Genomic DNA, 450,336 nt, shown 5'->3' with positions numbered 1-450,336 from the left:
GACGCGGTCCTGCTGAACACGGCGGTTGCCCGCGCGGGTGAGCCGCCAATGATGGCTAAGGCGATGGCTTTGGCAGTCGAAGCCGGGCGTTTGGCCTTTGAGGCTGACCCAATTGAGGCCCGCGATATGGCCGAAGCCTCAACTCCAGTTATTGGAAAGGCGTTTTTGTCATGAGCCTTGATCGTTTCTATCCCATATTTGATCACACGGATTGGTTAGAGCGGGTGCTCCCCTTGGGCATCAAATTGGTACAACTGCGGATCAAGGATCAGCCGGATGCGGTAATCCGCGAACAGATCGCCAAAGGGCGGGACCTGTGTGCCCAATACGGGTGTGCCCTAGTTATCAATGACTATTGGCAGGCGGCCATTGATCTGGGCGTGGAGTGGCTGCATTTGGGTCAAGAGGATTTGGACGAGGCTGATCTGAAAGCTATCCAAAAAGCGGGTCTAAAGCTGGGCGTTTCCACACATGACGATGATGAATTGGAACGGGTTCTTGCGATAGAGCCTGCCTATGTGGCGCTGGGACCGGTCTACCCAACTATCCTAAAAAAGATGAAGTGGCACCAGCAAGGCCTGCCGCGTGTGACGGAATGGAAAGAGCGGGTTGGGAGTATCCCACTGGTCGGGATCGGCGGGATGAATGTTGAGCGTGCGCCCGGTGTGCTGGAGGCCGGTGCCGATATCGTGTCTGCGGTGACGGACATAACCCTCAACGCAGATCCCGAAGCGCGTGTTCGTCAATGGATCGAGGTCACAAGGTGAACCGGTATGCCCGTCAGATGATCCTGCCCGAAGTCGGGGCAGAAGGGCAGGAGCGCTTGTCTGCAGCGCGGGTCTTGGTAATCGGGGCGGGTGGCTTAGCAGCTCCTGTATTGCCCTTGCTTGCGGGGGCTGGTGTTGGCCACCTGACAATTGTGGATGGGGACACAGTTGATCTGTCAAACCTACACCGCCAGACGTTGTTTTCTGAGGGCGATTGCGGTCAACTCAAAGCGGAAGTTACCGCGCAACGCTGCCGAGAATTGAACCGTGACATCGAAGTAGTTGCAAAGAATCAGGCTCTAACAAGTGAAAATGCCACTGATTTGATCGCAAACGCAGATCTGGTTCTGGATTGTGCCGATAGTTATGCGGCGACCTATACGCTGAGCGATACATGTCTGACATTGGGTAAACCCCTGATCAGCGCATCGGTGTTGGGTTTGGGCGGATATGTCGGCGGGTTCTGTGGCGGTGCACCGTCTGTGCGCGCCATTTTTCCTGACGCCCCGGACAGCGGTGCAAGTTGTGCAACGGCTGGTGTGTTGGGGCCGGTTGTTGGCCTAATCGGTTCTATGCAAGCGCAGATGGCGCTTGCCGTTTTGCTGGGACTTGATCCATCGCCGCTGGGTCAGATCATGCAGTTTGATGCGCAAAACTATCGTAGTACCTCGTTTCGGTTTGATGACGCACCCGAGCCGGATCAAAGTCTGCGATTTGTCGGGCTGCCAGAGCTAACCGACAGTGATCTGATCATCGAATTGCGCGGTGTGGATGAGGCCCCAGAACCAATCCTGCCCTCGGCGAACCGAATTCCACCAGATGAGGTGCTGAACCACCTCCCTGATCCCAGCACACGCATTGCGTTGTGTTGCGCAACGGGCTTGCGGGCTTGGCGCGCGGCAGAACGCATTCAACAGAATTGGCCTGGCGATATTGTTCTCGTCGCGGCTGCTACCTCCTAATACTCAAAAGGAAATGCGAACATGAAAAAACTGGTTACAGCACTGGCGCTGTTTGCAGCGACCCCGGCGATGGCCGCCGACAAAATGACCGTCCTGCTGGATTGGTTCATCAACCCCGACCATGGCCCGATTATTGTGGCGCAGGAAAACGGCTACTTTGCTGATCAAGGGCTTGAGGTCGAAATCGTGGCTCCAGCTGACCCCTCTGCTCCGCCCCGTCTGGTGGCAGCTGGTCAGGCTGATCTGGCGGTTTCTTATCAACCGCAATTGCATCTTCAGATCCACGAGGGCCTGCCGTTGAAACGTGTTGGAACCTTGGTTGCAACCCCGTTGAACTGTTTGTTGGTTCTGAAGGACGGTCCAATCAAAACTCCAGCTGACCTCAAGGGCAAAAAAATCGGGTTTTCGGTCGCAGGTGTAGAAGAGGCGGTTCTAGGCACCGTTCTGGGTAAATACGATGTGGCGCTGAGCGATGTTGAATTGATCAATGTCAACTTCTCGCTTTCACCTTCCTTGATGTCGGGTCAGGTGGATGCCGTTATCGGTGCCTACCGGAATTTTGAATTGAACCAGATGGATATCGAAGGCCAGCCCGGCACTTGTTTCTACATCGAGGAAGAGGGCGTGCCCGCGTATGATGAGCTGATCTATGTCGCGAATCCTGAAAAAATGGATGCCGACAAGATCGCGCGTTTTCTGGCTGCGACCGAAAAGGCGACCCAGTTCATGGTCAACAACCCCGAAGCAAGCTGGAAAGTGTTCTCGGGCACTTCGACCGAGTTGCAGGATGAGTTGAACGCCCGTGCCTGGGTCGACACCTTGCCACGTTTCGCGTTGCGCCCTGCTGGTTTCGATCACGGTCGCTATGCACGGTTCGAGGCGTTCCTGAATGACACGGGAATGATCGACAGTGTCAATTCTGTGGATGCCATTACCATCGATGTGACCGCGAAATGAGTATCGCACCAGAATATGGCCGCGCCTTTGGCTTGATGCGCGCAGCCGCGGGCGATGTGTGGCGGGATTATACCCGCCACGCCTTCGTTGAAGGGATGAAAGATGGCACGCTGCCACGCGAGTCGTTCTTGCACTATCTGCGGCAGGATTATGTGTTCCTAATCCATTTCTCACGTGCTTGGGCACTGGGGGTGGTCAAAGCAGAAACTCATGAAGAGATGCTTGCCGCTTCGGCAACGGTCAATGGTTTGATCAGCGAAGAGATGAAGTTGCATATCGGCGTGTGTGCCGAGGCCGGGATTTCGCAGGAAGAGCTGTTTTCCACACCCGAGCGGCCTGAAAATCTGGCATATACGCGCTTTGTGCTCGAAGCGGGGTATTCGGGTGATTTCCTGACTCTGTTGGCTGCATTGGCGCCCTGTGCGATGGGCTATGCTGAAATTGGCGCCCGGTTGTCAAAGGAGGCGAACAGCGAAACCTATCGCGATTGGATCAACACCTATGCCGGTGAGGACTATCAAGCCTCCATTCGGTCCGTTGGCGTATTGTTAGAAGGTGCTTTGGTTCGCCGCTTAGGTGAAAATTATGACCAACTGCCCTGTTGGAAAGGGTTATGTCAGACTTTTGCCACAGCAACTCAGCTCGAAGTTGGGTTTTGGCAAATGGGCATGACCCCGTGAAACCCGCACTCGAAATCACCTTTGTAGGACAGGCGCTCATCGGAAGCGGGCAGCTTTTTGCACCGCTTTCACTGACATTGCTTGCTGGGCAGTGGACCTGTTTGTTGGGGGGATCGGGTGTTGGAAAATCAACTGTACTCCGGTTTATGGCTGGGTTGCAGACAGGGGCGGTGTTTAATGGCACCATCCGGGCCTCAGACGGTGCCGATCTTGCCCCCCGCATATCCTATATGGCGCAGGATGACCTGTTGCTGCCTTGGGCAACTGTGACCCAGAATATTACATTGGGTGCGCGTCTGCGCGGCGAAAAACCAGATCAGGCACGGCTAAAGCGATTGCTTGGACGGGTTCGGTTAACGGATCACGCGCAAAAAAAACCAGCGCAATTGTCCGGGGGGCAACGTCAACGGGTCGCGTTGGCGCGGACGCTGATGGAGGACAAACCTGTCATCTTGTTGGACGAACCGTTTTCAGCGCTGGATGCCCAAACACGGGCGGAAATGCAGGAACTTGCGGTTGAATTGCTTGCCGGGCGCACGGTGCTGTTGGTCACCCATGATCCGGGTGAGGCCGCGCGGCTTGGGCATGCGATCATGGTGATGGAACAATCAGGCTTAACCCATTGTCCACCGCCAGAAACAGAAGTGCCGCGTCAGGTGGATGACCTGGAAACATTGGCTGCACAGGCATCGCTTTTGCGTTTGTTACGGGGGGAGGCTGCATGAGATATCTCCCTGCGCTGGCCGCAGCCGTGTTCGCCGTGGTTGTTTGGCAGACTGTTGTCAGCCTGACCGACCTGCCAAAGTTCATCTTACCCGGGCCCTTGTTGGTGGCAGAAACGTGGTGGAAAAGCCGATGGCTGATCGCTGAACATACCCTGACGACAGGTATTGAGGTGTTGATCGGACTGGCGGCAGGGGCCGCATTGGGGATTCTGACTGCCATTCAATTGGCGACATCGCGTATGGCGCGCGTGTTGGTGCAGCCGATGTTGGTCTTTACACAGGCGTTGCCGGTGTTTGCTCTGGCCCCGATCCTGACCCTTTGGTTGGGCTACGGGCTATGGTCCAAGGTCGCAATGGCCGTGTTGATAATCTATTTCCCTGTGACGTCGTCGTTCTTTGATGGCTTGATGCGCACGCCGCCCGGTTATCTGGATCTGGGGCGCACGATGCAGGCTACGCCCCGCGCCGTGTTGTGGCAAATCCGCGTTCCTGCGGCGCTTCCGAATTTGGCCTCTGGGTTACGGTTGGCCGCTGTTTATGCACCGATTGGGGCTGTGATTGGGGAATGGGTCGGGGCCTCCAAAGGGTTGGGGTATTTGATGCTGCTAGCCAATGGGCGGGCTAAAACGGACCTGATGTTCGCGGCGATGTTGACGCTTGGGGTGTTGTCGGTGTTGCTGCATATCGCTGTGCGCAAAGCGACGGCGCGGATGGCGGGTGAGGCGCGTTAACCTTTCGGAAACTGATTCGGGCCAAAAGTTAAGGTATGTCACAGGATGCCTTTGCCGAAGCCCCAATGTTATTTGACACTGACGAAGCGCCGGTGGTGGGGTTACCGCCGGGCCGTTTGCCGTCCTACATCAAAGATCACCGCCAGCGCTTGCGGGAACGGTTCATGCAGGGCGGTGCAGTCGCAATGCCGGACTATGAACTGCTAGAGCTTGTTTTGTTTCGATCCATTCCCCGCAAAGACGTGAAACCTCTTGCACGGCTGTTGCTCGATCAATTTGGGGATTTTAACCGTGTACTCACCGCACCCATTGAGCGGCTACAGGATGTTAAAGGGATCGGGGATGCCGTAATCACCGACCTTAAGATTCTAGAGGCTGCTGCCCATCGTATGGCGCGTGCCAAGGTGATGCAGCGCCACGTAATGTCAGGTTGGGATGCGTTGCTAGATTATTGCCACACAACGATGGCCCATCGAGAGACGGAACAATTCCGGGTGTTCTATCTGGATCGCAAGAACGTGCTTATCGCAGACGAAGAGCAAGCCAAAGGCACGGTTGACCATGTGCCGGTCTATCCCCGTGAAGTTGCCAAGCGAGCCTTGGAACTGAATGCGTCGGCCTTGATCCTTGTGCACAATCACCCATCAGGGGATCCGACACCGTCACAGGCGGATATCCACATGACACAGCGCATTCAAAATGCTTGTACCGCATTAGGAATTACGTTGCATGACCATCTGATAATTGGCAAATCGACTGAGCTTAGCTTTCGCTCAGACGGGTATCTCTAGCGCACCCATACTTCGACCCGGCGGTTAACTTGGCGTCCCCAATCACTGTCGTCACATGCCATGGGAAGCGCTTCGCCAAAGGCCTGGACGCTAATCTCAATTCGGTCAAGGTTCGCTGTTTCTGCGGCTTTCAAAACAGCGTCACGCACCGATTCAGCGCGTTTCTGCGCAATCTTTGCATTCCCGGCCGCGTTCCCATCCCCATCACTGAAGCCCACAAACATCAACTGATGGGCATCATAGCGCCCCGCCTCCAGGGCTTGGGCCAGTTGCTGAATATTGGCCCGTGATTGGGCATCGGGGCGCGATGAGCCGGCCTCAAATCGAAAAGATGTTGTGAGCCGTGCCAAGGGGCTTAGAATCTCGACCACCCTCTGGATTTCTTCAAGCGGAACTTCTTCACCGGCGGCAGCGATGGCATTTGCGAATCTGTCGCCCTGTGCATTGATGTGAATCAGTTCCGGTGTCTGGTCCACGAACCCAGCGCGACGAATGACCACCTGAGCAGCAGGGCTTCGGGTATAGGCCAGAAACTCACGCGCGATTTTGGGCAATCTGCGTTCCGGCAGATAGAGGAACATCGGGGAATTCAGCGGGTAGTCTTCGGTTTTGATTGTGCGTCGTGTGGCGGACAGGGAGAATCCGCAAGATCCGGTCAGCGTAAGGGCGCGTGCCGTTCCAGTATCCGCGAAACTGGCAATGCCCATTCCAAACGGATCGGTTGAGATAGCCCGGGCCAGATCACTACCGCGTTTATGCCGCCGAATGGTTGGGGATAATGGTTTTTTTGTCGGCTTTAACAAACGATCTTCGACGGCTTGCGCCAAACCGGACCCGAACGCAGGCAAATGCAAGGAAATCGGCGCATCAGGACCGCCAAGATCTGCCCAATTCGTAATCTCACCTGCAAACACTTGGGCCAGTTCGGGTGTCGAGATGCGCTGGACCGGATTGTTCGGGGCAACCACTGGAACCATCGCATCCAATGCTAGAACCCTGCTTCGGTTGGATTTGGTCATATCGCCCATGCCCGCCTCACGCGCGCGTTTCTGTTCCGAGGGCCGGATTTCGCGCAGAGCCATCACGACATCGGCTTCATTTGCAAGAAGATCAGCAAAGCCTTCGTCGGTGGTCGTCACACGAAAGGTAATCGCCGCCAGCGGACGGGTCCTATTTGGTTGAAACAGTTCATAGACAAAATGCGTCTCATCCAGTGTTTCACGTTTCGTACGCAACCTATTCCTAAGGGCGAATCCTTCGATTAAGGCCGGAACAAGCACCTCTGCCATTGACGCTGACCCTGAAAAGGCGAGTTCCGCAACAAAATCGACGAGGCTGGGGCAGGCGGGACCTTCACAGAATACACCCGATCCATCGACAGTGAGTTCGCCATATTTGGTTTCGACACGATAGAATTCTCCATCGAAGCCCAACAGGGTGCCTTCGATTTCGACCTTACCATCGCGGGAGGTCAACGTGATGTCCTGTGCCAATGCGGCTTGGACAGATCCGAAAAGAAAGAGTGCGGCTGAAACCGCCGCACGAAGCCAAGCCATGAGAATCCTGAAAGTAACCTGCGATTTACTTGCTGGCGATTTTCAGGTCTTCGACAAGATTATTCAACACTAGAAAGTCACCTGTAGCCGTGCAATTGGGTATTGACAGCGACAGGTCACGCGTTCGCAAGGGATTACCTGCGCGCATTTCAAAGGATTGGGCCACAAAATCACGGCTGCAGTTGTCATTGGTGACTTCGGTTTCGATGCTTAGGGCGACGGATCCCGAACGGTCGGAGCCCGCCATCGGATAGGAGTAAATTTCAACCAGCTTGGGCGCTAGCGTGTCAACAATGCCCAATTGGGTGGACATACCTTGCCCTTGGGTTGTTGCACCAGACCACACATGACCGGTCTCGCCATAGCCGGCTCCAAACTCACGGGCATGAATTTGAAACCCTGCAGGGCCATCCCATTGAAGAGCAACGCGACCAAACTCAGCCAGATCTTCGACCTGTCTCATGGCAACAGCGCCTATGCCGTTTCCGAAGTCGACTACAAATACAGCGTTTTCACTGAGCGCGGGAATCGTAACCTTCAACTGCCCCTCTAAATCTGTGGTTTCAGTAAAGATCAGTCCACTGTGGTGCACCGTAACGCGTTGGTTGCCATAACAGGGCGCGTCAATGGACAGCGCGACGTTCGCCATTGGAGCAGCGGTTGTGGTTGTTGTGATGGCGCATCCCAATTGCGGAATGTCAGGATCAAACGGGGTTTGTGGCAATACATCGTGAGTCGAGGTCAGAGCCCGCCCAACATGATCGTATTCCAGTGATACATGAGATAGGCGTCGGGGCGCCGGTAGATTCGGTCGTGCCGAGGTCAGTGTAATGTCTTGCACATCGAAAATGGCATAGTCATCAACATCCGAAACGCCGTGCGGTTCTAACACTGCCTGTTGAATAGACATTGGCTTTGGCGATTGAGGGGCACGGTAAATCGGTACTGAGTGCTGCATCAAATAACCGATTCCAAGGGCGCAACACAGGGTGCACCCAACGGTTAGAATCTTTAGTTTCGGAATCATTGCTCACTCCATGGCCTGTTGGCTCAAACAGAGTGTCATTAAAAAAGACGGCCAGTTTGTGGCCGCCTTGGGGAGTCATTTTGTCAGTGTCGTGGCGCTCGGCTTAGGCGAGGCGTCCGTGACAATGTTTGAACTTGAGGCCTGACCCACAGGGGCATTTGTCATTCCGCGAGGGGTTACCCCATGTCGAGATGTCATTTTCGTCAAACCCATCAAGCGGGGCTTCAACCGGCTCTGCCTCGGGAGCCGCAGGCGCCTGCATCTGGGCCTGTTGCGCTGCCATTTGCGCCAACATCTCGCGCTGCTCTTCTTCACTGAGCGGGCGCACCATCCCCAACTGCTGGCTGACGTTTTCCCGCAGGCTGTCCAGCATGGTTTCAAACAACTGGAAGCTTTCGTTTTTGTATTCGTTCAGCGGATCACGCTGCGCATATCCACGGAACCCAACAACTGAACGCAGGTGCTCTAGCGTCAAAAGATGTTCGCGCCATTTGGTGTCAATTGACTGCAGCAGCACCTGTTTTTCGATGTTGCGCATGTTTTCTGGGCCAAAGGCGACGGCTTTCTTGGCCATCTGCTCGTCAGTTGCCTTGATCAGCCGATCGCGAATTTCGTCATCATCGACGCCCTCTTCAGCAGCCCATTCGATAACGGGCACGTCAATGCCCAGCTTTTCAATGACAGCTGCATATAGACCCTCGGTGTCCCACTGGTCAGCATAAGATTTTGGCGGCATATATTGATCAATTAAATCGTCAATCACCTGCTCGCGCATATCCGAGACGATTTCCGCCAGATCTTCGGCAGCCATGATTTCGCGCCGCTGGTTAAAGATAACCTTACGCTGGTCGTTCATCACATCATCGAATTTGAGTACGTTTTTACGCATGTCAAAGTTGCGGCCTTCAACTTTGGCCTGAGCGCGCTCGAGCGATTTGTTCACCCACGGGTGGATGATCGCTTCGCCTTCTTGCATGCCTAATGTCTTGAGCACTTTTTCAAGCCGCTCAGATCCGAAGATCCGCATCAGATCGTCTTCGAGGCTGAGGAAGAACACTGTCTTGCCTGGGTCACCCTGGCGTCCGGATCGACCCCGCAGCTGATTATCGATACGGCGGCTTTCGTGCCGTTCCGACGCCATCACATAAAGACCGCCAGCATCCAGAACTTTTTGTTTTTCTTCTGCGTGCCTTGCCTCTTCGGCGGCGCGCAGTTCAGCGGGATCGGCTTCGGGGTTTTCGGCCAAAGCCGCTAACACCTTCATCTCAACGTTGCCGCCCAACTGAATATCGGTCCCGCGACCCGCCATGTTGGTCGCGATGGTAACCGCACCAAGATGACCGGCTTCGGCGACGATCTGCGCCTCTTTTTCGTGCTGACGCGCGTTCAGGACGTTATGTTTGATCCCCTCGGCGGTCAGCATCTGGCTGAGCATTTCAGATTTCTCGATCGAAGTTGTCCCGGCCAGAACCGGTTGACCTTTTTCGTGGCCGATTTTGATCTGATTGATCATGGCCTGATATTTTTCAGTGGCCGTGCGATAGACTTGGTCGTCTTTGTCGATACGCGCGATCGGTTTGTTTGTCGGAACTTCGACAACACCCAAACCATAGATTTCGGCAAATTCTTCTGCTTCGGTCAGGGCGGTACCAGTCATGCCGCTCAGCTTGTTGTACAGGCGGAAATAGTTCTGGAATGTGACCGAGGCCAGTGTAACGTTTTCAGGTTGAATCTGGGCGTTCTCTTTGGCTTCAATTGCCTGATGCAGACCATCTGACAAACGACGGCCCGGCATCATGCGGCCGGTGAATTCGTCGATCAGTACAACTTCGCCATCGCGAACGATGTAATCTTTGTCTCGCTGGAACAATTTGTGGGCACGCAGCCCTTGGTTGACGTGGTGCACCACGGTGGTGCTTTCGGGGTCATACAGCGACTGGCCTTCGGGCAGCAGACCACGGGCAACCAACTGTTGTTCCAAAAACTCGTTGCCGTCATCGGTAAAGGTGACGTTGCGTGTCTTTTCGTCCAGTTCATAATGTTCGTCTGTCAGCGACGGCAGCAAAGCGTCGATAGCAACGTACAATTCAGACCGGTCTTGCGCAGGGCCCGAGATGATAAGCGGGGTCCGGGCTTCGTCGATAAGGATCGAGTCGACCTCGTCCACAATCGCAAAATTGTGTTGTTTTTGGAAAACTTCGGCCAGGTCGGACTTCATGTTGTCGCGCAGGTAGTCAAAACCCAACTCGTTATTCGTTGCATAGGTGATGTCTGATTCGTAGGCGACCAGCTTTTCATCCTCGGGTTGGCCGGACCAAATCACGCCAGTGGTCATGCCCAAAGCAGCAAAAACCTTGCCCATCCATTCTGAGTCACGCTTTGCCAGGTACTCGTTCACGGTGACGACGTGTACACCCTTGCCTGTTAACGCGTTCAGATAGGCTGGCAACGTCGCGACAAGGGTTTTTCCCTCACCGGTTTTCATTTCCGAGATATTGCCCTGATGCAGGAAAATTCCGCCCATCAACTGGGTATCAAAGGCGCGCAGGCCCAAGGCCCGCTTTGCGCCTTCGCGGCAGTTTGCAAAGGCTTCGGGCAATAGGTCGTCAAGACTTTCGCCTTCAACCGCGCGCTTGCGCAGTTCTTGGGTCTTTTCGATCAGGCCAGCATCAGAGAGTTTTTCGAACTCTTCTTCCAACGCGTTGATCTTGGCGATCAGCGGGCGGGTGGCTTTGATTTTGCGGTCGTTCGGCGTTCCGAAGACCTTTTTGGCAAGCGTTCCAAATCCCAGCATGTTCACTCCAACGGATCTATCTTTACGGTGCAATTCGACAGGGTTGTTCCATTTGCGCTCAACCCATAGATACGGGGGTGCAGGTGGTCCTGTCCAAGGCTTCAAAGCGATGTAAGCGGCGGACCAAACAGTGTCAACGCCGCGCCCCGTCGCGGTCCGAGAATAGGATGATTTGAATGCCCAAAGGCCTCACTTTTTTGCCAACACTAGCTGTTGTCGCGCTGATGGCTATGCCCTTGGCGGCTGAGACGAAACCAGACGCAGATACAATCGTTGCGACCGTGAATGGCGAAGAGATCACATTGGGTCACATGATTGTTGCACGTGCGGCACTGCCACAGCAGTATCAGCAACTTCCTGACAAGGTGCTTTACGATGCCATCTTGGATCAGTTGGTTCAGCAAAGTCTGTTAAAGCAATCGCGTGGGAACAATATCCCCAAACATGTTGCACTGGCGCTTGAGAATGAAAAACGCTCATTGCTTGCAGCGGATATGCTGGAAGAAATCATGAGCACCGTCACAACGGAAACAGCCATTCAGGCGGCCTATGATACGAAATACGCCGACGGCTTCGGTGGTGAAGAGTTCAATGCCTCGCATATTCTGGTCGAGAGCGAAGATCAGGCCAAAGCCATCAAAGCAGAGTTGGACAACGGCGCTGACTTTGCGGCAACCGCCAAAGAAAAATCGACCGGACCCTCGGGCCCCGGTGGCGGATCACTCGGGTGGTTTGGCAAAGGTGCCATGGTTCCGGAATTCGAAGAGGCCGTTTTGAAGCTGAAGCCGGGGCAGATTTCCGATCCTGTTCAAACCCAATTTGGCTGGCACGTGCTGATCTTGAATGACAAGCGCAAGAGCAAAGCACCCGAACTTGCCCAAGTGCAAGAAGAGCTGGCGTCTGAAATTCAGCAAGAAGCGATCGATGCAAGAATTGCCGAGTTAACCAAAGCCGGCAAAATTGACCGCATTCAGATCGACGGTTTGGCGCCAGACGTTCTGCGCGACGTCGAGCTTTTGCAGGAGTAAAAGAACGTGGCCAATATCACAAAAATCTCGCCGCTGGCGCCAGCGCATTTTCCACAGTTGCCGGTTATTGCAGGGGTACGTTTTGCTACTGCAGCAGCTGGCGTAAAGTATCAGGGCCGAACAGATGTGATGTTGGCCGTTCTCGATTCAGGAACCACTGTTGCGGGCACCTTTACGCGCTCTGCAACGCGCTCTGCGCCTGTTCTGGATTGCCAAGCCAAGATTGGGGGCGCCAGTGATGGTCCCGCCGCAATTCTGGTGAACTCAGGCAATTCTAACGCTTTTACGGGCCATTATGGGCAGACCTCAGTCGCCGCCTTGACCCAATCGGTTTCCAATATCACGGGCGTTTCAACAGACCGTGTCTTCACCTCGTCAACAGGCGTGATCGGGGAACCGCTGCTGCATGATCGGATTATTGCGCAGCTGGAGGACTTGAATGGCGCTCTGTCCACAGAGTCCGTTGAGGCGGCCGCCCATGCGATCATGACCACAGATACCTTTGCAAAAGGGGCTAGCGCCCAAGTTGAAATCAACGGCAAAACCGTATCAATCGCGGGAATTGCCAAGGGATCAGGTATGATCGCGCCAGATATGGCGACCATGCTAGTCTATATCTTTACGGACGCTAAAGTGGATCAGACCTCCCTTCAGCAGAGCGTAAGCGGGCTGACGGATACGACATTCAACTGCATCACCGTAGACAGCGACACGTCGACTTCGGATACGTTGCTGGTCTGCGCGACGGGTGCTTCTGGCGCAGATGCGTCGGGGAATGCGGCGTTCACCCAAGCCCTGAACGAAGTGATGCTGGATCTCGCGCAGCAGGTTGTGCGTGACGGAGAAGGCGCAACAAAATTCGTTGAAATTCGCGTGACAGGTGCGGCGTCCGATGCAGATGCCAAAGTGCATGGCTTGGCGATTGCAAATTCCCCATTGGTCAAGACCGCTATCGCGGGCGAAGATGCCAATTGGGGCCGTGTTGTCATGGCGATCGGGAAATCGGGTGCGGCTGCTGATCGCGACCTACTCAGTATCTCCTTTGGCGATATTTTGGTGGCTGAAAAAGGGTGGGTCAGCCCATCCTACAGCGAGGACGAAGCCGCTGAGTATATGAAGGCACAAGATCTGGTGATCGCTGTGGACCTTGGGCTGGGGGCAGGGTCTTCAACTGTTTGGACCTGCGATTTGACCCATGGGTATATCGAAATCAACGCGGATTACCGGTCGTGACGTCCGAGAGTAAGCCATTGAAAGTGGTCCTGGTTTCCGCCGTTGCCCTGATCGATGTAGAGGGGCGCGTGCTGCTTGCACAACGCCCCGAAGGCAAATCGATGGCTGGCCTTTGGGAATTCCCAGGCGGCAAGGTCGAAGTCGGAGAGACGCCAGAACAGGCCTTAATCCGTGAATTGGAAGAGGAACTGGGGATCAACACTTGGGCTTCTTGTTTGGCGCCGCTCACGTTCGCCAGCCATGCCTATGATGATTTTCACTTGTTAATGCCTCTCTTTGCCTGCCGAAAATGGGAAGGAATCCCCCAGTCACGCGAAAACCAAGCCCTGAAATGGGTGCGGGCCAATGAGTTGCGCAACTATCCCATGCCTGAAGCGGATGTTCCACTTGTACCGATTCTTCGGGATTGGTTGTAATTGTCTGTACATAAGGACATCTAAAGTTGCTTTGAGTGCGATTGGTGATGTGAGCCAGTATTTTTCCGTTAAATGTAAAACAGGGCAGCAGTATTGCTGCCCTGTTTTGTTTCTGGGATATGGCTCACAAACAAAAACGGCGACCATGTTTCCATGATCGCCGTTGAATTTGTTCTGATATAAAGATCAGTCGAGTGTACGTGTGACTTCTTCGCGCTCGAAAATCTCGATGACATCGCCGGGGCGGATGTCTTCGTAGTTCTCGAATGCCATACCACATTCCTGACCTGACTGAACCTCGGCAACTTCGTCTTTGAAGCGCTTGAGGGTCTTCAGGGTCCCTTCGTGGATCACAACGTTGTCGCGCAGCAGGCGAACACCAGCAGAGCGGCGTGCAACACCTTCGGTGACCAGACAGCCCGCGACTTTGCCGACGTTGGACACCTTGAACACGTCTTTGATATTGGCGTAGCCGATGAAGTTTTCCTTGATCTCCGCGCTCAGCAGGCCAGATGCGGCTGCTTTTACGTCGTCGACCAGATCGTAGATCACCGAATAGTACCGGATCTCAACACCCTTTTGGTTGGCAGTGTTCCGTGCCGATGTATTGGCGCGGACGTTAAAGCCCATAACCGGTGCGCCGGATGCTTCGGCCAAGCCGATATCCGTTTCCGTGATCGCACCAACGCCCGAGTGTAGAACCCGTACGCGGACTTCGTTGTTGCCGATTTTTTCCATCGCCTGAACGATAGCTTCGGCAGAACCCTGCACATCAGCTTTGACCAGAATCGGCAGTTCAGAGACGTTTTCGTCTTCTTTTGCCTTGGCCATCAACTGTTCCAGCGTAGTCGCAGCACCGGCAGCAGCACGCTTATCTTTCGCGGCTTTCTCACGGTATTCCGCGATTTCACGTGCCTGTGCCTCGGTCTCGGTCACGTTCAGAACGTCGCCCGCTTCGGGTGTACCGTTCAGACCCAGAACCTCAACAGGAACCGATGGACCAGCTTCTTTGACGCGCTCGCCTTTGTCGTTGATCAGCGCACGAACCTTACCGTACTGCTCACCCACAACAAAGATATCACCCTGACGGAGCGTACCCTTTTGCACCAGAACGGTAGCAACAGGACCACGACCCACATCCAGCTGCGCCTCAATCACGGCACCTTGGGCGGCGCGATTTGGGTTGGCTTTCAGTTCCAGAATTTCCGCTTGCAGCGCAATCGCTTCGAGCAGTTGATCCAGGCCTTGGCCCGTCACTGCCGAAACTTCGACATCCTGAACGTCACCAGACATGGCTTCGACGACAACTTCGTGCTGCAGCAGATCGGTGCGCACTTTGGTCGGGTTGGCCGCTGGACGGTCAATCTTGTTGATCGCGACGATCATCGGAACACCGGCTGCTTTTGCGTGAGCAATCGCTTCGACCGTTTGTGGCATCACAGCGTCATCTGCCGCAACAACCAGAACCACGATGTCTGTTACCTGAGCACCGCGTGAGCGCATCGAAGTAAAGGCCGCGTGACCCGGCGTATCAAGGAAGCTGAGCACTGAACCGCCATCGGTTGTAACCTGATAGGCACCGATGTGCTGGGTGATGCCGCCAGCTTCGCCAGCAACAACGCGGGCATCACGGATCGCATCCAGCAACGATGTTTTACCGTGGTCAACGTGGCCCATGATCGTGATGACCGGGGGACGGCTAACCATTTCTTCTTCTTTGTCGTCGACTTCGTTGATCACGTCTTCGACGTCAGAATCAGAAACGCGGACTACTTTGTGGCCAAATTCCTGAATGATCAGTTCTGCTGTATCGGCGTCGATGGTTTGGTTCTGTGTAACCATCATGCCCATCTGCATGAGCGCTTTGACGACCTCGCCAACGCGTTCTGCCATACGGTTCGCCAATTCTGAAACAACAATTGCTTCAGGCAGCTGAACATCACGGACAACCTTTTCGCGCTCAACTGAACCGCCCATGGCTTTTTGCCGTGCACGTTCCTGTTTCCGCTTCATGGCAGCCATCGAACGATGACGTCCACCTTCGCCACCAGTGGCTTGACCCAGTGTCAGCTTACCAGAGCGACGACCATCATCACGGCCTTTGCCACGCGATGGGCGCTGTTCACGTTCACGCTCGTTTTTGCGCTGTGATGGGGCCGCAAGGGGTTTATTTGGCGCGGGGCGCGAAGGGGCGTCTGCTTTAGGTGCCGCTGGAGCCGGAGCAGGAGCTGCCGCACGCTTGCTGGCCGCTTCGGCCTCTTTGCGTAGACGCTCTTCTTCTTCGGCCTTCAGACGGGCGCGTTCGGCACGTTCTTTTTCTTCGCGTTCTTTCGCTTCGATTTCGGCACGACGGCGAGCACGTTCTTCTTCACGTGCCTTTTCTTCTGCTGCACGCTTGGCAGCATCTTCGACTTCACGCGCTTTGGCGGCTTGAACCGCTTTTAGGCGACGTGCCATTTCGACGTCGGTAATTCCTGCAGGTCGACGCGACGGATCCCCGATAGGGCCAGTGCCCCCGGATTTGCCAGCGCCGGGCTTGGGAACCACAACGCGTTTGCGTTTGGTTTCCACCACGACATTCTTGGTCCGTCCATGGCTGAAACTTTGCTTCACATTCCCCGGACGGGAACCGCCACCACGTACACCCAATGTCTTTTTGCCGTCACTATCGCTCATTAAGCTTATTACCCTTCCGTGCGGCCGCTGCCGCCATCCGTTTCGCGCAAGCCTCGCAGGCGCTGCGCTTCCTCTACAACACGTTTGGCGAGTCCACCAGAGGTCAGCGCCGCATGTATCACTGTTTGGCGGCCAAAGGCCATGCCCAATTCGTCTGCGGTGAGCCAACCGATGTACTTGCCCAAGTGTGGTGTACTTAGTTTTGACTTGCCGCGCCCAGATCCATCAGATGCCTGAAGCAAAATCTGAGCTTCTTCCTTGTCGAGCCATGACTTAACCTTTTCAAAGCCCGCCACTGCTGCGCCTGACTTGCGCGCCAAACTCAGCAAATCGACTACCCGACGAACCAGCTGACGTTCAATATCGTCCACCAGTCCATCTGCGATCGTAACTTGCATTTTAAGGCCGCGCGCAAACATCTTTTTGCTGACAGCCTTGTCTAAAATGGCCCGATCGGCTGCAACGTAAACGCCGCGACCGGGCAATTTGCCCATCACATCTGGATAAACCTGACCATCAGGCCCCGCCACAAAACGAATCAGCCCATATTTTGGCTGCACTTCGCCTGTGACGATGCACTTGCGGTCTGGACCATCCGAGTGATCCTTGGAGACGCCACCGCGACCCATCTGGAAACCTCCGGGGCCTGAGATCAGGCCCCGACCTCCTGATCAGAGGCGTCGGTGTCTAGATCGTCTGTCTCAGTGTCTTCATCCTCGTCTGTTTCCAAATCGGCGGGATCAACCCAACCCAATAGAACGCGTGCTGTCATAACCATGTGCTGAGCTTCTTCCAACGTCATGTTGAAGGGCTCCAGAATGCCGTCATCTTTGACGCGCTGGCCATCGACTGATGTCCAGCCACCGGCCAATTCCCAGTCCGCGCAAGTGGCGAAATCTTCCAACGTTTTCACGTCGTCTTTTGCCAGAGCTTCCACCATTTGGGGTGTCAGACCGTCAAATTCAATAAGGCTGTCTTCGGCGCCCAGGGCACGGGCTGCATCCAGTGCGGCTTTGGCCTGTGCTTCCAGGTATTCGCGGGCGCGGGTCTGCAGCTCTTGAGCGGTGCTTTCGTCAACGCCGTCGATGACGATCAGTTCGTCCAGCTCGACGTACGCGACTTCTTCGAGGTTGGTGAACCCTTCGGACACCAGCAACTGAGCAAAGAACTCGTCCAGATCCAGCGCTTTGATGAACAATCCGGTGCGCGCTTCGAATTCTTTCTGGCGACGTGCGGATTCTTCTTCTTCGGTCATGATGTCGATATCGAGACCGGTCAACTGGCTTGCCAGACGGACGTTTTGACCGCGACGACCAATTGCCAGTGACAGCTGCTCTTCGGGGACAACAACTTCGATACGCTCGGCTTCTTCGTCCAGAACAACCTTGGACACTTCTGCAGGCTGCAGTGCGTTCACAAGGAATGTTGGCTGATCTTCGTTCCACGGGATGATGTCGATTTTTTCACCCTGCAGTTCGTTCACAACCGCCTGAACCCGGCTACCGCGCATACCAACACAAGCACCAACGGGATCGATCGAGTTATCAAACGAGATCACAGCAATCTTGGCTCGCGAACCGGGGTCGCGGGCTACGGCTTTGATCTGGATTATGCCGTCATAGATTTCAGGCACTTCCATTTTGAACAGCTCAGCCATGAATTCAGGCGCGGTTCGCGACAAGAAAATCTGAGGACCACGGGGTTCGCGACGGACGTCTTTGATGTAGCACCGCACACGATCATTCGGGCGATAGCTTTCGCGACCGATCTTTTCGTTGCGACGCAAGATCGCTTCACCAGCGCCCACATCGACGATGACGTTGCCGTATTCTTCACGTTTGACCAGACCATTGATGATGGTACCGGCGCGGTCTTTGAATTCTTCGAACTGGCGATCACGCTCAGCTTCGCGCACCTTTTGCAGAATGACCTGCTTGGCGGATTGGGCCGCGATACGGCCCATCTCCACTGGCGGCACTTCTTCGACAAAGGTGTCACCCACTTGAGGATCAGCCATGTATTGCTTGGCTTGCACGACAGTGAATTCAGACTGATAGTTTTCCAACTCTTCGTCTTCGACAACGGTGCGGACGCGAGTAAAGGTTGCTTTACCGGTCTTGCGGTCGATGGACACACGAATGTCCATCTCTGCGCCATAGCGAGACTTTGCAGCGCGTGCTAGGCTCTCTTCCATCGCGTCGACAACCAGACCGGGGTCGATCATCTTTTCGCGGGCCACGGCCTCGGCGGTTTGCAACAGCTCAAGCTGGTTTGCAGAGGTAATTGCCATTAGTTGTCCTCCTCGTCAGACTCGTCGGCCTCGACCTCGTCGAAAGCGTCTTCGTTCAGGTTGCCAGCAGCTTTGCGCTGTCGCAGCATTTCGGTGATCAGGTCATCGGTCAAAACCAGTTTGGCGTCGCTGAGCCATTCAAATTGCAGACCAATTGTTCCTTCTTCGATGTTGATCAGAACTTCGTTCCCTTCAACACCGGCCAACTCACCTTTGAACCGGCGACGTCCGTCGATCAGCTCGGTGGTTTCGATTTTCGCCTCGTAGCCTTCGAACATGTCGAAATCTTTGAGACGTGTCAGAGGGCGGTCGATGCCGGGGCTCGACACTTCCAACGCGTAAGTTTCCAGAATTGGATCCTCAACGTCGAGCGTTGCGCTCACCGCGTTCGAGATTGCCGCGCAATCATCCACTTCGATCCCGCCACCGGCCTTGTCGGCCATGATTTGCAGGGTTGTTGTTTTGCCGCTCATCAACCGAACGCGCACTAATTCATACCCCAGATCTTCGATCACGGGGGTGATGATTTCGGCCATTCGCTGATCAATTGCAGCTTTTGCTATCAGGTCGTTTGTCATGTCGTCCAAGCACAAAAAAACGGGCGCGCGGCCCGTCATATATTCCGGTGGTACCCCGGACCCAAAGACCCGACGCGCCGCTGTTGAAAGCCATATACGCCCGTTCCCCCGAGTCTGCAACCCCCGGTGTTTCGTGCGATGCGTTTCGCGACGCAACTCAGGTATGAGGTCAGATTAAAGCATCCACCAACGTTCAGCGATCCGCCCATCGTCCAGCACTGCCCGGGGGTTGATGTGTCGGGGCATACCAACCGTACCTGCAATCGCCAGCGCCATGTCGCGTTCCGACGGATGGTAGCGGAATTTCGACCGTTCGCGCAGTCCTTCAGGCTGGGGCAGGGCGGCCACATCGACGTATCCGTCACGCAAGGCTTCGGCGCGCACTGCGGCGTCGGGGATTACGATGACTTCGATCTGATCGATCCAACCCGCCTGACCTAGTTTGTAATGACTGGGCTGTTTAGTTCCACGGAAATGGCGGCCTTCCTGGGCCTGTGATGCGCGATAGCAGCCTGTACCAATTGCCGTTTCAAGGGGACCGCTAACCTGCCCATCGGGCCCAATACGGCACTGCGCATCAGCCAGCAGGAAGGGAAGCCCGGGGTTGCCCTGAACAAGTTCGAGACGCAATTGGGACGCTCCTGTTGCCTCGATACTGTTCAATTCGTGTAAGTTTTCCAACGATTTGATAACATCGGTGACCTGCAGGGAGGGGCCGTCGTGAAACAGTACATCGTCGCGAAGGTCGATAGTCCAAATGCGGGCATCAGGGCTGGCTTGCCAGCTTGTAGCAAGTTCTCCGCGCAGCGCGCCATCGGGGCCGATTTCGGTCAGCGTGTCAAACAGCGCGCCTCGGGCGATTAGATCCAGTGAATCGTCGCGTGGGACTGCAAGGCGTAAGGTGCCGCCTGTCTTTGGCGCGGCTTCAAGGGTGACGCCGGTTGCGGCCAGCAAGGCAGCGGCTGCACCAGTTGAAAAGAGCGCGCGGCGGTCGATACGGGTCATGTCACTTGCTCCGCTATGCGATCCATTGCACGTACCAATTCGGCGCTAATGCCGGGTTCTGATAAGGCGTGCCCCGCGTTACGAACCATTTTAAGTTCGGACATCGGCCAGAGCTCACTCAATTTCCAAGCAGAACTGGGCGGGCAAATCATGTCATAGCGACCCTGCACGATCACGCCGGGGATGTGGGAAATCCGGCCCATATTGGCTAGAATCTGGCCGTCGAATTCCAGAAACCCATCGTTGATAAAGTAATGGTTCTCAAGGCGGGCAAAGGCACGGGCATATTCGCCGGGACTTTCCCCGGTCGAACCGTTTGAATGGATCGAGGCGAGGGCGTTTTCCCAAGCAGACCAAGCCCTGCCGTATCGGATTTCCTCGGTCATATCCCCGGAAAACAAGCGTTTATGATAGGCTTGAATCATGTTTCCATGTTCGTTCTCAGGAATGAGATTGGCAAAACGAGCCCAGGTTTCAGGCCAGAATTTTCCAGCACCGCCTCCATAAAACCAATCCAGTTCGGATTGGGTCATCAGGAAAACACCCCGCAAAATCAGGTGCATAACCCGATCTGGGTGAGCTTGTGCATAGAGCAGCGATAGGGTTGCGCCCCAGCTACCACCAAAGACCATCCATTGTTCAATGTCGAAGGTGCGCCGAATGGTTTCGATGTCGGATACCAGATGCCATGTCGTGTTATCCTCAACCGAGGCATAGGGGCGTGACCGACCGCAGCCGCGTTGATCAAATAGAATCACGCGATAAACGGTGGGATCGAAATAGCGCCGCATCGCGGGGCTGCATCCACCACCGGGGCCGCCGTGCAGAACCACAACGGGCACACCGTTTGGGTTGCCGCATTGTTCAACATAGATGCGATGGCCTTGGCCAACATCGAGAATCCGCTGATCAAAAGGTTCGATCGGCGGGTAGAGATATTGCACTGCGCGCTTTTGGTCCGGGTATTTGTCCATTATGGGCCTATATAGTCCTTAAGGACAAAAGAGCATACGGAGACAGGAATGCAAGCGCATCCAAACACAGTGGACCCGTCTGAGGTTGCCAAATTCGAAGCGATGGCTGCGGAATGGTGGGATCCCAACGGTAAATTCAAACCGCTTCATATGCTTAATCCGTGTCGTTTGGACTATATTACACAGCAGATTGCGGGTGAATTTGACCGAGATTTGACGCAGGTTAACCCGTTCAAAGGATTGCGTATTCTGGACATTGGCTGTGGCGGTGGATTGTTGTCTGAGCCGATGGCGCGGCTGGGGGCGACTGTGGTGGGCGCAGATGCCGCAGGGGGCAATTTGCCGGTGGCGCAATTGCATGCTGAACAATCTGGTCTCGAAATTGATTATCGCCACACCACGGCCGAAGATTTGGCTGCAGCGGGTGAACAGTTTGATGTGGTTTTGAACATGGAAGTGGTTGAGCACGTCGCTGACCCGTTGGCCTATCTGACTGCAACACAACAGCTTTTGCGCCCCGGTGGGTTGGAAATCTGTTCGACCATCAACCGCAACCCTAAGTCATATGCAGTGGCGATTGTGGGGGCCGAGGTGATCATGAAATGGCTGCCCAAAGGCACGCATGAGTGGTCGAAATTCATCACACCGGATGAGTTGGCCGAGCTGCTGACCCAAGCCGGGTTGGACGTGGTGGATCGAAAGGGATTCGTATTCAACCCGATCTTGTGGAGTTGGTCGATTTCGGACCGCGACCTGAGCGTGAACTATGTGACTGCCAGCGTGAAGCCCAGCTAACGCACGCCCTGTTAACCGTCAATTCCAGAGGGGTTTGCGGGCCTGCGGGGCGCAAATCAGAGCCCTTTTTGGGGACTTTACCCGGGATTTTGTACGATTCACGCCTTGCCAGAGACGTCGAAAACCCCCCGATTTTGCAATGTTGGGGAGTTTGGGCGTGATTTTGTACGAAACGACCCTGCACCACCCGAATGGGCCTGCGAATCAGGTTAATGCGCTGATTTTGTGACGCAGCGTTGCCGTGTTTGGGCGGTTTGGTTCAACCGCTTTCCAGCTGAATGCGCAGATCCCGCAGCACAGGCAGGGCAGTGCGGACGCGGTCCGTTCCCAGCTCACCCACAACCTTGGTGATCAGTGGTGCAATGGCTGAAATTGCCCGATCCCGCGCTTGCAGCCCGGCGGGGCTGAGCGCGACCATCTTGCGGCGCGCGTCGTCCCAATCGGGGCGGATGTGGATGTATCCGGCCCATTCCAGTTTCGCCAATGTGTTGGTGATTGCGCCACGGGTCACGTGGAACGTGCTGGCCAGTTGCGCGGGCGACCGTTCGCCGCCAACAGAAGCCAGATGATTCAGGACTGAAAAGTGCGAAATTTCCATGCCTTTGGGTAGCACACGGCTGAGCCGATTGCGCAGCAGTTGGTCGGCGGTCAGGATCTCGCTGAACAGCGTGACCGCTAAGGCATTGGTATCTTCGGTCATTTTCAGATCTGGATTAGGGGCCTGTGAAGGGCCGAACATGAGTCAGAACAGGCACTTTGCGCCGTGCTTCTGTAACAGATGTATCATCCAGATCAAAATAGTGAATGCCCGGCGTGGTCCCTGCGTCGATTAGGACCTCGCCCCAGGGGGCGACAACCAGTGAATGACCATGGGTGTGGCGCACCTTGCCGCGCGTGGTGGGGTGTTCGCCGCATTGGCCCGGGGCAATTACCCAGCATCCCGTTTCTATGGCACGTGCGCGCAGCAGCGATTCCCAATGGGCCGCCCCGGTCACGGGTGAAAAAGCTGCCGGGACAGTGAGGATCGTGGCACCGGCATGGGCCAGTTTGGCGTGCAGATGTGGGAACCGCAGGTCGTAACAGATGGTCATGCCGACTTTGCCGAAATCAGTATCAGCCACCACAGCCCGTTCGCCGGGGCGATAGTTGGCTGATTCGCGGAAGGTTTCGGTTTCGGTAACTTGCACATCGAACATGTGGATCTTGTCGTATTGTGCGACGATGTCGCCCTGTGGGTTGATCATGAACGAGCGGTTGGCAAAGCGGCCATCGGGGTCATGCGTTTTGATCCCCAGTGACCCGATCAGAATCCAGATCCCCAATTCAGCGGCTTGGGCGCGCAGACCGGCGAGGGTGATGTCATCCTCTTGGTGCTGCAGAACCTCGCGTTGGCGCGTGGTGCTGTTTGAGATGCAATTCGTCACCTCGGGGGTGAGGACAAAGCGCGCGTCATTTGCTGCCGCCTCGGCGATCATACCGCGCACCATGTTCAGGTTCGCAGCGGGATCATCCGAGGAGGTGATTTGAATCAGGGCCGTTTTCATCAGGCTGCCAGCAACCCGTCGAGTTTGCCGTCCTGTTCCAGTTCATACAGGTCATCACAGCCACCCACGTGGGTTTCGCCAACAAAGATTTGCGGAACGGTGCGGCCACCATTGGCGCGCTGGATCATCTCGGGCTTGCGCTTGGGATTCCGCAGCACGTCGATTTCGGTGAATTCAACGCCCTTTTGATTCAACAGGCGTTTGGCCGCGTGACAGAATCCGCAAAGCGGTGAGGTGTAGATTTCGACCGGTTTCATGTTCGTTCCCTAGAAAGTTGCGTCAATCTAGGGGGAATTAGGTGTCCTTGGCAACGCGCGCTAGTGTGAGCACGAAAATATGATGTGCGCCGCCGGCAAGGCAGGCGTTGGCGCAGGCAGTGAGGGTCGCGCCGGATGTCATGACGTCATCCACCAGCAACACATCGCGCGCGGCCATTCGGTGGCGACGCTTAGGGTGGGGGTGGATCGCGGTGGACAGGGTTTTGGTGCGTTCGTCTGCGGTCATCCCTTCTAACATCGGGGTGTTTTTAGTGCGGATCAGCAGATCGGGGCAGTAGGACAGAGAGGTTTCTTTGGCGATGTATTGAGCCAGCAGGGCGGATTGGTTGTAGCGGCGTTTGATCAGACGGGACCGATGCAGGGGCACCGGTGCGATCAGCATTTTGTCGTGCAGTATTGATTTGGCGGCGCGCGCCATCCACAGCGCGGCGGGGCGGGCGAATTCGGGGCGGTCCCCATGTTTCAGGCCAAGGATCATCCGTCGTGCGCGCCCGGTATAGAGCAGCGCGGCGCGGCCATCCCGCCATGGGCGGGGCGTGGTCATGCAGTCGTCGCATTCGATCCGGTGACCATCGGTACCGCCGGGCAACGGGGTGCCGCAGCTTTCGCAGATGGTGCCTGCGATGAACGGCGTTTCGCGCCAACAGGGGCCACACAGGCCAAAGTCAGATGTGACCAGATCCCCGCACCCCAGACAGCGTGGTGGGTAGATCAGTTCGATGGCTGTTTGAATCCGGGTCCACATCGGATTAATTGCACCTCATGAAAATGCCTGCCCCCAATACGCCGTTGCTGGTGGATCGCGATGCTTTGGCCGCGCACCGCGCCCGGGTTCGTTCTGATGCGTTGTTCCTGCACCACGCTGCGGTGGATGAGGTGCAGGATCGCCTGTCTTTGGTTAACAAGACGTTTACGGCACCGGCTGTTGTGACGCCCTTTGCCGGGGTTTGGGCCGATGTATTGCCCGGTGCGCGGTTGGTGTCGGATGACGAGGTGCTGGATCTGCCTGTCGGTGGCCATGATCTAGTGGTGCATGCGATGGGATTGCATTGGGCCAATGACCCCGTGGGGCAGTTGATCCAGTGTCGCCGCGCCTTGCGCCCGGATGGGTTGGTTTTGGTGATCTGTCTGGGAGGGCAGACCCTGCACCAGTTGCGCGCAGCATTGGGACAAGCTGAGATCGAAGTTAAGGGCGGGCTGTCACCGCGTGTCGCACCGATGGGGGAGTTGCGCGAGCTAGGGGCGTTGTTGCAGCGCGCCGGGTTGGCTTTGCCGGTGGCGGATTCCGTGCCGTTAACGGCTGAGTACCGAGATCTAAAGCACCTGATGCGGGATTTGCGGAACATGGGAGAGACCAATGCGCTGGGCGCGCGGGTCCGACATGCGACCCCTCGGGCGGTGTTCGAGCGGGCAGAGGCGTTGTATCGCGATCACTTTGCCAATACGGCCGGACGGTTGCCTGCGACGTTTGAATTGGTGTGTTTGACGGGGTGGTCCCCGGACGAAAGTCAGCCTAAGCCATTGCGCCCAGGATCGGCGCAGGCCCGGCTGGCGGATGCCTTGCAGACCAAAGAAACCAAACTGTCCGATTGACCGGCGGGGAATTCCCGTTATCTCCCACCTAGACCGACGTTTTATTCAGGATGCCAGATATGTTCGAAGCGACCCGCCCGGCCCATGCCCCAGCTGATCACCCAAAGGTAAAGATGGGCAAGGTTGGCATCCTGTTGGCCAATCTGGGAACGCCGGATGATTATTCATACTGGCCCATGCGGCGATACCTGAACGAGTTTTTATCGGACCAGCGGGTGATCGATTACCCGAAATGGAAATGGCAGCCGTTGTTACAGTTGATCATCCTGACCAAACGCCCGTTCAGTTCGGGTGCGGCGTATAAATCCATTTGGAATCACGAAAAGGGCGAAAGCCCGTTGTTGACGATCACCAAAGATCAGACCGTCAAAATGGCCGCAGCAATGCAAGAGCGGTACGGCGATCAGGTGATGGTGGATTACTGCATGCGCTATGGCAATCCGTCGACCAAATCGAAGGTGCGCGAGATGGTTGCGGCTGGGTGTGACAAGATCTTGTTTTTCCCCCTTTATCCACACTACGCGGGGGCAACGTCAGCCACAGCGAATGATGAGTTCTTTCGGGCGCTGATGGATGAGGCCTGGCAACCGGCCAGCCGCACCATTGCGCCCTATTTTGATCGACCCGAGTACATTGAGGCGCTGGCCCAGTCGATCGAGCGGACCTATGAGGGGTTGGAAAAGCGCCCCGATATACTGGTGTGCTCTTATCATGGCATGCCCAAGCGGTACTTGATGCAGGGTGACCCGTATCATTGCCAATGCGCCAAGACCACGCGCCTCTTGCGCGAGCGGTTGGGCTGGGATGAGACCGAGATTATGTCGACGTTCCAATCCAAATTCGGCCCCGAGGAATGGCTGCAGCCGTATACAGTTGAGCACGTGGCCGAGTTGGCCAAGCAGGGTAAAAAGAACATTGCCATCTGTGCGCCCGCTTTTTCGGCGGATTGCATCGAAACGCTGGAAGAGATCAACGAAGAGATCAAGGAAAGCTTTGAGCACGCGGGTGGGGAAGTGTTCACCTATATCCCTTGCCTGAACGACGACGACGCGCACATCGCGGCGCTGGGCGCGGTGGTTGAAAGCAATCTGAAGGGGTGGCTGGACTAAAGTCCACGAGACAGGTGTGAAGGGGCTGACGTCGGTTTAACTGACGGCGGCAACGTCTGCATCTCATCGTCGGAAAATGCGCCTCAACGGCACAAAAAGAAAAAGGCAGCGAATTGCTTCGCTGCCTTTTTCAATTTCGTCTGTAAAAAGCTTAGGAGCTTGCTACAGCTGCGCCAACCAGAACCAGCAGGATCAGTGGCAGCAGGATGCCGCTTGAAGAGCTGCGTGTTTCTTCGACGATTACAGGTGCTTCAACGATCGGCTCAGCAATGTTGCCAGCAGATACGGTTGATGCTGCTGCAGTCAGAGCTGCGGCCAGTACAAGTTTCTTCATAATTAACCTCCAGAATTCGCACGACATTCAATAGATGAATCGTGCACCCAAGACTTACCTCGTGGTTTTTTCTAACCAGCTACATGGTTGGAATGCAAATGCTAGTTGATCACTTTCGGACTCGCAGCAGTGAAATGTGGTCAAATTAGCAACACTTGTGTGCCAACCTTGGCCATTGAGAACAGTTCGGCAATGTGTTGGTTGTACAAACCGATGCAGCCATTCGAGGATCGACGCCCAATTTTGCGCGTGTCATGGGTGCCGTGAATGCGGTAATATTTCCAACTTAGGTACAAAGCATGGGTGCCCAGCGGGTTGTCCGGACCGGGTGGAATGTGGTCAGGCCATTCAGGATTACGCTTTTTCATCGATGGGGTCGGGGACCAGCCGGGGCCTTCGACTTTGCGGATGACGCTGGTGCGTCCACGGCGAGTTAACTCATCCGTCAGCGGTACCGACGAGGGGTAGAGCTTGTAGACCGATTGATCGTCAGACCAATAGTGCAGCGCCCGCGATGTTGTATCGACCAGAATCGCCCCGTTTCTTGTATTCGAGAAATAGGGCTTCCAGCTCATCGCGCGGAAGCTTGAAGTGTTGCGGCGCACCGGTGCTTCGGGCTCGGGGGCGGGTCGCAAGGGATCGTCAGGGACGAATTGCGCCAGAGCAGGAGTTGCCAGTGTGCTGGCAGCACTGATGAGAAATGCACGCCGTGACGAGGGCAAAGAAAGCTTTTTAACCATTTGGGCAGACCTTTACGCGTTCAATCCAAAATTTTGACCATGATATGGCTAGAATGCCTCAGTCGCAAATCAAACGATGCTTTGGTTGGGCTCTGTTGCGTTTGCGCATTTGCGCCTAGGCGTCAGTCAGGGTATTTGGCTGTGTAACGGATCAATTCAGGTGGCACATGACGCGCATTTTTTCCCTTTTGTTGGCATGTTTTGTCGTAGTGGCAGCGTGTACCCCGTCCAATACCTCGCAGAGTTTGGGCGCGGACGGCAAACCTTTGCCGAAAGTGTACCGGGTTCGGGGGGATTCGTCGAAGCTGCAATTCCGGATGCTTGATTCGGTCAATGCGTTGCGGTCGGCCTCGGGGTTGCCCGCTGTTGAGTTGAACGCGCAATTGAATGCCGCAGCAGCCACGCATGCACGTGATATGTCGAAACAGAACCGGCCGTGGCACTTTGGGTCTGACGGATCATCGCCTTTGGATCGGGCCGCTCGTGCCGGGTACCCGGGACCGCTGATTGGGGAAGCGATTTCTGAAACCTATGAAACTGAGCTGGAAACATTGGCCGCTTGGATGGAAGAGGCTGGATCGCGGTCCGTTATTCTGGACAAAAATGCGATCAATATGGGATTCGCTTGGCATCAGGAAAAGAGCGGCAAGCTGTGGTGGACATTGGAAATGGGGGGTTAACCCCTGTCCAACCACATAACGGAACTGAAAGACGAACTAAAAAAGGCCCCGCTGGGGCCTTTTGTGTGTCTGGGCTGAAGCCTGAAGTTCTTGCCGTTTATGCTGCTTGGACAGCCTGCGGTTCTGTTAGAATCGCATAGAGCGTTCCGGGATTCAGATTGGCCCGCAATTTGGCGCAGACCGCCGGCACCCGCAGGGTCCGCGAAACAAGCGCCAGTGCCTTGAGGTGTTCGACGCCGGCCTCTTCGGGGGCGAACAAAGCAAAAGCGATATCGATCGGTTGGCGGTCGACCGATCCAAAATCAATCGGTTTTTCCAGCATCACAAACACCGCGCTGACCTGTTCCAAGCCAGGCATGCGGGCATGAGGCAGGGCAACACCGTTGCCGACGCCAGTTGGACCGAGGCTTTCACGCTCCATCAAGGCCTCGACTGTGGCTTGGGCATTCATACCCAGGGCGCTGGACGCCAGTTCGCCGATCTCTTGAAAAAGACGCTTTTTACTCGACGCAGCCGAGAAGACCCGGACCGCTTCGGGTTTAAGGATGCTTGAAAGCTCCATACCGTGCTTGCTCCAAAATGATGCCCTCGCAAGATGCGAGGACATACATATCTAAATTCTTGCCTTTACGGGTCGATCCAGCCGATATTTCCGTCTTCTCGACGATACACGACATTCAACCCGTCTTTGCCTTCTTTTCGGAAAACAAGCACCGGTGCGCCGGCCAATTCCATCTGCATCACGGCTTCTCCGACCGAGAGTGAGGGAATCTTGGTTTCCATTTCTGCCACGATCACAGGCTGGAGCGTATCAGGCTCGGCCTCGGAGTGGGATTCGTCAGAGGCGAGGATATACGAGGATGCGCCAAAGAGTTCAACCGGCTCAGATCGATCCTTGTGGTGGTCCTTGAGTCTGCGCTTATATCTGCGCAGCTGTTTTTCCATTTTATCACTGCAACCTTGGAAAGCTGCGTAGATTTCTGTTGCATGGGCCTTGGCTTGCGCTGTCAGGCCGGTCGACAGATGGACGGTGGTTTCGCATACATATTCATGCGCCGAACGGGAAAAGACGATGCTGGCATCGGTCGGGCGTTCCGCATATTTTTTGACGACCTCGCCCAATTCAGTCTGCACGTGAGTTTGCAGGGCTTCACCGATATCAATCTGTTTTCCGCTGATTTGGTAACGCATGTGTTCTCCTTCACAATTCTCATCCGTTTTCACGCCCAATAATTTGGGCGCACCTGTTATTGTCGGATGATGGGATTAGGCAGGTGCCGCGGCTGTATGCGTTCGAACCCTTCAATGAAGGGACGACCGAGGACAGCTTCAGACCGCAGGTTTGCCATACTGCAATTGACGCAAGAGACGGGCAAAGAGTCAATCGTAAGTGGTACAGAAAGTTCGAAAAATTCGCACCCGGTTCAGCGGAATTTGGCTTAAGTATCAGGAAATGCGGAAGTTTTCGCCGAGATACACGCGGCGGACATTTTCGTTGTCGACCACCTCTTCGGGGGTGCCGGACATCAACATCTTGCCGTCATGCAGGATATAGGCGCGATCAACGATTTCGAGGGTTTCGCGCACATTGTGGTCGGTGATCAGTACGCCGATACCGCGCTTTTTCAGGTCGGCAACTAGGTGGCGGATATCGCCAACGCTGATCGGATCAACACCCGCAAAGGGTTCATCCAACAGCAGATATTTGGGATCGGCCGCAAGGCAGCGGGCGATCTCGACACGCCGCCGTTCCCCGCCCGACAGCGCCAGAGCAGGGGCTCGGCGCAGGTGTTCGATGGAGAAATCCGACAGCAGCTCTTCGAGGCGCTCTTTGCGCTTGTGCCCATGTTTGATGGTCACGTCCAACACAGCGGAAATGTTCTCTTCGACGCTGAGGCCACGAAAGATCGACATTTCTTGAGGCAGGTATCCGATCCCAAGGCGGGCGCGGCGATACATGGGCAGGGTGGTGACGTTCTGGCCATCAATGGTGACGGTGCCAGCTTCGGGGAAGACCAGCCCGGCGACAGAATAGAATGTGGTGGTTTTTCCCGACCCGTTTGGGCCCAGCAGGGCGACAACTTCGGAGCGGCCCAGTGTCATTGAAACGTCACGGATGACGGTCTTTTTGCTGTAGGATTTGCGCAGTTTATCAATTCTTAGTCCCGAGGCGCCCTCGGTGACCGTTAGTTTCGGGCTGCTCATCAATTCTTGTCCGAATTCAGGATTGTTTTCACCCGGCCAACCATCTGCGCGGTTCCGGTGATCAGATTCACCGTCATTTTGTTCGAGGTCAGCGCATTTTGGCCCTGCGTGAGCAGCACATTTCCGGTCATCACGATCACACCGCTGTCGATGGTGTAATCGGCGCGTTCGGCTTGGGCGGCATCGGGACCGCTGACCAGCACAACGTCGCCGGTGGCCTCCATCCGTTCAATACCGCTGGCTTCTTGGTTGTAGATCACCAGCACGCGTTTGGCCGACAGGCGCATTTCGCCCTGTCCCACAACGACATTGCCTAGGAATTCAGCAGATCCGTCTTCTTGATTCACATCCAATGTGTCAGCTGTGACTTCGACGGGAAGGGAGGGATCAGCCTTGATTGCGCCAAACGCGACGTTGGCGGATTGTGCCAAAACAGGGGCTGCGCCTAGAGCTAACAGGAGACTGAAAATCAAAACGCGGATGTTTGGCACAGGTTATCTTTCTGATTTTTGCGGTAGGTATACCAGCTTAACCCCATTTTTGAAAAGCATATGGACGGGCCCGTCACCATTTTTTGTAGTGATATCCATGTTACCTGCCGTAAAATCACCGATTATCCCGCTTCCGGCGACCTCTCGCGGGGTTTGGGCGGCGATCCCTCGGAGGGCTGAGTGCAATTCATCGGTAGTTATGCGTAGGCCATCTGTCGACGTTATAAGTACATTTCCAAGAAATTTGGCTTGGTTCTTGTTCATGCGAACCTCGCCAGTGTCTGAGGTCAAAGTAATCACTTTGCCGTCCGCCAGTTTGAGCCAGCCATTCAGGTCAGTCACCACTGCCGGGGCGTCCGTGCCACCAGGGCGCGCGCGGCTGGCGGTCACGGTGATTTCTTCGCCCGCAGGAGTGGTGCTAGAGAAATAGGGTTTGGTGACTTGCTGATCGCGCATCCGGTCGGCAATTTCGTCTTCGGCAAAGGGAATGTCTGCGGTGGGGCCAATGCTGCGGGAAATCAAAAACAAGGTCGACAGCAGGACAAGGGCCGCCAGAGGCAGCAGAACCTTGAGCAATCGCACCATGCGGGAATAGAAATCCAAGCGACCGGGCCCCCTGTTAACCCAGACCGACGCGCAGGCAGTCGTGGATGTGAAGCAAACCCTGCGCCGTGGCCGGACCATTGGGGTCAACCACAAACAGACAGGTGATTTTACGCGCGTTCATCACCGCGACGGCTTCTTCGGCGAGGGCATCGGGGCCGATGGTGGTTGGATCAGCGGTCATGACTTGTTCGGCGTTCAGGTCCAGCAGCCCGTCCATGTTCCGGCGCAAATCCCCATCGGTGATGATGCCCGCAAGGGTGCCATCGGGGCGGGTTACACCGGCGACGCCAAACCCCTTTTGGCTGATTTCGATCAGCGTGTCGCTCATCGGGGCTGTGGTTGGAATGGTAGGCAGGGCAGTGCCTGCGTGCATCAAGTCGCGCACTTTGGACAGACGCGCACCCAGTTTGCCACCGGGGTGGAAGTCGCGAAAGTTTTCCGGGGTAAAGGCGCGGTGTTCCATCAGGGCTACGGCTAAGGCATCGCCAAGCGCCAAGGTCATCGTGGTCGAGGTGGTCGGCACGATGCCGGATCCACATGCCTCTTCGGCGCGGGGCAGAACCAGCGCCACGTCGGATTGTTTCAACAGAGTCGAATCAGGGCGGCTGGCCACACCGATCAGGGGAATGTTGAAGCGGCGGGTATAGGCGACCATATCCGCCAATTCGGGCGTTTCGCCGGAATTGGACAGCACCAGTGCCACGTCGCCTTGGGCCATCATGCCCAAATCGCCATGGCTGGCCTCGGCAGGGTGGACAAAATGTGCCGGGGTGCCGGTCGAGGCAAAGGTGGCGGCCATCTTACGGGCAATGTGGCCGGATTTACCCATGCCAGAAATGATCACCCGCCCGGTTGCGTTCAGTAGGGTTTCAACGGCGCGGTCAAAGCTGTCGTCCAGACCGGCGGCCAATTGGCTAAGCCCGTCCTGTTCCACCGCAATCACGCGGCGGGCGATATCCTGAAAACTGGTCATGAGTGAGCAAAGATGTCCGTATCGGGCCAGCCTGCCAAATCGAGTTTGGCACGGGTGGGGAGAAAGTCAAAACAGGCCTGTGCGATTTCTCTGCGGTCTTCGCGGGCCAGTCGTTTGTTCAGTTCGTGGCGCAGTTTGTGCAGGTGCAACACATCCGATGCGGCATAATCCTGTTGGGCCTTGGTCAGGGTTTTGGCGCCCCAGTCGCTTTGTTGTTGTTGTTTCGAGATGTCGACGCCCAGCAGTTCCTGCGTCAGGTTTCTAAGGCCGTGGCGGTCCGTATAGGTGCGGATCAGGCGGCTGGCGATTTTGGTGCAGTAGACCGGCGCGGTCAGGGCGCCAAAGGCATTATACATGGCGGCAATGTCAAAGCGGCCATAGTGGAACAGTTTCAGCACATCGGGATTTTCCAGCATCGCGCAGAGGTTCGGCGCCTCGGTTTGCCCCTTTGCGACCTGCACAAGGTGCGCGTCACCATCGCCACCGGACATCTGCACCACACACAGGCGGTCGCGGTGTGGGTTTAACCCCATGGTTTCACAGTCAATCGCCACGATGGGGCCAAGATCCACGCCATCGGGGAGGTCATTCTTGTAAAGGTGGTTTGCCACTGGGGTCTGTCCTCTGCGCCGTATGGTGCCTGAGATAGGGGGTTTGGGGGGTAAACTCAACTGTTGCAGGGGATTGCTGCGCAACTGGGTCTTGGAGGGAAGGGGGTGTCTGGACTATAGATTGGCCATGGCAAGAAAAGCAGTGCGAAAAAAGCAGGCCAAAAAGACCAAACCGAGCAAAAAGGCGTTTCGCCCGATGGCTTGGGTTGGGTTTATTGCGTTGCGGGCGACGACGATTTTGATCGTTTTGATCACTGTGACGATTGTGTTGTTTCGATTTGTGAACCCGCCGACGACCTACACTATGTGGTCCGAGGGGCAGCGTTTGGGATCGGTCAAGCAGGATTGGGTGGATTTCGATGAGATTGCCCCGGTGATGGCGCGATCCGTGGTGGCCGCTGAAGATGCCAATTTCTGTTTGCACTGGGGACTGGATGTGAACGCAATCCGGGCGGCTCTGGAAGAGGGCAGCCGGCGCGGGGCGTCGACCTTGTCGCAGCAAGTCGCCAAGAATGTGTTCCTGTGGCAAAATCGCAGTTGGATCCGTAAGGCGTTGGAAACAGGGCTGACGTTGGGCATTGAAACCATGTGGTCCAAGCAGCGCATTCTAGAAGTGTATCTGAACGTGGCCGAGATGGACGAAGGTGTTTTCGGCGTTCAGGCGGCGGCGCAGCACTATTTCGGTGTCAGTGCCGATAAATTGACAGCAGTGCAATCGGCGCGGTTGGCGGCGGTCTTGCCTTCTCCAAAATCCCGATCTGCGGCAAAACCCACTGCCAAACTGCGCAAAAGGTCGGCTTCGATCTTGGATGGGGCGGCTACCATCCGCGCAGATGGTCGGGCAAAGTGTTTCGAGGATTGAATATCTGGCCCGAGCAAGGCATTGCTGAAACATCAACTTTAAAAGAGTAAACGGATTCCCATGGCTCGCCTGTTTCATGTCCCCCTGTCCCCCTTCTGTCGCAAGGTTCGGCTGTCGCTCGCCGAAAAGAAGATCGAGGTCGAGTTGGTCGAGGAACGGTATTGGGAAGCGAGCAGTGATTTCTTGCGGCGTAACCCGGCGGCCAAGGTGCCGGTGATCAAGTTGGACGGGAAGATGTTGGCCGAAAGCGCGGCGATCTGTGAATACATCGAAGAAACCCGTCCAGAACCAAGTTTGATGCCGAAGGACCCAGAAGCGCGCTATGAAGTGCGCCGTCTGGTCAGCTGGTTTGATGACAAGTTCCACCACGAGGTGACATCGAAGCTGTTGTATGAGCGGGTCAACAAAAAGGTCACAGGCGCCGGATACCCGGACAGTCGCAACGTCAAAGACGGGGCCAAGGCGATCAAGTATCATCTGGATTACATGGCGTGGTTGCTGGATCACCGTCGGTGGTTGGCTGGCGATACCATGACGCTGGCTGATTTTGCGGCGGCTGCGCATCTGTCGTCGTTGGACTATATCTCGGACGTGGATTGGAATCGCAGCGCAGCGGTCAAGGATTGGTACGCCAAGATCAAATCCCGCCCCGCTTTCCGTGCCATTTTGGCGGATCAGATTCCCGGTTTCCGTCCGCCTGCGCATTACGCTGATCTGGATTTCTGATATCAAATGGGGGTAGGGGCTGTTTGCCGTGAGTCCCCCTGAGGATATTGAAGTCTGATGAACACCGACGCCCCCCTGAAACAACGTATCGTCGAACAGGCGCTGGCTGAGGGATTCGTGTCCTGTCGGGTCTGTCGCCCGTGGGACGTGCCGCAGGTGCCGGCGCGGTTGGATGCTTTTGTTGAGGCCGGGTATCACGGGCAGATGGGCTGGATGGCCGAACGGATGCATTGGCGTGGCAACCCGGCGGCCCTGTGGCCCGAGGCGCGGTCGGTGATCATGTTGGCAGAAAGCTATGCGCCTGAGCATGATCCGCGCGCAGTTCTGGAGCAGCAGGACCGGGGTGCGATTTCGGTTTATGCGCAGAACAAAGATTACCATGATTTGGTGAAAAAGCGGCTCAAGCGATTGGCGCGCTGGTTGATTGCCGAGGGCGGTGGCGAGGTAAAGGTGTTTGTCGATACAGCACCCGTGCCGGAAAAGGCACTGGGTCAGGCGGCGGGACTTGGCTGGCAAGGTAAACACACCAATCTGGTGAGCCGGGATTGGGGCAATTGGGCCTTTATAGGGTCTGTTTTTACCACGCTAGAGCTGCCCCAGGATGCGGCGGAGCCGGATCGTTGTGGGTCGTGCCGGTCCTGTCTGGACAGCTGCCCGACGGATGCTTTTCCAGCGCCTTATCAATTGGATGCACGGCGCTGCATTTCCTATCTGACGATTGAACACAAAGGCCCGATTGAGGCCGAACTGCGCGGCAAGTTAGGAAACCGGATTTACGGCTGTGACGATTGTCTGGCGGCCTGTCCGTGGAACAAATTCGCGGTTGCAGCCAGCGATATGCGCTATGCGGCACGTGATGAGTTGAAGGCACCGAAATTGGCCGAATTGGCGGTGTTGGATGATGCTGCGTTCCGGGCGTTTTTCTCAGGTTCGCCGATCAAGCGGATTGGGCGGGATCGATTTGTGCGCAATGTTTTGTATGCCATTGGCAATTCGGCGGATGCGGCATTGGTGCCCGTCGCGCAGGGATTGGCCGAGGACCCAGATCCGGCGGTTTCAGACGCGGCGCGCTGGGCGGTTGAGCGGCTGCGCGATTAATTTGGGGATGGCGGCGAATAAGTGACGCAAACAGACGGGACGTGTCTGTTTTAGCCACTACATCCTTACCGAGCGAACAGAAGGAGAGCACCAATGGCGCTGGCGTTGGGGGTTGATACAGGCGGAACATATACGGATGCGGTTCTGATCCGGGACGAGCGGGATGTGATTGCATCGGCCAAGTCACTGACCACACGTGCGGATCTGGCGATTGGCGTGGGCAATGCGATTTCGGCAGTATTGGCGCAGGCCAATGTGGCGGCGGCTGATGTGACATTGGCGTCTTTGTCGACAACGCTGGCAACGAATGCCTTGGTCGAAGGGCAGGGCGGACGTGTTGCGTTGGTCTATATCGGGTTCAAGGCGCGGGATCTGGAAAAGCACGGGCTTGCCGATGCCTTGAAGGGTGATCTGGCCTTGGTGATTGACGGAGGTCACAGCCATGCGGGCAATCAGGCGATGCCGTTGGATATCGCGGCTTTGGAAGAATTCTTAGGCTCTAACACGGGGATATCCGGCTTTGCTGTGGCCTCGCAGTTTGCCACGCGGAACCCTGCGCATGAGCTTGAAGCGGCGCGGATCATCACCGAACGGACCGGCGCGCCGGTGACGTGCTCTCATCAATTGTCGGCGAAATTGAACGGCCCCAAGCGGGCGGTGACCGCGGTGTTGAACGCGCGTTTGATCGGCATGATCGACCGGTTGATTGGACGCGCGCAGGATACGCTGCGCGATTTGGGTGTCACCGCGCCGATGATGGTGGTGCGGGGTGATGGCGCGTTGATGAGCGCCGAGCAAGCGCGCGCGCGGCCAATCGAAACCATTCTGAGCGGCCCGGCGGCGTCGATTGTTGGGGCCAGTTGGCTGACCAATGTCGAAAACGCCTTGGTTTCGGATATTGGCGGGACGACCACGGATGTGGCGTTGATCAAAGACGGCAAACCGGCGATTGACCCGGCGGGCGCGCGGGTAGGCGGGTTTCGGACCATGGTCGAAGCTGTTGCGATGCGCACCAGCGGATTGGGCGGGGACAGCCATGTACATGTGGTGACCGAAGGTTTGGCGGGTGGCGTTTTTCTTGGGCCGCGCCGTGTTCTGCCGGTGTCGCTGATCGCAGCAGAAGCAGGCGATGTGGTCCACGATGTGCTGGACGCGCAATTGCGATCTGCCACGCCGGGGGAACACGACGCCCGGTTCGCCCGGATTGTGCCGGGTATCCCGTCAGATGGGATCGGAGCCCGCGAGGCCGTGTTGTTGGAGCGCTTGGGCGATCAGGTGTTGCCTTTGGATCAGGTCTTGCGCACGCGGATGGAACACAGCGCGCTGAGCCGGTTGGTGGACAGGGGCATTGTGCAGGTGTCTGGTGTGACCCCGTCGGATGCGAGCCACGTGTTGGGCCGGTTGGATGCCTGGGACAGTGCTGCGGCGCATAAAGCGATGGAGCTGTTTGCGCGCAAGCGGGTTGGGTCGGGGGATCGGTTGTCACCCACGCCTGAAGCCTTGGCGCAGATGATTGTGGATCAGTTGACGAAACAGACCGCTTTGACCTTGTTAGAGACTGCTTTTGACGAAGAAGCCGAAGATTTCGGCATCCCGCCAGAGCAACTTGCGCGTCATGTTTTGATGCAAAAGGGGCTGTCGGGTCATCGCGGTTTGTTGGCACTGGACGCGGCATTGAATGTGGATGTTGTGGGCTTGGGGGCCTCGGCGCCCAGTTATTACCCAGCAGTAGGGACAGAATTGCGGTGCAATATGATCTTGCCCGAACATGCGGGCGTGGCCAACGCTGTGGGCGCTGTGGTCGGGCGCGTCACCTTTCGGCGCAGTGGCACGGTGACCTCGCCATCCGAGGGGATGTATCGCGTGCATCTGGAGGCTGGACCGCAGGATTTCGGGGATTCAGAGTCCGCTTTGGCCTTGTTAGAGACTGTTTTGCGCCAAGAAGCTGAACACGAAGCCAAGGCTGCCGGGGCCGAGGATATCCAGATTTTGGTCGACCATGACATTCGAACCGCGCGGATTGAGGCACGGGATGTTTTCGTCGAAGGCATGTTGACAGTCGAAGCCAGTGGACGCCCGCGCGTCGCTTTGGGGTAGCGTGTGACGTCCACATGCGACAGAGCTGGCGGTTTCTGAACAGGTTGGCCCGCATTTCGGGGTATCTTGAGTGCGGACCAAGATGAGGACGGACATGCGACATCAGCAAGAGAGACTGGATCTGGCGGCGAGTTTGAGGCTGGCCGCTCGCAACGGATGGCAACGGGGTGTGGACAACCATTTTTCAGTCGCGGTGGATGATGACCATTTTCTGGTCAACGCGCGGGGCTTGCATTGGTCTGAGATCACCGCATCGAATCTGTTGTTGGCCAATCACGACGGCACTGTGGTTGAAGGTGACGGAGAGATTGAGGCGTCGGCGTTTTACATCCATTCGCATATTCACCGTGCTGTGCCTCAGGCCCGTTGCGTTTTGCATGCGCATCCGACCTATTCAACGGCGCTTGGCTGTATTGAAGGGGGGCGGTTGGAGAATTGCCATCAAGACGCGCTGCGGTTTATGGGGCGGGTCGCGTATGACGGGGATTTCAGCGGTTCGGCCTTTGATGACGGCGAAGGAGGGCGGATCGCCGCGACCATCGGGACCGGCAATGTTGTGGTGATGGCCCATCATGGGGTCACGGTTGTGGGGGAGACTGTGGCGCGCGCGTATGACGATTTCTACAACTTTGAAGTGGCGTGCGAATATCAGCTGACTGCTATGGCCTCGGGTCGTCCGCTTGCCATTTTACCGGATGATGTCGCCAAAAAGCTGGCGGCGAATATGTGGGATGACCGGCAGATCGAGTTTCATTTTGCAGCGATGAAACGTCTTTTGGATCGGGATGAGCCAGAGTACGCCCAATAGCCCGAAACGAAAAACGCCCCACCGAACCGGAGGGGCGTTGATTTTGGTTATTCTGCGGCTTCTGAGCGCTTTGGCAGCACCCAACCGGGGCGGGCAAAGTGGCAGGTGTAGCCGTTGGGCAGCCGTTGCAGATAATCCTGATGCTCGGGTTCGGCATCCCAGAATTCGCTGACCGGTTCGAGCTCGGTGACGACAGTGCCCGGCCAAATGCCGCTGGCGTTGACGTCCGCGATGGTATCCAGCGCCACAGCTTTCTGTTCCTCATCCACAAAATAGATCGCCGAGCGATAGCTGAGGCCGATGTCGTTGCCCTGGCGGTTGGCGGTGGTGGGGTCGTGGATTTGAAAGAAGAACTCTAACAGTTTGCGATAGCTGGTTTTCGCTGGATCAAAGTGGATCTCGATCCCTTCGGCGTGGGTGCCGTGGTTGCGATAAGTAGCGTTTGGAACGTCCCCGCCGGTATAGCCAACACGGGTTTGGGTGACGCCGGGCAGTTTGCGGATCAAGTCCTGCATGCCCCAGAAGCAGCCCCCGGCAAGTACGGCGCGTTCGGTGCTCATGCGATATCCTCCACTTGGTTGATGTAATCTGCGTAGCCTTCGGATTCCATATCGTCGCGATGGACAAAGCGGAGCGAGGCTGAGTTGATGCAATAGCGCAATCCACCCCGATCCAGCGGCCCGTCGGGGAACACATGCCCCAGATGGCTATCACCATGGGTCGATCGGACTTCGGTGCGGATCATGCCCAAAGTCTGGTCTTGGATTTCCAGTACGTGGGCGGGTTCGATGGCTTTGGTAAAACTGGGCCAACCACAGCCGGATTCGTATTTGTCAGCCGAGGCGAACAGCGGTTCGCCTGACACGATATCCACATAGATGCCGGGTTCTTTGTTGTTCAACAGTTTGCCGGTACCGGGACGTTCGGTGCCGCTGTTTTGGGTGACATAGAACTCTTCGCGCGAGAGGGCGGCGATGGCCTGCGGGTCTTTGGTGTATTGGGTCATGCATCCTCCGGAATAGTGTGATGAGGCAGTAAATGGGTCTGAGCCCGTGAAAGAAAAGGTATGTTTCATCGAGATCGCGGCAACGTGCAAGTGATCCAGCGCTCTTTTCACCGCGTATATAACCTTAGGAGGGCTTACAGATGTTTCGGATTTTTTTGCTAACCATTTTGCTTTTGCTGGGCGCCGTCGCCCAAGCCACCCCTGTTAAAGGGACGTTTAACTCAATTGATGGGGGGACTCTGTCGGTCGAAGCGTGGCGCGGAAACCCCGTTTTGGTTGTGAATACTGCCTCGCAATGTGCGTTCACAGGTCAGTATGCGGCGCTTCAGACGGTCTACGATCGCTACAAGGATCGTGGGTTAGTGGTGCTTGCGGTGCCATCGGATGATTTCAATCAGGAACTGGCCAGCGCGGACGAAATAAAAGATTTCTGTTCGCTGAACTATGATTTGGATTTGCCCATGGCAGATATCACTTCGGTTCGCGGTTCAGCGGCTCATCCTTTTTATCGCGCGGTGCAATCCGAAACAGGATTTGTACCAAGCTGGAATTTCAACAAGGTTCTGATCGGGCCGGATGGGACTGTGGTCAAAACCTATAGATCAAGCACGCGCCCAGATTCGGCAAAACTCATCCAACAGATCGAAGCAATGTTGCGTTAAGTTGATTTTGGTGCGGGTTGTCGGGACAATTGGACAGCCAATATCCCGACTGTCGTGACAAGAACACCGATGCCATCCAAAACCCCAAGGCTTTCGCCCAATAAAGCGGCAGCCACGCCAACGCCAAACACCGGGTTGAGAAAGTGGAATGTGGCGGCGCGGATGGGGCCGATGCGATCCAGCAGCAGAAACCAGATAAGGGTGGCGGCCAGTCCGGGCACCAGCGTCGTATATGCAAAAGCCAACAGGAACGGCATGGTAGGGTTGATGTGAATGGTTTCAAATACAGGCGCGGCGATAAACAGAATGCCGGAGCCGACCAGCATTTGCAGCCCGACGATCATCATGAAGTTCCCGCCCGATGTGGCCCCGCGCACTGCGAGTGTCGCAAAGGCCAGCGCCAGAGCACCCAGCCCGCATAAGGCAATGCCAAAAAGGTCGATGCCTTGGGAAATGCGCGCGCCCATGATGATGGCCACGCCCAGCATACCAGCAAACAAGCCCAGCACGCCCAAGGGTTTCAGTTTCTCACCCAGGAACAGCCAACTGGCTAGGGCCACGAGCAGGGGCATGGTTGAGGCGATGATGGCCGCGACCGAGGCCTCGACCGTTTGCATGGCGTAGAAATTCAGACCCAGATAGAGGGCGTTCTGGCAGACACCAAACAGAACGGTGGCGAACAGTTGCGGGCGAGTCAGACGCCAGCTTTGCCCCATGAGACGGGCGATGGCCACGCCTAACAAACCCGAGATTAAAAACCGTAAAGCCAAGGAAAACAAAGGAGAGGCATCTGCAACGATGATCCGCGCTGAACTAAACGCCGAAGACCACATGAGGGCAAAGGTCAACCCCATGATAATGGCACGGATATCCATGATGTGTCCCTTTCAACAGATCGGCGGACAGTTCCGTATTTCCCCAAGGCGTGCAAGGGTGGAAACGAAGGCTAAAGTCACGATTTTGAGTTTTCAATTTTTGCAGACAAAGGATTTGAGAATGACGGACTTTATCGGGACTGAAAACTCGGTATCCGTTCAAAGGCGGTTGCAAGATCGGCAGCCCATGATTGCCCAAACTCCGGGTTTAGTGAACGGTGGACGGGTGCTGCATTGTCTGGATCCGGATGCGGTCGGGTGGAACGTGGTGCACCAACTGGCAAGCGAAGATAAGTTGATTGGGTTTCCGGTGATAGATCACGACTTGGCGCTTAGTTTGATCCACGACAAGCTTGGGCCGCATTGGAAAACGCCGGTATGGCATGCCCTGTTAGGAAGCAAAGAGCAGGTGTTGGCGGCCTGTAGCATGGTGATCGAAAGCGTCCCCTTGGCCACAGGATGGAGCGTTGTGCATCATAGCTGTCCGAATGCGGCGCAGCTTGAACAGGTGCAGGCGTTGAATGCCGAGACTGGGGTCGCGCCCTATCCTGCGTATTATATGCGGTCCGAGGCGGTGCCGGTGCTGACGACTTGTGTCTATGATGGAGCTGGAGATTTGATTGCGACGGCTTCGGTCGCAGATCGGTATCATCGCGACAGCCGATTGGGGGGGCATATGTTTGCGGGCATGGTGTCGGTAAGCGAAACCAAGCGTGGCCGGGGCTTGGGTAAGCTGGTGAATGCGTTGGTGTTGGTCGAAAGTCAGGTGCAATTTGGCTGGACGGTCGCAACCGAGCAGGTCGCGGCGGACAATGTCGCATCGCGTGCGATGATCATGGCATGCGGGTTGACCCATGACGCAGGGTTGGTTTCAGTGGCGGCGATGAATTCAGACGAGACGTTTTCGCGGTGATGGAAATTGTAGAGCGTTAGAAGGAATTGAATGTGATGTTTAAGCAGATTTTGAATCAGCGTTGGCTTTTGATGTCTCTCTTGCTTGCCATGCAAATGGCTTTGATGAGCACGCCTTTGATTGCAGATGTCTATTACCGGTTGGATTTTGACTCGGCTAAGATCACATCCAAAGGAGTCAGTGAGAAAGGTCGTGAGTACCGGTTCCGAAAGGAGGGCGGCGGTATGCCCGGGCGGATCATAAAAGATCAACGCAACGGGTCCGCTGTGCTTGAATTGCGAAGCAAGCCCACCCCCTCTGGCCACAGTAAAGATCGAGCAGAATTGCAGATCTATTCCGGGATAACGTTCAACCGGGATTGGTTTTATGGGTTCGAAGTATTTTTGCCCACAGGGGTGAAAATGGATGAAACGTGGCAATTGCTGCTTCAGTGTCATCAGAATGGGACACAGAAATCTCCACCGATCTCACTCAACCTGGACGCAGGCGGTAACTTAGTTCTGATCTCACGTCGCGATGCGGACACATATAACCCATTGTGGACCGGACCGATGCCAAAGGGCCGTTGGGTGCCAGTTGTATTGGGATTTCGGATGGGTGAACAAGGGCGTGCCCGACTGTGGGTCGACGCCAAATCGGTTTATGATCGCAGAGTTCCTTTGGGGTGGTCGCAAGGGGACCGGAAATGTAATTTGAAAACCGGGATATATCGTGGGGAATCTGATCAGGCGTTTCAGGTCCGTTTGGATAAGCTTGCGTTGGGAGACACCTATCGTGAGGTCGCCCCTAAGAAGTAGGGCTGCACTCGCGCACAAAAAAGGGTCGCCCGATGGCGACCCTTTTCCGTAACTGTCGAAAGAAATCGATCAGCCGTTCACGCTGTCTTTGAGCGCTTTGGCAATGGTCATTTTCACGACCTTGTCGGCTTCTTTCTGGAACTGTTCACCGGTGGCAGGGTTGCGCACCATACGCTCAGGACGCTCGCGGCAATAGATCTTGCCAACGCCGGGTAGGGTTACGGCACCACCAGCAGACACTTCGCGAGTGATCAAAGCTGTGATTGCATCGAGCGCTGTGCCCGCTGCTTTTTTGTCAGTGCCCATATCCTCGGCCAGTGCAGCCACGAGCTGAGTTTTGGTCATAGGTTTTGCCATTTCTTGGTCTCCTTAACGTGCCCGATGACTTGGGCCTCATGGCGTAACACTAACGGGATGTTGTGGGTGAACACAACGAATAGTAGCGTCGAAAACCTGCAAAATATGAGGTTTTCGGCGATTTTTGGCCTTAGAGGAAGGCAGTTTCGTCGAAAGAACGCAATTTCCGGCTGTGTATGCGCTCTAAAGGCATCCCTCGCAGGGCCTCCATCGCGCGAATTCCGATGTTCAAATGGCGGTTAACTTGGGTTGTATAGAACTCGGATGCCATACCAGGAAGCTTTAATTCACCGTGCAGCGGCTTGTCCGAGACGCACAATAACGTGCCATAAGGGACCCGGAACCGGAACCCGTTGGCCGCGATTGTGGCGCTTTCCATGTCCAGAGCCACGGCGCGGGATTGGCTGAGCCGTTGGACGGGGCCGGATTGGTCGCGCAGTTCCCAGTTGCGATTGTCGATGGTGGCGACGGTGCCGGTGCGCATTACCCGCTTCAGGTCATATCCGCGCAGCTCGGTCACCTCGGCGACGGCCTGTTCCAATGCGATCTGGATTTCCGCCAAAGCGGGGATTGGCACCCAGACGGGCAGGTCGTCATCCAAAACGTGATCTTCGCGCAGGTAGGCGTGGGCCAGAACAAAATCGCCCAGCGCTTGCGTGTTTCTCAGACCGGCGCAATGCCCGACCATCAGCCATGCATGCGGGCGCAGAACGGCGATGTGATCGGTGGCGGTTTTGGCGTTGGAGGGACCAACGCCAATGTTGACCAGTGTGATGCCTGAGCCATCGCGCCGCTTGAGGTGATAGGTCGGCATTTGCGGCAGTTTCGCCGGGGTCTCCAGTGGTGCTTCGGGAGTCGTGATTTCCATATTCCCAGTGCTGACAAAACTGGTGTAGCCGCTGTCAGGGTCGCCCAGTTGCGCGCGGGCGTAGGCTTCGAATTCAGAGACGTAGAACTGATAGTTGGTGAATAGCACGTGATTTTGGAAATGTTCGGCATCGGTGGCGGTATAATGTGATAACCGCGCCAGCGAATAATCAATGCGCTGGGCGGTGAACAGGGCCAGCGGGCCGGTGCCGTTTTCCGGGACATGGGTGCCATTGACGATATCGTCGTTTGTTGTGGACAGGTCCGGCACATCAAACATGTCACGCAGGGTGAACCCGGCGGCGCCCTCTTGTGGGACGGTGATGTTAGGGTTGGCGGCCACGGCGAAATGCACCGGGATCGGGGTGGTTGAAGCGCCAATGGTGACGGGTTGTCCGTGGTTCTGGATCAGCAACGCGATTTGCTGGGTCAGGTAGGCACGAAACAGGTCAGGGCGGGTGATCGTTGTGGCGTGAGTGCCGGGGTTCGCCACATGGCCAAAGCTGAGCCGCGTGTCGATCTGGGTGTAGCTGGTCGTGGTGATCCGGATTTCAGGGTAATAGGCGCGAAAGAATGCATCTGCCGGGCCGGTGGCCAGCACATCGCTGAAACTTTCACACAGGAATGTAGTGGCCTGTGTGTACAGCTCTTCCAGCCGGGCAACGGCTGCAAGGGGATCGGTGAATTCTGTTGGAGCCGGGGTATTCGGGGTCTTCAGGGTGCTCATTCAGCGGGCTCCAGCAGGTCGATCATTTCAAAGGTACGCACATCTACCAAACCTTTGTCCGAGATGCGCAGCTCGGGGATGACAACAAGGGCCAGTAGGGAATGTTGCATATAGGCGTTGTTGAGTGAACAGCCACAGGCCTGCATCGCGGCGACCAGTGTGTCGGCTTTGGCGGCGACTTCGGTGGCGGGGTTGTCGGACATCAGGCCTGCGATGGGCAGTTCGACCAATGCCAGTTCTTTGCCATCCTTGAACAGGGTGACGCCGCCGCCGACTTCGGCGAGGCGGTTGGCGGCCAATGCCATCTGGTCCCGGTCGGTTCCGACAACAATCATATGGTGGCTGTCATGGGCAACGGTTGAAGCCATCGCCATGGTGCCGGTATAGCCAAAGCCCGAGACAAAGGCGTTTGTGACTCCACCGGTGGCGCGGTGGCGTTCCACCAGCGCGATCTGGCAGGTTTCGCCATCCCCCTCGACCAAGCCATCTTGAACCGGGAGGTCCGCTTTTAGCGCTTTGGTCGGGGCTTGGTTTTCCACCATGCCGATGACATTGGCGCGCACGGAATTTGCCCCGTCAGGCGCGTGGATTTCAAAATCGGAGCCGGTCAGCGTGTGACCCAGATGGACGGTGCCGCGTGCGTGGTCGGGCCAGTCGAAATGCGGACAATCCACTTTGATAGAGCCGTTTTCAGCCACGATTTGGCCCCGCGCGATGACGAGTTCGATTGGCAGGTCAGTCAGGTTCGAGCTGAGGATAATGTCGGCCCGACGCCCCGGCGTGATCGACCCGATGTCGCGTTCCAAACCGAAATGCGTCGCGGTGTTGATGGTGGCCATTTGCAGCGCGATCAGCGGATCGCATCCGCACGCAATGGCGTGACGCACAACCCGGTTCATGTGGCCGTCATTGACCAAGGTGCCGGAGTGGCAGTCATCCGTGCACAGGATCATGTTGCGTGGATCCAGACCTTTTTCGGTGATGGCTGTGATCTGTGTTTCCACATCATACCAAGCCGATCCAAGCCGGATCATCGACCGCATACCCTGACGCATCCGGGCTATGGCGTCGGCTTCGCAGGTGCCTTCGTGGTCATCCGCCGGTCCACCAGCAATATAGGCGGCAAAGTTGGGGCCCAGATCGGGCGAGGCATAGTGCCCGCCGACGGTTTTGCCGGCGCGTTGGGTGGCAGCGATTTCCGCCAACATCTTGGGGTCGGCATTGGTCACGCCGGGGAAATTCATCATCTCGCCCAAACCGATGATACCGGGCCATGTCATTGCCTCGGCAACGTCATTGGGGGTGATTTCGTATCCGGTTGTCTCCAACCCCGGCGCCGAGGGCGCGCAGGACGGCATTTGGGTGAAGATATTGACGGGTTGCAACAGTGCTTCGTCATGCATCATGCGCACCCCGTCGAGGCCCAGAACATTGGCGATCTCGTGCGGGTCGGTGAACATCGAAGTGGTGCCATGGGGGATAACGGCACGGGCAAACTCGGCCGGGGTCAGCATGCCCGATTCAATATGCATGTGCGCATCGCACAGGCCGGGCAGCATATAGCGGCCATTGGCCTCGATGATTTGCGTGTCAGGTCCAATGCAGTGGCTGGCGTCAGGTCCTACATAGGCGATGCGACCTGCAACAACGGCAATGGAATGATCGGGCAGCGTTTCACGGGTGTGCACGTTTACCCATATGCCGCTTTGGATGACAGTATCTGCAGGCGCACGGCCTGCTGCTACGGCGATCAATTCGGGGGCGACGTCGGGCCAGCTTGGGAAAGGTACATGTTCCATGTCACAACTTTCCCGAATGTTGCGGCGGGTGCAACCCCCCGTGTTGCGGTATCATAAAATGGTCATATTGGGGTCGGGTTCTGGATCGCAGGGAAAGAGGACGGAATGTCTTGATGTGGTCGAGTGGACAGGGGCAGACTGTTGAGAGGTAAGCGAGCGGGGCAGAGCCAGTGGATTATGAAACGATAGATGCAGGCGGATTTGGGCGGTCTTTGCGTGGGATTGGCCTGAACCTATTGGTGCGGGATGTCAGGGCGGAATGCGTCTTCTTAGAGACTGTTTTTGAGATGAAGTCGCATCAGGTGACGGCGGATTTTGCTATAGTTACTTATGGTGATCAGGTGTTTCAGTTGCACTCGGATCAGACTTATCATTCGAATCCCCTGCTGGGGCTGCTGCCAGAGAACCCTCCGCGCGGGGCGGGCTTGGAAATACGTCTGTACGAAACAGACCCCGACGCAGCCGTCGAGCGGGCCAAAGCAGTGGGTGCGATGGTGCTGCAAGAGGCCGCGAATAAACCCCATGGCCTGCGCGAGAGCTATATTCTCTGCGCGGATGGCTATGCGTGGGTGCCCAGCCGCCCGACTTCAGACAGCTAAACCCATTCCATCCAACTGCGCGACCCTTGGTCTTGCGTCCTGCGGACAGCAGGGGGCGGGCCAGGCAAGCGCGGGCTTTGCCCGCGCTTGCCTGGCCCAACGGGAGGAGAGGTCCCGGAAGGGGCCTGAACGACGGGCGGGAGGGGTTGGGTTCAAGCAGCCCGGTCCGCAGCCATTTCGGCGCGCAGCCAATTTGTAAAAGCGATGGCACCGGGGGTTTCTTCGGCTTGGGGCGACAGCAACAGATAATAGGCTTCGGGCATTTTTGCGCGGTGTTCAAAGGGGGTAATCAGACGACCCTCTTCAAGGAGGCGCCGCACAATCGTGTCATGTGCAAGACAAAGCCCCCCGCCCGCCATCGCAACGGACAGGCTGACCATATAGGTCGTTGCATAGGTAATTGGCGGGGTATCCCACGTCATATCCTGATCTTCGGCCCAGTTTGCCCAATTCGACAGCAGGTTGGAACAGTCATACAGCGGTTGGTCTTGCAGGGTCTCTAACGTCACAGGAAAGTCAGGCGCACAGACGGGATAGTAGTGATCCGTGCGCAGCAGTTCGGTGCGGACTGTATCAGCCGGGCGCAAGGAATACCGCACCTCGACGGCCGCGCCTTCGGCCATTTCGCGGGGTTCCCACAACTCGGTTGAGATGGTCAGCTGGACCTCTGGGTGAAGGGCGCGAAAGGCGGGCAGGCGTGGCCCCAGCCAGTTCACAGCAAAGGTCAGGTTGGATTGAACCTGAACGGTGTTCTGTTGATCACCCAGAACCGCCCGTGTGCCGCGTACCAAGGTGCGAAACGCCTCTCGGACCACAGGAAGATAGGTGATCCCAGCCTCGGTCAGCTCTAACGCCCGTGGGCGGCGGTGAAATAGCGGACGCCCCAAATGTCCTTCTAGCGATTTAATCTGTTGGCTGACCGCGCTTTGGGTCATGTTCAGATCCCGTGCGGCCCCTGTGAACGACAGATGGCGTGCGGCCGCCTCAAAGGTCCGAAGCCAACCGAGCGGAGGGAGCGCATTTTGCATTAGCATAACCTTGGTATTAGCAATACTAATGGAATACCCATGTTTTTTTCGTTGGTCAAACAGGGGCGGGGGATGCAGGTTTTAAACAGCTGAGACACTTACCCCGCCATTCCGGAGATTCGACCATGAGCGTAACCAACCTGCGACCCAATATGGATCATTGGTCCGAACGTGTTGATATGGCGGCCGCCTTTCGCTGGACGGTCAAGTTGAACATGCACGAAGCCGTGGCAAACCACTTTAGCCTTGCGGTGAATGACGACGGCAGTCAGTTCCTGATGAACCCGAACCAGATGCATTTCGACCGGGTCAAAGCGTCAAACCTGTTGTTTTTAGATGCCAATGACCCGACCACGATGGACAAACCCGGCGCGCCGGACCCGACTGCATGGGGATTGCACGGCTCGATCCATCGCCACTGCCCCCACGCGCGCTGTGTGATGCACGTGCATTCGATCCACGCCACGGTGTTGGCGGCGCTGGCCGACAGCAACATCCCCCCGATCGATCAGAACACGGCGACGTTTTACAACCGCTATGTCATCGACGAAGAATTCGGCGGTCTTGCGTTTGAGAGCGAAGGCGAGCGTTGCGCGTCAATGCTGAGTGATCCCAAGAAAAAGGTGATGATCATGGGCAACCATGGTGTCTTGGTGATCGGCAGCGATGCCGCGGATGCGTTTAACCGGCTTTACTATTTCGAACGCGCCGCTGAAACCTATATTCGCGCCCTACAGACGGGTCAGAAGCTGCGCATCCTCAGCGATGAGGTCGCCGAGAAAACCGCGCAAGAGCTTGAGGATTATCCAAGCCAAGCCGAGGCACACATGCGCGAAATGAAAGCGATCCTGGACGCCGAAGGATCAGATTACGCCAGCTAAGCGAATGGCGGGTTTGCCCCCGCCAGACGACACGCCAGAAAGGTTACCCCATGTTGGACACCCCTCCAGCCCGGACGCGCACGCTTGCCGCCCGATACTATACTGATGCGCAAATTCTGGATCGCGAAAAAGAGCTGTTGTTGAACAGTTGGCAATTGGCGGGTCATGCTGGTCAGTTGGCCAACCCCGGTGATTTCATCACGCTCAGCCTGTTTGATCAGAACATTTTCCTTGTCAAAGATCGTGCGGGCGACATCCGGGCGTTCTACAACGTCTGCCCGCATCGGGGGCATCAATTGGTCACGGGATCGGGGAATAAGGCGGTTTTGACCTGCCCGTATCACGCCTGGACCTTTGGGTTGGATGGGGCGTTGCGGGGCATGCAAAAGCGCGGCAATACCGACGCGCCAGACCGCAGCACCATTGGGTTGTCGGAAATCCGGGTGGATAGGATTGTTGATTTCCTGTTTGTGAACCTTGATCCCGACGCGCAGCCGCTGGCCGAGTTTGCACCGGAGCTTGAGGCGCAAATCCTTGCCTGTGTGCCTGACCTGCCTAATCTGGTGGTCGAAGGGGATGCCGCTTATGGCCATACCTACAGCTGCAAATCCAACTGGAAGGTGATGCTGGACAACTATCTAGAATGTCACCACTGCGGCCCGGCACACCATTCGTTTGATGATATGATGGACATTGCCCAGAGCAGGTTTGATCTGTACCAGAACTATACCTATCAAAATGCCCCCACCGCGATGAAGGCAGACAATGCCGCGTTCCCGCTGGATCTGGAGCATGACGTGACCACGGGCCAGTTCTGGTTCCTGTTTCCCAATACCATCTTTGGCCAGTTTCCCGGCGCGCAGGGGTTTTATGCCTCGCGGTTTGATCCGGTTTCGCCCGATCTGACGGAACGGGAGTCGCTGTCTTTGACCACCGCCGTGCCTACCGATCCGGGGATGGTCGAACGCTCGCGACTGCGGGCCGAGTGGTCCACGGATGTGGTTGCAATCGAAGACCGCGATCTGTGTGAAAACGTGCAAAAGGGGCTGCATCAGCGCGGCTATACCCAAGGGTGGTACATCACCGACCCCGATGCGCACGACATTTCGGAACATGCGTTGCGCCATTTCCATGACATTTACCTAAGCGCGATGGGCGAGTCCGAATGAAAAACATCTATACCTATGGTGGCCAGCCTGCGCGTCGCAATTTGACGATCGACTGTCTGCGCGCCAACAAGGCGGCTGGCAAAAAGATGACCCAAGTGTCCGCCGTGACCGAGGAAGAGGCGCGCGCCTGTCAGGAGATGGGGATTGATCTGATCACCATTTCGGATCTCGATTACGATGCGGTTCGCGCCGGTGCGCCGGACACGTTCATCACCTCGAGCCAGACGATGTGTCAGTATTTTGAACCGCAAGACTGTCTGACCGCTGCGATGAAGGCGGCGGAAAAAGGGGCTGATGCGATCTTTACCCCGCGGGGCATGGGGATCGTTGAATTGATCGCTAATGAGGGGCTCGCCGTGCAGGGGCATGTGGGGCTGGTGCCGCGAAAATCGACCCTAACTGGGGGATTAAAGACATTCGGCAAGACTGCCGAGGAAGCGATGAAGCTGCTTGAGTGGATGCGCCGATATGAGGATGCAGGCGCCGCAGCGGTCGAAGTGGAATGCGTTGCGGTTGAGGCGTTGCGGGCGATTAACCACAAAACCACCCTGTTGACCCATTCGATTGGGGCCGGGTCGGGCGGCGATATCATCTTTTCATTCATGGAAGACATCTGTGGCGATGTGGAAAACCCGCCGCGTCACGCCAAAGCATGGGGTGATGTGGCAACCATCCGCAAGGCGTTGGCGGCTGAACGGGACAAGTCCCTGACCGGGTTCCGCACAGACGTGCAATCCGGTGCCTTTCCTGATGCGGCGCACACGGTTGGGATGCTGCCGGGCGAGGCCGAGAAGTTGAGCGAAGCCTTGGACCGCTGGACCCCGCTGCACCAATAAAGACCTGAGTTTTGGCCAAGAGGGAGGCGCCAGAATGACCGACACGACCCCTAATCTGGATCAGATGTCCGCACCGTCTTCGGACGTGCAGATGCAGGATATGACGCGTGAATGGAATTATCACCCGGAATTGCCGCTGCAGGATCCGTCGATCTTTCAGTGGCCGCCCAATCCCGCCTATTTGCTGGGGTGGTTGGCGCGCAATTGGCTGACGCTGAGCGAGCGGGTGTGCATGGCAATCGCGGCTGTGGCGCTGTGGTATTTCTTTTATCCGTCGCTAGAAACGGCGCAGAGCTTTGCCTTTGGCTGGATCGCGCAGATCTATGTCATCAACTTTGTGATGATCTTTGTCACGGCGGGCACGCTGCATTGGTATTTCTACATGCGCAAGGTGCAGGGGAAAAAGCTGAAGTTCGAGCGCCGCGATCAGGGCAAGAACAACAAGCTGTGGGATTTCAAGGATCAGGTGCTGGACAATATGTTCTGGTCGCTTGGCTCGGGCGTGCTGCAACTGACCGCGTTTCAGGTGGTGACCATGTGGCTGATGGCGAACGGGTACACGCCTACGATTACATTCGCTGAAAGCCCGGTTTGGTTTCTGGCCTTTCTGGTGATCATTCCGATGTGGTCGGCGTTCCATTTCTATTGGGTGCATCGGTTGCTGCATCAGCCGTTTCTGTACCGGCGCGTGCATGCGCTGCATCACCGCAATGTCTGTATCGGCCCATGGTCGGGGTTCTCAATGCACCCGGTGGAGCACTTTATCTATCTGACCACGCTGTGCATCCACTGGGTTGTCGCCTCGCACCCGATCCACCTGTATTTCCACATCGTGTTTCAGGGCCCCGGCGCCGCGATGAGCCATACGGGGTACGAGGATCTGCTGATCAAGGACAAACGCAAGCTGGCGTTGGGGACGTTTTACCACCAGCTGCATCATCGGTATTACGAGTGCAACTATGGCAATCAGGAAATGCCGTGGGACCGGTGGTTCGGCACCTTCCACGATGGCTCAACCGAGGCCACAGCCGAAACCCGCGCGCGTAAAAAGCGGATGTTTGGGTAAGGATTGCATCAGCTCGGAATAACGGCGCACAGCACCCCGGGCCAGCGCCCATCCGCGGACAGGCGCTGGCCCTGTTGGTTGGACACCAGACCGTAAAATCAAGTCTGATGTCCCGTAACCAGTGTTTAGTCGTAGGCCGCGTCGACGATGAATTCGACCTTAAGTTCGGGACGGGCCAGTTTGGCTTCGCCGCAGGCGCGGGCGGGGGCGTGGCCTTCGGGGACCCAAGCGTTCCAGACTTCGTTCAGTCCGGCAAAGTCGCTCATGTCTGCCAGCCAGATTGTGGCGCGCAGCATCTTTTCGCGTGATGAACCCGCTTGGATCAGCAGGGCATCCAGACGGCGCAGGCATTCTTCGGTTTGGGCCTGGATTGTGTCGCCTTCGCCAACCTGACCTGTGATGTAGGCCACGCCGTTGTGCTTGACGATTTTTGAGGATCTGACCCCTGTTTCAATACGCTCGATCATGTGGTGTCCTTGGATGGTTTGAGGTTTCCTGCGGCCTTCAGTGACGGTCAAACAGGGAGAGAGCAAGATCGCTATCCGGTTGTTCGATGACAAATCGCGACACGGGGCGCTGTCGCGTGCATCAGGCCGAAAAACGACCGCAGAGATGTCGATATCAGAGGCGCGAGCGGGGTTTTGATTTGTACGGTTAGGACCAAGTGAAGGATCAGACCCATGTATGCCATCAATCGCTTTTTTCCGTTTGCTCCACCCGTGACAGGGCCGTTTGAGCAATCTGAAACTGAGAATTATGGACAGGAACATGACCGATATACCCCCCAAAGACCGGCCCGCGCCGGACCCGATGAGCCGTGAATGGCATTGGCATCCTGAACTCCCCTTAGGGTTTGCGCCTTATTGGCACTGGCCACCCCGGCCCCAGACCGTGATCCGGTGGGTTTGGCAGAATTACCTGCAGGTGTCGGACCGATCTCTGTTTTTGTTATTGGCGCTGATTGTGGGGTTGTGGCTGCAACCTGTGGGGCCCGATCAGGCGGAGTTTGCGCCGGGTTGGATGGCGTGGGTTTTGGTGCGCAATTGGATTGCATTGCTGGTGGTCGCGGGGGGATTGCACCTGTGGTTTTATGGTGTCGACGGGCAGGGCAAGCTGCTGAAATACGACCCGCGCCCCTATATGAAGCGTAAAAATGCGCTGTATAAATTTGGCTATCAGACGTGGGACAATATGTTCTATTCGCTGATGTCTGGCGTGCCGATCTATTCCGCCTATGAGATCGGGCTGCGCTGGATGTATGCAAATGGCAGTTTGACCACGTTGCAGTTTAGCGCCCATCCAATCTGGTTCGTGTTGTTGTTTCCGGTGCTTGCGCTTTGGCAGAGTGTGCACTTCTACGGGGTTCATATCGCTTTGCATCACCCCAAGCTGTATCGACATGTGCATTCGGTGCATCATCGCAATGTGAATACGGGGCCGTGGTCGGGCACGTCGATGCATCCGGTCGAGCATCTGTTCTTTTTCAGTGCGATGCTGATCCTGTTGGTTCTACCCAGCCATCCGGTCCACATGTTGTTCTTGGGGTATTGGTTGTTGCTGGGCGCCGCGTCTTCGCATTCGGGGTACGAGGCGATCTGGGCGCGGGATCGGCAGCAGTTGTTGATCGGGGCCTTTTTTCACCAGCTGCATCACCGCTATTACGAGTGCAATTATGGCAACAGCGAAATGCCGTGGGATAAGTGGTTCGGCACCTACCACGACGGTTCCGAAGAGGCGACGCGGGTGACACGAGACCGCAAGCGGCGGATGCACAGTCAGTAGAGCATGGCGTTTGTTTTCTATATGAGTGCACTTCAGACTGGTCCGGTGAAATCTGGGGCAGTCTGGATCACAAATCAGAAGAGGCAGACCGATGAGCAAACCCCAAGTGACGATTACCTACTGCATTGGCTGCAACTGGCTGTTACGCGCGGGTTGGATGGCGCAGGAACTGTTGCAAACGTTTCAAGAGGCATTAGGCGGTGTGACGTTGATTCCCGGGGAAATGGGCGGCGTTTTTGAGATCTCTGTGGATGGGCATTTGATTTGGGAGCGCAAACGCGATGGCGGTTTCCCGGATGTCAAAGAGCTGAAGTCACGGGTTCGGGATCAGATAGAACCGACACGTGACTTGGGGCATTTGGATCGCGCCAGCAAGGGGAGCTAGGTTGTCCAGTGGCGGGGCTCTTATGATTTGTGAGCCAATTTAAGATTATCCGCTTGCCCTGCAATGTGGGTAATCTGAGAGCTGTTTCATTCTGCTTTGGCGGTCGATTTGAGCGGGGTGTTTTCCATTATGGCCAGTAGTGAACAATCAAGAACCGCCCTTTTTGCCTTGCCCACCTAATGTCCTTACGATGTGATGCCATGAAGTGTCAGCAGCGCGTAGGTGCTGCCACCTTTGCTTAGATCAGAAACGGATAAGCCCTGTCCGCAGACCTGTTGTCATTCAGATCCTTGTTCAGAACTCACCCTTCATTTCTTTTCAAACACAATTATTGCTTCGCCAAGGCGTACGCCAAAACGGGAAACATAGGCCCGATTCAAAACCCGGTCGTTTGTAAGCAACCACATCCAATCATCGAATTTGACACGCATGGTTCCCTTTCGAACCGGCAGATCGATGCGGTAGGTCCAATTGAATGTGTCCCCATTCTCGCGACCTGTTGCGGCCCCCAAAACACCGGGTGCCGTACCTTTCCAAGTATCCTCGCCGGTTTTTTCAAGCGTCCAGATGCGCTGTTCCGTTTCACCGTCGTCATAGGTGAAATCCTCGACGAGTTTCAGATAGCGCCCATCCCAAGTCCCGGTAATCTGAACATCGAACCGTCGTTGGATATTGCCAAAAACATCTTGAAACTGCCCATGGGCAATTGTTTTGCCATCAAAAAATTCTTCAAGGTTGAACTGCCGATCAGAAAGGGCTTCGTCCTCTAAATTCGGAGTTCCGGAACAGGCAACCAGAGTTGAAAGGGCGAGAAGGGCAAATGTCTTTTTCATTGGTTTGTTTCCTGATTGCCTGCTCAAAAAGATCATGACGACCAAGGTCACGATGCCAACGACCGACACACCAATCATTGAATAGTTTGCAGAAGGGATGTTTGCGGCAATCACATCCCAGATCGCAAAATCCAACCCGGCAGGCTGTACCGGCCAAAACCCTTGGACACCGGAAAACTGTTCAGATCGGTAGCCCAAAAAATCGTTGGTCAAAAGTAACGACGGGGCAAAAACGAAGGAGCACAGCGCAACCGCAATTGCCAGAATAGGTGTTTTGCGTTCCGACATGTCGGATGCTCCTTGCTCACGGGCGGTGGTCAGTTAGTTCTGTGCTGCGGGGTCTTGGCGCATCGTCGCTATCAATTCGGCCACTTTGAAGCCAAACTTACGCATCTCGGATTTGTTCATGATGACGCCGCTTTCGGTGAGATAAAGCCAGTCAGTCGCGGTCAGGGTATGACCACCAGCGTCTTCTGACAGCACGATCTGATATTCCATTTTGATGGTTGATCCTGACACGGTGCCACGCGCCTCGCCGACAATATCGTCAGCCGTGGCGGTAAAGCTGTTGCCCTCACCGATTTTAAGGAACCATTTGCGACTTTGCTGTTTGCCGTTGGAATAGATGAATTCTTCGCTCAGGGTGCCGGTGTCGCCGTCCCATTCACCGACCATTTTTGCAACGAAGCTGTTGGTCATCTTGCCGGTTGGTCCGTAAATCAGGCCCTCGGACAGGATCTCGCCCGACAGATGCGTTTTGAGCGAGAAGGCGGGGCCAGTGTCGGCGTAGTCCGATGGATTCTGCGCACGAAAGCTTAGAAACATGGATTTGGCAAACGCGATCACTATGACGAGTAAAAGCAGAACAGTGAGGAGTTTCATTTGGGTTGGTCCTCTGTGGGGAGCGCAAAAACCAGAGCCAGTGCGCCAAGTTTCAGGATGCAAGGAATAACTGCGTAAGAGATGTTAAGTGTGTTCAATGCCACAGCGCTGTTTGATGCGCCGGGGGTAAAGCCGCTTCGCTCAAGCAGGGGCAAAACGGTGAATGCGGCCAGTGCAAGGCCGAGCTTGCCGGCGAAGGACCAGATACCAAATGCCAGTGATGCCTTGAGGCCAGCCTTGGTCAAGGCCACGGAAAACATTGCCGGAAGGATCACCATATCGGCCCCCAGAGCTGCCCCCGATGCCAGGCAAACCAAAGCAAATCCCATCATATTGCCGGGGGCTAGGAATGCTGCGCCGACAAAGCCCAAAATGGCCAGCGGCATGGCGATCAACAAGGTGGTTTTAGAGCCCACGCGCTGACTCATCCGCGCCCAGAGAGGCACGCTGAGACCCGCACTAAGGAAGAACAGGATCAGCAAAGGACCCGCTTTGCCCGACAATTGCAGGCGATCCTCGACAAAGAAGAGAAACAGGGTGGATGTGATGGCAACGGGCAGGCTGTTGACCAGCGCAAGGACCAGCAACCGCAGTGCCCCCGCCTGATTGAGGCCTGCAAGCGAAAACTTGTCCCCTTGGACCGGGGCGCGGCGCCAGATGGGCAGGGTGATCACGGCTGTGATCAGGGCAAGCGCGCCGAGAAACAGACCAAATGCAGGATAGCCCTGCGCCCCGGCCCCCAAGGCGATAAAAATGGTTGGCGCAATCGCGGCGATAACCACGCCTGCCAGCATGCCGCCTTCGCGAAAGGCGGCCAGCGTCATCAGTGCTTTGGGGGTCGGTTCTTTCGCAAGTGTCGCACTCCGCCCGTAAAGTAAGATCATGCCAAGGCTGTAGGCAGAGAATAGAAACACCAAAATCGCCACGAGTTGTGGCACCACATTTGGCCCTGATCGCGGTGAAAATAGCAGTGGAAATCCAATCGCCAGACCCAGGGCAGCGGCAGTGGCAAAAGCAGCTTGCGCACGCGGCCAGCGGTCTATCGCCCAGCCGATCAGCGGGTCCTGCACAAGATCAACCAGTCGGATCACCAGTAAGATGGTGCCAATGGTACCCAACCCAATCCCAAGGCTCACCGAGGCAAATCGCGGCAAATGGATATAAAGCGGAATGCCAGCCGCGGCCAGCATCAGCGCATAAAGGCTGACACGCGGGTAAAGCATCATTCGCCCTTAAGTTTCCGGGTGAAGGATTTTGAACGGGTGTTGTCACCCAGAAAAATCGTCATGAAGCGGGTTTTGATCTGCGGATGTTTCAGCGTGCAAACGCGATTTCCGTTAAGCCAGAACCCGATCTGGTTCTGTCCTTTCGATACGGCGATGTAGCGATCGCCATTGCGCACGTCGTCAAAACACTGCTCCAGTTGACCCCGCAACGGCAATGCCGTTCCGGTGCGGTTCAATTCGCGCATTGTGCCTTCGACGAGGTCGTATTCGGTCAGGTTGCGCAAGTACTTGAGCTCGAGGCCAAAATCCTTGCTCCAGTCCAATGGTGCGCCGGATTTGGTGAACAATCGCGCCTCGTATAGGGGGAATCCGATAAATCGAAATGTAGCTGCGCCACGCAATTCTGCGCCCGGCAGGGCCGAATTTATTGTGGACGCCTGTGAACTCAGGGGAAGAAGCAATGTAACGAACAATAGGGCCAGCTTACGCATGGGCCAGCTCCACCTGAACGACATTGGTGTGACCCACGGCAAAGGAGGCAGCGCAGATTTCAAGATAGTATTGCCAGTTCCGGAAGAAGGCCTCGCCATATCCCATTTCGGAAATCCGCAGCTTTTGCGCATTCAGACGCTCGGCCCAGATCCGGCAGGTTTTGGCATAGTCCTGCCCGAAACCAAAACTGTCGCGAACTTCAAATCCTGCCGCTTTGGCCTGATTTTTAATCACGCTGTCCGACAAAAGCATACCGCCGGGAAAGACATATTGGCGGATGTAATCAGAGGAGGACTTGTAGGTGTCAAAAAAGCTGTCCTTGACGGTGATCGCCTGCAACAAAACCCGCCCGCCCTCGGCCAGGTTCCGCTTGAGCGTTGCGAAGTAGCTTGGCCAGTACCGTGCGCCAACGGCCTCGATCATCTCGATCGACACGATGTTGTCATACTGCCCGTTGATGTCGCGATAGTCGCGCAGTTGTATGTCGGCGCGACCGTCAAGGCGGCATTCGGCATAGCTGTGTTGGTTGCGCGAGATGGTTACGCCGGTCACGTCACGGCCTTCCATACTGGCGTGTTCGGCAAATCCGCCCCAGCCACATCCGATTTCAAGCGTGCGCTCGCCGTCCCCAAGTCGCGACAGGGCACGTGCATTCTTGCGCGATTGAGCACGCGTCAGGTCATCATCGGCTTGTTCAAACAGCCCCGACGAATAAGTCATCCCTTCGTCTAGCCAAAGCGCGTAGAATTCATTGCCCACATCATAGTGCGAACGGATATTCTTTCGCGATCCGCGGCGCGAATTTGCCCGCATGACCGTATCGACCAACCGAAACTTGGCCTTATTGAACGGGTTGGCTTGATCGTAGCTGCCCAAATGCTCGCGATTGTTCATCGCCACAGACATCAACCCCTCGATTGATGGGGTGTCCCAAAGGCCCTGAACATAGGTTTCGCCCAATCCCACCTGCCCATGCGCCGCCATGGCTGACACTGCTGCCCAATCGCGAATGATCATTTCCGCCTCGGGGCCAGAATGACCAAACTGATACCGTTCGCCCTCGGGTGTGCGTAGGGTCAGTTGCCCGTCACGCAGACGCTCGCATGTCGACAGGAAGTTCGATTTCAGAACCTTGTTGGTCAAATGCATTTTCCATTCCCTTGAATTGGTGACGTTCATTGAGCGCTCGTACAATGCGCATGGCGCTGGCGATGCCGTCTTCGTGAAACCCGTTCCGATTCCAGGCGCCGGCAAACCATGTCCGGTTTTGGCCCTGCATCTGGCGGATGTCCTGCTGTGCCTGCAGCGCAGCTTTGTCGAACACCGGGTGGGCAAATTGAACCTCGTCATAAATCGCCTCTTGAGGGATTTCGGTCGACGGGTTCAGGGTGACAAACAGAGGGTCGTTTTCTGGGATGTTTTGGAGCTTGTTCATCCAGTAGGTGACACCGATGTCGCCGTCCTGAGAACGATAGGCCCAGCTTGACCAGCAGGCGCGGCGGCGCGGCATCTGACCCGGGTCGCAATGCAACACAGCTTTGTTGGGTTGGTAGCGAATACTGCCAAGGGCATCGCTTTCGGCCTGGCTGGCGTCGTCTCCCAGCATTGCTAGAGCCTGGTCCGAATGGCAGGCAAGGATGATCTCGTCAAAGGCCAAGCAAGGGCTGTCACCCGCATCAATGCGAACCTCGAAGGCGTCACGTTCTACCCGGTGGACTGGTGCGTTGGTATGAATGGTGCAGCCACGTGCAATCAGAGCGGCTTCTAGTCGGCGAACGTATTCGATGCTGCCACCCTTGACCGTCCACCATTGATGCTCTCCAACCCCTGCCAAAAGAGCATGGTTGCGAAAGAATTGGACCAAGGATTTTGCTGGAAACTGGTCCACGTCTTCCACAGGGGTTGACCAGATCGCACCGCACATCGGCATCAAGTAATTATTGCGAAACCATTTACCCAATCCAAGTTCATCGACCAGCTCGCCGATGGTTTTGTCGTCATCTTTGGCGGCGGCTTCGGCGCGTTTTCCAAACTTGATGATGTCGGCGATCATTTTGTAAAACTGGGGACGTAGCAGGTTACTCTTTTGAGCGGTAATCGACCCCATGTTAGACAGGCCATATTCCAACCAGCCGTCGTTGATGCTCGCCCCAAAGCTCATCTCACTTTTGATTACCGGCACATCGAGGTCACGAAACAGCCGGGTCAAGTAGGGGTAAGTTACATAGTTAAACACAATAAACCCGGTATCGACGGGTTGATCACCGTGTTTACCTGCCATTACCGTGCGTGCATGCCCGCCCAACCGGGGCGCGGCCTCGAACAGAGTGACATCGTGATATGGTGCCAAATAGTAGGCAGCCGAGAGACCCGAGATGCCGCCTCCGACAATGGCGATCTTCTTTCGCGGTCCTTGGGTATGATCGAACATACTGTCCTCGTTCTTGTCATCTGATGAAGCGGTTACGGGGGGGGCAGAGGTTCGGATCATTTATTCATCGGAATTCATTTGAAAAATTTCGCTGCCAAGTGATCCAAACCCTTGAGGCGCGCGTAGTCAAGTTATGCAAATAGAACATATTCAGGCTCAAACGCATCACGCCCGACGGGGGTCACTCAAAAATGCGTTCAACTATGGCGTTGATTACGTGATGACCGACCTGAGCTCAGAGACGCCCCGGCTTTTGTCGCACAACCGCTTTAACCTCTGGTCTGTGCATGACCGACATCATGGGGGAACACGCGGCGACGGTCAGGGCGCGGCGTGGTTCAAGGCATTGCTAGACAGCCGTGGGCTTCAAGCTGAAGGCAGGCAGCTTTTGCTGCTGACACAGCCCAGCTTTCTGTGGTTCCATTTTAACCCTGTCAGTTTCTGGATTGCGCTGGTTGATGGCACCCCGCGCGCATTTGTGGCTGAGGTCAACAGCACCTTTGGACAGCGCCATTGCTATTTCTGCGCGCATCAAGATTTTCGCCCGATCGAACCGGGCGATACGCTGATAGCCGACAAGCTGATGCATGTTTCGCCGTTTCAAAAAATCGCGGGCCACTATCGGTTCAATTTCGACCTGAGCGACACCCGCATCAACATCCGCATTCTGTTTGAAAATGGGGACCAAGGTGTTTTGGCGACCCTCTGTGGAACGCGTCGTAGGGCGACTAGCGGTTCGCTTCTCTGGGCCGCGATCCGCCGCCCGTTGGGGGCGGTACGGGTGCTGACGCTGATTCATTGGCAGGCAGCAATTCTCTACCTCAAACGCGCCCCATTTCTAAAAAAACAACCCGCGCCTGAGCGGATGATGACGGAGGGCCAAACTCTGCGCAGGGTCGGGAAATGACATCGTTTTCTGGTAAAACCTATTGGCTTGTCGGGGCCAGTGAAGGCCTTGGCCGAGCTTTGGCGCAATGTCTGGATGCCCAGGGTGCGCGCCTGATCCTGTCGGCGCGCAATGCGGACCGGCTGAACAGTCTTTGCAACGAATTGACGGACGCGCGCTCCGTGCCGCTGGATGTGACCGACACCGATGCCGTGCGCGATGCGGCTGCATTGGTCGGAGAAATCGATGGAGTGATCTACAATGTGGGCGCCTATGAGCCTATGCGAGCCACCGAATGGGACAGCGACGCGGCGATTGCCATGGCGGACGTCAATTTCATAGGCGCACTGCGTGTGTTGGGCGCGGTTGTTCCGCGACTCATAAAACAAGGGCGCGGTGACATTACCTTGGTCGGCTCATTGGCAGGGTACCGTGGGCTACCCGCAGCGATCGGCTATGGGGCCAGCAAGGCTGCGTTGGTCAGTCTGGCGGAAACCATGCGTTTCGACCTCAAAGACACCGGGGTGACGGTGCGCCTGGTCAATCCCGGATTCATCAAGACCCGCCTGACCGAAAAGAACAGCTTTCGGATGCCAATGTTGATGACGCCCGAAGACGCTGCTCAAAGGGTTTTGAAGGCTATGAAACGGTCCCGCTTTCGCACTGATTTCCCCGCGCCATTCTCTTGGTTGATACGCAGCGTGGATGCATTGCCTGATCTGTTCGTTTACCGAGGTAAGTGAGCCAAACCACCTTGGATAAAGAGGGCTTGCACGCATTGGGGTGGTCTTGACCTTGCCCACAAAAAGCGTCCCCTGATAGCAGTTCGCGCGCATCTGGCCGGAGTGCGGGGCGACACCTTTCCGACGGGCCATCTTAATGCGGTCGAATACGCCTGAGTTGAACATCTACAGCGGTTAGGGATGCAGCTTGAAGCCCGGAGCCAAACCTTCCTCGACCTATGCAACTAAAGTTTAGATTTAGCCCAACTGCATCTGGTCGGTCATGGTTATCTGCATGTATTTTCTATGTTTGGGGCCTTGAATAGTGGGGCTATGAAATGAAAACGGCCTATGCGTTCGGAATTGAACGCATAGGCCGTGTTTTTCTCTCACGAAAGAACTTTGGCGTAGGTTTGTGATTAGTGGCAAGCCGGGCGCGTGCCGGGCAGCAGCACTTTGTCCACCACATGGATCACACCATTGTCGGCCTGAATATCCGCGATGACCACATTGGCCATCTGGCCGGTGCCATCGGCAATTGTTACCCCGTCCGCACTTGCAGTGATGCACAGGCGTTCACTGGCCAGAACTGGTTTGAAATAGTTGGACCCGGACGGGATCATGTCTGCCGTCAGTTTGCGGTCATCAACATGATACAGCAGCACGTTGGTCAGCTGGCCTTTGTTCTCTGGCTTAAGCAGGGTTTCAACCGTGCCCTCGGGCAAGGCAGCAAAAGCATCATTAACTGGAGCATAAACGGTGAACGGGCCGGGACCGGACAGCGTTTCGGCCAGGCCTGCAGCGGTGACGGCGGCAACGAGTGTCGAGAACCGATCATCGCCGGCTGCGATCTCTACGATGGTGTTGGCCTGTGCAGTGGCAGCGGAAAGGCTGAGTGCGGCGGCGGCAATTACGCTTTTGATTTTCATCTTCATGGTACGTCTCCGTGTCGATGGGCGTGGTCTGCCCGGTCTGAATTAATGTTCGTATAGGAGATACGCCGGGGCCCGACTTATGGATCAATCGTTCACGGTTTTGCGGCCTAAATACTTGAAAAAAAAGAACCACCAGAAAACTGGTGGCTCCTAAACACGTATTTTTTGTAGATATAATTCTAGATCCTAAACAACGGCTGTAGCAGCCTTGGAACCAGCGCACGAAACTGCAGCCGCGCGTCCGTGGCCGCCAGGCAAATGCAGGGATCGCCCGGATCGGCAACCGGTGTATGTTCCAGATCCTCGTCTGCGATCTCCAGATCACCGACCCCGAAACGGCCAGTCTCATCACTAAAGCTGCCCTGCAGAACGAGTGTCAGTTCAAGACCATTGTGGCTGTGATCGGGAACTGCCTGTCCCGGCGGGATGTAAAGGAGGCGCACGGATCCGTTGGAATCCGCTGAGAGAATATCCTGACGAACGCCCATGCCCAGTTTTTTCCAACGTGGCGCGCGGCCCTTCATCGCCTCCATCACCGGCCCAGGGAACATCCCGTTGCGTTCGTAAACCGGTTCTGGCGTGTAAGATGCGTCCAGCTGTGCGAAAATACTGTCTTTGAGAGACGATGAAACGGCGACTGCAGCGGTTTCTTCTAGAACGGCACCGCCGACAGCTTGATGCGCTTCCAGCGCAACACGGCACTGTGGACAAAGCGACACATGGCTGGCCACAGCGACAGCAAAAGCATGTGGAAGATTGCCTGCCGCATATGCTGCAAGCATGGCGTCAGGAATATGGTGTTTTATGGCACTCATTGTTTGAGGTCCTTCAACTCGTGTCTCAGGCGTTCCAGGCCAAGCCGGATCCGCGACTTTATGGTTCCAAGGGGCAGGCCGGTCTGGGCGCTGATCTCCTGATGGGTCAACTCGCCCAGATAGGCTTTTTCAATCATTTCGCGCTGCTCGGGTTTGAGCGTGGTAAGCGCTTGTTTCAAGTGTCCGGCTTCCTGTTCTATGCCTAAAATCTGACTGGCATCGGGTTCTGACCCGGGATCTTCTTTCAGTTCCTCTGGCATCGGACGATTTTCTTTTCGCGCGATGTCTATCTGTCGGTTGCGGGCGATTTGATAAATCCAGGCGGATACTTGGGCTCGATGCGGATCAAACATTGCCGCCTTGCGCCATATCGTTAGCATCACGTCCTGAACAATTTCCTCGGCCTGATGCGCTGATGCGCCTGAGCGGATGATGAATCCCTTAAGTCGTGGGGCAAAGTGATCGAACAACGCCGCAAATGCGTTTCGATCACGATTGTCCCGAATGGCGATCATCCATTGGGTCTGTTGTGAATAGTCGGTTTTACTTTGTGACACAGATGTTCTTTCGTGACGACGCACCACAGAGGCATGCCGAGAGCTGCGCGGGATATCAAGAGTTTGTGTCAACATACCCGTAATACGCGGGCCTGTGAAATGCGGATCACATTTTTTAGATTTTCTTCTGTGAATGGTACCAAAACCCATAGAAACACACAGGCATTTGGCCAAATCGGAGGTCTGTTTGCACCCGCCGGAGTGTCTTGGATCTGGCGCATACCTTGGGGTCGATCCGCTTTAATCTTTCAACTGGAAACAGCGCTTCTATGCATCAACGATGGTGGGATGATTGTGTCACCAGAGCTCAAGTTGGCATTTAAGCGAACCCGAAACGGATCAGATTGATGCAAAACCGCTATTCCGCTTCGACCTTCAAAACGACCGTGAATACGCGCTCGAGAAGTCAAAACAATCTGACATCCGAAACAGCGATGTCCGCTTGAAAAACGCGGCCTACTGCAACGATGCCGATGCGACGCAACTTAGGGGGATTGAGAACTTTGTCCGTCTTGTGAGGTACAAAGACCGAAAAGGGAAATCGCATTGTTGTCCAATATGACGGTGCCCAAAAAGGCGCTCGGAAGGATTGCCATGGCCGATCAAGATCATCTGTTCGAAGCCGCAGGTCATAAGTCTCATCATTGCCAAAGACATCAATCTGGATGCCGCCCCAGTGGTTTGCATCCAAACCTGAACTGTCCCGCTTCAGATCTGATGCCATCTGAATGAAGCCACCGTTGTTTTCCAGCGAGACCTTTCCGGTCAGTCGTGTCGCGCTGCGTCCACCCACAACCTGATCGGAAATTTGACCGCTTGAGATACCGCCCATGACTGTATCAGCAACAAATTCCCAGGTTGTTTCTAGTTTTGACATACAGTCGGTCCTTTCAATGTGGTCTCAAACCAGAGTGTGCGCATCAAACTGTTGTTGATATTGGCGTTGGTTGTCACGGATCGCTACGAGGCGTCTTTTGACAGCGGTTACAAAAAATCGAAGCGCCGTCTTTCACCGGATCTTTGGAAACGCAATTCTGATCAAATGGTCATTTCGCCCATTTCCTAGTGCCGCTTTATTTTTGCGGATTTGCGGCTTTAACGCCAAGGCGTGCAGCAAGCCGCGAGATTGTCGGACGGACCACCAGGAAGCCTCTGTAGGAAAGCTCAATTATGGGCAGCACTCCGGGAATGCTTGCCAAGCGGAACGCCCACGTCCAACCAGGAGCGATACGCCAGATTTCGGCAAAGGCTATTGCCCCTGAAAGGAGTTCCCCGTTCGCCCTGCGCACATGAAACCGGCTCATGGCGTCTTCGACTGTAAGGTCCGATCTTAGGTCGACACCTTGCGCGGAAACGTCGACCAAATGTAGTTTCCCTGCACCTATCTTCGACGCATAGTGATTGATCTCTGCGGTGCAAAGTGGGCAAGACCCATCAAAATAGACGATGGGCGGGTCATCTGCGATGCTGCCATGCGATTTTGCCTGCAATAAGATGACGGCTTCTTGTGTATTCTGCATCATTATTTTCCTTTGTTTATCAACGAAAAACTGCATCGGGTGCTTGGTTTTCTCACCGCATCAGCGGGCCTCATAGGCTGCGAGAGCCCTTTGCCGTCCTTCAGCAAGTCCGATAATCGGGGTTGGGTAAGGATCATCCGGTGACAGCCCCCAAGCACGCGGACAGGCATCGAAAAACGCCATGGCTTCCGGGCCGGGGTCCGATGCTTTCTCGGCCAGATATCTTTGAATGTACGTCTGCTCCGCGTCGAATTTTTGGGCCTGCGCTTCGGGGTTGAAAACGCGGAAATAGGGCGCGGCATCCGGTCCGCTCCCTGCAACCCATTGCCATCCCAAGGCGTTCGCTGCGGGGTCCCAGTCAATCAGACACTCTTCGAACCATTTCTGTCCAATACGCCAATGCTTGAGCATATGTTTGGTGAGAAACGATCCAACAATCATGCGGCCACGATTATGCATGTGGCCTGTGACATACATTTCTCGCATGGCAGCATCGACGAGGGGGACACCTGTCCGGCCCTGTTTCCATCGCAAGACTGCTTCGTCCTCGTGGTCCGACCAAGGGAAGGCATCCCACTCGGATCTCCAGTTTTTATGAGTGATTTCGGGGGTGTGAAAAACCAGATGGTAAGCAAATTCGCGCCATACGAGCTCTTTCAGGAAATGCTCTGCTCCTCTTTGGCCTTCTTGAAGCGCGCGAAACCCAGCATGCCAGACCATTCTTGGCCCGATCTCCCCCCAGGCCAGATTTTCAGACAGGCGGGAGGTTGCGTTTTGCGCCGGAAAGTCGCGGCGATCCTTGTATTCATCAATTGATCCGCGCAGAAAATTGGCCAGACGCGCATTGGCCGCAGATTCGCCAACATTGGCATGTTGGGTCAAAACATGTGCCCCCCGATCCATATCTTTATCGAGCGCCCAGTCTTGAAGTTGGTCAGAGTCTGGCCAGATCTCGGGCGCTAAAAGGTGCTGCGGCGCGGGGTCGGGTGGCGCAACATTCAGGTCTTTTACGGCTCGCCACATCGGGCTGTAGACCTTGAAGAAACCGCCCTGCTTGGTCTTGACTGCCCAAGGTTCGAACAGAAGGTGGCCGGGCCAGCTTTTCGCCTCGAAACCCGCGTCTTTCAGTTTCGTTTTGACCTTGGTGTCTCGAACAATTGCGTTGGGATCGTAGGCACGGGTCCACCAGATGTCACCTGCGCCAGTTTCTTGCGCCAGAGCGAGCAGTTCGTCTGCAGCTGTTCCGCGACGCAAGATCAGCTGAGATCCAACTTGCTTCAGGCTGTTTTCAAAATGTTCAATCGCTTGAGACAGGCGCCATTTCGGAGCCGCTCCGAAGGTTTCTACAACCTCATCCAGCAAGACCACTGGAATGATCGGGCGCCCGCTTCTGCTTGCTTCAGAAAGTGCTGCGTGATCCGCAAGTCTGAAATCTTTGCGAAACCAGATAATGATGGGTTTTGAATTGGTCATCTCTACGCACTTTTTTGATCCTACTTTCAGTACGAAGAACAACCAAAGATGGTTCAAAAAACAGTTTGGATCTTGTTTGTGATCTTTGTTTGGGTCTGATCCGTAACATCACCAAAGACATACGAGTAACCCGATTACCACGCGGGTGCAGATCTCATGAGGTGTTGATCCGTGCGAAAAAGCGAATTGCCAAGTAAAACCTGTCAGGTGTGTTCCCGTCCGTTTTCGTGGCGTCGAAAATGGTCGAGATCGTGGAGCACCGTTCGATATTGTTCCGAACGCTGTCGCAGGTCGCGAAAGGCAAAGGTATGATGATGCATCGTGCGCTTGTCATTGGGGCGTCCGGAGGGATTGGTGCGGCGCTTTGCTCGGCTCTCGTATCTAGTGGCACCGAGGTGACGCGGCTTTCACGCTCTGCCGACGGGTTCGATGTTACCGATCCCGCAAGCGTCGAAAGTGCCATGAACGAAATCCATGGATCATTCGATACTGTCCTAATTGCCAGCGGCATTCTGGCCCCCGAAAGTGCGCGACCCGAGAAGTCGCTCGCTGAGATTGAGGCAGAAAACATGGCGCGGGTCATGGCGGTGAATGCCATTGGTCCGGCGCTGGTTTTGAAAAACCTGCCACGGCTTTTGCCACGAGACTCGCGTTGCGTTGTGGGAGTTCTCACCGCGCGCGTTGGTTCAATTAGCGATAATCACCTAGGCGGCTGGTACAGCTACCGGGCAGCAAAAGCGGCGGCCAATCAGATTGTGCGCACGGCCGCGATTGAGATTGCAAGAAAGCGAAAGCAAGCCATTGTTGTCTCTTTGCATCCGGGCACGGTGGATACCTCGTTTACCAAAGCCTATCCTGGGCATTCAAAGGTGGCACCAACCGAAGCCGCCGCGAACCTTATAACGACCCTTGATCAGCTATCACTGGACCAGAATGGTGGCTTTTTCGATTGGGCAGGGAACCCTGTCCCATGGTAAAATCGCGTCTTATCTTGGTTCTTGGTGACCAGCTCAGCACGGGCATTTCTTCCCTGCGAATGGCTGATAAAGAGCGGGACGTGGTCATCATGGCCGAAGTTTTGGCAGAGGCGACTTACGTTCCGCACCATCCCCAAAAGATCGCGCTTGTTCTGGCTGCAATGCGCAAATTCGCGCTGTCTTTGCGAGAAGATGGTTGGACAGTCGCCTATAGCAAACTCGATGATGAGGCCAACACGGGGTCAATTCCGGGCGAGCTCGTTCGCCATGCCTCAGAATTTGGGGCGGATGAAGTCATTGCCACGATCCCCGGTGAATGGAGATTGATAGCGGCACTGAACGAACTGCCGCTTGTCGTGCGCCAGTTGCCCGATGACCGCTTTGTCACGTCACCCATAGAGTTTGCAGACTGGGCGGAAGGTCGCAAGGAGCTGCGAATGGAGTGGTTCTATCGGCAGGTTCGGCGCAAAACAGGTCTGTTGATGGAGGGAGACGCACCAGCGGGTGGAAAGTGGAACTATGACAGCCAAAACCGCAAGCCTGCCCCAGATGACCCCCGCCCTCCGGTATCGCCTGAATTTCAACCCGACGCTATTGTCGCGGAGGTGCTTGAGCTCGTCGAAGACCGTTTCGCGGAGAATTTCGGGGAGTTGCACCCCTTCGTGTTCGCAACGGATCGAAAACAGGCGCTTGTGGTTCTGGATCACTTCATATCTCAGGCGCTTCCGCGTTTTGGTGACTATCAAGACGCCATGGTGTCGGGTGAGCCGTGGCTTTGGCATGCGGTCATCTCGCCATATCTCAACATCGGTCTTCTGCAACCAATGGAAGTTTGCCAACGTGCTGAGGAAGCATGGCGTGCAGGTACCGCGCCACTGAATGCAGTTGAAGGGTTCATCAGGCAGATTATTGGTTGGCGTGAATATGTGCGGGGCATCTATTTCTTAGAAGGCCCGGAATACACGTCACGAAATGCGCTGGACCATAGTCGCCCGCTTCCTGCTTTTTTCTGGGGCGGTGAAACACACATGCGCTGTGTTCGCGAAGTTGTGGGTCAAACCCGAGATCACGCCTATGCTCACCACATCCAAAGACTGATGGTCACGGGCAATTTTGCGCTGCTTGCTGGCCTTGATCCAGCCGCGGTGCACGAATGGTACCTGTCCGTTTTTGTCGATGCGTTCGAATGGGTCGAAGCGCCCAATACCATTGGGATGAGCCAGTATGCAGACGGCGGGGTGGTCGCATCCAAGCCGTATGTTTCATCGGGCAACTACATATCTAAGATGTCCGACTATTGTACGGGCTGCCGATACGACGTTAAAGCCAAGACCGGGGCGCAAGCTTGTCCCTTTAATCTTCTCTACTGGCACTTCATCGAACGCAACCGGGACCGCTTTGAACACAATCCCAGGATGGCCGTCATTTACCGAAATTGGGACAAGCGTGATGCAGGCCAACGAAAAGTGGTAATGGATGATGCGGCGGATTGGTTGGGTCGGTTGGACGCGGGCGAGACTGTATAAGCACCTGAGCTAGAATTTGGGTGCAGCAGCGATGTCAGCTTTGGTCAGAAGAGCAGACGTTTTCTATCGTTGGATGAAAGACAGCTAAAGACTGACACCCGTCATGTAAAAAGTCGATGTTAGTCTCTAAGACGGTGACCTGCGCGTTGCGTCGCTTCAAGGTTGCTTCGATCTCAAAGGGTATGTTCTCTTTAGGGCATTCGAGAACAAAACGAACTATAATAGATGTGGATCTTTTTGGATCGGCTCTACGGGTTTTCTCAGTTAAAATGGGCTAGCGGCAAATCTGAGACCCATGTTTTTTGTTTGGCAAAAAACGTCCCCAAAAAAGAAAGACAAATGTGATGCTCTTCAATCCCGAGAACCACACCAAAAGCGAACGGCACATAAAAATCTACGCATACTGCGAACTGGCGTACACAGTGGTCGACTTTTCCGCCGCCGCGCTTTTCGTGGTAGGAAGCATTTTGTTTTTTAGTGAAGCGACAGTGATCGCTGGCACGTGGTTGTTTCTGATTGGGTCAGTCTTTTTTGGTCTCCGCCCTTCGATCAAGCTTTTCCGGGAGCTTGCTTACTTGCGCATCGGGGACTTTGGAGATGTCGCCAAAACCCTGAAGTAACGCCAGAGCGGTCGCCCCTCCGAAGCGGTTTCATGCCGTATTGTCATGCCGATTGTGGGACTTTGCCAAGGTTGCACAATTGCGCATCGCTGCTGCCGCAGAACCGAAGATCATAATCCATAGTGAATGACACACTGCTTTCGGGGAAACCGACAGAAGATTTTGCGGGCATACCAGTTTCGCGCTACCCCTCCAGCCGCGCGCCGGTTTCTTGGTCAAAGAAATGTAGGTTCGATGGATCAACGCGGAACTGAATAACCTCCCCAGTAACCGCATGGTGCACGCCCGGAAGACTCAGCGTGAAGGCATCATTGCTCCCCGTGATCCGCCCATGCAGCAGGGTATTTGCGCCCAGAGGTTCACCCATTTGAACTGTGATGGACAGCGGTCCACTCGGATCAGGGATGATGTGTTCGGGACGGATACCGACGGTCACTTTTCCATTGATCTTTAGATGCGTTGGCAGTTCTGCATCACCAACTTTCAGACCATCAGACGTGATTTCCCCGTCCAGAACATTCATCGACGGGCTACCGATGAATTGCGCAGCAAATAGGGTTTGTGGGCGTTCATAAACTTCGAGCGGGGTTCCTATTTGTTCGGCCCGCCCTGCGTTCATCACGATCATCCGATCCGCCATTGTCATCGCTTCGACCTGGTCATGGGTCACATACATCGAGGTGATGCCAAGACGGTTTTGTAGATCGCGGATTTCGAGGCGCATCTGCACGCGCAGCTTTGCATCAAGGTTTGAAAGGGGTTCATCAAAGAGGAATACAGCCGGCTCACGCACAATCGCGCGGCCCATGGCAACGCGCTGGCGTTGGCCACCTGAGAGGTCGCGGGGGCGGCGATCCAGGTAATCCTCCAGTTGCAGAAGAGCAGCGGCTTCATCGACTTTCGCGTCGATCTCAGCTTTGGGCAGGCCTGCGATTTTGAGGCCATAGCCCATATTTTGGCGCACTGACATATGCGGGTAGAGGGCGTAGTTTTGAAAGACCATGGCGATGTCGCGATCCATAGGCTCAAGCTCGTTCACGCGCTTGTTGCCAATCTGAATCTCACCCTCGGTGACGGATTCTAGCCCTGCCACCATGCGCAACAATGTGGATTTGCCACAGCCGGACGGCCCGACAATGACGATGAATTCACCGTCTTCGATATCGGTGCTCACGCCATGGATCACCTGCGTGGAGCCAAAGCGTTTGATAACGTCGTTCAGAGATACGGTTGCCATAGGTCCTACTTTTCGCTGTCCACGAGGCCGCGGATAAAGAGTTTTTGCATTGAGATGACGACAATCACCGGGGGGATCATCGCAAGGATCGAGGTTGCCATGATCACCGGCCATTCCGCCACATCATCGCCCGACGGGAACATCTGTTTTATGCCCATGACGATCGTATTCATTTCGGGATCGGTGGTGATGAGGAGCGGCCAGAGGTATTGGTTCCAGCCATAGATGAAGAGGATCACAAAAAGCGCCGCAATGTTTGTGCGGCTCATAGGGAAGAGGATATCGCGAAAAAATCTCATCGGGCTTGCACCGTCAACACGAGCGGCTTCGGCCAGTTCATCGGGGACTGTCATGTAGAATTGACGGAACAGGAAAGTGGCTGTGGCCGAGGCGATGAGCGGGAAGATCAAGCCGCCATAGGAGTTGAGCATCCCGAAGGAGGCGACGACCTCATAGGTGGGTACGATGCGCACTTCGACCGGGAGCATCAGCGTGAGAAAAATTAGCCAGAAAAACAACATTTTACCGGGGAATTTGAAATAGACGATAGCAAAGGCCGAGAGCAGCGAGATTATGATTTTGCCCACGGCAATGCCAATCGCCATGACGAGCGAGTTGAGCAGCATTGTTGCCACGGGAACGTTGACACCGGAGAACAACGCCTGGCGGTAGTTATTCCAGAATTGGTCGCCAGGCAGGAGCGGCATTGGGGGCTGCACGATTTCGGGCTGGGTGACGGTGGAGGCCACGAAGGCCAGCCAGATCGGGAAGAACACCACCAACACGCCAAGGATCATCAATGCATGGCTGAACCAGAGGCTTGCGCCCTTCTTTTCGACCATGCCGGGGGCGGGGTCGTTGCGAAAATTCTGGGCTGTATCGGTCAATAGTGCACCCTCCGTTCTATGAACTTGAACTGGAAGACGGTGAGTGCTCCGACGACGACCAAAAGGATTACGGATTGTGCGGCGGAAGAGCCGAGGTCTTGACCGACGAAGCCGTCTGAGAAGACCTTGTAGACAAGGATCGTCGTGGACTGCTGTGGCCCGCCGCTGGTGATAGTGTGGATCACGCCGAATGTTTCAAAGAAGGCATAGACGATGTTCACGACCAGCAAGAAGAAGGTGGTGGGCGACAGCAGCGGAAGGACAATGGTCCAGAAACGGCGCCAGAATCGCGCGCCGTCGATTGCCGCAGCTTCAACTACCGATTTGGGGATCGCCTGAAGCGCGGCAAAAAAGAACAAGAAGTTATAGCTGATGCGCCCCCATGCAGAAGCCACAACGACGAGGCCCATGGCCTCTTCACCGTTCAGAACGTGGTTCCAGTCATACCCCAGTTGGCCGAGGTACCACGATACCACGCCAACGCGGGTGTTGAACATGAACAGCCACAGCACGCCGGCAATTGCGGGGGCGACGGCGTAGGGCCAGATCAGCAATGTGCGATAGATGCCTGCGCCTTTGATCAGCCTGTCCGCCACCACGGCGAGAAACAGCGCGGGGATCATGGAGGTGAGGGTGACGAGGGTCGAAAAGATCGCCGTCGTCAGGAATGAGGTGCGGTAATAGGGGTCTGACAGCAGATATTCAAAGTTGCCAAGGCCGACGTATTGCATCGACAGGCCGAACGGGTCGGGGATGAACAGGGATTGCCAGATCGCTTGACCTGCAGGGTAGAAAAAGAACACCGCCGAAATGATGACCTGCGGCGCAATCAGCAACATTGGCAAAAGCCAGCCTTTGAAAGTAACCCGTTTTTCCATGAAAGCCCGCCCCAGACCTGTGCATTAGAATTGCAACGGGCGACCCCGAAGGGCCGCCCGTATACTCGTAGTTTTATTTATTTGTTGGCTTGCTCAAAGCGGCGCAGCAGTTGGTTGCCGCGCTCAACAGCGCTGTCCATCGCGGTCTGTGCGTCTTTATCACCCGCCCAAACGGCTTCCAGTTCTTCATCAATGATACCACGGATCTGGTCAAACGAACCGAGACGGAGACCTTTGGAGTTCGATGTCGGATCGTTTGTGGTCATCTGAATGACAGCCACTTCTGTACCAAGGTTTGCCTCGTAGAACCCGGCCTCGCGGGTTGCGTCAGCGGCAGCCTTGGTGATTGGCAGATAGCCCGTGTCCTGATGCCATTGCGCTTGAACCGCAGAGGAAGACAGATACGAGAGGAACTGTGCGGAACCTTCGTATTCAGCTTCTTCGTGGCCTTCCATCACCCACAAAGATGCACCACCGATAATGGTGTTCTGTGGGGCATTGCCAACGCCGTCCCAGTAAGGAAGTGGGCGCACGTCAAATGGGAACTTGGCTTCGGCTTTGATACCTGCGTACCCAGCGGAGCTTTCGGTGAACAACGCACATTCACCAGCGCGGAAGTTTGCGCCACCTTCATTGCGGCGACCCGCGTAGAAGAATTTGCCAGACTGCGCCCATTCACCCATCGCTCCAATATGTGCGACCTGTGCTTCACCGTTAAATGATAGCTCGGTGTCTGTGCCCGCAAATCCATTCTCTTGCGTGGCAAACGGGACGTCATGGTACGCCGAGAAGTTTTCGAGGTGAATCCAGCTCTGCCATGCGGTCGTCAGCGGGCAGGTGCTGCCGCCGTCTTTCAGCTGTGTTAGCACTTCGCCCACATTCTGCCATGTGGACAGATCTGTGTCAGGGTCAACCCCTGCGGCTTCGAATGCATCGCGGTTCACCCACAAAACAGGCGTGGACGCGTTGAATGGCAGTGATAACATTTCGCCATCTGTGCTGGTATAATAGCCGTTGACCGCGCCGATATAGGCGTCGGGATCAAAATCAGCGCCGGATGCTTTCATTACTTCAGTCACTGAGCGCACGGCACCTTTGGCGGACATCATCGTCGCGGTACCGACTTCGAATACCATTAGGATTTGTGGCTGCTCGCCCGCGCGGAACGCGGCGATGCCTGCGTTCAATGTCTCCGAATAGTTGCCCTTGTGGGATGCAACGACGGTGTATTCGTCTTGGCTGGCGTTGAAATCTTCAACTTGGGCAGCAACCAGTTCGCCAAGGCGTCCAGTGAAGGCGTGCCAGAAATGGACTTCGGTTTGTGCTGCTGCCACGATTGGTGTCAGCAATGTTGATCCGGCGACCAATGCGCCGACTGCTAGATTTTTCATGTGTTCCTCCCAGGAATCGCAGTGGGCTTGCAACCTGCTGCTTTGATGGTGCTAACGCTATCCGAGTGTTCGTATAATTCAAGACTATTCTCTGGCTTAGTTTTATAACATAACGTTATAATGTTCCTTGGCATTGGATCCCGCTATGACGACTCGACCCAGACTGAGACAGCTAGAGGCTCTTAAATCTGTAGTAGATCACGGTAGCATGACACGGGCCGCACAAAGTTTAGAAATATCGCAACCCGCCGTCAGTCGTTTGCTCGCGGATTTATCCCATGGGCTTGGCTTTACACTGCTCAAACGTAAGAACGGTCGTTTGGTGCCTACGCAGGAGGCGTCCTATATCCTGCCCGATATTACGCGCGTGCTTGAGGTGCTCAAGAACATCACTGATACCAGTCAAAACGTGCACGACAAGACGGCGGGGCATCTGAGTATTGCCTGCCTTCCGGGATTTGCCACAAGTCACTTGCCCGCTGTTGTTACCGAATTTCTAAAGACGCGCCCAGACGTCACGATCACCCTTGAACCAGATCGTCCAGAACGAATCCTCGAGTGGATAGTCGGTGAGCAATATGATTGCGGCATCACAGACGGGTTTGACGGCCACCCAGCTATTGAAAGTACGACGCTGAATGTCCGAACGGTCTGCATCTTTCCCAAGGGACACAGGTTTCAGGCGCTCAAAGAGGTGGACGCGAAACAGTTAGACAAAGAACGGTTTGTTCACACGCGCCGTGACAGTAATTTCTATCGAAGCCTAAACGACGTTTTCCGGAAAGCCTCTGTGAGCCCGATACATGTTGTTGAGACACGTCAGTTTACGGCTGCGTGTGAACTTGTTGCGCAAGGGGTTGGCGTGTCTGTTGTAAGTGAACTTGATGCGCGAACTTATGACGGTCGACTAGATTTTCGCCCCTTCGCTCCGAGGGTTCCGCATCAAATATCTCTAGTAAGGCCGATCCACAAACTTCCCTCAAAAATCACTTTAGATTTCCTTGAGAATTTCAAGGCAAGCTTGAGTGAATTTGAAGTCTGAATAAGGTGAAGGCTTAGAAAGAGGGAATAAGGGACGGCTGGATATTAGCGCACTTGCCGCGAAGGCTGGGATAGCCTGCGGTGCGCAAATTCACCAAGCAACCTCTCTTGCGGCGGTAGCAAGCGCTTGGGAAAATTCCGTTTCCGTATGGTTCGAGAATTCCATATCACATTGCAGCGGAAAGGCGGACATTTGTGCAATCCGCAGCCAACTTGATAGGGGCTATGATCGGCTTCAGCAGGATTGGCTATGCAGGACATTCTAACAGGCAGACTTTAGAAACGTTGCAGGCCAAATTTCTACGCCCAATGAAGCGCCTCAATTTCAGAGCTGCTCTTATTTCAATTTCCAAACGATCCCGAACCGCCGGGTACTTTTTGGCCAGCACATCCGAATTGGAAACCGACATTGCAGTGCGCTTTTAAACGCTCCGTCTTCTCCGATGTCCAAGCTTCTGGAGCGGTCACCTCAACCCATGGGTCAATGTAATCCCGCGCGTAGTATGCATGACCGTGGCCCGGAGGGGTGCCGAAAGCCAGAGCCATGTCCAAGGCGAGCTGAAATTGGGTGACAATGGGAATGAAGGTCAGGTGTTCCGACACATCTTCTGCGGGCGGATCGTTCATCCACGGGGGTGCACGCCAAAGAGAAAAGGGATCATAGAAAACAATCGGATCACTTGAATACTGAAGAAACACGATGCGCATGCTACCCCATTCGGCCTCGGCTTGTGTCGGGGTCGAAAAATGAGACGCATAGCGCACCAGCGAACCATCCCCGATTGTCGGTAACACCCAAGGGCTATCTGGTCGGCGCGCGTTTTGAACGTATTGCCAGAAACCGGAGGTAAAAGGTGGGCCGGCCCAGAACGCACCGTCAATTGGGTCGCCGACAAGTCGGAACAAGTTTGTGGCATACATCGATGACCATGCTCCGAGACTGAGGCCGTGTACATAAAGCCGCGGTCGGTTCTCTTTAGGCAGTTTCATCCAGTACTCGTGAACGACTTTCAACAGCGCAGTGGCTTGGTCTAACCCGGTCCGGGTTTCGAGGATCAGTGCAAGCGGTGACTGCAAGTATGAGTACTGGGCGCCTACAGTCGCGATATTCCCGTTATGCATGTATTCGACGGGATCATGCGCGCCGGGATCCATCCAGCCTGTCCCGGTGGGGCTTGTAACTATAAGAACCTCGCGTTCGAATGCTTTAAGCCGTTTCAACTCAGCTAAAGCGAGTTCAGCTCGTTCTTCAGGTGTTTCGCCGTTGGCGCGGCCAACATAGACACGGATAGGGTCCAGCGCCGGTTTGCCCGTAAAGGCGGAAATCGCATCGGCATCCGGTCCGGTCATGATGAAATCCCTGCCAGGTCGCCCAATGGCTTTCCAGTCGACCAACGAAGAAGCGGAACCGGTCTTATTCGCCTTGGCTGGTGGAGGCGGTGCAACGTCAAACAGTTCTTGCGCAATTTCGTAGCTCTCATCAAGCCAGGTTACGGCAAGATCCAGAATACCATCACGAGTGACGACGAACAGGATCAGAACAACGGTAGCAGCGCCGAAAACGTTGGCCCGTCTCATGGGCATAAAGCGGTAAAAGTGTCGCCGGACCCACAGGAACAGCTCTCGAACCAATATTCCAATAATAAAAATAACTGCGAAAGTGAGCAGCGCGGAAATCAAAATCGTTGCAAGATACTGTGCTTCAGCTGGCTCCATTTCCATCTTGTTTCGGAGATCGTTTTGCCATGATAGATTGAATGTGACCGTCCAAACCATCAGTATCACCGCGGTGACTGCCAAGACCATATCGAGAAGCCTGGCCGGTCTTCCTTGCAAACGGGGCATATCGGCGGCTTGCCAGATAAGACCGAACGTTTTTCCGAGCAGATAACCCAGAGCAATGAGCAGCCCACCAAGAATGCCTTGCACCATAGGCTCGCGTGGGATCAATGACGGGGTCAATGAAGCCGCAAATAATAAAACACCCATGAGAATGCAGGGAATAGACACTCCGGAAATCAACGAATGGACCCTAGTCACCGATTGTATTCCCCAGCTTTGCCAGAAGCGTTCAAGCACCCAAGCCTAATTGTGTTCAGTGAATACTTCATAACGAACAAGGTCACAAATCTCCTTCGAACTATTAGAGGATTTCAGCCTGGCTGACATCGGATCAACGGTCTTGGGTCTCTTTCTAATGCTGAGGCTGAACCATCGTGCGCGCTATTGCTTCGGCCTCCTAGATCAGCCACCTGCGCGCCCTTAAGTACAACCACTATAACATACTATGTTGGATTGGACGTGCCCGTCAAAGAAACGTCGAGCTATATTCTGGATGATCAGAGCAATGCAGACGAATTGGCGCAACTGACCCGCTCTGGTTCGTTCAATCAACGAATTTGCAGCAAAGCACTTGAGCCTGTCCTCAACTGCGCCTGGTCCGTTTGTATGAACCGTCGCGAACGGCCCAACCTTTGTTTTCGAGCTTGGCCTAGCGCATTCGCCCTTTAAACGGCATGGTCAAATTCGCAGTCGCCGAGTCAAATCCACTGTTCTGACAGAATTGAAATTGTTTTCTCCGCCCTGATCACAGTTTTCCCCGATTACCTTTTCCGCCGCTACAAGCAGGGCAAGCGGCTGGGGCATGAAATCACTCTTTTCAATGTGTGGTATGAGCTGCGTTGGGGGCTGACGGCCTGCGCTATTCTTGCGATTACCTTGATTACCGTGATCTTTTATTTTCACCCCTCAACCAGAAATGTTTCGGCATCTTTTCGAACGGTTTCGGTTCTGTCTGATCGGGTAGGGCGAGTTGCCGAAGTTTATGTCAAAAACAATGTTTCTGTGAATGCGGGCGATGCCATCTTTCGTCTCGACACCACACGTCAGGAAGCCGCGGCAGAGACCGCGCGACGCCGGATAAATGAGCTTGACGCTGCCTTAGAGTTGGTCGTGACGCAAATTGCGATAGCAGCGGCACAGTTGACTGCAGCAGAGGCAGATTTAGCGCAAGCACGGGATGATTTGCACCGCCGTACCGTGTTAGCTGATCGCAACAATGCGGTTGTCAGCGAGCAGGAATTGGAACGATTGGAAACGGCTGTAAACCGGGCTGAAAGCCAGAGGGACAGTGCTAAATCCGCTCTTGAAGGTGCGAAACTACAACAGACCGATGTCATACCAGCTCAACAGGAAAGCGCCCGTGCCCGGCTGTTCGAAGCCGAGACCGAAATCTCATTGTCGACGGTCTATGCAGAGGTTGATGGCACCGTGAAGCAGTTTCTTCTGAAACCGGGTGATATCGTGAACCCGATTCTTCGACCTGCAGGTGTTCTTGTACCCGAGGTTACGGGACAAGGTCGCTATGCAGCGGCGTTTGGACAGATATCTGCCAGCGTGTTGAAGCCGGGGATGTTAGTAGAAATCACCTGTCCGTCGAAGCCTTTGACCATAATCCCGACGTTTGTTGAGGAATTGCAGGGTGTGATCGCTGCTGGCCCCCATTACGCTTGCGCTGATCGCTGTCATCGTCGCCAACGGGTTGGCGATCGGCCATCTCGAAGGATGGAAACGTGGCGACGCCCTGTACCACGCTTTCATAAATGCGACGACGGTGGGTTACGGTGATTTTCGCCCAACACTAGGTATTTCCAAGGTACTTTCGGTTTTCAATGCCTTTTTGGGCCTGCTATTCACCGGGATTTTTGTGGGAGCCGGTGTCTATGCCGTTGAAAAAGCCTTCAACGTGTTCGCGCAAGTGCCAAACACTCACTGATAGACGGAAACATCACCCAAACTGAGCACCTTAGCGAAACTCCACATTAAAAGCGGTTATTGGTTTGTGATGGTCAAGAGTTCTGATCGACACAGCGCAGGACACGGCCGGGTGGGAGCTTAGTGGTATGAAATACTGTGAGTGTTTGGTTCGAAGGATTGCACAGAGCTGTTGCAGAGCCCGCGCATTTGAATCTTGCGACGGCAACAAACTATTAGGCAGCAAGGTCCGCAAGCCAGTCATGGTGCGACGTGTTCGAAAGCACATGCCAGACAATAAAACAGAGCGTTTCGAATACACCCAAGCCGACCTTGGGCTGGTCAAAAATTGATGATGGCTATCAATGTGGCCTCAAAGACTAAGTTGGTCGCTCCATTCTATTACTCCATCCGCTCCATATCCTTCAGTTCAAAGCTACTATCGAGCAAGCTCGGTTCGGGTCCGTAAACCCGCGCGAGCAGGAAAAATCGGCGGTCCGGATCGGTAGGAAGCCAATTGCATTCTTTCCCCGCGGGTGCTGTTGGCCCGAAGTAAATGTCAACAGAACCGTCATCGTTCTTGACGACAACAGCCATGTTGGGATCAATCGTGCTTGGCTCGATGTCACGCAGATAGGACGCTGTTTCCAGATCGTAGGTTGTGATTGACCAGAAATCGGGCACTGGAACATTGGAGGGTACGGTAATTCTGTAGTTGCGGTCGCCTTCAAGCCACTCCCCATCCGGTGTCTCGGCTAGATCGAGGTAGTAGGTTGCGGTCTCGTAGTTCTTAACGCTTGTGATGATCGCGTAGTAAAGCGCGCCGCGTGCCACGTAGTCTTAATATGATGGGTATTCTTAGTGCCATTCCGTCTCTCGCGACCCATCAAGGACAAGCGCTGACCACTTTTTCCCTTCGAACACAAATGGATTGAGGACACGATGGTACTGGTCATCATGTATTCGAGTGCTTCAGGGCCTGCGGCGTTGTAAATCGCTTGCAAGTCAGCATCGGGTTCGAAGGGTTCGTTGCGCTTGATACCGATGCGCGCGAGCGCACCCATCATCGCAAAGTCGTGGTCCAACACAACTTCTTCGCCAATCATCTCGTGGATGTGGCCGTAAATCGCACCATCCATCTTGGGCGTCATTTCCAGTGGTGCGCTATAAACATCCACGTAATTCGTTGCGGCCTCCCCACCGGCTTTGGAGAGCGGATAGACTTTGATTTGCTTCGTCAATGCGCTGGCTTCAGCAAGGTTTTCTTCGGTCGGGCCTCCGGCGATAATCGGGCGAAGCACAGAAAAACCGAAATTCGTTTCCGGTTCATAGACCAGTGCATTCCTGAGCAGCGGACCATCATAATTAGCTGGTACTAAAAAGTATTTTGCCCCAAGGCCGTGGTCGCGACCCTTTGAGCCTACATCGTCGAGTGGGCGTTGCCATGCGTCCATGACGGTGCCAAAAATACCAATCCCCTCGACTGACGCAGGCATATCGAACACAACTGGTCCGTAATTGATATTCCAATACGCGTGAATATAGGGAGTCGTGTTGTTCGGCGTTGCGGTTTGGAAGCGCCAGTCCTGAACCTTGGAATTATATTCAATGTCGTTCGGTTCGACCCCAGCTTGGGCTAGGGCATCGATGTAGAATTTGAAGTTCATCAACGGCATGACCCAGACAGTGGCATCAACTGCGCGGTGATAGGTCATGCGGTCTGCGGAATTGGAGGTGGACGGGTCAAAACCCTCCGCTTGACCTGCACTCGCGGGGATCATTCCGAAAGCCAATGCTTTGACGGTTCCTAAAACCTTATTCCGGCCATGTAGATATTCACTTTACAACAAGTGTCTGTTTCTCAAATGCCCTGCTAGGAGTATACTCAAAATTTGAGTTATCGCACTTGTTTTGCCCCACGATGAATGACCGCTATTGGCCGGTTTTGGTCCCTGGCGGACACCTATTGAGGCTGATCAGATAACTGACTTTGGCTTTTTGGTGCGAAGTCAGGCGCGACAACGCTGCATAGAGCGCCTAGCGACCTCCTGCATTTCCCCCATCAAACAGACCAAGAGGTTTGGAGAGCGAATACCCAAGGTCAATTTACGCTTTGGGTATGCAAGGGTTTTGCTTGAAAAAGGCTAAGGGGGATACGTTGTCCATGACATTAACAGAAAAACCGGCACCTTCTGGCTTAACATCAGGTAGAGTGTGTCGACCGGCAAGTTAGCCCCACACTGAGTGAAGTCATGCGCAGCTAAATGACCGTCATGATTTCTCGAACAGGGCGATGATCGCCTGATCACCCTTGTTTGGGCCAATCGCCAGGTCGCCGTAAATCCGAACCTTTTTCAGGACAAGGTTATGAATGCGCTCTGCCTCAAAACCTTTGAGCACCGCATCAAAACCCATGGTTTCAAAGTGGCTGGCGTTGATGGAGATCGCAAACTGGGCGCCGTGGCGGGCGACGCGCAACAAGGCGTTCAACGCGTCAGGACCGACATGGCCGTGGGTAAAGGTGCCAGAGGAGACAACGCCGGAATAGCTTTCACGGGGGACAGGAATGCCGGCGTTCAGGTCGGCTTCGATGGCATCGCGATAGATATCTTTGCGCATGGCCTGATCCAGCATTTCCGCGCTGATGTCGATGGCGTCAATTGGACCGACCCCGAACCCGGCAAGTACCCCGCCACACAGCCCTGTTCCGGCGCCAACATCCAGCACAGGCCCTTGGCCCCCAGCGCCGACAAAGGCGCGGGCCGTATGGGCGGGCAGCTGGTAATCTTCGCGCGTGGCAAAGCTGTCATCGTAATCGCCGGCCCATTCAGCATAGAGCTGTTTGTTGTCGTCGGATGATTTCAGCCCGTAGGCGGCGTTCAGGTTGGGTGGTGTTTTGCTCATCTTTTAATCAAGGCGCATCCGGGGATTCGAATCAAGCCTATCCTTCTCTTGCATCTGGGGCGGCGCGCGATCATCAAGGATGCATGACAGGCACATTACTTTCTTTTGGGCACGGCTATTCGGCGCGTGCCCTTGCACGTCACCTTGTCCCGCAAGGGTGGCAGATCACCGGCACAACGCGCAACGTTGAGCAGGTGGGCCTTATTCGCGACTCTGGTGCCACCCCGGTGGTTTGGCCCGGTGAGGTGCCCTCCTTGGATGGGGTGACGCACATTTTGATCTCGGCCGCGCCAAGTGCCGAGGGGGATCCGGTTCTTGGCGCACTGCGGGATGAGATCGCGGCCCGTGCGGGGCAGTTCAAATGGGTGGGCTATCTGTCCACAACAGCGGTTTATGGCGATCACCAAGGCGGGTGGGTGGATGAAACAACCCCCCCGACCCCGACCGCCAAGCGTGGGCAGTGGCGCGTGTTGGCCGAAAAGCATTGGAGCGCGGTTCCCAACCTGCCATTGCATATCTTTCGGTTGGCAGGAATTTATGGCCCCGGACGCGGTCCGTTTTCAAAGCTGAAAGGCGGTGGCCAGCGCCGGATCATCAAGCCGGGTCAGGTGTTTTCACGCATTCATGTTGAGGATATCGCGCAGGTTTTGGGGGCCTCGATGGCCAACCCAAATCCGGGTGCGATTTACAATGTGTGTGATGATGAACCCGTACCGCCACAGGACGTGATCGGATATGCCGCTGAATTGCAGGGCCTGCCATTGCCACCCGCCGTTCCGTTTGACGAGGCGGATATGACACCGATGGCGCGTAGTTTTTACAATGAAAACAAACGCGTGCGGAATGATCGGATCAAGGATGAGCTTGGCGTCAAGCTAATTTATCCCAACTACCGGGTTGGGTTAGAGGCCTTGGTCAAAGAAGACTAGAGGCAGGCAAGAGCGCGTTCTGCGCTTCTGCACCTTTTAAGCCCTTTTTTCCCCGATGGTGGCAACGCCCAGAACGTCGAGCACTTTGGCTTCGATCTGCTCGGCGCTCATGCCTGCAACGCGATACATGTCGGCGGGGTTGGCCTGATCGATAAAGGTATCGGGCAGCACCATTGAGCGGTATTTCAGGCCGGTATCAAACACGCCTTCGTCGGCAAGCAGCTGCGCCACGTGGCTGCCGAATCCACCAACAGCGCCTTCTTCGATGGTGATCAGCGCCTCGTGATCTTTGGCCAGTTGAAGGATCATGTCGCGATCCAGCGGCTTGGCAAAGCGCGCATCTGCGATGGTGGGGGTGATGCCTTTGGCGGTCAGCGCTTCGGCGGCTTTTTGCACCTCGGACAAACGGGTACCCAAGGACAGCAGCGCCACACGTGCGCCGGATTGGATCATGCGACCTTTACCGATTTCCAACGGCACGCCTTGTTCAGGCAGGTCCACACCGACGCCTTCGCCGCGTGGATAGCGGAACGCGATCGGGCCCGCGTCATGGGCGACAGCGGTGGCAACCATGTGCACCAAATCGGCCTCGTCTGCGGCGGCCATCACCACCATGCCGGGCAGGTTGGCCATAAAGGCGATGTCAAAGCTGCCGGCGTGGGTCGAGCCATCGGCACCGACCAAACCGGCGCGATCAATGGCAAACCGAACCGGCAGGCGTTGGATCGCGACGTCGTGGACAACCTGATCATAACCGCGCTGCAGGAATGTCGAATACATCGTGCAGAACGGTTTCATGCCCCCTGCGGCCAGCGCCGCACAAAAGGTCACGCCGTGTTGTTCGGCAATGCCCACGTCGAAACAGCGAGATGGATAGCGTTCTGCAAACAGGTTCAACCCGGTGCCGTCGGGCATCGCAGCTGTGACCGCAACGACTTTGTCATCGCGTGCGGCTTGATCGACCAGCGCGTTGCCAAAGACGGAGGTGTAGCTGGGCGCGTTTGAGGGCGCTTTGTGCTGTTTGCCCGTCACCATGTCGAATTTGGCGGTGGCGTGGCCCTTGTCCATGGCGCGTTCGGCGGGGGCGTAGCCTTTGCCCTTTTTGGTCAGCACATGGATCAGGATCGGACCTGTTGCGCGGGCTTTGACCGTGCGCAGAACGGGCAGCAGCTGGTCCATGTCGTGCCCGTCGATAGGACCGAGATAGGAAAAACCCAACTCTTCGAACATGGTGCCACCAACGGCCATGCCTTTGAGCATTTCTTTGGCGCGTTTTGCGCCTTCGCGGAAGGGTTCCGGCAATAGCGACACCGCGCCTTTGGCGGCGGCTTTGAATTCCTGGAATGGTTCTTCGGCATAGAGCCGTGACAGATACGAGGACAGCGCACCAACAGGGGGGGCAATGCTCATCTCGTTGTCGTTCAGAATAACGATTAGACGCTTTTTCAGGTGCCCAGCGTTGTTCATCGCCTCAAACGCCATGCCAGCAGACATCGACCCATCCCCGATCACGGCAATTGCATCGCCCAATCCCTCGGGGACATTGCCGCCCAGATCACGGGCCACGGCAAAACCCAGCGCCGCGCTGATCGACGTTGAGCTATGTGCGGCGCCAAAGGGATCGTATGGCGATTCCGAGCGTTTGGTGAAACCGCTCAGCCCGTCTTTCATTCGCAGGGTGCGAATACGGTCCCGGCGTTCGGTCAGGATCTTGTGGGGATAGCATTGGTGGCTCACGTCCCAGATCAGCTTATCGCGCGGAGTGTCGAACACGGCGTGCAATGCCACGGTCAATTCGACCACGCCCAACCCTGCGCCTAGATGGCCGCCGGTTTCAGAAACGGCAGACACGGTTTCAGATCGCAATTCTGTCGCCAGCTGAGTCAGCTGCGCATCAGAAAGCTGTTTCAGATCCGCAGGGCGGGTCACTTGGTCCAGAAGAGGGGTATTCGGGCGGTCAGACATGGCGTCCTCGGGTGCTAGCTGTCGCGGGCAATAACGAAGCGGGCGGCATCCTTCAAGGTTTCAGCCTGAGGGCCGTAATCATCAAGGGCGGCACAGGCCTGATCAACCAGTTCCTGCGCACGTGCCTTGGCCGCATCCAGACCCAGCAGCGAAACAAAGGTGGCTTTGCCTGCTTCTGTATCCTTTTGCAGGCGTTTGCCCGCTTTTTCGGCATCGCCTTCTATATCCAAGATGTCATCCGCGATCTGAAAGGCAAGGCCCAAGGCGCGGGCATATTGGCGCAAGTTTTCGGGATCAGCTTGCGCGAGACGGGCCCCGGCGCAGGCAGACCACTCAAACAGGGCCCCGGTTTTCCCGGCTTGCAGGCGGGTAATTTGGCCCAAATTCAGAGGGCTACCGGCTGTTTCAGCCGCCATATCCAGCGCCTGACCCAGCACCATACCCTGTGCGCCGCTGGCTTGGGCCAGAGTCAGGGCCAAATCTGCACGCACCTCGGCAGGGCCGACCTCAGGACGAGTGCACAGCTCAAACGCCAGCGTTTGCAGCGCGTCCCCGGCCAGAACGGCGGTCGCTTCGTCCCATTTGACGTGAATGGTGGGTTTGCCACGGCGCAGGGCGTCATCGTCCATGCAGGGCAGGTCATCATGCACCAGAGAATAGGCGTGCAGCGCCTCGATACCCGTCGCGGGCCAGATCGCCCGTGAAAGATCGACACCGTGCAAGCGCGCGCTTTCCAGCACCAAAAACCCACGCAGGCGTTTACCGCCTTGGGTGGTGTGGACCATAGCATGCGCGACAGGCAAATCATCAAACGTGCTCAGGACCAGATCGAAATGATCCTGAATCTGCGCAACATCCTGCGCCAGTCGGTCTTGAAACATTTACAGGCCTTCGACAGGTTTGGTCCCTGTTGGGGTGCCATCGGCGCTGAGCGTGATGGCGGCGACTTTTTCTTCGGCGCGCTTTAGCTCGTCTTCGCATCGCTTTTTCAGCGCAGCGCCCCGTTCATAGAGCGTGATCGACGCATCCAGCGCCACATCACCGCGTTCCAACTGGCCGACCACGGCTTCAAGCTCTTTCATCGCCTGTTCAAACGTCATCTGATCAACGGGGGTGTCACTCATGTCGCGGCCTTCATCAATTCCTGTACATGCGCCTTGGTTGCGGCGCTCAGCGCGTTAAGATCATAACCGCCCTCCAAAGTCGAGACGATGCGGCCCTGACACAGGTCTTGTGCAAGGGCGCAGAGTTCGGCAGTGACCCAGGTGAAATCACCCGTGGTCCAGTTCAGGCTAGCAAGGGGATCATCCTGATGCGCGTCAAACCCGGCAGAGATGATGATCAGTTCGGGCTTAAAGGCGCGCAGGCGGGGAAAGGCCTGCGTTTCATAAGCCGCACGCATTTCGGCGCTGCCGGATTCCGGGGACAGGGGCATGTTCAGGATCTGACCGTGGGCGCCGTCTTCGTCTGGGCGTCCCGAGCCGGGCCAGAGCGGCATTTGCTGGCTGGTGACCAGCAGGGCGCGGGGTTCATCCCACAACAGATCTTGGGTGCCGTTGCCATGGTGGACGTCGAAATCCACAACAGCCACACGGTTCAGCCCGTGGTGGTCCAGTGCGTGTTTGGCGGCCAAGGCGGCATTGCCAAACAGGCAGAACCCCATCGCTGTGCTGGTTTCCGCGTGATGTCCCGGTGGACGGATCGCCGCAAAGGCATTTGGAGCCTCGCCGCCCAAAACCATGTCAACGGCGCGGATCACGGCCCCGGCACCCCGAAACGCGGCATCGATCGACCCCGGCGACAGGAATGTATCCCCATCGATCTGGGCAAAGCCGTCGTTTGGCCGTGCCCGGCGCAGGTCTGCGATGTAATCGGCGGGGTGAATGCGCAAGACGTCGTCTTCGGCGGCGAAGGGCGCGGTCACACGATTCAGGTCAAGCGGTTCCAGCGCGTGCAGGATGTGTTGCAAGCGCGCGACCCGTTCGGGATGCCCTTCGGGTGTGACGTGGTTCAGGCAATCGGCATGGGTAATCAGCGCAGTTTTCATCAAGCAGCCCTAGGATCAGAGGTTTTCAACGTCATTGTTAGGCCCTGGACCAAGAGGACGACAAGCCACAAGTTCTGTGCCCAGCATAAAGGATCAAAACCCTACGTCAGTGTTCAAAATGAAATCGCCATGATTTCAGCGAATTTGGGCGCGCGTGCGGTGGGACTCGTCCAACCCTATCTTTAGGTCAGGTCGGCCAGCGCGTGTTTGGCAAGTTAAGTCATAAGTTTACTTACAAAATCACGTACGACTCACCTAGATGTGAAGCAGTTCATAGGGTTAGGCCCAAAAGATGTGGTATCCTGATGCTGTTTTAAGCAGTCAATTTAAGGGGAAGCCCCATGATCAAGGTGTTGAAATGCAAAGACTTGATGCCCGGTTGTGATTTTAAAGCCAAAGGAGAGACCACTCAGGATGTCCTGCAGCAGGCCGCGATTCATGCCAAAGAAGTGCACGGCATCGATCTGACGCCTGTGCTGATCGAACAGGTCAAGCTTGTCATCAAAGATGCGTAATTAGTCGGGGGCCAGCATATATCCCGCGCCCCGCACCGTTTGTAGATATCGTGGCTGCTTGGGGTTTGACTCGAGCTTGCGGCGCAGGCGGGTGATTTGCACGTCGACCGCGCGTTCTTGTGCTTGCCCGCGATCGCGGCCCAGATCTTCGACCAGTTTGGTGCGACTGACCGGTTCACCGGGCTGCGCAGAAAAGATCTTCATCAGCTGGCTTTCCGTAGCGGTTAGCCGTACCAGATCATTGCCCTGCCACATCTCGCCCCGTTCAATATCATAGCGGATTGGCCCCAGATGCAGAACCATTGGGACAGTGTCGGGCGCGGTTGTTTCGGGCATCCGGCGTAGAATGGCATTGATCCTGAGCAGCAGTTCCTTGGGTTCGAACGGTTTGGCCAGATAATCATCTGCGCCTGCCTCTAACCCGGCGATGCGATGTTCGGTTTCCCCCTGCGCCGTCAGCAACAGGATCGGGGTGGTCATGGTTTCGCGCAGCGACCGGGTCAGGCTGACACCATCTTCGCCGGGCATCATGACATCCATTACCAGGAGATCGAAATCCAAGCCCGACAGCACCCGCCGTGCATGGGCAGCGTCGCGGGCGGCGGTGACCAGAAACCCATTGCGCATCAAGAATTTCTTGAGCAGATCGCGAATACGCTCGTCGTCGTCAACGATTAGAAGATGTGCATCGATTTCGCTCATGAGGTTCCATCCCGCATTTTGGTGTAGGCCCGGCGCATATCAGCATCCATCATCGCCTCAAGCACCCGTTTGAACCCGGTGACTGCCTCGGGTCCGGCCTCTTTGTAAGCGGCGCGCATACGGGCGCGTTGCGCATCCGACAGCTTTGCCTCAAGCGCGTTGCCCTCTTCGGTCAGAAACAGATGACGTTCCCGTTTATCCACCTTGCCGACCCGGCTTTCGACCAATCCATCGGCGATTAGAGTGCGCAGCACCCGGTTAAGGGACTGTTTCGTCACCCCAAGAATGGCGAGCAGATTGTTCACCGTGGTACCCGGAGCCCGGTTGATAAAGTGGATGGCCCGGTGATGGGCGCGACCATAGGCCATTTCAGCCAGAATGCGGTCGGGATCAGCCGTAAAGCCGCGATAGGCGAAAAACATCGCCTCAATTCCCTGTCGCAGCTGTTCATCGGTCAAAAACAGCAGACTTTCGCCGCCATAGGCCGGAGCGGAACGCGCCTCAGTCATGGTGTGCCTCATTGTTATTTAGGGATCACTTTATGTCAGTCTTATTGACATTCCAAGAGTCAACAGGTATCGAATCGCAGTTTTGACGCAATAATGTGTCCGGTTCGGATGTAATTGGCGCAATATTTGCAAAATGACCCTGCTCAGGAGGATGTGGCATGTCGGGTTATGACGATCGCGATGGTTCGATCTGGATGGACGGTGAGTTGGTGAACTGGCGGGATGCAAAGGTGCATATCCTGACCCACGCCATGCACTATGCCAGTTCCGTGTTCGAAGGGGAGCGCGCCTATAACGGCAAGATTTTCAAAAGCCGTGAGCATTCCGTGCGCTTGATCGCCTCGGCCGAGGCATTGGATATGCCGATGCCTTACTCGGTGGATGAGATCGAAGCTGCTAAGGAAGAAACGCTGAAAGCCAGTGGCCTGACGGATGCCTATGTGCGTGTGGTTGTATGGCGTGGTTCGGGCGAAGACATGGGTGTGGCTTCGGCTAAGAACCCCGTGCGCATGGCAATCGCGGTCTGGGGCTGGGGTGCCTATTACGGCGACGCCAAGATGCAGGGTGCCAAGTTGGACATTGCCGAGTGGAAACGCCCCTCGCCGGAAACCATTCCTGTACATGCCAAAGCAGCAGGCCTGTACATGATCTGCACTATTTCCAAGCATAAAGCCGAGGCCAAAGGCTGTTCAGATGCGTTGTTCATGGATTGGCGTGGGTACGTGGCCGAAGCGACCGGCGCGAACGTGTTTTTCGTGAAAGACGGCGAAGTGCACACGCCGCTGGCGGATTGCTTTTTGAACGGGATCACCCGTCAGACCGTGATTCAGATGCTGAAAGACAAAGGCATCACCGTTCACGAACGTCGTATCAAGCCTGAAGAGATGGCTGATTTCGAACAGTGCTGGCTGACCGGTACGGCTGCCGAGGTGACCCCAGTGGGTCAGATTGGCGACTATACCTTTGAAGTGGGCGATATGACCCGCCAGATTGCCGAAGATTACGAAGCGCTGGTGCGCGCCTGATTTCTACGGCTTTAGAGTTTTGAAAGCGCGGGGAGGGCTCCCCGCGCTTTTTTCGTTCAGACGACTTCGGTTGTGACGTCGACGTTGCCCTGAATCGCGTTTGAGTAAGGGCAGATTTTGTGACCTGCTTCGGCAACGCGTTCTGCTTCGGCCTTATCTACGCCGGGCATGTGAACGGACATTTTAACCGTCAGACCAAAACCACCCTGACCGTTGGGGCCAATGCCGACATGCGTGGTGACGGACACGTCTGCGGGCACTTTGGCCAGCGTGTCATCCTGCGTGGTCGCGAATTGCATCGCACCGATGTAGCAGGCCGAATAACCAACTGCGAAAAGTTGCTCAGGGTTGCTGCCCTGACCGTTGCCACCCATCTCTTTCGGTGCGGCGAGTGTCAGATCCAGACCAGAAGCTTCGACTGTGCCGCGGCCATTGCGACCCCCAGTGGCGGTTCCGATGGCGGTATAAACAGGACTAATTGTCATGGTGAGCTCCAGTGTTTGTTCGTTCACGATTATATCGTGTGCGATATAAGTAGAGCAAAACCCCAGAATTGACAAGACCTTGTGATATAGTCGTGCGCGATTTATATCTGTGCGATGACAGATCAAACCATGACACTTGATGATCACCTGTGCTTTGCACTGTATTCTGCCAATCATGCGATGGGGCGGCTGTATCGTCCCTTGTTGTCGAAACTGGGCCTCACGTACCCTCAGTATCTGGTGCTAATCGCGTTGTGGGATCAGGATGCGCGCAAAGTGAACGATTTGGGGGCGGATCTGTCGCTGGAATCAAACACGCTGACACCCTTGCTGAAACGGATGGAAGCGGGTGGCTTGGTGGTCCGTCGTCGCAATCCCAAAGATGAGCGCAGTGTGATTGTATCCCTGACCGACCTTGGGCGTGCACTAGAGGCGCAATCCGCTGAAATCTCGCGCTGTATTCTGGAAACCGCCGGAAACGATGCCAAGGAACTGATCGATTTACGCGACCGCATTCGCGTTTTAGCTGATCGTTTACGCGCAGCTGGGTAACCCTGCTCATAACGGCAAGTTTACATGCAGATCGTCCAGAGCCATGGACGTTTGGGTCTGAGCTCTTATCCTAGCCTCATGTTAGATCTGCTTAGCGATATCCTCACCCGAATGGCCCTAAAGGGGACGCTGTATTTCCGCACGTCCTTTACGCCACCGTTTGGGGTCAAAGTTCCGGCGTTTGAAAACGTGGCGCGGTTTCATTTCGTCCAACGTGGTGAGTTGAAAGTGCATGTCCCTGCCACGGGAGAAACCAAGCGTCTGTCACAAGGCGACCTGATCCTGATCCCGCATGGCGCGGAACATATGTTGCTGTGCAATGAAGTGCAGCCCATGGACGCGCTGCCGTTGGACCGGGTGTTGCAGGATGCCGGGTACGAAGGCGACGGTGTGCTGATCTATGGTGGAGATGAGGATGATCGCGATACGCAGCTGGTCTGCGGTCACTTTTCGTTTTCCGGGCCACCGGGGCGTCAGGGCACCGGGCATATGTTGTTGGACCGGCTGCCACCGTTCATCGTTATCGAAAACTATGGCGAAGAGGCCGGGGCCTGGATGCAATCGACCCTGCGGATGATCGGATCCGAGGTGACGGGCGCGCGGATTGGCGGCGATCTGATCGCGCTGAAACTGTCCGAAGTCCTGTTTGCACAGGCCATTCGTGCCTACCTTGAACATCAAAGCCCCAGCGATACGGCCTTGGCCGGGTTTGCCGATTCACGCATTTCGCGAGCTCTGACCGCCTTTCACAACGCGCCCGCCGAAGAGTGGAGCGTTGTGGGGCTAGCGCGTGAAGCTGGCATGTCACGGACGGCGTTTGCACAATTATTTTCTGACAAGATGGATGTGACGCCCATGCAGTATCTGACCACATGGCGGATGCAGATTGCTTGTCATGGCTTGACTGAAAATAACTGGAACGTGGCCGATGCCGCAGCCGAGGTCGGGTACGCGTCCGAAGCGGCGTTTTCACGAGTGTTTAAGAAACAGATTGGCTTGTCCCCCGCCGCCTATCGCACGATGCATTAGGTCAGGACACTAACCCCTTGGCCTGAGGCGGCGTCCACGAACTCATCCTTTGGCGTGATTCAAATTCAAATATGTATTTGCTTGGTGCCTTTTGTGCGTATCATGCCCTCAATTGTTCCGTTCCCACGCAATTGATTAAGGATAGTCACATGGACAAGTTTGGGCGCTTTTTCCTGACAAGGCCACAGTGGTTGGTTGTCTTGGTTCTGGTTGCGATGACCGCTTTGCCGATCGCAATCTGGCTGGACCTACGGAACTTGTCGGATGAAACGCTGCGCCGGCAAGCAAGCAGCTTGAATGGGATCATCTCGGCAGTGCGGTCTTATTACGCCAAGAATGTTGTTGGCCGGATTATCAGCACGGATGGGGATACGCAAACGCTGCACAATTATTTGGATGTCGCGGGGGCGATCCCAATTCCGGCCACGCTATCCTTGGAGTTGGGGAAAGAGATCGGGGCAACCGAGGGGGATGTCCGGTATCGGTTTGTTTCGGATTACACCTTTACCAACCGTCCTGCCCATACGTTAGATGATTTTGAAAAACGGGCCCTGACCGAGTTTCGTCAAAACCCGACTGGCGCGACCTTTCTGACCAATTCAACTGGCAACGTCCGGAACCGCGAAATCACGCTGGCCACACCGGTGATCATGTCTGGGTCTTGTGTGTCTTGTCATAATTCGCACCCCGAAAGCCCCAAAAGGGATTGGAAAGTCGGTGACGTTCGAGCGGTTCAAACGGTGTCTGTGCGTCAGCCAGTGGCTTTGAACTTGTGGTCGTTCAAATGGTTGCTGCTCTACTTTGCGGTGGCCGGAACCATTGGCGGGCTATTCGCCGCGATACAATTTCGACTGGCCAGCGGGTTCAGCCGGTTGAATGATGAACTGGCTGAAAACAACAAGTTTCTGGCAGATATCTCGCTCAAGATATCCAAGTACCTGTCACCACAGGTCTATAAATCGATCTTTTCAGGGGAGCGGGACGCGTCGATCTCGACCGAGCGTAAAAAGCTGACGGTGTTCTTTTCTGATATCAAAGACTTCACTGCCACAACCGAACGGATGCAACCCGAAGAACTGACAGAGCTGTTGAATCAGTATTTCACCGAAATGTCCCTGATTGCCGAAGCACACGGGGCGACCATCGACAAGTTTATCGGTGACGCCATTGTGGCGTTCTTTGGTGATCCTGAAACCTTAGGCGCGAAAGAAGATGCGCGCGCCTGTGTTCGGATGGCTTTGGCCATGCAGGACCGTCTGGCCGAACTAGGGCAGGTTTGGAACGAACAGGGGTTAGAGCACCCGTTCAAAGCACGGATGGGTATCAATACGGGATATTGTAATGTTGGGAACTTTGGTTCAGCCGATCGCATGGATTACACCATCATCGGGGCCGAGGCAAACTTGGCGGCGCGGCTCGAAGGGATTGCTGACCCCGGGGGCATTGTTCTGAGCTACGAAACATACGCGCATGTGCGTGATTTTGTGGATGCGGAACCATCTGACCCGGTAGAATTCAAAGGCATCGCGCGCAAAATCATTCCCTATCATATCAGAAATGCAGCGCCAGAAGCCAAGGTTTTGCCAGTTGCCGGAATGGGGGATGACGGAAATTTGACGCTGGATCTTGAGCCGCTGGATGAAGCCACGCGCCGTGTTGTTCTGACCGCGATCGAGGACGCCTTGCGCCAAGTTGCGCAAGCAAAGTTAAAGGACAAGTAGGCGTTGCGCCAAAGCCCCGCCATTTCCGTACGATCTGCATGATTTGGCGAACGTGTTGGGCTGCTGCGTTCCATCCCGCCCGGTTATCATATGGGTATCTCTTATCTGGAAAGGATGTCCAAATGTCTGTTCGTTTTGTATCTCGGTCGATCCACGCCTATCTGGATTATCCCGTTGCGTTTGCTCTGATGGGGCTGCCCTTTGTGCTGGGCCTTGGGGCGTCGAATCCACTGGCGTTGTGGCTGTCAGTGGTCACCGGGGCCGCTGCCTTTGTGCTGACGGTGTTTACCGATCATCATCTCGGTGTCTGGCGGGTGTTGCCTTACAAGTTCCACCAAGCTGTTGATCTGACTGTGGGCATCATCTTTATCGTGGCGCCGGGTCTGTTTGGGTTTGGCGGCATTGATGCGCTGTTCTACTGGATCAATGGCGCGGCAGTGGTTGCAGTGATTTCTCTGAGCGCGCCAGAAGAGGGTGCCACCGCTTAAAGCTTTGCGCAGAGGGCGTTGTCACAATAAAATTGCGATAGCTTCACAAGATTGAGCCGTGGCGTTTACAATGTCACGGCTTTCTGGGGCTCACCAATCGCGCGGTTTTGACCGCCAGACAGGAGAGTTCACAATGACCAAATACATTCGCCCCTCGCGCCGGGCGTTTCTTGCCGGCGGTACCGCTGTTGCCGCATCCCTCGCCATGCCTTCGATCAGCCGCGCGTCCGCACGGCCTGTGTTCACCCATGGGGTGCAATCTGGCGATGTAGACACCGCGTCGGGTATGATCTGGACCCGCACGGATCGCCCGGCAAAGGTGATGATGGAAGTATCCACAACCGAAAGCTTTGCCGAGGCACGCCAGCTTTCGCCGATGTTTGCCACACCGAACAGTGACATGGCGGTCAAGCGTCTGGTCGACGGGTTGCCGTCGGATCAGGACATTTTTTATCGCTTTGTTGCCGCTGATCTGAATGACATTAGCGCCGTATCAGAGCCTATTATTGGCCAATTCCGCACTGCGCCCACCTCGCGCCGGGATGTGAAATTCGCATGGTCAGGCGATACCGCTGGCCAAGGGTGGGGCATTGATGACGAGGGCATGCGCACTTATGCAACCATGGCGCAGCACAAGCCCGATTTCTTTATCCACTCGGGTGATACGATTTATGCTGACGGTCCAATGAAGGATGAGGTCGAAAAGGACGGAAAGCTCATCTGGAAAAACACCACTCTGATCGATGAAAAACGCAAAGTGGCTGAGACACTGGATGAATTCCGCGGTCAGTGGAAATACAACCTAATGGACGAGCACGTCCAAGCCATGAACGCGATGTGCCCAACCTTCATGCAGTGGGATGACCATGAGGTTGTGAACAACTGGTCAAGCGCCAAGGATCTGATCAGCGATGATCGCTATACCGAGAAATCGGTTCACGTTCTGCAATCCCGGTCCGCGCGGGCGTTCCATGAAATGACCCCGCTGCGTATCACGCCTGCTGAACCCGGCCGCGTGTACCGCAAAATCGCCTATGGTCCGATGCTGGATGTGTTCTTCTTGGACCTGCGGTCGTATCGCGGACCTAACGGTGCCTCGATGGAGGATGAGATCACACCCGCGTCGTCCATCATGGGGGCCGAGCAGATGGCGTGGCTCAAGCGCGAACTGGCGGCGTCCAAAGCCACGTGGAAGGTCATCGCCTGTGACATGCCAATCGGTCTTGTGGTTTGGGACAATTGGAAAGAACAGGCCGGGGCCGAGGCCGTGGCAAACGGGGACAATGGTCCGGCCAAAGGGCGCGAGTTGGAATTTGCAGACCTGCTGCGATTCATCAAAACGGCTGGAATCAAGAACACCGTCTGGTTCACCGCTGACGTGCATTACACAGCGGCGCATTTCTACAACCCCGACAAAGCCCAGTTTCAGGATTTTGATCCGTTCTGGGAATTTGTTTCGGGTCCATTGCATGCCGGAACTTTTGGCCCGAACGCCATGGATGCCACATTTGGCCCCGAGGTAAAATTCGTCAAAGCGCCAGAAGACGGGCAGGTCAACTTGCCGCCCAGTGAGGGGCTACAGTTCTTTGGGCTGGTGGATATTGATGGCAAGACCCAACAAATGAAAGTGCGCCTGATGGATCGCGCCGACACCGAACTGTGGTCTGTCACGCTGGACCCTGAAATTCAGGCTCTATAAAGGGCCAAATAGGCTCAAACACCCGGCTGATTTCTTATGCAGCCGGGTGTTTGAGTAGACAAAAACGCAGCTCAAAGTGCTGCTTTGATTTTTTTGTAACCTCTACCAAGTTCTTCGATCAGCAGGCTGGCGGCGGCACCAACATTGCCAGCAGATTCTTTGGCGGCATCAGATGCGTCATCTAGGTTCAGATCTAGACCATCCCATTTTTTCTCTAGGTCAGCCCATTCATTCTTCATATCCATTTCGAACAAATGCGCCTTGAGCTTGAGCTCATCGCGTGTGGTCTTCAGATCCTCAACCAGGCTCGCGGTGTCTTTTGAGTCAGTCAAATCATGTCTCCCTTGGTGCAGGTGGAACGTTCAATACACCTAACATGGGCGGGTTGCCTGGTCCTTGCAATATGAGATTCCGGGTTCGACTGCGTGGAAAGCAGGGCAGGGGTACTTTTTTTGTTGGCGGTTGGTTTTTGCACTTGCCTTATCTGACTGTTTTAGTCAGATAAGCGATGACTGCCAGATGCACCTGCACCCAGCTCTTTGAATTCACAGTTTCGGGGCGGCCTGCAGGACGGTCAGCATGTGGCGACATCGAGCGGACCTGCCGCTGCCCCGGAAACGATCACTGAGCCAAATAGGCTCTAATAAGGAAAAAGCATGCGTGATCCGTTTGCAGATTTAATCTCTATGCACGAAGCAGCATCCACCTATGGATGTTCGTTGAACGCCGAACTTTTGGATTATATTGAACAACGGACCGACGCGCTGGCCCGAATACATACGCAGCCAAACGTGGTTCCCCTCGGTTCCGTGTCCAGCCAAGCTGGTCCTGTCCAACAGGTCAGCGACGCGCAAGTTGCCGCTAATGAAACACTGGTGCGATTTTCAAAGGGTCAAACGCGGGACATACGGCGTTCGCGTAAAACAGTGTAAAGCCCGCTGAGAATGACGATCGCACTGCCGATCAGGGTGAATGTGTCGGGACGTTCGGCAAAGACCACGACGCCCAAAATCATCGCAAATATCAACCTTGTGTAGCGGAACGGCGCGATGACCGACACTTCGCCCTGACGCATTGCGCCAGTTAGAGCGTTATAGGCCAAGACGCCAAATGCGATTGCTCCGCCCAGTTTCAATGCGGTCATTGGGTCTGGCAGGACTGCCCCGCCGGTCCAAAGCAACGCGAGAACTCCCGAAAAAACCAGAACCAAAAAACCGTACACCCCCAGTTGCGCGCTCGTCAGTTGGGGTGGTGCTGCCTTGGTGGCCAAATCGCGGCCCGCAAACCCGATGGTGCCAAGAACCGCAAAGATGGAAGCGGGTTCAAATCCACTCAGCCCCGGGCGTAAAATGATCAGCACACCGCACAAGCCCACCAGAATGGCGGTCCAGCGTCGCCACCCCACGGTTTCGCCAAAGAACACGGCCGCGCCGATGGCGACCACCAAAGGGGTTGCTTGCAAAATGGCCGATGCATTTGAGAGCGGCGTCAGGGCCAAGGCCAGTGTGAAACACAGCCGTCCCATGATTTCGAAAACAGAGCGGATGCACAACGTCCGCGAGGGGGCGCTGTCACCAAACACCGTTTCACCCCGCAACCGTGCCATGGCGGCAAAGACAAGAAACCCGCCAGCGCCAAAGATGATCAGCACCTGACCCACCGGCAGGGTCTGCGTGGCGGATTTGATGAACATATCCTCAAGCGCAAAGGCCGCCATCGCGGCAACCATCAACAGGCTGCCGCGGATATTTTCCGCTTGAAGGCTCATGGATTAAAAGTCGACGCCGCGCTGGGCTTTTATGCCGGCTTTGAACGGGTGTTTGATTTCCGTCATCTCGGTCACCAGATCGGCGTAGTCGCACAGCGCCTCAGGGGCATCGCGACCGGTCAGGATCACACCGGTTTTGTCGGTGCGGGCATCCAACCCTTCGATGACCTGCTCAACGCTCAGGTATTCATAGCGCAAGGCAATGTTGATCTCATCCAGAACAACCAGATCATATTCGCCACTGGCGATCAGGTCGGCTGCCTTTTTGAACGCGGCTTGCGCGGCGGCAATATCGCGTTCCTTGTCTTGAGTATCCCAAGTGAACCCTTCGCCCATGGTGTGCCATGTCACCAAGCCATGTTCTTCGAAAAACCGGCGCTCGCCTGTTTTCCATTTGCCCTTGATGAATTGGACCACAGCAACCTTTTGGCCCCAACCCAAGGCGCGCACCACAACCCCAAAGGCGGACGAGGATTTGCCCTTGCCCTTGCCGGTGTGGATCAGCACCAGACCCTGTTCGGGGTCCTGCAATTGCGAGACCCGTTCGCGGTGCTTGGTCTGCACCTCTTTCATCTTTTCTTTGTGATCGTTCGCGTCGCTCATCGGGGGACCCTCGTAGAATTTCGGGCTCACACTAGGGGCTGTGGCGAAAAGGTAAAGATCAGCTTTTGGGATCTGTGACAGATCGGGCTTTGCCACGTTCCAATCCAAGTTGGTGTTCCCGCCAGACAACCAGCGCATTGGCGCCAATAACCAACGTCGCCCCTGCCAGCATTGCCATGGTGGGCAGTTCGGCGAACCAGACATACCCAATAAAGACCGCAAACAGCATCGAGGAATAGTCGTAAGGCGCGAGCATCGAGGCAGGAGCAAAGCGATAAGATGACGTGACAAGGATCTGCGCACAGCCACCGATGACCCCCGCCAGAACCAACAAAGCAAATTGTTCAGTCGTGGGCACAACCCAGCCAAACGGCAGGGTCAGCAAGGACAACAGCGAAGCGGTGGCGGAAAAATAGAATACGATGGCGGCGGTGTGGTCGGATTGAACCAATTGCCGGATGTGGATCTGCACAAAACCGCGCGCCAGCGTCGCCCCCAAAATGCAAATCGCGCCCAAGGTTGCAGTGTCTTGCATGGACGCTCCGCTGCCCAGCCGGGGCCAGAGCATGATCAAAACACCAACAAGACCGATCAGCACGGCCCCGATACGGATCATCCGAATACGTTCCCCTAGCATGATCGCAGCAAGGATAAGGGTGAAAATGGGGGTGGCAAAGCCAATGGCGGTGACCTCGGGCAGAGGCAGTAAGCCCAAACCAGTGAACGTCAGACCCATCGCAGTGGTCCCCAGAACCCCGCGCCAGAAATGGCCCATCGGTTTTTTGGCAATCAACCCTTGGCGCAGCTCTCCGCGTGAAATCAGCCAGACAACGATGACTGGAATGGCAAAAAACGACCGAAAAAACACGGCCTCGCCAGCCGGAATATCATCAGATAGGGATTTGACGAGCGCGGCCATGGCCGTGAACAGAAAAATCGCGCAGGTTTTGAGGATGACGGCCAAAATGGGCCGGTTCGCGGTCAATGCTTTTGCCATGGCGCGAACCTGCGCTTTTGAATCCCAAAGATCAATCGCTTGATTTTTGCCTCGTGTGTCACCCATTGTGCAGGCGCAGAAAGAGGAGCCGACCATGTATACCAAAAACTATTTGATTTCACAGCTGCGCGCGGCATCGGTTGGGCGCGAAAACGATGTTTTTGCGCAATTGGTTGGCGGTGAAACGGTGACGTTTGGGGCGCTTTTTGCAGGCGCGGAACGGATGGCGGCGGCTTTGGTGTCTTGCGGTGTGGTGCCAGGAGATCGGGTTGCGGTGCAGGTGGGCAAAACCATTCAGGCCATTGAACTATACCTCGGAACCGTGATGGCGGGCGGGATCTTTCTGCCGCTGAACACGGCCTATACCGGGCCAGAGGTGGCGTATTTCGTGGGCGATGCCAGCCCGCGCGTGGTTGTATGTGACCCCGCGCGAATAGATGAGATTTCGGCCATTGCGGGGGCGGCACAGGTGATGACGTTGGACCCGGCGGGGCAGGGCAGTTTGCGTGATCTGGCCGATGTGCAGGGCGGCTTTGATCCGGTTGCGCGTGAAATGGGGGATTTGGCCGCGATTTTGTACACTTCGGGCACCACGGGGCGTTCCAAGGGCGCAATGCTGAGCCATGCCAACCTTGCCTCGAACTCGGCAACATTGCGGGACTACTGGCAGTTCACGGCTGAGGATGTGTTGATCCATGCCTTGCCGATCTTTCACACGCACGGATTGTTTGTGGCAACCAACGTGGCGCTGTTGGCCGGGGCACAGGTGGTGCTGTTGTCGGGGTTTGATCTGGACGCAATCTTAGAGGCGATGCCGAAAGCAACCGCCCTGATGGGAGTCCCGACATTCTATACCCGTTTGCTTGGCGATGCGCGTTTGACGCAAGAGCGCGCGGCGAACATGCGATTGTTCATTTCGGGCTCTGCGCCTTTGTTGGTGGATACGCATGAGCAGTGGGAACAGCGCACCGGCCATCGCATTCTGGAACGCTATGGCATGACGGAAACCAATATGAGCACTTCGAACCCCTACGAGGGCGAGCGTCGCGCGGGAACCGTTGGGTTCCCGTTGCCCGGTGTCGAGGCGCGGGTAATGGAAGGTGGTGCCGAAGTTGCGACGGGCGATATCGGTGTGTTGGAAGTGCGCGGAGCCAATGTGTTTCAGGGCTATTGGCAGATGCCCGAGAAAACCGCCGAAGAACTGCGCGCGGATGGCTGGTTCATCACAGGTGATTTGGCCAAGGTCGATAGCGATGGCTACGTCACAATTGTGGGACGTGAAAAGGATTTGATCATCACCGGGGGCTTTAACGTTTATCCAAAAGAGGTCGAGAGCCTGATTGATGATCTGCCCGGCGTGCTGGAAAGTGCCGTCATTGGCGTGCCACATCCCGATTTTGGCGAGGGGGTTGTGGCTGTTGTTGTGCCTGAAGGGGGCGGAATATCGGTGGATCAAATCCGGAGCGCTTTGGACGGTCAATTGGCTAAGTTCAAACAGCCTAAGCATATCGTTTTGGTCGATGCCTTGCTGCGTAATACCATGGGCAAAGTGCAAAAGAAGGCTCTACGTGGGGAATTTACGGATGTTTTCGCCAATGGATGAAGTGTTTGATGCCTTTGGCACCGCCCCGGTTTTGGTTGTCGGCTCAGGCGCATGGAGATCGCGGTTTGCCGTGACCGAGCTGGCTTGCCTATCGATGGGTGCTGTTGGCAGCGCGATGGCGGATTTGAGCGAAGCGCTGAATCTGGGCCCTCGTCCAGATGTGGTGGTGGATCGGCGTCTGGCCTCGCTTTGGTTTACGTGGTCCATCCATCCGCAGGGGTGGGAGTTACCCCCATCCTGGGATGCGATTGCGGGGGATTATCAGGGCCGCGATGGTTGGATCAAGCTGCACACGAATGCCCCGCATCATCGGGCGGCGGCTTTGGCGGTGTTGGAATGTGAGGCAGAGCGCGAGATCGTCGCGCAGGCTGTGCGTGGCTGGGACATCGATGCGTTAGAGGATGCAATTGTTGCCCAAGGTGGGGCAGCGGCGGCGATGCGCAGTCGCGCGGCGTGGCTCGCCCATCCACAGGGGGCAGCGGTGTCTGGCGAGCCTTTGGTAGCTTGGGATCATAAGGCGGGGCAGGTGCGGGCATGGCAGGCGCGGCCCGATCGCCCGCTGGCGGGTCTGCGGGTTTTGGATCTGACACGGGTGCTGGCAGGGCCGGTGGCGACGCGCACCCTTGCGGGGTTTGGGGCCGATGTGTTGCGGGTTGATCCGGCGTCGTGGTCAGAGCCGGGGGTAGTGCCTGATGTGACCCTGGGCAAGCGGTGCTGTCATTTGGACCTGAAAACGCCACATGGTCAGGATCAATTGCGAGCTTTGATGGAGCACGCGGATGTTCTGGTTCACGGCTATCGCCCCGGTGCGCTGGACGCGATGATTGGGACGCACCGGCCGCAGGGATTGGTTGAGGTGTCGCTGGATGCCTATGGCTGGACCGGGCCATGGGCCGGGCGGCGTGGATTTGATTCCTTGGTTCAGATGAGCTGCGGAATTGCCGATGCGGGCATGGCATGGGCGGGTGCGGACAAACCGCATCCTTTGCCGGTGCAGGCGTTGGATCATGCGACGGGTTATTTCATGGCGGCGGCGGTCCTTTCGGCTCTGACACAGGCCATTCAGGGCAACGGCAGTCCGCGGGCGCGGCTGTCTTTGGCACGCACGGCAGAGGTTTTGGCCCAGTTAGAGCCTGTTTTGGCAGATTCTATCACCGGATCTGAGCCTGCTGATTTGGGGGATTGGGTTGAACAGACAGTCTGGGGCCCGGCCAAGCGGGTGAAGCCAGCGCTGCGGATTTCTGGCATGCCAATGTCTTGGGATCGGCCTGCCGGGGCGCTGGGCGCGGCACCGGCACGTTGGGATTAAGTGAGCGCCAGCAAGAGACCCGATAGGGTGAAAAAGCCCAGTGCGGTTGCGATCAGCATGGCGATGGAGGCCATGCCTTCGTGTCCGTGTTCCTGTGCCAGAACGGTGTAGATGCCAAACATCGGCATGGCGGCGGACAAGATGACAGCAACTTGCAGATCTGCCGGCAGAGCGATGCCCGCAGCGGTAACGCCCAAAACGGCAAGAGCGACCAAAGCGGGGTGCAGAATAATTTTGCCAAGGGCCACTTGTGCCGCCTTCCAGTGATTGCCGCGGAGGGACAGCCCCGCAAGCGATCCGCCAATGACCACCAGAGACAGCGCCGAGGCCGAGGCCGCGAGCATCTGGAACAGATTGGTTGCGGCGCTGGGCATTGGGATCTGGGCAAGCGACACGGCAAGACCCAACAGCAGGCCAATCACCATCGGGCGTTTGAGAACACCCCAAAGGATTGTGCCGATTTGGTGTGATATCGAGGTCTGCGCCCGGTCGCGTGACAACTCCATCAAAATCAAGCAGATCGGGATCAGCAGGATGTTCTCCACCAGCATGTTCAGCGCCAGTATGACGCCGGCAAGGTCAGGAAAGGTCAACAACATGACCGGGTAGCCGATAAAGCCGGAGTTGGGGCAGGCGGTACCCATCACAGCGACTGCGCGGCGGGGTTTGTCTGTGCCAGTGAGGGTAAACCAGACAAAGCTGACCGCGATGGTCGCTACTCCGCCAAGGGCGAAAACCAGCATGTAACCGGGGTGAAACACCTCGGCGAAGTCCCGGGTGGCCATGGCATTGAACAGTAGGGCAGGCAGGGCAATGTCGAGCACGTATTTACCCAGCGTGCGCATATCCGAGGTTCCGAACCATCCCCGTTTCACGATCAGATAGCCAATGGCGATGGCCGCATAGATCGGAAAGGTGATGGTCAGGATTTGGCTCATGCGTCAGTCCAGCTGGGCGGTAAGGGCGTGTCGATTTCGGCCGCAAAATCCTCTAGAAACTGGATCATTCGGGCGGTGCGATCGCGGGCCAGAGTTTTACCGCCCTCGGTCAGCATGTCATTGGGCAGGTCCAGCAGTTTGACGCGCCAATGGTCGATGGAAAACTGCAAGTCATCGAGCGGGCGGTCTTGGGCAAAGGGATCAGCAGGGTCATACAGCGCCCGGCCCAATGATCCGGCAACGGCAAAGGTGCGCGCAATGCCGATGGCGCCCAGCGCGTCCAACCGATCCGAATCGCGCAGGATTTGCGCCTCGGGCGTTTCGGGGGGGATTTGCGCCGAAAAGCTGTGCGCGGCGATGGCATGTTGGGTGGCAGTGATTTCATCCTCGGAAAAACCAAGGTTGCGCAACAGTGGGGCGGCTTCTCGGGCGGATTGACGCGAGGCCATGGCGCGTTCTGGGTCGTCTTTGGGCAGGTTGACCAGATCGTGTAGGTAGCTGGCGGCCATCAAGACGCGGGTGTTGACCTGTCCGTTGGCAATGGTGCGGGCGTTGACCCAGACACGATCCAGGTGGGCCAGATCATGCGCCGGGTCGGTCGCCATGCGGTCCTGTGCGATCTGGCGCAGTGCCGCGCGCAGATCAGCCAATGTGACCTCGGTTTTCGCCGATTTGGCCGCGATGCAGAAGCATCTGGTCCAAGAGAACGCAGGCCATCATTGCCTCGCCTACGGGAACGGCACGGATGCCGACGCAGGGGTCGTGACGGCCTTTGGTGATGATTTCCGCCTCTTCGCCCGACTTGGTGATCGTCTTGCGGGTGGTCAGGATGGAGGAGGTCGGTTTGACCGCAAAGCGCACCACGACGTCCTGTCCGGTTGAAATACCACCCAGAATGCCACCGGCGTGGTTCGAGCTGTATTGTGGGCCGTTCTGACCCATAAAGATCTCGTCTGCGTTGGCTTCGCCGGTCAATTCAGCCGAGGCCATGCCATCACCGATTTCAACGGCTTTGACCGCGTTGATCGACATCATCGCGGCGGCCAGATCGGTGTCGAGCTTGTTATAAACAGGGGCGCCGATGCCTGCGGGTATGCCACGTGCGACGACTTCGATCACAGCACCGACCGAGCTGCCGGATTTGCGTAGCCCATCCAGATAGGCGGCCCAGTCTTCCGCGGCTTGGGCGTCGGGGGTCCAGAACGGGTTTTGTTCGATCTGAGACCAGTCAAAGCGGCTTCGGTCTATTTTATGCGGGCCGATCTGGGTCATGTAGCCAGTGATTTGCACATTCGGAGCGAGTTGTTTGATTGCTTCGCGCGCTAGGCCGCCAGCGGCGACACGCGCTGCGGTTTCACGGGCTGAACTGCGGCCACCGCCGCGATAATCGCGGATACCGTATTTCTGCCAGTAGGTGATGTCGGCGTGACCGGGGCGGAATTTTTCCATGATGTCACCGTAGTCTTTCGACCGTTGATCGGTGTTTTCAATCATCAGCTGTATGGGAGTGCCGGTGGTTTGACCTTCAAACACACCCGAGAGGATTTTCACCTCGTCCGCTTCGCGTCGCTGTGTGGTGAATTTGTTTTGACCCGGTTTGCGTTTGTCCAGCCAATGCTGGAGCATCGCGGCATCTACAGGAACCCCCGGAGGGCAGCCATCAACGGTCGCGCCCAGCGCGGGTCCGTGGCTTTCACCCCAAGTGGTGACGCGGAAGAGGTGGCCAAAACTGTTCATCGACATGGGGCGTGCTCCTTTGCGATCCGTGCTTAGCGGGGTGCGCGTGGGGTCTCAAGCGGATTTGCAGGAATAATCGGCAACACAGGCCCGTCTTTACCCTTGTTTCTGGGGGTGTTCAGACCGTCCAGTGTCCGGACGGTCGCGTTCGTACACCTCGGTATCGGGAAACTGCGGCAACCAGCCTTCGCGGCGCAGTGCCCAGCTTTCATATGAGGGGATCAGGTGATCAGGGGCGTCCAGGGTCCCAAGGTGAACCTCGATTTCATCGCCACTGCGGGCAAAAACAGAGGATCCGCATCGGGGGCAGAAACACCGTCCCTTATAATCTTGCACGTTTCCGGTGATCTTTACCGATCCTTGCGGGAACACGGCGGCGGCATAAAACAAGGCCCCGTGGTGCTTGCGGCAATCCAGACAATGACAGAGGCCAACCCGGTCTGGCTGCCCGGTTGCCACGAGCCTGACATCGCCACATGCACATCCTCCTGCAAAGCTCTCCATGATGCGTGCCCTCTCTGCCGTGACCGAAGGTGCCGGGCCAACTCTGGGCTGGCCCGAATGCGTTTAGCCGGCGTTTGCCACTTTGGCGCGGGTTGCAGTGATGCTGAGCGCTGCGCGCGCGGCTTCACGACCCTTTTCGACAAAGTGTGCGCGGTAGATCGCGTTGTGGTGTTCGGTTTCCTGATACTGGTGCGGTGTCAGGGACACGGACAGGACGGGTACGCCGGTGTCCATGCTGGCGCGCATCAGGCCATCAACGACGGCATGGGCCACGAAGTCATGGCGATAGATGCCGCCATCCACCACAAATGCGGCGCAAGCGACGGCGGCGTATTTACCTGTCTGGGCCAGATCGCGTGCGATCAGCGGCATTTCAAATGCGCCGGGAACGTCAAAGACATCAACTTGATCTGCGGGAATCGGTTCGAGAAAGCCGTCGAGCGCGCGGTCGACGATATCAGCGTGCCATTGTGCCTTGATAAAGGCATAGCGGGTGTGTGTCATAGGTCTCTCCTTTGGTCTGACACGTCACCCAAGGCGATCACGAGCGAGGCCAGGGGTATCCCCCAACCTGCACGTTCTCTTTCATCCGGACTATGACCGTCGGCTCTGGAGTTGCACCAGATCTGCTGACACTCCTGACACGGAGCCGCTCGCGGGCTTACGGGATTGCGCCCGCTTACCGCCGGTGGGGAATTTCACCCCGCCCTGAGAACGAGGCGGACCTTGCCAATGGTGGGGGGGATCTGCAAGACCAATTGTGCATAGTGGAGGGCTAAAATATGCATCCAAATCCTGTTTTTCACACCGGTGACGAGGACGCGAACCTGAAATTCGCCCGTGACCGGGGTTTTGGGGTGCTTGCTGTAGCCATAGATGGCGCGCCAATGCTGAGTCATGTGCCGTTTCTGTTGTCTGAGGACGGGCATTTGGCAGAGCTGCATTTGGTGCGTTCGAATCCTATTGCCCGGGCCCTGGACACCCCGCTGAGCGCCCGAATCGCTGTTTCAGGACCCGATGGATATGTGTCACCTGATTGGTATGGGGTGCCGGATCAGGTGCCGACATGGAATTATGTGGCGGTTCATCTGACGGGGCGGCTGGAGCGGTCGCCGGATGAGGCGTTGTTGGATCTTTTGGATCGTCAGTCGGCGTTGTTTGAGGCGCGCCTTGCCCCCAAAGCCGCTTGGACCACGGATAAGATGGATGCCGAGGCGCTGCGCAAGATGATGCGGATGATTGTGCCTTGCCGGATGGTGATCGAGAGTGTTCAGGGTACGTGGAAAATGAGCCAGAACAAGCCAGATGACGTGCGGTTGGCTGCGGCCGAGCAGATGGAGGCCATCGGATTCGGGACAGAGGTTCCTGCCTTGGTCCGCGCAATGCGCGAGGTTTAGGTGGCGGGTGCCAATGCGATTGCTTTTGACACAGTTTCGGCAACGAAATCAGGAGCCTGCATGGGCATGAAATGGCTCAGGTCCGGGCGGTGGATGTCGATGCCGTTTGACACTGCCCCTGCAAGGCCGGGCCATGTGGGTGAGCGGGTAAAATCACCCAGTGACGCCAGATCCATCGTATCTGCCCGCAACACGACGACCGGGCAGGTTATTGTGTGCAGGTGATCGTGGATGGGCGCGCCGGTCATGGGGGACATGTACGAACTGGCCTCGACCTCAGGGGCGCAAGCGAGGGTGAGCTCACCGTCGTGTTCCACAAGCCCGTGGGTGCAGTAGGTTTCGAGGGCCGTTGGAGTGAACAGGGAATAGGGGCTGCGGTCTTTGAACCGGTCAACCATTTCCTGCACCGAGGTGAAATTGCGTTTGCGTTGGGCGGCAGGGTGTTGGGTGCCTTTGGGAAACAGTGATTCTGCCATCGCGTAGATTTCGGGTGCCATGATCACGGGATCAATTAGAATCAGGCCCTTTAACCTGTTGGGGTGCGCAATGGTGGCCTGTGCCAGGATATGGCCCCCGAGTGAATGGCCGACACAGGTGATATTGGTCAGGTCCAGCCTGTCGATAAAGGCTGAGATATCCCGGCCCAGATCGAACCAATCTGTAAAAGGGCCGCCGGTGCTGTGGCCGTGGCCACGCAGATCGACACAGATGGAATGAACTGCGGGTAGGGCCGCGATCACCTCGTCCCAGATGCGCGCATGAAATCCAGTGGCATGGGCAAACAGAAGCGTTGGCCCCGTGCCGCGCAGATCTGCGTGGCGTTCTACATAGCTGAGGGTGAGGTCCGCAAGATGACATGAATGTCTGACAGGGGCGTCTTGGGTTGTCATGGAGGGCCTCGATGCTGCGGGTCTTAGGAATTATGCAAGCCTAAGCGGCAGATTGGTGGTCGCTCAAACAGGACGTGGGGGCATAATTGACGTGACGCTTGGTCAGGCATCACCTTGAAACCCAGACAGGACGCGTTACCACTTGAGTCAGCGGTCGGTTGATGATCGCGACCAGTCAAGGAACGTTTGCCATGAAACTCTATTATAGTCCCACATCGCCCTACGTGCGCAAAGTGATGGTGCTGCTGCATGAGACAGGGCAGTTGGGAGATGTTGAGCTGTTCAACGCACCGACGACGCCACTTAATCCCGCAGAAGGGCTGTTGGGAACGAATCCTCTGACCAAAGTCCCTGCGTTGGAGCGCCCGGACGGTCCTACTTTGTTTGATAGCCGGGTGATCTGTGCCTTTCTCGATGCGCGCGGCAACGGCGGTTTGTACCCTGAGGGGGCAGCAAAATGGGAAACTTTGACGTTAGAGGCGATGGCCGATGGGATTTTGGATGCCGCTTTGTTGGTGACCTATGAGAGCCGCCTGCGTCCCGAAGACAAACAGTGGGATAGCTGGGCAGATGCGCAGTGGGCCAAGATCGAACGTGCCTGTGCGGCGCTGAATCAGCGATGGATGGCACATTTGGCCGGGCCCCTAGATATGGGGCAGATCGCGGTGGCCTGCGCGTTGGGTTATGTTGATTTTCGCCATGATGCCCGTAACTGGCGTCACGGAAACGACGGATTGGCCGCTTGGTTCAAAGAATTCGAATCGCGCCCCAGTTTGGCCGAAACCCGCCCTCCAGAGGGCTGAAAACTAGTGCTTTGCTGGGAAAGTTGGATGGCGCGACTTGAATTTGTGTGACCGAGTCGCGACATCTAATTGAATTTACCTAGTCCTGCGCGCCTATGACCGCTGGACGAAACAAATTCTCCCCGCTAGACACCCGCGATAAGTGACCGCTTTTATGCGGTGCTGATGCATGTTTGCCCGCCAAGGGCGCTGGAATCGGAGAAAACCTCGTGTCCCACGCAGAAGACCACGAAGGCACCCGGAGAGATTTCCTCTACTACGCCACGGCTGGCGCAGGTGCTGTAACCGCAGGGGCTGCCGTTTGGCCTCTGGTGAACCAAATGAATCCCTCAGCGGATGTTCAGGCGCTGTCCTCGATTCGCGTGGACGTGAGTGGTGTCGAAGTCGGCACCCAGATTAGCGTTAAATTCCTGGGTAAGCCGGTGTTTATTCGCCGCCGTACGCAGGGAGAGATCGATGAGGCCCGCGCCGTAGAGCTGTCGGATCTGATCGACAATGACGACCGCAATGCCAATAAGCCTGGCCTTGACGCATCGGACGAAAACCGGACGATGGATGAAGCTGGCGAATGGCTGGTGATGATGGGCGTTTGTACGCACCTTGGCTGTGTGCCTTTGGGTGACGGCGCTGGCGATTTCCACGGCTGGTTCTGCCCGTGCCATGGTTCGCACTACGACACCTCTGGCCGGATCCGCAAAGGTCCCGCTCCTGAGAACCTGCCGGTTCCAGTGGCCGAGTTTGTCGACGAAACAACACTCAAGCTGGGATAAGGGAGCCAATTATGTCCGGAATTCCGCACGATCATTACGAGCCAAAGACCAAGGGCGAAAAGTGGCTGAACAGCCGCCTGCCCATCGTCGGGCTCATCTACGACACGATCATGATCCCGACCCCCAAAAACCTGAACTGGTGGTGGATCTGGGGCATCGTACTGGCATTCTGCCTGGTGATGCAGATCGTAACCGGCATCGTTCTTGTGATGCACTATACACCACATGTTGACCTGGCATTTGCCAGCGTTGAGCACATCATGCGCAACGTGAACGGCGGCTATATGCTGCGGTATCTGCACGCAAATGGCGCGTCGTTGTTCTTTGTGGCTGTTTACATCCATATCTTCCGCGGCCTGTTCTACGGTTCTTACAAAGCGCCGCGTGAAATCACGTGGATTGTAGGCATGTTGATCTTTGTCCTGATGATGGGCACCGGCTTTATGGGCTATGTTCTGCCTTGGGGTCAGATGTCATTCTGGGGCGCAACCGTGATCACCGGCCTGTTTGGTGCGATCCCGTTTGTAGGCGAAGCGCTGCAGACATGGCTGTTGGGCGGACCTGCTGTGGACAACGCCACGCTGAACCGGTTCTTCTCGCTGCACTATCTGCTGCCGTTTGTGATCGCCGCGATGGTTGTTGTTCACATCTGGGCCTTCCACACCACGGGTAACAACAACCCAACCGGTGTTGATGTGCGCAAGGGTTCGAAAGAAGAAGTAAAGAAAGACACCCTGCCGTTCTGGCCCTACTTTGTGATCAAGGATTTCCTGGGTCTGGCCGTTGTTCTGGTTATTTTCTGGGCGATCGTTGGCTTTATGCCGAACTATCTAGGTCACCCCGATAACTACATCGAAGCAAACCCGCTGGTGACACCTGCGCACATCGTTCCTGAGTGGTACTTCTTGCCGTTCTACGCGATCCTGCGTGCCTTTACTGGTGAAGTTTGGGTTGTTCAGATCGCATCCTTTGTCACTGGTGGTATCGTCGATGCCAAGTTCTTTGGTGTGATTGCCATGTTTGGTGCGATTGCTGTTATGGCGCTTGCGCCATGGCTGGACACTTCGACCGTGCGTTCGGGTGCATATCGTCCGATGTTTAAATGGTGGTACCGCCTGCTGATCATCGACTTCTTTGCCCTGATGTGGCTGGGTGCGATGCCCGCAGAAGAGCCTTATGCGACCTTCTCGCTGATCGCGTCTGCTTACTGGTTTGGCTACTTCCTGGTGATCCTGCCGCTGCTTGGTGTGATCGAAAAGCCGGATGCGCTGCCTGCGACCATCGAAGACGACTTCAACGCCCATTACGGCAAGGCGTCTGACGCCTCACCGGCCGAATAAGAGGGACCGAAACCCATGTTCAAGAAACTTGCACTCGGTGCTGTCCTTGCTTTCGCTCTTGCCCCTGTCGCGACACTCGCGGCCGGTGGCGGAGACCAACATATCGAGGACTACGCGTTCTCGTTTGAAGGCCCATTCGGCACCTACGACCAAAACCAACTGCAGCGTGGCTTGCAGATCTACACCGAAGTCTGCGCAGCCTGTCACGGGCTGAAGCAGGTGCCCCTGCGGACCCTCGGGGACGAAGGCGGTGTTGGCCTAGAGGCGGATCAGGTGCGTGCTTACGCGGCTGAAAACTTCACCGTCTTTGATGCCGAGCTGGATGATGACCGCGAAGCGATCCCGTCGGATCACTTTCCGGCGAATACTGGTGCTGGCGCGCCAGACCTGAGCCTAATGGCTAAGTCTCGTGCTGGTTTCCACGGTCCTTACGGATCTGGGATTAACCAGTTCATCCATGGCATTGGTGGTCCTGAGTACATTGCGTCTTTGCTGACCGGCTATACCGGTAAGGAAAAAGAAGAAGCAGGTAAGACATTTTACGAGAACACTGCCTTTCCGGGTGGCTGGATTTCGATGGCACCGCCGCTGGGTGGTGAGGATGTCGACTATATCGACGGGCACAGCAACTCGCTTGAAGCTGAATCTCAGGATATCGCTGCATTCCTGATGTGGTCTGCTGAACCCAAGATGATGGCACGTAAGCAAGCTGGTTTTGTTGGTGTTCTGATCCTGACGATTTTGTCGGTCCTGCTGTATTTGACCAACAAGCGTCTTTGGGCACCGATCAAAGGCAAGAAAACAAGCTGATCTTTTCAGACAGTTTGAGATTTGAGAAAGCCCTGCGCGTTGCGCGGGGCTTTTTCACGTCTTGGGGTATGTTCTACCTGACTTGACGAAAGGGCCGTTGTTCGCACACCTTATGATTGAAAAATTATCAGGGAAGACAGCAAAATGGAGAGCCAGTCAAACGCTGAAAAGCTGCGTCAGGTTTACGCCCGCTGGAATGAAAGCAAAGGCACGGATCTGTCGATGTGGGATGACTATGCGACGGATGACTTATGCATAAGATCCTTGGGTGAAGGGCAGGACGGGATTCGGTTCAGCGCCACACGTAATGGACGGGCGCAATTGCGGGCCTATCTTGAGGATCTCACACAGGCTTATGCGTTGGAGCATTGGACTTTGAAAGAGACGGTGTCTGACGGGGATGGTGTGATCGCGCTGGCAGACACGGGTTGGACCCACCGAGACAGTGGCAAGACATTTGAAGCCGCCGTCGCGATTATTTGCCGGTTCCGGGATGGCAAGGTCTATGATTATCAGGAATTTTACGACACCGATGCTTTTGCCGCAGTGCCCGCCTGATTTCAGGCGGTCAGCTGTGTGCCGGTGATGCCGAGAATCGGTTTGGTGACGATCTGGCCTTCGATCTGGGGCGTGGTGAATGCAACCTCGGTAAATTGTTCGGTGCGTCCCATATTGGGGTTTTCCATCAGGATGTTGTGGGTCTTTCCGATCTGCTGGGCCAGATGCGCGGTAACCTGTGTTTCGCCGATAGCACGCAGACGCGCTGCGCGATCTTTGATCACGTTGCCATTGACCTGTTGCGGGATTCGCGCGGCAGGGGTTCCGGGGCGTTTCGAATAGGGAAAGACGTGCAGCCAGGTCAAATCGCAATCCTGAATGAGCTTCATCGAATTTTCAAAATGCGCCTCGGTCTCGGTCGGGAACCCGGCGATGATATCAGCGCCAAACGTCATCTCAGGGCGCAATTTCTTGGCCTCTTCGGTAAAGCGAATCGCATCATCACGTAGATGTCGGCGCTTCATCCGTTTTAGAATCAGATCGTCGCCATGTTGGAGCGACAGATGCAGGTGGGGCATCAGACGCTGTTCTGTTGCGATGGCCTGCATAAGGTTTTCATCCACCTCGATGGAATCAATCGAGCTGATGCGCAGGCGCGGCAGATCGGGCACCAATTTGAGGATCCGCATCACCAGATCGCCGAGTTTGGGCATGGCAGGCAGGTCCGCCCCCCACGAGGTCAGATCGACACCGGTCAGAACCACTTCGTTATAGCCTTTGTCGACCAGTCGCTTGATCTGATCCACGACGACCCCAGCGGGGACGCTGCGGGAATTACCGCGACCATAGGGGATGATGCAGAAGGTACAGCGGTGATCGCAGCCGTTCTGAACCTGAACATATGCGCGAGACCGGGTGCCAAAACCATCAATCAGGTGCCCGGCGGTTTCAGTGACGGACATGATGTCATCCACCTGCACCGATTCGGTTTGGCCGATGAAATCTGCAGCCATGCCTTTCCAGGTGTCGGGTTGCATCTTTTCCGTATTGCCAATCACCGCGTCGACTTCGTCCATAGCGGCAAAGGTTTCTGGTTCGGTCTGGGCGGCGCAGCCGGTCACGATGACACGGGCCTCAGGATTTTCGCGGCGCAGTTTACGAATCTCTTGGCGGGCCTTGCGCACGGCCTCAGAAGTCACAGCGCAGGTGTTCACGATTACCGCGTTTTCCAGCCCGGCCTGTTGCGACAGCTCTTTCATCGCCTCGGTTTCATAAGCGTTCAGGCGGCAGCCCAATGTGGTGAATTTGGGGGCTGTCATGTCAGGCTATCCAAAAAGGCAGAGGTAAATGTGCCGGTAAAGACATGCATCGTTGGCCCGGTCATCCAGACACCATCATCGCGCCAGTCGATGTGCAGCGTTCCGCCATCGAGATCGATCTGAACCTTGCGTCCGGTCAAGCCTCGGCGTGCCGCTGCGACGGCTGTTGCGCAGGACGAAGACCCAGAGGCCAACGTGATGCCGACGCCGCGTTCCCAGACCCGCATACGAATGTGATTCGGTCCCACGACCTGTGCCACCTGCACATTGGTGCGTTGGGGGTAGAGCGGATGATGCTCATAGCGTGCGCCGAACTCAGTCAGAGGGATGGCTTCGGCGTTGTCGACGAAAAAGGTGCAATGGGGATTGCCCATGCCGGTTGCAGTTGGGCCGCCTTCGATTGGGAGTTCGAGCGTGTCCATTTCTTCGGCGAGGGGAATTTCGTGCCACAACAATTGCGGCGGGCCCATGTTGACAGAGGTCAGACCATCGCCTGCATCGCGCGCCCACAGATCACCGCGGTCGGTGGTCAGGTGCAACTCAGTTTTGCCGGATTCATCCATAAGGTGACGGGCAATACAACGGGTGGCGTTTCCGCATGCACCTGATGTCGATCCATCGGCATTATAGAACACCAGATGCGCATCCCCCGCGCCTTTTTCAATGACGGCAAGCTGATCAAAGCCAACGCCAAACTGACGATGGGCGATTCCCTTGGCATGGGCGGGCGTGATTGCGATTTCATGCGCGCGTGCATCGACAACAACAAAGTCGTTGCCCAACCCGTGCATCTTCATGAAAGGCATGCCTGTATCTGTGTTCTGTTGCATGGCGGGCATATAGCGTTGCAAAGTAAATGAATCCACCCTGCACTGCAGAAAGGTGAAAAAAGGGCTTGACCCTTTGCTGCGCTGATCCTAATACCCGCCCTACAGAGTCGCTGGATACAACGGAAACAAAGCGACGCTGGGTGCTAAATAAGTCCTTGAACCTTACCGGGAAAATGGATTAGAGAGCGCCACGGATCGTCAAGATCCAAACAGAAGATGTGGGCCGTTAGCTCAGTTGGTAGAGCAACTGACTTTTAATCAGTAGGTCGATGGTTCGAACCCATCACGGCTCACCACTTCTTCTCATTTCCCCAGGCAGACAACCAGAGTTCCAAAGCCGAGATTTTGGTGTGAGTATCCGATTCTGAATCGTTTTCGCCGATTGGTAGCGTTGCTTTTCAGGGCAAGACGTCACTGGTTGCGCTAATAGCTGTTCACCCCCAAGTCGTCAGGCGATAGAAGGCGCAAAAGCCATTGCCGGAGTTCTGTTATGATCAACACACCCAAGCCTGTCGTATTGTGTATTCTTGATGGATGGGGTGTTTCGGATGTCACGGAGGCGAACGCGCCACATTTGGCGAAAACCCCAACATTCGATGCGATGATGGAAAACGGGCCACATGCGCAGTTGATAACCTATGGCCCTGACGTCGGGTTGCCGACCGGGCAGATGGGGAATTCCGAGGTTGGGCATACCAACATCGGGGCAGGCCGTGTTGTGGCGATGGATTTGGGCCAAATTGATTTGGCGATCGAAGAAGGATCGTTTTTTGAGAATCAGGCGTTGCTGGATTTCGTAGCCAAAGTGAAAGCAACCGGAGGTGTCGCGCATCTGATGGGGCTGGTGTCCGACGGTGGCGTACATGGACATATCAATCACATTGTTGCAGCAGCCAAAGCGATTACAGACGCAGGGGTTGAGGTGGCATTGCATGCGATCACTGACGGCCGGGATGTGTCACCGAAATCTGCCTATGGCTATATCGGTGATCTGGAAGAGCGCCTGCCCGACGGCGCAAAGATCGTCACCGTGTCTGGGCGTTATTTTGCGATGGATCGTGACAACCGGTGGGAGCGCGTGAACGAAGCCTATGGGGCGATGATCCAAGGCGAAGGTCGGACCGCGAGTTCAGCACATGAGGCAGTGACCAAAGCATATAGTCAAAGTGAAACAGACGAGTTCATCGTTCCGACGGTTCTCGATGGGTATTCTGGCGTGAAAGACAATGACGCGATGTTTTGTCTGAATTTCCGCGCTGATCGCGCACGTGAGATTCTGGCCGCGATTGCGAAACCCGGATTTGACGAGTTTGATACAGGGGTACGGCCACAGCTTGCCGCCCTATTAGGGATGGTTGATTATTCTGCTGATCACAGCACCTACATGACAACGGCTTACCCAAAGGCCGAGATTGTTAACACTTTGGGCGCATGGGTTGCGAAACAGGGCAAGCGGCAGTTCCGTCTGGCCGAGACCGAGAAATATCCGCATGTGACCTTTTTCTTGAACGGCGGAAAAGAGGTGCCCGAGGCGGCAGAAGATCGGTTTATGCCCAAATCCCCGAAGGTTGCGACCTATGATTTGCAGCCAGAAATGTCGTCTGCAGAAGTGACCGATAAGTTTGTTGAGGCAATCGAGGCTGGGTATGATCTGATTGTGACCAACTATGCCAACCCCGATATGGTGGGGCATACCGGGGATCTCGACGCTGCAATACAGGCGTGCGAGGCGGTGGATCAGGGATTGGCCAAAGTCGTCGAAGCCTTGACCAAAGCGGGCGGTGCGATGATTGTCACAGCAGATCATGGGAACTGTGAAATGATGTACGATCCGGTGACCAAAGGGCCCCATACCGCGCACACACTGAACCCAGTGCCTGTCGCTTTGGTCGGTGGCCCCGAGGGGAGTAATTTGCGCTGCGGGCGGTTGTCTGACTTAGCCCCCACGATTCTGGAGCTGATGGGCCTGCCCAAGCCCGAGGAAATGACCGGAGAAAGCTTGCTTTCATGAGATTAAGCGCCTGTTTTCTGGGGGTGATGTTCTGGATTGGGGCAGCACATGCCCAAACTGACCCGGCCGAGGCAGCGCGTCAGGCGGGGCTGCGGTTGGAGCAAGCCGCCGTCGCGTTGAGTGAAGCGGAAGGCGCCCGGGATAGGGTGCGAGCGCTGACTGTTACGGTCAAAGCCTATGAAAAAGGGCTTGCTGCGATGCGCGATGGCTTGCGTAAAGCCGCCTGGCGCGAGGCACAGTTGACAGTCCGGTTGCGTGCCAGAGAAGAAGAAATTGCGCAGCTTTTGGGTGTGTTGCAGACGATCGAAACCTCGCCTCCGCCTGTGTTGTTGTTGCACCCTTCGGGACCGTTGGGATCTGCTCGATCTGGTATGATGCTGGCCGAGGTGACCCCGGGGTTGGAAGCGCAGGCGCGCAAGCTGTCGCATGAGCTGCAAGAGGTTCAAACCCTGCGGGTGTTGCAGCAGAACGCTGCGGAAACACTGGAGCAGGGGCTGGCAGGGGTCCAGGTCGCGCGGGCTGAATTGAGCAAGGCGATTGCCGATAGAACAGATTTGCCGCGACGTTTTACCGAGGACCCGGTGCGCACGGCGATCCTTATCTCTTCGACGGAAACGTTAGACGGGTTTGCCAGTGGTCTAGCTGAAATCGCGTCAGGTGAGATATCGGATCTTGATGTAGATGTGTCCGATCTTAAGGGATCTATGACTCTGCCCGTTCAGGGTGTGCTGCTGCGCCGTGCTGGAGAGGCGGATGCTGCTGGGGTCAAGCGACCGGGTATTTTGTTGGCGACCCGGCCACGGGCGCTTGTTGAGTCTCCGTCGGCGGCCACCATCCGATATCGTGGGCCGCTGTTGGATTTGGGGAACGTGGTTATTTTGGAGCCTCAGCCCGATACACTGGTGGTGCTTTCGGGACTGCAAGAAGTGTATGGGGAACCCGGTCAGGTGGTTCCAAAGGGGACTCCGGTGGGATTAATGGGCGGAGCAGCGCCGGAAATTGGCGCAATTCTTTCACTAAGCGGTGATGGCACTGGAACTGATCGTTCAGAAACGCTCTATATAGAGGTCAGAGAGGGCGACAGCCCTGTGGATCCCGAAACGTGGTTCCGAACCGACAAGGATGGATAAACGAACATGAAGAAATTCGTGATGGCCGCACTGGGCGGCACGCTGGCAGGTATTGTCGCGACCACCCAGGTGGCGGGACCGCTTGTGGCGCAAGAGGCAAAGAGCAACGCAAACGTATACGAGCAGTTGGACTTGTTCGGCGATATTTTTGAACGCATCCGCGTTCAATATGTCGAAGAAGTGGATGAGGGCGAGCTGATCGAAGCGGCGATTGATGGCATGCTGACGTCTTTGGACCCGCATTCCAGCTATCTATCGCCCGATGATGCAGCCCAGATGCGGGTGCAGACGCGCGGGGAATTTGGTGGATTGGGGATCGAAGTTACCCAAGACGAAGGATTCGTCAAAGTGGTGTCCCCGATTGACGGAACGCCCGCCGACGAAGCCGGTGTAGAAGCCGGCGATTTCATCACGCATGTGGATGGCGAAAGCCTTTTGGGGCTGACGTTGGACAAAGCGGTTGAGCTGATGCGCGGTCCGGTTGGGTCCGAAATCATCATCACGGTTGTGCGCGAAGGCGAGCAGGAGCCGTTTGATATTTCAATCATTCGCGACACCATCAAACTGACTGCCGTGCGAGTGCGTTCTGAAGGGACCAGTGTTGTTCTGCGGGTCACAACCTTTAACGATCAAACCTACCCTAACCTGAAAGAGGGGATGGAAAACCAGATCGAAGAAGCGGGCGGCATCGATAAGGTGAACGGCTTTATTCTGGATTTGCGCAACAACCCGGGTGGGCTATTGACGCAAGCGATCAAGGTCTCGGATGGTTTCTTGGATGAGGGAGAGATCGTTTCGACACGGGGCCGGAATGTCGCTGATGGTGAGCGTTTCAACGCCACCGTTGGGGACCTGGCGCAGGGCAAACCGTTGGTTGTGCTGATCAATGGCGGCTCTGCCTCAGCGTCTGAAATCGTTGCTGGTGCATTGCAAGATCACCGCCGGGCCATTGTCATCGGCACCAAGAGTTTCGGTAAAGGGTCGGTTCAGACGGTCATGCCGTTGCGTGGTGATGGCGCGATGCGTCTGACAACTGCGCGCTATTACACCCCATCAGGCCGGTCTATTCAGGCTTTGGGCGTGTCGCCAGATATCGTCGTGGAGCAACCGCGCCGGTCTGCTGAGCCGGAAGAAGACGAAGAGAGCAAGCGCAGGACTCGGTCCGAAGCGGATCTGCGCGGCAGCCTCAACAATGACAGCCTGTCAGAGGATGAGATTCGCCAGATTGAGGAAGACCGCGCCAAGGCTGAAGCATCAGCTGAGCTGCGTACCAATGATTATCAGTTGGCATATGCCATCGATATCCTCAAAGGCTTGGCGGCTTTGGCCCCGAAGAAGTAAGTGTGAATTCAAAAATTAGGGGGCCGCGTCCATTGGATGCGGCCCTTTTTTGTTGGGATAGGATAGGCGATCTGATCGCTTGGATCGGGAAGGGTCACATTGTTTCAAGGCAATGCCGCCGGAAGGCGCGTTTGAGCATGTCTAGTTCTGCGCGCAGCAATTCGACCTCGGCGCGCAAATCATCTGATACAGCTTCTCCTGCCATCAGAGTAAAATCACCTAGCTTTGTTGCTGTATCCTGATCGATGATCAGGAACGTCTGAACGCCGTCTGCAACCGCGTGCGACGGAATGGGAATCGTTAGATCCCATGACGTTCCGTTGCCTGCCTCGACCATTTCCACACCGTCGACAGGTTGGTCCAGATAGGTGACCTGGATATTTGGGCGCGCGCCAGTGGACGAGGCGCCAAGGATCTGGCCTTCCCATGCGCCATTGCGCAGGCGGGTCTTGGACAGGGTCATTTCGCTCATGTTCAGCCCTCTTACAGTGCGGCGCGGCGGTGGCGACAAAAGGTGAGGTCGCGCAGGACGACCTGATTCATATCCGGGGCTTCAAAAATGAGGTCCAACCAGATTTTTTCAATGCGCTTTTCATTGAGGCGGGAATAGGCCAGATCAAATTCGACCATGACGTCTTTTTCACTCAAGGGAAGTTCCCGCACGATTTGTTCGGTGTTTGGGCCGTGCTTGATGTTCAGGCGGGCAAAAATTTCGAGCGGTTTTTCCGTTTCGATGATGGTATCGACCCGCAAAAGATGGGCCCGAGTCATGCCGACAGCGGCTTCGGCCGGTAGGTCGATGACCAGCGACAGGAACGAACCATCGAATTTGAAAACATCCATGCGCAACCCATAGGGGGCTAGGTCGGCCTCGCGCGTGTTACGCAGTTGGCGCAGGGTCAATTCGGAATATTCGCAATCATGAAACAGTTGAACTTCGCCGCCCAACGTCGACTTTGTCGGGACCGATGACAGGCCCGGAACAGGGAGCGGTCCGCGCCAGAGTTCGGATCGCCAAGACCAGTCGGTGCCATGAGGTTTGGGGAAAAAGGAAGATCCGATTTTGGGCAAAGCCAGACGGCCATCGGCGACATGAATGAGACGATCCAGATGCGTACGCAAATCGCGTGCCTGATTGCGCTGTGTGCGCAAGACTGACAAGTTGCTTTGCCCGGCCGCGCGCGCGGCACGACGCCACCGGCGCAGCGCACGCATATGAAACATCCGATCCAGTACCCTGCTCATTTCTATCCCGTTGCCTATGTGATCGCGCTGTTGGTCATTTGTATCGAAACTATGTTACCCAAATAAGCCCAATATTATCAATTCGATGCATTTTTCGCGATTTTGGAAACAATCAATCGGGTTTCTTTTGTGCAACCGTTGGGATGGCGCTGGCTTGGATAGTTTTGGACGCAAGGTCGGACAGCAGGTTTGCGCCTTGGTTTGCGAGCGCATCGCTGCCTTCGCTGGCATAGAGGGCCAGTCCGACCAGATGCCCGTTTAGGGCAAAGGCGGACCGCCAATGGCGTGGGCTTGCCCCGTTGACGTTGTGATCTGGATTCTCAAGCAGAACAAAGGGGCGGCCCTTTAGAGAGTGGGTTTTCACCACGTTGGCGGGATTGGCAGACTGCGCCAGAGATTTGACATTAGGCTGTGTACCCTTCGGGTTTGCGACGGTTGTGACGGTGATCAAAGCCAGATCTTGGGTCGGAAATCCCCCCCGCACCCCAAGTGCGTCACAGCGTGCCAACACCGCAAAGCTGTTCTGTTGATCGGATCGAACCGCGCGCTCATCCACGCAGTACCCGCGGGGCGCTATGAGGGTGATATGCCCTTGGGCCAGCAACACCTGAGTGATCCGTTTCGGCGTTTGTGATGCCACGAAACCCTGGCTGCACCCTGCAAGCAGAGTCAGCACGCCCAAGATGGAAAGGCGAGGGATCGGTCGAAAGATCTGGATCATATGTAACATCTTTTGCCTGCAGCGTTTCCTTTGCCAATAGCGTTCGATTTCACGTCAGACAAGGCGAGCACAAAACAGTTATTCCCCCTGTCCTTGAAAATAGGGTGGTCAATGCTTACCGTCCAAGGTTCGGTGGCTGTGATGCGTCTGCGCTGTGCTGCGGGTAATTGAACCGGATGCGAGGGCGGGGTTATGGAACCCACACTGTTTTCCTTCATATGGAAATATTCAAAGAAACAACAACTTACCCTGTTGCTGCTGACGGTGGTTTCGTTCCCGTTTCTTTATGCGTCTCTGGAGTTGCCCAAGCGGATCATTAACGACGCAATCGGGGCGACCACTGAAACGGTGACGGTCTGGTCTGTGGATCTGACACAGGTTCAGTATCTATTGGTGTTATGCTTTGCCTTTCTCGCAACTGTGCTGAGCAGTGGTTTGATGAAAATGCGGATCAACACGATGAAAGGAGTGTTGGCAGAGCGCATGTTACGCCGGCTTCGGTTCAAGTTGATTCAACGCATGATGCGCTTTCCCAAGCCGTATTTCGCGAGCACGAGCCAAGGTGAATTGGTGTCGATGATTACCTCGGAAGCTGAACCAATGGGCGGCTTGATGGGGGATGCGATTGCACAGCCAGTGTTCCAACTGGGGCAGATGCTGACAATTGTGACGTTTCTGTTCATGCAGAGCATTTGGTTCGGGATTGCATCGGTGGCCCTGATCCCGTTGCAGGCATGGCTTATTCCCATGTTGCAGCGTCAGATCAATTTGCTGAACAAATCGCGCATTCAGGAGGTGCGCAGGCTCAGTTCGGAAATCGGGGAAAGTGCTGCGGGCATTTCTGATTTGCGGGCCAACGGGGGCTGGCGCTATCGTATGGCGCAGTTCACTGATCGATTGGGTCGGTTGTTCGACATCCGATACAAGATTTATCGCAAGAAGTTCTTTATGAAGTTCTTGAACAACATGATCACACAGATGACGCCGTTCTTGTTCTATTCGGTGGGCGGGTATCTGGCTATTCAGGGTGAAATTACTGTCGGGGCCTTGGTTGCTGCACTTGGGGCGTACAAGGATCTTAGCTCTCCTTGGAAAGAGCTGTTGTTTTATTACAATCAGGTTCAGGACATGTCGTTGCGTTGGGAAATCGTGACTGAAAGGTTTGCGCCACGCCATATGGTTCCAAAAGAGTTGTTTGAAGGTGAACCCAATGACATCCCACGTTTGAATGGGGCGATTGAGTTGAAAGATGTGACCGTTCGCGATGTGGATGGAAACACCATCCTCGAAGATATCAATCTGACGATCCCCCCGGGTTCTCGCGTGGCCATCCAGTCGAGCAAAGCATCCGAACGCACTGCGATGGCGCAGTTGTTGACGCGTGAGATTCTGCCGGTGCGGGGGTCGGTTCTGTTGTCCGGGCACCCGTTAGAGGGGCTGCATCAATCGGTGATCGCAGCACGGATCGGATATGCACATTCCCGCCCGTATCTTTTTGACGGCACCTTGGGTGATAATCTGCTGATGCCTTTGCGTACCCGACCACAGAGTCAGCAAACTGGCCTTTACAAGCCCAACAAAAAGCAAATCGAAGCCGTCCGTTCAGGTAACAGCCCGGACATGCTGGATGACGATTGGATCGAGCCGGGTTTGGCAGGGTTAAACGATGGAGGCGATATTCGGGAATGGTGGTTCAAGTTGGTCGAAGCGATGGGCATCGACGAGCTGATGTTCCGGCGCACCCTTCGATCGCGTCTGGATGCGACTTTGCATCCACATTTGGCATCGCAAATCGTGGAGTTGCGCGAGAAAGTGGCGAGCCGATTGCAAGACCGTGGTCTTAGCGAATTTGTTTATCGGTTTGAGCCTGACCAGTTCAACCCGGCTGTGCCTTTGGGTGGAAACCTACTTTATGCGTCGCCAGCGCGTGAAATTAAGCCCTTGGATCTGGCAAAAGATAGTCGTTTCACCAAAATGTTGCAGGATCAGGGACTTGATGCCGAAGCCCAGGCCATGGCGCTGGGTGTGATTGAGATGCTGAAGCAGACATTTGGCCGCGATGGCACCGACCACCCGCTTTTCCTGCGGTTGGGTATGGAAGAGGATCTGTATCATCGCCTGTTGGGTGTTGCAGAGAGGCAGGCCGTCAAAGGGGACGGTGCCTTGACCGAGGAAGAGCGGGCGTTGTTGCTGACCATTCCATTCCTGCTGACCGCGGAACAAATTGGTCCAAGCTTCCCCGAAGAATACAAAGATAAGATCCTCGCGATCCGTCAGGCACAGGCTGGCAAGCTGCGTGCGTCTATTGATGGGATGTTTGTTGCGGTTGATCCGGGGGTTTACGTGCCGCGTCTGACAGTGGTGGAGAATGCGTTGTTTGGACGTGTGTCCATGATGGCAGGTGCACGCGCGGATGAGATCGAAAATGTTGTGGCTGAGGTGTTGCTTGAGGCGGGGCTAAGGGGAAGAATCGCGGCAACAATTTACGACCTTCCCTCGGGGTTGGGCGGGACAAACTTGCCGACAGTATTTCAAGAACGCGCTGCTTTCTCACGCGCTGGGATCAAGCGGCCTGATATTTTGGTCTTGGACAAAGCATTGGCCAGTCACGATTCGAAAAGTCGTTTGCGAACGCGTCAGAAGCTGAGGGAACTGCTGCCCCAATCCATCATGATTTTCATGGAAGATAACTTTGAACACCCAGAAGCCTATGATTTGTTCATTGAAATCAAAGACGGACGCATAGACGGAGTCACGCGATCACAACTTGAGGCGTTGGGCAAAGGCGCAGCGGCTGATCTTAGTCGCAAGTTGAACATCATTGCGTCGACCGAGTTGTTTTCCAAGCTTGATGCGCGCAACCAGCGTTTGCTGGCGTTTTCCGCGCAGTGGTATGACGTTGCCGCAGGACAGACGATTTTTGCACACGGCCAACAAGCTGATGCGGCCTATTTGTGTTTAACCGGACGTGCGGCCTTGCGCTGGCCCGAGGACCCTTCGGGCATGCGGCCCATTTCCTATATTGAACCGGGGCGGCTGATTGGCGATCTGTCGATTATCACCAAAGAACCGCGTCCGATGGATCTGGTGGCCGAAGAAGACAGTAGCTTCTTGCGTATCGGTGCAGAAGAATTCAGAGCCGTAATCGAAAATGATGCGGGCGTCGCCATCAGTTTGCTTCAGACCGTATCGGGGCATTTGGTCGATGCGGCTGAATTTTTGCGGATGTCACATGTGAACATTGCCGATTTCACCAACCCAGAAGGCACACCAATTCCGGATGTGAAACCCCATGGCTGATACTGCTTATTCCCCGCATGAACACTTGGTGGCGCCGGGTCGTGATCGGCCAGAACTGTGGCGGTTGTTGGTTGGGCTTGTCATCATAGCTGCCGTGATCGTTGCCATGAACATGTTGGTGATGTCAGGGCTGCGACTGGTTCAGTCAGACGCGCAGATGCGGGACTTTTTGTTGGGACGCACACAGTTCGCTATGTTCGTGGTCCTGGGAAGTTTTGCCTTTGTTATCTTGGGGGTCGGTGTCGCAGCCCGACTGATGCAAGGGCGCGGCTTGATTGGGATCATCGGTGCGCCGGGTCTTGCCGTTGTTCAATTTTGGCGTGTGTTTCGAGTTCTGTTGGCCATCGGGGTCGTGACTTTGATTTTGCCACCCTACGATATGGGGGCACCGATGACGTCAAACTTGTCGTTAGGGCTCTGGCTTGTTTTGTTGCCACTGTCCCTGTTGGTGGTTCTGGTTCAGACCAGCGCCGAAGAGATCCTGTTTCGGGGCTACATTCAACAAGGTTTAGCTGCGCGCTTTTCCTCGCCTTTGATTTGGATGGGGTTGCCTGCGGTTTTGTTTGCCGTGGGGCACTATTTACCAGATCAGGCCGGTGATAATGCCCTGTTGATTGGGCTTTGGGCGGGTTGCTTTGGTCTGCTGACTGCTGATCTGACTGCGCGTTCAGGTACCTTGGGGCCAGCCATCGCGTTGCATATGTTCAATAATCTGACAGCCTTACTGTTCATTGCGTTCCCCGAAAGCCTGAGCGGGCTCGCTTTATATCTAGTGCCCTTTGACATGTCCGACACCGGAGAGGTCCGGTTGTGGTTGGTTGTTGATTTCATGATGATGCTGGTTGCATGGCTTGGCGCGCGTTTCGCACTTAGGCGTTGATTGCAATTCTGTTCGCTTGGGCTTATCTCAGCCCGAGCATGCATCACCAGAGGTCCCGCCATGAACTGGATTACAAATTACGTCCGGCCCCGGATCAACTCGATCTTTTCGCGCCGGGAAATGCCCGAAAATCTTTGGCAGAAATGCGGGGAATGCGGCACCATGCTGTTCCATCGGGAACTGGCCGATAATCTGAATGTGTGCACGCAGTGTGATCACCACATGGCGATCAGCCCGCGGGCGCGATTCAACGGGTTGTTTGACGGTGGGATTTTCACCGAGATTGAAGTGCCTGAACCGGTCGCTGATCCGCTGCATTTCCGGGATCAGAAAAAGTACCCCGACCGAATGAAAGCAGCGCAAAAATCCACTGGCGAAAAAGAAGCGATGTTGGTTGCCGCTGGTGAAATCGGCCGCACGCCAATTATTGCCGCCTGTCAGGATTTCTCGTTCATGGGTGGATCCATGGGCATGTATGTGGGCAACGCAATTATTGCTGCAGCTGAAGAGGCTGTGAAACTGGGACGCCCGTTGATTCTGTTTTCCGCAGCTGGTGGAGCACGGATGCAAGAGGGGATCTTGTCGTTAATGCAGATGCCCCGGTCCACCGTGGCTGTGCAAATGCTGAAAGAGGCGGGTTTGCCTTATATCGTAGTGCTGACTCACCCGACGACGGGTGGAGTGACGGCTTCTTATGCGATGTTGGGCGATGTGCAGATTTCTGAACCAAATGCGTTGATCTGTTTTGCCGGGCCACGCGTGATCGAACAGACCATCCGTGAAAAACTACCCGAAGGTTTCCAGCGCGCGGAATACCTGCTGGACCATGGGATGCTTGATCGTGTGACCAAGCGGACCGAAATGCGTGAAGAATTGATCACCATCACGCGTATGCTGATGAAACAGCCGCCCGCGATCAAAGGTGATTTACCTGCGCCAGACGATTCTGATGCCACGGACGCACCGTCTGAGCCGGAAGTCGCAGACGCGCCCGCAGCTGATGCGGACAAAGCATCCTGAGGTTAATCACCGGCAGCATCCGTTTCAGGACGGGTCTTGCCGGTTTTTGACAGTGCTTTGCCGCAGATACTACATCGCGCGTTCCCAAATTCTTTGTATGCAATGCCTGCCAATACGCGGGCATTGATGTCTTGGCGCGGTCCCGTTTGAAATCCGAGAAAGTCTAAGCATGACCCAAAATTCTGATGTGATCCTAGATCGGATGATGGCCCTGCACCCCAAGATTATTGATCTGACCTTGGACCGTGTTTGGCGTCTGCTGGCGGCTTTGGACAATCCGCAAGGAAAACTGCCGCCCGTTATTCATATTGCTGGTACCAATGGTAAAGGGTCAACGCAGGCGATGATCCGAGCCGGTCTGAACGGAGCAGGTCTAAGTGCTCATGCCTATACCTCTCCACATCTGGCGCGCTTTCACGAACGGATCCGGGTCGCGGATGCATTGATCTCAGAGGCCGATCTAACGGCTGTTCTGGATGAATGCTATGTCGCGAACAACGGCGAGAATATCACTTACTTTGAGATCACCACGGTGGCGGGCCTGTTGGCTTTTGCCCGGGCACAGGCAGATTATACTTTGCTTGAGGTTGGTCTGGGCGGGCGCTTGGACGCGACCAATGTGATTGATGAACCTGTGATTAGCGTCATCACGCCGATCTCGATAGATCATGAGCAGTTTCTTGGCGATACGCTGACAAAAATTGCGACTGAAAAAGCTGGGATTATCAAACGGGGTGTGCCGGTCGTCGTCGGTCCACAACCCGAAGAAGCGATGGATGTGATAGAGGCGGTTGCGATGCGACTGGGCGCACCTTTGATCGTGCATGGCCAGCATTGGCACGTGTCATGTGAAAATGGGCGGCTGATCTATCAGGACGAAACGGGATTGTGTGATTTGCCGATGCCGAACCTTTTGGGGACGCATCAGGTTCAGAATGCGGGTGCGGCGCTAGCTGTCCTGCGTCACCTGAATCTGGGAGAGGCTGCGTATGAGTCAGCCGTGACACAAGCAGAATGGCCCGCACGGATGCAGCGCCTGAAAACGGGCCCGTTGGTCGAAGCCGCCCCAGAGGCCGAGTTGTGGCTGGACGGCGGTCACAATGCAGCAGCTGGCGACGCGATTGCGGATCTGTTGGGGTCCCTGCCGAAACGGCCCACGCATTTGATTTGCGGCATGCTGAACACCAAAGATGTCACCGGATATCTACGTCCGTTGGCTGAGCAAGCTGAGAGTCTGACCGCAGTTTCCATTCCAGGGGAGGCAAACACCCTTCCGGCTGACGCGACTGCCGAGGCGGCTACTGCGGTCCATCTGTCTTCGACAACAGCAGATAGCGTTGCTGAGGCATTGCGCGCAATTATCGCCACCACCCCTCAGGCACGGGTTTTGATCTGTGGATCACTTTATCTGGCGGGTAATATTTTGCGCGAAAACGGATAAGCCCCGCCGGAGCCTATTGCCCCCAATCCTGATCCTGCATTTCGCGCAGGCGCGAGGCGGTGCGTTCGAATTCGAACGTGCCTTCGCCCTCAAGATAAAGCATCTCGGGTTCCGCTGCGGCAGAGCAGATCAGGCGGACTTTGGCTTCGTAGAGGGCGTCAATCAGGATGACGAACCGCTTTGCTTCGTTAAAGTTGCTGCGTGAGAGTGTTGGGATATCCTCAAGCACAAGAACTTTTACCGCTTCGGCGATGGCCAGATAATCCCCGGGTCCCAGCATTTTGCCACATAGGTCATAGAAGGTCGCACGGGCCACGCCATTGCGATAAGCGGGCAGCACAACTTCGCGGCCTTTGACTTGCAGCACCAAGGGGTCGGCCGCGCCGCCGGACAGGTCTCGCCAGACCGACCGAATTTGGGCGCGCGCATCAGAACCGATGGGGGTGAAGTAAACTGGCGCGCCTTCTAATCTATCTTGGCGGTAATCAGTGGGGGACACCATTTCCCAGATTACCATCTGTTCTTTGATCTCAGCGATAAAGGGCAGGAACAGCTGACGGTTCAACCCGTTTTTATAGAGATCATCCGGCACCCGGTTTGAAGTGGTCACCACCACGACACCGGCTTCGAACAGGGCCTCGAACAGGCGACCCACGATCATCGCATCGGTGATATCGGTGATCTGCATTTCGTCGAACGCCAGCACTTTGACCGAGTCCGTTACCGATTTCACAACTGGTGACAGGGCATCTTCGACGCCATTCTTGCGGGCGTCGTGCATCTGGGCGTGAATTTCCTGCATGAAGGCGTGGAAATGCACCCGTCTGGAGGGGATGTCGCCCAATTGATCCACAAATAGATCCATCAGCATCGACTTGCCACGACCAACGCCACCCCAAAGATATAGACCCTTGGGTGCGGGCGGAGCTTTGCGAAAAAAACCACGTTTCACTGGGGTGGCCAAAGCCGCGCGTATGCGTTCGAATTCAGGCAAGACAGCCTGTTGCGCTGAGTCCGCGGTTAAGGAACCATCGGCGACAAGGGATGCGTAATGTGCAGGAATATCGGTCATTTCTAAGCCATAACGCGGTGTTGCGCAGTTGGAAAGCACAGCAAAACACGCTCACATCAAATTTAGTTATCTGAGACAGCAAAACTCCTGATTTGACGGGCGCTGAAATGTGTCTAACGTCCCTTCAGTTCCCCGGAGTTCTTCTTGATGACCCATTCTGCCCGATTGATAACACCTGTGCTGCTGGTCAGTTGCGTGATAATTGCAGTCAGTTTTGCTGTGCGGGCCTCGTTCGGCGTCTTTCAAATTCCGGTTGCCGAAGAGTTTGGTTGGCTGCGAAGCGATTTTTCGATGGCGATTGCGATCCAAAACTTGGCTTGGGGCATTGGACAACCGATTTTCGGCGCGATTGCAGAAAAAGTTGGGGATCGTCGGGCCATTGTTTTGGGGGCAGTGATCTATGCCGCAGGTATGGTGCTGACGTCGATGTCTTCGACGCCGTTGGAGCATCAGCTTTATGCGTGGTTGGTGGGGTTTGGCATCGCCGGAACGGGGTTCGGTGTCATTCTGGCCGTTGTTGGTCGGGCCGCATCAGATGAAAACCGGTCGATGGCCTTGGCAATTGTGACCGCAGCCGGAAGTGTGGGGCAGATCATCGGGGCGCCTGCGGCTGAGTGGTTGATGGGGTTCCTGAGCTGGCAACAGGTGTTTGTTGTGTTCGCCGGAGTGATCTTGCTGCTGGTTTTCACGTTGCCGCTGATGAAAGCCCCCGAGGCCGCAAGCAAACGCGAGCTGGAAGAAAGCCTGGGTTCTGTGCTGAAGAAGGCGTTACGCGATCCGACCTATACGCTGATCTTTCTTGGATTTTTCAGTTGCGGATATCAGCTGGCCTTTATCACCGCACATTTCCCGGCCTTTGTAACCGAGATGTGTGGCCCGATCCAACCGGGCGGGGTTCTGCATTCCATGGGGATTACCACTACATCTGCCCTTGGGGCGATTGCGATTTCGCTTGTTGGCATGGCCAATATTGGCGGGACGTTGGCGGCGGGTTGGGCGGGGAACCGATTCAGCAAGAAATATCTGTTAGCGGGGATCTATACGGCGCGCACAATTGTTGCTGCTGCCTTTATTCTGCTGCCAATAACTCCAACGTCAGTGATCATTTTCTCGGTCGTCATGGGATCGCTTTGGCTGGCGACCGTGCCGCTGACATCGGGCTTGGTCGCGCATATCTACGGGTTGCGATATATGGGCACCCTGTATGGTATCGTGTTTCTTAGCCATCAGCTTGGCGGATTTCTGGGTGTCTGGTTGGGTGGTCGGATGTATGATTTGTATGGCGATTACACCATGGTTTGGTGGTTTGGCGTTGGGGTTGGCGCGTTTAGTGCCATTGTGCACCTACCCATTCGTGAACGGCCGCTAGAGGCGTTGAACGCCTGATGCCATTAGTTCAAGCCATCGCGAAGCCGTTCCTGCAGAATTTGGATGATTTCGTCTGAGTGGGTGTAGGCGAGTGAGTGGCCGGCGTCTTCGATGACTTCCTGCCGGGTTGTGCGGCTCCATTCTGTAAGCATGCCCATCGCACGGATGGGGATCACGCTGTCTTGCCGCCCCCAGATCGCCAAAACGGGTACGCCAGCGCGATAGATTGTTTTGTGTTCGTTGTGCTGATCCTGTGCCAGCAGATTGCGCAGGCTTGACAGTGCAGCCTTGATAAAACCGCGATAGTTCAGCTCGCGTTGTTGTAAATCGACGATATTTGGGACCGAACTGGGCAAATCGCGTTCCGCTTCGGCGGCGATGCGATGTCGGGATGGAAAAAATGCCATCATCAGCCAATCGCCAATCACGGGCGTATTACGAATGTATTTAGCCATACGATCTGTCGTCAGTATCATCCCAGCAGAGGCGAGGAGCACCAAATGGCGTACCCGATGAGGGTGTTTGGCGGCATAGCTGGTCGCAATAGCGCCGCCCATCGAATATCCGACCAGTGTGATGTCCTCGGTGATATCCTGCGTCGCCAATAATTCTTCGAGTTGGGTGATGAAAAAGTCGGCAGTTTGTGGGTCTTTGGGACGGTCTGAATATCCGCGCCCATACAGATCATATGTCAAAACGCGGTAGCCCATGGCCGTGAGCCCGGGCACCAATCCCTGCCAGACAAACGATGGGGTCGTCAAACCGTGCACACAGACAGCGATTGGTCCCCGCACTGGGCCGTGCCATTGGAAATGGGTAACGCCCAGAGACAATTCAATAAATTCACCAGGGGCTTCGCGTCTTGCTTCGGGCCCCATCGATTTTCGTCGGGCTTCTATCGCGAAGGGCGCAGAGATTAGGATCAGTAGAAAAACTACTAAAAATAGGATCATTTTTCCAAGCACCACCTGTCTAGAATGAACCGGCTGGTCATAAGGTCCAAATGAGCACCGCCGCCGTTTTTAAACAGAGTAATCTCATCTGTTACAGGCGCAAAGGCCCCTAGGTCATAAAAATCTGCTACCAGATCCTGAGGTTGGATCACTCCGGTTTCCAGTGGAATACTAAGTTCGCCAATGTGATCGACCGTTGTGTCAAAGTTATCTACAAAGATCCGGGATCGTTTGATGGCGAGATCGTCCACCTCGCGCATGTCAGGTCGGTACGCACCAATCAAGTTCAGATGCTGGCCTGGGCGCAACCATTCGCCTAGGATTATGGGGTCTGTCGACATTGTCGCCGATAGAATGATGTCTGCTGAATGCACAGCCTGTGCAAGATCAGTTGCCACCTCAACATCTGGTGCATTCTTTGCGAAGTCTTTGGCCTTGGGCTGCGTTCGGTTCCAAATCTTGAACTGTGCGTTCGGGAAGCCCGCTCGAAAGGCTTCGTAGAGGGATTGCCCGACCGTGCCCGCCCCAACCAAGAGGATTTCACGACTTTCTGGTTTCGCCAATCGAAGGGCCGCCAGCAGGCTGTCACCGGCTGTTTTCCATTTCGTGACTAGGTGAAAATCAATGAGTGCGGTCAGCGTTCCGTCCTGATCGTCATAAAGATTGACCGCCCCGTTGATCATTGGCTTTTTGCCATCGGGATTGCCCGGAAAGACAGTTGCTGTTTTGACCGCCATACCCAACCCGTCAATCCAGGCGGTACGCGACAACACGGTGTCTGGCCCCCTGCGCAACAAAGTATCACCGACCTTAGCTTTGGGCAGGGCATGCCCATCTGCCAGCGCCTGTGTTAGCCCCAGCCAGTCCAACCCTGTTTCGCCGTCGTCAAACGAGATGAAGGGGATTGTCATTGGGCTTCGTTGGGTGTCAGCAAACCAGCAGAAACGAGACGTTCTGCCCAACCCTGCGGTGTTGTGAAGTGGTGCGTCTCCCACCCCCGTGCTTGGGCGGCTTCGATGTTTTCCAAACGGTCATCCGCAAACAAGAGCGTTTCAGGGGCAAGCTGACAATCCTCTTCGACGCGTTGATAAATGTCGGAATGCGGCTTTACGGTTTTCATCCGGCCCGAGACGTACGACCGGTCGAATTCATTCAGGAATGGATAGACTGTTGTCGCATAGTCGAAGTTTTGCACCCCGAAGTTGGTCAGGGCAAAGACAGGGATTTTTTTACTGCGCAGGGCCCGCAGCAAGCGCACGGAATGCGGAATTTCAGGGGATGCCAATTCGATCCAGTTATCATGCCACATTCGGATTTCGTCGCGCCATTCCGGGTATTTTTCTGCCCAGTCATAAATGGTGTCGGTAAAGTGGTGCCCTTGATCCACTAGATCGTTCATCCCGTGCAGATCAACTTCGGCGAACATAGCCTCACGCCGCTCTTTTCCGAGAACCCGATCATAATGCCGCTCGGGTTGCCATTCGATCAGAACGTTACCGATGTCAAAGATGACGGCGTGAATGGGCATATAATATTCCTAACCAATTGAACGGGGGCGCGGTCGGCTGGCGGGCCGGGTGCGACGGGTTTCACGCCAGACTGAAACAAGCCCAGAGCCAATGATCAAGCCGGAACCGATCCAGACCGGCAGATCGGGCCATTCGTTGAACACAAGCAGCCCCCAGAGCACCGCCATAGGCATCGCGATGTATTCAAAGGGGGCAACTAGCCCTGCTTCGCACAGTCGATAGGCTTGGCTAACTAGATACCCGCCAACAGATCCAACAATGCCGACACCAATAAAATATTTCCAGTCTTCAGGCGTTGGCCAGACCCACGCGCGGAAAATGAAATCCAAGGCGGCGTTATCGGACCCAGCATATCGACCATCCCCAAAGGCCAACCCAACACAGGCACTCACAATTAGAAAACCAGCCATTGGATAAAACGCCAGTGTTGCGCCGCGTTCTGTGCCACCGGCGCTGCGGGTTAGAATATGGAGTGTTGCATACCCGCAGGCGCCAAAAAATGGCAACAAGGCAGAGGGTTGGAACGTGTCCAAGCCAGGGCGCATGATTACCAAGACGCCTAGAAACCCGATCCCGACAGAGGTCCAACGCCATGGGCCAACGCTTTCCTTCAGGAAGATCACCGAAAGAGTTGTGACGATCAGGGGGGTAGCAAAGGCAATCGCCACGGCTTCGGCCAAGGGCATGATCGCTAGCCCGGTAAAGAAACACAGGTTCGCAAACAAGACTGCGCAACACCGCAAGAGGTGAAGCCGTGGCTTGTCGGTGCGTAGAACATGGTACCCGCCTTCAAGCGGAACGATGATCGCCAACAGAATGATCATCGCACCGATGGAGCGCATCAAAACCACCTCGTAGAGCGGATAGTCACCAGACAGGAATTTGAAAATTGTGTCGATGATTGAAAATGAGATGCCGGCACCGATTGCAGCCAACACGCCCAGAATGTTCACGTTGCCCTGACCGCTCATCTCTATCTCCAATGGGTTAATCTATTGCGCGCCTGCGGTGTGCGGGCTTGCCCGTGCACCGCTCGGCCCAACGGGAGGTTGCGCATCTGTGATGCGATCCCGACGGGCGGGAGTTCTTGCGAGCGGGGTTAGCCGCGTGCTGCGGCGCGTAGCTCGCGCTCTAGAGCATCTAGGAAACGGGATCGGTCGGCTTTGGAAAAGGCCTTGCCGCTACCGCCTGCGCCCAGCGGGTTGGCCGCGCGCATGTCGGCCATCAGATCGCGCATGGCCAATTGTTGTCCGATATTGGCGGGGGTGAATGCCTCACCATTGTGGCGGATCACACGTGCCCCTGCTTCGATGCATTTCGCGGCGAGGGGGATGTCGCCAGTTACAACGACATCCCCTTTACCGCAACGCTCGGCAATCCACATATCCGCCTCGTCTGCGCCTGCGGCCACAATGACGTTTTCCACAAATGGGTTCGGCGATGGGCGTAATCCTCCATTTGAAACAACGTACATTTTCAGCCGGTGACGGGTCGCAACCCGTTCGGCTTCGGCTTTGACGGGGCAGGCATCTGCATCAATGAAGAGCGTCATTTTTTCTTAGGCCCACAGATGCTCGGCGTGGAAGGTCACGTGATCTTCCATAAACGTCGACACAAAGAAATATGAATGATCGTATCCGGGCTGCAGGCGGACTACAGCTTGCTGGCGCTTTTGTGCAATTGCTTGTGACAGCTCTTCGGGGCGCAGCAGGTCGATGAATTGATCCGAGGCGCCTGTGTCGATCAATACAGGCCCTTGAAACCCAACGTCGCGCATCAACAAGCTGGCATCGTGTTTCGCCCAGTTCGCTTCGTCGTCACCCAGATAGGCGGACAGTTGTTTGCGGCCCCAATCTGCACCTGTCGGGTTTGAAATCGGTGCAAATGCAGAAACAGAGCGATACCGTCCCGGCAGATTCATCGCCAGAGTTAGCGCACCGTGTCCGCCCATAGAGTGGCCGGTGATGGATTGGCGGTCGGGGTCGATGGGAAAGTTCTCGGTGATCAGGGCAGGCAGCTCTTCGGCGATATAATCCCACATGTTGAAATGGGGTGCCCAAGGTTCCTGAGTCGCGTTCACATAGAACCCGGCGCCTTGACCCAGATCATAGGCTTCGTCGTCTGCGACGCCTTCGCCACGAGGGGAGGTGTCAGGAAAAATCAGCGCGATGCCTTGCTCAGCAGCCCATGCCTGCGCGCCCGCTTTGGTCATGGCGTTTTCGTGGGTGCAGGTCAGGCCCGACAGATACCACAGCACTGGCACTGGACCGTCCTGTGCCTCGGCGGGCAGAAACAGCCCAAAGGTCATGTCGCAGTTGCAGGCTGCTGATGTGTGACGATATACGCCCTGTTTGCCACCAAAGCAGGCATTTTCTGAGAGGGTTTCCATGAATGTGGTCCTTCGCGTTTATGGTTGCTTTATCGCTAGCGAGCGTTGCCGCGTGCGTCCAGTAGGGGAAGCTCCGACAGGGGCTCTTTTTACGGAATATGTTAGGGTGTGCCGACCCAGGCAATCACCAGCGGAACGGTGGCGATGCTGATCACGGTCGAAACAAGGATTGCTGCCGATGCGCGATGGGGGGCGACGCCATAGTGCGCGGCCAGCATGTAAACGTTACCCGCGACCGGCAATGCCGCTGCCGCGATGGCAACTGCTGCAGGAAATGCAGCAATGGGGAATACAAAAATGAGGGCCGCTGCGACCAGCAGCGGATGTAAAACAAGCTTACAAAAGCTGAGCCACCCCGCGATGTGCATACGTTCAGCAGATTTGCTGGCCAAAGAAGCCCCGATTGCAAACAACGCGCCTGGCGTTGCTGCGCCACCCAGGATGGTGAGAAAATCGTTCATCGGCTGCGGGATTGGAATTCGCAGAGCAGACCAGATCAACCCGGCAGAGATCGAGACGATCATCGGGTTTTTTATCAATCCCAGACCAATCAACCTAGTGGTTTTCAGGGTCAAACGACCGTCGCGTCCGCCATTGATCAAAATCACAATGAGCGACGAGAAAACCACCAAATCTACCGTTAAAACCAGCATAACAGGGCCAATTGCGGCTTCACCAAACAGCATGGCGAGCATTGGAAGCCCCAGAAACCCGACATTGCCAATGGCCGCGCATTGCGCTTCGACAGCGGCAGTCGGGACATCCAGGCGACGCAAGTAGGCCACGAGGGTTGCTATGAGATAGACACCAGCGGTTCCGAGTAAGTACCCCAGCACGAGCCGGCCGTTAAAGATTTCAGCAAAGGGCAGGTTGGCGGCAAATCGAAACAACATTGCAGAGAGAGCAAAGAAGAAGACGAATTTGGTAAGATAGGCTGTGGCCTCTTCGGTGAAGAACCGAGTGCGCCCAGCCCAGTATCCTAGGCCGATAATCACAAAAAACGGTAAGGTGCGCAGGAAAATCTCAACCATTGCGGATTGGTAACATGATTTGACCGATCCGCAATGCCCTTAGCCGCTGCCGATCAGAATCCCTGCCCCCAGAACCAATGCACCGCCCAGAACCACCTGAAATGCAGCCCGGAAGAACGGTGTTTCCATATATTTGTTCTGAATCCACGCAATCGCCCATAGCTCAATGAACACGATGAGAAACGCGAGAGAGGTCGCGGTCCAGAATTCAGGGATGAGATACGGTAGCGCGTGCCCCAATCCGCCCACGGTGGTCATGATGCCAGAGGCGAGGCCTCGTTTCAGTGGGGACCCGCGACCCGAGAGCTCTCCGTCATCCGATGCGGCTTCGGTAAAGCCCATCGAGATCCCCGCGCCCACTGATGCGGCGACACCAACCAGAAAGGTGGTCCACGTGTCCTGTGTGGCAAATGCGGTGGCAAAGATCGGCGCGAGCGTGGAGACGGACCCATCCATCAGCCCGGCCAAACCCGGCTGTACCCAAGTCAGGATAAATTGCCGATGTGCCGTGGCGTCTTCGTCAGTCTTTATGTCTCCGCTTAGGTGGGTTTCGCTCAGCTCGGCCGCGGTGTTTTGGTGCCCGGCTTCGGCTGCAGCCAGATCGCCAAGCAATTTGCGCGTTGCACTATCCGTGGTGCGCGCTGCGGCAGCCAGGTAAAACCTTTCGGCGTCGCGTTCCATCGCCTCGGCCTCGTTGCGGATGCGGTCAATCCCAAGGTTTTCAACCAACCAGATGGGGCGTCTGGCGTAATAGCCGGCCACATGCTCTCGCCGGATGAGAGGAATTACGTGACCAAACCTGGATTCGTGCAGCGCAATGAGGCGGGCGCGATGCGTGTCTTCTTCGGCGGCCATCCCATCAAAGATTTTCGCGGTGGCTGGAAAATCGGCCCGGAGCGTTTCTGCATAGCCACGATAGATGCGAGCATCGTCTTCTTCCGAAGATATAGCCAACGCGAGGACTTCTTGTTCTGATAAATCTCGGAACCGTTTACGTTGGGCTAAGAATCTCATTTTTCACACCTAATTAGAACGATTCTAAATTAGTGCATTGCGCGGCAAATACAACTGCTCTTATAATAGTCGTTGAAACTGAACCGACCGGTTTATACGTTACTGCATAGCCAAATTTCAGGAATCGCCATGCCCGATACAGCCACTATCCTGCGTACGGGTCGAAAATTCGATCAAGTTTTGCGCGGGGCCCGAGATGTATTCATGGCAGATGGGTTCGAGGGTGCAAGCGTAGACGATATCGCGCGTGCAGCGGGCGTGTCCAAGGCGACTCTGTACAGTTACTTTCCGGACAAACGGTTGCTGTTTATGGAAGTCGCCCAGACAGAATGCACGTTGATGTCTGAAAAGATCGTGGCGATGATTGATGAAACAAAGCCACTACGTGAAGTGTTGATGGTAACCGCAGTTCAGGTTGTGGGGTTCCTGACTTCTGAATTTGCGCAACAAGTGTTTCGGATCTGTGTGGCTGAGCGGGATCGCTTTCCGGAATTGGGGCGCGCCTTTTATGCGGCGGGTCCAGAGAACGGAAAAGAACGGATAAGTGAGTTTCTGCTGAAAGCTGTCGATAACGGAGAGTTGGTTATCGACGACATACCCATGGCTGCCGAGCAATTTTCAGAACTGTGTAAGGTCAAATTGTGGACACGTGCCGTCTTTGGTATCCAAAGCCAGTTTAGTGAAGATGAGATCGAAGAAGTGGCGCGGAATGCGGTAGATATGTTCCTTGCGCGGTATCAATCTATGGACCAAATCGCAGGTAACGTGGAACTGAACGGGACAAAGAGTAGGCGTTGCTGATGCGATATGTATTGATGGCTTGTGTTTTGGTGGCTGCATGCGCTCAGGGCGCAGATGAAAGCTTGGCAGACGAAAACGGTCCAGATTTGAGCAGCTGCAACGGGCAGGAATGGCTTGCTTTCGTTGGGCAACCAGCCGCGCAGCTTGACGATAAATTGCCAAAAACAGCCCGTGTTATTGGCCCGGATGCAGCCGTGACACAGGATTTCCGACCTGACCGGATTAATGTAGATGTGGATGAAGCAGGCACGATCATAGGCATTCGCTGCGGTTAAGGCGGCTTGCGGTAGGTTTTGTGACAACTCAGGCAGGCGTGAATCATCGGCTGCAGACTTTGACGCAGTTTTCCTAAGTTTCTTGTATTGATCAGTTTGGCCTTTTGATTGGCGGATTGGGCGTGGGTTTTGAATCCCCCCCAATTGTCCCAGATTTTTTCACGAGCGTTAGAGGCAGGATCGCTCGGGTTATTGCGAAACCTTTCTGGTATCTTGCGGGTTGCTTTTATGAGGGCCCGGCGATTTGTTTTCGCTTGTTTTTTGTCAAACATGAGCCGCCCCGCCGCCATATCCACCAGCACACTTAGGGCGTGATGGGCACTGCGCATTAGGGCAATGCGGTCTTTGACCCGGGGATGGCTGACGGCCAATACATCTTCGGCCAAGGTGGCCGCACTTAGGCTTGTGAGCACGACGAAGAGACAAATGAGAGGGTACCGCATCAGCCAAGCATCCGACACGGGCGTTAGCAGGGGGTTAAAGACCGAATTGTCTACAAAACAGTTCGATCGTGAACGAATTGTTTTACCTGTGGATGCTGGCGATCTCGCAGTAGGGTTGCCTTATGACTTTGACACCGAGACTTGATATTTTGGGTGCCGCGCTTGCGGATACCAGCCGCTCACAGATGTTGTGCGAGCTGATGGACGGGCGCGCGTTTACCAGCAAGGAACTGGCCAGTGCTGCGGGCATCTCGCCTCAAACGGCAAGTGTCCATTTGAAGCATCTCCAGAGGGCTGGTTTAATATCGTCCCTGCGCAGTGGGCGGTGCCTATATCACCGCATCGCCGGAGAAGAAATCGCGCAGGCTCTGGAAACCCTTGCGACATTGGCTCCAGCAGATCATCTTTATCGCGTGCAACAGCGCAAAGGCGGGAAAGCCGAGTTGCTTGTGGCCCGGAGCTGCTATGACCATCTGGCCGGGCGGCTTGGGGTGGCGCTGGCCGATTCCTTGATCGCACTGGGCGATTTGATCCCGGATGGGGATCAATACACACCGGTTCCGTCTGAACGATGGATGAAGCTGGGCGTTCACCTGCCGAACGGCCCCGGAAAGCGACCCTTTGCGCGGGCATGTCTGGATTGGACCGAACGCAAACACCACATCGCGGGACCATTGGCCAAACAACTTTTGACCCACGCGTTGGCCTCGGATTGGGTTCAACGTCAAACTGGGAAACGTGGCTTGTTGATCAGCGCAACGGGGCTGGATGCATTTGAACAGATTCTAGCAATCCCACCAGAATTCTTGTCAGAGGGCACCGCATGACATTGCAGCAAATTACTTCAGATCGATTTATTCCTGAAACAGGGCACCGCATTTTGGTTCAGGTGCCTGAGCAGGACAGTGACCGTATCTTGGCCGCGATCATTGGCCAGGACCTGCTGACCTACGGTGATTACGATCAAGTCTCCTTTTCTATGAAGGGGATTCAGCGTTTTCGCGCAACGGGCGAAGGTTATAACGCTGCGACGGAGTCCACTGTTGAGGTGCCTTGTGTCGAACTTTCGGTGTTTACCTGCGCGGAACCCGAGCAGTTGGCCCAAATAATTACAGATATTTATGCGGCGCATCCCTACGAAGAGCCGGTAATTCAGGTCGTTCCAGCCTTGCGAACCTGCCACAGGCGCGGAATGGACGAAGACAATCCAAATCGGTTCTGGAATCGAAAGACAGCGGATTGGGTGCCACAGTCGCATCGGCGTTCAAATTCGGGGTGATGTGCAATTCCGGCCTCACCTAAGGGTGATCTTGCTGTGGCAGACTTGAATTCGGCGTCAGTTGTGGCAAGGTTGTGGGATGAATATGCAGCCTCCCAGCTCGATGTCATCGGGACCGGCGCCGATGCAAGTGGCTTTTGACCGTCGCGAACTTTCTGTGATCCTGTCTCTTTATGGTCGTATGGTGGCCGCAGGAGAGTGGCGCGACTATGGGATTTCATGCTTGCGCGAGATGGCCGTTTTTTCCGTTTTTCGCAGAACGGCAGAATACCCGCTTTATAGGATCGAAAAACGGCCCAAACTGCGGATGCGCCAAGGCATGTATTCGGTTGTGGGGATGGATGGTCAGATCCTGAAACGGGGTCAGGATCTGAAAACAGTTTTAAGGGTGCTTGAGCGAAAATTGATCCGCTCTGTCAAGCTGGACTAGGGTCGCTTGTGGGCAGTGATGGGGCCGTCCCCTTGGCTTTGAATACGTTCGATGGCGGAGTCCAAAGGTTCGTAACACACAGCCATGTGGTAGGCGTTCGCATGTAACAGGGTATTGGCATCCGCAACCCAAGCCACATGGCCTTTCCAGAACAGTAGATCGCCGCGTCGGGGTGGGGTCCCGGGATCTAGGAGGGTTCCCACATTTTGCTCCTGATCGCCGCTATCACCGGGGCAAGCATACCCACAGGCCAGCAATGCAGCTTGTACCAAGCCCGAACAATCCAAACCCATGCGGCTGTTTCCGCCCCATAGATAGGGTGTTCCTAGGAACTTGGCGGCGACCTCTACCGGGTCTGTCAACAGAACACCGATTTCTGACAGGTGTGATTGTGGGATATATCCGAATTCCGTTTCAACAAAGCCTCCGTCCGTGGATATCGCAGTAACGCGGGATCCAAAGCTGAGCGACAGCTGGTCGGGGCTTTTTATGTTTGCTTGCGCATAGGCGTGCGTAGCTAACGTGCTAACCCAATGGGTCGCCTCTTTGTAGGCGCCCAATGCCTCTGCGCGAACAAATCCCACATAGGCGTCTTTGTCCGCGCGGATATGGCTCCAACCAGCGTTGGTCTCTAGAATTTGAACACTGTCGCCGGCTAACAATTGGCGATCACGTGGCCCGTTGGGGCGCCGCAGCAAGTTCACGACCGGGGAATGGATCTGGTGTTGCATTAGAGGTCCAACATATCAGGAAGCGCCTCAAGCAAGGCGCGCGGCCCTTGGCCGACACCGCCTTTGGGACGGGCAGAGGCGGCGACTGGCTGCCAACCGTAGATGTCGAAATGCATGTAAGGCGTCTGGGTGACAAAACGGCGGAGGAATAGAGCGGCGGTAATTGACCCCGCAAATCCACCGCTGGGGGCGTTGTCCAGATCGGCATAGGCGGGTTCAATCATTGCCTCATACGGCGTGTGGAATGGCAACCGCCACACGGGATCTGCAACTTCGGATGCCGCTTTGAACAACGCAGCGGCGTGGGTTTCATTATCCGTATAAAACGGTGCAAGGTCAGGGCCAACTGCAACGCGGGCCGCGCCCGTCAATGTCGCCATCGAGATGATCAGGTCAGGATTGCCTTCGTCTGCAAGGGTCAGCGCATCGGCCAGAACCAATCGCCCCTCGGCATCTGTGTTGTTGACCTCAACGCTCAACCCCTTGCGAGAAGTCAGGATATCGCCGGGGCGGAACGCATTGCCTGCCACTGAGTTTTCGACGGCTGGGATCAGCACACGCAACTGCAAGGGAAGGTTCAACGCCATGATCATACGGGCCAGTCCAAGAACATTGGCAGAGCCACCCATGTCCTTTTTCATCAACAACATGCCCGCTGCTGGTTTTAGGTCCAGGCCACCGGTGTCAAAACACACGCCTTTGCCAACCAGCGTGAGCTTTGGCCCGGATGTGCCCCAGTTTAGCTCGATCAGGCGGGGGGCTTTTTCGGCTGCGCGTCCCACTGCGTGGATCATCGGAAAGTTTTCGGACAACAAGTCGTCGCCCAGGACTGTCTTGCAGGTCGCGCCAAATTCCGTGGCCAGAGCCTCTGTCGCTTGCTGCAGTGCGTCTGGTCCCATATCCTGTGCGGGCGTGTTGATCAGATCGCGAATTAGGGCCTCGGCGTTGGCTTGAACCTCGACCCGCTTGGCGTCAATCCCCGCGGGCGCCACGAGCAAAGCCGTGCTGGGTGACTGGGTGCGATAGCGATCAAACGTGTGACCGGTCATTAACCAGCCAAAGCACTCGATCTCAAGCGCGCGCCCGGTCAGGCCCGAAGCAATCTTGTAGGTGCCTTTGGGCAGGGCGGCAGCGGCTGCTGCCAGAACAAACCGTTTGCGCGCCCGCGTGTCCGCAGTGCCAAATCCGGCCAGTGCCATGACGACTGAGCCCTCGGATCCGGGAATCAACACCGTTTGTCCGGCAGCACCGGTAAATCCATTACTGTTGGCCCACTGGGAAACCTGTTCCCCTTGACCGGCAAGCCACGCGTCACAGTTGGATTGATCGATCACGTGGAGCGGTATGGCGTCCGGCGTTGGCGCGGCAAAGGTCAGGGTCATGCGAGGGCTCTTTTCAAAAAGGACGGGTTTTCGCCAGATTACCTGTCGCTTCGCTGCCTGCAAACCCTTGTCAGATCGACAAGTCCTGCAAATCCCAGACGGCTGTCAACGAACGTTCCCCGACTCGGATCAACCGGAACAGCGTGGCGGCCGTAGCCACGTGGTCTTCGTTGTCGATGGTTATAGTCACCTCTTTCGCGGCCGAGGCCAAAGCCGACATGCCTATTTGTTCGGAAATGGCGATCAGCGAGCGCGCGCTTTTGCGCAAGTCCCGCCATTCGCGTTGCCGCCATAGCCGCTCACAGTGAGAGAGGCGAACAGCCAGTTCTTCGATGGCACGACAGACCACGTCTTCGGCACCGGCATCGCCAAGTTGATTATACAACGCGCCAAGGCGTTCAGAGTCCAATCGGACGGATTCAGTTTGATTAAGTGTGAATATCTTGTTCACCACAGTCACCCTAATTTACGTACCCCCACGGCACGTTTACATTTTGAAGCCAGAGTGGTTTGCAAAAGGTTGCCAATTCAGGGCATAATCGCTCGAATTTTCTCTCAATCCTTTGTATGTGAGGGGCTGGGAGAGACAAAATCAGGGACTGATAAATGGAATTTGCCAGACCTTTGCCCAGCTATCTGGTGCAACGCTATCACGGTTGGAAAGCCACGGCGTATAAGGAAAACCAAGGGTGGTATCGACGTCTAGCCACCGAGGGCCAGCGCCCGCGCGCGATGGTCATCTCTTGCTGTGACAGCCGGGTGCATGTGACATCCATCTTTGGGGCTGATCAGGGCGAGTTCTTTATACATAGAAATATCGCTAATTTGGTGCCACCTTATCAGCCGGATGGGGATCATCACGGCACCAGTGCGACGATCGAATATGCTGTGACCGTTCTAAAGGTTTCACATCTGATCGTGCTTGGACACTCACAATGCGGTGGTGTTCAGGGATGTATTGATATGTGCCACGGGCATGCTCCAGCGCTGGAAGCAAAAGAAAGCTTTGTCGGCCGCTGGATGGATATTCTAAAGCCAAAGTTCGAGCTGGTGCGCGATATCGAAGATCCCGAAGTACAGGCCAGGCAGTTTGAGCGTCAAGCGGTTGTCGCGTCACTTGAAAATCTGATGACGTTCCCCTTTGTCGCTTCGGCTGTTGAGGCGGGGTCCATGAGCTTGCATGGCTTGTGGACAGACATCGGAGAAGGTGGTTTGGAATGTTATGATCCAAAGGCCGACAAATTTCAGAAAGTTTGATCCGGTATCAAAATGGAAATTGAGAATGGCGCCGGGTCTCGGCGCCATTTCTATTTTCAGCGCAGCACCATTCCTTCGGGCCAATTGAGGGTAGTTTCGAGTAGAATTGTTCGCTCGTCACCGGGCTTTAACTTCATGTCCCAGGCTAGAATGCCGCGGCGGTTGTCTACGTTCTGATCGCTTGGCATTGGGCGAGCCGTCCACGATATTTGCAGGTCCTCTTGTTCAGAGTAAGGAATGCGATCCAACAGGCGCAGAGGCCAATTTTGCTTGGTCAGATTGTCGATTTTGATTTCAACCGTTTCCGTCTTTTGGTTGGATCGGGAGATGATCCCAGTGTCGCCTTCGTTTCTGGCCAGAATATCGCGGGACAGCTGTAACCCGTCGATAGGGCCAAAGGCGATATCGGCCTGTTCCCCGGAGACCAAACCACTAAATGCGTCGCTTCCAATCAGCTCACCGTCCACATATCGGCTGGTGAACGGGCTCGCCAGGATTTCCTCACCCGTGGTGTTAGTGACCCGGGCGATGCGGAACGCTGTATTGTTGCGCAAGGGGGCGGCCCAGGCCATAACCTCGGCAGGCTCGCTTAAGCTATCGAGTTCCAATCGCAGGACATCCGCGTTTGATGCAATCGAGACAGGGCGGCCGTAGGTATATGTCACGCCAACAGTGGATGTTGCGACCTGCCAAGTTTGCCCAACAGCATCAACGACTACGGGTTCAGCAAGTGGAGCATCGCTCAGATAAGCCTCGGCACGTTGTTTTTGTCTGGGTTGCGGGGCTGGGTCGGGCCGTGGTTCTGAAATGCGTAACCGATTAGTATGGATTTCAGATGGCGCGATTTGCCCGACAGGTTCTAACGTTGAAAGGTGTAGTGTAACGTCGGTCCAGTTTTCACCGGTGTTTTGTTCAATCATCGCATTTCGCTGAATAGTCAGCGTTGGCGTGTCCGATGTCTCTAGCTTTAGATCGTAAGCAGGTGCCCAATTGCTGGCTCCTTCGATCAGGTAAGACAGCGTGACTGTGGCCGTTCCAGCGGTCGTAGCGGTTGCCTCGATCGCAATGTAGAGTCGGTTTTCGTCTTCCAATGCGATCGCTTGCAGCGCTTCCTGTGCCTCTTGGCGTTCCTTTTGCAGGGGCTTGAGGTTTTGTTCGATACTGCGGGCCTTTAACTCGGCTTCATGAGCGGTTTGCGCAGCGCCGAGAGCCTCTTGTCCAACCACCTGAGCCAGCGCGCGCAGCGATTCTGGATCGGCCTGTGCCAGACCTTCATTTTCGCCAAGATTGTCTAGAAACCTGATGGTGCTTTTGGCAGCGTCTGCCGCGAGCCGAGCTTTGGCAGCAGCATTATGCACATCTTGAATACGCACGTTAATGGTTCGGAGTGTGTTCTCTGCCGCCAATACCGCGTCTGATTTATAGTCCCGTGGTGGCACAAAGGTATCGCGATAGATCAGGCTAGTGCGTTCAGCACCCGATAGATCAACACGCAGGGATTCTGGCACGATACCACGCGGAACACCCAGCAACACAAGGCGATGCTGTCCGGCAGGGATTTCAAGGCTCGACGTTCGCGTGATCGCGGCACTGTAGGGGTGCAGGGTGACATCCGATACCTGGCTGGGAACGGGTATTATCTCTGCCCATGCAAGGGATGGGATAAGGGCAAAGGCGGAAAGAAGAAGACGCATGCGAGCTCGCTTTGATCACTAATGACACATCCTGAGCTTTGCAGCGGTCCACAAACAAAACAAGGGCGCCCGTGAGGACGCCCTTGGAATTGGTCAATTGTTGCCGAGGCTTAGCCTTTTTTCAGGACTTCGCGACCCAGCAATTCAGCAATCTGTACAGCGTTCAATGCCGCGCCTTTGCGCAGGTTGTCAGAAACGCACCACAGGTTCAGGCCGTTTTCAACAGTCGAGTCCTGACGGATACGGCTGATGAACGTGGCGAAATCGCCCACACATTCGACGGGGCTGACATAGCCGCCATCTTCGCGTTTATCGATGACCATGATACCCGGCGCCTCGCGCAGGATGTCACGGGCTTCGTCTTCGTCCAGGAAATCTTCGAATTCGATGTTCACGGCCTCAGAATGGCCAACAAACACAGGCACGCGGACACAAGTGGCCGTAACCTTGATCGATGTATCAATGATCTTCTTGGTTTCAGCGACCATCTTCCATTCTTCCTTGGTCGTGCCGTCTTCCATGAAGACGTCGATGTGGGGAATCACGTTGAAAGCGATCTGCTTGGTGAATTTCTTGGCAGGCTTGTCGTCTGTTGGGTTGTAGATCGACTTGGTCTGATCCCACAGCTCATCAATGCCTTCTTTGCCTGCGCCCGATACCGACTGATAGGTCGACACAACAACGCGCTTGATCTTGGCGCGGTCATGCAAAGGCTTCAGCGCAACGACCATCTGCGCGGTCGAGCAGTTGGGGTTGGCAATGATGTTCTTCTTGGAATAGCCGTGCACAGCCTCGGGGTTGCACTCGGGCACGATCAACGGAATGTCGGGATCGTAGCGGTACAGCGACGAGTTATCGATCACAACACAGCCCGCAGCTGCCGACTTGGGTGCATAAATCTTGGTCGCTTCGGAGCCAACCGCAAACAGCGCGATATCCCAGCCCGTAAAGTCAAACGTATCCAGATCTTGGGTCGTCAGCGTCTTGTCGCCAAAGCTCACTTCGGTGCCCAAGGAACGACGGCTTGCCAGTACGGCAATTTCGTCCACGGGGAACTGGCGCTCAGCCAGAATGTTCAGCATTTCGCGGCCCACGTTGCCTGTGGCGCCGACAACGACGATGCGGTAACCCATTTTCTTTCTCCAGATAGGCCGGTTCGACAACCAGCGGCGGTTCCATACAGCGAAAGCGCCCGAGGGGAAAGAGGGTAGGTTAGTCTATGCTGTCGCGGCTGAACAAATAGATCACAAGTCCCACCAACAGGGCCGCTGCGAAGAACCCAAAGATAGCGGTGTAAGGCGCGCTAGGAACGGTGCCGATTGTTGCTTCGTGTATGCGACCAGAAATCAATTGCATCACGCCAACTCCGCCGATGCCAAAGAGGTTCAAAAGGGTCATGCCACGCCCAACCAGATGAGGCGGGGCAAAGGCGCGCCCATGAGCCATGATGACCGGGAAGGTTGCCCCTAGAAAACCAACAAGAGCGATCAAGGTGACAGAGGTCCAGATGCTATGATCAATCCAAATCACAAGCGAAATCATGGCCAAGGCACCCAAGAGGTTACCGCCAAAGATCACCCACTTTCGTGTGCCGAGGATGCGATCCAACGGGCCATAGACAAAGGTACCGGCGATCATAGCGGCGCCCATAACCAACGTGGCTTGTCCGATCTGGTTTGTGCTTAGCCCGAAAACATCGGTTAAATACGGGCCAGCCCATAGTCCGCGCAACGCGCCAGCCGGAGCATAAGCCACAAACATTAGCGGTAGGATGGCCCAGATAGCGGGCAGTTTGAGCAGATCGAGAACAGAGCCTTTTTCAGTGGTTTGGACCGGTTCCGGGTCTTTAACGGTGAACCAGATCCCGCAAGCCACAAGGCTTGAAAGAACGGCCAATCCCCCCAAGGTCCCACGCCACCCGATCAGATCGACAGCCAGCGCGGTTGGGTAAGAGGCCACCAAATTACCGATTGAGCCGACTCCCAACATCAACGCGGCTAGTGTTGCAAACCGCGCCGGAGGATAGTTGCGGGCAAAGATGAAATACGAGGCCATCAGAACGGGCGAACACCCAATCCCGATCAGAACCATGGCCAGATTTACGTGCAATGGGGCTGCAGCGAGGGCAAACAGCAGTGCTCCACCACCGCCACCAAAAAGCAAGAGCGTGGCAGCTGAGCGGCGTGGGCCGATTTTGTCCAACGCTAGTCCAACGGGCAATTGCATCGCGGCAAACGTCAGGAACCATAGCCCAGATGCCGTTGCCAGATCATCAGGCGTAGCACCGATATCTTGGTTCAGGATCGATGCGAGCACCGCCAAAAATGCGCGAAAAAACTGGCTAAGGACATAAGCCAGACACAATACAATCAAACCCACCTGCATGCACTGGTTCCTCTAGCGTGACGCGTTTCGAGAAGGGGTTACATGGAACGCGCCGATGCACAAGGCTGTGTTAATTGTTGCATTTTCTTGTCAGGTGAGGATCGAGCGATACCATGACGCGAAGCGGAAGGAGCTTTGATGTGAACACGGGCGTCGACGAACATGGTGACTCATTCTATCGCGAACTCCCTTTGTCTCGGGATTTCACCTTAATGGCCGATCCAGATAGCTTCACCCCGGTACCGTCGGATTGGCTAATTGGAACGACTGATATCGTCAATTCAACTGGTGAGATCGCAAAGGGGCGTTACAAGACTGTCAACATGGTTGGTGCTGCAGTCATCTCTTCACTTATCAATGGGTTGGAAGGTCGTGCTTTCCCGTATGTATTTGGTGGGGATGGTGCGTCTTTTGCGGTTCCCGTAACGGCAGCTCAAACGGTATTTGCAGCGCTCGCTGATTTGCGCCGCTGGGCTGAAGAAGAATTTGGAATCCAGTTGCGTGCGTCTTTGGTTCCTGTGGCCTTGGTGCGAGAAGCTGGGCGAGATGTCTGTGTTGCGCGCTTTTCTGTTTCCGATGGCGTGGACTATGCGATGTTCTCAGGTGGCGGTCTGGCCTGGGTTGAGCAGGAAATGAAAGCGGGTGTGCATATTGTTGAACCTGCAGCTCCTGGTGCCCAGCCTGATTTAACGGGCTTGTCCTGCCGCTGGTCCAACGCGCCCGCTCAGAACGGACAGATTCTTTCCCTTGTTGCCCAGCCGACCAAGCGGGCAAGTGAACGTGATTTTGCCGATCTCGCACATCGTGTGGTTTCTATTTCAGAAGGCTTGTTACGCTCGGGGCACCCTGTCCCACTTGGGGGGCCGGGTGTTCGTTGGCCGCCGCCGGGGTTGGACCTAGATGCGCACGTGTCACGAACGGGCAAGAATCTGACCGTACAAAAGGCAAAACTTTTGGGGCAGAATCTGTTGATCTGGTTGCTGTTTAAGACAGGCGTGAACCTTGGGTCGTTTGATCCGAATCATTATGCAGCGATGGTTAGCAATAATGCTGATTTCCGAAAATTTGATGATGGTTTGAAAATGACATTGGATTGTGATCCGAACACACGGGTTCAGATCGAGCAGATTTTGGAAGAGGCGCGTATGTGCGGTAAAATCAAATACGGCTTGTTCGCGCAAGACGAGGCGATGGTGACGTGTATTGTTCCATCAGCTGTGCGCGACGATCACGTCCATTTTATCGATGGTGCTGCGGGCGGCTACACGCAGGCAGCCGCCCAGATCAAAGGTTAAAACTGACCCGTAACCGGGGGCGTCAAGCAAGCCCACCTGCGATTTCGGTGATCACGTCATAGGCCATCATCACATCCTGCTCAGTCGCTTCGAAGTGGCCGGCTTGGAACCGAATGACTAAATCCCCATCAACGCGGGTCTGTGTTAGATAAATGCGCCCGTCATCATTGATCGCATCGACCAAGCGTTGGTTTAGCGCGTCCAGATCGTCGGCGCCCTTAGGGGCATAGCGAAAGGTGAACAGGGACCACATCGGGATCGTCACAATTTCAAAGTCAGGGGTTTGTGCGAGCTTATCGTGCAGCGCAACGGACCAGTTCACATGATTGCGAAGGCGATCCCTTAACCCTTCAAGGCCATAGGTGCGGATCACGAACCAAATTTTGAGCGCTCGGAACCGGCGCCCCAAAGGCACGGACCATTCGGAATAGTTGATAATCCCGTCTTTGCCGTGGGTCTTTAGGTATTCTGGTTTGATCGCCAAGGTCCGCACCAAATCATCGGGGCTGCGCAGAAAATGTGCACAACAGTCGAATTGAACCCCAAGCCATTTGTGTGGATTGAAGACGATACTGTCTGCCCGTTCGATCCCGGGCCAATAGTGACGGAATTCAGGGCAGATCATCGCCGATCCAGCCCATGCAGCGTCCACGTGGGTATAAAGCCCGTATTTCTCTGCAACATCCAAACACTCGGCAACGGGATCGGTGGCGCCTGTTCCGGTACCGCCAACGCACAGGATGACACCCGCAGGTGTTAGACCTGCCGCAATGTCAGTTTTGATTGCGGCTTCTAGGGCAACGGGATCCATCCCGCGCCAATCGCCTTGAATTGGAATGCGGATCAAATTGTCTTGCCCGATGCCCGCAACCCAGATGGCACGATCAACCGAGGTGTGTACCTCGGAAGAGCAATAGATCCGCAAGGGGGTCTGACCCGGAAGCCCTTGGGTGTTGCCCGTCCAGTTGAGCGCTTTTTCTCGCATAGTCAGGACTGCCGCCAACGTGGCTGATGATGCGCTATCCTGGATGACTCCCTCGTACTCAGACGGCAGATCGAGCGCTTGGCGCAACCAATCCATCATCCGGGTTTCCATCTCGGTGGCGGCTGGCGAGGTTTGCCACAACATGCACTGGGGCGCGATGGCCGACGACAAAAACTCTGCCAAGACCGAAGGCGCGGAGGCATTGGAGTTGAAGTAGGCAAAGAACCGTGGGTGTTGCCAATGTGTAATGCCGGGCATGACGATGTTTTCGAAATCCTCAAAGATATCTTCCATCGCTTGCGGCGTTTCAGGCGGCGTTTCGGGCAAAGCATTGAAAACCTCACCGGGTTCAGTGCGCGCGCGAACAGGGCGGTCCCCGACGGTCAGGTGATAATCTTGGGTCCAATCAGCAACCTTGCGACCCCAATCGGCAAACTCATTCCATTTCATGTCGTTCTCCTTGGGATGTGACGTGTGATCGTGCAGATTCGGCGATGACCTTGAGTGGATCAGAACGCAATGGGTCTGCATCGGTACATGTTTTGTTTGGGCTAAATATGATCTCGGATCGTTCCGATTTTGGGCGATAGCTCGGGGTCGATATCGCGCATTTCCAGCGACAGGGCGATCGAGTGTTGTTCCATTGCGGGTGCAAGATGTGCCTTGGCGACTTGGAACAGATGGGCCGTGGCCTTTTTCCGGGTTTCCAGATCACGCCCTGCGCGCAATCTAACCGAAATATCCAAATAGGCGTGCTTTGGGTCGCCGTCCGCGATGGAGACGTAATCAGCCCGCATGGCCCGAACCCGAATACCCGGCATTGGGAATACGCCCGTTTCAATCGCGGCTTTGCGCAACACGTCACACAGCATCGGGATGCTGGTGAGTTCTTCGAGATTGGCAGAGTAGTCCAGCATGAAGTGCGGCAAGCGGCTCACCTTTGGTCAATATAGTTAACATGTGAAATAAAGGCATCCCGATCACAAAGTCAATATTGATGGTGGGAACCGGTAACATTCTTGGGAAAGGAATAGTCAGGGTAGGTCTGGACATTGGCTGCAAGCCTCGCATGACTAAGGCATGCACCAGGGTGCAAGTGACACCGAACCAAAGGAGCTAAAATGCGTGGGACGCAGGATATTCAAACCGTTGGTATCGTTGGCGGGGGCATAATCGGTCTCAGCTGGGCCAGCTTGTTTTCGGCCTTTGGGTTTCAAACCCATGTCTATGATCCTAATCCGATGGTGTCCGCTGATATCGGGCCGTTTGTTCGCGATGCTTGGGCTATCATGGCGGAGTTGGAGCTTGGAACTGTTTCGGACCCAGAATTACCCAGATTCTCTTCCGACTTAGCGTCATTAAATATAGTCGATTTCGTTCAGGAAAATGGCCCGGACCGAATCGAAATCAAGCAACAAACGATTCAATCGCTTGAGCAGGTTGTGCGGCCTGACGTGATCATAGCGTCGAGCACGTCTTCGTTGTTGGCGTCTGATATTCAACGCGGGGCTCGCCATGCTGAGCGTATTCTTGTCGCCCACCCAATGAATCCGCCCCACATGGTGCCGATGGTTGAACTGGTTGCAGGAAAACTGACCGCGCCAGAAATCATAGATCGCGCCGAAGCCCTGTATCAGCGCATTGAGCGGGTTACGGTAAGGGTGAAAAAGGAAGTCGTTGGCCATCTAGCGAACCGGCTTACATCCGCACTGTATCGCGAGGCCGTTCATATTGCCGCCGAAGGTATAGCGGACGTCGAAGATATCGACCGTGCCATTTCCTATGGGCCGGGCATGCGCTGGGCGTTGATGGGGCCGCATCTGACTTATCATCTGGGCGGGGGTAAAGGCGGCTATAGACACTATTTGGATCACCTTGGTGCCACACAAGAGGCGCGGTGGCAGGAGCATGGCACACCCGAACTAACAGAAGCCGTCAAAAACATGTTGGTTGCAGGAGTTGATCGCGAACTGGAAAGCCAAGATGAAGCGACTTTGGTCAAACGTCGGGATGCGGCTTTGGCGCAAGTGTTCAAGGTTAAAAAGACCTGGGGATTTTGAGGGGAGGAAATCCGCCAGAGACAAGGGGGGTCGTCTCTGGCGGAACGGCCAGGTGGGTGTAGCTGCTGTACCTGGCCTTCAGCTCATCCGCCGGGGCCAATTCCCAGCGTGACTTGCTTTTGAAGCAAGGCCTTTTTCCAAATGATCAGACGTCGCGGTATTAACCAGCTGGGGACCCGGGGGCGGATCTGTCGGTCGGAGCATTAAGGTATCAGGCCCTAAGTAAGATAAGGGGGAACTAGTGTTCGGTGTGCAAGCGTCAATGGAGACAATGCGGTTTGCGTGTTAAAAGTGCGCAAATTTCCGCTTATGCAACCAATGGTTGCTGGCGATAGTCTGCCAATTTGAACAAATCTTTCGGGATTTCATCGTGCATTGGCTTCCTGATTGACGATGAAATCTTGGGGAAAGTGCCGTCTCAACGTCGGTTTCAACGGGAGATGGGTAACCGCGAATCGGCTAGGTATGTATTCTGCAGGTCCAATCCAGACAGCAATGTGACGCGCAACAAGGTGATGACGGGCGATGTGGTGACCCGTTCACAGGCGTTGGTTTTGTCGCTATCTCTCGTTTGTGTGGAAGCAAGGGTTTGTTAGACAGGCGGCCTTTGTTTGATCGCAACACGATAAAATCGGCAACTATGAGGAGCGTTCGCAATGAGCGACAGCTTGTTTTCTCTACCCTTGACCCCGGGAATTCCAGTTAATGGCGAGACGGGAACCTACCCGATTGGTCGGATATTTTGCGTCGGGCGTAACTATGCTGCGCATGCCGCTGAGATGGGGCATGAGGTGGATCGCGAGGCTCCATTCTATTTCACCAAGTCTGCGGCCAATGCGGTGCTGACCGGGGCAGAGGTTGCTTACCCACCGGGGACTGAAAATTTTCACTATGAAATGGAACTGGCATTGGCGATCGGTAAGCCGGTATTCCAGGCAACCCAGTCTGAGGCATGGGAGGCAGTCTACGCGTATGGTTGTGCATTGGATATGACCCGGCGAGACCTGCAAATTCGGGAACGCAACAAGCAACGGCCTTGGGATTTGGGCAAAGACGTCGAAAATGCCGCTGTCTTTGCACCGCTCACTAAGGTCACGGATTGGTCGCCAGATGATGGGAAGCGCATTCATTTATCGGTAAATAAGGAGACCCGGCAGAACGCAACGTTGGCGGAATTGATCTGGAAGATCGACGAAATTATCTGCCACCTGTCAAAATACTATCATCTGCGACCCGGTGACCTGATTATGACCGGCACACCCGCAGGTGTCGGTCCCGTGGTAGCTGGCGATGAGATCACAGGCGGCATAGACGGGTTGGACCCGATCCAATTGTCATTGACCGCTGCTGAATAACCTTAACAACCAGTCCAGCCAAAGCGTCTTTGGCTGAACTGGTTTGATATACGTGACCGCAAAGGGATGTTGAAATGCGGCTCACTCTAACTTCGTCTGCCAATCTTGAGAGAGGGAGCTTGCGTCTTGTACGGGTTCAGTTGCAGTCTCGACAGGTAAGACGTGTAAGCAATATATTGCATTGATGCTGGAAGTTTGCATTATAATGCCAACACGAGGGATTAGAGGGAGGAACCACATGACTTATCGCAGAAAGCTTTTGGGCTTGATTGGTGGGGCTGCAGTCGCGGCTATGGCCACCGGTTTCGGAACAACTTCGGCGCTGGCGCAAGAGGTTACGCTGAAACTTCACCAGTTTCTGCCTGCACAGGCGAACGTGCCAAAACTGGTGCTAGATGTCTGGGCGGACAATGTTGAAAAAGATTCGGGTGGCCGGATCAAGGTCGAGCGCTATCCCTCGATGCAATTGGGCGGCAAGCCACCAGAGCTGATGGACCAAGCCATTGATGGCGTTGCGGACATCGTTTGGACTGTTGTTGGCTATACACCTGGCCGTTTCCCCAGCACAGAAGTGTTCGAGCTTCCGTTCATGATGACCGATGCCCGTGCAGTGAGCCGTGCGTATTGGGAAATGTTTGAAAAGCACATGAAAGACACCGAGTTCAAGGATGTGCACATTCTTGGCACATGGGTGCACGGTCCCGGCATGATCCACACGGCTGATCCAGTGGAAACACCGGCTGATCTGCAAGGCATGAAAATCCGTGGTGGATCTCGATCCGTCAATTCGTTGCTAACGAAACTGGGCGCCACCCCGGTTGGTATGCCTGTGCCCGCTGTGCCTGAGGGTCTGTCCAAAGGTGTGATCGACGGCACAACCATTCCTTGGGAAGTCACCGCCGCGTTGAAGGTTCCTGAACTGGTTGAAAACCACACCGAATTCGAAGGTCGCGCGCTTTATACGCTGACGTTTGTTCTGGCGATGAACAAAGCCAAATATGAAAGCCTGCCTGACGATCTGAAAAAGGTTGTGGATGACAATTCGGGTCTGGAGTTCTCGGTTTTTGCCGGTGGCACGCAGGCGGACGCAGATGGCCCCGCACGTGAACAGGCCGAGGATCTTGGCAACAACATCATCACCGTGGATGCGGCTGGTGTCGAAGAATGGCGCACGCTGGCGCAGCCGATTTATGACGAGTGGATCGCTGATATGGCATCCAAGGGCAAAGACGGTCAGGCTTTGATCGATGAGGCCCGTATGCTGATCGAAAAGTATTCGCAGTAAACACATTGGCCGTGGCGGTCCAATTCGCCACGGCACTTTTTCCAGAAAGACACTTGACTGATGCACAAGCTGATGATGGGGCTGGCGCGAACGCTGGCCATCGTTGGCGGGATCGTTCTAAGCGCACTGATCCTGCTGACCTGCGTATCCATCCTGGGCCGTTTGCTGAACGGCTTTTTCCACGGTGATTTCATGGAAAGCGTTGCCCCCGGCTTTGCCTCTTGGGCCATCGGGATTGGGATTGGTCCTGTGAATGGGGATTTTGAGCTTGTCGAAGCTGGTGTCGCCTTTGCCATCTTTTGCTTTTTGCCACTGTGTCAAATCACGGCGGGCCATGCTTCAGTCGATATCCTCGCGAATAGTTTCCCCGCGGTTGTGAACCGGTTCCTACGTATGGTGATCGAGATCGTCTTTGCAGCTGTCCTATTGCTGATCATGTGGAAGCTGTTTGATGGGATGATGAGCAAACGTTCCTACGGCGAAACTACGTTCCTTTTGCAGTTCCCGATTTGGTGGGCCTATGCACTCAGCTTTGTTGCGTCTTTAGCGGCGGCTATTGTTGGTGTGCATATGGCGGGTGTCCGTATTATCGAGTTTCTGACCGGGCGTGTTCTGGTCTGGGATGGCACGGAGGCAAGCCATTGAGCACGTTAGAGATTGGGATTGCGTCGTTTCCGGCGTTGATGGTGCTTATCTTTTTACGGGTACCGATTGGGCTTGCAATGTTTGTTGTAGGTCTGGTTGGGTTGATCTGGGTGACGGACGGGACGCAGGTCGCCTTTGGGCGGCTCAAGAGCGAAACCTATTCGACCTTTTCCAGCTATTCGCTGACCATAGTGCCAATGTTCCTGTTGATGGGGCATTTCGCGACCTTGGGCGGCATGTCGAATGCCCTGTTCAAAGCCGCAGAAAGCTGGCTTGGGCATCGCAAAGGCGGGGTGGCTATGGCCTCGATCGGGGCGTGTGCTGGTTTTGGTGCGATTTGTGGATCGTCATTGGCAACGGCTGCCACGATGGGGCGCGTCGCTTTGCCCGAACTTAAGCAATACGGCTATGCGGGCGGGTTTTCGACTGCCACACTGGCCGCGGGTGGAACCCTTGGTATTCTGATCCCTCCGTCAGTGGTTTTGGTGATCTATGCCATTTTGACAGAACAAAATATCGCCAAGCTGTTTTTGGCGGCGTTCATTCCCGGATTGCTTGCGGCATTGGGCTATGTTCTGGCAATTTCTTTGTATGTTCGTCTCTATCCAGAAAGCGCGGGCACGCGGCCTGCTGTCCCCTATGCGGAGCGCTTTGCCGCTATGATACAGGTTTGGCCGGTGCTGCTGGTGTTTGGCTTGGTTGTGGGGGGCATCTACCTGGGTTGGTTCACTCCAACCGAAGGGGCCGCTGTTGGCGCCTTTGGCACAGCTGTAATCGCTTTTTTCAACGGTGGACTAACGCGCGCAACACTGGTGGAAAGCTTTACCGTGACGGCGCGTTCTACCGCGATGATCTTCTTTATCGTTTTGGGTGCCGGGTTCTATAACGGTTTTCTTGCGCTGACGCAGGTCCCTCAAGAACTCTCCAGCTTTGTGGTGGCGCAAGGGTTCAGCCCGTGGGTCGTCTTGGCCCTGATCCTGTGTTTCTACCTTGTTTTTGGCTGCCTAATGGACAGCCTTAGTATGATCCTGTTGACGATACCGATCTTTTTCCCGGTGATTTCGGCAATGGATTTTGATCTGATCAATCTTGCTGCAATGCAGGCAGATGCTGCGCGCGAGGTGCTGGCCAATGGGGTGCCTGAGGGCATGGCGGCTGAAACACTAGCGTCGATCAAGGATGCAATTGCTACGGGTACAGAGCTTACCCGCGCCGAGATGAAAGAGCTGGGTATTCGGGTCACCAAAGGTATGGCGAACCGGATGGAGGCTGAGCACGTTGCGATCTGGTTCGGCATTCTGGTTCTGATTGTTGTCGAAGTTGGTCTTATCACCCCTCCAGTCGGGATGAACCTGTTCATCATCAACGCGATGGATCGTACGACTCCTATGGTTGAAACGTACAAAGCGGTCATGTTCTTTGTTGGGTCCGACATTGTCCGGGTGATCATTCTTGTCGCCTTTCCGGCGATCACGCTGTTTCTATTGCCGGGGTAGGACCTCTGCCGCTCCGGTCTCTGACACTCCGCATCCCATCTCTTGGGGTGCGGTCGCTTAGCGAGGTGCAAAGATGGATTACGTACGCCACAACGTCCTGCGCGAGGATGGCCCCAAGGGGGAGATTTTTCTGCGCTCGGGATATGAAGCCAGTGCGCCTGTTTCCAAAACTACGGATTGGTTACATCATTGGGCCTCTGAGCGTCCGAATGCTATCTTTCTGGCAGAGCGCAGCGGACCGGTTTGGCGTGAGGTGCATTATGGCGAGGCGTTGGAACGGGTTCGCGCCTTGGCAGCCGGATTGGTCGCGCGAGGAATGGGGCCGGATACCCGGATTTTGATCCTGTCTGGCAATGGAATAGACCACGGATTGCTAAGTCTTGCCGCGCAATACGTCGGGGTTCCAACGGTTCCAGTGGCCGAGCCCTATTCGTTGGTGCCAGACGCGCAGGTGCAGTTGAAATACATTCTTGAACTGATCGAGCCGACCATGGTGTTTGCCGAAGACGGTGCGAAATTCGCGTCTGCTCTTGCGTTGGACGAAATGCAGGGGCGTGAAATCGTTGTCAGTCAGAATGCCGCGCCCGGAATGACGCAGCTTTCGGATCTAACGAAAGAGCGGGCAGAGATTGATCCGGTTGCAGCCAAAGTCGGGCCAGAAACCGTAGCTAAGATCCTTATGACGTCTGGGTCGACGTCGAATCCGAAGGGTGTGCTGACGAGCCAACGCATGATGTGTACTAATCAGGCAATGTATGGGGATGCACTGCCCGCTCTGACTGCTCGCCCCCCTGTTATTGTTGATTGGTTGCCGTGGAACCATGTTTTTGGTGGGTCGTTCAGTTTCAACCAAATGCTGGCCTTTGGTGGGTCGCTTTATATTGATGGGGGCAAACCAGCACCTGCGTTGATCGGGCAAACGATCGAGAACCTAAAAATGGTGCCGTCAAACTTGGCCTACAATGTTCCGGTTGGCTTTGCTCTGTTGCGGGACGCGATGCGTGAGGATGCGGAATTACGGGCCAAGTTCTTTGCGGATCTTGATCTTATCTTTTACGCCGGAGCCTCGTTGCCGCGCGATGTTTGGGATGATTTGCGTGCGATGTGTTTGGCTGAACGAGGTGATTTGCCGTTGGTGACAACGTGCTGGGGGCTCACTGAAACTGCACCAGCATGTATTTTTCAGCATGGACCTTTGGAGGAACCCGGCGTTGTCGGTGTTCCGCTGACCGGTACTGTGGTGAAGTTGGTGCCTGAGGATCTGCCGCGCTTTGAGGTGCGCGTTAAAGGCCCGAATGTGTTTTCCGGTTATTACAAGGATCCGGAAAAAACAGTCGACGCCTTTGACGGCGAGGGGTATTTTTGCACGGGCGATGCCATGACGTTGGTCGATCCTGATGACATGTCCAAAGGCTTGCGATTTGACGGGCGAATTTCTGAAGATTTCAAGCTGTCCACGGGCATCTGGGTTCGCGCCGCATCCTTGCGATTGGAAATTTTGGTGGCTTTGGCGTCTTTGGCGGCGGACGTTGTTATCACAGGGGCTGATCGCGACGAAGTTGGGGTTTTGATTTTCCCTACGCCTGCCGTGACAGAAAAGCTAACAGCGGATGAGGGCATTCTATTACCGGAAGAATTTGAGATTGAGATAGCAAGTCGATTGGCAAAACTGTCCGCGGGCAAGGGTTCCTCGGCGCGTATCACACGTGCTATTATTTTGGCCGAGCCGCCTTCGATGGCAGAAGGTGAAATTACTGCCAAGGGCAATCTCAATTTCCGCAAACTATTAAGTAGACGGGCTGATATCCTGACGCGCCTTTATGCGGGGGCTGCTACAGGAATAATAATTGTGCGATAAAATGCATATTTCAAGAAAAGATGTGCGCAATATGTTGCATATTGCGGCTAACGATGCATTATTACGCACATATTAGAGAGGTGTGTGGCGCCGGTTAGGAGGACCGCCTGCGCACCGCTCAAGCCAATCACGCCGGGGAGGGGTAGATGAGCGGAAACGCAGCACACTATTTTGTGGATCGCCATGTGGAGCAAGGCCGTGAGGATCGCGCGGCTTTTCGCGAAGCGGCTGGCGCAAAACGGTCACTGACCTATGGTACATTGGCGCAAAAAACGGGCCAGGTTGCCTCGGCTTTGGTGCGGGCGGGGATTCCGCGAGAAGCACGCGCCGTGATGTTGGTTTTGGACCAGATCGAGTTTCCCCAGATCTTTTGGGGATGTCTTAAGGCTGGTGTTATTCCGGTACCGTTGAACACGTTGCTGGCGACCTCGGTCTATGACGCGATTTTACAAGACAGTCGCGCAACGTGCTTGTTTGTCTCAGAGGAACTTTGGCCGGTTGTCGAATCTGCGGCTCGCGCCGCCTCGCATCTCACGCATGTCGTTGTGATCGGAGACGCCCCCGAAGGAACCGATAGCTTTGGCGATTTTGTGCAGGGGTGCGAACCGTCGCAAACTGTCGAGGCATCGGAAGATGATGTTGCGTTCTGGCTCTATTCCTCGGGCTCGACGGGTCAACCCAAAGGCGTGCGTCATGTTCACGGCAGCCTGCAGGCGACATCGGACACCTATGGTGCGCAGGTTTTGCAGATCGAACCGGATGATGTTGTTTATTCCGCTGCCAAATTGTTCTTTGCCTATGGCATGGGCAACGGCATGACTTTCCCGATGTCTGTAGGGGCAGAGGCGGTGCTGTTCAACGGCCGCCCCACGCCGGATATGACGGTTCAAATCCTGAAAGATGAACGTCCAAGTTTGTTTTGTGGTGTGCCCACCCTCTATGCCGCGACAGTCGCGTTGCTAGAGCAGGGGACGGTGCCGGACACTAATCTGCGACGCTGTATTTCAGCGGGCGAGGCGCTGCCCGAAGACATTGGCAACGCATGGCAGAAACTGACGGGCACGGATATTCTGGATGGCGTTGGGTCGACCGAAATGTTGCATATCTTCCTGTCGAATGCGCCTGGTGATGTAGCCTATGGCACGTCCGGGCGCCCCGTGCCCGGATACGAGGTACGTTTGGTCGACGAAAATGGTGCAGAGGTTCCTGTTGGCGGGATTGGTGAGTTGTTGGTGCGTGGGGCCTCGGCGGCTGATGGGTATTGGAACAAACGTGATAAGAGCCGGGCAACATTCGAAGGTGAGTGGACCCGGACGGGCGATAAATACGAGCTGACGCCAGAGGGGCGGTACATCTACTGTGGGCGCACGGATGACATGTTCAAGGTATCAGGAATCTGGGTGTCCCCGTTTGAGGTGGAGCAGGCGCTGGTATCGCATCCATCGGTTCTGGAGGCTGCGGTCGTGGCCGTGCGTGACGATCAGGGATTGGAAAAACCCAAGGCTTATATCGTGCTGAAACAAGAGTTGACCAACGGGCTAGCAGACGAGCTGAAAGAGTTCGTCAAAGAGAAGGTGGGCAAATGGAAATACCCCCGCTGGATCGAATTTGTTGAAGATCTACCAAAAACAGCGACCGGCAAAATTCAACGGTTCAAATTGCGGGAGCAGACGTGATGATTGAGTGGAGCGAAACCCCAAGGCAACAGATGCAGATGAACGGTGTGGCCTTGGAATACGCCTGCTACGGGCCGGACCCCAGCGCGGCGGCGACGATCGTGATGCTGCACGAGGGGTTAGGTTGCGTGGCGCTGTGGCGGGATTTTCCGGCATTGGTGGCGAAACGTACTGGTTTGGGGGTGCTGGTTTATTCCCGTCAGGGGTACGGGCAATCTGATCCTGTTACTTTACCGCGCCCGCTGGATTTTCAAACGCGCGAGGCGCTGGATGTACTGCCGCATCTTCTCGACCAAGCAGGCATCGAGCGGTGTATTCTGTTTGGTCATTCCGATGGGGCCACCATCGCTGCGATTTATGCCGGTAGTGTTGAAGATCGTCGCGTGCGCGGTCTCATTTTGGCTGCACCGCATTTTTTCACCGAAGAGTCTGGTTTGGCTGAAATCGCCCGCGCAGGGGAGGCTTTTGCGCAATCTGGTATGCAAGAGAAGATGGCGAAATATCATCGCGATCCGGTTGGGGCCTTTCGGGGGTGGTGTGATGTGTGGCTGGATCCGGGTTTCAAGGATTGGAACGTGGCTGAGGTAATTGATTACATCCGCGTGCCGATCTTGGCGATTCAGGGGTACGGGGATCAGTACGGTACAATGGCGCAGCTCGATGAAATCTCTGATCGGGCCTATTGCCCGGTGGATCGACTCGAAATGGATTGTCGGCATGCCCCGCATCAAGAGTGCCCTGATCAGACATTGGGGGATATCGCAGAATACTGCGCCCGTCTTGAACGTATTGAGCATGCTGAAGTGGTTCCGGCGTAAAAATTAGTGCATTATAATGCAACAATTTACACCCATATTAACTTACATATCAAAATGATGTGCATTATTTTGCTAACTTGTGCTTGTTCTGCATGATTTGTTGTATTAAGTTGCACATCGAAACGCAAACGTGGAGCCTGGCATGTCCTCAATTATCGACTTTCAGACAGACCCCTCAAAATACCGCCACTGGAAGGTGGAGTACGACGGTGAGATCGCAAATCTGTTCATGGATGTGGATGAAACCGCTGGGTTATTTCCGGGGTATGAGCTCAAGTTGAACTCTTATGATCTGGGGGTGGATATCGAGCTGGCCGATGTGGTGCAGCGGATGCGATTCGAGCACCCAGAAGTCAAAGTGGTGGTAATGCGGTCGGCCAAGGACAAGGTGTTCTGCGCTGGGGCAAACATTCGGATGTTGGGCGGTGCCAGTCACGCGCACAAAGTCAATTTTTGTAAATTCACCAATGAGACTCGCAACACGTTCGAAGCCGCCGAGGCGGACTCGGGGCAGAATTATATTGCTGCAGTCAAAGGGGCATGTGCGGGCGGTGGGTACGAACTTGCACTGGCCTGCAATCATATCATGCTGACCAACGATTCAACCTCTTCAGTGGCATTGCCTGAGGTGCCATTGCTTGCGGTTTTGCCCGGAACGGGCGGTCTGACCCGGGTGACCGACAAACGTAAAGTCCGCCGGGATCTAGCGGATGTTTTCTGTTCCGTCGAGGAAGGTGTCAAAGGTCAACGCGCAGTGGATTGGCGGCTGGTGGATGAGGTGTTCGCGAATTCCAAATTCGATGCCTCGGTTCAAGAGCGGGCCCAGGCATTTGCGGCCTCTTCGACCAAAGTTACCTCAGAGCAGGGTGTCGAGCTTTCACCGCTAAATCGTAGCTTTGCAGAGGACGGATCGGTCACCTATTCGACTGTTGAGGTCGCGCTGGATCGTGCCGAAGGGCGCGCAACCATCACGATCAATGGCCCAGAAGAAGATGCGCCCGCATCGATGCAGGCGCTGACCGAACAGGGTGCTCAGGCTTACATGCTCCGCTTAGCGCGGGAATTGGATGACGCGATCTTGCATCTGCGTTTGAATGAGCGCGAATTGGGGTTGGTTGTTTTCCGTACTCAGGGGGATGCGGAAAAGCTGATCGCGCACGAGGCGCTGTTGACGGACAACGCAGACCATTGGTTGGCGAATGAGATCCTGAAATACTGGAAACGAGTGTTGAAGCGGGTCGACATGACATCGCGATCGCTGGTGGCATTGGTTGAACACGGATCGTGTTTTGCAGGTGTTCTTGCCGAACTTTTGTGGTCGGTCGATCGATCCTACATGATGTTGGAGGAATTCGAGGGCGACAATCGTCCGCTTGCGGCGGTGACACTGACCAACAGCAATTTTGGCACCTTCCCAATGGGAAATGATCTGACCCGCCTGCAAACCCGGTTTTTAGGTGCGCCCGAAGCGGTTGAGACTGCGCGGGGGCGGGTTGGTGAACCGCTTGAGGCAGACGCCGCCGAAGCGCTTGGCCTGATCACATATGCCTTTGATGACATTGATTGGGAGGACGAAGTGCGTCTCTTCATGGAAGAGCGCGCCAGCTTTTCGCCGGATGCGATGACAGGGATGGAAGCGAACCTGCGGTTTGCAGGACCTGAAACGATGGAGACTCGCATTTTTGGACGGCTAACCGCATGGCAGAACTGGATTTTCCAGCGCCCGAATGCAGTTGGCGAAGAAGGTGCCTTGCAGCGCTACGGCACTGGGGTGCGCGGCGAATACAACATGGAACGAGTTTGACGGGGACTGGATCATCAGTCGCAGGGGAGGAATGAAATGCTTGATCTGATTAATGTGAGCTATGATACGCAGATCCCAAACAATGTGGGTCTGAGCCAGGACAAGAAGGTGCTGAAAGCGCTGGAGAAATGGCACCCGGGATACATCAATTGGTGGAACGACCTGATCCCGCAGAATTTTCAGGAAAGCATGGTGTATCTGCGCACTGCGGTTTCGGTTGATCCCAAGGGCTGGGCCAAATTCGACTATGTGAAAATGCCAGAATACCGTTGGGGTGTCCTGTTGGCGCCGCAGGTCGAGGGGCGCACCATTCCTTGTGGTGAACATTACGGCGAACCCGCTTGGCAGGAAGTTCCGGGTGAATACCGCAATTTGATGAAGCGCTTGATCGTTATTCAGGGCGATACAGAACCTGGTTCGGTTGAACAGCAGCGCTTTTTGGGTCTGACGGCACCTTCACTTTATGACATGCGCAACCTGTTTCAAGTGAATGTCGAAGAAGGTCGGCACCTGTGGGCGATGGTCTATCTGCTGCAGAAATACTTTGGTCGCGATGGGCGCGAAGAGGCGAATGACCTGTTGGTCCGCTCGTCGGGTTCCGAAGAAGCCCCCCGGATGTTGGGCGCATTCAACGAAGAAACGCCGGATTGGCTGTCGTTCTTCATGTTCACCTATTTCACCGACCGTGATGGTAAGATGCAGTTAGAAAGCTTGGCCCAATCCGGGTTCGATCCGCTGAGCCGCACTTGCCGGTTCATGCTGACCGAAGAAGCGCATCACATGTTCGTGGGCGAAACGGGTGTCGGACGGACCATTCAGGCCACCTGCGATGCGATGAACAAAGCGGGAATTACCGACCCCTATGACATCAATAAGATCCGGGATCTGGGTGTGATTGATCTGCCCACGATTCAGAAGAAGTTGAACCTGCACTATACCCTGTCATTGGATCTGTTCGGGCAAGAGGTCTCGACCAACGCGGCCAATGCCTTCAACTCGGGCATCAAGGGTCGGTTTATGGAGATGCGGATCAAGGATGATCACAAGCTGAGCAATGACACCTACATGGTGCGCAATGTTAAGGGCGGCGCGATCGTCTCGGAAGAGGTGCCAGCCCTGACAGCGATTAACATGCGTCTGCGCGATGATTATGTCAAAGACGCTGCCGGCGGTGTCGGGCGTTGGAATAAACTCATCAGCAAGCACGGGATCGAATTTGCCATGACCCTGCCGCACGAAGGGTTCCATCGCAAAATCGGAGTCTTTTCCGCGGTTAACGTAAATCCCGACGGGGATATCATCCCGCAAGAGGAATGGGATGCCAAATCAAAGGACTGGTTGCCGACCAAAGCGGATGGTGACTTTATTCAATCCTTGATGAAGCCATGCTTTGAACCGGGTAAATACGCCAGCTGGATTTCCCCACCTAAAGTTGGGATCGACAACAAGCCTGGCGATTTTGAATACGTTCAGCTTCATATGGCATAATGAGGAGGGCGGGTTTTACCCGCCCCGTTCTAAAAGGGAGAGGATCATGGAAATTCAGCGTGGCATCGCCACAGCCCCCCGAACAACACAGGTGGGTCAGGACATTGCAAATCTCAGTGGCCCTTGCGTTGGGTGTACGGAATGCAAGGGCGTGTGTCTTGAGTTGATCGAGGCGCTGACCTTGCCTGATATCTTGTTGCGCCGGGATCGGAACACATGACCAAACCTTTTAAACAGCATCTGATCGATCCTGAAATTTGCATTCGGTGTTACACCTGCGAAATGACGTGTTCAGCTGGAGCAATTGAACATGACGACATGAATGTGGTGGTGGATGCCTCGAAATGTAATTTCTGCATGGACTGCATTCCGGTTTGCCCGACCGGATCGATTGACGAATGGCGGGTGGTGACTACGCCCTATGCTGTCGAGGATCAATTGGAGTGGGAGGAGTTGCCAGAACAGGTTGATCTGGCCAGCGAAGACACAGGTCTAGAGGCGCTAGATGATGCGATGGAAGCCTTGTTGGCCGAAGCGCATAGCGGTGCAGGCGGCAAAGCAAGGGCCCCGGCGTCTGCGTCGAAACCCACGATAAACCTTTATACGTTGGGCAAGCCTGCGCAGGCCCGTGTGCAGGGTAATTACCGTCTCACGGATAACGCCAGCGATAGCGATGTGCGCCACATTATTCTGGACCTAGGTGCATTGCCGTTTCCGGTGCTCGAAGGGCAGAGCGTCGGGATCATTCCCCCCGGCACCGATGCCGAAGGCAACGCGCATTTGCCGCGACTGTATTCGGTATCCAGTCCGCGCGATGGGGAACGTCCGAATTTCAACAACCTGTCCCTGACTGTCAAGCGCGAGGAGCAGGGCCTGTGTTCCAACTATGTCTGTGATTTAGCCCCGGGTGATACCGTGCAGGTAACAGGCCCGTTTGGCGCAACCTTCTTGTTGCCATCAGACACGAACGCGCATCTTTTAATGATCTGTACGGGAACCGGATCGGCACCCTTCCGGGGGTTCACGATGCGCCGTCAGCGTGAAAACCCAACGTTGAAAGATACACTGACCCTTGTGTTCGGGGCCCGGCGCCCAGAAGAGTTGCCATATTTCGGTCCACTCGCCAAAGTACCTGACAGCTTCATGAGCAAGCATTTTGCGTTTTCGCGTCAAGACGGAGAGACCAAGCATTACGTTCAGGATAAGCTGCGCGAACAGGCTGAAAAGGTCGGTCAGTTGTTGCAGGATCCCAATGGGCATATCTATATCTGCGGCCTTAAGGCGATGGAGCAGGGAGTAGAAGAGGCACTCAAGGATATTGCACGCGGTATCGGTTTGAATTGGGTCGATGTTCGCGATAAGATGCGCGAAGATGGGCGCTATCACGTAGAGACGTATTAAGCGTTCTGTTTCGTGTCCTCTCTGGCTATTGCAAGATAATGCGCGCGGTGGCCTGATCTATTGTCAGCACCCCGTAAATGCTGTATGATTAGGCATTATTTTGCACAAAGAACGAGCGAAATGGCCGAAATTACCAATTTCCGTGGTGAGAGCACACCAAACAATCCAGCGGATGATGCAGAGGCGTCGGTCAAAGATTTGATCGCTCGTGTCGGTGACCGGGTACGCAAAGCGCGGGAGCGGCGTGGCATTCCGCGCCGTGTCTTGTCGGAAATTTCCGGCGTGTCCCCCAGATACCTTGCGCAACTCGAAGCGGGCGAGGGCAATATCTCGATCGGATTGCTGCAACGCGTTGCGGTTGCACTGGATCACCGGATTGAGTGGCTTGTCGGGGAAGACGACCCATGGACTTCGGATGCGATGCGGGTGGCTGATTTGTTTCGGGTTGCCAACACAGAAGTTCAGCAGACAGTATTGCAAGCTCTGAACCCAGAGCCTGAGCAGGTGATGCGGGCGCAGCGGATTTGTCTGGTCGGCTTACGAGGGGCCGGGAAATCCACCTTGGGGGCTCGCTTGGGAGAAGTCCTTGATGTTCCCTTTGTTGAATTGAATGCAGAGATCGAAGAACAGAGTGGCATGCCAGTGGATGAGGTGATGGCTCTGTACGGTCAAGAAGGATATCGCAAGCTCGAGGCACAGGCGGTGAGCCGTGTGATTGCCACCCATGAAACATTGATCCTTGCAGTGGCTGGCGGCATCGTAGCCGAGCCGGAAACCTATAAGAGCCTGCTGAGCAATTTTCACACCATTTGGCTACGCGCCTCTCCAGCCGAACATATGGATCGAGTGCGCGCGCAAGGGGATGAACGCCCGATGGCAGGCAACCCCGAGGCGATGGAGCAGCTTAAGTCAATTCTGAAAAGCCGTGAGGCGCTCTATGATAAGGCGCGCGCGCAGCTGGATACAGCTGGCCAGACGATTGATGCGTCATTGGAATCGCTTTTGGAATTGGTGAAAGAGCGTGGCTTTGTCACTCAGCAACAGATCCAGTGACAGCCTAGTTTAGCAGTCTGATCCTATTTGGGGTCACACAGCCATTCCGGTCCAAATTCGATGTGGCCCAAACCAATAAAGCGTCGGACACGTTCTAATTCGGCCTCCAATCGTTTGGTCCGTGCGGCTGACCATTTGATCTTTTGTTCTGGCCAGAGGGCACGAACGACAAGGGTATCGCGATCTCGATAGGCTTTCATATCAATACGCCCAACCAATTTGTTCCCTTCAAGCAATGGGAAAACATAATAGCCATAGGTGCGTTTTGGCGCTGGGACGAACACTTCGATGCGATAGTGAAAGCCAAACAATCGTTCGGCCCGTTTGCGATCTCTCAGTGCCGGATCAAAGGGACTAAGCACGCGAATACGGTTCGGCGGAGCAGGGGCGCTGGCCGCACTGTCCAGAACGTTGGGGCGGGCAAAGTGTTTACGCAGACTGCCATCTGCGTTCTCGACCTCAATCTGTTGGATCTCCCCTCGACACTCGGCGGCCGTACACCAAGCGCGGGCTTCGGTGGTAGAAACCGTGTCCCAGAACGCTGCCAGTTCGCCAGAGGTCGCAAACCCCAACCGGTCCAAAGCGGCGTTACACAGCCAATCAATCGTGGGTTCAGCCTCGCAGGGGTGGCCATCGGGACACAGGTGCTGTTCAATCACACGCTCAGTCAGATCGTAGCGTTTTTGGAACCCTTCGCGCCCAATGACGGTCAAGGCCCCGCTGCGCCATAAGTATTCCAGTGCGGTTTTGGACGGATGCCAGTCCCACCAACCCCCAGACCCCTTCTTTTCATCCTTGCCCACATCTGAAGAGCTCACAGGCCCATGTGTCTGAATATGCTGAAGAACAGTTTCATATTGTGCTTCAAACCCGTCTCGCCGCCAATTCCGCCACCGTTTTCGCAGCAGCTCAGCATCGCGTTGAAATCGCAGGTGCCAGTGCGGGTAAAACGACATAGGGATCACGGCCGCATCATGGGTCCAGTGTTCGAACAGGGCTTTGTCTTGCTCATAATGTCGTTTCAAATTCTCAGCACGATAACTGGGGCGCCGGGAAAACAGTATCAAATCATGCGCCCGTGCGACGGTGTTAATGCTGTCGAGCTGCACGAACCCCAGCCGGTGAATAAGAGCGCCGAGGTCGGATCCCTTGGCGGGCCCAGCCGGGCTTTCCGCCAGTGCATGTCGATCCATGAACAGCGCGCGCGCCATGCGATTTTCAAGCCGGGGCAACGTCAACCTGTCAACGCCTTTTCAGCGTGTCGCCATAACTGATTGTGGGGGCTAGGGTTATACGGGTTTCCATGTCGGTATCAGGGTTTTCCAGCTTGGCTGCGATGATTTCGGCGGCTTTTCTGCCAATCTCAATTCGGCAAGCATCCATAGTGGCCAGTTGCCGCGGTAAACCTTGCAACAGTTCAACACCATTGAAGCCAGCCAGCCCAATCTGGCCCGGGATATCAATGCCCTGTTCCAATAAGTACAGCAACCCACCGGCCCCAATCATGTCGTTGGAATAGTAGAGGAAATCCAGTTCCGGGGACCGCTCCAGCATTTCGCGTGTCATCTCGCGCCCTTTGGCCAAAGCGGAACCACCAGAATAAAAGGCGCGATCTTCAATTTCGATACCGTTTTTGGCAAGGGTTTCGGTGAAGCCTTCGAACCGTTTCCGGGCCCTGTGATCAAGCGGCATCTTGGTGCCCAAGAACCCAATGTGTTGATAGCCCGCTTTTAGGATAGCCTGGGCCATTTCGCGCCCGGCGCGACGATGTGAAATGCCAACATTGGCATCAACTGGTTTCCCGTCTGTGTCCATGATTTCAACGACAGGGATGCCAGCCGCATTCAGCATGCTGCGAGCCGCCTCAGTGTGCTCTAAGCCAGCAATGATCACGCCAGAGGGGCGCCAAGACAGCATTTCGTACAGAACTTTTTCTTCTTTTTCAGGGAGATAGTCAGTCACCCCAACAACTGGCTGCAGTTCGGTATCTTCCAAAATCTGATTGATCCCAGTCATCACCTCGGGAAAGACCATGTTGGACAAAGAGGGGATAATCACGGCGACAAGATTGACCCGGTTCGAAGCGAGCGCACCTGCGATTTTATTTGGGACATACCCCAACTCTTTGGCTGCGGCTAAGACACGTGTTCGCGTGGCGTCGGATACATCACCCCTATTACGCAGCACTCTGCTAACGGTCATTTCAGAAACCCCCGACGCTTCAGAGACATCGCGTAGGGTGAGCGGGCGTTTGGTATCAGGCGACAAATCGAACCCTTTATGCTGATCAGCTTTGGGTGATGTTAACGCGAACGAAAGGCAATGCACAACCATGCAGCAAGGGGCAGGATATCTGGTTGGGCTGGAGTAGGACAGCCAATCGCTCTTTCTTGGTGTTTGGCTGGAAGTGTGCTGGATCAACTTGCAAATGGTGAGCCGTGCAGGACTCGAACCTGCTGCCTCCAAATTAGGAATTTGGCGCTCTATCCAGATGAGCTAACGGCCCCCAAATGCTTTTCTTTTTTCTTGGAAGGCTTTGGAAATGTCAACGGCTCTAGCGGTAGGGTGTAAGGTGCTTATTTCAATTCCGCCTAAAGCGGGTTCAACCAAAATAGACAAACTCTGAAATTCCCGAAGATTTGCCGGGGGCGAGGGTGACGCCTCTAATGCGGTGTCCTAAGGATGAAATTTTTGCCGACTAGACGACCGGTCTAATTTAACGTATCAAACGGTATGCAATCTCGTACTGACACCACCAAAGAACATATCCTCGCCACCGGCCAAGGCCTCGTTGCCCAGCGGGGATTTGCGGGTATGGGGCTGAACGAATTACTCAGAACTGCTTCGGTGCCCAAGGGATCATTCTACCACTATTTTGCTTCGAAAGAGGACTTTGGCTGCAAACTTCTCATGCAGTACCTTTCGAAGTACTTGGTCCGGCTGGACGAGATACTGGATGCCGAAGGCCCCGACGCACGCGCGCGGCTAATGCATTATTGGTCTCTTTGGATCAGCTCGCAAACGTCGGGTGATATCTGCACACAATGTTTGATTGTAAAGATTGGCGCCGAAATCTCAGATGTGTCTGATGAGATGCGCAGTATTCTTGAAGAAGGGACCAGCCGAATTGGCGCACGCCTTTCGCAAGCTATTGCCGAAGGCCAGGCGGACAACTCGATTTCCAAAGCGGTGCAAGCGGATTTGCTTGGAACCGCACTGTACGAAATGTGGTTGGGTGCGAGTCTGATGGCGAAACTGTCGCGTACGCGCGACCCGTTTCTGAATGCTCTGGAAACAACCGAGCTTTTGCTGGCCAAGCCCTCCCTAAACCCAAAGGAACAACCTTGAAAGTTTCACACCAAACCAGCGCCACGGCGACAGGTGGGCGTTGGGGAGCCAGCAAACTCGATGACGGAAGCTTTGAAATCAACTCATTGCCTCCGAGCAACAATGAGGAGGGCCTAAACCCCAAGCAGCTTTCTGCACTAGGGTATTGCGCATGTTTTGATAATGCGATGCAACTGGTCGCACACCGTATGGAACTTGCTCTAAGCGCGTGCTCCACAACAGTTGAGAGTGGGATGCAAAAGCTTGAAGGCCGTGGCGTTGGGCTTGAAGCTGGTCCCTACGCAAACATCGCGGGCCTGTCTGAGCCAGAGGCACATTCTGTGCTGAACGCCACGAACAAGGTTTGTTTTTTATTCCAAATCTTTGCACGGCAACGTCGAGGTTGACCTGCAATTTTACACTTCATCCTGAGAAGAGAATTCCATGACACAAGACACTAACAAGAACCGTCAAATCGTACTTGCTAAACGTCCGGTTGGCGCTCCGGATACCAATACCCTGCGCCTTGAAACATCGGACAAGCCAGTTGCGGGCGCAGGTCAAATGTTGCTTCGGACCGAGTATCTTTCACTGGATCCTTACATGCGTGGCCGGATGAATGATTCCAAATCCTATGCCGAGCCGGTTGCAATTGGTGCCCCGATGGTTGGTGGAACTGTCGCGCGCGTTGTTACTTCGGACGTCGAAGGATTTTCTGAAGGCGATTGGGTGCTCAGCTTCAATGGCTGGCAGGACTACGCTGTTTCGGATGGGGCTGGTGTCACCAATATGGGAACCGATCCCGCGCACCCATCTTGGGCGCTTGGCATCATGGGCATGCCCGGGCTTACGGCGTATTGTGGGCTACTTGAAATCGGCGCGCCGAAAGCCGGTGAAACCGTTGTGACGGCCGCTGCAACCGGTCCTGTAGGGGCCACTGTGGGTCAGATCGCCAAGATCAAGGGCTGTCGGGCTGTCGGCATCGCCGGGGGGGCCGAAAAATGTGCCCATGCAGTCAACGAACTTGGTTTTGATGCATGTATTGACCGCAATGCAACGGATTTCGAAGCACAGCTCGCTGCGGCCTGCCCTGATGGCATCGATGTCTACTTTGAGAACGTCGGTGGTGCCGTGCTTGCGGCTGTATTGCCGCTTTTGAACCCGTTTGCACGTGTCCCTCTTTGTGGGTTGGTGTCACAATACAACGCGACCAGCTTGCCCGAAGGACCTGACCGTTCGGGTGCAATGCTGGGCGCTTTTCTAGTGAAAAAAATCAAGGTTGAGGGCTTTATTGTTTGGGACAGTTTCCCCAATCACTATCCACGGTTTGCTAAGGAAATGACCGATTGGATAAAAGAAGGCAAAATCAAGTATCGTGAACAGATGGTCGAAGGTTTGGAGCATGCACCTGATGCATTCAACGGGCTGCTTGAGGGGCGAAATTTTGGCAAGTTGGTCGTTAAAGTCGGTGCATCCTGACCAGCGGACTGTTTTTTCCTCGGGTTACGTGGCTAATTGCGTAATTTCGCCTACCAGTGCGCCCAGGTGACGCCCATCTAGAACAAGACCGAACCGGGGCGATAGAGGCTGCGGTTCGGTCAGCCAAATAGGCGGTCGCTGTCGGGCTCAATTGCAGACACCCCGGCTGCCAACTCAGAACGTGGATGCGCGGATACCGCAGGTCGTGGCTTGCCTGATTGGCGAGCAGGCGCTGGAAATTCAATTGCAAACGGGAGAGAGACGGATGGCGGACTTTAAGGGTGGAACAATTCGAACGCGTGATGATCTTGAACGGTTTGAAGCTGAAATGACGCTTGATCAGCGCTTGCCAGAGCGCAGTATTTTGGATGTATTCAGAGTCAGTGCCGCGCAGCATCCAACTTCTACCGCGATCACCATGTTGATGACCGGAGCCGAAGACGAACACCCACGCCGGGTAAACTATGGCCAGTTGCTTGGGTTGATCCAAAGTGCTGCAAATGTGTTTTCCTCGCTGGGCGGTCCCGCGCCGGGCGTAGCCTACATGCTGCCGACCCTGATCGAAACCTATGTGGCGCTGTGGGGTGCCGAAACCGCCGGTTATGCGGTTCCAATCAACTTTCTTTTGCAACCGGACAGCATAGCTGAACTGATCAAGGCGTCGGGTGCGAAAATACTAGTAGCACTCGGTCCGCACCCGCAGTTGGATATCTGGGAAAAAACGCTGGAATTGCGCGAGCAGATCCCCGACCTGATCCTGGTCCGGGTTTCCCCTCCGGGAACCCCGGCGGAAGATGGCGTTGTTGATTTTGGCACCGCTTTGGCCGAACAGCCGACCGACCACCTGATCTTTGGTGAGCCGCGTGGCGGTGATGATGTGGCGGCTTATTTTCACACGGGCGGCACAACGGGAGTGCCGAAACTTGTAACGCACACTCACCGCAGTCAGCTGGTCTCGGCGTTCGGCGGAGCGGTAATGTGCGAATACTCGAACGATGACAAAATGACCGCGACGCTGCCATTGTTCCACGTCGCCGGCACCATTGTGGCGGGACTAAGCGCTTTCATGGCCGGGGTGGAGCTAGTCGTGATGTCGCCAGGCGGGTTGCGAAACCCTACAATTGTCGAAGGGTTCTGGCGCCTTGTGGCACAGCACAAAGTGACGATTGTTGGCGGTGTTCCGACGGCCCTCGGTGCGGTTCTACAAGTGCCTGTCGGTGACAATGATATCAGCGCCGTGCGAACCGGCCTGACGGGCGCGGCGTTGTTGCCACCGGCCGTGGGGGCACGTTTCAAAGACGTCACGGGATGCCAACTTCATGAAATACTTGGTATGACGGAGTCGTCTGGACTGGTCAGTATTGACCCATTATCTGGCCCCGGTTCTGTGGGCTCTGTTGGATGGGCATTGCCATATACTAGGGTGGAAATTCTACGTTTGAAAGAGGGCGGAAGCTTAGGTGAGCCTTGCGCTACCGACGAGATCGGCGTGATAACAATTATGGGGGATCATGTTTCATCAGGCTACAAAGACCCAAAACACAATGAAGGCGTTTTTAATGCTGGTCGTTTGAATTCTGGTGATCTCGGGTTCAAGGACACCGAGGGTCGTATCTATATCGCGGGCCGTTCCAAAGATCTCATCATCCGCAGTGGCCATAACATTGACCCGGCTATGATCGAAAACGCGATGGCTTCGCACCCGGCAGTTGCCCTTGCTGCAGCCGTGGGAATGCCGGATGCATATGCCGGAGAGCTTCCGGTTTGTTTTGTTGAATTGCTTCCTGGTGCTGACGTGAGTATCGAAGATTTACATCAACACGCGCAGAGCCTAATTGATGAGCGCCCAGCGTGGCCGAAAAATATTTATGCCATAGACGCCATTCCCCTGACCACAGTTGGCAAGATTTTCAAGCCAAGCCTTCGTTGCGACGCTGCAAAAAGAAAGATCACGGATCTGGTACGGAATGACATGGGGTTAGCCAATTCACATGTTGAGGTTGTTGTTGGAGGTGCCCGCGGAATGCGGGTAACAGTAACCCTTTCCGAAGATCATCGATCATCTGTGGTGGAGCTTGAGACAGCACTGGCGGCCTTTCTGTTCGAAGCACGGGTGCATGTGGGCTAAAGCGGAACTGCACCTCCCAGTCGTGTCAAATCTGCTACTAGAGCCAAGTAGCAGGTGTCGAGCTGGCCACCGACCGCAATGCCGGACATAATTTTACACCCGATCTTGATCATACCTTTTCCCTTTAATCCCCATGGGATTTCAGTGAGTTGCCATCGTTCTAGATTGGCGAAAGTTAGCTACCCCTTCTAAACCTTTGAAGAAAGCAAACGGCCCAGAGCGGTCATTCAGATCGGTTGCCCACGCTGCGCAGCAACTTTAGCATACCTGCCATTCACGATTCGTGCTGCAACTTCTATTGAATCCACAATTCCGTTTCAGGATGAAATTGTGACCAAGCAAACCAAAAGGCCTGATGGCTGCCGAGGTCCGACCCGTCTGCACCAACGGCTTTTATTCCTCCGGCATCAAGTTTCAGGCGTATATTTTCAATTGCAATCTCATCACCCCGCCTCAATGCAATCAAAGCCGCGCTTCTTTGGAATGCCACCGGTTTACCCGACGCCGTAACTGCACCAATGACGTCTTCATGCACGGGCAGGCGCGGATCGACATCACCAACCGGAAAAATCGGGCCGTTTGCATCGCGACCGTTTCGAAAGTCCGGGTCTCGCCCGAGTGCATATTTTTCAAGGAGCACTGTGGTTTCAGGGTGGTCTTTTTTCCAGGTTCCCCAATCAGTGGTGATCACGGTCGCTTGTTTGAGTTGCAGGTTCGCATCTGCCAGAGGCCCCGTTACGGCGTGGCCCAGAAACGTGTCAAACACAGAGTAAGTGTTTAGATCGTACATCACTTTGTTGGAACGGCTCAGCAATCCGGATGTCCGCAAAACTGGCCGCTCTATGCCGCCAGGAAGACCATCCGTGAAATAGGCCTGCGCCGCGCCGCACAAGGTGCAATAGGGAATGCCTAGATCGCGACCGCCAAGCGTGTCATTTACCATCTCGCGCACCTCCATGATCCGTCGCGGATAGGCTCGGTACGCGCCGTTCACCTCTATGCCAAAGACAATATCCTCATCTTTCAACCAAGTGGCTTCTTCGGCGCGGCTCACCTCTGGATTGTCAGCTGCGGGAATGCAATTGCATGGTTCGTCCGTCGTATCATAAGGCCGATCATCGATCAGAACGCCGCCCCAGGAAACCAACCTCCAATCAACATCGCCTGCCACAAAGATCCTGTCCCAGCCAGGCACTATGCTTGTGAAAATGGCCCCCTTTGTTTCGAGATAGTTCGGGGGGGCCGGAACTTCCCATGCGAGGAGGTGATCGGTGACAGCACCCCAATTGTTCCCTGCAGCAAATTCCTTGTTCAGTAAGGCGGAGGCCGTGTTTGAGAGTTGATCCTGCAAACGCGTTGAGGAGATAAAACGCATCAGATCGCTGATGATCCATACCAGCCTTGGATCTTCGGAATTGGCAATAACGGCCAGTGCGGCTTCCTGATCTTCATCCCAAGTTGAGAGAGTCACGCTGTCGACAAATGCGACTTTCAGAGCATTCAGTGTTTCAGGGGTAAGCGGACCTGCCGGGATGGCTGGCGGATGACCAAATTCCTCGACTACGTAGTCAGGTAGTGGGTCTACACTCTGCGCTTGCAACACGCAGGGACAGACCAGAAAGAGCGACAATGCCGCGAGCAAAACCCGATAGGAACTACTGGAAATAAACGCCATGACGGTGCCTTTCTTCGTCTTACAATCTTCAACATGTGTCAGGCGTCCGAGCGCGCAGCGCCTGTTCGCTAGGGGCACAGGTGGCGTGCCGTACAACCAACGCCAATAGTCATACCAAGCCTGCCCCGAATTCACGCTTCGGCCCAATCACGTTTGCATCAGGGGCGGTGAGCGGTGCGATCGGTGTTAACGGCCCTTTTCGGACGTTAGTTCAACCTTCAAGATGCTGTGGTGCCGCCCTTCAGACTGGGCATTCGCTGCGCGAGCAAAACTGTGAGAAAATCAACCTTACTGTTCACGGACAAATATACCCTTCATGCCTATTTAGTAAGGTTCGAATCTCAACTTGAAGCTGATAAGGTTCCAATGCGGCGGCCTTGAGTTTATCATATAGTGATCCGCTGTCGCGCCCAGGGCGCAATATTGCCTTTTCTCTCAGGGAACATACCAACCGGGGCCCAATTCTGGCTTAATGCGCAATATTTTTTTGCCTACCATTTGTCCTGCGTCGCTCAGAACATCAATCCAACCATCATTGTTGCGGAAGTACTCCAGCGCTGAAATATCCAGGAAAAACATGGCATAGGGAAATTGCTGTACACCTGCCTGAAACCCTTATGAAGCGCCCGCGATGCTGTAGTATCCGTTCGTGCGGCCATTTTCTCGCATCGCTCCCTCACCAAATTGGCCGACTTCCATTAGGCCACCCTTGGAAATCGTTGGGAAAACCAAAACGGTTATAGATTTGTTTGACAGGTCTTTGGCTTCAGGTGAACTCTCATAGAGTTGCTCGGTCGTTCCATTTAGATCACTGTTGATCTCAGACGCCTTCTGTGAGTTTGTCCGTTAGATTCTGTACATGCGCAGGATTATCCGCTGATAGGTGCACAAAATCAGCTAGCGAAATTCCATCGAATAGTTTGGCACGTGACATTTTTCTTCCTCATATGGCTTAATCAACGCGTCAAGGGAGCAATGTAAGGGCCGATTCCGGTCAATATCTTGGCCAGTTGGGATCAAAGATAATTCAGTTTCTTTGTGATCCAGAACAAGATTTCCGCTAAAGCTGAGATTGCCCCTGCTTCATTGGTAATCACAAGTGCTGTTCCCGATGCGCCTAGTTTGATTGTCTTTTCGTTTAGTTCAGCCGGAATGTTAGCTATCACAAAAAACGCCGAGGATCCGATAAGTTCGCCTAACGAGGGCAGACCGCTTCTGGTATCCAACGCCCCCTCGCTGGTTGCTGGTGGTATGTCTCGGATGGTTGTTTCAAATTCTTGTCCCGGTGCGCTGCGCATAGCAATGCGGATCTTATCACCTACTGAAACGTTCTGGAGGCTACTTAAGGGGAGCGTTGCAATCAAAGTCCGATCACTGGGTACTACGAAATTAACCGCACCTTGCAATGTCGTCACGCGGTTTCCTGGGCGTAGAGACAGGCCCGTCACCAAGCCATCTGCAGGTGCACGAACAATGGTTTGTTCCAAGGTCCAACGCGCCTGGGCCAGCATGTTTTCAACTTCGACGACATCAACATCAACACCATCCACTTGCGCAGAAATGCGTCGTTCAAGGCTTGCCTTGCGTGCATTTGCAGCCCGCAAACCAGCCTCAAGCTGTTCAATCGTTGAAATTGCTTCCTGCAGTTTGAACTCTGAAGTTGCACCCCGATCAGCAAGGCGGATGATGTCATCGCGGCGCGCAATTCCAAACTTCAACTGCGCTTCAAGAGAGGCAATATCAGCCTCTGCTGCTTCGAGATCGTGTATCATCTGATCGGCTGACGCTTGCGCTGAAGACAAAGAAGCCTCAAGCCGGGCGACTTCAGCCACTTGTTCCGTATCATCGATACGGAACAGAACATCACCTTTAGACACGAGCTCGTTAGGCTCAACGGCGACTTCAGTCACCGGGCCGGCAACATTTGGTGCGATGTTGATCACCGCACCCTGAACCGACGCCGTGCCGCTTGGCGTGGTATGGTTCAATGCCCCAATCACAACGAGAGCGATCACTACCGCTCCCCCATAAATCAACGTCTTAGAGCCGGTATTCCAGGGCAGAAGCCGAAGCTTGAAAAACACAAGCCAGGCCAATCCGAAATACAGTGCCAGAACGATAAGCATATCCCATGCCCCTTTGGATGAACCGATTACTCCGGCGACGGAGTATCACTTGAATACAGGTGGCGTGCTGCACGCGCGGCTGCCATGGAATTCAGAAGTTAAGCGCTCTCCCTGAGCGCTCAAAACGCAATCTTGGCACCGACAATTGGGCCCGAGAACGACAGATCGGTGACAACGTTTGAATTGCCAATTTCCCAGGCAATATGACGGTAACCAAAGCTCAAATTCCAATTGTTTATCCGGCGATCGAAGGTTGCCCCGGCCTGCCAAGTCAGATCACTATCACCCGCACCCACATCCGCTATGAAAGATAGCGCCCATTTCTCTGAAAGGGGTTGTACGCCGCGCACACCGATAATTGCATCAAAGTTTGAAATGGATCCTGAAACCCTCTGTGATCCGGTGCCGACAGACAAATTCGCCGTCGTATCCATGCCAAGATAACGGAAACCGCCGAATCCTACGAACTGGCCGGGCTGAGTGTGCTTGAAATCGTATCCTACTGACCCTGTAAATACGAACCCTGAGACGTCTGCGTCAGCAGTTGCTGGAATACCAGGACCAACAGCTGCATTCTGATCTGAACTCAAGTCGAGATATTGGAAATCACCCATGATGGATATTGGGCCCTTGTTGGCTTCCAGCGCTCCCATCAAACCAAAATCCAGATTGTCGAGTATGTCTGAAAAACTTAGGGTCATGTCCTGACCGGTTACGCTTGTCCCGCCCAATTCAGGCGTCCAAAGATAAACAAACGCTCGGTAATTCCATTTGCTTTGCTCAGCAAACGCGCCAGTCCCTCCCAGCATCAATGCAGCGGCCAAAACGATGGCTTTTTTCATTTTTCTCAAGGAGTAGCTCCATTTCTCAGTTCAGTTTCGGATGCGTTACGAAAACCCATTCGATTTTGGGAGTCAACGGCCCGGTTTCGGGCCGTCACGTAGCACTATTGCTTCGGAGCTTCCCTGCGGACAACATATGCATTTACTGCAGCCTGGGTTTCGGGGCGGATATTCTCGATTCCCTCGTAGGGCATCCCAAAGGCCGGTGGTGTGTCGGGATAGAGCTCTTTGCGGGCCATGTGGCGGTTCAGGATTCGCACGAATTCCTGGCCACCCCAGGCTCCAACCTCCGTCGACACCGAGTATTCTTCACGCGTGTCGTGGTACAGGTTATAGAACTTGGCCACGATTGGGTTTTCACCGGGAGGCGGCAGCTTCAGCTTGAGCTGATCCTTGACGATCGCCTTTGGCTTGTCATTAGAGTAGATTATGATGTGATCCCGACGTGCTTTCTGCTCATCGGTGAAAAGAAGCGCAGCAGATTGATCGACCCCGTCGACAAGGCGGTCGCGCGGAATGAACTGATCCGCACCCGCGAGCGGAGCCAGCGTCGTATACATATCCGAGACATGCACGATACTGTTGAGCAGGCTGTCCGCTTCGATCATGCCAGGCCACCGAATAAACGCATCGGTGCGCACCCCGCCTTCGGTTGTGTCGGTTTTGCCGCCCCGGAAAATCATCGGTGTGTAGCCGGATTGCGGCGAATACTTAGTAAAGTGTCCGTTGTCGCCCATCACAATAACGATGGTGTTGTCTGCAACACCTAGTTCCTCCATCGAGGCAAACATCGCGCCCAGCCATTCGTCGACCAACTGCATCTTGTCGGCATAAAGACCGCCGTTCGGTGGCTGCGGGCCGTCGCGGCCGGCGCGCGTGTTGTCAAGCGGCAGAAGCGGCCAGTATTGCAGGAAGAAGGGCTCTTCGCCATCGGCCAGCCGCGCAAGTTCTTGCATGGCCTTGCCCTGGAAGGCCTGATTCATCTCGTTATACTTTTCTGAATTCCAGCGCTCACCAGCTTCCATACGGATTTCATGGATCGGACCACCTGCTTCACCTTCGATTGTGGTCATCATTGCCGAAGCATCAGGGCGGAAGTTGCTGTCAATCGTGTAGGTTGGGACATAGTCAGCGTTGCCCTGCGACACCCCCTCGAAAATCGCATCATCGTTGAAGATGGTCAGCTGACCTTGCTGATGTACAGCCATCTGGGCGTAATCGAACCCGTTGTTCATCGCCCAGCTTTCAGGAATGTCGCCCATGTGCCACTTGCCGATGTGGCTTGTGGCATAGCCCACTTCCTTCAGCAACTCTGGCAAGATGACTTCGCTGCCAGGTAAGCCGAAACCGGCAATATCAACCGCAGTATCCCCCATGCCCATCCGGACCGGCAATCGCCCTGTCATCTGTGCGACGCGAGTCGGGGTACAGGACGGTTCGGTATACATGCGCACCATGCGCATCGCTTCGTCAGAGAAGTCATTGATGTTGGGGGTTTTATAGCCACGAATGGCGTTAAGCTCGGGTATCCCCATGTCACCAAATCCAAGATCGTCGATTAGGATATTGATGATGTTCGGGGGGGTGCCGCCGTTTTGCTTACGAAACTCAGCGAGTCGCGCGTCCACGGCTGCATCATCTTCCGCCCATTGATCACCATGTTCTGCGAGCAAAATGTAGTATTCTGAATCCTGGATGATCGGCTGCTCCTGCGCCAGTAGCGGGTGTGCAGCAAGCACCAGTGGAATAATTGCGAGTTTGGTTAGTTTCATAGTCTCTCCATTGATCTCAATTCGGTTTCACCCGGCTCAACGGGCGGTGTTGAATATCCGAGTTGGCAAAGTGAGAGAGTATTTCGTCTTTCAATCCTACCAAGCATTCGTGCACATGCGGATTTTGTGCATCCGCCAACTCGCTCAGTTTGTTAATTTCGACAAAATCTCGGCACATCTCAGCAAAGCTAAAATCGCTTAGAAAAAGTGCACGCACACTGTCAAAATCTTCGGTGAAGCATTTTGACAATCCTTTAGTCCACAGCTCTTCTATCTCCATTGTAGGCCTCCGATTGACGTCACCTGAAACCTGCCTAAGCTTAGCATTCGAATAAATATATGTTATAACGGCATGTAACGGTTACATTTCAGCGTAAGCGACTGAATTTAAATCAACAAATCTGAGACATGCAAACCAAGATGCAAGATACATCTCCTGGGATTCCCAGTGAAGCAGATGTGCAGGATGCGTTAGGTCGTGTCTTGTCCAGCGAAGTTTTCGCTGGCGCAGACCGATTGCGTGAATTCTTGCACTACATCGTTGTCGAAAACATCGAGGGTCGAGGTGACAAGATCCTCGGAAAACGGATCGCACAAGACGTTTACGGACGTCGATCCGAAAAAGACATCGCTACCGCAAATGTGGTGCGCGTGGACGCGGGTCGCCTGCGGCGCAGACTTGATGTGTATTATCTGGGTGAAGGAGCACAGGACCCACTCCGCATCCATGTCGCAAAGGGCGGTTACGCGCCTCATTTCGAAGTTAAAGCACCAGCAGTAAATTCGCATGCCAAAACGTCATCTGCACCTCGGTTTGGCATGGTAGTGGGCGCGGCTGTATTTCTTATCGCGGGATTTGCAGCTGCGTTCTTTGGTTTACGGGTAAATAAAACAGCCGAGCCTTCCAGTTTCGATCCGGATCAGCGAAATCAGGTCGAGCGAGCGGTTTTGTTCGAAACCTCCCCCGCGGCCTTGCAGGCTCGCAATATTGCGGAAGATGCCCGATCGATGCTTTTTCCTGCAACTCAGCCAACACGATTATTGGCTGCTTTGATATTGTTCGAAAATGCAATCGAGCTGAAGCCCGATTATTTCGGCGGCTATGCCGGTGCAGCACAGGCGGCCACGCTTTCCGGAGGGTTGGCGCCTGAAGGGCCGGATCGGGACCAGATGCTGGCGAAAGCCAAACACTATGCCGAAAAAGCGATGCGTCTGGCGCCCTCGGAAGCCTGGAGCCAGTCAGCAATGGCACTGCTTCTCATGTTTGAAAGGGACTTTGACGAAGCAACCAGACTCTCTGTTCGCGCGGTAGAGTTGGATCCAAGCGACCTTATCGTCTTGGAATTTGACGCAATTATTGCGTTCTTCTCAGGGAACTTTGAGAGAGCCGCTGCAAGTTCAGATCCAGCTATTCATGAAAACCGCCGGGGCACACGCTTTCCCTGGCGAAACGTTCTTGGAAATGCCTGTTTTTATCTTGGGAAATATCAGGACTCGATTAATCATCTGATGGACGCTGCGGCTTCAGGGCAACCAGTGAGCGAGATTAACACTGCTCATCTGATCGCCTCATTGCAAGCGTCCGGTAGAACGGCCGAAGCGCAAAAACGCGTTCAGGAGTATAAAGAAGCCTGGCCAGACAGCCGCATAGAGGAGTTCATGTTTCGGCTGTTTCGCGATCCCGAAGACGCTAAAAATTTAATGAACCATTTGCGCCAGGCTGGTTGGGGTCGGTAATGCATCTCCGATCCAACGGAACAGTGGATTTACTTAGATCTTGCTGACGACCATTTCTGATGTGGTGCGTGGATAGCCTGAACGTCGGATTGTACGATGTCGTCGTCCCAGAGCCAGATTTTGAATTGCAAAGCGACTTCTAAGCAACTTGTTGTCGGGTGCCTTTCGGTGATTCCTGAAGTAGCTTCTCAATGTCCGCTATTGGATTGTGTGGCTAAAAACTCTGCGCCTGCAGCGAACGGCTGCTTCGCGGCCTATACTGACGAGTGCTGCGCCCGCTACGTCCTGTAATTTAGGGCTTGCCACGACCCATTGTTCCCCAGGCGTTCACGCCGGAGTGCAAAGTTATGCCTGAACCAACACAGGCTGTAGGTGTGCCCATAATGTTGCGCACCCTTAATTGAATCTAAAAGGAAAAATTCTAGCTTCTCGCACATAAGTTTGCCCTGTCGCCTGACTTCGCCTCATCATAGGGTGAGAGGCATCGGCAAGATCAACTTCGAGGCATCGAGTCTCTAGCATTAAGTGCATCTGCCGTCGCAAGATGCAAGAATGAGTTGCGGCGAGCTTTCTGGTTGTCGCTCTTGTCTTATGTCGCCTCCATTGCGATGTGAAGATGCCTTTCGGCCCCTAAACCTGAAGATTGGATCGTCTCTTGCAGCCCTATGTGTTCAGCCCTGATCTGTTGTCTCGGTTCCAGGCCAACCTTGGAGACTTTACGGCCTTGACCGTAGAACAGCCTGGATTGCGAGATGCCGCTGTTGCAATCGTAGTAACCGAGCACAAAGAAACGGGTGAGGCCTGTGTGTTGATGACATTGAGACCTCCGAAACTTAACCGCCACGGCGGCCAGTACGCTTTGCCAGGCGGTCGCCAGGACGAGGGTGAGCCCGAAGTCGATGCCGCCCTCAGGGAACTGCACGAAGAATTAGGCCTCGATTTGGGTGCAGATGACGTCCTTGGTCAGCTTGACCAGTTTCCGACCAGATCCGGGTTTCGGATTTCGCCGATTGTGGTGTGGGCCCCTGGAGAGGTGCAGCTTTGTCCTGATCCTTCAGAGGTTGCACAGGTGTTCCACTTGCCTTTGCGCGAGCTGGACAGCCCCGACATCCCCAGGCTTGAGGACAGCAACAACGGCGATCATCCGGTTTTGTCTGCCTTCTTCCCGACTTTGGGGCACTACATGTATGCGCCCACGGCTGCTATTCTCTATCAGTTTCGCGAGATTGCGCTGCGAGGCAAGACAACCCGGGTCTCACATTTTGACCAACCCGCTTTTGCCTGGAAGTAGACGCGCAGCGAATGGGCTTCTGACTTTCTGACCGAAGAAGGTGGTAGATGACCCGTTTCGGCGTGCTGCCATGGCCCCTCGTTAGAAACGGCCGTCAAATTACTGCGAACAATAACAGCTTGCCTCGCCCGAAACGGGCTTTGCAAAGTCTGGTTTCGAGTGTCAACTGAGCGGTCAAAATTAGCTTTCGCTGCGCTTGCACCAATGGCCGCTTTTTCTGGTAATCATGGCCCTGTATCTTTGCAAAACCCACGCCCAAAATGGCCTATATTGCAGGCACCAAAAGATGTGTTTTTGGTCGATCTAGTACCGAATTTAAGGTGCAAATAGTGATCTAAGCTGAAGTCAGCAAAATATCTAAAACTCATCAAATTCCGGGACGTTGCCAAGCCGAATGAGGAAACTTGGCGACCCGACTTCGCCACTGTTCGGATCCTCACTGACCATGTAGGCATCGGCACCAGCGCAATCGTCGGATTGCGCTTCTCTTTCTGCTCTATTTTGTGCCTCCGCCGCCGTGGAATACTCAAATTGCTTGCCTATTTTCAGACTTCCTTGCCCTCCGCGTCCTGGCTTCTGTTCGACATATGTCTGGCAGATATAGTGAACTTTTTCTGAGCTCTCATCTGGGGTTGTCATGGCAATATCCTAGAAACGAGTATGGGCGCTACTGATGCATGAGAAAAACAATGCTCGCTAGCCGCATTGTTTGTGCTTCGACCATTCAAGTCGCGCAAAAAGAGGATCAACGATCCAGTCACCGCTTTTGAGGGGACTTCGGCGGGCAGGATTTAGATGGTGTCTTTGCATCCCTTTCGAGCCGAGTTTTTCGAAGCCGGGCGTTCTTGAGCTGTCTTTGCTCTGCTTCTTCGGTGACCATTTCCCGAACGACCCGCGATGTTTTGTCCATCGCTGTTTCCGCCTTGGGAACGTGTGCATTGAAGACATTTGATTTTGTCAGCTTTGCCAATGGTTATTCTCCTAACCGTTTTCAACGTTGCATTCGTCAATTGAGTATTTCAGGTCGGCACCAGGTGATTGCTTGGTCCTTGGGAGGCACGTGCACGTGGTGAGGGATTGCCACAGAGCAGCTTTGTCCTAACGTCAGGAGCGGACATTGCACTCATCAAGGCACTATAATTCATTTGGAATCTCATTTCGGATCCCACCTTCTGCGCCGGTTCGCAGGTGCCTATGACAAGATGATCGCTTGTTGCGCCAAGAAGCCTTTTTCCGGGAGGTATTGAAAGCCCAAGAACGTCTGTATCTTGGTGCCCAATAGCCAAGATCATTCGTTCGCTCTGTCCACTTTTTGGCACAAGGTGAAGCCTTTTGAAAACCGGATCACAGATGCTATGGGGAAGCGGGAAAGGCTTGGACCCGGATTCAATAACTTCGGCGACAAGCGTAAAGGCGTCCGTGTACATCCCACCTATCTGAAGGCCGGAAACCGGGTCTACACCCAGAAGTATTGCTTCCCCCAACCTTAGATCGTTGATGCGACCAGTTGGGTTTTCAGCAAAGGCCCAGGGTAGGTTGGCAGAGTTACCGCCAGACACCGTCTGAAAAAATGGGCCACACTGAGCTTCAGTGTCATTGGCAAGGTCAGATAGGGCCTCCATTTCGGCAGCATTCGGGGCAGTTCCGCTGAGGCATGCATAGTTTGCTCCGATGCCTTTCAGCGCGACACCGGGCAAATCCACCACTTGCTGCGCAATTGCACCGAGGTCTCTAGGCATAATCCCCTCGCGCAGATCCCCCATCTCGACCATCAGGATAATGCCGTGAACCGTGTCTTTCCGCGATGCCGCAGCGGCCAAGGCTGCGATCACAGGCATCTCTGTGTTATAGCTGGCCTCACAGAATTGGATGACTTGGTCAATCTGGCTCAACATTGGTGTACGGATCAAAGTGATCGAGCATGTTATGCCCGCCTTACGTAATTTCCGCACATTACTAAGGCGCGCTTCCGCTAGAGCGAGAACGCCACCGTCCAGCATGGCCTGAGCGATGGTTGGATGCCCGCACACCGCCTTGGTCACACCAGTAACACTGATACCGCGTGTCTTGAGGCGCCCGACCACAGTCTGCGCATTGTGGCGTATCTTGTTCAGATGCACCTCAATGCGGGGGGTGTTCATATCGCAGCCACAGGTGTGGAATGACGCAGGCCAGGATAAGCGGTGACAACCATTGCAAGCAAGTACGATGTCGGCCGGCTAAGTACATCCGTTACAGGCAACCCGAGTATTTGTGACTGTGCGGCGATAATGTCGGTGATCTCGGCCTCAGACATCCCCTCGTGATTGAGCGTGACGCCGATGACTTTTGTGTCAGCAAACGCTTCGATAAGGGCAATCTCACTTGCGGGCTTGGGCATTGGCATATTGGGAAAATCACAGCGATGTGCGCGCTTTGGAGCGTGCTGAAGGATCACGGCGTCCGGCTGGCTGCCTCGCAGGATAAAGGCGGATGTGCAGAACGCTGGATGACTCAACGCCCCTTGTCCTTCGATCAATATGACGTCGGGTTGTTCAGCCTCGGAAGCGTCAACAATCGCACCTTCAAGCTCACCGCAACAGAACTGCGGTGGCACGGCATCCATGGCCACACCGTATTTTGCACCCTGCATCAAACCCGTTTGGCCAGTACCAACAAGAACAGTCTTGATACCTCTTGCGTTCAAGGCGCGGGCTAATACGGTCGCTGTTGTCCGCTTTCCAATGGCACAATCGGTTCCAAGAACCGCTATTCGCAGCGCCGACACTCTTGCAATACTGCCATCGAACAGGCGCATATCTTTGCTGGGTTTAGGTTTTCGAATATCGCGGATGGTGACATTGCGTTCGACTGCAAAAGACGAGATTTCAGGGTCATCGCTCAGATATTCATGCAATCCACTGACGATGCTCATACCCAGCGAAATCGCGTCGAGAACGACGTCGCGATCTGTCGGTGAGAGTCTCCCCGAAGATGGTGCCATCCCGTAAATGAGAGTATCTGGGATTACGGCTTCATGGACGACAGCAGCGTCCAAACTTTTGAAGACCGGAATGTGGTTTACTGCATCGTCAAGAACCAGCCCGCTGTCTTCACCGTCGTGGTCGCTATCGATGACAGACAGGATCCTGTAGGCCTCTGAATGACGAACAAGACCATTTGCAGTTTTGCCGTCAATTTTAGCAAAGTTACCCTGGCAATAGACAATCGCAGTTGGTGGCAAGACGATCTGAGCGGCAGAGGTCGAGTTTATGGGTTCGTCGCGGACCAATGGCGGCGCTTGTGCGCCGCTGACTGGACGACGGATGGTGTTTCCCGCGCTAAAGTCGGTTTTCATGATGTTTCCTTTGTGTGGTCGACACCCAAGGCAACACGGTCGTTGCCATTGGATTTTGAAGTCAAAATCGCCATGCTGCGCAATCAATTGTCGAGAACGCACAGACCTTTGGACAATTTGAAATTCTTGTTGCAGCCCCAACGGTTTCCGGACCTGTCAAGATGAGCATTTGCAGGGATGTCTATAAATTCGCAGATCGCACCTGAGGCAGCGTATCCCCGGTCGCACTTCCATCCTGTACCGTAATTTGAATCGTCCAAGTAGGCATGTTCAGGGATCACAACGGCCGCGCATGAGCCATCCTGTTCAAAGAATCCACGTTCGCATGTCCAAGGCTGCCCGTATCTTGATGAATTCAGATATGCGTTTTCTGGGACAACAATGGCGACGCAAAGGTCGCCCAATGCTTTAAACCCACGACTGCATTCCCACGTTGGCCGATAGGTAGCAGATGCGAGGTAACCGTTTTCGGGCACGACAATTTCTTGGCATATGTCCTCGATTTTGAGAAAACCGCGAGAGCAATGCCAGCGCTCGCCTGATGGATCAAGAAATCCGCCGTCAGGTACAATCACGGCAACACAAGCGGTATCATCTTTCTTGCGAAAACCATGAAGACATTCCCAACCAGAACCATAGGTGCGGTTGGTCGGATACGCATTTTCTGGCACTATGACAACGGCGCAGACGTCGCCATTCAGCCTATACCCGGCGTTACATTTCCAGCCGTCACCGTAGCTCCTTGCAGTGGCATTTTCAGGCACAGATTGCGATGTGGATTGAGCATATGCAGGCGTTGAAATCAGAAGCAGGGCACAGAGTGGGAACACCAGCAGCGCTGCCATTATCTGAAGGCCTGATGACAGATGTGCCCGCCAAGTTGTCCGACAAAGTTGCGGTCTTGCCTCTAAGTTATGATCCATCCAATTCAAGCCCCGCGAGACAGGCCTCTGCAAGGTCGCGGCTTGGCGTATCCGACCCCGGCAGTGTAGCCCAACCCGTATCCATCATAGCCTTGCGGCGACTGAAGCCAGAGGCCTCTTGGAGAGTTGCGATTATTTCTTCGCGCTTGGGGTCAGCGGTTGACCTGTTCAGGCAAACCGGCACCATCGCGAGCGTCACTTCTTCGCTTGCATGGTCCTTCGCCATTTTTTCAGCGCTACCGCTGGTTGTCCAACCGCCCCAAGAAAAGCCAAGGATTGAGACCGCAATCGCACCGCACAAAGCACCGTAGATGCCTGGTTTCGTCCATTCTGGAAATGTCATTCTAAATCCTCTGGCGGAGAAAGCGCCGCCTCGCTGTTTTGTGTCTTTTGCGCAATCTTGATCTCGTGCCAGAGCCATTCCCATGGCGCGAGGACCGATAGGGCGCAGTTCGGGCCTACCGGTAAGTCATCTGATCAACAGATGGGCTGTGGGCTTATGGCAAGTTGTCGGTATGTCTGATCACCACAAACGGATCAACCAACGTCACAAGCGATGTGGTCGTGCGCGAATACATCGGCAACTTTCCCAAACATCAGATCCCAGTAGAGGACGAGACAGCTGAATTTTCATGATGGAAGAACGTAGTTTACTCTGGCAGGCGATACGCCTAGGCCGCAGAAAACCAGAACCTTAGTGGGTTCTACATAGCCACTTGGCGGCGGAATTACAACGTTCATGGGCCTAACGCTTTTTCCAAGGCCCCGATACTGATGAAAGAATTGGTTTCAATCTAGCATTTGCCTTATGTATCGGCAAATCTGTAACCATTTATGTAGCCTCTTTAGTATGCCCATCTGAAGCCGACATTCGTTGCATAACAGAGAACACGTTTTGAGGGCTCCAAGCGACCGTTCGCTGATTTGGGCACAAATGTTCGCATTGGATTGCCTGCCGCCATTGCAAGTGCCCAAAGTCGGTAGCAATGTTCTGGACCAAGGATGGAATATACCCCGAATCGTCTTACTGTCGGCAACTCAAGGCCGACGAAATCTGCCAACCCAATTGGCTGATATAGCTTTTTCCGCACACTCAATACGGGAAGGTTCCAGGAACTACGCGGTGAATTTTCAGTTTTTTTCATTCTCGGTCTTGACGTCGCCACCAAAGTTCCTCCAGCCTTGGAGCATGACCAACGCATGCATCAACTGCCAGCGAATATCGATCTGAGGTCGATAGCCCACACGGAAACCTGTGGGAGGCAGCATTGGTATGCGGGCGGGGTTTATGTTCCTGTAATTGCTCCAGATTAGAGTGCACGAGTCGGTTCGATTCCGACGCCTCCTACCATTTATTGGAGGCAAAACATGTCTGACAACTCTGGATCCAAAGACGAGCCCACACGCCCGCTCAAATTGCATGCAAACGAAGATTTGGTAGCGGAAATCAAAACCCGCATTGTGAATCGCGAGCTCAAAGAGGCGGTTCTGTTCGATATGAGCACCGGCCGAATTTACTCTGATCTCGAATTGGAGAGTCGGCGCATTCTAGGCTTGGGCGCCGTGATGAAAACCGTCTTTCCGATGATTGCCTTTGACGCGGACAGCCGAACTCATTGTCGTGTTGCTGACCTTCTGGTCGATCTACCTGACAATGATTTCAGCGCACTGAGGTCGGTTGTGCAGGCTGAGGTTCAAGAGGGTCTTAGCCGGTTGGTCGCCCGTATAGAGAACCTTAACCCGGACGATCCATCCGGAGCGAATGAGGAGTTGGAGTCATCCGATGACTGAAGGCTTCGACTACGACGACATCCGTGGATCGGTCGAGAAACACCTCGGCGAGGACAATGTCGGCTGGGTTCAGATCGTCACCGAGTGTTTCGAAAACATCAAACTGCACTGTGACAAGGTCGAAAAGAGTTATCCTACCGTCGGCCAGATCAAGCAGAAATACGGTTCCCTTCGCATCCACCTGGATGGCGTGCGAGAAGACCCGTTCATCCAGTCGATTCTGAGGGAGGCGGTTCAGAAAGCAGACAGATCATGCGAGCGCTGCGGAAACGCCTCGGTGATTCAGTGCATCGGTTACCGGTATGCTAATCTGTGCTGCTGGCATGCCCATGAGGCAGCCGCCGAACGAATGGCGAACTTTCCGACGGTCAGCTTGAATACCCGAGTCCGGAGCGAAGCTCTCCAGTGCCGCAGCTGTGGCTACTTCGGGCAAATCTCCTGGGGTGTCTCTGGTCACCGGTGTCCCGCCTGCGTCTCAAAGGGGTGGTGAGATGGAGGCCGACACAACATGGATTGATGGCGAGGTTTTTGCCCTGGCCGGGTTCGATCACGACAACGCGGACATCGTCAGGGTGGCCCTGAATGCTGTGAGGGATTGCGACTGTTGGGACACCATCAAAAGCATGGTTCTCGAAACGGCTAAAGTCGAAGATCTCAGGGAGGTCCTGTGCAATCGGGTCGAGGAGGCCGCACAATACAGCGACGACCCGGAAGATTGGCGCGAAGTTGAATTTGATCGGTTGACGGAGATTGATCCGCTTGCAGCAATCAACGGAGCCAAAGCGTTGGATCAGATGGCCACCAGGGATATCTGGTTGAATGTCATGGCACTCATCGCGAAGGCCCACGCAAAGGCAACTTCTCAGGATGTCTGTACCGGAAGTGGAAAACAGCCAGGAGCTGCTCGCTACCTCGTCGACAAAGTGAACTTCGAATACCTGCCTCGGAACCTTCAAAGGGACATGCCAGCCCATATCCGGGAACTCGTCGAGTGGAGTGAGCGGTTTGCCAGGTTGGCATCCCTGAATGACCTGGACACACTCCGGGCCGTGTCCAGACGCTTCCCTCATTGCGAGCGGCTCATTGAAGGTATTGCTGAGGGCATTGAAACCAGCTGGGGCATGGGATCGGACATCATCCAAATCCCGCCCACACTTCTTGTCGGGTCACCAGGCATTGGCAAAACTGCGGTGGCCAGGCAGGCCTGTAAGGCGCTTGATCTGCATGCTCAAATTGCAAATGTCGGCGGGAAATCCGAAAATCATCTGTTTGGTTTATCCGCTGGGTGGCACACTGCGCATCCCGGAATCGTAACAGACGCGGTTGCTACAGCCCGAGTTCTGAACCCGGTGATCATCCTGGACGAGATCGACAAGACACATTCCGGGCGCAACGGGGACATAACTGGCGAACTCCTGGGCATGCTGGAGCCGTTGGAAGCCAGGCGCTACCGGGAGAAGTACCTAGCAGCTGACGTGGACGCCAGCCATGTAAGCTGGATCCTCACAGCGAATGATCTGGAAAACGTTCCGGCTCCGCTACGCAGGCGCTGTACGATTTACGAGATCCCGGTGCCGACACTGGATCAGCTGCCAGAGATCATCACGAGCCTGGCGGACGAGTACGCCTCAGAGCACAGGCTAAGGCGGGAGTTCTTCAGGCTGGATGTCGGTGATGTTGAAGCCCTCACGGAGACCTACAAGGTCCACAACTCCGTCCGGTTCCTGAACCGGCTGGTCCGTGGCCTCCTGCACCACAAGTCGAGAAACCTTGCACGAAACTGAAGGAGCGTATGCCTGGCGGCCCGGGGCACGCCCGGGCTGAACAACCTGCTTAGCGATCAGTGCAGCCAATCACATGAAAGGAACGAGGATGCTGACAGTTGTTGTTTATGTGAACGAAACGCCAGTCGCCAGGGCGCTGGTCGGCAATATGTCCGATCTCGCGGATGTTAGCGACTACAAGGTCCGGGCGGTCGAGCAGGGAGCGCCGGACCTGGGTATCCCGGCCAGCGATGTCACCGGCTTGATCAAGGGCCATCCACGCAGAACCAGTGTCTGGCACCTGGTTCGCAAGATCGCGGAGGTGGCAACAAGCGAACATGGCGGTTCAGGTGCCGGAACTGAGTGGTGAGAGCAGTTTCATCAGAATCCAATCGCTTCGCCGATCTCAAAAAAAATCCGATCTGGCCCTGAAGGATCAACCCGGCTCCCGCTTGAGCGACAACAACGAAAGGAACCACATCAATGACTAGACCCAGACAAGAAGCAACATTCAAACCACTTCAATTTCGAGTAACGGAGGAGGAGTTTGATTATTTCTCAAAGATGGCAGCCGAATTCGCAGGCTTCACAAAGGGTGCAAAGACCACGTTCTTTCGCGAGCTGGTTTCGCACTACACCTCTCGCTCCAGTCGGTTGAGATGGTCTGCGAAGCCTGGAGCCGCCTTCTTGATCCATTCTGGGAACAGGCAAAGCACGAAGTACGCGAGAGTTTTGCCTATGAAGGCCTTCCCAAGGGGTACATCGCGCTCGAAGCCATTCTGGAAAAGCTCAGGATCGACGTGGAACGTTCTGCGGTGATCTTTGAACAGATGACCCAAGTCGTCGGCGCCGCCGAGCAGTTGTCCCGAAACCATGCCCCCGAGATCGGGGGGCGGGTTTCGGTCGTGCTCTTCTCAAAGGGGTCAGGTCAACTCTAGGCTGGGTTTGGCAGCCCATAGACGCCGAAAATGGGACCCTGAACGACAAGCCAGATTTGAAACCTTGATTGCCACTGGCTGATTAAGGACAAAACACTAATGTTCTCTGACGTTACAGAGGCAGGCACGAGTGAAAGCCCAGATGACTCCTAATTCAGACTTTCAAGGCAAACCTCGATGCAGAAGGAATCCCATATTCCGACTACGGGACCGCTTTCGCTAAAGAGTGGCTTCAGGTGTTTTTCCACGACTCCGAAGGCAATGTTATCGAGGTGCACCAGGAAGTGGCTTAGGTTCGAGAGACGTTGAATTTAACTATCGAACACAAGATTTTTGACGCGTTCCGTTTCAGATACTGACTTCAGTGGCCCTCCGAACCGCGAGAACGGCCGCTGCATAATCGCCCAGTGAAATTCCCCGAAATGCAAAAGCTGCCGGTCGAGCGCCGATGTCTTTCCCGTCCTCTCCCGAGACCAATTCGGTCAGGTCGGCTCTGATACACTCATAGGCAAGCATTGGTTTGTCGCTTTCAGCCTCTTGCTTCCGGTCATCAACGATGACGGTCTTGAAAGCGCTCAAACTCTCGGGCTTCCATGGAATACAGGCATCGGTAATGGCGGCAAATGCATCTGGCTTGAGCCAATGGGCATCGAGGAAAGGCTCAACAGTGTAATCAAGGGTTATCGATGAGACCACGAGATCTGCGTCGTGCAGGGCGGCTTTTGGTTCGTCAGAAACCTCTACCTCAAGACCGATATCGCGGGCATGTCGGCACAACTTGTCGATGCCGGCCTTGCCGCGACCGAAGACTCGGATGCGTTTCAGAGGGAAGAGATCGTGGAAGGCATTCAAATGAGAATGGGCCTGCACGCCCGCTCCGACGAATGTGAGCGTTTCGGCTTCCGGGTCAGCAAGACGCCGAGCCGCCACGACGGACAATGCAGCTGTTCTTACCGCTGTGATCCAGTTCGCTCCGAGGATGGCGCGCAAAAGCCCGGTCTGGGCGTCCAGCACCATGATAGCACCATTGATCGCTGGCAGACCTTTCGCCGGGTTATCAGGGCAGACAGTCACCTGTTTGACCACGATGAACCCATCATCGCCCGCCGCCAAGGTAGACATCGCATAGCGTCCATCACCGGGAAGGATGGCCGTTTTGGGCGCTGTGTGAAGCCGCCCTTTCGCCTTGTCAATCAACGCAGCTTCGATGGCGTCAGCGACTTCGGAAGGCCGAATGCCGAGCGCCTCCAGGTCATTATCGGAAAGGTAAAGAAAAGATCCGTTTGTGTTCATTGCGCCTGCTTTCGGTGTCTCTGACAGGGAAGTCTATCATGATGTACGACCGGCATCGTGCATTTCCGAAAATTATCAATCAGCTAGGGTAGCCAGGTCCCTCAATTTGACCAGATGTCCACGGCTGGTTTTGCCTTCAATCGCAGCGCCGTGGGTTTTGATGCCCCGTTTGGCGAGGCCCGAAAGCAGTTTCCGTGACGTCGTATTTCTTGACTTGGCGATTGTGCCCAAGGGAACAAATTCACTTTGAAAGGCTGCCAGTTGCATTGGACTCACGAGGAAACTAACCCCAGTACCGTGAGACACAGTCCGAGATTCCAATAGCCCTTCCTTGCACCAATGCGTCACTGATTGAGCTTTCCACCCCGTCAACTTCGCAACATCGTTGGCCGTCCAATCCAAAGAGTGCCGTTCTGATTTCAGAACGTATTCTACGTCGGTTTTCTGGAACCTGAACTCTGCAAGCTTCGCGTCCGGGGAAACCGCAATAGCCTGGACTGCTCCCTCACAAATCAGTTCCATTAGTTTCTTCAAAGCTACTTTGTCAGTCGTACGACGCTGCGTGAGGTTTGAAAAGGCAACGGTGTCGCCCCCTGCATCTGTTGCCGCGACCCGAATGCGTGCGACAAGTTCGATTAGGGAGGCGGAAAAGAATCTTCCATCTGCAAGTACCGGCCGCTCGGACTCTGGAACTTCGAAGATCACACCACATTCCTTGAGGAGGTCAAATTGCTTGCGCCCAACTCCGAGAAACTCCTTGGCTTGCATACCGCTCCAAAAAGCTCGGCGTTCTGAAGCAATGATTGCCACTTCAAATTTTGGGATCACCACATGCTGATGCCCGAAGCCGCTTTGGTTGATTTTGCCCGCGATTTCCCCTTTCTGAACGGCTTCGACCAGGCGCTGTGCGCTAACTCCCAAGCGCTCGGCGACTTCCTTTGCTGGCAGCCAGTCTCTCGTTGCGCCGGAAACCAGGCGTCCTGGGTGCGAACCGTTGAACTCTCTTCCAACCACACGCCCCACAGCCTCTTTGAATGGATCATAAGCTGGATCCCGAAACTGCATGAGCCGATGATACCAATTGCCCAAACATTCTGGCGCACTCGCTGCGTTAGAATTGCCTGCTCTTAGTCGTTGTTCAACGTGGGTTTCGAAGCCCTTTGGCCAATCTGTGAGCAGAGATGCCAACGGCTCCAGGAGCTGAATCGTATCTTCAACCGTCCTAGGACGCTTTGTTTTTCCAGCTTTCCCTGTTCGGTTTTCTCCAAAACCCGACGCCAAGAAGTGAACGAACCTGCCAATATTCTTCAGTAAGTGTGGAGCTGTCTCCAATGCTTCGACTAAGGGTCCAGCGCCAGAGACTGCTCGTGCAACAACACACTCGTGTTCGGGCGCTTGAAGGCGAGGAAGCCGATCCAACGAAAACCCACATGAGCAAAGACAATACCCTCCTGTGTTCGGGCTGAGCCGTTCCCTACAATTGGGGCAATCATCCACAAGCCTCAAGCCATGATCATGGCAAGCGCTGACCAAGGCGTGGCGCCAATGAGCTTGGTATGGCTTTTTCTCCGCTAGGCACTGCGGACATACAGGATCAGTGTGAAGTCGCTCGAAATGCCAATCCCGACAGGCTTCCTTTGGAGGAGAGCATGGGGCAAGCGGCTCAAGTGAGCCTCGAGGGAGTTTCAGCTCGCTTTCGATTTCCGATAGGTTGTCAACTAGTTTGCGCCCGTATTTCGTGCCCAGTTCTCCGAGGAAATCGGCCGTGGTGTAGTGTGCTTTCGCACGCCCTACGCGCCTCAGGTAACCCAACAGGCTTTCGGAGATTGTCGGGGCTAGAGGGTTCGGGCCAAGCGGGTTCATGCAGCCTCAAGTGCCTCCAGATCAGCGAGGGATTCAGGGGTTACTTCCAGCCCGGCGTCTTGCATTACGCGAATGTAGGCACGAACGAGATCGATCTTCTGAGGAATCTCAGTTTCGAACAAGTAGCGAGCATTCAAGCTCTTTTGCGTCAGCGTTAGAACGCCCTCAGAGATTTCCTTGAATGTAAGCGTTCGGGATTTCATCTTCAGAACAGCAACCTGAAGCACTCGCACCATCATTCCTATGCGACCGCCGGTAACGCCGTACAATCTAACGACCATGTCTTCGAAGTCGAAGTCCAAACGAGCTCCAGCGGCTTGCAGATTGCACAATGCTTCAGAAAGAGCCGCAGCAAAGCCAGTGGCATCAGAACTGCTGGACCACGAATAGGGGTTGAGTTCAATTGTGGACAGCGTTCGGTCCCTCAATTGTTCATTCTCGTCAATGAGACTCTGGAACTTGGGTAAGCCAGCGAGGATCAGCGTGATGCCAGTTTGATCAATCAGCCACTTAAAATGATCGGTTGCTCCACGTTTGGAGAGGTGGGCTCCTCGTTCTGCACAGTGACTGCATTCGTCCAATGCGATGACCCGAATACCTTTGTCGCGAACGGCAAAACACAAGCGTGCCTGTAAGTCATGTGCGCTCTGGTTGGGGCTAGCCTTTACCCCTACAGCTTCCAGCATTGCGGTAATCAGAGTTTTGCTGTTTGGCTTGGTTGGAATGCTTCCAATGACGAAGTCACTAACGCCTGCCAATCCAGAATACTCCAACAGATCATTGCTCATCTCAGGCGGTTGACCGAGTTGTACCTGAGTGTCCCGAAGGAGTTGTGACTTGCCGCAACGCGTAGGCCCAGAAAGAAAGATGGCTGACCCTTGGATTGAACGTGCGATGGACACTGCTTCAATGAGCCGGTTTGATGCCTCGACATAGTTCGGGTGGTGGATTGTTTGGCCAAGCGCCGCTAGCATGCTGTCGGTCATTATTGATTACCTCCATTATTCATGAAGTTGGGCATTTTTTGGGGCAATTCGAATTTGGGTTTTTCACTCGAAACCGGCAGTTCGGAGACCCCTGTCCTGTCCATCACCTTGCGGGACCGGGCCAGGATATCTTGGCGGCGATGTTCCTTCGCAGCCTTCTCTTTGGACTTTGCGGTCTTTGTTCGGGCTTTGGGCTCTTCCTCAAACAGGTGCAGCGCCATGGCGGCAATCAATGCCTTTTCCTTGAGCTCTTCATCTTCGGGAGTGAACGTTTCCTTTCGAAGCCTGGCCAGTTCGTCAAAGGATAGTGCTGGGCACTCTTCGTACTTGGTCGGTACAAAGAAGTGCTCGCCCGACAGGTAGTCCAACACCGCAATTTCTCGGATGTCATTTGGGTCGATGCGGATATCAACTTCGGTCGGCACTCCGATTCGTTTCAAGTAACTTGCCAACTCCGGGCTGTGATAAGTTACGCCACGATAAGGAATGCCATATCTTTGCGCCTTTCGCGTTACCGCTTGCACCATGAACATTTCCCGAAGTTGATGGGGGTTCGGCGGCAATGGTGGAAAACATTCCTTGGAAGTCCGTTTCCACGACTGCATTGGACACTCGACGGTCCTTAGTACGTGTTGAACCCTACGCCGAGGCATCCGCGCGTATATGTCGTATCGCCACCTCTGAAGTAATGTTTCGACTTGTCGAAGAGTTAGACGCGCTTCCAGTTTCGCCTTTTCCGTCCGGTCTCTTGGGCCAATTACAGATGTCTGTGACGCACCATGGAATCCCGTCACAAATCGGCTGAGCTCCAGAAAAAACCTTTCGATAAAGGGCTTTCTATCTGGGCGACCGGGTATCATTTTGCGCCATTCCAGACCTGAGCAATCAATGACCGAATGCAAAACATCGCCACTGTTTTCAGTACCCTGATCGGTGATCAATAGCTGGGGTGTACCGCATGTTTGAAAGTCGTTTTCGATGCCATGCGTCAAGAAAAAATCTCGGCCTTTAGGTTCCAAAATTTCTTTCACGGTTCGGGATACCAAAGCTGCGTCTGGGCGACTCCAGCTGAGCTGCATCCCGAGAATAACGCCGGTCGCGCAATCTATCGCTACACAGACATTAGGGCGGCCAATCGGGTTCCCGTCACCATCAACGCACCACACATCAAGAACAGAACAATCGAGCTCAACCCTCTCAAGAGGAGTGAAAACTTGTTGGTACTCCACTGCCATGAGGAAGCGCCTATTCGCTTCTTTGTCCCCAGCGCGTCTACTAAGCAATCCCGCATGTGGGAGGGAATACACGATTGCTTCAACGCATTTCCGCCCATAAGGGCCGGGTGTCTTTTCCTCGATTTTGCACTGCGCCAGATAAACCCTCTCGGCTTGCCGTGAAATCCAGGCGATGGACTTCAAGTCATCCTCGATGAAGTGTTTTTCCAACAGATCCAAGACGACCTCTTGAAACTCCTGGTCATACCGTGCAACTCGATTTCCAGACTTGAAGTTCTTGGACCGCAATCCTTCCTTACCTTCAGTAAGATACTGTTCGCGCCATTTTTGCATGGTCCTGACTGTTGGGAACGGTCTCTTTCGGGCCGTCAGCATCGGATGAGCTTCAAGCTCCTCCATGATTTTTGTTCTTCTGTTCGGCCACGAGTACCCACGCTGCTCAAGTTCGTTAGCTTTCCGAAGAACCAATTCGCGGAATCGCGTTTCGCTGTTTTCTTCCGGAGTTCCCAACCTTTTTGAGGATGCCGATTGACCAGACGAGTGCACCACAGCACCAAGCGCGAAGAGCTCCCTGAACTGATCATTCGAAATATCCCTTTGGGTCCCGTCCTCATCCCTAAGTACAACCCGGTTTTGGCGGTGATCGGTCTCTTCGATCACATATTGTACGGTTTCGACAATTATTTGCCATCCGACGTAAGACTGTTCAGAATCCATCATAGAGGGAGTACCTCCAGGTAAGATGTGTCACCCCCTGAAAGTTGGCCAATTGACTTGGGGCGAAGCATTCCGGCCTTAAAGTCAACGGCGACGTGACCAGACGCGATTGAACTGAGCAAATCTTCCTGGCTGCATTCAAGAGATGCCATCAACCAGTCAAGTCTGAATGTCTGTCCACCCACTGAGGATAGGGCGTCTAAGAACTCATTTGATGGTGACATTCTCAAGTATGGTTGGAGTGATCTAATATTGTGCACCAAGTCTCTGGTGAGAAATCGGTCTGTGATGACCAAAAGTTCCAGGCCAAGGGCTTTGAAAGTCACGGGCAGCAAAAGAGTACTGTCATTGTGTTGGAGAAGCCTGGAGTGGCGAACCTCTACGAACAGCCTTCGACCGCCAAAACAGTGAACTTCAAAATCCGGCGTATAAGGCTTCGGCTTGTATCCCGTTCCTTTGAATTTGTTGATCAACTCAGCTTTTGTCGCGTACGAACGCCCCGACTTGAGATCGAATGTACAAGGTTGAGGACGGATGGCCTTGACCTTTGGATGAAGGTCACAGCCAAACGCAAAGCTTGCCTCAAGACCGCTTTCAGTCTGGATCACTCCTTGCGCTTTCCTTGGCGACAAGAAGTGAGACTTCTTCTTTTGCCCTTTTTGCCAAGCTTGGCGTGCAGGGTTTTCTGCTCTACTGTCGATTTTCATAGGGATACCCCTACAATAATGACGTCACCAACTGCAATTAGTTATTGACGATCTTCAATAATGGTAGATTACCGATGCTTAAAAGCAACGGCCTCGAAGACGTGGCAAAAAAAGAGAGTTGGGTGGAGTTTGGTGAAGCCCTAGAAGAAGCAGTCGATAACCCAATAAAATATGGCTTTCGCACACCAACAGAAGTTTTAAACCGGGTTGCAGTACTAAGGGGGAAGCGAACCCATACTCTGAGAAATCCGCTCGAAGCGTACAAATGGCTAAAAAAGAGACACCCCAACGTCGAAAAAGGGAGACCGGCTTGGTTAGGCATGACGCTGGTATTATTTTTGATGAAGATAGAGGAACTGGATCAAGCGACAGCTGAAAAACTCGCTCCGCAGGTGTTTGGGGGGCAGATGAGACAGGTCCAGTTGAAGGCTGAATTCGACCGGCTCCGACAAGAACGTGCTGACGAACACGCAAAAGCAGATCTTTCAAAGCTGTCTTCACCGCAACGAGCGCAAATCTTCGATCAAACCGTTTTCAAATTTCTCATGCAGTACGGCCCGAAAGTGTTTGGGACTGAGAGCATGCAGCTAAAAGATGGACGAAGCTTAGGCTCTCTCTATCCTGATTATGTTGTAGAGATTGATAACCAGCCAAAAGTAGCAATTGAGATCAATGCTTACAGGCAAAGAGTAGAGCGACAGTTCACGGTCAACACACTTGGTTATCTGTGGTTATTAAGAAAGCTAGTACCGGAAGCTCTCCTAATTGTTCCGCAGGGATCTGGATACGAGCTAAATCAACTAGCTAAGCTTCGTGATGAGATAGGCTTGGATGGTATACGTTTTGCAACGCTTCCGGAAACAGGTGCCCCACGCTTTGAAGACCTGGTGGTTCAAGAGTAGTGGAAGCCATCCTGGCGGTTCTGAGTGTCAGGCAATTTGATTGGAATAGTTCTGTAACCTTGAGGCTTCCCTGATAAACTTGGCATTGGTGGGGTTGTTTTAGGTGGTTGTGCACAGCGGCCAGCGCTGCAAGGTCGAGTAGCCGCCCACAGCAGCAGTCATTCAAGACAAACGCAGCGGAAGTCGGCTCCCGGCCTATTCCTGCCGTTCACCCTTACCTCCAATGCCGCAACACGGCTTCACCAAACCGGACGTTCGGTGTTCAGCCTTTGGCGTACCAGCCATTGTCAACATACGTGGCATTACCGTTCACAAAACTGGCTTCATCCGATGCAAGGAACACCACAGCCGCAGCTACCTCTTCTGGATAGCAAATGCGCCCTTGGGTGGCTGCCATGCCAGAGTCTTCCCATTCTTGTCCAGCGGCATCCAGTTCAGCTATTTCTTTGAGGCCGTGCGCGGTTTCAACAAAGCCCGGACAGACTGCGTTACATCGGATGCCGGCATCGCGGTACTCGGTTGAAATCGTGCGAGCCAGTTGTAGAACAGCGCCTTTGGACATGCAGTAGACTGACTCAAGCGCATAGCCAAGTTCGGCCGCAATCGACGAAGTGATGATGATTGACCCACCGCCATTTGCGCTCATGTCCTGCACGGCACGGCGGCAGGTTAGAAAAGCGGATTTCACGTTTACGTCCATCAGCCAGTCGTATTCTTCTTCGCTGGTTTCATGCATTGCTTTGACAATTATTGTGCCAGCATGATTGAACAGCACGTTGTACGGCCCAAAGGTTTCAAGTGCGGCATCAAAGGCAGCGTTAACTTCGGCATCCTTGGTCACATCTGCATGAAAAAAGGCAGCTTGGCCACCAGCGTCGCGGATCATGTCGACGGTTTTGTACCCCTCTTCATCCTGAATATCGAAGATGCTGACCTTCGCGCCTTCTTCGGCAAACATCAGCGCGGTCGCCCGGCCCATGCCGGTGGCGCCTCCGGTGATGACTGCGACTTTTCCGGCCAAACGACCATTCGGAGTTTTCAGGCTATTGGTCATATCGGTGTCTCTCGTCAAAGGGCGTTAGATGCATTCTCCGCCATCAATGACCAACGCGTGTCCGGTCATGAAAGTGGACATGTCAGAGGCCAGAAACAGGATGGAATCGGCCATTTCATCCGTGGTTCCCCAGCGTCCCATCGGGATCGTTTGCGCCACGTAGTTTTCAAGATTTTCTCGGCCACCCATCTGGGTCTCAAACCCGGCGTTAAAGGGCGTATCGATGAATCCGGGGCAAAGCGCATTGAACCGCACATTGTCCTTGGCATAATCCGCAGCCATTTGCCGGGTCATGGCGACAACCGCATGTTTGGTCGTCGCGTAGGCGATCATCTCGCGGTCGTATTGAACGCCTGAGTTCGACGAGGTGATGATGATGCTTCCGCCGCCTTGATCGCGCATGTGCCCAACAGCCGCGCGCGATGCGATAAAATGCGAGCGCACGTTTAGTCGCCACGACATGTCCATACCTTCGACTGGGACCTGCTCCAGATTTCCCTCGATCTGGTAGCCAGCATGAGAGTGCAGGACATCAATGCGCCCATGGGTTCTTACGATCCTATCGACCTCGGCCTTGACCGCCTGATCGTCGGTAACGTCCAGCCCAGACGAGACCGCCTTCAGCCCCTCGCCGCGCAGGTCTTCGACCACCAACGCGGCCTTCTCGGCGTCCAGATCTGTCACCACCACCTGCGCACCATGGCGTGCCATGGCCATCGCACCTGCCCGGCCAATGCCCGATCCAGCGCCTGTTACCAGTACAACTTTGCCGTCAAGCATGGGAAATGTGTGGGTCTTGAGAGTTTTTTCCGCAAGGGTCATCGGGACTTCTTGCCTCCGCGTTGAAGCAACAACTGGGCTGTAATCAGCAGGAACAGGGACACACCCATCACCATCGTCCCGATTGCGTTGATTTCCGGGGTCACGCCACGTCGGATCGAAGAGAAGACATAGATTGGAAGCGTCGTCTCGGAACCTGCCACGAAGAATGCGATGATGAAGTCATCAAAGCTGAACGTGAAGCTGAGCAGAAAGCCTGCGAGAATGGCGGGAAAGATCATCGGCAGAGTAACCTGCCGAAAAGTCCCCATCGGCGTGGCATAGAGGTCCGAAGAAGCTTCGGTCAGGGCACGGTCCATGCCAGCAAGCCGGGCGCGCACGATAATCACCACCAACGCCATAAGGAACATCGTGTGGGCTGCAATCAAAGACCCAATCCCCATGCGTAGCTTCGGAGGCTCAAACCCGTTTGGCCAGATCGCTGCAATCAATGGGTTAAATTGGTCAAACACCGTCACAAGACCAATCAGGGTGGCAATGCCGATCACGATGCCGGGAATCATCACTGCGACATAGATCAACATATCAAAGGCCGCGCGTACCGGGCCGCGGATGCCTTGCAATGCCACGGCTGCCATGGTGCCAAAGACGCTGGCACAAAGCGCTGAGCAAAACGCCACGATCAGGCTGGTTTCCAGTGCATCCATCACAAAGGGATTTGACAACGCTTTGCCATACCACTTGGTTGAGAACCCCTGAAGCTGGCTCGCGTGGCGTCCAGCGTTAAAGCTGAACAGGGCGATCACACCAATCGGGATGTAAAGAAAAAGGTAAACGCAGATTGCATAAAGTCTCATCGGTTCGCCTCACATGATCGACACGTCTTCACGGCTTGCGCCGAGGCGGCTGATGAGCCGCATGTAGATCGTGACAGTAATCAGCATGACCACCACAAGGGTGACCGCCACCGCCGATCCGTAAGCCCAATTGCGCGATTGCAGGAACAGATCGACCAGCGCATTGCCGACAAAGAAGACCTTGCCACCACCGAGAAGCGCAGGGATCAGATATTCACCCATCAAAAGGATAAAGACGAGCATACAGCCGGTCGCAATGCCGGGGATCGAAAGTGGGAGCGTGATCTGCAAAAAGGTTTTCCAAGGCTTCGCGCCCAAGTCTGACGAGGCCTCAAGCAGGCGTTTGTCCAGCTTGTCTAGGCTGACATAAATCGGGAACACCATCAGCGGCAGATACCCGTAGATAATGCCAATGAGCACCGCGAATGGCGTGTTGATCAGGCGCAGGCCTTCAATACCAACCCATTCAAGAAGGGCAGGAATACCACGCCCGCCGAGCAGGAAAATCCAAGCATAGCTGCGGATCAGGATCGAGGTCCAGAATGGCACGATCACCAGCACCAGCAGGATGGTTTTCCACTTGGGGTTCGCCTTCACAGCCAGAAAATAGGCCAGAGGATAGGCAATAAGCAGCGCCGACAAGGTGCCAATAGGCGCTAGGGTCATCGTGTTTTTGAACGCCGCCCACCGCGCCGGGAGATTGGCATATTGTTCAGTGGTGAGAGCGAGCACAACGCCTCCGGACGGTGCTCGCTCTCCAAAGCTAAAGATGAAAACAACAGTCAGCGGGATAATCAGCATCACCAGGAACCAGGTTCCTGCTGGTGCCAATAACAGCCAATTGCGTGTGCGTTGCGTCATGTTTTTTTCACCTTGGTTCGGATCAGGCCGATTTGAACCGTGCCATCAGCTCGGCACGGTTTGGATCAGTCAGTGTCACTGCCGCGCCAAACTCGAGTGGGCTAAGCAGTTCTTGGGCCGGGAAGATGATCGGATCAGATTTCAGGTCATCTGGCAGTTGGTCATAGGTTCGGGAATCCGCCGTCGGATAACCATGCGCCAACACTTCTTTCGCGTTCACACTCGGATTCAGCATGAAGTTGATCAAAGCATAGGCCGCAGCCTTGCGCTCGGAGCTTTTCGGAATGGCCCAGTAGTCACTCCAGATTTCGCCACCCTCTTTGCCAAGAACATAGGCGATCTCGGGCATATCTGTATTGAGCTGTTTGCCGTCACCAGACCAGCAGATGGTCAGCCATGCGTCGCCATTGCGCATACCCGGCTGATAATCCGATGTGATCGCGAAAAGATGCGGTTTCACGTCGATCAGCAGTTTCTCGGCATCCGCGAGCTCTTTTTCGTCAACTGAGTTGAACGAGTACCCAAATGCGTTCAGCGCGCTGCCAATGGTGGTCAGCTGATAGTCATGCACGATGGTACGACCCGAGAACTTGTCCATGGTGATGTCAAAGAACTCTCTCCACGACGAGATCGCATTTCCGCCGTTGTGTTTGGTGTTCACGGCCATGCCGGTCGATCCCCAGTTCTTGGGAACGCCGTAGAGCTTGCCGTTGACCGAGCCCGCCTCGGCGTAACGCGCATCAAAGGCCGACGCGTCAAAGTTCGGCAACAACGAGGTATCCAGGGGTTCGATCAGGTCCTCTTTGACGTAATCCTCGAAGGTGTAGTTGGTCGGTACATAAACATCCCAACCGGTGGCACCGGCCTGAAGCTTGGCCAGCATCTCTTCGTTTGAGCCGAACACGTTGACCTGTACATGCGCGCCAGTCGCCTCGGTAAAGGCGTCAAAGTTGGCTGGATCGTGATAGTTCGGCCAAGTGGCCAAAACCACGCGATCACCAATATCGCCAGCAAATGCGGGCTGCGGGCGCAGACCGGGCACCGAAGCCCCCATCACGGCCGCTGCGGCACCAAGGCCAGTCACATTCAGAAAATCACGTCGTGTAATCGAGCCCTTTCTGTAGCTCTCAAGTTTTTCCATGAACTCCTTTTTGGAGATATGGTCGATGGTTTTCTTAGTCATTGTCATTACTCCCTGTCGTTATGGTCTTGGGTTAGTTTCGGTCGAGTATCAGCGCCGCTGCCGCCTCCCACGAAACCGTCGCTGTGTCACCCACGGCAAATGCGCCTTCAGTGAGGTCAGCTTGACGCGGTGCAAGCACAAGAAAGTCGCCGAGAGTTTCGTGGGTCACGAGGTATTCGGTGTGTTCTCCAAGAAAGATCCGGTTGTGGACCTCAACCTGAAGCCCCTCGCCCTTTCGGTTCAGCTTCATCTGTTCGGGGCGCACGCTGATGCAGACATCTTGACCATCCGTCAGGCCATCCCCAGCGACGCCCTGAACCTGCATTCCATTTTCAAGCGTGACGCCAAACAATCCGTCAGATGCGCCCTGAAGTTTGCCGTTAAAGAAATTGGAGGTTCCCACAAAGTCAGCAACATAGCGGGAATTTGGACGATCATAGAGCTCTTGCGGACTGCCAATCTGCACGATCCGACCCTCGCGCATGATGCAAATACGGTCGCTCATCGACAGGGCTTCTTCCTGATCGTGCGTGACCAGCACAAAGGTGATGCCCAACTGCCGTTGCAAATCCTGCAATTCTATTTGCATCTCTTTGCGCAGCTTACGGTCAAGCGCAGCCATGGGTTCGTCCAACAGCAGCAGTTTGGGTTCGTTGATAATTGCCCGGGCCAAGGCAACGCGCTGTTGCTGTCCGCCCGACATTTCCCAAATCTTCCGATCTTCAAACCCACCCAACCGAACAACATCCAAAGCTCTGCTGACGCGCTCGGCAATCTGCGTTTTGGGAAGCCGGGGGCGGATTTGGCGCAACCCGTAGCCGATGTTCTGCGCCACGGTCATATGTGGAAACAGTGCATATTGCTGGAACACCATGTTCACAGGGCGGTGGTGCGCCTCCAGAGTGTTGACCACTTGCCCGTCTAGCAGCACATCCCCGTCGCTCGGGGACTCAAACCCTGCCAGCATGCGCAGTGCGGTTGTCTTTCCGCATCCAGACGGCCCTAGGAACGATAGAAACTCACCCTCTGCAATTGTCAGGTTCAGATCGCTGGCGGCCACGACTTCGCCAAAACGTTTTGTAACGCCGCGAAGTTCCGCAATCGGTTTTTTCTCAGTCAGCTCACTTTGGCTGACATATACCCCAGTTGTCATTTATTTCTATCTTTTTCCGATTTGCTGACTACTATCCATTTCGGAAAAACTGTATGAAAAACTCATTTCAGTGTATATACCACGTTTTTAGTATATCAATCTGAATGGCGGAGCACGGGGGAGGATCATGAAAGTTCCGTACGAAGCAACCGGAACGCTCATTGACGCTATCGGCACAGAGAGCTTTCCACAAACATTGTCTGATGCGCTAAGGCAGATCACCCCTTTCGATTACACTGTCGTGTTCGGGTACTTTGGCCAGGCGCGACCTTTGGATTTGTTTGACGATTTTCCAAGAAGCAAACGCAAGGTCTTTGTTGAGGATTATCAAGAAGGCCCTTACTTGCTTGATCCATTTTATCTGGTTTGCGAAACGGATTTCGTTCCGGGACTACATCGCATACGTGATCTCGCCCCCGATAGGTTCTTCCAAGGTGAGTATTACCGTAGCTACTACGCGCGGACGGGTTTGGCGGAAGAAATCGGATTTGTCATCAAGCTACTTGACGGCGCGACCGTTGTAGTTTCTGCCATGCGCGCCGAAAAGGCCTTCTCGGCAAAAGACATTCGGCAAATCAATGAGTTCTGGCCAGTTGTACAAGCCACATGCAAACGCCACTGGAACGATCTCGCCACCCATTTTGGGTCAGGCGAAGGCAGCTCAACAGGCGATGATCTTTATCAGAGCGTAGCCCTTGCCTTTACCAATTTCGGACAGGGTGTCCTGACCCCAAGAGAGCGCCAGGTCGTCGAATACACGCTCAAAGGTCATTCCGCAGATGCCGTCGGCCGGATTCTCGAGATTTCGCCGGGCACGGTGCGTATCCACCGTAGAAACGTGTATTCAAAGCTGCAAATCCGATCTCAGGGAGAGTTGTTTTCAAAGTTCATTGATGCGTTGGTTTCAGGCGGATCTCCTTAGCCAACATGCTTCACGAAAACTCCGAATGGCTGCTTCCTTCTGTGCCCTAGCTCCAGAGTTGCCTAGTGCCCTTGTTGGTCGACCGCTTAGGGCTACGTTAGAATAAATGCACATACAGCAGCACAGCTGCGGATTCACGTCTGCAAGGGGCCGCTTCCGGCCTGATACGTTTGCGGAAAGTAAACAGGTCTATGGAGTCCGCTCAGGGCTTGGAGTCGACCCACGGCAGCGCAGAGAGAATCTTGATTTAATGCGATTGTGGATGGCCGCTTTCAACGTTTTGGTTTGTCAGGTTCGCGCCTGCGGCGAATTCACACTATCCGTCCAAAGTGCCCGATTGCCTTTGCAGCCTTGAGGCTGAAACAAGATGGAGAAGAAATTCCTACATCTGAGCGTCAAAAGCTATTTCGTACTTCAAGGAAATCGTTCTTGCCAGTAATCACGACATGCTGAATGAGAACGCTGCAACGTTCTTCCAAGGCAGCGGTTCGTATATTCAGTTCGAATAGCGATGATGTTTACTGTCGTCGCGAAAAACTATGGGCGAACTATGCAAAATTATGGGGTGTGCGAAGTGCTATACGCACACCTACACAGGCCTAGAAGTCTAGATTTTCTACACTCAGCGCATTCTTCTGGATGAATTCCCGGCGCGGTTCGACAACATCACCCATAAGTTTGGTGAATAGGTCATCTGCCTCCACCATGTCGTCAACTTTTACCTGCAACAATGTACGCGCATCCGGGTCCAATGTGGTCTCCCACAACTGGTCAGGATTCATCTCACCCAAACCCTTGTAGCGTTGCAGCGATAGTCCTTTTTCACCCTCGTCTAGTATAGACTTGAGCAATCCAAGCGGTCCATGAATGACCTGCGAGCGATCACGACGAACGAGTTGACCTGTGGTAGAGTAAATTTCCTGCAAGTTCTTGGTAAAGCTACCTGTTTTACGGGCTTCTCCGGACCGCAGCATTGGACCATCCAACGTGCGTACCTCTTCTACGCCTCGTAGGATGCGGGCCAAACGGATGCCGTGATCTTGGGTAATGCGCCCCTGCCAGCCCTGTTCGTATTCTTGTGCAATCTGGTTCAGGCGGTGCGCGACTTTGTCTGCCACGCCTTGCAGATCCGAATCCACCGCACCGGGGACAAACGCCCCTGCGACGGCGGCCTGTTCTAGAATGTGACGCGGGTAATGCGTCGGGAAAGCATCCAAAACACGCTTGAGCTGGCGGGCTTCGTCAACAACGCGAGTCAAATCCTGACCGACCAACTCTTCGCCAGATCCCAGTTTCAGAACTGCGCCATCGACGCCCTGATTGACCAAGTACTCATCCATTGCCGCTTGATCTTTCAGGTACACTTCGGATTTGCCACGGCTGACTTTGTACAAAGGTGGCTGTGCAATGTACAAATATCCACCTTCGATCAGCGCAGGCATTTGGCGATAGAAGAAGGTCAGCAACAAGGTCCGAATGTGGGCCCCATCGACGTCCGCATCTGTCATGATGACAATCTTGTGGTAGCGCAGCTTGTCGATGTTGAATTCGTCGCGGCCAATGCCGGTTCCCAAAGCCATCACCAGATTGCCAATTTCTTGAGATCCCAGCATCCGGTCAAAGCGTGCCCGCTCAACGTTGAGGATCTTACCCTTCAAAGGCAGGATCGCTTGGGTCTGTCGATCACGCCCTGTTTGGGCAGAACCACCGGCCGAGTCACCCTCCACCAGGAAAACTTCGGTTTTGGATGGATCTTTTTCCGAGCAATCTTTGAGTTTACCGGCGAGGTAATTCACATCCATCGCGGTTTTGCGACGGGTCAGTTCACGTGCTTTACGGGCGGCTTCGCGCGCTAGGGCGGCCTCGACGATCTTGCCGACGATTTGCTTGGCGATGTTCGGATTCTCTTCGAACCATTCAGCCAATTTTTCGTTCACCAGACCTTCGACTGCGGGGCGCACTTCGGAAGACACGAGTTTGTCTTTGGTCTGAGAGCTGAATTTGGGGTCGGGCACTTTGACTGACAGAACGCAGGTCAAACCTTCGCGCGCGTCATCGCCGGTAAAGCTGATCTTTTCCTTTTTGGCGATGCCACTGGATTGCGCATAGTTGTTGATCGTCCGCGTCAACGCCCCGCGAAAACCGGCCATATGGGTGCCGCCATCGCGTTGCGGGATGTTGTTCGTAAAGGGCAGAACGGACTCATGATAGCTGTCGTTCCACCACATCGCCACTTCGACGCCGATGTCATCACGCTCACCGGTGATAAAAATCGGTTCTTCCATGACGGGGCTTTTGGACCGGTCCAGATATTTGACGAATTCTTTGACGCCACCTTCGTAGAACAACTCGGACTTCAACGCCTCGGCAGGACGTTCGTCGATCAAGATGATACGAACGCCTGAGTTCAAAAAGGCCAGTTCACGCAGCCGTCGCTCAAGCGTTTCAAAGGAATAATCGAGGTTCGAAAACGTATCGGTAGAGGCGAGAAACCGAACTTCGGTGCCGGTTTGATCGCCACACTCACCAACGACCTTTAGATGTTCCGCAGTGTCGCCGTGTTCAAAACGGGCGACATGCTCTTTGCCATCGCGCCAAATGCGCAGTTCAAGCCAGTTCGACAGAGCATTTACAACGGACACACCCACACCGTGCAGACCCCCTGAAACCTTGTACGAATTGCTGTCGAATTTACCGCCCGCGTGCAGCTGGGTCATGATGACTTCAGCTGCTGAAACGCCTTCTTCTTCGTGAATTCCGACTGGGATACCGCGCCCGTTGTCGCTGACGGAAATACTGGAATCGGCGTGGATTTTGACGGTTACGTGGTCTGCGTGACCTGCCAAAGCTTCGTCAATTCCGTTGTCCACGACTTCGTACACCATATGGTGCAGGCCCGAGCCATCGTCCGTGTCCCCAATGTACATGCCGGGGCGTTTTCGAACAGCCTCCAAGCCTTTGAGAACTTTGATAGAATCGGCGCCGTATTCTTCGGTCGTCTGTGCGGCTTCGGACATCCGAAATTTCCTTCATTTTTTTGTCATGTTATACGTTCTCTGGTGGGCAATGTCACGCGATCCCACAAGATTTTGTGGTTGGAAGTTGAAGATTACAGCAATCTGTCAGATCGCTGTTCCCAATTCGGATGAGGGCTTCCACTGCCGCCGCTCTCAGACACGGCTCAAAGCGCATTACGCCATTTACTCAGGTAAACGGGATTACGAGTGCGACGCAAATGAGCAAGCTGCCCGCAATGATATTGGTCCTTTGCATTGCGCGGGGCGTGGTCAAGAACCCGCGGGCCCGTCCGATTAATCCGGCTAACGCAAGATTGCCGATTAGTGGTACGGAAAAGGAAAGCAACAGGATTGGCAGTAAATCAGCCTTGGTGATTTGACTGAGATCGAAAAACCCGGGCAACATGCCCATATAGAACAAGATCGCTTTTGGGTTCGCGAGAATGACAAACAATCCGGCTAAGAACCCGGCGAGTTTTCCGGGTTTGGTCAGTGTTTTGTTTTCTGTGATTTTCTTCTTTGAATGCACAAGAACGGAAATCCCCATCCCAAGAAACGTGGCGCTGGCGACATACCGTAGAATAAGCATGACACCGTCGAACGCAGAAACCATCCAGGACACACCGATGATTGCCGCTAGGGGCCAGATGATGTCCCCGACAGCGACTCCCAAAGCAAGCGGCCAAGCGGCTTGAAACCCACCTGACAGGGATCTTGCCACAAGAGCAAGCCAAACGGGCCCGGGTGTCAGGAACAAGACGAGCAAGGCCCCCGCATAGAGCGCCATATCCCAAACAGTAACTGTCAATGATTGGTAACCTGGGAAATACCATCAGTTTCTGTAACTTGCAGGACCTGCGCCCGGTCCCCAAGTTCAGCAAACAGTTCGGGGCCGGTCCCGGTCATCCACGCCTGTGCGCCAAGGGCACAGATTTCATCATAGAGCGCCGCGCGACGATCCGCATCCAAGTGCGCCGCAACCTCATCCAGCAAAACGATGGGCGGGGCGCCGACTTGCTCGGCCAAGGCGCGGGCATTAGCAAGAATCAGTGACACCAAAAGCGCCTTTTGTTCACCGGTCGAACAGTCTTTGGCGGGCACACCCTTAGCCGCGAAAACGCCATAGATATCGCTGCGGTGGGGGCCAACAAGAGTTCGCCCTGCAGCCAGATCACGAAATCGGCTTTCGGTCAAAGCATCCCGGAAGTCAGTCTCGGTATCGGGCATGGCGCCTTCGGTTTGCGTCAATTCTAGATCCGCGAATGGGAATGCGGTCTCGGCCTTTGCTTGAGCTACTTGTAGTTGGTCGAGGGCGTTAATGCGTCCTTGATGAATCTGGAACCCAGCAGAGGCCATTTGGGTTTCCAGTGCTGTGTACCAATGGGCGTCGCGTATTTGTTCTTTCAGCAAGCGGTTGCGTTCGCGCATGGCCTTTTCGTAGGTCAGTGACGCCTCAGCATGGGAGGGATCAAAGCTAAGGGCCATGCGATCCAAGAATCGTCGCCGTCCCTCGGCGCCTTCAACCCAGAGCCGATCCATAGAAGGAATCAGCCAAACCACCCGTGCCAAACGCCCCAGAGCGATCTGGTTGGCGGATTTTTCGTTGATCTTGACTTGCCGCGCTGCGCCTTTGTCAGACCATGTTTCGATTTCGTGCGATTGGCCCAGAACATTCAACAGGCCGTTTAGTTTCCAGCCCAAAGCCTCGGGACGGCGGGCCATATCTGCTGCACTGGCACGACGCATTCCCCGACCCGGAGAAAACAACGAAACCGCTTCGAGGATGTTTGTTTTGCCTGAGCCGTTGGCGCCATGAATCGCAACAGGGCGGCCATCCAAGGATAGCCGCGCCAGTTTGTGCGAACGAAAGTGAGAGAGAGTCAGCGCCGTCAGAGCCAACACGAGGCCGCCTCCTTTGTCTGGTCACGAAAGTGCGCCAAAGCTATCGGTTTCAGGCGGTTAAACCCGCATCGGCATAACAACATAGACGGCGCTTTGGTCGTTGCCTTCGCGCATCAGGGTCGGATCACCGGAAGAGTTGAACATGAACACAGCATTTTCGCGATCTACCTGGCTGGCTATTTCCAACAGGTATTTCGCGTTAAATCCGATCTCAAGCGATTCATCGCCATAGGCCACCGCGAGCTCCTCTTCGGCGGCGCCGCTGTCTGGTGCGTTGACTGACAGGATCAAACGATCCTCTTCCAACTGCAGCTTGACGGCGCGTGACCGTTCCGAAGATACGGTTGCAACACGATCTACCGCTTGGGCAAATTCGCTTGCGTCAACTTCCAACCGGCGTGTGTTGCCCTGCGGAATCACGCGGGTGTAATCAGGGAATGTGCCATCGATGACTTTAGAGGTCAGGGTGATGTCAGGCGTCGCAAACCGAATTTTCGTTTCGCTCACCGAAACAGCGATATCCATCTCATCGTCGTCTAGCAACTTGCGCATTTCGCCCACGGTTTTACGGGGGACGATGACACCAGCCATATCACTCGCGCCGGCTGGCAGATCCGCGTCAATCCGTGCAAGGCGATGGCCGTCCGTTGCAACGCAGCGCAAAACCTTGCCGCCTTCGGCATCGGCAATGTGCATATAAACGCCGTTCAAATAATACCGCGTCTCTTCTGTCGAGATGGCAAATTTTGATTTGTCGAACAGGCGACGTAAAACGGCGGCGGGGGCCGAGAAGTTCGATTGATATTCCGACGACGCCATCACCGGGAAATCTTCGCGGGGCAGGGTCGCAAGGGAGAAATTCGACCGGCCCGCTTCTACGGTCAGACGACCGGCTGCGGCATCCGCTGTGAGTGTGACCAAGGCCCCATCAGGCAGCTTGCGCACGATTTCATGCAAGGTTGTGGCCGCGACGGTGGTTGCGCCGGCGCGCTCGACCTGAGCCAAGGCTTTGTCGACGACTTCGATGTCCAGATCGGTGGCGCGGAACTGAACGCTCTCGCCTTCGGCCTCGATCAGCACGTTTGCCAGGATCGGGATTGTGTTGCGACGTTCGACAACCGACTGAGCCTGAGACACGGCTTTGAGAAGCGTGCCGCGTTCGATGCTGATTTTCATACCCTACTATCCTTTGACTTGGACCATTACTGGGAGCCGGGACAGGCAACCTAACGGTTTGCCCCTGCAACACAAGGTTTTTCATGGATTTGTCGGTTGGAAAATCAAGGGCGTCAAGGGGGGCGTGACGTGAATGGCACAGTTGACGGTAAATCGTGGAAATGTGCACACATGTTGCGAACAATAAAAGGCCCCGAACCGAGGTTCAGGGCCTTTTAGAAAACGGGTAAGAGTCTTAGGCTTCGAGCGCGCGGCGCAGCATTTCGACGTCTTCGGCAATTTGTCCGTCGGTCGATTTCAGCTCTTCGATCCGGCGTACACCATGCATGATGGTGGTGTGGTCGCGTCCACCAAAGCGGCGTCCGATCTCAGGCAGCGAGCGGCTGGTCAATTGTTTGCACAGATACATCGCTACTTGCCGGGGACGCGCGTAAGAGCGCAATCGCTTTGGTCCGATGATGTCGCTGAGGCGGATGTTGTAATAATCCGATACTTTGCGCTGGATCTCTTCCACCGTGATCTTGCGTTCAGAGGCGCGAAGAACATCGGCCAGACAATCTTGGGTCAGGTCCATGTCGATTTCGCGACCAACCAGGGACGCAAAGGCGAACAATCGAGTCAATGCCCCTTCTAGAACGCGCACGTTGGTCGAGATGCGGTGGGCCAGAAACTCTAAAACGCCGTCGGCAATTTCCAAACCGGGATAGGTCGCGCTGTGCTGCTGAACTTTGTTTTGTAGGATGCCAAGGCGCAATTCATAATCGGTCGGATGCAGATCGACGACCAGGCCACACTGAAGGCGGGACTTTACGCGATCTTCCAGATCCTTGATCTCGCCGGGGGCGCGGTCAGCCGAAATGATGATCTGTTTGTTCTGATCAACCAAGGCATTGAATGTGTGGAAAAACTCTTCTTGTGTTGAGTCTTTGCCTGCGATGAACTGCACGTCATCAACCATCAGGACATCGACCGACCGGAACAGGTGTTTGAAATCCATCATCCGACGCTCACGTAGGGCTTGAACGAAGCGATACATGAATTGTTCAGCTGACAGATAGAGCACGTTCAGCTCAGGCTTTTGCGTTTTTAGTTCCCACGCGATGGCATGCATCAGGTGCGTTTTACCCAATCCAACACCACCATACAAAACCAGCGGATTGAAGGTGACGGGACCCCCTTCGGCAACGCGACGCGCGGCTGCATGAGCCAACTCGTTTGGTTTGCCGACAACAAAGCGGTCAAACGTGAAACGCGCATCCAGCGGGGCGGCTTGGAGTGATTCCATCTGGCCCTGTGACGCGGATACGGCGGCCTTACTGCTCAGGCTGGGCGCCGCTGGTGCGGTCACGGGGTGTGTTGCGGTGTTGGCCGCAGCGGGGCGGGCAGTAGAATTGGCGGCGACCCGGAAAGCCAGTCGCTGAACCGTCTCTCCCGAAGTATTCAATTCGTACAAGATCAAATCAGCAAAGTTCTGGCTGACATAGTTTCCCATAAAGTTTGTCGGAACTGTGAACACTGCAACCCCATCTTGCAGTTCTTCAAATTCCAGCGGCTCAATCCACGTTGTGTAGTTGTTTTGGCCGACGGTTTTTAGCAGCCGCTCTCTGAGCTGTCCCCATTTTTCTTGTGTCATCGGTGCCTCACGCATCCCATCTTCTCTTGGCCATTTTGGCCTTATTACCCATCCAGTTTGCCGGCCCATCACCAGCAGGATTCACGCGCACAGAGAGAGTGTTCGCCGACCGTCAAAGTCGTCGCCTGATGTCCCAAAAGACATCAAAATAGGTCAAACGCGATGTGCTGGGCTCTCTTCTTCGACAGCCAACACAAACATCGTACCTATTACACACTCATTTTCCGACAGGGCCATGGATTAGGTTTCCCTAACCTTACAGCAGGTCGACCAAACCGGGGCAGCCCCGATCTATCGACATTCGCTTTCAGTCTATCTGATGCCCATCAGAGTGACCTCGAAAGCAGCCCGTCCCCCCAAGCGAGTGAATCGCTGGAACAGTGGTAGCAAGTCTGTGGGCGAACCGGCAATCAAACTCTGCGGTTGACTCAGAGTTTGACGAGAAAGAATCTCTTGCCCCGCAGGCAGCGCGGATTCCGTGCAACAGAGACAAAAAAAGGCGCTGCATGACGCAGCGCCTTGAAATCAGCTAAATCGAAACCGACTCAGGTGAGTCGTTTTAGCCCAGGGATTTGACCCGTGCGGACAAACGCGACACTTTCCGTGACGCGGTGTTTTTGTGGTAAACGCCTTTGGTGACGCCGCGCATCAATTCGGGCTGAGCGGCACGCAGAGCTGCGGTTGCTGCTTCTTTGTCGCCAGATTCGATGGCTTCTTCTACTTTACGCAGGAAGGTGCGGATGCGCGAACGACGGGCTTTGTTTACAGCGAAACGGGCTTCGTTCTGACGGGCGCGTTTTTTTGCCTGAGGCGAATTTGCCATGATATTGGACCTTTGTCTTCGGGTTCAGTTTGTTTCGATAGCGCGATGCCAAGCCTGACCCGGATCAGATCCACCGGTGTGATTCTAGCCAGAGCGGGCTGCACGCGCATGTATGACGGCGGTCTTTACTCGAACTTTCGGGTGTTGCCAACCGGATTCGGTTCAGGAAGGCCGCAAATGCAAAAAGGCAGGTGTTTTGGCCTGCCTTTTTAGTCAATTTGAGGTCTGGGTTACTTGTCCCGGAACTGTGCCTGACGTTTTTCGAGGAACGCGGCCATGCCTTCTTTTTGGTCTTCGGTCGCAAACATGGAATGGAACACGCGGCGTTCAAACAGAATGCCTTCGTTCAGGGTCAGCTCATAGCTGCGGTTCACGGCTTCTTTTGCAGCAGCGGTTGTCAGAGACGACTTTTCTGCGATTTTCTGCGCTGCGCTCGTGGCTTCTTCGAGCAACTTTTTCGCAGGAACCACACGGCTCACCAATCCGGCTCGTTCGGCTTCTTCTGCGTTCATGAAGCGGCCCGTCAGGTTCATATCCATGGATTTGGATTTTCCAACGAATCGGGTCAGGCGCTGCGTGCCACCAATCCCGGCAATCACACCAAGATTGATTTCGGGCTGGCCAAATTTGGCGGTGTCAGATGCAATTATGAAATCGCAGAGCATCGCCAATTCGCAGCCACCGCCCAACGCATAGCCACTGACGGCGGCGATGATGGGTTTGCGGATTGCGATGATCCGGTCGTTGACCATCGCGAACAGGTTTTCGCCATAGACTTCTACAAAGCTCTTAGTGGACATCTCTTTGATGTCGGCACCCGCGGCGAAGGCTTTGTCTGATCCGGTTAGGATAATGCAGCGCACCTTATCGTTTGCATCGGCCTCTTCCAGCGCCGTGCACAATTCACCCACGAGTTGGGCGTTCAATGCATTCAAGGCGTCGGGGCGATTCAGTTTGATAAGAGCTACGTGGTCTTCAACGTCGACGATGATCGTCTCAAAGGCCATGGAAAATGCTTTCGGTTGTTCCGTTCTGGACCGATTCCTTACCACGCGGGGGAATTGGTTCAAGTTATCTTTGGCATTGCGGACAGTAGAAGGATGAGCGTCCCGATTGGGTGATTCTCGCAATTTCACTGTCACACCCTTCGGTGCGGCAGTGTTCCCCTTCGCGTCCATAAACATCAAAGGAATGCTGAAAATATCCAAGTTCTCCATCGGCTTGGCGGAAATCCTTGAGCGATGATCCCCCCGCGTCGATGGCGTCTGACAGCACCTGACGGATGATCGGAACCAGCGATGCGACTCGTTTTGCGGCGATCTGTCCGGCTTTGCGACGTGGCGAAATTCCCGCGCGAAACAATGCTTCGCAAACGTAAATATTTCCCAAACCGGCGACGATTCCCTGATCCAATAGGGCAGATTTCACAGGACTGTTCTTGTTGGTAAAGGCATCGATCAAATGCTGGTCGTGAAAATCATTGCTCAAAGGTTCAGGGCCAAGCACTGCCAACAGCTTGTGATTTTCGGCCGTTGCGGTGGGCAAAAGATCCATGGCGCCAAACCGGCGCGGGTCGTTGAACGTCACGCGAGCGCCGTTTGCCATATGAAACACGACGTGGTCGTGTTTCTGCGCTGGGGGATGATCGTGGACGAATTGCCCCAATGGATCGCCTGACACGGTCATGCGTCCCGACATCCCCAGATGAACCAACAGCGTTTCGCCACTGCTGAGGTCTGCTAGAATGTACTTCGATCGTCGCCTTAGCCGGTCCACGCGTTGCCCTGACAGCCGTTCCGCCATGCGGTCTGGGAATGGCCAGCGCAAATCAGGGCGATTCACATCCGCTTTTTCGATCACAATTCCCTCCATCGCGGGGGTTAATCCACGTTTCACCGTCTCGACTTCGGGCAATTCCGGCATTTAGGCGCTCCTATTCCATTGGGCCGCATTGTGCCCATCTTCCAGCGCCCTATAACAGAGGCGAATTCAACGAACGGCAAGCGACATGTCTGACAGCTCTGATAAAACCACCCATTTTGGGTTTGAAACCGTCCCCGAAGGCGAAAAGGCCGGGCGCGTACAGGGCGTGTTCAACTCGGTCGCCAGTAAATATGACATCATGAACGACGTGATGAGCATGGGCATTCACAGGGTCTGGAAAGACGCGATGATGGATTGGCTTGCTCCACGCCCTGGACAACGGTTGCTGGATGTGGCCGGTGGGACAGGTGATATTTCGTTCCGGTTCCTGAAACGTGCCGGAGAAGGGCATTCAACCGTTCTGGATTTGACCGAGCCTATGCTGATCGAAGGACGGAAACGCGCCGAGGCAGAACAGCGGGCAGACAGCTTGGATTGGGTGGTTGGTGATGCCATGGCGCTGCCATTCGAGGATAACACCTTTGATGTCTATACGATTTCCTTTGGCATCCGGAACGTGACCCGCCCGCAAGAGGCGTTGAACGAAGCCTATCGTGTCTTGCGTCCCGGTGGTCGTTTGATGGTGCTTGAATTTAGCCAGCTGCCTAATCCGGCGATGCAAAAAGCCTATGACCTCTATTCATTCAACGTGATTCCGCGCATGGGTAAGGCGATCGCGGGGGATTATGACAGCTACCAATATCTGGTCGAATCGATCCGTAATTTCCCAGATCAGGACACCTTTTTGGATATGGTGAAAACAGCCGGGTTCGCGAACGCGAAATACCGCAATCTGAGCCTTGGCATTGCGGCCCTGCATTCAGGTTGGAAGGTCTAAATGCGCGGACCCCACAATATTATTCGCCTGATCCGAACAGGCGCCACATTAGAGCGCACCGGCGCCATGAATGTGGTGTTGGATGCGTTTGAGGCCCCACCATTGTTGCGCTTTGTTGCACATGTTTTGGGTAAACCTTTTCAATGGCTTGGGTACAAAGGTGATCCTGACATGCCTCCGGCGACCCGTGCGCTGACGGCGTTGGGACCTGCGTATATCAAATTTGGGCAAGTTCTATCAACACGCCCTGATGTTGTTGGGGATGACCTGGCAGAACAGCTGCGTGTCCTTCAAGACAAGCTCCCTCCGTTTTCCAAAGCCGAAGCAATGGCCGAAGTGGAAAAGGAATTGGGGCGTTCTGTGGCCGAGGTTTTTTCCGAATTCAGCGAACCCATTGCGGCGGCTTCTATTGCTCAGGTTCACCGCGCGCGTCTGGCCGATTCCGATCAGGATGTGGCGGTCAAAGTTTTGCGTCCAGGGATCGAGCGTGCGTTTCGCAAAGACGTGGATGCGTTCTATTTCGCGGCGCGGATTGTTGATCTGTTCGCCCCCGGAGCACGTCGCCTGCGTCCGATGGAGGTGATCGAACACTTTGATGGTGTGGTACAGGGCGAGTTGGACCTGCGGTTGGAAAGTGCTGCGGCGTCAGAGTTTGCGGCCAACACTACAGACGACGAAGGGTTCCAGCTGCCTCAGATCGTGTGGAATTATTCGGCCCGCCGGGTGATGACGCTGGGTTGGGCGGATGGTGTCCCGCTTGGGGATAACGATGCGATTGACGGGGCAGGGCATAACCGGGTCGATCTGGGCGAACGTGTATTGCGTCTGTTCCTGATGCACGCGCTGCGCGACGGATTTTTCCATGCGGATATGCATCAGGGAAACCTGAAGGTGGCCGCAAATGGCGATATTATTGCCTATGATTTCGGCATCATGGGGCACATCGATGAATACACTCGACGGGTTTATGCCGAGATCCTGTTTGGTTTTATCCGCCGTGACTACAAGCGGGTGGCCGAAGTGCATTTTGAGGCCGGGTATGTGCCTGCCAATCAGGATGTGGATGAATTCGCCCGTGCCTTGCGCGCAGTGGGGGAACCGATTTTCGGGATGGATGCGACGCATATCTCGATGGGTCGGTTGTTGAGTTATCTGTTTGAAGTCACAGAACGTTTTGGCATGGAAACGCGTACCGAGCTGATCTTGTTGCAGCGCACAATGGTCGTGGTCGAAGGGGTGGCGCGGTCTTTGAACCCCCATATCAATATCTGGGAAGTCGCCCATCCCGTGGTCGAGGATTACATCAAGAAATCCATTGGCCCGCGTGCGATCGTTTCGGATTTGGCTAAGACCGCCAAGGTCTTGGCGCGCTTTGGCCCGCGGTTGCCGGGGTTGGTTGAGCAGGCCTTGATCGCGCAAACACATGTCACGGATCAGCAGCCGTCAGCCTGGCGAACTGCGATTGGTCCGGCCGTGCTCGGGGCGGTTATTGGCGGGTGTGCCGTCTTGGCGGCTATTTCGTTGTTCTAAAAGAAAAAGGCGCGAATAAATCGCGCCTTTTTGTCAGATGCTTACTCGGGTCAAGGACCCGAGAGCTGTTGATTATAGCAGCTCGATGGCCAGTGCGATGCCTTGACCGCCGCCGATGCACATGGTGATCAGCCCTTTGGACCCGCCGGTGCGCTCCAATTCATACAGTGTTTTCAAGGTGATGATCGCACCCGTTGCGCCAACTGGGTGACCCAGAGCAATGGCACCACCGTTAGGGTTTACTTTGGCCGGGTCCAGACCCAGTTCTTTGTTCACGGCCAATGCCTGCGAAGCAAAGGCTTCGTTGCTTTCGATCACGTCAAAATCGTTGATGGACAGACCAGTTTTCGCAAGCAGGTTTTGAACGGCAGGAACAGGGCCGATACCCATGACTTCGGGGCGGACACCGGCGTGGGCATATCCCAGAACACGGGCCTTGGGTTTCAGGCCAGCGGCCTCGGCAGCGGTGGCTGTTGCGAACACCATTGCGGCGGCACCATCGTTAATTCCGCTTGCATTACCGGCAGTTACGCGGCCGTCCTTTTTGAACACGGCGCGTAGACCCGCAAGCGCTTCTGGGGTGGTGGCCTTGGGGTGTTCGTCGGTGACAAAGTCGACCATGTCGCGCTTGACCTTGACCTGAACCGGGGTGATTTGGCTGGTGAAATGACCGGCTTCAATCGCGGCAGCGGCGCGGGTTTGACTGGTGAGGGCAAACTCGTCCATCTGTTCACGGGTGACATCGTGTTCGTCCGCGACGTTTTCGGCTGTCACACCCATGTGGCCGGTGCCAAACGGGCAGTTCAGCGCGCCGAGCATCATGTCGAGGGTTTTGACGTCGCCCATCTTGGCCCCCCAGCGTTGCTGCGGGATGATGAAGGGGCTGCGGGACATGTTTTCCGCACCACCGGCGACGGCAAATTCAGCATCTCCCAGCATCAGTGATTGAACAGCAGAAACAATGGCTTGCGCGCCAGAACCGCAGAGGCGGTTGACGTTCATCGCAGGGGTTATATCGGGGATGCCCGCCTGCATTGCGGCAACGCGCGAGAGGTACATATCGCGGGGTTCCGTGTTGATGACATGACCAAATACGACGTGCCCAACCTGCCCGCCTTCGACGCCGGACCGTTCCAGCGCGGCCTTGGTCGCCGTGGTGGCCAGATCAATGGGGGTCGTGGCTGCAAGCGCACCACCAAAGGTGCCAATGGCGGTGCGGGCGCCGTCCAGAATCACGATGTCGGTCATGTATGTTTCTCCTCAAGATTTGCGCCATTATGCATGTGCAGCACGGGCGTGTCTGCCCAAACGTGCCGTCAAAATAGGCGGGGTGACATGCGTGCACCGGGCGTGCACCCCCCGTGCACCCCCTGGTGCACGATTGCTATGCGGCGGTTCGGCGCGCGGGTCCATCAATCAGACCGGGGTGATCTGGTCCCCAGATGCGTTCGATGTCCCGAAACATAAGGGCGCGTTCCAGACGATCCAGTTCGCTCAGGGCTGCCTGTACATTGCCATGATTCTGGCGCAGCGCCTTGGCCCAAATTCGCTCGGCTGATTTGACCGACCAACTGAGCATGGCGCGCTGCAACCAGCGGCGCAGGTCTGGATGTAATTTGTCAAAGCGGGACATAGGGGCGGCCCTACGACGTCGGAGGGAGGATTGGACATTTCTGGGCATGGGATGGGCATGTTACGTTATTACATTTCACATCTATAGCGGACACGCGCAGAGTTGACAAGGCAGGGCAAAGGTCGCAGAGAATCCGTCATGACGGAAAATTCAGACGATATTTTGACACGCTTGCCTGCCCGCCTGAAAGAGGCGCGCCGGGCGCAGGGGTTATCACTAGAGGCGGTTGCGAATCTGTCGGGCGTGTCCCGGTCGATGGTCAGCCAGATCGAGCGGGGCGAGAGCAGTCCGACCATCGCAACGTTGTGGAACCTGACCCGCGCCTTGCAAGTCGATTTCGCCGGGTTGCTCGAGGATGGAGAAGCAGCCGACCGCATTGAGGTTTTGCGTGCCTCGGATGTGCCCAGCATTGACAACATGGGGCAGGGGTGCCGCATTTGTATCCTGTCGCCCCCCGAAGATGCGGGTGGTCACGAGGTTTACGACATCCGGTTCGAAGCGAACGGCGCGCTGAACAGTCAGCCCCACGCCCGTGGCACCCGTGAACAGTTGACGGTTTTAGAGGGATCGGTGCGGGTCACATCCGGCAGCGCGGTGAATGCGTTGAGCGTAGGTGATACCGCACGATATGCGTCAGACGTAGCGCATTCTATCGTTGCCGGAGATGACCCGACGCGGGTGTTTCTAATTGTTAAGACTGTTTGATGGATTGGGCTGAGATAACTAACTGAGGGTTGCGCCCTCCGGGGGGAGGTCGGGCGCGGCCCGGTTTTTACCGGGCGATTCCTTGCCTTTTCTTCGGCACAACAAAAAAGGGGCCGCGAAATGCAGCCCCTGAAATTGCTTCGACTGTAACGCGGATTAATCGCGCAGCAGTTCGTTGATACCGGTTTTGGAGCGGGTTTTTGCATCAACGCGTTTCACGATGACGGCACAGTACAGGTTCACGTTGTTTTTGGAGGGCATGGAACCGGCAACAACCACCGAATAGGGGGGCACTTCGCCGTACATGACTTCGCCGGTTTCGCGATCTACGATCTTGGTCGACTGGCCGATAAATACGCCCATGCCCAAAACAGAGCCTTCGCGCACGATACAGCCTTCGACGACTTCGGACCGGGCGCCGATGAAACAGTTGTCTTCGATGATGGTTGGGCCAGCCTGCATGGGCTCAAGAACGCCACCGATGCCAACGCCACCCGATAGGTGCACGTTTTTACCGATCTGCGCGCAGGAGCCAACGGTCGCCCATGTGTCAACCATGGTGCCTGTGTCGACATAGGCGCCAAGGTTCACAAAAGAGGGCATCAGAACCACGCCGGGAGCGATATAGGCAGATTTGCGGACAACACAGTTTGGAACGGCGCGGAAACCGGCCTCTTTCCACTGCTCTTCGCCCCAGCCGAGGAATTTGGAATCAACTTTGTCCCACCAGCCACCGCCCTGTGGGCCGCCGGATTGCTGTTCCATGTCTTTGATGCGGAAGCCGAGCAGAACCGCTTTTTTGGCCCACTGGTTTACGTGCCAGCTGCCGTCGTCCTGCTTTTCAGCAACGCGCAGGCTGCCGCCGTCCAGCGCCGCCAAAGTGGATTCGATGGCATCGCGTTGTTCACCCGTGGTTGTGGGGGTGATGGTGTCGCGCGCCTCCCAGGCGGCTTCAATGGCGGCTTCGAGTTGTGCATTCGACATGGATCGGCTCCCTAAAACTCTGGTCGTGTTGGAATGGCCTATAAGGCGCGCGGGGCCAATGCGCAATCCGACGCACGACCCGCGATTTGCGTCGTTTCCTTAGCCTGCAAAGGGATCAGGGGCGATATTGCCACCACAGACCAGTACAGCGACCCGCTCACCGGGGGCTGGTACATAGGCTCCGGACATCAACGCGGCCAATGCTGTGGCCCCAGCGGGTTCCACCAGTTGCCGCCGTTCCTGCCACAGGGCGTGTTGGGCGGCGGTGATGGCAGTATCGCTGACCAGCACCGATTCCATCCCCTGAGCCAATTCAAAACAGATGTCCCCGATCCGACGCGCACCCAGCGCATTGGCTGCCACGCCTGAGACATTCACATCAACCGGCTGCCCGGACGCGAGGGCGGCATTCAAAGCACAGGAGGTTTCGGGTTCAACTGCGACCACTTTGCGTGCGCCTTGGAACCACGCCAGCGCCCCCGCGATCAGGCCGCCGCCGCCCACCGCGACCAGAACAGTATCGGCTTGCAGGCCCTGGGCCTCCCACTCGGCAAAGCAAGTGCCTTGGCCCGCGACGGTGGCGGGGGCGTCGTAGGCGTGGATTTGCATCGCGCCAGTTTCGGTTTCATAGGTTTTGGCCAGCGTGAGCGCATTGGCGTATTCGCCGGGCACAACAGTCAAGTCTGCGCCGATTCCTTGGATCAAAGCGATTTTGGATGGGCCTGCCATTTCGGGAACAAAGATCGCCGCCGTGTGGCCGAGCGCCTTGGCGGCAAAGGCCACAGCAGCGCCGTGGTTCCCACCCGAGGCGGCAACCAGCCCGGCAGGAGGGACGTCACAGCTAAGCAGGGTATTGAACGCACCGCGGGCTTTGAAGCTGCCGGTGTGCTGCATGTGCTCCAATTTCAGCTCGATCGGGTAGCCCAGACCATACCCATCTGTTGTCAGGGTTGGGGTTTGGTGCGCATGGCCTGCGATTCGCTGTGCCGCTGCCTCTATTTCTGCCTTCCACTGCATCGTCGCGTTCCTGTCACTGGTGTTGCAACGGCGAACCCTATAGCTGTTTGAAAAACACGCAAGCAGGGAACCCCCGAGCAATGAAAGAAGACCGCCTGAGCCCTTTCCGCGATGCGGGCACTGACCGTTCAACAGCCCGCGACGTTCCAGATACGCCGCAAACCCGTTCACCGGCTTACAAGCTGGCCTTTGCGGACGAGGATTTTCTGTGCCGGGATGAGTTGCGCCCGGTGCGCCTGCAGTTGGAGCTGTTGAAGCCCGAGCTGATGATGGCAGAGCAGGGAATCGCGTCAACAATCGTGATGTTTGGCGGCGCGCGTATTCCAGAGCCGTCGCAAAAGCATACCGCGCGGACACAGACGCTTGCGAATCTGTCGCAGTATTACGATGAAGCCCGCGAATTTGCGCGGCTGATGACTGAAAAGTCCAAAGAGACCGGATGCCGGGACAACGTCATTGTAACCGGGGGGGGACCCGGTGTGATGGAGGCGGGCAACCGTGGGGCGATGGATGCTGGCGGGTGTTCAATTGGCTTGAACATCGTGCTGCCGCATGAGCAGGCACCGAATTTGTATGTTTCGCCCGAGCTCAGCTTTAACTTTCACTATTTCGCGATTCGCAAGATGCACTTCTTGATGCGTGCACGGGCGATCACGGTCTTTCCGGGTGGCTTTGGCACATTAGATGAAATGTTCGAGGCGCTGACGCTGATACAGACCGGCCGCATGGATCGGGTGCCGTTTCTGCTGTTTGGGCGTGCGTTCTGGGAAAAAGTTGTCAACTGGGAGGCTTTGGCTGACGCAGGTACGATTTCCGAGCAGGATTTGGATCTGTTCCGGTTTGTGGATACCGCGCAAGAGGCGGTCGATCTGATCGAAAACTGGGGCCCGGCGCCGGCGCGCGAGGATATTCCGGGGCGCTGACGCGCTGAAATAGGGAAAATGTGCTACACTCGGCCCCACCATAGCTAATCAAGGGAGGGGTCGATGTCTTATGTTACTGTGTCCACTTGGGCCTATGATGAAACGCTGGATGAGGCCGCACTGGTCGAAAGCGCTCAGGAAAAGATCAGCCAGATCAAGGCGATGGGGGCCAGTGGCGGGTATCTGGTCCGGGTCAGCCCGAACGAGGGCATGATCGTGATGATTTATCCGGACGAAGGTATCTGGAATCGGGTGCGCGATACGGTATTGCACATGCGCGCCGAAACCCGACCTGAGGTTGGTGGCACCCCAACGGGTGCCATGAACGGTCCGGCTGTTGTGTCTGTCTGACGCTGAAATTCGCTGAATTCTATTGGCTCTCGGGGATCCAAAGGCGTGTAAACTGCACGCCTGTTGGAGGATCTCTGAGAGGAAAAAGAGATCAGTTCAGTGTTGCAGGCAGAACACCCAGTTCGGTGCCTTGGGGCAATTTGGTCACGACCTGCGCGCCTTGCACGTCTTTGATGCCATAGCCGAATCCAGCCAGACGGAATTTCCATTCGCGTGCGCTGAGGGCTTTTGAGCGTTCTGCCTGAAGCAAGTCCAACAGTCCGCCTTCGATCATTGTTCCACCGATATCTGCATGTGCCATTTTGTTTTCCTCTCAATGTTTGTTTCTCATTTGGAAACTGACTGTTGATAAAGGCCGAACTTTACCGGAATTGTGGAAAATTTGAGGCAAGCGGGATGCTATGCCTGCGCCGCTTGGGCTGATATGGGTCTGCGCAACACACATCGAGAGGGTCAAATGGATACGCCTAAACAAACGCAGCCAAATCTGGGCGAGATGCTACACCTACGCGGCAATGCGTTGTCAAAGGGCGAACCGATTGCCCTGCCTTTGGTGCAGAGTAGCATGTTCCATCTCCCTGGAATGCCAGAGGATTTTTCCAATTACGGGCGTGTTCACAATCCGACATGGGCGCATTTGGAACATGTCCTGGCGCATCTGGAAGGCGCGCCTTGTCTTGCGTTTCCTTCGGGTATGAGCGCGATTTCGGCAGTATTGTTTGCTACGTTGAAGGCGGGGCATCGGGTGCTGGTACCGTCAGATGGATATTATGTGACGCGATTGTTGGCGGCGCAGTTTCTAGCGCAGTTGGGTGTTGAAGTGATTGAACGGCCCACACTGGGATTCGCAGAAGGTGGGTTCGAAGGAATCGATGTGGTGTTCATAGAAAGCCCGTCGAATCCCGGATTGGATGTGATTGATCTGCGCGCGGTCGCAGAGGCGGTACGCGTGGCAGGTGGCATCAGCATTGTGGATAATACCACCCTGACGCCGTTGGGGCAGCGGCCCTTGGATATGGGTGTTGATATCGTTGTTGCTTCGGACACCAAGGCGATGGGCGGGCATTCGGATGTTTTGATGGGTCACGTCGCGACGCGTGATCCGCAGATTTTGCAGCGGGTGGAGGATTGGCGCAAGATTTCAGGCAGCATCCCCGGCCCGCACGCCAGTTGGTTGTTGCACCGGGGCTTGGAAACGCTGGATGTGCGGTTCGACCGGATGTGCACTTCGGCACAGGTGATCGCGGAACGGTTGGCCGCGCACCCTGCAATCAAGCAGATTCGATTTCCCGGCTTGCCGGGTGACGCGTCTCATGCCCTGTCCAAGGCGCAGACATTGCGGTTTGGGTTCCTGATTTCGGTCACGTTGGACAGCGAGGCGCAAGCGGACACGTTTATCAATACCTGCCCGTTGATTCGCCCGGCCACGTCGTTTGGGGGTGTTCATACGTCAGCCGAGCGGCGCGCACGGTGGGGGGATGTCGTAGACCCAGCCTTTGTACGTTTGTCGGTTGGGTGTGAACCTGTCGAGGAGTTGTGGCAGGCCATTGATCAAGCGCTGAACGCGCTGTGAGATCAGTCTGATTGTGGGCTGAACCGCAACGCATTTAGGTGCGGTTCAGCTCGAGGCTCTGAGTTACTTTTTCTTTGGTTCGCGCAGTTCTTTGAACAGGAACATCGGGATGACGATGGAGGCGATTAGCGCACCCAGCCAAACCAGCAAGGTCGCGGCCAGCAGGTTCGACACGCCGCCAACGGTTAGGCCCGAGGCGATCATATCCGTAATTAACAAGCCAACAAAGGTTACTACCAGTGCCATTCCGCCCTTAAGGGCTGGCACGTTTTTCTCGCTGACTTTGGTCAACAGCGGTTCGGCAATCACCTGAACCAGTGTGAACACCACCACCACGACGATCATGGACAAGGGCGCAATCGAAAACCCATCCAGCAAGAGCGCGGCCAGCAATAGGCCAACCGCGTTACCGATCAAGAGCGCGACAATCGACAGGACACGTCGGGACATAGGATCAATTCCTTACATTCAAATCTAAGAGATATTGAATGCAACCTTAGCCTGGGTTTCCGCCGATTTCATCCAAAATCAAAGACCTGCTTCGGCTTCGATCTGCCTGCGTGATTTGCGGGCGCGTTCGGTGGCCGATTTTAGCTGACCACAGGCCGCCATGATGTCTTCGCCGCGCGGTGTGCGGATGGGCGAGGCAAAGCCTGCCTCGTGAATGATATCGGCAAAAGCGTGGATGCGGTTGCCCGAGCTGCGCTTGTACGGGGCACCGGGCCATTCGTTGAACGGGATCAGGTTGATTTTGGCCGGAATGTTAAATTCCCGGATCAAGCTGATCAGGCGGTGCGCATCTGCTTTGGTGTCATTCACGCCGTCGAGCATCACATATTCAAAGGTGATGCGTTCGGAATTGGACACGCGTGGATAATCAGCAAGGGCTTGCAGCAGTTCGCGGATGTTCCAGCGTTTGTTGATCGGAACCAGCTTATCACGGGTTTCATCGGTGGTGGCGTGGAACGAAATCGCCAGCAAGCAGCCGATTTCATCCGCGGTGCGCGCGATTTCAGGCACAACGCCTGAGGTCGACAATGTGATGCGCCGGCGGCTGAGCTGGATGCCTTCGGGGTCCATGGCGATTTTCATCGCGTCGCGCACGTTGTCGAAATTATAGAGCGGCTCGCCCATGCCCATCAGAACGATGTTGCTGAGCAGTCGGGATTCATCGGGGGCGCGTTTGCCAGGGGTCGGCCATTCGTCCAGATCGTCACGCGCCATCATTACCTGACCGATGATTTCGGCCGAGGTGAGGTTGCGGACCAGTTTCTGAGTGCCGGTGTGGCAGAACGAACAGGTCAATGTGCACCCAACCTGAGACGAGATGCACAGCGTGCCGCGCCCTTCTTCGGGGATGTAAACGACCTCGACCTCGTGGCCGCCCGCGATCCGCACCAGATATTTGCGGGTGCCATCGCTGGACACTTGACGCGAGACGACTTCGGGGATTTCAATCACAAATTTTTCGGCCAATTCGGCCCGAAACGCTTTGGACAGGTTGGTCATCTCTGCGAAGTCGCGAACGCCCCACTGATAGATCCATTGCCAGATTTGCCCGACGCGCATTTTGGCCTGTTTTTCCGGCGTACCGCTGGCAATCAGGGCTTCGCGCATTTGTGGACGGGTCATACCGACGATGTTCGTCGGCCCCTCGGGCAATTTGCGGGGAATTGTCATCACATCTTGCGTGATCGGCGCGTTGGCGGACATATCAAAGGACTCACTAAGCTGAGGGATGCGCCTCTATATAGGAGAACGCGCAAAGATCAAAAGATTTCGCGCGCTCTTATTATTAGACTTTATTGGACGCTGGCCATCAATTCGGCGATTCTGGCCCGCCCTAGAGTGATGAAACAGCTTTGAATTGCGATGCCCGTGCCCGAACCACCCCCAAAGGATGCCCCCACCGCATCACATTGAGCGGTGCGATAGGCAGCCCAAGCGGTTTGGGCGGCGTCCAACGCAGGGCCGGCAACTTTGCGGCCAGTGACCTCATCGAGCTCAATGGCAGAGCCTTGGGCGATTTCAAGAGCGATGGCCATCGCGGCCTCTACCTGATCGGCGGCGGCCCCGACACATGTGCCGATTTCGACCTGCGACCCGGCGGCGCTGCATTCAAGTGACGGGTCGGTTGTTCCGGCTGTTGGGGCAAGCAGCAGGGCGGCGCAGACGAGGTATCGCATTAAACTGGCTCCCCATATTCGTTTGCCTCGGGCTGTGAGGGGCGTGTCAGCCACCACAGGATCAAGATGCTAAGACCCAATTGGAGCAACATCGCAGCGATCAGCCCTGAAACTCCGAGAAAGGCAGCGGGGCCGCGTAACACTTCGGGATCGTCAACTCGCCCTTCCATCAAGGAGAAAACGGCGACGCCTGAAAACAGAAACAGAATCATGGCGAAGGAAATGGCCAAGGGTAAAAGCAGATACCATCCGGGATATCCGACATCGTGCATGCGCCGCCAACCAGCTGCCAGCATGGGGAGCAGAGTCGCGAACTGAAATAGCGGAGTTAAGAATTGCGAGGGTTCGCCAGTCTCAGGGTTTGTGCCAAACACAATGGCATCGATGATCGACAAGAGCACCGCCCCGAGAAAAACAAACAAGACGAACCACCAATATTCCGGGCGCCGTGCCCGGCCAGAAAAGGTGACGTACTTGGAAAGGCAGGTCTTTATGGCAGTGGTAAAAGTCATCTTAAACCTCGCGTTCTGAATAATAATAACCTGCAGCTTACAACCCTAACCCGTCAAACAAAAACAGCCGGCGCTCTTTTCAGAGTGCCGGCTGTGCGAGGCGGTTACCGAGAGGGGGGACCTACTCGGCAGCCATTGCCTTGGGCTCCCAGGCGAAGGGCTGGAACATGCCATCCACCGGTGTTTCAAAAAGGGCGTTTGTGTAATTCGACAGGACCTTTTGGGCAAAGATCACCAGTAGATCCTGAAGCGCGCGGTCGTCATAGCCAGCAGCGCGGAAGGCAACCAGATCTTCGGACGCAGGGCGGCCATGGGTGTCGCGCAGGGCCAAAGTAAAGGTGCGCAGAGATTCGAGCTTGGCATCATTCAGCGGTGTTTCATCGCGCAGCGCGTCGATGATGTCTTTGTCGACTTTTTCACGCAGCGCGATGCCGGTGTGTGCGGGAACGCAGTAATGGCAGGTATTGGCGACGTTGATGGTCATCCAGATCACGGTGCGCTCGGCCGGGGAAAAGCCGGTGGTCATCGCAAGGCGCGACAGTTCTTTGTAGGATTCCAGCAAGGCGGGGCTTGTTGCCATGACGCCGTGCAGATTTGGAATGGAACCAAAGGCTTTGACCGACCCTTCGAGCAACGGTTTTGCGGCGTCTGGGGCGGTTTCGAGGGTGTGAATGACGGTTTGAGTCATGAGGCTGTCCTGTCAGAAGTGTGTTGGCAGACAGCTATGATTGGAGCGTTCTGATAAAAACGCTGATCCGGGCAGAGATTACTGTGCAGCGATGCGCAGCATTTCACCGGCTTGTGATTTGGTGTGTACAAAAACGGCAAAGCGCAGGTGCAAAACGCAAAAACCCCGGATCAGATCCGGGGTTTTGTATTGGATTTGGACAAGATTAACTGCCGCAGCGCTTTTTCGCATCCTCAAGTGCGGCGGTGAAGCCAAGCAGCGAGAACGTATCTTTGGTTTGTGTTCCGCGTGAGGACCGAGCGGTCAGCGTCGCAGAGGCGCCGCGTTTCATTGCACTGATTATTTTAGAATCCTGTGCTTCGGTCGCCGGCCATGCCCATTCGCCTTCGGAAATCAGTTCGAACTGGGTGCCGCCAACATCAAGCGAAACGGTTGAGCCGGGGGCAAAGGGATATCCACCGGTGAATGTCACCTGTCCTTTGACGCCCGCCTTGGGGCGGAAAAAGACGAACAGCAGGATATCGCTGCGTTTGGCTGCAACAACCCGGCCACCGCGTGTGTTCACGGTTTCCTTTGGGGCGGAAACGCTCCAGCACTCGGTTGGATCGTCCTCGACAAAGACACTCCAATTGGTCTTTGCCGCTACCCGGTTTGTGCTTTGTGTTTGAGCGGACGCAGTTGCGGCCATTCCTGCAATGCACAGGCCCGCGATTGTGCGGAAAAGTATAGATACCATGTGTCCAGCCTCCTAGACTGTCCTTAACCTCAATTCCCAAGGTGCGCCCGTGCGGGTCTTGCCAACCCATCTGTCTTGCGCATCCTATCGTTTGCCGACATAGACATACTAATGCAATTTTCGCCATGGGCGAAAGGGCGATTGGCGGGAATTTGCCAAGAAATGGGGAGGGTTTTGATGACACAACCGGTTCCAATGACCGAAATCTGGCGCGGTCCGTTCCTTGAGAGCGTGCATTCAGGCCATGCGGTGATCTGTGATGATACCGGACAGATCGTGCGCAGCTGGGGCGATCCACACGCGACGGTGCTGCCGCGCAGTTCCTCGAAGATGGTGCAGGCGCTGCCACTGATTACATCGGGGGCCGCTGCAAAATACGGTCTGACGTCTGAACATTTGGCACTGGCTTGTGCGTCCCACAACGGTGCGGCGATCCACACGGATCGGGTCAAGGCGTGGCTAGATCATCTGGGGCTGAGCGATGACGATTTCCGCTGTGGGCCACAATTGCCAAATGATCCGCCCGCACGGGATGCGCTGATCATCGGTGACGACAGCCCTTGCCAGATGCACAACAATTGCTCGGGTAAGCATTCGGGTTTTTTGACCCTGAACCAACATATGGGCGGTAATGCTGAATACATCGAGGTGGATCACCCGGTGCAGCAGGCCTGTCTGGCGGCGTTCGAAGAGACCACCGGCGAGACCAGTCCGGGCTATGGCATTGATGGCTGTTCGGCCCCCAATTATGCCAGTTCATTGCTGGGCATGGCGCGGTCGATGGCTTGGTTTGCATCTGCTGCGGATCGGTCAGATCGACAGAGTGCCGCAGCCGAGCAATTGACCACCGCGATGATCAAACATCCGGAACTGGTGGCGGGCGAAGGCCGGGCCTGTACTGAATTGATGCGGGCGATGAACGGGCGGGTTGCGATTAAAACCGGCGCCGAGGCGTTTTTCATTGCGATCATTCCTGAAAAGCGGATGGGCGTTGCATTGAAAATTGTTGATGGCACCACCCGCGCCAGTGAATGCGCCATTGCGGCGATTCTGGTTGAGTTGGGTGTGCTTGAGGCGGATCATCCGGCGACACGCAAATTTATGAATGCGCCGATCCTGAATCGCCGGGGCATTGATACCGGTATGATCAAGCCAGCCGCCGGGTTTATCTGACGGCTGGATTTTTCTGTTGGGGTGTAACGGGCGGGCGCGCGTTACATCTCCATGATTTCAGCGACTTCGACAGAGCCGTGACCGCTGACCACCATGGGACACCCTTTGGCCATTTCTGTTGCGGTCCCCATGTCGGCGGCATTCACCACGGTATATCCCGAAATTGGATTTGCACCGCCGTCGGCTGCAACACCAGACGCGCTGACTGTTTGGGACATACCCACGGGCGCGCCGGGGATTTCCAAAGCATCGGCCATGGTTTCAAACCAAGCTTTCCATGCGGCCATGACCTCGGCGCCTTCTTCGGGGCTCTCGGGGGTTTTGCCGCCGTGATAGGCAAAAATGAACTGTGGCATTGTTGGTCCTCCTTGTTGGTTTGGGGTTAATTCAGGTGTGCAGACAGTTTGCGCAGGGCTGAGCTCCATCCACGCTCGTGGTTGGTGCTGATCTCGTCATCGCCCAGATCGCGGTGATCTATCAGCAAACGTGACCCAGTGGCGGTTGCCACCACGGTAAAGGTCACATGGCTTTCGGCACCGCGATTGTCTTCGGGATCATGCCAACCCCAGGTAAAGCCAACCGATTTGGGGGGATCGACGTGGGTGACATGCCCGGACATCTTGTATTGCTGACCCTCGTCATTTTTCAGGACGGAATACCACGGCCCGGTGCGGGATAGATCAAGGTTATATGCAGACAGGAGCATGCCTTCGGACCCCCACCATTTTAGCAATTTTCCGGGGGAGCTGACCCAATCGAACAGCTTTTCGGGGCTGACAGGGAATTCCCGTTCTAGTCGCAGGTCAGTCATGCGTCGTCCTCTTCTAATATGGCGGCTTCCAACCGGTCGAGGCTGGCTTCCCAAAATTCACGTTTTGAAATTGTCCAATTTGCAATGGCACGCAGACCTTCGGGCTGGACCGTGTACAAGCGTTTGGTTCCGATGGCGCGCTGCTGAATAATTCCGGCCTCGCGCAGAACCTTGAGATGTCTTGATATCGCAGCCCCGGACATGCCGCGCCCTTGGATCAGGTCACCGGCGGGCAATTCCCCCTGTGCCATCAACTGTTCGACGATATCGAATCGCGTTGGGTCTGAGAGCGCTGAAAAGGCTGAGAGAAGGTGTGTCATGAGAATAAATTTAACATATTTGTTAAATTAAGTACAGACCTGTAGCTCACATAAGGTGAGCGGAGCAGCGGGGCAGGGTCTAAACCATGTCCCACAAGAGTTTGATTGCGAGGATGAGCGAGGTCATAACCAACAGGGGTTTGATCAGGCGTGCGCCGATGCGCTGGGCCAGAATCGCGCCCAATCGCGCGCCAAAGATTTGTGCGACGCCCATGATCAGACCAGTGATCCACCACGGTTCCGCGACAAAGGCAAAGGCCAGCAACGCGCCAACATTTGAGGCAAGGTTCAGCAATTTGGTATGGGCGGTAGCCTTGAGCACGCCGTACCCAGCCAGCGACACAAAGGCGAGCATGTAAAAGCTGCCCGCACCGGGGCCCAGCAAGCCATCATAGGCCCCGCACAAGGGCACCATGGTGACGGCAAACATTGCGGGGGACATCCGGCGCACCCGGTCTTCATCCCCTAGTCCCTTTTTGGTGGCAAAGAAAATCGCGATCCCGATGAGCAGGATTGGAAGCAGCAGGCGGATGAAATCTGTCGGCAGAAAAGAAATCAACAGCGCCCCTGCGATGGAGGCAACGCCCGCGACAAGGGCGGATTTCCATTGTTCACGTAGGTTCACATGGCCGCCACGGGCATAGGACAGCGCCGCAGTTCCGGCTCCAAAGATCGCTTGGATCTTATTGGTGGCAAGGGCGGTTACCGGGTTTGCACCCGCGATGATCAGCACAGGCAGGGTGATCAATCCGCCGCCACCGGCGATGGCATCTACAAAACCGGCCAAAAACCCCGCTGCGATGAGCAGCAGGAGAACCTCAACAGTGACTTCGAGCATGAGTTATCCCTGAAATACGTCGCGGGCGTAGCCCTGCACAAACAACAGCGCGGACAGGTCGCCATGGTTGATTCGCACCTCGCATTCAGCCGCGACCGAGGGTTTCGCGTGCAGGGCAACGCCGGTGCCTGCGCGTTTCAGCATACCCAGATCATTGGCCCCATCGCCAACTGCAATCACGTCTGCCTCTGTAATTCCGAGCCGCGCGGTGATCTGTTCCAGCGCATCAACCTTGGCCTGTTTGCCCAAGATTGGACGCCCAGCCTTGCCGGTCAGTTTGCCATCTGCCACCAACAGGGTGTTGGCGCGGTTTTCGTCAAATCCCAATGTAGCGGCAACCGAAGCCGTGAAGGCAGTGAACCCGCCCGACACAAGGGCCGCATAGCCATCGTTGGCTTTCATTGTGGCCAGCAGCGTCTTGCCGCCCGGCATCAGGGTAATGCGCTGATCGAGAACTTGTTGAATGACGCCTTCGTCCAATCCAGCGAGCAGGCCGACACGTTCGTCCAGCGCGCCTTCGAAATCCAATTCGCCATTCATGGCGCGGGCTGTGATGTCTTTGACCCGCGCGCCGACGCCAGCAACCTCAGCTAACTCGTCAATGCATTCCTGCTGAATCATGGTGCTATCCATGTCTGCCAGCAGCATCTTCTTGCGGCGTCCCTGTTCAGGCTGCACGATCAGATCCACGCCCATGTTTTGCAGGTCCGCCCAGACATCCCATTGATTGTCAGGCTGCATTTCCAACGTGAATTCAGCAGCTTCATCCGGGCTGAGCCAGAAGGCATCGCCGCCGCCCCATGCATTGCGCAGCGATTCGACCAATGCCGGATCCAGTGAGGGATTAGCGGGATTGGTGAGCAGGGTTGCAACAAACATGGGCGGTCTCCTTTGGCCCATCGCATAAAGCAGCCACAGAAAATGCGCCAGCCTTGGTTGATTGCGCCAAGGGGAGCTTGTTTTGCGGGAGGCTGTTGCAAAGGTTGGGCCATGGGTGGGGTGTAAGTTTTTGAATTTAAACCGTATTGAGGCTCGATCTTTGGGGCTCGCGGCAACGGGAAATGATCATGAGAGTCGCACCACGGTTGGGAACGCAAGTTTCCGATAGTGGTCGCAAAGGTCGGATTTGCGTGTCAAAGCGGCGAAATCAGACCACTTTTCCCTTGCGTGCCGCATCGCAGCACCCTAGCTCTGTCGGCGGGACACCCTTCCCCAACGAAGGGCATTTATCTGTAAGGATACCAGAAATGGCTACTCAGCAACCGGCGATCCGCCCGGCAAATCCGCGTTTCTCTTCGGGCCCCTGTGCCAAACCCCCCACATTTGATGTTTCCAAGCTTGCCAATGCCGCTTTGGGTCGGTCGCACCGCGCCGCCATCGGTAAAGACAAGCTGAAGGCCGCGATTGAAAACACGCGCGAGATCCTTGGCATCCCTGCTGACTACAAAATCGGTATCGTCCCAGCGTCGGACACCGGTGCCGTTGAAATGTCGCTTTGGTCGCTGTTGGGTCAGCGCAAAGTTGAAATGCTGGCTTGGGAAAGCTTTGGCGCGGGCTGGGTCACCGATGTGGTGAAGCAGTTGAAAATCGACGCCGAGGTTAAGACCGCCGACTATGGTCAGATCGTTGATCTGGCGTCGGTCGATTTCAACAATGATGTTGTATTTACATGGAACGGCACCACCGCCGGTGTACGCGTACCAAATGGCGACTGGATCGCTGATGACCGCGACGGTCTGACCATCTGCGACGCCACCAGCGCCGCCTTTGCGATGGATCTGCCGTGGGACAAATTGGATGTGACCACGTTCAGTTGGCAAAAAGTGCTGGGCGGCGAAGGTGCGCACGGTATGTTGATCTTGTCCCCGCGCGCGGTTGAGAGGCTGGAAAGCTATACCCCCGCGTGGCCCTTGCCGAAAATTTTCCGCATGACCAAAGGTGGCAAGCTGATCGAGGGTATCTTTACCGGCGCAACGATCAACACGCCGTCGATGCTGGCTGTTGAGGACTACCTGTTCGGCCTTGATTGGGCCAAATCAGTTGGTGGATTGCAGGGTTTGATTGCGCGTGCTGATGCCAATGCGCAGGCAGTTTTTGATTTCTGCGACGCCAATGATTGGATTGCTAATCTGGCGGAAGATGACGCCACCCGGTCGAACACCAGCGTGTGTCTGAAGTTTAACGACGCCCGCATTCAGGATGGCGCGAAGTTCGCCAAAGCAGTTGCTAAGCGTCTGGAAGCCGAGAATATCGCGCTTGATATTGGTGCGTATCGCGATGCGCCTGCCGGTCTGCGGATCTGGTGTGGCGGCACGGTCGAGACCGCCGACGTTCAAGCGATGTTGCCGTGGCTTGCGTGGGCTTTTGAGGCCGAAATCGCTGCGCAATCCGTCGCGGCATAATCCAACATCGTAGGGTGCGCAGCAAATGCGCATCTCTCCCCGATTTTTATTAAAGGACCACAAACATGGCTCCCAAAGTTCTCGTATCCGACAAGCTTAGCGAAACCGCCGTTCAGATTTTCCGCGATCGTGGTATTGATGTGGATTTCCAGCCTGATCTGGGCAAAGACAAAGACAAACTGGCCGAAGTGATTGGCCAATACGATGGTCTTGCCATCCGTTCGGCGACCAAAGTGACCGAAAAGATCCTCGCGGCGGCGGATAACCTCAAGGTCATCGCTCGTGCCGGGATCGGCACCGACAACATCGACAAAGATGCGGCGTCGAAAAAGGGTGTGATCGTCATGAACACACCCTTTGGCAATATGATCACCACTGCCGAACACGCCATTGCGATGATGTTTTCCGTGGCGCGTCAGATCCCTGAGGCCAGCGAATCCACGCATGCAGGCAAGTGGGAAAAGTCCAAATTCATGGGCACGGAACTGACCAACAAAACCTTGGGTGTGATTGGTGCGGGTAACATTGGTGGTATTGTGTGTGATCGCGCCCGTGGGTTGAAAATGAAGGTTGTCGCCTTTGATCCTTATTTGGGCGAAGAAAAAGCGGCCAAAATGGGCGTTGAAAAGGTCGAACTGGACGAGCTATTGGCGCGCGCTGATTTCATCACGCTGCACGTGCCGTTTACCGATGCGACGGCCAACATCCTGAGCCGTGAAAATCTGGCGAAAACCAAAAAAGGCGTGCGGATCATCAACTGTGCCCGTGGCGGCTTGGTCGATGAAGAAGCGTTGGCGGATATGCTGAAATCCGGACATGTCGCCGGCGCGGCTTTCGATGTGTTCGCGGTTGAGCCTGCCAAAGACAACGTGCTGTTCAACCTGCCCAACGTAGTTTGCACCCCGCACTTGGGCGCGGCAACATCCGAGGCACAGGAAAACGTAGCCCTGCAAGTGGCCGAGCAGATGTCGAACTACCTGCTGACTGGTGCGGTTGAAAACGCATTGAACATGCCGTCGGTCACTGCCGAAGAGGCAAAAGTCATGGGCCCTTGGATTGATCTTGCGGGTCACTTGGGCAGCTTTACCGGCCAGATGACCGATGAGCCGATCAAAGCGATCAACATCCTGTATGACGGTGTCGCAGCTGAAATGAACCTGGCGGCGCTGAACTGTGCAGTGGTTGCGGGCATCATGAAGCGGGCGAATCCTGACGTGAACATGGTGTCGGCTCCTGTTGTGGCGCGCGAACGCGGCATTCAGATTTCGACCACCAATCAGGACAAATCGGGCGCGTTCGAAGGCTACATCAAAGTGACCGTGGTGACGGACAAGCGCGAGCGTTCTGTTGGGGGGACCGTGTTCAGCGATGGCAAGCCGCGCTTCATTCAGATCAAAGGCATCAATATCGACGCCGAAATTGGTGCGCATATGTTGTACACCACCAATGAAGACGTGCCGGGCATCATCGGGACCTTGGGTGAAACGATGGGCGCCAACAACGTCAACATCGCGAACTTTACTCTTGGTCGTGCGGGTGCTGGTGGCGAAGCGATTGCTCTGCTGTATGTGGACGAAGCTGTTCCTGCTGAAGCGCGCGCCAAATTGGCGGAAACGGGTCTGTTTACCCAAGTTAAGCCGCTCGCATTCGACGTTGCCTGATCTACGTGGCATAAACTAAACATCGCAACAAAATTTGCACCCGCGCATGGTTTGCGCGGGTGTCTTTGATTGTGGGGGTCTAAGGTGCACCTAGACGGCATTTTCAACACGAGGCTTGGTATGACGACTCCTATTTACGCTATTGGTGATATCCATGGTCAGCTTGGTATGTTGGAAACAGCGTTGTCCCGGATCGAGGTGGAAGGGGGGCGGGATGCACGTGTGGTGTTTCTTGGTGACTACACCGATCGTGGCCCCAATAGTGCGGGTGTGCTGGATTTTCTGATCAAGGGGCAGGCTGAAGGGCGTGACTGGATCACGATCAAGGGCAATCACGACCGGATGTTTTCCTTATTTATGCAGGATTATCCGATCAACGATGATCGTCTGTTGGTGGGATATCACTGGTTGCATGAACGGATCGGTGGCATAGAAACGTTGGCGTCTTATGGGGTCGAGGTGCCGGAACGCACCCGGATTTACGAGGTCCACGCAGCCGCGCGCGCCGCTGTGCCACAGGCGCACATCGACTTTCTTGCGGGGTTGCAGGTGACACATCAGCAAGGGGATTTGCTGTTTGTGCATGCGGGCATTCGCCCTGAAATCCCGCTGAGCGAACAAACCGAAGATGATCTGATCTGGATCCGCGACAGCTTCCACAAATATACAGGACCACACCCCTATCTGGTGGTGCATGGCCACACCCCGGTGAAGTCAGCCACGCATTACGGCAATCGGGTCAATCTGGATGCGGGTGCGGGATACGGTCAGCCGTTGGTTACGGCTGTGTTTGAGGGCAACAGGTGCTGGTGCCTGACGGATCAGGGCCGGGTTGAATTGACCCCTTAAGCCCAGAGATCGGTCGACAGGTATTTCAACCCGCTGTCGCAGGCGATCACTCCGATGACGCCTCCAGATTCGGGGCCTTGTAGCAAGCGAAGGGCGGCGGCCACATTCGCGCCGGTTGAAAAACCTGCGAATATGCCTTCTTCTTGGGCCAGCGCGCGGACGGTTGCGCGTGCTTCATCGCCTGAAACGGTCAGGTAGCCATCGGTTTGCACATCACGCAGAAAGTCCAAGTCAGGCATGGCATATCCACCGCCTTGGATGGGGTGGCCGGGTGTGTGTGCAGGGTTTCCAGCCAGAACCGCGGCACCTTCGGGTTCGACAAGATAGCCGCACAGGTTTGGGTTTTTTTCTTTCAAGCCTTTGACCGTGCCGCCAAACGTGCCCCCTGATCCGGCGAAATCAGCAAACGCTGTCAGGCTGCCTTCGGAATCGGCCCAGAGTTCCGGTGCGGTGGTCTCATAATGCGCACGGGCGTTGCCCGCATGGTGAAATTGATCGGCTCGAAAGGCGCGACGCGCCCGTGTGACGCGTGCTGCTTCTGCTTCGACCAGTGCTAAATCGGCGCCGGATACCTGCCCGGGACTGCTGCCTTGGGCCTGATCAACCAAGATGACTTCGGCCCCGAGGGCGAGCATCATGCGTGCGCGTTCGACTGAGTTGCCCCGCGACATGACAGCAACAAAGGGATATCCTTTGATGCCGCAAACAATGGCCAGACCGGTGCCCATATTGCCGCTGGTCAGTTCGACAACGGTTTGCCCTGGTTTCAATGTCGCCTCTGCTTCGGCGGCTTCGATGATACCTTTTGCGGCGCGATCTTTTTTGGAGAATCCGGGGTTGAGATAATCCAGCTTTGCCAGAATACGCCCCTTGAGCCCACGCGCGGCGACCAAGCGATCTAGCCAGACAGAGGGCGTTTGGCCGATAACGTCAACTATTGAACCTGCTGCCATTTTCTTATCCTTTTGGATCGCGACAAGAGAGCAGTATAGAGCCTGTGATATCAGGTCCAGTCTAGGACGACCTTGCCGCTTTGACCGGACTTCATTGCGGCAAACCCCGCCTCAAATTGGTCCACAGGAAAGCGATGCGTGATAACCGGGCTAACGTCCAATCCATTTTGCAGCATGGCAATCATCTTGTACCAAGTTTCGAAAATCTCCCGACCGTAGACGCCTTTGATCGTGATCGCTTTGAACACAATGCGGCTCCAATCCACAGGGGATTTTCCCGGCGGAATGCCAAGCAGGGCGATGCGTCCACCCATTACCAGCGCCTCGACCATTTGATCCATTGCGAGCTGATTGCCAGACATTTCCAGTCCTACATCAAACCCTTGGGTCATGCCCAATTCATGAATCACGTCATTCAGGTCCTCTGTCGCGACATTCACGGGGCGCACATTTGTGACCTGTTCGGCCAACGCCAACCGGTCGGGGTTCACATCGGTGATCGCCACATGTCGGGCACCCACGTGTCGTGCCACGGCAGCGGCCATGATTCCGATGGGGCCAGCGCCAGTGATCAAAACATCCTCGCCCACCAAATCAAAGCTAAGCGCGGTGTGAACCGCATTGCCCAAAGGGTCTAGAATTGCGCCAATGTCGTCGGAGATCTCATCGGGTAGGGGGACCACATTAAAGGCAGGTAGTCGGAGGTATTGGGCAAACGCGCCCTGTTCATTGACGCCAATGCCGCGGGTTTCCGGGTCCAGGTGAAATTTGCCTGCCCGGCTTTGTCGCGAGTGCTTGCCAATCAGGTGCCCTTCGCCGGAACAGCGCTGACCGACCTTGAGATCGTCGACGTTGCGACCGGTTTCGACAATGATCCCGGCGAATTCATGGCCGGTGATCATGGGGGTGGGAACCGTTTTTGCGGCCCATTCATCCCAGTTCCAGATATGCACATCGGTGCCACAGATCCCGGTTTTGTTGATTTTTATTAGCACATCATCCGGCCCGATTTCGGGCACCGGCGCGCGCACGGCCCAAAGCCCCTCACGCGGGTGGGTTTTCTCGAGGGCTTTCATCGTGTTGGGCAGCGTCATGACAGAATCCCCAAATTGCGACCCACATTGCCAAAGGCAGCCAGAGCGCGATCTAGATCATCACGGGTCAGAGCTGCATTCATCTGGGTGCGAATGCGGGCTTGTCCACGTGGTACAACGGGAAAGAAGAACCCTGAAACATAGACGCCTTCGTCAAACAAGCGGGCGGCCATATCCTGTGCCAGTTGCGCCTCGCCCAGCATGACGGGGACAATAGGATGTTCGCCGGGCAACAGGGTGAAACCCAGTGTTTCCAGACCTGCGCGCCAGTAGCGGGCGTTTTCAAACAGCTGATGGCGCAGGGCCGCGCCCTGTTCGACCAATCGGATCGCTTCGAGGCCCGCGGCCACAATCGCTGGCGGCAGCGAATTTGAGAAAAGATAGGGCCGCGCCCGCTGCCGCAAAAGATCAATGACCGGCTGCGGCCCTGCGATATAACCGCCGATGGCCCCCCCAAGCGCTTTGCCCAAGGTGCCCGTCAGAATATCGACATCCACGTCAAAATGATCCGGCGTGCCTGCCCCGTTTGGCCCCATAAAGCCGGTGGCGTGGCAGTCATCGACCATCACAATGGCATCGTATTTGTCGGCCAAGGCGCGGATTTCCGGCAGTTTGGCCAGGTACCCATCCATCGAAAAGACGCCATCGGTTGCGATCATGATGTGGCGCGCGCCGTCTGCTCGGGCCTGTTTCAACCAAGCCTCGAGATCATTCATGTCGTTGTTGAGATAGCGATAGCGTTTTGCTTTGCACAGACGGACTCCATCGATGATCGAGGCGTGGTTCAGGCTGTCTGAAATGATCGCGTCTTCGGGGCCCAGCAGGGGTTCGAACAGGCCGCCATTGGCATCGAAACAGGCGGCAAACAGGATGGCGTCATCCTTGTGTAGGAAGGTGGCTAACCGCTGTTCCAACTCGCGATGAATATCTTGGGTGCCGCAAATGAACCGGACTGAGGCCATGCCGAATCCTTTGTCGCCCATTACGTCCTTGGCGGCAGAAATCAGGTCAGGATGATCAGCCAACCCCAGATAGTTGTTGGCGCACAGATTGATGACCTGCCGATCCCCAACCGTGATCTCGCCCCCTTGAGGGGAGGTGATCATGCGTTCGCGCTTGGTCATTCCTTCGGCGTCAATCTGCGCCAGGGTTTCCGAGATTTGAGACAAGAATGATTCTGACATAACGCCCTCCGTTTGCTTGTTTCTATCATAGCGGATGTAAATCCGAAATACAGGAATACAAGATGACGGAAAAAAATCCACCAAGACGGACGTAGAGGTGGATTTTTCGGAACGGGGCGGGCTCGTGCAGGGGGGTAGCCGTACTTGGTGGCTGGGCTTATTGTCCTCTGATCAGGGTGCGCACCTCATACCCGCGCAATGAGGGGCGCGCGGCCGGGCCATATCCGTAGTCCTGTTTGCTGAGGTCTGGCATCAACGAGAGGATTTCATCACGCGTTTCGGGATCGAATGCCTCAACACTCTGATCGCCGGGATGGTAGCTTTCGCTTTCCATACCGTTTCCACAAATCACCTCGTGACGATCAAACAGAACGTGCACATAGGTGATGGGTTTTCCGTCAGCACAGCGACGGATCGAGCGGTCGTTGACCAGATGTTTGGCTTGAACCAGAACTTCGGATGAACCGAACATCATTTCCGACAGGGCAGAGGACAGCAGCACGCGGTGGTTGGGCGAGAGTGCGACGGTATCGTGATCCCCCAAAGCCCCACGCCTGAACAGAATGGGGGCATCTGGCCCCTCGGCGATGCGCGTTGTTTGCCCAATCCAGCGGACAGGTTGTGGCCCGTGATCCCGCGTCATCACCTGCGTGCCCGGGGTCAGGGTTTCAACACTTTGACGCCCAGTGAGGGTGTCGATCAGCGTTCCCGCGACAAAACAGGCGATGGTGTTGACTGTGACAAAGGCAGTGTCAGTATTTCCGGCAGAGTCTTCGACCTGATATGAAAAGACATTGGAGCCCTCGTCCCCGTCGGTATCAATTGTAAAGGTTCCGTCGGGGTTGAGCGTGACCTCTTCGCCTGAAGCGAGCGTGATGGTATCCCCGGCCGATACCTCTTGCCCGTTGATCATTGTGATCGTCAACGTCCCCGAGTGGGCGCTGACATCGTTGCCCAAAACGTCTAGATTAGCCTCGCTGTCGGCGGTGATATCTATTGTATCTGCATCCGCAACCAGAGCGGTTTGAACTGAATCACCGGCAATCAACAGATTTGAATCGTAGCTCGAATCGCCCGCATCCGCGATGGCGATCTTGATCGTATTGACCTCGCCCGGAGTGACGGGCGCCTTGAGGGTCAGCGTGACGGTCAATCCGTCCATTTCGGTATTGGCGACTTCGGCGTTGGCCGGGTTGTCGATGTAAAGGTTGGAGTTGGATTCATCATTGATGTTGTTGATGGTAATATCGCCATCACCGATGGTCAGTTCTGCCTTTTCACCGTTGACGAAAATCCCGACAGCATCGTTAAAACCGGATCCAACGTATTCCAGATATTCCTCCGAGGAAAATGTCACCTGCATCGTCAGGGTGGACCCCTCGGGGATAAATTCGGCTTCGATGACCGCCGCGTCATAGGTCGTGGTGCCCGCCATTTCGTCCAGATCGGAATCGCCTTTTTGGCGCATGTTGGAACTTGTCCACGAGCGGACATTTGCGTCGCCAGAGCTGTTGGTGATGTTACTGGCCCGTCCGGTCGACAGGATGACGCCGGTGTCAGAGGGCGTTACGTTGGGCGCAACCGTGTCCCCATCACTGTAAATCCCGGAGGCGGCATTGTGCCCAGTATAATCGGCAGAGACAATTTGGACCCCATTGCCAAACATAGCTTGGGCCATGTCGGTGGCAGAGGCACTGGTGTCGATAGGCAGTTCTGAAGCTGTTGGCATAATTTAGTCCTGATCGTCTTACTGACTCTCGGGATATCGCCGGAAAGGTTCTCAATTCCTTTTCACCCATCAGGGATCTGTCTTGCATTTTAGCCAATAGGCCCCGTTGACCGCTACCACCTTGCCGCGCTAAGGCGGCGGGCATGGAAAAGAAGAAAAAAACCTCGCGCCAGCAAGTCTATACTCTTGTCGTTCAAATTGGACGCAAAGAGGGTGATGGCCTGCCTGATGGTGCCTCGGGTGCGGCGCTGATGTGTTACGCCAGCGGTGTCGACGAAGCTGAAGCCGTGCGCGAAACCGTAGCGATTCTAAAACAGGCGGATACCGCACCGCTGGATGTCACCGGATATGGTACCTTGGCCGAGCGTGAGGCCGAAGGCCATGAGATCGGTGATGGCGAGCGGGAGCTGATGGATCGGGCACTGGCCGAAAATTCGGTGATCGTCGCGCAGATGACCCCGTTTTTTGACGATGGCACCCAAGACGCGTAACGCGCTTTAGTTCCGCATCCCGAACCATTTGCGATACAGATCGTCGTAGACCCCGTTTTCACGCATCGAAAGCAGGGCTTGGTTGACTTCTTCCACCAGCGGAGAGCCGGTGGGGAAAGCAATGCCATAGTTCTCTCGCAAGAAGATTGACCCGATCATGCTGGCTTTGCCCTGACCCTCGTGGGAGGCATAGTATGACAGGATCGGCGCATCAAACACCACTGCGTCGATCTCGCCGTCTTCGAACGCGGCGATCAGCGGGGTGAGATCGCTGAATGCTTCGTAATCAATTTCGCGCCGGTCCAGAAATCCTGCGGCTGTGGAGTCTTGGATGGTGGCAACGCGCTGCCCGTACAGGTCATTGATCGAATTCACCGACCCCGTGATGGCATCGACGGTCATGACCGATGTGATTTTGGCGGTAAAGACCGACACGACAAACAGCGATGAGATCACCAAAAGCACGCCAAACAGACGGCCAAAGGGGGTGCGGGGCACACGTTCTTCAAACCCGCCATTCACCACCAGATTCAGCGCCCACCAAAAGGAGGGAAACCAGGCCTCATTGGCGGGGCGGTCGAAATACGGCTGGGCGCGGCGTTCAAAAACCCACATCAACATGCCGCCGGTCATCAGGATCACAAAGGCAATGCCAATGGCAAGGAACAGATCCAGCGACAACAACGCGCGCAACAAGGATGGGCTGCGCGAGTTTTCTCCGGGCGTCATAATCTGCAGCCCAGATTCAAAGATCGGTTGGCTGAAATCCATTTGGGTTTCACGGGTGGCGGTGATTGAAATATTGGCGATGGCCAAATCGGCTTTGTCTTCAATGACCTGCGACAGCATTTCGCCGAATTGCGCATTACGGGCGATCGAATAGTCCCAATTCAAGGCCTGTCCAAGTGCGGCCAGCAGCTCCATCGAGAAGCCGGTTTCGGCCCCGTCCTCGGTCATGGAGAACGGAGGGCGGGTCACAGTTGATACAGTGAGTGTCTGTGCCGAGGCCATTTGCGCCAGCAGCAGGATATGCAGGCAAAGACCGAAGAGAATTTTACGCATGAGTTTGTGAGTGCCACCTTTGTGGCTCCACTAGCGCGTTTTATGGGGTCTGGGCAAGTCTGGTATACCTTAAGCAACCCGGCGTTCGGCAAGAATCTTGGCGTCAAACGGGCGTAAAACCGGATAAGTGGATTTCCCATGATCCGGCAACCCATGTCGATCCAACCCTGATAGCACGCTGGCCGCCAAATGGTGTGGCTTGCGGCGCAACCGCCCAATGCTGAGACTTTCGGCGACGGTTCCAGCGGCAAGAATCGTTTCGCGGGCAGGCAGAAGTAGCTGAGAATACGTCACCGTCAGGCCCGTGTGCGCGATCGGGCGGACAGAGTGCCCTCCGGTCAGGTGTGCTGCGGGGCACAGTACGGATTCCTGGCCAAAAAGGTATTCAACCTCGGACCCGGACAAGACCAGACGTTGTGCGGGTGCCACGCGGATGTCCCCGAGTAGCCCAAAATAGGGTGCGCGAATGTGCATTGGGCGGGTGCTTCCGATGGCGGGCACAGTGCGGGACAGGCGATGCAGAACTGGCACCACATCCCCGTTCGAGGCAATCACAGTATCGCCGCGTCGTAGATCGCGCAGCGGGCGATATCCGCGCGGGGTCGCGATCGGGGTATCAGGCAAGAGCGAGGGCATCGGACCAACGGGTTCGACGCGCGTGGACAGCGCCATATAGACAACATCAGGGGCAACAAAGCGATGTGGGCCGTGTTTGAACAAAGCGCGTGCATCGCCAGCCCGCAGCGGGCAGGGCGGTGGCAATTGCATCATAAGCACCTGTTCCTGGTCCGTCTGTTCCAACGCCAAGCGCGCCCAACGGGACGGCGCATCCCAAGAATAGGACAGGCGGATGATATCCATACGACCAGCTTCGGAAGGGTTGATGGCCTGATGCAACACGGACCCGCCTTGATTGAGGATCAGGATCAAGCCGCCGCCGGGAATCGCCTGTAGCGAAATGTGGAATGGCCAGTCGCCGCCACGATCATAGTGGATCAGCGTCCGTGGACGGGCCGAGTTGGGCATGCGGGTTTCGATCAGCAACGTCCCACGGGTCATCAGGTCGTCTTCGCGCGGGCCAATCAGGTCGGGACTGTCGGTCGGTGCATCCAACCCCTTGGCGATGAAATGCTGTGTTTCGGTGTCTGTCAGGGCGATCCAGCTCATGCGTCAGGCAGCCTTTGGATCGGCCAGCAACAACTGGGCTTCGAAACTGCGCAGGGTGCGGCGCGCGGCGGGGCTGTAACCGTTCCCTGTTGCCGGATCTAACTCGGGGAAAATCGCACAGATTTCGTCGAGTACGGGTTGTTCGAACAGATCAGTGGTCTGGGGGCCGGGCAAAAAGCTTTCTGTTGCGAGGCCTTCGGAATAGATCACTTGGTGGGTGTCAAACATCAGATGGACATAGGTCACGCGCTCACCCGGACTGCGGGTGATCGAATGGTCATTGATCAGATCCTTGGCCGCGACCAGCACTTCGTCTTCGCCAAACAGAAGTTCGGCAAGGCTGTCTTGGATCAGCATCCTATGCTGCGGTGACACAAGCAGGTCCCGGTCTTGCCCAAAGGTGCCTGCGCGAATGCGGATTGGGGCAAAATCGCCTTGTGCTTCAACTGTGCGGCGCCCAATCCAACGCAGGGGTTGAGCACCATCATCACGGGTTTCCACAAGTTCGCCCAGCCGCAGACTTTCGACTCGTTTTTCACCCTTTGGGGTTTTGATCATGGTGCCTGCTACGAAACAGGGAATCGAACTGACGTTGACGAAACCGGTGTCATTGTTGCTTCCGTTATCGACGCCGTAGGTGAAATTGAAATCTTCGGTGTCGCCATCGCCAAAGACGGTGATGGTGCCGTCGGCGTTCAGCTGGACGGTTTGACCAGTGTTCAGCGTAACGATATCCCCAGCGGACACGGCGATCCCATTCAGATGGGTAATCGTCAGCGTCCCACCTGAGCCATTATGGTCGTTACTTAGAACATCAATGGTGGTTTGGCCGGTAGGGAACAGCGTCGCAGAATCGGCATTGGCCACGACATCAGTTTGCACGCTGTCAGCTGCGATCAGCAGGTTGGAATCATAGCTGCTGTCCGACACATCCGCGACACCGATCCGGATCGTATTGACGATCCCGGGAACTATATTCATGGTCAGGGTCATGGTGACCGTCAGGCCATCCATTTCCGTGTTATAGTCATCGCCTGAGTTATCGAGGAACAGGTTTTCATTGTTGGTGCTGTTGACGTTACCGGGATCGGCGTCGCCGTTGCCCACGGCCAAATCCACCTGTGCACCGTTGACCCAGACGCCGACGAAATCCTGATAGACCGAGTTTTGGAACTCTGGGTATTCTTCGGACGAAAAGACGAACTGCATCGTCATCTGAGTCACCGTGGGGTCATCGACGGTGAAGCTGACGTCTAGATAGGACGCATCATAGGTATTGGTCCCGGCTGCCGCGTTGAAATCAGAGTTGTTATTCTGACCCGAGGTGTTGGTTGATGTGCTTCCTGATCTATTGGGATCACCGCCGGAACGGGTAAAGTGATTGGCGCGTCCGGTGGACAGAATAACGCCGGAATCGCCGGGTGTTGCGCCCGGCGCGAGTGCATCGCCGTTCGAATAGATCGCCGATGATCGATTATCACCTGTATAATTCGCGCCAACAACGGTTACCCCGTCGCCAAAAATCGTCTGCGCCATTTGAACGGCGGACGCGTTTGTTTGATAGCCTAGCTCGGCTCCGGTTGCCATTTTCTGCCCCAACCCTTGAATTAATGAGGCAGCTCGCCCGGCCGCAGGGGTTTTCCCTGTCCAGACAAAACAGATGGCCGCGTCGTTGCGCGATCCGGTTTTGGTCAGTCTTTTGCGACTGTACTGCTAAACGCCCTGCCTCGGGTCATATTATTACCCCAGCCGTACCATGCTAAATGACCGTGTGTTAAGTACATTTGAGCGTAAAGGGGTTGGCATCGCGACCTTTTCGTCACAAATGTGGCAGTAAGATGACCGGATGCCAGAGCCCAAGAGGACCCCATGACCCAGACCGATGCCGCCCGCCTGACTGCTGATCTGATCCGTTGCCCATCGGTAACACCCGAGGAAGGTGGTGCCTTGGTCCTGTTGGAACAGGTGCTGTCAGAGGCCGGGTTCACCTGCACGCGTGCAGATCGCGGTGGGATCAGCAACTTGTTTGCCCGGTGGGGGGATAAGGGGCACGCGCGCACCTTTGGGTTCAACGGGCACACGGATGTTGTGCCATTGGGGGACGAGGCCGCGTGGACCATGGCACCCTTTGGCGCCGAGGAAAAAGATGGCTTCATGTACGGGCGCGGGGCCACGGACATGAAATCGGGTGTTGCGGCCTTTGCGGCGGCGGCAATTGATTTCGTGCGTCAGACACCACCGGATGGCGCATTGATCCTGACCATCACTGGCGATGAAGAGGCCGACGCGCTAGATGGAACTACGGCGTTGCTGGATTATATGGCGGATGCGGGCGAGGCGATGTCGGTCTGTCTGGTGGGTGAACCAACTTGTCCCGACACTATGGGTGAGATGATCAAGATCGGGCGTCGGGGATCTATGACGGCTTGGTTTACCGTGACAGGCGTGCAGGGGCATTCCGCCTATCCGCATCGGGCCAAGAATCCGCTGCCCGCCATCGCACGGTTGATGGATCGCCTGGCCAGTCATGAGTTGGATCAGGGGACCGATCATTTTGATGCGTCGACCTTGGCCGTGGTGACGATTGACACGGGTAATCCAGCCACCAATGTGATTCCAGCTCAATGCACCAGCGCCGCGAATATCCGGTTCAATGACACCCATACCGGGGCAGGCCTGACCGCGTGGTTGCAAGGCGAAGCGGATGCTGTCGCGGCAGAATTTGGCGTCGAGATCGAGATGAAGGTCAAGATTTCTGGCGAGAGCTTTTTAACGCCCCCTGGTACGTTGTCGGATCTGGTGTCCTCCTCGGTTGAGGCAGCGACTGGGGTCAAACCCGTTCTTTCGACCACGGGCGGCACGTCGGATGCGCGGTTCGTCAAGAACCATTGTCCCGTTGTGGAATTTGGGTTGGTGGGGCGCACTATGCACCAAGTTGATGAACGGGTTGAGGTGGCGCAGATCCATCAGCTGAAAGAAATCTACACCCGCATTCTGCGAGACTATTTTGCATGAGCTTCGTGATTGAAGTGACGCAGGATCGCGCGGCGTGTTTTGCCCTGCGGTTCAAGGTGTTCGTCGAAGAGCAAGGCGTGCCCGTCGAAGAAGAGATTGATATCATGGACGAGGTCGCGGTGCATATGCTGGCCTCAATCAATGGCAAACCTGTAGGCACAGCGCGGGTGCTGTTTGAAGGCGACACAGCCAAGATCGGTCGGGTCTGTGTGGTGCCAGAGGGACGCGGTATTGGATTAGGCGCGGCTTTGATCCAAGAAGGTGTCGCCATCGCGCGTCGCCAAGCGGGTGTGCACAAAGTCAAACTTGGTGCGCAGATTCAGGCCTTGGGATTTTATGAAAAACTCGGGTTCAACGCCTTTGGCCCAACCTATCTGGACGCCGGGATCGAACATCGGGACATGGGGCTGTCGCTGGTATGAAGCGAACTTTGGTCATCATGGTCAAGGAACCGCGTCCGGGGCGGGTCAAGACCCGGTTGGGGCGCGATATTGGGCTTGTGGGCGCGGCGTGGTGGTTTCGTCATCAGACCCGGCGTTTGATCCGGCGCCTTCGGGATCCCAGATGGCAGATCGTTCTTGCGGTATCCCCAGATCGCGAGGGACTAACCAGTCGGGTCTGGCCCGCTGATCTGATGCGGGCGCCACAAGGGCACGGAAATCTGGGGGATCGTATGGCCCGCATGTTACGCGGTATGCCACCCGGACCGGTGTGTCTGATCGGGGCGGATATTCCGGATGTAACGCCTGCGCATGTCGCGCGGGCTTTTGCAGCGCTGGGCGATCATGATGCGGTGTTTGGGCCCGCACCGGATGGCGGGTATTGGTTGATCGGGGCCAAACATGGGGCAACTCTGCCCAAGGGGCTGTTCTACGATGTGCGGTGGTCAACAGAACATGCGCTGAGCGACACGCTGGCGACCTTACCCAACTTGCGGATGGCGATGATTGATACCTTGCAAGATGTGGATACTGTGGCGGACTTGCGCGACTGATCCCGGTCTGGTCGCTTTTGCTCATGACCTTGTCACAGAGGCATGATAGGGCATGGGTATGACTCGTATTCCGACAAAGGAAGAGATCCTCGAATGGATCTCGACCAACCCGACCCTCACCTCGAAACGTGATATTGCTAAGGCCTTTGGTATCAAAGGTCCGGATCGCATTGACCTGAAACGGGTTCTGCGTGAGCTTGAGGCTGACGGCCATCTGGAAAAGCGCAAACGTAGTTATGGTGATCCGGACCGTTTGCCACCTGTTTCGGTGCTGGTGGTTAAACGCCCCAATGGCGATGGCGACCTGTACGCACAGCCGATGGAATGGCATGGCGAAGGTGTGGAACCCGTTGTTCTGGTGATCCCACGCGCCAGCGACCCGGCTTTGGGCGAAGGTGACCGCATTCTAGGGCGTCTGACCTTGGTCAAGGGTCAGGACCACCATTATGAAGCGCGCCTGATCCGCCGGATCGGAACTAATCCTAAACGTATTCTGGGCGTTTTCCGCAAACGCAGCGAAGGCGGGCGGATCGTGCCTATCGACAAATCATCCAGCAACGAATGGACTGTGCCAGAGGGCGCTCTTCTTGGTGCGAAAGATGGAGAGTTGGTCGAGGCGGAACAAGCCGGACCCAAGTCGCGTATGGGCTTGCCCAAGGCGCGAATCGTGGAACGGTTGGGTGACCCAAGCGCGCCCAAGGCGGTGTCGCTGATTGCGATTTACCAGCATGGCATCCCGGATGGGTTCCCTGACAAGGTAATTGCTGAGGCTGACGCGGCCAAGCCAATGGGTTTGAACGGGCGCGAAGATCTGCGCGACATGCCGCTGTTGACTATCGACCCCTCGGATGCACGCGATCACGACGATGCCTGTTATGCCCACGCAGATGATGATCCCAAGAATCCGGGCGGTCACATCGTCTGGGTCGCGATTGCGGATGTTGCGGCCTATGTGAAACCGGGAACAGCACTGGACCGTGAGGCGCGCAAGCGGGGTAATTCATCCTACTTCCCGGATCGCGTCGTGCCGATGTTGCCGGATCGTTTGTCGGGGGATTTGTGTTCGCTTCACGAGGGCGTGCCGCGCCCCTGTATGGCGGTACGGATGCAGTTGGATGCGGATGGCAACAAGCTGTCGCACCGATTTGTGCGGGGGCTGATGCGTTCAGCCGCTTCGCTGCATTACGCCGAAGTTCAAGATGCGATTGATGGCAACCCCAATGACCGCACCGGACCACTATTGGAACCGGTTCTGAAGCCGCTCTATGCGGCCTATGCCGCCTTGGTCAAAGCACGGGCTGCGCGCCAACCCCTGGATCTGAATCTGCCTGAACGCAAAATCGTATTGGACGAAGACGGCACAGTCGCCTCGGTCAATTTTCGGGAGCGTCTGGATGCACACAAGCTGATCGAAGAGTTCATGGTGCTGGCCAATGTGGCTGCTGCCGAAACCTTGATTGCTAAGAAAACCCCGTTGTTGTTCCGCGTGCACGAAGAACCGGCACCTGAAAAGCTGAATGCGTTGCGTGAGACGGCGCAGGCGGCGGGCTTGAACCTAGCCAAGGGCCAGGTTCTACAGACGCGGCATCTGAATGCGCTGTTGAATGCGGCGGCGGGCACGGATGATGCGGAGCTGATCAATATCTCGACGTTGCGATCGATGACGCAGGCCTATTATGGCGCGCAGAACTTTGGCCACTTTGGCCTGGCTTTGCGCAATTATGCGCACTTTACCTCGCCCATTCGGCGCTATGCTGACTTGATCGTGCATCGGGCGTTGATCACGGCGCACGGATGGGGCGACGACGGATTGCGCCCCGAAGAGATTGAGCAGCTGGAAGACACCGGCACCCATATTTCCGAGACCGAGCGCCGGTCGATGATTGCAGAGCGTGATACCACAGATCGTTATCTGGCTGCCTATTTGAGCGAACGGGTTGGCAATGAATTCTCTGGTCGGATCAGTGGTATCGCGCGGTTCGGGGCCTTTGTGAAGTTGGATGAAACCGGGGCGGACGGGCTGGTGCCGGTGCGGACCTTGGGGCGCGAGTTCTTCCACTTTGACCAAGAGGCGGGCACGCTGATGGGGTCGGACACCGGGTTGATTATTTCGATTGGTCAGCGCGTAACTGTGCGACTGGCCGAAGCCACCCCCATCACCGGCGGGCTGGAGCTGGAGTTGCTGGCGATCGAAGACAAGGCCTTGCCCAAATCGCGCAGCCCTGCAGGGCGAACGAACAGTCGCCGCAAATCGGTCAAAGCCAAGCACAAACGCGATAAGATCAAGCGCAAGGTCGAACGTCGTCGCTAGGATTTTAAGTGATATGTCAGCGCACGCGCGATGAGCCAACCATGACGGTTCGGGTCGATTTGGCCCGGATCATCAAACAATAGCGCGCGGGTGCCTTCGATTCGATCAAGACCGGGAAAGGCGTGTTGATAATCGGGCATTAGCCGACTCTGGCAATGCACAAACAAGCCAAAACCACCCGTCTTGGGCACCCCAAGGCGCAGGGTCGAGCCGCGCGGCGATAGATAGGCGGGTTGACCCCAACGCAGATCTTCGGTGACGGATTTGACGCGGGTATCATTGGCAGCGACCTCAAAAATCAGGTCGCGCAGTTGCAGCAGACCGGCGCGGGGATCTGGAGGGATCGCCGCAAATACTGCGGCGACCTTGTCTGAGGCAAAGGGTGTCATTTCAGCACAATAGCCTGATCCACCCGGTCAATATAGTCACTGAGCACCTGATCGCGTTCAATGCGCCGGCGCAGTTCTGTGCGCACGGGGGTGGCGCGGATCGCGGCCAAAATCGGCGCAACGCTCAGATCCGCCGAGGTCGGGCGCTCTCCCATCAGGAATGGCGACTGCCACAGGAACGCGGTGATGGCCGTGAGATCCTGTTCGACCCGATCAAGCCGCTCGACCTCGCTAAAGCGGGTGACACCGTGCATATCAAGCCCTTTGATCACCGACTTGCGGATTGAGCCGCTGACAAAGCCACGCGCAAAGCGGGGGATCTCGTGGAAAAACGTATCGCGCAGGTGTGGCCAGACCTGATCGTTGCACCAGCGGTCTGCGACCATTTGAAAATAGAGATGGTCTTCGGCCATCCGAATAAGGGCGCGGGACTGCCCCTTTTGGATGTCGCTGAGGCCCTGATCAAAATTCGCCCCCTGTGATTCCAACCAGTGACGAATGGTGTCGCTGTCAGGCATCAACCGCTCGCGGGTGCGCAAAACGGGGAGCTTGCGATGTGGCATTTTGCGCGGATCAAGCATGTCGGAGCGTTGCCAGGACTGACCGGACAGTTCCAGCATATAGGCGGCTTTGACACAAAAGGGGCTGCCACTGAACAGGCCAAACGCGGCGGGGTAGGTGAGTAGGGTGAGCATGAGTTTCTCCGTTGTTTGTTGACGGCACCCTAGGCGGGCCTAATGACAGTTTCTGTCATTAGGAGTAGAGTAGGATGTGATATGTCCCGCACCGCCCGCCTGTTCCAGTTGATGCAAGTTCTGAGGTCACCGCCGCAGCCCAAAACGGCTGAATCAATGGCGCAGGATTTGGGCGTGTCTGCCCGCACAGTGCACCGTGATATCGAGGCCCTGCGCGGGTTGGGTGCGGTGATTGATGGGGAGGCAGGCTATGGGTTCACCCTGATCGAAGACGCCACATTGCCCCCGCTTGGGTTCACCAATGACGAGCTGGAGGCGCTGGTTCTGGGGTTGCGCGAGGTCGAGCTGATCGGTGACCCGGAACTGGCCAAGGCCGCGGGTCAGGCATTGCGCAAGCTCAAAGGTCGGCTGCCCCCGCGGCAGTCGCACCGGTTGGCGCATGCCGTGCTGTCGGCCACGCGGTTTGACCGACCGGCCCCTCCGGGGATTGAGGTCAGTCAATTGCGGCAAGCCACGTGGGATGAGCTGGTCGTGGCACTAAGCTATACCGATGCAAAAGGTGCAATTACCACACGACGGGTGAGTCCTCTGACCATTCTGTATATGGATCGTGCCAGCATGTTGATTGCCTGGTGTCACTTGCGGCAGGATTTCCGCGCCTTTCGGCTGGATCGCATGCAGTTGTTGACCGTCACCGATGAAAGCTTTCGCCCCAATCGCGTACCATTGCTGCGCAAAGCGCTGGATGGAATCCGGGCTGAAAGTGCAAAATTGGCAGCGGATCGAAAAGAGCGGTGAGTGGACGCTTTTGTCGGCCTCGTATTCGCGGTACGATCAAGCAATCAAAAAATTGAGGCATTTATGAATCGTGTTGTGTTAAAAGGTACTGCAGTCGCGGCAAGTGTTGCCGTTTCTGGTCTTGTTGGACCGGTTGCTGCGGACAGTGTTGAACGTTCTTTACGGCCGGTTGAACGACCTTATTTGGGACCGTTGCAATTGGCGTCTATCACCGTGGTCGAATCGATCCGCCCGGTTTTGCGGCCTGCAACGCTTGGCCAAAAATCTGTGCAATTGGCAGCGGCAGACGGTGGGTTTCAGGATTGGATCGTTGATTTTAGAACCCGTGCGATTACGCAAGGCATTTCCATTGCAACATTGGACCGGGCGTTCAAAGGGGTTCACTATGATCCAGAGGTCATCAAACGGGACCGGAACCAATCTGAATTTACCAAAACCATCTGGGATTATTTGGACAGTGCGGCATCTCCCACCCGGATTCGCAATGGGCAAGCGGCCCTCAAGAAACACGACAAAACACTGACCCGGATCGAGGCCAAGTATGGTGTCGACAAAGAAGTGGTTCTGGCGATCTGGGGACTTGAGAGCGCATATGGCACCTTCAAAGGGTCCAAGGATGTCGTGCGTTCACTGTCCACGCTGGCCTATGATGCACGACGCAGTGCGTTTTTCGAACAGCAGTTGGTGGCCGCGTTGAAGATCTTGCAGGCTGGCGATGTTGATCCGCGCAATATGACGGGCAGTTGGGCCGGGGCCATGGGGCACACCCAGTTCATCCCGACTTCGTACCTTGATTATGCGGTCGATTTTACCGGCGATGGCAAACGAGACATCTGGTCAGAGGATCCAACAGACGCATTGGCCTCAACAGCCGCCTATCTGGCGAAATTCGGTTGGGTCAAAGGCCAACCTTGGGGGGTCGAAGTGACGCTACCCAAAGGGTTCAATTACCGGTTGGCCGACCGCAAGATTGAAAAGCGGCCCCGCGATTGGGCTGATCTGGGGGTACGCGATACCAACGGAAAAGTGGTGGCCAATCATGGCAAAGGATCAATCCTATTGCCCGCAGGCGGTCAGGGCGCGGCTTTCATGATCTTTAAGAACTTTGAAGTCATCGAACGTTACAACACAGCTGATGCCTATGTCATCGGCGTCGGGCACTTGAGCGATCGCATCAAGGGTGGTGCACCGATTCAGGCAGATTGGCCACGCGGGGATCGCGCCTTGACCCTGAAGGAGCGCGAAGAGATGCAGCGTCGCCTGACTGCAAAGGGGTTCGATACTCAAGGCATCGACGGCAAAATCGGACCTAAAACGATTGATGCGGTGCGATCTTACCAGGTTGCGCAAGGCCTTGTGCCGGATGGGTATGCGTCGCTCTCGTTGCTGACCAAGCTGCGCTAAGCTCACTACAGCCTGACACAATGAAAAGGGGCGCTCCGATAGATCGGAGCGCCCCTTTCTGTTGAGATCTAGCTTTTGTGCTTAGCTGGGGCTCATACCGCGCAAGCGTTCAGAGCGACGGCGCAACAGTTCAACCACAGTCAGCAGCGCGATTGAGATCACCACAAGGATAGTTGCAACAGCGAGGATGGTGGGTGAGATCTGTTCACGCAGGCCCGTGAACATCTGCCAAGGCAGGGTTTTCTGACGGGCAGAACCAACGAACAGGACCACAACCACTTCGTCAAAGGATGTGATGAAGGCAAACAGGCCCCCTGAAATCACGCCCGGCAGGATCAATGGCATCTGAACCCGGAAGAAGGTTGTCATCGGGTTGGCACCCATATTGGCCGCAGCACGTGTCAGTGACCGGTCAAAGCCCACCAGCGTTGCGGTTACTGTGATGATCACAAACGGAATACCAAGCACGGCGTGTGCCAGAACAATCTTGATGTAGCCAACGACTGTCTTGGACAGGCCGATCGTACCTTCGAGGAACCCTCCAACCTGCGAGTAGAAGAAGAACATGCCCGTTGCAGAGATGATCAAAGGCACAATCATCGGTGAAATCAGGATCGCCATGATCGCGCGACGTCCGGGAACGTGGCTTTGGCTCAGTCCAATCGCAGCCAAGGTTCCCAGTGACACCGAGATTACAGTGGCGATGGGCGCAATGATCAACGAGTTGCGGAAGCTAAGTTGCCAGTCCGAGCTGTTAAAGAAGTTCCGATAGTGCTTGAGCGAATACCCTTCGGGATCAAGGCTGAGCATTTCTGGCGTGAAGGTAAAGAAATCCTGAGCGTTGAAGGAAAGCGGCAGGACCACCAGAATTGGGGTGATCAGGAAGACAAAGATCGCCCCACATATCACCCGGAAGGTGTAGTGCCACAGCACCTGACCAGGGGTCAGATACGGTACCAGGTGGCCACGATAGCGGCATTCGCCGATCCAGAAGATGAACCAGCTAAAGAACCAGCCCATCAAAAGGCCCATGATGCCCGAGGAAATCCCCCCGGTTACATAGCCAGCGACGCCAAAGGCGAGCAGGATGATCCAACGGACCACCTTTTCCTTACTGCGCATCAGCAGGGCGACATAGGTTAGGATGGTCAGAAGGACCGCACCAACGATAAAGCCGGTGAAGGTGCTGCCTTGGGCCGTGCCGATAAAGATCCCGGCAAAGCCTCCGGCGAGGGATGTGATGCCTGCAGTAAAGGAGGCGGAGCGGGGTTCAACAGGTGTAAGTGACATCTTGGTTTATCCCAGCTTCACGTTGTCGATGCCGACGATCTTGTCGTAGGCCCAGTAAAGGATCAGCACGACCACCAGCAGGATCGAACCCAGTGCGGCCGCAAGACCCCAGTTGAGCGAGCTCGAAATGTGGAAGGCAATCCGGTTCGAGATGAAGACACCTTTGGTGCCGCCAACCAGTTCAGGCGTGATGTAGTAGCCAATCGCAAGGATGAACACGAGGATCGACCCCGCGCCTATACCGGGGATGGACTGGGGGAAGTAGACCCTCCAGAACGCCGTCCAATTGGTTGCGCCCAACGATTTTGCAGCGCGCAGGTATGTCGGCTGGATGGTTTGCATCACGGAATACATGGGCAGGATCATGAACGGCAGCAGAATGTGGGTCATCGCGACAATGGTACCGAACTGGTTGTTGATCATGACTAGACGCGCATCATCCGCAACCAGGCCCAGCCAGACAAGGGTATCGTTGATGACCCCCTGTTGTTGCAGCATCACTTTCCAGGCTGAGGTCCGCACCAGAAGCGAGGTCCAGAATGGCAGCAGAACAAGGATCATCAGCAGGTTGGCGCTACGCGAGGGCAGGTTAGCCAGGATCCAGGCGACGGGGTATGCCAGAATGATACAGCTGACGGTGATCATCATCGACATGAACAGCGTGCGCTTGAACAGGGTGATATAGATCTGCTCGTTCTCGGGGCGCCATTCGGGCCCTTCGGTGCCGTTTTGAAGGTCTGCAGCGTTCAGGAAGTAGCCAGCAGTGTATTTCGAAGAATAGGTCTGAATTGTGCGCCAAACCTCTGGGTCACCCCAGCCTTTGGCAATCTTGATGAACTTTTCTTGATAGGGTCCATCATTTTCGAGATCCCATTTCTTTGCCTTGCGGCCCGCTTTGCGGAACAAGGAAGATATCCCGGGCTTTTCATAGTTCAGGCGGCTGCCAACGCGAGTGTGGATCTTGGCCTCGGCGGCGACCTGCATATCAATCGCGAGCGCTGTGAAAATAGCCTCGTCTGGGATTTGGCCGCTGTCGGCATCCCAATCCTGAAGCGCGATGACAGTGTTTGGCAATGTTCTGGAAACGATATCATTTTCAACCGAACGGAACAGCATCTGCCCGATCGGGACAATGAACGTTAGCAATACGAATAGCAGCAGAGGGGCAATGAGCATCAATGCGCGCATCTTCTGGCGGCGAAGGGCCCGTGACAGGCTGCGCTTCAGCGGCGTGCCATCGGCGGCCAAAACTGGGCCGGTGTCTGTGGTGTCGCTCATGGGGTTCCCCGTTGGTCTTGGTGGAAGAGACGTCTCTGGTCGGCCTTTATTGGCCGTTATTAGGCTCAGAGGGTCTGTGAGGGGGCAATTTGCGCCCCCTCACGGTTTTCAGATCGAATTATTTGGCCAACCATGCCTGGAATTTTGCATCCAGATCATCGCGGTTGTCTGCCCACCATTCGTAGTCATAGATGTGGACGTTGGACGCGTTTGCCGGATCAGTCGGCATGTGCGGTGCCATGTCGATACCCAGGGTTTCGTGCTTACCAACCAGTGGTGCAGACGATTTACGTGCAGGACCGTACGAGATGTACTTGGCCTGGTCTGCCAAACGCTGTGTGTCTGTCGCGAACTTGAGGTAGTCCAGAGCACGCGCTTTACGCTCGGGGCTCAGGCCTGCTGGAATGATCCAACCGTCCAGATCGAACGACTGCATGTCCCACAGCATACCAATTGGCTGGTTCTGCTCAGCAATCGCCGAGAACAGACGACCGTTGTAGGTCGAACCCATGACAACTTCGCCATCGGCCAGCAACTGGGGTGTTTCCGCACCAGCGGTCCACCAAACAACATCGTTCTTGATGGTGTCGAGTTTGGCCAGCGCGCGATCTACGCCCTCTGGGGTGCTCAGAACATCATAAAGCTCGTCTTTGGCAACGCCGTCGCAGTACAGAGCCCATTCGACGTTGTCGATCGGACGCTTTTGCAGCGAACGCTTGCCTGGATACTTTGTGGTGTCAAAGATGTCGCAAACGGTGGTAGGTGCGGTGTCGCCAACCATATCGGTACGGTAACCGAACGTGGTTGAATACACGATCTGCGGTACAAAGCAGTCGCTGACGAGCAAGTCACCAAAGTCGTCGCTTGCCGATGTGCCATCAGGTGCAGCGGCCAGAACAGCGTCGTGATCCAGCTCTTCGGCCAGACCTTCGTCGCACAGGCGCATGGCGTCAGATGCAACAACGTCAACAACATCCCATGTGACGTTGCCCGCTTCGTTCATCGCGCGAATTTTGGCAACAGCTTCAGCTGAGCTTTCGTCGTTGATGATCGTTACGCCGGTATTTTCGGAGTAGGGCTTGTGATAGGCGTTCAGCTGTGACGCTGAGTATGCGCCGCCCCATGAGACGATGGTCATCTCGTTGGCCATGTCCTCGGCTGCTACTGCACCAGCTGCGAAGCCAAGCGCGGTCGTCGCCATCAGGGTTTTGGTCAGGTTCATGTAACTCTCCCGGTTGTGCCCGTTTTTAAAGTTATGAAGGGCCGGTTGAACGGGCAACGTTGCCCGGCCCCGTGTTCATCGCCCTCAAAGTGGTTTGGGGCGACATTCGATGCTTACGCGTCGAGCGCGCGGCAATCTTCGGATAGCCAGCCGATTTCGATCTGGGTTCCCGGCTGCAGACGCACCTGATCAGGCGCGTTGCGTGTTTTGATTACAAATTCGTCGTTTCCAGCAACGCGCAGACGCGTGCGGAAGATGTCGCCCATGTAAATGAACTCAAGCACTTCGGCTTTAAGGGTGTGTGCGCCTTCGGGCATCCGGTCTTTGTTGTATTCCACGCGCTCAGGGCGGATGGAAACACGGGTGCGTTCACCAGGCTTGGAGACGTTGATAGGTTTGCAGTCGATCAGTTCACCATCATCCAACTGCACCAGAGCGATGCCATTGTTGATCTCTTTGACGGTGCCTTCGAGCGTGTTGTTTTCACCGATGAACTGCGCAACAAAGCTGTTCTCGGGCTCTTCATACAGTTTGTCAGGCGGTGCCAGCTGCTGAATGCGGCCATCATCAAACACGGCCACGCGATCGGACATCGTCAGAGCTTCGGTTTGGTCATGGGTCACGTAGACCACGGTGATGCCAAGACGGTGAGCCAGATGGGTGATTTCGAACTGCATCTTTTCCCGCAGCTGCTTATCCAGCGCCCCGAGCGGTTCGTCCATCAGAACCAGTTCCGGTTCAAACACAAGGGCGCGGGCCAAAGCGATCCGCTGTTGCTGACCGCCAGACAATTGCGCCGGACGACGGCCACCAAAGGCCCCCATTTCGACCATGTCGAGGGCGCGTTTTACTTTTTCTTCGCGCACGGACTTGCCCATTTTGCGCACTTCGAGCGGAAAGCTGAGGTTCTCGGCAATCGTCATGTGCGGGAATAGAGCGTAGTTCTGGAACACCATGCCAATGCCACGTTTGTGGGGCGGGATGTTATTGATGGATGTTCCACCAAGCCGGATATCGCCATGCGTCGCGGTTTCAAAACCGGCAAGCATCATCAGGCAAGTGGTTTTGCCAGAGCCTGAGGGGCCGAGCATTGTTAGAAACTCACCCTTCGGCATCACGAGGTTAAGATCTTTTACGACCAGATTTTCGCCGTCGTAGCTTTTTTGCACGCGTTCAAATTCGACGAATGCATCATTGCTGGATGATTGAGACAATGCCAGCTCCCTGAGATTATATTACCGCAGTCTATGCCGCTTTGATCAAACTAAAGCGCGCAATTGTGCAGGACGCAACAGGTTTACGACGCATGGAGGCCAAATAGCGGCCTTTTTCAGTCGGTTGGGGATCAGAAATTTCGAAATCCCGGTTAGTGTAAAGCAAAGCAGCCGGTCACGTTTAAAGGTGTCCGGCTGCTTTGCTGCTTAAATTACAGGCGTTTGTGCCCGAAGAGTTGCCGTATCGTCAGGATGCGGCTTTCATCAGGTCCTTGTCGATCAAGTCCTGGTGCGCTTCGTCCAGAGATTTGCGGATTCGGCGAATCATTTCGTCGATATCAGCCGGAGACAGAATCAGTGGTGGCGAGATAATCATGCGATCGCCCACGTGGCGCATGATCAGGTTGTTGCCAAAGCACCGATCACGGCAAACATAGCCAACAGTGCCGGGTGCAGAGGCAAACTTCGCACGCGAAGCTTTGTCTGGCGTCAATGCAATCGACGCCATCATGCCAACAATCTTGGCCTCTCCAACCAAGGGGTGGTCCATCAGGCCCTCCCACTTCTCCTTCAAATAGGGGCCTGCGACCTGCTGTACGTGCCCTACAATGTCTTCTTCTTCGATAATGCGCAGGTTCTCTAGCGCCACGGCAGCAGCAACCGGATGGCCAGAGTAGGTGTAGCCATGGTTGAATTCGTCCTGCCCAATAACCGCGGCGACCTCGTCACACACGATCGAGCCACCGATGGGCGCATAGCCAGAGCTGAGCCCCTTGGCGATGGTCATGATATGCGGTTGGATCCCAACCGTCTGTGACCCAAACCAGTTTCCAGTGCGGCCAAAGCCACAGATGACCTCGTCAGCGATCAACAAGATCTCGTATTTATCACAGATCCGCTGAATTTCGGGCCAATAGGTATCGGGGGCAACGATGACCCCGCCGGCTCCCTGTACAGGTTCCGCGATAAAGGCCGCGACGCGGTCTTCGCCCAGTTCCAAAATGGCTTCTTCCAGTTCTTGAGCACAGGCTAGGCCGAATGCTTCGGGAGTGGCGTCTCCACCCTCGGCCCACCAATTTGGCTGACTGATGTGGTGGATGTCCGGAATCGGCAGTCCCCCTTGCGCGTGCATCGGCGCCATACCCCCCAAGGACCCGCTGCCAACAGTTGATCCGTGGTAAGCGTTCTTGCGGCTGATGATCACCGATTTTCCCGGTTTTCCTTTGTTTGCCCAATAGGTGCGAACCATCCGGATATTGGTGTCATTGGCCTCAGATCCACCACCGGCGAAAAAGACGTGGTTCAGATCACCGGGGGCCAGCTCTGCGATTTTGTTGGCCAAGGCGATTGCGGGAACATGTGTCGTCATAAAGAACGAGTTGTAATACGGCAGTTCCCGCATCTGACGGGCGGCAACATCGGCCAGCTCGTCGCGGCCATAACCGATGTTTACGCACCACAGACCCGCCATGGCATCCAGGATTTCTTCGCCTTCGCTATCGGTCAAATAGATTCCCGAAGCGCGTGTGATCACTCTCGCCCCTTTTTTTGCCAATTCATCATTGGCGGTAAAGGGGTGCATGTGATGGGCTGCATCCAACGCCTGAAGCTCAGCCGTGGGCAGGTGATTGGTGATGGTCGACATGGCGATCTCCGGTAAAAGGTTTGCCATGCAGAATATGATCAAATTTCAGGCTGTCAATTGCGTCGTTGCCTTAACGTGCTTCTGATAGAACCTCGATCATCATCTCGGTGCCCTGAGAAACGTCTTGTTCCATAGCCTTGGCCACGCCATCGGCGTCACGATTGCGCATCGCGACCAACATATCTTTGTGGTGATCTGGCAGGTTTTGGGTGCCGAATCGCCCACACACCACCCGCAACGAGGGACCGAATCGCAACCACAACCGGTCTGCCAGATCCATCATAATCGGTGCATTGGCATGGGCATAAAGTGCCGTGTGAAAGGCATGGTTAAAGCGCAGGTATTTTGGAACATCCCCGGCTGCAATCGCCGCATCTAGAGCCTGATCAAGGGTTTCCAACTGATCAATATCGGCTGTCGTCACGCGTTGCGCGGCACGACGGGCCAGTTCGGACTCGATTGATATCCTTACATATATAAGCTGCTCGATGTCGTTGGCAGACAGAACCGGCACACTGACCCGACGATTGCCTTGGAACATCAACGCCCCATCCGAGATTAGACGGCGGATCGCTTCGCGTACGGGTGTCATGCCGACCCCCAGCGAATCTGTCAGTCCTTGAATCGTTACAGCCTGTCCCGGGGCCATCTCTCCGAACAGGATTTGGGCCTTGAGCGTCTGATACACCTGCTCGTGGGCAGGTTTTTTACCCTCAGTTTGGGTTTTTTCTGCGGTGCTATTTTTGATCATATTCAAAGGACTTAACTCGATTTCAACCCGGTGGCACAGGTGGCCATTTTCGCTGATGACCATAAACACTGTTGCCGCAGAAGGCAAAACTTGATCAAATCCCCGCAGGCGGGAGCATACCCGTTCCTTGCAGGGAGACACTCAATGACACTCAAAATGCTGACACTCACTGGCGTACTTGCGCTGAGCACATCCATGGCCTTCGCCGAAGAAGTCCGGGTGTACAACTGGTCTGACTACATCGACGAAGAGTTGCTAGAAAAGTTTGAAACTGAAACGGGCATCAAGCTGATCTACGATGTATTCGACAGCAACGAAGTCCTGGAAACCAAGATGCTTGCAGGTGGCTCCGGCTATGATGTCGTTGTCCCGTCTGGCACATTCCTACAACGCCAAATTCAGGCAGGTGCCTTTCAAAAGCTGGATGCCAGCCAGCTGAGCAATGCCGGCAACCTGTGGGATGTGATCCAGGATCGCACCTCGGGCTATGACCCAGACAACGCCTATTCAATCAATTACATGTGGGGCACCACCGGGTTGGGTGTAAACGTTGGCAAGGTCAAAGAGATCTTGGGAGACGATGCGCCGGTCAGCAGCATGGATTTGGTTCTGAAACCGGAAAATATGGAAAAACTAGCCGCCTGTGGTGTGCATTTCCTGGATGCGCCGAGCGAAATGATCCCGATGGTTTTGCAATACCTTGGCGAAGATCCCGATAGCCACGACAAGGATGTGATTGCCAAGACCGAGCCGGTATTGTCAGCAGTCCGCCCCCATATTCAGAAATTCCACAGCTCGGAATACATCAATGCGCTGGCCAATGGTGACATCTGCGTTGCAGTTGGTTGGTCTGGCGACATCCTCCAGGCCCGTGATCGTGCGGCTGAGGCGGAAAACGGTGTTGAAATCGCCTATAACGCGTTTTCGCAAGGCTCTCTGATGTGGTTCGACCAAATGGCCATTCCAGTTGACGCCCCGAACCCAGACGGTGCGCATAAGTTCCTGAACTTTATTTTGGATGCCAACAATATGGCCGCAGCGTCGAACTATGTGTACTACGCCAACGGCAACAAGGCCTCGCAAGCGCATCTGGAATCGGACGTGATCGACGACCCTGCGATCTATCCCAGCGAGGAGACGATGAAGAATCTGTACATCACCACGCCGTACCCCGCGAAAACGCAGCGGGCAGTGACCCGTCTTTGGACCAAAGTTAAGTCAGGAATCTAATCTCTGATTTCAAAAAAAACCGAGGCGGGCCGCAGTGGCCCGTCTCAGTGGCCTGTGTTGCACGCACGGGAAATATACGGGGGTCCACCTTGAACACATCCGTCTTTGCACCTTGGGAAGATCCCAATGCCAAGCCATTGATCAGCTTTCGAAATGTCACGAAACGCTTTGGGTCTTTTACCGCGATCGATAACCTGTCTCTGGATATCTTTGAAAAAGAGTTTTTCGCCCTGTTGGGGCCATCGGGTTGTGGCAAAACCACGATGATGCGGATGCTGGCGGGGTTTGAAACCGTCACCGAGGGGACAATTGAACTGGCGGGGCAAGACATTGCCGCCGTGCCTCCCAACAAGCGGGCGGTGAACATGATGTTCCAGTCCTACGCGTTGTTTCCACATCTCAGCGTTTGGGAAAATATTGCTTTTGGTCTGCGCCGGGACAAAATGCCGAAACAGGATCTTGAGGCCCGCGTCGAAGAGATGCTCAAGCTGACCCGGCTAGAGAAATTCGCCCGTCGCAAACCGCACCAGATTTCAGGCGGCCAACGCCAACGTGTCGCTCTTGCGCGCTCATTGGCCAAAGCCCCAAAACTGTTGTTGTTGGACGAACCTTTGGGGGCGTTGGACAAAAAGCTGCGTCAGGATACGCAGTTTGAATTGATGGATATTCAGGAAAGCACCGGCACAACCTTTGTGATCGTGACCCATGACCAAGAAGAGGCGATGACCGTCGCCTCGCGGGTCGCTGTCATGGACGAAGGGTTGTTGAAGCAGGTGGCCACCCCAGACCGGATTTATGAAACGCCAAACTCTGTTTATGTGGCTGATTTCATTGGGGATGTGAACATCATCCAAGGTCGGACAACGACAGCAAACGAAGGCACCTATCGCGTGGATTGGGCAGAAGGGCAGGCGGCCTTGAACGCAACATCCGCGACCGAATTTTCCAAGGATCAGACCTGCCATCTGGCGATCCGACCAGAAAAGATAACCATTACAGCCGACCGTCCTGAAAACGCGGATAATGTCGTTCAGGGCAAAGTGCACGACATTGCCTATCTGGGGAATCTGTCCACCTATTATGTCGAACTGTCGAACGGCACGATGATCAAAGCACAGGCGGCAAATACACGTCGGATTTCGCGCCGCTCCTTTACTTGGGAAGACCCCGTTTGGCTGTCTTGGACGGCCACGGCGGGTGTTCTGCTGGCGAACTGATGCGCCGCTTTGTTCTGATCGCTGTTCCTTACGTGTGGCTGTTGGCGCTGTTTCTGGTGCCGTTTGTCATCGTCTTCAAAATCTCACTGTCGGATGCGGCAATCGCCCGTCCACCCTATATGCCGCAATTCGATTGGGCCACTGGCTTTGGTGCGTTCCTGGCTCAGTTGGATTTCGAAAATTTCATCTTTCTGACTGAGGATAACCTCTATTGGAAAGCCTACCTGAGCAGCGCCAAAATCGCGCTGATTTCTACTTTTTGCACGCTGCTGGTGGGCTATCCGATAGCCTATGCCATGGCGCGCGCACCGGATGAATGGCGTGCCACGCTGATGATGCTGGTGATTTTGCCCTTTTGGACGTCGTTCCTGATCCGGGTTTATGCGTGGATGGGCATTCTCAGCAACGAAGGGTTCTTGAACCAATTCCTGTTGTGGACGGGCATCATTTCGACACCGCTGACGATTTTGAACACCAACGCGGCAGTCTATATCGGTATCGTTTACACTTATCTGCCGTTCATGATCCTGCCGATCTATGCAGCCCTTGAACGGTTGGATGGCTCGCTGATCGAAGCGGCCGAGGATCTGGGGTGTTCACGGCTTCTGGCGTTTTGGTTGGTCACGATCCCGTTGTCTCGGCCGGGTATCATCGCCGGATCGTTTTTGGTTTTCATTCCGGTTCTGGGCGAATTCGTTATTCCGTCTCTGCTGGGCGGCTCTGGCACGCTGATGATCGGCAAAGTGCTGTGGGAGGAGTTCTTCTCCAATCGCGATTGGCCCGTGGCAAGCGCGGTGGCGGTGATCCTGTTGTTGATCTTGGTGATCCCGATCGTGCTGTTCCAGCGTAACCAGCAAAAACAAGCGGAGGCGGAAGAATGAACAAGTTAAGTTGGTTCAATGTTGTGTCGCTGACCTTGGGATTCGCGTTTCTCTACATCCCAATGATCATTCTGATCATCTTCAGCTTTAACGAAAGCAAGCTGGTGACGGTTTGGGCTGGCTTTTCGACCAAATGGTACGGTGAGCTGATGCAGAACGAGGCGTTTCTGAATGCGGCATGGGTCACGGTCAAAGTCGCGGTCTTTTCGTCGACAATCGCCACTGTGCTGGGAACCATGGCGGCCTATGTTCTGGTGCGTGGCGGTCGATTTCTGGGTCGAACCCTGTTTTCCGGCATGATCTATGCCCCGTTGGTGATGCCCGAGGTGATCACAGGCCTGTCGCTACTGCTGTTGTTTATCGGCATTGGTTTGGATCGGGGGGTTTTGACCATCGTTCTGGCCCACACGACCTTTTCGATGTGTTACGTTTCGGTGGTGGTATCCTCGCGGCTGGTGACCTTTGATCGTTCATTGGAAGAGGCGGCGCTCGATCTGGGGTGTTCAGCGGCCGAGGCGTTCAGATTGGTCACCTTGCCTATCATCGCGCCGGCGGTTATCTCCGGTTGGTTGCTGGCCTTTACACTGTCTCTGGATGATCTGGTGATTGCATCGTTCACCTCCGGCCCGTCGGCAACCACCCTTCCGATCAAGATCTTTTCGGCAGTCCGGCTTGGGGTTTCCCCTGAAATCAATGCCTTATCGACATTGATGATCGCGGTTGTAACGGTTGGGGTGATCACGGCTTCGCTGGTTTCAAAAAGGGCGACCTTGCGTCAGAAACAGGATGAACAAGCCGCCGCGCGCGAGGCCTAAAGTCACATCGTGACGAGGCTTTCCAGTTCAAGTTCCATGGCACGGGCATAATCGTCCGTGCCATTTTCTGCGCGCCACAGGCAATAGGCGCTCATCCTCCAATGATACCAAGGCAACAGCTGGCGGAGCCGATCTGACGTATCCGGGCACCCATATGCGGTGATGAAGTGTTCAATTTCATCGGTTGTCAGGGTCTGCCCTCGATATAGAAACTGCATTGCGGGAGACAGGAACAGGGCCAGATCCTCGCAAGGGTCGCCAAGGAGCGGGCATTGCCAATCGATCAAAATCGCCGCGTCGCCTTGGCACAGGATATTCCCGGCAACCGGATCGCCGTGGATTAGCCGGACTTCAGGGCTTGGAGGAACCGCATTTGAGGGACGCAACGCGATGAGCCGCGCACGATCCTCTGATGTGCATTGCCCGAGTATGGTTTCGGCATGGTCTGCGATTTCGACGCTACCATTGCATCCCTTCGGAGCATTCAGCGTCACTGCAGTTGTGTGCAAGTGGCGCAACACGTTTGCCGCGAGGGATGGGTTCTCTCGCCAAGTAGCCCCTGGCGCGTGATCATAAAGCACCCAATACGCCTGCTCGAACTGTCCCGAATCGCGCAGATTTGGGACAAAACCAGTGTCAGCCAATGCTTGTAAGCACTGGATTTCACGGGCGGGATCGTTGCGAAATAGGGGGTTGGATTGGGTGGCGCGATACAGCTTAAGCACCAAATCCTCTTTTTGACCCAAAATGCGCCAAACCTGATTGGTTCGCCCGCCGTACAGAGGGGCAAATGTTGCTGGTCCTGTGATCCGTCCGCGGTGACGCAGACTGTGAACAAGAGAGGAGGGCGGTGAAATCTGCAGCGGACGTGCTCCGGGTATGCCTGGGGGATACCCCACTGGCTCTCTCTACCCGGTTCATGACCGCTGGATCAAGATCCAGCCCGAACCCCTGTCACCACCGAGGGCAAAATGACCTGCCCCCCTTCCAAAACAAGTGTGATCTGTCCGTTTTGAATTTGGGCTTCAACAATACTGTTGTACGTGGCTGCCGTTTGATCCTGTAGCAGCGAATCCTCTTTGTAGCTTTCGACAGAGAAACTGTACAAACCGGTGGGACGTTTGTTGTCGCTGGAATCAAGACCGGTCCAGGTGACTTGCTTTTCCGATAGACCGATGGCTTTGCGTTCCACGATTGTACCGGTCGAGTCGCGCACTACCAACTCGGCCCGATCTGCGGTTGCTGCGAATTCAGGCGTAACCGTTATTGGATCCCCCGAATAATGGGCCGGGGCAATGGCGCGCACATCTTTTCCGACCCAGCTGGACAATTCAGCAATATCGGAATTGCCCATTTGGGTCATCAAGGTCGCCAGTGTGTCATTGGTTTTGACCTGCTGCTCGACCATCGAAAACTGGGCCAATTGTGCGGCGTATTCCGCCCCATCCAGCGGTTCCAGTGGATCTTGATTGCGCGCTTGAGCGGTCAGCATATTCAAGAAAGTCTCGAAATCTGACGTCAGTGCACGCTTTTCCGGTGTGCCAGAGGTTTGTGTTGTATTCGACGTCGTTGACGAATTTGGCTGTACGCTCTGCGTTTCCATAATTTATAATCTCACATCGACACCGCTGCTGGTTGCAGAGGGGGTTTTTGTTTCATTGAGAGCAACCTGCTCTTGCTCGGCAGAAGATCCATTTTGATTGCCATGGGACTCATCCGAGTTACCGGATGCGTCGGAACCATCTCCGGCAAAGACAAAACTGATATCGCTGTACCCAAGATCGCGGAATTCATTGGTCAGCTGTTCCAGATTCCGCCGCATCAGGTCGAGCGTTTCAGGCCGATCAGCTGCAATGGTCATGACCACAGAAGTATCTGTCGTCGTGACCGACATTTTGACTTGCCCCAGTTCTTCGGGGTTCAGGGCAATTTCAACAGGGGGTTGCGTACCGCGCGGCGCGGCAGTCACCATTTGCGCCGCGATGGATCGAATTACCTCAGGGCGCGTCGCTGGCGTGGTGGCCGATTCGGGACCACTTAACCCCAGTGACACCTGATCAGATATTCTGGAGATCTCTGCCGACGATTCATCCATGCTCAAATCCGAATCATGCAGAAGAGCCGAAGTTTGTAACCCCTGTGAAATGGAAGGGATGGATTGCCTGCCAGCGATGGAGGGGGCTGTGTTAGAAACAGAAACTGTAGTGTTTCCAGTGTGACCAGACGCGGTTGTTTCCACCGTTGTTTTGGAGGCCACGCGATCAGGCCCTGCAGCCCCACCTGTTTCACTACCTTCAGTGGCGCGCGCATGGGTCTTGGCAACAGCTGCATTCAGGCGCGTTCCGGTCGCTATATGAGTCGCATTCAGAGTTTGCGGCGATGGAATCTGCGAACCACCGGAGAGTATTTGCTTACCGTTTCCGGAAGGTGCCGCCTGAGCCGGCGACACAGAGGCGCTAATTGCAGGGATCGTGGAGACCTCAGAAAATGCTATGGCAGAATTTGAACGGACGGTTGGCTGCCCCGAAACTTGCACCAACGGTGCGCCCGGCTTCTGTGCGTTTGCAAGGGGCTCGCTTCCAATCGGAGAGGCTTTGACCCGGGTTTCTTGCGGAATTGCATCAGATGCGATCGCCGTTGATGCGGCCAGTTTTGTTGATTCTCGGGATTCTGATGCACGCGAAGAGACCTGTGATGAAACGTGTTGATCGATCTCTTTAGCCTGAATTGGCTGACGCGTTGTGTTCGCCGACCCTGCGTCATGCCCTACGTCTCCGTTGGAACGATTCGCATTCAGGAAAACCTGCTCCTGGGCGGAAAGAGCAACTTTTTCGCTCGGTAAATCAGCTTTGCCTGATGAAGATTGACGTTCGAATGCTCCAGATTCCGGTGCCGAAGGAACGCGCTGACTCGGATGGTTAGACCCCTTTTGAAGAGAGGTCGGTTCTACAGGCGTGGAACCAATATGAGCCGTGTGCGAATTTGCTGGATGTGCCTGACCCGACAAGCTGCTTGGAAAGACCAGCGAGTCTTTTGGGTTTTGGTTTGGCGGCACGTTGGATTGGGCTGTCATTCCGTTTCCTGCGACAACCTGCGGAGTCGCTTGATTTGTGCTCATTTGAGGCAGGTTGGGCTGAGTGTGTGTTTGTCCGTTGGGGACCTCACCTGAAACCTGTTGGGTGCGAATGACCTGCTCTGAAATTGGCGTAAGCCCTGAGAGATCACTGTCTAATCGTTGCGTTGCAGCCTTGGATTTGGCCGACCCTGCAGGCGAGGTGTTATTAGGCTCGGAAGCTGCCGCAGAACTCAAAAGGTAGGAGGCTGGCGTATTGCTTGTTGCTTCTTGGTGTGCGGATGTCAGCGCCGTCAATTCAGTGCTCTGGTCCTGAAAAGCGTCTTTGTCTGCGGCGGGCTCGCTCGCTGCGAAAACCTGGGACGTGTTGCGATTTGGAGGAAACGACTCCTGAAAGGTCGAAGTTTCATGCGCAGACCGCGTGGTTGTGGACACGGCTGACCCCGAGTGTGGAATTTCAGTTTCAGAGGTCTCAGGCGGTTCAATCCCAGTTGGTTCGGACTCAGCGGATTGGCCGCCCTTTGCATTGTTTTGACTACCGGGATCATTGGTAAACATGTCAAAGAAGCTTTGGCCAGTTGTCCCCCCCTTTGCTTCGGGTGCTTGCGAAGCTGGAGTTGGAATCCGGGCCTTTTGGGCTTCTGCCACAGGTAAATTCGAGAGCATTTCTGTTCGCTTTTCTTTCAGAGTGCCCTCACCCTGCCTCAAAACCAGTTACCGTTATTTTAACTGCTTGGACGCAATCTCTCGAAAGTGACTCAAAATGGGGAGATTCAATGCAAATCCCGGAAATTCAAACCACCAAACCGATGAACCTAAATCCCAATGAAAAGGCGTTGAAAGACGCGGCAATCAAGCTGGAGGCCACGTTCCTGAGCGAAATGTTGACAGCAGCAGGGATGGGAAAAAGCAGATCAGAATTCGGAGGCGGCGCAGGCGAAGATCAATTCGCGTCCCTTCTGGTGCGTAAACAAGCTGAAAGCATTGCCCAAGCCGGTGGAATCGGTTTGGCGGAAATGCTGTTCAAATCAATGTCCGAGGCCACCAATGACCAATGAAACTGCGAACGAATTGATGATCTCTTTGGATGAACTCTTGGATCGGGAACGCTCTGCTCTGATCGCGGGAGAGCTGAACCAATTGCCCCAAGTGATGGTTGAAAAAGAAAAGCTGATTGAAAAGCTGAACGAGTTGGATGCAATCGATCGCGACAGGCTCGGGCCGATTCAAGAAAAGGTTTCACGCAACCAACAGCTGCTGGGCAGCGCGCTAGAAGGGATCAAGGCCGTGAGCGAACGCATGGCAGAATTGCGCAGGGTGCGCAGGGGCTTAGAGACATATGACCAATCCGGGCGCAAAACAAAGATCAACCTGCAACTCAATACCCGTCTGGAAAAAAGAAGTTGATTGCGCGTTTGAAGAAAATTGAAATGAACAGGAAATCGCACTTTAGCAAAGCGTTAGGACATAGCGGGTCATGGTGACCCTGCACTCGAACAGAAGTGGCGCGATACCGGATCAAGGATTTCGCACTCGTCAGAAAGACGTTTCGATACGCCCTAAAGGGTGGATGCAAAACTGGGCGGAACAGCCCAACACAAAAAGGAAAATGCTATGTCCAGCATTCTGACGAACAATGGCGCAATGGTTGCATTGCAGACGCTCAAATCCATCAACTCGAATCTGACAGACACTCAGAACGCGATTTCGACTGGTAAAGAGGTCGCAACGGCCAAGGACAACTCGGCGATTTGGGCCATTTCCAAGGTGATGGAATCGGATGTGTCTGGTTTCAAAGCCGTTTCTGAATCTCTGTCTTTGGGTGGCTCGACTGTTGCAGTCGCTTCGGCCGGGGCGGAACAGATCACAGATCTGCTCAAAGAGATGAAAGAAAAGGTTGTCGCGGCGACTGGCGAAAACGTTGATAATGGCAAAATCAACACTGACGTTCAGGCGATCAAAGACCAAATTACGGACATCATCGAAGGGTCGCAGTTTAATGGTTCAAACCTGCTGAACACTGCGGGTGGCGACATTACTGTATTGTCTTCGCTGAACCGGGATGCGGCCGGCACTGTTACGGCTGACAACATCACCGTTGCATCGGTTGATTTCGAAGCCAACCTCGACCTGACTGGTATTGATGTTACGACTTCGGCAAACGCAGACGGGTCTCTGGCAAACATGGAAGCCCTGATTCAGGCTGCCGTAAACGGCGCATCTGCGCTGGGGGCTTCAGCAAAGCGGATTTCGGACCAAAATGACTTTGTGAGCAAAGTCACGGACGCGATGAAAACCGGCATTGGCTCTTTGGTTGATACTGACATGGAAGAATCTTCGGCACGTCTGAAGGCTCTGCAAACTCAGCAGCAACTTGGTGTGCAGGCTCTGTCAATCGCAAACCAGGCGCCACAGGCTCTGATGCAGCTGTTCCGCTAAGCGGCTTGACCGGGGCGTTTGGCGCCCCGGTCTCATCCAAGTAGATCCCCAAACCAAGTAAGGATACGATTTGAACGCGTTGTCCCATGCGCGGAATGCCTATTCGGCATCTGCTACCCCAATCAGAACGGCTGGAAAATTGGAATACGAGGCGGTTGCGCGGATCACGCGCAAATTGCAATCTGCTGTCAAACTGGGGCGCCCGGGGTTTGGGGCTTTGGTTGAGGCGTTGCACGACAACAAACGGCTGTGGACCATCTTTGCGATTGATGTTGCGGATTCCAACAACGAATTGCCAAGTGAATTGCGTGCAAACCTGTTCTATCTAGCCGAATTTACCAATTATCACACGAGTAAGGTCCTCGCACGTCAAGCGACGGCACAGCCGCTAATCGAAATCAACATGTCAATCTTGCGTGGCCTGAGTAAGGGAGTAGCCTAATGAGTGGTCTTGTTCTGAAACTGGCCCCAAAGGAGCGCGTTTTGATTAACGGTGCTGTGGTTGAAAATGGGGATCGGCGGGGGCGCTTGTCGATCGTGACCCCGGATGCAAACATCCTGCGCTTGCGCGACGCGATTCACCCCGAAGAAGCAACAACTCCGGTGCGCCGCGTCTGCTATGCGGCCCAGCTGGTGTTAACCGGCGACAGCGACCCCGAAGCGTCACGGCTGTCTTTGTTGCGACGTATCGAAGAACTCAGTCAGGTGTTCACGGATCGCGACAGTCGGGTCAGCCTGGCAGAAGCGACAGAAGCGTTGATCGCCAACCATCATTATAAATGCCTCAAAGCACTTCGCACCTTGTTGCCGCGCGAAGACCGGTTATTGGCGGTTCGGCAATGATCTTTCAACCAGTTGTTCCAACGGATGGAATCGGGGGCTGGAAATTCCTCCAACGAACCTATGATACCCAGTTCGAGACGTTTTCAAAATCCGCCCAATTGGAACGCGACACCACCTATTTTGAAAAGAATATTGGTGAGGTGAAAACAGCAGCGGATCTTGTAGCCAACAAGCGATTGTTGCGCGTGGCGCTGGGGGCTTTTGGTCTGTCAGAAGACATCAACAGTAATTATTTCATCCAGAAAATTCTGGAAGATGGCACAGAAGCCGACGATGCTTTGGCGAACCGGTTGAGCGACCAAAGATACCAGGATTTCAGCAAAGCATTCGGATTTGGCCCGGGAGAGGTCCGAAAAACGGGCTTTTTGACGGATATGTCGGCGGTGGTGAGCCAACATAAAACAGAGTCGTTTGAACAGGCCGTCGGTGAAACGGATGATTCCATGCGGGTTGCTCTTTATGCCCAGCGAGAGCTGACCGAGCTGGCAGAAAGCGACTCCAGCGACACTGCCAAGTGGTTTACGATTATGGGTTTGCCCCCATTGCGTGAAATGTTTGAGGTGGCGTTGGCATTGCCGCGCGGGTTGGCAAAAATCGATCTGGATCAGCAGTTGGGCATTTTCAAAGATAAGTTGCACAGCGTTACGGGCAGTTCTGACATTTCGCAATTTACCGAACCCGACGCGATGGAACGGCTAACCAACCTCTATCTGGCCCGATCTCAGATCAATGGTCTGGGGGACGGGTACAGTTCCGGCGCGACAGCCTTGGCTTTGCTGCAGTCGTGACTATTGTAACTTGCAAAACGCTGGGCGGCCAAGCGTCTTGCAGAGTTTTGACAGACTTGCGAAGGTTCGCGCAGAACGCGGACAAATACACGATACCTAAATCCGTGTCTTTTACCTAAGAAGGGGTGAGGGTAGCGGTGAATACTGGCAAACGGCAGCTAAACGGAACAGCCGGATTGCCACGCCAAATGGGGTTTTCCGGGTGGATCGAGGCAGAGCCACCGACCATCCCGTGGCCTGAACTCGAAACCAACGAAACAGCAGATGTGACCATCATTGGGGCTGGCGTTTCAGGTTTGATGGCTACACAGCGATTGATGCAGATTGATCCAAACCTGCGCGTGGTTGTTTTAGACGCAGACCAGAGCGCAAACAGCGGATCCGGGCGCAGTTTTGGGGTTTCGCATTTCTTACCGAAACACCTGGGTTTCTGGCACGCCAGCGGGGGCAGCCTCCCCTTTGATTGCTGCGACATAGACAGAAATCAAAAGGCCATCGCCTTCATGGCGAAATGCGCTCAGGATCTCGGCTTACCACCGCATGTTTTCGAAGTGGCGCCTCAGGTCTGGGGCGCGGCTGGCCGAAGAGGGCGGCGGTGTCTTGCTGATATTGCAGGGAATCTAACCGCCTCGTCGACACCCTTTGAATGGCTGGACCAGACGCTCCTGGGCACGATGACGGGTAGCTCGTTTTATCGCCAGGGAATCAAATGTCTCGGCGCCGCAAACCTGCAACCCGCTGCATTTGTGAACGCGATGTCAGAGCATTTGGGGAAATGGGCCCGGATTTACGAAAACAGCCCGGTTCTTGCGTTTGCCAAAGAAAGCGGGGGGTGGCGAATCCGCACTACCAAGGCGCAGATGTCTACGCAGAAGATTATTCTGACCAACAACGGGCACATAGAACAATTTGGCTTTGCCACGCGTCGCTTGCTACATCTGAGTAGATACGTCTCGATGTCAGACCCGTTGACCAAAGAGCAATCCATAGCGATCGGGGACCAACCGCGATGGGCGTTAATGTCCGTCGATCCGCTGGGCTTTTCCATGCGTCGGGTCAAAGTCGGCTCAGACGAAAGGTTGGTTGTGACCGGTGGCACCAGTTTTCACCCATCTCAGGAAACCAGCCCGATGCGCATTCGGAATGCCAGCTGGGTACATGAACGTAAGGTGAAAGAGCGGTATCCGCAGTTCTCTGATCTTAGATTTGCCCATCACTGGTCCGCGATGCGGTGCTTTAGCAGGAATGGAGGCGTTGTCTTTGGTGAGTTGGAGCCGGGGCTATTCGGGGCCTGTTGTCACAATGATATGGGGATCACCAAAGACACGTTGCACGGAATTGCCATTGCCGAATTGGCGGTGCAAGGTGGCTCCCCCCTCGCTGATGCCATTCTAAAACACCCACCGCCGCTGACTTTGCCGCCTGCTCCCTTGGGGGCGTTGGCGGTGAATACGGGGCTACTATGGAACGAATGGCGTGCTGGAAAAGAGTGAGCCTAAGAAAGTGAGATCAGCGCGTCGCAGACTTTGTTTGGGTCGTATTGATGTGGATTTTCGGCTTTGTGTAGCAGTGTCGGCACGCATTGGACCCCCAGCCGCGACAGACGTTTTGCAATCTGCGGAGTATAGAGCGTTTCATCACATAAAATGGTGCTCACCAAAGCGGGGTTTGCAACATGCTCTGGGGCATCAATCTTAAGCGCTGACAGGATCGCTTCGAGTTGATCAGCCAAGTCCATGCCCGGGCATTCGGGGTCGGTCCCAAGGCTGGGAAGGTAAACTTTGGGGACATGCCGTTCGGCGATTGTTGCGCCAACCCCCAAGGGCAGAAGGTTGGCAATGACGCTGGAAAATAGGCTACCGGGCGCATAGCAAATTACATCAGATTTGCGGATGAGCCTGCGATTTCGCATAGGCAAACGAACGGCTTCACGCGGAAGCCGGTTGTGGGCATTGGTCAGGAATAGTTGTTGGATCGGGCAAGGTAGCGGTGGAACTTCTTTCCCGGTGAGCTCTCTCTGGCCCAGAATGACAGAGCCGTTTTCCAATTTGGCGCCGATATGCAGATTGTCGTCGACAATCGCGCGCACCGTTCCCAGAACGGCCACCATTTTCGACATGATGAACAAAACGGGTTCAAGATTGAAATCGTTTGCGAAATACCCCCCGGCGACGATGAGGTTCCCAACGCTCGCATTACGCAGATCAAAGTCTTTGGGCCTGCGCGCATCAAAGGCTTTGATTTGAGTGAGGATCAAACTGCGCATCGGCTGCGACACGGCCTGCATCAAAGGGTGCTGACCATGCACAATCGACCGAAACTCTTTGTTTAGAGTGTCGGGGTCCGCATCGGTAGGAAAGCGATGCGTAAATAACCTGAAGATATCAGGTTGCCCCAGCTCTGTTTCGTCGGCCAATGCCATCAATCGACTGCGCAAATCTCCAACTGCAGGCATGTTGAACGCTTTGCGCAACACTTGCGAACTGCCACCGCTGTCAAAAGGCGTGATCAGATGAACTGAGTTGTGAGTATAGCTTTTCAAGCTGCGGGAAATGTCATTCAGGGCACTGCCGCCGCTGAAAAACAAGATCCGGGGTCCCAGGTTTGGCGAACTTTTTGCGCGCGTTATTCTGAGCTGATCGGGGATTTCCGCGGCACGAGAAAGGATAATGTCTGCCAATTCATTAGTCTCCGAAACCCCGGCATACGGTGTTTCTTTCACTATACTGCTGAATTGCGCTGGCTGTGAACCGCTTTGTGAAACACGGGCAGGGCGCGAAACCGGTCTGTTGGCCGCTTAGGGACGTTTGGATGTCTGCACGGCGTGGCAGCGGACAGGACGAGACACGTTGTGCAATGTGACATCCCCTAAATCTTTGGCCTGACTGCAAGACGGCAGAATATCCTGTGACACGACTATGCGCTCCCCAATGGTTTTGCCATAATCGCCGAGCCGGGCCGCGATGTTCGCAGCCTGTCCAATGACCGTGAAATCCAGACGCTCACGCGATCCGATATTGCCATAAGTCACGCGCCCAAAGGCCAATCCGATGGCGCAGTCACAGGCAACACCAACCTCATCTTCGCATGGCGCAGAGAGCTGTTCGACGATTTGCATGGCGGATTTCAGGGCCTGATCGCAGGCAGATCTCGCATCCTCATCCGCCGGAAAGACGGCCAGCACCGCGTCGCCGATAAATTTAAGGACCTCTCCCCCGTGATCATGGATAATACCGGAAACCGTTTCAAAAAAGGTGTTCAGCAGCGTGATGTAGGCACCACGCCCCAGCTGTTCTTCGAGCCGGGTTGATCCGCGTAGGTCACAAAACATGATTGCCGCGTCGATTTCATCACCATCCCCGCGCCGGATTTCCCCACCCAGCACTCGCGCACCGGACCGTTTGCCGACATAGGTTTCCAATAAAGACTGTGCATTCTCGCGCTGCATGAACACTTCGTAGAACCGGCCAATTACGGCAGAACATTCAAAGACCAATCCAAGGTTGGCCGTTGTAAACCCATCTGGATGGTCGCTGGTTAGGGTCAGCACATTGGTGCGCCCATCAGAAAATGGGATCGGCATGGCGACATAATCGGTCGCCCCCTTTGCGCGCAAATCCTCCATGATGGGAAAACTGTTTTCCGGGTGATCGTCGGTCAGACGTTGGCGCACCCCGCCCAGCCCATTGGACACATGCCGCAAGGGGCTATTGGTAAACGATGGGTGGTCATGGATTTCATAGGTGGGCGCAAAGGTTGAAATCTGCTCTTCGCCCTTTTCCCAAATATAGTGTTTGCCGGCGATTAGCGGATGCAGCGACCACGCCAGAATACCAAGACGGGAAATCGCGATCCCATGTTCTAACATCTTTTCTGCCAGTGCACGGGTGAAATCTTCGGGGGTGGTCAAGGTCGAGGCGCCCCGCATCAGCCAATCCACCAAAGGGCCGCTGATGTTGCCGTCATCGGGATCGCGCAGGGTATTCTCGCCCAGATCAATCTCCGTATAGGCTTTTGGCATGAAGGCAACGTAGCCTTTGATTTCCTTACTTTCCGGCAACGGGCGTTCATAGGCCCAGACCGAATTCTCGATCTGCTCACGGTTCAATAAAATGTCGCGATAGCGTGCCGTGCCCTTGAAAGGGCAAAACGTCTTCAGCGCGGATGGCTCGCTCAGATCCACCAGCACATCGTCGCGCGGAACGTAGATCGTGGGCGGCAGCCGAGTTTCATACATAACCTTGGCATTTTTGGTTTTTGCTATGACGACATCGTTCCGACGGACTGTGATTTCGCCACTCAAAGGCTGGACATCAATGCCGTACCCTTTGATCTGTGGTGTTGCGTGGACGTTCATGGGGGGATCCTCCCTTCGCCAGCGCGGCCTGTTTCTAAGGATGGGGCGGGTCGGGCCAAAAACCAAGAGCCACATGCAGAAAAGTTATGTTTCGTGCGCGCAATCGGTTAAACAAGGCGTCTATGGGTGAATGAGGAACTAGATGCTGCACAGGGTTTTTACATTGGGTGTCTTTTTGATCGCAACAGCGGCTGCTGCGCAGCAGACCGCACCTCAGCAACCAACGCGTGATCAATGCATTTGTCTGAGTGTGTGTGCCTCAAAGAACCAAGGAACGCTGCAAACCAATGTGGGGCAGGGGTGCCCACCGATCGCAGATGAGTTGATTTATGACAACATGGCGACCTGTAACTGTCAGGCGCTGGGCTTAGCGCCCAAACCCCCTACACAGTCGAAACAGAAAACATCCCCCAACCATTGATCAGATCATCTGGATCACGTCTTTTTCAATGGCCAGCATATAGCCGCGGCGCGCGATGTTTTTAACCAGCAACTCACTGACGATCTGATTGCCCAAGGTGTCGCGTAACCTTTTGATCCGGGTGGCTCCCGCTGCTTCTTCACAGTCGGTGGCGTCCTTGCCGGAAATCATCGCTTCGATCTGCACGCCAGACAACACGTCGTCATCCATGCGGGCTTCGGCCAGAACCGAAAGCGTTTCAATCGCCGCTGGGGTCAGCTTGAAATCGAGGTTGTTGAGATAAACGGTGTTCTCCTCGCGGCTGATAAGCAACGAATTGACCTGTATACCGGTGCGTTCGATCTGGGCCATGCGCCGGTTCAATGTGACCAGCATGATCAGGAACACAAAGCTCGCGACCAGCAAGGCGGCCGCAAACACCAACAGAACAAATATGACCATGCGATAGCTGCTCAGCGTGTCGGAAAATGCTGTGCCCGATTGTGCCAAAATCTCCAGCAATTTGATTTCTGCCTGCGTGGTCAGATCGTTTTCAATGAATACGCGTTCAACCCGCGCATTAAAGGCATTCGCGTCGGGCAAGGTCAGAACCAAAAAGACGGCGGTGACCGCAAGGATCACCACGATGGCCGCAATGCCAAACCCAACAAGCCGTGTGCCTGATCGGCGTGCCTCAGAAACGGAGATAGTAGGATCCGGCATCCGCTTTCCTTTCCTGCAATCCCTCGGGACCAAAGACAGAGATGACGTTCAACAGTGTCCAGCCAGCCGCTTGCAAACGGGCGGATGCCTCGGTGGCGGCTTGGTTCGCAGAACACGTGCTGACTTGAATGACGCCGTAATGCAGGCGCAGGGGGCTGTCTTGTTTGGCCTTATAATCGGCATAACAGTCGGCGGCATGTGCCGGCGTCTGAACCAAAAACAGGGCTGCGAAGGCGAGGAGGGGCAAGAAATGTCTCATGCCCGTCACTCTGCGCTGTGAGGCGCGGATATTCAATAACAACAGGGCTTTGGGGCCGCTGATATCCAATAACATGGGCGCGATATTGCCTGTCTGAACGGGGGTGGACCAGTTTGGTTTCATCAACACACCCCTGCTTGGCGGGGGACGCAAACCACAGTTCCACGGACCCCGAAAGGACACACCATGCACCGCAAATTCATCGCCCTTATCGTAACAACCGCAATTCTGGTCACAGGTTTTTCCGCCGCTCCAGCCCGGGCCGGGGATGCTGAAAAACTCTTGGGTGGACTTGCCGCTCTGGCCATCCTTGGTGTCGCAGTCAATGAACACAACAAACGCAAAAAGCGCCGGCATCAAGACGTCACGCGGAACAATCACAGCTACCAGCCGCCTGTGACGCGCCCCTTGCCATCACACGTCGCGCGCTATGATCTGCCCGCCCGTTGCCTGAAACCGATGAAAGGCTACCCCGGCAACAGCGCCCTGTTGAAACCAAAGTGTCTGAGCAAGCACTACCGCCATGCTAACAGCTTGCCGCAGTACTGCAAAATCTCGTTCTGGAATGGGCAGCGCACCAAACAAGCTTATGAGCCACGCTGCTTGCGTCAGCAGGGCTACCGGGTCGTCCACAACTATTAAGTGTCGAGCAGCGATGACGCCGCGAAAAGGTGTCACGCGAGGGAGGAGGGGAAACAGCCCCTTCTCCCTTTTTTCTTGCCAATTTGGGCCAAACGCGATTTCCCAAGGGCATGACACAGCCTGATTATGAACTGGAACGCGCGTTGCACGCGCAAGGGTATCTTCGCATTGCGGGGGTGGACGAAGTGGGACGCGGGCCATTGGCAGGTCCGGTGACGGCTGCGGCGGTCATTCTGAACCCCGCACAGATCCCCAAAGGGTTAAATGATTCCAAGAAGTTGAGCGCCAAAAAGCGTGAAATGTTGGAAACCAGTCTGATGGCAGAGGCCGAAGTTTCCATCGCTCACGCCACAGTTGAAGAGATTGATCGAATCAACATCCTAAAAGCGTCACATTTGGCGATGGAGCGCGCCGTTGCCGCGTTGGACCCGCCCCCAGATTACCTTTTGATCGACGGAAACCTGATTCCAAAGGGGTTGCGGACTCCATCCGAGGCTGTGGTCAAGGGGGACGGTCGATCTGTTTCCATCGCGGCGGCTTCAATTGTGGCCAAAATGTGTCGGGATCGTGTCATGGTGGATTTGGCGCAACAGCATCCAGGTTATGGGTGGGAAAAGAACGCGGGATATCCGACCAAACAGCACCGCGAGGGGCTGCAAAATATCGGGGTAACCCCACATCATAGGCGTTCGTTCAAGCCGGTACACAATATCTTGTATCAAGAGTAAATCATAAGCCCCTGTTTTAATAAAGAATTTGACCCTGAATCCTCTTTGACTCATCCTAGGGTTAACCAAATGAGCGCAAAAATGCGCCGTGGAACTTGAGGCAGAGCATGACAACAACCACCGTAAAGAGCGCAGCCGCGCTCCCTCTAAACACGATTCTTTCTGGTGACTGCATCGATGTGATGAACAGTTTGCCTGAATCGTCTGTTGATCTGATTTTCGCTGATCCCCCATACAATTTGCAGCTCAAAGGTCAGCTGCATCGCCCGGACAACAGTCAGGTCGATGCCGTCGATGACCATTGGGACCAGTTTTCGAGTTTTGCTGTTTATGATCAATTTACCCGCGATTGGCTGAAAGCCGCGCGGCGTCTGCTAAAGCCCAACGGGGCGATCTGGGTGATTGGTTCGTATCACAACATTTTCCGCGTGGGCACAGCCCTGCAGGATGCGGGATTTTGGATTCTGAACGACGTGGTTTGGCGTAAATCGAACCCGATGCCGAACTTCCGCGGCAAACGCTTTACCAACGCGCATGAAACGATGATTTGGGCCTCGAAAGAAGAAGGTGCCAAATACACCTTCAATTACGAAGCCCTCAAGGCGCTGAACGAAGGCATCCAGATGCGCAGCGATTGGGTTATGCCGATTTGCACAGGTCACGAACGTCTCAAAGACGAAAACGGCGACAAAGCACATCCGACGCAGAAACCCGAAAGCCTGCTGCACCGCATCCTGGTTGGCTCGACCAAACCCGGTGATGTGGTTCTGGACCCCTTCTTTGGCACCGGCACAACCGGCGCAGTCGCCAAAATGCTGGGCCGTGAATTCATCGGCATCGAACGCGAAGCAGCCTATCGCAAGGTTGCCAAAAAACGCATCGCTAGCATCCGTAAATTCGACCGCGAAGCACTGGAAGTCAGCGCAAGCAAACGCGCAGAACCCCGTGTGCCCTTTGGTCAGCTGGTAGAGCGCGGCATGCTGCGCCCTGGCGAAGAGCTGTTTTCGATGAACCAGCGCCACAAGGCCAAGGTTCGTGCAGATGGCACACTGATTGGCGACAACATCAAAGGCTCAATCCATCAGGTGGGTGCGCATCTTGAAAACGCCCCATCGTGCAATGGCTGGACCTATTGGTGCTTTAAACGCGAAGGCAAAACAGTGCCTATCGACGTGCTGCGCCAACAGATCCGATCCGAGATGCGGAACTGATTTCAAACAACAGATCAAGAAAACCGCCGGTGCCTGTGGTCTAACCCATGGCACTACACCTTGCCCCGCCGTTTTCGGCGGGGTTTTTTTATTGTTACGTAGGGGTGTTGAGCGCCGGTGTGATCGCCTATCTTGCAAGTAGTCCGCAGGAGAACAAAATGTCCGACATCAGCGCATCAGCCCCTGAACGGAAACGTTTGTTTGTAACGCAGCCGGACGAGCCTGAAATACAGAACCAATACACCGAGGCCGTCTGGGAACGCCACAAACGCGAAGGGCTTGAACTGGCGGTGCGGGCCCGCTGGATTGCGATGGCGATCATCGCAATCTTTTTGGTGTTTATCAATCCGAACTGGGATGTGCTGTATTACCATTTTATTCTGGCTTTGATCGCGGCCAACGGCTGGCTGATCAGACGTGCGGGACGCGTTGGTCAATCTGGGGTCGAATTGCTGCTGCTGTTTCTGGATTTGTTAATCATGACATTGGGCATGATCATTCCCAATCCGTTCAGCGACGATATCCGACCCGTTGCGATGCAGTACAGGTTTGACAATTTCCAATACTTTTTCATCATTCTGGCCGGGGGTACGCTGGCGTATTCTTGGCGCACGGTGATTGCGATTGGGACATGGACGGCAGCCATGTGGACAACCGGATGGGTCGCCGTCTGGTGGTTTACCAAACCGATTGCGGGGCTGTCAGAACGCTCTGCAGACGCCTTTGCTGGGTTCCCTGATGTTGCCGAGTTCATGAACCCGAACAGCGTCATGCCCTCGCTACGGGTGCAAGAAATCATTGTCTTTCTGTTGGTTGCAGTCACGTTGGGATTTTCGGCCCGCCGGTTCAATCGACTTTTGATGTCCAATGCGGGGTTAGAACGGGAACGCGCAAACCTGTCACGCTATTTCTCACCCAATGTGGTGGAGCAGTTGAGTCAAAATGATGAACCGCTGAAGAAAGTGCGCAAAGCCGATGTCGCGGTTTTGTTCATCGATATCGTGGGGTTCACCAAATTTGCCGCGGGGCGCGACCCATATGCGGTGATCGAATTGCTGCGCGGGTTTCACGCCCGTATGGAAACCGAAGTTTTCCGTCATCGTGGCACCTTGGATAAATATCTGGGCGATGGGTTGATGGCGACGTTTGGCACGCCAATGCCGGGGTCCAAAGATGCGACAGATGCGTTGGCCTGTGCTCGCGCCATGGTACGGGTGATGGAACAGTGGAATTTGGAGCGCCGACGCCTCAATGAACCGGAAATCAAGGTTGGGATCGGCGTACACTATGGGTCGGCCGTGCTTGGGGATATCGGGGCAAACCGTTTGGAATTTGCAGTGATCGGGAATGCCGTGAATGTCGCCGCCAAGCTCGAGGCTCTGACGCGGGACTATGGCGTTGGCATCGTCATGAGTAACGCGTTGCGCGAACAAGTCCTGCGAGAAGCCAGTGTCGGTTTGGATCTGGTGTCAGGATTTGAGCTGCACGCTCAACAAAGTGTGCGCGGAGTGGACGGTGAAATGGATATTTGGACCTATTGATCCGCTGCGCGGGGAAACAAGGGCTCCCGCCTGCCGTTGGTGCCTTTGGCACCGCCTCTCGTTGGGCGTGGCAGTGTGGGCAAGCCCACACTGCGGTGGCGCGGTCGAGTTAGCGTGGCATCGGGTTGGTGCCCTTGTTGTATGATTTCCAATCCGTGATTTCTGGATAGTATTGGCGTCGCCATCCCCGCACGCGCGGATTCATGACCCGACGCCAGAGCGGAGGGATCATGGCCGCAACCGTCATGACCGGATAGCCATAAGGCAGCTGTGGCGCAGCGGTTTCAGCGTGGTTTTGCAGCAGGGGAAACCGGCGATTGGGTTTGTAGTGGTGATCTGAGTGGCGTTGCAGATTGATCAACAGCCAGTTTGACGCTTTGTGAGCAGCGTTCCAAGAATGGTGGGGGTGAACATGTTCATATTTCCCTTCCCCCAAATGCTTGCGGGTCAGGCCATAGTGTTCCACATAGTTCACCAGCTCTAGCTGCCAAATGGCAATGCCGGCCTGAAACAGGAACAGCCCCACACCGGCCCACCCGCCAATGCCAAAGGCGAGACACAGCATCAGACCTTGCAAGGCCCAATAGCGAAAGAACGGGTTGGAAAAGCTGGTCCACGGCTGCCCTCTGCGCGATAATTGCTTGGCCTCCGCCCGAAACGCGGAAGCCAATGATTGATACAGCACCCGAGGGTAGAACCGATGGAACCCTTCGTTATAGCGCGCGGTGACCGGGTCCCGCGGGGTGCCAACATAGCTGTGGTGCACCAGCAAATGTTCGGATCGGAAATGAGAATACAGCACCATTGCCAAAAGGATGTCGCCAAGCCAGCGCTCGTGGCGGCTTTTCTGGTGCATCAATTCATGAGAGTAATTGATCCCAATCGTGCCCGAAATAACGCCAACCCCAAAGAACAACGCGATCTTTTCGCTGCTGGACAGGTGGCCGGACTGGGTAGCATAGGCGATCAGACCAAACACGGTCAGGAATTGCAGCGGCACCCAAGCCTGCGTGAGATTGATATACCAACCCAAGTCTTTGTCCGGGGTTTCAGTATCGGCATTGTCCAGATTCAGCCCGGTCAGATAATCCAGAATCGCAAAGGCCCACCAGGTCGTCAGGGGCACAGCAATAAGCCACCAGCCACCCTGCGTGGCGGTGACCCACACCAAGGGGATCAGCAGAAACGAGATCCAAAACGGCAGCGCGCTTTGCCAACGTGTTAGGATTTCAGGAGCAATCATTGTTTGGTCTCCACACCTGATTGGGCGCACTCTACCCTCATTCAAAGCGGTCGCCCAAGGGGGCTATTGGCCGCGCCACAGATCATATGCTTTGCGCATCACAGTCGGCAGGTCAGAGGGGCGAAAGTCATGTTTGTCGAGGATTTGCAGGGCGTTGGGCGTCATGTGATCCGGCAACTCAGCGCTGTGAACGGTCAAGATCAGATGAAAATGCGTGAACGTGTGCCGGACTTCGCTGCTCAGGGCCTGCCACTCTGCCATAAAAGGGGGACTGGGCTGTGGCGCATCGTTCCAGTCAGACCCCGGCCACCCCAGCATGCCGCCCAACAATCCTTTGTCAGGACGGCGTTCTAGCAACCAAGCCCCGTCTGCCCGCTGTGCGAGATAGACATGCCCATATCGTGTGGGCTTTGGCTTTTTAGGGGTTTTCTTAGGCAGTTCTGGCGCGGTGCCTGCTTGGCGGGCCTCACAGGGGTCACGTAATGGGCAAATACCACAGGCCGGTGATTTAGGGGTGCAGATGGTTGCGCCCAGATCCATGACGGCTTGGGCGTAATCCCCGGGCCGGAGTTGCGGGGTTAATTCACCAGCGCGCGCCTTGAGCTGTGCCTTGGACGCAGGCAACGGGTCGTGAATGTCAAACAACCGGGCCATGACCCGTTCGACATTGCCATCCAACACCGTCTCGGGCTGATCAAAAGCGATGGATGCAATCGCCGCCGCCGTATAAGGGCCAACGCCGGGCAGCGTTAGCAACGCGTCATAGGTATCAGGAAACTGCCCGTCATAGTCATTGGCAACAACGCGGGCACATTTCAACAGATTGCGCGCCCGAGCATAATAGCCCAAGCCCGCCCATTCTCCCATCACCTGCTCATCAGGTGCGTCGGCCAAATCGCGCACCGTGGGCCACCGCGCTGTGAAACGGTGGAAATAATCGCGCACAGCAGCCACAGTTGTTTGCTGCAACATTACCTCTGACATCCAGATTCGATACGGGTCCGGGCAAATTCCCGCCGCTCGATCTGCCGGGCTGACCCGCCATGGCATGTCGCGTGCATGCACATCATACCACGCCAGCAACGCGTCACTCACGGGAATGTGTTTGTTGTATTGCACGTAATTTTCCTTAGCTGTTCGGTTTCGCTGGCACCTGACCGCGTGCCCCGTACAATAGCGCCGAAAGACTCGGATACCAGATGAAGCCTAGACGATCCTCAACCCGCGGGTTCAAACGCACATCGATGCTGTTGAACGACCAGATCCGGCGCGCCGGTGAAAGCCGTGGCTTTGCGGTATCTCGGCTGTTGACCCACTGGTCGGAAATCGTCGGGCAGGACATTGCCGCCATCGCCAAGCCTGTGAATGTGGGCTATGGGCGCGGCGGGTTTGGCGCTACGCTGACGGTGCTGACCACCGGGCCACAGGCACCCATGCTGGAAATGCAAAAAGAGCAACTGCGGGAACGGGTCAATTCGGCCTATGGTTACAACGCCATCAGCCGTATTCGCATCACCCAGACCGCACCGATCGGGTTTGCCGAGGGGCAGGCCAGTTTCGATCACAAACCGAAACAAGCAAAATCCCAGATTTCCCCCGAAGTTGCCGCAGATGCAGAACACTCTGCCAGCGGTGTTGGGGATGATGACTTACGTGCGGCCCTTGAACGCTTGGGCCGCAATGTTTTATCGAAGCAGAAACGTTAAGAAAGGGCCGCGAATGAGCCGCTTTGGAACCGCAATTTGTGCTGCCGTGGCGATCGCCGCAGGTGGGTATTGGCTGACACAGTCGCAAAGCACGCAAACAAGTGCGCCGCTGATTGGGGCTGCATTTGCGCAGGACGCAGGTGATATCGACACGTCAACCATCATCGAGATGGTCCAAGGTGCCGAAGATGCTCCAATCGAGATGATCGAATACGCCTCTTACACCTGCCCGCATTGTGCGACCTTTCACGAGGGAACGTACAAAGAGTTGAAGAAGGATTACATCGACACCGGCAAGGTGAAATTCATTTTCCGCGAAGTCTACTTTGACCGCTATGGTCTGTGGGCCTCGATGGTCGCACGTTGCGGTGGACCCGAAAAATTCTTTGGTGTCAGCGATCTGATCTTCAAAGGTCAAAGCGATTGGGCCCGTGCGGGCGGTCCGGCTGAAATCGTGGACGAACTACGTAAAATTGGCCGCGTTGCCGGTTTGGACAATGACGCGCTCGAGGCGTGCCTGCAGGATGGAACCAAGGCGCAGACCTTGATCAAATGGTACGAAGACAACGCCAAAGCCGATGGGGTTGAGTCAACGCCAAGCTTCATCATCAACGGCAAAAGCGTTTCAAACCAGTCTTACGCCGACTTCAAGAAAGTTCTCGACGCGGAACTGGCCAACTGATGACGGCACCGCTGTCGGGCCTCAAGGTCATTGAACTGGCACGTGTTTTGGCTGGCCCTTGGGCTGGCCAAACACTGTCTGATCTGGGGGCTGCAGTCACCAAAATCGAATCTCCCGCAGGCGATGATACCCGCGCCTGGGGCCCTCCCTTTGTGACGCGCGATGATGATGTGTCGGCGGCCTATTTTCACTCGACCAACCGGGGCAAGTCTTCAGTCACTGCGGATTTTTCCACTCCCGAAGGGCAGGAGCAGGTGCGCGACATGGTGCGCGACGCTGATATCCTGATCGAGAATTTCAAAGTCGGCGGGTTGGCGAAATACGGGCTGGATTATGACAGCCTGAAAGAGATTAACCCACGTCTGATCTATTGCTCAATCACCGGGTTTGGGCAGGATGGGCCATACGCCCACCGCGCGGGCTATGACTTCATCATCCAAGGCATGTCTGGCCTGATGTCGATCACCGGGGAGCCTGAGGGTCAGCCGCAAAAATCGGGCGTCGCGATCACCGATATCTTTACCGGCATTTATGCGGTGACCGGGATTCTATCCGCCTTGCATCAACGCGAAACCACGGGTCGAGGGCAACATGTGGATATGGCGTTACTGGATGTTGCGGTCGCTGTGACGGCCAATCAGGCGCTGAACTATCTGACCACGGGGACCGCTCCGGGGCGTATGGGCAATGCGCATATGAATCTGACGCCCTATCAGGTGTTTGATTGCGCGGATGGTCATATCATCATAGCCACCGGCAATGACCGGCAATATCAACGCCTGTGCAAGGTGCTGGATCTCGAGGATATGGCCCAAGCGCCAGAGTTCCTGCGCAACAAAGACCGGATCGCCAATCGCCGCGTGATGATTGCACGTTTGAACGGGGCAACCGCGCTACGCGATAAGGCTGATTTGTTGGCTGCGTGTGAAGCCGTCGGTGTCCCTGCTGGCCCCATCAACACCTTGGATGAGGTGATGGTTGATCCTCAGATCGTGGCGCGCGGCATGCAGATTGAATTGGACGGCGTGCCCGGTGTCCGTGCACCGTTCAAGTTTTCTGATGCAGATCTTGCCTTGCACAGACCTGCGCCGAAACTGGGCGAAGACAACGTTTCCTGAGAAACCCGCGCTGGCCTAAGGGGCCGGTGCAACCGCAAGCATCATGTCCCGCACCATGTCATCTTGGGCAACCTCAAGGCGCACAGGCAAGGTGATTACCTTGCTGCGAAACGCAGGGGGCAGGCGCACTGCGTCTTTCTCTGTGGTGACCATTTGCGCCCCCAGTAAACGAGATTCATTCTCCAACCGGGTCATCAGCGCCTGCGTCAGGGGTTGGTGATCGTCCAGTGCCTCGGCCCGGCGCAAGTCTGCCCCTTGTTGGCGCAGGGTGCGAAAGAACTTCTCAGGGTTCCCGATCCCAGCAAAGGCCAACACAGGCGTATCTTTCCAATCCATCCCGGTTTGCAGCGGTTGGACCTCGCCCGTGGCCTGCGGCAGGTGAACCTGATCGCCCCAATGTTCTGCAAACTGCGCCTGTGCCTCGGCATCCCCGAGCGAAAGCACCAGATCAGCGCGGGCCAACCCAACTGAAACAGGTTCCCGCAATGGTCCCGCAGGCAGGCACTTGCCATTTCCAAACCCCTGTGCCGCGTCCACAACGATGATGGACAGGTCCTTTGCTACCGACGGGTTTTGGAACCCATCATCCAGCACGATCACGGTTGCGCCATCTGCAGCGGCAGCCATGGCCCCAGCGGCGCGATCTTTGGCCACCCAAACCTCGGCAAAGGCCGCCAACAAAAGCGGCTCGTCCCCCACATGTTTGGCCCTGTGTTTGCCGGGATCAACACGCACTGGCCCCTCAAGCGATCCGCCATAGCCGCGGGTTACCACATGGGGCTCATGTCCTGCGTTTCGCAATTGGTCCAACACCCAAATCGCTGTGGGTGTCTTACCGGTCCCCCCGGCGTTCAGGTTGCCAATACAGATCACCGGCACACCGGGACGCACACCACCATCCCCCGTCGCGATCCGCTTTGCGGTCGCACGCGCATAAAGCGCACCGAGCGGGGCCAACAGATGTGCCCGCCAATCCGCGTGATCCGGGCCAGTGTTCCAGAATTCAGGGGGCCGCATGGTTCACCTCGCGTTCGTCCAATCTATCCTGAACCAGCTCGATCACCTGATCAATCTGATGGGCGCCTTCGGTCACCAATTGCCATCCGGCCAAGGCCATGGTGGCGGCATGGTCCGGGGCCAAAAGCTGAACAACGCCTGCGCCCAAGGCCTCGGCATCGCGCACGGACCGCCCAGCCCCAGATGCTGCGAGGCGCGAATAGGTGTCGATGTGATTGCGCACATTTGGCCCATACAGCAAGGCAGATCCCAAAGCCGCGGCAATCAGTGGATCGCGCCCCCGGCCGCCCGGCTCCAACGAACTGCCCATGAACGTCAACGGCGCAACCCGGAACCAAAGGCCCAGATCTTCGGCTTCGGCGCTCAGGATCACCTGTGTTGTATCTTCGATCTCATCGCCTGCATCCCAATCAGCACAGCGTAAATCCATCGCCGCCAGCCGGGCTTGCAGGGGACCGGATTCCGCTGGATCTGCCACATGCAACACCAGCAGAAGACGATGCAGCATCCGTAACGCATTGCGATGGGCAGTCAGGACTGAAATGAACTCTTTGTCCTGCGTCCATGCGGACAACCAGACAGGGCGACCGGCCAAGGCATGATTGGTATCGACCAATTCATCTTCGGGCCACGGAGTGGGGGATGGGCTAACGCGCAGGGGCGCAGAAACCTGAACCTTTCCCGAACCAATGCCAGCCCGCCGGATTACCCGTGCCACAGATTCATCCACCGCCATCAGCATGTCAAAACAGTCCAATGTCGTGCGGGTCAAATCGGGCAACCAACGCAGCCGGCGCGGGGTGATATCCTCCTCGCGCGCATCAACTAGAACGAGAGGCACGCGGCTGGCTGAGGCCTGACTCAGCAGATTGGGTTGCAAATCCCCTCCCGACCAGAGGCACATGTCAGGCTTCCAATGATCCAGAAAACTACGTGTCGCGCTGGGGTGATCTGCTGGCAATGGAACAAATGACGAGCAAAGATTGCTCCAGTTGCTCACATCCACATCGACAGGGTGCGTGAACAGGATGTGTAGACCCGGACGTTGCACCAACAACCGTCTGCACAGATCCCCCAAGGGGGCGACGCGCGCGTGATCCCCGATGTGAACCCACAACAGTTCTCCCTCCGGTCGAACCGGCAAGGGGGCACTTTGTGTCGGTGTGGCAGTGCGCCAAGACAACGCACGATAGGCCGCAAGGCTGAGCGCGCGGCCCATCAGATTAGCCTAACTCTTCTGTCGAGGATGCTTCGGCGGTTTCATCCCGCAGGCGATGGATGTGGGCAATGAAATACCGCATATGCGCATTGTCGACCGTGCGCTGTGCTTCGGCTTTCCATGCGTCATAAGCGGTTTGATAATCCGGGAACATGCCAACCATATGGATGTCGTTCACATCCTTGAACACACTGCGGGTCGGGTCGACAAGCTCCCCTCCGAATACAAGATGAAGACGTTGGGTCATGGCGCTTTTCCTGACAGTAAAAAAGAGTTCCGAGATGCGGGCAACCTACGAGTTTGCACCCCCGCGTCAAGCCGAAGCCTGTCACCCTGGAATGCCGGGGCTCTCAGGGTTCAGCGCGACGCTGACCTCTTCGTGCACCAACTCCCCTCCGGCAACCACGCCGTTCAGCTTGGGATAGGCGTTGTTGAACCTCAGGTCCAATCCCGCGCGATCGGTGCACAGGCCACCAGCCTCGCGAATGATCAGATCGCCCGCAGCAATATCCCATTCCCAACTGGCGCGCAGGGTCAACATGCCGTCAAACCGCCCCTGTGCAACCAAGGCCATGCGATAGGCCAAAGAGGGGCGATAGGCATGGCCAAATTGCGGCGGCTGTCCTGACAACCAATGCTGCGCCGCCAGATTGGGTTTGGCCGCCAGCAAGTTGGCTGCGCTCAGGGTGCCTGGTTCGGAAATGCAGATTGGCACGCCATTCAATTGCGCCCCTTTGCCTGCTTCTGCGGTGTACAGCAAATCGCGCAGTGGCAGGTAAATCACCGCCGCCGTTACGATCCCATGGTCTGCAATCGCCAACGAATGGGCCCAGGTTTTGGCCCCTTCGGCAAAGCTGCGCGTGCCGTCAATTGGATCCACAATGAACACACGATCTTTGCTCAGGCGGCTGGAATTGTCTTCGGTTTCTTCACTGAGCCAACCATAGTCAGGCCGCGCAGATGGCAGCCGATCTTCCAGCATTTCATTCACCGCCAGATCGGCTTCGGTCACAGGGCCCGCGTCATCTGGTTTATCCCAGCGTTTGGCGTCAGCTCCAGAAAACCGTGTGGCAATGCGCCCGGATTCCAGCGCCGCCTCGATGAGCAGGTCAAGATCAGCTGCCGGCAAGGGTCATCCCTTCGATCAGCAGCGATGGCACCACCCGCGACAAATGCGTGCGGGCATCGTTTGCTGGGATGATCCGCATCAGCATGTCGCGCAGATTGCCCGCGATGGTGCATTCATTCACCGGATACGCGATCTCACCGTTTTCGATCCAAAACCCTGATGCGCCACGCGAATAGTCGCCGGTGTTCGGGTTGATGGTCGATCCGATCATCGATGTGACTAACAAGCCAGTGCCCATGTCCCGCATCAGATCGGCGCGGCTCTGGGCCCCTTGGGTCAGCTCAAGGTTCCAGCTGGATGGTGACGGGGGCGAAGACACACCGCGTACTGCATTCCCGGTCGACGTCATGTTCAGCTTGCGCGCGCTGGACAAATCCAGTGTCCAACCAGTCAGAATGCCGTTTTCGATCACCGCGCGGCGCTGTGTTGGCAGCCCCTCAGCGTCAAATGGGCGCGATCCTGAGACGCGTTTGCGATGGGGGTCTTCGATCACCGACAGGTGGTCAGGCAGAACCTGCTCGCCCAGACAGTCCTTTAGCCACGATGACCCGCGAGCAATGGCCGAGCCGTTGCTCGCGGCCATCAAATGCCCGATCAGAGACGAGGAAATTCGCTCATCAAACATAACGGGAAAGCTGCCGGTTGCCGGTTTGCGGGCGCCGACCAATTGGATCGCGCGTTCGCCTGCTGTGCGGCCAATATCGGCTGGATCACGCAGATCCGCCTGAAAACTGCGCCCATCGCCATCATAGTCCCGCTCCATTCCCGTGCCTGTTCCCGCAATCGCGACACAGGATGTGGATCGGCTGGTTCTGGCATAGCCGCTTGAAAACCCGTTGCTGGCGGCCAGATGCACGCGATGTTCCCCATACCCGGCCCCGGCCGCAGACACCTGCGTCACGCCTTCAACAGCCGCGGCCGCAGCTTCGGCAGCCAGCGCATCGTCTTGCAACATCTTGGGCGTCGGTTCCGGTGTCGGATCAAACAGCTCTAATGCGGCATAATCCGTATTCTGGGCCAGTTGATCGGTCTCTGCCAATCCGGAATACGGGTCTTCGGGGGCTTCGCGCGCCATCGCCACAGCGCGTTCTGCCATAGCGGTCAGCGTGGCGGGGCTGCTGTCCGAGGCCGACACGATCGCCTGTCGATGCCCTAACAAAACCCGCAAGCCCAAATCTGTGCCCTCGGATCGTTCCGCATGTTCCAATGCGCCCTTGCGCACATCCACAGACACGGATGTACCCTGAACAACCATGGCATCCGCGCTGTGTGCACCGGCTTTTTGGGCGGCTTCCAGCAAGGCGTGGCTGATCTGTTCTGGGCTTAGGGTCATTGCGGGCTCATCTCTTGAAAGGGTTACACAGGACCTAGCCTTGGCCCGCCCGCCCTGCAAGTCCCGGTCCCCAAAAGTTGACGACCCAAAGGCAGGATGGCGTTTGATCACAGGGACAAGGGCATAAAACAAAGGCCCCGCTCTCAGGGGGCCTTTGCTCTGTTTCAGGTGGGTTTGATCACTTCAGGCGTTGGCCGTTGGCGATTATGTGGCCCTGTTTGTTGATTTCGATGGTTGATTTCAACGTATCAGGCGCGTCACCCGGTACGGCCAACATGCCCATCATCATGCGCGCGCCCATGGCGTCTGAATCAGACATCATGCCCATGGCAATCAGCTTGTCGATCAGGCCGTTGGCGCCGCTCAGCTCAAGATCAGCCGAGCCCGAAGGCGCAGGCATGCCATCAAAGGCCGCGGTGTTGGTGTTGTCGAATTCAAAGGCACCGGTACCCGCCAGCTTCGCCCCCACCATCGACACCAGCAACTGGTTGATGGTCAAAGCATGCAACTCGCCGGGGGCGGCCCCCGTCTGTTCCAACGTTTCCGCAACAGCGGGGTCAAGGAAGTTGACCAGAACCTTGGCCATGCCCGTGGTATCCAGCGAAACAGTTGCTGGATCACGCGGCAAAGCGCCGGCCGGATCAAACATGCCCCAGATCATATCTGACATAGTGAAATCGGTCAGGTTTATCGCCATGCTGAACGGCTGCAACTCTTCTGACTGCTGCATTGGGAAATCGAATTTAAACCCGGCTTTGGCCATTTTCAGGTCAATCGGAAATGGCAAATCCTGTACCGTGACCGAAATGTCGGTCGCGTTCTGGGAAACGTCATACCCAATGCGCGCGCCATCCATCGCGACATTGAATGCCCCCCCTTGCGAGGTGCTGGTATACGCGAACTCTTCTCCTTCGCCATTTCCCGACAGGGCACTGCTACCCGAGTCAAACGTGAACCCACCGGCAAAGCGAAAACCAGCGGCAATCAACGCCTCATAGTCCGACACGCTCATGTCAGTCGGGAACTGGCCCGAGCCGTTGAAGTTGATGCCATTGAACGCGCCGTTAAAGGCGGCTTGGTCATCGGACTCAGGGTCATCAAAGCTCAGGTTATACGTGGTGGATGCAACTGTGAACGCCTGCTCCATGCCGCGCTGTTCGGCGATGGTGGATTTGGATGTCCCGGCAACATCTTTCATATCGATGCTGATGTTCAGGGCGGTCCCGGCCAATTCTTTACCCTCAGCGATCAGAGAGGTCACCTTGGCCGACAGTCCCGCTGCTGTATAGGTATACAACATCTCCTCAGGCGTGCCCGAGACCACGGTTTTCATCTGGTCCATGCTGTAAAGCAGTTCACCCGTGACCGGCTCTTCGCCCTCGGCGGCGATATTGAATGCAATCGGCAGCTGCGCGGGGAAATCAATGGATACGGTGCCATCGCCGTTCTCGGTGAACGACACTTCGGGCAAGGTGCCAGAACCGCTGCCTTCGCCTTCGGGCATTTCCATCGCGACTTTCAGGTCGGTTACCGTCAGAACATTGCCTGATGTTGCTTCGGTTCCTGTGACCTCGTAGCCCATTCCGCCCATATAGGTTTTCCAGTCGGACCAGACATCATTGGCGGACAGATCAGCCCAGGCACCTTGGGTGGCAACGGCATAAACAAGTGCCGCACCGCAGGAACGGCGAAACAGAATAGACATAAGTGAACCCTTCTCGATCAATTTGGCGTATGGTCTGCGCTCACGTTGCAGGCGTCAAGGGGCAAGGGGTGGACCCGCTCCCCCCGGCACAGTACCACTGACCTCAAGATATGTGTTCAGGGGGAAAATCAATGGATTTGCGTGGAAAAACAGTTCTAATCACTGGTGCAAGCCGTGGAATAGGGGCCGAAGCTGGGCGTATTTTTGCCAGTGCAGGTGCCAATGTCGCTTTGGTGGCGCGCGGTGCGGGTCATATCACTGAACTCGCAGCAGAAATTGGCGATCAGGCAATCGCCATCCCTTGCGATGTCAGCGACTATGCGCAGGTCGAAGCAGCCGTGCAAACTTGTGTTGATCGTTTCGGCGGTTTGGACATTTTGATCGGAAACGCCGGGGTCATCGAACCGATTTCGCACCTTGCCACAGCTGATCCCGCCGAGTGGGGTAAGGTCATCGACATCAACCTCAAGGGCGTATTCTATGGCATGCGTGCTGCGTTGCCTGTGATGCAGAAAGCCGGTGGTGGCAGCATTCTGACCATCAGTTCGGGCGCGGCGCATGGCCCGGTTGAGGCGTGGAGTCACTATTGTTCTTCCAAAGCCGGGGCGGCAATGCTGACCTCCTGCTTGGACAAAGAAGAACGCGCACAGGGCATCCGCGCAATGGGTCTGTCGCCGGGAACCGTCGCCACCCAGATGCAGCGTGAAATCAAGTCATCGGGCATCAACCCCATCAGCAAACTGGCGTGGGAAGACCATGTTCCAGCGGACTGGCCTGCCAAGACCCTGCTGTGGATGTGTTCGGCGGATGCGGACGAATTTATTGGCAGTGAAATCTCGTTGCGGGATGAAGGCATTCGGAAACGGGTTGGCCTGATATGATTGAACTGAGCAAAGACAACGGGCTGTGGATCGTAACGATCAACCGCCCGGACAAGGCAAACTCACTGACCGAGGATATGCTGCGTGAATTGGCCGAGATTGCTGAATCCGCGACCGAAGCCAAGGCGTTGATCCTGACCGGCACAGGCAAGGTGTTCAGCGCGGGCGCCGATCTAGAGGCGGCCAAAGCTGGACTTGCCACCTCGGATCTGTGGGAACGCTTGTCAGGTGCGATTGCGGCATTGCCCTGTCTGACGATTGCGGCACTGAACGGAACGTTGGCGGGCGGGTCAAATGGCATGGCACTGGCGTGCGATCTGCGGATTGCGGTTCCGACAGCCAAGTTCTTTTACCCGGTGATGAAGCTGGGCTTTTTGCCCCAACCCTCTGATCCGAAACGCATGGCAGCCCTTATCGGCCCGTCGCGCACCAAATTGATCTTCATGGCCGGGCAAAAGATCATGGCGGACGAGGCGTATGGCTTTGGTCTGGTGGACCGGGTGGTTGAACCGGATGCGCTTATGGATGTCGCGCGTGAATTGGTGGCCGATAGCATCGCCGCAAAGCCGGCTATCGCAGCCGGAATCGCAGAAATGTGCGCATGAGGCTTTCTGGCGTTCGGCTGCGCGTCGCAAACCCTCAGGAGCTGTCGGCATTTTATGGCACTGCACTTGGTATGCAGGTTCAACAGGATGGGGCGAACTGGCGCGTTGGGTATCCGGGGCAGGACGCGGACCTCGTCCTGTGTCCGGGCGGTGGCGGGTACACGCACGACAGAGCGCAACGCTATTGGAAAATCGGTATCACGGTGCCCAACGTGGATCTTGCGGTGGATCATCTGCGGTCTCTTGGGGTGCAGGTTGGTGATCCACAGCAGTTTCTTGATATCGGCTATATGGCCCATCTGAGCGATCCCCAAGGCTTTGTGATCGAGCTGTTGCAGCATGATTTCCAAGGCAATCGCCCAAGGGACGCAGGGGATGCCAACGCGCCCTTTGCCAATACCTGTATTGGTCAAATCACGTTGCGCAGTGGGGATATTCAGGCGGAAGAGACGGTATTGATGCCACTGGGGATGCGTCTCTTGTCTGTGCAAGAGGTTGAACCCTATGGGTTCGATCTGCACTTTTATGCCTTTACGAATGAACACCCACCCAAGTCAGATCTCTGGTCTGTGGCGAACCGTGAATGGCTGTGGAAACGCCCCTACACGACTTTGGAAATTCAGCACATCCCTGATGCAAGTTTTGTCCCCGCACCGGATTATCTGGGCTTTGAAGTCACAGGCCTGAATGCATCCTTAAAAGATGCGTTTGGCGATCCGATCCACAAAGGGATTTAACGCTTTCGGCGTCTGCCGGGAACTTTGGACTGAAATCCGGGCGGGCGCTTGGCGATCCAGGTGATGAACTTGGCCAAGCGCGGGTGATCGCGCAGCGCTTCGATCGTGGCAAAGTCACGCGCCAATTCTGCCTCGGTCAGTGTGGCGTGGATTTCTTGGTGACAGATGTGATGCAACAGAACCGTTGGGCCGCCCTTGCCTCCCTTTAGTTTTGGAGTCAGATGGTGCTGGCTTTGTTTTGCTTCAGGTGGGATCGGGCGACGACACAGAGGGCAGATAGGATCGGACATTTTGGACCTGATTTTGTACGCTTTGAACAAAGGTGTGCCATTGGGCGCAGGGGACAAGAGGCATGGCAATGGCACAAGCAGTGGTGATCGGAGCAGGCCCAGCCGGTTTAATGGCAGCCGAGGAACTGGCCCGCGCAGGCTGTAAGGTGCTGATTGTTGAGGCAAAACCGTCAGTCGCGCGCAAATTCCTGATGGCGGGTAAATCGGGTTTGAACCTGACCAAGGACGAACCGATTGACGATTTGATGCACGCCTATGGCACCGCAGGCGACTGGTTGCGCCCAATGATTGGGGAGTTTGATGCCCAAATCGTACAAAATTGGGCGCGCGATCTGGGACAGGAGCTGTTTACTGGTTCAACGGGCCGTGTTTTTCCAAAAGTCATGAAGGCCTCGCCGCTGTTACGGGCATGGATGACGCGACTGGCAGAGATGGGCGTTGAGTTGCGCACCCGCTGGCGGTGGACCGGGTGGGATGGCGCAGCCCTGCGCTTTGACACGCTCGAGGGTGCGCAATTGGCATCTGCGGATGTTACGGTTTTGGCCTTGGGTGGGGCAAGCTGGTCCCGGTTAGGGTCTGATGGCGCTTGGGCTCCGTTGTTGACGGACCGGGGTGTTGAGTTGGCGCCCTTTGCTGCGGCCAATGCTGGGGTCTTGGTGAACTGGTCCGATCACATGAAACCGATGTTTGGCGAACCGCTGAAAGGTGTGGCCTTGCATGCAGGTGATACCCGTACGCGCGGCGAGGCGGTGATTTCACAACGCGGGCTTGAAGGGGGTGGGATCTATACGATTAGCAAACCCGTGCGCGAAGGCGCTGTTTTGATCATCGACCTGCTGCCGGACCTTAGCGAGGCCGACGTCATCAAACGCTTGAGCAAACCACGCGGTAAGTCCAGCATGGCCAATCACCTGCGCAAGGCGTTGAAACTGGGGGCGGCGCGCATGGCTCTGTTGCAGGAATTTGGGCGACCTTTGCCAGCTGACATTACTGATCTCGCACGCCTTATCAAAGGGTTGCGTATTGATCATGCTGGGCTCAGACCGATGGACGAGGCGATCTCTACCGCGGGGGGCGTGTGTCAGGACGCGCTGACCGACGGGCTGATGTTGACCGCCATACCGGGGGTGTTCTGCGCCGGAGAGATGTTGGATTGGGAGGCCCCAACCGGGGGCTATCTGCTGACGGCCTGTCTGGCTACGGGACGATGGGCGGGGCGGTCTGCCGCAGAATACCTGCGCCAGACCGGATAAGTCAGTCTTTCTTGGCCAGTGCCGCTATGCGGGCAGGCGCTTCGCGAGATCGCACAAGTTTGCCATAGGCCTTCATGCTGTCGCTGTTCATTGGAAAGCCGACACCATGCGCCCAGTTCATGCAGTGCACACACAGAATGTCCGCAATCGTCATCTTTTCGCCCTGCAGGTAAGGCCCTTTGGCACGGTCTGACATACGCTGGAAATTGCGGCCGAATTCCCACATCAGGCTTTCGGCAACCGCCCCGACACGTTTGTCTTCGGGTAAAATGAACTGATGGCGCATCGCGGTCCACAGGAGGGCGTCGAATTCATCGACGATTGTGTGGGTCAACGCATCTTGCTGTGCGCGTTCAACGGTGCCAGCGGGATAGGTGAACGCGCCGTGTTTGTCAGCGAGATAGGTCATGATCGCGACAGAATCAGTCAGCACAGCATCACCATCCACCAGGACCGGGATTTTGCCGGACACGTTTAGTGCTGTGACTTGTGGATCGTGCGGACCCACGTCGATGAATTCATACTCTTGGCCCAGCTCTTCGAGCAACCAGATGACCCGCGAGGCACGGCTTTGAAGGCGGCCATAGATTTTGTACATGAGATGAAGTCCCTATTTGATCAGCTTGCTCGCAAATTTGGGGACGCACGATCAAAGGTCAACCGGAACGCATCGTCAGATCGCGCTAGCGTGATCGTGCCAGCATTGCCATACGAATCAACGCACGTTCCATCAACGCCATAGCGGGGGCGGTTTGGCCTGCTGAGCGCAGCGAAAGATCTGTATCCGTCAGTACGGTCAAAGCTGTTTCCAGCTTGTGTGGACCCCAAGCCTGGGCCTGACGCAAGATACGATCGCGGCGTTTGCCATAAACTGGGGGGCGCAACCGGCCAATGCCTGCAGCAGGGCCACCGGGGTCCGAGGCGCAGGCATATAGAATGCGGAAATGGCGCGTTGCCCCGATACACAGGCTGACGGCGTTGGTGCCTTGGGCCTGTAGACGGCGGATCAGGGGGCCGATTTCACCGGCTTTGGCTTCGGCCACCACGTTCAACACATCATCTAGCGCCGCCTCGGTTGACTGAGGCGCGCAGGCTTCGATGTCTTCGATGCTGAGTTCGGTGGTATCGCCCCGTTTGTAGAGCGCGAGCTTTTCAATGGTCTGGGTGAAATCGCCAGGCCCCAGATCATTGGCAAGATCGGTCAGGGCCGACATCGAATCCCGCGGGATGGAGGGCATCCCGGCCTCGGCCAAGGTGCGCTCGATCTCGGCGCGCGATGGGGGATCGTCGTAAATCCCGACGGCATAGGCGTTTGGATGTGCTTCAAACGCTTTGCGGATCTTTGAAGTGGCCTTGAGCTGACCGGCAGTGACGATGAGCTGTGCATCGCCGGGTTCCCAATCTTGCAGGGCAGCCAGAATCGCAGGGGCTGCCGTATCTGTCGCGTCTTCGATAAACGCCGCACGGCGACCCGGGAAAAAGCCAACTGCTTTGATAGCATCCACGATCTGTGCGGGATCTTTACGCAGATCCGCGCCGGGTATTCGGGTCAGGCGCATTTCCTCGTCGGCAGTGGGGCCAAGCAGGGCCGCGAGCACTTGTTGGCGTTTGAGCGCCACGCGCATCGCATCCGCACCATAGATCAACAGGCCCGTTTTACCCGCGTCAGGCTTGGCAAAATATCCATCTGCCTCGCGCGGGCTAAGTTTCATTTGGGCAATTCCACGGTGGCATAGAGCTGTGTTGTCAGCTGATCGGCAAGAATCATCATCAAACGTTTGCGGGCGTCACGTTCACTGGCCAAGGTGTCGACGGTTGAACCAGTTGCCGAATAGCCGGTGAAGTTCCGCACATTGCCCGAGGCCACGATTTCGCCGGTCTCAACCGACAAAAGGGTGTAATCGGCCTGGCCAACTATGGAATAACGGGTGGTTTCGTTTGATGCGGTGATGGCCTGACCCTGAAATTCGGTTTCGAGGGTGACGTTCAGGTCGTATTCAGCATTGGAAGACCGGCCGAGCCGCTGTTCCAGATTTTGGACCAAGAGATAGGTATCAACCGTATCGGGGGCCGATACCTCGACTTTGCCGCGCAGCGCGGATCCGGTGCCACCAGTGCCATAAACCGGCTCAAACCCACAGGCAGAGATCATCAAAGTGATCAATGCCAGCGGGATCAGCAGCAGATTTTTGAGTTTAAACAACAACGTTCACGATCCGACCGGGGACAACGATGATCTTTTTCGGCTGGGCCCCATCCAGTGCCTTTTGCACAGCATGTGTGGCCAGCGCGATTTTTTCAACCTCGGCTTTGTCCATATCGGCGGGCACGCTGATTTCCGCGCGACGTTTGCCGTTGATCTGGATTGGCAGTGTGACGGTGTCGTCGACCAGCATCGCCTCGTCCGCAACGGGCCATGGGGCGGTTGCGATCAATCCTGTGCCACCTTGATGGGCCCAGATGTCTTCGGACAGGTGGGGGGTCATCGGTGACATCAGCTGTGCCAAGGTCATGATTGCTTGCTTTTGGGCGGCGTGACCGGCTTTGGATTTGGCCAAAGTGTTGGTGAACCCATAAAGCCGGGCAATCGAGGCGTTGAAGCCAAAGGATTCAAGGCCCACGGTCACGTCATGGATGGCTTTGTGGGTTTCGCGCAGCAGCTCGTCGTCCCCTTCACCCTTTGCATCTACGTCCATCGCACCGATTTTATCGCACAGGTTCCACACCCGGTTCAGGTGTTTGTGCGCGGCTTCGGCGCCAGATGCGGTCCATTCCACATCCCGTTCGGGCGGGGAATCGGACAGAACAAACCAGCGCGCTGTGTCTGCGCCAAAGGCCGAGATGATGCTGACCGGATCAACAACGTTCTTTTTGGATTTGGACATTTTGGCAGAGGGGATGATTTCAACCTCGGTGCCGTCAGCCAATTTGCCGTCGGTCACGTCCTCTGGGAGGTGATAAACCGGACGGCCATTGTCGCCAGGAGTCTGGTAGATTTCGTGGGTGACCATGCCTTGGGTGAACAGAGCGTCAAACGGTTCGATGGCTTTATCTGGCAAATGACCAGTTATCTGCATCGCGCGGGCAAAGAAGCGCGAATAGAGCAGGTGCAGAATCGCGTGTTCGATGCCGCCGATGTATTGATCGACGTTCATCCAGTATTCAGCTTCGGCCATATCGGTAGGCGTTTCAGCGCGCGGGGCGGTGAAACGGGCGAAATACCAAGACGAATCTACAAACGTGTCCATCGTGTCGGTTTCACGCTTGGCGGGCGCGCCACAGGATGGGCAGGCGCAGTCGCGCCATGTGGGGTGGCGATCCAGCGGATTGCCGGGAACCGAGAAGTCGATCGCTTTGCCGTCTTCGTCATAGGGCAGTTCGATCGGCAGGTTCTCTTTCTTTTCGGGAACCACGCCACAGGCATCACAATGCACCACGGGAATCGGGCAGCCCCAATACCGCTGACGGCTCAGGCCCCAATCGCGCAGGCGGTATTTGGTGACACCTTCGCCCCAACCGGCCTTTTCAGCGAAATCGATGGTGGTGTTGATCGCGTCTTCGCCGGTGGCCTCGGTCAGGCCGGCAAAGTGATCCACCCAGCGGACCTTTTCCGACTTGAGCGGGACAAACGCGTCTTTTGAGACAGGTGTGTCATTGTCGAGCGCAAAGAAGGTATCGATAACCGGCAGATCGTATTTGCGGCAGAAGTCCAGATCGCGTTGATCGTGGGCGGGGCAGGCAAAAATCGCGCCGGTGCCGTAATCCATAAGAATGAAGTTGGCGATCCAGACGGGCAGTTCCCAATCCGGGTTCAACGGGTGTTTGACTTTGATGCCAGTGTCGTAGCCCAGTTTTGGCGCAGTTTCGATGGCTTCTTCGGTGGTGCCGCCTTTGCGGCATTCGGTGAGGAATGCTGCGAGTTCGGGGTTGTCCGCCTCGAGCTCTTTCGAGATCGGGTGATCGGGTGAGATCCCCACAAAGGATGCGCCATTCAGCGTGTCAGGACGTGTGGTGTAAACAGTGATCGGCTCAGCACCATCGGTGCGTTCAAACGCAAACTGCAGGCCGCGAGATTTGCCGATCCAGTTTTCCTGCATCAGGCGCACCTTGGCAGGCCAGTTTTCCAGCGTGTCCAACGCGCTCAGCAATTCTTCGGAATAATCCGAAATCTTAAAGAACCATTGGGTCAGTTCGCGCCGTTCAACCAAAGCGCCCGAGCGCCAGCCGCGGCCGCCTTCGACCTGTTCGTTCGCGAGAACGGTCATATCGACCGGGTCCCAGTTCACCACAGCGTTTTTGCGGTAGACCAGACCTTTTTCAAGGAAATCAAGGAACAGAGACTGCTGTTGGCCGTAGTATTCGACGTCACAGGTGGCAAACATGCGCGACCAATCCAGCGACAGGCCCAGCGGTTTCATCTGCTCAACCATGGTGTCGATGTTGGAGTAGGTCCAATCCTTGGGGTGACCGCCAATGGCCATCGCCGCGTTTTCTGCAGGCATGCCAAAGGCATCAAACCCCATCGGATGCAGGACACTGTGGCCGGTGGCCAGCTTATGCCGTGCGATCACATCGCCCATCGTATAGTTGCGCACGTGACCCATGTGCAGCTTGCCCGACGGATAGGGGAACATCTCGAGCACATAGTACTTTGGCTTGTCTGCACTGCGGGTGGCAGTGAAGATTCCGGCCTTGTCCCAAGCCTCTTGCCATTTTGCTTCGATCTCGGAGGCAGAGTAGCGCGCCATGTGATGCGGTCCTTGATAATGAAAACGCCGGGCTGAAACCCGGCGTTGTAATAGAATGGAATGGGTTCGGTTTCTAGAGCTTGCTGTCGGCAATGCGCAGCTGACGTGCCCGTGAGAGGATTGCGTCTTCGACTGCGCGGGCGGTTGCCGGGCTAACGGGGCCACCTTTGCTTTGCAACGAAACGTTCAGCGCGCGTGCGTCCAGTGCGGCGTCTTTGATGTGCACCGTTGCTCTGTAAGAGCGACCACCACCGGGAGGGGTTCCATACCCAGTGAGGATCACACCTGTGTAGGGATCGACAGATTGAACCGGCAAAAAGCTGAGCACATCCAAAGATGCATTCCAGAGATACCGATTCACATTGGCTGTCTGTTCGCTGGTATCTGGGCCAAACACATCCCAGATCGACGATTTTTTGTAATTCGTAGGCGCAGATTCTCGATTATTCGTGATGTAGGTGTCGTCGATCGGCGCGCCAGTTACATTGACGCTCGAATTTTTCGAGCCGCCACAGGCCGATAGGCCGAGGGATACTGCAAGGATCACAGCTGTTTTCAAAGGTCTATGGAACATTGTCAGGCAATCCCACTATATTTTGTAGGCTCTGTCCTACCCAAGCCTGAGTAGCGGAGCAAGCCTCTATATAGGTACGCGTAGTATGGAAGGGGCATTTCGGCGTTTCGATGTAAGGTTGGACGCCAGAACGGCTAAGATCGCGCATGCGGTTGCGTATAAAGGTACGTTTAGTCTCAGTCAGCTGCGGGGACTGTGGCAAAGCTGCACCATCCTTGATGCCAATGCATCGCTTCCAATTGGGAGGTCTTGCCAAAATAGGGGTGAAAGGGCGAAACCCCATGTCATACCCACGCTGGATTCTCCGGTTTGGGCATCTGATTTGAAAACCGAGGGAAAATAAGATGAAAAAAGTTCTCTTCGCAACGACCGCGCTGATCGCAACAGCCAGCGTTGCCGCAGCAGACGTTCGTATCAGCGGTTACGGCCGTTTTGGTTTGGATTACAACGACGGTAACGACAGCAACGTTAACGGCGTTTCCAGCACAACCATCACCAGCCGTCTGCGTCTGCAGTTCGACATGTCAGCTGAAACTGACTCGGGTGTTGGCTTTGACGCTCGCTTCCGTGCACAGGCTGAAAGCCGTGACAACGTTGCAAACGGCGCAGGCTTCAACGGCGCACGTTTTGGCGTAACCTACCAGGGTTTCCGCGTAAACGTAGGCAACATCATCGGTGCGGTTGAAAACACACCTGGTACATACCTTGAAACCCGTACCGCTGGTCTGGGTATCGATGGTGCCGGTTTCGTTTCGCACGTTGGTAACGTCAGCAACGAATACTTCAACTGGGATGCATACAGCTCAGGCGGCACCGGCGTAAACGGTGTTGAAGCTCTGTACTCTGCGAACGGTTTCACCGGTCACATTTCGTACTCGCAGCGCAACGACAGCACTGTAAACCCTGGTGTTGGTAACGGTGCTGCAAACGCAGCTGCACGTGCCGCCATCATGATGGCTTACACCTTTGGCGACTGGACTGTTGCTGGTTCTTACCAGGACTCCGACATCGCTTGGGAAGACAAAGCAATCATCTCTGTTCAGGGTGACCTGGGTCAGTTCGGTGTTCGCGTTGCATACGCAGACAACGACGGCATCGGCAAATGGGGCCTGTACGGCAACTACGAAATCGGTGCAGCTTCGAAAATCGTTGCATTCGTAACTTCGGAAGACGCGGTAGACGCGGCTGACGTAACTGCTGGTCGTGGCGACAACCGCGACGGCATCGCCGGCTCTAACTTGGGCGAAGGCGAAAGCTACGGTATCCACTACTCCTACGATCTCGGGGGCGGTGCTTCTTTCGAAACCGGTTACCGTCGTGCGTCTAACGACAACGACACATTCCAGGCTGGTGTATACTTCAGCTTCTAAGTTAAGCCACGCTTAGCGTGACTTTTGGGGCGGGCTCTTTCGAGCTCGCCCTTTTCTTTTTGGGCTACATGGTGTTTCTCTGCTGCCAAACGAAGATGAGGTTCGCGTATGTCGCTGCAAGAGATTCAAGCCCGCATTAGCACTGCAGAAAAGGCCGCTGGGCGGGACGCAGGGTCGGTCCATCTGATCGCTGTCTCAAAAGTTCAACCCAATGAGAGGGTTGAGGCGGTGTTGACCCAAGGCCATCGGTGTTTTGGTGAAAACCGGGTGCAAGAAGCCGCCGGAAAATGGCCGGGCTTCATGGAGCAGTTTTCGGATATCGATTTACATCTGATTGGGCCGTTGCAAACGAACAAAGCCCGGCAGGCTGTTGAGCTGTGCAATGCCATTCATTCGGTCGACCGCCCCAAATTGGCCGCGACCTTGGCGCGTTTGGCGCAAGAGCGCGGGACCTGCCCGGATTTGTTTGTGCAAGTGAACACCGGTGAAGAAGAGCAAAAGGCCGGAATTCTACCGGCTGATGCGGACGACTTTATCGCGGATTGCGTGAAAATGGATCTTCCGATTCAAGGGCTTATGTGCATTCCCCCTGTTGAGGAGGAGGCGGCGCTGCACTTTGCGTTGCTGGCCAAGATTGCGGCGCGCAATGGTCTGACAGGGCTGTCGATGGGGATGAGCAGCGATTTTGAAAAGGCGATCGCTTTGGGGGCAACGCACGTGCGTGTTGGGTCCGCTATTTTCGGAGATCGCGTTAAGCCGACGGAATAATCAAACGAGTGCCGGGCGTTATGCGTTCGGCCACCCACCGCAAGTTTTCACGGGACAGGGCAACGCATCCTTCGGTGGGATATCCGGGGCGACGCCATTGGTGCATAAAGATCGCTGAGCCGCGACCCGGCACGGCATCGCGCCAATTCCAATCCGTGATCAGCACCAGATCATAGAGTGGATCAGCCCGTCGAAGATGTTCGTGGCTGTACGGATGTGGGGCGAGAACCCATTGATTATAATCACTATCTGCGCCGTCATCTGACCACAGATCGCGTGGGCCAATCGCCTCGGCCCACGGGGTCGGCGCAGTGATGCGATCCGCGCGATAGAGCATTCCGACGATTTCCAGAACGCCAATGGGGGTCGCGCCATCGCCTTCTTTCTTGTCGTGCGTGAGGCCACCTTTGCCAAGCGAACAGGGCAAGGTGCGCCCGTGAAATCGCAGGCCTTTGGGCGTTACGACCATATCAAACGGGGTCACAGCAAGTGCCCGGATTTCGCGGCTTTGGTCGCCAAATAGTCCCGGTTGTGAGCGTTTTCACCAACTTTCAGGGCCACACGTTCGGTGACTGCAATGCCGGTGCGTTCCATCATCGCGATCTTGTTGGGGTTGTTGGTCAGCAAGCGCACAGATTTAAAACCCAGAGATTTCAGGATATCTGAGCCAAGTCTAAAGTCGCGTTCATCGTCTTCAAAACCCAGCCTGTGATTGGCCTCGACGGTGTCAAAGCCCTGATCTTGCAAGAAATAGGCACGCATCTTGTTGGCGAGGCCAATGCCGCGCCCCTCTTGGTTGAGGTAGAGCAATACGCCGGACCCTTCGGCACCCATTTGGGCCAAGGCGCCACGCAATTGCGGACCGCAGTCACATTTCAGGCTGCCCATCAGATCACCGGTAAAGCAAGCCGAGTGGAGACGCGCCAGAACCGGTTTCTCTCGGTCTGGACGGCCGATTTCAATCGCATAGTGTTCTTCGCCGCCGTCTTCGGGACGGAAAACGTGAAGCCGACCGGCCTCAGACACCTCCATCGGCAAGCGAGCGGCGACGATTTCATGCAGCGGGCTGCGTTCGGTTAAATGTGGGGCTGCGCGGGCGTGATCGATCAGGGTCAGCCCATTCGATCCCGCGAAGCCGCGCCCGTCTTCAATTGGCATGACCACGGCGGCGGGCAGCAGACGGGCGGATTTTGTGAGGGCAATTGCGATACGGTGCAGGCTGGCTGAGCCTTGGCGTTCCGTCATCAGGGGGCCCTTGAGGGGGGCATTCAGGTCATCGGATGGATCTGCAACGGCTTGCACCCAGCCCAGATCGGCATCTGCTGGAATCGTGACGCGTGCCAGATCCCCATCATAGGCCCGCGCCTTGAGCGTGTCGGCGCGCCGTACCGTGATGGCAATCACTGGCGCCTCTCCTATGCCGCGCAAGTCGGCGAGTCTCTGCGCGGTCAGGGACTCGGCCGAGATCGCAAGCACGCTTAGCCCGGCATCGTCGGTCAAGACGACGGGGACGCCCATACGCAGATCAGCCCGCGCCCGCGCAAGAAGTTCGGTGATATCCGGGATGAGACTCATGAGTGTTATCCTATAACGTTCTGTGCTTTTCCTAATCCGCTTTGAAGGAAATGTGAAACATTTCCGCTACGACAGACACGAGGGCGTGAGAGAGTTGCAGTAAAACTTGTCGAACGCGTTTAGCACCCTCAAGTGGTAGGTAGGAAAAAGGAGGACAGCGTGATGGCTCAGCTCAAAAAGATTTTGCTGGTAGACGACGACGAAGACCTGCGCGAAGCGCTCAGCGAGCAGCTGATCATGACCGAAGATTTCGATGTGTTCGAGGCCCACGATGGCCAGAGCGCAATGGAGCGGGTCAAAGAGGCGCTGTATGACTTGGTCATTCTGGACGTTGGTCTGCCAGATACCGACGGTCGCGAACTGTGCCGCCTGATGCGGAAGCAGGGTGTCAAAAGCCCGATTCTGATGCTGACCGGACATGACGGGGATGCGGACACCATCCTTGGATTGGATGCAGGGGCCAATGATTATGTGACCAAGCCGTTCAAATTCCCGGTCCTCTTGGCGCGCATTCGGGCCCAATTGCGCCAGCATGAGCAGTCAGAAGATGCTGTTTTCACGCTTGGGCCCTATACGTTCAAGCCTGCGATGAAAATGTTGGTGACCGAAGATGATCGCAAGATCCGTCTGACCGAAAAAGAAACCAACATTCTCAAGTTCTTGTACAGATCGACCGATGGTGTGGTTGCTCGCGACGTTTTGCTGCACGAGGTCTGGGGTTACAATGCGGGGGTTACAACGCACACGTTGGAGACCCATATCTATCGTCTACGCCAGAAGATTGAACCCGATCCGGCAAATGTACGCCTGTTGGTGACCGAATCGGGCGGCTATCGTTTGGTGGCCTGAGTGTGTTGACTCAGATCAAAGAAGTACTTTGGTCTCATGTTTAAACACTGACTATCCCGTGTATGTCCGGGTCATGACATACACCTCCCTGTTGGACTTGGCCGGGCCTCGTGCCCGGTCTTTTTTTTTGGTTCGCTTTGCGATGGCGCACGCGGGGTACGCGCGCTAGGTTGCGGTGACCGCGAACCAGGAAAGTCGAACGCATGCCCTTTACCCTTGCTACATGGAACATCAACTCGGTCCGTCTGCGTGAGCCGATTGTGCTGAAGCTGTTGGAGGAAGAAGCCCCCGATGTGCTGTGTCTGCAGGAGTGTAAAAGCCCGGTGGACAAGATCCCGTTAGAGGGGTTCGCGGCGTTGGGCTACACCCACATGGTTGCCCGCGGTCAAAAGGGATACAACGGCGTTGCGATCCTGTCGCGGATGCCGATCAAAGAGGTTAGCGCGCAGGATTTCGCTGATTTGGGCCATGCCCGTCATATCGCCGGACAGCTTGAGAACGGTGTGACGATCCACAACTTTTATGTTCCTGCCGGCGGCGACGTCCCGGACCGGGAAAAGAACGAAAAGTTTGGTCAAAAGCTCGATTACCTCACTGAAATGCGGGATTGGTTTCATGGCGACAAGCCGGAAAAGTCCATTCTTGTCGGGGATTTGAACATTGCCCCGCGCGAAGACGATGTTTGGGATCATAAGAAATTGCTCAAGATCGTGAGCCATACGCCGACCGAGGTTGAGCATCTGGCCCAAGCGCAGGACGCGGGGAATTGGGTCGATGTCACGCGGCAGGATATTCCGGATGGCAAGCTGTATTCATGGTGGTCGTACCGGGCCAAGGATTGGGATGCCGCCGACAAAGGACGACGGTTGGATCACGTCTGGGCAACGGGTGATATTTCAAACGCGGGTCATTCCAGCCGGGTCATGCGGGATGCGCGCGGTTGGGAAAAACCTAGCGACCACGCGCCTGTTTTTGCGACCTTCGACATTTAGCGCAGCCAGCTGGCATAGGTCGGGTCCTGATCTTTCATGTCCTGATACAGCCAGACCATGCGATCCACGAACCAGGTTTTGCCCCCGACGATCAGGGCAAGACCCAACAAAACCGCCGACAGATCCAGCGCCCATAGGCCATAGATCCACGGCACTATCCCAACCGCAGATACGCCGGTGAGGAGTTTTGCCCAGACCACGTGATGGTGCGGAACCGGCAGCGATTTCCGGTTTAAGAAAACCCGCTCGCCAAAGGTGCCACGGGATGCCCAGCCGTGCGTTGATGCGGGTGGACCAAAGGCACGGGGATTCCACCATGTCCACAGCACGACCAGTGCCACAGCAGCCACGGCCCACCATCCGATCCACACGCGGCTCCAGATTGCGAGTGACATCAAAGGCAGGATCGAAAATCGGCTATAAACACTGAGCGGATTGGCATGACGGGCCCACGCGGCCTCGTCCATTGCCATAAAACGCTCTGAAGCTTTGAAGATATCCCAGCGCTGTGAGGTCAAATCGGCAACTCCTCTCTTGGTTTCCGGGCCGTCCGCTTGCATATAGGGGGCAAGCTCGAACCGGAGAAGCATGTCATGGAAATTCTGAACGGTGCAAGTGGCACCCCCGCCGCTGATTTGATCAAGGACGCAACCGAAGCCAGTTTCATGGTGGATGTTGTCGAAGCCTCGCAAGAGGTGCCGGTGATTGTTGATTTCTGGGCCCCTTGGTGTGGTCCATGCAAAACGCTGGGCCCACTGTTGGAAGACGCGGTGACTGCTGCCAAAGGCGCGGTCAAGATGGTCAAGGTCAACGTGGACGAGGCGCAGATGATTGCGGGTCAGTTGCAGATCCAGTCGATCCCCACCGTTTATGCGTTTTACAAAGGCCAGCCCGTCGATGGGTTTCAGGGCGCTGTACCAGGGTCCGAAATTACCGCGTTTGTGGAGCGCGTGGTTGCTGCGGGTGGTGGTGAGATGCCGGATGGCGGTTTGGATGATGCCGTAGCTGCCGCGGAAGAGATGATGACCGAGGGCGCGTTTGCCGATGCGGTTGAAACGTTTGCGGCCATCTTGGGCGAAGATCCGAACCACGCCGCAGCCTATGGCGGTTTGGTACGCGCCCATATCGCGCTGGAAGATCTGGAACAGGCCGAAGCCGTTTTGAACGGGGCCCCTGCCGAGATTTCGGAAAGTGCTGAGTTGGAAGCTGCACATGCGCAGCTTGAATTGGCAAAGCAGGCCGCAGATGCCGGTCCTGTGGCTGAATTGACCGCAGCGGTTGAGGCGGACCCAAACAATCCGCAAGCGCGGTTTGATTTGGCGCTGGCCTTGCATGCCTCGGATCAGGTCGAAGAGGCGGTGGCGCAGTTGCTGGAATTGTTCCGCCAAGATCGGGAATGGAACGAGGGCGCGGCCAAAACCCAGCTGTTCACCATTTTCGATGCGCTTAAGGCCAATGACCCGATCGTTTTGAACGGACGCCGCAAGCTGAGTTCAATGATATTTGCCTAAGGTCAGATACGGGCTACAATCGGTTGTATGATGCAATCTGCTGACCTTCCGGATATGCTTGCGGTGTTTCCGCTGCGACAGGCGCTTGTGTTGCCTCGGTCGCGGTTGCCGCTTCATATCTTTGAGCCGCGCTACCTTCAGATGCTGGAGGACGCGCTGAAAACGCCTCATCGCTTGATCGGGATGGTTCAACCCAACCCAGTCCCTGGCGACGAGGATAAATTGCAAATGATTGGCTGTGCGGGGCGGATCACTCAGTTTTCTGAGACAGAAGACGGCCGGTACATGGTTACCCTGACGGGGATTTCGCGTTTCAGGGTCAAGGACGAGGTACACGGCTTTTCCCCGTATCGTCGGTATTCCGTGTGTTGGAAGGGGTTTCAACGAGATCTGGGGCGCAGCGAAACGGATGAGCACTTTGATCGTCCGACGTTCTTGGACCTTCTTAAGCGGTATTTGGTGGCGCAAAACATGTCATCAGATTGGGGGGAGTTGCAGGACGCGGATGATGAATTGCTGGTCAATTCGTTGTCGATCATTCTGCCTTTCGAGCCTGAAGAAAGACAAGCGTTGCTAGAGGCACCTTGCCTGAAAACGCGCCGGGAAACGCTGGTTACATTAATAGAATTCGCCCTGCGCGGCGGCACGAACGAGGAAACGCTCCAATGACTGAAACGCAATCTGTGTTTGATCGCCGTATGCTGGAGGCGTTGATTTGTCCGCAAACGCAAGGGACGTTGGAATATGACGCGGCCAAGCAAGAATTGATTTCTCGCGCGGCAGGACTTGCCTTTCCTATCCGAAATGGCATTCCGGTTATGTTGATTGACGAGGCGCGCGCGCTGGATTGAGCGCGCTAGATTTGCTTGCCTTGTAGCAACACAGGCAGGTCGCCGGTCAGACCGGCGGCTTCGCGCACGAACCCACGGCGCAGACCGGGCAGGGATCCCAGAACGCCCATGCCAATGTCGCGCCCCAGACGGAGGATGGGGTTGTCGTTGGAAAACAGCTTGTTGAACACATCTGTGGCCATCGCCAGGGTCGCCGTGTCGAACCGGCGCCATTCCTGATACCGTTCCAGCACAAGCTGCCCGCCAATATCTTCGCCGCGTCGTCCTGCAAGGGTCAGAACCTCGGCCAAGGCGCCCACGTCGCGCAGGCCAGCATTCAGGCCCTGGCCTGCGATGGGGTGCATGCCGTGGGCGGCATCCCCGATCAGGGCCATGCGATTTGCGATGAATGAATTAGCGATGGTCAGGTTCAGCGGATAGGTAAAGCGCGCGCCTGCGAGTTTGATCTCACCCAGAAAATCCCCAAATCGGGGCTGCAACGCTTGCAGGTAGTCCGCATCCGTCATGGCATTGATTTGATGCGCCGTTTCAGTCTTTTCGCTCCAGACGATCGAACTGCGGTTGCCGGTGAGAGGGAGGATTGCCAAGGGGCCGGGGGGCATAAAGAACTGATGGGCGACACCGTTGTGGGGCAATTCATGGTCGATGGCGCAGACCAACGCCGTTTGACCGTAGTCCCACCCGGAACGTTTGATGCCGGCGCGTTTGGCGGTGCCGCTTTTGCGGCCATCTGACCCGACCAGAACCCGACCCGAGAGCGTGCTGCCGTCGTCCAATGTCACGCTCACACCGCTGATATCGGTGCTTTGGGCGACAACCGTTTTGCCGCTGATCTGTGTGATGTTGGGGTGGTCTGCCATCGCCGCGAGGAAAGCAGGGCGCAAATGGCGGTCTTCGACCATATAGCCCATTGGGCCTTCTTCCAGTTCGGCGTGGTCAAAGTGCATGAAAAACGGTGACGGGCCGCTGCCTGCGTGGCCATCGGTCACTTTGATTTCCAGCATCGGTTGCGCGTGATCCGCAATGCTGGCCCAGACGCCAATCGCCTTGAGCAATCTTTGCGAGGCGAGCGCGAGCGCATAGCCGCGCCCGTCAAAGGCCGTGTCAGCGCGGGCCGTCACGCTAAGCGTATCAATCACCGTGACCAAATGGCCGGTATCCGCAAGCGCCAATGCCAAAGCGGGGCCGTTCAGGCCTCCACCAACAATCAGGATATCAGATGACGTGTTCATGAGGTGCAATATGCGCGGCCTTTCGGGATTGTCCATGCCCCATGCTGTCGCTACCGTCGCGACACACCACAGCAGGCGGGCGGAGCGATATGCAAAATTGGCTGACAATGACGGCGAGTGATCTGGGGCGGGGTATCGGGACGGGTGAGATAGACCCGGTTGAGCTGACGCAATGTTATCTGGATGCTATTGCGAGCCACCCCCACCGCGACCGTATCTATGCGCGTGTGACGGCTGATCGGGCCTTGGCCGAAGCTGGCGCTGCGCGAGATCGGGCGCAGGTTGGGCGACGGCTGTCGTTATTGGATGGGGTGCCGATCAGTTGGAAAGACCTGTTTGATACAGCTGGGACCGGAACCGAAGCCGGGTCTGCCTTGTTGGCGGGTCGCGTGCCGGATCGCGATGCGTGGGTGTTGCGGAATGCAACGGCGCGCGGGGCTGTGTGTCTGGGCAAGACCCATATGAGCGAGCTGGCGTTTTCGGGTCTTGGGTTGAACCCCATCACGGACACGCCGCCCTGTGTGAATGACGAAACTGCTGTTCCGGGGGGATCTTCGTCCGGCGCTGGGGCGTCGGTCGCGTGGGATTTGGCTGCGGGTGGTATTGGGTCAGACACTGGGGGTTCGGTGCGTATTCCTGCGGCGTGGAATGATCTGGTTGGGTTGAAAACCACGTCGGGTCGGCTCAGCCTCGAAGGGGTGGTTCCGCTGTGTTTGAAATTTGACACCATTGGTCCGCTGACCCGTTCTGTTGAGGATGCAGCGCAGATGTTGGCGATGCTGGAGGACGGGAAAGTTGCGGATCTCAAGGGGGCTTCGCTTAAGGGGCGGCGGTTTGCAGCGCTTCAGACTGTCGTTCTGGAAGATGTGCGTGATGGCCCCGGTGCGGCCTATGAAAGCGCGTTGAAACGACTGAGTGATGCGGGGGCAGAGATTGTGCCGTTGCATGTGCCTGAGGTGTCCGACGCGATGACCCTGACCGGTCCGCTGTACACGGCCGAGGCGTATGGGTTGTGGCGCGATGTGATCGAGGCCAATCCAGACGCGATGTATGCCGAGATTTTGGAACGGTTCCGGTCCGGCGCTGGGTATTCCGGCCCCGATTATGTGGCAGCTTGGGCCAAGCTGGAAGGGTGTCGTGCAGCTTGGGATGCGGCAGCAGCGGGATTTGATGCGGTGTTGGCACCGACATCGCCGATTCTGCCGCCGAATCTGGATCGGTTGATGACAGATCATGATTATTATGTGACCGAAAATCTGTTGGCGCTGCGCAACACGCGGATCGGGAACCTGTTGGGTCTTTCGGCGCTGACCCTGCCAACGGGCACGCCAAGTTGCGGTTTGATGATGATGGGTGCGCCGGATTGCGAAGAGGCATTGTTGCGAATGGGAGCGGCCGCAGAAATGGCGCTGACCTGAATGCCACAATTGCAAGCGCGTGCAATGCTTTGTCTGGACGTGAGGGCGGTGCATCTGTAACTTGGTTTCAAACGGGGCGTGAATGATCCCGACTTTGAGGCAGTACAGTATGGATTTCCCCGAGCGGTTCTCGAACCTACCGGCCTATGCATTCCCGCGTTTGCGCGCCCTGTTGGATCATCACCAACCGGGGGGTGACGTTGTTCACATGACCATTGGTGAGCCGAAGCACGCGTTCCCCGCGTGGGTGCCCGATGTGATCATGGAAAATGCCGCCGGTTTTCAGGGCTATCCGCCAAATGATGGGTCGGATGCTTTGCGCGGGGCGATCAGTGACTGGATCAAGCGCCGTTATGGTGTGGCTATGGATGCCAGCACGCAGGTGATGGCGCTGAACGGCACACGCGAGGGGCTTTACAACGCGGCGATGGCTTTGTGCCCTGAACAGAAGAACGGGCAAAAACCGATCGTTCTGTCGCCGAACCCGTTTTATCAGGTTTACATGGTTGCCGCGATTTCTGTTGGTGCAGAGCCGCGATTTGTGCCCGCAACGGCTGCAACAAATCATTTGCCGGATTACACCAGCCTGCCCGAGGATGTCTTGAACCGGACAGCTGTGGCGTACATCTGTTCGCCGGCCAATCCACAAGGGGCTGTTGCCTCGCGCGATTACTGGGCGGATCTGATCCGGCTGGCAGAGCAGTATGATTTCCGAATCTTTGCAGATGAATGTTATTCCGAGATTTACCGTAATGAGGCCCCCACGGGTGTATTGAGTGTTGCGCAAGAGCTGGGTGCTGATCCTGAGCGGGTGGTTCTGTTCAATTCCCTGTCCAAGCGTTCAAACTTGGCCGGGTTGCGATCAGGACTGGTTGCGGGTGGTCCTGAGACGATCAAACGGATCAAGCAATTGCGCGCCTATTCCGGGGCTCCATTGCCAGCACCTTTGCAAGCCGTGGCGACTCGGGTTTGGGCCGACGAGGTGCATGTCGAAGAAAATCGCGCGCTTTATCGGGAAAAGTTCGAAATCGCGGACGAAATTTTAGGCGGTGTTCAGGGATACCAGTCCCCTGAGGCCGGTTTTTTCCTGTGGCTGCCCGTTGATAACGGCGAACAGGCCGCGCTGAAGCTGTGGCAGGAAACGGGTGTACGTGTGTTGCCCGGGGCCTATCTGGCGCAAGGCGATCCGGGTCAAAACCCGGGTGAAGGATATATTCGGGTCGCGATGGTGGCCCCAAAAACAGATACGCAACGCGGGCTGACAATGCTGCGCGATTGTTTGTACAGATAAGATTCGAGGGTAAGCATGGCATCATATAACGCTCGGGGACGTGACCCATTGTTGGACAGCACTATGCAGGCGGCAATCGAGAAACGCGGTAAGGAATTGATCGGCATCGCTTTGATCATTCTTGGTCTGATGGCCGCTGCCATGATCGGATCTTATACGCCGGATGATCCAAACTGGATGGTTTCGACGGATGCGCCTGTGCAGAACTGGATGGGCCGGATCGGGGCATCCATTGCCGCGCCATTGTTCATGATTGTGGGCTGGGGCAGCTGGGGCCTTGCTCTGGTTTTGATCGGTTGGGGCATTCGGTTTGCGGGGCATTGGGGTGAAGACCGGGCCGTCGCGCGGTTGATTTTTGTGCCGATCTGGATCGCGGTTGTGGCCATCTATGCCTCAACTTTGGTGCCGGGATTGGAATGGCGGAATACGCACAGCTTTGGTCTGGGTGGGTTGTTCGGCGATACCGTCATGGGCGCATTGCTGACTCTGTTGCCAATTGGCTCGCATTTCATGATCAAACTAATGTCGCTGTTGATGGCGGTTGGCATGGTGTCCTTGGCTGTCTTCGTTCTTGGATTTACACGCGCGGACGTTCAAAAAGGGCTGCGGTTTGTCATAGTTGGCATCATCGTGTGTTACGGGGCCTTGATGACCTTACTGGGGCGTGGAGCCTCCGCCACGGTCGAAGCTGCCCGCACCCGACAAGCACAACGGACCGAACGAAAGGAAGCGGAGCGCTATGCTGCTGAGCAGGCAGGGTTGGCAGAGCAAGCTGCATACGCCGCCCGCGCTGAAGCTGAAGCCAACGCAGTCGTCGAAGAGCCGCTGTACGAAGAACCAGTACGTCAAGAAATGGAGCAACCTGAGCCAGAGCCGGTTGTCCAACCCGAACCCAAGCAGGGTTTGTTGGCCCGGATGCCAAGTTTGATCCGCCGCCCAGAGCCGATGCCAGAGCCCGAGTTGGTCGAGCCTGCGCCGATTCAAGGGTACAATGCCATGCCCGGTGATGATCGTATCAAAGCGAAAATCGCTGATGCTGTTCGGTCGCGCCAACGCATCGATACACCACCAGAACCGCAGCCAGATCCAACACGTCCTTTGACAAAAGGCCGGGGTCGGGGGCCCGATCCCTTGGTTTTGGATACGACGCCTCCAGTCTCACAACAGCCAGCTGAGCCCATGATGACGCGCGAAGTTGAGCTGCCACCTGAACCGCCCGTTATGGCCCCTCAGGTCGCGCCGCAGGTTGCAATGCCTGCAGAGCCTCCGGTCATGACGCCGCAAATGCCAGCCGAGCCAGCGATGTCGGCGGTGCCAATGCCACGGGTTGCACCCCAAGTGACGGTTGCTCCGGTCACGGTGTCCCAACCCGCGCCTCAGGCTACGATTGCTCCGGTCACGGTGTCCCAACCCGCGCCTCAGGCTACGATTGCTCCTGTCACGGTGCCTCAACCTGCGCCTCAGGCTACGATTGCTCCGGTCGCGGCGCCCCAACCTGTACCTCAGGCTACGATTGCTCCGGTTGTGCGCACCGAGCCTGCGCCGCAAATGACGCAACCGGTGACACCTATGCAGCAAGACGTTGCTGATCCTTTGCCACGCATGCAAACTGCGCCGGTTTCGCCGCAAATCCCAGTGGCCGAGCCACGTCGCGCTGTCGTTGAGCAGCCTGTTCGCAAGCCAACGCTGCCCTCGCGCCGGGCGCAGGCCGAAGAACAGCCCGCATTGGAGTTTGAGGAAAAACCAGACGAGTTTGAATTGCCTCCGCTCGGGTTGTTGGCCAACCCAATGGATATTGAACGCCATCATCTGAGTGACGAAGCGTTGGAAGAAAACGCGCGGATGCTGGAAAACGTGTTGGATGACTACGGTGTAAAGGGCGAAATCGTTTCGGTTCGCCCCGGTCCGGTTGTCACGATGTACGAACTGGAACCCGCGCCAGGTTTGAAAGCCAGCCGCGTTATTGGTCTGGCGGATGATATTGCGCGCTCTATGTCGGCACTGTCGGCGCGTGTTTCTACGGTTCCGGGTCGGTCCGTTATCGGGATCGAACTGCCGAATGAAAATCGGGAAAAGGTTGTTCTGCGTGAGATCCTGGCCAGCCGTGATTTCGGTGACAGCAACATGAGCCTGCCGCTTGCTTTGGGTAAAGATATCGGTGGCGACTCGGTTGTTGCGAACCTTGCCAAGATGCCTCACCTGCTGATTGCGGGGACCACGGGGTCGGGTAAATCGGTTGCAATCAACACGATGATCTTGTCGCTGCTTTACAAGCTGACACCGGATGAATGCCGGTTGATCATGATTGACCCTAAGATGTTGGAACTGTCCGTTTATGATGGCATTCCACACCTGCTCTCTCCCGTTGTGACGGACCCTAAAAAGGCTGTTGTGGCCTTGAAGTGGACCGTGGGCGAGATGGAAGACCGGTATCGCAAGATGTCCAAAATGGGCGTCCGCAATATCGAAGGTTACAATGGTCGGGTCCGTGAAGCCTTGAAAAAAGGTGAAATGTTCAGTCGTACGGTTCAGACCGGATTTGATGACGACACGGGCGAGCCCGTGTTCGAGACGGAAGAGTTCGCACCAGAGGCGATGCCCTTTATCGTAGTGATCGTCGACGAAATGGCCGACTTGATGATGGTTGCCGGCAAAGAGATCGAAGCCTGCATTCAGCGTCTGGCGCAGATGGCGCGTGCCTCGGGTATTCACTTGATCATGGCGACCCAGCGTCCGTCGGTCGATGTGATCACCGGTACGATCAAGGCAAACTTCCCCACACGGATTTCGTTCCAGGTGACCTCGAAAATCGACAGCCGTACCATTTTGGGTGAAATGGGCGCCGAGCAACTGTTGGGTATGGGTGACATGCTGTACATGGCGGGCGGGGCCAAGATCACCCGGTGCCACGGCCCTTTTGTGTCTGATGAAGAAGTCGAAGAAATCGTGAACCATCTCAAGGCGTTTGGACCGCCGGAGTACATGAGCAATGTGTTGGATGGCCCTGACGAAGAAAAAGCCAGCAATATCGATGCTGTGCTTGGCTTGGGTGGAAACTCGGATGGCGAAGATGCGCTGTATGACACGGCCGTGGCGATTGTAATCAAGGATCGCAAATGTTCGACATCTTACATTCAGCGTAAGCTCGCCATTGGTTACAACAAGGCCGCGCGCCTTGTGGAGCAGATGGAAGACGAAGGATTGGTGTCCCCCGCAAACCACGTGGGTAAGCGTGAAATTTTAGTACCGGAACAACAGTAAGTTCCGGCTTTCAATTTCGCGCAGGGTGATTATCTGGAGTGACATGAAACAGATTGCTTTCGCCTTGGCGCTGACGCTCAGCGCCCCCGCCGCTTGGGCCGCAGAAAAGCTGCCTTTGAACGAGATTTCGGGATACCTGAACCGCCTGAAAACGGTTCAGACCACGTTTACGCAGATCAATGATGACGGGTCCCTATCCACCGGTAAGCTGTGGTTGCAGCGCCCGGGACGGATGCGGTTTGAGTATGATCCGCCGGAAAGTGCCGTTGTTACGGCCAAGGGGGGTACGGTCATCATCCAAGACCCCAAGTCCAACCAGCCTGCGGAGCAATACCCACTGAATCGGACACCGCTATCGATCATTCTGGCACGCAAAGTCGATCTTTCACGTGCCAACATGGTGGTGGGGCATGGGTTTGACGGAACCTCGACCGTGGTGACGGCGCAGGACCCTGAAAATCCGCAATATGGTAAGCTGGATCTGTTGTTTACCGGCGATCCAGTCGAATTGCGCAAATGGGTTGTGCATGATGGGGCAGGGTCCCAGACAACCGTAATTCTGGGGAAACTGACCAAGGGGAACAGCCTGAACCAGAATCTGTTCGTCAATGGAAATGCCAGCGAGGACCGCTAAGTGCGGTCCTCTGTTTCCAGTGTATCAGAACCGTCTCGGGCAGCTGGCGATTTGGCGACGGTACATGTCTGCACGAGCGGCAACATTGTCAGCCGTGCGCAAAAGCCAGGATTTAGAATTGTAAGACCCGCGTGCAAATCCGGTGTGGCCTTCGTGATAGGCCAAATATTGGTTGCGCGCATCGCCTAGGGAAATTCCGTTCCGATCGCGACTGATAGTCATATACCAACCCACAAAATCAGAGGCGTCGCGGATACGGTCCCGTTTAGCGCTGCTGCGCCCAGTTTCTTTCTTGTATTCCTTCCACGTGCCATCCAGCGCTTGGCTGTAGCCATAAGCGCTGCTTTGGCGGCCCATCGGAAGGACCCCGAGCACATATTTATGCGGTGTGCGCGCCTCGGCCCGATAACGGCTTTCTTGATAGATCGTCGCCATTTGAACATGCACCGGCACGCCCCATTTGCGTTCAGTTTTCTTGAACGCTTTGATATAGTCCGGGCGCTGTTTGGCAATGCTGCAGGCATTGTCCAAATCACGCGGTGGAATTTTTGATCCACCACCGCAAGATGCTGCTAGCAGCACCAGTATCAGCGCGCAAAGAGATCTGCTCATCTGCCTCTTGCCCTTTTTTTTCGAAGATATTAACGCAAGATGGCCTGCGAGGAAATCACATTTCCTAGAGCAAGATGGCCAATACCAGCGGGAGTGCCGCAACGGACATCAGAGTTGAGGTTACGACCATGCCTGCAACCGCGTTTGAGTCCGCCCCGAATCGTTCGGCCAGCAAGTAAGATGTAACTGCGACCGGGGTGACCATCTGCAAAACCAAGACGCCAAAGGCTTCGTCGGTCAGTTCAAACAATATGGCGACGGACCAGCCAAGGGCAAAAGAAACGACAAGTTTGATCAGAGACAACCAGATCGCTTTGCCGATTTTGTCGGGTGTCAAACGGGCAACGGCCACGCCGAGCGTGACAAGCATCATAGGCACCGCCATTTGCCCGATCAGCTCAAGCCCGTTGGTCAGGAATGTTGGGGTTTGCCAGCCCTGCCACAGGAAGACGGCGCCAAGTATCGTCGCCCAGACCATGGGTTGTCGCAAAACGGTGCCCAACGATCCACGTCCCGCAAACAGATAAATCCCATAGGTGAAAGACCACAGAGCAGTCACAGACAGGAACACCACCGCATAGCCCAGTCCCGCTTGGCCAAAAGCAAAGATACAAAGCGGCAGACCCAGATTTCCGGTGTTGCCAAAAACAAGGGGCGACAGATAGCTGCGCTGATCAATACCAGTTACCCGCACAAAGACCCAAAACACCACGGTCAGCGCCAGATTCGCGGCAATCGTTGCCAAGGTGAAGCGGCCCAGATCATCGCCGGCAATTTCGGTCTGCATCAGGGCGACGAAGATAAGGCAGGGGACTGCAAGTGTTGTAGCCAAGCGCGTGACGAACTGAATCCGGTACTCGAATCCAAGCTTCACCCAGGTAAATCCAACTGCCGCCAACATAAAAACGGGAGCGACGATTTCCATGACTGTTAGAGTAAGGTTCACAGACTGTTTCCTTAAAATACGGATCAATTGTTGGACAATGGTGGCGCCTTGGGGGTACTAACAAGGCATAGGGGCTAAAATGACAATGCTAAAAACACGCGCCAAATATCATTTGGGACAAGTGGTTCGCCACAAGAAACACCCGTTTAGAGGTGTGGTTTTTGATGTGGATCCACAGTTTTCCAACACCGACGAATGGTATCAAGCCATTCCCGAAGATAGCCGGCCAGTCAAAGAGCAGCCCTTTTATCATTTGCTGGCTGAAAACGACCAAAGTTACTATGTCGCTTATGTCTCCGAACAAAACTTGGTTGCAGACTATTCCGGTGAACCTGTGGACCACCCCGATATTCCCGACATGTTCGGGCCGTTTCAGGACGGGTCTTACCCACTTCACTTTCAGTTGAACTGATTAAATCCCCGCCAGATTGAGCGGGGATTTCGCATTAGTAGCCCAGTGCACAGCCATCTTTACGTGGATCGCTGGCCCCTTCGAGGACACCATCAGGGCGAATACGAATCGCTTGGGCCCCGCCAATCGCGGTGTCTGGTGCGGCGACGTCATGACCAAGGTCCGTCAGTTCCTGTCGCACTGTGTCCCCATACCCGCGTTCTACTTTGAGTTTGCCTGCATCCGCAAAGGCACGGGGGGCATCAATGGTTTGCTGCAATCCCATGTCAAAATCCGTCAGGTTGGAGACAAATCGAGCATGGCCATTGGGTTGGTACGCCCCGCCCATAACGCCAAAGGGCATTGTGACCTGCCCATCCTCACATAACATTCCGGGAATAATAGTGTGCATCGGCCTCTTGCGACTGCCCAACTCGTTCGGGTGTCCGTCTTGCAGTGTAAATCCGGCACCGCGGTTCTGGAGGAGAATGCCGAATTTTTCTGAGGCGATCCCGGATCCGAAACCGTGAAAGATCGAATAGATCAGCGAAACCGCCATACGATCTTTGTCGACCACGGTGATATAGATGGTGTCCTTGTGGACCGCTTCGGTGAGCGGTGCAGCGGCCTTCATCGCCTGTTTGGGATTGATCAACGCGGCAAGGGCAGCGGCCGTTTCCGGGGCGAGCATATAGACCAGACGCGCCATGTGATCGGGATCGGCCAAAAAGCGATTTCGGGCATCGTAGGCCAGCTTTGCGGCCTCTGCCTCGATATGAATGCGTTCTGACCCTAGGGGGTCCATCGCGGAAATATCGAAATGCTTGAGGATGTTGAGCATCAGAATCGCCGTGGCGCCTTGCCCATTTGGCGGGTGCTCGACCAGATCCATGCCTTTGTATGTACCGCTGATGGGGGTGGTTGCATCACAGGTTGTGTCCGCGAAATCCTGTAAGCTGTGAACGCCACCCAACTGGGTGAGGGCGGTGTGCATGTCTTCGGCGACTTCGCCCGTGTAAAATGCCTCTTGGCCATGTTTTGCGACGCGGCGCAAAACCTCTGCCTGCCCGGGTGCGCGAAAGATATCCCCAACCTTTGGGGGCCGACCGCCAATGAGGTAAGAGGTGCGCGCGGCACCTTGCAGGGTGGGTGCGCTGTCGTGCCAATCAAAAGCGACCCGTGCTGCAACGGGCACGCCGTGATCTGCATAATGGATGGCGGGTTGCAGTAGATGATCCAGCCCGAGTGTCCCAACCGTTTCAGCCAGATGGCAAAACGCAGCCATTGCACCAGGGAGGGTCACGGAATGCGGGCTGGTTAATGGAATATGTTCTAGTCCAGCGTCCCGTAATTGTGCGGCATTGGCTGCGCGCGGTGCGCGCCCTGACCCGTTGAGCGCATGGATTTGACTGTCGCCGGGGCGAGAGTAGAGAACAAAACAATCCCCCCCAATGCCAGTCATTTGCGGTTCACATATGCCCAATAATATAGCAGCGGAAATCGCAGCATCCATGGCGTTGCCGCCTTGTTTCATGATGTCTACGGCTGTCTGAGCTGCAAGGGGGTGAGATGTGGCACACATCCCGTTGCTCGTCAGAACCTCAGATCTGCCAGGTAAGTGAAAGTCGCGCATGGGGGCCTCTTTTCCCGTTCATCGCATCGACCGTAGGTCGCCGAGGCGGGAATTCCAATCGTGAGTTTTCGAAAGGGAGGATAGTCCTCGGCGTCACGTACTGGGTGGGGGCTGTTACACGTGACGCCAAGGGAAGCCTTATGCAGCTACACGTACTGTATGTCGTGTGTTTGGGGCGGCAGTGCGAAACAAATGCGGCTTAAATGTGTTTGGTGAGTTTTTTCATCACGGCTGCGTACAAGGCAGGTCAAAACCCAGGGACAATAGGTTATGCCCCTCTTCCCGTTGATAGCTGATATCGCTGGCGATCTGGCGGATCATAAACCAACCAAATCCACCTTCGGGAAGGTCTTGCCGGTCGACATCCAGATTGGCGGCTTCCCCTGCAGGCAGCTGATTTGAAGGCAGCGGGTGCCCCATGTCACAGATACGAACATCCAGCCGGTTCACGTGAAAGGTGCACCTTACGCGCACTTTGCCTGGCTCAATGCCGGTGTAGGCATGTTCCACGACGTTGTTGATTGCCTCGGCCAAGGCAATTTCAACGTCCCCTGCTTTGTCTTCTGACAACCCGCGTTCTTTGAGTTGGCTAGCGACGGCGCATATTCCAGCCCTCGCTTCCAACTCTGTGGCGCGGAACGATAAGGCAAACCCATCTCGTCTACGGTTCAGGTTCAAACCGGTCACTCCTGTTGAGTTCAATTCACGCCGTCAGCGAGTGCATCGTCAAGGGACGCGAACAGATTGAACACAGTATCCATTCGGGTCAGGCGAAACACCTTGTCCACGACGGGTGTTAACCCAGCCAAATCCAGTTTTCGGTTGGCCCCCAATTGTTTCATGGATGCGACAATGGCCCCAAGGCCGCTGGAATCAATAAAAGTGACGGCAGAGAGATCCAGAATAATGCGATCAGGCCCGCCTTCGGTTTCTGCTCGCATGTCTTCTTTAAACTGAATGGCCATTGCTGCGTCGATACGATCGGCGCTTACGGTGATGACACGTGCATCGCCACTTTGCGTACTGGTCAGGCTCATGTTTTTCTTCCTTCGTGGCTACCTATCGACGCATAGGCTAGACGCCAATTCTTACTATTCGGTATTCATTGCCGGAAAGTTGGAGGAAACAGCAGATGAAAAATGTCGTTATCGCAGGCGCCGCACGAACCCCAATGGGTGGTTTTCAGGGGGCCTTTGATGGGCTCAGCGCGGCGGATCTTGGTGGGGCTGCGATCAAGGCTGCTCTGGATGGCGCCGGTGTGGACACGGTAGACGAAGTTCTGATGGGGTGCGTTTTGCCCGCGGGTCAAGGGCAGGCACCGGCCCGACAGGCTGGGTTTGCTGGCGGTTTGGGCGAAGAAGTTCCAGCCACAACCCTAAATAAGATGTGTGGATCAGGCATGAAGGCGGCGATGATCGCCTATGATCAGATCGCATTGGGACATACGGACACGATGATCGCCGGGGGCATGGAAAGCATGTCGAACGCGCCGTATCTGTTGCCCAAAATGCGTGGCGGCGCGCGGATTGGTCATGGTCAGGTGATTGACCACATGTTCCTTGATGGTCTTGAAGATGCGTATGACAAGGGGCGCCTGATGGGCACCTTTGCCGAGGATTGCGCGGAAACCTATCAGTTCACCCGCGAGCAGCAGGATGAATATGCGCTCAAATCACTGTCGAATGCCTTGGCCGCGCAAGAGAGTGGAGCCTTTGATGGTGAAATCGCAGCAGTCACCTTCAAAACCCGAAAGGGGGATGTGGTGACGGATGCGGATGAACAGCCGAAAACCGCACGCCCTGAAAAAATCCCAACATTGAAACCTGCCTTTCGTAAAGACGGCACCGTGACAGCAGCCAATGCGTCGTCGATCTCGGATGGGGCGGCGGCCTTGGTGCTTGCCTCGGAAGAGGTGGCACAAGCGCAGGGGATGACCGTGCGGGCGCGCGTGATGGGTCATGCAAGTCATGCCCAAGCGCCGGGCCTGTTTGCGACGGCCCCGGTTCCAGCGGCAAAGAAGCTGTTGGATACCTTGGGTTGGAGCGCAGAAGACGTTGATCTGTGGGAGGTGAACGAGGCTTTTGCCGTGGTTCCCATGGCGTTCATGCAGGAAATGGGTCTGTCCCGTGACATCGTGAACGTCAATGGTGGGGCCTGTGCTTTGGGCCACCCGATTGGCGCGTCTGGTGCCCGGATCATGGTGACCTTGCTGAACGCACTGGAAAAGCGCGGCCTTAAACGCGGTGTTGCTGCCATTTGCATTGGCGGTGGTGAAGGTACGGCCATTGCGATTGAGCGGGTTTGACCTCGGGTTCTTTCATGAATACTGCGGAGGAAAGAGGATCAGAAGATCCTGAGGGGGGTGCCCCCCTCCCTCCAACCAAGGGCGAAGTAATGACTGTAGATTATGAGACACTGGCAAAAACCATTTCTGCGCTCACCGAAGGTGAAACAGATGCGGTGGCTTTGATGGCAACGGTCACTTGTGAGGTGCATCATGCGGATGACCGGTTCGATTGGACCGGGTTTTATCGCGTGACTGAACCAGAGGTTTTGAAGATTGGCCCGTATCAAGGTGGGCACGGCTGCCTTGTCATCCCGTTTTCACGTGGCGTGTGCGGGGCCGCAGCGCGGACAGGGGAAACCCAGTTGGTTGCCGACGTGGATGCGTTTCCAGGCCATATCGCGTGCGCATCATCGACACGGTCTGAACTGGTCTTGCCGGTAATGAATGCCCAGAACGAGGTAATTGCGGTGTTTGATATCGACAGCAATCAACCCGATGCATTTACTGAAACGGATGCCGAAGCGCTGGGCGCGATCCTGTCACAGGTATTTGCCCGCTAGGACAATGCCAGCGGAAAGTTGAAACAACAATATTGACAGCAGCCATCGTGAAAATGGCTGCTTTCGTGTTTTGTGCTGAAACAGGATTCGGGCCAGATAGGCCCCCGGTGTCCCTCCCAAAACAGATAGCCACAGCAAAAAATGCTCGGGTATGCGCCACCAGCGTCGCTTGGCGCAGATCTTGTCCCAGCCGAACAGCACGACGGTCAGGGCATTGATGACCCACAGATAAATTACCGCATACCACATTGTTCGACCTCATGCCTTTCGGGGTCTCTCCTGTGTCAGCGAGCAGAAATGTTCAACCCCCGTGAAAAAACGCTTTGATTTTTCACGAACATAAGGCATCGTGAAAAAAGAGGACAAAATTTCACGAGACCTGAGGAGAGTCGCTGGTGAATGCCCAAGCCCCCCAAAGCGCCACGCTGGGCGCGGATATTCGTGCGCTGCGAAAGGCGCGCGGGTTGACGCTGTCTGAGATCGCGACGCGTCTGGATCGTTCGGTTGGCTGGCTGAGTCAGGTCGAGCGCGATATGTCCGAGCCGTCGATCTCGGATCTGCGTCAGATCGCAGGGTGCCTTGAGGTTCCGATGTCGATGTTGTTTACCCATTCGGCCGCGCCCTCGGATGAACAAGGGTACATCGTCCGGGCCAGTGCGCGCCGTCCCATGGGGTCGGGCGAAGAGGGGCTGATCGAGGAACTGCTCTCGCCTGATCTGACCGATGATTTTGAGATGGTGCATTCTACGTTTCAACCGCTCTCAAAGATGCAGAAACCCGCGAACCGTCCAACCCAAGAAGTGGGGTACATGATTTCAGGTCAGCTAGACCTTGTGATTGGTGGACGATCTTTTTCTGTCGGGCCGGGTGACAGTTTCCGCATCAAGCACGAGCAGTATCAATGGTCCAACCCCTATGATGTGCCTGCTGTGGCCATCTGGGTCATCGCGCCGCCGGTGTATTGATGAGTTTCGAGGCCTGGATCATATTTGCGCTGTTCTGGGTGGTGTTTGTCACCACACCGGGGCCCAACGCGGTCAACTGCATCTCAAACGGGATGAGCCTGCCTTTTTCCCGAGCGATGATTGGGGTGTTGGCGATTTTGACACAGGCCACCGCATTCCTAATCCTGTCCGCATTGGGTGTGACGGCTTTGATCACGGCATCCCCGACCGCGTTCTTTGTGGCCAAACTGATTGGCGCGGGGTTTCTTGTCTATCTGGGTGTGCGGGGCTGGATAAATGCCAGCAAACCCGCCCCGACCGAGGTTCGGCCTGCGCGTCATGTCTATTTGCACGCCTTGGCTATCGCGACGATCAATCCCAAAAGCGTCGCGGGCTATTTGGCTGCGTTCTCGCAGTTCGTACAACCAGACGTTTCGATCTGGGCGCAGATGAGTGTCATCATGCCAACCGCCTTGACGCTTACAGCCCTTAGCTACACCGGCTTCACGACTTTGGGGGCGGTGATGGGCAAGGCGGCGCTGGGCGCTGTGTTCAACACATGGGTTCGGCGGGTCATGGCGATCTGTTTCATTATTTATGGCGTGTTGCTGGGTGCCAGCAGTACTCCACAGCCAAGAGGGTAACTGATGCTCAAAGGATCCTGCCTGTGCGGCGATATCACGTTCAGTACCGAGGCTGCGCCTCAAGGCCCCTCGATGTGCCATTGCAGCCAATGTCGCAAGCAATCGGGGGGCATCTGGTCGTCGGCCTATGTCAAAGACACCGACCTGAGCATCAACGGCGCGGTCCGTTGGTTCAGCACCAGCCAGACCGCCAAACGCGGCAGCTGTCCCCGTTGTGGGTCTTTCCTGTTCTGGAAAGCGCATGACGAAGACACCACCAGTTTTGCCCTCGGAGCCGTCGATGGCCCCACCGGGCTGACCCTGCAGAAACACATCTTTGTCGCCGACAAGGGCGATTACTACGACATCGCGGACACTGTGCCGCAAAAGGACTGAAGAGGATTAGTCATGTCTGATTTCCCAACCAAGGCCCGTGTGGTCGTCATTGGCGGCGGCGTTGTTGGCTGCTCGGCGCTGTATCATCTGGCTAAAAAGGGCTGGACCGATTGCGTTTTGCTGGAAAAGAACGAGCTGACCGCCGGGTCGACATGGCACGCGGCGGGTAACGTACCAACGTTCTCGACGTCATGGGCGATCATGAACATGCAGCGCTATTCAACCGAGCTGTATTCCGGGTTGGCTGAAGAAGTCGATTACCCGATGAACTATCACCAGTCGGGGTCGATCCGTCTGGCGCATACCAAAGAGCGGATGCAGGAATTTGAGCGCGCCCTGTCCATGGGCCGGTATCAGGGCATCGAGATGGAGATGTGGACACCGGAAGAAGCCAAAGAGCGCTACCCGTTTCTGGAAACGCACGATCTGGCTGGCGTTCTTTGGGACCCGTCTGATGGCGACATCGATCCGGCACAGGTCACACAAGCGCTGGCCAAAGGTGCCCGTGACATGGGCCAAAAGATCATCCGCTTCTGCCCAGCATCCGGCGTGACGCAGCATGACGATGGTACTTGGACCGTGCACACCGAAAAGGGCGACATCGATTGCGATTATGTCGTGAATGCCGCTGGCTATTACGCGCAGCGTATTGGCGAATGGTTCAAGCCATATGGTGGGCGCACTGTTCCAATGATGGTAATGGAGCACCAGTACCTGCTGACCGAGCAAATCCCCGAGATCGAAGCCTGGTCCAAGGAACATGGTGGCAAGCTGCCACTGATCCGCGACGTGGACGTGTCCTATTACCTGCGGCAGGAAAAGAATGGCTACAACCTTGGCCCGTATGAGCCAAACTGTAAGGCGCACTGGGTCGAGAGCAACGATCAGATGCCCGAAGATTTCAGCTTTCAGCTGTGGCAAGAGGATCTGGACCGGATCGAAGATATCGTGGTCGACGCAATGGCGCGTGTGCCGCTGATGGAAACCTCGGGCGTGTCCAGTGTTATCAACGGACCGATCCCCTATGCGCCAGATGGTCTGCCGTTGATTGGCCCAATGCCCGGAGTGAAAAACGCGTTTGAGGCATGTGTGTTCACCTTTGGCATCGCTCAGGGTGGTGGCGCAGGTAAGGTGCTGGCGGAATGGATCGTGGATGGTCAGACCGAATGGGACATGTGGGCCGTCGATCCACGTCGTTACACCGATTATACCGATCAGGATTACTGCAATCAAAAGGGCATGGAAGTTTACGGCAACGAATACGCCATGCATTTTCCTCAGCACGAATGGCCTGCTGCACGCGACAAGAAACTGTCGCCGGTGCATGCCAAGGTCAAAGAACTGGGCGGCGTTATGGGTGCTTATAACGGTTGGGAACGTGCCAATTGGTTTGCGCAGGATGGTGACGACACTTCGCTCGAAGCGACGCATACTTGGGGCCGCACTGGACCATGGGAGCAGCGTGTAAAGGAAGAGTGCGAAGCTGTGCGTGATGGCGTTGGTGTACTCGACCTGCCAGGTTTCTCGCGGTTTTTTGTCAGCGGTGAGGGCACGGCTGAGGCGCTGCGCGGTCTCGTCACTGGAGGTCTACCTAAAGTCGGCCGGATCAATCTGGTCTACGTTGCAGACAGCCGCGGTCGCATTTTGACGGAAATGTCGTGTATGCGTCTGGGTGATGATGAGTTCGTGATGATTACTGCCGCTACAGCGCAATGGCATGACCGCGACTTGCTGGTAAACGCAATGCCTGCGGGTGTGTCTGTTGTTGATGTGACAACCACACGCGACACACTGATTGTAACCGGCCCGAAATCGCGCGAGTTGCTGGCTGGAATGTCTGATGCCGATCTGACGACGGGCTGGTTGACTCATCAGGCTGCCACTGTTGCGGGCCATCCGGCGCATCTGGTTCGGGTGTCCTTTGCTGGGGAGTTGGGTTGGGAAGTGCATGCCTTGAACGAGGACATGCCTGCTATTTATAGCGCTATTCTGGATGCGGGCGCCAAGCCGTTTGGCATGTATGCGCTGAATAGCTTGCGTCTGGAAAAAGGATATCGTGCGTGGAAAGGCGATCTGAGCACCGATTACTCCTTGCTCGAAGGGGGGCTGGGCCGTTTCGTCAAGCTGGACAAGCCACAGGATTTTCCAGGCAAGGCTGCCATTCAAAACGAAAAGCAGCAGGGTGTGAAGAAGAGCTTTGTAACCTTGGTGGTTGAGGCTGGGGATGCGGATGCGCCCTATATGTCGTGCATCCACAGCGGGGATCAGATCGTTGGCGAAACCACCTCGGGTGGGTGGGGTCACCGGATCAACAAGTCGATCGCGCTGGGCATGGTGCGGTCTGATCTGGCGGTTCCAGGGACTGAGTTGGAGGTTGAGATCTATGGCGTGAAATGCCGCGCTGTGGTTCAGGAAGATCAGCCGCTTTGGGACTCTGCAAACGAACGCCTGCGCGCATGATGTGCTAAATTCGACCCGCTAATGAAGGAGAGACCCATGAGCCGCACGATGCAAGGCGTCTATCTCACCAAGCACGGCGGGCCGGAGGCGCTGGAATGGCGCGATGATATTCCTGTTCCGGTCCCTGGACCGGGGCAGGTGTTGGTCCGCGTGGCCGCAGCCGGTGTGAACAACACCGACATCAACACGCGTATTGGGTGGTATTCCTCGGAGGTTACTGGTGCGACGGATTCCGTTGACCAAGACGTTGAAGCTGGCGGCTGGGGCGGGGCGTTGGCTTTTCCACGTATTCAGGGCGGTGATCTGTGCGGTATCGTCGAAGAGGTTGGCGAGGGTGTGGGGTTTGAGCCCGGACAAAGAGTGACCTGTCCGATCAATTTGCCGCGTTCCCGTCCGGGTCACCCACAGGGTTTCATTGCCTTGGGGTCGGAGATGGATGGGGCATTCGCCCAATATTGTTTGGTGCAGGCTGATGATTTGTACGACGTCACGACCTCCCCCCTGTCAGACGAAGAAATCGCCGCGATCCCTTGCGCCTTTGCAACGGCAGAAAATCTGCTGACCCGCGCAGGCGTCAAGGCGGGTCATCGTGTGCTGATCACTGGCGCATCTGGCGGTGTCGGTCTTGCGGCGGTACAGCTCGCGACCATGCGAGGCGCGACAGTGACGGGCGTGACGAGTTCAACCAAAGCCGTGATCGTTCAGGGGCAAGGCGCGGTTGAAACGCTGGATCGCGGTGCGCCGTTGCCCAAGGATACCTATGACTGTGTGATTGACGTGGTGGGTGGTCCGGCTTGGGCGGATCTGATCCTCGCGTTGAAGCCCGGGGGGCATTATGCCGTCTCAGGGGCGATTGCCGGACCGATGGTGCAGGCTGATTTGCGCGAGATCTACCTGCGCGACATTACTATCCATGGCTGCACGCATCAGACGCCCGAAGTTTTCGGACGTCTCGTTGCGTTGATGAACGCCGGGCGCATTCGCCCTCTGATTTCGAAAACTTATCCTCTTGGCGACATAAAAGTGGCGCAAGCGGATTTTGAGGCTAAAGCCTTTGCTGGCAAACTGGTCTTAATCCCATAGGAGAATAGAGATGGCACAGATCACCCTTTTGGACGGCTCGATCGGGCAGGAATTGGTCAAACGTAGCGGTGACCGGGCGACGCCTTTGTGGTCGACCCGTGTGATGATTGATTACCCCGATTTGGTGGGGCAGGTCCATCAGTCGTATTTTGATGCAGGGGCCACAGTTGCCACGACCAACACATATGCGGTGCACCGTTCACGTCTGAACCGGGTGGGTATGGATTCGCAAATGCCTGCGCTTATCGCGACGGCTTTGGAACAAGCAGAGGCCGCCCGCGCCCAATCTAAAGAGGGGCGCATTGCGGGGGCATTGGGGCCTTTGTTGGCATCCTATCGCCCAGACCTGAATCCCGATCCCGTTGATGCAGCTGAAAAGTTTGGTGAGCTGGTTGGTCTAATGCAGGATCATGTCGACCTGTTCTTGATCGAAACGGTCTCGTCTCTGCAAGAGGCCGAAGGGGCGCTGCTTGGTTGCAAGGAAACCACGAAACCGGTTTGGCTGGCCCTTTCGGTTATGGATGATGATGGAACACGCTTGCGATCTGGCGAGGCGTTGGCCGACATCGCACCTGTGTTGGATCGGTTTGCCCCACAAGCCGTATTGATCAATTGCTCGCGCCCCGAGGCGATTCCGGCGGCGCTGGACATCTTGAAAGGGTTTGGCCGTCCCTTTGGCGCCTATGCAAATGGGTTCACGCGCATCTCCGAAGGGTTTTTGAAAGACGCCCCAACGGTAGACGCATTAGAGCAACGACAGGACCTGGGACCCGAGGCATATGCGGCGCATGCGATGCAATGGGTCGCGCAAGGCGCTTCAATTGTCGGTGGTTGTTGTGAAGTTGGCCCCGAACATATTGCAGAGTTGGCGAGCCAGCTGAAAACGGCAGGGCATGAGATCGTCTGAGGAGGCGGCACTATGGGTGGAAAGAGCAAACTGCATCTTGTCATAAACAGCGACAGGCAGTGGCAGTTTGATATCATTGTGGCTGATGGGTTTGTTCTGACCGAGTTGGCGGGCGTGGTCGATGTTATCCGTCTGGCCAATCGCGTCTGTCCCAGTCCGCCGTTCACCTGGACCTACCGGTCCGTGACGGGCGGTATGGTGGAGAGCAGCGCCGGGGCAGTGGTATCGACCGAACGGCTGAGCGATCAGCCGACGGCGGATTATGCTTTTGTGATTGGCAACGCCGACCCGGATTGCGCGGAATTGGCGCTTGGGCGCAAGATCTCTGACTATACCTTTCGAGGCGCACAGGTGTTCCTGCTTGCCGAAGCCGCGAGCCGGTATATCAACGAAAACAACGAGGACTCCTCGCATACCACTCATTGGGAGAACTCGGCGTTTTTGCGAGAGCGCACTGGCGTGTTTGATGCCAACTTTGCGATAGCGACCGAAAACGGACCTGTTGTCACCTGTGCCGGCATGGGCGCGACTGTTGATGTGATCTTGGCCGTTATTGGTCGCCATATTTCAGGTGCCGCTCGTATGACGGTTGCGGACATTCTGCTGCACGAAAACATCCGCGATTTCGGCTCTCAGCAACCTTTTTCGGGGGTCAAAACGACGACCACGGGCGACGACAAGTTGGATCAGTGCATCAAGATCATGCAGGCCAATGTCGAAGATCCGGTGCCGATCAATGAGATTGTCGCGGCACTTGAGCTGTCAAACCGGTCGTTAGAACGCAAGTTCAAAACCTTTCTTGGCGCGACCCCCAACACCTTTTACCGGGAAATGCGACTGGCCAAGGCCAATAACCTGCTGTTGAACACCACAATGAGTGTGCGGGAAATTGGGATGGCATGCGGATTTCCGAATGGGTTTTCTTCTGTTTACAAGAGCTTCTATGGTGTGACGCCGTTTGCTTTGCGCCGCCAAAGGCGAGTTGCGCAGGGGTGATTACCAAGCTTTTTCTGGCGTTTTTGATGCTTTTTCTGACGCCTCTCCGTGGCAAGATCACGCAAATTTGCAAGATTCGGAGACAAGATGATGGCTGATCTACCCAACAAGGCCCGCGTGGTCATTATCGGTGGTGGTGTGGTTGGGTGTTCGGTGGCTTACCACCTGACTAAAAAGGGCTGGAAAGACGTTGTGCTGCTGGAGCGCAAGCAGCTGACGTCGGGCACAACTTGGCACGCAGCGGGATTGATCGCGCAGCTGCGCGCAACCGCAAACATGACCAAACTGGCCAAGTATTCCCAAGAATTGTACGGGGATCTTGAGGCGGAAACAGGTGTTGCCACGGGCTTCAAGCGGTGTGGATCGATCACAGTCGCTTTGACCGAAGAGCGTAAGGAAGAGATTTTCCGCCAAGCCGCCATGGCGCGCGCATTTGGCGTTGAGGTTGAAGAGATTTCGCCTGCGGAAGTCAAAGCCAAATACGAGCATTTGAATATCGATGATGTCACCGCCGGTGTGTATCTGCCGTTGGATGGTCAGGGTGATCCGGCGAACATTGCGCTGGCTTTGGCCAAAGGTGCCCGTCAGCGTGGCGCGGTTGTCAAAGAGCGGATCAAGGTCACAAACATCGCCAAGCAAGGTCGCAAGGTGACCGGCGTTGATTGGATCAGCGATGATGGGGCGGAACAGGGTCACATCGAATGCGATATGATCGTGAATTGCGCCGGCATGTGGGGCCACGAAGTTGGCAAGATGGCCGGTGTGAACGTGCCGCTGCAGGCCTGCGAACATTTCTATATCGTGACCGAGGCAATTCAGGGTCTGACCCAGATGCCTGTGCTGCGGGTGCCTGATGAATGCGCGTATTACAAAGAAGACGCGGGTAAGATCCTGTTGGGCGCGTTTGAGCCGAAATCCAAGCCATGGGGCATGAACGGTATTTCGGACAGCTTTGAATTTGATCAACTGCCCGAAGATTTCGATCACTTTGAACCCATTTTGGAGGCCGCCTGTAACCGGGTTCCGATGTTGGGCGAAGCGGGCATTCACACCTTTTTTAACGGTCCTGAATCGTTCACGCCGGATGATGCGTATCACTTGGGACTTGCGCCCGAGATGGACAATGTCTGGGTCGCTGCCGGGTTTAACTCGATCGGGATTCAATCGGCGGGTGGCGCAGGCATGGCGCTTGCTGAATGGATGGATGATGGCGAAAAACCATTCGATCTGGGCGATGTTGACATCAGCCGGATGCAGCCATTCCAGGGCAACAAATCTTATCTGGTCGAACGCGCCTCGGAAACGTTGGGGCTGCTCTATGCGGATCACTTCCCGTATCGCCAAAAAGCCACGTCACGCGGGGTGCGTCGGACGCCATTCCACGAACACCTGAAAGGTCAGGGTGGTGTGTTTGGTGAATTGGCAGGCTGGGAACGGGCGAATTGGTTCGCGCGGGACGGTCAAAAAGCCGAGTATGAATACAGCTGGAAACGCCAGAACTTCTTTGACAACGTTGCCGATGAGCATAACGCGGTTCGGACCAATGTGGGCATGTACGACATGTCGTCCTTTGGTAAGATCCGCGTCGAAGGGCCAGATGCCTGCGCGTTTATGAACTTTGTCGGTGGCGGTCAGTATGATGTGCCTGTGGGCAAGATCGTCTACACGCAGTTCCTGAATTCGCGCGCCGGGATCGAGGCGGATGTGACTGTGACCCGCATGTCGGAAACCGCCTATCTGGTTGTGACCCCGGCGGCGACCCGTTTGGCCGATGAAACCTGGATGCGCCGCAATCAGGGCAATTTCAATGTTGTGATTACGGACGTGACCGCAGGTGAGGGCGTATTGGCCGTGATGGGCCCCAAGGCGCGCGAGCTGATGAATCTCGTGTCGCCCAATGATTTCTCAAACGAGGCGAACCCATTCGGCACAGCGCAAGAGATCGAGCTGGGCATGGGGCTGGCCCGCGTTCACCGGGTGACTTACGTGGGCGAATTGGGCTGGGAAATCTACGTCTCTTCCGACATGGCTGGTCACGCGTTTGAAGCGCTGCATGCTGCGGGTCAGGACTTGGGTATGAAGCTGTGCGGCATGCACATGATGGACACCTGCCGGATCGAAAAGGGGTTCCGCCACTTTGGTCACGACATTACCTCTGAGGATCATGTGCTAGAGGCGGGTCTGGGCTTTGCCGTTAAGACCGATAAGGCGGACTTTATTGGTCGTGATGCGGTGTTGCGCAAGAAAGAAACAGGTCTGCAAAACCGTCTGGTGCAATTCAAGCTGACCGATCCCGAACCGCTGTTGTATCACAACGAGCCGATTTTGCGGGATGGAGAGATTGTCGGCTTCCTGAGCTCGGGGGCCTATGGTCACCATCTGGGTGGTGCGATGGGCTTGGGCTATGTGCCTTGTCCGGGTGAAAAGCCTGCCGATGTATTGGGATCGACCTATGAGATTGACGTCATGGGCACACGGGTGAAAGCCGAAGCGTCGCTAAAGCCGATGTATGATCCCAAGTCCGAGCGTGTGAAGGTCTAAACAGCTTTTTAGAACCTGTATTGAAAAGATCGAAAAGCGGGGTCGGGAAACCGACCTCGCTTTTTTCATTTGTAGTCAGGGTCGCCAATAGCGGGAACGCTGAAGAGGAGAGGTAAATCTTAGGTTTTAGAGGGTTTCCTGTTTTTCGGAGTGCCATCCGATACGCAGTGTGCGTTGGGCCAAATTACAACAATGTTGACAAGGCAGAGTTACAAATCCGAAACTACGCATGTGTTATAGCATTTTCAGGTTCGTCATTCCGTAGAAAATACGGGGGAAAATAACTCGTAATTATTTGAATTTGCTAATAATTCGAACGGGGAGAATAAACGATGAAGGCTAAACGCAACTCAAGTTATCTATCCAAGTCAGCCCTGTGGGCATTACCAGTCGCAGCCATATTATACCCATCCATTTCCGTCAGTCAGATCGTGACGACCGAAGAATCCGCCGCCAGCGCCTTTCCTGCCGAGGCGTATTCACCCTATGCAAATCGATCCATCCCGATCCGGCCTTTGTGGGGGGAAACCCATCTGCACACCAGCTTGTCGTTGGATGCGGGTGCTTTTGGCAATATCTTAGGGCCGGATACGGCATGGGATTTCGCCAAGGGGAAAAAGGTGACCTCGTCCTCGGGACTGCCGGTCAAACTCAGCCGTCCTTTGGACTGGATGGTGTTGACAGACCACACCGATTTGATGGGGTTTGCACCTGATCTGCAGGCCGGTGCGCCCGGAGTTCTTGCTGATCCGAAAGGACGGGAATGGCACGAAGGGTATAAAAAGGGCGGCGAGGCTGCTGGTAAATCTGCGTTTGATCTGATCACTAACTTCGCACAAATGACACTGCCTGAATCGTTGCTTAAGGCCTATAGCCCAGGATCGGATGAATTCGCATTTGTGTGGGAAGAAATTGTCGAAGCTGCGGAACGCGCCAATGATCCAGGGGTGTTTACAGCCTTTATCGGTTTCGAATGGACCTCGGTTCCCAAAGGGTTCAATTTACACCGAAACGTGATGCTGCGCGATGGTTCGTCACGGGCCTTGCAGGTTGTTCCACCCGTAACGCAACCGCCATACGGATCAACTGATCCGCTGGAACTGTATAAGTGGCTAGAGGCGTATCAGGAAAAGACTGGTGGGCGGGCCGTGGCCTTTTCTCACAATGGAAACCTGTCGAATGGCTGGATGTTCCCGACCAAAGATACCTATCACGGCGGCGTTGTGGATGAGGATTACGTGCGCCAACGGGCCAAGTGGGAGCCCCATTACGAAGTTACCCAGATCAAAGGAGATGGCGAGGCGCATCCGTTTTTAAGCCCCGAGGATTCTTTTGCTGACTATGAAAACTGGGATAAGGGCAATCTGGACCTGACTCAGCTTAAGACCGATGAGATGCTGAAAGGGGAGTACGCGCGCGAAGCCTTGAAGCAAGGCTTGGCGTTAGAAGAAGAATTCGGCATCAACCCCTACAAGTTTGGTTTTGGCGGGGCGACAGATAGCCATACGTCATTGGCAACTGCTGAAGAGGATAACTTTTTTGGCAAGTCGGTCAGTGTTGAACCCTCGCCAACACGGATCGAACATCCCTTTATCGCGAGCGATTTAGGTCGTGTCGAAGGGTATGAATTGGTCGCGTCCGGGTACACAGCGGTCTGGGCTGAGGACAATACCCGCAAAGCGATTTTTGATGCGTTCAAACGGCGCGAAACCTATGCCACAACAGGCACCCGCATTGGGTTGCGGTTCTTTGGTGGCTGGTCATTTACGGACGAGGATCTGCGATCACGGGCGTTGGCTGAAGCAGGATATGCTAAAGGTGTGCCAATGGGCAGTGACATGCGTCCACGCACCGACGACGCCGCGCCGAGTTTCCTGATCTTTGCGTTGCGTGATCCGATTGGCGCCAATCTGGACCGGGTTCAGGTCGTCAAAGGCTGGATGGATGCCGAAGGCGCGTTGCAGGAAAAGGTCTACAACGTGGCCTGGTCTGGGGATCGCGAAGCTGATGCTGATGGAAACGTCGGTGATGTTGGCAACACTGTTGATCTGGAAAAAGCGAGCTGGACCAACACCATCGGCAGTTCCGAGCTGTTGAGCGTTTGGGTGGATCCTGATTTCGATGCGGCTGAACGCGCATTCTATTACGTGCGGGTGTTGGAAATTCCGACGCCGCGATGGGTGGTTTATGACAAGGTTCGTTTTGGCATTGAACTCCCGGAAGAGGCGCAGCTGATCCATCAGGAACGCGCCTATTCTTCGCCAATCTGGTATACGCCCCAGAAATAGAGCGGAACGAATAACAACATCTGAAAGAGCCGCTTTTAGCTAAGCGGCTCTTTTCTTTTTCCCAAAACCTTGATCTGGTTCGTCGGAATTGGACACCAGTGTATTCAGAAAAGGGCCGCTATGTGCACTTCGACAGGGACAGCAATCGGAACTCAGAAATTGGAAAACGACCGGGTTCGTGTGACCGAATGGCGGTTCCCAAAGCGGGGGGACAATACGGGCTGGCATCGACACGAGTACGATTACGTGGTGATCCCGATGTTTGATGGGGTTTTGGAAATTGACCTGCCCGGTGGGGAACGGATGATCGCCGAATTGAAGACCGGCGTGCCGTATAGCCGCGAGATCGGAACAGAGCATGATGTCATCAACGGAAATGATTTTGAGTGTTCTTTTATCGAGGTCGAATTGCTTGAGCCGCGGGCGTCAGAAAAGGAAGCGTCGTGAGGTTTCATCACGATTCGTGATGCCCCAGAGCACAGAAATCGAATTTCCTTTGGTTGGGAACCTGCCATACATGCGAAACACATCACCAGAGAGCACAGTATGGTACAGACAACAGACAACGTTGATACACCGCGCGGCCTAGCCTTTGCGGTCAGTGCCTATCTGCTGTGGGGCTTCTTGCCGCTCTATATGAAGGCGCTGGCGCATATTCCCGCCGCTGAAATTGTGGTGCATCGGGTGATCTGGTCAGTGCCAATCGCTGGTGCTCTGCTCATCGCTTTGGGACGCACTAAAGAGTTGCGCGCGGCACTGGTGAACCCCCGGATGCTGGGCATGGCCTGTGTGACGGCTGCGTTGATTTCAGTGAACTGGGGGATTTACGTTTGGTCGATTGCTTCCGGCCACGCGTTGGATGCAGCCCTTGGGTATTACATCAACCCGCTGTTCAGCGTGGCCCTGGGTGCGCTTCTGTTGCGAGAAAAGCTAAACCGGACGCAACTGGTGGCGATTGGATTGGCCGCATTGGCCGTGATCATCTTGATCCTGCAGGCGGGTAAACTGCCTTGGGCCGCCCTAGGGATGACGTTGACGTGGGGCTTTTACGCGTTTTTCAAAAAGTCGCTGCCGATCGGGCCAAATCAGGGGTTCTTGTTAGAAGTGTTGATCCTGACGCCACCGGCATTGGGATATCTGGTCTATCTGACGATGACAGGGAACAGCCACTTTTCCACCTCTTTCGACAACACGGCGCTGTTGGTTGGCTGTGGTTTGGTGACGGCGATTCCCCTGATCCTCTATGCGAATGGGGCTAAGCTGCTGCGACTGTCGACCGTTGGCATTTTGCAATACATCGCACCGACCCTGATCTTTCTGGTCGCGGTGTTGGTTTTTGGCGAAGAATTTGACACGGGCCGCATGATCGCATTCCCGATGATCTGGGCTGCGCTGGTGATTTATTCGATCCCGTTGGTCCGAGGGATGCGCCGCACTGCCTAGGTGTGATGTGCGATGATCTGATCGCCCAGTGACCGCGCCCAGAGTTGATAAAACGCCGGGCTGGGGTGATAGCCGTCTGTGGCCGCAAAGCGGGGTTCAACGGGGATGTCCAGAGGCAGGCGGTGTAATTCAGGTACAGTTTCTGCAAGCTGCGCCTGAGCCCTGTCCAACCGCGCCGCCTGCTGCCCCAGAACCCAAGCCAGCGGCTGTGGCAGGGCGGGGAACAACTCCATCTTGGGGACACCTGATGTCAGGATTAACCTTGGGGTAAACCGAGCCCGTAAGAGGGCCATCAACTTGGCCTGCCGCTGATAGAATTGTCCCGATGTGGTGGCGCGGGTGACATCGTTGACGCCAAGCGCAAAGACCACCACGTCAAACCGTTGCTTTGGCAGATCCTTTAGTCGGGCGATGGTGTCGGGGGTGATATGCCCGGTTGTGGCCTCTACCCGCCAATCAACGGAAAAATGCGGGGCCAGATGGGTCACCAACTGCCCGCTGAGCGCGGTGTCTTGTGTTTGCGCACCAACACCCGCGGCCGAGCTGTCACCCGCAATCAGCAGTCGCAATTTTGGCCCGCTGCCCGATTGCCCACGACGTGCGCCGGTGGGTTCCGGCAGCAGTTGCGCCTTGCGACGGACCAACAAACCCTGCGCGGCCAATACAGGCAGCAATGGCACGCGCAGGATTTGATCAACGGCTATCATCTGAGGTCAGGACAGTGCTTCGCGGAACTTGAGGAACCGCGCATCTGTCATCACCCGGGCGTTCATGGCATCGCGCAGCGCACCAATGGTTTTATAGGGGCGCATCACAACCTCAAACGTTTCGATCAGCCCGTCGTCATTCAGGGTAATCAAATCGACACCGACGGCATCCAGATCACCAACCTTGCATTGAAATTCCAACGCCCAATCTTTGCCGTCGCCCATGACCCGGCGATATTTGAAATCGCTGAACACCTTGCCCACGTGGCCCAGAACAGCGGCTACAGGGTCGCGACCAGTCCATGTTTTGTAATAGGTCGGTGGCATGAATTTCACATCTTCGGCCAGCAGTTCGTGAATGAGGGTTTCGTCGCCTTTGGCAACAACTTCCTGCATTTTGGTGATCGTGGGGTGCATGTGTCTTTCTCTCCCTTAGTCTCAACTTGACCGCAGCTTTGCTGTTGCGTGCCAGCGCGGCAAGGACGACGTTGCGGGAACCGCGCAAGCGCTGTAGGCAGGCGCGCATGAGTGATGATTATAACCCGCCCCAAACCCCACTGGACGTGCTGCACGAAGATGCGCAGTTGATTATCGTGAACAAGCCTGCTGGTTTGTTGTCGGTTCCGGGCAAGGGGGAGCATCTGGCGGATTGTCTGATGGCCCGTGTGGCGGCGGCGTTTCCCGGCGCATTGCTGGTACATCGGCTGGACCGGGATACATCGGGGGTGATGGTGTTTGCCCAGACCCCACATGCGCAGCGGCATCTGGGTCTGCAATTTGAAAAGCGTCAGACCAAAAAGATCTATCTTGCGCGCGTTTGGGGCAAGTTAGAACCCAAAACGGGCACTGTGGATTTACCTCTGATCGTCGATTGGCCCAATCGTCCGCGTCAGATGGTATGTCACGATACCGGCAAACAAGCGGTGACCGATTGGCGGGTGATCCGCAGTGATGAAGTGTCAACGCGTGTACGATTGATGCCAAAAACCGGGCGATCCCATCAATTGCGCGTGCATATGCTGGCGTTGGGGCACCCGATTCTGGGCGACCCGTTTTATGCCGAAGGTCCGGCGCGGGACTTTCCCCGTCTGATGTTGCATTCAGAAGAATTGCGACTGAAGCACCCCGACGGTGGTGCAGCGCTCAAATTTCGCGCCCCTGCTGATTTTTAAACGCTGACCGACAGCCAGCTGGGCGGTAGAATGTCGGGGTTCACCAGCTTTGGATCTCCGAACCACTTGGCCGGTCCTGCGACGCGTTTCTGCGCGTTTTGGTTCAGCCATGCGGCCCACCACGAAAACGAAGAATTGCCGATGATGTTGTGCTGGCACAGGGTCATCAGGCGCATGTCTTCGAAATCAGTGTCGGCCCCGTTGAAATCAACCACCACCTTTTCCACGGGCAGAGGCAGATTGTCCTTGGCCCATTGTGGATCATCGGAAAAGACATAGACCGTTGGCGTTCCCGGCAACCCGTCAAGAACCTGTGCCAGCGCCGCCTCATAATACGCCTGATCACACAGGACATGCGCGCCCAGCGTCAGGTAATCGCCACGCCGCACATGCAATGAGATTGCGGTGCTGTTGGCGATGCGGTCCGCCATTTCAGCATTCTGGGTGTTGGTGAAGTCGGGAAAGGTAAAATCGCTGCGGATCTGGTCGGCGATCTGGGTGAAGTACTGTTCGGATTGCCAATAGCCATGCAGATAGCTGCCGTCGGCGTATCCAGCGATGTCGGGGTTATAGCCCAAACCCTGTTCGCGGCGAAACTTGGGAGCCTTGCCGCTGCTGCGCCACAGGGCATAGCGCACCGGGGCTTCGGATTTGAGTGGGGGCAGGGGGGCCGGGTCCACGAGCGGTAGATCAAACACGCGGGTCAAAACGCCTTCGCCTCGGGCAATGGCGCCACGGGAGTCCAACGCGACCTGCGTGTTGCGACGGGCCGCAAGACCAGCGGCGGCGGCGTATTGGAACATCTGATTGCCGAGACGGCCATGCAGGCGGGTGATGATCATTGCTGGCAATCCTTGTGATGTGGTCGCTGTGTCTGTTTAGGCGCTCTGACCCAGCATGACCAGCGCAGGTGGTTGACAGACGCCATACGGGTTCCTAAATCACGGGTTCAGGTTTGGGTCCCCTGCCGCTCGCGGCCATTTGGCTTTGGTGAAACCCTGTTTGATACATCTGACGCCCCTTTCACGGCGCGCCCGGGTGGCAATGCGAGCCCCGTCCATTTTATTCGCGTGTCCGTTTGAAAGAAACGAGGCAAAGGATGATGACTATTCAAAACATCGCTCCGGTGACGGAGCTGAAAGCGCAGGCAAAACGTCTGCGGGACAAACTGCGTGGCACTGGCGTTCAGCTGAGTCACAGTGAATCGCTAGAACTAGTTGCGACCCAGCACGGTGTGCGGGACTGGAACACGTTGCACGCGATGGCTGGGAACAAGCTGTTGTTGCGGGTGGGGGACCGGGTGCGCGGGCGCTATCTGGGTCAACCGTTTGTGGGTGAAGTTCGCGCGTTGTCGAACATTGCCGATGGATCGCACCGCCGTATTACGCTGCACTTTGACAAACCGGTGGACGTGGTAAAGTTTGATAGCTTTTCGTCGTTCCGCCAACGGGTGAGCGGTGAAATCGGCTGGGATGGCCGATCAACGCGCAAAACCTCGGACGGGGAACCGCAACTGGTCGTGATGCCGGAATAGCATCATGCCCTTGATCCCAAAAACAAGAAAGCCGCCCAATGGGGCGGCTTTCTGCGTTAAACTCAGGGGGCTTTATTCAGCAGCCCAACCACCAACGGCTTTGATTTCGAGGAAATCCTCCAGACCAAACAGACCACCTTCGCGACCGTTGCCGGACTGCTTCATGCCACCAAATGGCGCACCTGCGCCGCGGGATTGGCCGTTCATTTCAACCATTCCGGACCGTAGTTTGCGCGCCAGACGATTGGCACGGGCCGGGTCCTGGGTCTGAACGTAGTTGGTCAGGCCGTAGGGCGTATCGTTGGCAATCTCGATCGCTTCTTCTTCGGTTTCAAACGGGATCATTGTCAGAACCGGGCCAAAGATTTCTTCGCGGGCGACGATCATCTGGTTGTTCACATCCGCAAAGACGGTCGGCTTGACGAAGAAGCCCTGATTGACGCCATCGGGACGACCTGTGCCGCCGGCAACCAATTTGGCGCCTTCGTCGATTCCCTTTTGGATCAGGTCCTGAATCTTGTTGAACTGCAACTCGTTCACAACCGGACCGATGTGGCGGCCTTCTTCTGACGCGACGCCAACGGTGACGGCGCTGGCAACAGCGGCGGCGGTTTCAACGGCCTGATCATAGATGCCCTTTTGAACCAGCATCCGCGATGGCGCGTTACAGCTTTGACCGGTGTTGTTCATCATATGCAGAACACCCCGTTTGACAGCCTTTTCATCGGCATCGTCAAAGATCACGTTCGCGCCTTTGCCACCTAGTTCCAAGTGAACCTTTTTCAGGGTGTCAGCCGCGTTTTTCGAGATTGCAGTCCCGGCGCGGGTCGATCCAGTAAAGCTGATCATGTCCACGTCCGGGTGACCCGAAAGCTGTGAGCCAACACCAACACCATCACCGTTCACCAAGTTAAAGACACCGGCTGGGAAACCGGCCTCGTCCATCATTTCGGCAAAGATCATCGCATTCAGGGGGCTCTGCTCGGACGGTTTCAGAACCATGGTACACCCGGCAACGGCTGCGGCCCCAACTTTGAGCGTGATCTGGTTCATGGGCCAGTTCCACGGCGTGATCAATCCAGCAACGCCAACGGCTTCGCGAATGATACGGTCGTTGGGGGCGTGATCCCCAAGTGGGGCTTCAAAGTCGAAATTCTTAGCTGCTTTGACGAAATTGATCAGGTGAAAGATACCCGCGCCAACCTGCTGTGTGCGGGCCATGTCGATGGGGGCACCCATTTCAGCCGACATCGCCTGCGCAAGATCCTCGGTGCGGGTTTTGTAAACTTCGATCAGCTTTTCAACCATCGCAATCCGCTCGGCAGGCGGTGTTGCCATCCAACCCGGCAGGGCTGCTTTGGCTGCAGCGACGGCTGCGTTGGTGTCCGCTGCGTCTCCCAAAGAGATGACTGCACAGGGTTCCTCGGTCGAGGGGTTGATGACCTGAAAGTCATTGGCGGCGGCGGGGGCGACCCATTGGCCGTTGATATAGAAATCGCGTTTTTCAATCATGTCAGGTTCTCCCAAATCCTGTGGACCGGACCATGGCCGGTTTGAGTGTCGTGTGTTGTCCGTAGTGGCTTGCGCACCGAGGTCGGGACAGATCCAAATACCTCAGTCGGGGGCGAACAGAGCAACGCTGTGCAAGACCTAGGCGCAGGTTGACGCCGCTTGCAAGAGGCATCGGGTCGCGCATCAATTTCCGTTGCGGCGCAAAGTGACACGGGAGAGGGGGTGTAACAATGCCGCGAAGTCATTAGGTTGTCTTCGACGACGAGTCGTTTCATGAATTGACAGGAGGCCAACATGGGTTTGCGCATCAACGATACTGTTCCTAATTTTACTGCCGAGACGGATCAGGGGACGATTCAGTTCCATGATTGGATCGGTGACAACTGGGCCATTCTGTTTTCACACCCGAAAGATTTCACACCGGTTTGCACCACCGAGTTTTCTGCCGTCGCACAGCTGTCCGATGAATGGGCCGCACGGGGCTGTAAAGTGATTGGTGTGTCGGTTGATGGCGTCGAAGACCACAAAAAGTGGAAAGGCGACATTGAGAAATACGGCAATGCTGCCGCAGGATTTCCGATCATTGCAGACGAGGGTTTGGCGGTTTCCAAGGCGTTCGACATGCTGCCTGCCGAGGCATATATGCCCGATGGCCGTACCCCAGCAGACAGTGCCACGGTGCGTTCGGTGTTCATCATTGGCCCCGATAAGCAGTTGAAACTGTCGATGACCTATCCGATGACCGTTGGCCGCAACTTTGCTGAGATTTTGCGTGCGCTGGACGGTTTGCAGATGTCAGGCAAGGGTGTCGCGACACCTGCAAACTGGATGCCGGGCGAAGACGTGATCATTCCACCTGCGGTCAGTAACGAAGATGCGACAGCCAAGTTTGGTGAGTTTGAAACAATCTTCCCTTACCTGCGCAAAACCAAAGCGCCCGAGTAAGGCAAAGCTTTTGATGGGGGGCGTTTCCCCCCATCGATTTGCTGGTGGATACTCGTGTGAGTTTCGCCAGATCAGGGCCGCTGTGGTTGGCTTGAAACTTTGGCCCGGTACAAGGCTCGCTTGAATTCGCGCGCCAGTTTAGACCCCGAGCGGTTCTTTTTTTGGATCGTTGATCCCCCCACTTGATCTGTAATTTCTGAGACCCCGTTCGGCAGAATCGTGTTGATCTGTTGTTGGGTGATCCAATGCATTTGCAAAAAGGTATCTACGGGGCGATCGAGTCTTTCAGACGCGCCCAGCAACCTACGGGCTGCGGTTTTCCCAACCACCTGACAGACAGTCTGCAACCCTATCACGCGCGGGAGAAATAATTCCGCATGGGGGCCGCGATCAATCGTGGCCGCGGGTGTTTCGCGCCGTTTGGCCGGAAGCCGGAAGAAACTGTCAACGCTGGCATGGTTCGCAATCAAATCTAGCGCTTCATTCCAAAGATCCAGATCAAGAGACAGATCATCTTCGGTGATAAGTGCATAGTCGAGATCCAAATCAACAATGCGTTGCCAACAGGCGCGATGGCTCAGGAAACACCCAACTTCGCCGGCACCTAAGGGAAACGGATAGTGGGGCGCGTGAATGTTGCCGGGCTGTGGTGTGATCTGTCCCTTTGCGATGATGTCTTTGCCAATGACGGCGTCCACAATCTCGGCGTTTGGCAAAAGCTGTAGCAGCTTTTGGGCATTGGGGGCGCGTTTGGCGTCACCGGGCATATGAATGATAAAGGATCGCATGCCCCGACGCATACCGCGCCGGGGCATGGCAGGAAAGGGGAACCGCGACCCTTTAGAAGGTGAAGCGCACCCCGAAGTTCAGGCTTAGGTTATCGAGGTCATCCTCGACAGAGCCGGTTGAGACCCCATTGGGCGCCAGACGTGGGCTTGAGACGTTAAAGGCACGCCCGTAACGTGCGTCAAAGGTCAGGGCGGTGGCGTCGTTCAGATCATAGCTGACACCGGCAATCGCTTGCAGGGCAAAGCTGGTGTCAGAGTCTTGGATCGTGACGCCCGGCCCATAAGACAGACCAAAATCGGTACGTTGCGCACCCACACCAAACCCGGCGTAGGGTGTGAATTTGCCCTGTTGTTTGAAGTCAAACAGGATGTTGGCAAAGATCGAAGCAGAGGTGATGTCGCCGCTTGTATTGACCTCGGATCCGCCGCCATTGCCAGTAAAGTTCAAACTATCGACGTCATTGTCACGATAGGACAGTTCCAGTTCGATCCGTGTGCCGATGTTGCCGTTGCTCCATTGCGGGATTTCGCGGCCTACGGCCAGACCAATGCCATAGCCGGTGTCGAAATCACCGAAAACGGATTGTGATGACCCGCCGATGGTTCCAGAGAGGTTCGTATCCTGGAGCTGCGTCGCGCCAAGGTAACCTTGGATGTAATACCCTTGTGGTAGGGATTGGGCGCTGAGCGCTGAGGCGGACAGGGCAAGGAGGGTGATGCTGAGGGGGAGACGGAGTGACATCGGAGGTCCTTTGGTTGCTCGGGTGATATCGGACCATGTGCGCGTCCCAAGCAAAATGAAAAGAGATGGGGCCTTCACGCCTGATCACAGCTGTTTTGGACAAATTTGATGAGCCTCGAACCGGCGATCTGGAATGTCATAAAATATGGGTTGTCAGAGGATCACAAAGGGAAGAGGCGCCCTATTTCGCTCATGATCCGTTAGCGGCGTTCCATTCGTTGCAATCAGAGCGCAGAAGTCCGATTGCGCGATTCAGACGTGTTTCGAAACCCAGTCGGCAACGCGTGGCCAAATCTCTTTTCTTGCGGAGGAGGAGGCCAGAATCCGCCCGTGTTCGTAGTCTTCAAGAAACCCATAGGATTTGCCGCACTGCACCAGCGTCTTGTCGGTGCTGCCAAAGGCGTTGGCAAAGCCAAAACACCCCTGTGGTGGGGCTACGAAATGATCTCCGGCACCTGCTAAGGTCAACACTGGCATGTGCAGACTGGGCAAGGCCGCAAGGTAATCAAAACCCTGCGCACCGTGGAACGCACCGGATAGGTTCCAACGGCACCATTGGCGCATCAAATGCGCGCTCTCGGGATCAGACCCGACCCCAAGGGCGCGGGCAGGGATGATGTCCATGTCTGCCAACCAGCCCGCCATATTCTCGATCTTCTGGCGATGTGCGGTAAGGGCGGCTGCTTGATTTGCTTGCGTGGCAAGCATGCCCAGCCCCAACACGTCTTGATTGGCCTGATCGGGGTGACGGGCCATCCACATTGCCATCACCAAACCGCCACCGGAATGTGCAAGCCAGATTGATTTGGCTGTTTGAGTTTCCCGTTTCACCAACTCTTTGACCGCAGGCACATCCTGCAAAGCGACTGTCTCGAAATCATACTGCGCTGTTGGCGTGTCACTTGCGCCATGGCCTCGCCAGTCAAAGGCCCACACATCATATCCACACAGGGCAAGGTGCTGCGCCAACCCTTGGCAGCCTTGGTGACTGGAAAAGGTCCCATGGGTCAGGATGATCGGCGTGCGGCTGCCCTGCCCAAAGCGGTGGCAGGCGATGCGAGTGCCATCCGTGCATATCGCGGTATAGCGTGTCGATTGGGTGGAGGTTTCTGGGGGACTCTGAAGCATATTCACAAGCTAGCAGCGGGGGCAGAGCCTCGGCATCTTAAACCCCACGTTACAACCGTGATTTTGTGGGGGAGGAATATGAGCCAGAGATCGCACCACGGCTGTTGCCAACAAAAAAGGCCCCGGCAAATTGCCGAGGCCTCTCTTAGGATCAAGGTAAAGGGCAGATTATTCTGCGCCTTCGCCTTTTTTCTCAGCGACGATTTCTTCGCCGGTTTCCTGATCAACGATTTTCATCGACAGGCGAACCTTGCCGCGATCGTCAAAGCCCAACAGCTTGACTTTCACTTCCTGGCCTTCCTTCAGAACATCTGAAGGGTGGTTCAGGCGGCGGTTTTCGATCTGGGACACGTGGACCAGACCGTCGCGCTTACCAAAGAAGTTCACAAAGGCGCCGAAATCGACGATCTTCACGACCTTACCGGTGTAAACTGCACCTTCTTCAGGCTCGGCCACGATCGAATAGATCATGTCGTAGGCTTTCTTAATCGATTCACCGTTTGGCGATGCGATCTTGATGATGCCGTCGTCGTTGATGTCGACTTTGGCGCCGGACACTTCAACGATTTCACGGATGACCTTACCGCCCGAGCCGATCACTTCACGGATCTTGTCGGTTGGAACCTGCATGGTTTCGATCCGCGGTGCGTGCACCGAGAATTCAGCCGCGCCGGTCAGGGCCTTGGACATTTCACCCAGGATGTGGATACGGCCTGCTTTGGCCTGCTCAAGAGCTTTTTCCATGATCTCGGGCGTGATGCCTGCGATCTTGATGTCCATCTGCAGCGAGGTGATACCTGCTTCGGTACCGGCCACCTTGAAGTCCATGTCGCCGAGGTGATCTTCGTCACCCAGGATGTCGGACAGGATCGCGTAGGAACCGTCTTCTTCCAGGATCAGACCCATGGCAACACCAGCAACTGGTGCTTTCAATGGAACACCTGCGTCCATCATCGACAGCGAGCCGCCGCAGACAGAAGCCATCGAGCTTGAGCCATTGGATTCGGTGATCTCAGACACAACGCGGATGGTGTAGGGGAAATCGGTGCTTGCGGGCAGAACGGCCTGCAGGGCACGCCATGCCAGTTTACCGTGGCCGATTTCACGACGGCCGGGGCCACCTACACGACCAACTTCACCAACCGAATAGGGAGGGAAGTTATAGTGCAGCAGGAAGTTCGATTTGAAGTTGCCGTGCAGCGCGTCGATGAACTGTTCGTCGTCGCCGGTGCCCAGAGTGGTCACAACCAGACCCTGTGTTTCACCACGGGTGAAAAGAGCCGAACCGTGGGTCCGTGGCAGCATGCCGGTTTCCGAAACGATGTCACGGATTTCGTCCGTCGCACGACCGTCGATCCGCTTACCGGTTTTCACAACGTCGCCACGCAGAATGCCAGCTTCGAGCTTTTTCAGGGCGGAGCCAAGGTTGGCGTCGTCCAGCTGCTCTTCGGTCAGCGCTTCTTTGATGGTGGTGCGGGCAGCTGCAACAGCGGCGGTGCGCTCTTGCTTGTCGCTGATCGCAAATGCGGCGCGCATTGCGGTTTCACCAGCGGCTTTGACGGCCTCATACAGCTCTGAATAGTCAGCAGGTTGGAAATCAAACGGCTCTTTCGCGGCTTCTTCGGCCAGCGAAATGATCAGGTCGATAACCGGCTGGATCTGCTCGTGAGCAAACTTAACCGCGCCCAGCATTTCTGCTTCGGACAGTTCGTAAGCTTCGGATTCAACCATCATCACGGCGTCTTTGGTGCCGGCAACAACCAGATCCAGACGCTGTTCAGGGTTCAGGCGCAGGTCCTGCATGTCGTCAACTGTTGGGTTCAGGACGTATTCGCCATCCTCAAAACCAACACGGGCACCCGCGATTGGGCCCATGAATGGTGCGCCCGACAAGGTCAGTGCAGCAGAAGCAGCGATCATCGCAACCATGTCCGGGTCGTTGACCAGATCGTGGCTCAGAACGGTACACATCACCAGAACTTCGTTTTTGAAGCCAGGAACGAACAGCGGACGGATCGGACGGTCGATCAGGCGCGCAGTCAGTGTTTCCTTTTCGGTGGGACGCGCTTCGCGCTTGAAGAAGCCACCCGGTACTTTACCGGCGGCATAATATTTTTCCTGATAGTGAACGGTCAGCGGAAAAAAGTCCTGACCCGGTTTTTGCTGCCGAGCAAAGGTCACGTTGGCCATGACAGAGGTTTCGCCCAAAGTGGCGATAACCGAACCATCGGCCTGACGGGCAACTTTGCCGGTTTCCAGTGTCAGCGTCTCTTCGCCCCACTGCATCGATTTCGTAGTTACGTTAAACATTTAGCGTATCCTAAAAGGGAACACTCCCAGGCCCTTCCCGGGTTTCCCGTTTACATAGCGGCCCCATTGCCGCCGACCCCTATCATCTTCGGTTGGTGTGCTGGGGTCCGGGCACACCGTTTCAGATTCTGCGGCCTTACACTAGAACGCTGGAGAATGAAAGGGTTTGGGCAATCAGTTGGGCTTCTAAGCATCGTCGCAATTGGAAATTGAAAGAGTAGAGCATGGAAAATGCATTTTTCGAAAAAAGCGAAAATCCTAAGCGCCACTGAATTGGAAAGTAAATTTGGTTCGTATCAAAATTGCGTGTACGCTTAAGGTCATTAATTACTTGTAGTTTTTGAGGAACCGAACATGTCAAAGCTTACGCTCTTGAATTGTACGACAGCCGCAGTGTTGCTGAGTACAAGTTTATCCTTTGCGCAGGAATATCAAGCAGGTGAAGGGCAACTTGATTCGCTCTTTCCCGAGGATAAGCCGTATTCCCCTTATGCGGAGCGTGAGTTTCCAGAGCGCCCGCTTTGGGGAGACAGTCATTTACACACCGCTTTGTCGATGGATGCAGGCGGTTTTGGGAACCGGCTTGGTTTGGACGAAGCATACAAGTTTGCACGTGGGGAACAGGTTACCTCTTCATCGGGACAAAAGGTTCGCCTTTCTCGTCCATTGGACTGGCTTGCGATCACGGATCACTCTGACGGGATGGGGATGATCCAAGATGTATTGGCCGCGTCTCCATTGGTCACGCGATACGAACAGGGTGCGCGATGGTCCAAGGCCTTTAATGCTGGCGGACAAGAGGCCGTTGATGGCGCATTGGATTTGATTGGGACATTCTCACAAGGTGAGATGGATCCTGAAATGTTTGCCAATTATTCGCCTGGGTCCCGACGCTATGCCACGATCTGGGAAGAGGTTATTCAGGCGGCGGAACGGTACAACGAGCCCGGCGATTTCACTGCTTTCATTGGGTTTGAATGGACCTCCCTCTATGCAGGGGCGAATTTGCATCGAAACGTTATTTTCCGAGATGGGCCAGATCGGGCGCGTCAAGTCGTGCCGTATACGACGCAGGAACCAGTCGGCAGCGCGGATCCGTTGGATCTGTACAAATATTTGGAAAATTACGAAGCCAAGACCAACGGAGCCACAATGACGTTTGCCCATAACGGCAACTTGTCAAACGGCATCATGTTCCCAATGGATGCGCAATACACAGGTCGGGCGATCGACAAACTCTATGTTGAACAGCGCGCCAAATGGGAACGCATGTATGAGGTAACGCAAATTAAGGGTGACGGCGAAACCCACCCATTTTTGTCCCCTGATGACGAGTTTGCTGATTACGGCACATGGGATGTTGGGAACCTTGATCTGTCTGCTGCCAAAACAGATGACATGTTGGCCGGTGAATATGCGCGCGAAGCCTTAAAGAACGGCATGCTTCTTGAAGAGAAGTTTGGCACCAACCCTTACAAATTTGGAATGATTGGGGCAACGGATAGCCACACATCTTTGGCAACCGCCGAAGAAGAGAACTTTTTTGGTAAACATGCTGGTTATGAGCCAAGTGCAGAACGGTTAAGCCACCCGTTTATGAAGAATGATAATGGGGAACTGTTTTCTTGGCAGCAAGTCGCATCGGGCTTGGCAGCCGTTTGGGCCAAGGACAATACCAGAGAGTCGCTGTTCGATGCGATGGATCGCAAAGAAGTGTACGGAACCACTGGCCCCAGGATGACGGTACGGTTTTTTGGTGGGTATGATTTCGCCGAAGCTGATCTGTCCAGTCGAGAGGTTTCGGCAATCGGATATCTGAAAGGGGTGCCAATGGGCGGAGATCTGACCGCGGCCCCAGAAGGAAAATCCCCAAACTTTTTGATTGCGGCCTTGCGTGACCCAATCGGGGCCAATCTGGATCGGGTTCAGATTGTCAAAGGTTGGGTTGGTGAAGGCGGTAAGACGCATGAAAAGGTTTACGATGTTGCGTGGTCTGGGGATCGAGTCGCTGATGCATCTGGCAGCATTCCGGCCGTCGGAAACACAGTCGATGTTGCATCCGCCACTTGGACCAATACCATTGGTTCGCCCGAGTTGATTTCCGTTTGGACGGACCCCGAGTTCGATCCAAAAGAGCGCGCGTTCTATTATGTGCGTGTTTTGGAGATCCCGACTCCGCCTTGGTACCTCTATGACAATATCCGTGTCGGAAGCGCGCTGCCAGAGGGCGCGCCCACTGCGCAGCAGGAACGCGCGTATACCTCCCCAATTTGGTATGTTCCCGCCAAATAAACTAAGGAACGTGCGCAAAAAAAAACGCCCGCCGAAATGGCGGGCGTTTCTATTTCGGGCGATCGCTGATTAGCGGCGCAGGCCGAGGCGTTTGATCAGGTCCTGGTAACGGGCCACATCTTTTGCCTTGGTGTAGTCCAGCAGCTTACGACGCTGAGCAACCATTTTCAGCAGACCACGACGACCGTGGTTGTCTTTTTTGTGGGTCTTGAAGTGCTCGGTCAAGGTCGCGATGCGCGAGCTCAGGATAGCAACCTGTACTTCGGGCGAACCTGTGTCGCCTTCTTTGGTTGCGAATTCTTTCATGACGCGTGCTTTTTCTTCAGCAGTAATCGACATCGGGGTCTCCTTTGCAAAAAGGTTAGAATGATGGCGCAGGCCGGGATGTCGTCCAGCACAGGCCCGTGGAGAAGATCCCTTGCGATTCGGCCATGACTGACTGAACCATTCGGGATGGGCGCATATAGGAAGTTTTGTACGAAATGGCAAAGGTTTTGTAAGGTCGGATCAGGATTAAGTCCTGTTTTCCGCTGTATTTGGCCTTAACCGGCCATGGCAAGGGCAGGAATATCGGCTTCGTTCATCAACACAATGTCGGATGGAAGCACAGCACCGCCCCCAAGCAGCGTCGCGATTTCTTCGCCATTGATCGACACGCGGGTCACGTTGGGGTTCTGTGGATCTTGTTCAATGTCGATTGCAGGATCGGGGTCATTTTCTGTATCCCACCCGATCAAAAGCTTGTCCTCGCCGGATTCGAAATCCATCACATCTGCGGCTTCTCCTTGAATGATCCAATCCCCAAGGACGATGGTATCTGCTCCGGCGCCTGTGGTGACAATATCCCCTTCGCCAGCAATGATCGTATCCAGACCGTCACCGCCATTTAGGAAATCTGTTGCTGCTGACCCGGTTTCGCCGTCGTCCGCACCGATGATCAGATCATTGCCTTGGCCGCCAAACAGTGTGTCCTGACCAGCCCCGCCGCGTAAGAGGTCATCCCCATGGTTGCCATGCAATGCGTCGTTGTCAGCGCCGCCATCCAAGGTGTCATTGTCTTGACCGCCATGCATGGAATCCTGACCTTCGCCGCCGTTCATTTGGTCAGCGCCAAAGTGCCCGAACAGGCTGTCGTTGCCCTCGTCTCCCTGCAATGTGTCATTGCCCGCTTCGCCGTGGAGCTCGTCATCATCTGCGCCACCGCGCACCATGTCATTGCCGTCGGCACCGTGCATGACATCATTGCCAAAGCCACCGCTTAAGGTGTCTTGCCCGTCGTAACCGTTGATCTGATCATTTTCTTCGGTTCCTGTCATGTCGTTGTCTGCGGCATCACCAAACAGAATAGTCTTTCCGATCTGGCGGTTAGTCGGAATGCCATTGGAATCGTCTTCTGATCCGTCTGAATCTGTCGATGGCAGTATCGAAGTGATCGGTTCGATTGGGCCAAGGTCTTCTTCGGCACCTTCAACGGGCTGGGATTCGTCGTCAACGGAAGTAAGGGTTTCATCACCCAGCATGACGACACTGCCAACAGCGGCTAAACTAAGCAAACCTGCAATCAGAAACATTTACCCAACTCCGAACATGCGTAACCCCACACCCCTATTTTCTCATGGGTTGCCCCGTGTCGTCAAAGTGAGTTTGACGAAATGGTTAACGCGCGTCGAGCCAGGGAAGCGGCTTTTGGGTATAGGCAATATACAGAGGATGCTTAGGATGGCCGGCTTTTGTCAATCCCAAGTGAAACAGCGGAAGACCGGTGTTTCGCAGCAGCTGCTCAACAGCCGTGCCGCGTTCCAGATGATCGCCATGTGCGCCCCATGCAGCGATGACCTGATCCGCCCAGGCAACACCGTCCTGAATAACCGCATCATTTTCTGGGCCAATGGGGGCTTGGGCCGCGCGCATCTTTTTGGGATCGGTGTCACGCCATGCAAAAATATTGGTCACCTGAAAGGCACCAAACCCGAGTGCGCGTGCCCGGCGTTCACAGCGTTCAACCGTGGGGTCGTTTTGGACTTCCATGCACTGTAATAAAGTGTTTTATTAGATACTGTCGCCTATTGTGCTTTCAATCCGTTTTGGGGATAGTTTCGGCCATGGCCGAAACTATCCCCAAAACGGATTTCGCCCCAACAGAGGTGAAGCTACCCGTGGCGACAGTCGTCGAAATACCTGTCGTTGAGCATGGCAACGTCAAGTCCATCCCCATGATTTTTTGTGCGATGGATGATGGAGAGGTCCTCCCAGTGGTGGACGCGTTTGCCTATGCAAGGGCGCGAAGCGTGACGCATTCGCCGGTATCGGTCGACAAGGACGTCAGTACGCTATCACGGCTTGCCAACTTCATAGCCGTGGCCCTTACGGGAAGGCGGATGGATGACGAGGACCAAGATTACTTGGTCTACGCATATCTGGCGACGAGAGCTTCAGGCACAAAGGTATTTAGTTCCTCCGACCCAATCTCTGAACTGGACTGGAAGCCGATCGGAACGATGACCCTTCGAAGGGAGTATTCTGCAATCGTTCGATACTTCGAATTTTGCTCTAAAAGCTTTGGTCGGGCCGAGTTGGGACGTAGCTGGTCGATGGCGGGTGATTCTCACGCGCTGAGCCGAATGAAGGAATTTCGTCGCCTACGTGAAGGAGATTTCTTCGCCCACCTCTCTGCAGCCCGGCTTAGGTGGCATGATATCCGATCACCCGGTACTTCCTATCGGCCGTTAATCGTAAGGCGTGGCCAGAGCACAAAGAAAATGAGGACGTTTCCACCAACCGAAGAAATCTGGGCCATTATTAACGCCGAAAGGAATCCGGCCTATCGGGCTCTCTGGGTGACGGCTGCTTTCGGAGGGCTGAGAATCAGCGAACAGCTCAATACTTGGTCCTGCGATATCCTACCTGGAGCATACCGCTCCTACTTCTTTCCGGAGTTTCGTGAGCAAGAATTGCTGGAGAGAGTGTTCCTAAGAGCTCATCCTATCACCTCGACCTACACCGGTGTCGTTGGCTCCAGATCTGTCAGTAGGAGAAGTTTTCTCCAGGCGACCTATGGTCTTATCCCCAGGTGCGATCTGTCCGGGAAGGATCCTTTGCGGGCGGGCTGGAAAGGCACGATCGTCTCCGGGGAACATGACACCCATCAGGTATTCTGGGCAAATTCCCGCGCGCGCCGAATGTTTGAAGAGTGTCATGATGAAATTGCCGACTTCCATGACATTGAACGTACTTCGCTGAGGCATCCCTACCTAATTGTCAACATGAGTGACCGCTCCGGATCACGGAGGGGCGAACCCATGAAGATTTCGGCTGTGCAATCGGCCTTCGAGAGAGCCTGTGTGCGGGCAGGACTGGAGCCGCGGAGGTTCGGCCGCAACCTTCACGGCATGAGGCATTACTACAAGTGGCTCCTCAGAAACGAGCTCGGGCTTAGTGAAGAGCATGTCCAAATCTGCCTCGGTCATGCATCCATCGAAAGTCAGGAGAGTTACGGGAGGTCATCGCGTAGCGCGTACGATGCACTGGCTGGGCGCGGCGGGTAAAATTCAATATCGGAGAAGAAGTTGCGTTATAAAGTCATTTCGGTGGACGAAGCAGATCTAAGCATTGAGCCGGACGGCAACGGCATCGTGAGCCGAGAATCCCAGGCTTTCGTTCTACGCCGTGACCTTGGTATGGATGAATTCCACCGGCTATTCGTTTCCTTTGTAAAAGCATTTTCATCGGAAATTCTTTCAATATTTTCAATGAAACCAAAAGAATTTAAGGTTTTCAATCCGAACCGAAGATTCATCTTTGATGATCTTACATGCCCGCCCAACGCACTTGTTGGTTTCAAGAGGGCGGGCTCGGAACAGTCAAACTTGAACTGGCTGCGTCGGGAACCAGTATTATCGGCATTCATAAATACTGGTGTGATTCCCGTATCTGATACGCGAGGGTCGAAGGGGATGGTGTTGTCGCCAAGAAAGGGCAACTTAACAGACCGAATATTTGAACTCGAGACCGACGTACAAAGAGCAGCCATGGGGAAGCTTTTTGCGGACGCGAAGGATTTTGATGAGATTTTCAGTGACCGCTTTCCGTCAGTCGGCGTTCGATTTGGTTTAGGTGAGCTAAATCGTCGGTTCTGCAAGGTGGACAACAGCCACGAAGCTCTGTCGATCTTGGCTTCTGGCGTCGGAAACTATCTCAAAGCGAAGGGGGAGAAGAAGCCTCGTCGATGTGCGGATCTGCTCTTTGCCCTGTACCTTGCGCGGGAAGGGGTGCTTTTCTGGCCTCACATCAGTGCTTCAGAAGGGTCATGGATTCTTCCGCAAAGCTTGGAGCCGCTCTTTTGGAGTTTCGCTTTGCCTACAGAATGGAGGGTAATCTGCGCAGAAGTATTCAAAGGTGACAAGCAATCTTCATCTATTTTGCCATTCCATAGAGAACTCCTTCTTCGAACGAATTTCTTTCAAATCCGGGAGTTCAATGGCTGGATACTGCCGAGGATCAAGGAGGATATTGAGATCCAAAGGCGTCAATACACTGGGGTAGTGAAGGGGCGTTTCTCAACTCACGCAAATCGGTATTTCCGCCTATTGGTCGCTGCCGCTGGACTGGACATGGAGCACCCCAATGTTCGGGGGGCGGTGCGCTACTTTGGCTACGGCGTGAAGTTAGGAGTGGACAACTCGACTGAGGTTTATGCCTGGGTGTATGATCCAAGGCGTATGCGATCAGAAGTTGGTAAACCCCTTCTTGAGCGTGACGGCAAAGTGCCGCAGTATGTCGTGGACTGGGCGCAGGCAATGCGTGAAGGATTGACGCTCTTACCCACAAAAACAAAGTATGTCCGGACACATGAAATGGCTAATTGGCTTTTTTATGTTTGGGAAATTGGTGAAGAAAATGCACCTAAGACTTGGCAAGACATAAGTAGAAACGATCATATCAGCGGTTCTGGAAATTCGTCTTTCCCCACGTTTGTGGATTTCCTCAAAGCTAAGCGAGTACCTGAAACAGTCCCGAAAACTCTTCGAACCTTTGACCAAGTGATGCGCTTGGTAGCAATTCGTGAAGGTTGGGTAGACTTCGTGTTTCCAGTGGATGTTGCACAGGATTGCCCACCTAAGAAAGGACGGGTGCGTGCAGGTAGAACGCATCGAAAGCCGTTGCATGAAGAGCTACTGGAGGTGGTGATTGAAGAAAACCGTAGGTCGACTGCAAGCGGCCTTCCTTTTGCATTTGCCCGAGGACTTCCGACTCAGTTTCGGTTGATTACGGTGCCGGGAAGCCTGGAGAGGCAGGAGGTGTTTTTTCCGGCAGCCCCGATCGCATTGGATATGATTCTCACCACAGGGATGAGGTCCCGAAGTGCACTGTGGATGGACAGCGGTGAGCGCGACGAGTTCTGGATCGATAGAGAACAGCTTTGCCGAGTTCCGAATCCTTTGGCGACGGCAACGCCAGGTTTCCAAGATGGTTATTTGCGACTGGTTTCGCTTGGGCCAGGGGAGGAAGCGGTTGGCATGTATCTCGCGGTCAACAAGACGGCGCCCTACGAGGTGCCCTGGGTAGATGAGGTGAACGCTGGATATTTCGAGATGATGCGAAAATGGCAAATTGAGCATAACCCACGCAGAACTCCCGTCGTAGCAACTCACCACCGTCTTGAAGAGGATCTTTCGACGCCGGAGGAAATTGGAGAGGTGTTCACTGTATTCCGCGACCCGAGGCGGCCCCATGGAACTCCCTTAACGCGCTCAGCATTATACGACTATTGGTTTCAACTCCTCCAGCACTGCGAACCGATTTATAACGAGCGGAGGCGAGTTAAGTTAGAGGAGATCGGGGCCGAGTTCCGTTGGGAGCCGCTTGTCCGGCCTGACGGGAAGCCTCGATGGGACCTGCACAGTCTACGCGTTACAGTTGTTACCACATTGATCGAAGCTGGTGTATCGCCAGAGGTGGTCGCAATTCTTGTCGGGCACAAGAGTGTTGTCATGACTTGGCACTACAATGCGATCCGTAATGATGTGACGCACAAAGAAATTCGTGCGGGGCTGGAAGCACGCCGAGAGAAGGCGCTACGTGCCCTCGAGATAGCCCAAACAGACGCAGAGGTGGACGATGTGCTCCGCGCTTACCTTGGTGGGGCCGATAGTGTCGGAAAAGACGGCAGTGGCCTCTTGAAGACTGGGATTACCGATGGAGAACCCAACCCCTACGAGGTATTTTCCCATGGAATCTGCCCGGGCGCTTCCTGCGAGATTGGGCTTAATGATGGTAGCAGCCGGATCAAGCCGGTGTTTCGCCCTCAAGCGTGTTCGAGGTGCAGATTTCGGGTGACCGGGCCAGCGTTTTTGAACGGTCTCGTGCTTCGGCTCAACGCTCTCATGGTCGAGATTACGAACTCCTTCCAAGTGGACCAGGACTTAGCAAATGAAGTTGCACGCTTGGAAGATGCGGGACGATCCGGATCCCGGATAGAAGCACGGCTCAGGCGACATCGTCGGTTTAGGGATGAACTATGGGCGGAATGGGCGGCAGAACTCGTTACTATTCGAAGATCCGAGGCTGCGATACTCGAAGAAGGAGGCGCAAGTTCCTTAGTGACAACCGGAGATGCCGAGCTTTCTGGAAAGTTCGACAAAGTTCACGCGTTGGAGTTGTTGCATGAAGTGGTTTCGGCGGCGTCCTCGACTTCCGGCGGTTCGATGGAAATTCCCGCAGGAACGCGGGAGATCAGGGATGAAATCCTGATGGAGATCGCACGCAAAAACGATGCCGCCGAGTTTTTCTATCGTCTTGACCGGGAAAAGAGACGAGCGGCCATGGAGGCGTTCGGGGATTTAATCACGCGGCATTCGAGAAATCGTGCGAACGTGTATCCAGATTTTATTGAACACCTTCTAAATGGTGAGGCAAAGCTCCCCGAACTTCGGATGGTGGCGGCCAGGTATTCTAACGATGAACGTCACAGTCATGGCGAGGGTCGCCAGGTACTGAAGAAAAGGGATGCACAGGATGAGTGACCCAACCAGTCGGGCCTCCGACGAGATTCGAACGCGCCTTTATCGGGAAGCAAAAGGCATGGCTCGACCCGAGATCCGGCAGGCAACCATAGATCGTCTCGCCCAGGCTTGCGACGAAATCGCCTCGGGTCGTGGCGCTCAGACTGTCAAGGCCGCATACGGGAAGGATTTTGGGCTCGGGCTGAACCCGAAGATCACACCTTCTTCTATAGATCGCTATATCAAGGCGCGCCGGATCAAGGACAGATCCTGGTCAGGGCCGACGAGGGCTTTCCTTCAGAATGACGAGGGCCTGTTGAATTATGTTCGCGCACGCGAAGACGAACGGCAGAAGCCATCACTCCCGCGGCGGGCATCTCCATCACGGCGGCGATTGGAGGAGGCTATAGAAACAATTCCAAATGCCGATGATCGGCAGTTCGTCCGATTGGAAGTCGAAAGGTTTCGCCGGCTCCGCAATGAACTTGAGATCCTGAGAACAGGCCTTCGCAAGATGGCACCCTTAGACATCGACGCAATATTGGAAGGTCGAGCGGGCATTGTTCAGGGCAGAGAGAGCGGGTCTGCAGAGGTTCTGGCGCCATTAGTTGATCGCTTACACGATGAGGAAGACATGAGCCGCATCGGCCTGGCTATGGTTGGCGGACGCCTGGCATGTCGAACGACGCGTCAGACTTTGGTAAAGAAGAAGGAGATGGAGGTATTGAAGAGCATAGTCGGCAAAACGCTTCAATTGACCAACGATGACGATACGGATCGGTGGGACGACGAGGACTAAGTCGTAGGATGCGCGACTTGATCTGAGATTTTGCTCTTTTGGAGCGGAAGCATGGAGTGTCGATCAATGATGAATTCGGGATCTAATCATCGAGCCGAAGCAGCGGCTGCTGGAAGTCGCCAAGCAGCCTTATGGGACCTTACGGAAGCTTGTTTGTCATTCTCTTCAACGCCGCTTGGTCTTCGGGTGATCAAGGAGGGGTGTAGGGCCGCCCGAAGTGCTTCGTGGACTTTATTGAAACTCAAGGAAATTTTCACCTGTGGCAACCCAAAGAGCTGTGCAGTGTCTTCTCATAGTATCGCGGAATTTACCCATACCATTACGGGAACACTGAGGGTTTGAGCCTCTCGGGGATCCAAACTTCCTATGTGTTTCAAGCCACATTCTTTTACTTTGGGAAAGAGGAATTGGAACCAACCTTCCAAGGTTGTGGACCGAAGAGACTGGCCTTTCAGATCAGAGCCGATTTGAGTCAGTTGGAGAAAGTTCGAATCTGCGTCTACCCTTGATACCCATCATCGGGTGTACCCCTGCAAGCTACTCCTTTGCAGAATAAGGTGCAGCCTCAATGAACCGCTGAACAAGCTCTGGGTCATCGACGGGGTCGTCAGCATACGTCTTGACCAAATATCGCATGTAGAGCACCGAGACCAAAGTGATCACGAGAGCGGCACAATCAAATGCGATTTCGAAAGTGGTCATTTCACAACTCCTATGTCTCAAGCATAGGCCACTCACAGGCTTTCCCGATACCGATTTCAACCTAAGCACTTCGAGTTCTGAAGACTGCGTGATATAATCAATTCATGGACAAAGATAAACTTGCCGATTTTGAGCGATTGATGGGAGAACCGGGCCCTCGGGAAGAGGAATTCTTTGCCTTGCGCCGAACGCTTCAGATGGGAGCTGGGCTTGACCCGGATGGGCATATTGTGATCGGCGGTGGTCATGCTTTTGTTGCATTCAAAACCTCAATTCTTTCATCAAAAGCGCGTCCTCTCGAAGTCGGAGTTGCTTGGTGGGAAACTGACAAAATCATCGTACACAGCGTGTTAATCGACCCCACCCTTGAACCGCAGAGAGCGGGCGCGAGTAATGAAGCCAGAGAAGATAACGGCACTTCATGGCCCAGTCAGTGCACCCAGAGTGCTGTAGGTGTAGCAACATGGTGGTCAAAAATCGTCGGGCGGCGAGCTTTGGTTTCCGACACTCCAGAAATCGGCAGACCGTGGTTGAGCGGTTTGCTTGGTAAGCGCACGCTTATAATCCATGATTTCGATGAACTTGCATGGAGAGCGTTTTCGGACGAGGGATGCTTCAACGCTGGGCAACTGGGAGCGGTGAACGCAGCCCTGTCTGAGCGCAAAGCAGACCAGCAGGCTGGTGAATATGCCGCAGCCTTGTGCCAGGCTTGGCAAATCGGACAGCAGGCACGAAGAACTGCTCACTTTTGAGTTTGCCTCATAGGTCTTTGGAAGCTCTGATACCTTAACGGACCTGCCCAACCAGCCTCGGAAACCTGGAAGGCTGAACATTTTGCGCATCAGCAAAGTCAGCTTCAGGAGTTTTTTGAGAAAATGGGTTGGAGGGATTCAGGGAAGCGCAAAAAAATCCTGACTCGTTGGCGAGGTTGGTGGTCTCTGTCGGCATCCCGCCTCAACCTTGGCAGCTACGGCAGGCCGCGCATGACCGAAGAACTCAAGGAGATGGTATTCCCCAGGAAGTCGCAGACAGAATGGGCAGTGATAAAGCTTCAGAGAATGCGCGCCGAATGCCTGCGAACCAAGGCGCTATATAGTTTACTTGTTCAGAAGATCTATAGAGGCTATTTCAGATCGAATTTTGTCTCTGAAGGTCTTAGGGAAAATCTGCCTGGTTTGTAGGCGCGCAACGTCGGCATGTTTCTCTGGTGTTAACCAGCCTTTGTTGAACCCCTTTGTAATCAACACATTTGCGAGCATCAGGCAGTTTTGAGAACTCTCCCCTACTTCAGCCGCAACGTCTGTTAGCCGACAGGCTTTTCCAGTCAACACCACATTGGGCTCGTAGGAATCATGCACTCTAAGAAACAGGCCATTCGAAATTGCATCTGCGGCGATATCTGCCGGTAGCCAACCACAAAGACGTATTCTAAAGGCTTCAAGCCAGTGAGCTTCCTGCCACCGGTGGTCTACCAATACATATTCTAACAGCACATCTTACTCCCAATTTGGGAGTATCAGTAACCAGAGGTATCCAGCGTGTCTATACCTTGGGTTACTTTATGGCCGGCACGCTTCACACAAAACAATATAGAAGACTGATTGAGGCGCTGGTTGCGGAGCGTTCCTCGCAAGGATTGTCGCAGGCAACACTTGCGAAGACACTAAAGCGCCCACCGTCCTTTGTTGCGAAGGTTGAATTATGCGAGCGCCGTCTTGATGTGCTCGAGTATTGTGCATGGGCTCATGCACTTTCCGTTGATCCGTTGGATCAATTGCGTCTGCATGCATCTCTTCCCATCAAGGAAATCCCTCGCTGAGTATTTTCTTCTCCTGAGGTATGGAGCAAGACCTTTTCAATCAGGAGTATGTCTTCATCTAAGGTAGGGCTGTGTCTCCACAATCGGCCGTTTACTACGAGGTGCAACAGTTCATCTCGTCCAATGTCGGTAGACCCATCATTATTAGGTCGTGTTGAAATTTGGGATTCTCCCGATTAGCGGCCTGTTTCCAATACCTTGTGTGCGAGGAAGGTGATCTTGGCCTGCAACCTGATGTACGGTCTGTCATTGTGCAGAGAAGTTCGGAATAGCAATCTGAGGTTGCGCAAGCAGCTAATTCGATCGGTAATCGAGTTGGTCAATGCGCTCTTCGATCGCCCCTTGCACGAAACGCTCTTTGCCCTGATTTACATCAGCCTCAAATCAATCGCCCCCTGGGAGCACAGAAAGACCAAGTTCCTTTAGAAAGCTGTTGTGCCTTGAGGTCTCCTTTCGGACCTGCTTTTCGATCTCGACAAGCTGCTTCTGTGCATCTGCCAGCTTGATCTCCTCTTCCGGAACCGCAGTGCTGATGTATCGAGAGATGTTGAGGTTGTAGCCTTCATCGGCAATTCGCTCCATGCTCACACGCTTGGAGTAGCGGTCCTCTTCCGTCCTGAATTGGTAGGTCGAAATGATTTTCCCGATATGGTCAGGTGTCCCATTCCTGCCATCTCCCAACTGGTTTTGCCGCTTTTCCTTTACGAAGTGGTCGGCGGCATTGATAAAGAGAACGTCGTCTGGCTTTTTGCATTTCTTGAGTACGAGAATGCAGACAGGGATACCGGTCGAATAGAACAGGTTTGCAGGCAGGCCGATGACAGTATCGATGTTACCGTCCTTTAGTAACTTCGTGCGGATGCGCTCCTCTGCCCCACCTCGGAATAACACCCCATGCGGCAGGATGATTGCCATAACTCCCTCATCCTTCAGATAGTGAAAGCCGTGCAGGAGGAAGGCAAAGTCGGCGGCAGACTTTGGTGCCAGCCCGTAATTCTTGAACCGAACATCATCGCCCATCGCCTCGGTCGGATCCCAGCGTAAGCTGAAGGGCGGGTTGGCTACCACTGCATCGAAGGCGGGCTTCTTGGCAGGGTTCAACTCGCGTAGGATGTCCCAATCATTGGCCAGTGTATCGCCGTGGAAAATCTCAAACTCGGTATCCTTGACCCCATGCAGTAGCATGTTCATGCGGGCGAGGTTGTAGGTTGTGATGTTGCTTTCCTGCCCGAAAATTCTGCCGATACTACCTCCGCTCTGGCTCATGCGCTTGCGCACGTTGAGCAATAGCGACCCCGAGCCGCAGGCAAAGTCCAGCACGCTCGCCAAACGGTTCTTCTGGCCGGTGGCGGGCTCCTGGCTGTCCAGGGTTACGATCGCGGACAGGATGTCAGAGGCCTGCTGCGGCGTGTAGAACTCGCCAGCCTTCTTTCCGGAGCCGGCAGCGAACTGGCCGATCAGATACTCGTAGGCATCGCCCAGATGATCCGCTTCAGACGAGAACTCGGCCAACCCCCCGGCAATCTCGGCGATGATTGAACAAAGCTTCTTGTTCTTCTCCGCCTGCGTCTTGCCCAACTTTTCCGAATAAAGGTTGATCTCCGAGAACAGCCCGCCGAACGTGCTCTGGAAGGACTCGTTCTCGATATACTTGAAGCCCTCATACAGCGTCAGCAGCAGCTCATCGCTTTGTTTGCGCGCCAGATCTGCGATGTTGTTCCACAGATAGGGCGGCTGGATCACATAATGTACCTTGCGGCGCATCTGCTTTTCGAACTCTACAACGTCGCCTGGGTTGTCCTCGTACCAGGCTTGCAGCGGCGTACTGGCACCGGTGCTCTCAAGAACATCCGGCAGATCAAGGAGGTCCGGCCCCAGTTCCCGCTTTGCCGCCGCCTCGTAGTTGTCTGAGAGGTAGCGCAGGAACAGGAATGATAGCATGTAGTCGCGGAAGTCGTCCGGGTTCATCGCCCCGCGCAACGTATCGGCGATGTTCCAGAGCGTCTTGCCCAATTGCTTTTGGATTTGGTCGTTCATTGTGCAGGTACTTCCTCAGGGGCGGGTGCGGGCGCCGGGGCTGGGGGCGGAGCCGGAACGGCACCCGGTAGGGCGAACTCGAAGCGGGCGATGAACTCGCGCAGCATGCGGCGGAAAAGGTCCTTGTTGTCCTCCCCCATCTCCGTGGGTTCATGGATGGCATATGGGCCGTGGCTCAGTAGGTTGAGGGCTCGGTTGAATAGCGCCCGATCTTCTTCTGTGTCGAGCGCCTTCAGGCAAAAGGCGATGTTTGGGTGCCCGAAGAAAGATGCCGTCTTCTCCATAACGCTCCGCAGAGCGTTGAAGTGAAAGGTGTATAGCTTACCCTTCTTCGGATCAGCCGCTCGCTGCAGTTCAGCAAGCGTCGCCACATGGTGGAAGAATGGCGTGTCTTCCGTAGCCTGAAGCGTGTAGCTGCCGTCGCTGCTCGGACGATGCAGGAAATAGCGCCGATGGACAACCGAAGGGGCATCATCAATCTTCCGACCAACTTCATTGCACATGACGTTGAAGAATAGGGCGTGATGTGAGGAGAAAATCACTTTGATCGGAGCGGGCGCACCTTCGGCATTCCGCCGCGTGGTTGCTCGACGCAGCAGCTTTGCCAGGTCGCAGGCAACGGAAATCGCATTGTTGTCATCAAGCGACGAGATCGGGTCGTCGATATAAAGATACTTCTTCCCCTGATAGGATTCATGCCCGTCCAGCATCCGTTCGCAAATCGCCATGAAGATGCACCAGATGAAGATGTTCTGTTCGCCCCGCGACACCTTTATGTTGGTCTCGTCCCCCTTTCGGAAGCTCACGAAATCCGGCTTGGAGATGGTATCCTTACCCTGTTGAACATCTTTGTAGGTGAAGTCGAACTCGAAATCGGCATAGCGGGAAAGGTAACGGGCGATGGTCTCGTCGAGCGCGAGTTCCGTCATTGCGTCGAAGAAAGATGACTTTTCATTCAGTTGCAAGCGGCGTACGCTGTCGCCTTCAAGGTCGTTTTCCCAGACGAAGAGATCCTCGGTGAAGGCGTTGAAATAGAGGGTGTCGGGCGTGCCGGTCGGGTTCTTCTTGTTCTTGCGCTTCCCTGCGTCCTTGAATTCCATCGACAGGCGTGTCTTGCCAGTGCGGTTGTACGCGTAAATCAGGACGAGCGATGTCGCCTTCGTGGGATTGTTCAGATCGTCACGGAGTCTTGTGACCAGAGTTTTCAGGTTCTTATAGGTTTTCATGCGTCAATCCTCCCCAATCCGGGGGAAAAGCTGCTGCATCAGCCCCTTCTTGTGGATCTTGAGCGTCTCGGATTTTTGGGTCTCAGCGGCGATGAGGTCGTCGAGGGAGGTGAGGCAGTCAGCGATGCGTTGTTGTTCAGGGCGCGATGGGATTCTGAAGCGTAGGTTAATAAAGAACTGCAGGCCGATCGTCTTAATGGTGCTTCCAGTCGCCATGCGCTCAAAGAGTGGTTTTGAATGCTGAAGCAAATGATACAGAAACCAGTTGCTTAGCCTGCGGTCGTCGCACGTCCAAACAATGAAGTGCTGACTAACAGCCATGGGCGAAGCCATTATGGCACTTTTCCCAACACCAGCATCACGGCTAATCAATACCGAGCCTGCTTTGTGTAGAACGGCGGATGAGTTTTTGATACCTTTGTCGGAGATTTCAATTGCCGTCTTAGAAATTAGCCCTTGGTCAAGGCGCTTTGAGTCAGCGAGCGAAACCCACTTGATCCCACCATCATAGTATTCCGGCATGCTCTTTTTGGGGGTGTGCCCGGACCCCCTCTTTGCCAGACCTTCCAGATGCTTCTCTTCCCACTTCTCCGCTCCTTCAAACTCGGGGAACCGTAGGCGGGGTTGGGTTTTGCCTTCTTGGGGGAAAAGCTGCTGCATCAGGCCCTCCTTGTGGGCACTGAGCGCCTCTAACTTCCGCCTCTGCGCGGCAATCAGCGTATCCAGTGATTCCAGACAGGTGGCGATCTTTTGTTGTTCGGGGAAAGCTGGTTTCAACAGTTGCAGTTCGGAAAACTGCTTGTAGCTGATCATTTTCCCGTCGCGCAAACCCTCAAGGTTCCGGGTCAGCTGTTGGATGAAAGCATGCGATTTGAAATACTGCCTGTAGAAGGCACCACACAATCGCCCGCGTTTGCGAAGTATGACGTAAGCCGGGCTGCAGATACCGTGATATTCAGAGAATTCGATGCCGCCTTGGAACGAACGGAGGCTGATTATGAAGTCGCCGGGCCGCACTTCCTTGTAGGTTTCAAGGCTCTTTTCAGTTACTGAAACATTGTAATCAATCATGTCCCTTGGAATCGCGCCATGTTCTTGCGTGATAGCAAGGATAGGAAGGCCGGGCGGGGCTTTACGATTGCTTACTTGTTGAAATAGCTCATTGCCGGGAGCGGTTTCCCAAACAGCTGTGTCCTGAACCTCTGGGAAGCGCCGCTCAGGTACCAAGGCAGACCCACTGCCCGCCGCGATGGACGATTTCACTTTACTGCTCATATGCGCTGAGCCCCGAAATTTCGCGTCCACCGGCGCGCTTAAGCAGCAACGGCATCAAGTCGGCCATCAGGTCCAATTCCTTCACCCGTCGCGCCTTCCAGTTCAGGCCAAGGGGTTCCATCAAGTCGGTGAGCTGCTCGCCATCAAAGATCATGCGTTGCAGGATGGTGTCGACAAAGGCTTGCAGGGCCTCGGTCTCCAGCCCGTACTTGCCTGCGATGTCCGCCAGTTGGCCTGCGTTCTTTTCCGTCTTGAAGCGGCTGTAACCCTCGTGGATGGCCTTTTCGCTCAGCCCATCACCCGCCGTGAGGGTGTTGATATAAGCCGCGATATCCTCGCGCTCGTCCATGAATTTGGCGTCGGACTGTATCAGGCCGATCAGCTCTTCACGGCTCATCTTCTGCTTGCCCGGTGTCGCTTCGGAATAGCGGGCGATTAGGCCCATGATGTAGTCATAATCAATGACAGTCGAGGCGAAGAGAACAAATTCGAAATCCAGTTGGTCTGCTTCAGGTGTTGGCTTGCCATCGTCCTGCCCCTTGCCCTGCTGGGCCCGAAGACGCTGAGCGGTTTCAAGGTAGGCCCCGCGGAAGCCAAGCAAGTTGTCGCGGGGCAAGACCTGTTCGATGGTGTTGCGGTTTTCATCCGTCAGGTCGGTGTACTGGTCAAGCTGGGTCTTGAGCCGCTGGACTTCTTTGAAGTGTTCGACGAACGCCGCGCGGGCCGCATCGCCTTTAAGGTTGGGCACCTCTTCAGGAGCGGAAACGAGACTCTGCGACTTCATGAAGGTGTCAAGCCTCCGCACTGCGCTTTCCAGTTTCTGGATAACCACGGGGGCCTTGTCGACCAGCCAAATTTCTCGGACTTTTTCCGCTGCAGCCTCACCCGAGAAGAGGGCAATTGCGGCATCGACTGCGCCCTGCTGCTGACGGAAGTCGAGGATATTGCCATAGGGCTTGGTGGCGTTCAGCACCCGGTTGGTGCGCGAGAAGGCCTGGATCAGGTTGTGGTTCTTCAGGTTCTTGTCAACGTAGAGCGTGTTCAGAAATTTTGAGTCAAATCCGGTCAGCAGCATGTCGACGACAATCGTGATGTCGATCTTATGGTGCGGTTGATTGGGGTAGGCTTTCCGCAGGTCGGCACCCGGCCATTGCTGGTCTTTGATACGCTTCTGCACGTCCTGGTAATACAGATCGAATTCGCTGATCTTGTGATTGGTGCCGTAGTGGGCGTTGTAGTCGGCGAGGATCGTCTTCAGTGCCGCCTTTTTCTTTTCCGGCTCGACCGCGTTGTCTTCCTTCTCCTGCGGCAGGTCTTCTTGGATCTGCTTCACATCAGGATTGCCCTCAACGGGCGGCGAGAAAACGCAGGCGATGTTTAGCGGCTGAAAGCCGGGATCGGTCGCCAGCTTCTCGGCCTGCATGGATTTGAAGAGGGAATGATACTCGATGGCATCATTGATCGACGATGTAGCGAGCAAGGCATTGAAGCGTCGGTGGCCGGTGGCCGCGTCGTGCTTGGCCAGGATGGCCTCGATGACCGCCCGCTTGGCGAGAGGTTCGCCCGGCTTCGGCAGAATTTTTCCCTCTGGCTTGAAATAGTCCACATGGAAACGAAGGACGTTTCCGTCTTCGATGGCGTGGGTGATCGTGTAGGTATGAAGACGCTTTTGGAAGAGATCTTCCGTCGTTTTCATGCTGGCCTGCGTGTCCTCGATCTTCTGCTGGGCCGAGTTCTGATCGAAGATCGGGGTTCCTGTGAAGCCGAAGAGCTGGGCTCGGGGGAAGAATGACTTGATGGCCTTGTGATTTTCGCCAAACTGGGACCGGTGACATTCGTCGAAGATAAAGACGATGCGCTTGTCACGCAGGGGTTCCAGCTGTTCCTTGAAGCTCTTCTTACCGCCCTTCTTCTGCTGTTTATTCCTCTTACTGTTTTCGTCCAACGCAAGCCCCAGCTTCTGAATCGTGCAGACGATGACTTTGTCGGCGTAGTCATCCGACAGTAGGCGGCGAACGAGAGAGGCGGTGTTGGTGTTTTCCTCGACGCAGCCTTCTTGGAACTTGTTGAACTCCTCGCGCGTCTGCCGATCAAGGTCCTTTCGGTCCACAACGAAGAGGCACTTCTCGATGTTGGGATTGTCTTTGAGAAGGGTTGACGCCTTGAACGACGTGAGCGTCTTGCCGCTACCAGTCGTGTGCCAGATGTAGCCGTTGCCACAGTCCTGAGTGATGGAATCAACGATCGCCTTCACAGCGTAGACTTGATAAGGCCGCATCATTAGAAGCTTCTGCTCACCTGCCACCAGCACCATATAGCGGCTGATCGTCTGGCCGAGGGTGCATTTGGCGAGGAACGTCTCGGCGAAGCTCTCGAGATGGACAATCTTTTTATTGCCTACGTCCGCGAACTCATAGAACGGCAGAAAGCGCTCTTCGGCATTGAAGGCGAAATGCGTCGCATTATTGTTGGCGAAATAAAACGTTCGATCTCGATTGCTGACAATGAAAAGCTGAAGAAAGCACAGGATGGTCTTGGTATAACCGTTCCCAGGATCGTTCTTATATTCGACGATCTGCTCCATGGCACGACGCGGGTTTACGCCGAGGGTTTTCAATTCAATCTGAACGACCGGCACACCGTTGATCAGGAGGATGACGTCATAGCGATGGTGACTGTTGTCTGTATTGATGCGGAGCTGATTGACCACCTCGAAGGAGTTTTTGCACCAGTCCTTGATATTGACGAGCGTATAATTCAGAGGCGTGCCGTCATCGCGGGTGAAATTATTCCGCTCACGCAAGATTCGTGCCGCAGTGAAAACATCTGGCTTGACGATTTCATCAAGCAACCGCTGAAACTCGCCATCGGTGAGCGTGACACGATTAAGTTGTTCGAACTTCCTCCTGAAGTTCTCTTCCAGCTTAGCTCGATCACGAATATCGGGGCGATACTCGTATTTGAGATCGCGCAGCTTAGCGATGAAATCCTCTTCGAGATCGCGCTCTGCCTTGCTCATCGTTGTTGCAGCACTCATCTCGTGTACAAACTCCTCGAGCCAGATGAGTTCTGCATTAGCAGGTCAAAACCTGTGCCCGGTCTATACTCGAAACTCTTGAGGTCGTTGCTTGCCTTAATGCCTCTCCTTTGCTCTACCACAGATTCGCCCCGTCAAAATATTATGGCGCTGTTTTGTCAGCCCAATTCATTACCGTTCAGTTGTGTGTAATCTTCTATCATCATCTCTGCAACGCCGGGCTCGACGTGTTCTGCGGATGAGACAAGATCAGACCTCATCAGAACGGCCTGGAGTCTTAAGAGTATAATTTGTTGTTTTTGGCACCTGGAGAATGCCAGCTTGCCGCCCAGACTACAGAATGGACAGTCAGCTATTTTCACCTATTCGAAACACTGCTCAAGCGGCAGAGAGCCACTTCAGGCACGCTCGGCCAAATTGGATGAAGCGGGTCGCCCGAATGAAAAGCTATGCCCGAACCTACACACGCCCTCGAACGCAACCCAGCAGCAACATCTTTGATTAGACCAGTTTAAGGTCGGCGCGTCAGGCTTCGGGAAATGGAAAGCGATCTGTCGTGCTGCTGATGTAAAGAGGATGGCCTGCTGACCCGTCCTTATTCAGTTTTAAGCAGTAGAGCGGTTTTCCGGCCTTTCTGAGCGCGCGCAGGGTCTCATCGACGATTGGTGCGAAGCGCTTATGTAGCTTCCCATAGGCCAGCAAAACTTCTTCGACGCCCTCGGCTTCTCGCAGAATAGCTGGGAGATTCTCTGAGCTGCATGCCAATTCGGGATCCTGCGGGACGTTCTTAGGTTCGGTCGCGCGCCAGTCCAGCATGTTGGTCTTCACATAACGAGTGAAGCCCCACCGTCTGGCAAAGCCAAGCTCCCTGTCACAGGTCGGATCCGAAACGTCTGCCGTGGCGATGGAGGGATTTTGGCCAACGAACATGATGGTTCGCGGCTTTGCTTCCTCCGGTGTCCAGTCACGCGTCAAGACCTGCCGGTATCGACCGCATGGGGAGAACGTTGCGCCGCCTCTCACACCGTCCGGAAGATTGATTCGAACCTTGCCACCGGGATCGTGCAGCCTGTGTGCGGCGTCGCCAAGGTAATTTTCCTTCACATTCGTCATCTTTCTCTCCAACGCAGGAAAACAGTTAACAGCACGCTGTTTTTCTTTCATCTATATGTATCTAAAGTAAGAAAACATTTTTTAGTGTATAGAAGACTGACTCGGTCGCGGTTGATGGGTTGAGCATGACAAACAGGGCTTTGCGCCCTGCGGTATCCCAGACTCGGGTCAGGCTATAGCGGTATTTTTCGCAATCCGAATACACTGCGGTCGAGGGCGCATCGCCCTTTGTATGGGTGCGTGTGATCATGTGTCAGTTGTGATGAATTTCCACGCAGACCTCAAGCATATGCGCCAGGGTGCGTTAAAAAAGGCCAAACCCAAACAGGCTGGATTTGGCGCTTTGATTTCTTAGGCTTTGACGAACACGCGGTTGGGATGCAATTCGCCTGCTTTGTAGACGCCAACAGCAACGGCTTCTCCGTTGAGTGAAGCCCAGGCGTCGTCGCCATATTCCACATCGCTGGCCAGAACCATACCGGGATTGCCATTGCGCAGGCGCACAGCGCCCTCGGGTGTGCATTTCAGTTCGGGCAATTCCGACAGACCTTGTTCAAGCGGACGCACATAGCCGTCTAGATCAGGCGTTTTGGCCATCGCGTCGATTTGCTCAACCGTCAACCCGTCTTGAACCTCGAATGGGCCTGACCAGATTCGACGCAGTTCACGCACATGACCATGACAGCCAAGTGCGGCCCCCAGATCCCGCGCGATAGAGCGGACATAGCCACCCTTGCCACAGGTCATTTCCAGCGTCACGTGGTCTTGGTCAGGGCGATCCACTAATAAGAGTTCTTCGACCCACAGCGCTCGGGGTGCGATTTCGACGTCTTCGCCATCGCGAGCCAGTTTGTAGGCGCGTTGGCCGTCAATTTTGACCGCAGAAAACTTGGGTGGAACCTGCTGGATGTCGCCAATGAAGGGCAACAGGGCCTCTTTGATTTGTGCATCCGTTGGACGGATGTCACTTTCTGCGATCACTTCGCCTTCGGTGTCATCGGTGTTGGTTGCCTGACCCAAACGGACGGTAAAGGTATACGCCTTGAGCGCATCAGTGATATAGGGCACCGTCTTGGTGGCTTCGCCCAAAGCGACGGCCAGAACGCCCGTTGCTTCGGGATCCAATGTCCCTGCATGCCCGGCCTTTTTAGCGTCAAGTGCCCAGCGGACCTTGTTCACGACTGATGTGGATGTGATGCCCGCAGGCTTGTCCACCACCAACCATCCTGAAATGTCGCGTCCTTTGCGTTTGCGTGCCATGTGAGGCGTCCGTCCTTTTGCTGCAGAGGGGCCTTATAGGGGTCGTTCTGTGCGGGTCAAGAGAGGCTGTGATTTCGCGGGTGAATACGGGCCTATCTCTTGGTCCTAGGAACCGCCAACAGGGCGTCTACAAATTCAGACCAATTGTGTTTGATTGTACCTTTGGAAAGCCCAAGGCACAAATTGATCGTGTCGAATTGGATTTCATACGCCGCGAACAATGCGCGTTTGGCTTCGCCTTCCTGATCTGATCCGCGGGCCTCTAAGGCTGCGGAAAGGGGCCCATCGTAAGAGTTGTTTATGAAGGTGATGAACGTTGCCGTTGTGTTTGCATCTTCAACCGAAAATTCGCCGCTGGTTTTTCCGTCTTCGATAAGTTGGGTCAAAAACGGCATGGAGGCCTGTGCGATTGTCCGGTGCAAGAGCGCCTGTAGGCCGAGGTTCGCGACTTGTGTCAAAGCACCGTGGGTATAAATCACCGCTTCTGGCCCCATCGCGGAAATCGCTTGGGCTTGCAGATCGTATATCGCTTGGAGCCGAGCGACGGCAGATTTTGAGGTGTCATCGACAATCGTTTGCATCGCGGCGGCGATTTGGGCCGTCATCCGGACGAAGATTCCGAACACCAGTTCATCTTTCGATTCGAAGTGATGATAAAAACCGCCCTTAGAAACACCAGAACTGGCGAGTATGTCCGCCATCGTGGTGTCTTCGAAACCCTTCGTGAAAAAAAGCTCATAGGCGCAATCCAGCAGTTGATTGCGACGGTCTTCGGGCTTCATGTTCTTGCGTTTTTCTCTGGTCATGAATTCCTTACCTTTACAGACCGACGGTCGGTTTACTATTTCAGACCAGTGGTCGGTTTTGTCGATTCACCTTACGAACTCAACACGCACACGTAAACAAAACACATCTTCTCTCATATCGGATTCAGCTTTGAACGGGGTGTTCATGGCCCCTTGCTGCTGATTCCAGAACTCTAAGAACTGGACTAAAAAAATGAAAAAGGCGCTGGCAATCTTGATCGCTCTGGCCGCACCGGGTCATGTCTTTGCTGATGAAAGCTGGACTGGGTACCAAGTGGGTCTTCAGGTTGGAAATCAACATATCAAGGCCAAAGGAACAGGTGAATCAAACCCGACATTGGGGGTTCATATCGGATATCTTCATGACTTCGGGGGTTACGTGTTTGGGGGAGAGATTTCTCATGATGCTGCAGCCAAATATACCGTTGGCGGTGTGAAAAAGTCAGCCAAGACCACTCGGATTAAGATCAAAGGGGGCCATAGCTTTGGCGATACGCTGCTTTATGGCGTCGTTGGCTATGCGGGTTTGGATATCGGCGGAACAAACGAAGACGGGATTTCAGCGGGCATTGGTGTCAGTTATCGGCTGACGCCACAGGTGATACTGGGACTTGAGTACCTGCACGACACATACAGTTCGGGTGGGGCAGATACCGAAGCGGATTCGGTGTTTCTGAAGGCGTCGTACAAGTTTTGATCTAAACGTGCGATGAGCCAGACACAGTTTAGTCTTTGTCTGGCTCTACCACGCCAACAATCGGGCCAAGGGCAAAGCCAATGTCGTTCCGATTGATCTGTGGCGCGTAAATGCGTGAGATATTGCCGTCGAAATACAGCGCGTTGGGTGTTTTCAGGGCATCCCGAAACAGGCGGCCGAATTCGTGAAAGGTCACCGAATTTTTCGAAATCGCAAACACAGCGCGTTTGCCGTCGGCGCTGGTGCCGACACCATTTCGGATATAGCGCGACGTGCTGTCGGGTAAAAACCGGGGATGCAGCGCGCCATTGATCACCAGCATTGGGCCGGATTGAGTGGCAAATCTGCAGGTGGGGTTAGAGTCGATAAAAGCGAGCGTCTCGTACACTTGGGCGGACTTGTCCGCGATGCAAAAGACACCGTTGGGCAGCAGGCCAAAGTTGCCGGGACCCGCGTTCGGGATCACGCGCATCTGCTCGACCCCGTTTTCAAGGTAATGCCCGACGGGCGCACGGTTCGCATGATACATGCCCGCATTCATCGCGAATCCAAGGCGCATGCCGTCTTGTTCCAACTCTGCGTTCACCGCAGAAAATTGCCCCAACAGATCGCCTTCGGAATCGTTCAGAAACAGGCGCAACTCTTCCGTCGCGGTGTCGACCTCGCACACGGTGTAGGTATTGCCGTCATGTTTGAGGTCACGGCAGTCTAACGCCGCCAGCGGGGCAGCGACACAGGCCGCCAACAACGCCAGCAGCGCCCGGATCATTCTTCGGTATCGCGGCGCACCGCGTCCTGATTCAGCATGCGGCGGGTGTCGTCCATCTGGTCAAACGTCTGATCCAGTTGAAACCGAAGGTCCGGGGCGTATTTTAAGCCCAGCTTTTTGCCCATCAAGCGGCGCAGTTCGCCCTTGTTGCGCGCGAGTACCTTGAGCACTTCGTCCTTCCCCTTGCCGCCCAATGGGAGCACATAGGCAGTCGCGATTTTCAAATCAGGCGAGGTGCGCACCTCGCCCACGGTGATCGACATACGGTTCAAGTCTGGGTCGTGCACGTCACCGCGTGCCAACACCTCGGACAGAGAGCGTCGGATCAATTCCCCTACACGCAACTGACGTTGCGAGGGGCCGGGTCCATCATGGAATTTGTTCTTGGCCATATTCCCGATCTAAGCCCAAAGGCGGGCTTTGCCAAGCGGCTCTGAACGAGGTAGACGGCAAAGACGCCGAAAACGAATAGGAAGATCACCATGACCCACACCCCAGGGATCGTCATTACCGGAGCATCGGGCCGTATGGGGCAGATGTTGATCAAGACAGTATTGGAAAGCGACAAGGCCCAGTTGGTTGGCGCGATTGAACGGACCGGCCACGAATGGGTGGGTCAGGATGTTGGTGTTGCCATGGGCGGCGCGCCGATTGGTGTGTTGGTGAGCGATGACCCGCTTGAGGCATTCGCCAAGGCGCAGGCGGTGATTGATTTTACGGCCCCCAAAGCAACGCTGGAATTTGCCGCCCTTGCAGCGCAAGCACGGTGTGTCCACGTGATCGGCACGACCGGCATGAGCGATGACGAAATCGCAGCGTTGGAACCGGCGTCGCGCCATGCGGCCATCGTGCGGGCGGGCAACATGAGCCTTGGCGTAAATCTGCTGGTGCAGTTGACCAAGAAGGTCGCCGCCGCGTTGGACGAAGATTTCGACATCGAAGTGATCGAAGCGCACCATCACCACAAGGTCGATGCCCCCTCCGGCACGGCGCTGATGTTGGGCGAAGCCGCCGCCGAAGGGCGCGGTGTCGATCTAAACGATGTGTCTGATCGTGGGCGCGACGGTATCACCGGCGCACGCAAGCGCGGCGACATTGGGTTCACGGCCATTCGGGGCGGTGACATCGTGGGCGAACACGACGTGCTTTTTGCCGCTGCTGGCGAACGGATCGTGCTGCGCCATATGGCGACAGATCGGGCCATTTTTGCGCGCGGTGCGCTTAAGGCGGCGTTGTGGGGGCAGGGCAAAGCCCCAGGTGCCTATGACATGCTGGATGTCTTGGGCCTGTCCGAAGGCTAAAGCCTGCCGATAGCTGAGAAACGAGTCGCCCGGGCAAATGTCCGGGCGTTTTGGTTTCAGAGGTCTTTGATCTTGTCTGCGCGCAGGGGGCAGGACAGGTAGACGCCGAATTCGCGGCCGATATCGGCGCTGACGCGGGCGTGCACCTTGCCTTGCCGGTCCAGAAACCGTTGTTGATCTTCGACAGGGAAAATCCCCTCGTGCCAGATGCCGGGATGAATATAGAGGCCCCTCGTGCCGTCACACCAAAACGCGACGACCTTATCGGGCGTCAGATTGTCACCGGGCAAGGCTGCCGGAACGATGAACGGCTTGTTGTCCAGTGGCCAGAACATCTGCCCGCCATCGGGGTGATAATTCATGTGCCACAATAGCACCTGATCACGCGGCGCGGTTTGGTCGGCGATCTGCGCCTGTTGCGGATCTGCGGACCAACCCAGCACATAGTTGCCATTAACCGCTTCGTTTTCCCCATAGAGCACATCGCCGCGCCAATCACATTTGAACGTGCCCTCGACCCAACCGGCCTCGTCCCCGGTGCCTTCGTCGATCGGGCGCCAGCCTTGCTGAGGCCAGCGCGCGATTTCTATTTCAAACGTGTCGGGATCATCAACCAGACAACCGTAGCCTTTGACTGACGCCTCGGTGGCCCGGATTAGGGGAACCTCGTGCCACGGCAGAGAGGGTTTGGAACTGGCCTCGAAGATATACTCGGGCGCGCTCATGCGGGACCCATGTGGCGATCAACCATGCGCTGCACCATTGGGGCGAAATGTTCGAAATCCGGGGTATCCATGTCGTCGCGCTTGCCGGCCTCATCCAGATACCGCACCTGAATGATTTCTTTTAGATTGGGGTTTTGTTCAAACTCGGCTACTTCATCGGGGCTCATCGGCCCCCCTTGAAGTTCCAGCGTATGGACCGAGGCAGGGGACAGCCGGTTGAAATATTCGGTCTTGGTGGCGCACAAATACCGCTTGGCCGCGACATGGTATTTCACGCAATCGGTGATCACCGTTGGGAAAAACGGCGCAAGCACCAACTCGCCTGCGTCTTCGTGGTGGCGGTCTTCGGTGTCGTCGGGGTGATAGGTGCCGAATTCCGAGGTAAAGTGGCCAACGTCATGCAGCAAAGCGCCGACGATGATTTCCTCGGGCATGCCGTTTTGTTCGGCGATGGTGGCCCCTTGCAGCATGTGTTCGGCCATGGTGACGGGTTCGCCCAGATATTCCTCACCACCGCGACGGGTGAAAATATCACCCAGAAAGGCCACGATGTTGGTTTGATCCAAGGTGGAGAAATCGGGTTTCATTCCGCTGCCTCCAACTTGGCCATATCCATTGCGGCCAGCGTCGATAACAGGCCGTCCTTGTCGGCATAACATCCCTGCAACCAGCGGGTTCCTGCGCCAGAATAGCCCAGACGTGCGTGCAACACGCGTGTGTTATCTACGATAAAGCTTTCGCCCGGTTCCAGTTTGAACGCCACACCCATGGCCGGGTCGTCGATGTAATCGCCCAATTGTCGATAGGCGGCATAATACGCTTCCATCTGGTCAAAGGGCACATCGATAAACGGCGCGGATGAGCGGTTGTTAAAGCGAATGCCAACCATTTCACCATCCGGGGACAGTTCAATCATCGGGCGGCGCGAGCGCAGGCAAACGCCATCTGATCCGACATATTCAAACCGGGCGGGGTACCCTGCGAGCAGGGCGAACCCTTCGGGATTATCGCTGCGCAAACGTTCAGCCGCACGAAAGCCATCCACAACGATGGATTCGCCACCTTCGGCTGAGTTTTCCAGACAATACAGAATCTGCAGCGTGGGCACCGGATCGCGATAGGGGTTGTCGGTGTGGGCCTGCAAACCCAAGCCGGTATAGGCAAGGTTTGTTGGGTTCACCTCGGTGCGGACCTCAAAATAAGGGCCATAATTGGTTTCGCGTACATAGCCAAACAGAGCCGCAACTTTGAGCAGCGATTCTGGCTCAGTCGGGCCATTGGTCAGTTTGGCAAAGCCATATTCGGCTACGTCTGCCAGCCAGTTGCGCTTGGCTATAGGCGTGGCGTGAACCTCGGCCCAATCGCCGCTGGGGGCAGCAATGCCCCGTTCCCAGGTGGTGATGCCGAGGGCGACACGGCCCATTTCCTGCTCAACAGCGCGGTCATAGGTGTGATCGGCCAACCACCCGCTGGGAAATGTCACGGTCTTATTCTCGGGCTGGAACGTCACCGACAGATCGCCGTTCACGATCTCGGCAGCGCTGACCGAGATATCTGTGGGAATATCCCCGATGGTGATCAAACGCTGACCGTTGCCGGGCGCGCGGGTTTCGGGGTCCAGCGCGTTGTCGCGCAGCCAGATGGCGTGGAAACGGGCTAGTGACCCGTCGCTAAATTCGACTGAAACAACGGACCCTGTCTGGGTGGCTGAGCGCAACATGGGGGATTCTCCTGTGAGGGCGCGGCTTTGGTTGCGAAAATAGGCAACCCGTGGCATTACGACAATCAATCCTTATTTCATCTGAGGCTAAGAAAATCCTATGGCTAAGAAAAAGGTAGGCTTGCCGCCGCTGGATTGGTTGCGGGTGTTTGAAGCGGCGGGTCGGCTGGGTGGATTTTCCGCCGCAGCGCGTGAATTTGGCCTGTCTCAAGCCGCCGTAAGCCAGCGGATCGGCAATTTGGAAACATGGCTGGGCCGGACGCTGTTTGTACGCGAGGCGCGCGGGGTGTCCCTGACGATTGAGGGGGAAAGTTACCTCCCCTTGGTGCAGGAAAGTCTAATCGCACTGGAGCGCAACACCGAAGATCTGTTTGGCAAAGCCCCCCGCGAACTGCGTGTGGCGGGGATGAGCTCTCACCTCAACGCGTTGGTGATGAAGGGGATGGGCGGCTTTCTAAGCGATCATCCCAAGGTGCGAGTGGTGACAGATTCCGTGGCCAAACGGTCTGCGCTGGATGAGGAACGCACATGGCTGCAAATTCGATATGGGCGTGGATCGTGGCCGGGACGCGAGGCCAAGTTGATCGCGCCTGAGACACTGGCGGTCTTGGCGGCGCCAACCGTCGAATGGGGGGCACCGGTTATTGACCTGCGCGGCGAGCGACCGGGCTGGCAGGAATGGGCGCGCCGGACTGGTCACCTCGTCCCTGAAGGCGCGCGGCTGAGTGTCGATTCGATGGAACATGCGCTCAGCTGCGCCGCCTCGGGCAGTGGTGTTGTATTGGGTTCTTTGCCACTGGCGCATGATGACTTGGCCAGAGGTACATTGCGGAAACTGGATCTGCCAGTGCTCAAGACCCGCGATGGCTATTGGTTAACGTGGCCCGATGATCGGCTGCATTCCAAGAAGCAGCGCAAGCTTGTGATGGATTTCCACGCTGCCCTATCAGGGCTTATGTCCTAACCGGTTTGTCACAATCTGAACCACGCCACCGATTGCCAAGCCCCACACCGCAGCGCTGAGCCCGAACATCGAAATGCCAGAGGCGGTCACAAGAAATGTGATTGCGGCAGATTGGCGATAGGTGGGGTCTTCGAGCGTGGCAAAGGTCGCGTTCGCAAATACTCCGATCAAGGCGATCCCGGCGACGGTGCCCAAAACGGCCTGCGGAGCAAGGGCTGCAAAGCTGGTGATCACGCCTGCAAACACACCCAAGACACAATAAAATACGCCACCCATGACAGCAGACCAATACCGCTGCGCCGGATCTGGATGCGACGCCTCGTTGGCGCACATCGCTGCGGTGATTGCGGCAAGGCAGGTGGCCGCAGACCCAAATGGTGCAGACAGGATGCTTGCCCCGCCGACTGAGGCGACCAATTGACCGGGGGCGGGCTGGTATCCAAAACTGCGCAACACTGCGAGGCCCGGAATGTTTTGGGTGGCCATCGTTACAACAAACAGCGGCAGTGCGATATTGGTCACGGCCTCCCAAGTAAAGATGGGCATGATCCAGACTGGGGCAGCGAATAGTGGATCATTCAGCGGGATCACAAAATCCGAATGCACAACGATGACCAATGCAGCGACAACAACCGCTGCAGGCACCGCGAAAAGTTTGTGGAATTGTGACACGACAAACCAAGTCAGGATGATCGGCAATGCCAGCGCCGGAAAATCGGCCAACGCCTGAAATGGCTGAATACACAGCGATAGCAAAACGCCAGCCAACATGGCTTGGGCCAAGGGGGCTGGGATCGCTGCAATCAAGCGGGCCAGAGGGCGCCAATACCCGGCGAGAACGGTAAAGACGCCAGCAAGAATAAAACCGGCCACGGCCACAGCAAACCCACCCTCGGGCGTTTGCGATACGGCAAGCAGGGCAACGCCGGGTGTCGACCATGCGACGCTGACTGGCTGCTTCTTCCAGAGGGACAGAACGATGCCTGATACCCCCATTGCAATTGACGCCGCCATAAGGCCGGATGCCGCTTGAAGGTCAGTTGCACCTACGCCAACGAGCCCTTGCAAAACAATAGGAAAGGAGCTGAAAAATCCAACGATTGCAACCACAAGCCCGGTCGATATCGTTTGAACATCTGGTCCATTGCTGCGCATGGGAAATTCCTTTGTCGCCCAATCAAACGGGATTGGTTGCCCCTCAATAATATCGGGACTTTGGCGACCAGTCGCGCAAGAGGCAACCCCGCGCAGCTATCAACTTAGAAGTCGATAGCGAGGCCCTTTTTCTCCCAATCGCCATAGCGGACCGGCTCTGGCCCCTCACGGCCACCCAGCTCTTTCGGCATGGCGGCAACGCGGGCTTCGGCGCGGCGGGCGGCGGCTTCGTCTAGAGCGCGCTGGGCGGCGGGGGGCAGATCTTTGGCCGAGTCGGTCATGGTTTGGGTTCCTTTATCGCTGAACCGTGATATACGCCCGCGTCCCCCTTAGACAAGGTGGGCAATAGCCACAGGTCAGGAGCCGACCCAATGTCAGACAGTGCAACCAACGCGCGCCGCAGTGCGATCTACCTGCTGGATCAGGTTCTGGGCGAAGGGCGGTTGTTGTCCGAATGTCTGGCCGCAGGGGCGCTGGACCGTCTGGAACCCGAAGATCGGGCTCGCGCTCAGCGATTGGCTGTGGAGACTCTGCGGGGTTTGGAGCGGGCGGACCGCCTGCTGCAAAAGCACCTGAAAAAGGGAACACCTCTGACGGTTCACAACACCTTGCGGGTTGGTACGGTTGAACTCTGCCAAGGGGCGGCTGCGCATGGCGTGGTCAATTCCATGGTCGAGATCACCTCGAAAAACAAACGCTACGGCAAGCTCAAAGGGCTGGTGAATGCGGTTCTGCGCAAGATCGCGGCCGATGGGCCTGCTGCTTGGGCGGCTTTGCGCGCGCCCCGATTGCCCAAATGGCTGCGTCAACCGCTGGCTCAGGCTTGGGGGAACGAGGCGATGCTGGCGATTGAGCAGGTCCAGTTTGCAGGCGCGCCGTTGGATGTGTCGCTTAAACCCGGTGCGGATGCAACGGCGTTGGGGGGCGAAGTGTTGCCAACCGGATCCGTGCGATTGCGGGATGCCGGTCAGGTGTCGGCATTGCCGGGCTATGCGTCTGGTGATTGGTGGGTGCAGGATGCGGCGGCTGCCTTGCCGGTGCAGGTTTTGGCGCCAAAAGCGGGCGAAGAAATTTTGGACCTCTGTGCCGCACCCGGGGGCAAAACCATGCAAATGGCTGCCGCTGGAGCCAAGGTCACCGCGCTGGATGTTTCCAAAAATCGGATGAAACGCGTTCAGGAAAATTTGGATCGCACGGGACTGACCGCCACCGTTGTTGTGGGAGATGCGCTGGAACATCAGGGCCAATACGATGCGATCTTGCTGGATGCGCCCTGTTCCGCGACTGGAACCATCCGCCGTCACCCGGATTTGCCACAGGCCAAGGATGGATCTGAATTTGGTGAGTTGATCGAGCTGCAGACGCGGATGCTGGCCCATGCGTGGGATTTGCTAAAGCCGGGCGGGCGTTTGGTTTTCTGCACCTGTTCACTGTTGCCAGACGAGGGCGAAGTGCAGGTTGAAGAAGCTTTGGATATGTTCCCGGACATGCGTGTAGATCGCACCGCTGTTGATTTGCCCGGCATTGACCCCACTTGGATCACCGAAGAAGGCGGCCTGCGCTTGCGGCCCGATTACTGGGCTGAAAAGGGCGGAATGGACGGCTTTTACATGGCGCGGCTGCATAAAGAGACCTAGCCAATTATTCATCGGTGACTCAGTGCCCAAGTCGGGCTATCGTCTGTCTCAAACGCCAAAGAGCGTATGAGGCAGATAGCATGTCCCGTTTTGAAAGAGTTTCCAATACGTGGTCGCGGTTCCAGAACCGTCTCTATGCGCGTCTGAGCCAGCGCCAAAAAACGGTGACCGCATTTGTGTCTCAACCCGAACCTCGAACTGTGGGGTCGTTTGCACGAGGGCGGCAGTTGGTGGCGGGCAATCTGATGTTCGCTGGGTATCTTGTTGAATCTTGGGATAGCATTCTGTGGGATGTCGAAGCGCCGAATATCGCGTTTGAGGTCGAACGACAGGGATTCGTGTGGTTGGATGATTTGGCCGCTGTGGGTGACGTGCGGGCCCGCGAAAAAGCGCAAACCTGGCTTTGGAGTTGGCTTGAGAAGCACGGCAATGGCCGCGGCTCGGGTTGGACCCCGGAACTGACGGGCCGTCGAATCATCCGATGGATTAATCACGCGCTGTTTTTATTGCGCGGTGCCGACAGTGCCCAAAGTGAAGCGTTTTTCCGCTCATTGGCGCAGCAGACATGGTTTCTTTCAAAAAGATGGCAGAGCGCACAACCCGGATTGCCCCGGTTCGAGGCGCTGACCGGGTTAATTTATGCCGGCCTCGCCCTTGAGGGGTTAGAAGAATTAGCAGACCCGGCGGTGCGCGCTTTGGCTCAAGAATGTGAGCGTGAAATAGATGCGCAGGGGGGGATTTCGACGCGCAACCCCGAAGAGCTGCTCGATGTGTTCACGCTTTTGACTTGGGCGGCATCTGCCTTGAACGAAGCGGGTCGCGGCATCAGCCCGGCGCATTCTGCGGCTATCAACCGAATTGCACCGACATTGCGGGCTTTGCGCCACGCCGAAGGCGGGCTTGCGCGCTTTCATGGCGGGGGCCGCGGGCTAGAGGGGCGATTGGATCACGCGCTTGCGCTGAGCCATGTCAAAGCCACGCGATCTGATGGCTTGGCAATGGGATATGCGCGTTTGTTTGGCGGACGGACGAGCGTCATTGTCGATGCCAGCCTGCCCCCAGAAGGCGACGCATCGTTTAATGCCCATGCCTCGACATTGTCCTTCGAGCTTACCTCCGGGCGCCGCCCCTTGATCGTGAGCTGTGGCTCCGGCGAAAGCTTTGGAGTGGATTGGCGGCGTGCCGGGCGTGCCACCCCATCGCATTCGACCCTGTGTTTGGATGGGTATTCCAGCGCACGCCTGTCTGAGCCGACAGGCCTGTCGGGGTTGGAGGCCCTTGTTGAGGGGCCGACCCATGTTCCTGTTGAAATGTCCGACGTGACCGACGGGCATCGGTTTCAGGGGGGGCACGATGGCTATTCCAAGGTGTTTGGCCTGACCCACGCCCGAACGCTTGAGCTGACGTTGGATGGACGGGGCCTTGCGGGCGAAGATATGTTGCTGGCAATGGACGACACAGCAAAACGGCGTTTCAGCAAGGTTATGGATGCCACTGTTCTGACCGGAGTGGGATTCGATGTACGATTGCACCTGCACCCAGAAGTCGATGCAGCCGTGGATTTGGGGGGCGCGGCGGTGTCGATGGCGCTTAAATCCGGGGAAATCTGGGTGTTTCGCCATGATGGACAATTTAAATTGTCCCTTGAGCCAAGTGTTTACTTAGAAAAAACACGATTAAAGCCACGTGCGACTAAACAGATTGTTCTATCTGGGCGGGCAATGGAGTATGCGACGCGCATCCGGTGGTCGCTCAGCAAAGCGCAGGACACTGCGGTTGCTATTCGCGATCTGAACCGGGACGAACCCGAATTCGACTGATCCGCAAGAGGACCCAGAGCCATGACCGACCTTCATCCCGTGCGCCGCGCGCTACTTTCCGTTTCCGACAAGACCGGATTGATTGACCTGGGCAAGGCTCTCGCTGCGCGTGGCGTTGAACTTCTGTCCACTGGCGGGTCCGCCAAAGCATTGCGAGACGCCGGCCTAGATGTGCGCGACGTAGCCGATGTGACTGGTTTTCCTGAAATGATGGACGGTCGCGTTAAAACACTGCACCCGATGGTGCATGGCGGTCTGCTGGCCCTGCGGGACAACGACACCCATGTGGCCGCGATGGAAGAGCACGGTATTGCCGCCATCGATCTGTTGGTTGTGAACCTCTATCCGTTCGAGGCCGCGCTGGCGCGCGGTGCGGAATATGACGAGATGATCGAAAACATCGACATTGGTGGCCCTGCGATGATCCGTGCGGCATCCAAGAACCATTCGTTCGTGAATGTTGTGGTCGATGTACAGGATTATGATGCGCTGCTGGCCGAGCTCGAAGCCAACGATGGCCAGACTTCTTACACCTTCCGCCAGAAGCTGGCTCATACGGCTTATGCCCGCACTGCCGCCTATGATGCCTCTGTGTCGAACTGGATGGCTGGTCAGCTTGAATTGGAAGCCCCCCGCCGCCGCGCCTTTGCAGGTGAGCTGAAGCAGACTCTGCGCTATGGTGAGAACAGCCACCAAAATGCGTCGTTCTATACAGACGGCTCCGCGCGCCCCGGTGTGGCAACGGCGGTGCAGCTTCAGGGCAAAGAGCTTAGCTATAACAACATCAACGACACTGACGCCGCCTATGAGCTGGTTGCGGAATTCTCACCCGCCGACAGCGCGGCCGTGGCGATCATTAAGCACGCCAACCCCTGTGGTGTTGCGACTGGCGCGACCTTGTCGGAAGCCTATCAAAAAGCGTTCGATTGTGACCGGACCTCTGCGTTTGGCGGTATCGTTGCGTTGAACCAGCCGCTGGATGCCGAAACCGCCGCTAAGATTGTTGAGATCTTTACCGAAGTTGTCATCGCGCCGGGTGCCTCTGACGAGGCGAAAGAAATCTTTGCCGCCAAGAAGAACCTGCGCTTGCTGCTGACAGACGCTCTGCCTGATCCCCGCAAGGCGATCACTGCCTACAAACAGGTCGCAGGTGGGATGTTGGTTCAGGACAAAGACGTCGGCTATGTCGAAATGGCAGACCTGAAGGTCGTGACGAAAAAAGCACCGACCGATGCACAGTTGCAGGATTTGTTGTTTGCCTGGAAAGTCGCCAAACACGTTAAATCAAACGCCATCGTCTACGTGAAAGATAGCGCAACTGTTGGCGTAGGTGCGGGGCAGATGAGCCGTCTCGACAGTGCCAATGTGGCAGCGGCCAAAGCCGGTCGTATGGCCGCTGAACTGGGCTTGGATGAAAGCCTGGCCAAGGGCAGTGCGGTGGCTTCTGATGCGTTTTTCCCCTTTGCGGATGGTCTGTTGGAGGCCGCAGCAGCGGGCGGCACATGCGTTATTCAACCCGGCGGTTCCATGCGTGATAACGAAGTCATCGCGGCCGCAGACGAAGCAGGACTGGCCATGGTGTTTACCGGCATGCGCCACTTCCGTCACTGATGCGACTGAGCCTGCTCTTTTGGGCCACCTTCTGGGCCTTCTTGTGCGATCAGGTCAGCAAGTATCTGGTCGTGCATTGGATGGGCGTGGCTCAGCGTGGCAGCATTGATGTGCTGCCACCGCTGCTGACATTCCGGTATGGTGAAAATCGCGGTATTAATTTTGGCCTGCTTCAGGGTGATACCGATATCGCGCGTTGGATCTTGATCGGCTTGTCGGTGTTGATCTGTGTCATCGTGATTGGATGGCTGTATCGAACCCGTGCCTCGCGCTGGATGCTTATCAGTGGTGGCTTTCTGATCGGCGGCGCGTTGGGAAATGTGGTTGACCGTTTGCTTTATGGCTATGTGCTTGATTTCCTGAACATGTCCTGTTGTGGCTTTGATAACCCTTATGTTTTCAACGTCGCTGACATATTTATTTTTGCTGGCGCGGCAGGCCTGATATTGCTGGATACGAAAAAGCCCACGTGACGGGCCTTTGGAAATACGCTAAAAGCCTTTCAAACTGGCAGGAGAAGACCATGCGGACGCCGCTGGGGATTATGATAGTAGCTGCTGCATTGGCGGTGTCTGGGTGTTCTAATAAGGGGCTCAGAGATATTCGTGCTCCCGGACCGGGGCCCGATGAATTCTCAGTCTTGCCGTCAAAGCCTCTGACCGCACCCAGAGATTATGCTGTTTTGCCTGCACCGACACCGGGTGGTGTGAACCTTGTTGACCCGAACCCGGTTGCGGAAGCCGCCGTTGCGCTGGGCGGCCGTGGCTCTGCCTATGATGGCAATGCGGTTCCATCGTCAGATGCTGCCTTGGTTACCGCCAGCAGCCGATATGGTGTCCCGTCAAATACCCGTCAGGCACTGGCACAAGAAGATGCAGAGTTTCGTAAGAAACAGGGCCGCATGACCCGAATTCGCCTGTTCCCAGTGGATCGCTATAAGCAGGTCTATAAAAAACAGACCTTGAATGCGAGCCAACAGGCCGACGGATACCGTCGCGCCGGGGTGCCTACGCCTGCCGCGCCGCCAACGACGCGGCAAAAGGATTAAGTAAATTTAACGCTAGCTCTTCTTGAACACCCGCCAGCTTGCCGTAGGTTGTCTATCAACACGAACGGAGGAAGCCGGATGGCCCGAAGACGAGCGTTTGCTCTTGCCGCTGCCTTATTGAGCACCGCTGTCGCCCCAGTCTGGGCGCAGCAAAAGCAAGAAGAAGTAACAACATTTACACTCGACAACGGCATGGAAGTCGTTGTTGTCGAAGATCACCGTGCACCGGTGTTGCAACACATGGTTTGGTACCGTGCCGGATCAGCGGACGAACCCAAAGGGTCGTCAGGCGTTGCGCATTTCTTGGAACACTTGCTGTTCAAAGCAACAGACACGCTTGAATCCGGGGAACTGTCAGCCACCGTTGCGGCCAACGGCGGGCGAGACAATGCTTTCACCTCTTATGACTACACCGCCTACTACCAGCGCGTTGCGGCTGACAGGTTAGAGCTGATGATGCGGATGGAGGCGGACCGCATGCGCAACATTCGCCTGACCGAAAAAGACATCGAAACCGAACGTGATGTGATCCTCGAAGAGCGCAATCAGCGCACGGAAAATAACCCCCGCGCACTGTTTGGGGAACAAATGAGCGCGGTCCAATACCACAATCATCGCTATGGCGTGCCCGTGATTGGGTGGCGTCATGAGATGGAAACGCTGGATATGGAGGACGCGCTCTCTTTCTACCAAACCTATTATTCCCCAAACAACGCCATCCTTGTGGTGTCGGGTGATGTCGACCCGGACGAGGTCAAGCGGCTTGCTGAAGAATACTATGGTGTTATCCCCGCGACCGTCGATCTACCCGAACGCCTGCGCACGCAGGAACCTCCACAAACCGCCGCGCGTCGGTTGACGTTCAAAGATGCCAGAGTGGCGCAGCCTTATGTGCAGCGATCCTATCTGGCTCCGGAACGGGACCCCGGTGAACAGGAAAAGGCCGCAGCCCTGTTTCTGTTCGCTGAATTGCTGGGGGGCGGTACGACGTCTTACCTAAACGAGAAACTGCAATTTGACACACAAACCGCCGTCTATACTGGCGCGTTTTATGGCGGTTTGTCGTTGGATGACACAACCTTTGATCTGCTTATCGTGCCGAGTGAAGGCGTCAGCCTACAAGAGGCCGAGGATGCGATGGACGTGGCCGTTGCTGAATTCATCGCCGAAGGCGTAGATGAGGCGGATCTGGACCGGATCAAGATGCAACTCCGTGCCTCGCAGATTTATGCGCGCGACAACGTGGATGGCATCGCCAACCGGTATGGCCGCGCTCTGACCAGTGGCCTGACAATCGAGGATGTGCAGGCGTGGCCTGACGTGCTGCAAGCCGTTACGGGCGAACAGATCATCGCTGCGGCCAAAGAGGTCCTCCAGCCGGAAACCTCGGTCACCGGATGGTTGATGCGGGACACACAGGAGGTGACGCAATGAAGGCTCTGATAGCAACTCTATTCACAGTGGTTCTGGCACTTCCTGCTTGGGCCGAAGTTGAAATACAGGATGTCACCTCACCCAAAGGCATCAAGGCCTGGCTGGTCGAAGAACACTCGATCCCCTTTACCGCGCTGGAACTCCGGTTTCGCGGCGGCACGTCTTTGGATGCGCCGGGCAAACGCGGCGCGATTAACTTGATGACGGGTCTGATCGAGGAAGGGGCCGGGGATTTAGATGCCCGCGCCTATGCTCGTAAATTGGAATCCCTTGCCGCGTCGTTTGGCTATGATGTCGGCGACGACACGCTGTCGATCTCGGCCCGGTTCCTGACTGAAAACCGTGACGAGGTCATTGATTTGTTGCGGACAACACTGCTCGAACCCCGGTTCGATCAGGATGCTGTGGATCGCGTCCGGGCGCAGGTGATCTCCAGCCTGAAATCAAACGCCAAGGATCCCAATTCGATTGCAAGTAAATCCGTGCGGGAGATGATCTACGGGGATCACCCATATGCCACCGATGGACAGGGCACGATAGAAAGCGTTTCGGCCCTGACCCGCGACGATATCGTAGATGCCCATGCTGGGGTTCTGGTGCGCGATCAGCTTTACGTTGGTGCCGTGGGCGACATCACCGCCGAGGAGCTGGGCGCCCTTTTGGATGAGCTGCTTGCCGATTTGCCCGAAACAGGTCGCGCGATACCCAGTAAGGCTGATCTGAACCTGACCGGCGGCGTTACTGTGGTGGATTTCGACACGCCACAATCGCAGGTTCTGTTCAGTCAGGGCGGCATTGATCGCGACGACGAGGACTTCTTCGCCGCCTATGTGATGAACCACATTCTGGGCGGTGGCTCGTTTGAGAGCCGTCTGATGGAGGAAGTGCGTGTCAAACGAGGTCTGACCTATGGTGTCTATTCCTATCTTCTGCCCAAGGATCTGGCCTCGCTTTACATGGGCAGCGTCGCGTCGGGCAATGACCGCGTCGCCGAAGCGATTGAAGTGATCCAGGAGGAATGGGCCAAGGTGGCGTCTGATGGCGTAACTGCCGAAGAGCTCAAGGATGCACAAACCTATCTCACCGGGGCCTATCCGTTGCGTTTTGACGGCAACGGCCAAATCGCCGGGATCATGGTGGGGATGCAAATGCAGGACCTGCCGATCGATTACATCGCGACCCGTAACGACAAGGTGAACGCTGTCACGCTAGAGGATATCAAGCGCGTGGCCGGCGAATTGCTGAACCCAGATCAGTTGCATTTTACTGTTGTGGGTAAACCTGTAGGCTTGGAAACAACCAACTGAATATAACCAGAGGGGCAGGTCAGTCTTGCCCCTCTGATCGCGACCAGATCAACCCTTGGACAGGATTTTTGTTTGGGCGGAATTATCGGGTGTTTGAGACCCCGCGCGCTGTTAAGTGATAGCGATAGTGCCGGGCAGCTGCAGCCCTAGGTCAGATACGAAAATAGACCCTAATATCCATCAACCTCGGCGAAGCGGCTTCAATTGCATTTCATTTTGTTGGAAGTTTGGGCCAGTCTTTGCTGTCTGGTCGTTAAAGAGTTGCCGGACTGAACCAGTGATCTAGTTTGTTAATAGAGATGAATATTATTGGATGTGGGGGAAATCGATTATGACCGCTAGAAACAGTTGTTTGGCACTTGTTGCGGGGGCGGTGGTTTTTGCAAGTCCGGCTTTCGCTCAATCCATTGCCGACACGATCTACTCGAACGGCCCGATCCTCACAATCAACGACGCAGAACCAACGGTTGAGGCGGTTGCGGTTAAGAATGGTCGAATTCTCGCGGTTGGCACGCTCTCTGATATTAAGTCACATCAAGGTGAAACGACAGAATTGTACGATCTGAAGGGGCGCGCGATGCTGCCCGGGTTCGTTGATAGTCACGGGCATGCGGTCATGGGCGGACTACAAGCGCTTTCCGCCAATCTTCTGGCCGCACCGGACGGCGATGTCACAGATATTCCGAGCCTTCAGGATACTTTGCGCAGTTGGATAGCTGAGAACACAGAAATCGTGGACAAAGTGCAACTGATCGTAGGCTTTGGGTATGACCAATCTCAGTTGACAGAATTACGCCACCCAACCCGCGAAGATCTTGATGAGGTATCAAAAGATGTTCCGATCATAATTGTCCACCAATCAGGCCATTTCGGTGTCGCCAACTCTAAGGCGCTCGAACTAACAGATGTCGATGCTGATACGTCCGATCCTGCGGGTGGTATCATCCGTCGGGAAACTGATGGTGCCCCCAACGGTGTACTCGAGGAAAATGCATTTTTTATGGTTTTAACCAACCTGCTCGGTGGCCTTGGCGAAGAGGGCTTGCGCGCTTTTGCCAACGCGGGCCCAGAGCTTTGGGCGAGGTTCGGTTACACAACTGCTCAAGAAGGGCGTGCAGCTCCGCCAATTGTCGAAGTCATGAAGAGTGTCGCGTCCGAAGGTGGGTTCAAAATTGACGTCGTTACCTATCCCGACATTATGGTCGATCGAAACTATATCGCGGAAAATGTCTCGGACTCGTATGTAAACCGGATGCGCGTCGGTGGGGCAAAATTGACCATTGATGGCTCTCCCCAAGGGTTTACGGCATGGCGTGACCGGCCCTATATTAACCCGGTGGGCGAATATGCACCCGGCTATCTTGGTTACTCTGCTGTTAGCAATGAGCAGGTGATCGACGCCGTCGATTGGGCGTTTGAAAACAATATCCAGATCCTTGTGCACTCCAACGGAGAGGCCGCATCTGACCTTTTTCTGGCGTCCATTGATAGCGCAGAGACCAAGTATGGGCCAGCAGACCGGCGCCCCGTTCTGATCCATGGTCAATTCCTGCGCGAAGACCAGGTTGATGCGCTACAAAGGCTTAATGTGTTTCCTTCTTTGTTCCCTATGCACACTTTTTATTGGGGAGATTGGCACCGCGACCACACAGTTGGGCCAGTCCTTGCGGATAATATTTCCCCAACTGGTTGGGCCCGCGAGCGCGGCATGATGTTTGGCTCGCACCACGATGCGCCAGTGGCATTTCCTGATAGCATGCGTGTTCTCGATGCGACGGTTACCCGGCGGACAAGGTCTGGTGACATCCTGGGCCCGTCTCAGCGGGTGGATGTGTTAACAGCCCTTAAATCGATGACGATCTGGCCGGCATGGCAACACTTTGAGGCTGACCAGAAAGGCAGCATCGAAGTCGGGAAACTGGCGGACTTCGTAATCCTGTCGGACGACCCGACCGCGGTTGATATTGAAAATTTAGATCAGCTTCGTGTGACAGCGACGATCAAAGAAGACGAGGTCATCTACAAAGCAAAAGATGGAGAACAGGACGCCAAGCTAAGGCAATCCCCCTTCATGAGCGATCCAGCAACGGCCCATCTCTTCCTGCATGCGATATATCGCGGTGCAGGTGTAGAGAACCCAGCTATTGGATGCTTGCTCAACGATGATGCATGCGAGCGCCTGTTCAGCACGCCGTCAACCCGTTTTGAATGAGGATGCCGAACTCGCTTCCATGGGTTTACACGAGATCAAAGCTTAAACTGTAAACCTCGGGGTTTTGGCTTCTCCATGGCCAGCGCTTTTCAGTTTATTCACTCAATCTGAGGTGCTCTAGGAATGGCGGCAACAGGCTCAGAGCCGCCATTCAATTAGGGCGCGTGCAACTTCCAATACACGCGCCTGACTTTTGTCAGGAAACAGGGGCACCCAAGTGAGGATACCCCCTTATACTAAATCGCTGGAATTCACGCTTTCTTGGCGGCCGCTGCACGCAGCATCTGGCCCATCATCTGGCCGTGCTGGCCAGAACCGCGATGGTACAGCGCACCGTCGACTGCGATCACCTGACCGCTGACATAGGTCGCCATATCAGAGCTGAGGAACAGGCAGGTGTTGGCCACATCTTGTGGCGTGCCAAACCGGCCAACAGGGACCGCGTCCATCGCCAGTTTGCGGGTCGCTTCATTCGGGGCAAGACGTTCCACGCCCTCGGTTCCATCAATGAAGCCGGGCACAACCGAATTGATGCGGATGCCTTCGACCCCCCATTCCATCGACAAGGTGCGGGTGATCTGGTCAACGCCTGCTTTAGCGGCGCAGACGTGTGACTGTCCTTCGTAGGGCAGATACGCTTGCGGCGCAGAGATATTGATGATGCTCGCACCGGGGCGTTTCAGGAACGGATGCGCGGCTTTCATCACGTGGATCGTGCCCATCAGGTCGATATCAATCACGGTTTTAAAGGCGTTGATTGACATCTCAGCCGCCAAGGCAGGGAAATTGCCCGCAGCCCCCGATACCAGCACGTCAATGTCACCAAATGCGGCATGGAAACCCGCAAGACCCGCTGCAACCGCTTCTGGGTCTCGCACGTCAAAGGCGGCGCCCATAGCCTCCAGCGCGCCCGCCTCTTTCAAGGCCGCGACGGTGTCATCCACTTTGTCCTGTGACCGGCTGGCAACGGCAACCTTGGCCCCTGCCGCAGCAAAGGCCTCGGCAATGCCACGGTTGATGCCGCTGGTTCCACCGACGACAACAACTGCTTTTCCCTTGAAATCCATCTTGTTTTCTCCCCGCTAGGTCTGGGGACCCTACTCGCCGTAGGGGACCCAGATGTTTTTGATTTCTGTCGCAGCCTGCAGGAACCGCTTGCTGTGGTCCACGCTCCAATCGGTTGCCGTGGCGTTATTCACCCAGGTCCGTTTCAGATTGCCAGCGGCAGCCTTTTCGATCTGGGCGGACAGGTCGGTGGATGAGAAAGACCAAACCGCATCCACGTTCAGATGCGAAGCCAGCGGTTTGGCCAGATCCGCATGCACACCCGTCAGAATGTTCACAACGCCAGCTGGCACATCCGAGGTTTCCAAGATTTGATAGAAATCAGTGGCGGCCAGCGGATAAGGCTCTGAGGCGGCCAGCACCACCCGGTTCCCCATCGCAATCGCAGGGGCCATGACTGAAACCAACCCCAACAGTGGCGCCTCATCGGCGCAGAGCGCACCGATAACACCGTTGGGTTCCTTCATCGCCAAAGCGACACCCCGGATCGGAACGCCGTGCACCTGACCATCGTACTTGTCAGCCCAAGCCGCCGCCGAGAACAGCCGCTGGATGGAGGTTTCAACCTCTTTCGCGCCGCCCTTTTTCCCGGTCATGGCGTCGATGCGGTGGGCGAATTCATCCGCGCGCGCTGACAGGTTTTCACCGATGTAATACAGGATTTGTGCCCGCAGGTGTCCGGTTGCCTTTGCCCAGCCTTTGGCGCCTGCTGCAGCCTCGACCGCGTTGCGCACGTCTTTGCGGCTGCCAAGGCCCACGTGACCCAACAGACCTGATTTGCCCCAGATCGCGCGGGAATAGCCACTGTCTGGGCGTGCCTGTTTTCCGCCAACATACATCTTGGCTGTCCGATCCAGCGGATCGTGTGGCGCACCTTCGCCGGACACGGCTTCGACCGGGGCCAAAGCTTTGGGTGTGCCTTTGGGTTTGGTATAGGCAGTCAGCCCTTCCCAGCCCCCTTCGCGACCAAAGCCGCTTTCGCGCACACCGCCAAAACCGGCGGCTGCATCAAACAGGTTGGTGGCATTGATCCAGACCACACCAGCAACCAGCTTGGGCGCGATATCCAGCGCAAGGTTCACGTTCTCGGTCCAGACGGTTGCAGCCAGCCCATAACGCGTGTTGTTGGCCAGTTCGACCGCCTCGGCAGGGGTGCGGAAGGTGGACGCCACCAGAACCGGGCCAAAGATTTCTTCCTGCATCAAGGGATCGCTGGTTTCCAAACCAGTGATCAGGGTCGGCGGGTAATAGCAGCCGTTTTCGGGCAGAACACAGGACACCTGATGCATCTCACCAGCCGTATTGTTTTCTACCATGGTCTGGATAGTTTGCAATTGTACTGGATCCACAACCGCACCCACGTCGATGCATTTGTCCAATGGGTTGCCAATGCGCAGACCGTCCATGCGGGCGCGCAACTTGTCATAGAACCGATCTGTAATGCCTTCTTGCACCAACAGGCGCGACCCGGCGCAGCACACCTGACCCTGATTGAACCAGATCGCATCAACCAGACCTTCGATGGCGGAATCGATATCGGCATCGTCAAAGACCACATAGGCCGACTTGCCGCCCAGTTCGAGCGTCAGCTCTTTGCCAGAGCCTGCCGTGGCTTCGCGGATGCGCCGCCCGACGGCTGTTGATCCGGTAAAGGCAATCTTGTCGACCTCCGCCGCAACAATCATTTCGCCAACTGCACCGTCACCGGTGACGATGTTCACCACCCCTTTGGGCACCCCGGCCTGTTGGCAGATGTCGGCAAACAACATCGCGGTGAGCGATGTGTATTCGGCGGGTTTCAAGACCACCGTGTTGCCCATCGCCAGTGCAGGCGCAATTTTCCACGCGAGCATCAACAGCGGGAAGTTCCACGGAATGATCTGACCACAGACGCCCAAGGCCTGCGCCTCTGGCAGTTCGCTGTCTTTCAGCTGCGCCATGCCGGCGTGGTAATAGAAATGGCGCTGTGCCAAAGGAATGTCGATATCGCGACTCTCGCGGATCGGCTTACCGTTATCCAGACTCTCAAGCACCGCAAACAGACGCGAGTGTTTCTGCAACAAGCGCGCAATGGCATAGAGATATCGCGCGCGGCCAGCGCCGCCCAATTGTTCCCACTTGGGTTGCGCGCTGCGTGCTGCGGCAACGGCCGCATCCACATCGCCTTGCGTGGCTTGGCTTAGCGTTGCCAGCACCTCGCCCGTGGCGGGGTTGCGGCTGTCGAAGCCTTCGCCGGGGGTGGTAAAGGCACCATTGATGAAATGCCCAAAGCGGTCGCCTTGATCTACAAGCCAGGCCAACGCCTCGGCTGCGCTTTCGGGGGCAGGGCCATAATCCATGGTTTCAAAGATTTCTTTTACAGACATTGTTCTTCCTCAACCCATCGAATGGCGGTAACCGGCGGAGTATGCCCCGGTGACATGGTGTTCCAGCTGGCGTTCGATATCCCCCAACAGGGAAGATGCGCCAAACCGGAACAGGTCGGGTTGCAACCAACGGTCGCCCAGCTCGTCCTTGATCAGCGCGAGATACACCAGCGCGTCCTTGGCCTTGCTGATGCCACCAGCGGGTTTGTACCCGACGCGATATCCGGTGCGGTCGTAATAGTCGCGAATGGCGCGGATCATCACCAACGTGACGGGCAGGGTGGCATTGACGCTTTCTTTCCCGGTCGAGGTTTTGATGAAATCCGCCCCTGCCATCATGCAGATCAGCGACGCACGCGCGACATTGCGCAGGCTGCCCAATTCACCGGTCGCCAGAATGGCTTTGACGTGGGCATCGCCACAGGCGGCCCGAAATGCCTTCATTTCGTCATAGAGCGCTTGCCAGTTGCCAGACAGCACATGGCGACGTGAAATGACGATGTCGATCTCTTCGGCCCCGGCCTTTACGCTTTCTTCGATCTCAGCAAGGCGCAGGTGAAACGGGGACAGACCCGCCGGGAAACCGGTCGAAACAGCGGCCACCGGAATGCCGGTGCCCTTCAACGCGGTCACGGCGGTTTCGATCATGTCGTGGTACACGCAAACAGCACCCGTGGTGATCGCTGGCATCTCCATCGCATCCAGCAGGGCAGGCGAAACCGGTTGGCGCGCCTTGGAACACAGTCGGCGCACCCGGCCCACAGTGTCATCGCCCGACAAGGTGGTCAGATCAATCAGTGTGATCGCCTTAAGCAACCACGCCGCCTGATAGTCCTTTTTCACCGACCGGCGCCCGGACAGGGTCGCGGCGCGGCGTTCAATGGCTGACCTATTGGCCTGCACTGAGCGGACCCAATCCAGATCCAGCGCGGTGCCGGGGTTTCTGGGTTCGGTCAGTTGCGGCAACTGCGCGGTCCGTTCAGGGCTCTGCGTTTCCATAGTCACGTCCTTTAGACAGGTTCAGCGCCAAAATCGCACGACCTGCGACAGATTGGCAAGGTTAAGCAGGGGGTGACTGTGGGGAATATTTGACCGTTTGGACAAAAAGCATTCCCTTTTTTGCGAATAATTCGCAATTGCGTTGACATACTTGCGAATGACTCTCATATACATTCTCAAGAACTGACCAAACTGGGGTATTCCATGATTCGTCGCAGCTTTCTTTTGGCTCTTGGGCTGGTGACTGCTCTCCCGCTGATGGCGTGGGCAGACACACCGCTTAAAGTGGTTGCAACCACTGGCATGATAGCGGATGCGGCGCGCCAAATCGGCGGTGATCAGGTTGAGGTCAAAGGATTGATGGGGCCGGGTGTTGATCCGCATGCCTATCGTCAGACCCGGACCGATATCGTGGCGATGACCCGCGCGGATCTGGTGCTGTGGCATGGTCTCTACCTTGAGGCGCAGATGGGCGAATTCTTTCACGATCTGGAACGCAAACGCACCGTCGTTGCTGTTGCCGAAGGGATCGATAAATCGAAACTGCGTGCCCATGATACCTACGACAACAAATACGACCCGCACGTCTGGATGACCCCGGTGTTGTGGCGCGATGTGGTGATCGAAGTGCAAAAAGCACTGACCGCCGCCCGCCCCGAAGCGGCCCCAATCTTTGAAGCCAACGCCAAGGCGCATCTGGCGGATGTGGATCGCTTGACCGCTTACGCTGAAACAACGCTGGCGACCGTTCCTGACAACAACAAGGTGCTGGTCACGGCCCATGATGCCTTTGGCTACTTTGGGCACAGCTTTGGCTTTGACGTTCTGGGTATTCAGGGCATTTCAACCCAGTCTGAGGCCGGATTGAACCGCATTGGTGAACTGGTTGACCTGCTGGTGGATCGCAAAATTACGGCTGTATTTGTCGAAAGCTCGGTCTCGGATCGCTCGATCCGCGCGTTGATCGAAGGGGCTGCGGCCAAAGGGCACGTGGTGCAGGTTGGTGGCGAGTTGTTCAGTGACGCCATGGGCGAAGACGGCACCTACGAGGGCACCTATTTGGGGATGCTCGATCACAATATCACCGTGATTGCCAATGCGTTGGGGGCAGATGCGCCCGCACGCGGCATGGACGGCAAACTGTCGGCGGGATTCTGAACAATGCTAGATCTGGTAAGCAATCAGGGCACCTCCCCGACCGACACTCTGGGCGACAGCCCACTGGCAATCCGGGGCCTGACCGTCTCATACGGTCAAAAGCCTGCTGTGTTCTCTGTCGACATGACGGTGCAACCCGGTGCCATGACTGCAATCATCGGGCCTAATGGTGCTGGTAAATCCACAATGCTCAAGGCGGCATTGGGGATTGTGAAGCCCTTGTCCGGGCAGGTCACCGTCTTTGGCGAACCGCTTGAACAGCAACGCGCCCGTATTGCTTATGTCCCGCAGCGCGCCAGCGTCGATTGGGATTTCCCCACCCGCGTGATCGATGTGGTTCTGATGGGGCTCTATCGTGAATTGGGCCTGTTGGGCCGTGTCCGGTCGCGGCACAAAGCCAAAGCGATGGATTGTCTGCATCGCGTTGGTATGCGTGACTTTGCAGATCGCCAGATTGGTCAGCTGTCAGGCGGCCAACAACAGCGCGTGTTCCTTGCCCGTTCGCTGGCACAAGACGCCGATCTGTACCTGTTGGATGAACCCTTTGCAGGTGTGGATGCTGCGACCGAAAAAGCCATCATTGGCGTTCTGAAATCGCTTAAAGACGCGGGTAAAACGGTTGTTGTGGTGCACCATGATCTGGCCACTGTGACCGACTATTTTGACCACGTGTTCCTGATCAACACCCGCAAAGTCGCCGAAGGCTCGGTGGCCGAGGCCTTTACCGCCGACACGTTGCAAGCAGCCTATGGTGGGCGCCTTGCCACAGCGCAGGTTGATCAACTCTCGCGGGTTGTGGGGTAACTCAAATGCTCAGTGATGCTCTGCTATTGCAGCTTGGCTATAACGCCTCGCTGGTGGCTATTGGTGCGACCTTGTTGGGGGTGTCTGCCGGGGTGACCGGTACGTTTCTCTTCCTCCGCAAGCGCGCCTTGGTCAGCGATGCGATCAGCCACGCCACCCTTCCCGGTGTCTGTTTGGCGTTCATGCTGATGGTCGCGCTTGGTGGCGATGGCCGCAATCTGGTCGGCTTGCTGCTTGGTTCAGCCGTATCCGCATGGGTCGGTTTGCTGTGCCTCAACTGGCTCACCCGCAACACGCGCCTTGCCGAAGATGCCGCCATTGGTTCGGTGCTGTCGGTGTTCTTTGGTCTTGGCATTGTCTTGCTGACCGTGATTCAGACCATGGGTGTGGGACGGCAGGCCGGTCTCGAAGGGTTCCTGCTGGGCTCCACTGCCGGAATGCTTTGGGCAGATGCGGTTGTGATCGCGATTGGTGGGGCGTCGACGCTGGCGCTGATCCTGTTGATGCGCCGTCCGATGACACTGGTGGCGTTTGATCCGGAATATGCCGCCGCACGCGGATTGCCGGTGGATCGCATCGACCTTGCGATGATGGGGCTTGTGATGGCTGTCACCGTTGTTGGTCTGAAAATCGTCGGCCTGATCCTGATCGTGGCCCTGTTGATCATCCCGCCCGTCACGGCGCGGTTCTGGACCGAGCGATCGGATCGCGTGGTTCTGCTGGGCGGTATTGTAGGTGGCCTTTCAGGCTATCTTGGCGCGGCACTTTCCGCCTCTGCACCCAACCTGCCGACGGGTCCGATCATTGTGCTTGTCAGCTTTGGCTTCTTCGCCATTTCGCTCTTTCTCGCTCCGAACCGCGGTGTTTTGGCCGCGATCCTGCGTCATTTCCGCTTTCAACGTCGTGTGCACCTGCGTCAGGGGTTGTTGGCGCTGGCCCAAGGGCAGCCGATTTATGAACGTCTCACCCTGCGTTTGCTGACCCGTGCCGGTCTGGCGCGCGCTGATGGAGTGGCCACAGACGCAGGCAAAGCCCGCGCCGCCAAAGCCCTGCGTGATGAAAAACGGTGGGAGGTCATCCGGTCTGATCAAACGCACGAGGCTGCTGCCGCGCTCTATGATGGGCTGCGCGACATCGAAACTGTCCTGACCAAAGATCAGATCGTCGAAGTTGATCACCAGATTGGTGGCCCACAAGGAGTACCGGCATGAGTGGTGAAGAGTTCGTTCCCTTATCCCTGACCCCGCTTTTGATTGGGATCTTTGCGGCAGTGGCCTGTGCGCTGCCAGGGAACTTTCTGGTGCTGCGCCGTCAGGCGCTGATCGGGGATGCCATCAGCCATGTGGTTCTGCCCGGCATTGTTGTGGCGTTCCTGCTGACCGGTGCGATTTCAGCTTGGCCGATGATGCTGGGTGCGGCTGGCGCTGCGGTCATTGCTGTGATCCTGATCGAAGCAATCCGTCGTTTGGGCAAGATTGAACCCGGCGCGGCCATGGGCGTGGTCTTTACCACCATGTTCGCCGGGGGTGTTCTACTGCTTGAGCAAACCGATACATCGACCGTGCACTTGGACGTGGAACACGCGCTTTATGGCAACCTCGAAAGCCTTATCTGGCTGGATGCCACTGGCTGGTCCTCGGTTCTGGATCTTGAGGCGCTCGCTGGATTGCCCGTGGAATTGCCCCGCATGGCACTGACGCTTGTCTTCGTCATTGCCTTTACCTGGCTGTTCTGGCGCCCGCTGAAACTGTCGACCTTTGACGAAGGGTTTGCCCGCACCGTAGGTATTCGGACCAATCTCTTGGGCCTTGCTCTGGTGGTGATCGCCGCCATCGCAGCGGTTGCCGCCTTTGATGCGGTGGGATCGATTATCGTGATCGCCATGTTCATCTGTCCGCCCGCTGCGGCCCGGATGATGACCAACCAGCTTGAGCATCAAATCGGATGGAGCGTGGGGTTTGCCATCGCCTCGGCTGTGTCTGGATATGTTTTGGCCGGCTACGGTCCGCTCTGGTTGGGCGCGCAGGATGCAGTCAGTGCCGCCGGTATGATTGCGACAATGTCCGGGGTGATCTTGGCGCTCACTGCGGTGTTCGGCCCGTGCCGCACCCGCGCAGGAGCTCCGGTTCAGGCTTAAGATCGGCGATCATGCCACTCGATTCATAAGTCCGGCCAAAACGCGATAAATCGGATTTTGGCTATTCCATTTCTGCTGGCGCTTTCTATGTAGTGCTCATTAGAAGACGGGCCACAAAGCCTGAAAATGACTGCCACTCACGACTATCCGGTCCTGATGCCTCGTCCGAGCTGCACTTTCTATTGTCAGCTCCGTGTATCAGGGCCGGTTTTTCACCCTTCAAAACCAGATCAAACCAGTGGCAGAATCGACGCTGCACGTGCTAGGTCTAGCGGTATGTCGCATTCTAACCCCAATATCAGCCAAAATCGCCCGGTTATCCGGCAACTTGATGATTCCGCAATCAACCGGATCGCTGCAGGTGAGGTGGTTGAACGTCCCGCCTCTGCGGTCAAGGAACTTGTGGAAAACGCCATTGATGCGGGGGCGACGCGCATCTCCATCGATATTGCCGACGGCGGTAAAACCTTGATCCGGGTTAGCGATGATGGTTGCGGAATCGCGCCAGAGGATCTGCCTTTGGCACTGTCGCGGCATGCGACTTCCAAAATTGACGGCTCGGATTTGCTGAACATCCACACCTTTGGCTTTCGCGGCGAGGCTCTGCCATCGCTGGGCGCCGTGGGTCGACTGAACATTACCAGCCGGGTTCCCGGGGGCGAGGCTGCAATGATCCGTGTGGCAGGTGGAGTAATGGACCCGGTCAAACCTGCCGCCCTGCGGGCGGGCACCGTGGTTGAATTGCGCGATCTGTTTTTTGCCACGCCGGCGCGCTTGAAATTCATGCGCACGGATCGGGCCGAAAGTCAGGCGATTAGTGATACGATCAAACGGCTGGCTATGGCTGAACCGGCGCTGGGATTCACCCTGCGCGATGTTTCGGGCGGCGGTGAGGGGCGGATCACGTTCCGGGCCGATGGCGAAAACGGGGATCTGTTTGATGCGCTGCATGCACGCTTAGGCCGCATTTTGGGACGTGAGTTTGCGGAAAATGCCCTACGGATCGACGCCACACGCGAAGATATCCGCCTGTTCGGCTATGCCGCCCTGCCAACCTATTCGCGCGGTGCTGCGGTGGCACAGTATTTGTTCGTCAATGGCCGTCCGGTGCGGGACAAGATGCTAACCGGGGCTTTGCGGGCGGCTTATTTCGATTTCCTCAGCCGTGACCGCCATCCGGCGGCGGCCCTGTTCATTGATTGCGAGCCCACGCTTGTGGATGTGAACGTACACCCCGCCAAATCCGAGGTCCGCTTTCGCGATCCCGGCATTCCACGTGGCTTGATCGTCTCTGCCCTGCGCCATGCCTTGGCCGAAGCCGGGCACCGCGCATCGAGCACCGTTGCCGACGCCACCCTTGGCGCGATGCGGGCCGAACCAACACAACCCGGCCCCGCGCGGGTTTATCAGATGGACCGTCCCTCGCTAGGCGCATGCACGATGGCGTATCACGCCCAAGCGCCAGAACCGGTGCCCGCGTCCGGGTTTGCCGAGCTCGCCAACAGCTATTCAGGGCAACTGGTCGATACACCTGTCGTTGCAAACGCAACGGGTGCTGAGCAGGCGCAACCTGACGCCGTGCCTAGCGAACACTTGCCTTTGGGTGCCGCGCGCGGTCAGGTGCACGAAAATTATATCATCGCACAGACCGAAACGGGCATGGTCATTGTCGATCAACACGCCGCGCATGAACGGCTGGTCTATGAAAAACTGAAAACCCAAATGGCCGAAAATGGCGTCGCGGCGCAGGCCTTGTTGATCCCGGAAATCGTCGAACTGTCCGAAGGCGACTGCGCCCGTCTGATGGAGGTCGCCGAGAACCTGTCGTCCTTTGGTCTGACCATTGAACCCTTTGGCGGCGGCGCTGTAGCCGTGCGTGAAACCCCTGCAATTCTGGGTGAGGTCAACGCCGAGGCGATGATCAAGGATATTCTGGATGAGCTGGACGATCAGGGATCCAGCCAAATGGTGCAAGCCAAGATCGAAGCGATTCTCAGCCGAGTTGCCTGTCACGGCTCAATCCGATCTGGTCGCCGGATGCGCGGCGAAGAGATGAACGCACTGTTGCGCGAAATGGAGGCGACGCCCCATTCCGGTCAATGCAACCACGGGCGGCCCACCTACGTCGAACTCAAGCTATCTGATATCGAGCGGCTGTTCGGGCGCAGTTGATCCTGTGCGCGGCCCACGCTAGAAAGGTGAAAACAAAACAAGAACGAGCAGGGCGACATGATAGAAATTGCAGGCCAGACCTATGTTTTGAATGATCCTATGGTGATTGCTGCCCTTGCTGGTGCAGGGGGGCTTCTGCTGATCTTTCTGATGGTGCTTTTGGCGCTGCGCGCGTCAAACCGGTCTGTGCGCATGGTCGAGCCACTGGCGCACAATCTGGCTGTTTTGGGGCAGAATGTGCAGCAATTGGCACAGGGACAGGATCACCTGCGGGGGGGCTTGCAGCATGTCTCGGACGCGCAGGCCAATGCACAGGTGCAAGTGATTCAGACCATGGAGACCCGGCTGGCGGATGTGCAGCAGCAGATGAACGACCGACTGGCGGATAACGCGCTACGCTCGCACCGTTCTTTGGCCGAGATGCAGGAACGGATGCGTGAAACCCTGCATGGCAATGCCAAACGCACCGTGACGTCGCTCACGCAGTTGCAGGAACGGCTGGCCACAATCGACAAGGCGCAGGACAATATCACCAAGCTGTCGGGGGATGTTCTGTCGCTGCAGGATATCCTGTCCAACAAACAAACACGGGGCGCCTTTGGCGAAATCCAGTTGCATGACATCGTGTCCAAAGCCCTGCCAACGGACAGCTATTCGCTTCAGCACACGCTGAGCAATGGCAAACGGGCTGATTGCCTGATTCACCTGCCCAACCCGCCGGGCCCCATCGTGATTGACAGCAAATTCCCGCTAGAACCCTACGAGGCCCTGCGCCGCGCCAAAACCCAGGCCGAAATGACCGAGGCCGCGCGGCTGCTAAAGGCTGCGGTCCGGGTGCACATCCGGGCGATTTCTGAGAAATACATCATCGACGGAGAAACCGCCGAAGGCGCGTTGCTGTTCCTCCCGTCCGAGGCAGTCTATGCCGAACTGCATGCCAACTTTACCGATGTTGTCCGCGAAGGGTTCGCCGCAAAGGTCTGGATCGTGTCCCCGACCACCTGCATGGCAACCCTGAACACCATGCGCGCCATCCTGAAAGACGCCCGGATGCGCGAACAGGCCGGGGCGATCCGCAAAGAGCTGGGCTTGTTGCACAAAGACGTGGATCGCCTTGGGGACCGCGTTGGTAATCTGGACCGCCATTTCAATCAGGCGGCCAAAGACATCGCAGATATCAAAATCAGCGCTGAAAAAGCGGGAACACGCGCCCAACGGTTGGACAACTTTGATTTCGAAGAGCTGGCACCCGACGCCCCCTCAAACGTGGTTCCCCTCAGTCAGCCCGAAACCTAACCTCCAAACGCAGACTGCGCCGCCTCTGTGAGTGACGCGCTTGCGCTGAGAAAGGGCGCGGGCCCATAGCTGATCCGCGCTACCCCAAGCGACGCAAGCGTTGGCGTATCTGGCGCTTTGCCGATCTGCATGATGTTCACCGGCAAAGGCGAGGCGTCGCACATTTCAGCGATCAGATCCGGGGTGATCAGACCGGGAAAAAATATCCCGTCCGCCCCTGCCGCGGCATAGGCCGTCAGCCGGGCTTTGGCATCATCCATCAGGGCAGGATGATCGTCCGGTTTAGATCCCTGAAAAAACACATCCGTGCGGGCGTTTATGAACAAAGGCACGCCGGTTGCTTCGGCGGCGCGGCGCATGGCAGAGATCCGCGAGGTTTGAGAAGACACCGATTGCAAGCCAGAGCCGCCGGGCAACCCATCCTCAAAGTTCACACCGACCGCCCCGGCGGCAATGACCCGTTCGGTGTTTGTGGCCAATGTCCCAGTATCGCTGGCGTACCCGGCTTCGAAATCATGGGTGACGGGCAATGTGTTTGACGCCGTTATGCGCCCGAGCAATGACAGGGCGAATTCCAGCGGAATGTTTTCCCCGTCCTCATACCCCTGCGCCCGAGCCATCGACCAGCTGCTTGTTGCAAGGGCAGTTGCGCCCGCTTTGGCCACAGCTTTGGCGCTGCTGGCGTCCCAGGCATTGTACAGCACCAGCGGGCGACCCGGCACGTGAAGGGAGGAAAAATCTTGCGCTTGGGTGTTCTGGCTCATGCCGGTTCGCTTTCATTGGGGGCGTATTGCCGTTCCAGGTCGATCAATTTCTGTTTGCGCCACAGCCCACCCCCGTATCCGGTCAGGGACCCATCCGCCCCCATGACCCGATGGCAGGGGATGACGATGGCAATCTGGTTGGCCCCATTGGCCCGCGCAACAGCGCGCGTGGATTCAGGGCGGCCCATGGCGCGCGCGATCTGCGAATAGCTGTGCGTCGATCCCGCTGGCAATGTTTGTAGCATATCCCAGACCGCACAGGTGAACGGCGTGCCATGCAGCGCGAGGGGCACGTCAAATTCCGCCGACTCCCCCGTGAAATAGCGATGCAACTGCGCCTCGATCTGATCGGTGGGGGCAAAACGACCAAACCCCATCGCGCCTTTGCAGGCTTTGTAGACGCGCTTTAGCTCGGTCGGCAGCGCCTTGCGATCGGTAAACTCAAGCAGGTGCAGGTGTGATGTGTCACTCACCGCGATCATCGGGCCCAACGGGGTGTCAAACCAATCCGCCCGCAACAAAGCCTGTGTTTTGAAAGCGCCCGGGGGCAACCCGATATGTTTTGCTACTGCAGACCGAAACGCAGCCGGCGAAGCAAACCCCGCATCAAGCTGCGCGTCAATCACCCGCCCACCGTTTGCCAAAGTCGTCAACCCGGCCTGCAAGCGGGCTTGCCGTGCCATGTCCAGAAAGGTGGTGCCAAAGGCGCGCTTGAACGCCCGCCGTATGGTCGACGGGTCATGCCCCAGCGCCACCAGATCTCCCTCGCGCCAGCGCCGCATTGGATCCGCCTCAAGCGCAGACAGCAGCGATTTGACTGCCGGATCTGCCTCGGCCGCCGAATGCATCGGATGGCAGCGTTTGCAGGCCCGAAACCCGGCGTCCAAACAGGCCGAAATCGTCGGCATGAACTGGCAGTTCTCTGGTTTGGGATCGCGTGCCGGGCAATTCAGCCGACAGAAAATTCCGGTCGTCGTTACGCAGACATACGCGCGCCCATCCCAGCTGGGATCACGGGCGACAAGCGCAGAATACAAAGTTTGGTCATCAGGTAGGTCGTGTTTCATGGCGTCACGATAGCAGCAAATCCAAAACAGATGGCGCCGGTTTTCGGGCGTTAATGTTATTTTTCACAAATGATCTTGGGGCGGCGCACTTGCGGTAGGTCAAAGACGCGCAAGGGGAGGTTCCTGTCTGATGCAGAACAAAGGATGCGAACAGAAAGGAAATACGAAAATGTTGGAAATTTCTGCACAACAAGTGGCGCAGGTCGCGGTCATGGCGCGTGAATTGGAACGGGCCGAGGGCGAATTACGCGCGTTCATTGATCGCATCAGCGTCGATGGGCAGGCCGAACTGGTCGCCATCATGTGGATCGGGCGTGATAGCTTTGATGCACAGGATTGGGCCGAAGCCGTTGCAACCGCACGGGCCGAAGCCTCGACACCCTGCGCCGACTATCTGATCGGGACACCGCATCTTTCGGACCATCTGGAAAACGGGTTGGACGCGCTTGGCATCTCTGCCGAGGATGTCGAAAACGATCTGATGTAATGCCAGATTTGGGATGCCCTCTCCGAATGAATTTTTCGGAAAGGGCAGTCTTAACAAACGCCTAGCCTAGGCGTTGTGATCCACAACCTGCAGGTGCTGGGCCAAGGTGTCGATTTCAGACATCCAAGCATCGACCAGTTTCGGATCGTTCGGCGCGGCATGCACACCAGCAGAAATCTTGCCGCCCATCACAGCCTCAATGGCCAGTGACACTGGGATCGATACCAAACGAGCCATCGCGGTGCCGTTTTCATCGCCCCATGCATCCATCACATAGGTTTTGTGCCACGCCACTGCATCGCCTTTTTCGGCCTTGAGGCTGACGCACATCACAACCCGGTCTGGTTCGCCCTCGTCATAAGCATTTTCAGCCCAGAATTGATCGGACATCTCAACCAGACGCGCATCCCCTTCGGGCCCTGACAGGCTTTCGACCTCTTTGAACACACCGTCCCATGCGTCGGTCCAGCCATTCAGACGCAGGGTGCCGCGCACAAATTCTTTGACCGGCCATTTTTCATCGAAATGATACTGCGCCATGAATGGCAGCGAATCCCGGTTCGGATAGACTTCAAAGCTCTCGGGGGTGGGCAGCGGTGCCTCATAGCTCGAAATGGCATCCCATGGCCGCGCCACATCAAACGGTTCGTAGTTGCGGATCGACTTAGAGGGCGAGCGCAACGCCTTGAGCACACCCAAAGGCGACCAGCTGAATTTATATCGGAACGGGTTCTCGTGTTTCGGAATACCGCCACAGTAAGAGATAAAGCTCAGATGGTTTTCGCCGTCATAGGCATCAGATGAACGATATTGCTCGACCAAGGAATGAGCCATCAGGTGATCGATGCCGGGATCCAACCCCACCTCGTTCACCAGTGCAACACCCGCGGCGCGGGCTTTGTCGTCCAAGGCGCGCATTTCCGGCGCGATGTAGGATGAGCTGACAAAGTTGGCACCCTTGGCAATGGCCAATTCAGCCACTGGCACATGCCAATCGCCGGGCAACATCGACACCACGACATCGTCTTTGGCCAAAACCGCGCCCAAGGCGTCGATATCAAAGGCGCGGATGTCTTGTGTCAGATCACCAACCGCCTCTTGCGCCTTTTCAACGGTTCTGTTCCAGACCGTCACGGGATGTCCCGCCTCAATCAGACGACGCAAACCGGGGATGGCCGACAGGCCGGTGCCACACCAGTGGATTGTCATTGTGTTCTCTCCCTTATCCGAATTTCAATTTGGCGCTGACAATGCTCAAAACGGCCAACACGCCGCAAACGTTTGCCAAGATCAGCGGCAGATCACCCACCATCAGCCCATAGACGAGCCATAGCGAAACCGTCATTAAAAACATCAGGTTCGACGGCAACGACAGGCCCGAGGTATCCCGTGTCGCCCATGCTTTCCACGCTTGTGGTACCCAGCAGACCGTTCCAAGGATCGCTGCCAGAAAACCAACGTATTGCTCCATCTCAGAGGTCCTGCATGTGGTGTTGGAATGTCGCATCGGCCCGTCCCCAGACCCCTGCATCCAGATCGGTCAGGGTCAACAGCGAGGCGAGCAATTGCCCGGCATAATCGTGCGAGCTTTCGACCGGCAACATCGAGGGCAGATTATCAATCGCCATGACATCCAGCACCGGGGCATCCGCAACCCGCAATGCAGGTGCGTCCCACGTGGTGGCCCGATCATAGACCGCGACTGGGTTGTAATCGCTGTCCGGGTCACAGGCGACATCGCCAATGGCCGTCAGCTTACGGTCTGCGTCCAGCGCAGATTGCGGCACAAAGACCGGCGTGCCGGGACGCGCAAAAATGCAGTTCAGGAACAGATCGTGGTTCAAGATTTCGGGAAACGGACCACCGCTGGCGGTCTCGTCCATGTCCCATTTGGTGACTGTGACGCCCATGGCTTCGCACAAATCCGCAGCGCCGGTTCCAACGCGCCCCAGCGCCCCGATGACAATCGCGGTTGGCCGATCCGCCCCGCTTGCATCCAGTTCAGCGCCCAGCTCGCTCAGCAGCGTATCCTTGCCGGGATACACGCCGACCGGGCCACAGATGTCGCGGCGTTGCTGCGCAGCCCAAGCCTTTAGCGTCACAGCGGCACCGGCATAGCCTGCCCAATAGCCAAAGGCCGCAACCCGGCGCCCGGCTTCGTCGACCAGATATTCCAGATCATACAGCGTGCCACCGCCTGCCTTGAACCGCTCCAGCAAAGCTTTGCCGGAATGCTGTCCCTTAAAGGCATGTCCAAACATGATGTGTTTGTGGGGCAGGGGCGTGCCATCTTCGGGCAGTTCTTTCAGACCAAAGATGATCGCATCCGACGGCGCATCAGGCCACGTGTTTTCAGCCGCGATCTCACAACCTGCATCGCGATAGCCCTGCATCGGGATGGCGCGCACGCTGCTTTCTTCGACGGTCACACGAATGCCAGCGTCCAGCAACGCCTTGGCCCCTTCGGGGGTCAGGCCCACCCGGTCTTCGTTCGGGCGTTGTTCGGCCCGCACCCAGAGATGTGTCATGTCTCGTCCTTTATTCAGAGCATTTCAGCGGCTTTGACCGCCTGAACCGAGGCGCGCGCCTCCATAGCGTCGCGGAACGCGAGGATTTTGGGGAATTGGGACACGTCGACGCCATCCCCCTCCAACCAGCTGCACACAACGTACAAATAGCAATCGGCCAGACTGATCTGACCCCCCAAAACAAACGGCCCACGCAGACCATTTGTTTCGATATAGGCGCAAGATGCGGTCATGGTCGCGGGCACCTTGGCCTTCATGTCCGACCAGCTGCCCTTTTTGTCCGCCCAGCGGCTGCCGCGCATTTTGTGGGCGTGGTTCACGTGCATGGTCGAGGCGAGGTAATACATCACCTCCCGCATCCGCGCGGCCATAACCGGATCACTTGGAACCAACCCGGCCTCTGGCGCCACGGCCGCCACATAATCTAGCAACGCCCCGGTTTCCGTCAAAATGCCCCCGTCCACAATCAACGCTGGCACGCGGCCTTTGGGATTGATCTGGGCATAACCGGCTTTGGTCTGTTCACCGTTTGCAAAGTCCAACCTGATCGCCTCGTACTCTAACCCGGCTTCTTGCAAAGCAATGGCGACGGCGATCGAAATAGTTCCGGGCGCATAATATAGCTGCATCAGAGACTCCGTTCAGAGATGTGTTTGTGCATAGTGCCGCTCTGGGGAGTCCAGATGCGGAACGGCGTTGAACAGCACCGGGCTAAGATGCGTGCCAATCGGGTACAGACGATGCATCGACGTGTTCATGATGGCAAGAGCCACGCGCGCCATAGATGGAATATCCAACCCCATCGCCTGACGCATCACCATCGAAATCAACCCACCCGATGTCACAACTATCGCCGGACCCGCCCCGGCGGAAATCTCGGTCAACGCCTCGGTCACACGCGTCTCAAAATTCTCGAAACTTTCGGGTGGGTTTTCGATCTCACCCTTTTGCCAAGCTGTGAAAACACGCGGCAAATGTTCGATGAACCCCTCACGTTCGCTCGGGATTGCAAGCCCATGCTGTTGTTCCAGCAACGAGGCGAGGTTGAAATACTCGATCTCATTCAGGCGCGCGTCTTGTGTTGGTGCATCCAACTCCATGCCCGCTGCCGTTTCCAGATGACGCGTCAACGTGCCCGAGAAAACCCGCGGGTGATGGGCGTGGCTGTCACGCAGATGGGCACCCAGCCATTGGGCCTGTTGATGACCCAATGGGCTCAACTTGTCGTAGCTTTCTTCGTCGCGGGCTTCGGTGTTGGCCTGACCATGACGGATAAGAGTGATATGAGACATTGTAGGGCGCTCCTCGTTACGCCCAAGTCTTAGGGGACGGGTGAGCGAGGAACCAGAGCCAGACACAGGGTATTTGAGGGTATTTGTGAAAAACGTTGGGGCGGGATCTGTTGCCCCTTGCGAGAGTCCCGCGCGACGATACCTTGAACCCTAAGACGTCCGAACCAAAAGGGAAGATCGCCATGACGGTGAATGCACAACGGTTTCTCAAAGATCTGCATGATTTGCGGCAATTCGGCGCCTCGGGTGTTGGTAAAGGCGTGGTACGTCCGGCATTTTCCCCCGCAGACATCGCAGCCCGTCAATGGTTGGCTGACCGCATGGCGGATGCAGGTCTGCGCCCGTATTTTGATCCCGTCGGCAACCTGTTTGGACTGGCCGAAGGGGCGTCGCTTTTGATGGGATCGCATTCCGACAGCCAACCCGAAGGCGGCTGGCTCGATGGCGCCCTAGGTGTGATTGCCGCGCTCGAAGTGGCTCGCAGCAGTGATGTGCCCATCTCTGTCGTCAGCTTTCAGGATGAAGAGGGGCGGTTCGGCGTCACCACGGGCTCTGAAATCTGGTCTGGCGGCTTGGCACTGGATGTGGCGGACGCGTTCACCGACCACAGTGGTGTGACATTGGCCCAAGCCCGTGCCGAGATTGCCCATCTGACTGGCGACTTCGTCGATCCGGCGCAGTTCACCGGCTATGTCGAAATGCACATCGAACAGGGACCAACTCTAGATCGCGAGAGCGAACAGATCGGCGTGGTGACAGATATTGTCGGCATTCGCGACATGAAGATCACCTTTGACGGGCAGCAAAATCACGCCGGCACCACGCCCATGCACATGCGACAGGACGCGTTTCAGGCCCTGTCACGATTCAACACTCTGCTGAATGACCGCTTTCGCAACGTGGTTACCCCGCGCACGGTCTGGACCATCGGCCATGTGAGCCTGCATCCCAATGCATCTTCGATCGTGCCCGGGCGGGTGACCTTTTCGATGCAATGGCGGGATGGTGAATCTGATCGTTTGGCCAGGATGGAAGAGATTATTCACACCACCGCCCAAGAGGTGGCCGATCAAATGGGCATGGAGCTGTCTCATGGCCCGCTCCTCGGTCTCGAGCCGGTGGCGATGGACCGGCGGATGCGGGACGCGTTGGAAACCGGCGCTGAAATCGTTGCACCGGGCAAATGGCGGCGGATGCCCTCGGGTGCCTTGCACGACGCCACCAATGTATCGCGCCTGATGCCTGTGGCCATGTTGTTTGTCCCCTCAATCAATGGGATTAGCCATGATTTCGCCGAGGATACCGCCGAGGTCGATTTGGTGGCTGGGCTCAGGGTTCTGTCACAAGCGGTGCAGGGTATGAGATAGTGTTTCAGTCTGCGCATTTTTTTGCCTTTGCCATGATGTTGCCCGCTTTGTCTGGCAGGTGTCGGGCTGTGTGAAAAATTTACGGCAAATTTGTTAGAAGGGCGTGGCGCCTGATGCTCAAGAAATCTGTTCTTTTTGTTGGTCTGTTGTTGGGGCTCGCCACCTGTCAGGGCGCCGTGTCCAAAGACAGCCAAGTGCGTATTCTGGCTATTGGGGATTCGCTGATGGCGTGGAACTCTGTTCTTGGCAGCTCCATTCCCAAAGTGATCGCCGAAGAGCTGAACGAACCTGTCATTGACCATTCGGTTAGCGGCGCCAGAATGCTAACCCGTGACTATAGCCCCGACAAAAAGGGCTTTGCCGTGCCTTATCAATACGAAAAAGGCCCGTGGGACTGGGTGGTCGTGACCGGCGGCGGCAATGATCTGTTGTTCGGGTGCGGCTGCGGACGCTGCGACAAGGTGATGGATCAGATGATATCCAAAGATGGGCTCAGCGGTCAGATCCCCGACCTATTCCGCCGCATTCGCGCGGATGGGGCACGGGTGCTGTACAGCGGCTACCTGCGCAGCCCCAATCTGTTGACCCCGATTGAACACTGCAAAGATGATGGCGACGAGATGGAGGCCCGAATTGCGCGGCTTGCCGGTCAGGAAGAAGGCATTGTTTTTGCCTCGATGGCGCATATCGTGCCGCCGGGCGGGTTGACCTATTTCGCGCCGGACCTGATCCACCCCGCACGCAAAACCAGCCGCCTGATTGGTGAACGCTTGTCTCGGATCATCCGTGATTTTGATGCCAAGGACAAAGAAAGGGCGTCCAGTGATCCTGAACGCCCAGTCATTTTATCCGAGTAACAGGATTTCTGTCTCACCGGCGCTGCGGCGCAGGGCATGCAGATCGGCTAATTCCGGGTCGTTGATCCAAGCCCGCGCCGCATCCGCATCGGGAAAGGACAGCAACGCCGCCACGTTTGGAATGCGGGGGGTGCCGTCCAAGGCGCTTGCGCTTGGGGTTGCGGTTTCCACCTTACCCCCATGGCGCGCCAATGCGGCACCTGCGCCTTCGCGATATTGGCCAAGCGCCTCGGGGTTGGTGACATTGGCTTTGAACAGGGCATAAATCATCTCAAGTCTCCGTGTTTTGTTATGAACAGGATCTAAGCAGAGCGGCGCAGAAGAAAAACGCGTGTCTTTGCATGTGCCTCATGCAATTGTGCATGTCATGGAGTGGGGTGATCTTAAAATGGTCCTTGCCGTGGTGCGGGCCGGGACATTGGCGGGGGCCAGCGAAACGCTGGGCGTCAACTATACCACCGTCGCCCGCCGGATCAGCCGGATTGAAACGGCGTTGGGTGAACGGTTGTTTGATCGGCTGCCAGATGGGTATCATCCCACCGACGCCTGCCAGATCGTGGCCGATCACGCCGCCCGGATGGAGGTGGAACAGAACGCCTTGCTGCGCAGCCTGCAAGGGCAGGATCAGTCTCTAACTGGGCCGCTTGTGATCACCGCCCCGCAATTGTTGATCGGGCCGCATATCTCTCCGGTGCTGGATCGATTTACCCAAATGCACCCTGATGTTTCGCTGCATCTGCGCGCCAGCAATGAACTGCTAGATCTCTCGAAACGGCAGGCTGATCTGGCCATTCGCATCAGTCGCACGCCGGGTGATAGCCTGATGGGAGTGCGCCTATGCGAACAACACATCGCCAGCTTTGCCGCGCCAGAGGTGGCAGACCGGATAGCGAATGATCCGCAGGCCCCGATTGACTGGATCGTCTATGAACAGGCCCCAACAGTGCCTAAGGGCGTGTCAGATGCCTACCCGAATTCACGCGTGCGTCTGGTCTTTGATGATATGGCGGCGATGATTGGTGCGGCGCAGGCCGGATTGGGAGTGCTCAGAACTCCAATGTTTCTTGGGCGCGCCACTGTGGGGCTGGTTCAAGTGCCCGTCCTGCCGCCACAATCTTATGCAGATATCTGGGTCGTGGCCCATCGTGACCTCTGGCACGCGGCCAAGGTCAAAGCCTTTCGCCAAGAGCTGGTGCAAGGGTTCAAAGCAAACCGCGCCAGTTTCGTGGCGTGACATGGACTTAGACCCGGATCGCGTGTTTCACTTCAATCCTTAGCGATTGGGCGAACCAATCTGACGCCTTCCAACCAGATCACCGTCGAACGCGCATTAAATGGTGCACCAAAAACTTAGATCATCACGCCTTTACCGCCAAACTACATCGCCCAAAAAGATATAGCCCGCACCATAGATCGTTTTGATCAGGCGAGGGTTTTTCGGATCTTCCTTCAACTTGGTCCGCAGGCGGGAAATCCTAACATCCATCGCCCGGTCAAAGCTTTCACCGGCGGCCCCGCCCAACATTTCCTGCATCTGGGCTCGGCTGATCAGGCGCTTGGGACTTTCCAAAAACAACCGCAGCACTTCGCTTTCGGCATGGCTGAATGTTGTCTCCGACCCGGTGCCATCTTCTAACACATAGCGGTCAAAATGGGCGGTCCAGCCGTTGAATTCAGCGGTGTTCCCGGCTTGCACCACGGTGCGCGTCCCCCGCAAGCGCGCGCGAATACGCGCGACAACCTCGGCAGGGTCAAACGGCTTGGTGATATAGTCATCCGCGCCCAGCTCTAATCCCGTGACGCGATCCTGTACTTGAGCCCGCCCGGAAATGATGATCACCGCCGCGCCCTGTTCCAGCGCCAGACGGTGCACCAGTGTCAATCCGTCCGTATCCGGCAACGACAAGTCAACCAGACACACATCCGGTGTCACTCGCTTTAGCGAGGCTTCGAATTCCCGCGCACGGGCAAAGCTCTGGGTGCGAAACCCGGCATCTTCCAACACATCGGTCAGGATCTGTCGGATCTCGGGTTCATCATCCAGAATGGTGACAAGCGGAGCGCTCATGGCGTGACCTCGGTTCGGATCAGCGCATTCAATTGCGCCTGTGAAAAGGGTTTGTGCAGAACCGGCCCACGCGTAATGGCTTCGCGGTGTAACGGATCGTTTTGGGGCAGTGATGTCATTAGTATACACGGCAGGTCAGGTTTCAACCGACTCAGCAGGTCAAGACCCGTGGCCTCGCCCTCCAACCGGATATCAGACAGAACAAGGGTGATTTCCTCTAGATCAGCGGTCAGCGCACAGGCCTCGTCGACCGATGTCGCCTCGATCACCGCAAACCCCAGATCCACCAGCATATCCCGGAACGTGGCGCGCAACTCATCGCTGTCTTCGACCAGCAGGGCCAATCCGCCCGCAGCATTGGGGGCTGCACGGTAGGGCAGGCGCAGAACAACCGAGGCCCCCGACGGGGTATTACGCAGTCTCAAATCCCCCCCGGCCAACTTTACCATGTCATAAACCATCGGCAGGCCCAGCCCCGAGCCCTCGCCACCCTTGGTGGTAAAGAACGGGTTCAACGCCTTGTCTAGCGCATCGCGTGAAAAACCGGGACCGGTGTCGCTCACCGTGATTTCGATCCATGTCTGGCCCACACAATGGCCCGTCACCGTGATCTGGCCGGTGCTGCCACAGGCATCACGCGCATTCAGGATCAGGTTCAACAACGCATCCTGCAACATGCCCGGGTCCAGCATGAATGCCTCATCCGGGGTGTGGTCCAGAACGCTGAGACCGACGTCACGGGGCAGCGATGGCGTTGCCAGCAATTTCAGATCAGACAGCAGCCCATGCAAATCCGTCGCTTGCGGACGCAGGGTGCGGTTCCCGGTCATATCCGCGATCCGGTTCAACAAACGCCCGCCGCGCTGGGCGGTTTGCTGGGTCGCAGAGATCAGCTCTGCCGCCTCCTCAGGCAAGTCCATCTTTTCCAGCTTCGCTTGCATGCCCAATATGATGGTCAACAGATTGGAAAAGTCATGGGCCAACCCGCTGGTCATCTGCGCTGCCATGGCCCGGCGACGGGACTGTTGCAAGGCAACACGCGTCTGAGTTTCAACGGTTACATCCATCGACAGAATATAAACGCCACCGCCCTGATCCGGGGTGAACGCCACCCGGATACGCCGGGAATCGTGATCCTCAGTGAACTCAAAAACGGAACTTTCGCCTTTGTAGGCCGCCATCAGATAGGGCTCGATCCGGGGAAACGCGGGACCAAGCGCTTCGGAAATATGCCGCCCCAAAATGTCCGAAGGGCGTCCCGGAATCACCGAACTCAGCCGGCGGTTTGAATAGGTATAATGCCCGTCTTCATCCACGTGGGCGATATGGGCAGGCATCATTTCGGTGGTCAACCGGGTGCGCGCTTCGATTTCGGTCAGCTGGCGTTTGGTTTCTTCCAACGCAGTGACCGTGGCGGCCAATTCCCGGTTGGTTGCGGATAACTCTTCGGCGTGGGTCAGCAACTGATCCGACAGTTCCTCGGACCGGGCGCGTAACAATTCTTCGACGCGTTTGGCGCGGGTGATGTCAGTGTAAACCGTAACCCATCCGCCTGTTGGCAGGGGTGCCCCCTCGATCGAGATCACCTGCCCGGTCGGGCGCAGGCGTTCGAAGTAATGCGGCACAAAGGCTTTGGCCTGTTCCACACGTTGGCGCACCAAAGCGTCGATATCATCGACGGGTCCGTAATCGCCTCGGTTGGCAATATGGCGGATGGTGTCGTCAAACCGGGCGCCTGGCTGCGTCAGGTGATCTGGCAGATGAAACATTTCCTGAAACCGCCGGTTGCAGACCGCCAGCTTCAGATCGTTGTCATAGATCGACAGCGCCTGCGCGATCAGGTTCAGACCTGCAGTAGTCATTGCCTTGTTGGATCGTTCTGAATTGGCCAAATGCGCACCTCCCTGGCCCATGGCTATCACCCTCGATGGACCGGGCAAAGGGGGCGAGCAGCGCCGCAAGGTCGCGGCTTTGCTGCAAAGCGGGTCTGATTTTTTGCGCTGTTACAATTCGTAAGATTTGGGAAAACTTCACGAAAAAGTTGACCGCGACCAATAGGCGAGGTCCTAATCAGGGCAGAATCGCATTGGCGATCACGTTCGGCTCCACGGAGGGGGTCGGATAGGGGAGGAGAAAGACATTGGCTCAGATGCAGTCTGGCGCTGCAGGGAAACTATCCCTGCCGGCGCTGCTTCAACGCAACGCAACCCAATTCGGGGATTCGCCCGCATACCGGGAAAAGGAATTCGGCATCTGGCAGTGCTGGAGCTGGGCTGAGGCCGAGAAAGAGATCGAAGCGCTGGCGCTGGGTCTTATCAACCTCGGTGTGAACGAAGGCGACTTTATCGCCATCATCGGCCACAACCGCCCTTATCTGTATTGGGCCATGGTTGCCGCACAATCCGTTGGCGCGATTCCGGTTCCGCTGTATCAGGATGCCAACGCCGAAGAGATGGCCTATGTGCTGAGCCACTGTGGCGCGCGCTTTGTAATCGTGGCGGATCAGGAACAGGTCGACAAAGTTATCGAAGTTCAGGATCAGTTGCACCAGTTCGAGCACCTGATCTATCTCGATCCGCGCGGCTTGCGTAAATATGACCACCACCAGCTGCATGAGTATTCTCATGTTCAGGCACAAGGTCGCGCCGCCTATGACGAGTGGATCACCGATCTCAAAACACGCCGGGAAAAGCTGAACTACGACAGCACCTGCGTGATGCTGTATACGTCCGGCACCACGGGCAAGCCCAAAGGTGTGGTTCTGTCCAACCGCAACATCATCGAGAGCGCCAAAAACGCGTCTGAGTTTGATAAGCTGGGTGTGGACGACGAAATTCTCGCCTATCTGCCGATGGCTTGGGTTGGCGATTTCATCTTTTCGATCGGTCAGGCCTATTGGACCGGTTTCTGCGTGAACTGTCCTGAATCGGCAGACACAATGATGACCGACCTGCGGGAAATCGGTCCAACCTATTACTTCGCACCACCGCGCGTGTTCGAAACCCAGCTGACCAGCGTCATGATCCGCATGGAAGACGCTGGAAACTTCAAAAAGAAGATGTTCCATTACTTCATGGACCACGCCAAGAAAGTGGGCCCTGATATTCTGGACGGCAAACCTGTCGGGTTCATGGACAAGCTGAAATACAAGGTCGGCGATCTCTGCGTCTATGGTCCGCTGAAAGATACGCTTGGCTTTGGCAACGTGCGTGTCGGCTATACCGCTGGCGAAGCCATCGGCCCGGAAATCTTTGAATTCTACCGCTCGCTTGGGATCAACCTGAAACAGCTGTATGGTCAGACCGAAGCGACCGTATTCATCACCGTACAACCCGATGGTGAGGTACGTGCAGATACTGTGGGTGTTCCAGCACCTGACGTGGAAATCAAAATCGCCGACAATGGCGAGATTTTCTATCGCTCGCCGGGCACCTTCGTCGAATACTACAAAAACCCCGAAAGCACCGCAGACACCAAAGACCCCGAAGGCTGGGTTGCCACAGGTGATGCGGGCTTCTTTGAGGAAGGGTCAGGACACCTGCGGATCATCGACCGGGCCAAAGACGTTGGCAAAATGGCTGATGGATCAATGTTTGCGCCCAAGTTTGTTGAGAACAAGCTGAAGTTCTATCCCGACATTCTTGAAGCGGTGCTGTTTGGCAACGACAAAGACCGCTGTGTTGCCTTTATCAACATCGACCTGACGGCGGTGGGCAACTGGGCCGAGCGCAATAACATTGCCTATGCGTCCTATCAGGAACTTGCGGGACATCCGAAAGTTCTGGCATCGATCCAGGAACACGTTGAAACCGTGAACGCGTCGGTTGCTCAGGATCCGATGCTGTCGGGCTGTCAGGTACATCGCTTTGTCGTTCTGCACAAAGAACTGGACGCGGATGATGGGGAAATGACCCGGACCCGCAAAGTGCGCCGTCGGATAGTGGAAGAGAAATTCTCGGACATCATCGGGGCGCTCTATGACGGATCTTCGCAGATCTCGACTGTGACCGAAGTGACATACGAGGACGGTCGCAAAGGGTCGATCAGCGCAACATTGGATATTCGCGATGCCGCGGTTGCATCGATTGCGACCAAACTCGCAGCGGAATGAAGGTCGGAGGGACGACGCTCGCCCTTTGGGCGTCGCCCCGCCCGCCGTCCCTTAACGGGATGGCATGCCGAAGAAATGAGGGAGTGAGCGATGCTTGATGCATCTGAAGGATACACCACGGAGGACGGCCGCAAAATCGGCGGCGTGGTGATGGAAATGAAGAACATCACCCTGCGGTTTGGCGGTGTTGTGGCGATCAAGGACATCTCGTTCGATATTCGCGAAGGGGAAATCCGGGCGATCATCGGTCCCAACGGGGCCGGGAAATCGTCGATGCTGAACGTGATCTCGGGGTTTTACATCCCGTCAGAGGGCGAAGTTTGGTTCCACGGATCCAAACGCCCACAGATGCGCCCCTATGAAGTGGCCCGTCAGGGGATCGCGCGGACGTTCCAGAACATTGCTTTGTTCGAAGGCATGAGCGTTCTGGACAACGTGATGACCGGACGCCTGACCAATATGAAGTCAGGATTGATCAGTCAGGCGCTGTGGAAAGGCAAAGCGGAAGCCGAAGAAGTGGCCAACCGCGAGATCGCTGAAAAAATCATCGATTTCCTGGAAATTCAGCACATCCGCAAAACGCCGGTTGCGCGTCTGCCGTATGGCTTGAAAAAGCGGGTCGAACTGGCGCGCGCGCTGGCAGCAGAACCTAAGTTGCTGCTGTTGGACGAACCAATGGCCGGCATGAACGTCGAAGAAAAAGAGGACATGAGCCGCTTTATTCTGGACGTGAACGATGAATTTGGCACCACCATCGCGCTGATCGAGCACGACATGGGCGTGGTCATGGATCTGTCTGACCGGGTGGTTGTGATGGATTACGGTAAGAAAATCGGAGACGGCACACCCGACGAGGTGCGCAACAATCAGGACGTGATCGACGCGTATCTTGGTGTGGCTCATGATTAATTTTCTGACAGATATGAGGGGAGACACTGATGTCTGATCAGTTTCTTTTTGCGACCGAAGTCTTCATCAACGGACTGATGGCCGGGGTGCTATATGCGCTGGTCGCGCTGGGGTTTGTATTGATTTACAAAGCCTCGGGAATTTTCAACTACGCACAGGGTGTTATGGCTCTGTTTGCCGCTATGACCCTTGTGGGGATCATGGAAGGTCAGGTGCCATTCTCGCACATTATCAATGCGATCTTTGGTACCGAAGTTCACCACTTTGGCTGGCATGTTCCGGCGTTGCTCGCGATTTTGCTGACGGTCGGGGTCATGGTGGTCTTTGCCTGGTTGGTTCAGCGCGTGGTGATGCGCCATCTGGTTGGGCAAGAACCGATCATCCTGTTCATGGCAACGATTGGTCTGGCATATTTCCTCGAAGGGTTCTCGGACCTGATGTGGGGATCTGAAATCAAGACACTGGACATCGGCCTGCCGCAGGGTGGCTCCTTCTGGATCGAAGACATGACGGCCGGTCTAGGCAGCGACAACTTCTATGGCTTCTTTATCGATAACCTCGATATCGTCGCAACGGGAATTGCCGTTCTGCTGGTGATGGCGCTGGTTGCTTTCAGCCAATACACCAAACAAGGCCGCGCAATGCGGGCCGTGGCGGATGATCACCAAGCGGCCTTGTCCGTCGGCATCTCGCTGAACTTTATCTGGGTCATGGTCTGGTCGGTTGCGGGATTTGTTGCTCTGGTTGCGGGTATCGTGTGGGGCACAAAATCAGGCGTTCAGTTCTCGCTGTCGCTGATCGCTCTCAAGGCACTGCCGGTTCTGATGCTGGGTGGCTTTACCTCAATCCCGGGTGCGATTGTTGGCGGTCTGATCATCGGTGTGGGCGAGAAACTGTTTGAATTTGCGATTGGCCCGATGGTCGGTGGCGCGACCGAGAACTGGTTTGCCTATGTGCTGGCGCTCTTGTTCCTGGTGTTCCGTCCACAGGGTCTGTTTGGTGACAAAATCATTGAACGCGTGTGAGGTCGGGCGCGCACCTGCGTGGCGCTGAGGCGCCACGACACCCGCCCACCCGAGACCTGTGCGACAGGTCAGTTTTAGGAGGAGATGAAAGATGAATAAGCTAATCGCCATCATCAACGTCATAGCTTGGTCCGGTTTTTGGGCCTTTGGCTACCTCGCGCTGACAGCCGAAGGACTGTCCAGCAAACAACTGACCGTCGCTGCGTTTCTGGCCTTTGCGGGCTTTATCACTGGAATGGTCGCGTATCTGCGGCTGGTTCGGGCGGCGGAAGCCAGTGGCTACGCCCGGAAATCAAATCAACTCGATGCCACGGTTCGGAACCGTGCGCAGTCACAGGGGAGCATCTGAATATGTTCTATCGTGAAGCCGGAGATTTCAAAACCTCCTATCAGCAGGACAACCAGACCTTTCCGATCCGGTTTGATCGCTACCGTTACTACATCGTTCTGGCTGTTGCCTTTGGCATCATCCCGTTTCTGATCAATGATTATTGGGCCAACGCTATTCTGCTGCCGTTCCTGATTTATGCGATCGCGGCAATCGGGCTAAACATTCTGACCGGCTATTGCGGTCAGGTAAGCCTCGGCACCGGGGGTTTCATGGCGGTGGGCGCCTATGCCTGCTACAAGCTGATGACCGCATTCCCCGAAGTGAGCATGTTCGTGCATGTCTTGCTGGCGGGCGGAATTACCGCCATCGTCGGGGTGCTGTTCGGTCTGCCCTCGTTGCGGATCAAAGGGTTCTACCTTGCGGTTGCGACGCTGGCCGCGCAGTTCTTTCTGGTCTGGTTGTTCAACCGGGTGCCATGGTTCTACAACTACTCGGCTTCGGGTCAGATCAACGCTCCCGAACGCGACGTGTTTGGCATCATCATCACCGGTCCAAACGCTCCGGCGTGGGCGACCTATCTGTTCTGCCTGATCTTCCTGACGCTCTGCGCTGTGATTGCCCGCAACCTGACGCGCGGGACTGTTGGTCGGAAGTGGATGGCCATCCGTGACATGGACATCGCCGCAGAAATCATCGGGGTGAACCCGCTGAAAGCGAAACTCACTGCATTTGCCGTAAGCTCGTTCTTTATCGGCGTCTCCGGTGCCCTGTTCTTTGCGATCTATCTGGGCGCGGTTGAAGTCGGCGAAGTCTTTGGCATCACCAAATCGTTCCTGGTGCTGTTCATGGTGATCATTGGCGGTCTTGGCTCTATCTTTGGATCCTTTGCAGGTGCTGCCTTCTTGGTGCTGCTGCCGGTGGTTCTCAAAGTGGTCGGCGCGGACATGTTGGGATGGCCCACAGATATCGTGGCCCACCTGCAACTGGTTATCGTTGGCGGCTTGATCATCGTGTTCCTGATCTTGGAACCGCACGGGCTGGCACAGCTGTGGCGTGTCGCCAAAGAGAAACTTCGCCTCTGGCCGTTCCCGCACTAACGCGGGGCAGGTCTATCAATAGCGGGGCCGAGGACCTCGTTCACAATCGGACAATACCTAGGGAGGAATAAAGCCGATGAAAATGAAACTGACCACACTGGCGCTTGGCGCACTGATGGCCGCTGGCCCCGCAATGGCGGATCTGGTGTTCCCATCGCTGAGCTACCGGACTGGCCCATACGCAGCTGGCGGTATCCCGTTTGCTGACGGTTACGCGGACTATTTCACGCTGCTGAACGAGCGTGACGGCGGTATCGGTGGCGTTCCCACCAAGCTGCTGGAATGCGAAACCGGCTATAACACCGAAAAAGGTGTTGAATGCTACGAATCCACCAAAGGCCAAGGCGCTCTGGTGTATCAACCGTTGTCGACTGGTATTACTTATCAGCTGATCCCCAAAGTGACTGCTGACGGCATTCCAATGCACACCATGGGTTACGGTCGGACATCTGCTGCAAATGGCGAAGTGTTTTCGAACGTCTTCAACTACCCAGCAAACTACTGGAACGGCGCATCTGGCGTTGTGAACTACCTGCTCGAAGTCAATGATGGCGACATCAAAGGCAAAAAAGTTGCGCTGGTGTATCACAACTCTGCATACGGCAAAGAACCGATCCGCACACTGGAAGAGCTGGCCAAAAAGCATGGCTTTGACCTGAAAACCCTGCCTGTTGACCACCCCGGTCAGGAGCAGAAATCGCAGTGGCTGCAGATCCGTCGTGATCGTCCTGATTACGTTGTGATGTGGGGCTGGGGCGTGATGAACCAAGTTGCGGTTCAGGAAGCTGCGAACATCCGCTTCAACATGGAAAACTTCATTGGTGTGTGGTGGTCCGGTGCCGAGCATGACGTGATCCCTGCGGGTGACGCGGCGAACGGTTTCAAAGCGGTTACGTTCCACAACGTAGGCAGCGATTTCCCCGTCTTTGATGACATCCAAAAGCATGTTGTTGATACAGGCAAAGCAGCCGGCAATGGCGATCAGATCGGTACCGTTCTGTATAACCGTGGCCTCTATGCTGCGATGCTGGCAGCCGAAGCGGCGAAAACCGCTCAGGAACTGCACGGCACCAAAGACATCACCCCTGCGATGATGCGTGACGGTATGGAAGCTCTGGAAATCACCGAAGCCAAAATGGCCGCTCTTGGTCTGCCTAACTTCGGTCCCGAGTTCAAAGTCTCTTGTGAAAACCACGGTGGCCCCGGTCTCGTTGGTGTGAACCAGTGGGATGCCGCAACCAAAACATGGTCGCTGATCTCTGACTTTAAACCAACCGATGCTGACGTTGTTGGCGCGCTGGTTGCTGAAGATTCAGCAGCTTACGCCTCCGAAAACAACATCGAAGCTGGCTGTAAGTAACGCAAGTCGATGAAACCCCGGAGCGGCGGATTGACCGCCGCTCCAACACAAGAAAGCCCCGGACCGATACCGGGACTGCGTGAGGACAAGTTCTGATGCTGGATGCAGCCAACACAACCGACGTGCAGGCCGAAACCCTGCTTGAGGTCAATAATATCGAGGTGATCTACAATCACGTGATCCTCGTGCTGAAAGGCGTCAGCCTGAATGTGCCCAAGGGTGGGATCACTGCCTTGTTGGGCGGCAATGGCGCAGGCAAAACGACCACACTCAAAGCCGTGTCCAACTTGCTGCGTTCTGAACGCGGCGAGGTGACCAAAGGCTCGATCAAATACCGCGGATCTCATGTTCACGAGGCCGACCCCGCTGATCTGGTGCGCAAGGGCGTGATCCAGGTGATGGAGGGGCGTCACTGTTTCGAACACCTGACCGTCGAAGAAAACCTGATGACTGGCGCCTACACGCGCGGCGATGGCAAGGCCAAGGTGCAACAGGATCTGGAAATGGTTTACACCTATTTCCCCCGTCTCAAGGAACGTCGCCGCTCGCAGGCTGGCTATACTTCGGGTGGGGAACAGCAGATGGTTGCCATGGGACGCGCCTTGATGAGCCGCCCTGAAACCATCCTGCTTGACGAACCGTCCATGGGTCTGGCACCACAGCTGGTCGAAGAGATTTTTGGCATCGTCAAGGATCTGAACGAAAAAGAAGGTGTGTCCTTCTTGCTGGCGGAACAGAACACCAACGTGGCCCTGCGGTTTGCGCATTACGGATACATTCTGGAATCCGGTCGCGTTGTGATGGACGGTCCTGCCGCTGAACTGCGCGAAAACCCGGATGTGAAGGAATTCTACCTCGGCATGTCTGATGATGGCCGCAAAAGTTTCCGGGATGTCCGGTCGTATCGCCGCCGTAAGCGGTGGCTGAGCTGATGAGGGATCAGGCCATGACTCCATATGATACCCTAGAACTTCGCAGTGATGATGAACGCGCGTCCGATCTGGCCCGGTCTTTGCCGGAACAGATCGCCCGGGCCCAAAGCGCGCCGGGCTATGCCGGATTGCTGGCCGGGGTGGACGCATCTGCGATCACCAGCGCGGCTGATCTGGTCGGCCTGCCCGTGCTGCGCAAATCTGAACTGAGCCGGGCACAGGCCGAAAATGCACCGTTTGGCGGGTTTACCGTTAAGCCAGCGACCGGATTTGCCCATATCTTTCAATCCCCCGGTCCGATCTATGAGCCGGGTGGGGTGGATCACGACTGGTGGCGCATGGGTCGGTTTCTGCACGCTGCGGGAATTGGTCAAGGCGACATCGTTCAGAACTGTTTCGGCTATCACCTGACCCCGGCTGGCATGATCTTTGAAAACGGCGCACGCGCTGTTGGCGCGGCTGTTCTGCCCGCCGGGACAGGTCAGACCGAGTTGCAGGTGAATGCGGCCCGCGATGTGGGCTGTACTGCCTACGCAGGCACTCCGGATTACCTCAAGGTGATCCTGGACAAGGCCGACGCGATGGGCGTGGAGCTGAATTTCACGAAAGCTGCCGTTGGCGGTGGGGCGCTGTTCCCGTCTTTGCGTCAGGAATATGCAGACCGGGGCATCTCGTGTTTGCAGAGCTATGCCACGGCGGATCTGGGCAACATCGCCTATGAATCCGCTGCGATGGAGGGGATGATCGTCGACGAACATGTGATCGTTGAAATCGTCACTCCGGGCACAGGAACGCCGGTGGCACCGGGCGAGGTAGGCGAGGTGGTTGTAACTTCCCTGAACCCCGACTACCCACTGATCCGGTTTGCCACTGGCGATCTGTCTGCGGTGTTGCCGGGTCATTCGCCCTGTGGCCGCACCAATATGCGGATCAAAGGCTGGATGGGTCGTGCGGACCAAACCACCAAGATCAAAGGCATGTTTGTACGTCCAGAACAGGTCGCCGCCTTGGTTGAAAAGCACGACGACATCGTCAAAGCCCGTGTGATTGCTAAGCGGGACGGTGAAATGGACACCATGACCGTTCAGATCGAAAGCGCTGGCAGCGATGAAATGGCCTATGCCAAATCAGTGATCGAGGTGCTCAAGCTCAAAGCCGCAATCGAAGTTGTCGCCCCCGGTTCCCTGCCTAAAGACGGGCTGGTGATCGAGGATCAGCGCAAATACGACTGACGCGACGCAGCCTTTGTGGAACGTAAATACCAAGGGGCCCCGGTGCATCTCGCCGGGGCTTTTTTCATTAGGGATTACGAACCGGGACGCCGCAACCCCATCTCTGTCCGCGCCCTGAGAAATGCGTCCGTCGCTACTTGGATAAACTCCAGATATCGCGCATGACCCTCTTCAATCGACAGCTCTAGATTGGTGTCACCCACGCGCCCCAACAACGAAAGCTGCTCGCAGAACCAGTTCAACACCGCCCCCCTCGGTAACTCACTTGCAGGCGGAAACTCTCGTTCAATCGCCGGGGCCATGTTCAGAACCCCAGACAACAGTTTGGTTGGAAATTCAGGGTCGATGATAAAGGGTCGGCCCAAGCCGATCAGGTCCGTTTCCGCGCGTTGCAACGCACCATTCATCACCTCTACGGACCGAAATCCGCCCGTCACCATCAGGGGAATAGTGATCGCCGCTTTGATGGCCTTGGCATACTCAAGAAAATACCCTTCACGCGTCTTTGTGCTCTCTTTTTGCGAGGCGTGTTGATACGCGGTTGGGGTTTCAAACGTCCCGCCCGAAATTTCGATGAAATCTACGCCTTCCGCTTCCAGCATCTGCGCAACCAACACACTCTCTTCGTGGCTAAAGCCGCCCTTCTGGAAATCTGACGAATTGAGCTTTACCGCGACGATGAATTCAGGGACCACAACCGCGCGCACAGCCCGCACCACCGACAACAGCAACCGCGCCCGGTTTTCCAGCGGCCCACCCCAGTGATCGTCCCGCGTGTTGATCCGGGGCGACAGGGCAGAGCTGAGCAGATACCCATGCGCACCGTGGATCTGAACCCCATCAAACCCGGCCTGTTGCGCCAGCTGAGCCGAGCGGGAAAACTTCTTGATGACGGCTTCCAGATCCGCATCCGTCGCCTGCTGCGGCGCGCCGTACCCCGACAAATCCATATCTTCGGTCGAAATCGAGGTGGGCGCAGGGTTCACCGCCTGCGGTGTCTGCCGCCCGGCATGGGCCAACTGCGCCAGCACAACCGCATCGCCGCTTTTTGCCGCCTCGGTCAGACGCGCCACCTGATCCAGATCCGACAGGGGATCCAGCACAAAGTTCCCGGCATGTTCCAGATGCCAGCGATCCACTGGCGTGTTGCCTGTGATCAGCATCGCGGCCCCGCCATTACTCCAACGCCGAAACAGATCAATCTGACCCTGTGATGGGTTGTTCTGCGCATCTGCCAGTGCCTCTGACATTGCGGATTTCACGATCCGGTTCTTCAGGGTGCGCCCGTTGGGCAGCGTCAGCGTCTGATCAATCATTTCAGAATCTCCTGTGCAAAGGCATCCATCATGGCCTGTATCGCCTCTTCGTTCCGGCGATAAAAAGTCCACTGTCCGTGACGGTCGGATTTCACCAACCCCGCATCCTTTAGAATGCCCATGTAGTTCGAAATCGTGGATTGCGAGAGCGCCGCCTTGTCTCGGATATAGGCCACGCACACGCCATCCAGATCGGCGTGTTCCTCCAACGCTGGGGGGAAATTTGATCGGTCCTTGAGCCAGACAAGGATCTGTCGGCGCACCGGGTTGTTCAGGGCTGCTAGGGCTTTTTCAATGTCCATATATCGAGATATCTCGATATTCAGGTAAAGGTCAACCCACCCCTACAAAACCGCCAGCCGGGGGCGGGTGCTGCCTTGCAATGATGAACCCTTATTCAAACCGGCGGACGGCCCCGACATCTATCGGGCCCGTCCTGTGTAACAGCACGGCTTACCTCCGCCGCTGATCTAGAGAACTGGCACCATGTAGTTGAGAATGCTCTGCATTCTGATCATCACCCGTCGGATCACATGGGTGGCCTGAACCGATTCCGTATAGATCGTCGCGGTTCCAACAGAACCCGGACGCATCGCCTCCAGTATCTCAGGCGCGTCCAATTTGATCCGCACCACAAAAGGTTCGGCTTGGATCTGTCCACTGGCGAAAACTGTGCCTGACATCATCGCCTGCCCTTGCGATGAAATGTCGATAAGCGAATCGACCGTTCCAGACAGAACCATCCCGGGCTTGGTTTTAATCGCCAGCTCGGCAGCTTGCCCAACCTCCAAATGGCGGACATAGATTTGCTGAATGTTGACGATCAGTGTTTTTTCCGATGTGTCGACAAAGACCATCGCAGGTGCCAACGGGAAATTGGTAACCCTTTGACCAACAGTCAGCGCTAGATTTGTCACAAACCCGTCGCTGGGTGCGCGGATCTCAGTCTGCTCCAAATTCCACGCGGCCTGATCCACGTTGGCTTGGGCTTCGGCAACCTTGGCAACGACGCCATCATCGGTCACAGCACCAAGTTCGATTTCCGCGCGCGACACAGCGGCCCGGCCCTGATCAACCGCCGCCGCAGCAGTCTCCAGATTTCGTTTGCGCCGTTCCAGAACGTTCTCCGAAACCGTGCCGCTTTTCACCAGTTGTGCATCATCATCATACAGGCTCTGCGCGAGCGTCAGCGCAACCTCGGCCTGTCTCAACTGGGCCTCGGCATTTTTAAGTGCATCAATATCCTGCCTGGCCAGCGCCTTCGCGCGAACCAATCCGGCGCTGGCCGCGCTCAAGGCGATTTCGAACGGCTCGGGATCGATTTTGAACAACAAATCCCCTTTCTTCAGGGATGTATTGGGTTGCACTGGAACTTCAACAACTTGGCCAGTGACATTGGGAATGACCTGTATCGCACGTGTCAGCACCCGTGCAGATCCCTGTGGCGCGCCCCATTGCATAGGAATGAACAGAAATATGAACAGAACCACCACCCAGATCAGCGTTGTCGACCAAACAAGCCCAGTGTTTGGCAACACTTTGATCCGGATTAAAATGAATAGAACCACGGCATAGATCAGGGTCAGGAAAACAATCATCAGATCAGCCTTCAGATTGGGTGCGAGAGGGGGGAACTGTAAATGCCCAGACCAAAGCCAACGGCCAAAAGACCCCAAGCATCAACGCGCCCAACCATCCCGCCACAGTGATGGCTTCGGTTTGGGGGTGATTGCGGCTCTTGGCGATTTGGCCGGGCAACCGCGCCAGAACAACAAAGCCAACGAGAACGGTCAGGATCAAAACGATCAGAACCACCCATGCGAAATAGTCCAATCCAGTCATGTCATAATTGCTCCTGTGAAAAACGTTAGTTTCGAACCTAGTCGGAAAGTGAGAGCATCGGAAAGGAAATGTATAGCGGCCTTGAATAGATTGGTGCTGGAGTCTCCGACAGAAATGGTCGAATAAGAGAAAACCGCATTCATTTCCGTGACAGTGATGGCCGAAACCGAATACGCAGAACAGGGCTCGCGCCACCGGAACGCTCTAGGCACCCGCATATTGGGGGCAGGGGCCTATGTCATCGCAGGGATCTGTCTGCTGCCCATGGTGGCTGTGGCGCTTGCTGCGGTAACCGGCGGCACAGACACGATCACGCACCTCTTTATGACAGTGATGCCGGATTACATCATTACGACGGTATTGCTGGTGTTGATGGTCTCGTGCGGCACGTTCAGCTTGGGGGTTGGCGCGGCGTGGTTGGTGACAATGACCCGCTTTCCCGGGGTGCGTATGATGGAGGTGGCCCTGGTGCTCCCTCTGGCCTTTCCCGCCTATGTACTCGCCTATGCCTATACCTTTGTTCTGGATCATCCCGGCATCGTGCAAACAACATTGCGACAGGTGACCGGATGGGGCCCACGCGATTATTGGTTCCCCGAGGTGCGCTCGACCGAAGGCGCGGCGGTGATGCTGATCCTTGTGCTCTACCCCTATGTGTACCTGCTCGCCCGCGCCGCCTTTTTGCAGCAAAGCTCGACCGCATTTCTGGCGGCTCGTGCCCTCGGATCCAGCCCATGGAGCGCCTTTTGGCGCGTTTCTCTGCCGATGGCCCGCCCTGCAATCGCGGGTGGGGTTTTGCTGGCGGTGATGGAAACCATCGCAGATTTCGGAACCGTTTCGTATTTCGGGGTGCAGACCTTTGCCACTGGCATATACACCAGCTGGTTTTCCATGGGCGACCGCGCCGCAGCGGCGCAATTGGCGCTGTGCCTGCTTAGTTTTGCGCTGTTGCTGGCGGTGGCCGAACGGACCCAACGCGGCAAGGCGAAATACTATCAGGCTGGCAAACGCCATGCTTCGATGCCCGCCTCGGACCTGACAGGATGGTCCGCCACTTTGGCCTTCACACTTTGCTCTATCCCTGTGGTGTTAGGCTTTGCACTGCCGGTGGTGATCCTCGTGCAGATGGGCTTTGAATCCGAACAGAACCTGCTGTCGCGCCGGTATGTTGAGTTTATCCAGAATTCGCTGACCCTTGCTGGTATTGCGGCGGTCCTGACTGTCTGCGCCGCCATCTGCGTTGGCTTCTTTCAGCGGCTCAAACCGGGGCGCCGGTCGGCCACAGCAGGGTATTTGGCCCGCTTGGGCTATGCGGTTCCCGGTGGCGTCATCGCTGTGGGCCTGATCGTGCCGTTTGCCGCCTTTGACAACGCGCTGGATGCGTGGATGCGGGCGACGTTCGACTATTCCACCGGTCTGTTGCTGACCGGATCGATCTGGCTGTTGATCGGGGCTTACATGGTACGCTTTCTCGCCGCCGCGCTTGGCGCCTATGAGGGGGGGCAAAGCATGGTCCACGCCAATATGGATCACGCCGCGCGCTCGCTTGGCCAAACCCCATTCGGGACCCTGCGCCGGGTGCACCTGCCCATCCTAACACCTTCGCTACTGACCGCCCTGCTGATCGTTTTTGTCGACGTGATGAAAGAGCTCCCGGCGACCCTGATCATGCGGCCGTTCAACTTTGATACCCTCGCGGTGCAGGCCTATCGATTGGCCTCCGATGAACGTCTCGAAGGGGCCGCTGTGCCGTCTCTGGTCATTCTCGCCATCGGGTTGCTGCCAGTGATCCTGATCTGTCGACAGGTTGGCCGGGACCGCTAACCCAGGGTTTTGTATAGATACGTGGTCGGCTCGTACACGTCCTCAAACACGTTGCGACAAAACCCGGGAATTTGCCCCGCAACCTGAAACCCGATGCCTTCGTATAAGGATTGCGAGGGATCACCGCTGCGAGTGTCCAGAACCAGTAACGTCAATCCCAAGTCGCACGCACGCGCCTCTAGCGCGGTCATCAACACGCGCCCGGCCCCGTGTCGACGATGATCGGGATGCACCAGCAACTTGGCCACATCCGCGCGATGGGGCTGGTTCGGCATCGCCGCTTTCATCAGCTGAACCGTGCCAATCACCACACCGTCCAGCCGCGCCACAAACAGATCGCACGCCCCCGCATCCACCGCAGGAAACACCTGATCCACCCAAAACGCTTGCGCCTTATCCTCGGCAAAGGGCGCCACAAATCCCACACTCGCACCATCCAGAACACAGGCATGCAAAATCCCGGTCAACGCCGCCAACTCGCCGGGCTGGTCCAGCCGTTCAACCGCTATCATATCAACACCATCAAATAACGGGCCCCACGGGTTGGTCCGGTTTCAAACGTGGTTGCCCCGGACAGATGATAGCGCAGGCAATCCCCCCCGCTCAGGGCATGTGTCACCCCGTCCACCGTCAGGTTCAGCGCCCCGTCCAGCATAACCAGATGATGTTCCAAACCTGATCGGGACGGTGTGCCATAGGCAATGCGCTGCCCCGATGGCAGATGGCATTCCAACACCTCACCGCTCAATCCACCCGCCGGGGGCGACACGGATCGGCGGGTAAACCCTGTGTCGGGATCTTCCCACTCGGCCTGATTGGCAAACGGCACTTTGGGGGCAAAACTGTCCTCGACCATCATCATCAGTCGTGACATCGGCAATTCATACGCGGCGCACAAACGGCCTAACCCTTCGGCCGTCGGGGACACTTCGGCCTTTTCCATCCGCGACAGCGTGGCCCGGCTTACTCCGCTGTGCATCGCAAGCTGATCCAACGACCACCCACGACCCAACCGCAGTTCTTTTAACCGCCCCGCAAGGCGTTTCGAAAGGTCATCCAGCATTACCCATATCCGAGAATGATTCCCATATGTGAAAATGCTGTACTGAAAATACATGCTTTGTAAATAGAAAAGGGCGCACGGAACCCCGCACGCCCTCACTGCTCAGATGGTTTGGGTGGATTTACTTCCAGCCAGCCTCGTTAAAGATTTTCTGCGCTTCGGGGATGTTCTTGGCGACGGCAGACAGGCTGACCTCATCGGCTTTGAACTCACCCAGCTTGGCAATTGATGGCGCCAACTCAGCACCGGCCACAACCGGATACTCGTCATTCCCAGCCGAGAAATAAGCCTGCGCTTTGTCCGACGCGAGGTATTCCAGGAACTTGATTGCGTTGTCTTTGTTTGGCGCGTGTGCCGCAACACCGCCACCGGAGAGGTTCATATGCGACCCTTCGGCGTCCTGCGCTGGGAACACCCAACCAATCGCTTCGATGCTATCGCTCAGACCTTTGACGTTTTTGCGATGACCGCGCGCAAAGTAGTACGAGTTCGCAACCGAGATGTCGCACTCGCCCGAAACGATGCCGCGCAGCTGGTCGGTGTCGCCACCCTGAGGTTCGCGCGCCATGTTGGCGACAACGCCATCGGCCCAACCTTTGGCGGCTTCTGCGCCGTGGTGCTCGATGATCGAGGCCAGCAATGTCTGGTTATAGGTGTTGGTCGACGACCGGATGCACACCATGCCTTTGTATTCGGGCTTGGCCAGATCCAGATAGGTCATCGGTGGGTTCGCGACTTCGGCTTTGTCATAGAAAATGATCCGCGAGCGCTGCGAAAAACCAAACCACTGGTTGTCGCTGTCCTGCAGGTTGGCAGGGATCTTCTCTTCCAGCACGGCACTGTCGATAGACTGCAGCAGGCCGGCGTTCTTGGCTCCTTCCAGACGGGAGGTGTCCACGGTCAGCAACAGATCCGCAGGTGAATTCGCACCCTCGGCTTCCATACGCGCCATCAGCTCTTTGGCTTTGCCTTCGATCCGGTTGATCTTGATACCGGTCTGCTCTTCAAAATCAGTGTAGAGACGTTCGTCAGTGTCGTAGTGGCGCGAAGAATAAAGGTTCAGCTCGCCCTCGGCTGCTGCTGCGGTGGTCAAGGTTGCGACCAGAGTAGCGGCCAGTGCGGTAGATGATTTGAACATGACGTGTCCCAGAATGATTAGAGATGGGCAAATGTACCCGACTGAAAAGATCAGATATCTGAATTTTCCCGAAACGCAACCTATTTCTGACAAAAACACTTTGGAAAGAGCGGAGCCGTGCGCACCCCCAACCCGCCCAATCGCCGCATACTGAACGAGAGTCTGCAATGCGGACAAAACCGCCGTTGCCGAAATTGCTCTTTTCATTTTTGTGGCAAAAAGGAGTTGGCTTTTGACGGCTTACCACGCCAAGCGATGCGCAACATAAACCTTGCTTTGAGATCACCCTATGGACAATGCTCTGTTCGTACTGGCTGTTAACAGAATAAAGGAAAACCGATGTCAGCGACACTTTTTGATCGCCTTGGCGGTACGAAGGGCATTTCCAAAATCGCCTCCGATCTTGTCGATAACCACATGGCCAACCCCCTTATTTCTTCTCGGTTCGCTGGCAGCGATGCCGCTAGTATGAAAAAGAAAGCGGCAGATTTCTTTTCTACGGGGTCCGGGGGGCCGCAAGTCTACGATGGAAAGGACATGTTGAGTGCCCACAAACACATGAATATTTCTGACAATGAATATATGGCAGCCGTAGACGACTTGATGGCGGCACTTTCAAATTCCGGTGTGGGCGACGCAGAAAAAGCGGAAGTGCTCTATATCTTTTACACACTTCGTCCGGAAGTTGTTGGCGTATAGTATAGTCTGCATAGGGCTCAATGCGGCCGTTCGCTGCGCCTTGCACAAAGGACCGTTTGGCCAATTTGATCTGGTTTTGACGCAGGCGCCAAAGCCATGTGAGGTTCGGCACTTGTACTATCCACATCTCACCAAGACCAAAAAACAAACCCCTAAACGCGAAAAAACCGCGCTAGACAGCGCGGCTTTCTCAAATACTTGAGATCGGTTCGATTAACCCTGGCGGGCTTTAAACCGACGCTGCGTTTTGTTGATCACATAAACGCGGCCTTTGCGACGCACAACGCGGCAATCACGGTGCCGGTTCTTGAGCGAACGGAGCGAGTTCTTGACCTTCATGGTCTGTCTCCTGGTCCTACGGCGCGGGCCAGCGCCTGGTGTTGCGGGTGCCTCGGAAAATCCGAAACAGTGAATTCATGGTGGGCACTACAAGGTTCGAACTTGTGACCCCTTCGATGTCAACGAAGTGCTCTACCGCTGAGCTAAGCGCCCATGAATACCTTTGCAATCGTTGTCCTAGAAGAAACTAGGACGCAGAGAACTGCGCCGGTAGCGGGGTCTATAAAAGGAGTCGTCAGCACTATCAAGGGCTTTTGAACCAACTATTTTCCGCGCTATGCTTTTCTTTGTAAGGAGCACCCATGACACAAGCCGCCTATCGCCTGTTTGAGCCCGAAAAACGCACATCCTGCGTGGTTTTCGCCTCACCGCATAGTGGGCGGTCGTATTTCGACAGCTTCAAAAGCGCGTCGATTCTGGATGAACTTACGATTCGATCCTCCGAAGATGCCTTTGTGGATCACCTATTTGATTCGGCACAGGCCTTTGGCGCACCTTTGTTAACCGCTTTGGCGCCACGCGCCTATCTGGATCTCAATCGCAGCCCCGAAGAGCTGGATCCCGCCCTGATCGAAGGGGTCAGCCGGTCCCGTCAAAACCCGCGCGTGGCCTCGGGGCTAGGGGTGATTCCACGTGTTGTCGCCAATGGGCGCTCCATTTACCGGGGTAAACTTCCACACAACGAAGCGATGCGGCGGATCAGTACGTTTTGGCGGCCCTATCACGCGCGTTTGCAGGGGGTGTTGGACGAATCCCGCCAGATGTTTGGTAAAGCCGTGCTGATCGATTGCCATTCGATGCCCCGAGAGGCGCTGGATGGGGTGGCACAGTCTTCGGGCCAACGGCCCCATATTGTGCTGGGGGATCGGTTCGGGGCGGCAGCGCACAGCGAAATCGTGGATCATGTTGAATCTGCCTTTGCCGACGCGGGCTTTGATGTGGTGCGCAACACCCCTTTTGCCGGGGCTTATGTGACGCAGACCTACGGGCGTCCCGCGCGCGGTCAACACGCCATTCAGGTGGAAATCGACCGATCTCTCTACATGGATGAATACTTGGTCCGTCCAAACGCGAACTTTGACCAATTCCGGGGTCAGATGCGGCAGGTGGTGGCGAAACTGACTGATATCGGCAAGCAAAAGCAATCACTCGCAGCAGAATGATCACCGCAAGGACCGGCCCTTTACAATAGCATCGGACCCAAAGCGGCGGCGGATGTCATCTGTGGCGCGTTCTGCTTCGGATCGCTTTGTTGCGCCGGGGTCCAGCAGATCGCCGGATTTGTCGGCCTCTGTTTCCGGGCACAGGTCCGAGATTCCGCACCCAATCAACCGATACGGCCCTTCGGCCCCAACCTGATCAAATAATCCGCGCGCTGTGCGGTATATGGTGTCGGCCAACTGCGTCGCATCCCGCAACGACAGCCTGCGCGACAGGCTTGAATGATTGGCGCGCTTTAACTTCAACGTGACCACGCGCCCTGCCATCTGTTTGGCCTTGGCGCGATCCGCAACTTGAACGGCAAGCCGCCACAAATGCCCGTCCAGAATTTCGGTGTTCCACGTGTCTTCGAAAAACGTGGTCTCTTTCGAGATGGATTTGACCGGTTCATGCGCCGACACCCGGCGTTTGTCCTGCCCGCGTGCCAAGTGCCACAACCGATACCCCATCGACCCGAACCGCGCCGTCAGCGCCTCTTGTTCCCATCGCAGCAGATCCGAAAACGTCCGAATGCCCGCGTTTTCCAGCGACACCTGCGCCGCCGGGCCGATGCCCCAGATCAGCCGCACCGGTTTTTCGCGCAGAAAATCGTCCGTCTCTGCCTTGCCGATCACCGAATACCCGCGCGGCTTATCCAGATCCGAGGCAACCTTGGCCAAGAACTTGTTGTGACTTAACCCGATGGACCCGGTCAGCCCCAACTCATCCTTCATCCGTTTCACCAACCGCGCCAACATCACCGCAGGGGGCGCCCCGTGCAAACGTTCCGTGCCGCTGAGATCCAGAAACGCTTCGTCCAGCGACAGCGGTTCAATCACCGGGGTCAACTCATCCATCATCTCACGGATGGCGCGGCTTGCCTCAACATAAGCCGACATGCGCGGCTTGATCACCACTGCATCGGGGCACAGTTTCAGCGCCTGAAACATCGGCATCGCGGATCGCACCCCCCGAATGCGTGCGACATAACAGGCGGTTGATACAACCCCGCGCCGACCGCCACCGATAATGACCGGTTTGGCCGCCAACTCTGGGTTGTCCCGCTTCTCGACCGAGGCATAAAACGCGTCGCAGTCCATATGTGCAATTGTCAGATCAAACAGCTCAGGGTGCGTGGTCACACGCGGGCTGCCACACTGCGGGCACCGCGACTCCGTGGAAATCTGCGCAAGGCAGTCGCGACACAAGCCAGACATGCAATGAATTCCTCGTTTGCTGTGCAGTGACCAAAGCTGGGTCCGGGGATTTTAGCGCGTTCGCGGGCGAAGCTAAAGCCTAAGCCGTCGCTGTCTTCTTACGCAGGGCAGGGGGGAAACCATAAACCAAACGGCCGCGGCTTGCCGGTCTCGGGTCACATATCGCGGGAAAAAGGGAGCTCTCTCAGAAAGACCCCCCGCTTGTTGGGCGGGGGGAGGTAACGAACCACAGGAAGAAATGGTTCGCTGGGGAGTGTCTCAAGTTAAGACTCCCCTATAACAACCCATTCTCCTAGCGCTGATTGGTGCGATTGAAAAATCGTGTTCTTGATGTGCTTTTAGGGGCACAGCGCTTTTGCCCCTGATTTTGTGTTAGTTTGGACGCTGTGCTTGAGGGCTGCGCATCTCGTCCAAAATCGCCAAAGCCGCTGCTTTGGGGTCTTCTGCGTGATAAACCGGGCGTCCAACAACGATGTGATCCACCCCATCCGCAATTGCCTGTGCAGGCGTGGCGACCCGTTTCTGATCGCCCAGATCGGCACCCGCCGGCCGCACGCCAGGCGTGACAATCAAACGTCCCTCTGATTGGGGTAGGGCCCGGATCAGCGCTGCTTCTTGCGGTGATGCGATAATGCCATCGGCCCCGGCCTCAAATGCATTTGCCGCGCGTTCCAGCACCAGATCCTGAATGTCACCAGGCTTGATCAGACCCGCATCCAGATCCTGACGATCCAGCGAGGTCAGGATGGTCACCGCCAGAATTTGCAGATCTTTGCCCGAGGCGCCCTCTTTGGCGGCGCGCACAACATGCGGATCGCCATGCACAGTCAGGAAATCCAGATCAAATTGCGCCAACCCGCGTACCGCGTTTTCCACGGTGTTACCGATGTCGAACAGCTTCATATCAAGGAAAATGCGCTTGCCGAATTCTTGCTTCAGTTCGTTGGCCAGCGCCAGCCCACCGCCGGTCAACATGCCCAGACCAATTTTGTAAAACGAAACCGCATCGCCCAGCTTTTCAGCCAAGGCCAGCCCTTGCACAGCATTGGGCACATCAAGCGCCACAATCAGGCGATCATCGGACAAGGTTGGGGCGTTCGTTTGGACGTCAGACATGGCACGGCCTCTTGTTTTGTGGGGTCGCGCCTCTCTATGTGTCTCTGGTCTATGACGCAAGCCTTACGCGTGCAGCGGCATCGGGTCGCCGAGCAGGCGCAGATTATCCGCCAAATTCAGCGTGGCTTTCCCAGACCGGTATTCCGGCATGCGCCGCATTTGCCGCATGGCATCAGAAATGAACGCCCGTGCTTTTTCTCCGGAACTTTCCTGTTCCGAAAGCCTAAGCTGGCAGAACAATGTGACTACCTGATTCTTGAGCGTCATACAGACATTTGCAGAATGACGCGCTGAACTTTGGCAATAGGTGTACTGAGTGATTTCGATGTCGGTTATTAACATGCCCGCCTCCGTGAGTGTTTAGATCACTAGACACCGAAATTGTTACCAAAGTGGGGCAGAGGTTTGCCGAATTAGGGCAAAAGGAAGAAAGAATATTAAAGATTGAATGTAACTTTGAGGAAAGCTGTACCTAACCCTTGAAGGTTTCGGAAAAATCCCCAAATTAATCCCGAGGCCCAACCCAAGGCGTGCTGCCAAGCAGGCGCTAACATACTCTGGGCGCTTATAAAAAGGAGAGACGCATGGACTTGAACAAGTTCACTGAACGTGCACGTGGTTTCGTGCAGGCCGCGCAGACAATTGCCCTGCGCGAAGAACACCAGCGACTGACCCCAGAACATATTCTCAAGGCCCTGATGGACGATGATCAGGGGCTGGCAAGCAACCTGATTACACGTGCCGGTGGCGCGCCAAACCGTGTGGTCGAAGCGTTGGAAACAGCCCTGTCAAAACAGTCCAAAGTCAGCGGCGACGCCGGGCAGGTCTATCTGGATACCCAAACCGCCAAGGTTCTGACCGAGGCCGAAAAGCTTGCTGAAAAAGCAGGCGATAGCTTTGTGCCTGTCGAACGCGTCCTGATGGCGCTGTGCATGGTAAAATCCAAAGCCAAAGACGCCTTGGATGCTGGTGGCGTTAGTGCGCAAAAGCTGAACGAGGCGATCAACGACATCCGCAAAGGCCGCACCGCTGATACGGCGAGTGCCGAGGATGGCTATGACGCCCTCAAGAAATACGCCCGTGATCTGACCGAGGCCGCCGCCGAAGGCAAAATTGACCCGATCATTGGTCGTGACGAAGAAATCCGTCGCTCGATGCAGGTGCTCAGTCGTCGGACCAAGAACAACCCGGTCCTGATCGGGGAACCCGGCGTCGGTAAAACTGCGATTGCCGAGGGCATGGCCCTGCGCATCATCAACGGTGATGTGCCTGAATCGCTGCGCGACAAGAAATTGCTGTCGCTGGACATGGGCGCGTTGATCGCCGGTGCCAAATACCGTGGCGAATTCGAAGAGCGCCTTAAGGCCGTCCTGACCGAAGTGACCGAGGCCGCGGGCGAAATCATCCTGTTCATCGACGAGATGCACACCCTTGTGGGCGCTGGGAAATCCGACGGTGCGATGGATGCGGCGAACCTGATCAAGCCAGCACTGGCGCGCGGCGAACTGCACTGTATCGGCGCGACCACGCTGGATGAATATCGCAAATACGTGGAAAAAGACGCGGCTCTGGCCCGCCGGTTCCAGCCGGTCATGGTCACCGAACCCACCGTCGAAGACACCATTTCGATCCTGCGCGGTATCAAAGAGAAATACGAACTCCATCACGGGGTCCGCATCGCCGACGCCGCTCTGGTGTCAGCGGCCACGCTCTCGCACCGCTACATCACCGACCGCTTCCTGCCGGACAAAGCCATCGACCTTGTGGATGAGGCTGCCAGCCGCTTGCGGATGGAGGTGGACTCCAAACCCGAGGAGCTCGATCAGCTCGACCGCCAGATCATGCAGATGCAGATCGAAGAGGCCGCGCTGAAACTCGAAGACGATGCGGCCTCCAAGGACCGGCTGGAAACCTTGCAAAAGGATCTCGCCGAGTTGCAGGAAAAATCCGCCGAGATGACCGCCCAGTGGCAGGCCGAACGCGATAAACTTGCGGGCGCGCGTGACATCAAGGAACACCTCGACCGGGCGCGGGCCGAACTGGACATCGCCAAACGCGAGGGCAACCTGGCCAAAGCCGGCGAACTCTCCTACGGCGTGATCCCGGATCTGGAAAAGCAACTGGCCGACGCCGAAGCCCGCGGTGACGAGGGCAAGCTGGTCGAAGAGGCCGTGCGCCCCGAACAGATCGCCGCCGTGGTCGAACGCTGGACCGGTATCCCGACCTCGAAAATGCTCGAGGGCGAGCGCGAAAAGCTGCTCCGGATGGAGGACGACCTGCACCGCCGCGTGATCGGCCAGCACTCGGCCGTGACCGCCGTGTCCAACGCCGTGCGCCGTGCGCGCGCCGGGCTGAACGACGAAAGCCGCCCGCTTGGCAGCTTCCTGTTCCTCGGCCCAACCGGCGTGGGGAAAACCGAACTGACCAAGGCCGTGGCCGATTTCCTCTTTGATGACGACAGCGCCATGGTGCGTATCGACATGTCCGAGTTCATGGAGAAACACGCCGTCGCCCGTCTGATCGGTGCCCCTCCCGGCTATGTTGGCTATGACGAAGGCGGTGTTCTGACCGAGGCCGTGCGCCGTCGTCCCTATCAGGTGGTCCTGTTTGACGAGGTGGAAAAAGCCCACCCCGACGTGTTCAACGTGCTGCTTCAGGTGCTCGATGATGGCGTTCTGACCGATGGTCAGGGTCGCACCGTGGACTTCAAGCAGACGCTGATCGTGCTGACCTCCAACCTTGGGGCACAGGCGCTTAGCCAACTGCCTGATGGTGCGGATGCTGCCGACGCACGGCGCGATGTGATGGATGCGGTGCGGGCCCACTTCCGCCCCGAATTCCTTAACCGTCTGGACGAGACGATCATCTTTGACCGTCTGGCGCGTGCCGATATGGATGGCATCGTTGATATCCAGCTGGGTCGTTTGAAAAAGCGCCTCGCCGGTCGCAAGATCGCGCTGGAGCTGGACGAGGCTGCCAAAACTTGGCTCGCCGACGAAGGCTACGATCCGGTGTTTGGTGCGCGTCCGCTCAAGCGGGTGATTCAACGGGCGCTGCAAAACCCGCTGGCCGAGCTGATCCTGTCGGGCGATGTCAAAGACGGCGACATCCTCCCGGTTTCGGCGGGCACCGACGGTCTCATCATCGGGGATCGCCTCGGCACCACCGATCGACCCAGACCGGATGACGCGGTGGTGCACTAAGAGGGGCTCCACCCCCTAATCCAAGGGTTCAAAACACCAAAGCCCGCCAGAAATGGCGGGCTTTTCTTGTCCAACCTCCCCTTCACAACCCCAACCCATCATTAGGGCCGCGTCCGATCCTCCCCACGGGAGGGCGCGGCCCGGGCCTTAAGCCCGAGCTAAAGGCGGTAAACCCTGCATCACGCGGCGACGGTTCCATATCTTTTGACCTCAGTTATCCACTGCTCGATTTTGGCCGGTTTCGGATCGCTCGCGCCGGTAAAATGCGTGAAACGTGCGGGCTTAATCCCAACAAAGCCAAGAATCTGATCCCGCAACTGACGCAGCATGGCATTGCGATAAACCAAGCGCATGAAAAAGTTGGGCGTATCAGACGTCATAATCACGCGCCCCGTTCGGCCGGTCAGCATAGGTGATGGCATACCGATCCAATTTGTCTCGCGGGTATTGAAGGCCCTGCCAGGAAGAAGCGCTCGATCGAACAAACCCTTCAACTTTGCGGGGACTCCCCCCCACCACATCGGGGTGGTTAGCACCATATGCTGGCTCCATTCGATGTCCGCCAATACCTGCTCAAGTTCCGCTTCGAGCGGCTTTTGAACGCTATAGCCGCCGTATCCGAAATCGGGGTCGAACGAAATATTGTGCAAGTGCGTCAGCCGGACTTCGTGACCAGCCTCCTGTGCGGCTTGCGCGTAACTCTCGGCAAGAGTTCGATTTAACGAGTTTTCTGCCGGGTGACCATTGAGAATGAAGATGCGTTTCTGTGCCATGAGACTCTCCTAAATTGACCGTGGTCAGTTTATTAGATGCATAAATGACCGTGGTCAATATAAGATTTGACCGCAGTCATTTTTTTTGCCAAAAGAAGCCATGGCAAGAGCACAGCAACAGCGCACACTGAAAACCCGAGCCCGCCTTATCGCGGCCTCCGAAGACATTATTGAACAGCGGGGGTTCGAAAACCTGCGTGTTGAAGACGTCGTATCGCTGGCCGGCACAGCCAAAGGCACGTTCTTTACCCATTTCAAAGACAAAGACGCGCTAATGGATTTGATAATCGGTGGAAGGATCGATCAGCATCTCGACACGTTAGAGGCCGGTGCAGCGCCGAACACCGTTCAGGAAATGGTTGTGGCGCTCCTGCCGCTGTGCAATTTCATGATCAGCGAACGGTATGTTTTTGATCTCATCCTCCGTCATTCAGGGGCAGCAGCAAAAGAAGAGATCGGCCCGATTGCCCAAACATTTGACCGTCAGGTAAAGGTCTTGGCGCAGTGGCTATCTGACGGTCGGTTTCGCAAAGACGTGCCCGCAATGATCTTGGCCGAAGGCATTCAAGCCTTTGCTGTGCAATGCATGGCCCTTCATTTCTGCGCAATCAATAGTGAAGAGCCGATGCAGGCGCGGTTTAGCATGTATCTGGACGCATGGTTGAACCCGAAAATGGCGTCATAGACACACCCGGTACGAACATCCCTCAGCGTCGAAAAATGCCTCAAACCCGGTTTGATACAAGGCCCCCCTCATCCGCGTGTGACAGATCCGTTTTACTGAGCAACCTATGCAACTTTGTGCGTTCATGTTGGCTGTGGCGCCTATTCGATTGCACCCTTGAATGTCGCCGTCAGGCGCTTGTTCAACATCGCATGCGGCTCTATCGCGCGTTGATAGTGCAGGTCCGCAAATGCCGCGATATCGTTGAATAAAACCCGAGCCTTCCCATCAACGCCTTCATAAACCAACAGCTTCTGGCAAAACGCGTCCAAACCAATTGCTGGAAATTCGGCCATCGCAACGCCCCCCGGCGCAGGGCCGCCAAACAAAAGCAGTTGCGCCGGTACCAGTTCAACACCAAATGCTTCCGCTTCGCTTTGGAAATCGATCTCGCCAAACCAGATCGTATCTGATTGCGCGGTGATGGTTTCTTTTAGTCGCGCAACGGTTTCAGCAACCCCGTACTGCGATCGCAACTCCAACACAGCAAAATCTTTATCAACGCGCGTTGATTCAACCTTTTGCGCAGAGAGGTCTGGCACTTGCTCGAAAACCGCCACTAAGCGATCATCCATTTTAGCAAGCAAAGGCGCATCCGTTATGCCATGTCTCTTGGCCAAAAAATCAGATGATGTGTAGAGCAGGGACAAAGAGCCTGCCTCATCAAAGGACAGCGCGCGAAAAGGCAGATCAAGTCCTGCTCGGATTTCATGCTTCATAATTTCAGCATTCAAACCCGGATCGGAAAACAATTGCACACGGGACGGTGGCATTTCCACGTTCTCTGCGGCGGCTAATCTCGCATGATCTATCTGGATGATTTCCGTCAGCCCGGCATTCTGAACCGCCTCTTTGACGGCCTCGAAAGATTGATCAACCTTCATTTGGTTCGAGATATCAGCGTTTGCTGCAACACTCAAAGAGAGGGTGACAAACGAAGCAAGAACGACGCGCAAAAGCAGAGCCATGCAATTCTCCAGTTTCTGTGATTACGTTTACTTCCGTAGGGCAATGAACGCCAATGCTGCAAAAACGATTTCCGCCAACAAATAGGCAATCAGAACAAAATTCGGCATGCCATCAATGATCAAGCTCGCAATTCGACCAGCGGCCAACCCACTCATGAAAATGAAAACACCCCACAAGGCAGGAACCCGCAGCGACGACATGGCAAACCCTGCCAGCCAAAACAGAACATTAGCCAGATAAAGCCCCATGATCGCGCGAAACACATGCGTTTGGTTGGTCCCCTCAACAGGGAACTCCAAAAGATAAGGCACAGATTGTGACGGCACGAGGCCATACGACAATGCAATTGGCACAAGGCCCATCGCGGCAAGAAGTAGAACGAGACGATCAGACATGGAGAGCCTCTAGGTTTCATTTAGTTGGGCATGAGGCTTTCGATGAGTCAACTATATGGAATCCCTTCTAACCAAGTATTAAGGTTAGCAAACGAACCGAAAGTATAGTTTTGAGATAAACGCGCTTAGGGCGATCCATTTTAGGCCTGTCATTTTGACAACGGGAAAGACGTTTTAACCACTCGCCGTCCGCTCATCACAGGTTCGTTTTGCCTGACCAACCGACAGTGAATTTCCGACGATACTCACATCCGTCGTCAACGGCGTTGACCCAGAGCCAGCCGCGGGGGGCTGAAAGCTGAACGTAACTGCACGTTGACCGGGTTTTGCTGCGCTCTGTGCTGGGCCTTGCCAGACGTAAATCCGATCCGATCCGCGTTTGGACAATTTCAACAACGCGTAATCCCCGACCCCGCACCAATAGATGGCGTTCTCTGAAAAGTCGGCGACCACTTCGATCAATCCATTCGACAACGGATAGGCTTTGGATCGCGATTCATTGCCCGCTGTTGCGGTTTGCGCGCTGATCAACAGGCTGACCGCAAGGGCCGTTTGGATGGCGTGTCGTGACATTTTCATGTTTGAACCCCTGTTTTGATATTTCTCTCTCTACGGTTCAGGTCGGGGTTCAGATCACTTTGGGGGGGGCCATTAACCAGATTCGTGGGGTGGCCGCGCTGAGATCTGCTAAATCGTACGAAATCACGCCCAATGTCCCCAAACGCTCTTGGTTTGTCGGTTTGCATCAGTGCCGGCAGGGGGCGGATCGTACGAAAAGACGTGGACTCTCCCCAAAACGGCTCCAGTTTGTCGGGAAAGAGGGGCTGATTTGCCCCTGAAATCCATGGTTAACAGATCGCACGCACCACCTTGCTCCAAAGGTCTGCGCCCGCTAGATTGCCTGCGCCCTGCTTTGCCACCAAGAATGAAAAGGCCGCTGTATGAGGATCTGGACCCTGCTTGCGACGCTCGTGCTTTTGCTTGGGTTTGCTCTCATCTATTTCCAGCTGCATCCGCCGAAAAAGCTGACGATTGCGGCCGGTCCGCACAATGGCGCATATGGGCAAGTTGCTGATAGATATCGTAAAATCCTTGCACGGGATGGGATTGATCTGAAAGTGATCGAAACCGCCGGCTCTGTTGAAAATGCACAATTGATCAGCGCGGGGCAGGTTGACGTCGCGATTTTGCAGGGCGGGATCTCTCCGTCAGACCCGGCCATCGAAGCGATTGGATCGATCTTTTTTGAACCGATGATCTTTCTCGCCCGTTCTGAGTTGAAAATTTCAACCAATCCAGCCCTTTGGCGGGGACTGCGCATCAGCGCTGGCCAACCCGGTTCCGGCACGGCCGCCGCCTTTGTCGACTTTCAAGTGGCCGTGGGCTTAGGTGCTGAAAACAATAGGCAAATGTCTCTGAGCTATCAGGACGCTGTCGCCGCTTTGGTCGCGGATGAGATCGATGTCGCGGTCTTTGTCGCCCCGATTGACGCGCCTTATCTCAAAAAAGCGTACAACCTGCCTGACATCCAATTTCTGTCGCTGGCCTACAGCGATGCAATTTCGCGTCGGTTGGAATACGCCAATACCGTCACAGTCCCAACCGGGGCGATTTCTCTGAATCCGGTTGTCCCTGCGATCCCTCATTCGCTGCTCGCACTAGAGGCGCGTTTGGCGATCGATCCAGACCTCCACCCGGCGCTGGTCAATCGCATAACCATGGCCGCAAAAGAACTGCACGGCGCCCGCGATTTGATCACCGATCCAGAAACGTTCCCTGCGGTTGAAGGTGTTGAAATGCCCGTGAATAATGCCGCGCGACTGTTGATTCAAGAAGGCCCGTCCGCATGGCACGATTGGTTGCCTTATTGGATGGCGGCACAAGTTAACCGGTTGCTTTTGTTGCTTCTTCCGGTTCTGTTCATTTTGTTGCCCCTGTTTCGGGCCTTGCCTGCGCTGTATGCCTATTTCATGGGCTGGAAGGTTTGGCACTACTACCCGGAGATCCGCGAAATCGAAGAAAAGTTGGATGAGGATCCAGATGCCCAAATGCTGGTAGAAATGGATGCAAAGCTCAACGAATTGGATGATCGCCTAAGCCGGTTACGCGTTCCTGGTGCCTATCGTCAGGCCGCATATCACGCACGGATTCATATCGATCTGGTGCGTAAGCGGATTGAAACTTTGCAGCAAGCTCAACCCGCTTAATCGGTCTCACTCGGCGATGGCTTCTTTCACGATCGTGTCCAGCAGGGCCTGAACTTCTTGCATCGGACCCTCGGGAAATTGACGGTACCCGATGTGGGTTTGATCAGGCGCACCGGGCAATTCGGCTACGAAAATATCATACGGGCAAAACACGATATTCATCGGATCCGCTTCCATCACTTTGCGAGACAGGGTCGCCGAGCAGAATGAAAAAACCTTAGCGTGGGTGAACAAGACCACATCGGATCCCACATCGGCACGCGTGCGTTCAAGCATGTCGCCAACGTGGCTGATGTCGTCCACACGCAGGCCAGCGTCCACAATGGCGCTCTCTAGCCCAAACACAACATCATCAAAGCTTTGATCTGTGGTATAACGCACCATATCCTGCGCTGCCACGGCGCTTGCGGCCCCTAAGAGCGCCCCCGCTAATAGAAAGTGTTTCATTTTACTTCTCCCTTTGTGATCGGGCGTGGCTTGCATGGCCCGGAAATCCTGATCAGTCTTACTTAAACCAGCCAGGCGCGCTTTGCGCCACGTCAAACGTATCGGAGTATTCGCATGGGTTTTGCAATGAATGCAATTGAAGTCATGGCCTTTGTTTTTGTAGGGGTTTTAGGCCTTGCTGCCTTGGGGGCGATTGTTCTCTTTTTTGTGGATCGGTTTCAAACAGAAGATGCAATTCGACGCAATTACCCTGTCATCGGGCGGTTTCGTAAGCTGTTCACAGAGCTGGGGGAGTTTTTCCGTCAATACTTCTTTGCCATGGACCGCGAAGAACTGCCGTTCAATCGGGCGCAGCGCGAATGGGTTGGGCGTGCAGCCGAAGGCGAAGGCAACACCGTTGCCTTTGGGTCCACCCGCAACATGCAGGTACCGGGCACGCCGATTTTCGTGAATGCGCCGTTCCCTCCTTTGGATGATCAGGCGGCCAAGACAGAGCCACTCAAAATCGGACCGACGGCGCGCATCCCCTATATGGCCCCATCGTTTTTTAACATCTCCGGCATGAGCTATGGTGCGATTTCAAAACCAGCGGTGCAATCGCTCAGCCGTGGGGCGAAAGAGGCGGGGATTTGGCTGAATACTGGAGAGGGCGGCCTGAGCCCATTTCACCTAGAAGGAGGCTGTGACATCGTTTTTCAGATCGGGACGGCCAAATATGGCGTGCGGGATCACGACGGCAACCTGAGCGATGACAAGCTGCGCGAGGTTGCGGCCCATGATGCGGTGCGGATGTTTGAAATCAAGATGGCGCAGGGGGCCAAACCGGGTAAGGGGGGCATTCTACCCGCTGAAAAGATCACGGATGAGATCGCCACGATTCGGGGGATCAAGCAGGGACACGACAGTCAATCGCCAAACCGCCACCCCGAGGTGCGCAATATCGAAGACTTGCTAAACATGGTTTCGCATATGCGTCAGGTCACCGGCAAACCGGTGGGGATCAAAACCGTTGTGGGATCTGAACAGGTATTTCGGGATCTGTTCGACGCCATCGTCGCGCGGGGTGATGACTGCGCGCCCGATTTCATCACGCTGGATGGGGGCGAAGGCGGAACGGGTGCCGCGCCCATGCCGTTGATAGACCTTGTGGGAATGTCGGTGCGTGAGGCCTTGCCGATCATTGCCAATCTGCGGGATGAACATGGCCTGAAAGAGCGCGTACGCTTGATTTCAAGCGGTAAGCTGATCAATCCCAGCGACGTTGCCTGGGCCCTAGCGGCTGGGGCTGACTTTGTCACCTCGGCACGAGGCTTCATGTTCTCACTTGGGTGTATTCAAGCGCTCAAGTGTAACAAGAACACATGCCCGACAGGGATAACAACGCATGATCCGAGGTTTCAAAAAGGGCTGGTTGTCAGCCATAAATACGCTCGCGTCGCACGTTATGCCAAAGAGATTATCCACGAAGTCGAGATGATCGCGCACTCTGTTGGAGTGACCGAGCCGCGTCAGATGCGCCGCCGCCATGTGCGTATTATGCAGTCCAATGGCCGTTCAGTTCCTATGAACGAAATTTTGCCAAGTTACAGTCTCGTCTCTGAATCGTGAGACAAGTTGGTTTGGCACCGCGCGTTGGTGACGCTACCTCAGTATGCAAACAGAGCAACCGGAGACCGAGATGGCCTATCGCTGGAAGAATGACCTGACCCATGCTGACGTGACCCCAAACGCGGCGTTCATGAACCGACGCCAGTTGATGGCCGGTATTGCTGGCTTGGGTTTGGCTGCAATGGCCAGGCCTGCAGCCGCAGCCGAAGGTGACCTGAAGCCAAACAGTTGGGAAGAGATCACAAGCTACAACAACTATTATGAATTTGGCACCGGCAAAGAAGACCCGGCACAAAACGCGCATGTCCTGACAACCAAGCCATGGAGCGTCAAAATTGACGGGATGGTTGATAACCCGGGCGATTATGCCTTTGAGGATATCATGTCCAAAATGACCGTCGAAGAACGCATCTATCGGTTCCGCTGTGTAGAGGCATGGTCGATGGTCGTGCCGTGGAACGGGTTTGAACTGGCGGACCTGTTGAACATGGCGGGTGTGCAATCCGGGGCAAAGTATGTGGCCTTTGAAACGCTCTATCGTCCGGCCGAAATGCCCGGCACCGCGTACAAGGTTTTGGAGTGGCCTTATAGAGAGGGGTTGCGGCTGGACGAGGCGATGCACCCGCTCACATTGATGGCGACTGGGATCTACGGCAAACCTATCCCGAACCAGAACGGGGCACCCCTGCGTTTGGTTGTGCCGTGGAAGTATGGATTCAAGTCGATCAAATCGATTGTCCGGATAACACTAACGGACAAAGAGCCTCCCACCAGCTGGAATATGGCCAATCGTCGGGAGTATGGCTTTTACAGCAATGTGAATCCCAATGTCTCACACCCCCGCTGGTCGCAGGCCAATGAACGTCGCTTGGGGGGCGGGTTGTTTGCCAGCCGTAAACCCACGCTTATGTTCAACGGCTATGAAAAAGAGGTTGCGGGCCTGTACGAAGGTATGGATCTGGCCAAGTTCTTTTGAAGCTGCCCGTACTGGTTCATGAACAGCGCCCACCCAGCCCAAGGATACAGACATAATGATCGACCAGCTTAATCAGGTGTTACGGCGTTGCCCCGTTTGGGTTCTGTATCTGGTGGGCGCTGTTTACCCGGCTTGGCTGCTCTATCTTGGGCTCACAGGGGGGCTGGGTGTCGATCCGGTCAAAGCGTTGGAGCACGAAATGGGCGAGCGCGCCTTGCAGCTGCTCGTTTTGGGTCTTGCGGTCACGCCGCTGCGCCAGCGCCTTGGTGTGAATCTGATGAAGTTTCGCCGCGCAATCGGCGTGATTACGTTTTTTTATGTGGTTTTACATTTACTGGTTTGGTTGGTTCTGGATGTGCAAATCCTTGGGCAGATCTGGGCAGACATCTTAAAACGTCCGTACATCACAATTGGAATGGCAGGTTTCCTTGTCCTGCTTCCGTTGGCGATCACGTCAAACAATTGGTCTGTCCGCAAACTTGGGCGCCTGTGGCGTATCCTTCACAAGGCAGTCTATGGCGCGGCCCTTTTGGGAGGAGTGCATTTTGTCATGCTGGTCAAAGGATTTCAGATAGAGCCCCTGATCTATCTGGGTGTGATCGTATTGTTGCTTATACTGCGCCTCCCTGCTCGGCGCTCATCCCCCCAACGCGCCTAATGCCAGCTCGCTGATCTGTACCTTAGATTCCGTGTTGGGCGTGTGTCTTTGGCTCCGGCATGTCCGATTCTTGGTGAAGAAATGAGTTATGCCTCTTGGATTTGTGGTGTTGTTCGGTGGATTTGGAGGGTGAGTCTGTGGATAAGGGTGTTTTGGGAGGGGTGCGTGCGTAATGTGGTTGGATGTTTAAGGGATGTCGCTGGCTTTGTTTCCA

The 450,336-nt window shown here is 55.7% G+C and carries 446 protein-coding genes, 3 tRNA genes, 3 pseudogenes and 1 riboswitch (1 of these 453 only partly in view); of the genes and pseudogenes, 209 read left to right on the top strand and 243 right to left on the bottom strand.

Annotated features, from left to right (window positions below):
• The 8 genes in view from ABWV33_RS06445 to radC are tightly spaced (at most 35 nt apart) and all read left to right on the top strand, a layout consistent with a single transcriptional unit that may run on beyond the window.
• Positions 1 to 174 carry the final stretch of a thiazole synthase gene (locus tag ABWV33_RS06445; protein ID WP_353329520.1) on the top strand. 591 nt of this gene lie to the left of the window's left edge, so 174 of the gene's 765 nt are visible here — the last part of the coding sequence; its start codon lies off the left edge, out of view; the stop codon is at positions 172 to 174.
• Positions 171 to 767: a thiamine phosphate synthase gene (locus ABWV33_RS06440; protein ID WP_353329519.1), complete on the top strand. Its 597-nt coding sequence runs from the start codon at positions 171 to 173 to the stop codon at positions 765 to 767. Before ABWV33_RS06445 ends, ABWV33_RS06440 begins: the two co-directional genes overlap by 4 nt.
• Positions 746 to 1,729 (top strand): ThiF family adenylyltransferase, encoded by a 984-nt coding sequence (locus ABWV33_RS06435; RefSeq protein ID WP_353329518.1) that lies wholly within the window; start codon positions 746 to 748, stop codon positions 1,727 to 1,729. Before ABWV33_RS06440 ends, ABWV33_RS06435 begins: the two co-directional genes overlap by 22 nt.
• 21 nt (positions 1,730 to 1,750) lie before the next feature.
• Positions 1,751 to 2,686 carry an ABC transporter substrate-binding protein gene (locus ABWV33_RS06430; protein WP_353329517.1) on the top strand — a complete coding sequence of 312 codons (936 nt, stop codon included), beginning with the start codon at positions 1,751 to 1,753 and terminating at the stop codon, positions 2,684 to 2,686.
• Complete coding sequence (gene tenA, locus ABWV33_RS06425; RefSeq protein WP_353329516.1) at positions 2,683 to 3,366, top strand: thiaminase II; 684 nt, start codon at positions 2,683 to 2,685, stop codon at positions 3,364 to 3,366. The genes ABWV33_RS06430 and tenA overlap by 4 nt, the downstream gene beginning before the upstream one ends.
• A complete protein-coding gene (locus ABWV33_RS06420; RefSeq protein ID WP_353329515.1) occupies positions 3,363 to 4,091 on the top strand; it encodes an ABC transporter ATP-binding protein in 729 nt (242 codons plus the stop codon). The genes tenA and ABWV33_RS06420 overlap by 4 nt, the downstream gene beginning before the upstream one ends.
• The gene (locus tag ABWV33_RS06415; protein ID WP_353329514.1) at positions 4,088 to 4,822 is read left to right on the top strand and encodes an ABC transporter permease; all 735 of its coding nucleotides are present in this window, start codon (positions 4,088 to 4,090) and stop codon (positions 4,820 to 4,822) included. Before ABWV33_RS06420 ends, ABWV33_RS06415 begins: the two co-directional genes overlap by 4 nt.
• A gap of 35 nt (positions 4,823 to 4,857) precedes the next feature.
• Complete coding sequence (gene radC / locus ABWV33_RS06410) at positions 4,858 to 5,613, top strand: RadC family protein (RefSeq protein WP_353329513.1); 756 nt, start codon at positions 4,858 to 4,860, stop codon at positions 5,611 to 5,613.
• On the opposite strand, the gene ABWV33_RS06405 is transcribed toward radC, so the two are convergent.
• From ABWV33_RS06405 to secA, 3 genes are all read right to left on the bottom strand, one after another.
• The gene (locus tag ABWV33_RS06405; RefSeq protein WP_353329512.1) at positions 5,610 to 7,169 is read right to left on the bottom strand and encodes a substrate-binding domain-containing protein; all 1,560 of its coding nucleotides are present in this window, start codon (positions 7,167 to 7,169) and stop codon (positions 5,610 to 5,612) included. The two genes, radC and ABWV33_RS06405, sit on opposite strands and share 4 nt — an antisense overlap.
• A 25-nt stretch (positions 7,170 to 7,194) precedes the next feature.
• A complete protein-coding gene (locus ABWV33_RS06400; RefSeq protein ID WP_353329511.1) occupies positions 7,195 to 8,196 on the bottom strand; it encodes a hypothetical protein in 1,002 nt (333 codons plus the stop codon).
• A gap of 103 nt (positions 8,197 to 8,299) precedes the next feature.
• Positions 8,300 to 10,990, bottom strand: coding sequence for a preprotein translocase subunit SecA (gene secA, locus ABWV33_RS06395; protein WP_353329510.1), 2,691 nt, complete (start codon positions 10,988 to 10,990; stop codon positions 8,300 to 8,302).
• Positions 10,991 to 11,166: 176 nt separating this feature from the next.
• Between secA and ABWV33_RS06390 the strand changes: the two genes are divergently transcribed.
• Genes ABWV33_RS06390 through ABWV33_RS06380 form a run of 3 tightly spaced genes read left to right on the top strand, consistent with a single transcriptional unit; the run spans position 11,167 to position 13,667 of the window.
• Positions 11,167 to 12,018, top strand: coding sequence for a peptidylprolyl isomerase (locus ABWV33_RS06390; RefSeq protein WP_353329509.1), 852 nt, complete (start codon positions 11,167 to 11,169; stop codon positions 12,016 to 12,018).
• Positions 12,019 to 12,024: 6 nt separating this feature from the next.
• Complete coding sequence (gene argJ, locus ABWV33_RS06385) at positions 12,025 to 13,251, top strand: bifunctional glutamate N-acetyltransferase/amino-acid acetyltransferase ArgJ (protein ID WP_353329508.1); 1,227 nt, start codon at positions 12,025 to 12,027, stop codon at positions 13,249 to 13,251.
• Positions 13,252 to 13,268: 17 nt separating this feature from the next.
• Positions 13,269 to 13,667: a (deoxy)nucleoside triphosphate pyrophosphohydrolase gene (locus ABWV33_RS06380; protein WP_113823983.1), complete on the top strand. Its 399-nt coding sequence runs from the start codon at positions 13,269 to 13,271 to the stop codon at positions 13,665 to 13,667.
• A 186-nt stretch (positions 13,668 to 13,853) separates the two neighbouring features.
• On the opposite strand, the gene infB is transcribed toward ABWV33_RS06380, so the two are convergent.
• The 6 genes from infB to pip all read right to left on the bottom strand — a co-directional run bounded on the left by infB (position 13,854) and on the right by pip (position 21,190).
• Positions 13,854 to 16,343 (bottom strand): translation initiation factor IF-2, encoded by a 2,490-nt coding sequence (gene infB, locus ABWV33_RS06375; RefSeq protein ID WP_113823982.1) that lies wholly within the window; start codon positions 16,341 to 16,343, stop codon positions 13,854 to 13,856.
• Between the two features lie 8 nt (positions 16,344 to 16,351).
• Positions 16,352 to 16,972 carry an RNA-binding protein gene (locus ABWV33_RS06370; protein ID WP_164620492.1) on the bottom strand — a complete coding sequence of 207 codons (621 nt, stop codon included), beginning with the start codon at positions 16,970 to 16,972 and terminating at the stop codon, positions 16,352 to 16,354.
• A gap of 23 nt (positions 16,973 to 16,995) precedes the next feature.
• The gene (gene nusA / locus ABWV33_RS06365) at positions 16,996 to 18,633 is read right to left on the bottom strand and encodes a transcription termination factor NusA (protein ID WP_113823980.1); all 1,638 of its coding nucleotides are present in this window, start codon (positions 18,631 to 18,633) and stop codon (positions 16,996 to 16,998) included.
• Positions 18,633 to 19,211, bottom strand: coding sequence for a ribosome maturation factor RimP (rimP, locus tag ABWV33_RS06360; RefSeq protein WP_121997853.1), 579 nt, complete (start codon positions 19,209 to 19,211; stop codon positions 18,633 to 18,635). The genes nusA and rimP overlap by 1 nt, the downstream gene beginning before the upstream one ends.
• Positions 19,212 to 19,385: 174 nt before the next feature.
• Positions 19,386 to 20,216, bottom strand: coding sequence for an ABC transporter substrate-binding protein (locus tag ABWV33_RS06355; protein ID WP_353329507.1), 831 nt, complete (start codon positions 20,214 to 20,216; stop codon positions 19,386 to 19,388).
• Entirely contained in the window at positions 20,213 to 21,190 is a 978-nt protein-coding gene (pip, locus tag ABWV33_RS06350; RefSeq protein WP_353329506.1) for a prolyl aminopeptidase, read from the bottom strand. Before pip ends, ABWV33_RS06355 begins: the two co-directional genes overlap by 4 nt.
• 48 nt (positions 21,191 to 21,238) lie before the next feature.
• Between pip and ubiG the strand changes: the two genes are divergently transcribed.
• Positions 21,239 to 21,985: a bifunctional 2-polyprenyl-6-hydroxyphenol methylase/3-demethylubiquinol 3-O-methyltransferase UbiG gene (ubiG, locus tag ABWV33_RS06345; RefSeq protein WP_353329505.1), complete on the top strand. Its 747-nt coding sequence runs from the start codon at positions 21,239 to 21,241 to the stop codon at positions 21,983 to 21,985.
• Between the two features lie 259 nt (positions 21,986 to 22,244).
• Here ubiG and ABWV33_RS06340 read toward each other — a convergent pair whose 3' ends face one another.
• The 4 genes from ABWV33_RS06340 to ABWV33_RS06325 are packed head-to-tail and all read right to left on the bottom strand — an operon-like array spanning position 22,245 to position 24,552.
• Positions 22,245 to 22,685: a MarR family winged helix-turn-helix transcriptional regulator gene (locus tag ABWV33_RS06340; RefSeq protein ID WP_353329504.1), complete on the bottom strand. Its 441-nt coding sequence runs from the start codon at positions 22,683 to 22,685 to the stop codon at positions 22,245 to 22,247.
• 13 nt (positions 22,686 to 22,698) lie between these two features.
• The gene (locus tag ABWV33_RS06335) at positions 22,699 to 23,529 is read right to left on the bottom strand and encodes a carbon-nitrogen hydrolase family protein (protein WP_353329503.1); all 831 of its coding nucleotides are present in this window, start codon (positions 23,527 to 23,529) and stop codon (positions 22,699 to 22,701) included.
• On the bottom strand, positions 23,529 to 23,786 hold the full coding sequence (grxC, locus tag ABWV33_RS06330; RefSeq protein ID WP_113823974.1) for a glutaredoxin 3: 258 nt from the start codon (positions 23,784 to 23,786) through the stop codon (positions 23,529 to 23,531). Before grxC ends, ABWV33_RS06335 begins: the two co-directional genes overlap by 1 nt.
• A 37-nt stretch (positions 23,787 to 23,823) precedes the next feature.
• Positions 23,824 to 24,552, bottom strand: coding sequence for a double zinc ribbon domain-containing protein (locus ABWV33_RS06325; RefSeq protein WP_353329502.1), 729 nt, complete (start codon positions 24,550 to 24,552; stop codon positions 23,824 to 23,826).
• 17 nt (positions 24,553 to 24,569) lie between these two features.
• Here ABWV33_RS06325 and ABWV33_RS06320 point away from each other — a divergent pair, with 17 nt between their 5' ends.
• Positions 24,570 to 25,400 carry a class I SAM-dependent methyltransferase gene (locus tag ABWV33_RS06320; protein ID WP_353329501.1) on the top strand — a complete coding sequence of 277 codons (831 nt, stop codon included), beginning with the start codon at positions 24,570 to 24,572 and terminating at the stop codon, positions 25,398 to 25,400.
• 59 nt (positions 25,401 to 25,459) lie between these two features.
• Positions 25,460 to 26,509, top strand: a complete 1,050-nt coding sequence (gene hemH, locus ABWV33_RS06315) for a ferrochelatase (protein WP_353329500.1) — start codon at positions 25,460 to 25,462, stop codon at positions 26,507 to 26,509.
• Positions 26,510 to 26,660: 151 nt separating this feature from the next.
• On the opposite strand, the gene ABWV33_RS06310 is transcribed toward hemH, so the two are convergent.
• Both ABWV33_RS06310 and ABWV33_RS06305 read right to left on the bottom strand, forming a co-directional pair.
• On the bottom strand, positions 26,661 to 26,843 hold the full coding sequence (locus ABWV33_RS06310) for a hypothetical protein (protein ID WP_113823970.1): 183 nt from the start codon (positions 26,841 to 26,843) through the stop codon (positions 26,661 to 26,663).
• Positions 26,844 to 26,983: 140 nt separating this feature from the next.
• A complete protein-coding gene (locus ABWV33_RS06305; protein WP_113823969.1) occupies positions 26,984 to 27,583 on the bottom strand; it encodes a L,D-transpeptidase in 600 nt (199 codons plus the stop codon).
• A 167-nt stretch (positions 27,584 to 27,750) separates the two neighbouring features.
• On the opposite strand from ABWV33_RS06305, the gene dalA reads away from it, so the two are divergent.
• On the top strand, positions 27,751 to 28,263 hold the full coding sequence (dalA, locus tag ABWV33_RS06300) for a divisome-associated lipoprotein DalA (RefSeq protein ID WP_113823968.1): 513 nt from the start codon (positions 27,751 to 27,753) through the stop codon (positions 28,261 to 28,263).
• 97 nt (positions 28,264 to 28,360) lie between these two features.
• Here the strand turns inward: dalA and ABWV33_RS06295 are convergent, their stop codons facing one another.
• The 7 genes from ABWV33_RS06295 to ABWV33_RS06265 form a co-directional block, all read right to left on the bottom strand.
• Positions 28,361 to 28,825, bottom strand: coding sequence for a PTS sugar transporter subunit IIA (locus tag ABWV33_RS06295; RefSeq protein WP_113823967.1), 465 nt, complete (start codon positions 28,823 to 28,825; stop codon positions 28,361 to 28,363).
• Positions 28,826 to 28,890: 65 nt separating this feature from the next.
• Complete coding sequence (gene hpf / locus ABWV33_RS06290) at positions 28,891 to 29,454, bottom strand: ribosome hibernation-promoting factor, HPF/YfiA family (protein WP_121997579.1); 564 nt, start codon at positions 29,452 to 29,454, stop codon at positions 28,891 to 28,893.
• A gap of 255 nt (positions 29,455 to 29,709) precedes the next feature.
• The gene (lptB, locus tag ABWV33_RS06285; RefSeq protein WP_113823965.1) at positions 29,710 to 30,468 is read right to left on the bottom strand and encodes an LPS export ABC transporter ATP-binding protein; all 759 of its coding nucleotides are present in this window, start codon (positions 30,466 to 30,468) and stop codon (positions 29,710 to 29,712) included.
• Complete coding sequence (locus tag ABWV33_RS06280) at positions 30,468 to 30,959, bottom strand: LptA/OstA family protein (protein WP_353329499.1); 492 nt, start codon at positions 30,957 to 30,959, stop codon at positions 30,468 to 30,470. Before ABWV33_RS06280 ends, lptB begins: the two co-directional genes overlap by 1 nt.
• Before the next feature lie 3 nt (positions 30,960 to 30,962).
• Positions 30,963 to 31,562: an LPS export ABC transporter periplasmic protein LptC gene (gene lptC / locus ABWV33_RS06275; RefSeq protein WP_113823963.1), complete on the bottom strand. Its 600-nt coding sequence runs from the start codon at positions 31,560 to 31,562 to the stop codon at positions 30,963 to 30,965.
• A 16-nt stretch (positions 31,563 to 31,578) separates the two neighbouring features.
• Positions 31,579 to 32,538 (bottom strand): KpsF/GutQ family sugar-phosphate isomerase, encoded by a 960-nt coding sequence (locus ABWV33_RS06270; protein WP_353329498.1) that lies wholly within the window; start codon positions 32,536 to 32,538, stop codon positions 31,579 to 31,581.
• Positions 32,535 to 33,149: a ribonuclease D gene (locus ABWV33_RS06265; RefSeq protein WP_353329497.1), complete on the bottom strand. Its 615-nt coding sequence runs from the start codon at positions 33,147 to 33,149 to the stop codon at positions 32,535 to 32,537. Before ABWV33_RS06265 ends, ABWV33_RS06270 begins: the two co-directional genes overlap by 4 nt.
• Positions 33,150 to 33,276: 127 nt before the next feature.
• On the opposite strand from ABWV33_RS06265, the gene mtgA reads away from it, so the two are divergent.
• From mtgA to ABWV33_RS06240, 5 genes are all read left to right on the top strand, one after another.
• The gene (gene mtgA / locus ABWV33_RS06260) at positions 33,277 to 34,011 is read left to right on the top strand and encodes a monofunctional biosynthetic peptidoglycan transglycosylase (protein ID WP_121997580.1); all 735 of its coding nucleotides are present in this window, start codon (positions 33,277 to 33,279) and stop codon (positions 34,009 to 34,011) included.
• A gap of 60 nt (positions 34,012 to 34,071) precedes the next feature.
• Complete coding sequence (gene fzlA / locus ABWV33_RS06255; protein ID WP_353329496.1) at positions 34,072 to 34,737, top strand: FtsZ-binding protein FzlA; 666 nt, start codon at positions 34,072 to 34,074, stop codon at positions 34,735 to 34,737.
• A 57-nt stretch (positions 34,738 to 34,794) separates the two neighbouring features.
• A complete protein-coding gene (gene queG / locus ABWV33_RS06250) occupies positions 34,795 to 35,835 on the top strand; it encodes a tRNA epoxyqueuosine(34) reductase QueG (protein ID WP_353329495.1) in 1,041 nt (346 codons plus the stop codon).
• Between the two features lie 93 nt (positions 35,836 to 35,928).
• Positions 35,929 to 37,932: a hydantoinase/oxoprolinase family protein gene (locus tag ABWV33_RS06245; protein ID WP_353329494.1), complete on the top strand. Its 2,004-nt coding sequence runs from the start codon at positions 35,929 to 35,931 to the stop codon at positions 37,930 to 37,932.
• Positions 37,933 to 38,026: 94 nt separating this feature from the next.
• Entirely contained in the window at positions 38,027 to 38,740 is a 714-nt protein-coding gene (locus tag ABWV33_RS06240) for a class II aldolase/adducin family protein (RefSeq protein ID WP_353329493.1), read from the top strand.
• Positions 38,741 to 38,787: 47 nt separating this feature from the next.
• Here ABWV33_RS06240 and msrA read toward each other — a convergent pair whose 3' ends face one another.
• Positions 38,788 to 39,300: a peptide-methionine (S)-S-oxide reductase MsrA gene (msrA, locus tag ABWV33_RS06235; RefSeq protein WP_121997585.1), complete on the bottom strand. Its 513-nt coding sequence runs from the start codon at positions 39,298 to 39,300 to the stop codon at positions 38,788 to 38,790.
• A complete protein-coding gene (gene msrB, locus ABWV33_RS06230; protein WP_353329492.1) occupies positions 39,297 to 39,746 on the bottom strand; it encodes a peptide-methionine (R)-S-oxide reductase MsrB in 450 nt (149 codons plus the stop codon). Before msrB ends, msrA begins: the two co-directional genes overlap by 4 nt.
• Positions 39,747 to 39,886: 140 nt before the next feature.
• On the opposite strand from msrB, the gene ABWV33_RS06225 reads away from it, so the two are divergent.
• Positions 39,887 to 40,408, top strand: a complete 522-nt coding sequence (locus ABWV33_RS06225; RefSeq protein ID WP_121997586.1) for a glutathione peroxidase — start codon at positions 39,887 to 39,889, stop codon at positions 40,406 to 40,408.
• Here the strand turns inward: ABWV33_RS06225 and ABWV33_RS06220 are convergent.
• Positions 40,405 to 41,283, bottom strand: a complete 879-nt coding sequence (locus ABWV33_RS06220) for a DMT family transporter (RefSeq protein WP_353329491.1) — start codon at positions 41,281 to 41,283, stop codon at positions 40,405 to 40,407. The two genes, ABWV33_RS06225 and ABWV33_RS06220, sit on opposite strands and share 4 nt — an antisense overlap.
• A 121-nt stretch (positions 41,284 to 41,404) precedes the next feature.
• On the opposite strand from ABWV33_RS06220, the gene ABWV33_RS06215 reads away from it, so the two are divergent.
• Positions 41,405 to 42,196: a hypothetical protein gene (locus ABWV33_RS06215; protein ID WP_353329490.1), complete on the top strand. Its 792-nt coding sequence runs from the start codon at positions 41,405 to 41,407 to the stop codon at positions 42,194 to 42,196.
• Positions 42,197 to 42,231: 35 nt separating this feature from the next.
• Positions 42,232 to 42,993: a heparin lyase I family protein gene (locus tag ABWV33_RS06210; protein WP_113823950.1), complete on the top strand. Its 762-nt coding sequence runs from the start codon at positions 42,232 to 42,234 to the stop codon at positions 42,991 to 42,993.
• A 69-nt stretch (positions 42,994 to 43,062) separates the two neighbouring features.
• Here ABWV33_RS06210 and ABWV33_RS06205 read toward each other — a convergent pair whose 3' ends face one another.
• The 3 genes from ABWV33_RS06205 to ade all read right to left on the bottom strand — a co-directional run bounded on the left by ABWV33_RS06205 (position 43,063) and on the right by ade (position 46,743).
• Complete coding sequence (locus ABWV33_RS06205; protein ID WP_113823949.1) at positions 43,063 to 43,350, bottom strand: HU family DNA-binding protein; 288 nt, start codon at positions 43,348 to 43,350, stop codon at positions 43,063 to 43,065.
• A 130-nt stretch (positions 43,351 to 43,480) separates the two neighbouring features.
• Entirely contained in the window at positions 43,481 to 44,944 is a 1,464-nt protein-coding gene (locus ABWV33_RS06200) for an AMP nucleosidase (RefSeq protein ID WP_353329489.1), read from the bottom strand.
• The gene (gene ade, locus ABWV33_RS06195) at positions 44,941 to 46,743 is read right to left on the bottom strand and encodes an adenine deaminase (protein WP_353329488.1); all 1,803 of its coding nucleotides are present in this window, start codon (positions 46,741 to 46,743) and stop codon (positions 44,941 to 44,943) included. The genes ABWV33_RS06200 and ade overlap by 4 nt, the downstream gene beginning before the upstream one ends.
• Before the next feature lie 170 nt (positions 46,744 to 46,913).
• Between ade and ABWV33_RS06190 the strand changes: the two genes are divergently transcribed.
• Positions 46,914 to 47,342, top strand: a complete 429-nt coding sequence (locus tag ABWV33_RS06190; protein ID WP_113823946.1) for a VOC family protein — start codon at positions 46,914 to 46,916, stop codon at positions 47,340 to 47,342.
• Positions 47,343 to 47,494: 152 nt separating this feature from the next.
• Here the strand turns inward: ABWV33_RS06190 and ABWV33_RS06185 are convergent, their stop codons facing one another.
• Entirely contained in the window at positions 47,495 to 48,370 is an 876-nt protein-coding gene (locus tag ABWV33_RS06185) for a LysR family transcriptional regulator (protein WP_353329487.1), read from the bottom strand.
• A gap of 125 nt (positions 48,371 to 48,495) precedes the next feature.
• Here ABWV33_RS06185 and ABWV33_RS06180 point away from each other — a divergent pair, with 125 nt between their 5' ends.
• The 4 genes from ABWV33_RS06180 to ABWV33_RS06165 are packed head-to-tail and all read left to right on the top strand — an operon-like array spanning position 48,496 to position 52,322.
• Positions 48,496 to 49,251: a class II aldolase and adducin N-terminal domain-containing protein gene (locus tag ABWV33_RS06180; RefSeq protein WP_121997591.1), complete on the top strand. Its 756-nt coding sequence runs from the start codon at positions 48,496 to 48,498 to the stop codon at positions 49,249 to 49,251.
• Between the two features lie 50 nt (positions 49,252 to 49,301).
• Positions 49,302 to 50,420: an aromatic ring-hydroxylating oxygenase subunit alpha gene (locus tag ABWV33_RS06175; RefSeq protein ID WP_353329486.1), complete on the top strand. Its 1,119-nt coding sequence runs from the start codon at positions 49,302 to 49,304 to the stop codon at positions 50,418 to 50,420.
• A complete protein-coding gene (locus ABWV33_RS06170) occupies positions 50,417 to 51,256 on the top strand; it encodes a 3-methyl-2-oxobutanoate hydroxymethyltransferase (protein ID WP_353329485.1) in 840 nt (279 codons plus the stop codon). Before ABWV33_RS06175 ends, ABWV33_RS06170 begins: the two co-directional genes overlap by 4 nt.
• Positions 51,257 to 51,290: 34 nt before the next feature.
• Entirely contained in the window at positions 51,291 to 52,322 is a 1,032-nt protein-coding gene (locus ABWV33_RS06165; RefSeq protein ID WP_353329484.1) for a sterol desaturase family protein, read from the top strand.
• A 125-nt stretch (positions 52,323 to 52,447) separates the two neighbouring features.
• Here ABWV33_RS06165 and ABWV33_RS06160 read toward each other — a convergent pair whose 3' ends face one another.
• On the bottom strand, positions 52,448 to 52,789 hold the full coding sequence (locus ABWV33_RS06160) for a RidA family protein (protein ID WP_113823941.1): 342 nt from the start codon (positions 52,787 to 52,789) through the stop codon (positions 52,448 to 52,450).
• Positions 52,790 to 53,090: 301 nt separating this feature from the next.
• Between ABWV33_RS06160 and ABWV33_RS06155 the strand changes: the two genes are divergently transcribed.
• Together ABWV33_RS06155 and ABWV33_RS06150 are read left to right on the top strand one after the other, a co-directional pair.
• Positions 53,091 to 54,104, top strand: a complete 1,014-nt coding sequence (locus tag ABWV33_RS06155) for a sterol desaturase family protein (RefSeq protein ID WP_353329483.1) — start codon at positions 53,091 to 53,093, stop codon at positions 54,102 to 54,104.
• Between the two features lie 91 nt (positions 54,105 to 54,195).
• Positions 54,196 to 54,489: an Rdx family protein gene (locus ABWV33_RS06150; protein WP_113823939.1), complete on the top strand. Its 294-nt coding sequence runs from the start codon at positions 54,196 to 54,198 to the stop codon at positions 54,487 to 54,489.
• 308 nt (positions 54,490 to 54,797) lie between these two features.
• Here ABWV33_RS06150 and ABWV33_RS06145 read toward each other — a convergent pair whose 3' ends face one another.
• The 6 genes from ABWV33_RS06145 to ABWV33_RS06120 all read right to left on the bottom strand — a co-directional run bounded on the left by ABWV33_RS06145 (position 54,798) and on the right by ABWV33_RS06120 (position 60,353).
• Positions 54,798 to 55,322 carry a DUF3833 domain-containing protein gene (locus ABWV33_RS06145; RefSeq protein WP_113824047.1) on the bottom strand — a complete coding sequence of 175 codons (525 nt, stop codon included), beginning with the start codon at positions 55,320 to 55,322 and terminating at the stop codon, positions 54,798 to 54,800.
• A gap of 321 nt (positions 55,323 to 55,643) precedes the next feature.
• Positions 55,644 to 56,204, bottom strand: a complete 561-nt coding sequence (locus ABWV33_RS06140; protein WP_113823938.1) for a DUF3833 domain-containing protein — start codon at positions 56,202 to 56,204, stop codon at positions 55,644 to 55,646.
• A complete protein-coding gene (locus ABWV33_RS06135) occupies positions 56,201 to 57,427 on the bottom strand; it encodes an MFS transporter (RefSeq protein ID WP_353329482.1) in 1,227 nt (408 codons plus the stop codon). Before ABWV33_RS06135 ends, ABWV33_RS06140 begins: the two co-directional genes overlap by 4 nt.
• Positions 57,427 to 57,921 (bottom strand): hypothetical protein, encoded by a 495-nt coding sequence (locus ABWV33_RS06130; RefSeq protein ID WP_164620550.1) that lies wholly within the window; start codon positions 57,919 to 57,921, stop codon positions 57,427 to 57,429. The genes ABWV33_RS06135 and ABWV33_RS06130 overlap by 1 nt, the downstream gene beginning before the upstream one ends.
• Complete coding sequence (locus tag ABWV33_RS06125) at positions 57,914 to 59,071, bottom strand: class I SAM-dependent methyltransferase (protein ID WP_121997599.1); 1,158 nt, start codon at positions 59,069 to 59,071, stop codon at positions 57,914 to 57,916. The genes ABWV33_RS06130 and ABWV33_RS06125 overlap by 8 nt, the downstream gene beginning before the upstream one ends.
• On the bottom strand, positions 59,010 to 60,353 hold the full coding sequence (locus ABWV33_RS06120) for an NAD(P)/FAD-dependent oxidoreductase (RefSeq protein ID WP_164620555.1): 1,344 nt from the start codon (positions 60,351 to 60,353) through the stop codon (positions 59,010 to 59,012). The genes ABWV33_RS06125 and ABWV33_RS06120 overlap by 62 nt, the downstream gene beginning before the upstream one ends.
• Positions 60,354 to 60,486: 133 nt before the next feature.
• On the opposite strand from ABWV33_RS06120, the gene ABWV33_RS06115 reads away from it, so the two are divergent.
• Both ABWV33_RS06115 and ABWV33_RS06110 read left to right on the top strand, forming a co-directional pair.
• Entirely contained in the window at positions 60,487 to 61,260 is a 774-nt protein-coding gene (locus ABWV33_RS06115; protein WP_353329481.1) for a DUF1365 domain-containing protein, read from the top strand.
• Positions 61,257 to 61,982 (top strand): SDR family NAD(P)-dependent oxidoreductase, encoded by a 726-nt coding sequence (locus ABWV33_RS06110; protein WP_113823932.1) that lies wholly within the window; start codon positions 61,257 to 61,259, stop codon positions 61,980 to 61,982. The genes ABWV33_RS06115 and ABWV33_RS06110 overlap by 4 nt, the downstream gene beginning before the upstream one ends.
• Positions 61,983 to 62,380: 398 nt before the next feature.
• On the opposite strand, the gene ABWV33_RS06105 is transcribed toward ABWV33_RS06110, so the two are convergent.
• From ABWV33_RS06105 to ABWV33_RS06080, 6 genes are all read right to left on the bottom strand, one after another.
• Positions 62,381 to 62,896: a fasciclin domain-containing protein gene (locus tag ABWV33_RS06105; RefSeq protein ID WP_353329480.1), complete on the bottom strand. Its 516-nt coding sequence runs from the start codon at positions 62,894 to 62,896 to the stop codon at positions 62,381 to 62,383.
• Positions 62,897 to 63,075: 179 nt separating this feature from the next.
• On the bottom strand, positions 63,076 to 63,711 hold the full coding sequence (locus tag ABWV33_RS06100) for a ChrR family anti-sigma-E factor (RefSeq protein ID WP_353329479.1): 636 nt from the start codon (positions 63,709 to 63,711) through the stop codon (positions 63,076 to 63,078).
• On the bottom strand, positions 63,708 to 64,343 hold the full coding sequence (locus tag ABWV33_RS06095) for a sigma-70 family RNA polymerase sigma factor (RefSeq protein ID WP_353329623.1): 636 nt from the start codon (positions 64,341 to 64,343) through the stop codon (positions 63,708 to 63,710). Before ABWV33_RS06095 ends, ABWV33_RS06100 begins: the two co-directional genes overlap by 4 nt.
• Positions 64,344 to 64,674: 331 nt before the next feature.
• Complete coding sequence (locus tag ABWV33_RS06090) at positions 64,675 to 65,145, bottom strand: CIA30 family protein (RefSeq protein ID WP_353329478.1); 471 nt, start codon at positions 65,143 to 65,145, stop codon at positions 64,675 to 64,677.
• Positions 65,146 to 65,341: 196 nt separating this feature from the next.
• On the bottom strand, positions 65,342 to 65,788 hold the full coding sequence (locus ABWV33_RS06085) for a thiol-disulfide oxidoreductase DCC family protein (protein WP_353329477.1): 447 nt from the start codon (positions 65,786 to 65,788) through the stop codon (positions 65,342 to 65,344).
• Between the two features lie 60 nt (positions 65,789 to 65,848).
• Positions 65,849 to 67,261, bottom strand: coding sequence for a cryptochrome/photolyase family protein (locus tag ABWV33_RS06080; RefSeq protein ID WP_353329476.1), 1,413 nt, complete (start codon positions 67,259 to 67,261; stop codon positions 65,849 to 65,851).
• Positions 67,262 to 67,432: 171 nt separating this feature from the next.
• Here ABWV33_RS06080 and ABWV33_RS06075 point away from each other — a divergent pair, with 171 nt between their 5' ends.
• The 4 genes from ABWV33_RS06075 (at position 67,433) to ABWV33_RS06060 (ending at position 70,384) form a co-directional block, all read left to right on the top strand.
• Entirely contained in the window at positions 67,433 to 67,573 is a 141-nt protein-coding gene (locus tag ABWV33_RS06075; protein ID WP_113823924.1) for a DUF2256 domain-containing protein, read from the top strand.
• Between the two features lie 2 nt (positions 67,574 to 67,575).
• Positions 67,576 to 68,238, top strand: coding sequence for an SDR family NAD(P)-dependent oxidoreductase (locus ABWV33_RS06070; RefSeq protein ID WP_353329621.1), 663 nt, complete (start codon positions 67,576 to 67,578; stop codon positions 68,236 to 68,238).
• Complete coding sequence (locus ABWV33_RS06065) at positions 68,232 to 69,764, top strand: cryptochrome/photolyase family protein (RefSeq protein WP_353329475.1); 1,533 nt, start codon at positions 68,232 to 68,234, stop codon at positions 69,762 to 69,764. The genes ABWV33_RS06070 and ABWV33_RS06065 overlap by 7 nt, the downstream gene beginning before the upstream one ends.
• 344 nt (positions 69,765 to 70,108) lie before the next feature.
• Positions 70,109 to 70,384 carry a YrhK family protein gene (locus tag ABWV33_RS06060; protein ID WP_251134422.1) on the top strand — a complete coding sequence of 92 codons (276 nt, stop codon included), beginning with the start codon at positions 70,109 to 70,111 and terminating at the stop codon, positions 70,382 to 70,384.
• A 184-nt stretch (positions 70,385 to 70,568) separates the two neighbouring features.
• Here the strand turns inward: ABWV33_RS06060 and ABWV33_RS06055 are convergent, their stop codons facing one another.
• The 4 genes from ABWV33_RS06055 to ugpB all read right to left on the bottom strand — a co-directional run bounded on the left by ABWV33_RS06055 (position 70,569) and on the right by ugpB (position 74,777).
• Positions 70,569 to 71,621, bottom strand: a complete 1,053-nt coding sequence (locus tag ABWV33_RS06055) for a sn-glycerol-3-phosphate import ATP-binding protein UgpC (RefSeq protein ID WP_353329474.1) — start codon at positions 71,619 to 71,621, stop codon at positions 70,569 to 70,571.
• A gap of 5 nt (positions 71,622 to 71,626) precedes the next feature.
• On the bottom strand, positions 71,627 to 72,463 hold the full coding sequence (gene ugpE, locus ABWV33_RS06050) for a sn-glycerol-3-phosphate ABC transporter permease UgpE (RefSeq protein ID WP_113824045.1): 837 nt from the start codon (positions 72,461 to 72,463) through the stop codon (positions 71,627 to 71,629).
• Positions 72,464 to 72,504: 41 nt separating this feature from the next.
• On the bottom strand, positions 72,505 to 73,386 hold the full coding sequence (gene ugpA, locus ABWV33_RS06045) for a sn-glycerol-3-phosphate ABC transporter permease UgpA (protein WP_113823920.1): 882 nt from the start codon (positions 73,384 to 73,386) through the stop codon (positions 72,505 to 72,507).
• A gap of 77 nt (positions 73,387 to 73,463) precedes the next feature.
• The gene (gene ugpB, locus ABWV33_RS06040) at positions 73,464 to 74,777 is read right to left on the bottom strand and encodes a sn-glycerol-3-phosphate ABC transporter substrate-binding protein UgpB (protein WP_113823919.1); all 1,314 of its coding nucleotides are present in this window, start codon (positions 74,775 to 74,777) and stop codon (positions 73,464 to 73,466) included.
• Positions 74,778 to 74,904: 127 nt separating this feature from the next.
• Here ugpB and ABWV33_RS06035 point away from each other — a divergent pair, with 127 nt between their 5' ends.
• Positions 74,905 to 75,819: a LysR substrate-binding domain-containing protein gene (locus ABWV33_RS06035; RefSeq protein WP_353329473.1), complete on the top strand. Its 915-nt coding sequence runs from the start codon at positions 74,905 to 74,907 to the stop codon at positions 75,817 to 75,819.
• A 341-nt stretch (positions 75,820 to 76,160) separates the two neighbouring features.
• Here the strand turns inward: ABWV33_RS06035 and ABWV33_RS06030 are convergent, their stop codons facing one another.
• On the bottom strand, positions 76,161 to 77,897 hold the full coding sequence (locus ABWV33_RS06030) for an alpha/beta hydrolase (RefSeq protein ID WP_353329472.1): 1,737 nt from the start codon (positions 77,895 to 77,897) through the stop codon (positions 76,161 to 76,163).
• Between the two features lie 585 nt (positions 77,898 to 78,482).
• Here ABWV33_RS06030 and ABWV33_RS06025 point away from each other — a divergent pair.
• Both ABWV33_RS06025 and ABWV33_RS06020 read left to right on the top strand, forming a co-directional pair.
• Entirely contained in the window at positions 78,483 to 79,445 is a 963-nt protein-coding gene (locus ABWV33_RS06025) for an HlyD family secretion protein (protein WP_353329471.1), read from the top strand.
• Positions 79,360 to 79,593, top strand: a complete 234-nt coding sequence (locus ABWV33_RS06020) for a potassium channel family protein (RefSeq protein WP_353329470.1) — start codon at positions 79,360 to 79,362, stop codon at positions 79,591 to 79,593. The genes ABWV33_RS06025 and ABWV33_RS06020 overlap by 86 nt, the downstream gene beginning before the upstream one ends.
• Before the next feature lie 380 nt (positions 79,594 to 79,973).
• Here the strand turns inward: ABWV33_RS06020 and ABWV33_RS06015 are convergent, their stop codons facing one another.
• The 3 genes from ABWV33_RS06015 to ABWV33_RS06005 form a co-directional block, all read right to left on the bottom strand.
• The gene (locus ABWV33_RS06015; protein WP_353329469.1) at positions 79,974 to 80,405 is read right to left on the bottom strand and encodes a DUF1214 domain-containing protein; all 432 of its coding nucleotides are present in this window, start codon (positions 80,403 to 80,405) and stop codon (positions 79,974 to 79,976) included.
• Entirely contained in the window at positions 80,327 to 81,286 is a 960-nt protein-coding gene (locus ABWV33_RS06010) for a DUF1254 domain-containing protein (protein ID WP_353329468.1), read from the bottom strand. The genes ABWV33_RS06015 and ABWV33_RS06010 overlap by 79 nt, the downstream gene beginning before the upstream one ends.
• A 556-nt stretch (positions 81,287 to 81,842) precedes the next feature.
• Positions 81,843 to 82,475: a class I SAM-dependent DNA methyltransferase gene (locus tag ABWV33_RS06005; RefSeq protein ID WP_353329467.1), complete on the bottom strand. Its 633-nt coding sequence runs from the start codon at positions 82,473 to 82,475 to the stop codon at positions 81,843 to 81,845.
• 83 nt (positions 82,476 to 82,558) lie between these two features.
• On the opposite strand from ABWV33_RS06005, the gene ABWV33_RS06000 reads away from it, so the two are divergent.
• Positions 82,559 to 83,404 carry an SDR family oxidoreductase gene (locus tag ABWV33_RS06000; protein WP_353329466.1) on the top strand — a complete coding sequence of 282 codons (846 nt, stop codon included), beginning with the start codon at positions 82,559 to 82,561 and terminating at the stop codon, positions 83,402 to 83,404.
• Between the two features lie 36 nt (positions 83,405 to 83,440).
• On the opposite strand, the gene dxs is transcribed toward ABWV33_RS06000, so the two are convergent.
• The 4 genes from dxs to ABWV33_RS05980 are packed head-to-tail and all read right to left on the bottom strand — an operon-like array spanning position 83,441 to position 87,416.
• Positions 83,441 to 85,369: a 1-deoxy-D-xylulose-5-phosphate synthase gene (gene dxs / locus ABWV33_RS05995; RefSeq protein ID WP_353329465.1), complete on the bottom strand. Its 1,929-nt coding sequence runs from the start codon at positions 85,367 to 85,369 to the stop codon at positions 83,441 to 83,443.
• 14 nt (positions 85,370 to 85,383) lie between these two features.
• The gene (locus ABWV33_RS05990) at positions 85,384 to 86,250 is read right to left on the bottom strand and encodes a polyprenyl synthetase family protein (protein WP_353329464.1); all 867 of its coding nucleotides are present in this window, start codon (positions 86,248 to 86,250) and stop codon (positions 85,384 to 85,386) included.
• Complete coding sequence (locus tag ABWV33_RS05985; protein ID WP_113823908.1) at positions 86,251 to 86,493, bottom strand: exodeoxyribonuclease VII small subunit; 243 nt, start codon at positions 86,491 to 86,493, stop codon at positions 86,251 to 86,253.
• Positions 86,490 to 87,416 (bottom strand): histone deacetylase family protein, encoded by a 927-nt coding sequence (locus ABWV33_RS05980; protein WP_353329463.1) that lies wholly within the window; start codon positions 87,414 to 87,416, stop codon positions 86,490 to 86,492. Before ABWV33_RS05980 ends, ABWV33_RS05985 begins: the two co-directional genes overlap by 4 nt.
• 341 nt (positions 87,417 to 87,757) lie before the next feature.
• On the opposite strand from ABWV33_RS05980, the gene ABWV33_RS05975 reads away from it, so the two are divergent.
• Positions 87,758 to 87,931 (top strand): DUF1059 domain-containing protein, encoded by a 174-nt coding sequence (locus tag ABWV33_RS05975; protein ID WP_353329462.1) that lies wholly within the window; start codon positions 87,758 to 87,760, stop codon positions 87,929 to 87,931.
• On the opposite strand, the gene ABWV33_RS05970 is transcribed toward ABWV33_RS05975, so the two are convergent.
• Positions 87,932 to 88,633, bottom strand: coding sequence for a response regulator (locus ABWV33_RS05970; protein ID WP_113823905.1), 702 nt, complete (start codon positions 88,631 to 88,633; stop codon positions 87,932 to 87,934).
• Positions 88,630 to 89,142, bottom strand: coding sequence for a MarR family winged helix-turn-helix transcriptional regulator (locus ABWV33_RS05965; protein ID WP_121997623.1), 513 nt, complete (start codon positions 89,140 to 89,142; stop codon positions 88,630 to 88,632). Before ABWV33_RS05965 ends, ABWV33_RS05970 begins: the two co-directional genes overlap by 4 nt.
• A gap of 158 nt (positions 89,143 to 89,300) precedes the next feature.
• On the opposite strand from ABWV33_RS05965, the gene ABWV33_RS05960 reads away from it, so the two are divergent.
• On the top strand, positions 89,301 to 90,167 hold the full coding sequence (locus tag ABWV33_RS05960; protein ID WP_113823903.1) for a branched-chain amino acid aminotransferase: 867 nt from the start codon (positions 89,301 to 89,303) through the stop codon (positions 90,165 to 90,167).
• Positions 90,168 to 90,223: 56 nt separating this feature from the next.
• Here the strand turns inward: ABWV33_RS05960 and ABWV33_RS05955 are convergent, their stop codons facing one another.
• Positions 90,224 to 90,652 carry an organic hydroperoxide resistance protein gene (locus tag ABWV33_RS05955; protein WP_113823902.1) on the bottom strand — a complete coding sequence of 143 codons (429 nt, stop codon included), beginning with the start codon at positions 90,650 to 90,652 and terminating at the stop codon, positions 90,224 to 90,226.
• A gap of 129 nt (positions 90,653 to 90,781) precedes the next feature.
• On the opposite strand from ABWV33_RS05955, the gene ABWV33_RS05950 reads away from it, so the two are divergent.
• The 5 genes from ABWV33_RS05950 (at position 90,782) to ABWV33_RS05930 (ending at position 96,141) form a co-directional block, all read left to right on the top strand.
• On the top strand, positions 90,782 to 91,204 hold the full coding sequence (locus ABWV33_RS05950) for a MarR family winged helix-turn-helix transcriptional regulator (protein WP_251134420.1): 423 nt from the start codon (positions 90,782 to 90,784) through the stop codon (positions 91,202 to 91,204).
• A gap of 78 nt (positions 91,205 to 91,282) precedes the next feature.
• Entirely contained in the window at positions 91,283 to 92,233 is a 951-nt protein-coding gene (locus tag ABWV33_RS05945) for an AraC family transcriptional regulator (RefSeq protein WP_353329619.1), read from the top strand.
• A gap of 149 nt (positions 92,234 to 92,382) precedes the next feature.
• Positions 92,383 to 93,954, top strand: a complete 1,572-nt coding sequence (locus ABWV33_RS05940) for an adenylate/guanylate cyclase domain-containing protein (RefSeq protein WP_353329461.1) — start codon at positions 92,383 to 92,385, stop codon at positions 93,952 to 93,954.
• A gap of 122 nt (positions 93,955 to 94,076) precedes the next feature.
• Positions 94,077 to 94,442, top strand: a complete 366-nt coding sequence (locus ABWV33_RS05935) for an SPW repeat domain-containing protein (RefSeq protein ID WP_353329460.1) — start codon at positions 94,077 to 94,079, stop codon at positions 94,440 to 94,442.
• 133 nt (positions 94,443 to 94,575) lie between these two features.
• A complete protein-coding gene (locus ABWV33_RS05930; RefSeq protein ID WP_353329459.1) occupies positions 94,576 to 96,141 on the top strand; it encodes an alkaline phosphatase D family protein in 1,566 nt (521 codons plus the stop codon).
• Between the two features lie 71 nt (positions 96,142 to 96,212).
• Here ABWV33_RS05930 and ABWV33_RS05925 read toward each other — a convergent pair whose 3' ends face one another.
• On the bottom strand, positions 96,213 to 96,473 hold the full coding sequence (locus ABWV33_RS05925) for a hypothetical protein (protein ID WP_353329458.1): 261 nt from the start codon (positions 96,471 to 96,473) through the stop codon (positions 96,213 to 96,215).
• Between the two features lie 324 nt (positions 96,474 to 96,797).
• Between ABWV33_RS05925 and ABWV33_RS05920 the strand changes: the two genes are divergently transcribed.
• Positions 96,798 to 97,073 (top strand): hypothetical protein, encoded by a 276-nt coding sequence (locus ABWV33_RS05920; RefSeq protein ID WP_353329457.1) that lies wholly within the window; start codon positions 96,798 to 96,800, stop codon positions 97,071 to 97,073.
• Here the strand turns inward: ABWV33_RS05920 and ABWV33_RS05915 are convergent.
• The 3 genes from ABWV33_RS05915 to ABWV33_RS05905 are packed head-to-tail and all read right to left on the bottom strand — an operon-like array spanning position 97,034 to position 99,509.
• Positions 97,034 to 97,909 carry a DMT family transporter gene (locus ABWV33_RS05915; RefSeq protein ID WP_353329456.1) on the bottom strand — a complete coding sequence of 292 codons (876 nt, stop codon included), beginning with the start codon at positions 97,907 to 97,909 and terminating at the stop codon, positions 97,034 to 97,036. The genes ABWV33_RS05920 and ABWV33_RS05915 overlap by 40 nt on opposite strands.
• Before the next feature lie 3 nt (positions 97,910 to 97,912).
• Positions 97,913 to 98,512 (bottom strand): cob(I)yrinic acid a,c-diamide adenosyltransferase, encoded by a 600-nt coding sequence (gene cobO, locus ABWV33_RS05910; protein WP_113823894.1) that lies wholly within the window; start codon positions 98,510 to 98,512, stop codon positions 97,913 to 97,915.
• 58 nt (positions 98,513 to 98,570) lie between these two features.
• Entirely contained in the window at positions 98,571 to 99,509 is a 939-nt protein-coding gene (locus ABWV33_RS05905) for a DMT family transporter (protein ID WP_113824044.1), read from the bottom strand.
• A 94-nt stretch (positions 99,510 to 99,603) separates the two neighbouring features.
• Here ABWV33_RS05905 and ABWV33_RS05900 point away from each other — a divergent pair, with 94 nt between their 5' ends.
• The gene (locus tag ABWV33_RS05900; protein ID WP_353329455.1) at positions 99,604 to 101,112 is read left to right on the top strand and encodes a malonate--CoA ligase; all 1,509 of its coding nucleotides are present in this window, start codon (positions 99,604 to 99,606) and stop codon (positions 101,110 to 101,112) included.
• Positions 101,093 to 102,421 (top strand): CoA transferase, encoded by a 1,329-nt coding sequence (locus ABWV33_RS05895; RefSeq protein ID WP_353329454.1) that lies wholly within the window; start codon positions 101,093 to 101,095, stop codon positions 102,419 to 102,421. Before ABWV33_RS05900 ends, ABWV33_RS05895 begins: the two co-directional genes overlap by 20 nt.
• Here ABWV33_RS05895 and ABWV33_RS05890 read toward each other — a convergent pair.
• The 5 genes from ABWV33_RS05890 to ABWV33_RS05870 form a co-directional block, all read right to left on the bottom strand.
• The gene (locus ABWV33_RS05890) at positions 102,418 to 103,359 is read right to left on the bottom strand and encodes an AEC family transporter (protein WP_353329453.1); all 942 of its coding nucleotides are present in this window, start codon (positions 103,357 to 103,359) and stop codon (positions 102,418 to 102,420) included. The genes ABWV33_RS05895 and ABWV33_RS05890 overlap by 4 nt on opposite strands.
• Positions 103,356 to 104,009, bottom strand: a complete 654-nt coding sequence (locus ABWV33_RS05885; RefSeq protein ID WP_353329452.1) for an HD domain-containing protein — start codon at positions 104,007 to 104,009, stop codon at positions 103,356 to 103,358. The genes ABWV33_RS05890 and ABWV33_RS05885 overlap by 4 nt, the downstream gene beginning before the upstream one ends.
• Entirely contained in the window at positions 104,002 to 105,102 is a 1,101-nt protein-coding gene (aroC, locus tag ABWV33_RS05880) for a chorismate synthase (protein WP_353329451.1), read from the bottom strand. Before aroC ends, ABWV33_RS05885 begins: the two co-directional genes overlap by 8 nt.
• Before the next feature lie 90 nt (positions 105,103 to 105,192).
• On the bottom strand, positions 105,193 to 105,600 hold the full coding sequence (locus ABWV33_RS05875; RefSeq protein ID WP_353329450.1) for a GFA family protein: 408 nt from the start codon (positions 105,598 to 105,600) through the stop codon (positions 105,193 to 105,195).
• Between the two features lie 63 nt (positions 105,601 to 105,663).
• Entirely contained in the window at positions 105,664 to 106,104 is a 441-nt protein-coding gene (locus tag ABWV33_RS05870) for a 6,7-dimethyl-8-ribityllumazine synthase (protein WP_353329449.1), read from the bottom strand.
• A gap of 69 nt (positions 106,105 to 106,173) precedes the next feature.
• Positions 106,174 to 106,320, bottom strand: a riboswitch (FMN riboswitch).
• A 62-nt stretch (positions 106,321 to 106,382) separates the two neighbouring features.
• On the opposite strand from ABWV33_RS05870, the gene ABWV33_RS05865 reads away from it, so the two are divergent.
• Positions 106,383 to 106,997 (top strand): FMN-binding negative transcriptional regulator, encoded by a 615-nt coding sequence (locus ABWV33_RS05865; protein WP_353329448.1) that lies wholly within the window; start codon positions 106,383 to 106,385, stop codon positions 106,995 to 106,997.
• On the opposite strand, the gene ABWV33_RS05860 is transcribed toward ABWV33_RS05865, so the two are convergent.
• Positions 106,994 to 107,887: an alpha/beta fold hydrolase gene (locus tag ABWV33_RS05860; protein ID WP_353329447.1), complete on the bottom strand. Its 894-nt coding sequence runs from the start codon at positions 107,885 to 107,887 to the stop codon at positions 106,994 to 106,996. The genes ABWV33_RS05865 and ABWV33_RS05860 overlap by 4 nt on opposite strands.
• Positions 107,888 to 108,078: 191 nt before the next feature.
• On the opposite strand from ABWV33_RS05860, the gene ABWV33_RS05855 reads away from it, so the two are divergent.
• The 5 genes from ABWV33_RS05855 (at position 108,079) to ABWV33_RS05835 (ending at position 112,168) form a co-directional block, all read left to right on the top strand.
• Complete coding sequence (locus ABWV33_RS05855; protein WP_113824042.1) at positions 108,079 to 108,690, top strand: glutathione S-transferase; 612 nt, start codon at positions 108,079 to 108,081, stop codon at positions 108,688 to 108,690.
• Positions 108,691 to 108,899: 209 nt separating this feature from the next.
• Positions 108,900 to 109,460 (top strand): ubiquinol-cytochrome c reductase iron-sulfur subunit, encoded by a 561-nt coding sequence (gene petA / locus ABWV33_RS05850; protein WP_113823885.1) that lies wholly within the window; start codon positions 108,900 to 108,902, stop codon positions 109,458 to 109,460.
• Positions 109,461 to 109,471: 11 nt separating this feature from the next.
• On the top strand, positions 109,472 to 110,800 hold the full coding sequence (gene petB, locus ABWV33_RS05845) for a cytochrome b (protein WP_113823884.1): 1,329 nt from the start codon (positions 109,472 to 109,474) through the stop codon (positions 110,798 to 110,800).
• 15 nt (positions 110,801 to 110,815) lie between these two features.
• Positions 110,816 to 111,610, top strand: coding sequence for a cytochrome c1 (locus ABWV33_RS05840; protein ID WP_121997638.1), 795 nt, complete (start codon positions 110,816 to 110,818; stop codon positions 111,608 to 111,610).
• Positions 111,611 to 111,754: 144 nt separating this feature from the next.
• On the top strand, positions 111,755 to 112,168 hold the full coding sequence (locus tag ABWV33_RS05835) for a nuclear transport factor 2 family protein (RefSeq protein ID WP_113823882.1): 414 nt from the start codon (positions 111,755 to 111,757) through the stop codon (positions 112,166 to 112,168).
• 2 nt (positions 112,169 to 112,170) lie between these two features.
• On the opposite strand, the gene mtaB is transcribed toward ABWV33_RS05835, so the two are convergent.
• Both mtaB and dapF read right to left on the bottom strand, forming a co-directional pair.
• Positions 112,171 to 113,427, bottom strand: a complete 1,257-nt coding sequence (gene mtaB / locus ABWV33_RS05830; RefSeq protein ID WP_353329446.1) for a tRNA (N(6)-L-threonylcarbamoyladenosine(37)-C(2))-methylthiotransferase MtaB — start codon at positions 113,425 to 113,427, stop codon at positions 112,171 to 112,173.
• A complete protein-coding gene (dapF, locus tag ABWV33_RS05825) occupies positions 113,424 to 114,266 on the bottom strand; it encodes a diaminopimelate epimerase (protein WP_353329617.1) in 843 nt (280 codons plus the stop codon). The genes mtaB and dapF overlap by 4 nt, the downstream gene beginning before the upstream one ends.
• 211 nt (positions 114,267 to 114,477) lie before the next feature.
• On the opposite strand from dapF, the gene ABWV33_RS05820 reads away from it, so the two are divergent.
• The 4 genes from ABWV33_RS05820 to ABWV33_RS05805 all read left to right on the top strand — a co-directional run bounded on the left by ABWV33_RS05820 (position 114,478) and on the right by ABWV33_RS05805 (position 118,739).
• Positions 114,478 to 114,553, top strand: a tRNA-Lys gene (locus ABWV33_RS05820).
• Positions 114,554 to 114,750: 197 nt separating this feature from the next.
• Positions 114,751 to 116,268, top strand: a complete 1,518-nt coding sequence (gene gpmI / locus ABWV33_RS05815; protein WP_353329615.1) for a 2,3-bisphosphoglycerate-independent phosphoglycerate mutase — start codon at positions 114,751 to 114,753, stop codon at positions 116,266 to 116,268.
• Positions 116,265 to 117,398: a murein hydrolase activator EnvC family protein gene (locus tag ABWV33_RS05810; RefSeq protein ID WP_502930896.1), complete on the top strand. Its 1,134-nt coding sequence runs from the start codon at positions 116,265 to 116,267 to the stop codon at positions 117,396 to 117,398. Before gpmI ends, ABWV33_RS05810 begins: the two co-directional genes overlap by 4 nt.
• 6 nt (positions 117,399 to 117,404) lie before the next feature.
• Positions 117,405 to 118,739 (top strand): S41 family peptidase, encoded by a 1,335-nt coding sequence (locus tag ABWV33_RS05805; protein ID WP_113823879.1) that lies wholly within the window; start codon positions 117,405 to 117,407, stop codon positions 118,737 to 118,739.
• A 94-nt stretch (positions 118,740 to 118,833) separates the two neighbouring features.
• On the opposite strand, the gene ABWV33_RS05800 is transcribed toward ABWV33_RS05805, so the two are convergent.
• From ABWV33_RS05800 to ABWV33_RS05790, 3 genes are all read right to left on the bottom strand, one after another.
• The gene (locus tag ABWV33_RS05800; protein ID WP_113823878.1) at positions 118,834 to 119,211 is read right to left on the bottom strand and encodes a hypothetical protein; all 378 of its coding nucleotides are present in this window, start codon (positions 119,209 to 119,211) and stop codon (positions 118,834 to 118,836) included.
• 11 nt (positions 119,212 to 119,222) lie between these two features.
• A complete protein-coding gene (locus ABWV33_RS05795; protein WP_113823877.1) occupies positions 119,223 to 119,984 on the bottom strand; it encodes a DUF6478 family protein in 762 nt (253 codons plus the stop codon).
• 112 nt (positions 119,985 to 120,096) lie between these two features.
• Positions 120,097 to 120,705, bottom strand: coding sequence for a hypothetical protein (locus ABWV33_RS05790; RefSeq protein WP_353329445.1), 609 nt, complete (start codon positions 120,703 to 120,705; stop codon positions 120,097 to 120,099).
• A 192-nt stretch (positions 120,706 to 120,897) separates the two neighbouring features.
• Here ABWV33_RS05790 and ABWV33_RS05785 point away from each other — a divergent pair, with 192 nt between their 5' ends.
• The 4 genes from ABWV33_RS05785 (at position 120,898) to ABWV33_RS05770 (ending at position 127,346) form a co-directional block, all read left to right on the top strand.
• Positions 120,898 to 124,005: an ABC transporter transmembrane domain-containing protein gene (locus tag ABWV33_RS05785; RefSeq protein ID WP_353329444.1), complete on the top strand. Its 3,108-nt coding sequence runs from the start codon at positions 120,898 to 120,900 to the stop codon at positions 124,003 to 124,005.
• Positions 123,998 to 124,885 carry a CPBP family intramembrane glutamic endopeptidase gene (locus ABWV33_RS05780; RefSeq protein WP_353329443.1) on the top strand — a complete coding sequence of 296 codons (888 nt, stop codon included), beginning with the start codon at positions 123,998 to 124,000 and terminating at the stop codon, positions 124,883 to 124,885. Before ABWV33_RS05785 ends, ABWV33_RS05780 begins: the two co-directional genes overlap by 8 nt.
• A gap of 60 nt (positions 124,886 to 124,945) precedes the next feature.
• Entirely contained in the window at positions 124,946 to 125,905 is a 960-nt protein-coding gene (gene accD, locus ABWV33_RS05775; protein WP_113823873.1) for an acetyl-CoA carboxylase, carboxyltransferase subunit beta, read from the top strand.
• 169 nt (positions 125,906 to 126,074) lie between these two features.
• A complete protein-coding gene (locus ABWV33_RS05770) occupies positions 126,075 to 127,346 on the top strand; it encodes a bifunctional folylpolyglutamate synthase/dihydrofolate synthase (RefSeq protein WP_353329442.1) in 1,272 nt (423 codons plus the stop codon).
• Between the two features lie 13 nt (positions 127,347 to 127,359).
• On the opposite strand, the gene zapE is transcribed toward ABWV33_RS05770, so the two are convergent.
• Positions 127,360 to 128,418, bottom strand: coding sequence for a cell division protein ZapE (gene zapE, locus ABWV33_RS05765; RefSeq protein WP_353329441.1), 1,059 nt, complete (start codon positions 128,416 to 128,418; stop codon positions 127,360 to 127,362).
• Between the two features lie 147 nt (positions 128,419 to 128,565).
• Here zapE and ABWV33_RS05760 point away from each other — a divergent pair, with 147 nt between their 5' ends.
• The gene (locus tag ABWV33_RS05760; RefSeq protein WP_113823870.1) at positions 128,566 to 129,804 is read left to right on the top strand and encodes an MFS transporter; all 1,239 of its coding nucleotides are present in this window, start codon (positions 128,566 to 128,568) and stop codon (positions 129,802 to 129,804) included.
• 5 nt (positions 129,805 to 129,809) lie between these two features.
• Here ABWV33_RS05760 and ABWV33_RS05755 read toward each other — a convergent pair whose 3' ends face one another.
• The 8 genes from ABWV33_RS05755 to mbfA all read right to left on the bottom strand — a co-directional run bounded on the left by ABWV33_RS05755 (position 129,810) and on the right by mbfA (position 136,702).
• Positions 129,810 to 130,739, bottom strand: a complete 930-nt coding sequence (locus ABWV33_RS05755) for an alpha/beta fold hydrolase (protein WP_353329440.1) — start codon at positions 130,737 to 130,739, stop codon at positions 129,810 to 129,812.
• Positions 130,736 to 131,650, bottom strand: a complete 915-nt coding sequence (locus tag ABWV33_RS05750) for an ornithine cyclodeaminase family protein (protein WP_353329439.1) — start codon at positions 131,648 to 131,650, stop codon at positions 130,736 to 130,738. Before ABWV33_RS05750 ends, ABWV33_RS05755 begins: the two co-directional genes overlap by 4 nt.
• Positions 131,647 to 132,267 carry an HAD family hydrolase gene (locus ABWV33_RS05745; protein WP_121997650.1) on the bottom strand — a complete coding sequence of 207 codons (621 nt, stop codon included), beginning with the start codon at positions 132,265 to 132,267 and terminating at the stop codon, positions 131,647 to 131,649. Before ABWV33_RS05745 ends, ABWV33_RS05750 begins: the two co-directional genes overlap by 4 nt.
• A 9-nt stretch (positions 132,268 to 132,276) precedes the next feature.
• Positions 132,277 to 133,239: a DMT family transporter gene (locus ABWV33_RS05740; protein ID WP_353329438.1), complete on the bottom strand. Its 963-nt coding sequence runs from the start codon at positions 133,237 to 133,239 to the stop codon at positions 132,277 to 132,279.
• Between the two features lie 128 nt (positions 133,240 to 133,367).
• Positions 133,368 to 133,820 (bottom strand): YaiI/YqxD family protein, encoded by a 453-nt coding sequence (locus ABWV33_RS05735; protein WP_113823866.1) that lies wholly within the window; start codon positions 133,818 to 133,820, stop codon positions 133,368 to 133,370.
• A 6-nt stretch (positions 133,821 to 133,826) separates the two neighbouring features.
• A complete protein-coding gene (gene fghA, locus ABWV33_RS05730; RefSeq protein WP_215193925.1) occupies positions 133,827 to 134,657 on the bottom strand; it encodes an S-formylglutathione hydrolase in 831 nt (276 codons plus the stop codon).
• Positions 134,658 to 134,758: 101 nt separating this feature from the next.
• On the bottom strand, positions 134,759 to 135,688 hold the full coding sequence (locus ABWV33_RS05725) for an AEC family transporter (RefSeq protein ID WP_353329437.1): 930 nt from the start codon (positions 135,686 to 135,688) through the stop codon (positions 134,759 to 134,761).
• Positions 135,689 to 135,727: 39 nt separating this feature from the next.
• Positions 135,728 to 136,702, bottom strand: a complete 975-nt coding sequence (gene mbfA, locus ABWV33_RS05720; protein ID WP_353329436.1) for an iron exporter MbfA — start codon at positions 136,700 to 136,702, stop codon at positions 135,728 to 135,730.
• Between the two features lie 129 nt (positions 136,703 to 136,831).
• On the opposite strand from mbfA, the gene ABWV33_RS05715 reads away from it, so the two are divergent.
• Both ABWV33_RS05715 and ABWV33_RS05710 read left to right on the top strand, forming a co-directional pair.
• The gene (locus tag ABWV33_RS05715) at positions 136,832 to 137,503 is read left to right on the top strand and encodes a TetR/AcrR family transcriptional regulator (protein WP_113823862.1); all 672 of its coding nucleotides are present in this window, start codon (positions 136,832 to 136,834) and stop codon (positions 137,501 to 137,503) included.
• Positions 137,503 to 137,778 (top strand): I78 family peptidase inhibitor, encoded by a 276-nt coding sequence (locus ABWV33_RS05710; protein ID WP_113823861.1) that lies wholly within the window; start codon positions 137,503 to 137,505, stop codon positions 137,776 to 137,778. Before ABWV33_RS05715 ends, ABWV33_RS05710 begins: the two co-directional genes overlap by 1 nt.
• Here ABWV33_RS05710 and ABWV33_RS05705 read toward each other — a convergent pair.
• The gene (locus ABWV33_RS05705) at positions 137,775 to 138,164 is read right to left on the bottom strand and encodes a c-type cytochrome (RefSeq protein ID WP_162930636.1); all 390 of its coding nucleotides are present in this window, start codon (positions 138,162 to 138,164) and stop codon (positions 137,775 to 137,777) included. The two genes, ABWV33_RS05710 and ABWV33_RS05705, sit on opposite strands and share 4 nt — an antisense overlap.
• A 179-nt stretch (positions 138,165 to 138,343) precedes the next feature.
• On the opposite strand from ABWV33_RS05705, the gene ABWV33_RS05700 reads away from it, so the two are divergent.
• From ABWV33_RS05700 to ABWV33_RS05690, 3 genes are all read left to right on the top strand, one after another.
• The gene (locus ABWV33_RS05700; RefSeq protein ID WP_353329435.1) at positions 138,344 to 139,048 is read left to right on the top strand and encodes an ArsR/SmtB family transcription factor; all 705 of its coding nucleotides are present in this window, start codon (positions 138,344 to 138,346) and stop codon (positions 139,046 to 139,048) included.
• The gene (locus tag ABWV33_RS05695) at positions 139,045 to 139,500 is read left to right on the top strand and encodes a YqfO family protein (RefSeq protein ID WP_353329434.1); all 456 of its coding nucleotides are present in this window, start codon (positions 139,045 to 139,047) and stop codon (positions 139,498 to 139,500) included. The genes ABWV33_RS05700 and ABWV33_RS05695 overlap by 4 nt, the downstream gene beginning before the upstream one ends.
• A 79-nt stretch (positions 139,501 to 139,579) precedes the next feature.
• The gene (locus ABWV33_RS05690) at positions 139,580 to 139,930 is read left to right on the top strand and encodes a DUF2794 domain-containing protein (protein ID WP_113823857.1); all 351 of its coding nucleotides are present in this window, start codon (positions 139,580 to 139,582) and stop codon (positions 139,928 to 139,930) included.
• Here the strand turns inward: ABWV33_RS05690 and ABWV33_RS05685 are convergent.
• The 3 genes from ABWV33_RS05685 to ABWV33_RS05675 form a co-directional block, all read right to left on the bottom strand.
• Complete coding sequence (locus ABWV33_RS05685) at positions 139,927 to 140,661, bottom strand: C40 family peptidase (RefSeq protein ID WP_353329433.1); 735 nt, start codon at positions 140,659 to 140,661, stop codon at positions 139,927 to 139,929. The two genes, ABWV33_RS05690 and ABWV33_RS05685, sit on opposite strands and share 4 nt — an antisense overlap.
• Complete coding sequence (locus ABWV33_RS05680; RefSeq protein WP_353329432.1) at positions 140,661 to 142,043, bottom strand: leucyl aminopeptidase family protein; 1,383 nt, start codon at positions 142,041 to 142,043, stop codon at positions 140,661 to 140,663. Before ABWV33_RS05680 ends, ABWV33_RS05685 begins: the two co-directional genes overlap by 1 nt.
• A gap of 70 nt (positions 142,044 to 142,113) precedes the next feature.
• A complete protein-coding gene (locus tag ABWV33_RS05675; protein ID WP_353329431.1) occupies positions 142,114 to 142,503 on the bottom strand; it encodes a hypothetical protein in 390 nt (129 codons plus the stop codon).
• Between the two features lie 146 nt (positions 142,504 to 142,649).
• Here ABWV33_RS05675 and ABWV33_RS05670 point away from each other — a divergent pair, with 146 nt between their 5' ends.
• Positions 142,650 to 143,300 (top strand): carbonic anhydrase, encoded by a 651-nt coding sequence (locus ABWV33_RS05670; RefSeq protein WP_215193922.1) that lies wholly within the window; start codon positions 142,650 to 142,652, stop codon positions 143,298 to 143,300.
• Positions 143,301 to 143,356: 56 nt separating this feature from the next.
• Here the strand turns inward: ABWV33_RS05670 and ABWV33_RS05665 are convergent, their stop codons facing one another.
• From ABWV33_RS05665 to ABWV33_RS05655, 3 genes are all read right to left on the bottom strand, one after another.
• Positions 143,357 to 144,994, bottom strand: coding sequence for a DUF4139 domain-containing protein (locus ABWV33_RS05665; RefSeq protein ID WP_353329430.1), 1,638 nt, complete (start codon positions 144,992 to 144,994; stop codon positions 143,357 to 143,359).
• Between the two features lie 110 nt (positions 144,995 to 145,104).
• A complete protein-coding gene (locus ABWV33_RS05660; RefSeq protein WP_113823851.1) occupies positions 145,105 to 146,127 on the bottom strand; it encodes an aspartate-semialdehyde dehydrogenase in 1,023 nt (340 codons plus the stop codon).
• A gap of 79 nt (positions 146,128 to 146,206) precedes the next feature.
• The gene (locus tag ABWV33_RS05655; RefSeq protein ID WP_353329429.1) at positions 146,207 to 147,379 is read right to left on the bottom strand and encodes an MFS transporter; all 1,173 of its coding nucleotides are present in this window, start codon (positions 147,377 to 147,379) and stop codon (positions 146,207 to 146,209) included.
• 113 nt (positions 147,380 to 147,492) lie between these two features.
• Here ABWV33_RS05655 and ABWV33_RS05650 point away from each other — a divergent pair, with 113 nt between their 5' ends.
• Positions 147,493 to 148,674, top strand: coding sequence for a DUF3095 domain-containing protein (locus ABWV33_RS05650; RefSeq protein ID WP_353329428.1), 1,182 nt, complete (start codon positions 147,493 to 147,495; stop codon positions 148,672 to 148,674).
• A gap of 22 nt (positions 148,675 to 148,696) precedes the next feature.
• Here the strand turns inward: ABWV33_RS05650 and ABWV33_RS05645 are convergent, their stop codons facing one another.
• Together ABWV33_RS05645 and ABWV33_RS05640 are read right to left on the bottom strand one after the other, a co-directional pair.
• Positions 148,697 to 150,109, bottom strand: coding sequence for a pyridoxal phosphate-dependent decarboxylase family protein (locus tag ABWV33_RS05645; RefSeq protein WP_353329427.1), 1,413 nt, complete (start codon positions 150,107 to 150,109; stop codon positions 148,697 to 148,699).
• 101 nt (positions 150,110 to 150,210) lie between these two features.
• Positions 150,211 to 150,588 (bottom strand): 5-carboxymethyl-2-hydroxymuconate isomerase, encoded by a 378-nt coding sequence (locus tag ABWV33_RS05640; RefSeq protein ID WP_353329426.1) that lies wholly within the window; start codon positions 150,586 to 150,588, stop codon positions 150,211 to 150,213.
• A gap of 192 nt (positions 150,589 to 150,780) precedes the next feature.
• Between ABWV33_RS05640 and ABWV33_RS05635 the strand changes: the two genes are divergently transcribed.
• From ABWV33_RS05635 to ABWV33_RS05575, 13 genes are all read left to right on the top strand, one after another.
• Complete coding sequence (locus ABWV33_RS05635) at positions 150,781 to 151,719, top strand: 3-hydroxyacyl-CoA dehydrogenase NAD-binding domain-containing protein (protein ID WP_113823846.1); 939 nt, start codon at positions 150,781 to 150,783, stop codon at positions 151,717 to 151,719.
• Positions 151,720 to 152,375: 656 nt separating this feature from the next.
• Positions 152,376 to 153,074 (top strand): fumarylacetoacetate hydrolase family protein, encoded by a 699-nt coding sequence (locus tag ABWV33_RS05630; RefSeq protein ID WP_353329425.1) that lies wholly within the window; start codon positions 152,376 to 152,378, stop codon positions 153,072 to 153,074.
• Positions 153,075 to 153,312: 238 nt separating this feature from the next.
• The gene (locus ABWV33_RS05625; protein ID WP_113823844.1) at positions 153,313 to 154,359 is read left to right on the top strand and encodes a TRAP transporter substrate-binding protein; all 1,047 of its coding nucleotides are present in this window, start codon (positions 153,313 to 153,315) and stop codon (positions 154,357 to 154,359) included.
• Positions 154,360 to 154,419: 60 nt separating this feature from the next.
• Positions 154,420 to 155,004 carry a TRAP transporter small permease gene (locus tag ABWV33_RS05620; protein ID WP_353329424.1) on the top strand — a complete coding sequence of 195 codons (585 nt, stop codon included), beginning with the start codon at positions 154,420 to 154,422 and terminating at the stop codon, positions 155,002 to 155,004.
• The gene (locus tag ABWV33_RS05615; protein WP_113823842.1) at positions 155,001 to 156,500 is read left to right on the top strand and encodes a TRAP transporter large permease; all 1,500 of its coding nucleotides are present in this window, start codon (positions 155,001 to 155,003) and stop codon (positions 156,498 to 156,500) included. The genes ABWV33_RS05620 and ABWV33_RS05615 overlap by 4 nt, the downstream gene beginning before the upstream one ends.
• 73 nt (positions 156,501 to 156,573) lie before the next feature.
• Positions 156,574 to 158,358, top strand: a complete 1,785-nt coding sequence (locus ABWV33_RS05610; protein ID WP_353329423.1) for a feruloyl-CoA synthase — start codon at positions 156,574 to 156,576, stop codon at positions 158,356 to 158,358.
• A 146-nt stretch (positions 158,359 to 158,504) separates the two neighbouring features.
• Positions 158,505 to 160,034 (top strand): benzoate-CoA ligase family protein, encoded by a 1,530-nt coding sequence (locus ABWV33_RS05605; RefSeq protein ID WP_353329422.1) that lies wholly within the window; start codon positions 158,505 to 158,507, stop codon positions 160,032 to 160,034.
• Positions 160,034 to 160,852 (top strand): alpha/beta fold hydrolase, encoded by an 819-nt coding sequence (locus tag ABWV33_RS05600; RefSeq protein ID WP_353329421.1) that lies wholly within the window; start codon positions 160,034 to 160,036, stop codon positions 160,850 to 160,852. The genes ABWV33_RS05605 and ABWV33_RS05600 overlap by 1 nt, the downstream gene beginning before the upstream one ends.
• A 142-nt stretch (positions 160,853 to 160,994) precedes the next feature.
• A complete protein-coding gene (boxC, locus tag ABWV33_RS05595) occupies positions 160,995 to 162,656 on the top strand; it encodes a 2,3-epoxybenzoyl-CoA dihydrolase (protein ID WP_353329420.1) in 1,662 nt (553 codons plus the stop codon).
• A 36-nt stretch (positions 162,657 to 162,692) separates the two neighbouring features.
• Complete coding sequence (gene boxB / locus ABWV33_RS05590) at positions 162,693 to 164,144, top strand: benzoyl-CoA 2,3-epoxidase subunit BoxB (protein ID WP_353329419.1); 1,452 nt, start codon at positions 162,693 to 162,695, stop codon at positions 164,142 to 164,144.
• A gap of 46 nt (positions 164,145 to 164,190) precedes the next feature.
• Entirely contained in the window at positions 164,191 to 164,364 is a 174-nt protein-coding gene (locus tag ABWV33_RS05585; protein ID WP_162930637.1) for a hypothetical protein, read from the top strand.
• Positions 164,361 to 165,545 (top strand): benzoyl-CoA 2,3-epoxidase subunit BoxA, encoded by a 1,185-nt coding sequence (gene boxA / locus ABWV33_RS05580; protein WP_353329418.1) that lies wholly within the window; start codon positions 164,361 to 164,363, stop codon positions 165,543 to 165,545. The genes ABWV33_RS05585 and boxA overlap by 4 nt, the downstream gene beginning before the upstream one ends.
• A 120-nt stretch (positions 165,546 to 165,665) precedes the next feature.
• Positions 165,666 to 166,598, top strand: a complete 933-nt coding sequence (locus ABWV33_RS05575) for a helix-turn-helix transcriptional regulator (RefSeq protein WP_353329417.1) — start codon at positions 165,666 to 165,668, stop codon at positions 166,596 to 166,598.
• Positions 166,599 to 166,621: 23 nt separating this feature from the next.
• Here the strand turns inward: ABWV33_RS05575 and ABWV33_RS05570 are convergent, their stop codons facing one another.
• The 3 genes from ABWV33_RS05570 to ABWV33_RS05560 all read right to left on the bottom strand — a co-directional run bounded on the left by ABWV33_RS05570 (position 166,622) and on the right by ABWV33_RS05560 (position 169,104).
• Complete coding sequence (locus tag ABWV33_RS05570; RefSeq protein WP_353329416.1) at positions 166,622 to 167,836, bottom strand: winged helix-turn-helix domain-containing protein; 1,215 nt, start codon at positions 167,834 to 167,836, stop codon at positions 166,622 to 166,624.
• A 4-nt stretch (positions 167,837 to 167,840) separates the two neighbouring features.
• Complete coding sequence (locus tag ABWV33_RS05565; protein ID WP_113824038.1) at positions 167,841 to 168,866, bottom strand: LacI family DNA-binding transcriptional regulator; 1,026 nt, start codon at positions 168,864 to 168,866, stop codon at positions 167,841 to 167,843.
• A 161-nt stretch (positions 168,867 to 169,027) separates the two neighbouring features.
• Positions 169,028 to 169,104, bottom strand: a tRNA-Arg gene (locus ABWV33_RS05560).
• A 227-nt stretch (positions 169,105 to 169,331) separates the two neighbouring features.
• Here ABWV33_RS05560 and ABWV33_RS05555 point away from each other — a divergent pair.
• From ABWV33_RS05555 to ABWV33_RS05540, 4 genes are all read left to right on the top strand, one after another.
• Positions 169,332 to 169,946 (top strand): TetR/AcrR family transcriptional regulator, encoded by a 615-nt coding sequence (locus ABWV33_RS05555; protein ID WP_353329415.1) that lies wholly within the window; start codon positions 169,332 to 169,334, stop codon positions 169,944 to 169,946.
• Positions 169,943 to 170,332: an OsmC family protein gene (locus tag ABWV33_RS05550; protein WP_353329414.1), complete on the top strand. Its 390-nt coding sequence runs from the start codon at positions 169,943 to 169,945 to the stop codon at positions 170,330 to 170,332. The genes ABWV33_RS05555 and ABWV33_RS05550 overlap by 4 nt, the downstream gene beginning before the upstream one ends.
• A 37-nt stretch (positions 170,333 to 170,369) precedes the next feature.
• Positions 170,370 to 171,404 carry an NADPH-dependent curcumin/dihydrocurcumin reductase gene (gene curA / locus ABWV33_RS05545; RefSeq protein WP_353329413.1) on the top strand — a complete coding sequence of 345 codons (1,035 nt, stop codon included), beginning with the start codon at positions 170,370 to 170,372 and terminating at the stop codon, positions 171,402 to 171,404.
• Between the two features lie 265 nt (positions 171,405 to 171,669).
• Positions 171,670 to 173,532, top strand: coding sequence for an AMP-binding protein (locus ABWV33_RS05540; RefSeq protein ID WP_353329412.1), 1,863 nt, complete (start codon positions 171,670 to 171,672; stop codon positions 173,530 to 173,532).
• Positions 173,533 to 173,827: 295 nt separating this feature from the next.
• Here ABWV33_RS05540 and ABWV33_RS05535 read toward each other — a convergent pair whose 3' ends face one another.
• The 5 genes from ABWV33_RS05535 to ABWV33_RS05515 all read right to left on the bottom strand — a co-directional run bounded on the left by ABWV33_RS05535 (position 173,828) and on the right by ABWV33_RS05515 (position 180,227).
• Complete coding sequence (locus ABWV33_RS05535; protein WP_353329411.1) at positions 173,828 to 175,207, bottom strand: DUF3179 domain-containing (seleno)protein; 1,380 nt, start codon at positions 175,205 to 175,207, stop codon at positions 173,828 to 173,830.
• A 1,016-nt stretch (positions 175,208 to 176,223) separates the two neighbouring features.
• The gene (locus tag ABWV33_RS05530) at positions 176,224 to 177,333 is read right to left on the bottom strand and encodes an HlyD family secretion protein (RefSeq protein WP_353329410.1); all 1,110 of its coding nucleotides are present in this window, start codon (positions 177,331 to 177,333) and stop codon (positions 176,224 to 176,226) included.
• A gap of 119 nt (positions 177,334 to 177,452) precedes the next feature.
• Positions 177,453 to 178,184 carry a hypothetical protein gene (locus ABWV33_RS05525; RefSeq protein WP_353329409.1) on the bottom strand — a complete coding sequence of 244 codons (732 nt, stop codon included), beginning with the start codon at positions 178,182 to 178,184 and terminating at the stop codon, positions 177,453 to 177,455.
• A 95-nt stretch (positions 178,185 to 178,279) separates the two neighbouring features.
• Complete coding sequence (locus ABWV33_RS05520; RefSeq protein ID WP_353329408.1) at positions 178,280 to 179,947, bottom strand: sulfatase-like hydrolase/transferase; 1,668 nt, start codon at positions 179,945 to 179,947, stop codon at positions 178,280 to 178,282.
• A 16-nt stretch (positions 179,948 to 179,963) separates the two neighbouring features.
• Positions 179,964 to 180,227 (bottom strand): hypothetical protein, encoded by a 264-nt coding sequence (locus ABWV33_RS05515; RefSeq protein WP_353329407.1) that lies wholly within the window; start codon positions 180,225 to 180,227, stop codon positions 179,964 to 179,966.
• A 371-nt stretch (positions 180,228 to 180,598) separates the two neighbouring features.
• On the opposite strand from ABWV33_RS05515, the gene ABWV33_RS05510 reads away from it, so the two are divergent.
• Positions 180,599 to 181,684 carry a tetratricopeptide repeat protein gene (locus tag ABWV33_RS05510; protein ID WP_353329406.1) on the top strand — a complete coding sequence of 362 codons (1,086 nt, stop codon included), beginning with the start codon at positions 180,599 to 180,601 and terminating at the stop codon, positions 181,682 to 181,684.
• A 643-nt stretch (positions 181,685 to 182,327) separates the two neighbouring features.
• Complete coding sequence (locus tag ABWV33_RS05505) at positions 182,328 to 182,975, top strand: NUDIX hydrolase (RefSeq protein WP_353329405.1); 648 nt, start codon at positions 182,328 to 182,330, stop codon at positions 182,973 to 182,975.
• Positions 182,976 to 183,332: 357 nt separating this feature from the next.
• On the opposite strand, the gene ABWV33_RS05500 is transcribed toward ABWV33_RS05505, so the two are convergent.
• The 5 genes from ABWV33_RS05500 to ABWV33_RS05480 form a co-directional block, all read right to left on the bottom strand.
• Positions 183,333 to 183,614, bottom strand: coding sequence for a hypothetical protein (locus ABWV33_RS05500; protein ID WP_353329404.1), 282 nt, complete (start codon positions 183,612 to 183,614; stop codon positions 183,333 to 183,335).
• 380 nt (positions 183,615 to 183,994) lie between these two features.
• On the bottom strand, positions 183,995 to 185,116 hold the full coding sequence (locus ABWV33_RS05495) for an alanine/ornithine racemase family PLP-dependent enzyme (protein ID WP_353329403.1): 1,122 nt from the start codon (positions 185,114 to 185,116) through the stop codon (positions 183,995 to 183,997).
• On the bottom strand, positions 185,113 to 186,312 hold the full coding sequence (locus tag ABWV33_RS05490) for an N-acetyltransferase DgcN family protein (RefSeq protein ID WP_353329402.1): 1,200 nt from the start codon (positions 186,310 to 186,312) through the stop codon (positions 185,113 to 185,115). The genes ABWV33_RS05495 and ABWV33_RS05490 overlap by 4 nt, the downstream gene beginning before the upstream one ends.
• 83 nt (positions 186,313 to 186,395) lie before the next feature.
• Positions 186,396 to 187,157, bottom strand: a complete 762-nt coding sequence (locus tag ABWV33_RS05485) for a hypothetical protein (RefSeq protein WP_353329401.1) — start codon at positions 187,155 to 187,157, stop codon at positions 186,396 to 186,398.
• 67 nt (positions 187,158 to 187,224) lie between these two features.
• Positions 187,225 to 187,578: a hypothetical protein gene (locus ABWV33_RS05480; protein WP_353329400.1), complete on the bottom strand. Its 354-nt coding sequence runs from the start codon at positions 187,576 to 187,578 to the stop codon at positions 187,225 to 187,227.
• A 1,025-nt stretch (positions 187,579 to 188,603) separates the two neighbouring features.
• Between ABWV33_RS05480 and ABWV33_RS05475 the strand changes: the two genes are divergently transcribed.
• The 5 genes from ABWV33_RS05475 (at position 188,604) to ABWV33_RS05455 (ending at position 191,727) form a co-directional block, all read left to right on the top strand.
• Entirely contained in the window at positions 188,604 to 189,026 is a 423-nt protein-coding gene (locus ABWV33_RS05475; protein WP_353329399.1) for a hypothetical protein, read from the top strand.
• On the top strand, positions 189,019 to 189,516 hold the full coding sequence (locus ABWV33_RS05470; RefSeq protein WP_353329398.1) for a hypothetical protein: 498 nt from the start codon (positions 189,019 to 189,021) through the stop codon (positions 189,514 to 189,516). Before ABWV33_RS05475 ends, ABWV33_RS05470 begins: the two co-directional genes overlap by 8 nt.
• A 1-nt stretch (position 189,517) precedes the next feature.
• Positions 189,518 to 190,810, top strand: coding sequence for an AAA family ATPase (locus ABWV33_RS05465; protein ID WP_353329397.1), 1,293 nt, complete (start codon positions 189,518 to 189,520; stop codon positions 190,808 to 190,810).
• A gap of 88 nt (positions 190,811 to 190,898) precedes the next feature.
• On the top strand, positions 190,899 to 191,159 hold the full coding sequence (locus ABWV33_RS05460; protein ID WP_353329396.1) for a hypothetical protein: 261 nt from the start codon (positions 190,899 to 190,901) through the stop codon (positions 191,157 to 191,159).
• Between the two features lie 289 nt (positions 191,160 to 191,448).
• Positions 191,449 to 191,727: a hypothetical protein gene (locus tag ABWV33_RS05455; protein ID WP_353329395.1), complete on the top strand. Its 279-nt coding sequence runs from the start codon at positions 191,449 to 191,451 to the stop codon at positions 191,725 to 191,727.
• 348 nt (positions 191,728 to 192,075) lie between these two features.
• Here ABWV33_RS05455 and ABWV33_RS05450 read toward each other — a convergent pair whose 3' ends face one another.
• From ABWV33_RS05450 to ABWV33_RS05425, 6 genes and pseudogenes are all read right to left on the bottom strand, one after another.
• Positions 192,076 to 193,020 carry an ornithine cyclodeaminase family protein gene (locus ABWV33_RS05450; protein WP_353329394.1) on the bottom strand — a complete coding sequence of 315 codons (945 nt, stop codon included), beginning with the start codon at positions 193,018 to 193,020 and terminating at the stop codon, positions 192,076 to 192,078.
• A 75-nt stretch (positions 193,021 to 193,095) separates the two neighbouring features.
• Complete coding sequence (locus ABWV33_RS05445) at positions 193,096 to 194,352, bottom strand: hypothetical protein (protein ID WP_353329631.1); 1,257 nt, start codon at positions 194,350 to 194,352, stop codon at positions 193,096 to 193,098.
• Positions 194,353 to 194,529: 177 nt separating this feature from the next.
• Positions 194,530 to 194,883 (bottom strand): annotated as a pseudogene (locus ABWV33_RS05440) (TniQ family protein); the annotation flags it as partial.
• Complete coding sequence (locus ABWV33_RS05435) at positions 194,880 to 195,869, bottom strand: TniB family NTP-binding protein (protein ID WP_353329393.1); 990 nt, start codon at positions 195,867 to 195,869, stop codon at positions 194,880 to 194,882. The gene ABWV33_RS05435 and the pseudogene ABWV33_RS05440, both read right to left, overlap by 4 nt.
• Positions 195,869 to 197,824 carry a TnsB C-terminal domain-containing protein gene (locus ABWV33_RS05430; RefSeq protein WP_353329392.1) on the bottom strand — a complete coding sequence of 652 codons (1,956 nt, stop codon included), beginning with the start codon at positions 197,822 to 197,824 and terminating at the stop codon, positions 195,869 to 195,871. The genes ABWV33_RS05435 and ABWV33_RS05430 overlap by 1 nt, the downstream gene beginning before the upstream one ends.
• On the bottom strand, positions 197,821 to 198,528 hold the full coding sequence (locus ABWV33_RS05425) for a hypothetical protein (RefSeq protein ID WP_353329391.1): 708 nt from the start codon (positions 198,526 to 198,528) through the stop codon (positions 197,821 to 197,823). Before ABWV33_RS05425 ends, ABWV33_RS05430 begins: the two co-directional genes overlap by 4 nt.
• Positions 198,529 to 198,602: 74 nt before the next feature.
• On the opposite strand from ABWV33_RS05425, the gene ABWV33_RS05420 reads away from it, so the two are divergent.
• Positions 198,603 to 199,430, top strand: a complete 828-nt coding sequence (locus ABWV33_RS05420; protein ID WP_353329390.1) for a hypothetical protein — start codon at positions 198,603 to 198,605, stop codon at positions 199,428 to 199,430.
• A gap of 262 nt (positions 199,431 to 199,692) precedes the next feature.
• Here the strand turns inward: ABWV33_RS05420 and ABWV33_RS05415 are convergent, their stop codons facing one another.
• Genes ABWV33_RS05415 through ABWV33_RS05390 form a run of 6 tightly spaced genes read right to left on the bottom strand, consistent with a single transcriptional unit; the run spans position 199,693 to position 205,318 of the window.
• Positions 199,693 to 200,484 carry an SDR family NAD(P)-dependent oxidoreductase gene (locus tag ABWV33_RS05415; protein ID WP_353329389.1) on the bottom strand — a complete coding sequence of 264 codons (792 nt, stop codon included), beginning with the start codon at positions 200,482 to 200,484 and terminating at the stop codon, positions 199,693 to 199,695.
• Positions 200,485 to 200,508: 24 nt separating this feature from the next.
• Complete coding sequence (locus ABWV33_RS05410; RefSeq protein ID WP_496780078.1) at positions 200,509 to 201,306, bottom strand: SDR family NAD(P)-dependent oxidoreductase; 798 nt, start codon at positions 201,304 to 201,306, stop codon at positions 200,509 to 200,511.
• A complete protein-coding gene (locus tag ABWV33_RS05405) occupies positions 201,303 to 202,121 on the bottom strand; it encodes an ABC transporter permease (RefSeq protein WP_353329388.1) in 819 nt (272 codons plus the stop codon). Before ABWV33_RS05405 ends, ABWV33_RS05410 begins: the two co-directional genes overlap by 4 nt.
• Before the next feature lie 9 nt (positions 202,122 to 202,130).
• Positions 202,131 to 202,982 (bottom strand): ABC transporter permease, encoded by an 852-nt coding sequence (locus ABWV33_RS05400; RefSeq protein ID WP_353329387.1) that lies wholly within the window; start codon positions 202,980 to 202,982, stop codon positions 202,131 to 202,133.
• Positions 202,983 to 203,004: 22 nt separating this feature from the next.
• Complete coding sequence (locus ABWV33_RS05395) at positions 203,005 to 204,165, bottom strand: ABC transporter substrate-binding protein (RefSeq protein ID WP_353329386.1); 1,161 nt, start codon at positions 204,163 to 204,165, stop codon at positions 203,005 to 203,007.
• 31 nt (positions 204,166 to 204,196) lie between these two features.
• On the bottom strand, positions 204,197 to 205,318 hold the full coding sequence (locus tag ABWV33_RS05390; protein ID WP_353329385.1) for an ABC transporter ATP-binding protein: 1,122 nt from the start codon (positions 205,316 to 205,318) through the stop codon (positions 204,197 to 204,199).
• A 127-nt stretch (positions 205,319 to 205,445) separates the two neighbouring features.
• On the opposite strand from ABWV33_RS05390, the gene ABWV33_RS05385 reads away from it, so the two are divergent.
• Entirely contained in the window at positions 205,446 to 206,240 is a 795-nt protein-coding gene (locus tag ABWV33_RS05385) for a helix-turn-helix transcriptional regulator (RefSeq protein WP_353329384.1), read from the top strand.
• 599 nt (positions 206,241 to 206,839) lie between these two features.
• Here ABWV33_RS05385 and gyrB read toward each other — a convergent pair.
• The 8 genes from gyrB to mutM form a co-directional block, all read right to left on the bottom strand.
• Positions 206,840 to 209,257, bottom strand: a complete 2,418-nt coding sequence (gene gyrB, locus ABWV33_RS05380) for a DNA topoisomerase (ATP-hydrolyzing) subunit B (protein ID WP_113822451.1) — start codon at positions 209,255 to 209,257, stop codon at positions 206,840 to 206,842.
• Positions 209,258 to 209,444: 187 nt separating this feature from the next.
• Positions 209,445 to 210,065, bottom strand: a complete 621-nt coding sequence (locus ABWV33_RS05375) for a LysE family translocator (protein ID WP_353329383.1) — start codon at positions 210,063 to 210,065, stop codon at positions 209,445 to 209,447.
• Positions 210,062 to 211,159, bottom strand: a complete 1,098-nt coding sequence (gene recF / locus ABWV33_RS05370; RefSeq protein ID WP_353329382.1) for a DNA replication/repair protein RecF — start codon at positions 211,157 to 211,159, stop codon at positions 210,062 to 210,064. The genes ABWV33_RS05375 and recF overlap by 4 nt, the downstream gene beginning before the upstream one ends.
• 57 nt (positions 211,160 to 211,216) lie before the next feature.
• Positions 211,217 to 212,335, bottom strand: coding sequence for a DNA polymerase III subunit beta (dnaN, locus tag ABWV33_RS05365; protein WP_113822448.1), 1,119 nt, complete (start codon positions 212,333 to 212,335; stop codon positions 211,217 to 211,219).
• A 235-nt stretch (positions 212,336 to 212,570) separates the two neighbouring features.
• A complete protein-coding gene (dnaA, locus tag ABWV33_RS05360) occupies positions 212,571 to 213,968 on the bottom strand; it encodes a chromosomal replication initiator protein DnaA (protein WP_164621025.1) in 1,398 nt (465 codons plus the stop codon).
• Between the two features lie 559 nt (positions 213,969 to 214,527).
• Positions 214,528 to 214,791, bottom strand: coding sequence for a 30S ribosomal protein S20 (gene rpsT, locus ABWV33_RS05355; protein ID WP_113822447.1), 264 nt, complete (start codon positions 214,789 to 214,791; stop codon positions 214,528 to 214,530).
• A gap of 230 nt (positions 214,792 to 215,021) precedes the next feature.
• Entirely contained in the window at positions 215,022 to 215,798 is a 777-nt protein-coding gene (gene acuK / locus ABWV33_RS05350; protein ID WP_113822446.1) for an acryloyl-CoA hydratase, read from the bottom strand.
• 64 nt (positions 215,799 to 215,862) lie between these two features.
• Positions 215,863 to 216,714, bottom strand: coding sequence for a bifunctional DNA-formamidopyrimidine glycosylase/DNA-(apurinic or apyrimidinic site) lyase (gene mutM, locus ABWV33_RS05345; protein WP_353329381.1), 852 nt, complete (start codon positions 216,712 to 216,714; stop codon positions 215,863 to 215,865).
• An 85-nt stretch (positions 216,715 to 216,799) separates the two neighbouring features.
• Between mutM and ubiE the strand changes: the two genes are divergently transcribed.
• Positions 216,800 to 217,552, top strand: coding sequence for a bifunctional demethylmenaquinone methyltransferase/2-methoxy-6-polyprenyl-1,4-benzoquinol methylase UbiE (gene ubiE, locus ABWV33_RS05340; RefSeq protein WP_353329380.1), 753 nt, complete (start codon positions 216,800 to 216,802; stop codon positions 217,550 to 217,552).
• Positions 217,553 to 219,082: a 2-polyprenylphenol 6-hydroxylase gene (gene ubiB / locus ABWV33_RS05335; protein ID WP_353329379.1), complete on the top strand. Its 1,530-nt coding sequence runs from the start codon at positions 217,553 to 217,555 to the stop codon at positions 219,080 to 219,082.
• Between the two features lie 72 nt (positions 219,083 to 219,154).
• Here ubiB and ABWV33_RS05330 read toward each other — a convergent pair whose 3' ends face one another.
• Both ABWV33_RS05330 and ABWV33_RS05325 read right to left on the bottom strand, forming a co-directional pair.
• Positions 219,155 to 220,330, bottom strand: coding sequence for an acetyl-CoA C-acyltransferase family protein (locus ABWV33_RS05330; protein ID WP_353329378.1), 1,176 nt, complete (start codon positions 220,328 to 220,330; stop codon positions 219,155 to 219,157).
• 136 nt (positions 220,331 to 220,466) lie between these two features.
• On the bottom strand, positions 220,467 to 220,763 hold the full coding sequence (locus ABWV33_RS05325; RefSeq protein ID WP_353329377.1) for a DUF6525 family protein: 297 nt from the start codon (positions 220,761 to 220,763) through the stop codon (positions 220,467 to 220,469).
• Positions 220,764 to 220,853: 90 nt separating this feature from the next.
• On the opposite strand from ABWV33_RS05325, the gene ABWV33_RS05320 reads away from it, so the two are divergent.
• Positions 220,854 to 221,420 (top strand): helix-turn-helix domain-containing protein, encoded by a 567-nt coding sequence (locus tag ABWV33_RS05320; protein WP_215193914.1) that lies wholly within the window; start codon positions 220,854 to 220,856, stop codon positions 221,418 to 221,420.
• A gap of 156 nt (positions 221,421 to 221,576) precedes the next feature.
• Here the strand turns inward: ABWV33_RS05320 and dapD are convergent, their stop codons facing one another.
• The gene (gene dapD, locus ABWV33_RS05315; RefSeq protein WP_353329376.1) at positions 221,577 to 222,404 is read right to left on the bottom strand and encodes a 2,3,4,5-tetrahydropyridine-2,6-dicarboxylate N-succinyltransferase; all 828 of its coding nucleotides are present in this window, start codon (positions 222,402 to 222,404) and stop codon (positions 221,577 to 221,579) included.
• A 99-nt stretch (positions 222,405 to 222,503) separates the two neighbouring features.
• Positions 222,504 to 223,421, bottom strand: coding sequence for a threonine/serine dehydratase (locus ABWV33_RS05310; protein ID WP_353329375.1), 918 nt, complete (start codon positions 223,419 to 223,421; stop codon positions 222,504 to 222,506).
• Between the two features lie 80 nt (positions 223,422 to 223,501).
• Here ABWV33_RS05310 and ABWV33_RS05305 point away from each other — a divergent pair, with 80 nt between their 5' ends.
• The gene (locus ABWV33_RS05305; RefSeq protein ID WP_353329374.1) at positions 223,502 to 224,344 is read left to right on the top strand and encodes an LOG family protein; all 843 of its coding nucleotides are present in this window, start codon (positions 223,502 to 223,504) and stop codon (positions 224,342 to 224,344) included.
• 63 nt (positions 224,345 to 224,407) lie between these two features.
• Positions 224,408 to 224,695 carry a hypothetical protein gene (locus ABWV33_RS05300; RefSeq protein ID WP_113822436.1) on the top strand — a complete coding sequence of 96 codons (288 nt, stop codon included), beginning with the start codon at positions 224,408 to 224,410 and terminating at the stop codon, positions 224,693 to 224,695.
• A 91-nt stretch (positions 224,696 to 224,786) separates the two neighbouring features.
• On the opposite strand, the gene ABWV33_RS05295 is transcribed toward ABWV33_RS05300, so the two are convergent.
• Entirely contained in the window at positions 224,787 to 224,996 is a 210-nt protein-coding gene (locus ABWV33_RS05295) for a hypothetical protein (protein WP_113822435.1), read from the bottom strand.
• A 156-nt stretch (positions 224,997 to 225,152) separates the two neighbouring features.
• Here ABWV33_RS05295 and ABWV33_RS05290 point away from each other — a divergent pair, with 156 nt between their 5' ends.
• Complete coding sequence (locus ABWV33_RS05290; RefSeq protein WP_353329373.1) at positions 225,153 to 226,268, top strand: cystathionine gamma-lyase; 1,116 nt, start codon at positions 225,153 to 225,155, stop codon at positions 226,266 to 226,268.
• A gap of 63 nt (positions 226,269 to 226,331) precedes the next feature.
• Here the strand turns inward: ABWV33_RS05290 and ABWV33_RS05285 are convergent, their stop codons facing one another.
• The 6 genes from ABWV33_RS05285 to ABWV33_RS05260 form a co-directional block, all read right to left on the bottom strand.
• The gene (locus ABWV33_RS05285) at positions 226,332 to 226,718 is read right to left on the bottom strand and encodes a phage holin family protein (RefSeq protein WP_113822433.1); all 387 of its coding nucleotides are present in this window, start codon (positions 226,716 to 226,718) and stop codon (positions 226,332 to 226,334) included.
• Positions 226,719 to 226,796: 78 nt separating this feature from the next.
• Positions 226,797 to 227,981, bottom strand: a complete 1,185-nt coding sequence (gene rlmN / locus ABWV33_RS05280; RefSeq protein WP_353329372.1) for a dual-specificity RNA methyltransferase RlmN — start codon at positions 227,979 to 227,981, stop codon at positions 226,797 to 226,799.
• Between the two features lie 89 nt (positions 227,982 to 228,070).
• Positions 228,071 to 228,454, bottom strand: a complete 384-nt coding sequence (locus tag ABWV33_RS05275; protein WP_353329371.1) for a lysozyme inhibitor LprI family protein — start codon at positions 228,452 to 228,454, stop codon at positions 228,071 to 228,073.
• On the bottom strand, positions 228,454 to 228,966 hold the full coding sequence (locus ABWV33_RS05270; RefSeq protein WP_164621049.1) for a DUF805 domain-containing protein: 513 nt from the start codon (positions 228,964 to 228,966) through the stop codon (positions 228,454 to 228,456). The genes ABWV33_RS05275 and ABWV33_RS05270 overlap by 1 nt, the downstream gene beginning before the upstream one ends.
• Before the next feature lie 121 nt (positions 228,967 to 229,087).
• Positions 229,088 to 229,654 (bottom strand): carboxymuconolactone decarboxylase family protein, encoded by a 567-nt coding sequence (locus tag ABWV33_RS05265; RefSeq protein WP_215402093.1) that lies wholly within the window; start codon positions 229,652 to 229,654, stop codon positions 229,088 to 229,090.
• A gap of 205 nt (positions 229,655 to 229,859) precedes the next feature.
• Complete coding sequence (locus ABWV33_RS05260) at positions 229,860 to 230,390, bottom strand: invasion associated locus B family protein (RefSeq protein WP_113822427.1); 531 nt, start codon at positions 230,388 to 230,390, stop codon at positions 229,860 to 229,862.
• A gap of 177 nt (positions 230,391 to 230,567) precedes the next feature.
• Between ABWV33_RS05260 and ABWV33_RS05255 the strand changes: the two genes are divergently transcribed.
• Entirely contained in the window at positions 230,568 to 231,563 is a 996-nt protein-coding gene (locus ABWV33_RS05255) for an asparaginase (protein ID WP_353329370.1), read from the top strand.
• A 41-nt stretch (positions 231,564 to 231,604) separates the two neighbouring features.
• On the opposite strand, the gene ABWV33_RS05250 is transcribed toward ABWV33_RS05255, so the two are convergent.
• From ABWV33_RS05250 to serB, 5 genes are all read right to left on the bottom strand, one after another.
• A complete protein-coding gene (locus ABWV33_RS05250) occupies positions 231,605 to 231,919 on the bottom strand; it encodes a YciI family protein (protein ID WP_113822425.1) in 315 nt (104 codons plus the stop codon).
• Positions 231,920 to 231,945: 26 nt separating this feature from the next.
• Positions 231,946 to 232,374: an SRPBCC family protein gene (locus ABWV33_RS05245; protein WP_353329369.1), complete on the bottom strand. Its 429-nt coding sequence runs from the start codon at positions 232,372 to 232,374 to the stop codon at positions 231,946 to 231,948.
• A complete protein-coding gene (locus ABWV33_RS05240; RefSeq protein ID WP_113822423.1) occupies positions 232,371 to 232,694 on the bottom strand; it encodes an ArsR/SmtB family transcription factor in 324 nt (107 codons plus the stop codon). The genes ABWV33_RS05245 and ABWV33_RS05240 overlap by 4 nt, the downstream gene beginning before the upstream one ends.
• A gap of 79 nt (positions 232,695 to 232,773) precedes the next feature.
• A complete protein-coding gene (locus tag ABWV33_RS05235; RefSeq protein ID WP_353329368.1) occupies positions 232,774 to 233,532 on the bottom strand; it encodes a TSUP family transporter in 759 nt (252 codons plus the stop codon).
• A gap of 3 nt (positions 233,533 to 233,535) precedes the next feature.
• Positions 233,536 to 234,411, bottom strand: a complete 876-nt coding sequence (gene serB / locus ABWV33_RS05230) for a phosphoserine phosphatase SerB (protein ID WP_353329367.1) — start codon at positions 234,409 to 234,411, stop codon at positions 233,536 to 233,538.
• Between the two features lie 368 nt (positions 234,412 to 234,779).
• Here serB and ABWV33_RS05225 point away from each other — a divergent pair, with 368 nt between their 5' ends.
• The 3 genes from ABWV33_RS05225 (at position 234,780) to ABWV33_RS05215 (ending at position 238,444) form a co-directional block, all read left to right on the top strand.
• Positions 234,780 to 235,934 carry a phosphoserine transaminase gene (locus ABWV33_RS05225; RefSeq protein ID WP_164621063.1) on the top strand — a complete coding sequence of 385 codons (1,155 nt, stop codon included), beginning with the start codon at positions 234,780 to 234,782 and terminating at the stop codon, positions 235,932 to 235,934.
• 65 nt (positions 235,935 to 235,999) lie between these two features.
• Positions 236,000 to 237,595, top strand: coding sequence for a phosphoglycerate dehydrogenase (serA, locus tag ABWV33_RS05220; protein ID WP_113822419.1), 1,596 nt, complete (start codon positions 236,000 to 236,002; stop codon positions 237,593 to 237,595).
• 120 nt (positions 237,596 to 237,715) lie between these two features.
• The gene (locus tag ABWV33_RS05215; RefSeq protein WP_353329366.1) at positions 237,716 to 238,444 is read left to right on the top strand and encodes a metallophosphoesterase family protein; all 729 of its coding nucleotides are present in this window, start codon (positions 237,716 to 237,718) and stop codon (positions 238,442 to 238,444) included.
• Here ABWV33_RS05215 and ABWV33_RS05210 read toward each other — a convergent pair.
• The 4 genes from ABWV33_RS05210 to ABWV33_RS05195 form a co-directional block, all read right to left on the bottom strand.
• Positions 238,441 to 239,397: a PLP-dependent cysteine synthase family protein gene (locus ABWV33_RS05210; RefSeq protein ID WP_353329365.1), complete on the bottom strand. Its 957-nt coding sequence runs from the start codon at positions 239,395 to 239,397 to the stop codon at positions 238,441 to 238,443. The two genes, ABWV33_RS05215 and ABWV33_RS05210, sit on opposite strands and share 4 nt — an antisense overlap.
• A 50-nt stretch (positions 239,398 to 239,447) precedes the next feature.
• Positions 239,448 to 240,491, bottom strand: coding sequence for an L-threonine 3-dehydrogenase (gene tdh, locus ABWV33_RS05205; protein WP_353329364.1), 1,044 nt, complete (start codon positions 240,489 to 240,491; stop codon positions 239,448 to 239,450).
• Positions 240,488 to 241,675, bottom strand: coding sequence for a glycine C-acetyltransferase (locus tag ABWV33_RS05200; RefSeq protein ID WP_353329363.1), 1,188 nt, complete (start codon positions 241,673 to 241,675; stop codon positions 240,488 to 240,490). Before ABWV33_RS05200 ends, tdh begins: the two co-directional genes overlap by 4 nt.
• Positions 241,676 to 241,832: 157 nt before the next feature.
• On the bottom strand, positions 241,833 to 243,404 hold the full coding sequence (locus ABWV33_RS05195; protein ID WP_353329362.1) for a choice-of-anchor L domain-containing protein: 1,572 nt from the start codon (positions 243,402 to 243,404) through the stop codon (positions 241,833 to 241,835).
• A 143-nt stretch (positions 243,405 to 243,547) separates the two neighbouring features.
• On the opposite strand from ABWV33_RS05195, the gene ABWV33_RS05190 reads away from it, so the two are divergent.
• Positions 243,548 to 243,895, top strand: a complete 348-nt coding sequence (locus ABWV33_RS05190) for a DUF8846 family protein (protein WP_113822413.1) — start codon at positions 243,548 to 243,550, stop codon at positions 243,893 to 243,895.
• Between the two features lie 6 nt (positions 243,896 to 243,901).
• Here ABWV33_RS05190 and ABWV33_RS05185 read toward each other — a convergent pair whose 3' ends face one another.
• The 3 genes from ABWV33_RS05185 to ABWV33_RS05175 form a co-directional block, all read right to left on the bottom strand.
• Positions 243,902 to 244,957, bottom strand: a complete 1,056-nt coding sequence (locus tag ABWV33_RS05185; RefSeq protein ID WP_353329361.1) for a transporter substrate-binding domain-containing protein — start codon at positions 244,955 to 244,957, stop codon at positions 243,902 to 243,904.
• Positions 244,958 to 245,026: 69 nt separating this feature from the next.
• Positions 245,027 to 246,124, bottom strand: a complete 1,098-nt coding sequence (locus ABWV33_RS05180) for a Hint domain-containing protein (RefSeq protein WP_113822411.1) — start codon at positions 246,122 to 246,124, stop codon at positions 245,027 to 245,029.
• A gap of 3 nt (positions 246,125 to 246,127) precedes the next feature.
• A complete protein-coding gene (locus ABWV33_RS05175; protein ID WP_164621081.1) occupies positions 246,128 to 247,711 on the bottom strand; it encodes a Hint domain-containing protein in 1,584 nt (527 codons plus the stop codon).
• A gap of 282 nt (positions 247,712 to 247,993) precedes the next feature.
• On the opposite strand from ABWV33_RS05175, the gene dapE reads away from it, so the two are divergent.
• The 4 genes from dapE to rnr are packed head-to-tail and all read left to right on the top strand — an operon-like array spanning position 247,994 to position 252,444.
• Positions 247,994 to 249,139: a succinyl-diaminopimelate desuccinylase gene (dapE, locus tag ABWV33_RS05170; RefSeq protein ID WP_353329360.1), complete on the top strand. Its 1,146-nt coding sequence runs from the start codon at positions 247,994 to 247,996 to the stop codon at positions 249,137 to 249,139.
• Positions 249,136 to 249,561, top strand: a complete 426-nt coding sequence (locus ABWV33_RS05165) for a GNAT family N-acetyltransferase (RefSeq protein ID WP_353329359.1) — start codon at positions 249,136 to 249,138, stop codon at positions 249,559 to 249,561. Before dapE ends, ABWV33_RS05165 begins: the two co-directional genes overlap by 4 nt.
• A complete protein-coding gene (locus ABWV33_RS05160) occupies positions 249,558 to 250,133 on the top strand; it encodes a TIGR04282 family arsenosugar biosynthesis glycosyltransferase (protein ID WP_353329358.1) in 576 nt (191 codons plus the stop codon). The genes ABWV33_RS05165 and ABWV33_RS05160 overlap by 4 nt, the downstream gene beginning before the upstream one ends.
• Positions 250,134 to 250,191: 58 nt before the next feature.
• On the top strand, positions 250,192 to 252,444 hold the full coding sequence (gene rnr, locus ABWV33_RS05155; RefSeq protein ID WP_353329357.1) for a ribonuclease R: 2,253 nt from the start codon (positions 250,192 to 250,194) through the stop codon (positions 252,442 to 252,444).
• Here rnr and ABWV33_RS05150 read toward each other — a convergent pair.
• Entirely contained in the window at positions 252,441 to 252,833 is a 393-nt protein-coding gene (locus ABWV33_RS05150) for a DUF1801 domain-containing protein (protein WP_353329356.1), read from the bottom strand. The genes rnr and ABWV33_RS05150 overlap by 4 nt on opposite strands.
• Positions 252,830 to 253,528, bottom strand: a complete 699-nt coding sequence (locus ABWV33_RS05145) for a glutathione S-transferase family protein (protein ID WP_353329355.1) — start codon at positions 253,526 to 253,528, stop codon at positions 252,830 to 252,832. The genes ABWV33_RS05150 and ABWV33_RS05145 overlap by 4 nt, the downstream gene beginning before the upstream one ends.
• 81 nt (positions 253,529 to 253,609) lie before the next feature.
• On the opposite strand from ABWV33_RS05145, the gene ABWV33_RS05140 reads away from it, so the two are divergent.
• Positions 253,610 to 254,326 (top strand): helix-turn-helix transcriptional regulator, encoded by a 717-nt coding sequence (locus tag ABWV33_RS05140; protein ID WP_353329354.1) that lies wholly within the window; start codon positions 253,610 to 253,612, stop codon positions 254,324 to 254,326.
• Positions 254,327 to 254,389: 63 nt separating this feature from the next.
• On the top strand, positions 254,390 to 255,730 hold the full coding sequence (locus tag ABWV33_RS05135) for a lytic murein transglycosylase (RefSeq protein ID WP_353329353.1): 1,341 nt from the start codon (positions 254,390 to 254,392) through the stop codon (positions 255,728 to 255,730).
• Positions 255,731 to 255,811: 81 nt separating this feature from the next.
• Here ABWV33_RS05135 and ABWV33_RS05130 read toward each other — a convergent pair whose 3' ends face one another.
• From ABWV33_RS05130 to ABWV33_RS05105, 6 genes are all read right to left on the bottom strand, one after another.
• Entirely contained in the window at positions 255,812 to 257,020 is a 1,209-nt protein-coding gene (locus ABWV33_RS05130) for an ABC transporter permease (RefSeq protein WP_121997730.1), read from the bottom strand.
• Positions 257,021 to 257,026: 6 nt separating this feature from the next.
• A complete protein-coding gene (locus ABWV33_RS05125) occupies positions 257,027 to 258,298 on the bottom strand; it encodes an ABC transporter permease (protein ID WP_353329352.1) in 1,272 nt (423 codons plus the stop codon).
• A 118-nt stretch (positions 258,299 to 258,416) separates the two neighbouring features.
• Positions 258,417 to 259,520, bottom strand: coding sequence for an extracellular solute-binding protein (locus ABWV33_RS05120; protein ID WP_113822401.1), 1,104 nt, complete (start codon positions 259,518 to 259,520; stop codon positions 258,417 to 258,419).
• 113 nt (positions 259,521 to 259,633) lie between these two features.
• Complete coding sequence (locus ABWV33_RS05115) at positions 259,634 to 260,734, bottom strand: ABC transporter ATP-binding protein (RefSeq protein WP_353329351.1); 1,101 nt, start codon at positions 260,732 to 260,734, stop codon at positions 259,634 to 259,636.
• 247 nt (positions 260,735 to 260,981) lie between these two features.
• Entirely contained in the window at positions 260,982 to 262,379 is a 1,398-nt protein-coding gene (locus ABWV33_RS05110; protein WP_121997731.1) for an aspartate aminotransferase family protein, read from the bottom strand.
• Between the two features lie 70 nt (positions 262,380 to 262,449).
• Complete coding sequence (locus tag ABWV33_RS05105) at positions 262,450 to 263,130, bottom strand: GntR family transcriptional regulator (protein WP_353329350.1); 681 nt, start codon at positions 263,128 to 263,130, stop codon at positions 262,450 to 262,452.
• Between the two features lie 144 nt (positions 263,131 to 263,274).
• Here ABWV33_RS05105 and ABWV33_RS05100 point away from each other — a divergent pair, with 144 nt between their 5' ends.
• The 4 genes from ABWV33_RS05100 to ABWV33_RS05085 all read left to right on the top strand — a co-directional run bounded on the left by ABWV33_RS05100 (position 263,275) and on the right by ABWV33_RS05085 (position 267,273).
• Positions 263,275 to 264,360, top strand: coding sequence for a polyamine ABC transporter substrate-binding protein (locus ABWV33_RS05100; RefSeq protein ID WP_113822397.1), 1,086 nt, complete (start codon positions 263,275 to 263,277; stop codon positions 264,358 to 264,360).
• An 89-nt stretch (positions 264,361 to 264,449) separates the two neighbouring features.
• On the top strand, positions 264,450 to 265,577 hold the full coding sequence (locus ABWV33_RS05095) for an ABC transporter ATP-binding protein (RefSeq protein WP_353329349.1): 1,128 nt from the start codon (positions 264,450 to 264,452) through the stop codon (positions 265,575 to 265,577).
• Positions 265,577 to 266,458, top strand: coding sequence for an ABC transporter permease subunit (locus tag ABWV33_RS05090; protein ID WP_353329609.1), 882 nt, complete (start codon positions 265,577 to 265,579; stop codon positions 266,456 to 266,458). Before ABWV33_RS05095 ends, ABWV33_RS05090 begins: the two co-directional genes overlap by 1 nt.
• Positions 266,455 to 267,273, top strand: a complete 819-nt coding sequence (locus ABWV33_RS05085) for an ABC transporter permease (RefSeq protein WP_113822394.1) — start codon at positions 266,455 to 266,457, stop codon at positions 267,271 to 267,273. The genes ABWV33_RS05090 and ABWV33_RS05085 overlap by 4 nt, the downstream gene beginning before the upstream one ends.
• A gap of 2 nt (positions 267,274 to 267,275) precedes the next feature.
• Here ABWV33_RS05085 and ABWV33_RS05080 read toward each other — a convergent pair whose 3' ends face one another.
• From ABWV33_RS05080 to ABWV33_RS05070, 3 genes are read right to left on the bottom strand one after another with little or no spacing between them, the layout of a single operon-like run.
• Positions 267,276 to 268,172, bottom strand: a complete 897-nt coding sequence (locus ABWV33_RS05080; protein WP_353329348.1) for a phosphotransferase family protein — start codon at positions 268,170 to 268,172, stop codon at positions 267,276 to 267,278.
• Between the two features lie 32 nt (positions 268,173 to 268,204).
• Positions 268,205 to 268,876 (bottom strand): flagellar hook capping FlgD N-terminal domain-containing protein, encoded by a 672-nt coding sequence (locus ABWV33_RS05075; RefSeq protein ID WP_353329347.1) that lies wholly within the window; start codon positions 268,874 to 268,876, stop codon positions 268,205 to 268,207.
• Positions 268,877 to 268,879: 3 nt separating this feature from the next.
• Positions 268,880 to 269,368 carry a flagellar hook-length control protein FliK gene (locus ABWV33_RS05070; RefSeq protein WP_353329346.1) on the bottom strand — a complete coding sequence of 163 codons (489 nt, stop codon included), beginning with the start codon at positions 269,366 to 269,368 and terminating at the stop codon, positions 268,880 to 268,882.
• Between the two features lie 1,754 nt (positions 269,369 to 271,122).
• Between ABWV33_RS05070 and ABWV33_RS05065 the strand changes: the two genes are divergently transcribed.
• The 7 genes from ABWV33_RS05065 (at position 271,123) to ABWV33_RS05035 (ending at position 275,909) form a co-directional block, all read left to right on the top strand.
• The gene (locus ABWV33_RS05065) at positions 271,123 to 271,404 is read left to right on the top strand and encodes a rod-binding protein (RefSeq protein ID WP_113822391.1); all 282 of its coding nucleotides are present in this window, start codon (positions 271,123 to 271,125) and stop codon (positions 271,402 to 271,404) included.
• Entirely contained in the window at positions 271,394 to 271,753 is a 360-nt protein-coding gene (locus ABWV33_RS05060) for a flagellar biosynthesis protein FlgN (RefSeq protein WP_113822390.1), read from the top strand. Before ABWV33_RS05065 ends, ABWV33_RS05060 begins: the two co-directional genes overlap by 11 nt.
• Positions 271,754 to 271,960: 207 nt before the next feature.
• A complete protein-coding gene (locus ABWV33_RS05055) occupies positions 271,961 to 272,785 on the top strand; it encodes a flagellin N-terminal helical domain-containing protein (protein ID WP_113822389.1) in 825 nt (274 codons plus the stop codon).
• Between the two features lie 70 nt (positions 272,786 to 272,855).
• Positions 272,856 to 273,227, top strand: coding sequence for a flagellar biosynthesis regulator FlaF (gene flaF, locus ABWV33_RS05050; protein WP_353329345.1), 372 nt, complete (start codon positions 272,856 to 272,858; stop codon positions 273,225 to 273,227).
• On the top strand, positions 273,227 to 273,628 hold the full coding sequence (gene flbT, locus ABWV33_RS05045; protein WP_113822387.1) for a flagellar biosynthesis repressor FlbT: 402 nt from the start codon (positions 273,227 to 273,229) through the stop codon (positions 273,626 to 273,628). Before flaF ends, flbT begins: the two co-directional genes overlap by 1 nt.
• Complete coding sequence (locus ABWV33_RS05040; protein WP_353329344.1) at positions 273,625 to 274,416, top strand: DUF1217 domain-containing protein; 792 nt, start codon at positions 273,625 to 273,627, stop codon at positions 274,414 to 274,416. The genes flbT and ABWV33_RS05040 overlap by 4 nt, the downstream gene beginning before the upstream one ends.
• Before the next feature lie 137 nt (positions 274,417 to 274,553).
• A complete protein-coding gene (locus ABWV33_RS05035; RefSeq protein ID WP_353329343.1) occupies positions 274,554 to 275,909 on the top strand; it encodes an NAD(P)/FAD-dependent oxidoreductase in 1,356 nt (451 codons plus the stop codon).
• A gap of 2 nt (positions 275,910 to 275,911) precedes the next feature.
• On the opposite strand, the gene ABWV33_RS05030 is transcribed toward ABWV33_RS05035, so the two are convergent.
• The 4 genes from ABWV33_RS05030 to ABWV33_RS05015 form a co-directional block, all read right to left on the bottom strand.
• On the bottom strand, positions 275,912 to 277,096 hold the full coding sequence (locus ABWV33_RS05030) for a GAK system CofD-like protein (protein WP_353329342.1): 1,185 nt from the start codon (positions 277,094 to 277,096) through the stop codon (positions 275,912 to 275,914).
• A 117-nt stretch (positions 277,097 to 277,213) separates the two neighbouring features.
• Complete coding sequence (locus ABWV33_RS05025) at positions 277,214 to 278,773, bottom strand: DUF427 domain-containing protein (RefSeq protein WP_353329341.1); 1,560 nt, start codon at positions 278,771 to 278,773, stop codon at positions 277,214 to 277,216.
• 421 nt (positions 278,774 to 279,194) lie between these two features.
• Positions 279,195 to 279,896, bottom strand: coding sequence for a winged helix-turn-helix domain-containing protein (locus tag ABWV33_RS05020; RefSeq protein WP_353329340.1), 702 nt, complete (start codon positions 279,894 to 279,896; stop codon positions 279,195 to 279,197).
• Positions 279,868 to 280,155, bottom strand: a complete 288-nt coding sequence (locus ABWV33_RS05015; RefSeq protein ID WP_164621328.1) for a hypothetical protein — start codon at positions 280,153 to 280,155, stop codon at positions 279,868 to 279,870. Before ABWV33_RS05015 ends, ABWV33_RS05020 begins: the two co-directional genes overlap by 29 nt.
• 186 nt (positions 280,156 to 280,341) lie before the next feature.
• Between ABWV33_RS05015 and ABWV33_RS05010 the strand changes: the two genes are divergently transcribed.
• The 4 genes from ABWV33_RS05010 to ABWV33_RS04995 all read left to right on the top strand — a co-directional run bounded on the left by ABWV33_RS05010 (position 280,342) and on the right by ABWV33_RS04995 (position 284,277).
• Complete coding sequence (locus ABWV33_RS05010) at positions 280,342 to 280,797, top strand: hypothetical protein (protein ID WP_164621113.1); 456 nt, start codon at positions 280,342 to 280,344, stop codon at positions 280,795 to 280,797.
• A gap of 110 nt (positions 280,798 to 280,907) precedes the next feature.
• Positions 280,908 to 281,525 carry a ribonuclease HII gene (gene rnhB, locus ABWV33_RS05005; RefSeq protein ID WP_353329339.1) on the top strand — a complete coding sequence of 206 codons (618 nt, stop codon included), beginning with the start codon at positions 280,908 to 280,910 and terminating at the stop codon, positions 281,523 to 281,525.
• A 107-nt stretch (positions 281,526 to 281,632) separates the two neighbouring features.
• A complete protein-coding gene (locus ABWV33_RS05000; protein ID WP_113822378.1) occupies positions 281,633 to 282,736 on the top strand; it encodes a site-specific DNA-methyltransferase in 1,104 nt (367 codons plus the stop codon).
• A gap of 158 nt (positions 282,737 to 282,894) precedes the next feature.
• Positions 282,895 to 284,277, top strand: coding sequence for an adenylate/guanylate cyclase domain-containing protein (locus ABWV33_RS04995; RefSeq protein ID WP_113822467.1), 1,383 nt, complete (start codon positions 282,895 to 282,897; stop codon positions 284,275 to 284,277).
• Positions 284,278 to 284,386: 109 nt separating this feature from the next.
• On the opposite strand, the gene ABWV33_RS04990 is transcribed toward ABWV33_RS04995, so the two are convergent.
• Complete coding sequence (locus ABWV33_RS04990) at positions 284,387 to 285,520, bottom strand: alkane 1-monooxygenase (protein WP_353329338.1); 1,134 nt, start codon at positions 285,518 to 285,520, stop codon at positions 284,387 to 284,389.
• 63 nt (positions 285,521 to 285,583) lie between these two features.
• Positions 285,584 to 286,639 (bottom strand): A/G-specific adenine glycosylase, encoded by a 1,056-nt coding sequence (gene mutY, locus ABWV33_RS04985; protein WP_353329337.1) that lies wholly within the window; start codon positions 286,637 to 286,639, stop codon positions 285,584 to 285,586.
• A gap of 80 nt (positions 286,640 to 286,719) precedes the next feature.
• Here mutY and ABWV33_RS04980 point away from each other — a divergent pair, with 80 nt between their 5' ends.
• Genes ABWV33_RS04980 through ABWV33_RS04970 form a run of 3 tightly spaced genes read left to right on the top strand, consistent with a single transcriptional unit; the run spans position 286,720 to position 289,026 of the window.
• Positions 286,720 to 287,226, top strand: a complete 507-nt coding sequence (locus ABWV33_RS04980; RefSeq protein ID WP_121997745.1) for a DUF721 domain-containing protein — start codon at positions 286,720 to 286,722, stop codon at positions 287,224 to 287,226.
• Between the two features lie 13 nt (positions 287,227 to 287,239).
• Positions 287,240 to 287,908: a DsbA family protein gene (locus ABWV33_RS04975; RefSeq protein WP_113822375.1), complete on the top strand. Its 669-nt coding sequence runs from the start codon at positions 287,240 to 287,242 to the stop codon at positions 287,906 to 287,908.
• Complete coding sequence (locus tag ABWV33_RS04970; RefSeq protein ID WP_353329336.1) at positions 287,908 to 289,026, top strand: CaiB/BaiF CoA transferase family protein; 1,119 nt, start codon at positions 287,908 to 287,910, stop codon at positions 289,024 to 289,026. The genes ABWV33_RS04975 and ABWV33_RS04970 overlap by 1 nt, the downstream gene beginning before the upstream one ends.
• Before the next feature lie 15 nt (positions 289,027 to 289,041).
• On the opposite strand, the gene lpxK is transcribed toward ABWV33_RS04970, so the two are convergent.
• From lpxK to ABWV33_RS04940, 6 genes are all read right to left on the bottom strand, one after another.
• Entirely contained in the window at positions 289,042 to 290,043 is a 1,002-nt protein-coding gene (gene lpxK / locus ABWV33_RS04965) for a tetraacyldisaccharide 4'-kinase (protein ID WP_353329335.1), read from the bottom strand.
• A complete protein-coding gene (locus ABWV33_RS04960) occupies positions 290,030 to 291,262 on the bottom strand; it encodes a 3-deoxy-D-manno-octulosonic acid transferase (protein ID WP_353329334.1) in 1,233 nt (410 codons plus the stop codon). The genes lpxK and ABWV33_RS04960 overlap by 14 nt, the downstream gene beginning before the upstream one ends.
• 4 nt (positions 291,263 to 291,266) lie before the next feature.
• Positions 291,267 to 291,509 (bottom strand): DUF4170 domain-containing protein, encoded by a 243-nt coding sequence (locus ABWV33_RS04955; protein ID WP_113822371.1) that lies wholly within the window; start codon positions 291,507 to 291,509, stop codon positions 291,267 to 291,269.
• Positions 291,510 to 291,590: 81 nt separating this feature from the next.
• Positions 291,591 to 292,391, bottom strand: coding sequence for an inositol monophosphatase family protein (locus ABWV33_RS04950; RefSeq protein ID WP_353329333.1), 801 nt, complete (start codon positions 292,389 to 292,391; stop codon positions 291,591 to 291,593).
• The gene (locus ABWV33_RS04945; protein WP_353329332.1) at positions 292,378 to 293,724 is read right to left on the bottom strand and encodes a TldD/PmbA family protein; all 1,347 of its coding nucleotides are present in this window, start codon (positions 293,722 to 293,724) and stop codon (positions 292,378 to 292,380) included. Before ABWV33_RS04945 ends, ABWV33_RS04950 begins: the two co-directional genes overlap by 14 nt.
• 178 nt (positions 293,725 to 293,902) lie before the next feature.
• Positions 293,903 to 295,429 (bottom strand): DUF2125 domain-containing protein, encoded by a 1,527-nt coding sequence (locus tag ABWV33_RS04940; RefSeq protein WP_353329331.1) that lies wholly within the window; start codon positions 295,427 to 295,429, stop codon positions 293,903 to 293,905.
• Positions 295,430 to 295,560: 131 nt separating this feature from the next.
• Here ABWV33_RS04940 and ABWV33_RS04935 point away from each other — a divergent pair, with 131 nt between their 5' ends.
• From ABWV33_RS04935 to ABWV33_RS04925, 3 genes are read left to right on the top strand one after another with little or no spacing between them, the layout of a single operon-like run.
• Complete coding sequence (locus ABWV33_RS04935) at positions 295,561 to 296,310, top strand: SDR family oxidoreductase (protein ID WP_113822367.1); 750 nt, start codon at positions 295,561 to 295,563, stop codon at positions 296,308 to 296,310.
• Positions 296,307 to 296,915: an enoyl-CoA hydratase/isomerase family protein gene (locus ABWV33_RS04930; protein ID WP_164621135.1), complete on the top strand. Its 609-nt coding sequence runs from the start codon at positions 296,307 to 296,309 to the stop codon at positions 296,913 to 296,915. Before ABWV33_RS04935 ends, ABWV33_RS04930 begins: the two co-directional genes overlap by 4 nt.
• Complete coding sequence (locus ABWV33_RS04925) at positions 296,912 to 297,652, top strand: VOC family protein (protein WP_353329330.1); 741 nt, start codon at positions 296,912 to 296,914, stop codon at positions 297,650 to 297,652. The genes ABWV33_RS04930 and ABWV33_RS04925 overlap by 4 nt, the downstream gene beginning before the upstream one ends.
• Here ABWV33_RS04925 and ABWV33_RS04920 read toward each other — a convergent pair.
• On the bottom strand, positions 297,649 to 297,942 hold the full coding sequence (locus tag ABWV33_RS04920; protein WP_121997756.1) for an HNH endonuclease: 294 nt from the start codon (positions 297,940 to 297,942) through the stop codon (positions 297,649 to 297,651). The genes ABWV33_RS04925 and ABWV33_RS04920 overlap by 4 nt on opposite strands.
• Positions 297,943 to 298,010: 68 nt before the next feature.
• Between ABWV33_RS04920 and ABWV33_RS04915 the strand changes: the two genes are divergently transcribed.
• On the top strand, positions 298,011 to 299,195 hold the full coding sequence (locus tag ABWV33_RS04915) for a TIGR03862 family flavoprotein (protein ID WP_353329606.1): 1,185 nt from the start codon (positions 298,011 to 298,013) through the stop codon (positions 299,193 to 299,195).
• A gap of 1 nt (position 299,196) precedes the next feature.
• On the opposite strand, the gene ABWV33_RS04910 is transcribed toward ABWV33_RS04915, so the two are convergent.
• The 5 genes from ABWV33_RS04910 to ABWV33_RS04890 all read right to left on the bottom strand — a co-directional run bounded on the left by ABWV33_RS04910 (position 299,197) and on the right by ABWV33_RS04890 (position 304,517).
• On the bottom strand, positions 299,197 to 299,793 hold the full coding sequence (locus ABWV33_RS04910) for a glutathione S-transferase family protein (protein WP_353329329.1): 597 nt from the start codon (positions 299,791 to 299,793) through the stop codon (positions 299,197 to 299,199).
• Positions 299,794 to 299,878: 85 nt separating this feature from the next.
• The gene (gene holA, locus ABWV33_RS04905) at positions 299,879 to 300,907 is read right to left on the bottom strand and encodes a DNA polymerase III subunit delta (protein WP_353329328.1); all 1,029 of its coding nucleotides are present in this window, start codon (positions 300,905 to 300,907) and stop codon (positions 299,879 to 299,881) included.
• Positions 300,904 to 301,347, bottom strand: a complete 444-nt coding sequence (gene lptE / locus ABWV33_RS04900) for an LPS assembly lipoprotein LptE (RefSeq protein WP_113822464.1) — start codon at positions 301,345 to 301,347, stop codon at positions 300,904 to 300,906. The genes holA and lptE overlap by 4 nt, the downstream gene beginning before the upstream one ends.
• Before the next feature lie 43 nt (positions 301,348 to 301,390).
• A complete protein-coding gene (gene leuS / locus ABWV33_RS04895) occupies positions 301,391 to 303,943 on the bottom strand; it encodes a leucine--tRNA ligase (RefSeq protein ID WP_353329327.1) in 2,553 nt (850 codons plus the stop codon).
• Positions 303,944 to 304,016: 73 nt separating this feature from the next.
• The gene (locus tag ABWV33_RS04890) at positions 304,017 to 304,517 is read right to left on the bottom strand and encodes a DUF3576 domain-containing protein (RefSeq protein WP_121997759.1); all 501 of its coding nucleotides are present in this window, start codon (positions 304,515 to 304,517) and stop codon (positions 304,017 to 304,019) included.
• 344 nt (positions 304,518 to 304,861) lie between these two features.
• On the opposite strand from ABWV33_RS04890, the gene ABWV33_RS04885 reads away from it, so the two are divergent.
• A complete protein-coding gene (locus tag ABWV33_RS04885; RefSeq protein ID WP_113822358.1) occupies positions 304,862 to 305,887 on the top strand; it encodes a porin in 1,026 nt (341 codons plus the stop codon).
• 108 nt (positions 305,888 to 305,995) lie between these two features.
• Entirely contained in the window at positions 305,996 to 306,655 is a 660-nt protein-coding gene (locus ABWV33_RS04880) for a YggS family pyridoxal phosphate-dependent enzyme (protein ID WP_353329326.1), read from the top strand.
• Here ABWV33_RS04880 and ABWV33_RS04875 read toward each other — a convergent pair.
• Both ABWV33_RS04875 and ribA read right to left on the bottom strand, forming a co-directional pair.
• Complete coding sequence (locus ABWV33_RS04875) at positions 306,639 to 307,139, bottom strand: L,D-transpeptidase family protein (RefSeq protein WP_353329325.1); 501 nt, start codon at positions 307,137 to 307,139, stop codon at positions 306,639 to 306,641. The two genes, ABWV33_RS04880 and ABWV33_RS04875, sit on opposite strands and share 17 nt — an antisense overlap.
• Positions 307,136 to 308,230 carry a GTP cyclohydrolase II gene (ribA, locus tag ABWV33_RS04870; protein ID WP_113822356.1) on the bottom strand — a complete coding sequence of 365 codons (1,095 nt, stop codon included), beginning with the start codon at positions 308,228 to 308,230 and terminating at the stop codon, positions 307,136 to 307,138. The genes ABWV33_RS04875 and ribA overlap by 4 nt, the downstream gene beginning before the upstream one ends.
• A 162-nt stretch (positions 308,231 to 308,392) precedes the next feature.
• Here ribA and ABWV33_RS04865 point away from each other — a divergent pair, with 162 nt between their 5' ends.
• A complete protein-coding gene (locus ABWV33_RS04865; protein WP_113822355.1) occupies positions 308,393 to 309,079 on the top strand; it encodes a response regulator transcription factor in 687 nt (228 codons plus the stop codon).
• 203 nt (positions 309,080 to 309,282) lie between these two features.
• Positions 309,283 to 310,071, top strand: a complete 789-nt coding sequence (locus ABWV33_RS04860) for an exodeoxyribonuclease III (protein WP_353329324.1) — start codon at positions 309,283 to 309,285, stop codon at positions 310,069 to 310,071.
• Here ABWV33_RS04860 and ABWV33_RS04855 read toward each other — a convergent pair.
• Positions 310,068 to 310,589, bottom strand: a complete 522-nt coding sequence (locus ABWV33_RS04855) for a DUF6653 family protein (protein ID WP_353329323.1) — start codon at positions 310,587 to 310,589, stop codon at positions 310,068 to 310,070. The genes ABWV33_RS04860 and ABWV33_RS04855 overlap by 4 nt on opposite strands.
• Before the next feature lie 75 nt (positions 310,590 to 310,664).
• On the opposite strand from ABWV33_RS04855, the gene trxA reads away from it, so the two are divergent.
• The 3 genes from trxA to ABWV33_RS04840 are packed head-to-tail and all read left to right on the top strand — an operon-like array spanning position 310,665 to position 312,433.
• Entirely contained in the window at positions 310,665 to 311,582 is a 918-nt protein-coding gene (gene trxA / locus ABWV33_RS04850) for a thioredoxin (protein ID WP_164621149.1), read from the top strand.
• 27 nt (positions 311,583 to 311,609) lie between these two features.
• The gene (locus tag ABWV33_RS04845; RefSeq protein ID WP_353329322.1) at positions 311,610 to 312,251 is read left to right on the top strand and encodes an LON peptidase substrate-binding domain-containing protein; all 642 of its coding nucleotides are present in this window, start codon (positions 311,610 to 311,612) and stop codon (positions 312,249 to 312,251) included.
• Positions 312,248 to 312,433, top strand: coding sequence for a Trm112 family protein (locus ABWV33_RS04840; RefSeq protein ID WP_113822351.1), 186 nt, complete (start codon positions 312,248 to 312,250; stop codon positions 312,431 to 312,433). The genes ABWV33_RS04845 and ABWV33_RS04840 overlap by 4 nt, the downstream gene beginning before the upstream one ends.
• A gap of 5 nt (positions 312,434 to 312,438) precedes the next feature.
• Here ABWV33_RS04840 and ABWV33_RS04835 read toward each other — a convergent pair whose 3' ends face one another.
• Entirely contained in the window at positions 312,439 to 313,665 is a 1,227-nt protein-coding gene (locus tag ABWV33_RS04835) for an FAD-dependent monooxygenase (RefSeq protein WP_353329321.1), read from the bottom strand.
• Positions 313,666 to 313,754: 89 nt separating this feature from the next.
• Here ABWV33_RS04835 and ABWV33_RS04830 point away from each other — a divergent pair, with 89 nt between their 5' ends.
• From ABWV33_RS04830 to ABWV33_RS04815, 4 genes are all read left to right on the top strand, one after another.
• The gene (locus tag ABWV33_RS04830; protein WP_353329320.1) at positions 313,755 to 315,083 is read left to right on the top strand and encodes an amidase; all 1,329 of its coding nucleotides are present in this window, start codon (positions 313,755 to 313,757) and stop codon (positions 315,081 to 315,083) included.
• A 109-nt stretch (positions 315,084 to 315,192) separates the two neighbouring features.
• Positions 315,193 to 316,374 (top strand): aminotransferase class I/II-fold pyridoxal phosphate-dependent enzyme, encoded by a 1,182-nt coding sequence (locus ABWV33_RS04825; RefSeq protein WP_353329319.1) that lies wholly within the window; start codon positions 315,193 to 315,195, stop codon positions 316,372 to 316,374.
• 15 nt (positions 316,375 to 316,389) lie between these two features.
• The gene (locus tag ABWV33_RS04820; protein ID WP_353329318.1) at positions 316,390 to 319,635 is read left to right on the top strand and encodes a DNA translocase FtsK; all 3,246 of its coding nucleotides are present in this window, start codon (positions 316,390 to 316,392) and stop codon (positions 319,633 to 319,635) included.
• Positions 319,636 to 319,678: 43 nt separating this feature from the next.
• Entirely contained in the window at positions 319,679 to 320,269 is a 591-nt protein-coding gene (locus ABWV33_RS04815) for a LolA family protein (protein ID WP_353329317.1), read from the top strand.
• A 24-nt stretch (positions 320,270 to 320,293) separates the two neighbouring features.
• Here ABWV33_RS04815 and ABWV33_RS04810 read toward each other — a convergent pair whose 3' ends face one another.
• On the bottom strand, positions 320,294 to 320,881 hold the full coding sequence (locus ABWV33_RS04810; protein WP_113822345.1) for a transglycosylase SLT domain-containing protein: 588 nt from the start codon (positions 320,879 to 320,881) through the stop codon (positions 320,294 to 320,296).
• A 64-nt stretch (positions 320,882 to 320,945) separates the two neighbouring features.
• Positions 320,946 to 321,827: an AEC family transporter gene (locus tag ABWV33_RS04805; protein WP_113822344.1), complete on the bottom strand. Its 882-nt coding sequence runs from the start codon at positions 321,825 to 321,827 to the stop codon at positions 320,946 to 320,948.
• A gap of 85 nt (positions 321,828 to 321,912) precedes the next feature.
• Here ABWV33_RS04805 and hspQ point away from each other — a divergent pair, with 85 nt between their 5' ends.
• On the top strand, positions 321,913 to 322,239 hold the full coding sequence (gene hspQ / locus ABWV33_RS04800; RefSeq protein ID WP_113822461.1) for a heat shock protein HspQ: 327 nt from the start codon (positions 321,913 to 321,915) through the stop codon (positions 322,237 to 322,239).
• 34 nt (positions 322,240 to 322,273) lie between these two features.
• Here hspQ and ABWV33_RS04795 read toward each other — a convergent pair whose 3' ends face one another.
• The 3 genes from ABWV33_RS04795 to ABWV33_RS04785 form a co-directional block, all read right to left on the bottom strand.
• Entirely contained in the window at positions 322,274 to 323,851 is a 1,578-nt protein-coding gene (locus tag ABWV33_RS04795; RefSeq protein ID WP_353329316.1) for a gamma-glutamyltransferase family protein, read from the bottom strand.
• A 225-nt stretch (positions 323,852 to 324,076) separates the two neighbouring features.
• A complete protein-coding gene (locus ABWV33_RS04790) occupies positions 324,077 to 324,529 on the bottom strand; it encodes an ATP-binding protein (RefSeq protein ID WP_113822342.1) in 453 nt (150 codons plus the stop codon).
• A gap of 20 nt (positions 324,530 to 324,549) precedes the next feature.
• Positions 324,550 to 324,888: an STAS domain-containing protein gene (locus ABWV33_RS04785; protein ID WP_113822341.1), complete on the bottom strand. Its 339-nt coding sequence runs from the start codon at positions 324,886 to 324,888 to the stop codon at positions 324,550 to 324,552.
• A 95-nt stretch (positions 324,889 to 324,983) separates the two neighbouring features.
• Between ABWV33_RS04785 and ABWV33_RS04780 the strand changes: the two genes are divergently transcribed.
• On the top strand, positions 324,984 to 326,156 hold the full coding sequence (locus ABWV33_RS04780; protein ID WP_113822340.1) for a thiolase family protein: 1,173 nt from the start codon (positions 324,984 to 324,986) through the stop codon (positions 326,154 to 326,156).
• 89 nt (positions 326,157 to 326,245) lie between these two features.
• Positions 326,246 to 326,698: a free L-methionine (R)-S-oxide reductase MsrC gene (gene msrC, locus ABWV33_RS04775; protein WP_353329315.1), complete on the top strand. Its 453-nt coding sequence runs from the start codon at positions 326,246 to 326,248 to the stop codon at positions 326,696 to 326,698.
• On the opposite strand, the gene ABWV33_RS04770 is transcribed toward msrC, so the two are convergent.
• Positions 326,678 to 326,947, bottom strand: coding sequence for a DUF1294 domain-containing protein (locus ABWV33_RS04770; RefSeq protein WP_353329314.1), 270 nt, complete (start codon positions 326,945 to 326,947; stop codon positions 326,678 to 326,680). The genes msrC and ABWV33_RS04770 overlap by 21 nt on opposite strands.
• Positions 326,948 to 327,093: 146 nt before the next feature.
• Between ABWV33_RS04770 and ABWV33_RS04765 the strand changes: the two genes are divergently transcribed.
• From ABWV33_RS04765 to rarD, 11 genes are all read left to right on the top strand, one after another.
• Positions 327,094 to 327,663, top strand: a complete 570-nt coding sequence (locus tag ABWV33_RS04765) for a helix-turn-helix domain-containing protein (RefSeq protein WP_353329313.1) — start codon at positions 327,094 to 327,096, stop codon at positions 327,661 to 327,663.
• Positions 327,663 to 328,286 carry a LysE family translocator gene (locus ABWV33_RS04760; RefSeq protein WP_164621166.1) on the top strand — a complete coding sequence of 208 codons (624 nt, stop codon included), beginning with the start codon at positions 327,663 to 327,665 and terminating at the stop codon, positions 328,284 to 328,286. The genes ABWV33_RS04765 and ABWV33_RS04760 overlap by 1 nt, the downstream gene beginning before the upstream one ends.
• Before the next feature lie 3 nt (positions 328,287 to 328,289).
• Positions 328,290 to 328,661, top strand: coding sequence for a GFA family protein (locus ABWV33_RS04755; protein WP_113822335.1), 372 nt, complete (start codon positions 328,290 to 328,292; stop codon positions 328,659 to 328,661).
• A gap of 12 nt (positions 328,662 to 328,673) precedes the next feature.
• Positions 328,674 to 331,121, top strand: a complete 2,448-nt coding sequence (locus ABWV33_RS04750; protein ID WP_353329312.1) for a GcvT family protein — start codon at positions 328,674 to 328,676, stop codon at positions 331,119 to 331,121.
• Between the two features lie 36 nt (positions 331,122 to 331,157).
• A complete protein-coding gene (locus ABWV33_RS04745) occupies positions 331,158 to 332,204 on the top strand; it encodes an alcohol dehydrogenase family protein (protein WP_353329311.1) in 1,047 nt (348 codons plus the stop codon).
• A gap of 10 nt (positions 332,205 to 332,214) precedes the next feature.
• Positions 332,215 to 333,111, top strand: a complete 897-nt coding sequence (locus tag ABWV33_RS04740; RefSeq protein ID WP_353329310.1) for a homocysteine S-methyltransferase family protein — start codon at positions 332,215 to 332,217, stop codon at positions 333,109 to 333,111.
• A 12-nt stretch (positions 333,112 to 333,123) separates the two neighbouring features.
• Positions 333,124 to 334,107, top strand: coding sequence for a GlxA family transcriptional regulator (locus ABWV33_RS04735; RefSeq protein WP_353329309.1), 984 nt, complete (start codon positions 333,124 to 333,126; stop codon positions 334,105 to 334,107).
• 90 nt (positions 334,108 to 334,197) lie between these two features.
• A complete protein-coding gene (locus ABWV33_RS04730; protein WP_353329308.1) occupies positions 334,198 to 336,648 on the top strand; it encodes a GcvT family protein in 2,451 nt (816 codons plus the stop codon).
• Positions 336,649 to 336,980: 332 nt separating this feature from the next.
• Positions 336,981 to 338,936 (top strand): DUF3604 domain-containing protein, encoded by a 1,956-nt coding sequence (locus tag ABWV33_RS04725; protein WP_353329307.1) that lies wholly within the window; start codon positions 336,981 to 336,983, stop codon positions 338,934 to 338,936.
• A 120-nt stretch (positions 338,937 to 339,056) separates the two neighbouring features.
• On the top strand, positions 339,057 to 339,383 hold the full coding sequence (locus ABWV33_RS04720; RefSeq protein WP_113822328.1) for a cupin domain-containing protein: 327 nt from the start codon (positions 339,057 to 339,059) through the stop codon (positions 339,381 to 339,383).
• A 99-nt stretch (positions 339,384 to 339,482) separates the two neighbouring features.
• Entirely contained in the window at positions 339,483 to 340,379 is an 897-nt protein-coding gene (gene rarD / locus ABWV33_RS04715; RefSeq protein WP_113822327.1) for an EamA family transporter RarD, read from the top strand.
• Here the strand turns inward: rarD and ABWV33_RS04710 are convergent.
• Both ABWV33_RS04710 and ABWV33_RS04705 read right to left on the bottom strand, forming a co-directional pair.
• Complete coding sequence (locus tag ABWV33_RS04710; RefSeq protein WP_353329306.1) at positions 340,376 to 341,086, bottom strand: SGNH/GDSL hydrolase family protein; 711 nt, start codon at positions 341,084 to 341,086, stop codon at positions 340,376 to 340,378. The genes rarD and ABWV33_RS04710 overlap by 4 nt on opposite strands.
• A 6-nt stretch (positions 341,087 to 341,092) precedes the next feature.
• Positions 341,093 to 341,503: a nuclear transport factor 2 family protein gene (locus ABWV33_RS04705; protein ID WP_164621187.1), complete on the bottom strand. Its 411-nt coding sequence runs from the start codon at positions 341,501 to 341,503 to the stop codon at positions 341,093 to 341,095.
• A gap of 107 nt (positions 341,504 to 341,610) precedes the next feature.
• Between ABWV33_RS04705 and ABWV33_RS04700 the strand changes: the two genes are divergently transcribed.
• Positions 341,611 to 342,258: an RluA family pseudouridine synthase gene (locus tag ABWV33_RS04700; RefSeq protein WP_353329305.1), complete on the top strand. Its 648-nt coding sequence runs from the start codon at positions 341,611 to 341,613 to the stop codon at positions 342,256 to 342,258.
• Here the strand turns inward: ABWV33_RS04700 and ABWV33_RS04695 are convergent.
• The gene (locus ABWV33_RS04695) at positions 342,255 to 343,100 is read right to left on the bottom strand and encodes an alpha-1,2-fucosyltransferase (RefSeq protein WP_353329304.1); all 846 of its coding nucleotides are present in this window, start codon (positions 343,098 to 343,100) and stop codon (positions 342,255 to 342,257) included. The genes ABWV33_RS04700 and ABWV33_RS04695 overlap by 4 nt on opposite strands.
• 257 nt (positions 343,101 to 343,357) lie before the next feature.
• Here ABWV33_RS04695 and ABWV33_RS04690 point away from each other — a divergent pair, with 257 nt between their 5' ends.
• Positions 343,358 to 343,792: a glyoxalase superfamily protein gene (locus ABWV33_RS04690; RefSeq protein WP_353329303.1), complete on the top strand. Its 435-nt coding sequence runs from the start codon at positions 343,358 to 343,360 to the stop codon at positions 343,790 to 343,792.
• Positions 343,793 to 343,864: 72 nt separating this feature from the next.
• Here the strand turns inward: ABWV33_RS04690 and ABWV33_RS04685 are convergent, their stop codons facing one another.
• On the bottom strand, positions 343,865 to 345,304 hold the full coding sequence (locus tag ABWV33_RS04685; protein WP_353329302.1) for an aldehyde dehydrogenase family protein: 1,440 nt from the start codon (positions 345,302 to 345,304) through the stop codon (positions 343,865 to 343,867).
• A gap of 294 nt (positions 345,305 to 345,598) precedes the next feature.
• On the opposite strand from ABWV33_RS04685, the gene ABWV33_RS04680 reads away from it, so the two are divergent.
• Positions 345,599 to 346,249 carry a peroxiredoxin gene (locus tag ABWV33_RS04680; protein ID WP_113822320.1) on the top strand — a complete coding sequence of 217 codons (651 nt, stop codon included), beginning with the start codon at positions 345,599 to 345,601 and terminating at the stop codon, positions 346,247 to 346,249.
• A gap of 71 nt (positions 346,250 to 346,320) precedes the next feature.
• On the opposite strand, the gene ABWV33_RS04675 is transcribed toward ABWV33_RS04680, so the two are convergent.
• The 4 genes from ABWV33_RS04675 to pnp all read right to left on the bottom strand — a co-directional run bounded on the left by ABWV33_RS04675 (position 346,321) and on the right by pnp (position 351,217).
• Positions 346,321 to 347,037, bottom strand: coding sequence for a glycosyltransferase family 25 protein (locus ABWV33_RS04675; protein ID WP_353329301.1), 717 nt, complete (start codon positions 347,035 to 347,037; stop codon positions 346,321 to 346,323).
• Between the two features lie 52 nt (positions 347,038 to 347,089).
• A complete protein-coding gene (locus ABWV33_RS04670) occupies positions 347,090 to 347,779 on the bottom strand; it encodes an outer membrane protein (RefSeq protein WP_121997788.1) in 690 nt (229 codons plus the stop codon).
• A gap of 252 nt (positions 347,780 to 348,031) precedes the next feature.
• Positions 348,032 to 348,907 carry an alpha/beta fold hydrolase gene (locus ABWV33_RS04665; RefSeq protein ID WP_353329300.1) on the bottom strand — a complete coding sequence of 292 codons (876 nt, stop codon included), beginning with the start codon at positions 348,905 to 348,907 and terminating at the stop codon, positions 348,032 to 348,034.
• Positions 348,908 to 349,075: 168 nt separating this feature from the next.
• A complete protein-coding gene (gene pnp, locus ABWV33_RS04660) occupies positions 349,076 to 351,217 on the bottom strand; it encodes a polyribonucleotide nucleotidyltransferase (protein WP_164621203.1) in 2,142 nt (713 codons plus the stop codon).
• 354 nt (positions 351,218 to 351,571) lie between these two features.
• Between pnp and ABWV33_RS04655 the strand changes: the two genes are divergently transcribed.
• Entirely contained in the window at positions 351,572 to 353,509 is a 1,938-nt protein-coding gene (locus ABWV33_RS04655) for a DUF3604 domain-containing protein (protein WP_353329299.1), read from the top strand.
• 69 nt (positions 353,510 to 353,578) lie between these two features.
• Here ABWV33_RS04655 and rpsO read toward each other — a convergent pair whose 3' ends face one another.
• From rpsO to ABWV33_RS04640, 3 genes and pseudogenes are all read right to left on the bottom strand, one after another.
• Entirely contained in the window at positions 353,579 to 353,848 is a 270-nt protein-coding gene (rpsO, locus tag ABWV33_RS04650) for a 30S ribosomal protein S15 (RefSeq protein WP_113822315.1), read from the bottom strand.
• 203 nt (positions 353,849 to 354,051) lie between these two features.
• On the bottom strand, positions 354,052 to 355,080 hold the full coding sequence (locus ABWV33_RS04645) for a calcium-binding protein (protein WP_353329298.1): 1,029 nt from the start codon (positions 355,078 to 355,080) through the stop codon (positions 354,052 to 354,054).
• Positions 355,081 to 355,165: 85 nt separating this feature from the next.
• Positions 355,166 to 355,534, bottom strand: a pseudogene (locus tag ABWV33_RS04640) (DUF1643 domain-containing protein); the annotation flags it as partial.
• A 77-nt stretch (positions 355,535 to 355,611) separates the two neighbouring features.
• On the opposite strand from ABWV33_RS04640, the gene ABWV33_RS04635 reads away from it, so the two are divergent.
• From ABWV33_RS04635 to ABWV33_RS04625, 3 genes are read left to right on the top strand one after another with little or no spacing between them, the layout of a single operon-like run.
• Positions 355,612 to 357,054: a hypothetical protein gene (locus ABWV33_RS04635; protein WP_353329297.1), complete on the top strand. Its 1,443-nt coding sequence runs from the start codon at positions 355,612 to 355,614 to the stop codon at positions 357,052 to 357,054.
• Positions 357,055 to 357,075: 21 nt separating this feature from the next.
• Entirely contained in the window at positions 357,076 to 360,531 is a 3,456-nt protein-coding gene (locus tag ABWV33_RS04630) for a VPA1269 family protein (RefSeq protein ID WP_353329296.1), read from the top strand.
• Positions 360,524 to 361,309 carry a hypothetical protein gene (locus ABWV33_RS04625; protein WP_353329295.1) on the top strand — a complete coding sequence of 262 codons (786 nt, stop codon included), beginning with the start codon at positions 360,524 to 360,526 and terminating at the stop codon, positions 361,307 to 361,309. Before ABWV33_RS04630 ends, ABWV33_RS04625 begins: the two co-directional genes overlap by 8 nt.
• A gap of 537 nt (positions 361,310 to 361,846) precedes the next feature.
• Here the strand turns inward: ABWV33_RS04625 and ABWV33_RS04620 are convergent.
• Entirely contained in the window at positions 361,847 to 362,011 is a 165-nt protein-coding gene (locus ABWV33_RS04620) for a hypothetical protein (protein WP_353329294.1), read from the bottom strand.
• Between the two features lie 104 nt (positions 362,012 to 362,115).
• Between ABWV33_RS04620 and ABWV33_RS04615 the strand changes: the two genes are divergently transcribed.
• On the top strand, positions 362,116 to 362,763 hold the full coding sequence (locus tag ABWV33_RS04615; protein WP_353329293.1) for a hypothetical protein: 648 nt from the start codon (positions 362,116 to 362,118) through the stop codon (positions 362,761 to 362,763).
• 345 nt (positions 362,764 to 363,108) lie between these two features.
• On the opposite strand, the gene ABWV33_RS04610 is transcribed toward ABWV33_RS04615, so the two are convergent.
• Positions 363,109 to 363,504: a hypothetical protein gene (locus tag ABWV33_RS04610; RefSeq protein ID WP_353329292.1), complete on the bottom strand. Its 396-nt coding sequence runs from the start codon at positions 363,502 to 363,504 to the stop codon at positions 363,109 to 363,111.
• A 68-nt stretch (positions 363,505 to 363,572) separates the two neighbouring features.
• Between ABWV33_RS04610 and ABWV33_RS04605 the strand changes: the two genes are divergently transcribed.
• Positions 363,573 to 363,830, top strand: coding sequence for a helix-turn-helix domain-containing protein (locus tag ABWV33_RS04605; protein WP_353329291.1), 258 nt, complete (start codon positions 363,573 to 363,575; stop codon positions 363,828 to 363,830).
• Between the two features lie 384 nt (positions 363,831 to 364,214).
• Here ABWV33_RS04605 and ABWV33_RS04600 read toward each other — a convergent pair whose 3' ends face one another.
• The 8 genes and pseudogenes from ABWV33_RS04600 to ABWV33_RS04565 all read right to left on the bottom strand — a co-directional run bounded on the left by ABWV33_RS04600 (position 364,215) and on the right by ABWV33_RS04565 (position 374,584).
• Positions 364,215 to 365,867 carry a type I restriction-modification system subunit M gene (locus tag ABWV33_RS04600; RefSeq protein ID WP_353329290.1) on the bottom strand — a complete coding sequence of 551 codons (1,653 nt, stop codon included), beginning with the start codon at positions 365,865 to 365,867 and terminating at the stop codon, positions 364,215 to 364,217.
• Positions 365,864 to 367,093 (bottom strand): AAA family ATPase, encoded by a 1,230-nt coding sequence (locus ABWV33_RS04595; protein WP_353329289.1) that lies wholly within the window; start codon positions 367,091 to 367,093, stop codon positions 365,864 to 365,866. The genes ABWV33_RS04600 and ABWV33_RS04595 overlap by 4 nt, the downstream gene beginning before the upstream one ends.
• A gap of 3 nt (positions 367,094 to 367,096) precedes the next feature.
• Positions 367,097 to 368,356 carry a restriction endonuclease subunit S gene (locus tag ABWV33_RS04590; protein ID WP_353329288.1) on the bottom strand — a complete coding sequence of 420 codons (1,260 nt, stop codon included), beginning with the start codon at positions 368,354 to 368,356 and terminating at the stop codon, positions 367,097 to 367,099.
• A gap of 1 nt (position 368,357) precedes the next feature.
• The gene (locus ABWV33_RS04585; RefSeq protein WP_353329287.1) at positions 368,358 to 371,405 is read right to left on the bottom strand and encodes a type I restriction endonuclease subunit R; all 3,048 of its coding nucleotides are present in this window, start codon (positions 371,403 to 371,405) and stop codon (positions 368,358 to 368,360) included.
• Between the two features lie 525 nt (positions 371,406 to 371,930).
• Positions 371,931 to 372,569, bottom strand: a complete 639-nt coding sequence (locus ABWV33_RS04580) for a DUF1643 domain-containing protein (RefSeq protein WP_353329286.1) — start codon at positions 372,567 to 372,569, stop codon at positions 371,931 to 371,933.
• Between the two features lie 49 nt (positions 372,570 to 372,618).
• A pseudogene (locus ABWV33_RS04575) lies at positions 372,619 to 372,768 on the bottom strand (DUF1643 domain-containing protein); the annotation flags it as partial.
• A 101-nt stretch (positions 372,769 to 372,869) separates the two neighbouring features.
• A complete protein-coding gene (truB, locus tag ABWV33_RS04570) occupies positions 372,870 to 373,778 on the bottom strand; it encodes a tRNA pseudouridine(55) synthase TruB (protein ID WP_353329285.1) in 909 nt (302 codons plus the stop codon).
• Between the two features lie 92 nt (positions 373,779 to 373,870).
• The gene (locus ABWV33_RS04565; RefSeq protein WP_353329284.1) at positions 373,871 to 374,584 is read right to left on the bottom strand and encodes a TetR/AcrR family transcriptional regulator; all 714 of its coding nucleotides are present in this window, start codon (positions 374,582 to 374,584) and stop codon (positions 373,871 to 373,873) included.
• Between the two features lie 193 nt (positions 374,585 to 374,777).
• On the opposite strand from ABWV33_RS04565, the gene ABWV33_RS04560 reads away from it, so the two are divergent.
• The gene (locus ABWV33_RS04560; protein WP_353329283.1) at positions 374,778 to 375,281 is read left to right on the top strand and encodes an outer membrane protein; all 504 of its coding nucleotides are present in this window, start codon (positions 374,778 to 374,780) and stop codon (positions 375,279 to 375,281) included.
• A 28-nt stretch (positions 375,282 to 375,309) separates the two neighbouring features.
• On the opposite strand, the gene ABWV33_RS04555 is transcribed toward ABWV33_RS04560, so the two are convergent.
• Both ABWV33_RS04555 and rbfA read right to left on the bottom strand, forming a co-directional pair.
• Complete coding sequence (locus ABWV33_RS04555) at positions 375,310 to 376,050, bottom strand: phosphodiester glycosidase family protein (protein WP_353329282.1); 741 nt, start codon at positions 376,048 to 376,050, stop codon at positions 375,310 to 375,312.
• On the bottom strand, positions 376,047 to 376,442 hold the full coding sequence (gene rbfA, locus ABWV33_RS04550; protein ID WP_113822308.1) for a 30S ribosome-binding factor RbfA: 396 nt from the start codon (positions 376,440 to 376,442) through the stop codon (positions 376,047 to 376,049). The genes ABWV33_RS04555 and rbfA overlap by 4 nt, the downstream gene beginning before the upstream one ends.
• A 90-nt stretch (positions 376,443 to 376,532) precedes the next feature.
• Between rbfA and dapB the strand changes: the two genes are divergently transcribed.
• Positions 376,533 to 377,351 carry a 4-hydroxy-tetrahydrodipicolinate reductase gene (gene dapB / locus ABWV33_RS04545; protein ID WP_121997796.1) on the top strand — a complete coding sequence of 273 codons (819 nt, stop codon included), beginning with the start codon at positions 376,533 to 376,535 and terminating at the stop codon, positions 377,349 to 377,351.
• A 56-nt stretch (positions 377,352 to 377,407) separates the two neighbouring features.
• Here the strand turns inward: dapB and ABWV33_RS04540 are convergent, their stop codons facing one another.
• From ABWV33_RS04540 to tmpA, 3 genes are read right to left on the bottom strand one after another with little or no spacing between them, the layout of a single operon-like run.
• Positions 377,408 to 378,076, bottom strand: coding sequence for an ureidoglycolate lyase (locus ABWV33_RS04540; RefSeq protein WP_353329281.1), 669 nt, complete (start codon positions 378,074 to 378,076; stop codon positions 377,408 to 377,410).
• Positions 378,073 to 378,663 carry a (R)-1-hydroxy-2-trimethylaminoethylphosphonate oxygenase gene (gene tmpB / locus ABWV33_RS04535; protein WP_353329280.1) on the bottom strand — a complete coding sequence of 197 codons (591 nt, stop codon included), beginning with the start codon at positions 378,661 to 378,663 and terminating at the stop codon, positions 378,073 to 378,075. The genes ABWV33_RS04540 and tmpB overlap by 4 nt, the downstream gene beginning before the upstream one ends.
• Positions 378,660 to 379,796, bottom strand: coding sequence for a 2-trimethylaminoethylphosphonate dioxygenase (gene tmpA, locus ABWV33_RS04530; protein WP_353329279.1), 1,137 nt, complete (start codon positions 379,794 to 379,796; stop codon positions 378,660 to 378,662). The genes tmpB and tmpA overlap by 4 nt, the downstream gene beginning before the upstream one ends.
• Before the next feature lie 100 nt (positions 379,797 to 379,896).
• On the opposite strand from tmpA, the gene ABWV33_RS04525 reads away from it, so the two are divergent.
• Positions 379,897 to 380,760, top strand: a complete 864-nt coding sequence (locus ABWV33_RS04525; RefSeq protein ID WP_353329278.1) for a LysR family transcriptional regulator — start codon at positions 379,897 to 379,899, stop codon at positions 380,758 to 380,760.
• Here the strand turns inward: ABWV33_RS04525 and ABWV33_RS04520 are convergent.
• Both ABWV33_RS04520 and ABWV33_RS04515 read right to left on the bottom strand, forming a co-directional pair.
• Positions 380,743 to 381,915: a benzoate/H(+) symporter BenE family transporter gene (locus ABWV33_RS04520; RefSeq protein WP_353329277.1), complete on the bottom strand. Its 1,173-nt coding sequence runs from the start codon at positions 381,913 to 381,915 to the stop codon at positions 380,743 to 380,745. The two genes, ABWV33_RS04525 and ABWV33_RS04520, sit on opposite strands and share 18 nt — an antisense overlap.
• Positions 381,916 to 382,019: 104 nt before the next feature.
• Positions 382,020 to 382,196 (bottom strand): DUF1674 domain-containing protein, encoded by a 177-nt coding sequence (locus tag ABWV33_RS04515; protein ID WP_353329276.1) that lies wholly within the window; start codon positions 382,194 to 382,196, stop codon positions 382,020 to 382,022.
• A 90-nt stretch (positions 382,197 to 382,286) separates the two neighbouring features.
• Here ABWV33_RS04515 and ABWV33_RS04510 point away from each other — a divergent pair, with 90 nt between their 5' ends.
• From ABWV33_RS04510 to ABWV33_RS04475, 8 genes are all read left to right on the top strand, one after another.
• Complete coding sequence (locus tag ABWV33_RS04510; RefSeq protein ID WP_353329275.1) at positions 382,287 to 383,552, top strand: RsmB/NOP family class I SAM-dependent RNA methyltransferase; 1,266 nt, start codon at positions 382,287 to 382,289, stop codon at positions 383,550 to 383,552.
• Positions 383,553 to 383,632: 80 nt separating this feature from the next.
• A complete protein-coding gene (locus ABWV33_RS04505) occupies positions 383,633 to 385,372 on the top strand; it encodes a heparinase II/III family protein (RefSeq protein WP_164621236.1) in 1,740 nt (579 codons plus the stop codon).
• Between the two features lie 21 nt (positions 385,373 to 385,393).
• Entirely contained in the window at positions 385,394 to 386,983 is a 1,590-nt protein-coding gene (purH, locus tag ABWV33_RS04500; RefSeq protein WP_353329274.1) for a bifunctional phosphoribosylaminoimidazolecarboxamide formyltransferase/IMP cyclohydrolase, read from the top strand.
• Complete coding sequence (gene lspA / locus ABWV33_RS04495; RefSeq protein WP_113822299.1) at positions 386,983 to 387,456, top strand: signal peptidase II; 474 nt, start codon at positions 386,983 to 386,985, stop codon at positions 387,454 to 387,456. Before purH ends, lspA begins: the two co-directional genes overlap by 1 nt.
• A 50-nt stretch (positions 387,457 to 387,506) precedes the next feature.
• The gene (locus ABWV33_RS04490; protein WP_121997805.1) at positions 387,507 to 388,031 is read left to right on the top strand and encodes a DUF3035 domain-containing protein; all 525 of its coding nucleotides are present in this window, start codon (positions 387,507 to 387,509) and stop codon (positions 388,029 to 388,031) included.
• Positions 388,032 to 388,109: 78 nt separating this feature from the next.
• A complete protein-coding gene (locus ABWV33_RS04485; protein ID WP_113822297.1) occupies positions 388,110 to 389,465 on the top strand; it encodes a M16 family metallopeptidase in 1,356 nt (451 codons plus the stop codon).
• Positions 389,462 to 390,772 carry a M16 family metallopeptidase gene (locus tag ABWV33_RS04480; protein ID WP_353329273.1) on the top strand — a complete coding sequence of 437 codons (1,311 nt, stop codon included), beginning with the start codon at positions 389,462 to 389,464 and terminating at the stop codon, positions 390,770 to 390,772. Before ABWV33_RS04485 ends, ABWV33_RS04480 begins: the two co-directional genes overlap by 4 nt.
• A 331-nt stretch (positions 390,773 to 391,103) precedes the next feature.
• The gene (locus ABWV33_RS04475) at positions 391,104 to 392,984 is read left to right on the top strand and encodes an amidohydrolase (protein WP_353329272.1); all 1,881 of its coding nucleotides are present in this window, start codon (positions 391,104 to 391,106) and stop codon (positions 392,982 to 392,984) included.
• A 251-nt stretch (positions 392,985 to 393,235) separates the two neighbouring features.
• On the opposite strand, the gene ABWV33_RS04470 is transcribed toward ABWV33_RS04475, so the two are convergent.
• The 3 genes from ABWV33_RS04470 to deoC are packed head-to-tail and all read right to left on the bottom strand — an operon-like array spanning position 393,236 to position 397,414.
• Positions 393,236 to 394,051, bottom strand: a complete 816-nt coding sequence (locus tag ABWV33_RS04470) for an SDR family oxidoreductase (protein ID WP_113822295.1) — start codon at positions 394,049 to 394,051, stop codon at positions 393,236 to 393,238.
• Between the two features lie 30 nt (positions 394,052 to 394,081).
• Positions 394,082 to 396,415, bottom strand: a complete 2,334-nt coding sequence (locus tag ABWV33_RS04465; RefSeq protein ID WP_353329271.1) for an aldehyde dehydrogenase family protein — start codon at positions 396,413 to 396,415, stop codon at positions 394,082 to 394,084.
• A 9-nt stretch (positions 396,416 to 396,424) separates the two neighbouring features.
• A complete protein-coding gene (gene deoC, locus ABWV33_RS04460; RefSeq protein ID WP_353329270.1) occupies positions 396,425 to 397,414 on the bottom strand; it encodes a deoxyribose-phosphate aldolase in 990 nt (329 codons plus the stop codon).
• Between the two features lie 204 nt (positions 397,415 to 397,618).
• Here deoC and ABWV33_RS04455 point away from each other — a divergent pair, with 204 nt between their 5' ends.
• The 6 genes from ABWV33_RS04455 to ABWV33_RS04430 all read left to right on the top strand — a co-directional run bounded on the left by ABWV33_RS04455 (position 397,619) and on the right by ABWV33_RS04430 (position 404,981).
• On the top strand, positions 397,619 to 398,572 hold the full coding sequence (locus ABWV33_RS04455; protein WP_353329269.1) for a metal ABC transporter solute-binding protein, Zn/Mn family: 954 nt from the start codon (positions 397,619 to 397,621) through the stop codon (positions 398,570 to 398,572).
• A 3-nt stretch (positions 398,573 to 398,575) separates the two neighbouring features.
• Positions 398,576 to 399,376, top strand: coding sequence for a metal ABC transporter ATP-binding protein (locus ABWV33_RS04450; RefSeq protein WP_113822291.1), 801 nt, complete (start codon positions 398,576 to 398,578; stop codon positions 399,374 to 399,376).
• 5 nt (positions 399,377 to 399,381) lie between these two features.
• Positions 399,382 to 400,587 carry a metal ABC transporter permease gene (locus ABWV33_RS04445; protein WP_353329268.1) on the top strand — a complete coding sequence of 402 codons (1,206 nt, stop codon included), beginning with the start codon at positions 399,382 to 399,384 and terminating at the stop codon, positions 400,585 to 400,587.
• Positions 400,584 to 401,513: a metal ABC transporter permease gene (locus ABWV33_RS04440; protein ID WP_353329267.1), complete on the top strand. Its 930-nt coding sequence runs from the start codon at positions 400,584 to 400,586 to the stop codon at positions 401,511 to 401,513. The genes ABWV33_RS04445 and ABWV33_RS04440 overlap by 4 nt, the downstream gene beginning before the upstream one ends.
• Positions 401,514 to 401,789: 276 nt before the next feature.
• Positions 401,790 to 403,685: a DNA mismatch repair endonuclease MutL gene (gene mutL, locus ABWV33_RS04435; protein WP_353329266.1), complete on the top strand. Its 1,896-nt coding sequence runs from the start codon at positions 401,790 to 401,792 to the stop codon at positions 403,683 to 403,685.
• Positions 403,686 to 403,742: 57 nt separating this feature from the next.
• A complete protein-coding gene (locus tag ABWV33_RS04430; RefSeq protein WP_113822287.1) occupies positions 403,743 to 404,981 on the top strand; it encodes a DNA recombination protein RmuC in 1,239 nt (412 codons plus the stop codon).
• Here ABWV33_RS04430 and ABWV33_RS04425 read toward each other — a convergent pair.
• A complete protein-coding gene (locus ABWV33_RS04425) occupies positions 404,978 to 405,745 on the bottom strand; it encodes an isocitrate lyase/PEP mutase family protein (RefSeq protein ID WP_353329265.1) in 768 nt (255 codons plus the stop codon). The two genes, ABWV33_RS04430 and ABWV33_RS04425, sit on opposite strands and share 4 nt — an antisense overlap.
• Entirely contained in the window at positions 405,742 to 406,812 is a 1,071-nt protein-coding gene (locus tag ABWV33_RS04420) for a bifunctional transcriptional activator/DNA repair enzyme AdaA (RefSeq protein ID WP_353329264.1), read from the bottom strand. Before ABWV33_RS04420 ends, ABWV33_RS04425 begins: the two co-directional genes overlap by 4 nt.
• A gap of 169 nt (positions 406,813 to 406,981) precedes the next feature.
• Here ABWV33_RS04420 and ABWV33_RS04415 point away from each other — a divergent pair, with 169 nt between their 5' ends.
• Complete coding sequence (locus ABWV33_RS04415; protein ID WP_113822284.1) at positions 406,982 to 407,299, top strand: DUF3775 domain-containing protein; 318 nt, start codon at positions 406,982 to 406,984, stop codon at positions 407,297 to 407,299.
• 66 nt (positions 407,300 to 407,365) lie between these two features.
• On the opposite strand, the gene ABWV33_RS04410 is transcribed toward ABWV33_RS04415, so the two are convergent.
• The 5 genes from ABWV33_RS04410 to ABWV33_RS04390 are packed head-to-tail and all read right to left on the bottom strand — an operon-like array spanning position 407,366 to position 411,119.
• Positions 407,366 to 408,508 (bottom strand): saccharopine dehydrogenase family protein, encoded by a 1,143-nt coding sequence (locus tag ABWV33_RS04410; RefSeq protein ID WP_353329263.1) that lies wholly within the window; start codon positions 408,506 to 408,508, stop codon positions 407,366 to 407,368.
• Between the two features lie 13 nt (positions 408,509 to 408,521).
• The gene (locus ABWV33_RS04405) at positions 408,522 to 408,770 is read right to left on the bottom strand and encodes a SemiSWEET family sugar transporter (RefSeq protein WP_113822282.1); all 249 of its coding nucleotides are present in this window, start codon (positions 408,768 to 408,770) and stop codon (positions 408,522 to 408,524) included.
• 1 nt (position 408,771) lies between these two features.
• Positions 408,772 to 409,827 carry a saccharopine dehydrogenase gene (locus tag ABWV33_RS04400; RefSeq protein WP_353329262.1) on the bottom strand — a complete coding sequence of 352 codons (1,056 nt, stop codon included), beginning with the start codon at positions 409,825 to 409,827 and terminating at the stop codon, positions 408,772 to 408,774.
• Between the two features lie 14 nt (positions 409,828 to 409,841).
• Positions 409,842 to 410,456 carry a glutathione S-transferase family protein gene (locus ABWV33_RS04395; protein ID WP_353329261.1) on the bottom strand — a complete coding sequence of 205 codons (615 nt, stop codon included), beginning with the start codon at positions 410,454 to 410,456 and terminating at the stop codon, positions 409,842 to 409,844.
• A gap of 12 nt (positions 410,457 to 410,468) precedes the next feature.
• Positions 410,469 to 411,119: a histidine phosphatase family protein gene (locus ABWV33_RS04390; protein WP_113822279.1), complete on the bottom strand. Its 651-nt coding sequence runs from the start codon at positions 411,117 to 411,119 to the stop codon at positions 410,469 to 410,471.
• Positions 411,120 to 411,301: 182 nt separating this feature from the next.
• On the opposite strand from ABWV33_RS04390, the gene ABWV33_RS04385 reads away from it, so the two are divergent.
• Positions 411,302 to 412,486, top strand: a complete 1,185-nt coding sequence (locus ABWV33_RS04385; RefSeq protein ID WP_353329260.1) for a Zn-dependent hydrolase — start codon at positions 411,302 to 411,304, stop codon at positions 412,484 to 412,486.
• A 113-nt stretch (positions 412,487 to 412,599) separates the two neighbouring features.
• On the top strand, positions 412,600 to 413,343 hold the full coding sequence (locus ABWV33_RS04380; protein WP_353329259.1) for an SGNH/GDSL hydrolase family protein: 744 nt from the start codon (positions 412,600 to 412,602) through the stop codon (positions 413,341 to 413,343).
• Here the strand turns inward: ABWV33_RS04380 and ABWV33_RS04375 are convergent.
• Positions 413,332 to 413,613 (bottom strand): DUF1330 domain-containing protein, encoded by a 282-nt coding sequence (locus ABWV33_RS04375; protein ID WP_353329258.1) that lies wholly within the window; start codon positions 413,611 to 413,613, stop codon positions 413,332 to 413,334. The two genes, ABWV33_RS04380 and ABWV33_RS04375, sit on opposite strands and share 12 nt — an antisense overlap.
• A gap of 61 nt (positions 413,614 to 413,674) precedes the next feature.
• Between ABWV33_RS04375 and ABWV33_RS04370 the strand changes: the two genes are divergently transcribed.
• Positions 413,675 to 414,577, top strand: coding sequence for a LysR family transcriptional regulator (locus tag ABWV33_RS04370; protein WP_353329257.1), 903 nt, complete (start codon positions 413,675 to 413,677; stop codon positions 414,575 to 414,577).
• A 132-nt stretch (positions 414,578 to 414,709) separates the two neighbouring features.
• On the opposite strand, the gene ABWV33_RS04365 is transcribed toward ABWV33_RS04370, so the two are convergent.
• Positions 414,710 to 415,411: a response regulator transcription factor gene (locus tag ABWV33_RS04365; RefSeq protein WP_113822275.1), complete on the bottom strand. Its 702-nt coding sequence runs from the start codon at positions 415,409 to 415,411 to the stop codon at positions 414,710 to 414,712.
• A complete protein-coding gene (locus ABWV33_RS04360) occupies positions 415,408 to 417,324 on the bottom strand; it encodes a hybrid sensor histidine kinase/response regulator (protein ID WP_251134411.1) in 1,917 nt (638 codons plus the stop codon). Before ABWV33_RS04360 ends, ABWV33_RS04365 begins: the two co-directional genes overlap by 4 nt.
• Positions 417,325 to 417,560: 236 nt before the next feature.
• Between ABWV33_RS04360 and ABWV33_RS04355 the strand changes: the two genes are divergently transcribed.
• From ABWV33_RS04355 to ABWV33_RS04320, 8 genes are all read left to right on the top strand, one after another.
• A complete protein-coding gene (locus tag ABWV33_RS04355) occupies positions 417,561 to 419,522 on the top strand; it encodes an AMP-binding protein (RefSeq protein WP_353329604.1) in 1,962 nt (653 codons plus the stop codon).
• 90 nt (positions 419,523 to 419,612) lie between these two features.
• The gene (locus ABWV33_RS04350) at positions 419,613 to 420,431 is read left to right on the top strand and encodes an ABC transporter ATP-binding protein (protein WP_121997825.1); all 819 of its coding nucleotides are present in this window, start codon (positions 419,613 to 419,615) and stop codon (positions 420,429 to 420,431) included.
• A gap of 29 nt (positions 420,432 to 420,460) precedes the next feature.
• A complete protein-coding gene (locus ABWV33_RS04345) occupies positions 420,461 to 421,456 on the top strand; it encodes a branched-chain amino acid ABC transporter permease (RefSeq protein WP_353329256.1) in 996 nt (331 codons plus the stop codon).
• A gap of 91 nt (positions 421,457 to 421,547) precedes the next feature.
• Positions 421,548 to 421,805, top strand: a complete 258-nt coding sequence (locus ABWV33_RS04340; RefSeq protein WP_353329255.1) for a hypothetical protein — start codon at positions 421,548 to 421,550, stop codon at positions 421,803 to 421,805.
• A 2-nt stretch (positions 421,806 to 421,807) separates the two neighbouring features.
• A complete protein-coding gene (locus tag ABWV33_RS04335) occupies positions 421,808 to 422,884 on the top strand; it encodes a branched-chain amino acid ABC transporter permease (RefSeq protein ID WP_113822270.1) in 1,077 nt (358 codons plus the stop codon).
• Positions 422,885 to 422,960: 76 nt separating this feature from the next.
• The gene (locus tag ABWV33_RS04330) at positions 422,961 to 424,244 is read left to right on the top strand and encodes an ABC transporter substrate-binding protein (RefSeq protein ID WP_113822269.1); all 1,284 of its coding nucleotides are present in this window, start codon (positions 422,961 to 422,963) and stop codon (positions 424,242 to 424,244) included.
• Positions 424,245 to 424,339: 95 nt separating this feature from the next.
• Positions 424,340 to 425,176 (top strand): ABC transporter ATP-binding protein, encoded by an 837-nt coding sequence (locus ABWV33_RS04325; protein ID WP_113822268.1) that lies wholly within the window; start codon positions 424,340 to 424,342, stop codon positions 425,174 to 425,176.
• 14 nt (positions 425,177 to 425,190) lie between these two features.
• Entirely contained in the window at positions 425,191 to 426,408 is a 1,218-nt protein-coding gene (locus ABWV33_RS04320) for a phenylacetate--CoA ligase family protein (protein WP_353329254.1), read from the top strand.
• A 74-nt stretch (positions 426,409 to 426,482) separates the two neighbouring features.
• Here ABWV33_RS04320 and ABWV33_RS04315 read toward each other — a convergent pair whose 3' ends face one another.
• From ABWV33_RS04315 to ABWV33_RS04300, 4 genes are all read right to left on the bottom strand, one after another.
• Positions 426,483 to 427,724, bottom strand: coding sequence for an NADH:flavin oxidoreductase/NADH oxidase family protein (locus ABWV33_RS04315; protein ID WP_353329253.1), 1,242 nt, complete (start codon positions 427,722 to 427,724; stop codon positions 426,483 to 426,485).
• Entirely contained in the window at positions 427,721 to 428,026 is a 306-nt protein-coding gene (locus ABWV33_RS04310) for an ArsR/SmtB family transcription factor (RefSeq protein ID WP_353329252.1), read from the bottom strand. The genes ABWV33_RS04315 and ABWV33_RS04310 overlap by 4 nt, the downstream gene beginning before the upstream one ends.
• 168 nt (positions 428,027 to 428,194) lie before the next feature.
• Positions 428,195 to 429,322, bottom strand: a complete 1,128-nt coding sequence (locus ABWV33_RS04305; protein ID WP_353329251.1) for an HlyD family secretion protein — start codon at positions 429,320 to 429,322, stop codon at positions 428,195 to 428,197.
• Positions 429,323 to 429,326: 4 nt separating this feature from the next.
• Entirely contained in the window at positions 429,327 to 429,566 is a 240-nt protein-coding gene (locus ABWV33_RS04300) for a DUF3302 domain-containing protein (protein WP_113822263.1), read from the bottom strand.
• 156 nt (positions 429,567 to 429,722) lie between these two features.
• Between ABWV33_RS04300 and ABWV33_RS04295 the strand changes: the two genes are divergently transcribed.
• Positions 429,723 to 431,390 (top strand): ABC transporter permease, encoded by a 1,668-nt coding sequence (locus tag ABWV33_RS04295; protein WP_121997833.1) that lies wholly within the window; start codon positions 429,723 to 429,725, stop codon positions 431,388 to 431,390.
• On the opposite strand, the gene ABWV33_RS04290 is transcribed toward ABWV33_RS04295, so the two are convergent.
• The 3 genes from ABWV33_RS04290 to ABWV33_RS04280 all read right to left on the bottom strand — a co-directional run bounded on the left by ABWV33_RS04290 (position 431,387) and on the right by ABWV33_RS04280 (position 433,591).
• Positions 431,387 to 431,902 carry a GNAT family N-acetyltransferase gene (locus ABWV33_RS04290; RefSeq protein WP_353329250.1) on the bottom strand — a complete coding sequence of 172 codons (516 nt, stop codon included), beginning with the start codon at positions 431,900 to 431,902 and terminating at the stop codon, positions 431,387 to 431,389. The genes ABWV33_RS04295 and ABWV33_RS04290 overlap by 4 nt on opposite strands.
• Positions 431,899 to 432,453, bottom strand: a complete 555-nt coding sequence (locus ABWV33_RS04285; RefSeq protein WP_113822260.1) for a helix-turn-helix domain-containing protein — start codon at positions 432,451 to 432,453, stop codon at positions 431,899 to 431,901. Before ABWV33_RS04285 ends, ABWV33_RS04290 begins: the two co-directional genes overlap by 4 nt.
• A 121-nt stretch (positions 432,454 to 432,574) precedes the next feature.
• Positions 432,575 to 433,591: a Fe(3+) ABC transporter substrate-binding protein gene (locus ABWV33_RS04280; RefSeq protein WP_353329249.1), complete on the bottom strand. Its 1,017-nt coding sequence runs from the start codon at positions 433,589 to 433,591 to the stop codon at positions 432,575 to 432,577.
• Between the two features lie 339 nt (positions 433,592 to 433,930).
• On the opposite strand from ABWV33_RS04280, the gene ABWV33_RS04275 reads away from it, so the two are divergent.
• Complete coding sequence (locus tag ABWV33_RS04275) at positions 433,931 to 434,290, top strand: group I truncated hemoglobin (RefSeq protein ID WP_113823425.1); 360 nt, start codon at positions 433,931 to 433,933, stop codon at positions 434,288 to 434,290.
• A gap of 213 nt (positions 434,291 to 434,503) precedes the next feature.
• Here ABWV33_RS04275 and ykgO read toward each other — a convergent pair whose 3' ends face one another.
• Both ykgO and ABWV33_RS04265 read right to left on the bottom strand, forming a co-directional pair.
• A complete protein-coding gene (ykgO, locus tag ABWV33_RS04270; RefSeq protein ID WP_008562923.1) occupies positions 434,504 to 434,629 on the bottom strand; it encodes a type B 50S ribosomal protein L36 in 126 nt (41 codons plus the stop codon).
• A gap of 78 nt (positions 434,630 to 434,707) precedes the next feature.
• Positions 434,708 to 434,782 (bottom strand) — tRNA-Val (locus ABWV33_RS04265).
• Positions 434,783 to 434,931: 149 nt separating this feature from the next.
• Between ABWV33_RS04265 and ABWV33_RS04260 the strand changes: the two genes are divergently transcribed.
• Positions 434,932 to 435,792, top strand: coding sequence for an N-formylglutamate amidohydrolase (locus ABWV33_RS04260; protein ID WP_353329248.1), 861 nt, complete (start codon positions 434,932 to 434,934; stop codon positions 435,790 to 435,792).
• Here ABWV33_RS04260 and ABWV33_RS04255 read toward each other — a convergent pair whose 3' ends face one another.
• The 3 genes from ABWV33_RS04255 to ABWV33_RS04245 form a co-directional block, all read right to left on the bottom strand.
• Entirely contained in the window at positions 435,793 to 437,046 is a 1,254-nt protein-coding gene (locus ABWV33_RS04255; RefSeq protein WP_353329247.1) for a DNA polymerase IV, read from the bottom strand.
• 372 nt (positions 437,047 to 437,418) lie between these two features.
• On the bottom strand, positions 437,419 to 438,162 hold the full coding sequence (gene pyrF / locus ABWV33_RS04250; protein WP_353329246.1) for an orotidine-5'-phosphate decarboxylase: 744 nt from the start codon (positions 438,160 to 438,162) through the stop codon (positions 437,419 to 437,421).
• A gap of 63 nt (positions 438,163 to 438,225) precedes the next feature.
• Positions 438,226 to 438,504: a hypothetical protein gene (locus ABWV33_RS04245; RefSeq protein ID WP_113822878.1), complete on the bottom strand. Its 279-nt coding sequence runs from the start codon at positions 438,502 to 438,504 to the stop codon at positions 438,226 to 438,228.
• A gap of 242 nt (positions 438,505 to 438,746) precedes the next feature.
• Between ABWV33_RS04245 and clpB the strand changes: the two genes are divergently transcribed.
• Positions 438,747 to 441,365 (top strand): ATP-dependent chaperone ClpB, encoded by a 2,619-nt coding sequence (clpB, locus tag ABWV33_RS04240; protein WP_353329245.1) that lies wholly within the window; start codon positions 438,747 to 438,749, stop codon positions 441,363 to 441,365.
• Between the two features lie 179 nt (positions 441,366 to 441,544).
• Here the strand turns inward: clpB and ABWV33_RS04235 are convergent, their stop codons facing one another.
• On the bottom strand, positions 441,545 to 442,138 hold the full coding sequence (locus tag ABWV33_RS04235) for an NAD(P)H-dependent oxidoreductase (RefSeq protein WP_164621308.1): 594 nt from the start codon (positions 442,136 to 442,138) through the stop codon (positions 441,545 to 441,547).
• A gap of 100 nt (positions 442,139 to 442,238) precedes the next feature.
• Here ABWV33_RS04235 and ABWV33_RS04230 point away from each other — a divergent pair, with 100 nt between their 5' ends.
• On the top strand, positions 442,239 to 442,823 hold the full coding sequence (locus ABWV33_RS04230) for a TetR/AcrR family transcriptional regulator (protein WP_353329244.1): 585 nt from the start codon (positions 442,239 to 442,241) through the stop codon (positions 442,821 to 442,823).
• Between the two features lie 140 nt (positions 442,824 to 442,963).
• Here the strand turns inward: ABWV33_RS04230 and ABWV33_RS04225 are convergent, their stop codons facing one another.
• From ABWV33_RS04225 to ABWV33_RS04215, 3 genes are all read right to left on the bottom strand, one after another.
• On the bottom strand, positions 442,964 to 443,830 hold the full coding sequence (locus ABWV33_RS04225) for a DUF302 domain-containing protein (RefSeq protein WP_353329243.1): 867 nt from the start codon (positions 443,828 to 443,830) through the stop codon (positions 442,964 to 442,966).
• A gap of 27 nt (positions 443,831 to 443,857) precedes the next feature.
• Positions 443,858 to 444,226, bottom strand: a complete 369-nt coding sequence (locus ABWV33_RS04220; RefSeq protein ID WP_353329242.1) for a DUF4345 domain-containing protein — start codon at positions 444,224 to 444,226, stop codon at positions 443,858 to 443,860.
• Between the two features lie 174 nt (positions 444,227 to 444,400).
• Positions 444,401 to 444,805 carry a hypothetical protein gene (locus ABWV33_RS04215; RefSeq protein WP_353329241.1) on the bottom strand — a complete coding sequence of 135 codons (405 nt, stop codon included), beginning with the start codon at positions 444,803 to 444,805 and terminating at the stop codon, positions 444,401 to 444,403.
• A 362-nt stretch (positions 444,806 to 445,167) separates the two neighbouring features.
• On the opposite strand from ABWV33_RS04215, the gene ABWV33_RS04210 reads away from it, so the two are divergent.
• The gene (locus tag ABWV33_RS04210) at positions 445,168 to 446,433 is read left to right on the top strand and encodes a TAXI family TRAP transporter solute-binding subunit (RefSeq protein WP_353329240.1); all 1,266 of its coding nucleotides are present in this window, start codon (positions 445,168 to 445,170) and stop codon (positions 446,431 to 446,433) included.
• Between the two features lie 6 nt (positions 446,434 to 446,439).
• Here the strand turns inward: ABWV33_RS04210 and ABWV33_RS04205 are convergent, their stop codons facing one another.
• Positions 446,440 to 446,880, bottom strand: coding sequence for a DUF302 domain-containing protein (locus ABWV33_RS04205; protein ID WP_353329239.1), 441 nt, complete (start codon positions 446,878 to 446,880; stop codon positions 446,440 to 446,442).
• Positions 446,881 to 446,994: 114 nt separating this feature from the next.
• Here ABWV33_RS04205 and ABWV33_RS04200 point away from each other — a divergent pair, with 114 nt between their 5' ends.
• The 3 genes from ABWV33_RS04200 (at position 446,995) to msrQ (ending at position 450,122) form a co-directional block, all read left to right on the top strand.
• Positions 446,995 to 448,488 (top strand): FMN-binding glutamate synthase family protein, encoded by a 1,494-nt coding sequence (locus ABWV33_RS04200; RefSeq protein ID WP_353329238.1) that lies wholly within the window; start codon positions 446,995 to 446,997, stop codon positions 448,486 to 448,488.
• Positions 448,489 to 448,558: 70 nt separating this feature from the next.
• Positions 448,559 to 449,464, top strand: a complete 906-nt coding sequence (gene msrP / locus ABWV33_RS04195; protein WP_113822868.1) for a protein-methionine-sulfoxide reductase catalytic subunit MsrP — start codon at positions 448,559 to 448,561, stop codon at positions 449,462 to 449,464.
• 55 nt (positions 449,465 to 449,519) lie between these two features.
• Positions 449,520 to 450,122, top strand: a complete 603-nt coding sequence (gene msrQ / locus ABWV33_RS04190) for a protein-methionine-sulfoxide reductase heme-binding subunit MsrQ (protein WP_353329237.1) — start codon at positions 449,520 to 449,522, stop codon at positions 450,120 to 450,122.
• Positions 450,123 to 450,336: the final 214 nt, after the last annotated feature.

The organism is Phaeobacter sp. NW0010-22 (assembly GCF_040365955.1).
Lineage (GTDB): Bacteria > Pseudomonadota > Alphaproteobacteria > Rhodobacterales > Rhodobacteraceae > OMPR01.
Note: the sequence above shows the minus strand (reverse complement) of the source record. Positions and strands in the feature narration are given on the sequence as shown.

Excerpts from the sequence above, each read along its gene's own strand:
- ABWV33_RS06440 (WP_353329519.1), top strand. The coding sequence starts at position 171 with ATGAGCCTTGATCGTTTCTATCCCATATTTGATCACACGGATTGGTTA.
- ABWV33_RS06435 (WP_353329518.1), top strand. The coding sequence starts at position 746 with ATGGATCGAGGTCACAAGGTGAACCGGTATGCCCGTCAGATGATCCTG.
- ABWV33_RS06430 (WP_353329517.1), top strand. The coding sequence starts at position 1,751 with ATGAAAAAACTGGTTACAGCACTGGCGCTGTTTGCAGCGACCCCGGCG.
- tenA (WP_353329516.1), top strand. The coding sequence starts at position 2,683 with ATGAGTATCGCACCAGAATATGGCCGCGCCTTTGGCTTGATGCGCGCA.
- ABWV33_RS06415 (WP_353329514.1), top strand. The coding sequence starts at position 4,088 with ATGAGATATCTCCCTGCGCTGGCCGCAGCCGTGTTCGCCGTGGTTGTT.
- radC (WP_353329513.1), top strand. The coding sequence starts at position 4,858 with ATGTCACAGGATGCCTTTGCCGAAGCCCCAATGTTATTTGACACTGAC.
- ABWV33_RS06405 (WP_353329512.1), bottom strand. The coding sequence starts at position 7,169 with ATGGCTTGGCTTCGTGCGGCGGTTTCAGCCGCACTCTTTCTTTTCGGA.
- ABWV33_RS06400 (WP_353329511.1), bottom strand. The coding sequence starts at position 8,196 with ATGATTCCGAAACTAAAGATTCTAACCGTTGGGTGCACCCTGTGTTGC.
- secA (WP_353329510.1), bottom strand. The coding sequence starts at position 10,990 with ATGCTGGGATTTGGAACGCTTGCCAAAAAGGTCTTCGGAACGCCGAAC.
- ABWV33_RS06390 (WP_353329509.1), top strand. The coding sequence starts at position 11,167 with ATGCCCAAAGGCCTCACTTTTTTGCCAACACTAGCTGTTGTCGCGCTG.
- infB (WP_113823982.1), bottom strand. The coding sequence starts at position 16,343 with ATGAGCGATAGTGACGGCAAAAAGACATTGGGTGTACGTGGTGGCGGT.
- ABWV33_RS06370 (WP_164620492.1), bottom strand. The coding sequence starts at position 16,972 with ATGGGTCGCGGTGGCGTCTCCAAGGATCACTCGGATGGTCCAGACCGC.
- nusA (WP_113823980.1), bottom strand. The coding sequence starts at position 18,633 with ATGGCAATTACCTCTGCAAACCAGCTTGAGCTGTTGCAAACCGCCGAG.
- rimP (WP_121997853.1), bottom strand. The coding sequence starts at position 19,211 with ATGACAAACGACCTGATAGCAAAAGCTGCAATTGATCAGCGAATGGCC.
- ABWV33_RS06355 (WP_353329507.1), bottom strand. The coding sequence starts at position 20,216 with ATGACCCGTATCGACCGCCGCGCGCTCTTTTCAACTGGTGCAGCCGCT.
- pip (WP_353329506.1), bottom strand. The coding sequence starts at position 21,190 with ATGGACAAATACCCGGACCAAAAGCGCGCAGTGCAATATCTCTACCCG.
- ubiG (WP_353329505.1), top strand. The coding sequence starts at position 21,239 with ATGCAAGCGCATCCAAACACAGTGGACCCGTCTGAGGTTGCCAAATTC.
- ABWV33_RS06340 (WP_353329504.1), bottom strand. The coding sequence starts at position 22,685 with ATGACCGAAGATACCAATGCCTTAGCGGTCACGCTGTTCAGCGAGATC.
- ABWV33_RS06335 (WP_353329503.1), bottom strand. The coding sequence starts at position 23,529 with ATGAAAACGGCCCTGATTCAAATCACCTCCTCGGATGATCCCGCTGCG.
- grxC (WP_113823974.1), bottom strand. The coding sequence starts at position 23,786 with ATGAAACCGGTCGAAATCTACACCTCACCGCTTTGCGGATTCTGTCAC.
- ABWV33_RS06325 (WP_353329502.1), bottom strand. The coding sequence starts at position 24,552 with ATGTGGACCCGGATTCAAACAGCCATCGAACTGATCTACCCACCACGC.
- ABWV33_RS06320 (WP_353329501.1), top strand. The coding sequence starts at position 24,570 with ATGAAAATGCCTGCCCCCAATACGCCGTTGCTGGTGGATCGCGATGCT.
- hemH (WP_353329500.1), top strand. The coding sequence starts at position 25,460 with ATGTTCGAAGCGACCCGCCCGGCCCATGCCCCAGCTGATCACCCAAAG.
- ABWV33_RS06310 (WP_113823970.1), bottom strand. The coding sequence starts at position 26,843 with ATGAAGAAACTTGTACTGGCCGCAGCTCTGACTGCAGCAGCATCAACC.
- ABWV33_RS06305 (WP_113823969.1), bottom strand. The coding sequence starts at position 27,583 with ATGGTTAAAAAGCTTTCTTTGCCCTCGTCACGGCGTGCATTTCTCATC.
- dalA (WP_113823968.1), top strand. The coding sequence starts at position 27,751 with ATGACGCGCATTTTTTCCCTTTTGTTGGCATGTTTTGTCGTAGTGGCA.
- ABWV33_RS06295 (WP_113823967.1), bottom strand. The coding sequence starts at position 28,825 with ATGGAGCTTTCAAGCATCCTTAAACCCGAAGCGGTCCGGGTCTTCTCG.
- hpf (WP_121997579.1), bottom strand. The coding sequence starts at position 29,454 with ATGCGTTACCAAATCAGCGGAAAACAGATTGATATCGGTGAAGCCCTG.
- lptB (WP_113823965.1), bottom strand. The coding sequence starts at position 30,468 with ATGAGCAGCCCGAAACTAACGGTCACCGAGGGCGCCTCGGGACTAAGA.
- ABWV33_RS06270 (WP_353329498.1), bottom strand. The coding sequence starts at position 32,538 with ATGACCAGTTTTCAGGATATCGCCCGCCGCGTGATTGCGGTGGAACAG.
- mtgA (WP_121997580.1), top strand. The coding sequence starts at position 33,277 with ATGGCAAGAAAAGCAGTGCGAAAAAAGCAGGCCAAAAAGACCAAACCG.
- fzlA (WP_353329496.1), top strand. The coding sequence starts at position 34,072 with ATGGCTCGCCTGTTTCATGTCCCCCTGTCCCCCTTCTGTCGCAAGGTT.
- queG (WP_353329495.1), top strand. The coding sequence starts at position 34,795 with ATGAACACCGACGCCCCCCTGAAACAACGTATCGTCGAACAGGCGCTG.
- ABWV33_RS06245 (WP_353329494.1), top strand. The coding sequence starts at position 35,929 with ATGGCGCTGGCGTTGGGGGTTGATACAGGCGGAACATATACGGATGCG.
- ABWV33_RS06240 (WP_353329493.1), top strand. The coding sequence starts at position 38,027 with ATGCGACATCAGCAAGAGAGACTGGATCTGGCGGCGAGTTTGAGGCTG.
- msrA (WP_121997585.1), bottom strand. The coding sequence starts at position 39,300 with ATGAGCACCGAACGCGCCGTACTTGCCGGGGGCTGCTTCTGGGGCATG.
- msrB (WP_353329492.1), bottom strand. The coding sequence starts at position 39,746 with ATGACCCAATACACCAAAGACCCGCAGGCCATCGCCGCCCTCTCGCGC.
- ABWV33_RS06225 (WP_121997586.1), top strand. The coding sequence starts at position 39,887 with ATGTTTCGGATTTTTTTGCTAACCATTTTGCTTTTGCTGGGCGCCGTC.
- ABWV33_RS06220 (WP_353329491.1), bottom strand. The coding sequence starts at position 41,283 with ATGGATATCCGTGCCATTATCATGGGGTTGACCTTTGCCCTCATGTGG.
- ABWV33_RS06215 (WP_353329490.1), top strand. The coding sequence starts at position 41,405 with ATGACGGACTTTATCGGGACTGAAAACTCGGTATCCGTTCAAAGGCGG.
- ABWV33_RS06210 (WP_113823950.1), top strand. The coding sequence starts at position 42,232 with ATGTTTAAGCAGATTTTGAATCAGCGTTGGCTTTTGATGTCTCTCTTG.
- ABWV33_RS06205 (WP_113823949.1), bottom strand. The coding sequence starts at position 43,350 with ATGGCAAAACCTATGACCAAAACTCAGCTCGTGGCTGCACTGGCCGAG.
- ABWV33_RS06200 (WP_353329489.1), bottom strand. The coding sequence starts at position 44,944 with ATGAGCACCCTGAAGACCCCGAATACCCCGGCTCCAACAGAATTCACC.
- ade (WP_353329488.1), bottom strand. The coding sequence starts at position 46,743 with ATGGAACATGTACCTTTCCCAAGCTGGCCCGACGTCGCCCCCGAATTG.
- ABWV33_RS06185 (WP_353329487.1), bottom strand. The coding sequence starts at position 48,370 with ATGCAAAATGCGCTCCCTCCGCTCGGTTGGCTTCGGACCTTTGAGGCG.
- ABWV33_RS06180 (WP_121997591.1), top strand. The coding sequence starts at position 48,496 with ATGAGCGTAACCAACCTGCGACCCAATATGGATCATTGGTCCGAACGT.
- ABWV33_RS06175 (WP_353329486.1), top strand. The coding sequence starts at position 49,302 with ATGTTGGACACCCCTCCAGCCCGGACGCGCACGCTTGCCGCCCGATAC.
- ABWV33_RS06170 (WP_353329485.1), top strand. The coding sequence starts at position 50,417 with ATGAAAAACATCTATACCTATGGTGGCCAGCCTGCGCGTCGCAATTTG.
- ABWV33_RS06165 (WP_353329484.1), top strand. The coding sequence starts at position 51,291 with ATGACCGACACGACCCCTAATCTGGATCAGATGTCCGCACCGTCTTCG.
- ABWV33_RS06160 (WP_113823941.1), bottom strand. The coding sequence starts at position 52,789 with ATGATCGAGCGTATTGAAACAGGGGTCAGATCCTCAAAAATCGTCAAG.
- ABWV33_RS06155 (WP_353329483.1), top strand. The coding sequence starts at position 53,091 with ATGACCGATATACCCCCCAAAGACCGGCCCGCGCCGGACCCGATGAGC.
- ABWV33_RS06150 (WP_113823939.1), top strand. The coding sequence starts at position 54,196 with ATGAGCAAACCCCAAGTGACGATTACCTACTGCATTGGCTGCAACTGG.
- ABWV33_RS06145 (WP_113824047.1), bottom strand. The coding sequence starts at position 55,322 with ATGAAAAAGACATTTGCCCTTCTCGCCCTTTCAACTCTGGTTGCCTGT.
- ABWV33_RS06140 (WP_113823938.1), bottom strand. The coding sequence starts at position 56,204 with ATGAAACTCCTCACTGTTCTGCTTTTACTCGTCATAGTGATCGCGTTT.
- ABWV33_RS06135 (WP_353329482.1), bottom strand. The coding sequence starts at position 57,427 with ATGCTTTACCCGCGTGTCAGCCTTTATGCGCTGATGCTGGCCGCGGCT.
- ABWV33_RS06130 (WP_164620550.1), bottom strand. The coding sequence starts at position 57,921 with ATGCGTAAGCTGGCCCTATTGTTCGTTACATTGCTTCTTCCCCTGAGT.
- ABWV33_RS06125 (WP_121997599.1), bottom strand. The coding sequence starts at position 59,071 with ATGCATTTGACCAACAAGGTTCTGAAATCGAACTTCCTGTCGACATGC.
- ABWV33_RS06120 (WP_164620555.1), bottom strand. The coding sequence starts at position 60,353 with ATGTTCGATCATACCCAAGGACCGCGAAAGAAGATCGCCATTGTCGGA.
- ABWV33_RS06115 (WP_353329481.1), top strand. The coding sequence starts at position 60,487 with ATGCAAATAGAACATATTCAGGCTCAAACGCATCACGCCCGACGGGGG.
- ABWV33_RS06110 (WP_113823932.1), top strand. The coding sequence starts at position 61,257 with ATGACATCGTTTTCTGGTAAAACCTATTGGCTTGTCGGGGCCAGTGAA.
- ABWV33_RS06105 (WP_353329480.1), bottom strand. The coding sequence starts at position 62,896 with ATGAAGATGAAAATCAAAAGCGTAATTGCCGCCGCCGCACTCAGCCTT.
- ABWV33_RS06100 (WP_353329479.1), bottom strand. The coding sequence starts at position 63,711 with ATGAGTGCCATAAAACACCATATTCCTGACGCCATGCTTGCAGCATAT.
- ABWV33_RS06095 (WP_353329623.1), bottom strand. The coding sequence starts at position 64,343 with ATGTTGACACAAACTCTTGATATCCCGCGCAGCTCTCGGCATGCCTCT.
- ABWV33_RS06090 (WP_353329478.1), bottom strand. The coding sequence starts at position 65,145 with ATGTCAAAACTAGAAACAACCTGGGAATTTGTTGCTGATACAGTCATG.
- ABWV33_RS06085 (WP_353329477.1), bottom strand. The coding sequence starts at position 65,788 with ATGCAGAATACACAAGAAGCCGTCATCTTATTGCAGGCAAAATCGCAT.
- ABWV33_RS06080 (WP_353329476.1), bottom strand. The coding sequence starts at position 67,261 with ATGACCAATTCAAAACCCATCATTATCTGGTTTCGCAAAGATTTCAGA.
- ABWV33_RS06070 (WP_353329621.1), top strand. The coding sequence starts at position 67,576 with ATGCATCGTGCGCTTGTCATTGGGGCGTCCGGAGGGATTGGTGCGGCG.
- ABWV33_RS06065 (WP_353329475.1), top strand. The coding sequence starts at position 68,232 with ATGGTAAAATCGCGTCTTATCTTGGTTCTTGGTGACCAGCTCAGCACG.
- ABWV33_RS06060 (WP_251134422.1), top strand. The coding sequence starts at position 70,109 with ATGCTCTTCAATCCCGAGAACCACACCAAAAGCGAACGGCACATAAAA.
- ABWV33_RS06055 (WP_353329474.1), bottom strand. The coding sequence starts at position 71,621 with ATGGCAACCGTATCTCTGAACGACGTTATCAAACGCTTTGGCTCCACG.
- ugpE (WP_113824045.1), bottom strand. The coding sequence starts at position 72,463 with ATGGTCGAAAAGAAGGGCGCAAGCCTCTGGTTCAGCCATGCATTGATG.
- ugpA (WP_113823920.1), bottom strand. The coding sequence starts at position 73,386 with ATGGAAAAACGGGTTACTTTCAAAGGCTGGCTTTTGCCAATGTTGCTG.
- ugpB (WP_113823919.1), bottom strand. The coding sequence starts at position 74,777 with ATGAAAAATCTAGCAGTCGGCGCATTGGTCGCCGGATCAACATTGCTG.
- ABWV33_RS06010 (WP_353329468.1), bottom strand. The coding sequence starts at position 81,286 with ATGACCTATCACCGCGCAGTTGATGCCACTGTCTGGGTCATGCCGTTG.
- ABWV33_RS06005 (WP_353329467.1), bottom strand. The coding sequence starts at position 82,475 with ATGAGCAAAACACCACCCAACCTGAACGCCGCCTACGGGCTGAAATCA.
- ABWV33_RS06000 (WP_353329466.1), top strand. The coding sequence starts at position 82,559 with ATGACAGGCACATTACTTTCTTTTGGGCACGGCTATTCGGCGCGTGCC.
- dxs (WP_353329465.1), bottom strand. The coding sequence starts at position 85,369 with ATGTCTGACCGCCCGAATACCCCTCTTCTGGACCAAGTGACCCGCCCT.
- ABWV33_RS05990 (WP_353329464.1), bottom strand. The coding sequence starts at position 86,250 with ATGTTTCAAGACCGACTGGCGCAGGATGTTGCGCAGATTCAGGATCAT.
- ABWV33_RS05985 (WP_113823908.1), bottom strand. The coding sequence starts at position 86,493 with ATGAGTGACACCCCCGTTGATCAGATGACGTTTGAACAGGCGATGAAA.
- ABWV33_RS05980 (WP_353329463.1), bottom strand. The coding sequence starts at position 87,416 with ATGAAAACTGCGCTGATTACCCATGCCGATTGCCTGAACCACGTCACA.
- ABWV33_RS05975 (WP_353329462.1), top strand. The coding sequence starts at position 87,758 with ATGATCAAGGTGTTGAAATGCAAAGACTTGATGCCCGGTTGTGATTTT.
- ABWV33_RS05970 (WP_113823905.1), bottom strand. The coding sequence starts at position 88,633 with ATGAGCGAAATCGATGCACATCTTCTAATCGTTGACGACGACGAGCGT.
- ABWV33_RS05965 (WP_121997623.1), bottom strand. The coding sequence starts at position 89,142 with ATGACTGAGGCGCGTTCCGCTCCGGCCTATGGCGGCGAAAGTCTGCTG.
- ABWV33_RS05960 (WP_113823903.1), top strand. The coding sequence starts at position 89,301 with ATGTCGGGTTATGACGATCGCGATGGTTCGATCTGGATGGACGGTGAG.
- ABWV33_RS05955 (WP_113823902.1), bottom strand. The coding sequence starts at position 90,652 with ATGACAATTAGTCCTGTTTATACCGCCATCGGAACCGCCACTGGGGGT.
- ABWV33_RS05950 (WP_251134420.1), top strand. The coding sequence starts at position 90,782 with ATGACACTTGATGATCACCTGTGCTTTGCACTGTATTCTGCCAATCAT.
- ABWV33_RS05945 (WP_353329619.1), top strand. The coding sequence starts at position 91,283 with ATGTTAGATCTGCTTAGCGATATCCTCACCCGAATGGCCCTAAAGGGG.
- ABWV33_RS05940 (WP_353329461.1), top strand. The coding sequence starts at position 92,383 with ATGGACAAGTTTGGGCGCTTTTTCCTGACAAGGCCACAGTGGTTGGTT.
- ABWV33_RS05935 (WP_353329460.1), top strand. The coding sequence starts at position 94,077 with ATGTCTGTTCGTTTTGTATCTCGGTCGATCCACGCCTATCTGGATTAT.
- ABWV33_RS05930 (WP_353329459.1), top strand. The coding sequence starts at position 94,576 with ATGACCAAATACATTCGCCCCTCGCGCCGGGCGTTTCTTGCCGGCGGT.
- ABWV33_RS05920 (WP_353329457.1), top strand. The coding sequence starts at position 96,798 with ATGCGTGATCCGTTTGCAGATTTAATCTCTATGCACGAAGCAGCATCC.
- ABWV33_RS05915 (WP_353329456.1), bottom strand. The coding sequence starts at position 97,909 with ATGAGCCTTCAAGCGGAAAATATCCGCGGCAGCCTGTTGATGGTTGCC.
- cobO (WP_113823894.1), bottom strand. The coding sequence starts at position 98,512 with ATGAGCGACGCGAACGATCACAAAGAAAAGATGAAAGAGGTGCAGACC.
- ABWV33_RS05905 (WP_113824044.1), bottom strand. The coding sequence starts at position 99,509 with ATGGCAAAAGCATTGACCGCGAACCGGCCCATTTTGGCCGTCATCCTC.
- ABWV33_RS05900 (WP_353329455.1), top strand. The coding sequence starts at position 99,604 with ATGTATACCAAAAACTATTTGATTTCACAGCTGCGCGCGGCATCGGTT.
- ABWV33_RS05895 (WP_353329454.1), top strand. The coding sequence starts at position 101,093 with ATGTTTTCGCCAATGGATGAAGTGTTTGATGCCTTTGGCACCGCCCCG.
- ABWV33_RS05890 (WP_353329453.1), bottom strand. The coding sequence starts at position 103,359 with ATGAGCCAAATCCTGACCATCACCTTTCCGATCTATGCGGCCATCGCC.
- aroC (WP_353329451.1), bottom strand. The coding sequence starts at position 105,102 with ATGTCGATGAACAGTTTTGGCCACCTCTTCCGCGTCACCACTTGGGGT.
- ABWV33_RS05875 (WP_353329450.1), bottom strand. The coding sequence starts at position 105,600 with ATGGAGAGCTTTGCAGGAGGATGTGCATGTGGCGATGTCAGGCTCGTG.
- ABWV33_RS05870 (WP_353329449.1), bottom strand. The coding sequence starts at position 106,104 with ATGACACACACCCGCTATGCCTTTATCAAGGCACAATGGCACGCTGAT.
- ABWV33_RS05865 (WP_353329448.1), top strand. The coding sequence starts at position 106,383 with ATGCATCCAAATCCTGTTTTTCACACCGGTGACGAGGACGCGAACCTG.
- ABWV33_RS05860 (WP_353329447.1), bottom strand. The coding sequence starts at position 107,887 with ATGACAACCCAAGACGCCCCTGTCAGACATTCATGTCATCTTGCGGAC.
- ABWV33_RS05855 (WP_113824042.1), top strand. The coding sequence starts at position 108,079 with ATGAAACTCTATTATAGTCCCACATCGCCCTACGTGCGCAAAGTGATG.
- petB (WP_113823884.1), top strand. The coding sequence starts at position 109,472 with ATGTCCGGAATTCCGCACGATCATTACGAGCCAAAGACCAAGGGCGAA.
- ABWV33_RS05840 (WP_121997638.1), top strand. The coding sequence starts at position 110,816 with ATGTTCAAGAAACTTGCACTCGGTGCTGTCCTTGCTTTCGCTCTTGCC.
- ABWV33_RS05835 (WP_113823882.1), top strand. The coding sequence starts at position 111,755 with ATGGAGAGCCAGTCAAACGCTGAAAAGCTGCGTCAGGTTTACGCCCGC.
- mtaB (WP_353329446.1), bottom strand. The coding sequence starts at position 113,427 with ATGACAGCCCCCAAATTCACCACATTGGGCTGCCGCCTGAACGCTTAT.
- dapF (WP_353329617.1), bottom strand. The coding sequence starts at position 114,266 with ATGCCCGCCATGCAACAGAACACAGATACAGGCATGCCTTTCATGAAG.
- ABWV33_RS05810 (WP_502930896.1), top strand. The coding sequence starts at position 116,265 with ATGAGATTAAGCGCCTGTTTTCTGGGGGTGATGTTCTGGATTGGGGCA.
- ABWV33_RS05805 (WP_113823879.1), top strand. The coding sequence starts at position 117,405 with ATGAAGAAATTCGTGATGGCCGCACTGGGCGGCACGCTGGCAGGTATT.
- ABWV33_RS05800 (WP_113823878.1), bottom strand. The coding sequence starts at position 119,211 with ATGAGCGAAATGACCCTGTCCAAGACCCGCCTGCGCAATGGCGCATGG.
- ABWV33_RS05795 (WP_113823877.1), bottom strand. The coding sequence starts at position 119,984 with ATGAGCAGGGTACTGGATCGGATGTTTCATATGCGTGCGCTGCGCCGG.
- ABWV33_RS05790 (WP_353329445.1), bottom strand. The coding sequence starts at position 120,705 with ATGATCCAGATCTTTCGACCGATCCCTCGCCTTTCCATCTTGGGCGTG.
- ABWV33_RS05785 (WP_353329444.1), top strand. The coding sequence starts at position 120,898 with ATGGAACCCACACTGTTTTCCTTCATATGGAAATATTCAAAGAAACAA.
- ABWV33_RS05780 (WP_353329443.1), top strand. The coding sequence starts at position 123,998 with ATGGCTGATACTGCTTATTCCCCGCATGAACACTTGGTGGCGCCGGGT.
- accD (WP_113823873.1), top strand. The coding sequence starts at position 124,946 with ATGAACTGGATTACAAATTACGTCCGGCCCCGGATCAACTCGATCTTT.
- ABWV33_RS05770 (WP_353329442.1), top strand. The coding sequence starts at position 126,075 with ATGACCCAAAATTCTGATGTGATCCTAGATCGGATGATGGCCCTGCAC.
- zapE (WP_353329441.1), bottom strand. The coding sequence starts at position 128,418 with ATGACCGATATTCCTGCACATTACGCATCCCTTGTCGCCGATGGTTCC.
- ABWV33_RS05760 (WP_113823870.1), top strand. The coding sequence starts at position 128,566 with ATGACCCATTCTGCCCGATTGATAACACCTGTGCTGCTGGTCAGTTGC.
- ABWV33_RS05755 (WP_353329440.1), bottom strand. The coding sequence starts at position 130,739 with ATGATCCTATTTTTAGTAGTTTTTCTACTGATCCTAATCTCTGCGCCC.
- ABWV33_RS05750 (WP_353329439.1), bottom strand. The coding sequence starts at position 131,650 with ATGACAATCCCCTTCATCTCGTTTGACGACGGCGAAACAGGGTTGGAC.
- ABWV33_RS05745 (WP_121997650.1), bottom strand. The coding sequence starts at position 132,267 with ATGCCCATTCACGCCGTCATCTTTGACATCGGTAACGTTCTGATCGAA.
- ABWV33_RS05740 (WP_353329438.1), bottom strand. The coding sequence starts at position 133,239 with ATGAGCGGTCAGGGCAACGTGAACATTCTGGGCGTGTTGGCTGCAATC.
- ABWV33_RS05735 (WP_113823866.1), bottom strand. The coding sequence starts at position 133,820 with ATGACGCTCTTCATTGATGCAGATGCCTGCCCCGTCAAAGCCGAAGCC.
- fghA (WP_215193925.1), bottom strand. The coding sequence starts at position 134,657 with ATGGAAACCCTCTCAGAAAATGCCTGCTTTGGTGGCAAACAGGGCGTA.
- ABWV33_RS05725 (WP_353329437.1), bottom strand. The coding sequence starts at position 135,688 with ATGGTTGAGATTTTCCTGCGCACCTTACCGTTTTTTGTGATTATCGGC.
- mbfA (WP_353329436.1), bottom strand. The coding sequence starts at position 136,702 with ATGAGATTCTTAGCCCAACGTAAACGGTTCCGAGATTTATCAGAACAA.
- ABWV33_RS05715 (WP_113823862.1), top strand. The coding sequence starts at position 136,832 with ATGCCCGATACAGCCACTATCCTGCGTACGGGTCGAAAATTCGATCAA.
- ABWV33_RS05710 (WP_113823861.1), top strand. The coding sequence starts at position 137,503 with ATGCGATATGTATTGATGGCTTGTGTTTTGGTGGCTGCATGCGCTCAG.
- ABWV33_RS05700 (WP_353329435.1), top strand. The coding sequence starts at position 138,344 with ATGACTTTGACACCGAGACTTGATATTTTGGGTGCCGCGCTTGCGGAT.
- ABWV33_RS05695 (WP_353329434.1), top strand. The coding sequence starts at position 139,045 with ATGACATTGCAGCAAATTACTTCAGATCGATTTATTCCTGAAACAGGG.
- ABWV33_RS05690 (WP_113823857.1), top strand. The coding sequence starts at position 139,580 with ATGAATATGCAGCCTCCCAGCTCGATGTCATCGGGACCGGCGCCGATG.
- ABWV33_RS05685 (WP_353329433.1), bottom strand. The coding sequence starts at position 140,661 with ATGCAACACCAGATCCATTCCCCGGTCGTGAACTTGCTGCGGCGCCCC.
- ABWV33_RS05680 (WP_353329432.1), bottom strand. The coding sequence starts at position 142,043 with ATGACCCTGACCTTTGCCGCGCCAACGCCGGACGCCATACCGCTCCAC.
- ABWV33_RS05670 (WP_215193922.1), top strand. The coding sequence starts at position 142,650 with ATGGAATTTGCCAGACCTTTGCCCAGCTATCTGGTGCAACGCTATCAC.
- ABWV33_RS05665 (WP_353329430.1), bottom strand. The coding sequence starts at position 144,994 with ATGCGTCTTCTTCTTTCCGCCTTTGCCCTTATCCCATCCCTTGCATGG.
- ABWV33_RS05660 (WP_113823851.1), bottom strand. The coding sequence starts at position 146,127 with ATGGGTTACCGCATCGTCGTTGTCGGCGCCACAGGCAACGTGGGCCGC.
- ABWV33_RS05655 (WP_353329429.1), bottom strand. The coding sequence starts at position 147,379 with ATGCAGGTGGGTTTGATTGTATTGTGTCTGGCTTATGTCCTTAGCCAG.
- ABWV33_RS05650 (WP_353329428.1), top strand. The coding sequence starts at position 147,493 with ATGACGCGAAGCGGAAGGAGCTTTGATGTGAACACGGGCGTCGACGAA.
- ABWV33_RS05645 (WP_353329427.1), bottom strand. The coding sequence starts at position 150,109 with ATGAAATGGAATGAGTTTGCCGATTGGGGTCGCAAGGTTGCTGATTGG.
- ABWV33_RS05635 (WP_113823846.1), top strand. The coding sequence starts at position 150,781 with ATGCGTGGGACGCAGGATATTCAAACCGTTGGTATCGTTGGCGGGGGC.
- ABWV33_RS05630 (WP_353329425.1), top strand. The coding sequence starts at position 152,376 with ATGAGCGACAGCTTGTTTTCTCTACCCTTGACCCCGGGAATTCCAGTT.
- ABWV33_RS05625 (WP_113823844.1), top strand. The coding sequence starts at position 153,313 with ATGACTTATCGCAGAAAGCTTTTGGGCTTGATTGGTGGGGCTGCAGTC.
- ABWV33_RS05620 (WP_353329424.1), top strand. The coding sequence starts at position 154,420 with ATGCACAAGCTGATGATGGGGCTGGCGCGAACGCTGGCCATCGTTGGC.
- ABWV33_RS05610 (WP_353329423.1), top strand. The coding sequence starts at position 156,574 with ATGGATTACGTACGCCACAACGTCCTGCGCGAGGATGGCCCCAAGGGG.
- ABWV33_RS05605 (WP_353329422.1), top strand. The coding sequence starts at position 158,505 with ATGAGCGGAAACGCAGCACACTATTTTGTGGATCGCCATGTGGAGCAA.
- ABWV33_RS05600 (WP_353329421.1), top strand. The coding sequence starts at position 160,034 with ATGATTGAGTGGAGCGAAACCCCAAGGCAACAGATGCAGATGAACGGT.
- boxC (WP_353329420.1), top strand. The coding sequence starts at position 160,995 with ATGTCCTCAATTATCGACTTTCAGACAGACCCCTCAAAATACCGCCAC.
- boxB (WP_353329419.1), top strand. The coding sequence starts at position 162,693 with ATGCTTGATCTGATTAATGTGAGCTATGATACGCAGATCCCAAACAAT.
- ABWV33_RS05585 (WP_162930637.1), top strand. The coding sequence starts at position 164,191 with ATGGAAATTCAGCGTGGCATCGCCACAGCCCCCCGAACAACACAGGTG.
- boxA (WP_353329418.1), top strand. The coding sequence starts at position 164,361 with ATGACCAAACCTTTTAAACAGCATCTGATCGATCCTGAAATTTGCATT.
- ABWV33_RS05575 (WP_353329417.1), top strand. The coding sequence starts at position 165,666 with ATGGCCGAAATTACCAATTTCCGTGGTGAGAGCACACCAAACAATCCA.
- ABWV33_RS05555 (WP_353329415.1), top strand. The coding sequence starts at position 169,332 with ATGCAATCTCGTACTGACACCACCAAAGAACATATCCTCGCCACCGGC.
- curA (WP_353329413.1), top strand. The coding sequence starts at position 170,370 with ATGACACAAGACACTAACAAGAACCGTCAAATCGTACTTGCTAAACGT.
- ABWV33_RS05540 (WP_353329412.1), top strand. The coding sequence starts at position 171,670 with ATGGCGGACTTTAAGGGTGGAACAATTCGAACGCGTGATGATCTTGAA.
- ABWV33_RS05535 (WP_353329411.1), bottom strand. The coding sequence starts at position 175,207 with ATGGCGTTTATTTCCAGTAGTTCCTATCGGGTTTTGCTCGCGGCATTG.
- ABWV33_RS05530 (WP_353329410.1), bottom strand. The coding sequence starts at position 177,333 with ATGCTTATCGTTCTGGCACTGTATTTCGGATTGGCCTGGCTTGTGTTT.
- ABWV33_RS05520 (WP_353329408.1), bottom strand. The coding sequence starts at position 179,947 with ATGAAACTAACCAAACTCGCAATTATTCCACTGGTGCTTGCTGCACAC.
- ABWV33_RS05515 (WP_353329407.1), bottom strand. The coding sequence starts at position 180,227 with ATGGAGATAGAAGAGCTGTGGACTAAAGGATTGTCAAAATGCTTCACC.
- ABWV33_RS05500 (WP_353329404.1), bottom strand. The coding sequence starts at position 183,614 with ATGACAACCCCAGATGAGAGCTCAGAAAAAGTTCACTATATCTGCCAG.
- ABWV33_RS05495 (WP_353329403.1), bottom strand. The coding sequence starts at position 185,116 with ATGAACACCCCCCGCATTGAGGTGCATCTGAACAAGATACGCCACAAT.
- ABWV33_RS05490 (WP_353329402.1), bottom strand. The coding sequence starts at position 186,312 with ATGAAAACCGACTTTAGCGCGGGAAACACCATCCGTCGTCCAGTCAGC.
- ABWV33_RS05485 (WP_353329401.1), bottom strand. The coding sequence starts at position 187,157 with ATGGCAGCGCTGCTGGTGTTCCCACTCTGTGCCCTGCTTCTGATTTCA.
- ABWV33_RS05480 (WP_353329400.1), bottom strand. The coding sequence starts at position 187,578 with ATGACATTTCCAGAATGGACGAAACCAGGCATCTACGGTGCTTTGTGC.
- ABWV33_RS05475 (WP_353329399.1), top strand. The coding sequence starts at position 188,604 with ATGTCTGACAACTCTGGATCCAAAGACGAGCCCACACGCCCGCTCAAA.
- ABWV33_RS05470 (WP_353329398.1), top strand. The coding sequence starts at position 189,019 with ATGACTGAAGGCTTCGACTACGACGACATCCGTGGATCGGTCGAGAAA.
- ABWV33_RS05465 (WP_353329397.1), top strand. The coding sequence starts at position 189,518 with ATGGAGGCCGACACAACATGGATTGATGGCGAGGTTTTTGCCCTGGCC.
- ABWV33_RS05460 (WP_353329396.1), top strand. The coding sequence starts at position 190,899 with ATGCTGACAGTTGTTGTTTATGTGAACGAAACGCCAGTCGCCAGGGCG.
- ABWV33_RS05455 (WP_353329395.1), top strand. The coding sequence starts at position 191,449 with ATGGTCTGCGAAGCCTGGAGCCGCCTTCTTGATCCATTCTGGGAACAG.
- ABWV33_RS05450 (WP_353329394.1), bottom strand. The coding sequence starts at position 193,020 with ATGAACACAAACGGATCTTTTCTTTACCTTTCCGATAATGACCTGGAG.
- ABWV33_RS05435 (WP_353329393.1), bottom strand. The coding sequence starts at position 195,869 with ATGACCGACAGCATGCTAGCGGCGCTTGGCCAAACAATCCACCACCCG.
- ABWV33_RS05430 (WP_353329392.1), bottom strand. The coding sequence starts at position 197,824 with ATGATGGATTCTGAACAGTCTTACGTCGGATGGCAAATAATTGTCGAA.
- ABWV33_RS05425 (WP_353329391.1), bottom strand. The coding sequence starts at position 198,528 with ATGAAAATCGACAGTAGAGCAGAAAACCCTGCACGCCAAGCTTGGCAA.
- ABWV33_RS05420 (WP_353329390.1), top strand. The coding sequence starts at position 198,603 with ATGCTTAAAAGCAACGGCCTCGAAGACGTGGCAAAAAAAGAGAGTTGG.
- ABWV33_RS05415 (WP_353329389.1), bottom strand. The coding sequence starts at position 200,484 with ATGACCAATAGCCTGAAAACTCCGAATGGTCGTTTGGCCGGAAAAGTC.
- ABWV33_RS05410 (WP_496780078.1), bottom strand. The coding sequence starts at position 201,306 with ATGACCCTTGCGGAAAAAACTCTCAAGACCCACACATTTCCCATGCTT.
- ABWV33_RS05405 (WP_353329388.1), bottom strand. The coding sequence starts at position 202,121 with ATGAGACTTTATGCAATCTGCGTTTACCTTTTTCTTTACATCCCGATT.
- ABWV33_RS05400 (WP_353329387.1), bottom strand. The coding sequence starts at position 202,982 with ATGACGCAACGCACACGCAATTGGCTGTTATTGGCACCAGCAGGAACC.
- ABWV33_RS05395 (WP_353329386.1), bottom strand. The coding sequence starts at position 204,165 with ATGACTAAGAAAACCATCGACCATATCTCCAAAAAGGAGTTCATGGAA.
- ABWV33_RS05390 (WP_353329385.1), bottom strand. The coding sequence starts at position 205,318 with ATGACAACTGGGGTATATGTCAGCCAAAGTGAGCTGACTGAGAAAAAA.
- ABWV33_RS05385 (WP_353329384.1), top strand. The coding sequence starts at position 205,446 with ATGAAAGTTCCGTACGAAGCAACCGGAACGCTCATTGACGCTATCGGC.
- gyrB (WP_113822451.1), bottom strand. The coding sequence starts at position 209,257 with ATGTCCGAAGCCGCACAGACGACCGAAGAATACGGCGCCGATTCTATC.
- dnaN (WP_113822448.1), bottom strand. The coding sequence starts at position 212,335 with ATGAAAATCAGCATCGAACGCGGCACGCTTCTCAAAGCCGTGTCTCAG.
- dnaA (WP_164621025.1), bottom strand. The coding sequence starts at position 213,968 with ATGACACAAGAAAAATGGGGACAGCTCAGAGAGCGGCTGCTAAAAACC.
- rpsT (WP_113822447.1), bottom strand. The coding sequence starts at position 214,791 with ATGGCAAATTCGCCTCAGGCAAAAAAACGCGCCCGTCAGAACGAAGCC.
- acuK (WP_113822446.1), bottom strand. The coding sequence starts at position 215,798 with ATGGCCTTTGAGACGATCATCGTCGACGTTGAAGACCACGTAGCTCTT.
- mutM (WP_353329381.1), bottom strand. The coding sequence starts at position 216,714 with ATGCCGGAATTGCCCGAAGTCGAGACGGTGAAACGTGGATTAACCCCC.
- ubiE (WP_353329380.1), top strand. The coding sequence starts at position 216,800 with ATGTCTGACAGCTCTGATAAAACCACCCATTTTGGGTTTGAAACCGTC.
- ubiB (WP_353329379.1), top strand. The coding sequence starts at position 217,553 with ATGCGCGGACCCCACAATATTATTCGCCTGATCCGAACAGGCGCCACA.
- ABWV33_RS05330 (WP_353329378.1), bottom strand. The coding sequence starts at position 220,330 with ATGACCGACATCGTGATTCTGGACGGCGCCCGCACCGCCATTGGCACC.
- ABWV33_RS05325 (WP_353329377.1), bottom strand. The coding sequence starts at position 220,763 with ATGCCCAGAAATGTCCAATCCTCCCTCCGACGTCGTAGGGCCGCCCCT.
- ABWV33_RS05320 (WP_215193914.1), top strand. The coding sequence starts at position 220,854 with ATGACGGAAAATTCAGACGATATTTTGACACGCTTGCCTGCCCGCCTG.
- dapD (WP_353329376.1), bottom strand. The coding sequence starts at position 222,404 with ATGTCGAATGCACAACTCGAAGCCGCCATTGAAGCCGCCTGGGAGGCG.
- ABWV33_RS05310 (WP_353329375.1), bottom strand. The coding sequence starts at position 223,421 with ATGCAGTGGAAGGCAGAAATAGAGGCAGCGGCACAGCGAATCGCAGGC.
- ABWV33_RS05305 (WP_353329374.1), top strand. The coding sequence starts at position 223,502 with ATGAAAGAAGACCGCCTGAGCCCTTTCCGCGATGCGGGCACTGACCGT.
- ABWV33_RS05300 (WP_113822436.1), top strand. The coding sequence starts at position 224,408 with ATGTCTTATGTTACTGTGTCCACTTGGGCCTATGATGAAACGCTGGAT.
- ABWV33_RS05295 (WP_113822435.1), bottom strand. The coding sequence starts at position 224,996 with ATGGCACATGCAGATATCGGTGGAACAATGATCGAAGGCGGACTGTTG.
- ABWV33_RS05290 (WP_353329373.1), top strand. The coding sequence starts at position 225,153 with ATGGATACGCCTAAACAAACGCAGCCAAATCTGGGCGAGATGCTACAC.
- ABWV33_RS05285 (WP_113822433.1), bottom strand. The coding sequence starts at position 226,718 with ATGTCCCGACGTGTCCTGTCGATTGTCGCGCTCTTGATCGGTAACGCG.
- rlmN (WP_353329372.1), bottom strand. The coding sequence starts at position 227,981 with ATGTCCGCCAACGCGCCGATCACGCAAGATGTGATGACAATTCCCCGC.
- ABWV33_RS05275 (WP_353329371.1), bottom strand. The coding sequence starts at position 228,454 with ATGCGATACCTCGTCTGCGCCGCCCTGCTGCTTGCCCCAACAGCCGGA.
- ABWV33_RS05270 (WP_164621049.1), bottom strand. The coding sequence starts at position 228,966 with ATGACTTTTACCACTGCCATAAAGACCTGCCTTTCCAAGTACGTCACC.
- ABWV33_RS05265 (WP_215402093.1), bottom strand. The coding sequence starts at position 229,654 with ATGACTCAAACCGTCATTCACACCCTCGAAACCGCCCCAGACGCCGCA.
- ABWV33_RS05260 (WP_113822427.1), bottom strand. The coding sequence starts at position 230,390 with ATGGTATCTATACTTTTCCGCACAATCGCGGGCCTGTGCATTGCAGGA.
- ABWV33_RS05255 (WP_353329370.1), top strand. The coding sequence starts at position 230,568 with ATGACACAACCGGTTCCAATGACCGAAATCTGGCGCGGTCCGTTCCTT.
- ABWV33_RS05250 (WP_113822425.1), bottom strand. The coding sequence starts at position 231,919 with ATGCCACAGTTCATTTTTGCCTATCACGGCGGCAAAACCCCCGAGAGC.
- ABWV33_RS05245 (WP_353329369.1), bottom strand. The coding sequence starts at position 232,374 with ATGACTGACCTGCGACTAGAACGGGAATTCCCTGTCAGCCCCGAAAAG.
- ABWV33_RS05240 (WP_113822423.1), bottom strand. The coding sequence starts at position 232,694 with ATGACACACCTTCTCTCAGCCTTTTCAGCGCTCTCAGACCCAACGCGA.
- ABWV33_RS05235 (WP_353329368.1), bottom strand. The coding sequence starts at position 233,532 with ATGCTCGAAGTCACTGTTGAGGTTCTCCTGCTGCTCATCGCAGCGGGG.
- serB (WP_353329367.1), bottom strand. The coding sequence starts at position 234,411 with ATGTTTGTTGCAACCCTGCTCACCAATCCCGCTAATCCCTCACTGGAT.
- ABWV33_RS05225 (WP_164621063.1), top strand. The coding sequence starts at position 234,780 with ATGGCTACTCAGCAACCGGCGATCCGCCCGGCAAATCCGCGTTTCTCT.
- serA (WP_113822419.1), top strand. The coding sequence starts at position 236,000 with ATGGCTCCCAAAGTTCTCGTATCCGACAAGCTTAGCGAAACCGCCGTT.
- ABWV33_RS05215 (WP_353329366.1), top strand. The coding sequence starts at position 237,716 with ATGACGACTCCTATTTACGCTATTGGTGATATCCATGGTCAGCTTGGT.
- ABWV33_RS05210 (WP_353329365.1), bottom strand. The coding sequence starts at position 239,397 with ATGGCAGCAGGTTCAATAGTTGACGTTATCGGCCAAACGCCCTCTGTC.
- tdh (WP_353329364.1), bottom strand. The coding sequence starts at position 240,491 with ATGACGCTGCCCAACACGATGAAAGCCCTCGAGAAAACCCACCCGCGT.
- ABWV33_RS05200 (WP_353329363.1), bottom strand. The coding sequence starts at position 241,675 with ATGTCAGAATCATTCTTGTCTCAAATCTCGGAAACCCTGGCGCAGATT.
- ABWV33_RS05195 (WP_353329362.1), bottom strand. The coding sequence starts at position 243,404 with ATGCCAACAGCTTCAGAACTGCCTATCGACACCAGTGCCTCTGCCACC.
- ABWV33_RS05190 (WP_113822413.1), top strand. The coding sequence starts at position 243,548 with ATGGAAAAGAAGAAAAAAACCTCGCGCCAGCAAGTCTATACTCTTGTC.
- ABWV33_RS05185 (WP_353329361.1), bottom strand. The coding sequence starts at position 244,957 with ATGCGTAAAATTCTCTTCGGTCTTTGCCTGCATATCCTGCTGCTGGCG.
- ABWV33_RS05180 (WP_113822411.1), bottom strand. The coding sequence starts at position 246,124 with ATGAGCTGGATCGCCCTGACAGACACCGAAACACAGCATTTCATCGCC.
- ABWV33_RS05175 (WP_164621081.1), bottom strand. The coding sequence starts at position 247,711 with ATGGCAACCGGAGCCGAGCTAGGCTATCAAACAAACGCGTCCGCCGTT.
- dapE (WP_353329360.1), top strand. The coding sequence starts at position 247,994 with ATGACCCAGACCGATGCCGCCCGCCTGACTGCTGATCTGATCCGTTGC.
- ABWV33_RS05165 (WP_353329359.1), top strand. The coding sequence starts at position 249,136 with ATGAGCTTCGTGATTGAAGTGACGCAGGATCGCGCGGCGTGTTTTGCC.
- ABWV33_RS05160 (WP_353329358.1), top strand. The coding sequence starts at position 249,558 with ATGAAGCGAACTTTGGTCATCATGGTCAAGGAACCGCGTCCGGGGCGG.
- rnr (WP_353329357.1), top strand. The coding sequence starts at position 250,192 with ATGACTCGTATTCCGACAAAGGAAGAGATCCTCGAATGGATCTCGACC.
- ABWV33_RS05150 (WP_353329356.1), bottom strand. The coding sequence starts at position 252,833 with ATGACACCCTTTGCCTCAGACAAGGTCGCCGCAGTATTTGCGGCGATC.
- ABWV33_RS05145 (WP_353329355.1), bottom strand. The coding sequence starts at position 253,528 with ATGCTCACCCTACTCACCTACCCCGCCGCGTTTGGCCTGTTCAGTGGC.
- ABWV33_RS05140 (WP_353329354.1), top strand. The coding sequence starts at position 253,610 with ATGTCCCGCACCGCCCGCCTGTTCCAGTTGATGCAAGTTCTGAGGTCA.
- ABWV33_RS05135 (WP_353329353.1), top strand. The coding sequence starts at position 254,390 with ATGAATCGTGTTGTGTTAAAAGGTACTGCAGTCGCGGCAAGTGTTGCC.
- ABWV33_RS05130 (WP_121997730.1), bottom strand. The coding sequence starts at position 257,020 with ATGTCACTTACACCTGTTGAACCCCGCTCCGCCTCCTTTACTGCAGGC.
- ABWV33_RS05125 (WP_353329352.1), bottom strand. The coding sequence starts at position 258,298 with ATGAGCGACACCACAGACACCGGCCCAGTTTTGGCCGCCGATGGCACG.
- ABWV33_RS05120 (WP_113822401.1), bottom strand. The coding sequence starts at position 259,520 with ATGAACCTGACCAAAACCCTGATGGCGACGACCGCGCTTGGCTTCGCA.
- ABWV33_RS05110 (WP_121997731.1), bottom strand. The coding sequence starts at position 262,379 with ATGTCGACCATCACCAATCACCTGCCCACGGCTGAGCTTCAGGCGTTG.
- ABWV33_RS05105 (WP_353329350.1), bottom strand. The coding sequence starts at position 263,130 with ATGATCAAAAATAGCACCGCAGAAAAAACCCAAACTGAGGGTAAAAAA.
- ABWV33_RS05100 (WP_113822397.1), top strand. The coding sequence starts at position 263,275 with ATGACACTCAAAATGCTGACACTCACTGGCGTACTTGCGCTGAGCACA.
- ABWV33_RS05090 (WP_353329609.1), top strand. The coding sequence starts at position 265,577 with ATGCGCCGCTTTGTTCTGATCGCTGTTCCTTACGTGTGGCTGTTGGCG.
- ABWV33_RS05085 (WP_113822394.1), top strand. The coding sequence starts at position 266,455 with ATGAACAAGTTAAGTTGGTTCAATGTTGTGTCGCTGACCTTGGGATTC.
- ABWV33_RS05075 (WP_353329347.1), bottom strand. The coding sequence starts at position 268,876 with ATGGAAACGCAGAGCGTACAGCCAAATTCGTCAACGACGTCGAATACA.
- ABWV33_RS05070 (WP_353329346.1), bottom strand. The coding sequence starts at position 269,368 with ATGGATGAATCGTCGGCAGAGATCTCCAGAATATCTGATCAGGTGTCA.
- ABWV33_RS05065 (WP_113822391.1), top strand. The coding sequence starts at position 271,123 with ATGCAAATCCCGGAAATTCAAACCACCAAACCGATGAACCTAAATCCC.
- ABWV33_RS05060 (WP_113822390.1), top strand. The coding sequence starts at position 271,394 with ATGACCAATGAAACTGCGAACGAATTGATGATCTCTTTGGATGAACTC.
- ABWV33_RS05055 (WP_113822389.1), top strand. The coding sequence starts at position 271,961 with ATGTCCAGCATTCTGACGAACAATGGCGCAATGGTTGCATTGCAGACG.
- flbT (WP_113822387.1), top strand. The coding sequence starts at position 273,227 with ATGAGTGGTCTTGTTCTGAAACTGGCCCCAAAGGAGCGCGTTTTGATT.
- ABWV33_RS05040 (WP_353329344.1), top strand. The coding sequence starts at position 273,625 with ATGATCTTTCAACCAGTTGTTCCAACGGATGGAATCGGGGGCTGGAAA.
- ABWV33_RS05025 (WP_353329341.1), bottom strand. The coding sequence starts at position 278,773 with ATGAACGTCCACGCAACACCACAGATCAAAGGGTACGGCATTGATGTC.
- ABWV33_RS05020 (WP_353329340.1), bottom strand. The coding sequence starts at position 279,896 with ATGCCGGATCCTACTATCTCCGTTTCTGAGGCACGCCGATCAGGCACA.
- ABWV33_RS05015 (WP_164621328.1), bottom strand. The coding sequence starts at position 280,155 with ATGAGACATTTCTTGCCCCTCCTCGCCTTCGCAGCCCTGTTTTTGGTT.
- ABWV33_RS05010 (WP_164621113.1), top strand. The coding sequence starts at position 280,342 with ATGCACCGCAAATTCATCGCCCTTATCGTAACAACCGCAATTCTGGTC.
- rnhB (WP_353329339.1), top strand. The coding sequence starts at position 280,908 with ATGACACAGCCTGATTATGAACTGGAACGCGCGTTGCACGCGCAAGGG.
- ABWV33_RS05000 (WP_113822378.1), top strand. The coding sequence starts at position 281,633 with ATGACAACAACCACCGTAAAGAGCGCAGCCGCGCTCCCTCTAAACACG.
- ABWV33_RS04995 (WP_113822467.1), top strand. The coding sequence starts at position 282,895 with ATGTCCGACATCAGCGCATCAGCCCCTGAACGGAAACGTTTGTTTGTA.
- ABWV33_RS04990 (WP_353329338.1), bottom strand. The coding sequence starts at position 285,520 with ATGATTGCTCCTGAAATCCTAACACGTTGGCAAAGCGCGCTGCCGTTT.
- ABWV33_RS04980 (WP_121997745.1), top strand. The coding sequence starts at position 286,720 with ATGAAGCCTAGACGATCCTCAACCCGCGGGTTCAAACGCACATCGATG.
- ABWV33_RS04975 (WP_113822375.1), top strand. The coding sequence starts at position 287,240 with ATGAGCCGCTTTGGAACCGCAATTTGTGCTGCCGTGGCGATCGCCGCA.
- ABWV33_RS04970 (WP_353329336.1), top strand. The coding sequence starts at position 287,908 with ATGACGGCACCGCTGTCGGGCCTCAAGGTCATTGAACTGGCACGTGTT.
- lpxK (WP_353329335.1), bottom strand. The coding sequence starts at position 290,043 with ATGCGGCCCCCTGAATTCTGGAACACTGGCCCGGATCACGCGGATTGG.
- ABWV33_RS04960 (WP_353329334.1), bottom strand. The coding sequence starts at position 291,262 with ATGGGCCGCGCGCTCAGCCTTGCGGCCTATCGTGCGTTGTCTTGGCGC.
- ABWV33_RS04955 (WP_113822371.1), bottom strand. The coding sequence starts at position 291,509 with ATGACCCAACGTCTTCATCTTGTATTCGGAGGGGAGCTTGTCGACCCG.
- ABWV33_RS04945 (WP_353329332.1), bottom strand. The coding sequence starts at position 293,724 with ATGACCCTAAGCCCAGAACAGATCAGCCACGCCTTGCTGGAAGCCGCC.
- ABWV33_RS04940 (WP_353329331.1), bottom strand. The coding sequence starts at position 295,429 with ATGTCTATTCTGTTTCGCCGTTCCTGCGGTGCGGCACTTGTTTATGCC.
- ABWV33_RS04935 (WP_113822367.1), top strand. The coding sequence starts at position 295,561 with ATGGATTTGCGTGGAAAAACAGTTCTAATCACTGGTGCAAGCCGTGGA.
- ABWV33_RS04930 (WP_164621135.1), top strand. The coding sequence starts at position 296,307 with ATGATTGAACTGAGCAAAGACAACGGGCTGTGGATCGTAACGATCAAC.
- ABWV33_RS04925 (WP_353329330.1), top strand. The coding sequence starts at position 296,912 with ATGAGGCTTTCTGGCGTTCGGCTGCGCGTCGCAAACCCTCAGGAGCTG.
- ABWV33_RS04920 (WP_121997756.1), bottom strand. The coding sequence starts at position 297,942 with ATGTCCGATCCTATCTGCCCTCTGTGTCGTCGCCCGATCCCACCTGAA.
- ABWV33_RS04915 (WP_353329606.1), top strand. The coding sequence starts at position 298,011 with ATGGCACAAGCAGTGGTGATCGGAGCAGGCCCAGCCGGTTTAATGGCA.
- ABWV33_RS04910 (WP_353329329.1), bottom strand. The coding sequence starts at position 299,793 with ATGTACAAAATCTATGGCCGCCTTCAAAGCCGTGCCTCGCGGGTCATC.
- holA (WP_353329328.1), bottom strand. The coding sequence starts at position 300,907 with ATGAAACTTAGCCCGCGCGAGGCAGATGGATATTTTGCCAAGCCTGAC.
- lptE (WP_113822464.1), bottom strand. The coding sequence starts at position 301,347 with ATGATCTCTGCCTGTGGGTTTGAGCCGGTTTATGGCACTGGTGGCACC.
- leuS (WP_353329327.1), bottom strand. The coding sequence starts at position 303,943 with ATGGCGCGCTACTCTGCCTCCGAGATCGAAGCAAAATGGCAAGAGGCT.
- ABWV33_RS04890 (WP_121997759.1), bottom strand. The coding sequence starts at position 304,517 with ATGTTCCATAGACCTTTGAAAACAGCTGTGATCCTTGCAGTATCCCTC.
- ABWV33_RS04885 (WP_113822358.1), top strand. The coding sequence starts at position 304,862 with ATGAAAAAAGTTCTCTTCGCAACGACCGCGCTGATCGCAACAGCCAGC.
- ABWV33_RS04880 (WP_353329326.1), top strand. The coding sequence starts at position 305,996 with ATGTCGCTGCAAGAGATTCAAGCCCGCATTAGCACTGCAGAAAAGGCC.
- ribA (WP_113822356.1), bottom strand. The coding sequence starts at position 308,230 with ATGAGTCTCATCCCGGATATCACCGAACTTCTTGCGCGGGCGCGGGCT.
- ABWV33_RS04865 (WP_113822355.1), top strand. The coding sequence starts at position 308,393 with ATGGCTCAGCTCAAAAAGATTTTGCTGGTAGACGACGACGAAGACCTG.
- ABWV33_RS04860 (WP_353329324.1), top strand. The coding sequence starts at position 309,283 with ATGCCCTTTACCCTTGCTACATGGAACATCAACTCGGTCCGTCTGCGT.
- trxA (WP_164621149.1), top strand. The coding sequence starts at position 310,665 with ATGGAAATTCTGAACGGTGCAAGTGGCACCCCCGCCGCTGATTTGATC.
- ABWV33_RS04845 (WP_353329322.1), top strand. The coding sequence starts at position 311,610 with ATGATGCAATCTGCTGACCTTCCGGATATGCTTGCGGTGTTTCCGCTG.
- ABWV33_RS04840 (WP_113822351.1), top strand. The coding sequence starts at position 312,248 with ATGACTGAAACGCAATCTGTGTTTGATCGCCGTATGCTGGAGGCGTTG.
- ABWV33_RS04835 (WP_353329321.1), bottom strand. The coding sequence starts at position 313,665 with ATGAACACGTCATCTGATATCCTGATTGTTGGTGGAGGCCTGAACGGC.
- ABWV33_RS04830 (WP_353329320.1), top strand. The coding sequence starts at position 313,755 with ATGCAAAATTGGCTGACAATGACGGCGAGTGATCTGGGGCGGGGTATC.
- ABWV33_RS04825 (WP_353329319.1), top strand. The coding sequence starts at position 315,193 with ATGGATTTCCCCGAGCGGTTCTCGAACCTACCGGCCTATGCATTCCCG.
- ABWV33_RS04820 (WP_353329318.1), top strand. The coding sequence starts at position 316,390 with ATGGCATCATATAACGCTCGGGGACGTGACCCATTGTTGGACAGCACT.
- ABWV33_RS04815 (WP_353329317.1), top strand. The coding sequence starts at position 319,679 with ATGAAACAGATTGCTTTCGCCTTGGCGCTGACGCTCAGCGCCCCCGCC.
- ABWV33_RS04810 (WP_113822345.1), bottom strand. The coding sequence starts at position 320,881 with ATGAGCAGATCTCTTTGCGCGCTGATACTGGTGCTGCTAGCAGCATCT.
- hspQ (WP_113822461.1), top strand. The coding sequence starts at position 321,913 with ATGCTAAAAACACGCGCCAAATATCATTTGGGACAAGTGGTTCGCCAC.
- ABWV33_RS04795 (WP_353329316.1), bottom strand. The coding sequence starts at position 323,851 with ATGCGCGACTTTCACTTACCTGGCAGATCTGAGGTTCTGACGAGCAAC.
- ABWV33_RS04785 (WP_113822341.1), bottom strand. The coding sequence starts at position 324,888 with ATGAGCCTGACCAGTACGCAAAGTGGCGATGCACGTGTCATCACCGTA.
- ABWV33_RS04780 (WP_113822340.1), top strand. The coding sequence starts at position 324,984 with ATGAAAAATGTCGTTATCGCAGGCGCCGCACGAACCCCAATGGGTGGT.
- msrC (WP_353329315.1), top strand. The coding sequence starts at position 326,246 with ATGACTGTAGATTATGAGACACTGGCAAAAACCATTTCTGCGCTCACC.
- ABWV33_RS04770 (WP_353329314.1), bottom strand. The coding sequence starts at position 326,947 with ATGTGGTATGCGGTAATTTATCTGTGGGTCATCAATGCCCTGACCGTC.
- ABWV33_RS04760 (WP_164621166.1), top strand. The coding sequence starts at position 327,663 with ATGAGTTTCGAGGCCTGGATCATATTTGCGCTGTTCTGGGTGGTGTTT.
- ABWV33_RS04755 (WP_113822335.1), top strand. The coding sequence starts at position 328,290 with ATGCTCAAAGGATCCTGCCTGTGCGGCGATATCACGTTCAGTACCGAG.
- ABWV33_RS04750 (WP_353329312.1), top strand. The coding sequence starts at position 328,674 with ATGTCTGATTTCCCAACCAAGGCCCGTGTGGTCGTCATTGGCGGCGGC.
- ABWV33_RS04745 (WP_353329311.1), top strand. The coding sequence starts at position 331,158 with ATGAGCCGCACGATGCAAGGCGTCTATCTCACCAAGCACGGCGGGCCG.
- ABWV33_RS04740 (WP_353329310.1), top strand. The coding sequence starts at position 332,215 with ATGGCACAGATCACCCTTTTGGACGGCTCGATCGGGCAGGAATTGGTC.
- ABWV33_RS04735 (WP_353329309.1), top strand. The coding sequence starts at position 333,124 with ATGGGTGGAAAGAGCAAACTGCATCTTGTCATAAACAGCGACAGGCAG.
- ABWV33_RS04730 (WP_353329308.1), top strand. The coding sequence starts at position 334,198 with ATGGCTGATCTACCCAACAAGGCCCGCGTGGTCATTATCGGTGGTGGT.
- ABWV33_RS04725 (WP_353329307.1), top strand. The coding sequence starts at position 336,981 with ATGAAGGCTAAACGCAACTCAAGTTATCTATCCAAGTCAGCCCTGTGG.
- ABWV33_RS04720 (WP_113822328.1), top strand. The coding sequence starts at position 339,057 with ATGTGCACTTCGACAGGGACAGCAATCGGAACTCAGAAATTGGAAAAC.
- rarD (WP_113822327.1), top strand. The coding sequence starts at position 339,483 with ATGGTACAGACAACAGACAACGTTGATACACCGCGCGGCCTAGCCTTT.
- ABWV33_RS04710 (WP_353329306.1), bottom strand. The coding sequence starts at position 341,086 with ATGATAGCCGTTGATCAAATCCTGCGCGTGCCATTGCTGCCTGTATTG.
- ABWV33_RS04705 (WP_164621187.1), bottom strand. The coding sequence starts at position 341,503 with ATGCACCCCACGATCACCAAAATGCAGGAAGTTGTTGCCAAAGGCGAC.
- ABWV33_RS04700 (WP_353329305.1), top strand. The coding sequence starts at position 341,611 with ATGAGTGATGATTATAACCCGCCCCAAACCCCACTGGACGTGCTGCAC.
- ABWV33_RS04695 (WP_353329304.1), bottom strand. The coding sequence starts at position 343,100 with ATGATCATCACCCGCCTGCATGGCCGTCTCGGCAATCAGATGTTCCAA.
- ABWV33_RS04690 (WP_353329303.1), top strand. The coding sequence starts at position 343,358 with ATGATGACTATTCAAAACATCGCTCCGGTGACGGAGCTGAAAGCGCAG.
- ABWV33_RS04685 (WP_353329302.1), bottom strand. The coding sequence starts at position 345,304 with ATGATTGAAAAACGCGATTTCTATATCAACGGCCAATGGGTCGCCCCC.
- ABWV33_RS04680 (WP_113822320.1), top strand. The coding sequence starts at position 345,599 with ATGGGTTTGCGCATCAACGATACTGTTCCTAATTTTACTGCCGAGACG.
- ABWV33_RS04675 (WP_353329301.1), bottom strand. The coding sequence starts at position 347,037 with ATGCGATCCTTTATCATTCATATGCCCGGTGACGCCAAACGCGCCCCC.
- ABWV33_RS04670 (WP_121997788.1), bottom strand. The coding sequence starts at position 347,779 with ATGTCACTCCGTCTCCCCCTCAGCATCACCCTCCTTGCCCTGTCCGCC.
- ABWV33_RS04665 (WP_353329300.1), bottom strand. The coding sequence starts at position 348,907 with ATGCTTCAGAGTCCCCCAGAAACCTCCACCCAATCGACACGCTATACC.
- pnp (WP_164621203.1), bottom strand. The coding sequence starts at position 351,217 with ATGTTTAACGTAACTACGAAATCGATGCAGTGGGGCGAAGAGACGCTG.
- ABWV33_RS04655 (WP_353329299.1), top strand. The coding sequence starts at position 351,572 with ATGTCAAAGCTTACGCTCTTGAATTGTACGACAGCCGCAGTGTTGCTG.
- rpsO (WP_113822315.1), bottom strand. The coding sequence starts at position 353,848 with ATGTCGATTACTGCTGAAGAAAAAGCACGCGTCATGAAAGAATTCGCA.
- ABWV33_RS04645 (WP_353329298.1), bottom strand. The coding sequence starts at position 355,080 with ATGTTTCTGATTGCAGGTTTGCTTAGTTTAGCCGCTGTTGGCAGTGTC.
- ABWV33_RS04635 (WP_353329297.1), top strand. The coding sequence starts at position 355,612 with ATGGCCGAAACTATCCCCAAAACGGATTTCGCCCCAACAGAGGTGAAG.
- ABWV33_RS04625 (WP_353329295.1), top strand. The coding sequence starts at position 360,524 with ATGAGTGACCCAACCAGTCGGGCCTCCGACGAGATTCGAACGCGCCTT.
- ABWV33_RS04620 (WP_353329294.1), bottom strand. The coding sequence starts at position 362,011 with ATGACCACTTTCGAAATCGCATTTGATTGTGCCGCTCTCGTGATCACT.
- ABWV33_RS04615 (WP_353329293.1), top strand. The coding sequence starts at position 362,116 with ATGGACAAAGATAAACTTGCCGATTTTGAGCGATTGATGGGAGAACCG.
- ABWV33_RS04605 (WP_353329291.1), top strand. The coding sequence starts at position 363,573 with ATGGCCGGCACGCTTCACACAAAACAATATAGAAGACTGATTGAGGCG.
- ABWV33_RS04600 (WP_353329290.1), bottom strand. The coding sequence starts at position 365,867 with ATGAACGACCAAATCCAAAAGCAATTGGGCAAGACGCTCTGGAACATC.
- ABWV33_RS04595 (WP_353329289.1), bottom strand. The coding sequence starts at position 367,093 with ATGAAAACCTATAAGAACCTGAAAACTCTGGTCACAAGACTCCGTGAC.
- ABWV33_RS04585 (WP_353329287.1), bottom strand. The coding sequence starts at position 371,405 with ATGAGTGCTGCAACAACGATGAGCAAGGCAGAGCGCGATCTCGAAGAG.
- ABWV33_RS04580 (WP_353329286.1), bottom strand. The coding sequence starts at position 372,569 with ATGAAAGAAAAACAGCGTGCTGTTAACTGTTTTCCTGCGTTGGAGAGA.
- truB (WP_353329285.1), bottom strand. The coding sequence starts at position 373,778 with ATGGCACGCAAACGCAAAGGACGCGACATTTCAGGATGGTTGGTGGTG.
- ABWV33_RS04565 (WP_353329284.1), bottom strand. The coding sequence starts at position 374,584 with ATGACCAGAGAAAAACGCAAGAACATGAAGCCCGAAGACCGTCGCAAT.
- ABWV33_RS04560 (WP_353329283.1), top strand. The coding sequence starts at position 374,778 with ATGAAAAAGGCGCTGGCAATCTTGATCGCTCTGGCCGCACCGGGTCAT.
- ABWV33_RS04555 (WP_353329282.1), bottom strand. The coding sequence starts at position 376,050 with ATGATCCGGGCGCTGCTGGCGTTGTTGGCGGCCTGTGTCGCTGCCCCG.
- rbfA (WP_113822308.1), bottom strand. The coding sequence starts at position 376,442 with ATGGCCAAGAACAAATTCCATGATGGACCCGGCCCCTCGCAACGTCAG.
- dapB (WP_121997796.1), top strand. The coding sequence starts at position 376,533 with ATGACCCACACCCCAGGGATCGTCATTACCGGAGCATCGGGCCGTATG.
- ABWV33_RS04540 (WP_353329281.1), bottom strand. The coding sequence starts at position 378,076 with ATGAGCGCGCCCGAGTATATCTTCGAGGCCAGTTCCAAACCCTCTCTG.
- tmpB (WP_353329280.1), bottom strand. The coding sequence starts at position 378,663 with ATGAAACCCGATTTCTCCACCTTGGATCAAACCAACATCGTGGCCTTT.
- tmpA (WP_353329279.1), bottom strand. The coding sequence starts at position 379,796 with ATGTTGCGCTCAGCCACCCAGACAGGGTCCGTTGTTTCAGTCGAATTT.
- ABWV33_RS04525 (WP_353329278.1), top strand. The coding sequence starts at position 379,897 with ATGGCTAAGAAAAAGGTAGGCTTGCCGCCGCTGGATTGGTTGCGGGTG.
- ABWV33_RS04520 (WP_353329277.1), bottom strand. The coding sequence starts at position 381,915 with ATGCGCAGCAATGGACCAGATGTTCAAACGATATCGACCGGGCTTGTG.
- ABWV33_RS04515 (WP_353329276.1), bottom strand. The coding sequence starts at position 382,196 with ATGACCGACTCGGCCAAAGATCTGCCCCCCGCCGCCCAGCGCGCTCTA.
- ABWV33_RS04510 (WP_353329275.1), top strand. The coding sequence starts at position 382,287 with ATGTCAGACAGTGCAACCAACGCGCGCCGCAGTGCGATCTACCTGCTG.
- ABWV33_RS04505 (WP_164621236.1), top strand. The coding sequence starts at position 383,633 with ATGTCCCGTTTTGAAAGAGTTTCCAATACGTGGTCGCGGTTCCAGAAC.
- purH (WP_353329274.1), top strand. The coding sequence starts at position 385,394 with ATGACCGACCTTCATCCCGTGCGCCGCGCGCTACTTTCCGTTTCCGAC.
- lspA (WP_113822299.1), top strand. The coding sequence starts at position 386,983 with ATGCGACTGAGCCTGCTCTTTTGGGCCACCTTCTGGGCCTTCTTGTGC.
- ABWV33_RS04490 (WP_121997805.1), top strand. The coding sequence starts at position 387,507 with ATGCGGACGCCGCTGGGGATTATGATAGTAGCTGCTGCATTGGCGGTG.
- ABWV33_RS04485 (WP_113822297.1), top strand. The coding sequence starts at position 388,110 with ATGGCCCGAAGACGAGCGTTTGCTCTTGCCGCTGCCTTATTGAGCACC.
- ABWV33_RS04480 (WP_353329273.1), top strand. The coding sequence starts at position 389,462 with ATGAAGGCTCTGATAGCAACTCTATTCACAGTGGTTCTGGCACTTCCT.
- ABWV33_RS04475 (WP_353329272.1), top strand. The coding sequence starts at position 391,104 with ATGACCGCTAGAAACAGTTGTTTGGCACTTGTTGCGGGGGCGGTGGTT.
- ABWV33_RS04470 (WP_113822295.1), bottom strand. The coding sequence starts at position 394,051 with ATGGATTTCAAGGGAAAAGCAGTTGTTGTCGTCGGTGGAACCAGCGGC.
- ABWV33_RS04465 (WP_353329271.1), bottom strand. The coding sequence starts at position 396,415 with ATGTCTGTAAAAGAAATCTTTGAAACCATGGATTATGGCCCTGCCCCC.
- deoC (WP_353329270.1), bottom strand. The coding sequence starts at position 397,414 with ATGGAAACGCAGAGCCCTGAACGGACCGCGCAGTTGCCGCAACTGACC.
- ABWV33_RS04455 (WP_353329269.1), top strand. The coding sequence starts at position 397,619 with ATGATTCGTCGCAGCTTTCTTTTGGCTCTTGGGCTGGTGACTGCTCTC.
- ABWV33_RS04450 (WP_113822291.1), top strand. The coding sequence starts at position 398,576 with ATGCTAGATCTGGTAAGCAATCAGGGCACCTCCCCGACCGACACTCTG.
- ABWV33_RS04445 (WP_353329268.1), top strand. The coding sequence starts at position 399,382 with ATGCTCAGTGATGCTCTGCTATTGCAGCTTGGCTATAACGCCTCGCTG.
- ABWV33_RS04440 (WP_353329267.1), top strand. The coding sequence starts at position 400,584 with ATGAGTGGTGAAGAGTTCGTTCCCTTATCCCTGACCCCGCTTTTGATT.
- mutL (WP_353329266.1), top strand. The coding sequence starts at position 401,790 with ATGTCGCATTCTAACCCCAATATCAGCCAAAATCGCCCGGTTATCCGG.
- ABWV33_RS04430 (WP_113822287.1), top strand. The coding sequence starts at position 403,743 with ATGATAGAAATTGCAGGCCAGACCTATGTTTTGAATGATCCTATGGTG.
- ABWV33_RS04425 (WP_353329265.1), bottom strand. The coding sequence starts at position 405,745 with ATGAGCCAGAACACCCAAGCGCAAGATTTTTCCTCCCTTCACGTGCCG.
- ABWV33_RS04420 (WP_353329264.1), bottom strand. The coding sequence starts at position 406,812 with ATGAAACACGACCTACCTGATGACCAAACTTTGTATTCTGCGCTTGTC.
- ABWV33_RS04415 (WP_113822284.1), top strand. The coding sequence starts at position 406,982 with ATGTTGGAAATTTCTGCACAACAAGTGGCGCAGGTCGCGGTCATGGCG.
- ABWV33_RS04410 (WP_353329263.1), bottom strand. The coding sequence starts at position 408,508 with ATGACAATCCACTGGTGTGGCACCGGCCTGTCGGCCATCCCCGGTTTG.
- ABWV33_RS04405 (WP_113822282.1), bottom strand. The coding sequence starts at position 408,770 with ATGGAGCAATACGTTGGTTTTCTGGCAGCGATCCTTGGAACGGTCTGC.
- ABWV33_RS04400 (WP_353329262.1), bottom strand. The coding sequence starts at position 409,827 with ATGACACATCTCTGGGTGCGGGCCGAACAACGCCCGAACGAAGACCGG.
- ABWV33_RS04395 (WP_353329261.1), bottom strand. The coding sequence starts at position 410,456 with ATGCAGCTATATTATGCGCCCGGAACTATTTCGATCGCCGTCGCCATT.
- ABWV33_RS04390 (WP_113822279.1), bottom strand. The coding sequence starts at position 411,119 with ATGTCTCATATCACTCTTATCCGTCATGGTCAGGCCAACACCGAAGCC.
- ABWV33_RS04385 (WP_353329260.1), top strand. The coding sequence starts at position 411,302 with ATGACGGTGAATGCACAACGGTTTCTCAAAGATCTGCATGATTTGCGG.
- ABWV33_RS04380 (WP_353329259.1), top strand. The coding sequence starts at position 412,600 with ATGCTCAAGAAATCTGTTCTTTTTGTTGGTCTGTTGTTGGGGCTCGCC.
- ABWV33_RS04375 (WP_353329258.1), bottom strand. The coding sequence starts at position 413,613 with ATGATTTATGCCCTGTTCAAAGCCAATGTCACCAACCCCGAGGCGCTT.
- ABWV33_RS04365 (WP_113822275.1), bottom strand. The coding sequence starts at position 415,411 with ATGAGCGCTCCGCTTGTCACCATTCTGGATGATGAACCCGAGATCCGA.
- ABWV33_RS04360 (WP_251134411.1), bottom strand. The coding sequence starts at position 417,324 with ATGGGCCAGGGAGGTGCGCATTTGGCCAATTCAGAACGATCCAACAAG.
- ABWV33_RS04355 (WP_353329604.1), top strand. The coding sequence starts at position 417,561 with ATGCAGTCTGGCGCTGCAGGGAAACTATCCCTGCCGGCGCTGCTTCAA.
- ABWV33_RS04350 (WP_121997825.1), top strand. The coding sequence starts at position 419,613 with ATGCTTGATGCATCTGAAGGATACACCACGGAGGACGGCCGCAAAATC.
- ABWV33_RS04345 (WP_353329256.1), top strand. The coding sequence starts at position 420,461 with ATGTCTGATCAGTTTCTTTTTGCGACCGAAGTCTTCATCAACGGACTG.
- ABWV33_RS04340 (WP_353329255.1), top strand. The coding sequence starts at position 421,548 with ATGAATAAGCTAATCGCCATCATCAACGTCATAGCTTGGTCCGGTTTT.
- ABWV33_RS04335 (WP_113822270.1), top strand. The coding sequence starts at position 421,808 with ATGTTCTATCGTGAAGCCGGAGATTTCAAAACCTCCTATCAGCAGGAC.
- ABWV33_RS04330 (WP_113822269.1), top strand. The coding sequence starts at position 422,961 with ATGAAAATGAAACTGACCACACTGGCGCTTGGCGCACTGATGGCCGCT.
- ABWV33_RS04325 (WP_113822268.1), top strand. The coding sequence starts at position 424,340 with ATGCTGGATGCAGCCAACACAACCGACGTGCAGGCCGAAACCCTGCTT.
- ABWV33_RS04320 (WP_353329254.1), top strand. The coding sequence starts at position 425,191 with ATGACTCCATATGATACCCTAGAACTTCGCAGTGATGATGAACGCGCG.
- ABWV33_RS04315 (WP_353329253.1), bottom strand. The coding sequence starts at position 427,724 with ATGATTGATCAGACGCTGACGCTGCCCAACGGGCGCACCCTGAAGAAC.
- ABWV33_RS04310 (WP_353329252.1), bottom strand. The coding sequence starts at position 428,026 with ATGGACATTGAAAAAGCCCTAGCAGCCCTGAACAACCCGGTGCGCCGA.
- ABWV33_RS04305 (WP_353329251.1), bottom strand. The coding sequence starts at position 429,322 with ATGATTGTTTTCCTGACCCTGATCTATGCCGTGGTTCTATTCATTTTA.
- ABWV33_RS04300 (WP_113822263.1), bottom strand. The coding sequence starts at position 429,566 with ATGACTGGATTGGACTATTTCGCATGGGTGGTTCTGATCGTTTTGATC.
- ABWV33_RS04295 (WP_121997833.1), top strand. The coding sequence starts at position 429,723 with ATGGCCGAAACCGAATACGCAGAACAGGGCTCGCGCCACCGGAACGCT.
- ABWV33_RS04290 (WP_353329250.1), bottom strand. The coding sequence starts at position 431,902 with ATGATAGCGGTTGAACGGCTGGACCAGCCCGGCGAGTTGGCGGCGTTG.
- ABWV33_RS04285 (WP_113822260.1), bottom strand. The coding sequence starts at position 432,453 with ATGCTGGATGACCTTTCGAAACGCCTTGCGGGGCGGTTAAAAGAACTG.
- ABWV33_RS04280 (WP_353329249.1), bottom strand. The coding sequence starts at position 433,591 with ATGTTCAAATCATCTACCGCACTGGCCGCTACTCTGGTCGCAACCTTG.
- ABWV33_RS04275 (WP_113823425.1), top strand. The coding sequence starts at position 433,931 with ATGTCAGCGACACTTTTTGATCGCCTTGGCGGTACGAAGGGCATTTCC.
- ykgO (WP_008562923.1), bottom strand. The coding sequence starts at position 434,629 with ATGAAGGTCAAGAACTCGCTCCGTTCGCTCAAGAACCGGCACCGTGAT.
- ABWV33_RS04260 (WP_353329248.1), top strand. The coding sequence starts at position 434,932 with ATGACACAAGCCGCCTATCGCCTGTTTGAGCCCGAAAAACGCACATCC.
- ABWV33_RS04255 (WP_353329247.1), bottom strand. The coding sequence starts at position 437,046 with ATGTCTGGCTTGTGTCGCGACTGCCTTGCGCAGATTTCCACGGAGTCG.
- pyrF (WP_353329246.1), bottom strand. The coding sequence starts at position 438,162 with ATGTCTGACGTCCAAACGAACGCCCCAACCTTGTCCGATGATCGCCTG.
- ABWV33_RS04245 (WP_113822878.1), bottom strand. The coding sequence starts at position 438,504 with ATGTTAATAACCGACATCGAAATCACTCAGTACACCTATTGCCAAAGT.
- clpB (WP_353329245.1), top strand. The coding sequence starts at position 438,747 with ATGGACTTGAACAAGTTCACTGAACGTGCACGTGGTTTCGTGCAGGCC.
- ABWV33_RS04235 (WP_164621308.1), bottom strand. The coding sequence starts at position 442,138 with ATGGCACAGAAACGCATCTTCATTCTCAATGGTCACCCGGCAGAAAAC.
- ABWV33_RS04230 (WP_353329244.1), top strand. The coding sequence starts at position 442,239 with ATGGCAAGAGCACAGCAACAGCGCACACTGAAAACCCGAGCCCGCCTT.
- ABWV33_RS04225 (WP_353329243.1), bottom strand. The coding sequence starts at position 443,830 with ATGGCTCTGCTTTTGCGCGTCGTTCTTGCTTCGTTTGTCACCCTCTCT.
- ABWV33_RS04220 (WP_353329242.1), bottom strand. The coding sequence starts at position 444,226 with ATGTCTGATCGTCTCGTTCTACTTCTTGCCGCGATGGGCCTTGTGCCA.
- ABWV33_RS04215 (WP_353329241.1), bottom strand. The coding sequence starts at position 444,805 with ATGAAAATGTCACGACACGCCATCCAAACGGCCCTTGCGGTCAGCCTG.
- ABWV33_RS04210 (WP_353329240.1), top strand. The coding sequence starts at position 445,168 with ATGAGGATCTGGACCCTGCTTGCGACGCTCGTGCTTTTGCTTGGGTTT.
- ABWV33_RS04205 (WP_353329239.1), bottom strand. The coding sequence starts at position 446,880 with ATGAAACACTTTCTATTAGCGGGGGCGCTCTTAGGGGCCGCAAGCGCC.
- ABWV33_RS04200 (WP_353329238.1), top strand. The coding sequence starts at position 446,995 with ATGGGTTTTGCAATGAATGCAATTGAAGTCATGGCCTTTGTTTTTGTA.
- msrP (WP_113822868.1), top strand. The coding sequence starts at position 448,559 with ATGGCCTATCGCTGGAAGAATGACCTGACCCATGCTGACGTGACCCCA.
- msrQ (WP_353329237.1), top strand. The coding sequence starts at position 449,520 with ATGATCGACCAGCTTAATCAGGTGTTACGGCGTTGCCCCGTTTGGGTT.